This is a genomic window from Geomonas sp. Red276, from assembly GCF_054784495.1.
The window spans coordinates 56,159-474,085 of record NZ_BLXW01000001.1 but is presented as its reverse complement, the minus strand read 5'-3'; the positions used below and the strand labels follow the sequence as shown (position 1 = coordinate 474,085).

Annotated in this window: 348 protein-coding genes, 1 tRNA gene, 1 pseudogene and 1 riboswitch; of the genes and pseudogenes, 218 read left to right on the top strand and 132 right to left on the bottom strand. The window is 64.0% G+C overall.

The genetic code is table 11. From position 1 onward, the window contains the following. Positions 1-104: 104 nt before the first annotated feature. The 5 genes from ACYVL5_RS02025 to ACYVL5_RS02005 form a co-directional block, all read right to left on the bottom strand. Positions 105-824 (bottom strand): hypothetical protein, encoded by a 720-nt coding sequence (locus ACYVL5_RS02025; RefSeq protein WP_460593872.1) that lies wholly within the window; start codon positions 822-824, stop codon positions 105-107. 25 nt (positions 825-849) lie between these two features. Beyond that, positions 850-1,575: a dolichyl-phosphate beta-glucosyltransferase gene (locus ACYVL5_RS02020; protein WP_460593871.1), complete on the bottom strand. Its 726-nt coding sequence runs from the start codon at positions 1,573-1,575 to the stop codon at positions 850-852. A gap of 235 nt (positions 1,576-1,810) precedes the next feature. Further along, positions 1,811-3,049: a type II toxin-antitoxin system HipA family toxin gene (locus ACYVL5_RS02015; protein WP_460593870.1), complete on the bottom strand. Its 1,239-nt coding sequence runs from the start codon at positions 3,047-3,049 to the stop codon at positions 1,811-1,813. Then, a complete protein-coding gene (locus ACYVL5_RS02010; protein WP_460593869.1) occupies positions 3,042-3,521 on the bottom strand; it encodes a helix-turn-helix domain-containing protein in 480 nt (159 codons plus the stop codon). Before ACYVL5_RS02010 ends, ACYVL5_RS02015 begins: the two co-directional genes overlap by 8 nt. A 252-nt stretch (positions 3,522-3,773) precedes the next feature. Beyond that, positions 3,774-5,447, bottom strand: a complete 1,674-nt coding sequence (locus ACYVL5_RS02005; RefSeq protein WP_460593868.1) for a methyl-accepting chemotaxis protein — start codon at positions 5,445-5,447, stop codon at positions 3,774-3,776. Between the two features lie 321 nt (positions 5,448-5,768). Here ACYVL5_RS02005 and ACYVL5_RS02000 point away from each other — a divergent pair, with 321 nt between their 5' ends. The 5 genes from ACYVL5_RS02000 (at position 5,769) to ACYVL5_RS01980 (ending at position 13,851) form a co-directional block, all read left to right on the top strand. Continuing rightward, complete coding sequence (locus ACYVL5_RS02000; protein ID WP_460593867.1) at positions 5,769-8,105, top strand: ATP-dependent helicase; 2,337 nt, start codon at positions 5,769-5,771, stop codon at positions 8,103-8,105. A 32-nt stretch (positions 8,106-8,137) separates the two neighbouring features. Then, on the top strand, positions 8,138-9,169 hold the full coding sequence (gene pdxA, locus ACYVL5_RS01995; protein WP_460593866.1) for a PdxA family dehydrogenase: 1,032 nt from the start codon (positions 8,138-8,140) through the stop codon (positions 9,167-9,169). Beyond that, positions 9,166-10,134 carry a transglycosylase domain-containing protein gene (locus tag ACYVL5_RS01990; RefSeq protein WP_460593865.1) on the top strand — a complete coding sequence of 323 codons (969 nt, stop codon included), beginning with the start codon at positions 9,166-9,168 and terminating at the stop codon, positions 10,132-10,134. Before pdxA ends, ACYVL5_RS01990 begins: the two co-directional genes overlap by 4 nt. Before the next feature lie 172 nt (positions 10,135-10,306). Beyond that, on the top strand, positions 10,307-11,383 hold the full coding sequence (locus ACYVL5_RS01985) for an HD-GYP domain-containing protein (RefSeq protein ID WP_460593864.1): 1,077 nt from the start codon (positions 10,307-10,309) through the stop codon (positions 11,381-11,383). Between the two features lie 26 nt (positions 11,384-11,409). Continuing rightward, positions 11,410-13,851, top strand: coding sequence for a sensor domain-containing diguanylate cyclase (locus ACYVL5_RS01980; protein WP_460593863.1), 2,442 nt, complete (start codon positions 11,410-11,412; stop codon positions 13,849-13,851). Here ACYVL5_RS01980 and ACYVL5_RS01975 read toward each other — a convergent pair. Further along, the gene (locus tag ACYVL5_RS01975) at positions 13,838-14,845 is read right to left on the bottom strand and encodes a hypothetical protein (RefSeq protein WP_460593862.1); all 1,008 of its coding nucleotides are present in this window, start codon (positions 14,843-14,845) and stop codon (positions 13,838-13,840) included. The two genes, ACYVL5_RS01980 and ACYVL5_RS01975, sit on opposite strands and share 14 nt — an antisense overlap. A gap of 271 nt (positions 14,846-15,116) precedes the next feature. Between ACYVL5_RS01975 and ACYVL5_RS01970 the strand changes: the two genes are divergently transcribed. The 3 genes from ACYVL5_RS01970 to ACYVL5_RS01960 all read left to right on the top strand — a co-directional run bounded on the left by ACYVL5_RS01970 (position 15,117) and on the right by ACYVL5_RS01960 (position 19,193). Continuing rightward, positions 15,117-16,772, top strand: coding sequence for a GspE/PulE family protein (locus ACYVL5_RS01970; RefSeq protein ID WP_460593861.1), 1,656 nt, complete (start codon positions 15,117-15,119; stop codon positions 16,770-16,772). Positions 16,773-16,784: 12 nt separating this feature from the next. Beyond that, a complete protein-coding gene (locus ACYVL5_RS01965; RefSeq protein ID WP_460593860.1) occupies positions 16,785-17,855 on the top strand; it encodes a type IV pilus twitching motility protein PilT in 1,071 nt (356 codons plus the stop codon). A gap of 126 nt (positions 17,856-17,981) precedes the next feature. Further along, positions 17,982-19,193 (top strand): pyridoxal phosphate-dependent aminotransferase, encoded by a 1,212-nt coding sequence (locus ACYVL5_RS01960; RefSeq protein ID WP_460593859.1) that lies wholly within the window; start codon positions 17,982-17,984, stop codon positions 19,191-19,193. A gap of 203 nt (positions 19,194-19,396) precedes the next feature. On the opposite strand, the gene ACYVL5_RS01955 is transcribed toward ACYVL5_RS01960, so the two are convergent. From ACYVL5_RS01955 to ACYVL5_RS01940, 4 genes are all read right to left on the bottom strand, one after another. Continuing rightward, positions 19,397-20,227 carry an alpha/beta fold hydrolase gene (locus ACYVL5_RS01955; RefSeq protein WP_460593858.1) on the bottom strand — a complete coding sequence of 277 codons (831 nt, stop codon included), beginning with the start codon at positions 20,225-20,227 and terminating at the stop codon, positions 19,397-19,399. Between the two features lie 392 nt (positions 20,228-20,619). Next, complete coding sequence (locus tag ACYVL5_RS01950; RefSeq protein ID WP_460593857.1) at positions 20,620-20,832, bottom strand: hypothetical protein; 213 nt, start codon at positions 20,830-20,832, stop codon at positions 20,620-20,622. 65 nt (positions 20,833-20,897) lie between these two features. After that, positions 20,898-22,133, bottom strand: a complete 1,236-nt coding sequence (locus ACYVL5_RS01945) for an HD domain-containing phosphohydrolase (RefSeq protein WP_460593856.1) — start codon at positions 22,131-22,133, stop codon at positions 20,898-20,900. A gap of 60 nt (positions 22,134-22,193) precedes the next feature. Next, positions 22,194-22,688 (bottom strand): GAF domain-containing protein, encoded by a 495-nt coding sequence (locus ACYVL5_RS01940; protein ID WP_460593855.1) that lies wholly within the window; start codon positions 22,686-22,688, stop codon positions 22,194-22,196. Positions 22,689-23,364: 676 nt separating this feature from the next. Between ACYVL5_RS01940 and ACYVL5_RS01935 the strand changes: the two genes are divergently transcribed. The 4 genes from ACYVL5_RS01935 to ACYVL5_RS01920 all read left to right on the top strand — a co-directional run bounded on the left by ACYVL5_RS01935 (position 23,365) and on the right by ACYVL5_RS01920 (position 28,816). Continuing rightward, positions 23,365-25,056, top strand: coding sequence for a hypothetical protein (locus ACYVL5_RS01935; protein WP_460593854.1), 1,692 nt, complete (start codon positions 23,365-23,367; stop codon positions 25,054-25,056). Positions 25,057-25,178: 122 nt separating this feature from the next. Then, positions 25,179-25,982 carry a hypothetical protein gene (locus ACYVL5_RS01930; RefSeq protein WP_460593853.1) on the top strand — a complete coding sequence of 268 codons (804 nt, stop codon included), beginning with the start codon at positions 25,179-25,181 and terminating at the stop codon, positions 25,980-25,982. 120 nt (positions 25,983-26,102) lie between these two features. Beyond that, positions 26,103-27,005 carry a YceI family protein gene (locus ACYVL5_RS01925; RefSeq protein ID WP_460593852.1) on the top strand — a complete coding sequence of 301 codons (903 nt, stop codon included), beginning with the start codon at positions 26,103-26,105 and terminating at the stop codon, positions 27,003-27,005. A 92-nt stretch (positions 27,006-27,097) separates the two neighbouring features. Beyond that, positions 27,098-28,816: an alkaline phosphatase family protein gene (locus ACYVL5_RS01920; protein ID WP_460593851.1), complete on the top strand. Its 1,719-nt coding sequence runs from the start codon at positions 27,098-27,100 to the stop codon at positions 28,814-28,816. Positions 28,817-29,019: 203 nt separating this feature from the next. On the opposite strand, the gene ACYVL5_RS01915 is transcribed toward ACYVL5_RS01920, so the two are convergent. From ACYVL5_RS01915 to ACYVL5_RS01900, 4 genes are all read right to left on the bottom strand, one after another. After that, positions 29,020-30,867 (bottom strand): SPOR domain-containing protein, encoded by a 1,848-nt coding sequence (locus tag ACYVL5_RS01915; RefSeq protein WP_460593850.1) that lies wholly within the window; start codon positions 30,865-30,867, stop codon positions 29,020-29,022. A gap of 233 nt (positions 30,868-31,100) precedes the next feature. After that, positions 31,101-31,496, bottom strand: a complete 396-nt coding sequence (locus ACYVL5_RS01910; protein WP_460593849.1) for a hypothetical protein — start codon at positions 31,494-31,496, stop codon at positions 31,101-31,103. A gap of 176 nt (positions 31,497-31,672) precedes the next feature. Then, positions 31,673-32,755, bottom strand: coding sequence for a class I SAM-dependent methyltransferase (locus tag ACYVL5_RS01905; protein WP_460593848.1), 1,083 nt, complete (start codon positions 32,753-32,755; stop codon positions 31,673-31,675). Positions 32,756-32,795: 40 nt separating this feature from the next. Continuing rightward, a complete protein-coding gene (locus tag ACYVL5_RS01900) occupies positions 32,796-33,245 on the bottom strand; it encodes a ferritin-like domain-containing protein (RefSeq protein WP_460593847.1) in 450 nt (149 codons plus the stop codon). Between the two features lie 454 nt (positions 33,246-33,699). Here ACYVL5_RS01900 and ACYVL5_RS01895 point away from each other — a divergent pair, with 454 nt between their 5' ends. The 38 genes from ACYVL5_RS01895 to flhB all read left to right on the top strand — a co-directional run bounded on the left by ACYVL5_RS01895 (position 33,700) and on the right by flhB (position 70,702). Then, on the top strand, positions 33,700-34,593 hold the full coding sequence (locus tag ACYVL5_RS01895; RefSeq protein ID WP_250677579.1) for an ATP-binding protein: 894 nt from the start codon (positions 33,700-33,702) through the stop codon (positions 34,591-34,593). Positions 34,594-34,673: 80 nt separating this feature from the next. After that, a complete protein-coding gene (locus tag ACYVL5_RS01890; protein WP_460593846.1) occupies positions 34,674-35,264 on the top strand; it encodes a hypothetical protein in 591 nt (196 codons plus the stop codon). A 279-nt stretch (positions 35,265-35,543) separates the two neighbouring features. Next, positions 35,544-36,164, top strand: coding sequence for a spermidine synthase family protein (locus tag ACYVL5_RS01885; RefSeq protein ID WP_460593845.1), 621 nt, complete (start codon positions 35,544-35,546; stop codon positions 36,162-36,164). A 63-nt stretch (positions 36,165-36,227) separates the two neighbouring features. Beyond that, complete coding sequence (locus ACYVL5_RS01880; protein ID WP_460593844.1) at positions 36,228-37,106, top strand: spermidine synthase; 879 nt, start codon at positions 36,228-36,230, stop codon at positions 37,104-37,106. 174 nt (positions 37,107-37,280) lie between these two features. Further along, positions 37,281-39,554 carry an Ig-like domain-containing protein gene (locus ACYVL5_RS01875; protein ID WP_460593843.1) on the top strand — a complete coding sequence of 758 codons (2,274 nt, stop codon included), beginning with the start codon at positions 37,281-37,283 and terminating at the stop codon, positions 39,552-39,554. A 166-nt stretch (positions 39,555-39,720) separates the two neighbouring features. After that, positions 39,721-41,064, top strand: coding sequence for a TolC family protein (locus ACYVL5_RS01870; RefSeq protein WP_460593842.1), 1,344 nt, complete (start codon positions 39,721-39,723; stop codon positions 41,062-41,064). Continuing rightward, positions 41,061-42,155, top strand: a complete 1,095-nt coding sequence (locus ACYVL5_RS01865; RefSeq protein WP_460593841.1) for an efflux RND transporter periplasmic adaptor subunit — start codon at positions 41,061-41,063, stop codon at positions 42,153-42,155. The genes ACYVL5_RS01870 and ACYVL5_RS01865 overlap by 4 nt, the downstream gene beginning before the upstream one ends. A gap of 120 nt (positions 42,156-42,275) precedes the next feature. Further along, positions 42,276-45,488, top strand: a complete 3,213-nt coding sequence (locus ACYVL5_RS01860; protein WP_460593840.1) for an efflux RND transporter permease subunit — start codon at positions 42,276-42,278, stop codon at positions 45,486-45,488. A gap of 123 nt (positions 45,489-45,611) precedes the next feature. Then, positions 45,612-46,040, top strand: a complete 429-nt coding sequence (locus ACYVL5_RS01855) for a C-GCAxxG-C-C family protein (protein ID WP_460593839.1) — start codon at positions 45,612-45,614, stop codon at positions 46,038-46,040. Positions 46,041-46,134: 94 nt separating this feature from the next. Continuing rightward, entirely contained in the window at positions 46,135-46,347 is a 213-nt protein-coding gene (locus tag ACYVL5_RS01850) for a YgaP family membrane protein (RefSeq protein WP_460593838.1), read from the top strand. Next, positions 46,344-47,171, top strand: coding sequence for an MBL fold metallo-hydrolase (locus tag ACYVL5_RS01845; protein WP_460593837.1), 828 nt, complete (start codon positions 46,344-46,346; stop codon positions 47,169-47,171). The genes ACYVL5_RS01850 and ACYVL5_RS01845 overlap by 4 nt, the downstream gene beginning before the upstream one ends. A 226-nt stretch (positions 47,172-47,397) precedes the next feature. After that, positions 47,398-47,796, top strand: coding sequence for a rhodanese-like domain-containing protein (locus ACYVL5_RS01840; RefSeq protein WP_460593836.1), 399 nt, complete (start codon positions 47,398-47,400; stop codon positions 47,794-47,796). Between the two features lie 290 nt (positions 47,797-48,086). Next, positions 48,087-49,145, top strand: a complete 1,059-nt coding sequence (locus tag ACYVL5_RS01835) for a sensor histidine kinase (protein ID WP_460593835.1) — start codon at positions 48,087-48,089, stop codon at positions 49,143-49,145. Positions 49,146-49,241: 96 nt separating this feature from the next. Beyond that, a complete protein-coding gene (locus tag ACYVL5_RS01830; RefSeq protein WP_250677590.1) occupies positions 49,242-49,604 on the top strand; it encodes a response regulator in 363 nt (120 codons plus the stop codon). Further along, positions 49,601-50,110 (top strand): chemotaxis protein CheX, encoded by a 510-nt coding sequence (locus tag ACYVL5_RS01825; RefSeq protein WP_460593834.1) that lies wholly within the window; start codon positions 49,601-49,603, stop codon positions 50,108-50,110. The genes ACYVL5_RS01830 and ACYVL5_RS01825 overlap by 4 nt, the downstream gene beginning before the upstream one ends. 12 nt (positions 50,111-50,122) lie before the next feature. Next, positions 50,123-51,133, top strand: a complete 1,011-nt coding sequence (locus tag ACYVL5_RS01820; protein ID WP_460593833.1) for a response regulator — start codon at positions 50,123-50,125, stop codon at positions 51,131-51,133. Positions 51,134-51,341: 208 nt separating this feature from the next. Then, on the top strand, positions 51,342-53,432 hold the full coding sequence (locus tag ACYVL5_RS01815; RefSeq protein WP_460593832.1) for a tetratricopeptide repeat protein: 2,091 nt from the start codon (positions 51,342-51,344) through the stop codon (positions 53,430-53,432). Between the two features lie 109 nt (positions 53,433-53,541). Further along, positions 53,542-53,961 carry a flagellar basal body rod protein FlgB gene (gene flgB / locus ACYVL5_RS01810; RefSeq protein ID WP_460593831.1) on the top strand — a complete coding sequence of 140 codons (420 nt, stop codon included), beginning with the start codon at positions 53,542-53,544 and terminating at the stop codon, positions 53,959-53,961. Then, positions 53,962-54,393: a flagellar basal body rod protein FlgC gene (gene flgC / locus ACYVL5_RS01805; RefSeq protein ID WP_460593830.1), complete on the top strand. Its 432-nt coding sequence runs from the start codon at positions 53,962-53,964 to the stop codon at positions 54,391-54,393. It abuts the gene before it with no gap. 12 nt (positions 54,394-54,405) lie between these two features. Then, a complete protein-coding gene (fliE, locus tag ACYVL5_RS01800; protein WP_460593829.1) occupies positions 54,406-54,714 on the top strand; it encodes a flagellar hook-basal body complex protein FliE in 309 nt (102 codons plus the stop codon). Between the two features lie 132 nt (positions 54,715-54,846). Further along, positions 54,847-56,418, top strand: a complete 1,572-nt coding sequence (gene fliF / locus ACYVL5_RS01795; RefSeq protein WP_460593828.1) for a flagellar M-ring protein FliF — start codon at positions 54,847-54,849, stop codon at positions 56,416-56,418. Positions 56,419-56,460: 42 nt separating this feature from the next. Beyond that, positions 56,461-57,453, top strand: coding sequence for a flagellar motor switch protein FliG (fliG, locus tag ACYVL5_RS01790; RefSeq protein WP_460593827.1), 993 nt, complete (start codon positions 56,461-56,463; stop codon positions 57,451-57,453). Next, positions 57,440-58,147: a FliH/SctL family protein gene (locus ACYVL5_RS01785; protein ID WP_460593826.1), complete on the top strand. Its 708-nt coding sequence runs from the start codon at positions 57,440-57,442 to the stop codon at positions 58,145-58,147. The genes fliG and ACYVL5_RS01785 overlap by 14 nt, the downstream gene beginning before the upstream one ends. Further along, a complete protein-coding gene (gene fliI, locus ACYVL5_RS01780; RefSeq protein ID WP_460593825.1) occupies positions 58,140-59,459 on the top strand; it encodes a FliI/YscN family ATPase in 1,320 nt (439 codons plus the stop codon). The genes ACYVL5_RS01785 and fliI overlap by 8 nt, the downstream gene beginning before the upstream one ends. Positions 59,460-59,532: 73 nt before the next feature. Then, the gene (gene fliJ / locus ACYVL5_RS01775; protein WP_460593824.1) at positions 59,533-59,976 is read left to right on the top strand and encodes a flagellar export protein FliJ; all 444 of its coding nucleotides are present in this window, start codon (positions 59,533-59,535) and stop codon (positions 59,974-59,976) included. Then, positions 59,973-60,473, top strand: coding sequence for a MotE family protein (locus ACYVL5_RS01770; protein ID WP_460593823.1), 501 nt, complete (start codon positions 59,973-59,975; stop codon positions 60,471-60,473). The genes fliJ and ACYVL5_RS01770 overlap by 4 nt, the downstream gene beginning before the upstream one ends. 90 nt (positions 60,474-60,563) lie before the next feature. After that, a complete protein-coding gene (locus ACYVL5_RS01765) occupies positions 60,564-62,837 on the top strand; it encodes a flagellar hook-length control protein FliK (protein ID WP_460593822.1) in 2,274 nt (757 codons plus the stop codon). Between the two features lie 13 nt (positions 62,838-62,850). Next, entirely contained in the window at positions 62,851-63,519 is a 669-nt protein-coding gene (locus ACYVL5_RS01760; RefSeq protein ID WP_460593821.1) for a flagellar hook assembly protein FlgD, read from the top strand. 1 nt (position 63,520) lies between these two features. Then, positions 63,521-63,916: a TIGR02530 family flagellar biosynthesis protein gene (locus tag ACYVL5_RS01755; protein WP_460593820.1), complete on the top strand. Its 396-nt coding sequence runs from the start codon at positions 63,521-63,523 to the stop codon at positions 63,914-63,916. 115 nt (positions 63,917-64,031) lie between these two features. Next, positions 64,032-64,880 (top strand): flagellar hook-basal body protein, encoded by an 849-nt coding sequence (locus tag ACYVL5_RS01750; RefSeq protein WP_460593819.1) that lies wholly within the window; start codon positions 64,032-64,034, stop codon positions 64,878-64,880. A gap of 618 nt (positions 64,881-65,498) precedes the next feature. Continuing rightward, the gene (locus ACYVL5_RS01745; RefSeq protein ID WP_460593818.1) at positions 65,499-66,038 is read left to right on the top strand and encodes a flagellar basal body-associated FliL family protein; all 540 of its coding nucleotides are present in this window, start codon (positions 65,499-65,501) and stop codon (positions 66,036-66,038) included. 12 nt (positions 66,039-66,050) lie between these two features. Continuing rightward, positions 66,051-67,031: a flagellar motor switch protein FliM gene (gene fliM, locus ACYVL5_RS01740; protein WP_460593817.1), complete on the top strand. Its 981-nt coding sequence runs from the start codon at positions 66,051-66,053 to the stop codon at positions 67,029-67,031. A 14-nt stretch (positions 67,032-67,045) separates the two neighbouring features. Further along, positions 67,046-67,333: a flagellar motor switch protein FliN gene (gene fliN, locus ACYVL5_RS01735; RefSeq protein WP_250677885.1), complete on the top strand. Its 288-nt coding sequence runs from the start codon at positions 67,046-67,048 to the stop codon at positions 67,331-67,333. Continuing rightward, positions 67,330-67,803 (top strand): FliO/MopB family protein, encoded by a 474-nt coding sequence (gene fliO, locus ACYVL5_RS01730; protein ID WP_460593816.1) that lies wholly within the window; start codon positions 67,330-67,332, stop codon positions 67,801-67,803. Before fliN ends, fliO begins: the two co-directional genes overlap by 4 nt. 11 nt (positions 67,804-67,814) lie before the next feature. Then, a complete protein-coding gene (gene fliP / locus ACYVL5_RS01725; protein ID WP_460593880.1) occupies positions 67,815-68,558 on the top strand; it encodes a flagellar type III secretion system pore protein FliP in 744 nt (247 codons plus the stop codon). 21 nt (positions 68,559-68,579) lie between these two features. Then, the gene (gene fliQ / locus ACYVL5_RS01720; RefSeq protein WP_250677610.1) at positions 68,580-68,849 is read left to right on the top strand and encodes a flagellar biosynthesis protein FliQ; all 270 of its coding nucleotides are present in this window, start codon (positions 68,580-68,582) and stop codon (positions 68,847-68,849) included. Position 68,850: 1 nt separating this feature from the next. Next, entirely contained in the window at positions 68,851-69,636 is a 786-nt protein-coding gene (gene fliR, locus ACYVL5_RS01715) for a flagellar biosynthetic protein FliR (protein WP_460593815.1), read from the top strand. 7 nt (positions 69,637-69,643) lie between these two features. Then, entirely contained in the window at positions 69,644-70,702 is a 1,059-nt protein-coding gene (gene flhB / locus ACYVL5_RS01710; protein ID WP_460593814.1) for a flagellar type III secretion system protein FlhB, read from the top strand. A gap of 142 nt (positions 70,703-70,844) precedes the next feature. Here the strand turns inward: flhB and glgP are convergent, their stop codons facing one another. From glgP to ACYVL5_RS01695, 3 genes are all read right to left on the bottom strand, one after another. Further along, the gene (glgP, locus tag ACYVL5_RS01705) at positions 70,845-73,391 is read right to left on the bottom strand and encodes a glycosyltransferase family protein (protein WP_460593813.1); all 2,547 of its coding nucleotides are present in this window, start codon (positions 73,389-73,391) and stop codon (positions 70,845-70,847) included. Between the two features lie 18 nt (positions 73,392-73,409). After that, positions 73,410-74,777, bottom strand: coding sequence for a sigma-54-dependent transcriptional regulator (locus ACYVL5_RS01700; RefSeq protein ID WP_460593812.1), 1,368 nt, complete (start codon positions 74,775-74,777; stop codon positions 73,410-73,412). Between the two features lie 149 nt (positions 74,778-74,926). Next, on the bottom strand, positions 74,927-76,360 hold the full coding sequence (locus ACYVL5_RS01695) for a sensor histidine kinase (protein WP_460593811.1): 1,434 nt from the start codon (positions 76,358-76,360) through the stop codon (positions 74,927-74,929). 193 nt (positions 76,361-76,553) lie between these two features. Here ACYVL5_RS01695 and ACYVL5_RS01690 point away from each other — a divergent pair, with 193 nt between their 5' ends. Next, positions 76,554-76,748, top strand: coding sequence for a hypothetical protein (locus ACYVL5_RS01690; RefSeq protein WP_460593810.1), 195 nt, complete (start codon positions 76,554-76,556; stop codon positions 76,746-76,748). Between the two features lies 1 nt (position 76,749). On the opposite strand, the gene ACYVL5_RS01685 is transcribed toward ACYVL5_RS01690, so the two are convergent. Continuing rightward, positions 76,750-77,601, bottom strand: coding sequence for an HDOD domain-containing protein (locus ACYVL5_RS01685; RefSeq protein ID WP_460593879.1), 852 nt, complete (start codon positions 77,599-77,601; stop codon positions 76,750-76,752). Positions 77,602-77,767: 166 nt separating this feature from the next. Here ACYVL5_RS01685 and yihA point away from each other — a divergent pair, with 166 nt between their 5' ends. The 11 genes and pseudogenes from yihA (at position 77,768) to ACYVL5_RS01630 (ending at position 87,291) form a co-directional block, all read left to right on the top strand. After that, entirely contained in the window at positions 77,768-78,427 is a 660-nt protein-coding gene (gene yihA, locus ACYVL5_RS01680) for a ribosome biogenesis GTP-binding protein YihA/YsxC (protein ID WP_460593809.1), read from the top strand. 141 nt (positions 78,428-78,568) lie between these two features. Then, positions 78,569-78,749: riboswitch (cobalamin riboswitch) on the top strand. Positions 78,750-78,836: 87 nt separating this feature from the next. After that, entirely contained in the window at positions 78,837-79,355 is a 519-nt protein-coding gene (cobU, locus tag ACYVL5_RS01675; protein ID WP_460593808.1) for a bifunctional adenosylcobinamide kinase/adenosylcobinamide-phosphate guanylyltransferase, read from the top strand. 52 nt (positions 79,356-79,407) lie between these two features. Next, a complete protein-coding gene (gene cobT / locus ACYVL5_RS01670) occupies positions 79,408-80,460 on the top strand; it encodes a nicotinate-nucleotide--dimethylbenzimidazole phosphoribosyltransferase (RefSeq protein WP_460593807.1) in 1,053 nt (350 codons plus the stop codon). A gap of 19 nt (positions 80,461-80,479) precedes the next feature. Beyond that, positions 80,480-81,232: an adenosylcobinamide-GDP ribazoletransferase gene (gene cobS / locus ACYVL5_RS01665; protein ID WP_460593806.1), complete on the top strand. Its 753-nt coding sequence runs from the start codon at positions 80,480-80,482 to the stop codon at positions 81,230-81,232. A gap of 18 nt (positions 81,233-81,250) precedes the next feature. Then, positions 81,251-81,847, top strand: a complete 597-nt coding sequence (locus ACYVL5_RS01660) for a histidine phosphatase family protein (protein WP_460593805.1) — start codon at positions 81,251-81,253, stop codon at positions 81,845-81,847. 26 nt (positions 81,848-81,873) lie between these two features. Next, positions 81,874-83,316 (top strand): cobyrinate/hydrogenobyrinate a,c-diamide synthase, encoded by a 1,443-nt coding sequence (locus ACYVL5_RS01655; RefSeq protein WP_460593804.1) that lies wholly within the window; start codon positions 81,874-81,876, stop codon positions 83,314-83,316. Beyond that, positions 83,313-84,620 (top strand): phosphomethylpyrimidine synthase ThiC, encoded by a 1,308-nt coding sequence (gene thiC, locus ACYVL5_RS01650; RefSeq protein WP_460593803.1) that lies wholly within the window; start codon positions 83,313-83,315, stop codon positions 84,618-84,620. The genes ACYVL5_RS01655 and thiC overlap by 4 nt, the downstream gene beginning before the upstream one ends. 68 nt (positions 84,621-84,688) lie before the next feature. Next, the gene (locus ACYVL5_RS01645) at positions 84,689-85,372 is read left to right on the top strand and encodes an energy-coupling factor ABC transporter permease (RefSeq protein ID WP_460593878.1); all 684 of its coding nucleotides are present in this window, start codon (positions 84,689-84,691) and stop codon (positions 85,370-85,372) included. Between the two features lie 100 nt (positions 85,373-85,472). Beyond that, positions 85,473-85,655 (top strand): annotated as a pseudogene (locus tag ACYVL5_RS01640) (cobalt ABC transporter permease); the annotation flags it as partial. A gap of 15 nt (positions 85,656-85,670) precedes the next feature. Further along, positions 85,671-86,432 (top strand): CbiQ family ECF transporter T component, encoded by a 762-nt coding sequence (gene cbiQ / locus ACYVL5_RS01635; protein WP_460593802.1) that lies wholly within the window; start codon positions 85,671-85,673, stop codon positions 86,430-86,432. Positions 86,433-86,442: 10 nt separating this feature from the next. Next, positions 86,443-87,291, top strand: a complete 849-nt coding sequence (locus ACYVL5_RS01630) for an energy-coupling factor ABC transporter ATP-binding protein (protein ID WP_460593801.1) — start codon at positions 86,443-86,445, stop codon at positions 87,289-87,291. Between the two features lie 1,147 nt (positions 87,292-88,438). Here ACYVL5_RS01630 and ACYVL5_RS01625 read toward each other — a convergent pair. After that, the gene (locus ACYVL5_RS01625; RefSeq protein WP_460593800.1) at positions 88,439-89,872 is read right to left on the bottom strand and encodes a transglutaminase domain-containing protein; all 1,434 of its coding nucleotides are present in this window, start codon (positions 89,870-89,872) and stop codon (positions 88,439-88,441) included. A gap of 559 nt (positions 89,873-90,431) precedes the next feature. Here ACYVL5_RS01625 and ACYVL5_RS01620 point away from each other — a divergent pair. Both ACYVL5_RS01620 and ACYVL5_RS01615 read left to right on the top strand, forming a co-directional pair. Beyond that, positions 90,432-92,717 (top strand): sigma 54-interacting transcriptional regulator, encoded by a 2,286-nt coding sequence (locus ACYVL5_RS01620; RefSeq protein ID WP_460593799.1) that lies wholly within the window; start codon positions 90,432-90,434, stop codon positions 92,715-92,717. 252 nt (positions 92,718-92,969) lie between these two features. Next, positions 92,970-93,152: a ribbon-helix-helix protein, CopG family gene (locus tag ACYVL5_RS01615; protein ID WP_460593798.1), complete on the top strand. Its 183-nt coding sequence runs from the start codon at positions 92,970-92,972 to the stop codon at positions 93,150-93,152. A gap of 94 nt (positions 93,153-93,246) precedes the next feature. Here ACYVL5_RS01615 and cysS read toward each other — a convergent pair whose 3' ends face one another. The 6 genes from cysS to ACYVL5_RS01585 form a co-directional block, all read right to left on the bottom strand. Then, on the bottom strand, positions 93,247-94,692 hold the full coding sequence (cysS, locus tag ACYVL5_RS01610; RefSeq protein ID WP_460593797.1) for a cysteine--tRNA ligase: 1,446 nt from the start codon (positions 94,690-94,692) through the stop codon (positions 93,247-93,249). Between the two features lie 30 nt (positions 94,693-94,722). Further along, positions 94,723-96,408 (bottom strand): glutamine--tRNA ligase, encoded by a 1,686-nt coding sequence (locus ACYVL5_RS01605; protein ID WP_460593796.1) that lies wholly within the window; start codon positions 96,406-96,408, stop codon positions 94,723-94,725. Between the two features lie 37 nt (positions 96,409-96,445). Continuing rightward, positions 96,446-96,922 carry a 2-C-methyl-D-erythritol 2,4-cyclodiphosphate synthase gene (gene ispF, locus ACYVL5_RS01600; RefSeq protein WP_460593795.1) on the bottom strand — a complete coding sequence of 159 codons (477 nt, stop codon included), beginning with the start codon at positions 96,920-96,922 and terminating at the stop codon, positions 96,446-96,448. Positions 96,923-96,935: 13 nt separating this feature from the next. Next, entirely contained in the window at positions 96,936-97,625 is a 690-nt protein-coding gene (gene ispD / locus ACYVL5_RS01595) for an IspD/TarI family cytidylyltransferase (protein WP_460593794.1), read from the bottom strand. Between the two features lie 94 nt (positions 97,626-97,719). Then, positions 97,720-99,123, bottom strand: a complete 1,404-nt coding sequence (gene selA / locus ACYVL5_RS01590) for an L-seryl-tRNA(Sec) selenium transferase (RefSeq protein WP_460593793.1) — start codon at positions 99,121-99,123, stop codon at positions 97,720-97,722. Positions 99,124-99,473: 350 nt separating this feature from the next. After that, entirely contained in the window at positions 99,474-100,169 is a 696-nt protein-coding gene (locus ACYVL5_RS01585; protein WP_460593792.1) for a GntR family transcriptional regulator, read from the bottom strand. Between the two features lie 175 nt (positions 100,170-100,344). Here ACYVL5_RS01585 and ACYVL5_RS01580 point away from each other — a divergent pair, with 175 nt between their 5' ends. Both ACYVL5_RS01580 and ACYVL5_RS01575 read left to right on the top strand, forming a co-directional pair. Then, the gene (locus ACYVL5_RS01580; protein ID WP_460593791.1) at positions 100,345-101,421 is read left to right on the top strand and encodes a potassium channel family protein; all 1,077 of its coding nucleotides are present in this window, start codon (positions 100,345-100,347) and stop codon (positions 101,419-101,421) included. Continuing rightward, on the top strand, positions 101,390-102,187 hold the full coding sequence (locus ACYVL5_RS01575; protein WP_460593790.1) for a sugar phosphate isomerase/epimerase family protein: 798 nt from the start codon (positions 101,390-101,392) through the stop codon (positions 102,185-102,187). Before ACYVL5_RS01580 ends, ACYVL5_RS01575 begins: the two co-directional genes overlap by 32 nt. Here ACYVL5_RS01575 and ACYVL5_RS01570 read toward each other — a convergent pair. The 9 genes from ACYVL5_RS01570 to ACYVL5_RS01530 all read right to left on the bottom strand — a co-directional run bounded on the left by ACYVL5_RS01570 (position 102,158) and on the right by ACYVL5_RS01530 (position 115,708). Continuing rightward, complete coding sequence (locus ACYVL5_RS01570; RefSeq protein ID WP_460593789.1) at positions 102,158-103,222, bottom strand: protein-glutamate methylesterase/protein-glutamine glutaminase; 1,065 nt, start codon at positions 103,220-103,222, stop codon at positions 102,158-102,160. The genes ACYVL5_RS01575 and ACYVL5_RS01570 overlap by 30 nt on opposite strands. Positions 103,223-103,269: 47 nt before the next feature. Then, a complete protein-coding gene (locus ACYVL5_RS01565) occupies positions 103,270-105,054 on the bottom strand; it encodes a CheR family methyltransferase (RefSeq protein WP_460593788.1) in 1,785 nt (594 codons plus the stop codon). A 17-nt stretch (positions 105,055-105,071) separates the two neighbouring features. After that, complete coding sequence (locus ACYVL5_RS01560; protein ID WP_460593787.1) at positions 105,072-107,378, bottom strand: methyl-accepting chemotaxis protein; 2,307 nt, start codon at positions 107,376-107,378, stop codon at positions 105,072-105,074. 204 nt (positions 107,379-107,582) lie between these two features. Next, the gene (locus ACYVL5_RS01555) at positions 107,583-110,201 is read right to left on the bottom strand and encodes a methyl-accepting chemotaxis protein (RefSeq protein WP_460593786.1); all 2,619 of its coding nucleotides are present in this window, start codon (positions 110,199-110,201) and stop codon (positions 107,583-107,585) included. Between the two features lie 37 nt (positions 110,202-110,238). Next, positions 110,239-110,787, bottom strand: coding sequence for a chemotaxis protein CheW (locus tag ACYVL5_RS01550; protein WP_460593785.1), 549 nt, complete (start codon positions 110,785-110,787; stop codon positions 110,239-110,241). Beyond that, the gene (locus tag ACYVL5_RS01545; protein ID WP_460593784.1) at positions 110,784-112,442 is read right to left on the bottom strand and encodes a chemotaxis protein CheA; all 1,659 of its coding nucleotides are present in this window, start codon (positions 112,440-112,442) and stop codon (positions 110,784-110,786) included. The genes ACYVL5_RS01550 and ACYVL5_RS01545 overlap by 4 nt, the downstream gene beginning before the upstream one ends. Continuing rightward, positions 112,443-112,868, bottom strand: a complete 426-nt coding sequence (locus ACYVL5_RS01540; protein ID WP_460593783.1) for a response regulator — start codon at positions 112,866-112,868, stop codon at positions 112,443-112,445. Between the two features lie 11 nt (positions 112,869-112,879). Next, positions 112,880-114,037, bottom strand: coding sequence for an HD domain-containing phosphohydrolase (locus ACYVL5_RS01535; RefSeq protein ID WP_460593782.1), 1,158 nt, complete (start codon positions 114,035-114,037; stop codon positions 112,880-112,882). Between the two features lie 288 nt (positions 114,038-114,325). Then, the gene (locus ACYVL5_RS01530) at positions 114,326-115,708 is read right to left on the bottom strand and encodes a sigma-54-dependent transcriptional regulator (protein ID WP_460593781.1); all 1,383 of its coding nucleotides are present in this window, start codon (positions 115,706-115,708) and stop codon (positions 114,326-114,328) included. A gap of 183 nt (positions 115,709-115,891) precedes the next feature. Between ACYVL5_RS01530 and ACYVL5_RS01525 the strand changes: the two genes are divergently transcribed. After that, complete coding sequence (locus tag ACYVL5_RS01525) at positions 115,892-119,608, top strand: PAS domain S-box protein (RefSeq protein ID WP_460593780.1); 3,717 nt, start codon at positions 115,892-115,894, stop codon at positions 119,606-119,608. Between the two features lie 14 nt (positions 119,609-119,622). Here the strand turns inward: ACYVL5_RS01525 and ACYVL5_RS01520 are convergent, their stop codons facing one another. Then, positions 119,623-120,111 carry a DUF2127 domain-containing protein gene (locus tag ACYVL5_RS01520; protein WP_460593779.1) on the bottom strand — a complete coding sequence of 163 codons (489 nt, stop codon included), beginning with the start codon at positions 120,109-120,111 and terminating at the stop codon, positions 119,623-119,625. Between the two features lie 36 nt (positions 120,112-120,147). Further along, positions 120,148-120,477, bottom strand: coding sequence for a DMT family protein (locus tag ACYVL5_RS01515; protein ID WP_460593778.1), 330 nt, complete (start codon positions 120,475-120,477; stop codon positions 120,148-120,150). A 350-nt stretch (positions 120,478-120,827) separates the two neighbouring features. On the opposite strand from ACYVL5_RS01515, the gene ACYVL5_RS01510 reads away from it, so the two are divergent. Then, on the top strand, positions 120,828-122,285 hold the full coding sequence (locus ACYVL5_RS01510; RefSeq protein ID WP_460593777.1) for a glyceraldehyde-3-phosphate dehydrogenase: 1,458 nt from the start codon (positions 120,828-120,830) through the stop codon (positions 122,283-122,285). 117 nt (positions 122,286-122,402) lie between these two features. Here the strand turns inward: ACYVL5_RS01510 and ACYVL5_RS01505 are convergent, their stop codons facing one another. Then, on the bottom strand, positions 122,403-123,053 hold the full coding sequence (locus tag ACYVL5_RS01505; protein ID WP_460593776.1) for a response regulator: 651 nt from the start codon (positions 123,051-123,053) through the stop codon (positions 122,403-122,405). Between the two features lie 197 nt (positions 123,054-123,250). Here ACYVL5_RS01505 and ACYVL5_RS01500 point away from each other — a divergent pair, with 197 nt between their 5' ends. Next, a complete protein-coding gene (locus ACYVL5_RS01500; RefSeq protein ID WP_460593775.1) occupies positions 123,251-123,658 on the top strand; it encodes a hemerythrin domain-containing protein in 408 nt (135 codons plus the stop codon). Positions 123,659-123,793: 135 nt separating this feature from the next. Here ACYVL5_RS01500 and ACYVL5_RS01495 read toward each other — a convergent pair whose 3' ends face one another. Next, positions 123,794-124,771, bottom strand: a complete 978-nt coding sequence (locus tag ACYVL5_RS01495) for a lysozyme inhibitor LprI family protein (protein WP_460593774.1) — start codon at positions 124,769-124,771, stop codon at positions 123,794-123,796. Between the two features lie 463 nt (positions 124,772-125,234). Between ACYVL5_RS01495 and ACYVL5_RS01490 the strand changes: the two genes are divergently transcribed. Together ACYVL5_RS01490 and ACYVL5_RS01485 are read left to right on the top strand one after the other, a co-directional pair. Further along, positions 125,235-125,483, top strand: a complete 249-nt coding sequence (locus ACYVL5_RS01490) for a hypothetical protein (RefSeq protein ID WP_460593773.1) — start codon at positions 125,235-125,237, stop codon at positions 125,481-125,483. Beyond that, complete coding sequence (locus ACYVL5_RS01485; protein WP_460593772.1) at positions 125,480-125,629, top strand: hypothetical protein; 150 nt, start codon at positions 125,480-125,482, stop codon at positions 125,627-125,629. The genes ACYVL5_RS01490 and ACYVL5_RS01485 overlap by 4 nt, the downstream gene beginning before the upstream one ends. 569 nt (positions 125,630-126,198) lie before the next feature. Here ACYVL5_RS01485 and ACYVL5_RS01480 read toward each other — a convergent pair. Continuing rightward, the gene (locus ACYVL5_RS01480; RefSeq protein WP_460593771.1) at positions 126,199-126,486 is read right to left on the bottom strand and encodes a hypothetical protein; all 288 of its coding nucleotides are present in this window, start codon (positions 126,484-126,486) and stop codon (positions 126,199-126,201) included. Between the two features lie 357 nt (positions 126,487-126,843). Next, the gene (locus ACYVL5_RS01475) at positions 126,844-127,878 is read right to left on the bottom strand and encodes an exonuclease/endonuclease/phosphatase family protein (RefSeq protein WP_460593770.1); all 1,035 of its coding nucleotides are present in this window, start codon (positions 127,876-127,878) and stop codon (positions 126,844-126,846) included. 464 nt (positions 127,879-128,342) lie between these two features. Between ACYVL5_RS01475 and ACYVL5_RS01470 the strand changes: the two genes are divergently transcribed. The 3 genes from ACYVL5_RS01470 (at position 128,343) to ACYVL5_RS01460 (ending at position 133,218) form a co-directional block, all read left to right on the top strand. Then, positions 128,343-131,870, top strand: coding sequence for an AsmA family protein (locus ACYVL5_RS01470; protein WP_460593769.1), 3,528 nt, complete (start codon positions 128,343-128,345; stop codon positions 131,868-131,870). Positions 131,871-132,106: 236 nt separating this feature from the next. Further along, positions 132,107-132,775 carry a YdbL family probable chaperone protein gene (locus ACYVL5_RS01465; RefSeq protein WP_460593768.1) on the top strand — a complete coding sequence of 223 codons (669 nt, stop codon included), beginning with the start codon at positions 132,107-132,109 and terminating at the stop codon, positions 132,773-132,775. Between the two features lie 281 nt (positions 132,776-133,056). Beyond that, complete coding sequence (locus ACYVL5_RS01460) at positions 133,057-133,218, top strand: hypothetical protein (RefSeq protein WP_460593767.1); 162 nt, start codon at positions 133,057-133,059, stop codon at positions 133,216-133,218. A 105-nt stretch (positions 133,219-133,323) separates the two neighbouring features. On the opposite strand, the gene ACYVL5_RS01455 is transcribed toward ACYVL5_RS01460, so the two are convergent. From ACYVL5_RS01455 to uppP, 4 genes are all read right to left on the bottom strand, one after another. Beyond that, complete coding sequence (locus ACYVL5_RS01455) at positions 133,324-134,673, bottom strand: dihydrolipoyl dehydrogenase family protein (protein WP_460593766.1); 1,350 nt, start codon at positions 134,671-134,673, stop codon at positions 133,324-133,326. Between the two features lie 33 nt (positions 134,674-134,706). Further along, on the bottom strand, positions 134,707-135,174 hold the full coding sequence (locus ACYVL5_RS01450; RefSeq protein WP_460593765.1) for a hypothetical protein: 468 nt from the start codon (positions 135,172-135,174) through the stop codon (positions 134,707-134,709). A 23-nt stretch (positions 135,175-135,197) separates the two neighbouring features. Further along, a complete protein-coding gene (gene radC, locus ACYVL5_RS01445; protein WP_460593764.1) occupies positions 135,198-135,899 on the bottom strand; it encodes a JAB domain-containing protein in 702 nt (233 codons plus the stop codon). 84 nt (positions 135,900-135,983) lie between these two features. Next, positions 135,984-136,796 carry an undecaprenyl-diphosphate phosphatase gene (gene uppP, locus ACYVL5_RS01440; RefSeq protein WP_460593763.1) on the bottom strand — a complete coding sequence of 271 codons (813 nt, stop codon included), beginning with the start codon at positions 136,794-136,796 and terminating at the stop codon, positions 135,984-135,986. A 196-nt stretch (positions 136,797-136,992) separates the two neighbouring features. On the opposite strand from uppP, the gene ACYVL5_RS01435 reads away from it, so the two are divergent. Together ACYVL5_RS01435 and ACYVL5_RS01430 are read left to right on the top strand one after the other, a co-directional pair. Beyond that, entirely contained in the window at positions 136,993-137,610 is a 618-nt protein-coding gene (locus ACYVL5_RS01435; protein WP_460593762.1) for a DUF47 domain-containing protein, read from the top strand. Then, the gene (locus tag ACYVL5_RS01430) at positions 137,603-138,604 is read left to right on the top strand and encodes an inorganic phosphate transporter (RefSeq protein ID WP_460593761.1); all 1,002 of its coding nucleotides are present in this window, start codon (positions 137,603-137,605) and stop codon (positions 138,602-138,604) included. Before ACYVL5_RS01435 ends, ACYVL5_RS01430 begins: the two co-directional genes overlap by 8 nt. A gap of 250 nt (positions 138,605-138,854) precedes the next feature. Here ACYVL5_RS01430 and ACYVL5_RS01425 read toward each other — a convergent pair whose 3' ends face one another. Further along, positions 138,855-139,349 (bottom strand): DUF2062 domain-containing protein, encoded by a 495-nt coding sequence (locus tag ACYVL5_RS01425; RefSeq protein WP_460593760.1) that lies wholly within the window; start codon positions 139,347-139,349, stop codon positions 138,855-138,857. Positions 139,350-139,499: 150 nt separating this feature from the next. On the opposite strand from ACYVL5_RS01425, the gene proB reads away from it, so the two are divergent. The 9 genes from proB to ACYVL5_RS01380 all read left to right on the top strand — a co-directional run bounded on the left by proB (position 139,500) and on the right by ACYVL5_RS01380 (position 147,805). Continuing rightward, positions 139,500-140,624, top strand: a complete 1,125-nt coding sequence (gene proB / locus ACYVL5_RS01420) for a glutamate 5-kinase (protein ID WP_460593759.1) — start codon at positions 139,500-139,502, stop codon at positions 140,622-140,624. A gap of 208 nt (positions 140,625-140,832) precedes the next feature. Beyond that, positions 140,833-142,089 (top strand): glutamate-5-semialdehyde dehydrogenase, encoded by a 1,257-nt coding sequence (locus tag ACYVL5_RS01415; RefSeq protein WP_460593758.1) that lies wholly within the window; start codon positions 140,833-140,835, stop codon positions 142,087-142,089. Positions 142,090-142,196: 107 nt separating this feature from the next. Continuing rightward, positions 142,197-142,847 (top strand): nicotinate-nicotinamide nucleotide adenylyltransferase, encoded by a 651-nt coding sequence (gene nadD / locus ACYVL5_RS01410; protein ID WP_460593757.1) that lies wholly within the window; start codon positions 142,197-142,199, stop codon positions 142,845-142,847. Next, positions 142,837-143,223, top strand: coding sequence for a ribosome silencing factor (gene rsfS / locus ACYVL5_RS01405; RefSeq protein ID WP_460593756.1), 387 nt, complete (start codon positions 142,837-142,839; stop codon positions 143,221-143,223). The genes nadD and rsfS overlap by 11 nt, the downstream gene beginning before the upstream one ends. Then, positions 143,220-143,684, top strand: a complete 465-nt coding sequence (locus ACYVL5_RS01400; RefSeq protein ID WP_460593755.1) for a 23S rRNA (pseudouridine(1915)-N(3))-methyltransferase RlmH — start codon at positions 143,220-143,222, stop codon at positions 143,682-143,684. Before rsfS ends, ACYVL5_RS01400 begins: the two co-directional genes overlap by 4 nt. A 72-nt stretch (positions 143,685-143,756) precedes the next feature. After that, the gene (gpmI, locus tag ACYVL5_RS01395) at positions 143,757-145,295 is read left to right on the top strand and encodes a 2,3-bisphosphoglycerate-independent phosphoglycerate mutase (RefSeq protein WP_460593754.1); all 1,539 of its coding nucleotides are present in this window, start codon (positions 143,757-143,759) and stop codon (positions 145,293-145,295) included. A gap of 133 nt (positions 145,296-145,428) precedes the next feature. After that, positions 145,429-146,091: a flavodoxin family protein gene (locus ACYVL5_RS01390; protein WP_460593753.1), complete on the top strand. Its 663-nt coding sequence runs from the start codon at positions 145,429-145,431 to the stop codon at positions 146,089-146,091. 26 nt (positions 146,092-146,117) lie between these two features. After that, positions 146,118-146,771, top strand: a complete 654-nt coding sequence (locus tag ACYVL5_RS01385; RefSeq protein WP_460593752.1) for a lactate utilization protein — start codon at positions 146,118-146,120, stop codon at positions 146,769-146,771. A gap of 296 nt (positions 146,772-147,067) precedes the next feature. Then, a complete protein-coding gene (locus ACYVL5_RS01380) occupies positions 147,068-147,805 on the top strand; it encodes a ComF family protein (protein WP_460593751.1) in 738 nt (245 codons plus the stop codon). Positions 147,806-147,850: 45 nt separating this feature from the next. On the opposite strand, the gene ACYVL5_RS01375 is transcribed toward ACYVL5_RS01380, so the two are convergent. Next, a complete protein-coding gene (locus tag ACYVL5_RS01375; protein WP_460593750.1) occupies positions 147,851-150,343 on the bottom strand; it encodes a helicase C-terminal domain-containing protein in 2,493 nt (830 codons plus the stop codon). Between the two features lie 162 nt (positions 150,344-150,505). Here ACYVL5_RS01375 and mnmL point away from each other — a divergent pair, with 162 nt between their 5' ends. Together mnmL and ACYVL5_RS01365 are read left to right on the top strand one after the other, a co-directional pair. Further along, positions 150,506-151,432: a TIGR01212 family radical SAM protein gene (gene mnmL / locus ACYVL5_RS01370; protein WP_460593749.1), complete on the top strand. Its 927-nt coding sequence runs from the start codon at positions 150,506-150,508 to the stop codon at positions 151,430-151,432. Then, entirely contained in the window at positions 151,429-151,737 is a 309-nt protein-coding gene (locus ACYVL5_RS01365; protein ID WP_460593748.1) for a YgiT-type zinc finger protein, read from the top strand. The genes mnmL and ACYVL5_RS01365 overlap by 4 nt, the downstream gene beginning before the upstream one ends. Before the next feature lie 142 nt (positions 151,738-151,879). On the opposite strand, the gene ACYVL5_RS01360 is transcribed toward ACYVL5_RS01365, so the two are convergent. After that, on the bottom strand, positions 151,880-153,106 hold the full coding sequence (locus ACYVL5_RS01360) for a BamA/TamA family outer membrane protein (RefSeq protein WP_460593747.1): 1,227 nt from the start codon (positions 153,104-153,106) through the stop codon (positions 151,880-151,882). A gap of 378 nt (positions 153,107-153,484) precedes the next feature. On the opposite strand from ACYVL5_RS01360, the gene flhA reads away from it, so the two are divergent. The 24 genes from flhA (at position 153,485) to flaF (ending at position 179,652) form a co-directional block, all read left to right on the top strand. Continuing rightward, the gene (gene flhA / locus ACYVL5_RS01355) at positions 153,485-155,569 is read left to right on the top strand and encodes a flagellar biosynthesis protein FlhA (protein WP_460593746.1); all 2,085 of its coding nucleotides are present in this window, start codon (positions 153,485-153,487) and stop codon (positions 155,567-155,569) included. Further along, positions 155,559-156,944, top strand: coding sequence for a flagellar biosynthesis protein FlhF (flhF, locus tag ACYVL5_RS01350; protein ID WP_460593745.1), 1,386 nt, complete (start codon positions 155,559-155,561; stop codon positions 156,942-156,944). The genes flhA and flhF overlap by 11 nt, the downstream gene beginning before the upstream one ends. After that, positions 156,941-157,855, top strand: coding sequence for a MinD/ParA family protein (locus ACYVL5_RS01345; protein WP_460593744.1), 915 nt, complete (start codon positions 156,941-156,943; stop codon positions 157,853-157,855). The genes flhF and ACYVL5_RS01345 overlap by 4 nt, the downstream gene beginning before the upstream one ends. Continuing rightward, positions 157,839-158,591 carry a FliA/WhiG family RNA polymerase sigma factor gene (locus ACYVL5_RS01340; RefSeq protein ID WP_460593743.1) on the top strand — a complete coding sequence of 251 codons (753 nt, stop codon included), beginning with the start codon at positions 157,839-157,841 and terminating at the stop codon, positions 158,589-158,591. The genes ACYVL5_RS01345 and ACYVL5_RS01340 overlap by 17 nt, the downstream gene beginning before the upstream one ends. 9 nt (positions 158,592-158,600) lie before the next feature. Further along, positions 158,601-159,317, top strand: a complete 717-nt coding sequence (flgF, locus tag ACYVL5_RS01335) for a flagellar hook-basal body protein (protein ID WP_460593742.1) — start codon at positions 158,601-158,603, stop codon at positions 159,315-159,317. 193 nt (positions 159,318-159,510) lie between these two features. Then, positions 159,511-160,299 (top strand): flagellar basal-body rod protein FlgG, encoded by a 789-nt coding sequence (gene flgG / locus ACYVL5_RS01330; RefSeq protein WP_460593741.1) that lies wholly within the window; start codon positions 159,511-159,513, stop codon positions 160,297-160,299. Positions 160,300-160,303: 4 nt separating this feature from the next. Beyond that, positions 160,304-161,038 (top strand): flagellar basal body P-ring formation chaperone FlgA, encoded by a 735-nt coding sequence (gene flgA / locus ACYVL5_RS01325; RefSeq protein ID WP_460593740.1) that lies wholly within the window; start codon positions 160,304-160,306, stop codon positions 161,036-161,038. Positions 161,039-161,073: 35 nt separating this feature from the next. Further along, positions 161,074-161,733: a flagellar basal body L-ring protein FlgH gene (locus ACYVL5_RS01320; protein ID WP_460593877.1), complete on the top strand. Its 660-nt coding sequence runs from the start codon at positions 161,074-161,076 to the stop codon at positions 161,731-161,733. Positions 161,734-161,855: 122 nt separating this feature from the next. Then, the gene (locus tag ACYVL5_RS01315; RefSeq protein ID WP_460593876.1) at positions 161,856-162,911 is read left to right on the top strand and encodes a flagellar basal body P-ring protein FlgI; all 1,056 of its coding nucleotides are present in this window, start codon (positions 161,856-161,858) and stop codon (positions 162,909-162,911) included. A gap of 12 nt (positions 162,912-162,923) precedes the next feature. Further along, entirely contained in the window at positions 162,924-163,268 is a 345-nt protein-coding gene (locus tag ACYVL5_RS01310; protein ID WP_460593739.1) for a rod-binding protein, read from the top strand. Next, a complete protein-coding gene (gene flgM, locus ACYVL5_RS01305) occupies positions 163,255-163,557 on the top strand; it encodes a flagellar biosynthesis anti-sigma factor FlgM (RefSeq protein ID WP_460593738.1) in 303 nt (100 codons plus the stop codon). Before ACYVL5_RS01310 ends, flgM begins: the two co-directional genes overlap by 14 nt. A gap of 12 nt (positions 163,558-163,569) precedes the next feature. Further along, positions 163,570-164,067 (top strand): flagellar protein FlgN, encoded by a 498-nt coding sequence (locus tag ACYVL5_RS01300; protein ID WP_460593737.1) that lies wholly within the window; start codon positions 163,570-163,572, stop codon positions 164,065-164,067. Next, the gene (gene flgK / locus ACYVL5_RS01295; protein ID WP_460593736.1) at positions 164,068-165,516 is read left to right on the top strand and encodes a flagellar hook-associated protein FlgK; all 1,449 of its coding nucleotides are present in this window, start codon (positions 164,068-164,070) and stop codon (positions 165,514-165,516) included. A gap of 17 nt (positions 165,517-165,533) precedes the next feature. Then, the gene (locus tag ACYVL5_RS01290) at positions 165,534-166,454 is read left to right on the top strand and encodes a flagellin N-terminal helical domain-containing protein (protein WP_460593735.1); all 921 of its coding nucleotides are present in this window, start codon (positions 165,534-165,536) and stop codon (positions 166,452-166,454) included. A 165-nt stretch (positions 166,455-166,619) separates the two neighbouring features. Then, a complete protein-coding gene (locus tag ACYVL5_RS01285) occupies positions 166,620-166,874 on the top strand; it encodes a flagellar FlbD family protein (RefSeq protein WP_460593734.1) in 255 nt (84 codons plus the stop codon). A 19-nt stretch (positions 166,875-166,893) separates the two neighbouring features. Beyond that, positions 166,894-167,658 (top strand): flagellar motor protein, encoded by a 765-nt coding sequence (locus tag ACYVL5_RS01280; RefSeq protein WP_460593733.1) that lies wholly within the window; start codon positions 166,894-166,896, stop codon positions 167,656-167,658. Beyond that, positions 167,659-168,420 carry an OmpA family protein gene (locus ACYVL5_RS01275; protein ID WP_460593732.1) on the top strand — a complete coding sequence of 254 codons (762 nt, stop codon included), beginning with the start codon at positions 167,659-167,661 and terminating at the stop codon, positions 168,418-168,420. Between the two features lie 180 nt (positions 168,421-168,600). Continuing rightward, positions 168,601-169,650 (top strand): glycosyltransferase, encoded by a 1,050-nt coding sequence (locus ACYVL5_RS01270; protein ID WP_460593731.1) that lies wholly within the window; start codon positions 168,601-168,603, stop codon positions 169,648-169,650. After that, positions 169,643-174,073, top strand: a complete 4,431-nt coding sequence (locus ACYVL5_RS01265) for a tetratricopeptide repeat protein (RefSeq protein WP_460593730.1) — start codon at positions 169,643-169,645, stop codon at positions 174,071-174,073. Before ACYVL5_RS01270 ends, ACYVL5_RS01265 begins: the two co-directional genes overlap by 8 nt. After that, positions 174,061-177,057, top strand: a complete 2,997-nt coding sequence (locus tag ACYVL5_RS01260) for a tetratricopeptide repeat protein (RefSeq protein WP_460593729.1) — start codon at positions 174,061-174,063, stop codon at positions 177,055-177,057. The genes ACYVL5_RS01265 and ACYVL5_RS01260 overlap by 13 nt, the downstream gene beginning before the upstream one ends. A gap of 191 nt (positions 177,058-177,248) precedes the next feature. Then, positions 177,249-178,067: a flagellin N-terminal helical domain-containing protein gene (locus ACYVL5_RS01255; protein WP_250677709.1), complete on the top strand. Its 819-nt coding sequence runs from the start codon at positions 177,249-177,251 to the stop codon at positions 178,065-178,067. Positions 178,068-178,140: 73 nt separating this feature from the next. Further along, positions 178,141-178,878: a hypothetical protein gene (locus tag ACYVL5_RS01250; protein ID WP_460593728.1), complete on the top strand. Its 738-nt coding sequence runs from the start codon at positions 178,141-178,143 to the stop codon at positions 178,876-178,878. A 5-nt stretch (positions 178,879-178,883) separates the two neighbouring features. Continuing rightward, complete coding sequence (locus tag ACYVL5_RS01245; RefSeq protein ID WP_460593727.1) at positions 178,884-179,273, top strand: flagellar biosynthesis repressor FlbT; 390 nt, start codon at positions 178,884-178,886, stop codon at positions 179,271-179,273. Then, on the top strand, positions 179,263-179,652 hold the full coding sequence (gene flaF / locus ACYVL5_RS01240; RefSeq protein WP_460593726.1) for a flagellar biosynthesis regulator FlaF: 390 nt from the start codon (positions 179,263-179,265) through the stop codon (positions 179,650-179,652). Before ACYVL5_RS01245 ends, flaF begins: the two co-directional genes overlap by 11 nt. A 202-nt stretch (positions 179,653-179,854) precedes the next feature. Here flaF and ACYVL5_RS01235 read toward each other — a convergent pair whose 3' ends face one another. From ACYVL5_RS01235 to ACYVL5_RS01140, 20 genes are all read right to left on the bottom strand, one after another. Beyond that, positions 179,855-181,663, bottom strand: coding sequence for an O-linked N-acetylglucosamine transferase, SPINDLY family protein (locus ACYVL5_RS01235; RefSeq protein ID WP_460593725.1), 1,809 nt, complete (start codon positions 181,661-181,663; stop codon positions 179,855-179,857). Positions 181,664-181,675: 12 nt separating this feature from the next. After that, positions 181,676-185,035 (bottom strand): O-linked N-acetylglucosamine transferase family protein, encoded by a 3,360-nt coding sequence (locus ACYVL5_RS01230; RefSeq protein WP_460593724.1) that lies wholly within the window; start codon positions 185,033-185,035, stop codon positions 181,676-181,678. After that, positions 185,028-189,746 carry a glycosyltransferase gene (locus ACYVL5_RS01225; RefSeq protein WP_460593723.1) on the bottom strand — a complete coding sequence of 1,573 codons (4,719 nt, stop codon included), beginning with the start codon at positions 189,744-189,746 and terminating at the stop codon, positions 185,028-185,030. The genes ACYVL5_RS01230 and ACYVL5_RS01225 overlap by 8 nt, the downstream gene beginning before the upstream one ends. Further along, positions 189,743-196,630 carry a glycosyltransferase gene (locus ACYVL5_RS01220; RefSeq protein WP_460593722.1) on the bottom strand — a complete coding sequence of 2,296 codons (6,888 nt, stop codon included), beginning with the start codon at positions 196,628-196,630 and terminating at the stop codon, positions 189,743-189,745. The genes ACYVL5_RS01225 and ACYVL5_RS01220 overlap by 4 nt, the downstream gene beginning before the upstream one ends. Beyond that, complete coding sequence (locus ACYVL5_RS01215) at positions 196,530-197,561, bottom strand: NAD-dependent epimerase/dehydratase family protein (protein WP_460593721.1); 1,032 nt, start codon at positions 197,559-197,561, stop codon at positions 196,530-196,532. The genes ACYVL5_RS01220 and ACYVL5_RS01215 overlap by 101 nt, the downstream gene beginning before the upstream one ends. Further along, the gene (locus ACYVL5_RS01210; RefSeq protein WP_460593720.1) at positions 197,561-198,298 is read right to left on the bottom strand and encodes a class I SAM-dependent methyltransferase; all 738 of its coding nucleotides are present in this window, start codon (positions 198,296-198,298) and stop codon (positions 197,561-197,563) included. The genes ACYVL5_RS01215 and ACYVL5_RS01210 overlap by 1 nt, the downstream gene beginning before the upstream one ends. A gap of 433 nt (positions 198,299-198,731) precedes the next feature. Next, positions 198,732-200,744, bottom strand: a complete 2,013-nt coding sequence (locus tag ACYVL5_RS01205) for a glycosyltransferase family protein (protein ID WP_460593719.1) — start codon at positions 200,742-200,744, stop codon at positions 198,732-198,734. 19 nt (positions 200,745-200,763) lie between these two features. Beyond that, positions 200,764-201,864, bottom strand: a complete 1,101-nt coding sequence (locus tag ACYVL5_RS01200; RefSeq protein ID WP_460593718.1) for a DegT/DnrJ/EryC1/StrS family aminotransferase — start codon at positions 201,862-201,864, stop codon at positions 200,764-200,766. Then, positions 201,864-202,328 carry an acyltransferase gene (locus tag ACYVL5_RS01195; RefSeq protein ID WP_460593717.1) on the bottom strand — a complete coding sequence of 155 codons (465 nt, stop codon included), beginning with the start codon at positions 202,326-202,328 and terminating at the stop codon, positions 201,864-201,866. Before ACYVL5_RS01195 ends, ACYVL5_RS01200 begins: the two co-directional genes overlap by 1 nt. After that, complete coding sequence (locus tag ACYVL5_RS01190) at positions 202,321-203,388, bottom strand: Gfo/Idh/MocA family protein (RefSeq protein WP_460593716.1); 1,068 nt, start codon at positions 203,386-203,388, stop codon at positions 202,321-202,323. The genes ACYVL5_RS01195 and ACYVL5_RS01190 overlap by 8 nt, the downstream gene beginning before the upstream one ends. Positions 203,389-203,530: 142 nt before the next feature. Continuing rightward, a complete protein-coding gene (locus ACYVL5_RS01185) occupies positions 203,531-204,877 on the bottom strand; it encodes a glycosyltransferase family 4 protein (RefSeq protein WP_460593715.1) in 1,347 nt (448 codons plus the stop codon). Beyond that, positions 204,874-205,605: a glycosyltransferase family protein gene (locus ACYVL5_RS01180; RefSeq protein ID WP_460593714.1), complete on the bottom strand. Its 732-nt coding sequence runs from the start codon at positions 205,603-205,605 to the stop codon at positions 204,874-204,876. The genes ACYVL5_RS01185 and ACYVL5_RS01180 overlap by 4 nt, the downstream gene beginning before the upstream one ends. Positions 205,606-205,616: 11 nt before the next feature. Beyond that, positions 205,617-206,825: a LegC family aminotransferase gene (locus tag ACYVL5_RS01175; RefSeq protein ID WP_460593713.1), complete on the bottom strand. Its 1,209-nt coding sequence runs from the start codon at positions 206,823-206,825 to the stop codon at positions 205,617-205,619. Beyond that, positions 206,822-207,829: an SDR family oxidoreductase gene (locus ACYVL5_RS01170; protein ID WP_460593712.1), complete on the bottom strand. Its 1,008-nt coding sequence runs from the start codon at positions 207,827-207,829 to the stop codon at positions 206,822-206,824. Before ACYVL5_RS01170 ends, ACYVL5_RS01175 begins: the two co-directional genes overlap by 4 nt. A gap of 20 nt (positions 207,830-207,849) precedes the next feature. Then, positions 207,850-209,172 carry a B12-binding domain-containing radical SAM protein gene (locus tag ACYVL5_RS01165; RefSeq protein ID WP_460593711.1) on the bottom strand — a complete coding sequence of 441 codons (1,323 nt, stop codon included), beginning with the start codon at positions 209,170-209,172 and terminating at the stop codon, positions 207,850-207,852. Further along, positions 209,162-209,338 (bottom strand): hypothetical protein, encoded by a 177-nt coding sequence (locus ACYVL5_RS01160; RefSeq protein ID WP_460593710.1) that lies wholly within the window; start codon positions 209,336-209,338, stop codon positions 209,162-209,164. The genes ACYVL5_RS01165 and ACYVL5_RS01160 overlap by 11 nt, the downstream gene beginning before the upstream one ends. 340 nt (positions 209,339-209,678) lie before the next feature. Continuing rightward, a complete protein-coding gene (locus ACYVL5_RS01155; protein WP_460593709.1) occupies positions 209,679-210,212 on the bottom strand; it encodes a class I SAM-dependent methyltransferase in 534 nt (177 codons plus the stop codon). A 34-nt stretch (positions 210,213-210,246) separates the two neighbouring features. After that, entirely contained in the window at positions 210,247-211,461 is a 1,215-nt protein-coding gene (locus tag ACYVL5_RS01150; RefSeq protein ID WP_460593708.1) for a tetratricopeptide repeat protein, read from the bottom strand. A gap of 236 nt (positions 211,462-211,697) precedes the next feature. After that, positions 211,698-213,512, bottom strand: coding sequence for a tetratricopeptide repeat protein (locus tag ACYVL5_RS01145; RefSeq protein WP_460593707.1), 1,815 nt, complete (start codon positions 213,510-213,512; stop codon positions 211,698-211,700). A gap of 300 nt (positions 213,513-213,812) precedes the next feature. After that, complete coding sequence (locus ACYVL5_RS01140) at positions 213,813-214,736, bottom strand: EamA family transporter (RefSeq protein WP_460593706.1); 924 nt, start codon at positions 214,734-214,736, stop codon at positions 213,813-213,815. A gap of 138 nt (positions 214,737-214,874) precedes the next feature. Here ACYVL5_RS01140 and ACYVL5_RS01135 point away from each other — a divergent pair, with 138 nt between their 5' ends. Further along, entirely contained in the window at positions 214,875-215,213 is a 339-nt protein-coding gene (locus tag ACYVL5_RS01135) for a hypothetical protein (RefSeq protein ID WP_460593705.1), read from the top strand. On the opposite strand, the gene ACYVL5_RS01130 is transcribed toward ACYVL5_RS01135, so the two are convergent. Further along, positions 215,167-216,021: a metallophosphoesterase gene (locus ACYVL5_RS01130; RefSeq protein ID WP_460593704.1), complete on the bottom strand. Its 855-nt coding sequence runs from the start codon at positions 216,019-216,021 to the stop codon at positions 215,167-215,169. The two genes, ACYVL5_RS01135 and ACYVL5_RS01130, sit on opposite strands and share 47 nt — an antisense overlap. 136 nt (positions 216,022-216,157) lie before the next feature. Here ACYVL5_RS01130 and ACYVL5_RS01125 point away from each other — a divergent pair, with 136 nt between their 5' ends. The 25 genes from ACYVL5_RS01125 to recQ all read left to right on the top strand — a co-directional run bounded on the left by ACYVL5_RS01125 (position 216,158) and on the right by recQ (position 239,775). Continuing rightward, complete coding sequence (locus tag ACYVL5_RS01125; protein WP_460593703.1) at positions 216,158-216,604, top strand: peptide chain release factor family protein; 447 nt, start codon at positions 216,158-216,160, stop codon at positions 216,602-216,604. A 435-nt stretch (positions 216,605-217,039) separates the two neighbouring features. Continuing rightward, positions 217,040-218,287 carry a transcription termination factor Rho gene (gene rho, locus ACYVL5_RS01120; RefSeq protein WP_460593702.1) on the top strand — a complete coding sequence of 416 codons (1,248 nt, stop codon included), beginning with the start codon at positions 217,040-217,042 and terminating at the stop codon, positions 218,285-218,287. A gap of 103 nt (positions 218,288-218,390) precedes the next feature. After that, positions 218,391-218,606 (top strand): 50S ribosomal protein L31, encoded by a 216-nt coding sequence (rpmE, locus tag ACYVL5_RS01115; protein ID WP_460593701.1) that lies wholly within the window; start codon positions 218,391-218,393, stop codon positions 218,604-218,606. A 100-nt stretch (positions 218,607-218,706) separates the two neighbouring features. Next, complete coding sequence (thyX, locus tag ACYVL5_RS01110) at positions 218,707-219,396, top strand: FAD-dependent thymidylate synthase (protein ID WP_460593700.1); 690 nt, start codon at positions 218,707-218,709, stop codon at positions 219,394-219,396. 141 nt (positions 219,397-219,537) lie between these two features. Continuing rightward, positions 219,538-220,446, top strand: a complete 909-nt coding sequence (locus ACYVL5_RS01105; protein WP_460593699.1) for a DUF1385 domain-containing protein — start codon at positions 219,538-219,540, stop codon at positions 220,444-220,446. 22 nt (positions 220,447-220,468) lie between these two features. Then, the gene (gene prfA / locus ACYVL5_RS01100) at positions 220,469-221,542 is read left to right on the top strand and encodes a peptide chain release factor 1 (protein WP_460593698.1); all 1,074 of its coding nucleotides are present in this window, start codon (positions 220,469-220,471) and stop codon (positions 221,540-221,542) included. Between the two features lie 133 nt (positions 221,543-221,675). Beyond that, complete coding sequence (prmC, locus tag ACYVL5_RS01095; RefSeq protein WP_460593697.1) at positions 221,676-222,539, top strand: N5-glutamine methyltransferase family protein; 864 nt, start codon at positions 221,676-221,678, stop codon at positions 222,537-222,539. 156 nt (positions 222,540-222,695) lie between these two features. After that, complete coding sequence (gene murA, locus ACYVL5_RS01090; protein WP_460593696.1) at positions 222,696-223,961, top strand: UDP-N-acetylglucosamine 1-carboxyvinyltransferase; 1,266 nt, start codon at positions 222,696-222,698, stop codon at positions 223,959-223,961. Between the two features lie 201 nt (positions 223,962-224,162). Next, the gene (hisG, locus tag ACYVL5_RS01085) at positions 224,163-224,801 is read left to right on the top strand and encodes an ATP phosphoribosyltransferase (protein WP_460593695.1); all 639 of its coding nucleotides are present in this window, start codon (positions 224,163-224,165) and stop codon (positions 224,799-224,801) included. 9 nt (positions 224,802-224,810) lie between these two features. After that, positions 224,811-225,269 (top strand): hypothetical protein, encoded by a 459-nt coding sequence (locus tag ACYVL5_RS01080; protein WP_460593694.1) that lies wholly within the window; start codon positions 224,811-224,813, stop codon positions 225,267-225,269. A gap of 27 nt (positions 225,270-225,296) precedes the next feature. After that, on the top strand, positions 225,297-226,586 hold the full coding sequence (gene hisD / locus ACYVL5_RS01075) for a histidinol dehydrogenase (RefSeq protein ID WP_460593693.1): 1,290 nt from the start codon (positions 225,297-225,299) through the stop codon (positions 226,584-226,586). 47 nt (positions 226,587-226,633) lie between these two features. Next, a complete protein-coding gene (hisB, locus tag ACYVL5_RS01070) occupies positions 226,634-227,221 on the top strand; it encodes an imidazoleglycerol-phosphate dehydratase (protein WP_460593692.1) in 588 nt (195 codons plus the stop codon). 188 nt (positions 227,222-227,409) lie between these two features. Then, entirely contained in the window at positions 227,410-228,033 is a 624-nt protein-coding gene (hisH, locus tag ACYVL5_RS01065; protein WP_460593691.1) for an imidazole glycerol phosphate synthase subunit HisH, read from the top strand. A gap of 30 nt (positions 228,034-228,063) precedes the next feature. Beyond that, positions 228,064-228,792: a 1-(5-phosphoribosyl)-5-[(5-phosphoribosylamino)methylideneamino] imidazole-4-carboxamide isomerase gene (gene hisA, locus ACYVL5_RS01060; RefSeq protein ID WP_460593690.1), complete on the top strand. Its 729-nt coding sequence runs from the start codon at positions 228,064-228,066 to the stop codon at positions 228,790-228,792. Between the two features lie 167 nt (positions 228,793-228,959). Beyond that, on the top strand, positions 228,960-229,718 hold the full coding sequence (gene hisF, locus ACYVL5_RS01055) for an imidazole glycerol phosphate synthase subunit HisF (RefSeq protein WP_250677745.1): 759 nt from the start codon (positions 228,960-228,962) through the stop codon (positions 229,716-229,718). 147 nt (positions 229,719-229,865) lie between these two features. Beyond that, positions 229,866-230,195 (top strand): phosphoribosyl-ATP pyrophosphatase, encoded by a 330-nt coding sequence (locus tag ACYVL5_RS01050; protein WP_460593689.1) that lies wholly within the window; start codon positions 229,866-229,868, stop codon positions 230,193-230,195. A 129-nt stretch (positions 230,196-230,324) separates the two neighbouring features. After that, positions 230,325-230,522 (top strand): 30S ribosomal protein S21, encoded by a 198-nt coding sequence (gene rpsU / locus ACYVL5_RS01045; RefSeq protein WP_011940832.1) that lies wholly within the window; start codon positions 230,325-230,327, stop codon positions 230,520-230,522. Positions 230,523-230,531: 9 nt separating this feature from the next. Then, positions 230,532-230,975, top strand: a complete 444-nt coding sequence (locus ACYVL5_RS01040) for a GatB/YqeY domain-containing protein (protein ID WP_460593688.1) — start codon at positions 230,532-230,534, stop codon at positions 230,973-230,975. Positions 230,976-231,088: 113 nt separating this feature from the next. Next, complete coding sequence (locus ACYVL5_RS01035; protein WP_460593687.1) at positions 231,089-231,607, top strand: CvpA family protein; 519 nt, start codon at positions 231,089-231,091, stop codon at positions 231,605-231,607. Between the two features lie 11 nt (positions 231,608-231,618). Beyond that, positions 231,619-233,379, top strand: a complete 1,761-nt coding sequence (dnaG, locus tag ACYVL5_RS01030) for a DNA primase (protein WP_460593686.1) — start codon at positions 231,619-231,621, stop codon at positions 233,377-233,379. A 42-nt stretch (positions 233,380-233,421) separates the two neighbouring features. After that, positions 233,422-235,179: an RNA polymerase sigma factor RpoD gene (gene rpoD, locus ACYVL5_RS01025; protein WP_460593685.1), complete on the top strand. Its 1,758-nt coding sequence runs from the start codon at positions 233,422-233,424 to the stop codon at positions 235,177-235,179. Positions 235,180-235,421: 242 nt separating this feature from the next. Beyond that, a complete protein-coding gene (gene queC / locus ACYVL5_RS01020; RefSeq protein WP_460593684.1) occupies positions 235,422-236,099 on the top strand; it encodes a 7-cyano-7-deazaguanine synthase in 678 nt (225 codons plus the stop codon). 110 nt (positions 236,100-236,209) lie between these two features. Further along, the gene (gene folE2, locus ACYVL5_RS01015) at positions 236,210-237,067 is read left to right on the top strand and encodes a GTP cyclohydrolase FolE2 (protein WP_460593683.1); all 858 of its coding nucleotides are present in this window, start codon (positions 236,210-236,212) and stop codon (positions 237,065-237,067) included. A 110-nt stretch (positions 237,068-237,177) separates the two neighbouring features. Then, positions 237,178-237,849, top strand: a complete 672-nt coding sequence (locus tag ACYVL5_RS01010; protein ID WP_460593682.1) for a TIGR04282 family arsenosugar biosynthesis glycosyltransferase — start codon at positions 237,178-237,180, stop codon at positions 237,847-237,849. Positions 237,850-237,948: 99 nt separating this feature from the next. Further along, entirely contained in the window at positions 237,949-239,775 is a 1,827-nt protein-coding gene (gene recQ, locus ACYVL5_RS01005) for a DNA helicase RecQ (RefSeq protein ID WP_460593681.1), read from the top strand. A gap of 262 nt (positions 239,776-240,037) precedes the next feature. On the opposite strand, the gene ilvA is transcribed toward recQ, so the two are convergent. Genes ilvA through ACYVL5_RS00990 form a run of 3 tightly spaced genes read right to left on the bottom strand, consistent with a single transcriptional unit; the run spans position 240,038 to position 243,110 of the window. Continuing rightward, on the bottom strand, positions 240,038-241,246 hold the full coding sequence (gene ilvA, locus ACYVL5_RS01000) for a threonine ammonia-lyase (protein ID WP_460593680.1): 1,209 nt from the start codon (positions 241,244-241,246) through the stop codon (positions 240,038-240,040). Between the two features lie 58 nt (positions 241,247-241,304). Further along, entirely contained in the window at positions 241,305-242,306 is a 1,002-nt protein-coding gene (locus tag ACYVL5_RS00995) for a cation diffusion facilitator family transporter (protein ID WP_460593679.1), read from the bottom strand. A 48-nt stretch (positions 242,307-242,354) separates the two neighbouring features. Beyond that, a complete protein-coding gene (locus tag ACYVL5_RS00990) occupies positions 242,355-243,110 on the bottom strand; it encodes a hypothetical protein (RefSeq protein WP_460593678.1) in 756 nt (251 codons plus the stop codon). A gap of 146 nt (positions 243,111-243,256) precedes the next feature. On the opposite strand from ACYVL5_RS00990, the gene trxB reads away from it, so the two are divergent. The 3 genes from trxB (at position 243,257) to ACYVL5_RS00975 (ending at position 246,985) form a co-directional block, all read left to right on the top strand. Beyond that, on the top strand, positions 243,257-244,204 hold the full coding sequence (trxB, locus tag ACYVL5_RS00985; protein WP_460593677.1) for a thioredoxin-disulfide reductase: 948 nt from the start codon (positions 243,257-243,259) through the stop codon (positions 244,202-244,204). A gap of 45 nt (positions 244,205-244,249) precedes the next feature. Then, entirely contained in the window at positions 244,250-245,779 is a 1,530-nt protein-coding gene (locus tag ACYVL5_RS00980) for a YifB family Mg chelatase-like AAA ATPase (RefSeq protein WP_460593676.1), read from the top strand. A gap of 702 nt (positions 245,780-246,481) precedes the next feature. Next, on the top strand, positions 246,482-246,985 hold the full coding sequence (locus ACYVL5_RS00975) for a hypothetical protein (protein ID WP_460593675.1): 504 nt from the start codon (positions 246,482-246,484) through the stop codon (positions 246,983-246,985). 18 nt (positions 246,986-247,003) lie between these two features. Here the strand turns inward: ACYVL5_RS00975 and ACYVL5_RS00970 are convergent, their stop codons facing one another. The 4 genes from ACYVL5_RS00970 to ACYVL5_RS00955 all read right to left on the bottom strand — a co-directional run bounded on the left by ACYVL5_RS00970 (position 247,004) and on the right by ACYVL5_RS00955 (position 251,663). Next, positions 247,004-247,933 (bottom strand): TerC family protein, encoded by a 930-nt coding sequence (locus ACYVL5_RS00970; RefSeq protein WP_460593674.1) that lies wholly within the window; start codon positions 247,931-247,933, stop codon positions 247,004-247,006. Positions 247,934-247,948: 15 nt separating this feature from the next. Then, entirely contained in the window at positions 247,949-248,809 is an 861-nt protein-coding gene (gene htpX / locus ACYVL5_RS00965; RefSeq protein WP_460593673.1) for a zinc metalloprotease HtpX, read from the bottom strand. 356 nt (positions 248,810-249,165) lie between these two features. Next, positions 249,166-250,827: a HAMP domain-containing methyl-accepting chemotaxis protein gene (locus ACYVL5_RS00960; protein ID WP_460593672.1), complete on the bottom strand. Its 1,662-nt coding sequence runs from the start codon at positions 250,825-250,827 to the stop codon at positions 249,166-249,168. A 530-nt stretch (positions 250,828-251,357) separates the two neighbouring features. After that, positions 251,358-251,663 (bottom strand): cytochrome c3 family protein, encoded by a 306-nt coding sequence (locus tag ACYVL5_RS00955; RefSeq protein ID WP_460593671.1) that lies wholly within the window; start codon positions 251,661-251,663, stop codon positions 251,358-251,360. Positions 251,664-251,905: 242 nt separating this feature from the next. On the opposite strand from ACYVL5_RS00955, the gene ACYVL5_RS00950 reads away from it, so the two are divergent. The 3 genes from ACYVL5_RS00950 to ACYVL5_RS00940 all read left to right on the top strand — a co-directional run bounded on the left by ACYVL5_RS00950 (position 251,906) and on the right by ACYVL5_RS00940 (position 256,459). Next, positions 251,906-253,027: a YbfB/YjiJ family MFS transporter gene (locus tag ACYVL5_RS00950; RefSeq protein WP_460593670.1), complete on the top strand. Its 1,122-nt coding sequence runs from the start codon at positions 251,906-251,908 to the stop codon at positions 253,025-253,027. Between the two features lie 226 nt (positions 253,028-253,253). Then, positions 253,254-255,269: a hypothetical protein gene (locus tag ACYVL5_RS00945; RefSeq protein WP_460593669.1), complete on the top strand. Its 2,016-nt coding sequence runs from the start codon at positions 253,254-253,256 to the stop codon at positions 255,267-255,269. A gap of 8 nt (positions 255,270-255,277) precedes the next feature. After that, the gene (locus ACYVL5_RS00940; RefSeq protein WP_460593668.1) at positions 255,278-256,459 is read left to right on the top strand and encodes a hypothetical protein; all 1,182 of its coding nucleotides are present in this window, start codon (positions 255,278-255,280) and stop codon (positions 256,457-256,459) included. Positions 256,460-256,465: 6 nt separating this feature from the next. On the opposite strand, the gene ACYVL5_RS00935 is transcribed toward ACYVL5_RS00940, so the two are convergent. The 5 genes from ACYVL5_RS00935 to ACYVL5_RS00915 all read right to left on the bottom strand — a co-directional run bounded on the left by ACYVL5_RS00935 (position 256,466) and on the right by ACYVL5_RS00915 (position 264,064). Beyond that, the gene (locus tag ACYVL5_RS00935) at positions 256,466-259,567 is read right to left on the bottom strand and encodes a hypothetical protein (protein ID WP_460593667.1); all 3,102 of its coding nucleotides are present in this window, start codon (positions 259,565-259,567) and stop codon (positions 256,466-256,468) included. Positions 259,568-259,999: 432 nt separating this feature from the next. Continuing rightward, positions 260,000-260,524, bottom strand: a complete 525-nt coding sequence (locus ACYVL5_RS00930; protein ID WP_460593666.1) for a phospholipase D family nuclease — start codon at positions 260,522-260,524, stop codon at positions 260,000-260,002. 162 nt (positions 260,525-260,686) lie between these two features. Further along, a complete protein-coding gene (gene wrbA, locus ACYVL5_RS00925) occupies positions 260,687-261,301 on the bottom strand; it encodes an NAD(P)H:quinone oxidoreductase (protein WP_460593665.1) in 615 nt (204 codons plus the stop codon). A gap of 261 nt (positions 261,302-261,562) precedes the next feature. Beyond that, positions 261,563-263,401, bottom strand: coding sequence for an amidohydrolase (locus ACYVL5_RS00920; protein WP_460593664.1), 1,839 nt, complete (start codon positions 263,399-263,401; stop codon positions 261,563-261,565). A 12-nt stretch (positions 263,402-263,413) separates the two neighbouring features. After that, on the bottom strand, positions 263,414-264,064 hold the full coding sequence (locus tag ACYVL5_RS00915) for a hydrolase (protein WP_460593663.1): 651 nt from the start codon (positions 264,062-264,064) through the stop codon (positions 263,414-263,416). Positions 264,065-264,185: 121 nt separating this feature from the next. Between ACYVL5_RS00915 and ACYVL5_RS00910 the strand changes: the two genes are divergently transcribed. Continuing rightward, a complete protein-coding gene (locus ACYVL5_RS00910; RefSeq protein WP_460593662.1) occupies positions 264,186-265,091 on the top strand; it encodes a LysR substrate-binding domain-containing protein in 906 nt (301 codons plus the stop codon). 12 nt (positions 265,092-265,103) lie between these two features. Here the strand turns inward: ACYVL5_RS00910 and ACYVL5_RS00905 are convergent, their stop codons facing one another. Beyond that, positions 265,104-265,610, bottom strand: coding sequence for a hypothetical protein (locus ACYVL5_RS00905; protein ID WP_460593661.1), 507 nt, complete (start codon positions 265,608-265,610; stop codon positions 265,104-265,106). A gap of 457 nt (positions 265,611-266,067) precedes the next feature. Between ACYVL5_RS00905 and ACYVL5_RS00900 the strand changes: the two genes are divergently transcribed. Beyond that, positions 266,068-268,014 carry a response regulator gene (locus tag ACYVL5_RS00900; RefSeq protein ID WP_460593660.1) on the top strand — a complete coding sequence of 649 codons (1,947 nt, stop codon included), beginning with the start codon at positions 266,068-266,070 and terminating at the stop codon, positions 268,012-268,014. 72 nt (positions 268,015-268,086) lie between these two features. Next, the gene (locus ACYVL5_RS00895) at positions 268,087-270,354 is read left to right on the top strand and encodes a PAS domain S-box protein (protein ID WP_460593659.1); all 2,268 of its coding nucleotides are present in this window, start codon (positions 268,087-268,089) and stop codon (positions 270,352-270,354) included. Positions 270,355-270,375: 21 nt separating this feature from the next. Here ACYVL5_RS00895 and ACYVL5_RS00890 read toward each other — a convergent pair whose 3' ends face one another. Next, positions 270,376-271,131 carry an SDR family oxidoreductase gene (locus ACYVL5_RS00890; protein ID WP_460593658.1) on the bottom strand — a complete coding sequence of 252 codons (756 nt, stop codon included), beginning with the start codon at positions 271,129-271,131 and terminating at the stop codon, positions 270,376-270,378. Positions 271,132-271,576: 445 nt separating this feature from the next. Here ACYVL5_RS00890 and larB point away from each other — a divergent pair, with 445 nt between their 5' ends. The 24 genes from larB (at position 271,577) to ACYVL5_RS00770 (ending at position 301,558) form a co-directional block, all read left to right on the top strand. Further along, a complete protein-coding gene (gene larB, locus ACYVL5_RS00885) occupies positions 271,577-272,332 on the top strand; it encodes an AIR carboxylase family protein (protein WP_460593657.1) in 756 nt (251 codons plus the stop codon). Continuing rightward, positions 272,329-273,483, top strand: coding sequence for a LarC family nickel insertion protein (gene larC / locus ACYVL5_RS00880; RefSeq protein ID WP_460593656.1), 1,155 nt, complete (start codon positions 272,329-272,331; stop codon positions 273,481-273,483). Before larB ends, larC begins: the two co-directional genes overlap by 4 nt. After that, positions 273,480-273,929, top strand: a complete 450-nt coding sequence (locus ACYVL5_RS00875) for a phosphatidylglycerophosphatase A family protein (protein ID WP_460593655.1) — start codon at positions 273,480-273,482, stop codon at positions 273,927-273,929. Before larC ends, ACYVL5_RS00875 begins: the two co-directional genes overlap by 4 nt. Then, a complete protein-coding gene (locus tag ACYVL5_RS00870) occupies positions 273,926-275,155 on the top strand; it encodes a competence/damage-inducible protein A (RefSeq protein WP_460593654.1) in 1,230 nt (409 codons plus the stop codon). Before ACYVL5_RS00875 ends, ACYVL5_RS00870 begins: the two co-directional genes overlap by 4 nt. A gap of 86 nt (positions 275,156-275,241) precedes the next feature. Then, positions 275,242-277,251, top strand: a complete 2,010-nt coding sequence (locus ACYVL5_RS00865) for a sensor histidine kinase (RefSeq protein ID WP_460593653.1) — start codon at positions 275,242-275,244, stop codon at positions 277,249-277,251. A 344-nt stretch (positions 277,252-277,595) separates the two neighbouring features. Continuing rightward, positions 277,596-278,594, top strand: a complete 999-nt coding sequence (recA, locus tag ACYVL5_RS00860) for a recombinase RecA (RefSeq protein WP_460593652.1) — start codon at positions 277,596-277,598, stop codon at positions 278,592-278,594. A gap of 9 nt (positions 278,595-278,603) precedes the next feature. Further along, entirely contained in the window at positions 278,604-279,758 is a 1,155-nt protein-coding gene (locus ACYVL5_RS00855; RefSeq protein WP_460593875.1) for a type IV pilus twitching motility protein PilT, read from the top strand. Further along, positions 279,759-280,238 (top strand): regulatory protein RecX, encoded by a 480-nt coding sequence (locus ACYVL5_RS00850; RefSeq protein WP_460593651.1) that lies wholly within the window; start codon positions 279,759-279,761, stop codon positions 280,236-280,238. A gap of 164 nt (positions 280,239-280,402) precedes the next feature. After that, complete coding sequence (alaS, locus tag ACYVL5_RS00845) at positions 280,403-283,030, top strand: alanine--tRNA ligase (protein ID WP_460593650.1); 2,628 nt, start codon at positions 280,403-280,405, stop codon at positions 283,028-283,030. A 272-nt stretch (positions 283,031-283,302) separates the two neighbouring features. Continuing rightward, complete coding sequence (locus ACYVL5_RS00840; RefSeq protein ID WP_460593649.1) at positions 283,303-284,442, top strand: hybrid sensor histidine kinase/response regulator; 1,140 nt, start codon at positions 283,303-283,305, stop codon at positions 284,440-284,442. A gap of 142 nt (positions 284,443-284,584) precedes the next feature. Beyond that, positions 284,585-285,463 carry an acetylglutamate kinase gene (gene argB / locus ACYVL5_RS00835; protein WP_460593648.1) on the top strand — a complete coding sequence of 293 codons (879 nt, stop codon included), beginning with the start codon at positions 284,585-284,587 and terminating at the stop codon, positions 285,461-285,463. A gap of 155 nt (positions 285,464-285,618) precedes the next feature. After that, entirely contained in the window at positions 285,619-286,812 is a 1,194-nt protein-coding gene (locus ACYVL5_RS00830; protein WP_460593647.1) for an aspartate aminotransferase family protein, read from the top strand. Positions 286,813-286,988: 176 nt separating this feature from the next. Then, on the top strand, positions 286,989-287,900 hold the full coding sequence (argF, locus tag ACYVL5_RS00825; protein ID WP_460593646.1) for an ornithine carbamoyltransferase: 912 nt from the start codon (positions 286,989-286,991) through the stop codon (positions 287,898-287,900). A gap of 95 nt (positions 287,901-287,995) precedes the next feature. Beyond that, positions 287,996-289,216, top strand: coding sequence for an argininosuccinate synthase (locus tag ACYVL5_RS00820; RefSeq protein ID WP_460593645.1), 1,221 nt, complete (start codon positions 287,996-287,998; stop codon positions 289,214-289,216). Between the two features lie 62 nt (positions 289,217-289,278). After that, positions 289,279-289,707 (top strand): NUDIX hydrolase, encoded by a 429-nt coding sequence (locus tag ACYVL5_RS00815; RefSeq protein WP_460593644.1) that lies wholly within the window; start codon positions 289,279-289,281, stop codon positions 289,705-289,707. Between the two features lie 18 nt (positions 289,708-289,725). Then, positions 289,726-290,868 (top strand): hypothetical protein, encoded by a 1,143-nt coding sequence (locus ACYVL5_RS00810; protein WP_460593643.1) that lies wholly within the window; start codon positions 289,726-289,728, stop codon positions 290,866-290,868. A gap of 40 nt (positions 290,869-290,908) precedes the next feature. Beyond that, positions 290,909-292,285, top strand: coding sequence for an argininosuccinate lyase (gene argH / locus ACYVL5_RS00805; protein WP_460593642.1), 1,377 nt, complete (start codon positions 290,909-290,911; stop codon positions 292,283-292,285). Between the two features lie 4 nt (positions 292,286-292,289). After that, positions 292,290-293,057 (top strand): fibronectin type III domain-containing protein, encoded by a 768-nt coding sequence (gene lptM / locus ACYVL5_RS00800; RefSeq protein WP_460593641.1) that lies wholly within the window; start codon positions 292,290-292,292, stop codon positions 293,055-293,057. A 91-nt stretch (positions 293,058-293,148) separates the two neighbouring features. Beyond that, positions 293,149-293,436, top strand: coding sequence for an Asp-tRNA(Asn)/Glu-tRNA(Gln) amidotransferase subunit GatC (gene gatC, locus ACYVL5_RS00795; RefSeq protein WP_460593640.1), 288 nt, complete (start codon positions 293,149-293,151; stop codon positions 293,434-293,436). An 81-nt stretch (positions 293,437-293,517) separates the two neighbouring features. Beyond that, positions 293,518-294,975, top strand: a complete 1,458-nt coding sequence (gene gatA, locus ACYVL5_RS00790; RefSeq protein ID WP_460593639.1) for an Asp-tRNA(Asn)/Glu-tRNA(Gln) amidotransferase subunit GatA — start codon at positions 293,518-293,520, stop codon at positions 294,973-294,975. Between the two features lie 112 nt (positions 294,976-295,087). Beyond that, positions 295,088-296,530, top strand: a complete 1,443-nt coding sequence (gene gatB / locus ACYVL5_RS00785) for an Asp-tRNA(Asn)/Glu-tRNA(Gln) amidotransferase subunit GatB (protein ID WP_460593638.1) — start codon at positions 295,088-295,090, stop codon at positions 296,528-296,530. 195 nt (positions 296,531-296,725) lie between these two features. Then, on the top strand, positions 296,726-297,766 hold the full coding sequence (gene mtnA, locus ACYVL5_RS00780; RefSeq protein ID WP_460593637.1) for an S-methyl-5-thioribose-1-phosphate isomerase: 1,041 nt from the start codon (positions 296,726-296,728) through the stop codon (positions 297,764-297,766). Beyond that, complete coding sequence (glnE, locus tag ACYVL5_RS00775; protein WP_460593636.1) at positions 297,763-300,936, top strand: bifunctional [glutamate--ammonia ligase]-adenylyl-L-tyrosine phosphorylase/[glutamate--ammonia-ligase] adenylyltransferase; 3,174 nt, start codon at positions 297,763-297,765, stop codon at positions 300,934-300,936. The genes mtnA and glnE overlap by 4 nt, the downstream gene beginning before the upstream one ends. 226 nt (positions 300,937-301,162) lie before the next feature. Beyond that, positions 301,163-301,558 carry a hotdog family protein gene (locus tag ACYVL5_RS00770; protein WP_460593635.1) on the top strand — a complete coding sequence of 132 codons (396 nt, stop codon included), beginning with the start codon at positions 301,163-301,165 and terminating at the stop codon, positions 301,556-301,558. 362 nt (positions 301,559-301,920) lie between these two features. On the opposite strand, the gene lspA is transcribed toward ACYVL5_RS00770, so the two are convergent. Both lspA and ileS read right to left on the bottom strand, forming a co-directional pair. Beyond that, complete coding sequence (gene lspA, locus ACYVL5_RS00765) at positions 301,921-302,412, bottom strand: signal peptidase II (RefSeq protein WP_460593634.1); 492 nt, start codon at positions 302,410-302,412, stop codon at positions 301,921-301,923. A gap of 155 nt (positions 302,413-302,567) precedes the next feature. Beyond that, entirely contained in the window at positions 302,568-305,339 is a 2,772-nt protein-coding gene (gene ileS, locus ACYVL5_RS00760; protein ID WP_460593633.1) for an isoleucine--tRNA ligase, read from the bottom strand. 227 nt (positions 305,340-305,566) lie between these two features. Here ileS and ACYVL5_RS00755 point away from each other — a divergent pair, with 227 nt between their 5' ends. Continuing rightward, positions 305,567-307,384, top strand: coding sequence for a KUP/HAK/KT family potassium transporter (locus tag ACYVL5_RS00755; protein ID WP_460593632.1), 1,818 nt, complete (start codon positions 305,567-305,569; stop codon positions 307,382-307,384). Positions 307,385-307,548: 164 nt separating this feature from the next. Here ACYVL5_RS00755 and ACYVL5_RS00750 read toward each other — a convergent pair whose 3' ends face one another. The 3 genes from ACYVL5_RS00750 to ACYVL5_RS00740 all read right to left on the bottom strand — a co-directional run bounded on the left by ACYVL5_RS00750 (position 307,549) and on the right by ACYVL5_RS00740 (position 311,454). Continuing rightward, a complete protein-coding gene (locus tag ACYVL5_RS00750; RefSeq protein ID WP_460593631.1) occupies positions 307,549-307,890 on the bottom strand; it encodes a hypothetical protein in 342 nt (113 codons plus the stop codon). Positions 307,891-308,024: 134 nt separating this feature from the next. Beyond that, entirely contained in the window at positions 308,025-308,792 is a 768-nt protein-coding gene (locus ACYVL5_RS00745; protein ID WP_460593630.1) for an endonuclease/exonuclease/phosphatase family protein, read from the bottom strand. 196 nt (positions 308,793-308,988) lie between these two features. Then, positions 308,989-311,454 carry a methyl-accepting chemotaxis protein gene (locus tag ACYVL5_RS00740; RefSeq protein WP_460593629.1) on the bottom strand — a complete coding sequence of 822 codons (2,466 nt, stop codon included), beginning with the start codon at positions 311,452-311,454 and terminating at the stop codon, positions 308,989-308,991. Between the two features lie 416 nt (positions 311,455-311,870). Between ACYVL5_RS00740 and ACYVL5_RS00735 the strand changes: the two genes are divergently transcribed. From ACYVL5_RS00735 to ACYVL5_RS00715, 5 genes are all read left to right on the top strand, one after another. After that, on the top strand, positions 311,871-312,305 hold the full coding sequence (locus tag ACYVL5_RS00735) for an HI0074 family nucleotidyltransferase substrate-binding subunit (protein WP_460593628.1): 435 nt from the start codon (positions 311,871-311,873) through the stop codon (positions 312,303-312,305). After that, positions 312,298-312,633: a nucleotidyltransferase family protein gene (locus tag ACYVL5_RS00730; protein ID WP_460593627.1), complete on the top strand. Its 336-nt coding sequence runs from the start codon at positions 312,298-312,300 to the stop codon at positions 312,631-312,633. The genes ACYVL5_RS00735 and ACYVL5_RS00730 overlap by 8 nt, the downstream gene beginning before the upstream one ends. 84 nt (positions 312,634-312,717) lie before the next feature. Then, complete coding sequence (clpB, locus tag ACYVL5_RS00725) at positions 312,718-315,309, top strand: ATP-dependent Clp protease ATP-binding subunit (protein ID WP_460593626.1); 2,592 nt, start codon at positions 312,718-312,720, stop codon at positions 315,307-315,309. A gap of 119 nt (positions 315,310-315,428) precedes the next feature. After that, positions 315,429-316,256: a DNA-binding protein gene (locus ACYVL5_RS00720; protein WP_460593625.1), complete on the top strand. Its 828-nt coding sequence runs from the start codon at positions 315,429-315,431 to the stop codon at positions 316,254-316,256. 244 nt (positions 316,257-316,500) lie between these two features. Continuing rightward, the gene (locus ACYVL5_RS00715) at positions 316,501-317,760 is read left to right on the top strand and encodes a M48 family metallopeptidase (RefSeq protein WP_460593624.1); all 1,260 of its coding nucleotides are present in this window, start codon (positions 316,501-316,503) and stop codon (positions 317,758-317,760) included. A gap of 105 nt (positions 317,761-317,865) precedes the next feature. Here ACYVL5_RS00715 and ACYVL5_RS00710 read toward each other — a convergent pair whose 3' ends face one another. The 3 genes from ACYVL5_RS00710 to ACYVL5_RS00700 form a co-directional block, all read right to left on the bottom strand. Further along, positions 317,866-318,510 carry an MXAN_2562 family outer membrane beta-barrel protein gene (locus ACYVL5_RS00710; protein ID WP_460593623.1) on the bottom strand — a complete coding sequence of 215 codons (645 nt, stop codon included), beginning with the start codon at positions 318,508-318,510 and terminating at the stop codon, positions 317,866-317,868. Next, on the bottom strand, positions 318,507-320,348 hold the full coding sequence (locus ACYVL5_RS00705; protein WP_460593622.1) for a CFI-box-CTERM domain-containing protein: 1,842 nt from the start codon (positions 320,346-320,348) through the stop codon (positions 318,507-318,509). Before ACYVL5_RS00705 ends, ACYVL5_RS00710 begins: the two co-directional genes overlap by 4 nt. Positions 320,349-320,623: 275 nt before the next feature. Then, the gene (locus ACYVL5_RS00700) at positions 320,624-322,567 is read right to left on the bottom strand and encodes a tetratricopeptide repeat protein (RefSeq protein ID WP_460593621.1); all 1,944 of its coding nucleotides are present in this window, start codon (positions 322,565-322,567) and stop codon (positions 320,624-320,626) included. Positions 322,568-323,042: 475 nt separating this feature from the next. Here ACYVL5_RS00700 and ACYVL5_RS00695 point away from each other — a divergent pair, with 475 nt between their 5' ends. From ACYVL5_RS00695 to thiL, 3 genes are read left to right on the top strand one after another with little or no spacing between them, the layout of a single operon-like run. Further along, positions 323,043-323,492 (top strand): Hsp20/alpha crystallin family protein, encoded by a 450-nt coding sequence (locus tag ACYVL5_RS00695; RefSeq protein WP_460593620.1) that lies wholly within the window; start codon positions 323,043-323,045, stop codon positions 323,490-323,492. A gap of 1 nt (position 323,493) precedes the next feature. Further along, positions 323,494-325,968 (top strand): endopeptidase La, encoded by a 2,475-nt coding sequence (gene lon, locus ACYVL5_RS00690; protein WP_460593619.1) that lies wholly within the window; start codon positions 323,494-323,496, stop codon positions 325,966-325,968. Next, complete coding sequence (gene thiL, locus ACYVL5_RS00685) at positions 325,965-326,963, top strand: thiamine-phosphate kinase (protein ID WP_460593618.1); 999 nt, start codon at positions 325,965-325,967, stop codon at positions 326,961-326,963. The genes lon and thiL overlap by 4 nt, the downstream gene beginning before the upstream one ends. Here the strand turns inward: thiL and ACYVL5_RS00680 are convergent. Both ACYVL5_RS00680 and ACYVL5_RS00675 read right to left on the bottom strand, forming a co-directional pair. Further along, the gene (locus tag ACYVL5_RS00680; RefSeq protein WP_460593617.1) at positions 326,944-327,342 is read right to left on the bottom strand and encodes a YjbQ family protein; all 399 of its coding nucleotides are present in this window, start codon (positions 327,340-327,342) and stop codon (positions 326,944-326,946) included. The genes thiL and ACYVL5_RS00680 overlap by 20 nt on opposite strands. A 368-nt stretch (positions 327,343-327,710) precedes the next feature. Beyond that, a complete protein-coding gene (locus tag ACYVL5_RS00675) occupies positions 327,711-328,181 on the bottom strand; it encodes a tetratricopeptide repeat protein (RefSeq protein WP_460593616.1) in 471 nt (156 codons plus the stop codon). A 201-nt stretch (positions 328,182-328,382) separates the two neighbouring features. On the opposite strand from ACYVL5_RS00675, the gene folK reads away from it, so the two are divergent. Both folK and fsa read left to right on the top strand, forming a co-directional pair. Then, positions 328,383-328,871, top strand: a complete 489-nt coding sequence (gene folK / locus ACYVL5_RS00670) for a 2-amino-4-hydroxy-6-hydroxymethyldihydropteridine diphosphokinase (protein ID WP_460593615.1) — start codon at positions 328,383-328,385, stop codon at positions 328,869-328,871. Positions 328,872-329,012: 141 nt separating this feature from the next. After that, positions 329,013-329,657 (top strand): transaldolase family protein, encoded by a 645-nt coding sequence (fsa, locus tag ACYVL5_RS00665; protein WP_460593614.1) that lies wholly within the window; start codon positions 329,013-329,015, stop codon positions 329,655-329,657. A gap of 209 nt (positions 329,658-329,866) precedes the next feature. Here the strand turns inward: fsa and ACYVL5_RS00660 are convergent, their stop codons facing one another. Then, positions 329,867-330,487, bottom strand: coding sequence for a DedA family protein (locus tag ACYVL5_RS00660; protein ID WP_460593613.1), 621 nt, complete (start codon positions 330,485-330,487; stop codon positions 329,867-329,869). 192 nt (positions 330,488-330,679) lie between these two features. Between ACYVL5_RS00660 and ACYVL5_RS00655 the strand changes: the two genes are divergently transcribed. The 5 genes from ACYVL5_RS00655 to ACYVL5_RS00635 all read left to right on the top strand — a co-directional run bounded on the left by ACYVL5_RS00655 (position 330,680) and on the right by ACYVL5_RS00635 (position 337,045). Continuing rightward, positions 330,680-332,320 (top strand): inorganic pyrophosphatase, encoded by a 1,641-nt coding sequence (locus tag ACYVL5_RS00655; RefSeq protein WP_460593612.1) that lies wholly within the window; start codon positions 330,680-330,682, stop codon positions 332,318-332,320. 1 nt (position 332,321) lies between these two features. Next, positions 332,322-334,145, top strand: a complete 1,824-nt coding sequence (locus tag ACYVL5_RS00650; protein ID WP_460593611.1) for a bifunctional homocysteine S-methyltransferase/methylenetetrahydrofolate reductase — start codon at positions 332,322-332,324, stop codon at positions 334,143-334,145. A gap of 215 nt (positions 334,146-334,360) precedes the next feature. Then, the gene (locus ACYVL5_RS00645) at positions 334,361-335,059 is read left to right on the top strand and encodes a nitrite/sulfite reductase domain-containing protein (RefSeq protein ID WP_460593610.1); all 699 of its coding nucleotides are present in this window, start codon (positions 334,361-334,363) and stop codon (positions 335,057-335,059) included. Continuing rightward, positions 335,060-335,821, top strand: coding sequence for a tRNA 2-thiocytidine(32) synthetase TtcA (gene ttcA, locus ACYVL5_RS00640; protein WP_460593609.1), 762 nt, complete (start codon positions 335,060-335,062; stop codon positions 335,819-335,821). It begins immediately after the preceding gene. Between the two features lie 213 nt (positions 335,822-336,034). Then, entirely contained in the window at positions 336,035-337,045 is a 1,011-nt protein-coding gene (locus ACYVL5_RS00635; protein ID WP_460593608.1) for a 4Fe-4S binding protein, read from the top strand. Positions 337,046-337,136: 91 nt separating this feature from the next. On the opposite strand, the gene ACYVL5_RS00630 is transcribed toward ACYVL5_RS00635, so the two are convergent. The 14 genes from ACYVL5_RS00630 to ACYVL5_RS00565 form a co-directional block, all read right to left on the bottom strand. Further along, on the bottom strand, positions 337,137-337,556 hold the full coding sequence (locus ACYVL5_RS00630; RefSeq protein WP_250677831.1) for a TraR/DksA family transcriptional regulator: 420 nt from the start codon (positions 337,554-337,556) through the stop codon (positions 337,137-337,139). 70 nt (positions 337,557-337,626) lie between these two features. Then, on the bottom strand, positions 337,627-338,985 hold the full coding sequence (gene rimO, locus ACYVL5_RS00625) for a MiaB/RimO family radical SAM methylthiotransferase (RefSeq protein WP_460593607.1): 1,359 nt from the start codon (positions 338,983-338,985) through the stop codon (positions 337,627-337,629). A 3-nt stretch (positions 338,986-338,988) separates the two neighbouring features. Then, complete coding sequence (locus ACYVL5_RS00620) at positions 338,989-339,474, bottom strand: YajQ family nucleotide-binding protein (RefSeq protein ID WP_460593606.1); 486 nt, start codon at positions 339,472-339,474, stop codon at positions 338,989-338,991. Positions 339,475-339,586: 112 nt separating this feature from the next. Further along, complete coding sequence (locus ACYVL5_RS00615; protein WP_460593605.1) at positions 339,587-340,297, bottom strand: LolA family protein; 711 nt, start codon at positions 340,295-340,297, stop codon at positions 339,587-339,589. A 187-nt stretch (positions 340,298-340,484) separates the two neighbouring features. Then, positions 340,485-341,081 (bottom strand): chemotaxis protein CheC, encoded by a 597-nt coding sequence (locus ACYVL5_RS00610; protein ID WP_460593604.1) that lies wholly within the window; start codon positions 341,079-341,081, stop codon positions 340,485-340,487. Between the two features lie 22 nt (positions 341,082-341,103). Next, complete coding sequence (locus ACYVL5_RS00605) at positions 341,104-342,822, bottom strand: chemotaxis protein CheA (protein WP_460593603.1); 1,719 nt, start codon at positions 342,820-342,822, stop codon at positions 341,104-341,106. Between the two features lie 4 nt (positions 342,823-342,826). After that, positions 342,827-343,192: a response regulator gene (locus ACYVL5_RS00600; protein ID WP_460593602.1), complete on the bottom strand. Its 366-nt coding sequence runs from the start codon at positions 343,190-343,192 to the stop codon at positions 342,827-342,829. Between the two features lie 19 nt (positions 343,193-343,211). Further along, positions 343,212-343,637 (bottom strand): chemotaxis protein CheW, encoded by a 426-nt coding sequence (locus ACYVL5_RS00595; RefSeq protein ID WP_460593601.1) that lies wholly within the window; start codon positions 343,635-343,637, stop codon positions 343,212-343,214. Beyond that, positions 343,637-344,962, bottom strand: a complete 1,326-nt coding sequence (locus ACYVL5_RS00590; protein WP_460593600.1) for a methyl-accepting chemotaxis protein — start codon at positions 344,960-344,962, stop codon at positions 343,637-343,639. The genes ACYVL5_RS00595 and ACYVL5_RS00590 overlap by 1 nt, the downstream gene beginning before the upstream one ends. Positions 344,963-344,998: 36 nt before the next feature. Then, positions 344,999-345,835, bottom strand: a complete 837-nt coding sequence (locus ACYVL5_RS00585; RefSeq protein WP_460593599.1) for a CheR family methyltransferase — start codon at positions 345,833-345,835, stop codon at positions 344,999-345,001. Positions 345,836-346,183: 348 nt separating this feature from the next. After that, the gene (locus ACYVL5_RS00580) at positions 346,184-347,488 is read right to left on the bottom strand and encodes a pyridoxal phosphate-dependent aminotransferase (RefSeq protein ID WP_460593598.1); all 1,305 of its coding nucleotides are present in this window, start codon (positions 347,486-347,488) and stop codon (positions 346,184-346,186) included. A 218-nt stretch (positions 347,489-347,706) separates the two neighbouring features. After that, entirely contained in the window at positions 347,707-348,297 is a 591-nt protein-coding gene (locus ACYVL5_RS00575; protein WP_460593597.1) for an SH3 domain-containing protein, read from the bottom strand. Beyond that, the gene (locus ACYVL5_RS00570) at positions 348,294-348,761 is read right to left on the bottom strand and encodes a WbuC family cupin fold metalloprotein (RefSeq protein WP_460593596.1); all 468 of its coding nucleotides are present in this window, start codon (positions 348,759-348,761) and stop codon (positions 348,294-348,296) included. Before ACYVL5_RS00570 ends, ACYVL5_RS00575 begins: the two co-directional genes overlap by 4 nt. A 4-nt stretch (positions 348,762-348,765) precedes the next feature. Next, the gene (locus tag ACYVL5_RS00565; protein WP_460593595.1) at positions 348,766-349,119 is read right to left on the bottom strand and encodes a VOC family protein; all 354 of its coding nucleotides are present in this window, start codon (positions 349,117-349,119) and stop codon (positions 348,766-348,768) included. A gap of 119 nt (positions 349,120-349,238) precedes the next feature. On the opposite strand from ACYVL5_RS00565, the gene ACYVL5_RS00560 reads away from it, so the two are divergent. The 4 genes from ACYVL5_RS00560 to ACYVL5_RS00545 all read left to right on the top strand — a co-directional run bounded on the left by ACYVL5_RS00560 (position 349,239) and on the right by ACYVL5_RS00545 (position 353,097). Then, a complete protein-coding gene (locus ACYVL5_RS00560) occupies positions 349,239-350,843 on the top strand; it encodes a thiolase family protein (RefSeq protein ID WP_460593594.1) in 1,605 nt (534 codons plus the stop codon). Positions 350,844-351,022: 179 nt separating this feature from the next. Next, positions 351,023-352,249: a GGDEF domain-containing protein gene (locus ACYVL5_RS00555; protein ID WP_460593593.1), complete on the top strand. Its 1,227-nt coding sequence runs from the start codon at positions 351,023-351,025 to the stop codon at positions 352,247-352,249. Between the two features lie 31 nt (positions 352,250-352,280). Beyond that, positions 352,281-352,427 carry a hypothetical protein gene (locus ACYVL5_RS00550; RefSeq protein WP_460593592.1) on the top strand — a complete coding sequence of 49 codons (147 nt, stop codon included), beginning with the start codon at positions 352,281-352,283 and terminating at the stop codon, positions 352,425-352,427. Positions 352,428-352,623: 196 nt separating this feature from the next. Next, entirely contained in the window at positions 352,624-353,097 is a 474-nt protein-coding gene (locus ACYVL5_RS00545) for a hypothetical protein (RefSeq protein WP_460593591.1), read from the top strand. Between the two features lie 156 nt (positions 353,098-353,253). Here ACYVL5_RS00545 and ACYVL5_RS00540 read toward each other — a convergent pair whose 3' ends face one another. From ACYVL5_RS00540 to kdpA, 10 genes are all read right to left on the bottom strand, one after another. Further along, on the bottom strand, positions 353,254-353,877 hold the full coding sequence (locus tag ACYVL5_RS00540; RefSeq protein WP_460593590.1) for a LexA family protein: 624 nt from the start codon (positions 353,875-353,877) through the stop codon (positions 353,254-353,256). A 181-nt stretch (positions 353,878-354,058) separates the two neighbouring features. Next, positions 354,059-358,468, bottom strand: a complete 4,410-nt coding sequence (locus ACYVL5_RS00535) for an efflux RND transporter permease subunit (protein ID WP_460593589.1) — start codon at positions 358,466-358,468, stop codon at positions 354,059-354,061. 244 nt (positions 358,469-358,712) lie between these two features. Beyond that, positions 358,713-359,894, bottom strand: a complete 1,182-nt coding sequence (locus ACYVL5_RS00530; RefSeq protein ID WP_460593588.1) for an efflux RND transporter periplasmic adaptor subunit — start codon at positions 359,892-359,894, stop codon at positions 358,713-358,715. 30 nt (positions 359,895-359,924) lie between these two features. Next, positions 359,925-360,527, bottom strand: coding sequence for a TetR/AcrR family transcriptional regulator (locus tag ACYVL5_RS00525; RefSeq protein ID WP_460593587.1), 603 nt, complete (start codon positions 360,525-360,527; stop codon positions 359,925-359,927). A gap of 631 nt (positions 360,528-361,158) precedes the next feature. After that, positions 361,159-362,076: a cytochrome C gene (locus ACYVL5_RS00520; protein WP_460593586.1), complete on the bottom strand. Its 918-nt coding sequence runs from the start codon at positions 362,074-362,076 to the stop codon at positions 361,159-361,161. Between the two features lie 434 nt (positions 362,077-362,510). Next, positions 362,511-363,101: a helix-turn-helix transcriptional regulator gene (locus ACYVL5_RS00515; protein ID WP_460593585.1), complete on the bottom strand. Its 591-nt coding sequence runs from the start codon at positions 363,099-363,101 to the stop codon at positions 362,511-362,513. A gap of 205 nt (positions 363,102-363,306) precedes the next feature. Next, positions 363,307-366,003, bottom strand: a complete 2,697-nt coding sequence (locus ACYVL5_RS00510) for a DUF4118 domain-containing protein (RefSeq protein WP_460593584.1) — start codon at positions 366,001-366,003, stop codon at positions 363,307-363,309. Further along, entirely contained in the window at positions 366,000-366,575 is a 576-nt protein-coding gene (gene kdpC, locus ACYVL5_RS00505; protein WP_460593583.1) for a potassium-transporting ATPase subunit C, read from the bottom strand. The genes ACYVL5_RS00510 and kdpC overlap by 4 nt, the downstream gene beginning before the upstream one ends. 223 nt (positions 366,576-366,798) lie before the next feature. Continuing rightward, positions 366,799-368,880, bottom strand: coding sequence for a potassium-transporting ATPase subunit KdpB (gene kdpB, locus ACYVL5_RS00500; protein ID WP_460593582.1), 2,082 nt, complete (start codon positions 368,878-368,880; stop codon positions 366,799-366,801). A gap of 3 nt (positions 368,881-368,883) precedes the next feature. After that, positions 368,884-370,668, bottom strand: a complete 1,785-nt coding sequence (gene kdpA, locus ACYVL5_RS00495; RefSeq protein WP_460593581.1) for a potassium-transporting ATPase subunit KdpA — start codon at positions 370,666-370,668, stop codon at positions 368,884-368,886. A gap of 430 nt (positions 370,669-371,098) precedes the next feature. Here kdpA and ACYVL5_RS00490 point away from each other — a divergent pair, with 430 nt between their 5' ends. From ACYVL5_RS00490 to ACYVL5_RS00460, 7 genes are all read left to right on the top strand, one after another. Continuing rightward, the gene (locus ACYVL5_RS00490; RefSeq protein WP_460593580.1) at positions 371,099-371,356 is read left to right on the top strand and encodes a hypothetical protein; all 258 of its coding nucleotides are present in this window, start codon (positions 371,099-371,101) and stop codon (positions 371,354-371,356) included. Next, positions 371,346-372,356: a serine/threonine protein kinase gene (locus ACYVL5_RS00485; RefSeq protein ID WP_460593579.1), complete on the top strand. Its 1,011-nt coding sequence runs from the start codon at positions 371,346-371,348 to the stop codon at positions 372,354-372,356. The genes ACYVL5_RS00490 and ACYVL5_RS00485 overlap by 11 nt, the downstream gene beginning before the upstream one ends. A gap of 214 nt (positions 372,357-372,570) precedes the next feature. Next, a complete protein-coding gene (locus ACYVL5_RS00480) occupies positions 372,571-374,553 on the top strand; it encodes an APC family permease (protein WP_460593578.1) in 1,983 nt (660 codons plus the stop codon). A 68-nt stretch (positions 374,554-374,621) separates the two neighbouring features. Continuing rightward, positions 374,622-375,332: a response regulator transcription factor KdpE gene (locus ACYVL5_RS00475; protein ID WP_460593577.1), complete on the top strand. Its 711-nt coding sequence runs from the start codon at positions 374,622-374,624 to the stop codon at positions 375,330-375,332. A gap of 120 nt (positions 375,333-375,452) precedes the next feature. Beyond that, on the top strand, positions 375,453-376,856 hold the full coding sequence (locus ACYVL5_RS00470) for a tetrathionate reductase family octaheme c-type cytochrome (RefSeq protein WP_460593576.1): 1,404 nt from the start codon (positions 375,453-375,455) through the stop codon (positions 376,854-376,856). An 84-nt stretch (positions 376,857-376,940) separates the two neighbouring features. Continuing rightward, a complete protein-coding gene (locus ACYVL5_RS00465; RefSeq protein WP_460593575.1) occupies positions 376,941-377,516 on the top strand; it encodes a hypothetical protein in 576 nt (191 codons plus the stop codon). Positions 377,517-377,639: 123 nt separating this feature from the next. Further along, on the top strand, positions 377,640-378,116 hold the full coding sequence (locus ACYVL5_RS00460; protein ID WP_460593574.1) for a GreA/GreB family elongation factor: 477 nt from the start codon (positions 377,640-377,642) through the stop codon (positions 378,114-378,116). 305 nt (positions 378,117-378,421) lie between these two features. On the opposite strand, the gene ACYVL5_RS00455 is transcribed toward ACYVL5_RS00460, so the two are convergent. Beyond that, a complete protein-coding gene (locus tag ACYVL5_RS00455) occupies positions 378,422-380,095 on the bottom strand; it encodes a methyl-accepting chemotaxis protein (RefSeq protein WP_460593573.1) in 1,674 nt (557 codons plus the stop codon). A 230-nt stretch (positions 380,096-380,325) separates the two neighbouring features. Here ACYVL5_RS00455 and ACYVL5_RS00450 point away from each other — a divergent pair, with 230 nt between their 5' ends. Then, positions 380,326-381,216: a radical SAM protein gene (locus ACYVL5_RS00450; RefSeq protein ID WP_460593572.1), complete on the top strand. Its 891-nt coding sequence runs from the start codon at positions 380,326-380,328 to the stop codon at positions 381,214-381,216. Positions 381,217-381,430: 214 nt separating this feature from the next. Here the strand turns inward: ACYVL5_RS00450 and ACYVL5_RS00445 are convergent, their stop codons facing one another. After that, complete coding sequence (locus tag ACYVL5_RS00445) at positions 381,431-382,378, bottom strand: cation diffusion facilitator family transporter (protein WP_460593571.1); 948 nt, start codon at positions 382,376-382,378, stop codon at positions 381,431-381,433. A gap of 378 nt (positions 382,379-382,756) precedes the next feature. Here ACYVL5_RS00445 and ACYVL5_RS00440 point away from each other — a divergent pair, with 378 nt between their 5' ends. The 3 genes from ACYVL5_RS00440 to ACYVL5_RS00430 all read left to right on the top strand — a co-directional run bounded on the left by ACYVL5_RS00440 (position 382,757) and on the right by ACYVL5_RS00430 (position 387,150). Then, positions 382,757-383,632, top strand: a complete 876-nt coding sequence (locus ACYVL5_RS00440; protein WP_460593570.1) for a GerMN domain-containing protein — start codon at positions 382,757-382,759, stop codon at positions 383,630-383,632. 126 nt (positions 383,633-383,758) lie between these two features. Continuing rightward, positions 383,759-384,895: a potassium channel family protein gene (locus tag ACYVL5_RS00435; RefSeq protein WP_460593569.1), complete on the top strand. Its 1,137-nt coding sequence runs from the start codon at positions 383,759-383,761 to the stop codon at positions 384,893-384,895. A 122-nt stretch (positions 384,896-385,017) separates the two neighbouring features. Further along, entirely contained in the window at positions 385,018-387,150 is a 2,133-nt protein-coding gene (locus ACYVL5_RS00430; RefSeq protein ID WP_460593568.1) for a PAS domain-containing sensor histidine kinase, read from the top strand. 1,022 nt (positions 387,151-388,172) lie between these two features. Here the strand turns inward: ACYVL5_RS00430 and ACYVL5_RS00425 are convergent. After that, the gene (locus ACYVL5_RS00425; protein ID WP_460593567.1) at positions 388,173-389,807 is read right to left on the bottom strand and encodes a PAS domain-containing sensor histidine kinase; all 1,635 of its coding nucleotides are present in this window, start codon (positions 389,805-389,807) and stop codon (positions 388,173-388,175) included. Between the two features lie 325 nt (positions 389,808-390,132). On the opposite strand from ACYVL5_RS00425, the gene ACYVL5_RS00420 reads away from it, so the two are divergent. Beyond that, positions 390,133-390,417 carry a hypothetical protein gene (locus ACYVL5_RS00420; RefSeq protein WP_460593566.1) on the top strand — a complete coding sequence of 95 codons (285 nt, stop codon included), beginning with the start codon at positions 390,133-390,135 and terminating at the stop codon, positions 390,415-390,417. 447 nt (positions 390,418-390,864) lie between these two features. Here ACYVL5_RS00420 and ACYVL5_RS00415 read toward each other — a convergent pair whose 3' ends face one another. From ACYVL5_RS00415 to ACYVL5_RS00395, 5 genes are all read right to left on the bottom strand, one after another. Further along, entirely contained in the window at positions 390,865-391,620 is a 756-nt protein-coding gene (locus ACYVL5_RS00415; RefSeq protein ID WP_460593565.1) for a Fic family protein, read from the bottom strand. Positions 391,621-391,727: 107 nt separating this feature from the next. Further along, positions 391,728-391,815, bottom strand: a tRNA-Ser gene (locus tag ACYVL5_RS00410). 93 nt (positions 391,816-391,908) lie between these two features. Further along, positions 391,909-392,439 (bottom strand): nucleoside deaminase, encoded by a 531-nt coding sequence (gene tadA, locus ACYVL5_RS00405; protein WP_460593564.1) that lies wholly within the window; start codon positions 392,437-392,439, stop codon positions 391,909-391,911. 148 nt (positions 392,440-392,587) lie between these two features. After that, positions 392,588-393,007 (bottom strand): nickel-responsive transcriptional regulator NikR, encoded by a 420-nt coding sequence (gene nikR, locus ACYVL5_RS00400; protein WP_460593563.1) that lies wholly within the window; start codon positions 393,005-393,007, stop codon positions 392,588-392,590. Positions 393,008-393,258: 251 nt separating this feature from the next. After that, the gene (locus ACYVL5_RS00395) at positions 393,259-394,143 is read right to left on the bottom strand and encodes a complex I NDUFA9 subunit family protein (protein ID WP_460593562.1); all 885 of its coding nucleotides are present in this window, start codon (positions 394,141-394,143) and stop codon (positions 393,259-393,261) included. A 155-nt stretch (positions 394,144-394,298) separates the two neighbouring features. On the opposite strand from ACYVL5_RS00395, the gene ACYVL5_RS00390 reads away from it, so the two are divergent. Beyond that, the gene (locus tag ACYVL5_RS00390; protein ID WP_460593561.1) at positions 394,299-394,790 is read left to right on the top strand and encodes a ferritin family protein; all 492 of its coding nucleotides are present in this window, start codon (positions 394,299-394,301) and stop codon (positions 394,788-394,790) included. A gap of 67 nt (positions 394,791-394,857) precedes the next feature. Here the strand turns inward: ACYVL5_RS00390 and ACYVL5_RS00385 are convergent, their stop codons facing one another. Next, positions 394,858-395,316: an FKBP-type peptidyl-prolyl cis-trans isomerase gene (locus ACYVL5_RS00385; RefSeq protein ID WP_460593560.1), complete on the bottom strand. Its 459-nt coding sequence runs from the start codon at positions 395,314-395,316 to the stop codon at positions 394,858-394,860. A gap of 219 nt (positions 395,317-395,535) precedes the next feature. Between ACYVL5_RS00385 and ACYVL5_RS00380 the strand changes: the two genes are divergently transcribed. From ACYVL5_RS00380 to ACYVL5_RS00370, 3 genes are all read left to right on the top strand, one after another. Beyond that, positions 395,536-396,057: an NUDIX hydrolase gene (locus ACYVL5_RS00380; RefSeq protein ID WP_460593874.1), complete on the top strand. Its 522-nt coding sequence runs from the start codon at positions 395,536-395,538 to the stop codon at positions 396,055-396,057. Beyond that, complete coding sequence (locus tag ACYVL5_RS00375; RefSeq protein WP_460593559.1) at positions 396,054-396,932, top strand: RluA family pseudouridine synthase; 879 nt, start codon at positions 396,054-396,056, stop codon at positions 396,930-396,932. The genes ACYVL5_RS00380 and ACYVL5_RS00375 overlap by 4 nt, the downstream gene beginning before the upstream one ends. A gap of 88 nt (positions 396,933-397,020) precedes the next feature. Further along, on the top strand, positions 397,021-397,407 hold the full coding sequence (locus ACYVL5_RS00370; protein ID WP_460593558.1) for a hypothetical protein: 387 nt from the start codon (positions 397,021-397,023) through the stop codon (positions 397,405-397,407). A gap of 206 nt (positions 397,408-397,613) precedes the next feature. Here ACYVL5_RS00370 and ACYVL5_RS00365 read toward each other — a convergent pair whose 3' ends face one another. The 6 genes from ACYVL5_RS00365 to aroF form a co-directional block, all read right to left on the bottom strand. After that, positions 397,614-398,291 (bottom strand): cyclase family protein, encoded by a 678-nt coding sequence (locus tag ACYVL5_RS00365; protein WP_460593557.1) that lies wholly within the window; start codon positions 398,289-398,291, stop codon positions 397,614-397,616. Between the two features lie 61 nt (positions 398,292-398,352). After that, positions 398,353-399,237 (bottom strand): Hsp33 family molecular chaperone HslO, encoded by an 885-nt coding sequence (gene hslO, locus ACYVL5_RS00360; RefSeq protein ID WP_460593556.1) that lies wholly within the window; start codon positions 399,235-399,237, stop codon positions 398,353-398,355. After that, positions 399,234-399,791: a hypothetical protein gene (locus ACYVL5_RS00355; RefSeq protein ID WP_460593555.1), complete on the bottom strand. Its 558-nt coding sequence runs from the start codon at positions 399,789-399,791 to the stop codon at positions 399,234-399,236. The genes hslO and ACYVL5_RS00355 overlap by 4 nt, the downstream gene beginning before the upstream one ends. A 254-nt stretch (positions 399,792-400,045) precedes the next feature. Further along, the gene (locus tag ACYVL5_RS00350; protein ID WP_460593554.1) at positions 400,046-402,340 is read right to left on the bottom strand and encodes a peptidase U32 family protein; all 2,295 of its coding nucleotides are present in this window, start codon (positions 402,338-402,340) and stop codon (positions 400,046-400,048) included. 376 nt (positions 402,341-402,716) lie between these two features. Then, positions 402,717-403,208, bottom strand: a complete 492-nt coding sequence (locus ACYVL5_RS00345; RefSeq protein WP_460593553.1) for a hypothetical protein — start codon at positions 403,206-403,208, stop codon at positions 402,717-402,719. 332 nt (positions 403,209-403,540) lie between these two features. Continuing rightward, positions 403,541-404,560, bottom strand: coding sequence for a 3-deoxy-7-phosphoheptulonate synthase (gene aroF / locus ACYVL5_RS00340; protein WP_460593552.1), 1,020 nt, complete (start codon positions 404,558-404,560; stop codon positions 403,541-403,543). Positions 404,561-404,906: 346 nt separating this feature from the next. Here aroF and ACYVL5_RS00335 point away from each other — a divergent pair, with 346 nt between their 5' ends. From ACYVL5_RS00335 to cobD, 12 genes are all read left to right on the top strand, one after another. Further along, positions 404,907-405,353: a YqaA family protein gene (locus tag ACYVL5_RS00335; protein ID WP_460593551.1), complete on the top strand. Its 447-nt coding sequence runs from the start codon at positions 404,907-404,909 to the stop codon at positions 405,351-405,353. Between the two features lie 16 nt (positions 405,354-405,369). Then, positions 405,370-406,659: a M16 family metallopeptidase gene (locus ACYVL5_RS00330; protein WP_460593550.1), complete on the top strand. Its 1,290-nt coding sequence runs from the start codon at positions 405,370-405,372 to the stop codon at positions 406,657-406,659. Positions 406,660-406,681: 22 nt separating this feature from the next. After that, complete coding sequence (locus ACYVL5_RS00325) at positions 406,682-407,065, top strand: sirohydrochlorin chelatase (RefSeq protein WP_460593549.1); 384 nt, start codon at positions 406,682-406,684, stop codon at positions 407,063-407,065. Next, positions 407,065-407,709: a precorrin-8X methylmutase gene (locus ACYVL5_RS00320; RefSeq protein ID WP_460593548.1), complete on the top strand. Its 645-nt coding sequence runs from the start codon at positions 407,065-407,067 to the stop codon at positions 407,707-407,709. Before ACYVL5_RS00325 ends, ACYVL5_RS00320 begins: the two co-directional genes overlap by 1 nt. A gap of 189 nt (positions 407,710-407,898) precedes the next feature. Continuing rightward, positions 407,899-408,981 (top strand): cobalt-precorrin-5B (C(1))-methyltransferase, encoded by a 1,083-nt coding sequence (locus ACYVL5_RS00315; protein WP_460593547.1) that lies wholly within the window; start codon positions 407,899-407,901, stop codon positions 408,979-408,981. Positions 408,982-409,131: 150 nt separating this feature from the next. Continuing rightward, positions 409,132-410,349, top strand: coding sequence for a bifunctional cobalt-precorrin-7 (C(5))-methyltransferase/cobalt-precorrin-6B (C(15))-methyltransferase (cbiE, locus tag ACYVL5_RS00310; RefSeq protein ID WP_460593546.1), 1,218 nt, complete (start codon positions 409,132-409,134; stop codon positions 410,347-410,349). Next, positions 410,349-411,059 carry a precorrin-2 C(20)-methyltransferase gene (gene cobI, locus ACYVL5_RS00305; protein WP_460593545.1) on the top strand — a complete coding sequence of 237 codons (711 nt, stop codon included), beginning with the start codon at positions 410,349-410,351 and terminating at the stop codon, positions 411,057-411,059. The genes cbiE and cobI overlap by 1 nt, the downstream gene beginning before the upstream one ends. A gap of 138 nt (positions 411,060-411,197) precedes the next feature. After that, positions 411,198-411,986, top strand: coding sequence for a precorrin-4 C(11)-methyltransferase (gene cobM / locus ACYVL5_RS00300; RefSeq protein WP_460593544.1), 789 nt, complete (start codon positions 411,198-411,200; stop codon positions 411,984-411,986). A gap of 119 nt (positions 411,987-412,105) precedes the next feature. Continuing rightward, on the top strand, positions 412,106-413,167 hold the full coding sequence (locus tag ACYVL5_RS00295) for a cobalt-precorrin 5A hydrolase (protein WP_460593543.1): 1,062 nt from the start codon (positions 412,106-412,108) through the stop codon (positions 413,165-413,167). Positions 413,168-413,384: 217 nt separating this feature from the next. Then, positions 413,385-415,703, top strand: coding sequence for a cobyric acid synthase (locus tag ACYVL5_RS00290; RefSeq protein ID WP_460593542.1), 2,319 nt, complete (start codon positions 413,385-413,387; stop codon positions 415,701-415,703). 5 nt (positions 415,704-415,708) lie between these two features. Then, entirely contained in the window at positions 415,709-416,677 is a 969-nt protein-coding gene (cbiB, locus tag ACYVL5_RS00285; RefSeq protein WP_460593541.1) for a CobD/CbiB family cobalamin biosynthesis protein, read from the top strand. Positions 416,678-416,759: 82 nt separating this feature from the next. Beyond that, positions 416,760-417,839 (top strand): pyridoxal phosphate-dependent aminotransferase, encoded by a 1,080-nt coding sequence (gene cobD, locus ACYVL5_RS00280; protein WP_460593540.1) that lies wholly within the window; start codon positions 416,760-416,762, stop codon positions 417,837-417,839. Positions 417,840-417,927: the final 88 nt, after the last annotated feature.

The following is a 417,927-nucleotide window of genomic DNA, read 5'->3' as shown; positions in this document are numbered from 1 at the left end:
CCAAGGCCACGCGTTCGCCAAGACACTCTCCGAGAAAGGAGGTGACTCAACGGCAACATCCCTGGACCAAGCAATTCTCTAACAGGGGGTGGTACACTTTTCGATTACCGTAACTGGTACACTTTTACGCTGCCATTGACATTGGCTTGTAAAAGGTGGTTGAACACCAGCCAGTTGGAGAAGAGATAGACCGGAACCATGGCCGCAAACGGGGCGACACGAAGGGCAACGCCTTTCTTGTCTCGCCACCCCTCAAGGAATATAAGCTCGATCAGGACGAGAATGAAGGGCAGTGATGCGGCTTCCTCTTTGCTGAAGGTCGCCAGCAGATAACAGGCCAGGGCCACCGCGAACGCCCATTTCGAGCTCTCCCGCCGGAAATACAGGTAAGCGTTGAGCGTGCTGAGATAGAAGAACAGGTTGATTAAGGAACTGTTGGTAGCTTTCCAAAGGACTGCGTCCGCCCCGACGGAATTGAAGACGAAGAAGAGCCCTGCGAGGAACGCAAACAATTTTTCTTTGGATAGCTGCGAGAGAAACAAGTAAAGAAGTACGGCATTTGTCGCGTTTAGGAGGATGCCAAACCAGGCGTAACCCCTTGGGTCAAGACCGGAAAAATGGTAGAGTGGCCACCACGTAAGATTACTCACCACTCGAAGGGTGTTGTACCCAAACAGCACATTGACAAAATTGCCTGAAAAGTTTTCCAGGTACTTGAAATCGTCGTAGGCGAAGAAATTGTTTGCGGATGGCCCATAGTAGATGCAGGTGGCGAGAAGGGCCAGGATGACAAAGACTGTGAGCTCCTTGTTTTCCGTTTTCAATTTGGGAACCTTTCTGAACGAACGATTATGCTCGATCATAGCGACCGGAGATGTCGTTAAATCTTATCTTGAAAATATCGGTGAACATCTTAATGGAGTCAGCGAAGAGCTTAACCTTCGAACCATTCACGTCGGTCCAACTGACCGGAATCTCTGAAACCTTGTACCCAAATTTACGGGCAAGGTAGAGAACTTCCACGTCAAAACCAAAATCGTCTATAGTCAGGCTGGCGAAGATACGTTCCGTGGATTCAGCTGTGAATAGCTTAAAGCCACACTGAGTGTCCTTTACCCCTGACACGGCGAAGACTTTGACCAGTATATTGAAGATCGTGCCCATCACCTTCCGGTGCACCGTGCCACGCACAACTGCGCCGTCCCCGGATATTGCCCGAGAGGCTATCGCGATGTCCGCCCCTCTCAGAAGGGCCGTCTGCAGTCTTCCCAGTTCCTCAATCGGGGTCGCTCCGTCGGCGTCGACGAATAGACGTTGCTTTCCGGTTGCGCGGAGCATACCGGTTCTGACCGCAAATCCTTTCCCCCGGTTGCTGGGCAATGAGATGAGCTTTATTCTACTTTCCTGCAAAGACAACAAGTTCACAGCTGATGCAGTTGAATCAGTGCTGCCGTCATCTACTACCAGAATTTCGTAATTGAAATGTAATGTATCAAGGTGTGCGAGGATGGAATGCAGACAAGCAGGGAGGCGTTCTTCTTCATTGTATGCTGGTACAATTATCGAAAGATTCATAAATCAGGCCTGGGATAGGCATCATAGCAGACATCACAACTTCTAGCTAGCGATCAAAATTGCTTCAGATCCTTTTTCGCTTATACACCATCGAGCACCTAACCTGACTTTGTGCCGGTACTCGAGCGGGCAATGGGGTCACAATGAGATAAAAAGGGGGCGGCACCTTGAAAGGGACCGCCCCTTTTGTCTTTGAATAAGGGCCCGCGAAAGCCGGCTCCAGGAGAGCCTCGAATCAGGCGATCTTCTTGAGGGTTGAGTCGATCCGCAGGTTGATGGTCTGCACGACCCGTAGCAGGAGGTCGCAATCGTACTTCTTGAACTCGACCTTGCGCAGGCCGATGGTCATTTGCCGGATGGTGCTCCCCAAGCCACGGATCAGGTCGAAGATAAGCTGCGGTTTCACAGCCAACTCCTCGGCGAGGAGTCTCCAGTGCCTTTCCTGTACCTTGTCAGGGTCGGTCTCTCCGCCGATCGCCATGGCAAGGGACCCGGCGAGTTCGGGATAGGTTCGCGTCGACAATAGGTCGTAAAAGGGAGCCAGCTGGGGCGGCCTCCCGGGCAAGTGAAGCAGTGAGATGTTCTTCGCGTGGTTGTCGCAGTTGCCGATGAGATAGTTGAAGACCAGCCATTTCAACAAAAGTAAGGCATCTTGTGCTGGTGATCCGCTGTAAGCGCGTATCGTGTCGTAGCACTGTTTAAAGGATGGTCCCCCTTCGCCTTCGTACTTGAATCGAGGCGGGACTTTCAATGCCTGGCAGAAGTCCTCCTGATGCAGCCGGTAAACCGTGTCGTCCTCTATGACACGGTCGTAGCGCTCTACGACAAAAAAGCTTACTTCGCCGACAGTCTGTATGAAACAGCTTGGTACGGGCAGGCCGGCCTTTCCCGCCAGCGTCATGCAGAACGCCTCGTTTACCACTGCGTCGTCCAGATGGGTCATTTGCGGCTTGATGATGTGGGTGCTCGGCGCGCCATGCGGAAGGCAGAAGGTCGCGCCATTGAAAAATACCGGAAGCTTTTTCTGTGCCCCCGCCAGGCTCAGCCTTATCCCGCTTTCCCCGGCCAGGAGCGGCCGTTTCGGTAACTCTTCTATCAGTTTCTTCAACTGCGCTTTGGTCTTAGGCTCGTAGTACCCCGCCTGTTCGATACTGTTTTCCGGCAGTACCGAAACAGCTCCGGCGCAATCGCCGCCGATCTTCTCCAGAATGCCATAATCGTTTTCCTCAGAGACCCGCAGCCGCCGCGCCACCGCCTCACGGAGCTCCCCGTCGGGAAGGAGGTTCGCGAAAAAAGGGTGGGCCTCGTCGTCGGCGAATTCTCCTTCCTGGAGAGGCAACGACAGAGAAAAGCAGACGAGCGGGTTTTCCAGCCACGACCTGTCGTATTGAAAGGAAAACAGCCCGTTCTTGTTCAGCCACAACTGCCCGACCAAGCGGCCGTCAAGCAACACGAAGAGTCTATGCCTATTCATCGTGTGTCACCTTGGCCTTGCGGGTTTTGGACTTGGCCTCGGCAGTGGCATCCGGCTCCGGCGGGGTTTTGGAGATCAGGATCTTGAACCCTCCATGATGCGGGACTCTTAGGTACGCCGGCACCTGCGGTGAATCGATGATATCAGTCGCGCGCTCGCCGATCGGCTCATTTGCTTTTTGGGCACTTCTGCCAGAGCTTGGTGCGGCCGGTAGTTCGTCAGTCGCAGACAGCCGATCAGCTGCTTTCTCCGCTGCCTGTAACCCTCTGGCTGCGCCGTACAACTCTATGCCGAGGCAATCAATCACCTGAAAGACCTTGTCCAACTGAACCGTCGGCTTGCCGTTCTCCAGCGCGGACAAAAACACATAGCCGACGTTGCAGAGGTTGGCCGCTTCAGCCAAGGTGAGGCCGTCTTCCTTACGCTTTCGTCTGATCAGGATGCCTAGATCTTTACCGGATCGTATTCTCACGCCTTTTCCCCCTGGAGGAGTGCCGGGACTAATGTATGCGAACGGATACATTTATATAGAGTCCCACCGCCTGAGTAAAGGAAATATTTTCGTTCGAATATAATACCCGAAAGTCCATGATCGTCGCGGGTGCAATATCCGTTCGAATATAAAAGCGGACGCGGAGGCCATAAAAGAGGGTGAAAATACACGATCGTGTACTTTCACCCTTGTCGTGCAGGGGGGAGGCGGCCGGGGGCGTGAAGGGAAGGACTAGAAGGCTTCGAAATCGGCGTCGGCGGTGTCGGCGGACGCGACGAGATCGCTGCCGGCGGCGGACCGGCGTCGCGAGCCTTGATCGGCCGGGCCGGCCGGGGCTGCCTTGGTAAGGGCGGCACGCCTGCGGGCGGGTTTGCCCGGCGAGGGGCGGCGGTGGGAGGCGCCCCCGAGGTTGAAGAAGGCGATGGAGCCTTGGAGCTGGTCGGCCTGGCTGTTCAGCTGTTCGGCGGTGGAGGCCATCTCTTCGCTGGCGGAGGAGTTCTGCTGGATGACCTGGTCGAGCTGCTGGATCGCCTTGTTGATCTGGAGGGCGCCGGTCTCCTGCTCGTGGCAGGAGGCGCAGATCTCCTGGACGAGCTCGGCGGTGCGCTGGATGTCGGGGACCATCTCGCCGAGCATGCTGCCGGCCCTCTCGGCGATCTCGACGCTGTTGAAGGAGAGCTCGGAGATCTGCACCGCGGCACCCTGGCTCCGTTCGGCGAGCTTTCTCACCTCGGAGGCGACCACCGCGAATCCCTTGCCGTGTTCGCCGGCCCGGGCGGCCTCGATGGCGGCGTTCAGGGCGAGGAGGTTGGTCTGGCGCGCGATTTCCTCGATGATGCCGATCTTGCCGGTGATCTCCTTCATCGCCTCGACGGTCTGGGTGACGGCCTTCCCGCTCTCCTTGGCGTGGAGGGCGCATTTGAGGGCGATCCTCTCGGTCTGGGTGGCGTTGTCGGCGTTCTGGGTGATGCTCGAGGCCATCTCCTCCATGCTGCTCGAGACCTCTTCGGCCGCCGAGGCCTGCTCGCTCGCCCCCTGGCTCAACTCCTCCGCGCCGGCCGAGAGCTGCTGGCTCCCCGAGGCGACTCCGTCGGAGACGCCGCGCACCCCCTCCACCACTTCCCGAAGCCTCTCCACCATCTCGTTGAGGGCCTGCCCCAGTTGCCCCACCTCGTCCCGGGAGGTCGCCTCCATCTTCTGGGTGAGGTCTCCCGAGGAAACCGCCTGGGCGAAGGCGACGCCGGAGCGGAGCGGGAGCGCGATCATGCGGGCGATGAAGAGGCCGAAGAGCACCGCGATGGCGAAGCCCGCGGCCACCGCGGCGACCATCCGCTGGGAGGCGCTGGCCGCCACGGCGCTGTTGTCGTCGGCGGTCACCTTGGCCTGCTGCAGCTTGGAGGCCACCAGCCGGTCGACCACTTCCTGGTAGTGGATGGCGGATTTCTTCCCGTCGCCGGTGAGGATCGCGCGGGCTTCCGCGTCGCGGTCGACGTCGGCGAGCTCGATGACCCTTTCGATGTAGCGCCCGTATTCCACCCGGACCTGCTTGTAGTCGTCGAGGAGCCGCCGTCCCTCATCGGTGAGGATGGTCTTCTCCACCTGCTTGACCTTTTCGGTGATCTCGGACCGCAAGGCCGCGATGGATGCCTTGAGGCGGGCCTTTTCGGCGGGGTCGTTGGTGTCGACCAGGTCGCGCAGGGTGATCCGCACCCTCTGGAAGTTGATCGACATGGTCCCCATGTCTCCCAAGGGGACGGTTATCTTCTCGTAGAGCTTCGTGTCGGCTGCCTCGATCTGGCGGATCTTGGTGATCCCTATCCAGCCGATGACGGCGGCGATGAAGGCAAGCGTTAGGAAGCTTACAATCAGTCTGCCGCCAATCTGCATGTCTCTAAACCATTGCATTGCTGGCCCTCCGTGTCTGGGCAGTACTCATTGGAATCCGGCTGGACTATTAAAATGTGCTGCCGGTAAAGGTGGTTGACAGTTGAAGCGGGTTTTCTCTTACTGATCGACAGAGGTTGTGAGTACTTGAAGAAATTTATGAAGGGGAGGGAGGTTCGGTCCGGGAGCCTCGTTCGGAAGCGCTCCCTCGCCAACCCCATCCTCACCCTGTCCCTCCCCTTGAAGGGGAGGGTGCCGGATTCCCTTTTGACCTAATCCCGGCGAGGTGCTATAAGTAGGGGCGCTGTTTCCTGCGCCCGCGCTTCCAAGGATTGCCTCATCATGAAACTGCTTCACAACCTGAACCCTCCCCAGAAGGAGGCGGTGCTCCACGGCGAAGGGCCGCTTTTGATCCTGGCCGGCGCCGGCTCCGGCAAGACCCGCGTCATCGTCCACCGCATCGCCTACCTCATCCACGAACGCGGCATCCCCCCCTGGCAGATCCTGGCGGTCACCTTCACCAACAAGGCGGCCGGCGAGATGCGGGAGAGGATCCTCGACATGGTGGGCTCGGCGGAGGTCCCTTTCATCTCCACCTTCCATTCCTGCTGCGCCCGCTTCCTGCGCCACGATATCCACCACCTGGGCTACGCGTCCAACTTCGCCATCTACGACGACAAGGACTGCGAGCGCCTCTTGAAGGAGGTGTCCGGCGAGCTTCTTCTGGACGAGAAGCGCTACCCGGTGAAGGCCCTCTCCGCCGCCATCGACGAGTTCAAGAACTCCGGCTGCCTCCCCGGCGACGCCCCGACCGGGACCCCCTACCAGGCCACCATCGCCCGGGTCTACGCCAATTACCAGGAACGCCTCAAGCGCTGCAACGCGGTCGACTTCGGCGATCTCCTGCTCCTCACCGTGCGTCTTTTCGACGAGCATCCCGAGGTGCTCTCCCGCTACCAGGAGCGCTACCGCTTTATCATGGTGGACGAGTACCAGGACACCAACGCGGTCCAGTACCGGCTGGTCCGCCAGCTCGCCGGCCAAAGGAGAAACCTCTGCGTGGTCGGGGACGACGACCAGTCGATCTACGGCTGGCGCGGCGCCGATATCCGCAACATCCTCGAGTTCGAGAAGGATTTCCCCGGCGTCAAGGTGGTGAAGCTCGAGCAGAATTACCGCTCCTCACGCAACATCCTCGACTCGGCCTGGAACGTGGTGGAGAAAAACCGCGGCAGAAAGCCGAAAAGGCTTTGGACGGAGAACCCGGAAGGGGAGCCGATCCACTACCGTACCCTTCCCAACGAGTGGGAGGAGGCCCGCCTGGTCTGCCGGGAGACGGCCCGCTTCCTGGAGGAGGGGGGAAGCCTCTCGGACGTGGCGGTCTTCTACCGGACCAACGCCCAGTCCCGCGTGATCGAGGACGCCATGGTGGCGGCCAGCATCCCCTACCACATGGTGGGCGGGGTCCGTTTCTACGCCCGTCTCGAGGTGAAGGACATCCTCGCCTACCTGAAGGTGCTCGACAACCCGGCCGACGAGGTGTCGCTCAAGAGGATCATCAACACTCCCCCCCGCGGCATCGGCGCCGCCACCGTCCAGCGCATCTCCGAGTACGCCTCGCAGCGGGAGATCTCCTTCTACGCCGCCATGATGGAGGCCGCCACCGGGAACCTCCTCTCCGGGGCCGCCCGCAACAAGGTGACCGCCTTCGCGGTGGAGCTGAGGGGATACCGGGAGCTGACCGAGAAGCTCCCGCTCGACGAACTGACCGCCGCCATCATCCAGGACACCGGCTATCTCGCGCGCCTGAAGGCGCAGAAAAGCGACGAGGCCCGGGAGCGGATCGAGAACCTCCAGGAGCTCGTCACCGCCATGCAGGTCTTTCTGAAAGGCCCGGGCGAGAAGGGGCTCGCCCCCTTCCTCGAGCAGGTGGCCCTGGTCTCGGACCTCGAGGAGGAGGGGGAGGGGAAGAAATCCTCGGTGACCATGATGACGCTCCACTCCGCCAAGGGGCTCGAGTTCCCGCTGGTCTTCATGATCGGCATGGAGGAGCGGCTCTTCCCGCACCTGCGCTCGCTGGAGGACCCCTCCCAGATGGAGGAGGAGCGGAGGCTTTGCTACGTCGGGATGACCCGCGCGAAGAAGCGCCTCTTCCTCACCAACGTGAGAAGGCGCCACATCTTCGGCCAGGAGCAGATGAACCCGCCGGCCCGCTTTCTCCGGGACATCCCGGTGGAGCTCCTCGACCAGGCCGACGAGCTCCAGCAGTACCAGCAGCAGCGCTCCTTCGGGTACCAGGAGCCGACCTACAGCTACGACAGCGACCGGGGCACCCCCTACCGGGAGCCCGGCTTCTCCCGGGGCACCTCGATCCGTGAGCCGGAGCCCCCCCGCGGCCCCTTCCAGCATCCCCAACAGGCCCCGCCCCCCTCGGCCCACAACCTCGCCTCGCTCTTCGAGGAGGAGATGGAGCCGGAGGCGGACAACGAGGTCCGCATGGTCCCCGAGCACCACGAGGACGGCGTCGTCATCGGGATGCGGGTGCGCCACGCCCAGTTCGGGAGGGGGACCATCCGCAAGATCGAGGGGGAGGGGGACAACCAGAAGGTGATCGTCTGGTTCAACTCGATCGGCCCCAAGAAGCTCCTGGTCCGCTTCGCCGGCCTTGAGAGGGATTGACGGCGGCCTGGCCCGCCGGGAGGAGACGACAGATGGATAAACCGGTGATTGCGGTGACCATGGGGGACCCGAGCGGGATCGGCCCCGAGATCATCGCCGCTGCCCTGGCCGACCCGGAGGTTACCGGCCTGGCCCGTCCCCTGGTGCTCGGCGACCGCCGGGCCATGGAGCGCGGGATCGAGGTGGCCGGCGTCTCCCTCGCCATCGAGACCCTGGACGGCACCCTTCCCCCCGCCGCCCCCGCCCCGGGGGTCCTCTACCTCCGGGAGCTCTCCCAACTCGCCGACGCCGACATGCTCTACGGAAAGCCCACCCCGGCGGGGGGCGACGCCTGCTTCCGCTACATCTGCGAGGCGGCCCGTCTCTGCCTGGAGGGAGAGGCCGCCGCCATGGCCACCGCCCCCATCAACAAGGAATCGATGAACGGCGCCGGGCACCACTACCCGGGGCACACCGAGCTCTTGGCCGAACTGACCGGCACCGGCGACTTCGTCATGATGCTCGCGGGCGACCGGCTCAGGGTCACCCTGGTCACCATCCACGAGGCGCTCGCCAAGGTCCCGGGGCTCGTCACCTTCGAGAAGGTCCTCTCCACCATCCGGATCACCCACGACTCCCTCTCCCGCTGGTTCACCCCGCACCCGAAGCTCGCCGTGCTGGCCTTGAACCCGCACTGCGGCGAGGGGGGGATGTTCGGCGACGAGGAGAGCCGGATCATCGCCCCGGCGATCAGTGCCGCCCGCGAGGCGGGGATCGATGCCGAGGGGCCCCTTTCCGCCGACACCCTTTTCCACTTCGCCGCTTCCGGCGGGTACGACGCGGTGGTCTGCATGTACCACGACCAGGGGCTCATCCCCTTGAAGCTTCTCCACTTCGACGACGGGGTGAACGTCACCCTCGGGCTTCCCATCATCCGGACCTCGGTCGACCACGGCACCGCCTATAACCTGGCGGGAACCGGGAAGGCCTCGCCGGCGAGCATGAAGGCGGCCCTCGTCATGGCGGCGCAAATGGCCGGCCAGGGAGCGCCCGGCCGCGGGGGCGAGGAGGCCTCCAAGCGATGAAAAGATACTTCCGGTGGGGGGTGGCCGCCGTCGCCCTCTACATCGTCTACGTCGGTGTCTCCATCTTCTTCCTTCCGCCGGTCGAGACCCTCAAGGACCGAAAGGCCAACGTCACCATCCAGGTCAAGGACTGGCACGGCGACTACCACCCCTTCGTGGTCGGCCCCAAGAACCGCTACTGGACCCCCTCCCCCTCCATCCCCCCGGAGATGAAGTGGGCGGTCATCGTGGCCGAGGACTCCAACTTCTACAAGCACGAGGGGGTGGACCTGAAGGCGCTCAAGAACGCCATCAAGTACGACCTCGAGAAGAAGAGCTTCGCCCGCGGTGCCTCCACCATCACCCAGCAGGTGGCCAAGAACCTCTTCCTCTCCCGGGAGAAGACCATCACCCGCAAGGTGAAGGAGATCTACCTGGCCCGCCGGATGGAGCAGGAGCTCACCAAGGGGAGGATCATCGAGCTCTACCTGAACGTGATCGAGCTCGGCCCCATGGTCTACGGCATCGGTAACGGCTCCCGCTACTACTTCGGGAAATCCCCCTCGGCCATGACCCCGCGCGAGTGCGCCTTCCTGGCCGCCATGCTCCCGGGGCCCCGGGTGGCCTACAACCCGTACAAGAACCTCGGCAAGGTCTTGAAGCGGTCGAACATGATCCTGAGGCTGTTGGCCGAGAAGGGGGTCCTCTCGCAGGGGGAGTACCAGGCGGCCCTCAACGAGATCCCCAACCTGGGAAGGATGCAGAAGAAGGTTGACGAGAGCATCAAGCAGGTGGAGGTCATGAAGAACATCTCCAGCGCGCGGCTCCCGGAAGCGGCCGAACCCAAGCCCGAAGGGGGCGGGGCGGCCGGTGAGCAGCCCAAGGAGGGCGCCCAGGAGAGCGGGGCACCGGCCCAGGCGCCGCCCCCCGAGCAGCAAGCACCCCCGCCCGCCCCCGGCAACGCCCCGGAGGGGGCGAAGCCGTGACCTTCCCGGCCGCCTCCCTCCCCGCCTCCCTTCCGCTCCCCCTCCCCGTCCCGGGGAGGGGAGCCGCTTTCTCTCCCAATCCCTCCCTGATTGGTACCGTAGCCCTCAAGTTCACATTAGTTTTGCCGATGTGTGCAGTGGAAGCAGTATCCTGCAGAAATCGGAGCCCCAGATGGAAAGAGCAATAACAGGGACTGTGGTGGTAGTGGACGACGACCCGCTCGTCCTGGAGAGCGTGGCGATGCTGTTGACCGCCAGCGGCTTCGAGGTGAACCCTTTCTCTGACGGCCGGGAGGCCTTGAGCCTCATCGAGCACTCCCCTCCCCACGCGGTGGTCACCGACGTCAACATGCCGGGCATGGGGGGGATCGAGCTCCTGGAGCGGATCCACGAGCTCGACCGCAACATCCCGGTGATCCTGATGACCGCCTACGCCGAGCTCAACATGGCGGTCACCGCGATCAAGAAGGGGGCCTTCGACTTCATCATCAAGCCGTTCAAGCCCCCCTACCTGATCCACTCGGTGGAGAAGGGGATCAACTACCAGCGGCTTTTGCTGGTGGAGAAGAACTACAAGATGGAGCTCGAGCGCACGGTGGCCCAGCGGACCCGCGAGCTGGCCGACGCCCTGGTGCAGATGCGCAACATGAGCATGGAGACCATCGAGCGGCTGACGGCGGCGGCCGAGCTTCGCGACGAGGACACCGGCCGCCACATCTTCCGGATCGGGCTCTACGCGCGGCTTTTGGCCGAGAAGATGCGGCTTCCCTGGAAGTTCGTGGATACCATCGCCATGGCGGCCACCATGCACGACGTCGGCAAGATCGGCATCCCGGACTCCATCCTCTTGAAAAGGGGGCCGCTCACCGCCGACGAGTTCGCCATCATGAAAAGCCACAGCCAGATCGGCGAGAAGATCCTCTCCGGCTCGACCTACAAGGTCCTCCAGATGGCGGCCTCCATCGCGCTCAACCACCACGAGCGCTGGGACGGCACCGGCTATCCCAACGGCCGCAGCGGGGAGGATATCCCGATGGAGGGGCGGATCGTGATGCTGGTGGACCAGTACGACGCCCTGAGGAGCAAGCGGGTCTACAAGCCCGCGCTCGACCACGAGACGACGGTGCGGATCATCACCGAGGGGGACGGGCGCACCCTGCCCGGTCATTTCGATCCCGCGGTGCTGGATGCGTTCCGTGTCCACGCCGGCGGTCTGGAAGAGATCTACCGGACCAACTGCGACCAGTAGCCGTGCAGTACCTGGAGTAGCAACCCTTGCCTTCCTTTAGCCTCAAAATCAAGATGACCCTGGCGGTCGTGCTCTTCGGCGCGGTGGTTTCCACCGTGTCCGGAGTGGGGCTCCTCCTCTTTACCCGCGAATTCAAGAAGAGCGTGGCGGAGCAGCAGTTCTCCCTGGTCTCCACCATGGCCGGCGAGTTGGACGACAAGATCCTGGCGGCCCAGCGCGAGCTCTCCGCGGTGGCCCGCAGCATCCCGCCGGCGGCATTCAACGATCCCCAGGCCATGCAGCGCTTCCTGGACGGCCGCCTGGACGCCCAGCAGGTGTTCGCCGACGGGGTCGGTTTCTTCTCGGCCAAGGGGATCCTGACCGCCTCGTCGCCGGGGCAGAGCCCGCTCGTCGGGATGGATTTCTCCTCCCGCGACTTCTTCCGGCAGACGGTGGCGAGCGGGAAGGAGTACATCTCCGAGCCGTTTCGCTCCCAGTCGGGGGCCGGGCACCCGGTGGTGGTCTTCACCGCCCCGGTCTTCACGGCCGGCGGCAAGGTGGCCGGGGTGGTCGGAGGAAGGCTCGATCTTTTGGAGGAAAACTTCCTGGGGCGGCTTTCCCGTCTCAAGGTCGGCAAGAGCGGCAACTTCTTCCTCTTCAACAGCCAGAGGCAGCTGATCGTGCAGCGGGACCGCGACCGCCAGGCGCGCGGCGAGATGCTCGCCCGCAACAACGACCTTTTGCCGCGCGCCATCGCCGGGTTCGAGGGGAGCGGCGAGGCGGTGAGCCACAACGGGGAGGAGGTCCTCTACACCTTCAAGAAGCTCGCCACCACCGGATGGATCCTGGGGACCCGGGTTCCCATGGCCGAGGCCTATGCGCCGGTGGAGCGGGCACGCTCGCTGGTGCTCTGGAGTCTCGGGGTGGCGCTCCCCGCCTCGCTATTGCTCGTATGGCTCTTCCTCCACCGGCTGACCGCCCCGCTCGCCCTTTTGGCCCGGCGGGTGGCGGAGACCGGCGGGAGCGAGACCGGTTTCCGGCCGGTGGTGGTCCAGACCCGGGACGAGATCGGGATGCTGGCCGGGGTCTTCAACGAGGTGATGACCGAGCTCGCCGAACGCAGGCGCCTTCTGGAGCGGGAGAAGGGGTTCGCGGAAGGGCTCGTCCACCATACCGCCGTCCCCTGCTTCGTGATCGACGGCCGCCACCGGGTCATCATCTGGAACCGCGCCTGTGAGGAGCTGACCGGGATGCCGGCGGCCGAGGTGATCGGGGGGAGCGACCCCTGGAAGGTCTTCTATCCCTCCCCCCGCCCGGTGCTGGCCGACGTGGTGGTGGACGGTAGCCTGAACGAGATGGCGGATCTCTACGAGTACTACGCGGACTCGCCGCACGTGCACGAGGGGCTCCATGCGGAGGGGTGGTACAAGCTGCGGGGACGCTCCCGCTACCTCACCTTCGACGCCGCCCCCATCCGGGACGCCGACGGCTGCATCGTGGCGGCGATCCAGACCTTGCAGGACGTGACCCTGCGGGCGACCAACGAGGAACAGCTGCGGGGGATGGTGGCGGCCATCGGGGAGAGCGAGGAGCGCTTCAGGAGGCTCGTGGAGCTTTCCCTGGACGGGATCGCCATCCTGGTGGGGCGCCGCTTCGAGTTCATCAACCCGGCCGGGGCGGAGATGCTCGGGTTCGTGTCACCCGACGAGCTGACGGGAAGGGAGATGCGGGAGTTCATCCAGCGGGATTCGGCGGAGCTCTTCCAGGAGCAGCTGGGGTATACCGAGGAGAGCGGCGCCAACGCGCCGTGGATCGAGGAGCGGCTGTTACGGAAGGACGGGACCGCGGTGGAGGTGGAGATCGGGGTGAGCCCCTTCGTCCACCAGGGGAGCCCCGCCCTGCAGGTGATCTTTAGGGACATCACGGAAAGGAAGCTGGCCAAGGCCCGCCTGGAGACCCTGGCCCACTACGACTCGCTCACCTCGCTCCCCAACCGGGTGCTCTTCTTCGACCGGTTGAGACACGCGGTGACCGAGGCCAAGCGCTTCCAGCACCCGATGGCGCTCATGTACCTGGACCTCGACCGTTTCAAGGAGATCAACGACACCCTCGGGCATGCCGCGGGGGACGCGGTGCTGGTGGAGACCGGGCGCCGCCTGAAGGAGTGCGTGCGCGGCTGCGACATGGTGGCCCGCATGGGGGGGGACGAGTTCACCGTCATCCTCGGGAAGCTCGCCGACGAGCTCGACGCCGCGGTGGTCGCCGAGCGGATCATCCACTCCCTCTCGGTCCCCTTCAACGTCGAGGGGACCCTGGCCACCATCGGGGTGAGCATCGGGATCTGCATCTTCCCGACCTACGGCGGGGACATGGACCAGATGACCCGCAAGGCCGACCTGGCCCTCTACCAGTCCAAGGAGCAGGGGAGAAACCGCTACTGCTTCTACAGCGACGAGATGGATCAGGGGCGGGTGGCTACGCAACCATGATGCGCTTCGCCTCCTCCTCGTTGAGGGGCCCCTCAACGGTGATCTCCCGCTCGACCCCGTCGCAGTTGACCAGGATGCGCGCGGCGGTCCCCGCCTCGATCTTCGCGTAGCGCAAAAGAAGCCGGCCGGTCAGGGCCAAAAGCTCCTCCGAGCTCTCCCCCATCAGGGCCGCCAAGGGGCTCATGCCGTCCAGCCAGCGCAGGGTCGCCTCCCCGGCGTGCACCGAGCGCTCCAGCATCTCGTTCTCCGCCTCGTTTCTCCCCAGGATGACCTTGGTCCTCTCCCCGATCCTGAAGTGCCTCCCCAGCTTGAGAAGACGGAAGTCCCGCATGTTGAGCCCGTCCGAGTGGTCGAAGACGTCCCGGATCTTGGGGACGAAGGAGAGCTCGGTCAAAAGGCACCCCCCCGCCGGGCAGGGGTAGTTCTTGACGTCCAGCTCCTCGGCGAGCTCCATCTGATCCTTGCGGGAGCGCCCCTGGATGGCGAGGAGCTTCTCGCGGTCCACCCACCCCTGCTGCTCGGGGATGGTGGGGGAGAAGTGCTTGGCGGAGAGGGGGCGGAGCAAAAGCCCTTCGAGGCCGCTTTCCCGCTCGATGACCCTGAGGGTGTCGCGGCGCTGGCTCATCGGGCGCTGGCCGAGCACTTCGCCGGTGAAGACGAAGTCGGCGCCGATCTCCTCCATGTATTCCTTGGCCTTCTTCAAAAGGAAGATCCGGCAGTCGACGCAGGGGTTCAAACCCTTGCCGTAGCCGTGCCTGGGATTTCTCACGATCTCGAGGTAGTCGGCCCCCTTGTGCATCACCTTGATGGGGATCTTGAACTCCTCGGCGACCCGGACCGCCTCCGACTTGCAGCCGGCGTTCTTGCCGGTGCAGGTGCAGAAGGGGGAGGTGAAGTTGAGTGCTTCGACGGTGATGCCCTGTTCGAGAAGGACCTTGACCGCCAGGGTGGAGTCGAGTCCCCCCGACAGAAGGCCGATTGCTTTGCGCTGCATGTTGCGTTCTCCTTGAAAGATCCCCGAGGCCTCGCCGCCGGTTGCACCGCTGCGGCCGGCGTCCTCCACCCGCGGCGGTAGGCCGGGGGCGCCTTTACCGGGAAGCGCCGGCCGGTCGGTGAAAACGGACCGGGGCGCTTTCCCATGAGAGGAGGGGTGATAAGCTTGATAAGCTAACATGAAGGGAGAAGGAAAGTAAAGGTTGTCGGCGTGAGGTTTTTCGGGTAAATTCCCGTGGTGCCGTCGTCCCTAATTTTCCGGAGGTGCAGCCATGAACGGGCTTGTCAAGGAAGGATCCATTGGCGCGGTCCTCTTCAAATCGCAGATCATCACCGAGCAGGAGCTCCGGGCCGCCCTCGAGGCGCAGAAGGTTTCCGGCTGCCGGATCGGTGAGGCATTGGTGCGGCTGGGGGTCGTGACCCAGGAGGATATCGACTGGGCGCTCGCCAACCAGCTGAACATCCCGTACGTGCGGCTCAAGAAGGAGAACGTGGACGCCGCCGCGGTGGCCCGGGTCCCGGGCGGGCTCGCCCGCCGCTACCAGCTCTTCCCGGTCTTTCTGTCGGGGAGCGAGCTCTCGGTGGCCATGGCGGATCCCCTGAGCCAGGAGGCCATCGACGAACTGGGGCGGGTGACCGGCTGCCAGGTGACCATCTCGGTCGGGCTCATCCGGGAGATCCGGGAGATGCAGGATCTCTTCTATCCCGACCAGGAGGTCCCCGCCCTGGGCTTTCGTTCGGAGCTCTTCCCCCAGAAGGCGATGGAGGCGATCAACGCCGACCTGACCGGGGGGACCCTCTTGAACCACCTCCTCTTGATGGTGGTCAAGCAGAAGCTGACCACCCTCGGCCTGCAGCCGTTGGGGGACGAGGTCTCCGTGGTGGGGCGCGGCGGCGGCCGTATCGCCGAGCTCGGCAGGCTCGACGCCGCCCGCTACGGCGACCTGGTGGCCCGCATCCGCAAGCTCGCCAAGGCGGCACCGGCGCAGGAGATCTCCTCCACCGGCGTCCTCACCTTCGTCTACCAGGGGAGAAAGATCCCCTTCCAGGCGCTCTTGCTGCACGGGGTGGGGGGCGAGTACGTCACCCTCAAGCTGAAGATCGCCCCGCCGGCCCTTAGCTGCTTCGCCGACCTCCGGGTGAGCGACGCCAAGGCCCGGCAGCTCCGGGAGCTCGCCTCCGAGCGGGAGGGGCTCATCCTCTTCGCCGGCCGGGACCCCGAGGAGCGCTCGCGGCTCATGGACCTCTTCCTGGACGAGATCGACAGCTCGCGCCGGATGGTGATGGTGCTGGGCGAGCGGCTTGGGCGCGGCAACCGCCACTTCCCGCGCATCCCCCTCCAGCGCGACGGCGTCGACCAGAGCTCCTCGGTGATCACGGCGGCGCTCGACCACGATCCCGACGTCCTCTTCATCGACGACATCACCGCACCCGAGGCCTTCCTCTCCGCGAGCAAGGCGGTCATGCGCGGCAAGCTCGTGGTGGCCGGGATCTCCTTCGGAGACAAGGGATCGCTCCTGAAGCAGCTCCTTTACCTCCGGCAGAAGAACTACCTGATCCCCACCCACCTCAAGGGGACGGTCTCCTGCAAGTCGGTGCTGACGCTCTGCCCCAACTGCCGCGAGCGCTACCTCCCGGCTCCCGAAGAGCTGGCGGCCCTGCGGCTGCCGCCGTCCGGGCGGGAATACTTCCGTCCCCGCGGGTGCCCGGAGTGCGACCACACCGGCTACGGCGGGAGGCGCTACCTCCTCGACGTGATCCGCTTCGACAAGGCGTTCATCGAGGCCTTCGAGATGATCGGCAAGAGCTCGGAGATCATCCAATACATGAAAGACAACGGTTACCGCGGCATCACCGAAGAGGGTGGCGACCTCCTGGAGAGGGGCGAGATCTCCCCGGGCGAGTACGTGGCTTCCATATTACTGTGACGGAGACGAGACATGGCAAGGATTGACGCACTGTTCAAACTGATGAGCGACAAAGGGGCATCGGACCTGCACCTTTCCACCGGGTCGCCCCCCATCTTCAGGTTGCGCGGCGAGATGGAGCGGCAGAACTTCAAGCCGCTCAGCCACGACGAGTTGAAATCGATCCTCTTCGAGATCCTGACCGAGAAGCAGCGGCAGACCTTCGAGGAGAAGCACGATCTCGACTTCGCCTACTCCGTCCCCGGGCTGGCCCGTTTCCGCGGGAACCTGATGATGCAGCACCGCGGGATCGCCGCCGTGTTCAGGATCATCCCGAGCAAGATCCTGACCGCCGACGAGCTGAACCTTCCCGAGGGGGTGAGAAGGCTCACCACCCTGAAGAAGGGGCTCGTGCTGGTGACCGGGCCGACCGGCTCCGGCAAGTCGACCACGCTGGCCGCCATGATCGACCTGATCAACTCCACCCGGCAGGACCACATCCTGACCCTGGAGGATCCGCTCGAGTTCATCCACGAGAACAAGAAGTCGCTCTTCAACCAGCGCCAGATCGGCGAGCACTCCGACAGCTTCGCCTCGGCCCTGAGGGCGGCCTTGCGCGAGGACCCGGACGTCATCCTGGTCGGCGAGATGCGCGACCTGGAGACCATTCACCTGGCGATGAGCGCCGCCGAGACCGGCCACCTGGTCTTCGGCACCCTGCACACCTCCTCGGCCGCCAAGACCGTGGACCGCATCGTGGACGTCTTCCCGAAGGACTCCCAGGAGCAGGTGCGCGCCATCCTCTCCGAATCGCTCAAGGGGGTCATCTGCCAGCAGCTTCTGAAGACCGCCGACGGGAAGGGGAGGGTCGCCGGGCTGGAGATCATGATCGGGACCCCGGCCATCGGGAACCTGATCCGGGAAGGGAAGACCTTCCAGATCCCCTCCATCATGCAGACCGCGAGAAAGGACGGGATGCAGCTCATGGACCAGCACATCCTCGACCTTTTGAAGACCAAGCGGGTCGCCCCCGAGGAGGCCTACCGCTGCTGCGTCGACAAGAAACAGTTCGAACAGTACCTCACCGCCGCACCCGCGAGCTGAAACAGCGGGGCGTGATCGCCGCCGCGTCACACTAAGCCCCCTCACCCGCCCTTGGGGCACCCTCTCCCGGCGGGAGAGGGGCAGGGGTGAGGGAGTTTGCGCGGCAGGCGAGTCAAAGGATTCCGCATGAAGTTCCCGATCTCCCCCCGGGCGCTCCGCGTCCACCCGCCCCCCATCTCCGAAGTGAAGGGGTGGCTTTCCGAGGCCCGCTCCGGGCTCCCCCTCATCGATCTCTGCCAGGCCATCCCCGACTACCCGCCGCCGCCGGAGATGAACAGCCATCTCGCCTCCCTCACCTCCGATCCCGACATTTCCCGCTACTCACCAGACGAGGGGCTTCCCGAGGTGCGCGAGGCGATCTGCACCGCCTACCGCGATCTCTACGGCGCGTCGCTCAAGCCGGACGAGATCTGCCTCACCATCGGCGCGAGCGAGGCGTTCTGGCTTGCCATGGTGACCCTCTGCCAGTCGGGGGACGAGGTTATCGTCCAGCTCCCGGCCTACTTCGACCATCCCATGGCGCTGGAGATGCTGGGGATCCGCTGCGTCTACGCACCCTTCCAGGAGGGGAACGGCGGGATACCGGACGTCGCCACCATCTCCCGGCTGATCGGGGAGAAGACCCGGGCGATCCTCCTGGTGTCGCCGAGCAACCCGACCGGGGCGGTGATCCCACCCGCGCTGGTGCGGGAGCTCTACCAGCTGGCGGCCTCACGCGGCATCGCGCTGGTGCTCGACGAGACCTACAACAGCTTCATCACCGGGGGGGTGAGGCCGCACCACCTCTTCGAGGATGCCGGCTGGGGGGACCATTTCATTCACATCGCCTCGTTCGGGAAGACCTTCGCCCTGACCGGCTATCGGGCGGGGATGCTGGCCGCCTCACGGGAGTTCATCGGCCACGCGCTGAAGAGCCAGGACAGCATGGCGGTCTGCCAGCCGCGCCTCACCCAGCATGCGGTCAAGTTCGGGCTGGAGCGGCTTTCCGGCTGGGTGGCGGCCAACCGGCTGATGATGGAGCGGCGGCACCAGGTATTCCGGACCGAGTTCCTGAGGGAGGGGAACCCCTTCCGGCTGGTGGCGAGCGGGCCGTTCTTCGGGTGGGTCAGGCATCCCTTCGAGGGGAGTACCGGTAGGGAGGTGGCCAGGAGGATGGTGACTGAGGCGGGGGTGCTGCTGTTGCCCGGGGAGGTGTTCGGTCCGGGGATGGAGTGCTACCTGCGGCTCGCCTTCGGCAACATCAAGGAGGAGGCCATCCCGGAGGCGGTGGAGAGGTTCAGGAACTTCCCGGTAGGCGCCGGCGGGGCCAGCGGCGCCCACGCAGGCGTCGGGGTTTAGGGGTACGAACTCCATATATCCTCTCCCCCACGGGAGTGAAAACCTCCCTCACCCGCCCTTCGGGCACCCTCTCCCCTAAAGGGGCGAGGGTAGGCTGACCGTCTCCTGCACGAAAAAAGATGGGCAGAGGCTGCCCACCCTACGAAACCCCTCGCCCCTTTAGGAGAGGGGCTGGGGTGGGGGAGGTTTTTGATACGGGAGGGTCACTCCAAAAATGCCAGCAGTTCCCGGTTCACTTCTTCGGCGTGGGTCCAGTTGAGGCCGTGGGGGGCGCCGGCCACTACCATGAGACGGCTCCCCTTGACCGCCTCGTGGGTCCGGCTCCCGGTAGAGGCGAAGGGGAGGATCCGGTCGTTGTCGCCGTGGATGATCAGGGTCGGGATGTCGATCCGGATCAGGTCGTCCCTGAAATCCGTAAGCCACGCCTGCACGCAGTCGAGGGTCGCCTTCGGTGACGCCGAGGCCGCCACGTTCCACGACAGCCGCACCACTTCCTCGCTCACCTTTCTCCCGCCGAAGACATGCAGGTTGTAGAAGTTGGAGAGGAAACTCGTCAGGAAGGCGGGGCGGTCGGCCTGGATCGCCTGCTTGATCCTCTCGAATACGCTCCCCTCGACTCCCCCCGGATTGTCCGGACTCTTCAATAGAAACGGCGTCACCGAGGCCATGAAGACGGCCCGCTTCACCCGCTCCTTCCCGTAACGCCCCAGGTAGCGTGCCACCTCGCCCCCACCCATGGAGAACCCGACCAGGGTCACCTCCCGCAGGTCCAGCTTGGTCAAAAGCTTGTGCAGGTCGTCGGCCAGCGTCAGGTAGTCGTAACCGGACGCCGGGCGGCTCGACATCCCGAATCCTCTCCGGTCATAGGTGATCACCCGGTGCCCCGCCTTCAACAGGGCCGTCACCTGCTTCTCCCAGAAGGCGCTGCTGAGCGGCCAGCCGTGGATCAGCACCACCGGCCTCCCCACCCCGTGATCTTCGTAGTACAGGTCGATGTTGCAGGAGTTTTCCTTCCCAACCGTGATGTAGTTCATGGCGAACCTCCGTCTCCAGCCGATCGGCAGTACCCGCCGAAGAGGAGATGAGATGTATTTGGGCACGTTAATGTGATACAGCAATTTGCTGGCAAGTCAATGAACCGTTGGGCTGGGAGATGGACCGGGGCAGGGGGAGGGGACGGGGGAAGCGGGAAGGGAGGTGGCCAGGGGAGCGGCGGAGTTTAAAACCTCCCTCACCCGGCCTTCGGCCACCCTCTCCCCTAAAGGGGCGAGGGTAGATGAAAGTAAGGCGTTCGGCCACCCTCTCCCCTAAAGGGGCGAGGGTAGATGAAAGTAAGGCGTTCGGCCACCATCTCCACCAAAGGGCGAGGGTAAATGGCAAGTAAGGCGTTCGGTCACCCTTGATGGGGCGAGGGTAAATGGGGGGGCTAGCTGAGGAGGAGGTGGTCGCAGGCGCAAGGGGCCCGGCGACGGCGCTCGCCGGACGACAGGGTGCAGGGGGCGGGCTCCCGCATGGCGGTGCCGGGAACGCGGGGGGAGAGCTGGCCGATCGGCGCCACCGGGTGCCAGTAGCGGTGGCCGGCCTCTCCCTGAGGCTCGTAGCGGTCGTGAACCGGACGCATATCGCTGGCTCTGTTCATCAACACTCCGTGGCGGCGAGCGCTGCGGCTGCCGTATCGGGTCTTCCCTCGGCGAGGGGCCGCGGCTAGATCCCGTGGTCGGGGTAGATTTTCTTGATCTGCTGGAGGGAGTCGAGGTTCTCCAGGAAGAGCTCGACCAGTCCCGGGTCGAACTGCTTGCCGGCCTCCTCGGCGATGGTGCTGACCACCTCGGTCTCCCCCCACGATTCCTTGTAGCTTCTGCGGCTGGAGAGGGCGTCGTAGACGTCGGCGATGGCAACGATCCGCCCGAGCAGCGGGATCTCCTCCCCCTGCTTGCCGCGCGGGCGCCCGCTCTCGTCGGCGAAGCCCGGGATCGGCTCGCCGCTTTCCGGATCGACATGTCCCGGGTATCCCCGGCCGTCCCAGCGTTCGTGGTGGTTCAGGGCCACGATGGCCGCCGATTCGTCGAACTGGGAATAGACGTCCGAGAAGAGTGCTGCGCCGAAGACGGTGTGCTGCTTCATGGCGTCGAACTCCTCCGGCGTCAGCTTGCCGGGCTTTTTCAGGATGGTGTCGGAGATCGCCACCTTCCCCACGTCGTGCAGCATGGCCGCCATCCTCAAGACGTCGCGGTTCTTGTCGATCTCCTCCTGGGTGACCCCCGTCTTCTGGGCCCAGGCGTCGTAGAGGACCACGGCATAGGAGGCGACCCGGTTGACGTGGGGGCCGGTCTCGTGGGGATCCCGCATCTTGGCCATCTTGTTCATCCGCAGGATGAGCTCCCGGGTGATCTTGGCCCGCTCGATGGCGTTGGCGGCGTTGTTGGCGAAGTAGTCGACGATCTCCCCCTCGGCCTGGAAGGGAACCACCCGCCCGTCGCCGTCGAGCGCGTTGATCAGCTGAAGCACCCCGATGACGTCGTTTCGGAAGTTCTTCAACGGGACGGTCAGCATCGAATGGGTCCGGTAGCCGGTCAGGTTGTCGTAGCTGCGGTCGAAGGAGTAGGGGGAGCCGGCGGGCATGCTGTCCACGTCGGGAAGGTTGATCGCGGTACCCTGGGCGGAGACGTACCCTGCGATCGAGCGGTTGTTGATGGGGATGGTGAAGGTGGAGTAGGGGAGCTTCTTCCCCGGGGGGAGCTGCCCCTGGAGGGTGTCGTTCTGGGCGTGGCTGAACTTCAGGCCATCCGATTCCTTGATGTAGATGGAACCGGCGTCGCAGTTGGTGAGGGCACGGGCCTCGCTCAGGATCTTCTCCAAAAGGAGATCGATATCCTTGATCTGGGAGATCTCCAGCCCCAGCTTGACTACCTTCTCGAGAATCGCTAGCGGTCGTTCCATGCTCGTCGCTCTGTCCTTCGGTCCGCCGATCATGCCATGGGCGGGAGGGTGGCCTTTCCCTTACACGTGCCTGCCGATTACCCGCGCGATTTCGCCCAGCGCCTGCAGCTCGCCCGGCGAAAAGTTCTTGAGCCCTTCGTCGTTGGACCCCTTGCGGGACACCTGGAGCACCCCCCTCACCGCATCGTCGCGCAGGATGGGGACGCTCATGATCCTCTGGATCGGGAGCCCCTTCTCCTTGCCGTAGGCCTCGAAGACGAAGAGGTGGGGGGTGGAGGCGAAGCTGTTGTTGATCATCGCGCGCTTTTCGCGGGCGGTGTTGGCAACGAGGGAGCGGGTGGCGGAGATGGGGATGGAACCGGAGTTGCGCAGTTCGTGGGGCCAGGCGAAGTTGAGGCAATCCTGGTCGGCGTCGTAGAGGAAAAAGGCTACTTCGCTTTTATCGACGCCGAAGACGCGGCAGAGGGCGTCGGCCGCTGCCGCTATCTTCTGATCCACATCCTGGCGGGAGGCAAGCAACGCCTCCAGCTTCTCACAGATTTCTACGAGCTGCATAGGACACCCCTGTGGGAGAGGCACGGTTTCATCACGCGCCGTCGTACCCGGGAGAGTAGTTCTCAGTTTGTCAAAAAACACCGTTTGGTGCCACCAAGTATCTTCATAAACAACAATAGTGTCAAGAAAGATTCACTGAGTGATTTCCAACCCGTTACCTGTTGCTACTACAGTAATCATCCCCCCTCACTCTGTCAGCCCCGCTCCAAAAACAATCGATCGCCTTACTCATTAAAGGGCGGAGCCGTTCGGCCGATAAGCCTTTCTGACACCCATCCCGAACCCGACCGGGTGCGGGGGCTCGGGATGAAGGGGGTTCAGAGTTTATCTCGCGCTGTTCAGGATTTGCACAGCGCGGGGCGGGCTGTGGGAACGGATAGGTAGTGTAAACAGCATGTTGGCGGTGGTACGGAAGCTGCTAGATAGCTCGTCACCGCGGCGAGGCCCTGGCCTCGTTAACCTGTAACCGGTGGCTCCCCCGAATGGCGAGCGGCAAGGAGGAAGGGATGAAAGCAATCACGAGGACGTTAATGGCAATTGCAGCAGTGGCAGCGCTTTTATGCGCAGGGTGTGGGGGGAGCGGCTCCACCGCGGCCCCGGGCGCCGGCAATAACAGCCCCAGCGGCACCATCCAGGGAAGCGCCAAGTAACCCGATCACCAGAAAGTGAGGTCACCATGAAATTCGTCAGAACGTTCGCGGCCACCGCCGCCCTCATCGCCGCCACCGCCGCCACCAGCTTCGCGCTTACCGCCAACACCAACTACACCATCACCTCCGCCAAGCTCAACAGCAACGGCACCGTTTCCGCCATCGAGACCGTTCCGGCGACCACCGACGCCAACGGCCTCTTGACCTTCTCCCTTTCTACGGTGCCGACCAACGCCCAGGCCAACTTCCTGGTCTTCACCATCGCGGACCAAAACGGCAACGTGGTGCGCAAGGGGATCGTCCCGGCGCCCCCGACCGGTGACGTGAACCAGCTGGGGATCAACGACCTGGCCACCGCCCAGGCCACTACCTTCCTGAAGGCGGCTGAGCTCGCGGGGAGCGACGACCCGATCCTGGCCGGCTACCTCCTGGTGCTGCTCCGCTACCCGAACATCCAGGACTCCGACGTGGTCAAGCTCGGCAACCTCGGCAAGGCGGCCATCCTCGGCAACGGAGGCTTCGAGGGGTACCTGCAGTCGAGCGGGATCAGCGCCTCCCAGCTGTCGGCCCTCAAGGCGTGCCTGATCTACAATTCCGACAGCAACAAGAACACGCTGCGCAACATCACCAAGCAGTACTACACCGCGGTCAACAGCGGCGACGCCACCACGGAAACCACCGAGACCCAGAAGGCGGGCGGCCTGATGGCCGACGTCTTCATGGACGCCGCCGCCTGCGCCGGGATCGATCTCGACTACATCACCAGCGCCCACGACGCGGCTGGCGACGCCGCCAACGCCACCGGCCTCATGTCTGGCCCCGACGGCATCTCCCCCAACCTGATGTCCTCCCTCGACCAATCGATGAGCGCCTTCAACCGCAAGATCGGCATGGTCAAGATGGTCACCAACTACACCAATGCGCTGAACACGCTGCAGGCCACCGGAGGCCAGGTCGACACCTTCATCGGCGCGGCACAGGCCATGGCGACCACCTCCAACACGGTGGAGACCCAGTACGGCGACTTCTTCAGGGATCCCGCCACCTACCTCGCCGCCCACCCGGGAGCCACCGCCGACTCGGTGCAAAACGCCATCAACACGATCTATTCGAACGCCTGGACCACCTTCCAGGGCGCCATTGCCGCCTCCAATACGGAGATCGCCGCCCTCAAGGCCGCCGTCATCGCCGCCTTCCCCGGGATCCAGCTTCCCCCCGACTTCGGGGTCAACTACGACGGGAGCCAGAATCCCCCCAACTGGCCGGTGCAGCAGGTGGTCATGGTGAACTGGATGGTGAACCTGATCAAGCAGGGGGGGAGCATCGGCTACACCCGCGACACCCTCCCGATTCCGAGCAACATGCAGGGCTGGATGGGAAGCTGCTCGATCCCGCAGGACTGGAACATGATGACCTGCCAGCAGGCCGGCGGCACCTGGACTCCGGGGCGTAACACCTTCGACACCCCGTCGGCGGCCTTCAACGCCTACCTCGGAATCCAGCAGGACGTGAACATCGCCTGGATGACCAGGAGCTCCATCTGGGATAACGGCAACCAGCCGACCTCGGCCCAGAGGATCCAGGCTACTACCGATTTCATCAACAACCTCGCCAACATCCAGAGCAAGATCGTGGCCATGAAGGCGGGGAACGTCCCGGCCTCGGACGCCGAGAAGAAGGCGATCATCCTCTTGATGCTGCAGCCCCAGATCGACTAGCGAAAAACCGGACGGGCGGCGGGAGAGATCCTGCCGCCCGGCCAGTCCCGGCCAGTCCCGGCCAGTCCCGGCCAGTCCCGGCGATGCCCCCGGCTTCGTCGCCGCAGCCTGATGGAGTGCCGATGAAAGCCTCCCCCATCATAAGTTCGCTTCTTTTGCACCTGGCGGTGATCTCGCTGGTGGTGCTCTGCGCCGCCTCGCCCCCCCGCCCGCTCTCCGCGGTCCCACCCGTCTACCTGGACCTCTCGCCGGCGGCTCCCAGGCTGGAAAGCGAGCAGAGCCCGCAGGCCCCGCCGGGGGCAGGCGTGTCATCGCTGGACTCGCAGGCTCCCCTGCCGAGGCCGGGAGCTCCAGGCGAGCGCTCTCATCTCTCCTCTTCCGCTCCGCCCGTGGAAGGGAGGCAGGTTGCCGCTTCCGCACCGTCGGTAGATGGGCCCCCACTCGCCGCTTCCCCCCCCTTGGCGGCGGCTTCTGCCGAGTCGTCCGCATCCATCTCTCCCCAACCGTCAGCCGGGCTATTTCCCCAAGCTTCCGCCCAGCCGTCCGCCCGCCGGGCAGCCCAGGCGGCACCGCAGTGGAGCCAGGCCTTCGCCCGGGCTGCGTACCAGCAACAGGGGATGTTCCGGAGCCGGAGCTATTCCGATGTCGCCTCCCTCGCGGTCAGGAAGATAGTGGAGGGAAGAGTCCCCATTGATACCCGCCGGGAACTGGATGGGGTGCAGGCCGAAGTGGTGGCCGACTACCCGGAGGAGGCACCCGCCATCGAGGTGACGAGCGGCAACGCCATCCTTGTGCGTGCCCTGCGTGACCCGGTGGCCTGGAGGGAGCTCCCTTCCCCGAGCCAGTACCGGTTGCCGTACCGCCAGGTCGCCTTCCTGGTCCGCTTCGATCGCGGCACCGTCCATGTCGGCCTAACCTCCCGCTGATCCACCTTCTCCTCACCCGCCTGCTTTCAAGACAGTCCCTCCCTGCTGGTGTAATATTTACTCCAACAGTTGTATCGGTTCCTCTTTGGCTAAATGCCTTGGTGGAGAGGGAGATCTGTCATGGAAAGAGTCAGTTGCGCTCAAGTTGTTGCATTACAGAAAGTGGGGGCGGTCCTTCTCGATGTCATGACGCCGGAAGACTATGCCTGCTGCCATATATCAGGTGCCAGTAACGCATGCATCTATGAGGTGGTCTTCCTGGAGCGGGTGAAGGAGGCGGTGCCGGACCCGACCTCGGCGGTGGTCGTCTACGACGCGAGCGGGAGCACGCGGGCAGGGACGCTGGCGGTGGAGCGGCTCAGGCAGGCGGGGTACGAGATGGTCTACCTCCTGGAAGGTGGGCTGGCGGCCTGGTTCGGCGCGGGGCTTCCGGTGAAGGGAACGGGGACCGATGGGCGAAGCGAGCCGGCGCTGGCCGACGGGCGCTACCGGATCGACAGCGAGAGGAGCTCGCTGGAGTGGATCGGCCGCAATTTCAACAACCGGCACCACGGCAGGATCCCGATCATCGAGGGGAGCCTGGCGGTACGGGGCCAGGGGGTGGCGGAAGGGCGGGTGGTGGCGGATATGGCCGGCATCTCCAACTTCGATCTGCAGGACCCGGCCTGGCATGACCTGCTGATCGCTCACCTGAAGTCCGATGACTTTTTCGCCGTCGATCGTTTCCCCACCGCCGAATTCAGGCTGACGACGTGGGAACCGGGGCGGGCCTCCTCGGTTGAGGTGCTGGACGGGGCGGCGACCGGGGAGCTCACCATCCGGGACGTAACCCGGCGGATCGTCTTCCCTGCCTCGCTGGCACCCCAGCCGGACGGAACCGTCAAGGCCCACGCCCTGCTGGAGATCGACCGGACTCTCTGGAATGTCGGATACGGCTCGGCGAAATGGTATGAGCGCCTCGGCATGCACCTGGTCCACGACCTCATCACCATCGAGCTCTTCCTGTGCGCGGTGAGGGAGTAGCGTGTGTTTGTAAGACAAACGTGACGTGGCTCACCGCCCGCTTTGTGCTACAACGTACCGATGACGACAGCATCACTTCGTGGGAGGGAACAATGATCTCATCGGGAACGAGAAGGCTACTCGCCGTGACGGTGGCGGGTGCCCTGCTGGGGGCGGGGGGCTCGGTCTCCTTGGCCGCCGAACGGGACCAGGCGCTCGGGAAGATCGGGCACTTCGTGGTGATCTACCAGGAAAACCACAGCTTCGACAATCTCTTCAGCGAGTGGGAGAAGGTGGACGGTCTGGCGGCCTACGTCCCCCAGGTGGACCAGCGAGGCGAAAGGCTCTCCTGCCTGCCGCAAGTCGACCTGAACCTCCGCTCCCCGGTGCCGCTGCCCGCCACCTGTCTCGACACCCGCCGCAGCCTTGCCGGCGCCTTCACCAACTTTCCCTTTCCCATCGAGAAGTACATAAAGGCGGACGATCGGAGCTGTCCACGGCCGGACGAGAGGACACCCGCGGGGGTAGAGAAAGGAAAAGGGCTCCCCGGCGGGTGCACCATGGACCTCGACCACCGCTTTTACCAGGAGCAGTACCAGATCGACGGCGGGAAGATGGACCGCTATGTGACCGGCTCCAACGCGGCGGGGCTCGCCGTCGGGTACTATCGGAGCAGGGAGCTGCCCCTCTACAAGTACCTGCACGAGAGGAACCACCCGAATTACGTGATCGCCGACAACTTCTTCCAGGCCGCCTTCGGTGGGTCGTTCCTCAACCACCAGTGGCTGATCGCCGCCCGCACGCCGCAATGGCCGAACGCCGTGAATGACGGGACGGAGCGGGATCTTCACGCGGTGGTGGACGCGAACGGGATGCCGAAACGGACGCCGCTGTACCAGCCGGAGGGCGAGGTCAAGGATGGTCCCCTCACCGCCTCCTGCCTGCCGGCTCCGGGCCGACCGAAGACCCCAGCCGGCGTCACCTGCGGCGATTATGCGGTCAATACCGTCCAGTCCGCTTCCTGGCCGTTCGATCCGTCCTCCAAGCCGGAGCAGCGTCTGCCGCTTCTGGAGACACCCACCATCGGGGACCGCCTCACCGCGGTCGGCATCGGCTGGGGATGGTACTCCGGGGGATGGGCCGACGCCGAAGGGGCCAACGGCGAACCAGGTTTCACGGGTGGCTCCGGCCCGGCCTGCGGTCCCGGTGCGATTCCCGGATCAACCTGGCCCCGCTGCCCGGACCGTCTCTTCCAGTTCCATCACCAGCCGTTCAACTACTACGCCGCCTATGCCCCCGGGACTCAGGCGCGTCGGGAGCATCTGCGCGACGAGGAGGAGTTCCGGAAACTGGTCGCCTCGTCACCCAAGGGGGGGCGATGCCAGCTCCGGGCGGTCAGCTTCGTGAAGCCTTTGGGGGCCGAGAACGAGCACCCCGGCTACGCCAGCCAGCGAAACGGCAACTCGCACCTGGTGGAGCTGCTCCGCTCCATCGAGGGGAGCGCCTGTGCCGCGGATACCATGGTCATCGTCACCTACGACGAATTCGGAGGACAGGCCGACCACGTGCCTCCTCCCAGCCCGAGCAACCCGAAGGGGCCGTACGACCAGTGGGGCCCGGGCACCAGGATCCCCGCGGTGGTGATCGCCCCCGGCCTCCCCTACCGGTTCGCCGTCGACCACCAGGAGCACGATACCACCTCCATCCTGGCCACCATCGAGCGGCGCTTCGGTCTCGCACCGCTTGGGCCTCGGGATGGTGCAGTGGAGGATCTCGGCACCGTCTACCAGGCGCCGCGCGCAGATGAGCAGCGCGGGAGGCACCGCCGGTAGGGATAACGAGGCTCCCCTCGCCCCTTTAGGGGAGAGGGGCGGGGGTGAGGGAGGGGTTAAAATCTACCCTCACCCGGCCTTCGGCCACCCTCTCCCCCAAGGGGGCGAGGGTATAACGTGGGGGGAGTGGGAAACAGAAAGGGCGACCTTTCCCGTGATGGGAGGGTCGCCCTTTTGGTTGGCGGGGGAAGTAAGGCGGGACCTTATTTACCGACCGGGACCACGTTCACCTTGAGTCCCTTTGCCTCGAGTTTGGGGAGCTCGGCGACGGCGGCGGCCCGCGTTTTGTACACGCCGGCGGTGAGAAGGTAGCTCGGCATCGGTACGTCGACCCTCTGGAGATGGCTTTTGATCCCGAGATGTGCCAGGCGCCGCTGCTCCTGCTCGGCACGCTGCTGGCTCGAGAACGAGCCGGCGAAGATATGGCGCTTCTTGTCTTTGCCGGTCATGGCGATGGCCGCGGCTTTGGCCTGCTTCAGGCGCTCCATCATGGTGTCCACCGATTTCTTGTCGTTGCGGATAGGCACCTCGAGCCTGACCATAGGGGTCTTTTTCTTCCCACCTTCGATTACCAGCGGACCGAAGCCGGCCTCGGCTATCTTCTTCTTGGCCTCACTCATCTCGGTCAGCACCTGGTACTCGCCGACCAGCAGGGCAAAGCCCTTTCCCTTAACAATCTTGTAAATCTTGTTGCTGTCTTGCAGTGGTTGCTGCGGCTGGGCAGTCGTCTCGGAAGCGGCAGATCCTCCGCTTGCGACGCTCGGCTCGCTGGTGGCGGGCGCGGGGGAGGCCGCGGTTGCTGTCGCCTCGGTGGAAGCGGCCGGGGCCGATGGCGCGTTAGCGTCGACTGCCGGAGCCGGGGCCGGGGCCGGGGCGGAAGGGGGAGTGACTGCCGTGTTATCCCCTGCTTGAACCGCTGCCGGAGCGGCCGACGACGTTGCCGCCGCCGCTGAAGTTGCGGGAGCCGCCGAAGTTGCGGGAGCCGCCGAAGTCGCGGGAGCAGCAGAAGTCGCGGGAGCAGCAGAAGTCGCCGGAGCAGCCTGAGTCGCCGGAGCAGCCTGAGTCGTCGTCGTTGCTGCAGTCGCTGCAGTCGTGGACGGAACGTCCGCGGGAGCCGGAGCCGGAGTGGTGGTTGAAGTCGCGGCCGGAGTGGCAGTTGAAGTCGGAGCCGGGGTCGGCGTTGGCGTGGATACCGCCATGAAAGGTGACTGCGCGGGGGGGGAGGGGGTGGCAGGAGCGGCAGCCTGGGCCGGCGAAGCGGCCGGTGCCGGGCTTTTGGCCCCGGCGGGGGAAGCGGCGTCTTTCGCCGCTGCGTTGGCAGCGGGGGGCGTGCCGGTGGTCGCGGTTCCCTTGGCAGCTACCGGGGCAGTTTTCTGGACCGGGACGTATTCGTCGGCGTCTTCGGAGATGATCGGGATGGTGTTTGTCAGCTTATCGCCCGTAGCGGCGGCTTTGGAGGGCGCGGCGGCGGTCTGAGAAGCGGTGGCCGGTGCACTCCCCGCCGCCTTGCTCCCCGATGCACCACCGGCCGTCGCGCTGGTCACCGGCGGAGCCGCCACCGGCAGGGCAGCCGGCGGAGCTGCCGGAGCAACCGGAGCAACCACCGGCGGAGCAACCGGGGCAACCGGAGCAGCGGCAACCGGAGCGGGGGGCGAGACGGGCTTGCTCACCGCGCCAGGCGGGGACGGCGTGGCAGCCTGCGTGTCCTGCGGCAGGGTCCGGAGGAGCTTGGCAAGGTCGGGGTCAAGGTTCGCAACACTGTCGGGATATTCCTTCACCAGGCTCTTGAGCGCGGTGGCGGCCTTCTCGTCCCGGCCAGCGGCAAGGTACCCCTTGGCCAGCAGGCCCAGGGCTTCCTTCCGGAGAGAACTCTTTGGGTAGTCCTTGAGCAGCCGTTCGAGCCACGTGGTCGCGAAGAAGTATTTCCCCTTTTCCATATGGTGTTTTGCTTCGGTCAGCATGGTCTGATCGTCGGTCTTTGCGTGCGACATCCCGGGGGCCGTGAGGGCCAGCAGGGAGATCAGCAGCAACAGTCTCAATACTCGTATCATACGGAATCCACTCTGCCTTTGATGGTGTTGGTGGGCTGGGCGCCCGGTCTGGATATAAAACCGCGTAATCATAGCACGATTATCGACTCTCATAAATAGCTAATGTGAAGGCGCGCCGCGGAGGCTTCATTGGGGGGGAGTGAGAGGTAGCGGTGGGGTGGAAGGGGGAGGAGGTTACCAGGAGAAAAAGAACGAGCCGGGGTAAGGCGGGCCGCAAGCGGCCCGCCCGGCCCTCACCTGAAGGGGATCACTTCCAGCTTTCCATAATCGCCGCGCTGCGCCTTCATCGCGTAACGCTCCATCTTGAGATCTTCCCGCTTCCGTTTCCGTTCCTTGATCATCCTGGCCAGTTCCGGCTTTCTTCTCACCAGGATCTGCTGGAGGACCAGCCCCGCCACGAAAAACGATGCCGCCGGGACCTTCCGCTTCAGCAGCAACCCGACCGCGGTCCCCGCGAGGATGGCGGAGGAGAGGAGGTTGGCGTTGTCGACGGCGGTTTCCTTCACCCATTGAAGATCGATATGGCGCAGCTGCGGCTTGATGTCCGGGATCTGGTCCTGGATGAGGTTCAGGGGACGGTCATCCAGGTCGTGGGGATCGGTGCCCTTCTTTTTCTTGGAGAAAAACATGCCTGCCTCCTTGCCTGCCTGGTGGGAATTGAGTTCGGACGATATTGGTAGATTTTAACAATAACGGCGGTTTCCTCAACGAAGGTAGTCCGATTCGCTTTATCCCAAAGATTTTCTGCCTGATCCGCGTTAATCCGCTCAATCCGCGTCATCCGCGTGCTGAGAGTCTATGCATCCTACCCGCGGTAGCGGAGCAGGACGAGATCGCCGGCGTAACGAAGCGCCTGCTCGAGCTCGGCTGGGGTAAGTTGTGAGGCCGGGACGGGGGAGGCGAACCGGCGCAGGAAGCGGAGGGCGGTGGAGTCAAGGGGTTCGAGGCGGTGGCCGAGGCGGCCGGCCAGCGCGAGCCTTCCCAGCCGGGGACGGGAGATGTCTTTCGCGAGGCAGGGATTGATCCTGAAGAGGGAGGTGGAAGGAGGGGGGAGGTTCGGGGGGCCGCTTCCGAGGTAGAGGACGAAATTCCCCGGAGAGCTCCCCCGGCTCTCCATCTCCCTGATCCGGGCCACCTCGTCCCGGACGTCGGTGAGCGCGGAGGGGTGGGCGAAGAGCAGCGGGGTGAGCCCGCACCCTTCCACCAGTTCCAGCAGCTGGTCGATCCGGTAGGTGTGAACGCACGGGTGGAGCAGGGCATCGGCCAGACCGGAGCGGTAGCCGACCTCGTCGGACTCCTCGAAGAAGCGTCTCAGCCGGGAGCCGGGACGGCTGCGGCGGACCATGTCGAGCACCTTCCGCGGCTCCCGCACCCCGAGCAGGCGCAGCGCGAACCGGATGGCCTCCTCTTCCCTGCGGGCGAACCGGCTGTAGAGCATGATCCTGATGACGCCTCCCCTCCCGAGCCGGGCGGCAAGCGCCTTCAGCCCCACGGAGGGATCGTCCAGGTGGTGGAGGACGCCGTAGGCGTCGATGAAGCCGAAGGGGCCCCCGGCGACCCGGGGATCGGTGAGGTCACCGGCCACGAAGGAGACCCTGGTGAGGCCGTGCAAAAGGCAGTGGAGCCTCGCCCGGTCGAGACTGCGCCGGGAAAGGTCGAGGGCGGTGACCGGGAGCTGGGGATTGGCGAGCGCGAAGGGGTAGGGGGCGAAGCTCCCGCACCCGGCGATCAGGATCCGGCGCAGATCGGGCGGGGGAAGCTCGCCGTTGAAGCGGCTCCAGAGTGCCTCGAGATTGAGGGCGTAGGTGTCCCCGCGGCGGACCGAGGCGAGGAGAGGGAACTGCGGGTAAGGATAGAGCTCGTAATGGCGGCGGACTGATTCGGACATCGTGTGCGGGGAACCCTCTCCTCCTGGCCGGCCGGCGCGCCTAGCGCAAGGGGTGGCGCGGGACGGTGATGATATCGTTGATGTAATTCAGGTGACGTTCTTCCTGCGAGTAGTTGTCGATGAGGACGCTCTTGATCCCCTCCGGCCAGGGAAGTTCGACGGCCTTGCCGTAGTTGCGGTTGGTGATCACCTCGTTGGCTTTCATCGCCTCCATGGCCCCGAGCGAGCCGGAGACGCTCATGAGCATGGTGAACCCTTCCAGGAGGTACCCCTTGAAGTCGGGCCTCGCCTCGATGGGGCGGCCGTCCAGCTGCATGATCAGCGAGCGGAGTTTCTGGATGTGGGCCTGGTGATCGTCCTGGAAATCCCGCAACCTCCGGCAGATGTCGTCGTACTCCAGGTGCTTGATCACCTGGCTGTAGGCCTCCACCGCGTCCACGTCCAACTGGATAAGATCGTTCAGCCGCTCGATCATCTCGTTCCGGTCCATGGCTCCCCCCTTTAGTGGTCCTGGTCGCTGGTACTACCCTCCTTTCCGCGATGTCTGCAATTGTAACGGGTTATCCCCCCATGGCAACGGTCGCCTGGCGATGGAGGGTGTCGAGCGGGGGCGAAGCGGGGGGGGAAGCCGCTGAAGGGGCGGGATCGTCCCGGAATCATTGGGTGAATGGAAAGAAACGGCGTGTGGGGCGGGAACGCGCGCCACCGGCGGAAGCGCCGGCCGGTAAAGTTTGTTGACACGGGGGAGCCAGATAGCGTATACAACATCGTTTTCTTTTTCCGCCGCAGTTTCAATAGGTTGGCCCATCCTCATTGACCCCGTCTTTTGTTGGCCCCGTCAACCGCTTGTTTCTTCCGTGGCATCAGCTATCCAGGCTCCGTCTCGCTGCCAGGCATTTCCGGCGGCCTCGGCGCCCTTTACCCTACGTTTGCGAGAGAGGCCCATGATCAATCTGAAACCCGAAGTAGTCGCCCAGCTCGAGCGCGTGCTCGGCTCCGTCGAAATGCTCCTCCCCAAGGCCGTGAAGCCGGTCGACTGGTCCGCCTGCCACGCCGCCAACTGGCGCCGCCACTCCTTCTCCGGCTACCTCGAGCCGGTCAAAGTGACCGATACCACCGATCTCGACGAGCTTTTGGGGGTCGAGAAGCAGCGCGAGATCATGGTGAACAACACCAAGCAGTTTTTGAAGGGGCTGCCGGCCAACAACGCCCTCTTATGGGGCTCCCGCGGCACCGGGAAGTCCTCGCTGGTCAAGGCGCTTTTGAACCGCTTCGCGCCCGAGGGGCTGAGGGTCATCCAGGTCGAAAAGGAGGATCTCATCTACCTCTCCGAGATCTTCTCCGCGGTGGAGAACCAGCCGTACCGCTTCATCCTGCTGTGCGACGACCTCACCTTCGAGGTGGGGGAGCTGAGCTACAAGATGCTGAAGAGCGCGCTGGATGGTTCGGTCTACTCGGCACCGGAAAACGTCCTGATCTACGTCACCTCCAACCGGCGCCACCTGCTGCCGGAGTACGAATCGGACCTGATCGGCGGCAAGTTCGTCAACGGCGAGCTCCAGCAGAGCGAGGCGATGGAGGAGAAGGTTTCCCTCTCGGACCGCTTCGGCCTCTGGGTCGCCTTCCACGTCTTCAACCAGGACCGCTACCTCGAGGCGGTGCGGCTTTGCATCGAGCGGGAGGCCAAGAAGCGCGAGGTGCAGATCCCGTGGAACAAGGACCTCGAGCTCGACGCCATCCAGTGGTCGCACGACAAGAGCAAGCGCTGCGGCAGGACCGCGTTCCAGTTCTCCAAGAACTGGGTCGGGCGCTACCTCCTCGCCAACGGCTACGCCTAGGGGCGGCGGGGACCCGCTGGCAAAAAGGGCGCCGCCCGTTATCATAAATCCGTATTCATCCCAATCGCGGAGGTGGCAAGATGAAACGGTTTGCGAGCGTGCTCTGTTCCCTGTTGCCCGTCGCCCTGCTGATCGCCGGCTGCTCGAACACCTCGATCCGGGGGCAGTGGAAGGATCCCGGTTTCTCTACCCCGGCGCATTCGGTGCTGGTGGTGGGGCTGCCGCCCAATTCCATGATCGGCAACATGTGCACCGATGAATTCGTGCGGCAGCTGACCGGCCGTGGCATTCCCGCCACCGCCGCCTACAGCGACCCCCCTTCCGGGTACTCGCGGGCGGCCATGGCGGCCAAGGCGCGGGCCCTCGGACGCGACGGGGTGGTGGTCTGCCGCTATCTGGAGCGCAAGCAGCGGCTCGACGTCTACCCCAACGAAGACCGCTCCATGTTCTTCGACCGCGGATGGGAGCTGTGGCCCCCCAACGAGTACGTCGAGAACGAGTATGACGTCTTCCGCACCGTCGTCTTGGAGGGGGCCGCCGGCAAGGCGGTCTGGTCGGCGGTCTCCGAGACCTTCGCCCCGGGATCGGAGCAGAAGGTACTGAAGTCATACGTGAAAGCGATGCTCAAAGAGATGGAAAAGGACGGTGTACTGGCGAAGCCGGGACACTGACATTGGATGAGCAGGTTCTGGTGATTAAAATATTTCAACTGTCAGTTCCAGCGCTTATGTCATCTGCCCCATCGACTGAGTCGAAGTCGGCGGTTAGCAGATACTGTGAAATTTTTGCTAATGTCATATAATCGTTGACTTTACAACTGGTTAGCAGTACATTCCCGTGATTGTGCATGAGCCTTGTCGGTGAAAGGGGCCTGATTTCAGTATCCCTCCGGTTTTTCCTTCCGTCCCGCGCCGACCACGCTGCCGTTTCCGGCAGATCGGGGACCCGTTGTGAGCCGTTTTCTGGTGTTTGTAATCGCCGGCTGGTCCGGTTTTTCCCTGATGGCGGTGGAGCTTTTGAGCGGCCGTATCCTGGCCCCGAGTTTCGGCAACAGCATCCAGGTTTGGGGGGCGGTCATCACCGTTTTCATGGTGGCCCTCTCGGTGGGGTACCTGGTCGGCGGGCGGCTTTCGGTCCGTGAGCCTTCCCTGGCCAAGTTCGCCTTGATCCCCCTGGCAACCGCCGCGGCGATGACTCCCGCGGCCCTCTTCGCAGATCCGCTGATGGACCGGATCTTCGACCTGATCCTCGATCCGCGGTACGGCGCCTTGACGGCGGCGGCGCTCCTATTCTTCCTGCCGACCATGGTGGGGGGGATGGCGTCTCCCTACGCCGTTCGCCTGCTGGTGGACGAATGCAGCGCGAGCGGGCGTCACGCCGGCTTTCTCTTCTTCGTGAGCACCACCGGCAGTGCGGCCGGGACCATCCTGACCTCCTTCTACCTCGTCCTGATCATGGGGGTCGGCCAGATACTTTGGAGTTTCATCGGTGTTTCAGCGGCACTGGGCCTCTTGACGCTGGCACTGTCCCTCTTTGGTTTGAAGAGGGGTACCGTCCCCGAAGAGTCGTGATCTCTTGGCGGGGGTATCTCCTCGTTGTTTTTTCACTGTGATGTTGTTCGGGGATGGAGACAGATGGTCAAAGCACTGCGTTTGGTCATACTGCTGGTGTGCGCACTGGTGGGGCTTTCTGGGACGGCGTTCTCCGATACCGTCATCCACCAGGAGCGTTCCCTCTACCGTAACCTCTTCGTCACCGAGGACAGCGATACCCGCTGCCTGCGCTTCAGCACCCACACCAACACCGTCCAGACCTGCTTCGCCCTCGAGGAGCCCGAGAAGGTGCTCTTCGACTGCAACAAGATGATCCTCGGCTCCCTGCTGCTCCGTCCCAACCCGCGCCGCATCCTGATGGTCGGGCTGGGGGGGGGGACCCTCACCTCGACCCTCTCGAAACTCCTCCCCAACGCCACCATCGACGTGGTCGAGATCGATCCCGCCATGGTGCGGGTGGCCAAGGAGTACTTCAACTTCAAGCCCACCTCCCGGGTGCACATCACCGTGGAGGACGGCCGGGTCTTCGTCAAGCGCGCCGTGGCCAAGGGGGCCAAGTACGACCTCGTCATCCTCGACGCCTTCGACGACCTTTACATCCCCACCCACATGCTGACGGTCCAGTTCTTCTGGGAGGTCCAGAAGATCATGGCGCCGGACGGGGTGCTGGCCGCCAACACCTACTGCAACACCAAGCGTTACGACCGGGAGTCGGCCACCTACCAGGCGGTCTTCGGCCCCTTCTTCAACCTGAAGAAGTTCTGGAAGAACACCCGGGTGGTCATCGCCGAGCAGGACGGCCTGCCGTCCGAGGAGGCCCTCGCCCAAAACGCGAAGCTGCTCCAGAAGAAATTCGCCCGCTTCGGCATCGAAACTTCCTGGCTGCTGCCGCTCTTCTCCACCGAGGTGGACTGGGACGAGCGGGCCCCCACCTTGAACGATCAATTTCTCCCCTTCTAGGGGTTTAGCTCTCTCGCATTCCGACCACCGGCTGACGCCCCGGCCCCGCTACGCTCCCGCGATGCGGTCGCCGGCGCCTGCTTGCCGGCTTTCTGCTTCTTGACACCCCCCTACCTTGGCGGTAAGCATACTGCATGCAGCCTTAAGCCCTGAATTCCCGGAAGGAGATTGCGGATGGTGAGATTGTTGGTAGCCCTGCTCCTGGCGAGCGTCCTTTTGTTCGGTTGTTCCGGTTCGGGGGGGCAGACGGTCTCCCTGACCGAAGTGAGGGTCACTCCCGCCTCCCCCACCCTGGCCCCCGGCACCACGACCACCTTCCGGGCCACCTCCGTCTATTCCAACGGCAACATGGTGGACGATACCTCCCTCGCCACCTGGAGCTCCTCCAATCCCGCGGTCGCCACCGTCAACGCGAACGGCGTCGCCACCGCCATCAGCGCCGGGACCACCACCATCAGCGCGACCCGCTCGGGGGTCACCGGGACCACCATCCTTACCGTGGCCGCCATCCAGAGCATCTCGGTCACCCCCGCCACCCAGGTCGGGATCGTCGGCACCACCCAGCAGTTCCGGGCCACCGCCACCCTCACCAACGGCGCCACCCAGGACGTGACCAGCCAGGTCACCTGGAGCTCGTCGAACCCCTCGCTGGCCACCGTCGCCTCGACCGGGGTGACGAGCGCGCTCGCGGTGGGGCCGGTCACCGTGACCGCCACCTCCGGCACGGTCAGCGGGAGCGCCACCCTCAACGTGGTGACCGTCACCTCGCTCGCCATCGCGCCCTTGGCCTCCACCGCGGATCTCGGGACCCCCGTGCAGTTCACCGCCACCGGGACCCTCTCCAACGGCGGCACCAGCGACATCACCACCCTGGTCACCTGGGGCTCGTCGGACCAGACGGTGGCCACCGTCAACACGGTAGGGGCCGTCACCGGGGTCAACGCCGGGACCGCCACCATCACCGCCTCCTTCCCGGGGGTGGCCGGCGCGAGCACGACCCTCACCGTCCTCCCCCCCACCTCGCTGACCGTCACTCCCGCCAACGTGAGCCTGGTGGCGGGGAGCACCCGGCAGTTCACCGCTACCGGCGGGTTCGCGGACGGGACCACCCGCGACCTGACCTCGCTGGCCAGCTGGAGCTCGTCGGCCCCCACCGTGGCGACCGTCAGCAACGTCTCCGGCAGCCGGGGAACCGCCACGGCGCTTTCCAACGGCACCGCGGTGATCAGCGCCAGCGTGGCGGGGGTGGTCGGGTCGACCACGCTCACCGTGAGGACGCTCAGCTCGATCACGGTGACCCCCGCCAGTCCGACCGTGTCCGTCGGCTCCTCCCTGCAGCTGACCGCCACCGGGACCTTCTCCGACAACAGCACCCAGGACCTCACCAACCAGGTCGCCTGGAGCTCCTCCCTCTCCAGTGTCGCCCCGGTCAGCAACGTCTCCGGCACCAAGGGGGTCGTCATCGGCCAGGCCCAGGGGTCCGCGGTGATCACCGCGAGCTTCCCGCAGGCAGCCGGGGCGGTGAGCGGCTCGACCACGGTCAACGTGCAGAAGGGGCAGACCGTCGCCAGTAACGAGGCCTTCGTCACCAACTCCGGGACCGCCTTCCTGTCGGCGGTCGACCTGGTCGGCAACTCGGTGCTCTCCAACATCCTGGTCGGCGGGGCCCCCCAGGGGGTGGCGCTCAACACGAGCAGCCGGCTCGCCTACGTCGCCAACAATAACAACGGCACGGTTTCCGTGGTCAACATCGACTCCGGCGCGGTGGTCGACACGGTGGCCGTCGGGTCGGGGCCGTGGGGGGTGGCGGTCAACAGCGGGACCAACCGCGTCTACGTCTCCAACCAAAGCGGCACGGTGTCGGTCATCGACGGTACCACCGACACGGTGGTGGCCACCATCCCGGTCGGGACTTCCCCGCGTAACCTGGCGCTGAACGCGGGGACCAGCCGCCTCTACGTGGCGAACTTCGGCTCCAACACCGTCTCGGTGATCAGCACCGCCACCAACCAGGTAGTGGGCACCATCAATGTCGGGCTGGGGCCGGTGGACGTGGCGGTCAATTCCGCCGCCAGCCTCGTCTACGTCGCCAACAGCTTCGGCTCCACCGTCTCGGTGATCAGCACCGCCACCGGCAACGTGGTGAGCACCATCCCGGTCGGCAACAATGCCCAGGGGATCGCCTTCGACCCCACCTCCGCCAGGCTCTACGTGACGCTCGGGAGCACCAACCAGCTGGTGGTGGCCGACACGGGGAGTAACGCCGTGGTGGCCACTATCCCGGTCGGGACCGGCCCGCGCGGGGTGGCGGTCCGCCCTTCCACCGGGAGGGTTTACGTGGCCAACTTCGGGAGCAGCTCGCTGTCGGTGGTGAACACCACCACCAACTCGGTGGTTTCGACAGTCACCGGGGTGACGGGGGCCGCCCAGGTAGCCGTCATGCCGTAGTTCCTTCCCGCAAGCTTCTCATGAATCACCCGGGCCGACGGGATTTAAGCCGCGCCCGGGTTATGCCGATAAGGAATAAACGGTTGACTTTTCGTTGTATAGTATATATACAAAAATCCATATATAGTTTTTGCTGGATCTGTACGGCTGCGACAGGGAGGTTGCGGTGAATAAATACCTTGTGCTGCTGAGCGTTACGCTCTGGGGAATGGCTGCCGTTCCCGTCTACGCGGAGAGTGTCACCCTGCGGGAGGCGGTGGGGCGCGCCCTGGAGAACAACCATCATCTGAGGGCGGCGGCCCGTGAAGAGGGGGCGGCCCGCGAATCGGTCGCCGTCAGCCGGAGCCGCTACCTGCCCCGGCTCTATCTCGACAGCGGGGTGGCGCTCTCCACCACGCCGAGCACCGTCTTCATGATGAAGCTCAATGAGGGACGGATCAACCCGGGGAGCGACTTTACCGCCGACCGTCTCAACCACCCCGACCCCCGGGCCGATTTCGCCACCACGCTGACCCTGGACCAGCCGCTGCTCGACTTCGGCATCTCCACCGGCGTGGACGTGGCCGCCAAGGAGGCCGAGGGGGCCGCGCTGCGGGCCGGCGAGGGGCGGGAGGAGATCGCCTTCCGGGTGAGCCTCGCCTACTTCGAGGTGCTCAGGGCCCGGGCCTACAACGACATCGCCGCCCTGGCGGTGGCCGACGCCCGGGAACACGAGCGGCTGGCAAGTGTCCGGGAGCGGGACGGGCTGGGGCTCAAGTCGGATACCCTGCGGGCGGCCACCGCGCTCTCGGAGGCCGAGCAGCGGCTGATGAGCGCCCGGAACAACCTCACCATCGCCCGCCTGAGGCTGAACCTCCTGGCGGGCGGCAAGGAGGGGGAGGAGCTCGACGCCGGGGGGGCTTCGGGGCTCGCCGCGCCGGCCGCCGGGAAGGACGACCTGGTGCTTTTGGCCCAGCGCAGCCGCCCGGACCTGGCGGTGGCCAGTAACGCCGTCCAGTTGGGGGAGCTCGGGGTGCGCCAGGCCAAGGAGGCCTACCTCCCGACCGTGCACGCCCAGGCGAGCTACCAGGTCAACGACCGCTCCCTCCCGCTCGGCTACGACAACGACTCCTGGACGGTGGGGGTGAGCCTTCGCTGGGAGATCTTCGACGGCTTAAGCCGCTCCCACGAGCGCTCCCGCGCCGAGCTGAAACGGGAGGCGGCGGCCGAGCTTCTCGAGAACGGGCGGCGCGAGGCGGCGGTCCAGGTGAAGGAGAGCCTGTTGAGGCGCCAGGAGGCGGAGCTGCGGCTCGCCTCGGCGCAGGGGGCGGTCCGGGCGGCGGAGGAGGGGATGCGCCTCATCACCCTGCGCTTCCAGAACGGGCTTTCTTCGATGGTGGAGCTCCTCGATGCGGAGGCGGCGCTCAACGGGGCGCGGGCCAACCTTATCGAGGTGGAGAACGGACTGCAGGTATCCTCCGCGGAGGTGTACTTCAGGGCAGGGGTTTTGGTTAAGGAGGTCATGAAATGAGAGCAAGCCGGCTGACGATCCTGGCACTCGTGCTGGTGACGGCTTTGGGATGTGGCAAGAAAGAGGAGCACGCGGCGCAGAGCGCCCCGCCGGTGGTACGGGGGGTGACGCTGACCGCGGTGGCGGCCGAGGGTATCCCGGAGGTCACCGAGGCGGTGGGGACGGTGAAGGCCAAAACCTCGGCGGTGATCTCCGCGCGGGTATCGGGAAGCGTCACCGGGGTCTACGCCCGCGAGGGGGACCGGGTCGGCAAGGGTAAGCTTTTGGCCGCCATCGAGGCCGCCGAGACCGGGGCCGCCGCGGCCGGGGCCGCCTACGGCGTCGACGAGGCCTCCCGCGCGCTGGAGGAGGCCCGCTCCCGCAAGAGGCTCGCCGACGCGACCTTCGAGCGCTACCGCAAGCTCTTCACCGAGCAGGCCCTGACCCGCCAGGAGTTCGAGGTCCGCCAGTCCGAGAAGGAGGTGGCCGCCGAAGGGGTGGCGCGGGCCGAGGCGAGGCTTAAGCAGGCCACCGAGGCCTCCCGGGCGGCCGGGGCGGTGGCCGGCTACGGGAAGGTGACCGCCCCCATCGCGGGGGTGGTGCTGGCCAAGCAGGTCGAGCCGGGGCAGACCGTCTTCCCCGGTACCCCACTCTTCACGGTGGAAGGGGACGGGGGGTACCGGCTCGAGGTGGCGGTACCCGAGGCGCTCCTCGGGAGGATCAAGGCGGGCGACGTGGTCGGCATCGCGGTCGAGGGGGCTCCCTCCACGGGCCGGGTCTCCGAGGTGGTCCCCTTGGTGGACCCCTCCAGCCGCACCTTCACCGCCAAGGTGGAGCTCTCGGGGAAGGGGCTCAGGTCGGGAGCCTACGGCAAGGCGCTTTTGAAGACCGGGTCGCGGCAGGGGATCGCGGTTCCCGCCGCCGCGGTGGTGGAGCGCGGCTCCCTCACCTCGGTCTGGGTGGTCGGCCCCGACAGCATCGCGCGCTTAAGGCTCGTGAAGCTCGGTAACCGGGTGGGCGACCGGGTGGAGGTCATCTCGGGCCTCAGCGCCGGGGACAAGGTGGTTACCGCGGGTATCGAGAAGCTCTCGGACGGGGCGAAGATCGAGTAAGAGCTGTTCCCGTCCAGCTCGCCTCGAGCTCCCTCTCCTCCAAGGAGAGGGGGAGGGTGAGGATGGGTTGCCGGCACAGAGAAACGCAGGGCCCGGTCCCGGGCTACAGCGGAGAGACGCATGGAAAAGCTTGGTTTGGCGGGGCGGATCGCCCGCACCTTCATAGATTCGAAATTGACGCCGCTCATCGTGGCCGCCTCGCTGCTCTTGGGGCTCTACTCGGTGCTGGCGACCCCGCGCGAGGAGGAGCCGCAGATCGTGGTCCCGATGGTGGACCTCTACCTCCCGATGCCGGGGGCGACCCCCAAGGAGGTCGAGGAACGCCTGGTGATCCCCTACGAGAAGAAGATCTGGGAGATCAAGGGGGTGGAGTACCTCTACTCGGCCTCCCGCCCCGGGATGGGCATCGTGACCGTCCGCTTCCTGGTCGGCGAGAACATGGAAGCGTCGCTGGTCAAGCTCTACAACAAGGTGATGTCCAGCCGGGAGATCCTCCCCCCGGGCGCGGGCGAGCCGCTGGTGGTCCCGAAATCGATCGACGACGTCCCCATCCTGACCCTCACCCTCTGGTCGGACCGCTACGATCCCGGCGCGATCAGGAGGGTGGCCCAGGAGCTGAGGGACGACCTCGAGAAGACCGACAACGTGGCGGAGACCGAGATCAAGGGGGGGCTCCCCCGCGAGCTCAAGGTGAACCTCGACGGCACCAGGCTCTCCTCCTACGGCCTCTCCCCCGGGGCGGTGATGGGGGCCATCGAGAAGGCCAACCTGGCCAGGCGCGCGGGTGCGGTCTCCGCCGGCAACCGGGAATACACCCTCGACGCCGGGGGCTTCGTCTCCGACGCCGCCTCCGCCCGCCGCCTCGTGGTGGCGGTCAAGGACGGCCGCCCGGTCTATCTCGGCGAGGTGGCCACCGTCACCGACGGGGTGCAGGAGCCGACCAACTACGTCTTCTTCGGGCTCGGCCCGGCCGCCGCCCAGAAGGGGATCACCGGCGGGCGCGGCGACTACCCGGCGGTCACCATCTCGATCGCCAAGCGTAAAGGGGCCAACGCCACCTGGGTGGCCGAGGATCTCCTGAAACGGGTGGAGTTCCAGAAGGGGAGGATCATCCCCTCCGAGATGAAGGTCACCGTGACCAGGAACTACGGGGAGACCGCCAAGGAGAAGAACAACGAGCTCCTCTTCCACATGTTCCTGGCCGCCATCTCGGTCACCATCCTGATCGCCATCTTCATGGGGTGGCGGGCCGGTGCGGTGGCCGCCATCGCCATCCCGGTGACGCTGGCCTTGACCATGTTCATCTTCAACCGGATCGGCTACACGCTGAACCGGATCACCCTCTTCGCGCTGATCTTCTCGATCGGTATCCTGGTGGACGACGCCATCGTGGTGGTGGAGAACATCCACCGCTACTTCACCACCACCAGGCTGCGGCCGCTGGAGGCCTCGGTCAAGGCGGTGGACGAGATCGGCAACCCGACCATGCTCGCCACCCTGGCGGTCATCGGCTCCATCCTCCCGATGGGGTTCGTGGGGGGGCTCATGGGCCCCTACATGCGCCCGATACCGGTCGGCGCCTCGATGGCGATGCTCTTCTCGCTGCTGATCGCCTTCATCGTCACCCCCTACTTCGCCTACCGCTTCATGAAGGGGGAGTCGCACTTCCAGGTGGACGCCCCCCCCGAGGAGAGCCGGATGACCGGCTTCTACCGCAAGGTGATGGGGACCCTGATCCACAACAGGAAGGTCCGCTACAGCTTCCTGTCGCTGGTGGTGGTCCTGCTCCTTCTCTCCTGCTCGCTCATCTACTTCAAGGCGGTCACCGTCAAGATGCTCCCCTTCGACAACAAGAGCGAGCTGCAGCTGATCGTGGACACGCCGGAGGGGACCACCCTGGAGGAGACCGCGCGGCTGGCGGCCGAGATGGGGGACGCCCTCCGCAAGGTGCCTGAGGTGACCGACTTCGAGAGCTACGTGGGGATCTCCTCCCCCTTCAACTTCAACGGCCTGGTCCGCCACTACTACCTCCGCAAGGGGCCGACGGTGGCCGAGATCCAGGTCAACCTGGTCGGCAAGGATGAGCGAAAGGAGCAGTCGCACGACATCGCCCGCCGCATCCGCCCGACCCTGAAGGCGATCGCCGACCGCTACGGCGCGCGGCTAAAGGTCGCCGAGATCCCCCCTGGCCCGCCGGTCCTCTCCACCCTGGTGGCGGAGGTCTACGGCCCCGACCAAAAGAGCCGGGTGGAGATCGCCCAGAAGGTGAAGAAGATCTTCGCCTCCACCAACGGTGTCGTGGACACCGACTGGTACCAGGAGGACGACCAGCCGAGCATCCGCTACCAGGTGGACCGGGAGAAGGCGGCCCTTTCCGGGGTCGATCCCGACCAGGTGGTGAAGACGCTGCAGGCGGCGGTGGGGGGAGCCCAGGCTGGCCTCATGCACGTTGCGACCGAGAAGGAGCCGGTACTGATCGACGTCCGCCTCCCGGTCGGCTCGCGAAACGACCTCTCCTCGCTCTCCTCCCTCTACCTCCCCGGGGCCCGCGGCAACGTCCCGCTCTCCGAGCTCGTCAAGGTGGTGAAGGGGGTGGACGACAAGTCGCTCTACCGGAAGAACCTGAAGAGCGTGGTCTACGTCACCGGCGACGTGGCGGGTGTCATCGAGGCGCCGGTCTACGCCATCCTCAAGATGCAGAAGGAGATCGATAAGATCCCGCTCCCCGGCGGCTACCACATCGAGCAGCGGGCGGCGAGCCAGCCCTGGAACGAGGAGCGCCCCGGCATCAAGTGGGACGGCGAGTGGCACATCACCTACGAGGTCTTCCGCGACCTCGGTGCCGCCTTCGCCGCGGTCATGGTCCTCATCTACGTGCTGGTGGTCGCCTGGTTCCGCGACTTCACGACCCCGCTCGTCATCATGGCCCCGATTCCGCTCACCCTGATCGGCATCCTCCCGGGGCACGCGCTGATGGGGGCCTTCTTCACCGCCACCAGCATGATCGGCTTCATCGCGCTCGCCGGGATCATCGTCCGGAACTCGATCATCCTGATCGACTTCGCGGAGCTTAGGCGCCGCGAGGGGATGCCGCTCGACGAGGCGATCATCGACGCCGGCGCGGTCCGCTTCCGCCCCATGCTCCTGACCGCGGCGGCGGTCGTGGTGGGAAGCTTCGTGATCCTCTTCGACCCGATCTTCCAGGGGCTCGCGCTCGCCATGATGTGCGGCGAGATCGCCTCCACCACCCTTTCCAGGATCACCATCCCGATCCTTTACTACCTGGTGGAGTCCTGGAAGGAGAAGAAACGGAAAAAGGCAGAAACGGCGTAACATTAAGAGCTATGTGGTTGAGTTATGCATGCTTTTAAGATTAATATATCGAGATGCCGCGATGGCAATGACTGACAACCCGCGGTTCGAGTCAGTACTCGACCCCGGCAATGTGGAGAGAGCATGTTCTGGAGCAAGAAAGAGGCTGTTCAAAGTGAGGGGATGTCGGTTTCCGAAGCGGTGGCCACCGAGGCGGAGGCCCTGTACCGGTCGGGCAAGATGCACTGCGCCGAGGCGGTCCTGAGCGCGGTGAAAAACCGCTTCGCCCCCCACGTTTCCGACGAGGTAGTGCGGATTGCCGCCGGGTTCGGCGGCGGTTCGGGGGCCGGCTGCATCTGCGGCGCGGTCTCCGGCGGCACCATGGCCCTTGGCCTGGTGATGGAAGGGAACAAGAAGGCGGTGGCCGCCAAGACCCGCGAGCTGCACGAATGGTTCAAAGGGGAGTACCGGGTCACCTGCTGCAAGGTGCTGACCGCCAAGGGTAAAAGCGGCTGCGTCGACCTCACCTCCCGGGTGGCCGGCAAGATCGCCGAGATGCTGGACGAAAACTAGCCCCTGCCCGGACCGGTGGATGGGCAAGCGGGCCGCAAGGCCCCTGCAAGCGGGGAGGACGGCGGCCGCCGTTTTCCCCAAAAGGAGAAAGACGATGTACATAGACAGAGCGCTCAGACTGATGGCCGGCTTCTTCACCCTGCTCTCGCTGGCTCTGGCCCACTACCACGATCCCCGCTGGCTGTGGTTCACCGCCTTCGTCGGCCTGAACCTCTTCCAGTCCGGCTTCACCAACTGGTGCCCGGCCATGGCGATCCTGGCCAAGCTCGGCGTTCCCAAGCAGCCGAAGGCATCGTGCGGTAAATGAGCCGGCGGATCCGGATCATCTGCGACAACACGGCAGGGGCCCTGGCCGGGACCCTCGGTGAGCACGGTTTCGCCGCCCACATCGAGGCGGACGGCGAGTCGATCCTGTTCGACACCGGCGGCGGCCACACGCTCTTGCACAACGCCCAGCGGATGAACCTGGACCTGCGCGCGGTGGGGGAGGTGATCCTCTCCCACGGCCATTACGACCATGCGGGGGGGCTTTGGCCCCTTCTGCAGAGCACGGGAGGAAAGCGGGTGCTCGCCCACCCGAAGGTCTTCACCCGCCGCTACTCGCTGCGGGAGGGGGTCTGCCGCTCGGTCGGCATCCCGTACCCGGAGGAGTTCCTGGCCGGGATGGGGGCGAGCTTCTCGTACAGCGAGGATTTCCGGGAGATCGCCCCCGGCATTTACCTGACCGGCGAGGTTCCCCGCGTCACCTCCTTCGAGGAGGGTGACCGCGGCCTCTTCTGCGACGAGGAGGGGTGCCACCCGGACCCTGTGCCGGACGACCAGTCGCTGGTGGTGAAGACCGCCAAGGGGCTCCTCCTGATCCTGGGGTGCTGCCACGCCGGGGTCATCAACACGGTGGAACACGCGCGGCAAAAGAGCGGCGTGGACCGGGTCTACGCCGTGATCGGCGGCTGCCACCTCTCCTTCTGTTCCCAGAGCCAGATCGACGAGACCGTGCGGGCGCTCAAGGGGTACGGCGTCAAGAAGATCTGCGCCGGGCACTGCACCGGCTTCGACGCCTCCGCCCGCCTCGCCCGCGAGTTCCCCGCCTCCTTCCGCCCCGCCCAGGTAGGCTACACCATCGAGTGGTGACGGCTGCGGCCAGAATGCTCGCCCCTTATTCGTGCTAGCTTGCGCTCTTCTTCTACTTCCCCTCCCCTCCCCTTCGTGGGGAGGGCGGGGGGGGAGGATGGGGGCCCGAATGCTTCCCGGTGAAGTTGCCCGGCCGGAAGAGCCTCTTGGCCTTGCCATGACGCCGGGAACGTGCTATCAGGGGCAGTCCTTTTTTCATCATGAACAAAACGGAGGTTTCCCCTCGATGAAGTGGTTTCCCAAGCCGACCCTGGTCCCGGCTTTTGCCATCCTGCTGCTCTCCTCCTCGCTCGCCTTCGCCTCCGGTGTCACCAATTTGACCTCCACCGATGCCAAGTCGCTTTTGGCCCGCAACCCGAAGATCTACGTGCTGGACGTCCGCACCCCGGAAGAGTACCGGCAGGCCTACCTCAAGGGCTCCCACCTGATCCCGCTCGGCGAGCTCGAGCGCCGGGTCGCCGAGGTGCCGCGCCAGAAGCCGGTCCTCGTCTACTGCTCGGTCGGGCAGCGCTCCCTGGTGGCCGCCCAGTACCTGGCATCCCGCGGCTACAAGGAGATCTACCAGATCTCGGACGGGCTGATCGGCTGGTACCGGAAGGGGTACCCGATCGAGCGCGGCCGCTGACGGCCGGCAAACCGGGGCCCTTGCCCCGGTATCTCCACGGTGGCTGCCGTTTCGCCGACGGCTGAAATCCACCCGTCCCCCCTTGCCAAAGGGGGGGACGGCAGGGCCGGCTTCCCCCTGTTCACCCCGGTTCACCCCCCCCTCACGTCGACTCCCCCCGCTTTCCCCACGCCCCGCCGCCACGGTACCGCCGGTAAAATCTGGTAAACTCTGCTTAATGACCTTATCGCTCAAGCTCTGCAAATATTTCCCGATAAGCCAAGGGAAAGGTAGTGTTGGGTGGAGGTGTGATGGGCACGGAATGTGAAAATTTCACCAATGTGCTGATGGAGCAGGTAGGCTCCGGCATCGTCTTTTTGGATGCGCACGGCAAGGTCGCTCTGATCAACCGCAAGGCCGAGGAGGTCCTCAAGGTGGACCGCGACGAGGTGCTCGGCAAGCGGGTCGACATGCTCCCCTTGCGCACCGCGATCTACCGCGTGCTGAGCGAGAATTCCCACGACGAGCCGGCCGAGCTCAGCGTGGACGGTTCGGTGGTGCTGGTCCGCTCGTCGTCGGTCCGGACCGGCAACGGCTGGGGCGAGTTCTTCGAGATCCGCGACATCACCTCCGAAAAACGGGAAAAACGGGAGCGTGAGGAGTTCGTGGCCATGATGACCCACGACCTCAAGTCCCCCCTCACCGTCATCATGGGATACGTGCAGGCGCTTTTGGGGGAGGTCCCCGGCAAGGTCGACCCTTCGCTGCTGATGTTCATCAAGGAGATGGACAAGAGCTCCAAGAAGATGCTCTCCATGATCGAGGACGTGCTGGACGCCTACCGGCTGGAGGCGGGGCTTTTGCAGATCGACCGGCAGCCGTGCAACGTGCAGGCGCTTTTGGAGGGGTGCTGCAACGACGGCGCCCGCGAGGCGGTGGTCCACGGTTCCTCCTTCCTGAGCGAGATCTGCGAGGGGATCCCCCCGCTCAACGTGGATGCCAAGCAGATCGCCCGGGTCTTCGCCAACCTGATCGGCAACGCCGTCAAGTTCACCCCCCGCCGCGGGACCATCAGGGTCTCCAGCGAGGTGCAGGACCAGTACCTGGTGGTCGAGGTGGAGGACACCGGCATCGGCATCCCGGCCGAAGAGGTCCCCCGCATCTTCAACAAGTACTTCCGCGCCTCGGGCGCCCAAGGGTTCAAGGGGACCGGGCTCGGGCTCACCATCTCCAAGGCCATCGTGGAGGCGCACGGCGGGAGCATCGGGGTGGAGAGCGCGGCCGGGAAGGGGAGCCGCTTCTTCGTCTTGCTCCCCATCGAAACCCAGCTCCCCGAAGAGACTAAAGTTTCCGCCGGGGGAGCCGAATAGCGTTCATGAAAATGTTCGAGATTCCCGGGGGCACCGCCGCCCCGGGTATTCCATAAAGCCCCCGCAGCGGGAGGCACCAACACCAAGGAGGAAACCATGGGCAACGTACTGATCGTCGACGATTCATCCACTATGAGAAAGATCATCTCCCGCAGCCTTCGCCAGGCCGGGCTCCAGGTTGACGATATCTACGAGGCCGGCGACGGTATCGAGGGGCTCGCCGCCATGGAGGGAAAAAGCATCAGCCTCATCCTCTCCGACATCAACATGCCGAACATGGACGGGCTGGAGTTCATCAAGGCGGTCCGGGCCAAGGGGGTCAAGGTCCCCATCGTCATGATCACCACCGAGGGGGGCGAGGACATCCTCAAGGAGGCGATCAACAACGGCGCGAGCGACAGCATCAAGAAGCCGTTCACCCCTGACCAGCTGAACGAGAAGCTGGGAGGGCTGTTATGATGGCCCTCAACCAGGAGATAGCCGAGAGCACCCGGTTGAGCGAGGCTGACCTGGCAGGTTACGTGATCAACGCCACCAAGGAGGTCTTCAACACCATGGTGATGATGGCCCTCGAGGACAGCTACCCCCTCAAGGAGCCGGTTACCTCGTTCCACTGCTCGGTCACCGGCATGGTCGGGCTGGCCGGGACCTACACCGGCATCCTCTCCATCCACTGTCCCCGGTCCTTCGCCTTGAGGATCACCTCCAACATGCTCGGCATGGACGTGGAGGAGGTCGGCGAGGACGTCAACGACGCCCTGGGGGAGATCGCCAACATGCTCGGCGGCTACGTGAAGCAGATCCTCTCCAAGGGGGGGCTCGACATCAACCTCTCCATCCCGACCGTCATCGCCGGGGAGGATTACACCATCAACTCCATGTCCGACAGCGACTGCGTCGTCATCCCCTTCACCAACGAGAACGAGCGGTTCCTGGTGGGACTCAAGCTGCACAAGGAAGGTTAGCCGGAAGTCACCATGGCCGCTTTTGAGAAACTCCAATCGATGCTGGACGCCGCCATGAGGCAGGCGGGCGAGGAGAGCAGCATGCTCCTCGGCCAGAACCTGACCGTGGGGCCGTCCGACGTGCTGAACACCGACCGCAAGAGCTACCTGGCCGGCGAGGACGGGGCCATCTACGTGGTCGGCGTCGAGTCGCGCGAGGCCTACCCCGGCTTCTTCCACCTGATCTTCTCCCTGGGCGACGCCATCGTCATGAGCTCCATCCTGCTCGGCATCCCGGGCCCCCGCATCCAGGAGAAGAAGCGGCTGAGCATCCAGGAACCGGACGACGTGGACGCCTTCGGCGAGATCGCCAACCAGATCATCGGCTCCTTCAACACGGTCTTCCAGCCCAAACTCCCCGACAAGGTGCACTTAAAGCTCCTCTCGCCGCAGAAGTACATCCCGGACGTCGACGAGCTCACCGACCAGGCCCCCTTCCCGGACGGCCCGTACCTCATGTACCGCGCCCCGCTGGAGATCCCCGGCTACGACATGTACCGGCTGGACATCATGATCCCCCCGGCGCTGGCCAACCTCTTCGATCCCCAGCCGGAGGAGGCGCCGGTGGAAGCCGCCGCGGTCGAGGAGGCCGAGGAGGCCCCGGCGGCCGCCCCCGAGCTTCCCCCCTGCGTCCTCGTGCTCGGCGACGACGACGTGCGGCGCGAGATCATGGACGGGCTCTCCCCCGAGGGGTTCACCCTGGTGGACGCCCCGCTGGGGGCCGACCTCCCCGAGCTCTTCGCCGACGGCAACGTCAAGGTGGCGGTGGTCTCGCTCAAGCGGACCTTCGACCGCGACCTGGCCATCTGCAAAAGGCTCGCCCCCATGATCAAGCGCTGCGGCGGCTCCCTCCTCCTCTGCGCCCCCGAGTGGACGAAGAGCGCGGTCCTCAAGGCGCTCAAGGCGGGCGCCCGCGACATCCTCATGCAGCCGCTCGACGCGAGCGAGCTGAAACTCAAGGTGGGTAAGGTCCTCCACTGCTAGCGCGAGTCAAAAAAACACCTCCCCCGCGGAGGTTTTTTTGACTTCGCCCGCCGCCGGCCGCTCCCCGCCACCCGCGCCCTCCAGCCGACCGCAGGAAATACCGCCGTTTTCACCCCGTCACCCGCCTTTTTTACCGCGGGTGGGAGCCCCCCGCATCCCCGCGGCGGAGGCCGGCCCGTTCGGCATGGCTTTTGCCTAACCCATTCCCATGACCTCTCCCCCCCGTACACGCTCCGCTCTCCGGCTCGCCTTCGCGGCGATCCTCGTCGCCGCGCTCCCCCTGGCGGCCCAGGCGCAGGACAACCGTCTGCGCAGGGTACGGGTCATCCCCCACCCCGGCTCCTCCACGGTCCGGCTCTTCTTCCAGGATCCCCCCGAGTACCGGGTCTCCACCCTCCCGGGACGGGTGGTCATCGAGGTCACCGGGGCCGACGCCCCCCCCTTCAAACGGTTCCGCTCCTACAGCGACGGCCACCTCTCCGGCATCGTCGTCACCCCCCGCTACCACGGGGTGACGGTCACCATCAGGACCCGGGAGAACGATCCCGGCGTACGGGCGGTGGCGCTCGCCGATCCCTCCGTCCTCTCCGTGGAGGTGGGGCCCTCCGCGAAGAAGGTGGCGCTCTCCCCCGACATCCTGCCGGGGCGCGAGCCGATCCTGGCCGGCATCCAGGAGTTCGTGAAGAACTACCAGCTCCCTTACCGGACCGCGCTCCCCTTCGCCCCTACCGACGCGAAGCTCCTGGCCGGGCAGCTCTCCGCCGACGAGGTGAAGCTCTTCCAGCAGGCGGAGGGGCTCCTCTACCGCGAGCGGGCCGCCGAGGCGCTGGAGATCTTCAACGGCTTCGTGGCCCGGGGGAACACCGCCGTCAAGGCGCTCGCCTCCTACCGGCTGGGCGAGGCGCTCCTCCTGCTCGACCGGGTGCCGGAGGCCCTGGCGAGCTTCAGGCAGGGGGAGGCCCTCTGGCCGGCCTACCTGGAGAACGCCCCCGGCATCGCCCTTGGCTACGCCGAGGCCCGGGCCCGCGGCGGGGACTTCGCGGGGGGGCGCGCCCAGCTCTCCCGGCTGGTCCAGGCCTTGAACGGGACGGTCTACGCCCCGCCGCTATTGGACCGGCTGGCCCAGATGTACGAGCGCCACCGCGACGGGGAGGCCGCGCTCGCCATCTACCGGACGCTGGCGGTCCACGCGGACGGGACGGTGGCGGCCACCCGGGCCCGCATGAAGCTTGCCGACCGGGACATGTTCACCGTCCCCCGTGAGAGTTACCCCGCCCTGCTCGAACGCTACCAGGCCGTGTACCGCGCCCCCGGCGACCTCGCCGTGCGCGACGAGGCGCTCTTCAAGATCGCGCTCCTGAAGGCCCTCTACGGCGCCCCCCGCGGCGCGCTGGAGGCCGCGGTCAACTACGACACCTGCTACCCCCGCGGCATCTTCTCGACGGTGGTCAAGAAGATGCGCGAGGAGCTCCTCCTCCCGGTCTACCGCGAGCTCTACGCCGCCAAGGATTCCGCGGCGCTCGCCAAGCTCGCCGTCGACAACCGGGAGCTCCTCTGCCGCTGCTTCACCGATCCCGACTTCGCCCCCCGGCTGGCCGACGCCTTCCGGAGCGCAGGGATGCTGACCAAGGAGCTGGAGATCTTCCCGGACCTGGCCGACCGCAACTGGGCGGCCTCCTCCGCCCCCTTCCTGGTCTCCCGCATCGTCGAGGACGCCCTCGCCCTGGGGAATCAGACCCTCGCCCAGGCCGCGGCCCGCGAGTACCTCGCCCGCTTCCCCGGCGGGGCCTACGGCGGGAGGGTCCGCGAACAGCTGGCCCGCATGGCCTACGACAAGGGGAACCTCAAGGAGGTGGCGGCGGAGCTCGCCTTCCTCGCCAAGGGTGGCAAGGCGGAGTTCCCCGAGAGCGACTACTACCTCGGGAAGGCCCAGGTGGCGGCCGGCGACCAGCGCGGCGCGCTGCAGTCGCTCTCCCGCTTCGTGGCCCGGGTCCCCGACAGCTCACCGCTGGCCCTGGACGGCCTTTTCGTCCTGGCCGGCGCCCAGAGCTCCCTCAAGGAGTTCGCCGGCGCCCTGGCCAGCTACCGCCGCGGGGTGAAGCTCGCCAAGGGGGAGGACGCCGACCAGTTCCTCTACAAGATGGGGGAGCTGCACCTCAGGCTCAACCAGGTGCGCGAGGCGCGCGAGGCCTGGGAGCAGGTGGCCGCCAGGGGGGGAGGGGGGACCTGGGGGAAACTGGCGGTCGAGGCGCTAAACGACCTCAAGTGGCGGCTCAAGATCGCCGGCGAGCTCCCCTGAATCCTGTCAAAAATATGACCCGGACGGCCGGGAAAGGTCGCAAAACCGGCATCTTCCGGCTGGTACGGCTTTTGCTGGACCCCCTGCAGCACCCAAGGAGGCAGACACCATGCCCGTCAACAGTTTATTCGGCAGCACCATCGACCTGCTCGGCAAGACCCTCGACCTGAGGGCCAAAAGGCAGATCCTCATCTCCGCCAACCTGGCCAACGTGGAGACCCCGGGGTACACCCCATCGGACGTCTCCTTCGAGTCGGAGCTAAAGAGCGCCCTTACCAAAGGGAGCATCGACACCCCGCCCGCCAACCCGCGCCACATCCCGCTTCGCCACGGGGCGCAGGCCCTGGAGGCGGTGCAGGGTACGGTGGTGCAGGGGCCCGACACCAACGCCGGCCTCGACGGCAACGGGGTGGAGATGGAGAGCGAGATGAGCCGTCTGGCCGAGAACCAGATCATGTACAACGCCTCGGTGCAGCTCTTGACCAAGAAATTCGAGATGATGAAGCAGGCGATAAGGGGAACCCTCTAAATGGACTTTTTCTCGTCGATGGACATCAGCGCCTCCGCTCTCAGCGCCGAGCGGACCAGGATGAACCTGATCTCTTCCAACCTTGCCAACGCCAACTCCACCCGCACCGCGGAAGGGGGGCCCTACCGCCGCCGGGACGCGGTCTTCACCGCCACCCCGGCCCCCGGCTCCTTCGGGGCGGCGCTCGGGCGCGCGACCCAGGCGAGGAGTGTCGCGGTCACCAACATCGTGGAGGACCAGAACCCTCCCCGCCTGCAGTACGAGCCGAACAACCCGGACGCCGACGCCAAGGGCTACGTCGCCTATCCCAACGTCAACGTGGTCGAGGAGATGGCCGACATGATCTCGGCCAGCCGCAGCTACGAGGCGAACATCACCGCCACCAACGCCGCCAAGAGCATGGCGATCAAGACCCTCGACATCGGTCGCTAAGGAGGAAGATAGATGCAGATCACCGGTATTGAAGGGGTAGGGGGAGGGGTCTCCCAGGCGTTTCCGGTCAAGCAGGCGGAGAGTGCCGCCGGCAATCCCACCGTCGGCTTCGGTCAGCTGATGGAGGATATGATGAGCAAGGTGGACGGCCTCCAAAAGAGCGCCGACCACTCCATCCAGAGCCTCGCCACCGGCGAGAGCAAGGGGCTGCACGAGGTGATGCTCGCGGTCGAGAAGGCGAGCGTCTCCTTCCAGTTCCTGACCCAGGTCCGCAACAAGGCGGTCGAGGCCTACCAGGAGATCATGAGGATGCCGGTCTAGTGCCGGCCCCTCCTGGCCCTGTGTCGAAATTTTGACCTCATTTACGTTTTCCTGACTTACGCGAACGCTTCGAGATGACGGGAGCCGGTCTCCGGATGTCCGGGTGACCTTCGAGCTCCCTGTGGGGATACCATGCCGGAAGGACTCAAAAAACTGCTGGAACCGTTTCTTGCCCTGAGCACCGGGAAGAGGCTCGTGGTGGCCGGGGTGGCGCTCGCCTCCCTTTTGGCCTTCGCCGCCTTGATCGTGGTGGCCAACAAGACCGATTACCGGCCGCTCTTCTCCAACCTGAACTCGGACGATGCGGGCGAGATCGTCAAGAAGCTCAAGGAGCAGAAGGTCCCCTATCAGATTTCCGACGACGGCAAGGCGCTCCTGGTCCCCGCCGACAAGGTCTACGACCTGCGGCTTTCGCTGGCCAGCGACGGCCTTCCCCAGGGGGGAGGCGTCGGCTTCGAGATCTTCGACCGCAAGAACTTCGGGATGACCGAGTTCGTCCAGAAGCTCAACTACCAGCGCGCCCTGCAGGGCGAGCTCTCCCGCACCATCTCGCAGCTCTCCGGGGTCGAGTCGGCCCGGGTGCACCTGGCCATCCCCGAGAAGTCCCTCTTCAAGGACGCGGAGAAGCCGGCCACCGCCTCGGTGGTCTTGAAGATGCGTTCCAACCGGACCCTGCGCGACTCCGAGGTGCAGGGGGTGATCCACCTGGTCGCCTCCTCCATCGAGGGGATGGACCCCGACAACGTCACCGTGCTCGATTCCCGCGGCAAGATGCTTTCCACCTCGTCCTCCTCCGACCCGGCCACCAGGCTCACCGGCGCCCGCCAGGAGGCCCAGCGGCAGTTCGAGAAGGGGACCGAGGACAAGCTGCAGAGCCTGTTGGACAAGGTGGTCGGCACCGGCCGCTCCGCCGCCCGGGTCTCGGCCACCTTCGACATGAAGAAGGTGGAGCGCTTCGAGGAGCGCTACGACCCGGAGACCGCAGCGGTGAGAAGCGAGCAGCGGAGCGAGGAGAAGGGGGGGACCTCCACCACGGCGAGCGGGGTCCCCGGTGTGCAGTCCAACATGGCGCGGACCGGCGGTCCGGCCGCGGCCGGCACCACCGGCGGCGGCTCCAAGAGCGACGAGACCCTCAACTACGAGGTGAGCCGCACCACCGCCCGCACCTTCGAGCCGGAGGGGGCGCTCTCCAAGATCTCGGTGGCCATCCTGGTGGACGGCAAGTACGAACTCTCCCCGGGGGCCAAGCCGGACGCGAAGCCCAAGTACCAGCCCCGCTCCCCCGACGAGCTCGCGAAGATCGAGGCACTGGTCAAGAGTGCCGTCGGCTTCAACGCCGAGCGCGGCGACCAGGTGACCGTGGCCAACATCCCCTTCCAGGACACCGGCGAGGGTGGGATGGAGGCCCCAGCCTGGTACGAGGCACCCATCGCCCAGCTCGCGATCAAGTACGCGGTGATCGCCCTCGGGTTCCTGGCGCTGCTTCTCTTCGTGATCCGCCCGCTCATGAAGGTGCTCAAGGTCGAGAAGCCGGCCAGCTTCCTCCCGATCGCCAACGAGGCGGAGACCGCCCGCATGGTGGAGGAGCAGCGGCGCGAGCAGGAGAAGCTGCGGCTCACCCAGCTCGAACTGGTGGAGAAGGTCAAGCAGGACCCCTACCAGGTCGCCCAGATCCTCCAGAACTGGCTCGCCCACAAGGAATAGCGCCGCCATGACCCCGACCACGACCATTTCACGAGGTGTCGCATGACCGGAGCGGAGAAAGCCGCGGTACTGCTGCTCTACCTGGGGCCCGAGGCTACCGCCAAGGTGTTCGGCCATATGGACGACGCCGACATCAAGAAGATCAGCCAGAGCATGTCCAGGCTCGGCCACGTACCGCGCGAGGAGATCTCCAACGTGGTGGCCGAGTTCACCGACATCACCAACCCGGAGACCGGCTTCTTCTCCCAGGGGGAGGAGTTCGTCAAGAAGATCCTCGAGAAGGCCTTGGGGACCACCCGCGCCGAGACCCTCTTGCAGGAGATCCGCACCGCCGGCATCGGCGACATGACCGACATGCTGGCCACCCTGGACCCGCGCACCATCGCGAACTTCTTCTCCCAGGAGCACCCCCAGACCATCGCCGTCATCCTCGCCAAGCTGAAACCGAAGCAGACCAGCGAGATCATCGCCCTTTTGCCCCAGGAGCTGCAGGCCGAGGTGGTGATCCGCATCGCCGAGGTCGACCAGGTCTCCCCGGAGATCCTGGCCGAGATCGACGAGGTGATCCGGGCCGAGCTGACCGCGCTGGGCGGCGTGCAGCGCTTCAAGGTGGGGGGCGTCGAGAAGGTGGTGGACATGTTCGGCCACCTCGACCGAAGCCGCGAGAAGAAGATCCTCGACAAGCTAGACACCATGAACCCGCCGCTGGCCGAGGTGATCAGGAAGCACCTCTTCACCTTCGAGGACATCTTCAAGCTGGACGACCGCGCCATCCAGGCCATCATGCGCGAGGTCTCCAACGACACCCTGACGCTCGCCATGAAGACCTCCACCGACGAGGTCAAGGACAAGATCTTCCGCAACATCTCTTCCCGCGCGGCGGAGATGATCAAGGAGGACCTCGAGGTCATGGGGCCGGTGCGGCTCTCCGACGTGGAGAAGGCCCAGTCGGAGATCATCAAGATCGTCCGCAAGATGGAAGAGGAAGGGAAGGTCGTTATCGCGGGACGCGGAGCCGACGATGTCCTTGTCTAAGATCATCAGGAAGAGCGACGAGGAGCACCACCCCTTCACGCTGGTCCCTTTGGACGGCGAGCTCAAGGCGGCCCCGGGCGACCTCTTCAAGCCGGTCGTGCTCGGCTGGCAGGAGCCCGACGAGCCGCAGAGCGAGGAGGAGGTCTACGAGCCCCCGCCCATGATCCCCGAGGAGGAGGCCATCCGGAGGATCCGGGAGGCGCACGCCGAGGGGTTCCGCGAGGGGAGGCAGCAGGCCGAGGCGGAGCTCGCCAAGCTGGGCGAGGCGCTCGGCCAGGCGCTTTTGGCCACCGGTGCCCTGCGCGGCAAGCTCATGCACGAGGTGGAGGAGGATCTCCTGAAGCTCTCGGTGATGATCGCCCGCAAGGTGATGCTCCGGGAGCTTTCCCTCGACCCCGGGATCATGACCGCCCTCGTGCAGGCGACCGTCGAGCAGGCGAGCGCGGGAGGGAGCGTGGTGGTGCGGCTCAACCCGCAGGAGTACACGCTTTTGGCCGACTCCCCGCAGCTGGTACCGCTTTTGAGGGAGAACCCCTCGCTGACCCTGAAGCCCGATCCCGCCGTCCCTCCCGCCGGTTGCCTGGTGGAGACGGTGAGGGGGAACATGGACGCGGGGATCGATGCGCAGCTGGACGAGATCTTCCGCCGCCTCTGGGAGGAGCGCAACGCCCGCCGGGAGGAAGACAATGATTGACCTCGCCCGCTACTTCCCGGTGGTGGAGAGCGCCAAGCCGGTCCGCTTTCACGGGCGGGTGACCCAGGTGGTCGGCCTCGTCATCGAGGGGTTCTGCCCCGAGACCGCGGTCGGGAGCCTCTGCGAGGTCCATTCCGAGGGTTCCGCCCCCATCCCGGCCGAGGTGGTGGGATTCAGGGAGAACAAGACGCTCCTGATGCCGTTGGGGGAGCTCAGGGGGGTGGGGCTTGGGAGCCTCATCTCGGTCCGGCGCGAGAAGGCGGCGCTGGGGGTCGGCCCCGCCATGCTCGGGCGGGTGATCGACGGCCTCGGTGCCCCCATCGACGACAAGGGGCCGATCGCGGTCTGCGACGAGTACCCGATCTACGCGTCCCCGGTCAACCCGATGAAGCGCCGCCCGATCAGGAAACCGCTGAACCTCGGGATCCGCGCCATCAACGGGCTCTTGACCTGCGGCGAGGGGCAGAGGGTCGGCATCATGGCGGGCTCCGGGGTCGGGAAATCGACCACCCTCGGCATGATCGCCCGCTACACCGAGGCCGACGTCAACGTGATCGCCCTGATCGGCGAGCGCGGCCGCGAGCTGAGGGAATTCATCGAGAAGGACCTCCAGGAGGAGGGGTTGCGGAAGTCGGTGGTGGTGGTCGCCACCTCGGACCAGCCCCCCCTGGTGAGGATGCGCGGCGCCTACATCGCCACCACCATCGCCGAGTACTTCCAGGCCCAGGGGAAGAAGGTGCTCCTCATGATGGACTCGGCCACCCGCTTCGCCATGGCCATGCGGGAGGTGGGGCTCGCCATCGGCGAACCCCCCACCACCAAGGGGTACACCCCGTCGGTCTTCGCGGCGCTCCCGAGACTTCTGGAGCGGACCGGGAACTTCCAGGGGGGGAGCATCACCGGCCTCTACACGGTGCTCGTCGAAGGGGACGACTTCAACGAGCCGATCTCCGACGCCATGCGAAGCATCCTCGACGGCCACATCATCCTGACCCGGGAGCTGGCGGCCCGCAACATCTACCCGCCGATCGACCTTTTGAACAGCGCGAGCCGCGTGATGTCGGACGTGACCAGCAAGGAGCACCGGCAGCTGGCCGGGCAGTTCAAGGAGATCCTGGCCGCCTACCGGCAGGCCGAGGACATGATCAACATCGGCGCCTACAAGGTGGGGAGCAATCCCAAGATCGACTACGCGATCGCCAAGATGGACCAGATGATCGCCTACCTCAAGCAGGACGTCACCGACGGGGTCGACATGGACGAGGCGGTGGCCTCCCTGGCAGCGATCTTCGAGGATGGCGGGTATGGCTGACGCATCCCCGGGCGGGAAGGGGAAGGAGACCGGACAACGGCGGACCGACGGCAGACAGTGGAGGCGCTAAGCCATGGCAGGACCCGAATTCAGGCTTGAGCAGGTACTCAAGTTCCGCAAGGAAGTGGAGAGGATACAGCAGCTGGAGCTCGCCAAGGCGAGGCAGCAGCACGAAAACGCCCGCGAGCAGCTGTTGAACGAGAAGCTCGCCCTGGAGTCGCTGACCGACGAGCTGGCCCAGCGGCAGGCATCGGGGATCGACGCCAAGGACCTCCAGCTCTACGGCGCCTTCGCCCGCAGGAAGAGCCGCGAGATCGAGGAGATGCGCCGCTCGGTGAGCATGCTCGAGAAGGCGGTCCAGGAGAAGCGCGAGGCGCTTTTGACCGCGGCCAAGGAGAAGAAGGCCCTGGAGGTCTTCAAGGAGAAGAAGATGCGCGACCTGAGGATGGAGCAGCTTTTGAAAGAGCGGGCGTTCCTGGACGAACTGGCGGTCCAGGGGAGGAGCGAGCGGGCATGAAGAAGGTCCTCCTCGTTCTCTTCGCGATTACCGTCGGCGTGTACCACTGGGGTCCCCAGTTCGACTGGCCCGGCCAGGCGAGTGCCACCGAGAACAGGAACAGCTACCGCCCTCCGGCCACCGATGCCGCTTCCCTCGAGCTCAAGCGCCAGCAGCTGGACCAGCGCGAGGCGGCCCTCAAGGCCAAGGAGCAGGAGTTGGCCCGCCTCTCCGCCACCCTCGACGCCCGTGTCAAGGAATTGAACGCCGCCAAGAAGTCGCTCGAAGGGTCGCTCGCGGCCAAGAAGCAGCAGGACAACGAGCGCTTCAAGAAAATGATCAAGATCTACAAGGGGCTGAAGCCGGACGAGGCGGCGGCCCTCATGAACAAGCTCGACAGCAAGACGGTCATCGAGATGCTGAACATCATGGACCAGAAGACCGCGGTCAAGCTGATACCGTTACTGACCCAGCCCCGGGTGCTCGAGTGGACGAGGACGAACCTCTCCTCGCGCTAGGCGGGAATTCCCTCACGGGAGCGGGTAGAAGATTGTGGAAAGCGTGACGCGAAGGCGCACGCCACTCTCGGAAAAAAGGAGGTGAGAACGATGATTTCAAGCGCAGCAATGTTTCAAACAGCGGCACCCATGCCGATGGCTCCGGCTACCGGGAATCTCCCCGCCACGCCGGCTCCGGCCGGGGGAAACTTCGCAGGCGTCCTGCAGGGGGCGCAGGCCAGCGTCAACGCCCAGAGCTCGGCTCCGGCAGCGGCCACCACGGCCAACGATACGGGCGCGGCACCAGAAGGTGCATCATCCGCAAGAAGTGCGGCGGGCGGGCAAGCGGCCGCCACGGCGAAACCGGTGATAACCGCCGGGGGGAACCCGCTCCAGGTTGCCGTGGTGGAGAGTGAAGAAGGGGAGACTGCGGCAGCTTCCAGCGCTCCGCAGGAGAAGGGCCCGGCGGCGTCCCCGCAGGACGGCCAGCACGGGGAGGTGGAAACGGATGACGAGCGGCAGTCGGCCGATTCCCGGTCGACGGGGCAATCTCCGCTCTGGAGCTTCGCTCCCAGCCTGTTGGCGATGGCGGGTGCCATGGCTGCCCAAGGAAACGGCCAGCCGGAAGTGGCGGTGAACCGTCAGGAAACCGCCAAGGAGGCCCAGCCGGCTTCGGCAACGAACCAGCTTCAGCCTAACGCTGGGGAGCTTCAGCCTAACGCGAACCAGCATCAGCCTAACGCTGGGGAGCTTCAGCTTAACCCAGGTCAGCTTCAGCTTAACGTAAGCCAGCTTCCGCTTAACGCAGGTCAGCTTCCGCTTAACGTAGGTCAGCTTCCGCTTAACGCAGGTCAGCTTCAGCCTGACGTAAGCCAGCTTCCGCTTAATGCAGGTCAGCTTCCGCTTAATGCAGGTCAGCTTCAGCTCAACGCTGGCCAGCTTCAGCTTAACGCAGGTCAGCTTCAGCCTAACGCAGGTCAGCTTCAGCCTAACGCCAGCCAGCCGAACCTTGCTCAGGACCAGACGCCGGCTATCCCGGCCCAGCCGATCCCGGTAGCAGCAAGCCAAGAGGCCGCAACGGCCCCCACCTTCCAGGCGACCGGCATCGCCAACGCGGCAGCGGCTCCGGCCCAGGGAGCCGACGAGGGGCAGGTGAAGGTGAAACAGCAGCAACCAGCAGAGCTCGACGGTATGACCGTCGCCGGCGCCGACCAGAAGGGGGCGCAGGCGGACCATGACAGTGTGGGCGGCGTGGAGGGTGACCGACGTCAGCCCGCTGCGCAGGCGGGTGCCACCACCCAGAACGGGGGGACGCAACCGGCCTCGACGCCCGTAGCAACCAACCAGGCCAACACGCCGAGCCCGAGCCCGGCGTCGGCAGCACACCCGGCCACCGTGCCGGCGCCAGCCGACACCTCCGCCGCAGCCCCGAACCCCGCTCCGGCCCAGGCGGCCACTCCCGCCAGCGACCCGCAGGGGCAGAACGTGAACGCCAGCGCCGCCCAGCCGACGCCGGTGACCACGGTTGCCGCCCAGACCGCCACCCCGGTCCAGGGAGCCGCCACCGCCGAAGACCCGATGGCCCCCTTCGCCCAAGGCCAGGCGGCGGATTCCCGTCAGGACGAGGGAACTGCCGGCACTAACGACCGCCGCGCTACCGCCACCGACGGCCACGTCCGCAGCCTCTTTGCGGAGAAACCGGCCGGCCAGCCGGCCCAGGCCACCACGGTAGCCACCAGCGAGACCACCGGCACCAAACCTGCAGTGCTGACCCAGGCGGGGAGCCAGGGCGTGCCGCAGGGCGCCGCGGAGCAGAAGGCTTCCGGTGACGGACACAACCAGAGCGGATTCCAGAAGGAGCAGTACCGGCCCCAGGACCAGTTCTTCAACGCGGGGCTCAACGCACAGCAAAACCAGCCGGCGGCCCAGCCCGCCCCGGCCGAAAGCTCGGCCCACCTGAAGAGCCTGGAGCAGAGCATCATGGCCCAGGTCAAGGACGGGGTGGTAACCCACGACGCCAAGGGGAACAGTCAAATTACCGTCAGGCTGAACCCGGACGAGCTGGGTGAGCTGAAGATCCAGGTAAAGATGGTGGACAACACCGTGAAGGTCGAGGTGCAGGCCGACAACAAGATGGTCAAGGATCTCCTGATGGGGAACCTGGACAACCTCAAGCAGGCCCTCGCCGGGAAGAACTTCACCATGGAAGGGTTCAACGTCTCCACCGGCAACGGAGGCTTCAACGGCTCCCTCGCCGACCAGGGGAACTCCCAGCAGCAGTCGACTCCCCGCTTCCTGAGGAGCGCCGGCTATGCGGACGCCGCCCCGAGCAAGGTCAACTACGTGACCGAGGAGACCGACAACCTGGTCAGCGTCAGGCTGTAAACTAGGAGGCAACATGATAACCGACGTAACAACCACCGCGGCCACCACCAACACCTCTGCGGCCGACGCGGCGATGAAGCAGTCGGCCGGGCTCAACAAGGACGACTTCCTCAAGCTGTTCGTCACCCAGCTGCAGAACCAGGATCCGCTGAACCCGCAGGACAGCTCGCAGTTCATCAGCCAGCTGGCCCAGCTGACCCAGGTGGAGCAGGCCTACAACACCAACACCAACCTGCAGAGCCTTCTCAACCAGGGGGCCAACGGCATGACCATGTCCTCGGTCTCCATGATCGGCAAGACCGTGGAAGCACCCGGTTCCCAGGTCAACCTGCAGTCGGGATCGGCAACCAACATCAACTTCTCGCTGGCCGGTGCGGCCGACTCGCTGACGGTCGCCGTCAAGGATGCCACCGGCGCGGTCGTCAAGACCATCACCGCCGGCTCCACCAACGCGGGCGAAGGCTCGGTATCCTGGGACGGCACCGACGCCTCGGGCAACCAGCTCGCCTCCGGCGCCTACAGCTTCTCGGTGAGCGCCAAGGATTCCAGCGGCAACAACGTGGTGGCCACCCCGCTCATCAAGGGGAAGGTCGACGGGGTCGACATGTCGGGAGCCACCCCGGTCCTGACCATCGGCAACGTACGGCTGAACCTCACCGACGTCACCTCCGTGGGGGCCTAGCATGATCGACAACAGCGTCCTTTTTCCGCAACCCATACAGGCCCCGGTCAGGCCCCGCACCACACCGAACCAGGTGCCGCAGGGACAGCCGGCAGGGAGCAACTCTCCCTTCGCCAAGGTCCTCGACCAGAAGATCTCCGGCGAGCCGGTGCGCCTCTCGCAGCACGCGCAGGAGAGGCTCAGGTCGCGCGGCATCACCCTCTCGGAGGCCGACCTGAAACAGTTGGCGGGAGCGGTGGACAGCGTGGCCCAGAAGGGTGGCAAGGAATCCCTGGTCGTCATGGGGGACGCCGCCCTGGTCGTCAGCGTCAAAAACCGGACAGTGGTCACCGCCATGGACCGGCAGAGTCTCAAGGGAAACGTCTTCACCAACATCGACTCGGCAGTACTCCTGTAACGAGCTAACTTTTAACCGATAATCAACCGTAAACGGGCTGGCCCTCCCTGAGGAAGCCCCGGGACACCGACCGACTGAGGTGTCCGCAACCAAAAAGGACTTTAGGAGGCACACAATGAGCGTTACTTCCGCACTTTTCACCGGCGTAAGCGGTCTGCAGGCTAACGGCGCAGCAATGAGCGTCATCGGCAACAACATCTCCAACGTCAACACCGTCGGCTTCAAGGAATCCCGCACCGTTTTCGCGGACCTCCTCTCCGACAACACGGTCAACAACTCCCAGATCGGTAAGGGCGTCCAGGTGCAGACCGTCCAGAACATGTTCACCCAGGGCTCCGCCCAGACCTCCGAGAACGTTACCGACCTCTCCATCCAGGGGAACACCTTCTTCTCCCTGCAGGCCCCGGGGGTAGCCGCGGGGAGCCCGGCCGCCTCCTACCTCTCCCGCGCCGGCGCCTTCACCGTGGACAGCTCAAACACCCTGGTGAACCCCAACGGCTACCAGGTGCTCGGCACCGACGGCAAGCCGATCACCTTCCCTGCCGACTTCAGCAAGGTCACCAAGATCGATTCCACCGGCCACATCACCTACCTCGCCACCGACGGCGTCACCCAGGAGTTCTATAACGGCAACGGCGTGGCCGGCCTCCCTATGACCGGGACCCCGACCGTCTCCATCGCGGTTGTTTCCGTCCCCTGCCCCGGCGCGCTCAGCAAGGTCGGCGGCTCGCTCTACCAGGCCACTGCCGCTTCCGGCGCCGCCACGGCTACCCCGACCTTCGCCGCCGCGACCGCCAACGGCACCAGCGAGAAGATCCTTTCCAACTCGCTGGAGCAGAGCAACGTGGACATGGCCAACGAGTTCGTCAACATGATCGTGACCCAGCGCGCCTACTCCGCCAACTCCAAGACCATCACCACCACCGACCAGATGACCCAGGAAGTGCTGCAGCTGATCCGTTAATCCGGTGAGGCACCAGTAAAAGGGGGGCGCGGTCCGCCGCGCCCCCCCGCGGCACTCCCCGCTCCTCGAGGGGCACGACGGGATGGGTGCGTCCGGCTTCCGCCGGCCCATTGCGGGCACGCAGAGGCGGAAAACGCTCCCCGGGCAAAATCCCCCCTGTCCACCCTTTGACAAGGGGGGGGCTTGCGCCGGCCGTCTAAGGCCGCCCCACCGCTCCCGGCCAGCGAGCTTGTGTCGGACCTCTGACACTGTGCCTCAGTGATGACAGCCGCGCCAAAGGGGCCGTCGTAGGCGGGGAAGCGGGCTTTTGTCTCCCGGCACCCCCTGCTTCCCCCCGGCGGAGGCCTCTCGAACCGCTCCGGTCCGGCGAAGGCGCGTCGGCGCCCGCTCCGCCGTGGTCAATAATTTGACCGCCGGCGCGCCTGCCAGGCGTTGCCGTTTGGTCGCCGTGCGGACGCCGTTCTCCTTTTCCCCCCCGTATTCCCGATATTTCCCTTCCCCGCCGCCAAATTTCTCAGTGATCCCGTCGATCTCGCCGTCGGCCGAACTTTCTGGCACCCCCGTTGCAATGAGTCTCTCTCGTAACCACCCAGTTCAGGATACAAAGGAGATTCGGGTATGGCCGAACAGGCAAAGGCTCAGGACGCCCCACCGAAAGACAACAAGAAGCTCTTCATCATCATCGGCGCGGCGATCGTAGCGGTCGCCATCCTCGGCGCGGCGGCGATGTTCTTCATGGGGGGCAAGTCCGACAAGAAGGGACAGGCCGCCGAAGGCGCCAAGGTGGAGGCCAAGAGCGAAGCCAAGTCCGAAGGGGGACATGGCGAATCCAAGGGGGGCGAAGGGGGGGCGGCAGCCTCCACCGTCTATCCGCTGGAGCCTTTCATCGTCAACATATACGACGGGCAGGAGATCCGTTATCTGAAGATCAAGGTCGAGTTCGAGCTCGCCAACCCGCAGGCCAAGGCCGACCTGGACGCCAAGGTCGCTCCCATGCGGGACGCCATCCTCATCCTTTTGACCACCAAGACCATGCAGGAGATCCAGGACCTGCAGGGCAAGAACCAGCTGCGAGAGCAGATCCTGGGCTCGGTCGCCAAGATCCTCCCCCCCGGTAAGGTCACCAAGGTTTATTTCACCGACTTCGTGGTGCAGTAGAAGGTGCCTGCGATGGAAAAGATCCTCACCAAGGAAGAGATCGATGCCCTGGTAGCGGCGGTTTTCGAGGGGAGCATCGTCCCCGAGAAGGAGCTGGCCAAGGTCGGGCAGCAGGCCGAGGAGTTCGACCTCCTCGACGTCGAGGCCCACCGGGTCATCCCCAACCTGGACATCGTCTACGACGGGTTCATCCGCTACAACCGGGTCACCCTTTCCAACCGGCTGGGACGCATGGTGGAGATCCAGAAGGGGGAGGCGCGGGCCCACAAGTTCGGCGACTTCATGGATATCCTCCCCTCGCCGGTCTGCTTGGCGATCTACAAGATGGACCCCCTGAAGGGGGCCGCCCTGGTCGCCCTCGACTCCACGCTGGTCTTCACCATCGTGGACAGCATCCTCGGGGGGAGCGGGATGACCGCCGGCCAGGCCATCAATCGGCTGTTCACCTCCATCGAGCTGAGGCTCGCCGAGAAGATCGTCAAGGACGTGCTGGCCGACCTGGAGAGGGCGTGGGCGCCGCTTTGCCCGGTCGACATGAGCCTGCTCCGCATGGAGATGAACCCGCGCCTGGTCAACATCGTGCCGGTCGAGTACCAGGTCCACACCGTCTCCATGAAGATCCAGATCGAGGAGACGGTGGGGAACATGATCATGGCCATCCCGTTCATGACCATCGAGCCGATCCGCGACAAGCTAAAGCGCGGGATGCAGACCGACATGATGGTGGTGGACCCGCTCTGGTCCTACCGGTTGTCGGAGGAATTGCTGGAGGCTCCCCTGGAGCTTTCGGTGGAAATGGGAGGTGCCACCATCACCCTGGCCGAGCTTTTGGATCTCTCGCCGGGTGACACCATCATGCTGGACGCGAGCGACAAGGACGAGCTGACGGTGAAGGTGGGAGGCACCAAGAAATTCATGGGAATAGCGGGGGTAAGCGGCGGCAACAAGGCGGTACAGGTGAGCCGCGCCTTGCGTGGAGGGGGTGAAGCTTGAGTGAGAAGCTCGTGATGGAAGAGCAGAAGGACGTCCCGCAGATGAAGAACCTTGAGTTCATCATGGACATCCCGCTGCAGCTCACGGTGGAGCTGGGGAGGACCAAGCTGCTGGTGAAGGACGTCTTGCAGCTGAACCAGGGTTCGGTGGTGGAGCTGACCAAGCTTGCCGGGGAGCCTCTGGACGTCTTCGTCAACTCCAAGCTGGTGGCGCGCGGCGAGGCGGTGGTGGTGAACGACAAGTTCGGCATCCGCCTGCTCGATATCGTCAGTCCTAACGAAAGGGTGGACAAGGTGCTATGAAACGATCGATTCCGGCAGTGCTGTCCATGATGTTCCTCTCCTCGCCGGCCCTGGCGGCCGAGGGGGGAGGGTTCGACGTGGCCGGGAGCCTGGCCCAGATGGTCGGCTCGCTGGTGCTGGTGATCGGGATCATCCTGATCCTCTACTACCTGGCGGGCAAGCTCATGAAGGCCCCGCAGGCCGGCGGCTTCCGCTACATCCGCGTGGTGGAGACCAAGCACCTGGCCCCCAAGAAGCAGCTCGTGCTGGTCGAGGTGGGGGGCGAGTACCTCCTTTTGAGCAGTTCCGGCGAGGGGGTCAATTTCCTGAAGCAGGTTGACATGATGGAGGAGATCGAGGTGGTCGACGAGCGCGGTTACGCGACGCTGATCCCGGTCCAGCTGAAAAAGAAACTGATGACCTTCGCGGGCGAGCTTACCCCCAACCGGCAGGAGGCTCCCCAGTTCAACAAAAGCGGTGGTTTCGCGTGAAAAAGCGGTGGATCCTGGGGGGGCTCTTGGTGGCCCTCCTCTCGCTGATAGTGGTGGCCGGTGCGAGCGCCGAGCCGCTTTCGCTGCCGACGGTAAGCGTCGGGGTGGGGAAGGTCTCCAAGCCGGGCGACGTCAGCACCGTCTTGCAGATCTTCTTCCTGATGACGGTGCTCTCGCTGGCGCCGAGCCTTTTGATGATGACCACCTCCTTCACGAGGATCGTGGTGGTCCTCTCCTTTCTCCGCTCGGCGCTGGGGACCCAGCAGGCCCCCTCCAACCAGATCATCGTCGGGCTTTCGCTCTTTCTCACCTTCTTCGTGATGGCGCCGGTCTGGCAGCAGGTCAACACCCAGGCGCTGCAGCCGTACCGGGCGGCGACCATCAGCCAGGACGAGGCGTTGAAGCGCGGGGTGGCCCCGATCAGGAAGTTCATGCTCTCCCAGGTGCGGGAGAAGGACCTGGCCCTGTTCATCTCGCTCTCCAAGCTCCCCCGTCCGCGCAACCCGGACGACATCCCGACCATGACCCTCATCCCGGCCTACATGGTGAGCGAGCTGAAGACCGCCTTCCAGATCGGCTTCCTGGTCTACATCCCCTTCCTGGTGCTCGACATGGTGGTCGCCTCGGTCCTCATGTCGATGGGTATGATGATGCTGCCGCCGGTCATGATCTCGCTCCCCTTCAAGATCCTCCTCTTCGTGCTGGTGGACGGCTGGGGGCTCATCATCGGCTCGCTCATCAAGAGCTTCGGTTAATCGTAAAAACGGAGAAACGCCATGTCCCCCGAACTCGTGGTAACCCTAGGCAGGAGAAGCTTCGAAGCCGTGCTGTTGCTGTCGGCCCCGCTCCTCATCTGCGCCCTGGTGGTCGGCCTGTTGATCAGTATCTTCCAGGCGGTCACCTCCATCAACGAGGCGACCCTCGCCTTCGCTCCGAAGATCGCCGCCGTCATGGTGGCCATCGTCATCTTCTTTCCCTGGATGATGAGCTACATGAGCGACTTCACCCGGGAGATCTACGGCCTGATCGCCAACATGAGGCACTAGGGTGTTCGAGGCCCTCCCGATCAAGGTCCTGAGCGACCTGGTCCCCCTCGCCCTGGTGCTCGCCAGGGTCGCCAGCCTCTTCGCGGCCATCCCGGTCTTCGGCTCGCGGGTGGTCCCCACCCGGATCAAGGTGCCGCTGATCTTCTCGCTGGCGCTACTCATCTTCCCCATCGTCAAACCCGCCGCCGTCCCGGCCGTCGGCGACACGCTCGGCCTCGGCCTCCTCGTGCTCAGGGAGAGCCTGATCGGGCTCACCCTGGGCTTTCTCTCCCAGCTGATCTTCGCCGGCGTCGAGTTCTGCGGGCAGCAGGTCGGCACCCAGATGGGGATCTCCATGGCCGCCCTCTTCGATCCCGCCACCCAGAACAACGTCCCCACCATGGCCATGTTCGAGGGGGTCCTGGCCACCATGCTCTTCCTGGCCCTGGGGGTGCACCACTTCTTCATCAAGGCCATCGTGGAGAGCTACCAGCTCGTCCCGCTGGGGGCCTGGCACATCGACGAGGGGGTGCTGAAATTCCTGATCCAGGCCTCCTCCGGCATGCTGGTGATCGCCATCAAGCTGGCCGCCCCGGTGGCGGTGGCGCTTTTGGCCACCAGCGTGGCGCTCGGCATCGTCGCCCGCAGTTTCCCCGCCATGAACGTCTTCATGGTCAGCATGCCGCTCAACATCGGCATCGGCTTCGTCATCCTCGGCATCTCGCTGCCGGTCTTCCTCCGTGTCCTCGAGGGCGCCTTCGGGGGGCTCGTGGGCCAGGTGAGGATGCTCTTCAAGCTGCTCGCCTAGGTGCCCCATGTCCGAGGACAAGCATTCCAAAACAGAAAAACCGACAGCGAAGAAGGTCTCCGAGGCCAAGAACAAGGGAAACGTTCCCCGCAGCCGGGAGGTCACCTCGACCGTCAGCCTCCTGACCGGAATGATCGCCCTCTACGCGACCTCGGGGATGATGGTCAGTACGCTGAAGCGGAACATGCGGGAGATCTTCGGCGGGATGGCCCACTTCGACGCCACCCCGGGAAACGTGCACTCCCTCTTGATCCGCGAGCTCGGCTACCTGGCCGTCATGCTCCTTCCCTTCGTGCTCATCCTGATCGTCGTCGGGGTGGCGGTGGAGGCGGCCCAGGGGGGGATCAACCTAAGCGGCGAGAAGATGAAGTTCGACCTGGGGAAGCTCAATCCGGTCGAGGGGATCGGGAGGCTCTTCAACAAGAACTCGCTCTTCGAGGTGGCCAAGTCCTTCGTCAAGCTGATCATCGTCGGCTACGTGGCCTACAAGATCCTGGCGGAGGAGATCGAGAGCGTGGTCTTCCTGGTGGACAGCGACCTGCAGGGTATCTTCGCCTTCGTGGGGCATCTCTCCTTAAAGATCGTGCTCCACACCTGCGGGGTCATGATCGTGCTGGCGGTGATCGACCTGGCCTTCGTGAAGTGGCGCTTCATGGAAGAGCTGAAGATGACCAAGCAGGAAGTGAAGGACGAGCACAAGAATGCCGAGGGGGACCCGGCCATCAAGGGGAAGATCAAGCAGAAGCAGTTCCAGATGGCGCGCCGCCGGATGCGGCAGATCATCCCGACCGCCGACGTGGTGGTGACCAACCCGACCCACTACGCGGTGGCCCTGAAGTACGAGCGGGAGAAGAACGCGGCCCCGGTGGTGATCTACAAGGGGGTCGACCAGATGGCGCTGCAGATGAAGATCGTGGCCAAGGAGAGCAAGGTGACCCTGGTCGAGAACCGCTTCCTCGCCCGCGAGCTCTACAACCAGGTGGAGGAAGGGTACGAGATCCCCGAAGCCCTCTACGCCGCCGTCGCCGAAATCCTCGCCTACGTCTACAGCCTCAGGCGGCACTAGCTCCAGCCACCGGTGGCCGATCCTTAAGGCGAGGAGTGGAAAGCGCGAGTCCAATAAAAGGGCCTCCCCGAGAAAGTCGAGGAGGCCTTTTCCTATTCGCCCTTCGGCCCTGCCCCCCTGAAAGGGGCGAGGGTACGACTCTTTATCCCCACAGCACCAGGCCGGGGTCGTAGACGGTGCCGAGCTCCGGATGCCGCGGCATGACGCGGAGCATGAATCCGTGGCGCCCGCAGAAGCGGCACTCGAGCTCGCCGACGAAGTGCCCGGAGCGCTCCTCGTGCGGCTGTAGCGGCACGATCTCTCCCCCCATGATGGTCCCGCGGGAGTCGAGTACCCCGAAGTAGACCTCGACGGCGATCTCGGAGAGCGGGATCTCGCCGGGGGTGATCCGCACCTTGATCGGGAGCCTCTCCCCGACCATGACCTCCCGCTCGATCTCCGCCTCGACGGCGTCGATGGAGAGCTGCCCCCACTTCGCGTGCAGCCGCTCCTTCCAGCGCGCGAGCTCCACCGCGAGCCGCAGGCCGTCCCGGTTCAGCTTCTCCCAGTGCTCGAAGGCGGGGAGGTAGCAGCGGCGGGTGTACTCCTGGACCATGGGGTCGGTGCTGAAGACCGGGCAGAGGGTCTGCATGGAGTTCTTCATGCAGGCGGTCCAGCCGCGCGGGACGCCGTCGGACCCCCGGTTGTAGAAAAGGGGAACGATCTCCTTCTCCAAAAGGTCGTAGATGGCGCGGCTTTCCACTTCGTTCTGGTAGGCCAGGTCCTCGTACACCTCGCCGCGGCCGATGGCCCAGCCGTTGTTCCCCCGGTACCCCTCGCACCACCAGCCGTCCAGGATGCTCAGGTTGAGCCCGCCGTTGAAGGCCACCTTCATCCCGCTGGTGCCGCTCGCCTCCTGGGGCCTGAGCGGGGTGTTCAGCCAGACGTCCACCCCCTGCACGAGGTGGCGGGCCACCGAGATGTCGTAGTCCTCCAAGAAGACGATCCGGTGCCGGAAGCGCTCCTGGTGGGAGAGCTGCACGATCTGGCGGATGAGCTCTTTTCCCTGGTGGTCGGCGGGGTGGGCCTTGCCGGCGAAGACGATCTGCACCGGCCGCTCCGGGTGGTTCAAGATGGTGGCCAGCCGCTCCTTGTCCATCAACAGCAGCGTCCCCCGCTTGTAGGTGGCGAAGCGGCGGGCGAAGCCTATGGTGAGGATCTCGGGGTCGAGCACCTCCCCCGCCTGGGCGATCTCCTTGGGGGAGGCCTCCAGCTGGGTGAGCTGTCCCTTCAGGGTGCGGCGGGCGTAGTCCACCAGCCGCGCGGTGCCGCGTCGGTGCGTGCGCCAGAGCTCGGCGTCGGGGATGCGGGAGACCTTGCGCCAGTGGAGCTCCTGGCTCTGCTCGTCGAGCCAGCGGACCCCCAGGTAGCGGATCAAGAGGTCGGTCATCTCGTCGGAGAGCCAGCTCTTTTGGTGGACGCCGTTGGTGATGGAGGTGAGGGGAAGCTGTTCCTCGGGGAGGTCGGGCCAGACGTCGGCCCACATCCGGCGCGATACCTCGCCGTGGAGCTCGCTCACGCCGTTGGAGTGGCCGGAGAGTTTCATGGCGAGCACCGCCATGCAGAAACCGTCGTTGCCGAGCCGGGTCTGGCGCCCGAGGGTCATGAAATCGTCGCGGGTGAGCCCGAGGCCCCGGTAGTACTGGCCGAGGTGGCGCTCGGTAAGCTCGGGGGGGAAGAGGTCGATGCCGGCCTGGACCGGGGTGTGGGTGGTGAAGATGTTCCCCCCTTTCACGGCCTCCATCGCTTCGTGGAAGCTCAGGCGCTCCTCTTCCATCAGGGTCCGGATCCGCTCCAGGGCGAGGAAGGCGGCATGCCCCTCGTTCATGTGGCAGACGTTGGGCTCGATCCCGAGCGCGGCCAGGGCACGGATTCCGCCGATGCCGAGGAGGATCTCCTGGCGGATCCGCATCTCCTGGTCGCCGCCGTAGAGCCGGGTGGTGATCTCCCGGTCGGCGGGGAGGTTTCTTTCCAGGTTCGTGTCGAGGAGGTAGAGGGCGACCCTTCCCACCGTCACCCGCCAGATCTGGAGATCGACCGGGCGCCCGCCGAACTGGACCTCCACGGTGACCGGAGCCCCGGTCTCATCCCGCTCCAGGTGCAGCGGAAGGTTGTAGAAGTCGTTCTCCGGGTAGACCTCCTGCTGCCACCCCTCGAGGTTCAGTGACTGGCGGAAGTACCCCTGGCGGTAGAGGAGACCCACCCCCACCAGGGGAAGTCCCAGGTCGCTGGCGGACTTGAGGTGGTCGCCGGCCAGGATGCCGAGCCCCCCCGAGTAGACCGGGAGCGACTCGTGCAGCCCGAACTCCATCGAGAAGTAGGCGATGCTGGCGCCCGGGTTGCCGTAGCGCTGGTACCAGGTCCGGGCGGTGAGGTAGTCGTCGAGCCGCTCCTCGACCTGGGCTAAGTGGGACATGAACCCCTCGTCGTTCATCAGGCTTTCCAGGGTGGCCTGCTGCAGGCTCCCCAGCACCTCGAGGGGGTTGTGGCGGGCGACCCTCCAGAGCTCGGGATCGAGCCTCTTGAAGAGTCCTATGGCGTCCGGGTCCCAGGTCCACCAGAGGTTGTAGGCGATCCTCTGCAGACCCGCGAGCTCCCGGGGAAGCGATGGTACGACAGTGAAACGGTGTAGCGTCTGGCTGAGGTTCATCGGAGCACCTCGCTATCGCTACTCCGGCCTCCCGATACCGAATTTCTCGAGCCGGTATTGTAGCGTCTTGTAGCTCATTCCCAAAAGCGGCGCCGCCTTGCTGATGACCCAGTCGGCGCGCTGCATGGCCTTGACGATCAGGTCACGCTCCAACTCGTCCATCGATATCCCCTCGGGGGGGAAGTCGAAATGGAGGCGGCCGGCCGGGCCCGCCTCGCTGTGCACCTCGGCCGGCAGATCCTCCGGCAGGATGTAGTCGCTCTCCGCCATCAGCACGCCCCGCTCGATCACCGACTCCAGCTGGCGGACGTTTCCCGGCCAGCTGTACTCGAGGAGCACCTTCATGGCCGCCTTGGAGATCCCCTTGAGCGGGATGCCGCAGGAGGCGGAGTACTTCTTCAGGAAGAAGTTGGCCAGGGTCAGGATGTCGTTACCCCGCTCCCGAAGCGGCGGGAGGGTGATGCGGATGACGTTCAGGCGGTAGAAGAGGTCCTCGCGGAAGGCGCCCCGCTTGGTCTCCTGCTCGAGATCGCGGTTGGTGGCCGAGATGATGCGGACATCCACCGGGATGTTCTGCTTCCCCCCCACCCGCCGGATCTCCTTCTCCTGGATGGTGCGCAGAAGCTTGGCCTGCATGGCGGTGTTCATCTCGCCGATCTCGTCGAGGAAGACGGTCCCCCCCTCGGCCGCCTCGAAGATGCCGATCTCGCGGCTCCCGGCGCCGGTGAAGGACCCCTTCTCGTGGCCGAAGAGCTCGCTCTCGATGAGCGAGTCGGGGATGGCCGCGCAGTTGATGGCGAAAAACGGCTTCTCCTTCCTCGGGCTCCGCTCGTGGATGGCGCGGGCGACCAGCTCCTTGCCGGTCCCGGACTCGCCGTAGATGAGCACGGTGGTGGAGGTCGAGGAGATCTTGTTGATCATCCTGACCACCTCCAGCATCTTCGGGTGTTCGCCGATCATGTTGGGAAGGGTCTTGGTCTCGGCCAGCCGCCTGTGGAGGACCCGGTTCTCCTTGAGGAGCATGATCCTCTCGAAGGCGCGCTGCAGGGTGAGGATGAGGTCGTCGCGTTCCAGCGGTTTCTCCAGGTAGTCGAAGGCCCCTTTCTTCATGGCCTCCACCGCCGAGTCCACCGTGCCGTGCGCGGTCATCATCACCACGCACTGGGTGCTATCCTCGGCGAGCACCTTTTCCATCAGCTCCATCCCCGACATCCCCTGCATCTTCAGGTCGGTGAGGATCAGGTCGAACTCGGCCTTCTCCAGTTCCTCGAGGGCCTCCCTCGCTCCCGGCACCGCGGTGACGCTGTACCCTTCCTTGGTGAGGATGGCGGTGAGGATGTCGCGCTGTCCTTTTTCGTCGTCAACAATGAGGATGCTGCCTGTCATGTCACTCCTGTCCATCGGGCAGTGATAGAGAAAAAATGTCCGATTCTTGTTTTTTATGCAGTGTTAACAATCTTTCATATTGTACCAGATGGATTCAGCCTTGGTGGCAACCGCGGCAGTGAGAAAATCACCCTTGCCGCCACCGCCGGTCAGGCTCTTTCCTCCGCCCCCAGTCCCGCCTGCGGAAGCTTGACGGTGAAGGTGGTACCTTCCCCCTGGCGGCTCTCGACGGTGAGGGTGCCTCCGTGCTCCTTGACGATCCGTTCGGTGATGGCGAGCCCCAGCCCGATCCCGGCCTCCTTGGTGGTAAAGTACGGCTGGAAGACCTTTTCCAGGTCCTCCGGGGCGATCCCCACCCCCTGGTCGGCGAAGGTGAGGAGGATCATTCCCTCCTCGCGGTCCAGCCGGGCCCCCAGGGTCACCCTTCCCCCCTGCGGCATGGCCTGGGCGCCGTTGGTGATGAAGTTGCAGAGGCAGTTGCGCATCAGCTCGGGATCGACCCGCATGGCGGGGAGGTCGTCGGGGATCTCGCGCACCACCTCGATCCGCTGCTCTTTGAGCCGGTCCTCCATGAGCGGCATCGCCTTGTCGATCAGCTCCGGGTAGGTGATCTCCTGGAGCCTCAGCTTCAGCGGGCGGCCGTAGTTCATGAAGTTCAACACCATGTAGTTCGCCTTGCGGACCTCTTCCTTGATGTTGTCGGCGATGGAGTTGAACTCCTTGGCGGTGTCCGGGGTGGCGGGGAGGAACTCGCTCTTCAGGTGATCGATGGCGAGGCTTATGTAGTTCAGGGGATTGCGGATCTCGTGGGCGATGCCGGAGGCGAGCTGCCCCACCTTGGAGAGGTGCTCGGCCTGGTAGAGCCTTTTCTCGAGCTGCTCGCGTTCCTTGAGCTTGGCCACCATCTCGTTGAGGTTGTTGGCCAGCTCCCCGATCTCGTCGCCGCTCTCCACCTGGAAGGTCACCGAGAGGTCGCCGGCGGAGACGTTCTTGACGCCGCTGGCCAGCCGGTGGATCGGGGAGGTGTAGCGGCGGGCGAGGAAGATGGTGAGGAAGATGCCGATCAAGAAGACCGTGCTGGTGGCGACCAGGCGGCGGACGAAGTTGGCGTGCTGGATGTCGCGGATGTTGTCCAGCAGGAGGTTGATCTGGACGTAGCCTAGCTGCTCGTCGCCGACGATGACCGGCACCACCAGGTCGTACGGCTTGAGCGACGAGCCGGAGCCGGTGCCCCGGCGGGAGGCCTTGAGCCCCTTTTCGAGCTTCTTGATCTCCCGCTTCTTGCCGACCTGGGCCGGGTCCGAGGAGTTGATGATCTCCCCCTCGTTGTTGATGATGTTGATCTCGTTGACCCCCTTGTGCCGCGCCTGCTGGAGGTAGTCGGTCAAAAGGGAGTTCTCCACGTCTGTCTCGGAGGTGAGGTCTTCCACACTCAGCTGGATCGCTTTCGACACCACGGTGGAGCTGTCCTGGATCTCCTGCACGAGGTCGTTCTGGCTGAACTGGTTCAAAACGAAGAGGATCAGCATGGCGATGATCAGCATTGAGAGCATGATCATGACCAGCTTGGTATTGAGTTTCATCGGGTACCTTCTTTTACATGAAATCCGATTAAGTTTGCGAGTATACAACAGGGGTACCGTGGAGACAAGATGTATGTCCCGCCGCACCAACCATCATTTTGGCAAAAAAATGACAGTATCGCCGACATTTTTATCGATTGTGTTAAGATGACTGTCAGTCGCGGGCGATTTTCATTCAGGGAAGGGGGTTCCGATGGGCGACTATGCAGTGGACAGGATTCCGGGCAGCATCTTCATCGACCCGGATGCGGGGGGAGAGGAGCACCGGCGCCGGCGGGACCATCCGGCCAAGAGGCCGGCCCAGGCGGACAGTGTCAGTATCTCCGATGAGGCGTTGAGGCGCTGCAGGCAGGACGACGAGGAGCGGGACGGGGAACCGGCCGGCTGACTCACCCGACGAAGAGGGCCCGGTCCTTTTCGAAGGCATCGGCAAAGGTATCCAGCAGGCCGTTTAACTTGTCGGCCGAAAGCGAAAGCATGGCGGCCGCCCGCGAGCCGGGGATGTCGAGGTCTTCTTCGGGGGTACGGGAGCCGATCCCGAGCTTCTTGCAGAACATGTCGGCCAGGGCGGTGACCGCGCTCAGCCTGGCCACCGCGGGGTCGTCGATGCGGTCCAGTTCGAGATCGTGGTGCTGGAGGATCGCCTTGGTGAGAATCTCCGGGAAGTTCCATTTCTTTACCACGTAGGCCCCGACCTCTTCGTGGGTGAAGGGGTAGATGGTCTTTTCCGCATCCTCGAAAGAGATCCCCTCGTTATAGACGTGCTGCATGACCTCCTGGAACTTGTCGCGGTCCAGGGTGTTCATGATGATCTTGCCGATGTCGTGGAACAGGCCGGCCAGGAAGGCCTCCTCCTCGTTGGCGGCCCGGGTGTCGTGGGCGAGGATGCGGGCGGCGAGCCCGGCCGCGAAGGAGTGCTCCCAGAGCATCTTCTCGGTGAGGCCGTACGGCTTGTAGACCTGTTTGACGGAGGCGGCGACGACGAGGCTTCGCAGGGTGCTGAAGCCCAGGATGACGATGGCGCTGGAGAGGGTCTGGATCTGGCGCTGGCAGCCGTAGAAGGAAGAGTTGGAGATCTTCAGGACGCGGGCGGCGACGGCGGGATCGGAGGCGACGACCTTGGCCAGTTCGTCGGCGGTCGCGTTCTCGTTTTCGATGAGCTTCATGACCTTGAGGGCCACAACCGGAATGGTGGGGAGGTCGGCCGCCTGCATGATGGCCTTTTCCAATTCCTTATTCAGCGTCGGTTCCCTGTCAATCACCATGCCTCTATCCCTTCGGATACACATTATTTTCCAGACACTGGGACAGATTATATCAACTTCTGGCCATTATCAAGCAGCTATTTAATGATTGAAAGGGCGAGAGGGGGCGGGCTATACTGCGCCGGAAAGGATGCTAGCCAACGTGATCGTAAAAAACACCGAATTCGTCAAAAGTGCCACCCGTCCCGCCCACTATCCCGAGGGGGATCTCCCCGAGGTAGCCTTCGCCGGACGCTCCAACGTGGGGAAGTCTTCCCTTGTCAACGTGCTGGTGAACCGGAAGAACCTGGTCCGCACCAGCTCCACCCCCGGACGTACCCAGCTCATCAACTTCTTCCAGGTGAACGAGGATTTCATGCTGGTGGACCTCCCCGGCTACGGCTACGCGAAGGTCCCGCTGGCGGTCAAGAAGGCCTGGCGGCCGATGATGGAGACCTACCTCTCCCGCCGCAAGAACCTGCGCGCGGTGGTCCTCATTCTCGACATCCGCCGCACCCCGGTTGAGGAGGACCTGCAGATGCTGGAGTGGCTGCGGGCCTTCTCGATCACCCCCATCGTGGTGGTGACCAAGTGCGACAAGGTATCCAAGAACGAGCGGGCCAAGCAGAGCGCCATCATCGCCTCCGCCCTTAAGCTCCCGAAGGGGGAGCTGAACTTCTTCTCCGCCCTCTCCAAGGAGGGGAAGGACGGCATCTGGGCCCGGATCGAGGCGGAGCTCGGCTGGAGCGGCGAGGCGGCCGACGCGTCGGCTGACGGGTCGCCCGACGACGATACCCCATCCTCACCCCAACCCTCCCCTTGAAGGGGAGGGGGCCCCGGCGGCCTCAGGTGTCTTGTCTGCTTTCGGCCACTGTCTCTGCGGGCCGGACAACTCTCTTTGTCCCCCTTTCCCTTGAATAAATTTGACTTTCGACCTCCCCTCTGTTAGAACGACACTCTATCTAGAGCCATCAGTCGTCCGGGTGCCCCGAGAGGGGTTAAAAGGGAAGAGGGTGAGAATCCCTCGCTGTCCCGCAACTGTGAACGGTTATGAAAGCCGCAACTACGCCACTGAGAGTATCGGGAAGGCGCGGCGAGTAAGTGGACCCGTGAGTCAGGAAACCTGCCTGGATGAAAGCTTTACAGTACCTCCGTGGAAGAGGGGCTAAAGCCGGAATCGCGACCATTACCCGATTTTCGACCCCCCTCCTCCATTGGAAGGGGGTTTTTTTATGTCCAAAATCGTCCTGGTCACCGGGGGGGCGCGCAGCGGCAAGAGCCGTTTCGCCGAAGGGTTGGCCGAGGCATTTCCGCCCCAGCGGGGGTATCTCGCCACCAGCGAGGCGAGGGACGACGAGATGGCGGCCCGCATCTCCCGCCACCGGGCCCGCCGCGGCGACGGTTGGGTGACGGTGGAGGAGCCGATCGACGTCTCCGTGGCCCTGCGGGCCAACGACGGGCTCTTCTCGGTCACCCTCGTCGACTGCATCACCCTCTGGATCTCCAACCTCCTCTTCAAGGAGGGGGCCGAGGCCGTGCTGCCGCGGGTGGCGGAGCTGGCGGCAAGCTTCCCCACGCTGGCCACCCCCCTCGTGATCGTCACCAACGAGGTAGGGATGGGGATCGTCCCGGAGCATCCGCTCTCCCGCACCTTCCGGGATCTGGCCGGCGAGGCCAACGAAATCCTCGCCACCAAGGCCGACGAAGTCTACGTGACCATTTCCGGGCTCCCCTTGAAACTGAAGGGGTAGCCGAAGCGCACCAACTGCAGCTGCATTTTAATAATTACCATCGGAGGCACCCATGAAACTTCTGGAAAACGCCCTGGCTAAGATCCAGCCGGTAGACGAGGCATTCCTGGCCAAGGCCCAGGCGAAACTCGACAACAAGACCAAGCCGCTCGGCTCGCTGGGAAGGCTCGAGGAGATGGCCCGCCGGCTGGCCGCCATCACCGAGAATCTCTCCCCCGACACCGAAAAGAAGGTCATTTACACCTTCGCCGGCGACCATGGCATCGTCGAGGAGGGGGTCTCCGCGTTTCCCAAGGAGGTCACCCCCCAGATGGTGCTGAACTTCCTGCGCGGGGGCGCCGGCGTGAACGTGCTGGCGCGCCACGTGGGGGCCGAGGTCCGGGTGGTGGACGTCGGGGTCGACTTCGACTTCGAGCCCGCACCGGGGCTCATCATCCGCAAGGTCGCCAAGGGGACCCGCAACTTCGCCAAGGAGGCGGCCATGACCCGCGAGGAGGCGGTGGCCGCCATCGAGGTCGGCATCGATCTCGCCAACCAGGCCAAGGCCGAAGGGGTCGCCCTGCTCGGGACCGGCGAGATGGGGATCGGCAACACCTCCCCCTCCTCGGCCATCATCGCCACCTTCTCCCGCTGCAGCGTCCAGGACGTCACCCACCGCGGTACCGGGATCAACGACCAGGCACTGGAACACAAGGTCGCCGTCATAGAGACCGGCCTGGCCGTCAACCGCCCCAACCCCGAGGACCCGCTCGACGTCCTCGCCAAGGTCGGCGGCTACGAGATCGCCGGTATCGCCGGCCTCGTGCTGGGCGCCGCCGCCAACCGGATCCCGGTGGTGGTGGACGGCTTCATCTCCACGGCCGGTGCCCTGATCGCGAGCGAGATGCACCCCTGCGTGAGGGACTACGTCTTCGCCGCCCACAACTCCGTGGAGATCGGCCACCGGATGATGCTGGAGCGGATCGGGGCGGAACCGATTCTCGATCTCAAGCTGCGGCTCGGCGAGGGGACCGGCGCCGCGCTCGCCATGGGGCTCATCGAGGCGGGTGCCAAGGTTATGAAGGAGATGGCCACCTTTGCCGAGGCCGGGGTCTCGGAAGGGTAGGGACGGTCCGGGGGACCACATGAGACTGTTGGTACTGGCCTTCCAGTTCCTGACCATAGTACCGATCCCGATCGCGGTCCGTTGCGAGGAGCGCGACCTGGGGCGTTCCATGTCCTTTTTCCCCCTGGTGGGGCTGGCGCTCGGGGCCATGCTGGCGGGAGCCGACTACCTCCTGTCGCCGGTGCTCCCCCGTGCGGTGGGGGATCTGCTCCTCGTCGTGCTGGTCACCGTGGTCACCGGGGCCCTCCACCTCGACGGCCTCTCCGATGTCTGTGACGGCCTGGCCGCCCGGGGATCGAGGGAGCGTTTCCTGGCGGTGATGAAGGACTCGCGGGTGGGTGCGGTCGGGGCGGTGGCCCTCGTGCTGGCGCTGGGGCTCAAATACCAGGCGCTCCTTGCCCTGCCGGCTGCCTCCAAGCGGGAGGCCCTCCTCTTCTTCCCGATGGCGGCGCGCTTTGCCCAGGTGCAGATGACGGTGGGGTCGGCGCGGGCCCGGCAAAACGGCCTCGGCTCGTCCTTCCTGGTCGGGGCCGGGGTCGCCCAGTTCGCCACCGCCTTTCTTCTCACGATGGGGATCGGGTTCCTGCTGCTCGGGCTGAACGGGCTCGCCTGCATCTTCGTTCTCTACTTCGTCACCTGGGGAATCAAGAGCTGGTCGCACCGGCGGCTCGGCGGGGTGACCGGTGACGTGATCGGCTGCGCGAGCGAGTTGAACGAGATAGCCGCCCTGCTGGTGCTCTTGGTGCTTTTCAACCGCGGTTGGCTCAGCTGAAACAAGGAGTCTTTCAAAATGATGGAGATGACCCGGATCTACCTCGTCCGCCACGGAGAGGTCGATCCTTCCCACTGCTACAACGGCCACCGCGACGTTGACCTTACCGAGCGGGGGGTGGAGCAGTACCACCAGTTGAAGCCGCGTCTCGAGCAGGAACGGATCTCCGCGTGCTATACGAGCGACCTGACCCGGACCGTCAGGGGAGGGGAGATCCTCGGTGTATACCTGGGGCTCGATCCCGTCAAGGTGCGCGATTTAAGGGAGCTCGACTGCGGGGCGTGGGAAGGGCTTTCGCTGACCGAGATCATGGAGAAGCGCCCGGACGAGTGGGCGGCGCGGCTGGCCGACCTGGTCGGTTTCCGTGGACATGGAGGTGAAAGTGTGGGGCAGCTCGCGGGCCGCGTGCTCCCGGCCCTGGCCGAGATCGTGGAGAGGCATCGCGGCGAAGAGGTGCTGGTGGTCGCCCATGGCGGCGTCAACCGCGTCATCCTCATGGACGCCCTCGGTGCCCCCTTGTCCAACATGTTCAGCGTCGAACAGCGCTACGGCTGCCTCAACGTGATCGACTACTTCGCCGACGGCAACGCGGTGGTGAAGCTCGTTAACGGCTAGCCGGGGATGGGGAGCCAGCGTATCTCATGAAAAGCGTGGTGATTGCAGCGCCGCACAGCGGCTCGGGTAAGACCACCGTCACCCTCGGCATCATGGCCGCCCTCCGGGCGCGCGGGCTTTGTGTCGCCCCCTTCAAGGTGGGGCCCGATTTCATCGACCCCGGTTACCATGCCCTGGCCACCGGCCGGTCCTCCGTCAACCTCGACGGCTGGATGTGCGGCCGCGACTTCGTCAAAAGCACCTTCGCCTGCCACACGCAAGGAGCCGACCTCGCCGTAGTGGAAGGGGTGATGGGGCTCTTCGACGGCATGGATGGGGCAAGCGACGCCGGGAGCACCGCCGAGGTGGCCAAGCTGCTCGGGGCCCCCGTGGTGCTGGTGGTGGATGCCCGCAGCCAGGCGCGCAGTGCCGCCGCCCTCGTGCACGGCTTCGCCTCCTTCGATCCGGAGCTCCGGCTGGCCGGGGTGATCTTCAACAACGTCGCGAGCGACAACCATGAACGCCTTTTGCGCGAAGCGATGGCCACCTCGCTGCCGGGTATCGCCGTGATCGGCTGCCTACCCCGGGACACGGAACTGGCCATCCCGTCCCGGCACCTGGGGCTTACCACCGCCGACGACAACCCGCTCTCCGACCCGTTCCTCGCCCACTTGGTGGAAGTGATCGAACGTCACCTCACCCTCGACCTTTTAATCCTCCCTTCCCCGGAGGGAGGGGGCGAGGGTGTGGGGACGATTGGAAGTTCCCCTTTGAAAAAGGGGGATTTAGGGGGATTTGGTTCGGCCAGAGCTAGGCAAGGGGTGAGGGAGGCGGGCGTAGGGGAAACCGTCCCCCTCGCCGTCGCCCGCGACGCCGCCTTTTGCTTCGTCTACGAGGACAACCTCCGCCTTCTGAGGGAGGCGGGCGCCGAACTTCGCTTCTTCTCTCCGCTGGCCGGCGACGACCTCCCCGCCTGCGTGGGAGGGCTCTACCTCCCCGGCGGCTACCCCGAGCTCTTCGCCGAGGAGCTTGGCCGCAACGAAGCACTGATGGAGAGCGTGCGGGAGGCGGTAAAGGCCGGCATGCCGGTCTACGCCGAGTGCGGCGGGTTCATCTATCTCACCCGAGGCGTGCGAAGCGGCGACGACTTGCACCCGCTGGCCGGCGTCTTCCCGGTCGAGACCCGGATGCTCCCCCGCCGCAAGGCGCTGGGGTACCGCGAGGTGGAGCTCATGGCTGATACGCCGCTGGGGGGGACGGGCGCCGTCGCGCGCGGGCACGAGTTCCACTACTCCGAGATGGAGGAGATGCCTCCCTCCGTCGAGCGGGTTTACACGGTAAAAAGAAGAGGCGTCGTCATTGGAGCGGAGGGGTACCGGATCGGGAACTGCCTCGCCTCCTATATTCACATCCATTTCGGCGGCGCGACCGCTATGGCATTCAGCTTTGTGGGACACTGCAGGGCGTACAAGGAAAGGAGTGTCCTATGAAGACACAGATCGAACAGGCGCGTGACGGGGTGGTTACCCCGCAGATGGCACAGGTGGCGGCGGACGAGGGATTCACCCCCGAGTACGTGAGGGAGAAGGTGGCCGAGGGGAAGATCGTCATCCCCTGGAGCCGGATCCACAAGCCGCGGGTGGCCGGCATCGGGGAAGGGCTTAGGACCAAGGTCAACGCCTCCATCGGGACCTCCTCCGACATCATCGACTACCAGGCCGAGGTCCGCAAGGCGAAGGCCGCCGAGGAGACCGGCGCCGATACCCTGATGGAGCTCTCGGTGGGGGGCGACCTGGACCGGGTGCGCCGTGAGGTCATCGGGGCCGTCAACCTCCCGGTGGGGAACGTTCCCCTCTACCAGGCCTTCTGCGAGGCGGCCAGGAAGTACGGCGACCCCAACAAGCTCGACGACGAGATGCTCTTCGAGATCATCGAGCGCCAGTGCGCGGACGGGATGTCCTTCATGGCGGTCCACTGCGGGATCAATCTCTACACCCTGGAGCGCCTCAGGAAGCAGGGATACCGCTACGGCGGCCTGGTCTCCAAGGGGGGGGTCAGCATGGCGGCCTGGATGATCGTCAACCGCCGCGAGAACCCGCTCTACGAGAAGTTCGACCGGGTGGTGGAGATCCTCAAGCGCTACGACACCGTCCTGTCGCTCGGTAACGGCCTGCGGGCCGGTGCCATCCACGACTCCAGCGACCGCGCGCAGATCCAGGAGCTCTTGATCAACTGCGAACTGGCCGAGATCGGGCGGGAGATGGGATGCCAGATGCTGGTCGAGGGGCCGGGGCACGTCCCGCTGGACGAGGTGCAGGGAAACATCCAGCTCCAAAAGCGGATGAGCGGCGGCGCCCCGTACTATATGCTGGGCCCCATCTCCACCGATATCGCCCCCGGCTTCGACCACATCACCGCCGCCATCGGCGCCGCCCAGTCCTCGCGTTTCGGTGCCGACCTGATCTGCTACATCACCCCCGCCGAGCACCTGGCGCTTCCCAATGAGGACGATGTCCGCGCCGGCGTCAAGGCGGCCAAAGTCGCCGCCTACATAGGCGACATGAACAAGTACCCCGAGAAGGGGCGCCAGCGTGACAAGGAAATGAGCAAGGCGCGCCGGGACCTCGATTGGCAGAAGCAGTTCGAGCTGGCCCTCTATCCCGAGGACGCCGCCGCCATCAGGAAGAGCCGGGTCCCCGAGGACGAGCAGACCTGCACCATGTGCGGCGATTTCTGCGCTTCGCGCGGGGCCGGCAAGATCTTCGCCGCCGACCTGCGCGGGGACAAGCTCTAGAGGGAGTCTTCGTGCGTTTTGCCTATATCACACCGATCCTGCTGCTGATCGCCACCCCCGCCCATGCCATGCACATCTCGGAGGGGATCCTCCCCTTCTCGTGGGCGGCGATCTGGTACGCGGTGGCCGCCCCCTTCGTGGCGCTGGGGGTGAGGCGGCTGAACCTCCTCGGCCGTGAGGATCTTTCCCTCAAGCCCCTGGTCGGGTTGCTGGCGGCGGTGGTCTTCATAATCTCGTGCATGCCGATCCCGGTTCCTACCGCCGGCACCTGCTCCCACCCGTGCGGCACCGGCCTCTCCGCGGTCCTGGTCGGCCCCCTGGTGAGCGTGCTGATCGCCTCCGTCGCCCTCCTCATCCAGGCGCTCTTTCTCGCCCACGGCGGCCTTTCCACCCTGGGGGCCAACATCCTCTCCATGGGGATCGTGGGATCGTTCGCCGGCTGGGGGGTGTACCGGGCCATCCGCCGGATGGGGGGCGGGGTGGCGCTGGCCGGCTTCGTCGCCGGCGTCATTGCCGACTGGGCCACCTATGCGGCCACCGCGCTGGTCCTCGCACTCGGGATCCGCGGCGACGCCCCGCTCATCCCCCTCTTCACCAAGGTGGCGCTGGCCTTCTTGCCGACCCAGCTTCCCCTGGGCATCCTCGAAGGGGTGATCACCGCCGGGATGCTCAAGCTGCTTTACAACAAACGTCCCGATCTCCTGGTAAAGATGAAGGTGATAACGGAAAGGGAGCTGCCGAGCAATGGGTGAGCCAGCCAGAAGCTCGACGTGGAAGGTGGTAGCGGCCCTGGTGGTCGTTGTTCCCCTTCTTTTCTTTACGGTGAAATCGTGCTATTTCTCCGGGAAGTCCTGGAGCGGTGTCGACGAGGCGGTCGTGGAGAAGATCGCCAAGGAGCACGGCCGCCAGGCCACCTCGCCCCTGCTCGACCCCGGCTCGGGAGACCTTTTGCTGTTCCTTTTCCTCTTGGCCGGAGCGGTGGGAGGTTTCGCGGCAGGGTACTACTGGCGCGACCTGGTGAAAAAAGATGATTAACCCTCAGGAAACGTGATGCACCATTTCGCCCCCCACAACCCGCCAGTGCCCCATCTGCTGACCCGGCTCGACGCCAGGGTGAAGCTCCTCTGCGTGCTGGCGCTGCTCCTCATGGTGATCACCTGCCAGGGGATCGTCTTTCCGTTGCTGGTGGCCGCCCTCAGCTGTCTGCTCTGTCTGCGGCTCGGCCTGCCGGCCAAGCTGCTGGTCCTGCGCTTTTCCGAGCCGCTCTTCATCGCGTCCGGCGTGCTCCTCCTGAAGCTCTTCTTCGGCGGCCACCTGCCGCTTTTCTCCTTCGACCTCTTTGGCCTCCATCTCGCCGGCTACCGCGACGGGCTGCTCGACGGCGCCGCCATCGCCAGCCGGATCGTCGGCGGGGTCTCGCTGGTGGCCCTCTTCGGCTTTGCCACCCCCTTCACCGAGGTGATGGCGGCCCTCTCCTGGTTGAAAGTCCCCCAGGCCCTGGTCGACGTCTCCCTGTTCGCCTGGCGCTACCTCTTCCTGCTGCTCGAGGATGCCCAGGTGGTCTACCAGGCGCAGCGGAACCGGCTCGGGTACGCGGGATACCGGCGGGGACTCTCCTCCTTCGGTACCCTGGCCGGCGTGCTGGTCATCAAGGCCTTCGACAACAGCCAAAACGTCACCACCGCGATGGTGCAGCGAGGCTACGACGGCCGGATGCCGATGCTTTCCCACAAGCCCTTTAGTGGCGCCGAAGTGGCGCTCTCCCTCGTGGTGGTAGCCGCCATGGGAGCGCTGCGGATGCTGGTGGTCTAGGGGGAGCGGCATGGACGACATCAGGATCTCGGCCCGTATAGAAAGTTTCCGCTACCCCGACGGGACGGTCGCCCTCTCCGGCATCGACCTCGGGGTCGTCCGGGGGGAGTTCACCGGCATCCTCGGTTCCAACGGCTCCGGCAAGACCACCCTTCTCAAGGCGATGGACGGGCTGGTCAAGGGGTACCAGGGAGAGGTGCTCCTTGATGGCGAAAACGTCCTGCGCCTGCATCCCCGCGACATCTACCGCAAGGTCGGCCTGGTGTTCCAGAACCCCGACGACCAGCTGTTCGCCGCCTCGGTCTTCGAGGACGCTGCCTTCGGGCCCCGCAACATGGGATGCCCGGAGCCGGAAGTCCGCGAGCGGGTGGAGCATGCGCTTGCCAGCGTGGATATGGCGGACCATGCGGCCAAGTCGATCCACAACCTGAGCTACGGCCAGAAGAAACGGGTCTGCATCGCCGGCCTTCTCGCCATGGGGCACGAGATCCTGCTCTTGGACGAGCCGACCGCCGGCCTCGACCCGATGGGGGAGTACCGGATGATGGAGCTCTTGACCCGCCTCAACCGCGAGAAAGGGGTCACCATCGTCATGGCGACCCACAGTGTCGACCTGGTGCCGGTCTTTCTCCATCGGCTCCACATCCTCAGCCGGGGGACCCTGGTCAGGGGGGGCGCGCCGGAAGAGGTCCTCACCGCTCCCGATGAACTGCAACAGGTCAAGCTGCGCCTGCCGCACATCGCCGAGCTGATCTACCGTCTCAAGCATGAGGAGGGGCTCCCCTTCGGACGGATCCCGCTTACCATCGGTGAGGCCAGGAGAGAAATCGTGGAGACGCTGGGCCGGCAAAAGGGTTGATCATGCCGGAAACGAGTAAGTTGCCAAAAGAGCTGCCCCAAGGGGCGGCTCTTTTTTTTGCGCCGAGGCCGGCCCGACAGGCGGCCGTACGAGTGGTAAGTGAATTCACAAGGACTTTTAGTTCATTAAAGACAAAACATATGTTTTATTTTGCTCCGCGTTCCTCCCTCAGCCCCGAAAGCGGGGTCAATATTTCTGTGGAATAATAATGGTATGTCATTTCGACAGCTTGACGCGCTCTACTTAATGAGTAACCATCAGGTAACGGGAAAATGACGAAACTGTCACAAATGCAGGGCATTGGCGGGTCAGAGTAAAAAAATCGGTTTTATTGGCTTTCAATGTTATGCCGTTTTATTAAAGGTAACCTACTGAAACTAGACAAGAAAACTCTACGGTATTATTCTTACTCATAATGTTCCTCTGTTTCCTATAAAAACTAGTTTTATGAATGCTGAGTGAAGCTAATTGCCCGACAATAAAAGACAAAGCAACGAAAGTAATAACTACATTGAAAAAATTCTAAAAGAGCTTGACAGAGGGCTAATTTGGTCTTATAAATTCCATCACAAAATTAATTCCATTGTTTTAATGTAACCTTTCATACATGCCACTCATTGGTGGCTGGTTACGCGAAATTGCGGTGCTTGGAATGTCGTAACTCTCATGAGGCGCACCACCGACGGTGCGGGGATGGCGTCAGCAACGCCCTCTCATGCCTCACTACGAAGCCAGAGCCAGCGTTATGGCTCACAAAAGGAGTCCGATCATGGGAAAGATCATCTGGGGCTGGAGCATCGTTTATGCGGTAGTAGTGGGGGTGTACGGAATGTATCTTCTCAAGAAGTACCTGTTCAGCAAGGACAAAAAGTAGCGGGCACCGTTTTGATCCCTTGCCTGTCCGAGCGGCAGGCTATCAATACACGGTAAGGAGTGAAAAGATGGGAAAACTGTTTGTGCTTCTTGGAGTTGTGTACGCGGTCATGGTTGCGGTGCAGATTCTGTCGGGGATGCTCGGCAAGAAGCAGGCGTAACCGGGAGAAGTCAGCAACGGTGCTGACCGGTCTGCAACGTAGCAGGTGTCTTCGGATACCGTATGGAAGAGGAGTTGAAAGGGGGGTGGACCATGTCCACCCCCCTTTTCGTTTCAGTAAGCCTTGTCGGCGACCTTCAGCTTGATCCTGCCGATCACCCCGGCCAAGGCTTCCATCTCGCCGGCAGAGTCCCCCTCCACGAGCTTGATGTGGGTGATATCGGCGGGAACCTCGCCGAAGGTGGGATCCACCGGTACCCAGCCTTTCAGGTAGCTCTCGGCCCAGCTGTGGTAGAGGAATCCGCGTTCGGGAAGATAGACCAGGCCGGATACGAAGCGGGTCGGAATGCCGGCCGCACGCGCCAGGGAGGCATAGAGCCGGGCGTGGCTTTGGCAGTTCCCTTCCTTCTTCTCGAGCGTCTCCAGCGGCGACTGGCTGTCGGTGCCGCTCCCCTTGATCTCCTTGGCGACCCAGGCCACCAGGAGCCGTACCTCGGCAGCCGGATCGCTCTCCTTGCCGACGATCTCGTTTTTACGGACGACGATCTGGGGGGCGTCGGCGGGGATGCGCTGGGTCGCTTCGAGTCCGTTCCCGGCCGGGGGCGCCCCTTCGGGTGCCGGTGCCGGGTTCGGCATCGCGAACCGAACGGAGCCGTCGGGGAGCCGCGTTGCCGATTGGCCTTGCCCCTCCAGAAGGGGATAGCTTTCGGGAATGCCGGAGACCTCTACGACGAGCCGTTTCAGCCCCTGCGGGTTCTCCAGCGGAGGGGTGACCGGTACCAGGCTGAAATCGAGCACCATGTCCTTCCTGGAGAGGGCGTCGTCGGCCAGCTGCAGCTTGGCGGTCGCCTCATCCGCCGCCTCGGTCACCACGAGGTCCTCGCGGACCGCTTCTTTCACGGTGTTCCCCTTGAGGTCGACCCAGATGTCGTTGTCCACGATCGGGTAGAGGTCGTTGGACAGGTGCACGGCGGGAAGCCCTGACGGGAGGGGCTCCTGGCCGACCACCTTGACCTTGACCTGCTTGACCTTGAGCGCTTCCAGGTCGAGCATCGGGATCTTGTAGCTCTTGCCGGGGACCGCTCCCTGCATGAGGGGATAGATGTTGAGCGCCTCGGGAGGGTAGCAGACCCCCTTGTGCTTGATGGTGCGCTCCTTGGTCCCGCTGCGGGACTGGACGGTGGCCCGGATGGCGTTGGGGGCGACGTCGCCGTTGACGGTCAGGTGGCTTCCGTCGATCACGGTGTCGGAGGAAAACGACAGCAGGGTGAGGTCGGGACGGACCAGGTAGCTCTCTTTGGCGGAGGCTTCCCGGGAGAAGCCGAGCCCCTTCATCTTCACCCCGGATTCGGAGGAGATCCGGTACCCTTCCCCTTCCCGGGTGATGGTGAGATGGGCGAAGCCGACCCGTTCCCCCCCCATGCTGACGGTAAACCAGCGCTCCCCGAGCGGCGGGGCGGCGAGTTTGGGGAGGGGGGCGGCGATAAGGTGCAGCGGGATAAGGACCAGCAGCACGGCCAGCAGTAAGGTGAGATAGCGAGTTTTCATGTGGTTACCTGGGTGAAAGGCCTCTCGAGATTGCACCGGCCGGTAAAGGCGGTGACGAGGGATGAGGTTGGCGCCTTATTGCGGCGTGGCAGCGAGGGACAGTAAAGGAGCCCACGGTCCCGGCCCGGCGATGTTCCGAAGGTGCGTGGGCACTCCGCCCTCAAACCGCCGCCGCGGAATCAATGAGCTCTCGTTGGAACCGATTTTAATAGACATATAGCACAGCAGCCGAGGCAGGTGCAATCGGAGCCGCTTGCACTCCCAAGGAGTTGTGGTTAAATATGGCTAATGTATGCAATCTAGCTTTTGTCACGCCCCGTCCAGCGGAAAATAGCGCGAAAATTAGATACTTGCGGCGCTATCGGGGCGGCAGTATAATGAAAGTAGAGATAAGAGTTGCGGAGGGTCGTAGGATCCTCCTTTCCCCTAGCTGACTTGCCCTCCTAGTCGCTAGGGTTTTTTTTGCCCGCGCTCCGGAAAGGGTGTGCCAAATCTTGCACAGTTTATGCTCTTCGTATACAATGGCGCCTCGAATGAAAACAGCCGGACCAGAGGTGCCATGTATCCCATCGTTACCCTTACCGATCAGTGCCGTAAATGTTACTCCTGCGTCAGGAGCTGCCCGGTCAAAGCGATCAAGGTGGAGAGAAGCTATACCGAGATCATCTTCGAGCGCTGCATCGGCTGCGGCAACTGCCTGAGCACCTGCCCCCAGCATGCCAAGGTCATCGCCGACAAGGTCGGGGAGACCGAGGCGCTTCTCGCCTCGGGCGCCCGCGTGGTCGCCGTGCTCGGCTGCTCGTTCCCCTCCTATTTTCACTACGCTTCCCCCGGCCAGCTCTCCGCGGGTCTGAAGCTCCTCGGTTTCGCCGAGGTCCACGAGGGGGCCGAAGGGGTCGAGCTGATCGCCGAGGAGTACCGGGAAGCGATCGGCAGGAGCGAGGTCCCGCTCATCTCCTCCCACTGCCCGGCGGTGGTCGACCTGATCGAGCGCCACTATCCCCAGCTGATCGGCAACCTGGTGGGGGTGGTGACCCACATGGTGGCCGCCGGCCGCTACTTGAAGAAGGTGCTCGGCGACCAGGTGAAGATCGCCTACATCAGCTCCTGCATTGCCGGGAAATTCGAGGTCCAGGCCGAGGAGACCAAGGGGGCGGTGGACGTGGTGCTGACCTACCGCGAGCTGGAATCGATGTTCAAGGCACGCTCCATCGACCTTCCCAGCCTCGACGACGCCCCCTTCGACGGCAACGAGCCGCACATGGGGAGGGTCTTCTCCCTTTCCCAGGGGTCGTTCCAGGCCTTCGGCATCGAGACCGACCCCCTCGACACCGAGATCGTCACCGCCGAGGGTGAGGTCAACGTCATGGGGATCGTGAAAGACCTGGCCCAGGGAAGGATCAGCCCCAAGCTGGTCGATCTCCGCTTCTGCTACGACGGCTGCATCGGGGGGCCGGGGAGGAACCAGGCGCTGACCGAGTTCTCCCGCCGCAACCTGGTGATCAACCACTTCAGGAAGAAGACCCCCTACCAGACCCGCCCGGTCTACAAGAAGGCGCACCCGGCGGTAAGTCTCTCCCGCACCTTCGCCGACCGTTTCGCCAAGCTGCCGACCCCGAAGGGGGGGGACGTCAAGAAGATCCTCCAGGCCACCAACAAGTTCACCCAAAAGGACGAGCTGAACTGCCGCACCTGCGGCTACAACACCTGCCGCGAGTACGCGGTGGCGGTCTATCAGGGGCTCGCCGACCTGGAGATGTGCCTACCCCACAACCTCCAGCAGCTGGAAGAGGAGCGCGGCCGGCTGATCCAGAAGTACGAACTGGCCAAGAGGGAGCTCGACCGCGAGTACGGCGACGAGTTCATCGTGGGGAGCGACCGCAACACCCACGAGGTGCTCGACCAGATCAAACAGGTAGGCCCCACGCCGACCACGGTGCTTTTACGGGGGGAGTCCGGTACCGGCAAGGAGCTCGCCGCCCGCGCCATCCACCGCTACTCCAAACGTAACGACAAGCCGCTCGTCACCGTGAACTGCACCACCATCACCGACAGCCTCCTGGAAAGCGAGCTCTTCGGCCACAAGAAAGGCTCCTTCACCGGCGCCTTGGCCGACAAGAAGGGGCTCTTCGAGGCGGCCGACGGAGGCACCATCTTCCTCGACGAGATCGGGGACATCACCCCCAAGCTGCAGGCGGAGCTTCTGCGGGTGCTCGACATGGGGGAGGTCAGGCCGGTCGGCGGCACCACCGCCAAGAGGGTCGACGTCCGCCTGATCGCCGCCACCAACAAGCCGCTTGAGGAGGGTGTGAGGGACGGCTGGTTCAGGGAGGACCTCTACTACCGGCTGAACGTCTTCTCGATCACCATGCCCCCCTTGCGCGACCGGGTGGAGTCGATCCCCATGCTCGCCCACCACTTCCTCGAAAAGGCGCGCCAGAAGCTGAACAAGAACATCGTCGGGATCGAGGAGCGTGCCATCAACGCCATGGTGAAGTACCCCTGGCCGGGGAACATCCGGGAGATGCAGAACGTCATCGAGCGGGCCGCCGTCCTCACCCACGACGAGGTCGTCAAGCTTGGGAACCTCCCGCTCGCCTTCGCCGAGAGCTATGCGGAGGAGGCGGAGAACGTCATCGACCTCCGCTCCTTCAAAAAAGAGCGCGAGCCGCATGTCCTGCGGGTGGAGAAGAAGCTGATCCAGCGCTATTTGGCCGATGCTGGCGGCAATGTGTCAAAAGCGGCACAACTCGCCAACATCCCGCGGCGCTCATTCTACCGTCTCCTGGATAAACACGGACTTAAAGGGCGCACCATGCGGGCACGGGAGGGTGAAGAGGACTGATTTAGTCCGAAACGACGGGGGTGGAATTGTTTACTATTGACCACTTTGGGACACAATTTCCATCCGTGTGCCAAAACTGTCTCACTTTGTATACAGCATAAAATAACAAGGCCTTAACCTTGACAAAGACAGCTCACGTAATTTCAGCAAGTTAGCTGAAAAAGGACGGTTGTTTCACTGTTGGCACGGATATAGCTATATAGAGGTATCAGCGCCGCAGTTGAATGAAACGTCTAAGAAGGAGTGAGTAAAATGGGCAGAATGAGAGAAAATCCGAGGTACAACGTAATTTCGATGAGGATCAGCGACGCCGAGCGCGAAACCCTTGAGCAGATCATGACCACCACCAAGAAGAGCGTCTCCGACATCATGAGGGAGGCCATGGAACTGGTCAAGATGAGGGCTTGCGCCGACATCAACCAGAAGGCGGCCTAATCAGCCGCCTCTCCCATCGCGCCACACGATAACGAGCGCAAAAAAATAGGCCGCCATGAGCGGCCTTTTTTTTATCCTCTTTTTTCCTTCCCGCCTACTTTGCCTTCCAGGTGGTCCCTTGGGCGCTGTCGAGCAGCTGGATGTTCTTGGCCAGCAACAGGTCGCGGATCTCGTCGCTCCGCTTGAAGTCCCTGGCCTTTCTGGCCGCCGTCCGCTCCTCGATGAGACGCTCGATCTCCTCGACGGAGATCTCCAAAGCGGAGCTCTTGCGCTCCTGCATCCTTTTCAGAAACTCCGCCGGCACCGAGTCGCAGACCCCGAGGACCTTGGCGATGGCGGCGACCTCCCCTTTGACCTTTTCCAAAAGCGCCTTCCCGGCCATCGGAAGCGCCTTGTTGACGCTTCTCACCAGGTCGAAGAGATGACCGAGCGCCAGCGCGGTGTTGAAGTCGTCGTCCATCGCCTCGGCGAAGCGGGTGGCGAGGGTAGCGACCTTCTCCTCGAGCTCGGAGACCTCCTCACCGTCAGCCGCACCCGGGCAGCCGGCGGCGAGCCTCTCGTCGACCCCGGCCAGCGCCTTGTAGATCCTCTCGATCCCCTGGTCCGCCTCGTTCAGGTTCTGGTCGGAGAAATCGATCGGCGAGCGGTAGTGGGCCGACAGCAGGAAGAAGCGGAGCACCTCGGCGTCGTAGCGGTCGAGCACTTCCTTGATGGTGAAGAAGTTGCCGAGCGACTTGGACATCTTCTCGGCGTTGATGTTCACGAAGCCGTTATGGAGCCAGTACTTGACGAACGGCTTTCCCGTGGCCGCCTCGGTCTGGGCGATCTCGTTCTCGTGGTGGGGGAAGATCAGGTCCTTGCCGCCGCCGTGGATGTCGAAGGTCTCACCCAGGTACTTCATGCTCATGGCCGAGCACTCGATGTGCCACCCCGGCCGTCCCTTGCCCCAGGGGGACTCCCAGAAAGGCTCGCCCGGCTTGGCACCCTTCCAGAGGGCGAAGTCCATCGGGTGCTCTTTCCGCTCGTCCACGTCGATGCGGGCGCCGGCCTGCATGTCCTCGAGGTTCCTTTTGGAGAGCTTCAGGTAGGTGGCGAACTTGTCCACCCGGAAGAAGACGTCGGCATCGGACTGGTAGGCGTACCCCTTCTCGATCAGCTTCTCGACCAGGGAGATGATCTCCCCGATGTGCTCGGTGGCCTTGGGCTGGTGGGTGGGAAGCTGGAGCATCAGCCTCGCCATGTCGATGTCGAACTCTTTTATGAAGCGCTCGGAGATCTCGTTATAGGCGACGCCGTCCCGGTTGGCCCGGTTGATGATCTTGTCGTCGATGTCGGTGTAGTTCCGGACGTAGGTGACGTCGTAGCCGCTCGCCTTCAGGTAGCGGAAGATCATGTCGAAGACCACGTTGGCGCGGGCGTGGCCGATGTGGCAGTGGTCGTAGACGGTGACGCCGCAGACGTACATCCCGACCTTGCCGGGGGTTAACGGTACGAACTCTTCCTTGCTGCCGGAAAGGGTGTTGTAGACGCGTAAGGCCATGAAATCCTCGTTTCAGAAAAGATTGGTTGGTTATTTCTTCTCGGTCCAGGAGTCGCGCAGGGTGGCGGTCCGGTTGAAGACCAGCGCACCGGGCTTGGAGTCGCGCGAGTCGAGGCAGAAGTAGCCGAGACGCTCGAACTGGAAGCGGCTCTCCAGACCGGCTCCGGCCAGCGACGGCTCGAGCTTGGCGGCCTTGACGATCTCCATGGAGTTCGGGTTGATCGAGGTCCGGTAGTCCGGCTCGTTCTTGCCGCCCGGGTTGGGGGTGCTGAAGAGGCGGTCGTAGAGGCGGACCTCGGCGTCGACGGCGTGCTCGGCGCTCACCCAGTGGATGGTCCCCTTGATCTTGCGGCCGTCGGGGGCATTGCCGCCGCGGGAGCCGGGATCGTGGCTCACCCGGACCTCGACGATTTCGCCGCTCTCGTCCTTGACGACGCTCTCGCATTTCACGATGTAGGCATAGCGAAGCCGTACCTCACGCCCGGGTGCGAGCCGGAAGAACCCTTTGACCGGCTCCTCCTGGAAGTCGTCGCGCTCGATGTAGACGGTGCGGGAGAAGGGGACCTTGCGGCTTCCCATCCCGGGATCGTTCGGGTGGTTGGCGGCGTCGAACTCTTCGCTCTCACCCTCGGGATAGCTCTCGATCACCACCTTCAAGGGCTTGATGACCGCCATGGCGCGCGGGGCGCGTGCGTTCAGGTCTTCGCGGACCGCGTCCTCGAGGATGCTCATGTCGATGATGCTGTCGGATTTCCCCACCCCGATGGTCTCGCAGAAGTTCCTGATCGACTCCGGGGTGTAGCCGCGGCGCTTAAGTCCCACCAGGGTCGGCATGCGGGGGTCGTCCCAGCCGTCCACGAGCTTCTCCTGGACGAGCTCGAGGAGCTTGCGCTTGCTCATCACCGTGTAGGAGAGGTTCAGCCGGGCGAACTCGATCTGCTGCGGGTGGCAGGGGACCTTGAGGACGTCCAGCACCCAGTCGTAGAGCGGGCGGTGATCCTCGAACTCGAGGGTGCAGATCGAGTGGGTGATCCCCTCGATGGAGTCGGAGAGGCAGTGGGCGTAGTCGTACATCGGGTAGATGCACCACTTGGCGCCGGTGCGGTGGTGCTCGACGGTCTTGATCCGGTAGATGACCGGGTCGCGCAGGTTGATGTTGGGCGAAGCCATGTCGATCTTGGCGCGCAGGACGAGCGAGCCGTCCTCGTACTTGCCGTCCCGCATCCCCTGGAAGAGCTCCAGGTTCTCCTGGACCGGGCGGTTACGGTAGGGGCTCTCCTTGCCGGGCTCGCTCAGGGTGCCGCGGTAGCTCCGGATCTCGTCGGCGGTGAGGCTGTCCACGTAGGCAAGCCCCATCTCGATCAGCCGGACGGCGAACTGGTAGAGCTTTTCGAAGTAGTCCGAGGCGTAGTACATGTTGGTGCCCCAGTCGAAGCCCAGCCACTTGACGCTTTCCCTGATGGAGTCCTCGTACTCGACCTCTTCCTTGGCCGGGTTGGTGTCGTCGAAGCGGAGGTGGCAGCGGCCGGCGAAGTCGCGGGCGATGCCGAAGTTCAGGCAGATCGACTTGGCGTGGCCGATGTGGAGATAGCCGTTAGGCTCCGGCGGGAAGCGGGTGACGATGTAGTCGTGTTTCCCGCTCTTGAGATCCTCGGTGACGATGTTCCTGATGAAGTTGTTTGCCTTTTCCGGCAGCGGAATCTCTGTGCTGTTCATATCTCTTTCCCATGGGAGGCGGCAAGCCTCCGGATAATTAGCGGTTGGGCTCGAGGAGGGCGACGGCGTAGGAGGCGATCCCTTCGCCGCGCCCGGCGAAGCCGAGCTCTTCGGTGGTGGTGGCCTTGACGTTGACCCGGTCCTCGCTGGTGGAGAGGGCACGGGCGACATTGGCGCGCATCTGGGCGATGAAGGGGGCGAGCTTCGGGCGCTGCGCCACGATGGTGACGTCCACGTTGCCGATCCGGTATCCCTTCTCGAAGGCCAGCCCCATGACGTGTTCGAGGAGCTTGACGCTGTCGGCCCCCTTGTACTTCGGATCGGTGTCGGGGAAGTGGCGCCCGATGTCCCCCTCCCCGATGGCGCCCAGGATGGCGTCGGAGAGCGCGTGGAGCGCCACGTCCGCGTCGGAGTGCCCGAGGAGCCCCTTCTGGTAGGGGACGTCCACCCCGCAGAGGATCAGCTTTCTCCCCTCCACCAGGCGATGCACGTCGTAACCGTTTCCTATTCTCATGATTCTCCCTTCTTTATCCCTTGAGGAAGGCCTCGGCGAGCACCATGTCCTCGGGGGTCGTGATCTTGATGTTGCGGTAATCCCCCATCACCACCCGGACCGGCAGCCCCAGGTGCTCCATGAGCGAGGAGTCGTCGGTGCCGAGGAAGCCTTCGCTTTCCGCCTGGCTGTGAGCCCGCCGGATCAGCCCGTAGCGAAAGGCCTGCGGGGTCTGGGCCAGCCAGAGCTCCTCGCGGGGAGGGGTGGCGGTCACCAGGCCGCCGCGCGCCACCTTGATGGTGTCCTTGGAGGGGACCGCCACCACGGCGGAGCCGGTCTCCCGGGCGGCGGCCGCTGCGGCTTCCAGCACCTGGAGCGGCACGAAGGGGCGCACCCCGTCGTGGATCAGCACCAGGTCCTCGTCCGTCACGCCCTTCATCGCCTTGAGACCGTTGGCCACCGAGTGCTGGCGCTCGGCGCCGCCGGGGACGATGGCGCGGACCTTGGAGAATCCGAAGCGGTCAATGACCTCGGCACGGCAGAAGGGGATCTCGGCCTGCGGAGAGACGACATAGATGCCGTCGATAAAGGGCGCATCCTGGAAGACCCTCAGGGTGTGGGCCAGGATCGGGATGCCGTCCAGCAAAAGGTACTGCTTGTTGGTCCCGGCTCCCATTCTCTTACCCATTCCGGCGGCGGGGACCAGCGCGTAGATCTTGCTCAAAGTGACCTCTATGTCATCTGCGGTGCACGAGATAGTATAACACTTCCGGAAAAAGCCGGATTATAGCTTGGCGACGTCAAAAAACCAATAAAAACTAACCTTGGTGGGGGCTTTCCAGCAGTGCGGCCAGCGCGGCGGCCAGATCGGCGACGTCGGTATCCTGCACCGTGCGGGGGTCGATCAGGAAGGCCCCCTTGGAGATCCTCCCCAGCACCGCCACCTGCCCGCTGCGGAGCCTAGTCTCGATGTCGTTGGGGGAGAGCCCGGAGACCCGCACCTCGATCAGCAGGGTCGGGAGGTCCAGAAGTGGTAGGGCCCCCCCGCCCGCCTGCGAGGTCCCTTCCTGGAAGGAGAGGGTGATCCCGTCCGGGAGGCGGCGGCGCAGCTGCCGCACCATGCTCTTGGCGCGGGCGGCCAGCTCCTCGAAGGGGGCGGTCAGCATCCTGAGGGTCGGGACCTCGATGAGCGCCTGGCGCTCGTCCCGGTACAAGGCGAGGGTCGCCTCCAGGGCGGCGAGGGTGAGCTTGTCGGGGCGCAGGGCGCGCATCAGCGGGTGCTTCTTCATGGCGTCCACAAGCGATTTCTTGCCGACCACGATGCCGGCCTGGGGGCCGCCCAAAAGCTTGTCCCCGCTGAAGGTGATCACGTCCACCCCTGCGGCCACGAACTGTTGTACGGTCGGCTCGGCCTGGGGAAGAAGAGTCGAGAGATCGGCCAGGTTGCCGCTCCCCATGTCCGCCATCACCGGCACCCCTGCCTCGTTGCCGAGCCGGACCAGCTCGGCCGCCTCGACCTCGGCGGTGAAGCCGATCACCGCGAAGTTGCTGCAGTGGATCTTGAGGAAGAGGGCGGTCTCGGGGGTCACCGCGTTGAGATAGTCGCGGGGATGGGTCCGGTTGGTGGTCCCCACCTCCTTGAGAGTCACCCCGGAGAGCCGCATGACGTCGGGGATCCTGAAGGAGCCGCCGATCTCCACCAGCTCGCCCCGGGAGACCACCGCCTCGCGGCCGGCGGCGAGCGCGGAGAGCGCCAAGAGCACGGCGGCCGCGTTGTTGTTGACCACCAGCGCCCCTTCGGCCCCGGTCAATTCGCACAGAAGGGCTTCGATGTGGCTGTGGCGGCTGCCGCGGGCGCCGGCCTTGAGGTCGTACTCGAGGTTGGAGTAGGAGAAGGCCATGGTCTCCAGGGCCTTGCGGGCGCTTTGGGGGAGGAGCGAGCGGCCGAGGTTGGTGTGGACCACCACCCCGGTGCAGTTGATGACCCGGCGAAGGCTCGGGGCGGAGAGGGCGGCGAGCTCGCGGGCGAGCAGGGAGACGATGCTCTCCTCGCCGAAGAGCTCGGGGGCGAGGATTCCATGGCGAGCCTCCTCGCGCAGCCGGTCCAGCACGGTGCGGATGCTTTTCAGCAGGAGCGCTCGCGGGTGGCGGGCGGCCAGGGCGCGGACACCCCCCCACTCGAGGACCCGGTCGACCTTGGGGATCAGCTTCATCTGCTGCATGCGGCCTCCTTGCGGGGATCATTCGAGAATCCGGGGAAATGTACCCTAAAGGAGGGGGATTAGGCAAAGAAAAACAGGAGGATGGTAAACCCATGAGGGAGAAGAACAGAAATCTATACCCCCTCGCCCCTTCAGGGGAGAGGGGCAGGGGGAGAGAGGTTTTAAAAGCTGCCCTCACCCGGCCTTCGGCCACCCTCTCCCCTAAAGGGGCGAGGGTATAATCACACAGCCTTCATGGAAAGGCGGGATGTGGATCGGGAGGGTCGGGGCTGGAATGAAAAAAGCCGGTGACCGGCCTCGGGGGGCGGTCACCGGCTCGGGATGAGTCGGGTAAGCGGGGGAAAGACGGCTCAGATGTCCATCTGCGGCAGCGCGGGATTGGCGGGAGTGGCGTCGCCGTTGTCCTGGATGAGGACTTTGCCGCCGTACTCGGCGTTCTTCTGCACGAGCATCTCGGCCAGGGTGGCGTCCCGTTTGCGGAAGGCCTCGATGATCTTCTCGTGCTCCTCCACGGAGATGAGCATCCTCCCCGGCTTGCTCAGCGAGGCGAGCCGCAGGCGCTGGAATTTCTTGAGGAGGGCGGCGATCATGTCGTGCAGCTTTTCATTGCCGGCGCCCCTGATGAAGAGGTCGTGGAAACTGTTGTGGACCTTGAAGAAGTGGCGGACGTCCCCTTCGCAGGCGATCTCGCGGAGCTTCTCGTTGATGGCTTCGAGCTTGTTGATCTCGCGGGTGGAGAGGAGCGAGCAGGCCTTGCGGGCGGCGTACCCTTCGAGGATGCTCTTGATGGCGTAGAACTCTTCCACGTCCTTGGCGGAGAAGGAGGCGACCAGCGCTCCCTTCCTGGGGACCACCGAGAGATACCCCTCTGACTCCAGCTGGCGGAAGGCTTCCCTGATCGGGGTGCGGCTGATGCCGAAACGAGCGGCCAGCTCCGGCTCGGCCACCTTCTCTCCCGGCTTGAGGGCGCCGGACATGATGGCGTCCCGGATGGTCTCCAGGATCCGTTCCCTCAGAGTCAGATGCTTCTCGACGTTTTTCTTCATAGAACGGCCCCCCAATAGCCGCAGTATTGTATACAGTATACAATGATTGTCAAGTTTCTTGTATACGGTATCCGAACAAAAAGGGCCCTCTCCCGGCGGTGGGCGCCCGCAGAGCGGCGAAATTGCTTGAAATCCGGGGGCGGTGACGGTATCTTTGGCGCCTGAAGGGGGAGGCATGGATCCGGTCCGACATCTCAAGATCTCCATCTGCGTGCTGGCCCTGCTGGTATCGTGCGGGACCTTCGGCTACGTCGCCATCGAGGGGTGGGACCTCCTCGACTCCCTCTACATGACCGTTCTCACCCTGAGTACGGTCGGCTTCCGCGAGGTCCACGAGCTCTCCGATGCGGGGAAGGTCTTCACCATGGTGCTGATCTTCTTCGGGGTCGGCGTGCTCGGTTACATCGTGGGCTCGCTGGCCCAGATCATGTTCGAGGGGCAGTTTCAACGGATCATCGGGAGGAAAAAGGTGGAAAAGGCCATCGCGGGGCTGGAGAACCATTACATCATCTGCGGTTTCGGCCGCATCGGTGCCCTGGTCTGTAAGGAGCTGGCCGCCAAGCCGCTCCCCTTCGTGGTGGTGGAGAAGGACGCCGCCACCGTCGACCGGATGGAGCAGGACGGCCACGGCTACCTCTTCCTGAGGGGGGACGCCACCCAGGACGACACCCTCTTGAAGGCCGGCATCAAAAGGGCCAAGGGGCTCATCTCGGTGGTCACCTCGGACACCGAGAACGTCTACATCACCCTGACCGCCCGGGGATTGAACCCCGACCTCTTCATCCTGGCCCGCTCGGGCGAGGAGGGGAGCGAGATCAAGTTGAAGCGCGCCGGGGCCAACAAGGTGGTCTCCCCGTACCTGATCGGGGGGAGCAGGATGGCCCAGGCGGTGCTCCGTCCCACCGTGGTCGATTTCATCGAGATCGCCACCGGCCACGAGCACATGGAACTGCAGATGGAGGAGATCCTGATCCCTGCCGACTCGGCCTTCATCGGCGAGACCCTGGCGAGCTCCGGCTTTCGGAAGGAGACCGGGGTGATGATCGTGGGGATAAAGAAGGTGAGCGGCAAGATGGGGTTCAACCCGGAGTCGCACACGAGGATCGAGGCCCACGACACCCTGATCGTCCTCGGGGAACCCAACGCCATCATGAAACTCGACCAGCTGGTGCGGTGCGACAACTGCGCCGAGGAGCTGATCAAGAAACACCGGAGGCCGCATGAGCACCAGCAGCACGAAAGTCACCCCTAAAAGGCTCTTCGTCCACGTACCCTTTCCGCAGCTGAAGGAGCGGCTCCCGCTGCTCGCCAGCCGTCGCCTCAACCCCGAACTCTTCCTCTCCGCCCCGGTCCTCGACGCCACCGGCCTCGCCGAGATCGCCGAGGGGGCCCGCATGCTCCGGGAGGAGGGGCTTTCCTGCACCATCCACTGTCCCTTCATGGACTTAAACCCCGGCTCCTTCGAGCCGCTTTTGAGGGAGGCGTCCCGCAAGCGCTTCCACCAGGTGCTGGACGCGGCGGAACACCTCAAGCCCGAGGTGATGGTCTTCCACCCCGGCTACGACCGCTGGCGCTACGGCGAGCAGAAGGAGCTCTGGCACAACCTGAGCCTGGAGATCTGGAAAGGGGTGCTGGAGAGGGGGCGGGAGATCGGGACCGTCATCGCGGTGGAGAACATCTTCGAGGAGGAGCCCTCGACTCTCAAGGCGCTCATGGAGGCGATCGACGACCGGCAGCACTTCGGCCACTGCTTCGATGTCGGTCATTGGAATCTCTTCCACAAGGTGGGGATGGTGGAGTGGTTCGAGGCGCTCGGGGAGAGGATCGCCGAGGTGCATATCCACGACAACCGCGGCACCCGCGACGATCACGCCCCTCCCGGAGAGGGGGGAATCGATTTCGAACTCTTCTTCTCGCTCATGGAGCGTTACGCCCCCAAGGCCGCCTACACGGTGGAGGCCCACAGCCTGGAAAACCTCGAGCGGTCGCTAAAGGCCCTGGCGCCCTACCTCGGCTGATATCCGCTCCCCCACCTCGGGGAGCGGAAGGGTCCCGTCCACCTCCAGGGCGGCCGCCACCGCCCTCGGCATGCCGTTGACCACCGTGGTCTCGGCCGCCTCCACGAAGACCTTCCCCCCCCGTCTCTTGATCTCCAGCGCTCCCCGGACCCCGTCCGATCCCATTCCCGTCAGCACGAAGGCCAGGCAGCCCTTCCCGAGGTGGGCGGCTGCCGAGTCGAACAGCACGTCGACCGAAGGGCGGTGCAGGGTCCCCTCCGGCTCCAGGTCGAGCCGGGTCACCAGCCGCTCCCCCCGCCACTTCAACTTCAGATGTTTTCCTCCCGGCGCGATGTAGACCCAGCCGGCCCTGAGCTCCTCGCCGTCCTGGGCCTCCTTGACGGTGACGGCGCAGCTGCGGTTGAGGCGCTCGGCGAGCGGGCCGGTGAAGCCGGGAGGCATGTGCTGAACCACCAGCACGGGGCAGGGGAGCTCGGCGGGAAGCTTGGCCAGTACGGTGGTGAGCGCCGCGGGGCCGCCGGTGGAGGTCCCCACCAGTACCAGCTTCGGGTGGATGCGGGGAGGTTCGCTCTCGGAAAGGGGGAGGGGGGCGGGCTGCTCCGGGGCAGGGGAAAGGGCGACGCGGATGCCGGCGGCCACCCGGATCTTCTGGGTCAGCTCCCGTTCCAGTCCCGAGATGTCCATGGCCCCCCCGACCGAGCACTTGTCGATGAAGTCGACGGCGCCGAGCTCGAGGGCCCGGATGGTCTTCTCGGCGCCCCGGCCGGTGCAGCTGCTCAGCATGATGACCGGGGTGGGGCGGCTCTCCATGATCCGGCAGAGGGTGGAGATCCCGTCCATGCCCGGCATCATCACGTCGAGGGTGACCACGTCGGGGGCCAGCTCCTCGATGAGCTCCAGGGCGCCGGCACCGTCGGGAGCCACGCCGACCACCTCGATCTCCGGGCTCTCCTCGAACATCCTGACCAGCGCCTTCCGGACGAAGGACGAGTCGTCCACCACGAGCACCCTGATCCTGGACCCCACCGGTTTCATGCGGTTTGCCTCCTGCACGTCGTCACCTGTCGATCGCACCTATCCACCTATCCCCAGGCTGACTGCCGCGGGACTGCCGCCATCTTTTCGAGGGCGGCGATCACCGGCGAGGCGAGCGAGGCCCGGCCGGGATCGGCACGGAGTGCGGCTTCCCTGAGCGCCGGGAGCGCAGCGGGGTCGCCGATCTTGCCCAGCGCCTGCATCACCGGGAGAAAGAGGAGCTCCTCGTCCAACAGTCCGATCAGGCGGGGTACCGCCTCCAGGCACCCGAGCTCGCCGAGGGCGGCTATGGCCGGAAACTGGAGCCAGAAACCCTGGTCGAGCAGGGTGAGCAGCGGACGGCAGGCCCGGCGGTCACCGATCCTCCCGAGCGATTCGGCCGCGCCGTGCCTGACGTTGAGATCGGGATCGTCGAGGGCGGCGATGAGCGGCATTACCGCGCAGGGGCTCCCGATATTGCCGAGCATGACGGTGGCGAAGTTCCTCACCTCGTGGTCGGGATCCTTCAAGATCCCCTCCAAAAGCGGAACCGCCTCCTCCCCGAAGGCGACCAGGGTTTCCATGGCGCCGTTTCTCAGGTCCGCCTCGTTGTTGTTGCGCACACCCTCCTCGAGGACGGGGGCCAGGCTGTCGAGGCCAATGGAGGCCAGGGCGGCCAGGGCCTCGTCACGCTTGCCGGGGAGCGCGCCGGCCACCTGGAGGAGCAGCTCGTCGACCGCCCAACGGGTGACCGGGGGAGGGACCTGCGGGGAGATCGACGGCTGCTGCGGGAGTACCTGCTGCTGGGAAAAGGCCTGGGACTCTTCCCGCTGCGGTGAGCTTACCTGCTGCTGACAGGCTGCCCGTTCCTGATAGGCCGGCTGCTGATAGCTTACCGGCTGCTGAGGGACTACCGGCTGTTGAAAAAGCGGCGGCGGGGTTAGGGCGGCGGGGAGCGCCACCGTCTCTTCCCGGGGCGGCTCCGGGGCAAGGCGCTTACGGTAGATGAGCGAGGTGGCGTTACTGACCGTCTCGAGCTCGTGGCGGTAGAGATGGAGCGGCTCCGCGTCCCCGGTGAGGAGGTAGCCACCCGGCACCAGTAGCCGCTGGAGCCCGTCGAGGAGGAGCTGCTGCCGCTCGAGCGGGAAGTATATCATGACGTTGCGGCAGAAAATGAGGTCGAAACCGGCGAAATCCTCCGGGGTCCCCGGGATGTTCCCGCCGGCCATCACGTGGGCGAGGTTCAACCGCGTGAAGCGGACCAGCCTTTTCACCTCGTCCTTCACCACCCAACCCTGGTGATCCTTTTTCAGGTACTTGTCCCGGTAGGCGGGGGGAATTCCCTTGATCCTCGCCTCCGGGTAGCGCCCCTCGCGGGCGGAGCGGAGGCACTCCTCGCTCAGGTCGCCCGCCACGATCTCCACATCCCAGGCCAGCGGGTAGCGGAGCGCTTCCAGGACGGTCATGGCCAGCGAGTACGGCTCCTCTCCGGTGGAGCAGGCGGCGCTCAGGAACCTAAGCTTGCGGAAACGGTCCCCCGCGCCGCAGGGAAGCGCCGGCCGCTGGTTCCTGAGTTCCTCCAGCCCGGGGATGATGGAGGTCTTCAGGTCCAGAAACTGCAGCTGGTTGCGGAAGAAGCTGGTCTCGTTGACGGTGACCAGGCTGTAGAGCTCCCAGCGCTCCTCGGCCGAGGAGGTGAGGATGTCGAGGTAGTCGAGGGCGTGGTCCACCCCCAGCCGTTCCATCCTACCCTCCAGGTGGCGGCGCAGGGCAGCCTCGCGCCTCCCCGCAAAGCAGAGGGCGCTCTCCTCCCGGAGAAACCCGGCTATTTTTTCCAGATCCATCTTCAGCATCGCGTTTCCCTGTCCGGTCACGCCACCCGGAACTGGCCGACCAGGATGGTGAGCTCTTCGGCGCGGGCGGAAAGCTCGCGGGCGGAGACGGCGAACTGCTCCACCGCCGCCAGGTTCTCGCGGGTAAGGCCGCTGATCTTCTCGGTGGCGATCACCACCATCTCTCCCCCCTTCTTCTGCTCGAAGGTCGCGTTGGCCACCTGCATGGTCATCGAGGTCATCCCGGTCACCGCCTCGACGATCTGCCCGGAGGAGAGCGCCTGCTCGCGGGTGGCGAGCGAGACCTGGCGGGTGGCGCTGTTCATGTTGTCGAGCGCGATGCGGATCTGCTGCCCCCCCTGGGCCTGCTCGCGGGTGGCGCCGGTGACCGCCACCGTGATGCCGTTCATCTTCTCCACCGCGATCCGGATCTGGCGCCCGCCGAAGGCCTGCTCCTTGGCGGCGTTGGCCACCTGGAGGGCGGACCTGCTCATCTTCTCGACCGACTCGTTGACCCTGAGCGAGGCGGCGGACTGCTGGTCGGTCATGCCGGCGATCTGGGCGATGAGCCCGGCCGAGGCCTCGATGTTGCGGACGATGTTGGAAAGCGCGTTACCGGCCACCCCGGAGAGCTCCATGGAAGCCTGGGCCTCCTTGGAGGCGAGCTCACCGTACTTGACCGAGTCGAGGGTGTCGGCCTGCACCTGCTTGATCACCTGGGCGATCTCCTTGGTAGCCACCACGCTCCGCTCGGCGAGCTTTCTCACCTCGTCGGCCACGACCGCGAAGCCCTTGCCGGCCTCCCCGGCGCGGGCCGCCTCGATGGCGGCGTTCAGGGCCAGCAGGTTGGTCTGGTCGGCGATCTGCCCGATCACCTGGACGATGTTGCCGATCTCCTCGGAGTGCTTGCCGAGGTTTAAGACCGAGTCGGCGGTCATGGTGATGACGCCGGAGAGACGCTGCATGGCGGCCAGGGCCTCCTGGACGGCCGACTGGCCGGCCATGGCCTCCTTGGTGGCGACGGAGGCCACCGAGTCCGCCTCGGCGGCGCTTAAGGCCACGCGGCGGATGGAGTCGGTCATCTCGGCGATCACCTCGCCGGTTTCGGTCACCACCTGCTGCAGGGCCTGGGAGTTCTGGGCCACCTCCCCGATGGAGACCGTCATCTGCTCGATGGTGGCCGAGGTCTCGGATACCGAGGCGGCGAGCTCCTCGGAATTCTTGGCCACCCGGTCGACCGAGGCGATCATCTGCTCGACGGTGGCGGAGGTCTCGGAGACCGCCGAGGCCATCACCTCCGAGCTCTTGGCCACCTGCTCGCTGGAGGCTCCCAGCTCCTGGATGGAGGAGGAGACCTCGGAGACCCGGCCGGAGAGGTTCTCGGCGTGCTGGGCAACGGTCTGGATGGAGGCGGCCATCTGCACCATGGTGCTCGAGGTCTCCTCGGTGGCGGAGGCCTGCGAGTTGGCGCTCTGGGCCAGCTGGTCGCTTCCGGAGATGATCTCTTCGGAGGCGGTGGCGAGCTGGGTGGAGGTGTCGAGGATCTTGCCGATCATGGCGCGGAGCTTGGCGGCCATGCCGTCCATGGCGTTCAAGAGCTGACCGATCTCATCCCTGGCCGAGGTCTGGCAGCTGGCGGTGAGGTCGCCGGAGGCGAGGGTTTCGGCGATCCGCACGGCGTTGGCCACCGGGGTGGTGATGGAGCGGGTGATGACGATGCTGATGCCGAGGCAGAGAAGGATGCCGACCGCGACGATCCCCACCACGATGAGGGTGATGTGCCGGGCCAGGGCGGCCATGACCTTCTCCTGGCTGTCCATGCGGGTGTTCCCCTCCACGGCGAGCTCGTGGGAGACGGTGTCGAGGGTATGGATCTTGTCCTTGTAGGGGATGATGGCGGCGTTCGCGCCTTGCGGGGTGGTTACCTTGCCGGCCACGATCTGGTCGTGGACCTTGGTGAAGCCGTCCTCGTACGCCTTCTTGAGGGCGTTCATGCTGGCCACGGTTTCCTTGTCCTTGGCGGTCGTTGCGTACTTGGCGAGTTGGGTGAGGTTGTCATCCAGCTTGGCCCGCTGCTCTTTCCAGCTGTCGAAGTACTCCTGGACCTTGCCGGCCTCGGCGATGTTCAGGAAGCAGTCCTTCTCAAAGCGCCTCATGTTGATAATGTCGACCTCGCACTTGAAGGCGTACTCGCTGACCGAGGCGTCGCCGTTGAGGAGGTTGATGGTGGCGCTGGTCGCCCTGTCCACGCCCCAGTAGGCGGTGATCCCGCTGATAACGATGAGGAGGAGCATCACGGTGAATCCCGCCCCCAGGCGGGTGCCAATCTTGTAGTTCTGCAGCATTCACATCTCCTTGTGCAATAAATGGCATGGGCTCACCGGTCCCCCCGGTCTCCCTCAGTCAGTCAATGGCTTAAACCTTCGATTGCCAACCCCATCCTCAACCTGTCCTTCCCCTTGAAGGGGAAGGGCCGCGTAGCGGGACATCAGTAATCAGGAAACCTCAAGCCTTCGATCCCTCTCATTCTGCGCCACTCCCTCGGCGCCTTACACCTGGAAGGCCTCCACCAGCGAGGAAAGCTCGCGGGAGTGGGAGTCGAGCTCCCCGGCCGATACGGCAAACTGTTCCACGGCGGTCAGGTTCTCGCGGGTCAGCCCGTCGATCCTCTCGGTGGCGATCACCACCATCTCGCCCCCCTTCTTCTGCTCGGCGGTGGCGTTGGCCACCAGCTGCGTCATGGCGGTCATCTCGGCCACCGCCTGGACCATCTGTCCGGAGGAGGAGGCCTGCTCCCGGGTGGCCAGGGTGACCCGCGAGGTCGCCTGGGTCATGCTCTCCAGGGCGACCCGGATCTGGGTACCCCCGAGCGCCTGCTCCCGGGTGGCCCCGGTCACCGCCTGGGTGATCCCGTTCATCTTCTCCACCGCGATCCTGATCTGGCGTCCGCCGTAGGCCTGCTCGCGGGCGGCGGTGGCCACCTGCTGGGCCGAGCCGCTCATCTTCTCCACCGCTTCGCTCACCCTGTGGGAGGCGGCCGTCTGCTCCTCGGTCATGGCGGCGATCTCACCCATGAGCGCCGCGGAGCGCTCGATGCTCCCGACGATGTTGGCCAGGGCGCCGCCGGCCATCGCCGAGAGCTCCATGGAGGAGCCTGCCTCCCGGCTGGCGAGCTCGCCGTAGCGGACCGAGTCGCGGGTGTCGGCCTGCACCTGCTTGATGACCTGGGCGATCTCCTTGGTGGCCGCCACGCTCCTCTCGGCGAGCTTTCTCACCTCGTCGGCCACCACCGCGAATCCTTTCCCCGCCTCCCCGGCGCGGGCCGCCTCGATGGCGGCGTTGAGCGCCAAAAGGTTGGTCTGGTCGGCGATCTGCCCGATCACCTGGACGATGTTGTCGATCTCCTCGGAATGTTTCCCCAGGTTCCCGATCGAGGCCGCGGTCCGGTCCATCACCTCGCCCACCCGCTGCATGGCGGCCAGCGCCTCCCGGACCGCCGACTGCCCGGCCAGTGCCTCGTGGGCGGCGCCCTTTACGACCTGGTCGGCCTCGGCGGCGCTGTCGGCCACCCGGCGGATGGAGCCGATCAGCTCGTCCACCACCTCGCCGGTCTCGGCCACCACCTGCTGCAGCGCCTGGGAGTTGCGGGCCACCTCGCCGATGGAGACCGTCATCTGCTCGATGGTGGCCGAGGTCTCCGACACCGAGGAGGCGAGCTCCTCGCCGCTTTGGGCCACCGACTCGATGGAGGCGATCATCCCCTCGACGGTGGCCGAGGTCTCGGCGACCGCGCCGGACATGAGCTCCGAGCTCTTGGCCACCTCGGCGCTGGAGGCCCCCAGCTCCTGGATGGAGGCCGAGATCTCGGAGACCCGCCAGGAGAGGGCATCGGCGTGCTCGGCGACGCTCTGGATGGAGGCGGCCATCTGCACCATGGTGCTCGAGGTCTCCTCGGTGGCGCCGGACTGGGTACGGGCCGCGCTGTCCAACTGGGCGGAACCCGAGGAGATCTGGCAGGCGGTCCCGGAGAGCTTGAGCGAGCTCTCCTTCACCTGGCCGACGATCCCCCGCAAGGACTCCCGCATCCCGTTCAGGGCCCGGGCCAGGTCCCCCACCTCGTCGCTGCGTTTAACCTCCAGGGTGCGGGTCAGGTCGCCGCCGGCGATCGCCCCGGCGAAGGAGGCGGCCTGCACGAGCGGGCGCGCGAGGTTCCCGGCCAGAAACACCGTGCAGGCGGCGATCACCAGGGCGGAGCCGGCGATCACCATGATCATCAGGTTCCTCAGGGCGTAGACCGGCGCGTGGACCTCCCGCTCGGACATCACCATCGCGCAGCTCCAGCCGAGCCCCCGGTAGTCGCCGTTTCCCTGGGAGGGGAGGAAGGAGACCAGCTTCTGGACCCCTTCGTAGCTGTAGCGCCCCTCCCCGCGCTCCCCCTTGGTCATGCGGGTGGCGATGGCGGCGAGGTCGGCATTCTCGTTGCGGGTCAGGTTCTCCTTGAGGACCTTCTCCTTTTTGGGATGGGAGATGAGGACCCCGTCGCGGTTGAGGAGGTAGCAGTAGCCGGTCTCCCCCTCTTTCCCCTCGGCGACCAGCTTCTCGACCTCGGCGAAGGGGAGCGTGCTCGCCACCGCGCCGATCACCTGGCCGGCGGCGTTTCTCACCGGGGCACCGATCCTCATGGCCACCGTCTTCAAGGTGGGGGAGAGGGCGGCGTCGCCGACGGCGATCTTCCCCTGTGCCACTTCCTTGAGCCAGGGCTCACCGGAGACCTTCCCCTTGAAGCCGGAAAGCGAGAGGAGCGAGCGGTCGGCCACCCCCCTGACCCGGCCGGCGAGGTCGACGACCATGGTTTCCCGCAGGACCCCGTACCCTTTCTCGAACCCCTCGAGAAGGCGCGCCCCCTCGTCGCTGCGGCCGCTTTCCAGGGCGGCGGCGACGCCGGGGGACTGGGCCAGCATGGCCACCTCCCGGACCCGGCTGGCGATCATGAGGTCCACCTTGCCGATCACCCCTTCGCTGGTGTTGTCCAGCATGGTCTCGGTGGTGGACTCCAGGCTCGCCTTGGCCCGGTAGTAGGAGGCGCCGGAGATGATCCCCAGCGGGATCAGCGCCATGAGGAGGAAGCTTGCCGTCAGTTTGCCACGCAGTGTGTTGAACATCGCCATGCCGCACCCCCCATCCCGACCGGAAGTAAGTGGTTTGTCAGCTGCCGAGCATCAGGGCGCGCTGGAGGTCCAGGATGAAGACCAGCGCGTCCTCGAGTTTTCCTACCCCCTGCAGGTACTTCTCTTCCACCGCCACCGCCTCTTCCGGGAGCTCCTCGACCAGGGCGGCCGGGACCCGGATCACCTGGGAGACCGAGTCGACCAGCATCCCGATCCTCTTGGGCCCGAGCTCCACCACCATGATCCTCTGGGCGTCGCTGGCCTCCCCCTCGGGGAGGAGGAAGCGCCTGCGGAGGTCTACCACCGGGATGATCCGCCCCCGGAGGTTGATGACCCCCTTCACGTGGGAGGGGGCTCCCGGGACATGGGTGATCCCCTCGGCCCTGATGATCTCCTGGACGCTCTCGATGGGAACCCCGTAGCACTCGTTGCCGAGCCCGAAGCTCACCAGGTGGAAGGTCTCCCGCCTCTCCGCCACCGCCTCGACCTCCCGGTCGGCCTCCTGCTGGGCCTTGGCTATGAAGCCCGCCAGTATCTCTTCAGCGAGTCCCGAGGCCGGGAGCTCGATCTTCGTCGTGCCGTTCACGCTGCTCCTCCCTTCCCCTTCGCCAAAAGCGAGGGGAGATCCAAGATGAGTGCCACGGTGCCGTCTCCCAGCACGGTGGCGCCGGAGATGCCCGGGGGCTCCTCCAGGTAGTCGTCCAGCCCCTTGACCACGATCTCCTGCTGTCCCAAGAGCCGGTCCACGAGGAGCCCCCCGCGCTTCTCGGCGCTCTCCACCACCACCAGGTAGCCCCCCTCCTCCACCCGCGGCGGGAGCGAGAAGAAGCGGTCGAGCCGTTTGACCGGGAGGAGGCGGTCCCTGAGCCTGAAGATCTCCCCTCCCGACGCCTCGTGGAGCTGGGAATCGGTGATGGTGAGGCTCTCCAGGACGCCGGAGAGCGGCAGGGCGAAGATCTCTCCGGAGACCTCCACCAGGAGCGCCTGGATGATGGCCAGGGTGAGCGGGAGCTTCATGGAGAAGGTGGTCCCTTTACCGGGGACGCTCTCCAGCTCGATGACGCCGCCGAAGCTCTCGGCCCCCTTCTTGACCACGTCGAGGCCGATCCCCCGCCCGGAGGTCTCGGTGAGGCGGCCGGAGGTGGAGAAGCCGGGGAGAAAGACCAGCTGGAGCGCCTCCTGGTCGGAGAGCTGGCCGGCCTGCTGCGGGTCGATGAGCCCCTTGTCGAGGGCGCTCTTCTTGAGGCTGGCGGGGGAAAGGCCGCGGCCGTCGTCGGAGAGGTAGACGATGATGTGGCTCTTGTCGTGGCGGGCGCCCAGGGTGAGGGTGCCGACCGGGGGCTTGCCGGCCGCGACCCTTTCGGGCCGGGATTCGATGCCGTGGTCCACGGCGTTTCTGATCAGGTGCAAAAGGGGCTCGCCGATCTCGTCAATCACCGTCTTGTCGAGCTCGGTCTCCTCCCCCTCGAAGACGAGGGAGACCTCTTTGCCGCTTTTAAGCGCCAGGTCGCGCACCAGCCGGTTGAACCGCCTAAAGACGGTGGCGGCGGGAAGCATGCGGACCTTCATGATCGACTCGCGCAGGTCGGCGGCGCTCTTGCCGATCAGCTCGCTCGTCTCGGAGAGGAGGGCCAAAAGCTCGCGGTCCTTCACCTCGTGCTTCAGGCGCCCCTCCAGCGAGGAGAGCGTGGTCCGCTGGATCACCAGCTCCCCCACCAGGTTCAAGAGCTGGTCGAGCTTGGCGAAGTTCACCTTGACGGTGTCCGACTTCTGGTTGAGGTACTCGTACCCCTCACCCCGCTCGGGGAGGGCGGGGAGCGGCGCGGCCTGGGTCTCCTCGGGGGAGGCCACCAGGAAGCCCAGCAGCATCTGTTCGGCGCTCAGGTCCACCGGGGCGGCGGGGTCGGAGGCGAGCTGGTCCAGGGCGCCCCGCAGGGCGTTCAGGGACGAGAAGAGGGCGGAGAAGAGGCGCTCGTTGAGCGGGATCTTCCCGGCGCTACCCAGCTTTAAGACCTCCTCCAGCTCGTGGAGAAACCCCTGCAGGTGGGTGAATCCCATCATGCCGGCGTTCCCCTTGAAGGTGTGGAGGCTTCCCAGCATGCTGGTCACCAGGGAGAGGTCCGCCTCCCCCTCGCGCACCCCGCGCTCGAAGAGCAAAAGCGCCTGCTCGGCCTGCTCCAGGTGTCCTTGGGCGTCCTCCACGAAATCCGCGCAGAGGATGGAGAGATCGACATCCTGCATCTAGCAGGCCTCGGCTGCGGCCAGCGATGCGGAGGAGGGACGGCTCCCCTGGACCTGGGCGGGGAGGATCTTTTCAACGAGGTTGTAGAGATCGGTGGAGTTGAAGGGCTTCTTGAGGTAGCCGCGGGCCCCGAGTCTCAGCGCCAGCACGGTGTCCTCCTCTTTTCCCTCGGTGCTGATGACCACGATGGGGATCCGGCGGCTGATGCCGAGCTGGCCGGCCTTCTCCATGAACTGGACGCCGTTCATGACCGGCATGTTGATGTCCAAGAGGATCAGCTCCACGTCGTCTTCGCGTTCCAGGATCTCCAGCGCCTCCTGTCCGTTCAAAGCGTCGAGGAACTGGCAGCCGTAGCGCTGCATCACCAGGCGGTACATGTGGTGGATCAATTCGGAATCGTCGACGATAAGAACCTTTTGCAGCATAACTTCCTCCATTAGTAGGTGCGGACCATAGCATTGTAACCCGCGGCGGGCGCGGGAAAGAGTTCGGTGACCTTGGTGCCTTCCGCCCGGCGCGAGCGGGGGGGCGGGGCGTTGTCGAAGGCGTCCCGCAAGAGGGGGGCGCACTCCCTGAAGGCCTTCATGATACAGGGATCGAAATGCTCGGGGCGGGTGGAGCTGTCCCCTTCGGTGATCACCCGGCAGGCGGCCTCGTGGTCCATGGCCGGCTTGTAGGAGCGCCGGCTCCGCAGGGCGTCGTACTGGTCGGCGATCATCACGATGCGGCCCGCCAGCGGGATGGCCTCCCCGGCGACGCCGAAGGGGTAGCCGGAGCCGTCCCAGCGCTCGTGGTGGGTGAGGGCGATGGAGGCCGCCATCTGCAGCATGGGATGCGTGGAGCCGGCCAGGATCTGCTCGCCGACCACCGTGTGGGTCTTGATGACCTCGAACTCCCGCGGGGTGAGGTGGCTGGGCTTGAAGAGGATCGAGTCGGGGATCCCGATCTTCCCGATGTCGTGCAGGGCGGCGGCCACCGTGATGTTCCTCACGAACTGCTCGGGCATGCCGAGGGAGCGGGCGATGATGGCGGCGTAGCTCCCGATCCTGGTGATGTGCTCGCCGGTCTCCTTGTCGCGGAGCTCGGCCGCCACCGAGAGCCTTTCGATGATCTCGACGCTCATGGAGTTGTGCTGCCGGATGGCCTCCACCGGCTCGCAGCCGCTCTCGACCACCAGCCGCTCGAGCTCGTCGCGGAACTGCCGCTCCCGGACCAGCTCGCTCTTGGCCCTCACCCCGTTTTGCACGGTCAGCACGAGCTGCATCGGCTGGAACGGCTTGAGGATCATGTCGTAGGCCTTGAGCTTGACGGCGGACACCGCCACCTCGACGTCGGCCGCGGCGGTCATGAAGATGACCGGGGTGTCCTGGTCGAAGGCGCGCAGGCGGGCCATGAGGGTGGTGCCGCTCATGCGCGGCATGTAGATGTCGGTCAGCACCAGGTCGGCAGGCTCGGCAAGGAGGCCGTCGAGGGCGGCGGCCCCGTCGCTGTAGGGGCGGACGGTGAAGCCGCGGCTGCGCAGGAGGACGGTCAGCATGTCCAGAGCCAACAGGTCGTCTTCGACTACCACCACGGTCCCTTGGGCAGGTTGCATAGCGCGGCTCCCTTCCGATAGGTGATTGTTCATGAACATCTGCACTAGCAGGATGCGTGCCCGAGGCGGGGATGAGGAAAAATGCCGTGAGATCGGTGGGTTAGTCGGCGGGTGGCGGAACGGAAGGGGTGCGACATAAGTTGCCGGGTACCGGGGTGGTCCTGAAAATCCCTAAGGGATTCCCCTACTTCTGCCTCGGCGCAACCTTGGTTGCGCTCGGCAACTTTTGTCGCATCCCTTGTGCGGGAATTATTGACGAGCTTTCCGGGGGAGAATGTGCGGGAGGGGCTAGCGCCGGTTGAGCCTTTTGTTGAGCGCCTGGCGGCTGATGCCGAGGAGGGCGGCCGCCGCCCCCTGGTTGCCGCCGGTCCGCTGCAGCGCCTGTTCCACCAGCCGCTCCTCCATCTCCTTGAGGGTGGCGAACCCCGCGGCCGGCGGACAGTCGCGGTTGAGGGAGGTGAGGCCGTGGCCGATGGCGTCGCGGAAGGTGGCCATGGAGAGCACCCCGCCCCGGTGGCGGGCCACCGCGTCGTAGACCATGGCGCGCAGTTCGCGGATGTTGCCGGGAAAGGTGTAGCCGGAGAGGTAGCCGATCAGTTCGGGGGGGAAGGAGGGCCTCCGCTTCCCCATCGAGTGGGCGGCCTCGGTGAGGAAGACCTCGATAAGGGGGGCGATGTCCTCGCTGCGCTCCCTGAGGGGGGGGATGCGGACCTGGTGCGAGCAGAGGCGGAAGAAGAGGTCCTTCCTGAAGCTCCCGCTGGCCACCAGCGAGGTGAGGTCGCAGTTGGTGGCCGCCACGACGCGGGCGGTGGAGAAGCGGGGGCGGTCGGAGCCGATCGGGTAGTACTCACCCTCCTGGAGAAGCCTGAGGAGCTTGACCTGGGAGGCGGGGGCGAGGTCGCCGATCTCGTCGAGGAAGAGGGTGCCGCCGGCCGCCCGGGCCACCATGCCGTCCCGGTTGCTGTCGGCCCCGGTGAAGGAGCCCTTGCCGTGGCCGAAGAGGGTGTCGGCGAAGACCTGGTCGTCGAGCCCGGCGCTGTTCAGGGCGACGAACTCCCCCGCCCGGCCGGAAAGCCCGTGCAGCGCCCTGGCCACCAGCTCCTTGCCGACCCCGGTCTCCCCCAGCACGAGGACCGGCTGGTCGGAGGGGGCGACCCCCTGCAGGTAGGCGAAGACGAACTGCATCTTGTCGCTTCTCGTGTGGAACTGGGAGAGCGCGCCGGCCCGGTGCGGCTCCCCCGGGGCGAGGCTCTCCCTGAGCGAGGCGATCTCGCAGCGCAGGGAGTTGATCTCGAGGGCCTTGCGGATGGCGGAGACGAAGCGGTCGGGGGTGACCGGCTTCACCAGGTAGTCGAAGGCCCCCTCCTTCATGCAGTCCACCGCGGTGTCCAGCTGGTTGGCCGCCGTCATGATGATGACCGGGACCTCGGGATAGCTCGAGGTGATCTCGCCCAAAAGCTCCTTCCCCGAGAGGTACGGCATCTGCAGGTCGAGCACCACCGCCCCCACCTCGTGACGGGCCAAGAGGGGGAGGAGCTCCCGGCTGTCCTGGAGGTCCTTGACGTCGGAAAAACCGGCCCGCCGCAGCATGACCCCGAAGCTGAAAAGGATCTCCGGCTCGTCGTCGACCAGCACGACGGTGGAATGCGAAACGCCGGTTTGCTCTTCCATGAGACCTCCTCCCCGGCGGATTTATAGCAGAATCGGGTGGTCCAGGCAAGAGTGCCGCCTCCCCCCCCTTTCATTTTTCTTTCGCAGTAACGACGGTTTATTTTGATTGAAAGGTGCTAAGGTGCTATAAAGGCTGGCGCAATCGCTATTTCCGATATCACCCAGAGGGGTTCCGTTATCTTCATGCGTTTCGTCCTGCTCTTCATCGTCGCGCTCCTGATCATCCACCCCGCACCGGCCAGGGGGGAGGGGAACCCGCCGGGGCTGTCGGATGAGCTCGTCCTCTCGCCCGAGGAGGGCCAGTGGCTCCGGGAGCATCCGGTGATCCGGGTCAGCACCGGCAACGTCTACGAGGACTACTTCGCCGCCGAGCTGCGGCAGGGGATGGCGAGCGACTATCTCAAGGCCGCCTTCCGCCGGCTGGGGCTCAAGTTCGAGGCGGTGCCGGGGCTGAACGTGCAGCGCTCCGTGGAGCTTTTGGGCAAAAGCGGCGGGGTGGACGTCGCCCTCAACATCCCGCTCGAGCTTGAGCGGGTGGGGCAGGTCGAGTTCACCATGCCCTTTCTGCGGTCGCCCCAGGTGATCTTCACCAGGAAGGACGGCCACTTCGTCGCCGGGATCGCCGACCTGGCCGGGCGCACCGTGGCGGTCACCCGCCGCCAGGAGCTGACCAGGCTCCTCGTGAGGGACATCCCGAGGGTGCGCATCCTGGTGCGGGCCAACTCGGCGGAGGCGCTGCAGTCGGTCTCCTCGGGACGGGCCGACGCCTACGTCGGGAGCCTCGCCCCCGGCACCTTCGGGATCGAGCGGATCGGCGCCCTCAACCTCAAGGTGGCAGCCCCAGCCCCCTATCCGGACGACCAGCTGGCCATCGGGGTCCGGAAGGACTGGCCCGAGCTGGCCCGCCTGATCAACAAGGCGCTCGCCTCGCTCCCCCCCGAGGAACACGACGCCATCCGGCACCGCTGGCTCACCCTCCGCTACGAGCACGGCATCCGGTCGAGCGACGTGGCCAAGTGGATCTCCTTCCTGGTCATCCTGGCGCTGGTGGCGATCCTGGGGATGCGCCAGGTGATCAGGATGCGGACGGCCGACCTTTTGAGGGAGGTGGAGCTCAGGGCGCAGCGCGAGCGCGAGCTCGAGCGGGAGAAGGGGTTCGTGGAGCAGGTGATCGAGTCGTTGCCGGTCATCTTCTACCTGCACAAGGGGGGGAAGTTCGTGCGCTGGAATTCCGCCCTCGAGCGCGCGAGCGGTTTCACTCCCGCAGAGCTCTCCTCCCCCGCCGTCCCGCTCCCCTTCCACGAAGACGACCGCGCCCTCTCCCGGGAGAAGATGGCCGAGGTGATGGAGCGGGGAGAGGCCCAGTGGGAGGCGAGGTTCACCACCCGCGAGGGGGTGCGCCACTTCCTGGTGACCGGGAAAAAGGTGGAGCTCGACGGCGCCACCTACGTGATCGGGACCGCGGGCGACATCTCCGAGAAGAAGCTCGGGGAGCTGGCGCTCAAGGAGTCGGAGCGGCGTTTCACCGAGATGCTCGAGAACCTCAGGCTGATCGCCATCATGTTCGACAGAAACGAGCGGGTCACCTTCTGCAACGACTACCTCCTCGAGCTGACCGGCTGGGAGCGCTCCGAGGTCCTCGGCAAGAACTGGTTCGACATGTTCTACCCGGACGCCGAGGAGTCGCGGCGAAGCTTCCACCAGGCGATCGGCAACGGGATCTACTTCCTGCACCGCGAGCGGACCATCCTCACCCACCAGGGGGGGCGCCGCATCATCTCCTGGAACTCCACGGTGCTGCGGACCCCGGAGGGGGAGGAGATCGGGGTGGCCTGCATCGGCGAGGACGTGACCGACCGCCGGCAGTACGAGATCGCCCTGCAGATCATCAACGCCGGGGTGTCGTCCACCACCGGGACCCAGTTCTTCCAGGCCCTGGTGAGTCACCTGGCCCGGGCCCTCGAGGTGCAGTACGCCATCGTGGCGGAGCTGGGGGACGAGGCGCGCTGGGTCTCCACGGTGGCGGTCTGCGCCCACGGCGAGCTCCTTCCCAACTTCAGCTACACCCTCGACGGCACCCCCTGCGAGCAGGTGGAGAGAAACGGGATGGTGCTTCTGGACGGAGGGGTGCAGGAACTCTACCCGGGGGTCTGCTTCCTCTCCGAAAACGGCATCGAGAGCTTCGCGGGGGTGAACCTCACCAGCGCCTCGGGGGAGTTCCTCGGTACCCTGACCGTGCTGGCGACCGGGCACTTCTCCAATCCCGAGCTGGTGGAGGCCATGCTGGGGGTCTTCGCCGGGCGGGCGGCGGCCGAGATGGAGCGGACCCGGGCCGAGCAGGCCCTCAAGCAGAGCGAGGAGAAATACCGCCTCCTCTTCGACCGGATGCTGAACGGTTACGCGGTGGCCGAGGTGATGGCCGGCGAGGACGGCTCCCCGTTCGATTTCCGGCTTTTGGAGGCCAACGAGTCGTTCGCCACCCTGATGGGATTCCCCCGCGAGGAGATGATCGGGCGGACGCTCACCGAGCTCATCCCAAACGCCGAGCAGAGCTGGATCACCCGGTTGGGCGAGGTGGCGCTCACCGAGAAGGCCGACCAGTTCGAGGCCTACTCGCGCTTTTTGAGGAAGTGGCTCAAGGTCGCCGTCTACTCCCCCTGCAAGGGGCAGTTCGCCGCCACCTTCTCCGACATCAGCAAGCGCAAGGTGGCGGAACAGGCGGTCTTGCAGAGCGAGGAGCACGTGCGCCAGATCTTCGCCCAAAGCGACGACGGCCTCATCCTCTTCGAGATGGACACCTTCCGGATCGTGGAGGCCAACCCGGCGGCGCTCAAGCTGTACGGCGCCACCATGGAGCAGTTCAAGCAGGCCAAGCCGTGGGAGTTCATCAGCCCGTCCGATTTCCGGCGGGTGATCAGGGGGCTCGCGCGGGAGGAGCAATCGAGCGGGTTCCAGCTCGACCGCGCGACCTGCTACCGCTCGGGAGGGGGGAGTTTCACGGTCGCCATCCGCGGGAAGATCCTCGTCCTGAGAAACGAGTACGTGATCCTCTGCAGCATCCGCGACATCACCGCCAAGGCCCGGCTGGAGGACGAGATGAAGGCCACCCAGGCCCGGCTGATCCAGGCCAACAAGATGACCTCGCTGGGGATGCTGGTCTCGGGGATCGCCCACGAGATCAACAACCCCAACAACTTCATCTCGGTCAACTCGCTCATGCTGACCGACGTCTGGCAGGAGACCGCTCCCATACTGGCCGAGCACCGGGAGCGCAGCGGAGAGTTCTTCCTGGGAGGGCTTCCCTACTCGGAGATGGAGAAGGTGGTGCCGCGGCTTTTGTCGGGGATCACCGAGGGATCGAACCGCATCGCCACCATCGTGGGCAACATGCGGAACTTCGTGAAGAAGGAGGATGGGGGGACCGAGGGGGTCATCGACATCAACCGGACCATCGACGGGGCCGCCTCGCTCTTGTGGCATCACATCCACCGGTACACCGACGACTTCTCGATGTCCCTTTCCGAGGGGCTTCCCGTGGGGAGGGGAAGCTCCCAGCAGATCGAGCAGGTGATCATCAACCTGATCATGAACGCCCTGCAGGCGCTGCCGGGGAAGGAGTGCGCGGTGCGGGTGGAGAGCGGGTTCGACGAGGGGCGCGCCATGGTCACCATCGCGGTGATCGACGAGGGGTACGGGATGAACAAGAAGGTGCAGAAGCGTCTGACCGAGCCGTTTTTCTCGACCAAGATCGACAAGGGGGGGACCGGGCTCGGGCTCTACATCTCCTCCTCCATCATCCAGGAGCATCGGGGGACCCTCTCCTTCCAGTCGGCGCCCGGCAAGGGGACCACCGCCGTGATCAGGCTCCCGGTGGCCTCCCTCCCTGTCTCCGAATCCTAGGTGACCGCCGCCGGCTAGCCGCCGTTTTCTCCCTTCTTCCTCCCCCTCACCAGCACATCCCCCAGGTACCCGACCACGCAGAGGTTGATCACCAGCACGGTGATCCGCGGCCAGGTGAGCTCGCGGGAGACCTCGAAGATCTCCATCGGGATGTAGACCGCCCCCGAAAGAAGCCCGAACCACTCCGCCCACGACTGCTGCTTCCAGAGCCCGTAGGCCTCCACGAAGCGGACGATGGAGTAGATGAGCGCCGAGAGCGCGAGCATCCAGAGCTGCAGGTCGGTGACCCGGTTGGCGGCGTCGATGAAGATGCTCGGGTAGTGCTTGGCGGGGTTCAAGTGCAGGGCCATGACGAGCTTCATGGCCGCCTCGTGCAGGTCCTTGTGGATGAAGGCCAAAAGCCCGCAGCCGGCCAAAAGGACCGTGGCCCCCTTGGCGGCTTCGAAGACGGCGACGATGTGAAGACCGGTCTTTTCTCTGGATCCTGGTTGATGTTTGGCCACGGAGGTTCTCCCTGGAGTTTGGGATGAGGGCGAGCCCTAGCTGCGGAAGATGAAGAAGACCGCCCCGGCCAGGCAGCAGCCGGCCCAGAGGTAGTCGAGCTTCAGCGGCTGTCCCATGTAGAAGACGGCGAAGGGGACGAAGACCGAGAGGGTGATGACCTCCTGGACGATCTTGAGCTGTCCCAGCGAGAAGGTCCCGTAGCCGGCCCGGTTGGCCGGGACCTGCAGCACGTACTCGAAGAAGGCGAGTCCCCAGCTGGCCAGGATGGCGATGTAGAGCGGTGCGCTGCGCAGGTTGCGCAGGTGCGCGTACCACGCGAAGGTCATGAAGACGTTGGACATGACGAGGAGTACGACTGTTCTCATGAGCTACTACCCTGTGCATGGAAGTGGAATCCCGGCAAGCATAACACGTGGTTGCGCCCGGGCGCAAAACCTTTGCTAGCAAGGCCGCCGGAGGGAGCCGTAATGTTACAGCCGGCATATTAGCCGACTTAAATAGTTGAGTGCTATGAGGTTTTTCTTTGTTTACAGCGCCGGTATGAAGTAAGATACGCGGATCTGTCTTATAAGCGGGAGCGCTCTGTCACAACCTAGCCTGCTTTGCCAGTACGGGAAAGCACCGTCGCATCGAGCCTCTGCGAGCCCAGATTCAATGCGCTCCGGCCATTCTATAACGTCCGGAGACTATTTTCGTAAACGGAAGGGAAATGAGCATGAAGATTCAAATGCAGGAACGTCATCTCAAGGAGTGGCAGGGGCAGGAAGAGATTGCGGAGCGGATGCTTCCCATCATTGGACACCTCTACCGTGACAACAACATCGTCACCACCGTCTACGGGCGCACCCTGGTCAACAGTCCGACCATCGACCTCCTCAAGGCCCACCGTTTCGCGCGCCTGATCCTCGATTCAGACCTCACCGTGGCCGACACCTTCCCGATCCTGGAAGCGATGGGGAGGCTCGACCTGGCCCCGGCCCGTATCGACATCGGGCGGCTGGCCGTCCGCTACCAGGCCCAGCAGGGCGCCGTCAGCGTGGACGACTTCGTCCGCCAGGAGCTCGCCACGGTCAACACCGGCCGCACCCCGCTCCTCGACGAACCCAAAGACATCGTCCTCTACGGCTTCGGCCGCATCGGGCGCCTGTTGGCCCGCATCCTGGTCGAGAAGGCCGGCTCCGGCGAGAAGCTGAGGCTGCGGGCCGCGGTGGTCAGGAAGGGGGGCGCCGACGACCTCGTCAAGAGGGCGAGCCTCTTGCGCCGCGACTCCGTGCACGGCCCCTTCCACGGGATCATCACCATCGACGAGGAGGAGAACGCGATCATCGCCAACGGCAACATGATCCGCATCATCTACTCCGACGCACCCGAGAACGTGGACTACACCGAGTACGGGATCCACAACGCCCTTTTGATCGACAACACCGGCAAGTGGCGCGACCGCGCCGGCCTCGAGCGCCACCTGAAGGCCAAGGGGATCTCCCAGGTGCTTTTGACCGCCCCCGGCAAGGGTGACATCCCGAACGTGGTGGCCGGCGTCAACAACGAGCTGATCGTCCCCGAGGAGAAGATCTTCTCGGCGGCGAGCTGCACCACCAACGCCATCGTCCCGGTCCTCAAGGTGATCAACGACCGTTTCGGCGTGGTGAGCGGGCACGTGGAGACCTGCCACTCCTACACGAACGACCAGAACCTGATCGACAACTACCACAAGGCCGACCGCCGCGGGCGGAGCGCCCCGCTCAACATGGTCATCACCGAGACCGGCGCCGCCAAGGCGGTCGCCAAGGTGCTCCCGGAGCTGACCGGCAAGCTGACCGGCAACGCCATCCGGGTCCCGACCCCCAACGTGTCGCTGGCGATCCTCAACCTCGAGCTCTCCAAGCCGACCACCGCCGAGGAGCTCAACGCTTACCTGCGGGCCATCTCGCTCGACTCCCCGCTGCAGCACCAGATCGACTACACGAACTCCCCGGACGTGGTCTCCAGCGACTTCGTCGGCTCCCGTCATGCGGGCGTCGTGGACTCGCTGGCCACCATCGTGAAGGAGAACCACTGCGTGGTCTACGTCTGGTACGACAACGAGTTCGGCTACAGCTGCCAGGTCGTCCGCATGGTCCAGAAGATGGCCGGCGTCGAGCTCCCGTCGCTCCCGATCGAGGCCAAAGGCTAGCCGCTTCGGCCAGAGATCAGCAAAAAAAAGGGCGCCCTCCGCGACAGGCAGGGCGCCCTTTTCATCTTCTGCTATTGATGGCTGAATGGCCGTCCGGCCGTCCGCGACGGCATCCGGTCAGATTCTTTCCACGTCGATCATCTCCTCGCCCATCACGTACTCTATCTTTGCATCCCGGGAGGCCTCGGCGAGCCGGGAGACGATCCGCCGGATCTTGTCGATCTCCAGCTTCATTTCGGACAGGTGCGACCTCGTCTTCTCGTTTCCCTCGCCGAGCTGGTTGGAGGCGAGATGTAGGTGCCAGAGGATGGCGGTCAAGGGGTTGTTGAACTCGTGGCTGATGGCTACCGCAATTTCCCGCAAAAGTTTCAGCCTTTCCAGCTCGACCGCCATCTGCTGCTCCCTTCTCGAGGCGAGGTGGAGAGAAACCCGCGCCACGAGCTCCTCGGGGTAGAAGGGCTTGACGAGATAGTCATCGGCCCCCGCCTCGAACCCCTTCACTTTCTCCTCTCCCGTGTCGCAACTGGTGAGAAAGATCACCGGGATCTCCCGGGTCCTCGTGTCCCCCTTCAACCGGCGGCAGATGTCATAGCCATTCATCCCCGGCAGGTTGACGTCCAGGAGAATCAGGTCCGGAGCGATTTTCACCGCGGCGGACATTGCACAGGCACCGTTTCCCTCCACGGTTACCTCGTACTTCCCGGCCAGAATGTCCAATAACTGGGCCTGCGAGACCTTGCTGTCTTCTACCGCGAGTACCTTTTCCATACCTTGCTCCGAATAATTCCCGGTACCTTGATCTTGATCCGGCGGGCTTGCTCAACTCCCGCTGACATGCCGGACCTGGTGACTGCACAAAAGCGGTCAGGTTGTGTCGAGTAGTTGACCTGCGTCAAGCGCTTCACCCTCCGGCAGGCGTAGAGTGAAGGCGTCGGTAACTACTTCACTTGGCGAAGGAGAATCAAATGGCAAAGCTCATCGATGACCTGAAAAAAGACCACCTTCAAATCACCTCGCTGCTCGACCGCCTCAAAGATCGAGGCGTCAGCAACGAGGAAGCTCACAAGATCCTTTTGACCGCCCAGGCGAGCCTGCTGGCCCACCTCAAGAAGGAGGACCTGCAGCTCTATCCGGTACTCAATGCCGCCGCGGAGAAGAACCCGGCCCTGAAGCGGACGGTCGATTTCTACGCCAAGGACATGGACGAGATCACCCGTCAGGCGGGGGAGTTCTTCCGAATCTACTCCCGCAACGATGCCAAGGTCGACATCGAGTTCGCCAAGGCATTCGGCAATCTGTTCGCCACCATTTCGAGGAGGCTCCGCAGCGAGGAGAACATGCTCTACAAGGAGTATGAGAAACTCAACCCCTGAGGACGGCTGCCGTCTCTGCCGTTGACCCGCCGGCCCAACCGGCGCCGCGGCGGCACCACCGCAGTACCGGTTGTTGGAGGCATCGCCAGAGGAAAGGGGCGTTCCAGGTACCGGACGCACCTCCCTCTGCGCACCTCACTCCTCACCATCCTTGGCCAGCTTCACGGAGGTGATTTGAAAGCGGCCGTTCTTGATCGACAAGGTCACCAGGGCCTTGCCACCGGAGGGGCAGCAGTTCGGGTCGTTCTCGTGGGACAGGAACACCTCCGCCGTCATGGTCCGGAGCTCCGGCCAAACGCCGCCGGCAACGTGGGTGTCGCGCGGGATCTCCTTCTGCAGATCCGTGAGCCAGCTCGCCGAATCGAGATACTTCCAGCCTTTGATCCCCTCGTCCCAGATGAAGTAATCGCTCTCGTTGAAGTTGCCGGTCCCGTCGGTGACGATCGGAAGGTATAAGAGCTTACCGAAGCTGTTCTGCACGATCTCCGGTTTCCCGTAGATGTAGAGCCCTATTTCGTACGACCCGCGATCGAGGAAGAGTTTCAGCTGCGGAGATGCGCCGTCCTGGACATAAACGGACATCCCCCTCCTGCCATGGTACGATTCCGGATCGCAGCCGTCCGACTCCGTAGACCCGTCGGGGATTATGCAGTACAAGGCATAACGGTAGGTCTTGTTGTCGACGGTACCGATTCTCCCCGACTCGGAGACCTTGCAGGCGGATATCTCGTCGATGTCGTTTCGCTTGAGAAAGGCGTCGCAGGTGGCGGTGACGGAACGAAGAGGGACCACGACCGGGCCCTCAAGCTCTATCATGCGGTCCTTGTACAGTTTCAACAGGACTTCCCGGTCGCTGAACCCGTTGCGCTTCTTGAGCCACTCCCGCTGGCCGGCGACCACCTTGTCGCGATCCCTGCTCTTGGCCAGCACCCTCTTGTAGAGCTGTGACAGTCGATCATCTGCCGAGGACAGTTCCAGGTCGTTGCAGAGCAGCTTTTCCATGCTGGTTTTCGCCTTGGAACAGTCAAAGCCTGCCGCCGGGACTTCCGCAGGACTGTTAACGGCAAGAAACGCCAGGAAGGATACGGCGGACAAGATCGTCTTCGAGTTCATTCACATCCCCTCCGGCTGTCCGTTCTCTTCAAAACCCTGCTCGCCACAATGCTCTCATCCATGCCGCCCCTTACCCCATCCTTACCCCGACCCTCTCCTTGAAAGAGAGGGGGAAGTTGTCTGCAGCGGAAGCTGGTGACTGATCTGAAAATTAAAGGGGACTATATAGCGATCGATAATCTATGTCAAAGGTGAACCGGATTGGGCATCGATCTTCGGCTGCGGGTCCCTCTCCCTTCAAGGGGGAGGACAGGTGGAGGATGGGGGGCGTCCAACGACATCACGGCCTTCATGAGTCAGATCGCGTCCGGCGTCACGGAGTCCGCCGTTACCGTGAACGAGACCACGAGCGTCGTGGAGGAGGTCAAGGCAACGGCGCAGTCTTCCAGCGAGAAGGACCGCAAGGTTGCCGCGGTGACGCAGGAAGCGGTATCCGTGGCCCAGGCGGGGAGAAAGGCGGGGCATGGATCACATAGCACAGGCCATGCAGAACATCAGGCAGGCCAGCACCGACAATGCCAGCGGCATCAAACAGATCGAGATCTCCCTGCAGAGGCTGAACGAGCTCGGGCAAAAGCTCAAAAGGCTGGTGAGCAGTATCAATGAGCGAGGCTCGTGGTACTCGAAGCTGCGGCACCAGACTCGCGAGCGGCCGCCCCGGTGGCTCTTTCCAATGCCACCGGGGCCATTTTTACAGGAGGAATTCACATGACCAACGTTCAACAGAGCACCATCTTCGAGATCAACGACTCCACCGCGAACCCGGCGCCCTTAGGCCTTGTCGGTTTCGGGATGACCACCGTCCTTCTCAAAGGCTTGAGGTTAACCACATTTTGTCACACCAACAGATGCTGCTGACGTTACGTCAACCGATTTGTCGACTGCATCTGCGGCCGTGTTCACCTCGGATGTTGCTTGTTACGCGCTGAAGCTCCTTTCCCACCTAAATTGTTTGCGGACCCTCTCCAACCTTTCCAAATCCAAGCCGACCAGTTTCCGAACCTGCACCACGTTTTTTGCCGGAGATCGTGGAGAACTGCATCGGGTGGTTCGAGCGCGACGACTTTGCGTAACGGAACTCGGTTTTTGCGTCACGAAAAAGGAAATGTGCATTAAGGAAAAGGAAATGTGCGTTAACAATTTTGATTCTTCAACTACAGTGGCCAAATAGCCTATTTTTTCAACTGGTTGGGAGGGAGCTGTTTTCGTGAATAATTTTGCTTCGTGCAGTGCAAAACTTGGTCGGTGATCTCCCGACGTTCCTGTTGACGGCAAATCTCTACCCCGGTGCGTCACTCCACGCCCCGAATGCGGTGAAAAAATCGATTTCGCGCTAGCATCGCTACGAATCGTTGCAGAGATCAGCGGTATCTAGTCGAATGGAGGCCCGCCATGACGCAACAAACAACGTGGGTGCTACGCCTCCACTAAGAAAGCCGCTGCATCTCGATCAGGTAGGTGGCGAGGCCGAAAGCTATGGAAGCCACGACGAAGAAGGTCGCCAGGTAAAGCAGTTTGATGCGCGATGTTGACATCACCTCCCGCAAGGCTGGGTCCCATGGCGACATCTTGTACCTGCCCCCAGGGACGTAGCCAACGGCGTACATGAGCCCAAGTCCCGCCACGAAAAAGCTTACCGTAGCTTTCGCGGCCGGGACAGACCAGTCCCAGTATTTGGTGACGCCCTTGGAGCGGATGTCGGCGACTATCTCCATCTGGTGCTTCCGGAAATCCGCAGAGGTGAGGGGACTGGCACCGCGGAAGGCGGTCTCGCTCCAGGCGGCTATCGGGATGGGAGAATTGGCGAAGTTGACAACGGGCCATTGCGTCAGGTCACGGTTATCCTGGGGAATGTCACGGGCACCCTGCGGGAGCAAACAGGTTGTGTCGGTGTCGAAGAAATGGAAAAGAGTTGCCCTGATGAACAGGAAATGCGGAGTCCTTGGAAGCCGTAGCAAAGCGGGCAGCAGACGACCACCATCTCTGCCATGCTGTTTCCTTTGCCGCCGGTGCCGACCGCGCCGGCCGCTTTTACGGTGGTCGTCTGCTTCAATAACGCACGCCCTCGCTATTTAGTTGTCCTTGTCGACGGTGTAAAACCGGCTCAGTACCGGCAAGTGGTCGCTGATGAGATGGGTGAAGTTCTTGAAAAGCTGCTCCCTCTTCTCACTTTCCATGACACTCAGGTCGTCGAACAGGCTCCAGCGAATAACCACGCCGGTGCCCTTAGGTACGGCGGCAACCATGGCTCTCCTGTTCACCAGTTGCAGATCCAGCCGGGTGCCTCCGGGGCCGGACTTGTTGAAACGGGCGATGTGGGATATCTCCTCCTCACGATTGATCTTGGTAAAGGCGATTTCCCCTTTTTCCTCGAGCTTGCGCAGCGCATTCCATTCCTTTTCCGAAGGCTTGGCATTCCAGTCGCCGACGAGGATCACATCCTCGTCGTAGTGCTCGTGGGGCGTTTTCAGCCAAGTCGCCAGTCTTTCCGCCCCTTTTGTGCGTTGCGGAATTCCGCCGCGCTTCACGTCCGCTCCCCTGGGGGCCATCTGCGACTTCATGTGCACCCCCACAAGCTCGAAATTGAACCCTTCGTCACCGGTTGTCTCATCCGACGGAAACGCCTCGTAGTAGCACCAGAGAGGAAGTCTGGGGAAAACGTCGGCTTTCAGCTCGCCGTCACTGGAGACCACCAGATCCTCATTTTTGAAGAGTTCCACAGGATCTCTCTTAGCCCGTATCCAGTCCCGATCCCACATCAGGACGACCCGTTGTTGACCACCGGTCGTACCGTAGGCAGTCGAGTAGAAGCCGGCCCTTCGCTCGGCCAGTGCATCGACAACCTGCTTCAGCGCACCATCTTCTGCGACCTCGGTGAGAACGAACACGTCAGAATTCATCTCGGCCATGATCTCGGTGATTGCCTCGACCCTTCTCGGGTCGCGATGGTCGAACCAGCGCAGGTTCCAGGAGACGACGTCGACGAACTTGTCGGTATCGCGGAACTTTTCGGGCACCAGGTTCTTCTTGGTCAGGTACCTGCTGATCTGGTCGAGGGACTCGCGGTCAAACGAATAAGGCTTGGGAGGGGTCGTTGTCGTTGGCATATGTTCTCTCCTTTAGTAATTACAGCGCCACGGGTAATGGACTCAACGAGGGGAGACCGGACGGCTTATGAAATCCTCTTCCAGCTTCTCTATTTCCTTCTCGCTCCGTTATCTTCCTTTCCAAGCACTCAAGCCTCCTATGTACATCTTCAAATTAACGGCGACTATATAGGGGGCGCTTATTGTTGTCAAAGGCGAAGGTGTAGCAGGGATCGGCTACCGCCTTTGACATGACAGCGATTCCTTCGATGGAATCGCCAGGGGATGGTTAGCTGCAATAGCCTTGACGGTTGTTTGGTCTGCCTCCGGCGCCTTTTTTACTCCGATGACACGTTTCGATGGCGATACGGCAACTGCGCTGTTATTATTGAGGGAAATGGAAATTCACCTTGGGCGGGGCAATGGGCGAGGCCGGAAAAACTGACAAAGGTCTGAAAAAACGGAGGAAACTTTGGGTCATCTCCGTGATGGCTCTCCTTCTCTTTTTCCTGGTCGTGCTGGCTGCGCTCGCCGTCTATCTCGCCTCGCCGTTTCCCGCAGCGCACCTCTCCCGGCTGGTTCGCTCCCAACTGCACCAGGACTTCACGATCTCCTCGCTTCACCTCGAAGGGGGAAGCATCGTCCTCGTCAAGGTCCGCCTCGACAACCCACCCGGCTTTCCATCCCGTCCGCTGCTCGCCGCCGACCGCGTCCTCATCGCACCGAACTGGGGCGAGCTCATCCGGGGAAACCAGCGCTTCCGCCAGATCGTCATCGACGGCGTCACGGCTGACCTGGAAAAGGACCCGGCCGGAAACTGGAACTTCGCGAACCTCCAGCGCTATCTCGCCAGCCGCAAGCCCTCCCCCAAGGAAACGGTGATCGGCGAACTGGCCATCCACGGGGGATCGCTCCAGGTCCAGGGGGAAGGGATGGATGGCATCTCCCTCTCGGTCCGCAACGTCGCCACCAAGGGCTCCGGCAGCTCCACGGTCGATCTCGCCTTCGAGGACCCCGCCCATAACGCCTACCTTCTCAAGGGGACCGCACGCGCGGGAGCCGAGCCGGCCGTTGATCTCTCCCTGACCGCCCCCTCGCTCTCCCTCCCGGAGACCGCGGCCTGGCTGAAGATGAAAAACGCCCAGCTTCTCAAGGGGGGAAGGGGCTCGCTCCAGGTGAACGCCACCTTGCAGCGCTCCGTCCTCGCGGCGGTCGGAGATCTCCGGCTCTCCGGCATCCGGCCACCGGTCAAGGGGGCTCAGCCGGTCAACGGCGCGCTTCATATCTCGGCCGGTTACGACGCCCCCAAGGATTCCTTTCACTTAAGCGAGGCCACCCTGTCCCTCTCAACCCTTTTGAGGCTCCACGCGAAGGGGACGGTGGACGGCCTGAAAGGGCGGCGGGCCTACGCGTTTTCGGTCGCCATGGACGAAGTCGATCTGGCCGCCCTGACGCTGCTGGTGCCGAATCTCGATCTCAAGGGGATGGAGGTCGGCGGCCGGCTGCGCTGCGACTCGCTGACGCTGGAGGGGGAGCGCTCCGGCCTCGCCAACCTGACGGGACTCCTCACCCTGCGTGACGGCACCCTCTCTCGCGGCGATCGGCTGCTGGCCGAAGGGGTCAACGGCAGCGTCAACTTCGCACGCCAAAAGGGTGGCATCGCGACGGCCGCGGAGTTCTCGGTGACGGGGAATCACCCCGCGGCGCTGGTGAGTGCCTTGAAGCTCCCGCTCAAAGCCACCCTGTCGCCCAAATTCAAACCGGTCCGCGCGGAGGCGTCGCCATTCTCCGCGACCGTTTCCGGAATCCCGGTTACCGGCCGCCTCTCGTTCGATGCCGGCGCCGCCCGCCCCCTGGCTGCCAACCTGAACTTCCCGGCGACCCGGATCGCCAACCTCAACGAGCTTCTTGGCCGCTACGGCATCAAGGCGGACGGGGGAACCGCTTCCCTGGACGCCCAACTCTCGGGAAGGGGCGCCAACGACTTCGAGGCAACCGCCCGCCTCGCCGTCCACGACCTGCGCGGCCAGAGCGGGAAGAGAACCATCGGCGTAGGAACCGGAGCGGTCACCCTCGCCCTCAGCCGTGCGGCGGGAAAATTATCCGCCGACGGCAATGCCGACCTGGGACGCCTCGCCATCGATACCACCGCTGGCGACGCCCGCTTCCACTTCCAGTTCGCCAACCAGGTGCTGACCCTGCAGGATGCCCAGGCCGAGTTGGCCGGCCTCAAGTTGGCGATCAGGCAGCTGACCGCGACCGTTCCCCGGGGTGCGCCGGTGGACAAGGGGAAACGCTATCCGCTGCAGGGAGAATTCAGCGGCGTCAGCGTCACCCGTGGCGACTGGGACGTGAGCGAGATGGCGGGGACGGTCAAGGGAAGCTACTTCACCGCCGGGGTTGGCCGGTGGCTGGAAGGGGGAGCCGATGTCAGCACGGGTGGAGTCAACTTCAAGGGGAAACGCCTCGGCGCCCCCGCGCTGCATGCGACCTTTGCGCGATCGGGCGCCAGTATCACCGCAGGTGGCGACCTTCTTGGCGGCCGGCTGACCGGCTCGGTCGCCCTCGATCCCTTCGCCCCCGCGGCCGGCACCGGGTTCGACCTCGCGGTAGCCAAGGCGCGCGTCGTCGATGCCCTCCAGTGGTCGTCTCCCGCGGGCTCCTCGCCTACCCGCCCGAGCGCGGGGACCGTCGACCTGCGCTGCAAGGGGCATTACTCCACCTCGGACGGGTTAGCGGGCAGCTTCGAGTCCGCCGGGGAAGGTATCGCCCTCTCCGGCGCCGCCGGCAAGACCCTTTTGTCCGGCGCGGCGCTTACCTTAAGCGGGAGCCTCGCCAAAGGGGATCTCACGGTGAGGGAAGGGACGCTCTCCCTGGGGCCGGCGTGCAAGGTCACGGCTAGCGGCCAGGTGAACCAGGTCTTCAAGCCGGAGCGGCGGGGGAGAATCACCGCCACCCTCCCGCGCACCCAGGTGAATGGAGTCATCGATCCCCTGGTGAACCTCCTCCCGCGCTCCCTCCAGGAGGGGACTCTCGGCGGCTCGCTCTCGGCCGCAGCGGAGATCGCCTTCGCCAAGGGGGCCAAGCTGCTGCAGGGAACGGTAACCGTCGACCACGGCAGCTTCGACGTCCCCGCCCAGAAACTCTCCCTCGGCGAGATCAACGGCAGCATCCCCTTTTCCCTCGATCTCTCGGGGGGCGGAACCATGCGCCCCCCCGAGGTCACCGCGTACAACCGGGAAAACTACCCGCGCCTGTTTCCCCTTTTGGCCGCCGATCCCGGGCGCGGCGAGACCTTCACCATCGGAAAGCTGTCGCTGGGATCCGTCAGGATGGGGGCGCTCTCCATGAGGCTCGTGGCGGAGAAGGGGGTGACGGAGATTACCAAGTTCCAGACGACCCTCTTTCAGGGGACCCTGGTCGGCAAGGGGTATCTGACCCTGTCGAACCGTCTCCTCTTCCGAACCGATCTGCTGATCAGCGACCTGAGCCTCAAGACCTTGTGCAGCATGTTCCCGGCCATTACCGGCTACATCTCGGGGCGGGTGGACGGGGTTGTCAGCCTGAGCGGCAAGGGTGGAAACCTCGCCGGGATCACCGGGTTCACCGATCTCTGGGCGCGGAAAGGGGGGGGCGAAAAGATGCTGGTCAGCAAGGAGTTCCTCCAGAAGCTCGCCAAGCAGAAGCTGAGCGGCTTCTTCTTCCGCTCCGACCGCGATTACGACCGGGCGGAGATCAAGGCGATGCTCCAGCAGGGAGATCTCTCCTTCGAGTCGCTCATCATCGAGCACACCAACATGGTCGGGGTGAGGGATCTCAGCGTGTCGATCGCACCGGAACAGAACCGGATCGCGCTGGACCACCTTTTCGACTCCATCAAGGAGGCGGCGGTGCGCGGTAAAGGCGGGGCGGCGAAGCAGCCGGAAGCGTCCACCCCGGCGCCGGCACCGGCGGCTGCGCCGGAAACTCCGGAGGCGGCACCGCCCGCCACCGAATTCAAGTGGGGGGAATGAGGGGCGTCGGGATGTTCGTTCAGGCGGGGATGATGGTAACAGGGGATGATGGTTTCACGAGGGGGACAGGCACCTGGCGGAGCCAGTCCCCTTCCCCGCGGGCTACGAATTCTAGCTCGGGGTAGAACGGGTTCTCATGATCGAGAGGGGTTACGGCTTTCAATAAAAGGCGAGCGTGTTATATTCGTGTAGGTATCCCGGCGCGAAGGTGTCGGAGAAATGACTTGGGAGGTGTCATGAAAAACATCTGGAAACTTATCTTGACGGTGGCCTGCTTCTTCCTGGCCGCCTGTGCGGTCATCACGGTCAACGTCTATTTCCCGGAGAAGGCGGCCAAGGAGGCCTATAAATCGCTGGACGACATGCTCCTCAAGCCGGCCGACAAGGGGGCGCAGCCGTCGGCGACGCCGCCTCCCGCGCCGGCCCCGGCGGCTCCGGAGGCGGCCAAGCCGCAGAGCAGGCTGTTTGACGAGGTGCCGTCGTTCTCGCTGGTCGGCTCCGCTTACGCGGCCGAAAATGAGGCCGATACCCTGGCCATCGAGCTCTCGAGCATGCCGGAGGTGGTGAAGGCCTACGACGACATGAGCCGCCGGCTTCCCCTTATCCACCAGCTCTTCGCCAACGGCGCCATCGGTATCTCCAACCAGGGGCTCGTCAGTGTGCGGGACAAATCGAAGGTGACCGCCCAGGACCAGGCGCAGATCACGGCTGAAAACCAGAGCCGGAAGACGGTGGTGATGAGCATGGCCAAGGCGATCCTGAAACTCAGGAAGGAGAAGGAGAGCCAGGGCGCCCTCAACCAGGTGATGCCGAAGGCGGCCGCCACCTTCGCCGAAACCAGGCAGGACGCAGCCGAGCCCGGTTGGTGGATCCAGTTGCAAAACGGCCGCTGGGTCCAGAAATAGGTGTCAGGCTGTGCAAATTTTGAACTGCTGTACGAAGTGTGAAAGTAGCTGACCTGCCGTCGTTTTGTCCTCGCTGCGGCAGCTGTGGAGGTGACGGGAGTTCAAAAGTTGCTGGGAGGGCACCGTCGGCCCTCAGCGTCTGAAAAAGAAAAATCCCTCAAGTTATCAGCGACTTGAGGGATTTTTTCGTCTTCGGGAGAAATTGGCACCGCTTTTGTAGATAGAAAGTCCAAGAGCGGCACGTAGCTAAAGTTGAACAGCCGCCGGTAACGAGGACTCAGATGCACAACGTCATTTACATAGACGAGTACCGGGCGAACCGTCAGGCCAAGGCCGACAAGCTCACCAAAGCAGGACCGGTCAAGCCTCTTCCCAGCCCTCAGCGCATCTGGGAGCTTTTGGATAGAAACATCAGTATCGACGTCTGGAAGAAGAACAGCTAACCGCAGCAGCTAATACCACAAGAAAAACACGCAGGTCCCCAAATTTTTGCGCCGGTGGGAGTTCTCCTTCCTTCCGGCGCCTTTTTTTTGCCTGAAATCGGACGGTCAGGAAATCATGTCGCGGAGGTCGGAGACCTCGGTCGGGTAGGCCCAGAGCATCTTTTTCAGCTCCTGGGCGGGGATGGCGTGCTTCATGGCCAGGGCGAAGATGTTGATGGTCTCGGCGGCGTTGTGGCCGAAGAGGTGGGCGCCGACGATCCTGCCGCTCCCCTGCTCCACCATGATCTTGTAGAACCCGTAGCGCTGGCCGATCCTGCGCGAGGACGGCCACCCCTCCATGGTTCCCCGGTTGAGCCGGAAGTCGATGCCGCTCGCCCGCGCCTGCTGTTCGGTCATCCCGACCTGCGCGGCCGCCGGCAGGGTGGAGACGACGGACGGAATGCTCGCGTAGTCGGGAATGCTCCTTTTGCCGTTGACGATGTTGTCGGCGGCCACCTCGGCTTCCATGTCGTCGACCACCGAGAGGTGGAAGGGGGAATCGCAGGCGTCGCCGATGGCCCAGACCAGGGGATTGCTGACACTTTGCAGGTACTCGTTCACCTTCACCCCGCCGGTCCCGTATGCCACCTGTCCCGCACCCAGCTCCAGTTTCGACAGGTCCGCCACCCTGCCGCTTCCGTTGACCACCAGGTCGCAGGCGAAGGCCTCGGTGCACCCCTTTTTTCCGTAGGCAACCAGGGCACCCCCGAACGGTTCGACCATGCTGACCTCGACCCCGGTGCCGATCTGGATTCCATCGGCCTGGGCCGACTTCGCCACCCGCGCCGCCAGGTCGCCATCGAGGACTTTCAGGATGCGATCCCCCCTCTGCAGGACGGTTACCGCGGCCCCGGCCGCTCTCGCCACGTGCGCCATCGCCAACGAAAGGCAGCCTCCCCCGATGAAAACGACCCGTCGCGGTATGGCGGGGAAGTCCATGAACGCCTGGGGGGTAACGGTGATCTCGGCCCCGGGGAAGTCGAGGGGAGCCGTCCTCGCGCCGGTGGCGACGACCACGGCCCGCGCGCGTATGGTGGTGTCGTCACCGACCGCCACCTCTTCGGGGGTGACAAAGCGGGCGGTGCCCCGGAATAGCTGAGCGCCGGCCGTCTCCAGGGCGCGCTCGGTCCGGTCCGGGACCCCGTCGGTGAAGGCCGATTTCGACCGCATCAGCGCCGGCCAGTCGATCTGCGCGGGCGGGTGAATCCCGATCTCGGACATCTGGTGGGAGAGCTTCACGACCTGGGCGGCGGCTACCAGGAACTTCTCCGGCTCGCAGCCGTGCATCCCGCAGGTTCCCCCGTATGGTTTGTCGTCGGTCACCGCCACCTGGAGACCGGCCTTGCGCAGGGCCAGGGCCAGCGTGTAGCCGGCGGTTCCCGATCCGATCACCAGCACGTCCGTGGTAAGTCGCATGGCGTATCCCTCCTCGTGGAGAGTTCCCGATCTTTAGCCCACGCGGAAGCGGGCGAGGGTGGCCCGGCCTTGGGGGCTCGACAGGTCGGGGTTGATCTCGATCTCGAGAGCTTCCACGTCGGAAAGATCCACCTCGTAGCTCTCCTGTTCGATGGTGGTGCCGGGGGGGCTGAAGTTGAACTGCTGGCGGACGACTTCCTGCAACTTCCCCTCTCCCTTGCGGGCCCAGCGGATGACCAACTCCTGGGTTCGCGGGCGCTCAAGCTCCTTGATGGTCAGTGCGATCACCCTGAGCCGCTGGGGTTGGTCGAACTTGAGCCGGATCAGCTGTTTCCCCGGCGTCGCCGCCCGCCACCCTTCCCCTACCGGCGGCACCAGGGCCGCCTCGATGGGATGCGTTGGCTCCTCCGAGGTAACTTCCACCCGGGCGATGGCGTCGAGGTTGAGGCACCGGCAAGCTTCCTGGTGATTTTCCGACAACGGGACGATGGTCTTTCGCATGGGATCTCCTTGTTGGTCCGGGGCTAGAGGTGGCCCCGCTCGGCGAAGCTGTAGAAGGCACCTTCGCCGATGATGATGTGGTCGAGCACCTTGATCCCCATCACCTCTCCCGCCTCCCTCAAACGCCTGGTTACCTCCAGGTCTTCCGGGCTGGGAGTGGGATCGCCGGTGGGGTGGTTGTGGAGCAGGATGACGGCGGCGGCCGATTCGCGGACCGCGACGTTGAAGACCTCGCGGGGGTGGACGATGCTCTGGTTGAGCGACCCCTCTGAGACCCGGGTCCGCTTGATGATGCGGTTCTTGCCGTCCAAAAGGAGCACCATGAAGTACTCCTTGCGGACGTCCCTGAACTCGTAGTCGAGCTCGGAAAACTGCTCGTAGACCTGGAGGGCGGAGGTGAAACGGGTGAAGGATTCGATGGGGCGCTGTTCGCCGCGCAGGCGGCGGGCGAGGTCGAGGGCGGCCTTGACGGAGCTCGCCTTGGCGGGGCCGAGCCCCTTGATCCGCTGTATCTCGGCGCAGGAGGCGTCGGAGAGGGAGCGCAGGGTTTGGAATTCGGTGAGGAGTTCGCGCCCGAGGTCGAGGGCGCTGCGGTTGGTGGCGGCGTCGCCGCTGCCGATGATGAGGGCGAGGAGTTCCGCGTCGCTTAAGGCGGTACAACCGTGCTGGAGCAGCTTTTCACGCGGCCGCTCGCTTTGCGGCCAGTTCTTGATACCCCCTGTCATCCCCACCTCCAGCGGTCGCCGAATAATGAAGATTAAGCTTACCTAATTTAATAAGCTTTGCCAGGGTGGGGGACTGATTTTGCCTCAGTAGCCTAGGAAGATGAGGGTCAGGGCGCCGACCCCGGCCAGCAGGCGGTACCAGAAGAACGGGTACAAGGAGTCGCGCTGGACGAGCTTGAGCAGGAAGGCGACGCTCAGAAAGCCGAAGACCGCGGAGGTGGCGATCCCGATGGCGAGCGGGGCTACTTCGCCGGCGGGGATGCCGACTTTCACGAGGTGTCCCACCTTCAGGATGGCGGCTCCCGCCACGATGGGAAGCGAGATGAGGAAGGAGAAGCGGGCCGAGGCCTCGCGGTTGAAGCCGAGCAAAAGGGCGGCGGTGATGGTGATGCCGGAACGGGAGACGCCGGGCAAAAGTGCCAGGCACTGGGCGAGCCCGATGATGATGGCGCACCTGAGGGTCATCCGGTCCACCCGCCACCTCTTGGCGCCGGTGGTGTCGGCGAAGGCGAGCAGCACGCCGAACCCTATCAAGAGGGCCGCGATGGTCGCCGGGCTTTTGCGGAACATCTCCTCGATGGGCCCCTCCAGCGTCTTCCCCACCACCGCCGCAGGGATGGTGGCCGCCAGAATGTAGTAGGGGAGCCGTTTGGCCGGGGTGTTGGCCCCTTCCTTCAGGGAGGCGAGGAAGCTTCCGAACAGTTCGAGGATGTCGCGCCAGAAGTAAAGGGCCAGGGCGATGAAGGTTCCCAGGTGAAGGGCGACGTCGAAGGTGAGCCCGGATTCGGGCCACTTGAGGAATTTGGGGATCAGGATCAGGTGGCCGGAGCTACTGATGGGAAGGACCTCGGTGAGGCCTTGAACGGTGCCGAGCACGGCGGCGTGAATCGGGTTCATGTGGGTGTAGCTCCTGCCTATCTGATTAAAACTTCGTGCAACATAAGCGAAACCTCCCCGGAAATCAAGGGATAAAGGGGGGCGCTTCATTAAAGGCCGCCGTATACCAAATTCACACTGTCAACTTTGTCTCGAATATGGTATATCTTCACGGTTTTGTTACACAGACTGGGCCAGAGGCCGCATCGGAGGAGCAATGTTCGGGTTGATACCTAAGGATGAGAAGTTTTTCGCCATGTTCAGGGAGATGTCGCACAACATCGTGCAGGGAGCGGAACTTCTCAAGGACATGCTGGACAATTTCAGCGATCCCGCCACCAGCCAGCGCAAGATCAAAGAGGTCGAGCACAAGGGCGACACCATCACCCACGACATCATCAAGAAGCTCAACAAGAGTTTTGTGACCCCCTTCGATCGCGAGGACATCTACGCCCTCTCCGCCGCGCTCGACGACATCCTGGACCTGATCGACGCCTCCGCCCAGCGGGTGGTGATGTACAACGTCGAGAAGCCGACCCCGGAGTCCAAGGAGCTCGCCTTCCTCATCCTCAAGTCCTGCCAGACCATCGACAAGACGGTGGCGGTCCTTGGGGGCAAGCTTGAGCCGATCAGCGCCTACTGCATCGAGGTCAACGCCCTGGAGAACGAGGCCGACCGCGTCTGCCGCGAGGCGATCAGCCGCCTGTTCGATGAGGAGAAGGACCCGATCCAGCTCATCAAGTGGAAAGAGATCTACGAGACGCTGGAGACCGCAACCGACAAGTGCGAAGACGCCGCCAACATCCTGGAAAGCGTGGTGGTAAAAAATGCCTGATACAATGCTCGTACTTCTGGTCGCCGTGGTAGGTTCGGCGCTGTTGTTCGACTACATCAACGGGTTCCACGACACCGCCAACGCCATCGCCACCTGCGTTTCCACCCGGGCCCTCTCGGTGCGGGCGGCGATCATCATGGCCGCCGGCCTGAACTTCCTGGGGGCGATGATCTCCACCAAGGTGGCCTCCACCATCGGCAAGGGGATCGTCGACGCCAACAACGTCACCCAGACCGTGGTACTGGCCGGCATCCTCGGGGCCATCGTCTGGAACCTGATCACCTGGTACTACGGGCTCCCCTCCTCTTCGTCCCACGCCATCATCGGCGGTCTGGTGGGATCGGTGGTGGCCCACGCCGGCTTCGGCGCGCTGCACTGGAAAGGGCTGCAGAAGATCGTCACCGTGCTGCTGGTTTCCCCCGTCGTCGGTGCCTTCTTCGGCTTTCTCTTCATGGTTGCCATGATGTGGACCTTCCGAAACAGCGCCCCCTACAGTCTCAACAAGAATTTCCGCAAGCTCCAGATCCTCTCGGCAGCCATCATGGCCTTCTCCCACGGGACCGCCGATGCCCAGAAATCGATGGGGGTCATCACCATGGCGCTCGTGAGCTACGGGACGCTGGCCACCTTCGACGTGCCCACCTGGGTCAAGATCGGCTGTGCGATCGCCATGGCGCTCGGCACCGCCGCCGGCGGGTGGAGGATCATCAAGACCGTCGGGCACGACTTCGTGAAGCTGCAGCCGGTTCACGGCTTCTGCGTGGAGACCGCTTCGGCGGGGGTCATCCTCGGGGCTTCCGCCATGGGGCTTCCCACCAGTACCACCCACGTCATCACCTCCGCCATCCTGGGGGTTGGTCTTTCCAAGAGGATGTCGGCGGTCAACTGGGGCGTGGCCTACCGGATCGTCGCCGCCTGGGTGATCACCATCCCGGCGTCCGCCTTCATGGCATTCATGCTGTACACCGTAGTGACCCCATTCCTGGGACGATAGGTCTCGGGTCGACATGAAATGAAAAGCGCCGGAGCGTGAGACGCTTCGGCGCTTTTTATATTTGGGGGAAGGCAAAGGCAATAGAACACGGATGACGCGGGTTGGGCGGATTAACGAGATACGGCAAAGGCAAGACGGAATCTTTTTTTTAAGGTCTCAAGCCTTTGGGGTAACCCTAAGCTTTTAAGATTTATCCGCGTAAATCCGTTAAATCCGCGTCAACCGCGTTCCAAGTTTTTTGATGTCGGTGTTAATCGAGTTCTTCCCCGACTTCGTCCATTTCCTTGTCGATCTCGGCCTGGGCGGCGTCCTTGGCGCGGAACCTGACCACCAGGTAGTAGCAGACGAAATAGGCGGCGATGGCGGCCAGGAAACCGAGAATGGAGCTCCCGAGTATGATCGACTTGGCGTACTTGGCGAGGTTGTGCCACTCGAGCCCCCCCTGGAGCGCCTGCGGCGGAAGCTCGTTGATGGTCCGCCCCCTGAGGAACCTTCCCAGCTTGTAGCTCAGCCCGAGAATGGGAACCACGGTGATCGGCGTGTTGACCCAGGCTCCGGTGATGCAGGTGATCTTGTTGAGTCTGAAGATGAAGGCGGCGGCTATGGCAAGGGGGGTATGAAGTCCGAAGAACGGTGTGAAGCTGATAAAGACACCGACGGCAAAACCAGCTGCGATATGGGCGGGATGGCTGTCGAGGGAAAGAATGGTGTATATTCGTTTTTTCCAGAGCGATTTGTTAAGCAATAGGTCACCTCAGTGTGGCGCCGACAGTCTAAAGACCCGTCCGCGGTTTGTCAAATCATTTGAGCCACATTCAGTGAAGGCGTTTGCCATGACTTTTGAAACGTGCTACTATCCCGTTTTTTAAAAAACTATCATGATGAGACAGCTTCGATGCGCAAGGAACTGCTAAAAAAAGCCAGAAGGATCGTGGTAAAGATCGGAAGCGGCGTGCTCGCCGATGCCTCCGGTGAGGGGATCTCCGCCGAATTCCTGGAAGGGCTCGCGAAGGAGATCGCCCTGCTCAGGGAGAAGCACCTGGAGATCGTCATCGTCTCCTCCGGTGCGGTGGCCGCCGGCCGCTCGCTGCTGGGGCTGACCGACCGCCCGAAGACGCTGCCACAGAAGCAGGCCGCCGCCGCGGTGGGGCAGTCCCGGCTGATGCGGGCCTACGAAGAGGCCTTCTCGGCCTTCGGGCTGACGGTGGCCCAGATCCTCCTTACCCGGGACGACCTGGCCAACCGGCGCCGCTTCCAGAACGCGCGCGGCACCCTCGACACGCTGCTCGCCTCCGGGATCGTCCCGGTCATCAACGAAAACGACACGGTGGTGGTGGACGAGCTGAAATTCGGCGACAACGACAACCTCTCCGCCCTCGTCACCAACCTGGTGGAGGCCCAGCTCCTCCTCATCCTGACCGATATCGACGGGCTTTACACCGCCGACCCCCGCAGCAACCCCGACGCCACCCTCATCAGCCAGGTCCGGACCATCACCCGCGAGATGGAGCGGGGAGCCGGGGGGAGCGGCAGCAGCGTCGGCACCGGCGGGATGGCGACCAAGCTCGCCGCCGCCAAGAAGGTCACCAAGGCGGGCGGCGGCACGGTGGTTTTCGCGGGCAAGGTCGGCGGGAACCTCTCGCGGGTCATGGCCGGCGAGGAGGTCGGCACCTTCTTCCTTCCCGCCGGGGATGCCCTCAACCGCCGCAAGCACTGGATCGCCTACACCCTGAGGCCGACCGGCACGCTGGTGGTGGATGCCGGGGCACGCGAGTTCGTCGGGAAGAAGGGGAAGAGCCTCCTCCCTTCCGGGATCGTGAAGGTGGAGGGACGCTTCGCCCGCGGCGCCTGCGTGAAGGTGGTGGGGCCGGACGGGGCGGAGTTCGCCCGCGGCCTCGTCGACTACTCCAGCCAGGAGATCGAGCTCATCAGCCGCCATAAGAGCAGCGAGATCGAGCAGATCTTAGGCTTCCGCTACGGGGACGATGTGATCCATAGGGACAATATGGTGGTGCTGTAGCGCTGCCTGCATCCAGAGGTGAACTCCCCCATGATAAAGTGGGATTTAGGGGGATTGCCTTCCCTTCAAGCGGAGGGGTGGGGTGAGAATGGGGGATGTTGTTTCCAACGAGGGGGACAGGCACCTGGCGGAGCCAGTCCCCTCCCCCTGGTGTATAATTAATTGGTTCGAGTTTTCGACGAGTTTAATGTTTCCGGAGGTTCCAAAGATGTCCGTAGCTGAAAAGATCGCTTCCATCGCCGCTGCCGCCCGGCAGGCTTCCTTCGCCATGGCGAAACTCTCCACCAGCGTCAAGAACGACCTCCTGATGGATATGGCCACGGCGCTCACCACTAACGCCCCCCACATCATCGAGGAGAACCGCAAGGACCTCGAGGCGGGCCAAAAGCGCGGGCTCTCCGCCGCCATGCTCGACCGCCTGATGCTCGACGAGAAGCGGATCAAGGGTATGGCCGACGCCATCCGCGAGGTGGCCGCCCTTCCCGACCCGGTCGGCGAGGTGACCAACATGTGGAAGCGCCCCAACGAGCTGATGGTCGGCAAGATGCGGATCCCGCTCGGGGTGATCGGCATCATCTACGAATCCCGCCCCAACGTCACCTCGGATGCCGCGGCCCTCTGCCTCAAGAGCGGCAACGCGGTGGTGCTGCGCGGCGGCTCGGAGGCCATCTACTCCAACATGGCGATCGCCCGCTTTTTGAAGGACGAGCTCACCAAGCGGAACATCCCCGAGGCGGCGCTCTCCATCATCCCGTTCGTCGAACGCGAGGGGGTCGAGGAGATGCTCAAGCAGGAGGAGTTCATCGACGTCATCATCCCCCGCGGCGGCGAGAGCCTCATCCGCTTCGTGGTGGAGAAGTCCAAGATCCCGGTCATCAAGCACTACAAGGGGGTCTGCCACATCTTCGTGGATGAGAGCGCCGACTTCGAGATGGCGAAAAACATCGTCATCAACGCCAAGACCCAGCGTCCCGGTGTCTGCAACGCGCTGGAAACGCTCTTGATCCACCGCGACATCGCCGAGACCTTCGTCCCCTTCATCTTCGACGTGCTCACCGGGCTGAAGGTCGAGCTGCGCGGCGACGAGGCCTTCTGCCGGCTGGCCCCGAAGGCGACCAAGGCGGTGGAGGAGGACTGGGCGGCGGAATTCCTCGATCTCATCCTGGCAGCGGCGGTGGTGGACGACATGGACGCCGCCATCGAGCACATCAACCGCTACGGGTCGCTCCATACCGAGTCGATCATCACCTCGGATTACGGCAACGCCCAGCGCTTCATCCGCGAGGTCAACTCCGGCGTGGTGATGGTCAACGCCTCCACCCGCTTCTCGGACGGCAACCAGCTCGGCCTCGGCGCCGAGATCGGCATCTCGACCACCAAGCTCCACTCCTTCGGGCCGATGGGACTCACCGACCTGACCACCACCAAGTTCATCGTCTACGGCGAAGGGCAGGTAAGGGCGTAGCCGTTCGGGGACTGGCTCCGTAAGGTGTCTGTCCCCTTCGTCCGACTGGTCCGAAAAGGGGACAGGCACCTGCGGAGCCAGTCCCCTGATAGAGGAAAAGAGGCGGCATGAAGACTGGGATACTGGGCGGGACCTTTAACCCGATCCATAACGCGCACCTAAGGATCGCCGAGGAGGCGCGGGACTTGTTCGGCCTGGACCGGGTGATCTTCATCCCGGCCGCAACCCCCCCCCACAAGCCCACCGTCGGCCAGCTCTCCTTCACGAGCCGGCTGGAGATGGTCAAGGCTGCGGTGGCGGACAATCCCTCCTTCGCCGTCTCCGACATGGAAGGGGTGCGCGGGGGACGGTCCTACTCGATCGATACCCTGCGGGAGCTCAGGGAGAGGTACCCCGAGGACGAGATCTACTTCATCGTGGGCGCCGACTCCTTTAACGACATCTCCACCTGGCGGGAATACAACGCGATTTTCGGTATTTGCCACCTGATCTGCGTGCAGCGCCCGGGATCCACCATCGACAGCCTGGCCAAGGCCCTCCCTGTTGCCTTGGCCCCGGAATTCTGTTATGATCCCGCGGCTAATCGTCTTAATCACGGCTCGGGACACTGTGTCTACGCGCTAAACGGTGTCCTTTTGGACATCTCTTCCAGCAAGATCCGCAAGCTCGTCAGGGCGGGTCGCTCGATCCGCTACCTGGTACCGGCGGCGGTCGAAAATTACATCAAGGAACAGAGGTTATACATCGATGCAAGATAAAGTGGCGATGCCGGTCGAGGAGCGTGCCATCAAGTGCGCAGCCTTCGCGCTGGACAAGAAGGCGCTCAACGTGAAGGTCCTGGATATCCGCAGGATCTCCTCCATCGCCGATTTCCTGGTCCTGGCCTCCGGCCGCTCGGACCGCCAGGTCCAGGCCATCACCGACTCGGTGAAGCAGGGCTTGAAGCCGTTTGACCGTGCGCTGGACACCGAGGGGTACGACCAGGGGCGTTGGGTCGTGGTCGATTACGGGGACGTGATCGTCCATATCTTCCAGGAGGAGGTCCGCTCCCTCTACAACTTGGACGAGCTCTGGAGCCGCGCCACCGAGGTCGAGGTTCCCGACGAATACCAGTGGGAGAACAAGGAAGCGTGAGGCTGAAGCTCCTCTGGGTCGGCAAGACCCAGGAAGCCTGGGTCAAGTCCGGCATCGACGAGTACGCCGGTCGGATCAAACGTTACGCCCCGCTGGAGATCCTGGAAGCGCGGGATGAGAAGGGTGCCGCGGCGCCCGCCATGCGGGAGAAGGAGTGCGAGAGGCTCGCGAAGCTTCTCCCCAAGGGGGCGCGGCTGGTGGTCCTGGACGAGCGGGGGGAGCAGATGACCTCCACCGAGTTCGCCTCCTTCCTCTCCAAAAGCCGCGACCAGGGGATACAGGATCTGGCCTTCGCCATCGGCGGGGCCTACGGTTTCACCGACGGATTTCGCGCCCAGGCGTTCAAATCCATTTCGCTCTCTAAAATGACGCTTACCCACCAGATGGTCCGGGTATTCCTGCTGGAGCAGATCTACCGCGGCTTTACCATCATGAACGGGGAGCCGTACCATCATGAGTAGCGTGCGTGTTGCATCCAAATTAAGGTGAAGTCCTCTTCACCTTTTTTAATTTCTCGAGTGAGGGAGAAGACCATGGCAAAGAAACCGCTGCTCCTTATGATTCTCGACGGCTGGGGGATCAACCCCGTAAAGGAGAACAACGCCGTCGCCCAGGCTAAGACCCCGAACATGACGCGTCTTTGCGCCGAGTATCCCGCCGGTGAGATCGACGGCTCCGGGATGGCGGTCGGGCTTCCCGCCGGCCAGATGGGGAATTCCGAGGTCGGTCACACCAACATCGGTGCCGGCCGCGTGGTCTACCAGGACCTGACCCGCATCTCCAAGTCGATCATGGACGGCGATTTCTTCGAGAACCGGGTGCTGCTGGATTGCCTGGCCAAGTGCAAGGCGGGAAGCGGCAGGCTCCACCTCTCCGGTCTCCTCTCGGACGGCGGCGTCCACTCCCACGAGACCCACCTCTATGCGCTGATCGAGATGGCCAAGCGGCAGGGGATCAGGGAGATCTTCGTACACTGCCTGATGGACGGGCGTGACACTCCGCCCCAGTCGGGTGGCGAGTACCTCCAGAGACTCGAGGCGGAGATGAAGAAGATCGGCGCCGGCAAGGTCGCCACCGTGATCGGCCGCTACTACGCGATGGACCGCGACAATCGCTGGGAGCGCGTCGAGCAGGCCTACCGCGCCATCGTCATGGGCGAAGGGGAAAAGTACCCTTCCTCCGAGGCGGCCATCAAGACGAGCTACGCCGCCAAGGTCACCGACGAGTTCGTGAAGCCCTCCGTCATCACCGAGAACGGAACTCCGGTCGGGAAACTTAGCGACGGCGACGCCTTCATCTTCTTCAACTTCCGCTCCGACCGCGCCCGCGAGATCACCCGCAGCTTCACCGACCCCTCTTTCTCCGGTTTCGCGCGTCCTATCTTCCCGAAGATCTCCAGCTACGTCTGCATGACCACCTACGACGAGACCTTCGGTCTTCCGGTCGCCTTCGGCGTGGAGGAGCTGACCAACATCTTCCCGGAGGTCATCGCGGCGGCAGGGAAAACCCAGCTGAGGATCGCGGAGACCGAGAAGTACGCCCACGTCACCTTCTTCTTCAACGGCGGTCGCGAGGCGCCGTTCGAGGGCGAGGACCGCGCGCTGATCCCGTCCCCGAAAGAGGTGGCGACCTACGACCAGAAGCCGGAGATGAGCGCCTACCTGGTCACCGACGAGCTCATGAAGCGGCTCGACGAGGACAAGTACGACGTCATTATTTTGAACTTCGCCAACGCGGACATGGTCGGCCACACCGGCATCATGGCGGCCGCCATCTGCGCGGTCGAGGCGGTGGACGAGTGCGTCGGCAAGCTGGTGGAGAAGGTCCGCTCCAAGGGGGGCGTCACCATCATCACCGCCGACCACGGCAACGCCGAGATGATGGTCGACGAGACCGGCGGCCCCCACACCGCCCACACCTGCGATATGGCTCCGGTGGTGCTGGTGGACGATTCCCGCAAGAGCGTGAAGCTTCGCAAAGGGGTGCTGGCCGACCTCGCGCCGACCATGCTCGAAATCCTCGGCCTGCCGCAGCCTAAGGAGATGACCGGGAAAAGCCTCATCGCAGGGTAAACTCCCTCACCCGGCCTTCGGCCACCCTCTCCCGGAGGGAGAGGGCATCATCACCCTACCTTTTGCATCTATCCCTCGCCCTCCGGGAGAGGGGCAGGGGTGAGGGAGATTCTAAAAAACAGGAGAACCATCAGTGAAAATAATCGCCGTCAACGGCAGTCCCCGCGGCATGGGGGGGACCACCGGAAAACTGTTGGAAGAAGTCATCGCGGGTGCTGCCGAGGCCGGGGCGGAGGTCGAGATCGTCGAGCTTTCCAAGACCCCCATCAAGCCGTGCGTTGCCTGCGATATGTGCCACAAGGTCGGCCCCTGCGGAGTCAACGACGAGTACGAGACCATCAGGGCCAAGATGGAGGCCGCCGAGGCCGTCATCCTGGCGAGCCCCAACTACATCTTCAGCGTAACCGCCCAGATGAAGGCCTTCATCGATCGCTGCAACGGCCTCGCGCACCGCACCGCGCTGGAAGGCAAATACGCCGTGGTGGTGGAAACCTCCGGCGGCGGGGGGGACGACGAGGTGCTGGATTACATGCTGCGCGTGGTAAACTCCTGGGGCGCCCAGTGCGTCGGCAAGATCGGCTCCCCCGGGATGGGACCGCGGATGTTCCCGAACCAGGAGGCCCTCTTCGAGCAGGCCCGCACCCTCGGGCGCGAGCTCTGCGCGTCCGTGCGCGAGAAGCGGCACTTCCCGGAGCAGGACGCGTGGCGGCTGGCCTTCAGGGCGAGAATGCAGCAGCTGATCGGTTTCATGGGAGAGTACTGGCCGTACGAGCGTGAGTACTGGGCCAACCGGTAGCATCAACTACGAGAAAGGGGGGAGACATGAGTCAGACTGAAGAGTTGAACGATTGGGCGTATGCCCAGAAGTGCCAGAAAGCGGTCGAAGGACTGAAGAGAAACGGCTTCGACGCGGTCTTCTGCAAGAGCGGAGAAGAGGTCTTTCACTACATCCTCAACGAAGCCGAGTATGCTCACAGCGTCGGTTTCGGCGGCTCTCTCTCCATTGCTGACTTGAAGCTCTCCGAGAAGCTGAAGGGGATGGGGAAGGAAATCCTCAACCACGGCCTGCCGGGGCTCACTCCCGAGGAAAAGCTCGCCATCACCCGCCGTCAGCTGACCTGCGACCTTTTCCTGACCGGCAGCAACGCGGTCACCCTCAACGGCCAACTGGTCAACATCGACGGCAACGGCAACCGCGCCGCCTCCATGTTCTTCGGCCCGCTCAAGGTCATCGTGGTTGTCGGGAGGAACAAGCTCGTGGACGGCACCGTTGAAGACGCCATCCGCCGGGTCAAGACCTACGCCTCTCCGCCCAACGCGAAGCGTCTCAACCTCTCCACCCCCTGCACGGTGACCGGTTTCTGCGGAGACTGCAACTCGCCGCAGCGGATCTGCCGGGTGACCACCATCATCGAGAAGCGGCCGAGGAACACCGACATGCGCGTGCTGGTCGTCAACGAGGATATGGGGTTGTAGAAAAAATATTATGATGTGTTAATCTTTCTTCACCCCTGATAAGTCGAACGATCCTTTTAATGGCCCTCCCCGAAGTCCTTCGCGGAGGGCCGCTTTTTGTCTCTCCCAAAGTCCCCTTGATAAAGGGGATTTAGGGGGATTTTCCCTACTGCCAACGGCGCAAATCCCCCCCGTCCCCCCTTTTTCAAAGGGGGGGGACCTTTATCCCCGGTGTTTCCCGATGAACCTTTGACAAAGGGGGACGCCGTTTTCGGCAAGGTACCGGTATTCCCACGATACCCTCCCGCGAGGTGGCCATGCTCCCCCAGCGCTCCCTGCTGGACATCATCTTTCCTCCCCTTTGCCACGCCTGCAGATCCTTCATTCCCCAGGCCGGCGACCTCCTGATCTGCCCCTCCTGCCTGGAGAAAACGTCCTTCCTGGTGAGTCCTCTCTGCCCAGTCTGCGGTGTCCCGTTTGCAACCGAGAACGGGGTCGACCATTTCTGTGGAGAGTGCCTCGGCCGCCATCCGGGATACCGCACCCGCTCGTCGGTGTTGTTTGACGGCCCGGTCCGCGACCTCATCCACGGGTTGAAGTACGGCAACCGGGTGCACCTCGCCCATCCGCTCGGGATATTGACGGCGACGGCGCTGGCCCCCTTCCGGGAAGAGGCCATGCCTGATCTCGTCATCCCGGTGCCGCTGCACCGCAAACGCCTGAGGCAGCGGGGCTTCAACCAGGCGCAACTTCTTGCCAAGGTGCTGGGAAAACGTTGGCGGGTGCCGGTGGAGACGGGGAACCTGCGGCGGATCCGGTGGACGGAGCCGCAGACGACTCTGGACGCTGAGGCGCGCAAGCGGAACGTGGCTGGAGCGTTCGAGGTGAAGAAGGGGGAAAGGGTGGAGGGAAAGCGGGTTCTGCTGGTGGACGACGTGCTGACCACCGGGAGCACGATGAAGGAATGCGCGGAGGCCTTGCTGGAGGCGGGTGCGGCGGATGTGGTGGCGGTCACGGTGGCGAGGGGCTTGGCCGGCGGCCACCCTCTCCCCTGAAGGGGCGAGGGTATAAAGGACGACTGTCAGCTACGGGAGCCATCATCACCCTTGGGCGAAGAAGGCTTCCATCTTGGCGCAGAGGGAGGCTTCCTCCCCCTTCTCCACGGTGACGCCGTGGAGGGCGGTGAGAAAGACCCGGCCGTAATTCTTGGTGAGGACGCGGGAGTCGAGTATGAGTACGGCGCCGCGGTCTTCCTTGCTCCTGATCAGCCGGCCGAACCCCTGCTTGAACTTGATCACCGCCTGCGGGACCGTATAGCTCATGAAGGGATCGCCCCCCATGGCGGTAATGTGCTCGCTCCTCGCCTCCAGGATCGGTTCGGTGGGTACCCGGAACGGGAGCTTGGTGATCACCACCAACTCCAGCCCCTTCCCCTGCACGTCCACCCCTTCCCAGAACGAGTCGGTGCCGAAGAGAACCGGATTGACGGCGGCGCGAAACTTGGTCAAAAGGAGGTGCCGGTTGGTCTCCCCCTGCCGCATAGGCGTGAGTCCGGCGGCCTTGAGGGGCTCATTGAGCCGGTTGCTGACCTTCACCAGCAGATCGTAAGAAGTGAAGAGGACGAAGGCCCGTCCCTGGGAAATCTTGAGCGCCTTGAGAAGATGCTCGCCAAGGCGCGCCTCGAACTGCGACGACGCGGGCTCGGGCATGTCGGAAGGAACCGCAACGAAGGCCTGTTTCGCATAGTCGAAGGGGGAGGGAAGCAGGAGCTCGCTCACCTTCTCCTTGGGAAGCTGGTCGATGCCGCAACGCTTCTTGAGGAAGTCGAACTTCTCCCCGACCGCCAGGGTGGCGGAGGTGACGATCACAGTCCGGAAATGGTCGAGGATGGCCTTCTTGATGGAATCCGCCACCTCCAGGGGGGACGAGCAGAGCTTGGCGGCCGGCCCCTTCTTGAGCTCGAACCAGCGGCAGAACTCCTCTTCCCTGGTGGTGAAGAACCTGAGCGCCGCCACCGCCGTCTCCATCCTGAGCTTGATCCCCTGCAGGTCGGCCAGCGGCCCGGCGAGCTTTTCGAGCACCTTGTCCTGCAGCCGGTCGCATCCCTTCAAGAACGCCTGCATGGCGGACGCGTACTCTCCCAGCACCTTGCAGATATCCTCGATATGGACACTCACCTCCGCCCAAAGCGGGGTGGTGTAGATATCGGGAGTCACCCGCAGTTTCTGCTCGGTCCCCTTCATCTTGAGCTTCTTCATGAGGGCGTCGGCGATGGCGTCCATCCCCCTGGTCACCGTGTCGAGCACTGCCACCCTTTTGGGGATCAGGCGCCCCTCCAGCACCTCGGCAATCTCCAGGTAGAGGTCGTCCTGCGACTCCGGTACGGCGGAGGAGAGCTGGGTGGAAAGCTGGGGAAGCACGCCGCGGTGCGCCTTCCTCGGATGCTGGAGCTTACCGAGAAGCTTTACCAGGGCAAGCCGCGAGACCTGGCTGGAGAGAAAATTGGTGGCCACGTCCTCCAGGTGGTGCCCCTCGTCGAAGATGAGCCGCGAGAAGGGAGGGAGAATGGCGGTGGCGTCGTAGCCGGTCTCCTGGCGTACCGAGAGATCGGCCATGAGGAGGGCGTGGTTGACCACTAGGACGTCGGCTCCGGCCGCCTCGCGACGGGCTTTGTAGAAGAAGCAGCGGGCGTAGTTGGCGCATTTGACACGGGTGCACTGGTCCGCCTCGCAGCAGACTTCCTCCCAGACCTCGTCCTTGGGGATGAAGGAGAGATCGCTGCGGCAGCCATCCTCGGTCTTCTTGCTCCAGGCGACGATGGCGTCGAGCTCCTCGGCGGCTTCGTCCTTGAAGAGGGAGGCGTCGGCGGCGTTCATCTGGAGCTTGCGGAGGCAGAGGTAGTTCCCCCGCCCCTTGACCAGCACGGCGCGGAACTTCACGCCTGCGTGCTCCTGGAGGAAGGGGATGTCCTTCTGGATCAGCTGTTCCTGGAGGTTGATGGTGTTGGTGGAGACCACCACCCGCTCCTTGTTGCGGACGGCCCAGAGGGCGGCGGGAAGAAGGTAGGCAAGCGATTTGCCGGTGCCGGTGCCGGCCTCGACGACGGCGACCCGACCCTCGTTGAAGGCCTCGGCCAGCATGAGGGCCATCTTGGTCTGTTCGGGACGGTGCTCGTAGCCGGGGAGGGACCCGGCGAGCTCACCGTCCGGGGCATAGAAGCGTTCGATCTCGGGGTAGCTCAGGCGCTCGATGCTCTTGCGGGCGAAGGGGGCGACGACCTGGTTGCAGCGCTCGGCGCGGTTGTCGATGATGTAGAAGCCGATCCCCTGGTTCCCCAGCAGGGAGGCGATTTCGACGTCGGGCTGGGAGGGGGTGAGGTTGCCGGAGGGGTGGTTGTGGATGACGACATCGCCGAAGGTGGCGGCGATCATGATGGCGGGGACGGCGTCGCGGTTGCCACGGGCCAAAGCCTCGACTTCGACTACCACCCGGGCCTCGTCGGTACGACCTAAAAAGAAGACTTCGTTGCCTTCCGCTTCACTGATTGACGCACGAAGCTGTTCGATAGCTCCGGCCGAAAAACATCTTTGCATAGGGGATGAAAATACAGGGTTCGGGGGTGGCGCGCAACAGAAAAGCAGAGATCAAAAACTACCCTCACCCGTCCTTCGGCCACCCTCTCCCGGAGGGAGAGGGAATCATGATCTTCCCTTTATGGGTTTGCCTGTGGTAGAAGAAAGTCGCAAGGGGGAGGGATGGATCATCGCTACAACACATTTTCCGACGAGCTGAAACGGATCTTCGGCTGCAAGGTGCAGAGGCTGTCGGTCGACGCCGGGTTCACCTGCCCGAACCGGGACGGGAGCCTCGGGGCGGCCGGCTGCTCGTTCTGCGGCGGGAAGGGGTCGGGTTCCTACGGCATCCTGCGCGGCTCGGCGGTGGCGGAACAGCTCGAGCACTCCAAGGAGGTCATGGTCCGCAAGTACAAGGCGGCCAAGTTCCTCGCCTATTTCCAGTCCTATTCGAATACCTATGCGCCGGTGGAGCGCCTGAAGGAGGTGTACGACCAGGCGCTGTCGGTGCCAGACGTGGCGGGGCTGATCGTCGGGACCAGGCCGGATTGCCTCCCGCCAGACGTCCTCGATCTCCTCGCCGGCTACGCAAAGCGCTGCTATTTCTGGCTGGAGCTCGGCCTGCAGTCACCCCTGGACCGGACTCTCGACGCCATCAACCGTGGACACGACGTCGCCTCTTTCACCCGCGCCGTGGAGGAATGCAAGAAGCGGGGAATCCGGGTCTGCGCCCACCTGATCCTGGGGCTGCCCGGGGAGAGCCGGGAGGAGATGCTTTCGGGAGCCGAATTCGTCAACGCCGCCGGGGTCGACGGGGTGAAGATCCACCTTTTGCACGTGATGCGGGGCACCCGGCTTGCGGAGGAGTATGAGCGGGGTGGGGTGACGGTGATGGATCGGGATCAGTACGTGGGGCTCGTCTGTGACTTCCTCGAACGGCTCGATCCCAGGATCGTGGTCCAGCGGCTGACCGGGGACGGCAACCGCCAGGACCTGATCGCCCCCTTGTGGTCGCTGCACAAGTTCGAGGTGCTCAACTGCATCGACCATGAACTGGAGCGGAGGGGGAGCCGGCAGGGGGCGAAAATCCACACCATGGAACGCGGATGACGCGGATTGGGCGGATGAACGCGGATCAGGCAAAACCTTCTGAGGGGACTTCAAAAATGTCGTCTAACAGAAAGAGGATGAGCAACCCTTCGTGTCCCCAATGTGCTGGGGGCATGTCCCGTTCGGTCAGAGAAATCAGTCTAACCTACAAAAGCGAGAGCGAGACATTTTCGATGCCTGGGTGGTACTGCGAACACTGTGAAGAAGGGGTCCATTCCGGGCAGGACTTAAAGGTAGCGGATCGGGTAATGAAGAGAATGAAGGGTAGAGTTGATTGTCCCCTTGGCTCTCGTAACGACAGGTAGGGGGCGGCAACTCTCTGCCCACCCTACCTGTTGCACAGGAGAAATGAGTTTGAAGTCTTTGCAGTAACTCTAAAAGCGGATCCGCGTTAATCCGCTAAATCTGCGTCATCCGCGTCATCCGCGTTCTACAGGTTTCCGATTCCTAGAACGGATATCCCAGCCCGACGAAGACCGCCGGCCCCTCGGCGCCTACGCCTACGTCGATCCGCCCCACGATGTTCGGCCAGATCACCGCCCTGAACCCGACACCGGGGTTGAACTCGAAGGCGTTGGCGCTGGCGTCGACCATCGATTTCATCACCCCGCCGAAGTCGATGAAGGGCGCCAGCTCCCAATCCGCCGTGACTCCAAAGATCTCCCACCTGAAGAGCCTGATCCTCTCCTCCAGATTCAACAGCAGATAACTGCTGTCGATAAAGCGGTTTCTCCCGTAGCCGCGCAGGGTGTTCTCGCCCCCCAAAACGCTTCGCTCAAGAAAGGGAACGTGCTCGCCCAAGGTCTGGCTGTAGGCGAGCCTCGCCACGCTGATGTAGCGCCCGTCCTCCAGGGGAAGGTATCCCTTCACCTCGCCGTCGTAATGCCGGTAGTTGGCGCTGCTCCCGAAGATGGTGGCGCTGTTCTCGAAGGCCACCTTGGCCCGCACCCCGTTGGTCGGTATGGTGGGGGAATCGAGGGTGCTGTAGATCAAGGAGACCATCTGTGCGTGCGCGGTGAAGCCGTTCACCCCCGGGACCGCGGGGAACCGTTCCCGAATGAAGGGGACCTTGGTCACCGCGCCCTGGCCGATGCCGACGTCGCGGTAGCGCTCGCCGATCATGAACTGGGTGTGCTCGAGGACGGGATACCCTGCGGTCAAGGTGAAGCCGGTTTCCTGGTCGGCGTAGTTGGTCTCCTTATCCCTGCGGCTCCACGACTGGAACCCGTAGAAGCGGGCGGAACCGTCGGAGAAGGTATAGAGAAAGAGGTTCAGCTCCAGCTCCCGGTTCATGAGGCTCTGGTCGCGGACCTTCAGTTCGTAGTCCTCGTTCACCTTGGTCGACTTGGAGAGGTTGAACTCGAAGCTCCGGTCGGGGGTGGGGTAGTAGGCGCCGTAGAGGGTGGAGGAGATGCCGAAGTTGTCGTTCTGGTTCACCTGGGGGGCGAGCAGCGAACAGACCTCGTCCTTCTCGTTATGCAGGAGAAAGGCGGTCAGGCCGCCGTAGGTGATCCCCTCGTTGGGGCTGGTTGCGATGACCGGCAGCGGGATGGTCACCACCTTTACCTGCTGCTTGTCGAGCGGGGGAACCGGAACCTGCCCCGGTGCGAGAAACGTGGTGCAGCCGGCAAGCAGGAGGGCGAGGATGAAGGATATGTAAAGCCTGAAGATCATACGTCGTTATCGTCCGGAAAATTGAAGCAAGATATCCCGTCGCGGAGGCTTTTTCAACTAAAAAAATAGCGGTGACTGCTGGGCTTGCGGCCGCTCCATTTCCGTGAGCGGATCGTGCCGGTGCCGGCCGGCCGGACCTTCGGCAAGGTCAAAATGTTGACCCGGCAACCGATAAAAATGACGGGGCCGACGCCCCGGCAGGGGGAAGGCCAGCCCCGTCAAACCGTTACGAAACCGACCAGTTACCGGCCCACCCGCCCGCACTCCTCTGTTTTCCGCGCCTTACGCCGCCAACCGTCATCCTTTCGAGAGGATGGCATACCGGTTGCACAGTGTCCTGCCATAGAAATTCCACCACCCACGAGGAAAACGGCAGGCATGGCCACTCCAGCAGCGAACACCTTAGCCGCACCGGCGGCAGGCAGGAACTCGGATATCTACATGGCGGTAGCCCTCATCGGGATACTCTCCCTGATGATCATTCCGCTCCCCGCCTTCCTCCTGGACGTCTTTCTGGCGACCAACATCACCCTCGCGCTGGTCATCCTGCTGGTCTGCCTCTACACCACCCAGGCGCTCGACTTCTCGGTCTTCCCCTCCATCCTGCTGGTCACCACCCTCTTCAGGCTGGCCCTCAACATCGCCTCGACCCGCCTCATCCTTTTGCACGGCAACGAGGGGACCGAGGCGGCGGGGTCGGTCATCAAGGCCTTCGGCCAGTTCGTGGTCGGCGGCAACTACGTGGTAGGCGCGGTCATCTTCCTCATCCTGGTGATCATCAACTTCGTGGTCATCACCAAGGGTGCCGGGCGCGTGGCCGAGGTGGCCGCCCGCTTCACCCTGGACGCCATGCCGGGCAAGCAGATGGCCATCGACGCCGACCTCTCCAACGGACTTTTGACCGACAAGGAGGCCAAGCAGCGGAGGAAGAACATCTCCCGCGAGGCCGACTTCTACGGCTCCATGGACGGCGCCTCCAAGTTCGTCCGCGGGGACGCGGTGGCCGGCATCCTCATCATGCTGGTCAACATCCTGGGCGGCTTCGTGATCGGCGTCTGGCAAAAGGGGATGCCCCTCACCGACGCCCTTTCCAACTACACCCTTTTGACCATCGGGGAGGGGCTGGTGGCCCAGGTCCCGGCGCTCATCATCTCCACCGCCGCCGGCGTCATCGTCACCCGCTCGGCCGACGAGAACAACTTCGGCCACGAGATCGCCGGCCAGCTCATGAACTACCCCCGGGCCTTCCAGGTCGCCTCCGGCGTCCTCTTCCTCTTCGCCCTCATCCCGGGGCTTCCCCACTTCGCCTTCCTGCTCCTCTCCGGTACCTCCTTCCTGGTCTCCCGCATGGCGGTCGAGAAGAAGGTCGAGGAGGTGGAGGAGGCGGCCGCGGCGGCCCAGGTGGTCGACGAGGATCTCGACCAGATCAGCTCGATCCGCCCGCTCGACATGCTGGAGCTCGAGGTCGGCTACGGCCTGGTCCCGATGGTGGACGCCAACCAGCAGGGGGAGCTCCTCGACCGCATCCGCTCCATCCGCAAGCAGGTGGCCGACCGGATGGGGTTCATCGTTCCCCCGATCCACATCCACGACAACCTGCAGCTGAAGCCGTACGAGTACAACATCCTCATCAACGGCGCCAAGGTCGGCGGGGGCGAGCTCTCCGGGCAGTACCTGGCCATGGATTCCGGCGGCGCCACCGGGCTTATCGAGGGGCTCAAGACCACCGAGCCGGTCTTCGGGCTCCCCGCCATCTGGATCAAGGGGAAGGAGCGGGAGAAGGCGCAGGTCTCCGGCTACACGGTGGTCGACAACACCACCATCCTGGCTACCCACATCAGCGAGACCATCAAGAAGCACGCCCACGAGCTGGTCGGCCGCCAGGAGCTCCAGCAGCTTCTCGACTCGATCGCCGCCACCCTTCCCAAGGTGGTGGAGGAGCTCGTCCCGTCGCTCTTGTCGCTGGGCACCGTACTCCGCGTGGTCAAGAACCTCCTCAAGGAAAACGTCTCCATCCGCGACCTCCGCTCCATCCTGGAGACCCTGGCCGATTACGGCGGGGTGACCAAGGACCCGGACATGCTGACCGAGTTCGTCCGCCAGAGCCTGGGGCGCTACATCGTCGAGCAGTACAAGCGCGAGGACGACAACCTCTGCGTGCTGACCATGGACCGCGAGGTCGAGGAGACCATCGCCGACGCGGTCCAGCTCTCCGAGCAGGGGAGCTACCTGGCCATCGACCCGCACGTCGCCCAGAAGATCCTGGCCGCCATCAGGAGAAACGCCGAGCAGTTCGACAGCGTGGGAGCGCTGCCGGTGCTGATGGCCTCTCCCACCATCCGTCGCCATGTCAAGAAACTGACTGAACGCTATCTTCCCAACCTGGCGGTCATCTCGCACAACGAGATCCCGCCCAACATTAAAATCCAATCTCTAGGGGTGGTGATGCTCAATGCTAGTTAAAACCTTTCAAGCGGAACAGATGTCGGAGGCGCTCAGGATGGTTAAGGCCGAGATGGGCCTGGACGCGATGATCCTCTCCTCCAAGAAAGAACGGCGTAAGGGTATCCTCGGCTTCTTCTCCAAGCCCTACTTCGAGGTCACCGCGGCCCTGGAACCGCGCCCGGTGGCCCCGCGCCCCAACCCGTACCAGGAAGAGCAGCCTCGTGAGAGGGAGCTCTCCACCCGCGAGGAGTTCCAGAACTCGATGCTGGGCCCCCTGGCCCGCGAGGTCCGCGAGCTGAAGCTGCGGGTCGAGCAGCTCACCAGGAAGGACGCCGCCACCGCCGCGCCGGTGGCCGAAAAGGGGCAGCGGGCCGAGGCCGGGGCCGAAGCGGAGGCCCCGCGGACCTTCGCCAAGGAGGAGCTCGAAGAGATCAAGAAGCTCCTCTACAGCGCGGTCGGCGCCAAGGATAACGGGCAGCCGAAGGCGCTCAGCTTCCCGATGGCCGACGCCGCCCTCCCGGTGGTCTCCGCATCCGGCGAGACGGCCGCCAAGCCGCTCCACACCGCCTTGGCCCCCGCGGCTGCGTCAGCCGCCGACGAGCGGACCCAGATGGTGCTCGATCTTCTGGCCGCCGAGCTCAGGGCCGAGGAACTGAGCGCGGCGGCGATCGATCTCCTCATCGACCACATCCGTCCCGCCGCCGACGCGGGGGCCACCGCCCACCAGCTGCGCGGCATGCTGGTCCAGACCCTCTCCGGGATGGTCAAGTGCGCGGGGAGCGTCCGGATGAAGAAAAACGGCACCAAGATCATGGCCGTGGTGGGACCGACCGGCGTCGGCAAGACCACCACCATCGCCAAGCTGGCTGCCCTGCACGCCTTGAACCGCGGCCTCTCGGTCGCCCTCATCACCACCGACAACTTCAGGGTCGGCGCCGTCGAGCAGCTGAAGACCTACGCGAAGATCATGGACCTTCCGCTCGAGGTGGTCTCCACCGTCCCCGAGATGCAGGAGGCGCTGGCCGCCCACGCCGACAAGGACCTGATCCTGATCGACACCGCCGGCAGAAGCCCCAAGGACTCAGAGCGGATCGAGGAGCTCAAGGGGTTCGTCGAGTGCCACCCCGGGATCGAGACCTACCTCTGCGTATCGGCCACCACGAGGCCCCGCGAGCTCGACGAGATCGTGGCCATGTTCGGGGCGCTGCCGATCGCGAGGCTCCTCTTCACCAAGCTCGACGAGAGCGAAAGCTACGGCTGCATCGTCGATACCCATTTGAAGCACAAGCTCCCGCTCTCCTATTTCACCACCGGGCAAAAGGTTCCCGAGGATATTGAACTCGCCACGGCGAGACGGCTCGCCACCCTGGTGGTGAAGGAGGTTCAACGATGAGTTCTCTTCACGGCTCGGCAGACCAGGCCGACACCCTTCGGCAACTGGCCGGGCGCACCAAGAACCGCCCGACTGCGGAGCGGCTTAAGCTTCGCGAGGGACTCAGGGTGATCTCGGTCACCAGCGGCAAGGGAGGGGTCGGCAAAAGCTCGGTGGTCGTCAACGTGGCCGAATCGCTGGCCGCGGCCGGGAAAAGGGTGCTGATCGTGGACACCGGGCTCGGCATGACCGACATCTGCATGAGGCTCGGCAGGGAAGCCCACTACAGCCTCGGGCACGTGATCGGCGGTGAGCGGAGCATGGAGGAGACCGTGGTCGAGGCCGCCCCCGGCATCAGCATCCTTCCCGCCGGTCTCGGCATGCACCAGTACAGTGCACTTTCCCCCAGCGAACGGGTATCCCTTTTGCAAGGTATGATCAGGCTGCAGGATCGCTTCGATTACTACCTGATCGACACCGCCCCGGGGCTCGCCGCCAACGTCACCGGCTTCGCCGCCGCCTCGCGGGAGATCATGCTGGTGATCACCCCGGAACCGACCTCGATCACCGACGCCTATGCCCTGATGAAGACCCTCTCCGGACGCGATCCGGGGTTGAAATTCAAGCTGTTAGTCAACATGTGCAGAAACGCCGAGGAGGGGAGCACCCTCTTCAACAAGCTTTCCGCCATCACCGGCCGCTTCCTGGAGATCTCCATGGAGTACGCCGGATGTATCCTGCAGGATGAAATGTTAGTGGAATCTGCCAAGCGCCGGGGCCCCGTCTGCCGCCTCTTCCCCGACTCCCGCGCCTCGCTGGGATTCAAAAGTTTGGCACAGAGGTTATTGTCGGAAACTGGGGTAATGCCCCAGATGCCGGGCGAACCGGCAGCGAGCGTGACGCAGTGGAGGAAACATGAACTGTCTTCTTAAGGCCTATGAGCAAGAGGCGCATCGCGGGGTGCCGCTCAGCAGGGACGAACTGGTGGTATCCCACCTCCCGCTGGTCAAGTTCATCGTGGACCGGATCGCCTCGTCCCTTCCCCCCCACCTGGACCGTGAGGACCTGAGAAGCGCCGCCATCGTGGGGCTGATCTCGGCCGCCGAAAGGTTCGATCCCAGCCGCGGGGTGCAGTTCAAGACCTTCGCCGAGCAGCGGATCCGCGGGACCATCATGGACGAGCTGCGCGCCCAGGACTGGCTCACCAGGAGCCTTAGGGACAAGTTCAAGAAGCTCGAGAAGGAGTTCGCGCTTTTAGAGCAGCGGCTCGGGCGTAACCCCTCCTCGGACGAGGTGGCGCTGGCCATGGGGCTGGAGCTCAAGGACTACTTCCGGCTCCTCGAGGAGATCCATCTCCTCTCCTTCGTCTCCCTGGACGACGCCTGGCACGACGAGGACGGCGCCCCCTTCGGCCTCCTGGACGTCCTGGAGGACAAGGGGACCGAGAGCCCGCAGAACCAGATGATCGCCCGCCAGACGGTGGAAAGGCTCGCCGAGGCCATCGACAACCTCCCCGAGAAGGAGCGGATCGTCATCACCCTGTACTACTACGAGGAGCTGAACCTCAAGGAGATCGGGGCGGTGCTGGATCTGACCGAGTCGAGGATTTCCCAGCTGCACAGCCAGGCCATCGTCCGGCTGCGCGGCAAGATGAAGCGGGTAGGGTAGGGGGAGAGCATGAACAGCGGGATGTATGCGGCCCTGTCGGGGAGCCTGACGGCGCAGCGCCGGCTCGACGTCTTGACCAACAACCTGGCCAACGCCAGCACCGCCGGCTTCAAGGCCGACACCATCGGGTTCGAAAGCGTACTGGCCGGTGTCAATAATCCGACACAGCAGCCAATTTTTGCCAACGAACGGTACTCGACCGACTTCTCCCAGGGGCCGCTGCAAAAAAGCGACAACACCTTCGACCTGGCCCTGGAAGGGGAGGGGTTCTTCGTGGTGAACACCCCCGATGGGCCGGCCTACACCCGCCAGGGGAACTTCCAGCGCGGTCCGGGTGGCAAACTGGTGACCGGGGACGGCTACGAGGTGCAGGGGGCCAACGGCCCCATCACCATCGCCAGCGGGAGCCGGGTGGTCATCGACGAGAACGGGCAGGTGAACGTGGACGGCGCCGCGGTGGGGACCATCAGCCGGGTGGACTTCCCGAAGCCGTACAGCCTCAACAAGCAGGGGAACGGCCTGTGGGTGCCGGCCGACCCGGCTGCGGCCCCGGCCGCGGCCCAGACCCCGGTCAAGCAGGGGTACCTGGAAGGGTCCAACGTGAAGGTCGTGGTGGAGATGGCCCGCATGATCGAGACCAGCCGTTTCTTCGAATCGTGCGCGCGCGCCGTCCGAAGCTACGACGACATGGCCGCCAAGGCCGCCAACGACCTGGGCAAGGTATAAACCTTAGAAGCGGTTCTAGGTTCTACGTTCTAGGTTCTACGTTGAAAGCACTTAGGAATTGAATGGCCAGTTTGCCGGTTTGAACCGAGTGACTGGAGTCCGCAGGTCTCACAACCTAGAACCTAGAACATAGAACTGCAGTTAGTGCAGTCACAACGTAGAACTGCCGTTAGTGCAGTTAAGGAGATTTCCCATGATCAGGGCCCTTTGGACCGCCGCCTCCGGTATGCAGGCGCAGACGATGAACATAGACGTGATCTCCAACAACCTGGCCAACAGCAACACGACCGGGTTCAAGAAGAGCCGCGCCGACTTCGAGGACTTGATGTACCAGACGGTGAAGACCACCGGCGCCCCGGCCACCAACTCGACCACCATCCCGACCGGCATCCAGATCGGCCTCGGGGTGAAGCCCGCGGCGGTCACCAAGATCTTCTCCACCGGCAACATCGTCCAGTCCGGCAACCAGCTCGACCTGGCCATCCAGGGAGACGGCTTCTTCCAGGTCCAGCAGACCGACGGCACCACCGCCTATACCCGCGCCGGCACCCTGAAAAAGGACGGCCAGGGGCGCCTCGTCACCTCGGAGGGGCAGCCGATCCTCCCGGAGATCCTGATCCCCAGCAACGCCCTGAGCGTCACCATCGGCAACGACGGCACCGTCTCGGTCCAGCAGCCCGGCCAGAACACCTCCACCACGGTGGGGACCATCCAGCTCGCCTCCTTCCCCAACCCCTCGGGACTGAACGCCATCGGCAAGAACCTCTTCCTCCCCACCGACTCCTCCGGTAACGCCACCACCGGCACCGCCGGGCAGAACGGGCTCGGTACCCTGGAGCAGGGGTACGTGGAGCAGAGTAACGTGAGCGTGGTGGACGAGATGGTCAACATGATCGTCGGGCAGCGCGCCTACGAGATCAACTCCAAGGCGGTGCAGGCCTCCGACGAGATGCTGCAGCAGGCCGCCCAGCTGAAGAGGTAGCATCATGAAAGCATTGGTGCTGGCCGCCATCCTCTTCCTGATCCCCGCCGCCTCGCTGGCGCTCCCCGCCCCGGTGAGCGTCCCCCAGCCGGTGGCGACCGTCACCGTCCCCGAGCGCGAGGTGAAAAAGGTGGTCGCGGAGTTCCTGGTGCAGCGGGCCGCCCCGCTCGAGGCCAAGATCTCCGTCAAGAGGATCGGCTACAGCGGCGACCTGAAGCTCCCCGCCGGCGTGGTCAGCTACGAGGTGATCGCCCCCGAACGCTGGGAAGGGTACGGCAACGGCTCGCTGGCCCTCATCGTCCGGGTGGACGGCGAGGTGAAGAAGAACCTGACCGTGCTGGTCGAGGTCGAGGCGCTCACCGACATGGTGGTGGCGACCCGTACCCTGGAGAGGGGGGAGGTGCTCGCCGCGAGCGACCTTTCCGTCGCCAGCCGCGACATGGCCCACGTGCAGGGAAGGTTCCTGAAAAGTATCGACGAGGCGGTCGGTCTCCGGGTGAAGAGCTCCATGCGGGCCAACTCCCCGGTACGCGGCGACTACCTCGAACGGGTCCCGGTGGTGAAGAGCGGGCAGCTCGTGACCATCGTGGCGGAAAACGAGGTGGTCAGGATCACCGCGCTCGGCCGGGCCAAGAACGCCGGGGCGGTGGGGGACCAGATCATGGTCGTGAACACCTCCTCGAACAAGGACGTGCCGGCGCGCGTGGTCGATGCCAACACGGTCAAGGTGGATTTCTGATGATTCGGAAAGGAGTACAACGGTACATCGCGGGAATGGCGGCGGCGGGGGCGGTGCTCCTGATGACCGCCTGCTCGCACCAGGTGGCCGAGGTCCATACCCGCAGTTTCGACGAGCAGATGCCCAAGGTCCAGCCCAACTACGCCTCCGGCTCCATCTGGCAGGCGTCCTCCACGGGGCTCGCCGAAGACGTGAAGGCGCGCCAGCGGGGGGACATCATCACCATCGTCATCTCGGAGTCGGCGAGCGCCAGCAAGAACGCGACCACCGACACCAAGCGGGGCTCCAGCATCTCGGCCGGCATCCCGAACCTCCTCGGGCTGGAGAAGACCCCGGTCAGGACCTGGGCCGACCTCGCGAACCTGTTGAGCGCGAGCTTCGATTCCAAGTACTCGGGGAGCGGCTCCACCACCCGCGCGGACACCCTGAACGCCACCATGAGCGCCAAGGTGGTGGACGTGGCCCCCAACGGGAACCTTGCCATCGAGGGGAGACGCAACGTCAAGGTCAACAACGAGGACCAGATCATCGTGCTGACCGGGACGGTGCGGGGGCGCGACATCACCGCCGACAACACGATAAGTTCCGCCCTGATCGCCGACGCCCGGATCAACTACACGGGGAACGGCGTGGTGAGCGACCGGCAGCGTCCGGGGTGGCTCCTGAACATCTTCGACAAGATCTGGCCCTTCTAACCGCCCAAGCCTCCCCCGACCGGGGAGGCTCCGGCCGTTTCCGGGCGAGAGTTTCGCCCCGAGGTACCGACGTGAAAGCACTCGCAGTCAAAATCCTGGCCGTCGCCTTTCTCCTGCTCCTCATGCCGCAGCTCTCCTTTGCCGCGCGCATCAAGGACATCGCCGCCTTCGACGGGGTGAGGGACAACCAGCTGATCGGCTACGGCCTGGTGGTCGGCCTGAACGGCTCGGGCGACTCGGACCAGACCAAGTTCCCGGTGCAGTCCCTGGTGGGGGCCCTGGAGCGGCTGGGGATCACCGTCAACCGCGGGGACATCACCGTCAAGAACGTGGCCGCCGTCATGGTGACCGCCGATCTCCCCCCCTTCGCCAAGCAGGGTAACCACCTCGACGTGCTGGTCTCCTCGGTGGGGGACGCGAAGAGCCTCGCGGGGGGGACGCTCCTTATGGCCCCCCTGAAAGGGGGCGACGGGCAGATCTACGCGGTCGCCCAGGGGGCGGTCTTGACCAACTCCTTCTCCTACGGCGGCCAGGCCTCCAGCGCCATGAAGAACCACCCGACCGCCGGCACGGTCCCCGGCGGGGCCCTGATCGAGCGGGAGATCCCCAACGTCTTGGCCGGCAAGAGTGTCCTGAAGCTGAACCTCCACCAGGCCGATTTCACCACCGCGAGTAGGGTGGCCGCCGCCATCAACGAGCGCTTCCGGTCCGAGATCGCCACCCTGACCGATCCCGGCAGCGTCAACATCCTGGTCCCCGATGCCTACCGCGGCTCGATGATCTCCTTCCTGGCCCAGCTCGAGCGGCTGGAGGTCAACCCCGACGTGGTCGCCCGGGTGGTGATGAACGAGCGGACCGGCACCATCGTGATGGGAGAGAACGTCCGCATCTCGACGGTGGCGGTCTCCCATGGGAACCTGACCGTGGTGGTCAAGGAGACCCCCCTGGTGTCGCAGCCCGCCCCCTTCGCCAAGGTCGGCACCACCACCACCGTCCCGAGGACCGAGCTCAAGGTGGCCGAGGAGAAGGTCAACGTCTCGCTCCTGAAGGAAGGGGCCAACCTGGGGGACGTGGTCCGCGCCCTCAACACGCTGGGGGTTACCCCGCGCGACCTCTTGGGAATCATGCAGGCCATCAAGGCCGCCGGCGCCTTGAACGCCGAGCTGAGCGTCATGTAGGCGGGGGAGAGGATGGAGATCAACACGCAGCTACCGATCGTCCCGCTGACCGCCGGCACCCCGAAAGTCCCGGCGGATCCCGCCGCGGCCAAGGACCAGGCCGCCATCAGGAAGGCCGCCCGCGGCTTCGAGGCGATGTTCCTGGGGATGATGATGAAGTCGATGCGCGCGACGGTGGGCGAGGACAAGCTGACCGGCGGGGGGCGCGGCGAGGAGAACTTCCGCTCCCTGCTCGACCAGCAGTACGCCGACGCCGCCGCCCAGAGCGGGGGGGTGGGGCTCGCCTCCATGCTGGAGCGGGAACTGACCCGCCAGCAGCACCCGGTCCCCCCGGGAGGAAGTCATGGTGATAAATAGCGCAGCCTACAAGGTGCAGCTCACCCGGACCGATGCGACCTCCGCCGACGGGGCATCCTCCCCGTCCACCCCGGCCGCGGCACCGCAGCCGCAGCAAAAAAGCCAGGACCGGGTCAGCATCTCCTCGAAGGAGCTCGGGATCGACCGGCTCAAGCGGGAGCTGGACGCCCTCCCCGAGATGAGGATGGACCGGGTGGCGCTGGCCCGGCAGAACATGCAGGGGGGAGGCTACCGGGTCGATCCCGCCCTCCTCGCCCAGAAGATGATCGAACAGCACTCAAGTCTGTAAGGGAGAAGCCGAATGAGAGTTAGCATAGCCGAACTGGTTGCGGCCCTTGGCGAAAAGGGGTCTCTGATGAGGGAACTGAAGAGGCTTTTGCAGGTGGAGCAGTCCTGCCTGGTGGCGCTGGACCTGGCCAGGCTGGAGGAGAACCAGCAGCAGATCCAGGGAGCCATGGAGAAGCTGTCGGGGCTTTCCGAGCGCTGCCGCGGGATGATCGTGGCGCTCTCCGCCGAGCTCGGGGTTTCCGGTGAGGCGACCCTTACCCCTATCATCTCCCGGCTTCCCGAGAAGGAGCAGGCTTCCCTCAGGGAGGCCCAGCGGAGGGTGGCGGCCGAATCCCGGGAACTGGGCGGGGCGCTGGCTTTGAACCGCGGGCTCCTGGAGGATTCCCTCACCTTCGTCAACCAGTCGGTCGGCTTCTTCAACCGGCTCTTCAATCCGGGCGACACCTACGGGATGGGGGGCTCGCTGGTCTCCAGGCGCGGCAGTAGCCGGTTCGTCTGCAAGGAGGTCTAAATGAGCATCAGCAGCTTATTCGACATCGCCGCCTCCGGCGTGGCCGCCCAGCGCTTCGCCATGGAGGTGACCGGCGAGAACATCGCCAACGTCAACACCACCGGTTACGCCCGGCAGCAGGTGATGCTGCAGACCGGGCCGATCACCACCGGGAGTAACGGCTTCCCGATGGCCTCCGGGGTGGAGGTCCAGGGTGTTCGCCGCGCCTACGACGGTATGCTTCAGCAGCAGATCGTGAACGGCAACTCGACCTACCAGCAAAACTTGACCCGCCAGAGCGCCCTCGAGCAGATCCAGCCCTCCTTGAACGAGCTTTCCACCGACGGGCTCGGGAGCGCGGTAGCCAAGTTCTTCTCGGCCTGGCATGACCTCTCCACCAACCCGGGGGGGACCGCCGAGCGGCAGGCGCTGATGACCGCCACCAACGTGATGACCGACGACTTCCACCAGGTGAGCTCCACGCTCTCGGGAGTGGCGCAAAATGCCGACACGAGCCTCGTCGGGATGACCGCCAACCTTACCGGCAACGCCAAGGACCTCGCCCTGGTCAACCAGCAGATCATCGCCACCACCGCGGTGGGAGGCAACGCCAACGAGCTGTTGAACCAGCGCGACCAGCTGATCCAGCAGATGTCGCAGACGGCGGGGATCACCTCCACCATCAACTCGGACGGCACCGCCACCGTCACGCTGGCGGGGGGGGATACGCTGGTCAACAGCACCAAGTACGCCACCGTCTACACCAACACCAACGCCTCCGGGAAGAACGACATCCTGATCACCGGGATAGGGAACCCTTCCCCGGCCAACGCTCCGGCCTCCGACACCAACATCTCGGCCACCGTCGGCGGACCCAGCAACAGCCAGGGGACCATCGGGGGCGCGTTGCAGGTGCGCGACTCCATCGTGCCGGGGTACCTCTCGAGCCTCAACGAGATGGCCTCCCAGCTGGTCTCGACGGTCAACACCCAGCACAAGACGGGGTACGCCCTGGACGGGACCTCCGGCAACAACTTCTTCGACCCCGCCGGGACCACCGCGGCCAACATCGCGATCGATCCGACGCTGACCGTCCAGAAGATCGCCGCCGGGCTCCCGACCGCCACCGACCCGATCCCGACCAGCGCGAACAACAACGGCAACGCCCTCGCCATCGCCAACCTGCAGAAGAGCCAGGTCGCCTTCACCACCGGCAACGCCACCTTCAGCAGCTACTACAACGCCCTGGTGGCCAAGGTGGGGGTCGATACCCAGAGCGCCCAGAACACCACCACCCAGGGGCAGTCGTTCCTGAACCAGTTGAACAACCTCTGGCAGTCCAACGCCGGGGTGTCGCTGGACGAGGAGCTGACCAACCTGACCCGCTACCAGCAGGCCTTCCAAGGCTCCGCCAAGGTGATCAACGTGGCGACCTCCATGCTCGACACCGTGCTCGACATGGTGCGCTAGGCCCAAAGGAGACTGACATGCGTATCACCTCCAACATGACCGCCGAGAACGCCCTCTACAACATCCAGCAGCAGCGCCAGACGCTGGACGCCCTGCAGGAGGAGGCCTCCTCCGGGAACCTGGTGAACCGCCCCAGCGACAACCCGCTCTCCACCCGGCAGATCCTCGACATCCAGAACCAGATCGCCAGCGGGGACCAGTACAACTCCAACATCCAGAAGGCCCAGCTCCTTTTGAACGTCTCCAGCACGGCGCTCAACTCCATGGGTGACATCATGACCCAGGTGAAGCAGATCGCCGGCAAGTTCGCCTCGGGCTCCACCGACTCCACCGCCATCGCGGGCGCGGTCAGTAACCTCACCCAGTTGAAGGGGCAGCTGATCGACCTCGGGAACACCCAGTACGGCGACCAGTACGTCTTCGGCGGTTTCAAGAACGGCCAGCCGTTCGACGCCGCCGGGAACTTCACCGGGACCAGCGATTCGCTCAACATCCCGATCTCGTCGAGCAGCCAGGTCTCCACCTCGGTCTCCGGCGGCAACCTCCTGCGCGGGGGGACCCCTCCGGCGGCGGTCGGTTCGGGTGCCACCGCCGGGACCCAGCCGGTGGACATCCTCGGGGGGATCGACGCCCTGATCACCGCCATCTCAACCAACAACACCTCCGCCATCAACGACGGGATCAAGAACATGAAGGCGGGGAGCGACCAGCTCAACGCGAGCATCTCGGACGTGGCCGGCCGGCTCACCAGGCTCACCAACATGCAGAGCATGATCACCAACAACCAGAACACCCTGAAGGACGCCTACGGCAACCTCCAGAACGTGGACCTGGCCAAGGTGGGGGTGCAGCTGAGCCAGCAGACCACCGCCTTCAACGCGGCGCTCTCCACCACCGCCAAACTGACCCAGCTCTCCCTTCTCGACTACATGCAGTAGAAGGGGCGCGGGCGCACGCAGGAAGAGCCGGACGGACAGGGAATGTTCCGTCCGGCCTTTTTTTTGCAGCGCCCCGGATAGCGCTAAAGGTTTTCCGGCAGCGGCCGAAAATGTAAGTAGCGGTCACGGCCGCTCCACCGATAAACTCCCTCGAAAGGTGACGGTATGATCAAGGTAACCACCCGGGACGGCAGCGAGATGTACCTCAACTGCGATCTCATCGAGTTCATCACCGAGACCCCCGACACCCACATCACCCTTTCCAACGGCAACCGTTACCTGGTGCTGGAGCCGGCCCGGGTGATCATCGGGCGGATGGTGAGCTTCAAGGCCAAGCTCTTGAGGCAGGGGATGGCAGGTGGGAGGCGTTACCTCCGCAGGAGCAGTGCCGACAATTTTCATCCCCAGTGCGGGATCTAACCAGTAACCCCAGGCCGTTATGGATATCGCAAGTATCATAGGAATTCTGATGGGGTTTGGCGCCGTTTTCGGCGGCGCTGCCCTCGAGGGGCTGCACATGGGGGCCCTCATTCAGCCCACCGCGGCGATCATCGTGCTCGGTGGTACCTGTGCGGCTACCTGCGTCAGTTTCCCGATGGCTACCCTGATGACGGCGGTCAAGGACCTGAAGAAGGTCTTTCTCCCCCCCAAGGACGATCCCGAGGCGGTCATCAAGAACATCATCAACTATGCGGCCAAGGCGCGCAGAAACGGCCTCATTTCCCTTGAGCAGGAGGCCCAGACGGTGAAGGACTCCTTCACCAAGAAGGGGATCTCGCTGGTGGTGGACGGCATCGACCCCCAGAAGCTCAGGGAGACCATGGAGATCGAGCTCTCCTCCTTCGAGGCCCACGGCAAGGGGAGCGCCGAGGTCTTCGAATCGGCCGGCGGCTTCGCCCCCACCATCGGCATCATCGGCGCCGTGCTCGGCCTGATCCACGTCATGAGCAACCTCTCCGACGCCTCCAAGCTCGGGGGGGGCATCGCGGTCGCCTTCGTGGCCACCATCTACGGTCTGATGACCGCCAACATCATCTGCATCCCCTTCGGCACCAAGCTGAAGCACCGCCTGAAAGAGGAGCTGCTCCAGAAGGAGATGGTGATCGAGGGGCTGATCGCCATCCAAAACGGCGAGAACCCCCACTTCATCGAGCAGAAACTCAGGGCCTACATGCACGAGGGCGGCGAGAAGAAGGGGAAATAGATGGCCAGAAAGAAAGAGCACGAAAAGGAGCCCAACCACGAGCGGTGGCTGGTCTCCTACGCGGACTTCATCACGCTGCTCTTCGCCGTCTTCGTGACCCTCTACGCCATGAGCCAGAGCGACAAGAAGAAGGTGGAGGAGGTGATGCAGTCGTTGCGGGAATCCTTCGGGTACAGCACGAGCTCCCCCGCCTCCAAGCCGGCGGTCATCGAGTCCGGCACCATCAGTGTCATCCCCTCCATGCACAAGATCTCCCAGCTTCCGCGCCACGGGAAGAGCCGCGGCGGCGAGCAGGATTTCAAGAACACCAAGGCCTCCATCGAGGCGTACCTGATGAAGGCGGGGGCGATGGGGAAGGTGACCGTCTCCATCACCCAGCGCGGCCTGGTGGTGAGCCTCAAGGAGGCCGGCTTCTTCGATTCGGGGAGCGCGACCCTGAGGCCCTCCTCGTACACGCTCCTAAACGACGTGATCAGCTCGCTCTCCAGCTATTCCAACTCCATCCGGGTCGAGGGGCACACCGACAACCAGCCGATCAGCTCCCGCGCCTTCCCGTCCAACTGGGAGCTCTCCACCTCCCGGGCCACCTCGGTGCTGCAGTACCTCATCCGCAACGGCGACTTCGACCCCGCCAGCATCTCGGCGGCCGGCTACGGCGAGTACCGCCCGGTGGCCGACAACGACACCGACGAGGGGCGCCAGAAGAACCGCCGGGTGGACATCGTCCTCCTCTCCGACCAAGGCCAGCGCAACGAGCCGTAGTCCGACTGGTCCGACAGCGCCGCGCCGTCATCCTGACCCCTTGCTGTCAAACAATTGACCCGCCCCCGCCCTTTTGGTCAAACCCCCTCCAAAAACGCCACCTTAGCTCCCCCCTCTGCGCTGGTACGGTAGTTGCTCACCTTTGGTGTCAACTCCCAACTCCAATGAAAAGGAACCACCATGAAGGTATCGATGCCCAGCGGCTCCACGCACGGCTGGGGGATCGCCGGCCGCTATCTCGAGGCCGAGATCGCCAAACTTCCCCCCGTGGAAGGGGTCACCCTCCACTGCATGACCCGCAGCCTCGCCCCCCACCGCCCGGAAGAATGGAACGCCATCAACATCGGCTACTGCTTCTTCGAAGACAACATCGAGATCCTCAACTTCACCCGCGAGGCGGCCCGCCGCTGGGACTTCATCGTGGCCGGCTCCAAGTGGTGCGAGTACCACCTGCGGATCGGCGGGGTCAAGGAGACCTGCACCATCCTCCAGGGGATCGATCCCGCCAACTTCTTCCCGCTTCCGCTCCCCCCCGACGACCGCTTCGTGGTCTTCTCGGGAGGGAAGTTCGAGCTCCGCAAGGGGCAGGACATCGTCATCGCCGCCATGAAGGTCTTCATGGAGCGCCACCGCGACGCCTGGCTCTCCTGCAGCTGGACCAACCAGTGGCCCTTCTCGCTCGCCACCATGGGCTCCTCCCCCTTCATCACCTACCGCCACGACGAGGAGGACTTCCTGACCCTCCCCGAGCGGACCATCCTCTTGAACGGACTCGATCCCACCCGCATCTACGCCCACCCCCTGGTGGACAACGCGGCCATGCGCGCCATCTTCGCCCAGACCCACGTGGGGCTCTTCCCCAACCGCTGCGAGGGGGGGAACAACATGGTGATGTGCGAGTACATGGCCTGCGGCCGGAGCGTGATCGCCTCCACCACGAGCGGCCATGCCGACGTCATCAACCCCGACATCGCCTACCCCTTGACCCGCTACCGCCCGATGGTGGTCGGCAGCGGCCCGGTCACCGCCGTCTGGGAGGAGCCGTCTCTCGAGGAGGTGATCGAACGGCTCGAGGAGGTCTACCGGCGCCGCGATGAGCTGGCCGCCATGGGGGCCCGGGCCGCCGAGGCGATGACTTCCTTGAGCTGGGCCTCCGCCGCCCGCCAGTTCCATTTCCTCGCCACCAAGCTGGCCGCCCGCGCCGAGTTCGCAGGTAAGCGCGGTGCCTAACCTTCCCGGGACAGCCGGCAACCCCGGCGACCTGTTTGCCCGCGCCCTCGCCCTCCACCGCGAGGGGAGGTGCGCCGAGGCGGCCGAGATCTACCGGCTGTTGGCCGGGCAGCCCGGGCCGCTTGCCGCCAACGCCCGCATCAACCTGGGAGCCATCCTGGCCGGCGAAGGGAGGCACGAGGAGGCGCTCCTCCACTACCGCGAGGTCCTCGCCGAGCGGGGTGAGGAGCCGCTCGCCCTCAACAACATGGGAAACTCCCTCTTCAGGCTCGGGCGCTTCCCGGAGGCCGCCGCCTGTTTCACCCGCGCGCTCGCCCAGGCTCCCGACTGCCAGCAGGCGCGACTCGGGCTGGGGGCCTCCCTGCAGCGCGACGGCGACGCCGAACGGGCCATCGCCTGCTTCCGCGAGGCACTCCTCCGCGACCCCGGGAGCGCCGAAGCCCATTGGAACCTGGCGCTCGCCCTGCTCATCAGCGGCCGCTTCGAGGAGGGGTGGCGCGAGTACCGGTGGCGCTGGGAAAAGGAATCCTTCACCTCCCCCCGGCGCCTATTCAGGGAACCGGCCTGGGACGGCTCGCCGCTTGGCGGCCGCCGCATCCTGGTCCACGCCGAACAGGGGTTCGGGGACACCATCCAGTTCGCCAGGTACCTCCCGCTGGTCGCGTCCCTGGGGGGGACGGTGATCGCCGAGGTCCAGGCGGAGTCGCTACGCCCCCTGCTCGAAACCATGCCGGGGGTGGCCGAGGTCCGCGTGATGGGTGAGCCACTTCCCCCCTTCGACCTGCAGGTCCCGCTCCTCTCCCTTCCGCAGCTCTTCGGCACCACCCTCGACACGGTCCCGGCCCGGGTGCCGTACCTCGCCGCCGATCCAGCCAAGGTGGCCCAGTGGCGGGGGCGCCTGGAGATCCACGACGGCCTCAGGGTGGGGCTCGTCTGGGCGGGGAAGCCGCAGCCCGATCCCTTCCGCTCCTGCTCGCCGGATGAGCTCGCCCCCCTGGGAGAGATCCCCGGGGTGAACCTCTACTCGCTGCAGGTGGGGGGAGCTCCCTTGACCGCCGGGCCGGAGCTCACCGACCTGACCCCGCTCATCGCCGACTTCGGGGATACCGCCGCCCTCATCGCCCACCTCGACCTGGTCATCTCGGTGGACACCGCGGTGGCCCACCTGGCCGGGGCCCTGGGAAAACCGGTCTGGCTGATGCTTCCCAAGGGGGGGGACTACCGCTGGCTGCTGGACCGCGAGGATTCCCCCTGGTACCCCACCATGACGATCTTCCGCCAGAAGCGGCAGGGGGACTGGGCGCCGGTGGTGGAGCGGCTGGCCGGGAGGCTCGACGAAGAGGGGGGGCGGCTTTTGGAGAGCGCGGTGGCCGCGGCTCCCTTCGACGGTTGGCGGCACTACCGCTGCGGCGTCTACCTGGCCGCCCGGGCGCGTCATCCCGAGGCCACCCTCCGCTTCACCAAGGCCTCCCAATTCCTTCCGGGGAGGTGGGAGCCCCACTACGCCCTCTCCGCCTCCCTGCAGCTCATGGGGCGGGTGGCCGAGGCGGCCGGGAGCCTGGAGGAGGCGATCGCTAGCGGGGGGGACCTCCCGGTCGTCCACGAGGCGCTCGGGATCATGCGACAGATGCTGGGAGATCTGGAAGGGGCGGCGGCCTCCTACCGGCGCGCCGTGGAGCTCGACCCCTCCCTGATCAAGGCCCGCTACAACCTGGCCACCGCCCTCAAGGAGAGCGGGCGCTTCCACGAGGCGAGGGGCGGTTTCGCCGAGGTGGTGAGGCTCGCCCCCGGCCACGCGGACGCGCACTGGAACCTGGCGGTCACCGCCCTTTTGACCGGCGACTTGGAGACCGGTTTCCGGGAGAGCGAGTGGCGCTTCCGCAAGAGCGAGCGCCCCCCCGTCCGCCGCTGGCAGTCGCACCCCCGCTGGGACGGCTCCCCGCTCGAGGGACGCACCATCCTCCTTTGGGGGGAGCAGGGGATGGGAGACACCCTCCAGTTCGTCCGTTACGCCCCCCTGGTCGCCCGCCTGGGTGCAAGGGTGGTGGTGGAGGTCCAGTCCGCCTCCCTGGTCTCCCTCATCTCCCGGGTGGCAGGGGTCGACACCGTCGTGGTGGCGGGTGAGGAGCCCCCCGGCTTCGACCGGCAGGCCTCCCTGCTGGACCTTCCCGTCCTCTTCGGCACCCGGCTCTCCACGGTCCCCGCCGAGGTCCCCTATCTTTCGGTCGATCCCGGCACCCTTGAGCGGGCCGCCGCGGCGATCCCGTGCGACGGGAGCCTGCGGGTCGGGGTCGCCTGGTGCGGCAACCCGCAGCACGCCAACGACGCTAACCGCTCCCTGCCGCTGGAAAAGCTCGCCGCGCTAACGGGGCTTTCCGGGGTGACCTTCTATTCGCTGCAGGTGAGCGAGGAGGCGACCCGGCGGGAACAGGAGTCGCCGCTAGCGCTGGTGGGCCTTTCCGCCGCCATCGCCGACTTCTCGGATACCGCGGCGCTCGCCTCCCGGCTCGACCTGGTGATCACCGTCGACACCTCGGTGGCCCATCTCTGCGGGGGGCTCGGGCTTCCGGTCTGGGTGCTCATCCCCTTCATCCCGGACTGGCGGTGGATGGCGGAGCGCGAGGATTCCCCCTGGTATCCGACCATGCGGCTCTTCCGCCAGCAGCGTCCCGGCGACTGGGACGGCGTGCTGGCGCGGGTGAGGCAGGCGCTGGCCGGGCTGGTGACGCCCCCCTCTCCCCCTTATTCCGTCGACCACCGGGAGCGGGGGCTCGTCCTCAGCCAGCAGGGGCGTTTCGCCGAGGCGGTCCCCGAGCTGCGGCTCGCGCTCGCGGCCCATCCCGACGACGCCGAGCTCCTCAACAACCTCGGCTGCGCGCTGGCCGGTGGAGGGGCCCACGACGAGGCGATCGACTGCTACGCGAGGGCGGTGACCCTGGCCCCCTCCTTCATGGCGGCCCACTACAACCGGGGGAACAGCCTCAGGTCGCTGGGACGGGGAGCCGAGGCGGAGGAGAGTTACCGGCGTGCCCTGGCCCTGGAGCCGGGGCTTGCGCAGGGATGGCACAACCTGGCCCTCGCCCTGCAGGACCAGGGGAAGTGGGACGAGGCGAAGGAGGCCTACCAGGCCGCGCTGTCGACCAGGCCGGAGTACCTGGAGGCGCGGCACAACCTCGGCGAGCTGTACCATGGCCGGGGAGAGCTCGACGCCGCCGAGGCCTGTTTCCGCCAGGTCCTCTCGCTGGACCCCCGCTACCTCCCCTCCTGGAACGCGCTGGGGATCGCCCTCCAGGTCCGCTACCGGCTGGAGGAGGCGGTGGAGTGCTACCAGACCGCGCTGGCCCTCGATCCCGACTACCTGCACGCCCTCAACAACCTCGGTTCCGCCTGGAAGGCGCTGGACCAGCCGGAGCGCTCGGTGGAGTGTTACCGGAGGGTTTTGGAGATCGACCCCGGCTATGCGGACGCCCACTGGAACCTCGCCCTCGTGCAGCTTTTGTTGGGGGAGTACCGGGAGGGGTGGCGGGGGTACGAGTGGCGCTTCGAGAAGGTCGATCCGATCCCGCGGCGCGAGTATCCCCGGCCCCGTTGGGATGGGAGCCCGCTGGACGGCAAGGTGATCCTCCTCCACTGCGAGCAGGGGTTCGGCGACACCGTCCAGTTCATCCGCTATGCGGCCTTGGTGGCCCGCCGCGGAGGGGAGGTGGTGGTGGAATGCCAGTCCGCCGCCATCAAGGCGGTGGTGGCCACCGTTCCCGGGGTCTCGCGGGTGGTGGCGCGCGGGGAGGAGCTTCCCCCCTTCGACGTCCATGCGCCGGTGATGAGCCTGCCGTATCTCTGCGGGACCACGCTCTCCACCGTGCCCGCCTCTGTCCCCTACGTGGCCGCCGACCCGCAGCTGGTTGAGAGGTGGCGGGAGCGCCTGTCGGCAGACGGCTTGCGGGTCGGGCTGGTGTGGGCGGGGCGGAAGAGCTACAAGGATGACGGCAAGCGGTCGCTGGCGCTGGAGCGCTTCGCCCCCCTGGCCGGGGTCACCGGGGCCCGTTTCTACTCGCTGCAGGTGGGGGAAGGGGCGGAGCAGGCCGCCTCGCCCCCGGCGGGGCTCGAGGTGGTGGACCTCGGCTGCTCCATCCGGGACTTCGCGGACACCGCCGCCATCATGGCCGGCCTCGACCTGGTGATCGCGGTGGACACCGCGGTGGCCCATCTCGCCGGGGCGCTGGCGAAACCGGTCTGGGTGCTCTTGCCGACCGGCAACGACTGGCGCTGGCTCATGGAGCGGGAGGACTCGCCCTGGTACCCGACCGCACGGCTCTTCAGGCAGCGGCGCCGGGGAGACTGGGACGAGGTGCTGGCACGGGTGGCCGCCGAGCTCCGGCGCCTGACAGCCGGTCCGACAGCGAGGTCGCCATGGACCTCTTAGCCGAACTGCAACGCGCCCTGGACGCCAACGACCCCGCCCGCGCCGCCGAGCTCTGCTCGCAGCTCTTGGCCGCCCACCCCGACCGTGTCGACCTTTTGACGCTGGCCGGCACTCTGGCCCGCCAGCTCGGCCGGCCGGAGGCCGCCTTAGGCTTCCTGTCGCGGGCGGCCGAGCTGCAGCCGTCGGTCCCCGAGCTCCACAACAACCTCGGCGTCATCCTCGAGGACCTCGGCCGCCACGCCGAGGCGGCGGCGAGCTTTCGCCGGGCGCTCACCCTTCGCCCCGACTACGGCGACGCCCACGCCAACCTCGGCAACTCCTTGCGAAGCCTCGGCGAGCCCGACGAGGCGATGGCGAGCTTCCGCCGGGCCCTGGCCATCGACCCCGCCTGCACCGACGCCCACTACAACCTCGGCAACCTCCTCCGCTTCCTCGGGAGATGGGAGGAGGCGGTGGAAAGCTACCGCACCCTGCTCTCCCTCCTTCCGGGCCACCTCTCCGGCTGGATCAACCTGGGGGGCTCCCTGCTCAAGCTCAACCGCTTCCGGGAGGCGATCGAGGCCGAACGGCGCGCCCTGGCGCTGGATCCCTCCAGCGTGGACGCCCATTGGAACCTCTCCCTCGCCCTGCTCACCCTCGGCGACTACCGGGACGGCTGGCGCGAGTACGAGTGGCGCCTGAATAACCCCGCCGCCGGCTACACCCCTACCGCGGCGGGACGGCCGCTCTGGGACGGGAGCCCGCTTGCGAGGCGCACCCTCCTCATCCGCAGCGAGCAGGGATTGGGCGACCTGTTGCAGTTCTTCCGGCTCGTCCAGCTGCTGGCAAGCCGCGGGGAGCGGGTGGTGCTCGAGTGCCCCCCCCAGCTCCTCCCCCTCATCGCCTCGCAAAAGCCGGCCATCACCTGCTTCCCGACCGGGGGGACGCCTCCGCAGTTCGACTGCTTCGCCTACCTCATGAGCCTACCCCACCTCCTCGGCATCACCCTCGACTGCCTCCCCGCCGCCATCCCCTACCTCGCGGCGGATCCGGCGCGGGCAAAGGTCTGGGGAGAGCGGATCGGCAAGGGGGGCCCCGCCGTCGGGCTCGTCTGGGCGGGGAGCGCCACCTTTCTCAACGACCGCTACCGGTCGCTTCCCCTCGCCGCGCTGGCGCCCCTGGCCGGGCTTCCCGGGGTCCGGCTCTACAGCCTCCAGGTGGGGAGCGCCTCCCAGGAGCTCGCCACCGTCCCCTGGGGCGGCCGGGTCACCGACCTCGCGCCGGCGCTGACCGATTTCGCCGAGACCGCCGCCGCGCTCGCCAACCTCGACCTGGTGGTGACCGTCGATACCGCGGTGGCCCACCTGGCCGGCGCCCTGGGGAAACCGGTCTGCCTCCTCCTCCCCTTCTCCGGCGACTGGCGCTGGCTCGTCGAACGCAACGATTCCCCCTGGTACCCGGGGATGCGGCTCTACCGTCAAAGCACTCTCGGCGACTGGGAGCCGGTGATCGCCTCCCTGGTGAGCGATCTCGTGCCGGAGCCGGCCGACCTCAACCGGCTCTTCCGGGAAGCCAACGCCCTGCGGGGGGCGGGGCGCCTCGACGAGGCGATGGCCGCCTACCGCCGGCTCCTGGACCGTCTCCCCCGGGCGGCCGAGGTCCACAACAACCTCGGACTGGCCCTCCAGGACGCCAAGCGGCCCGGGGAGGCCGAGGAGAGCTACCGGACCGCCCTGCGCCTCAACCCCGAACTCGCCGACGCCTGCAACAACCTGGGGACCCTGCTGGTCTCCCGCGGCGAGTACGAGGAGGCCGAGCCCCTTTTCCGCCGGGCCCTCGCCCTTCGCCCCGATTACCTTCCCGCCTACACGAACCTCGGCGCCTGCCTCCAGGTGCTGGAGCGGGCCGAGGAGGCGGTGGACCTCTACCGCCGGGCCATCGCCCTGGCGCCCGCCGCGCTGGAGCCCCGCATCAACCTGGGGACCGCCTGGCAGGATCTCCGCCAGCCGGAGGCCGCGGTGGCGGTCTACCGGGAGGCCCTGAAGTGGGAGCCCGGTAACGCGGAGCTGCACTGGAACTTCGCCCTGAGCCTTCTGAGCCTGGGGGATTTTTCAAACGGCTGGCGCGAGTACGAGTGGCGCCGGGTCACCTCCCCCGCGGCTCCCGGCCCATCCCCCTCCCCGGCGGAGTTCGAGGCCGCCCTGCGTCCCGGCCGCACCATCCTGATCGACTGCGAGCAGGGGCTGGGGGACACGATCCAGTTCGTCCGCTACGTCCCGCTGGTAGCCGCCCGGGGCGTCAACGTGCTCCTGCGCTGCCAGTTCCCCTCCCTGAAGCCCCTCCTGGCCCAGGTCTCCGGAGTCTCGGCGGTCTACGCCCGCGGGGAGGAGCTCCCCCCCTTCGACCAGGCGGTCCCGCTTTTGAGCCTTCCCGCCGTCTTTGGCACCACCATGGCGACCGTCCCCGCCAACCCGTACCTCGCCGCCGACCCGGTCCGGGTGGCGGAGCTGGCCGGAAAGGTCGCCGGGAAAGGGGGCCTCAAGGTGGGGCTCGTCTGGCGGGGGGGGGCGCTTCCCCGCAACCGCGCCTGCCCCTTCCCGGAGCTCGCCATGCTGGCGGGAGTCGAGGGGGTCGACTTCTTCTCCCTGCAGATCGGCGAGCGGCCGGACCGGGAGCTCCTCCCGGCCGAGGACCTCTCCGGCGAGCTGACCGACTTCGGGGCGACCGCCGCCCTCATCGCCCGCCTCGACCTCGTCATCTCGGTCGATACAGCCTCCGCCCACTTAGCCGGCGGGATGGGAAAGCCGATCTGGCTCCTCCTCCCCTACGCCTGCGACTGGCGCTGGCTCCCCGCCTCGGACCGCTCCCCCTGGTACCCCTCCATGCGCATCTTCCGGCAGACTCGCCCCCGCGACTGGAGGGGGGTCCTCACCCGCGTCCGCAGCGGGCTGGCGGCCGCCGCCTCCGCCCCCTTTGCCGGCTCCGGGGGGCAGGCTGCCGAATGAATTAATTATAATTCTGCCGTCCCATTTATAATTAAAGTTACCGCCCCCTCAAGCCGATATAACGCCCAAGAGCTGAAAGTCCCTCCAGAATGGAGGGGATCACTCGTGGGCGTTTTTTCGTGCGCCCGCGTCGATACAACCGCAGAAACCACCGGCATAGAAGGCCGGAACATCCAGAAAGGAGAACGACCATGGCAGTCAGCGACATCTCTCTCACCGCAGGCATGAGGACCAACCTTCTCAACCTCCAGCAGACCAGTCAACTTCTGAACCGGACCCAGCAGAGGCTCTCCTCGGGCAAGAACGTCAACAGCGCACTGGACAACCCGACCAACTACTTCGCGGCCCAGAACGCCAACCAGCGCGCCGGCGATCTCGCCGACCGTAAAGACGGGCTCTCCGAAGCCGTCCAGACCGTGAGCGCCGCCAACGCCGGCATCACCGCCATCACCGGCCTGATCCAGGCCGCCAAAGGTATCGCCACCTCCGCCCTCTCCACCTCCGATACCAACGTGCAGTCCAAGCTGGCCGCCCAGTACGACACCATCCGCAGCCAGATCGACAACCTCTCCTCCGACTCCGGCTACCAGGGGTTGAACCTCCTGAGCTCGGTCAATACCCTGACCGTCAACTTCAACGAGACCGCCTCCTCCTCGCTCAAGGTGATCGGCTTCCAGGCCAATGCCACCGGCCTGAGCCTTACCGGCGCCAGCAACAACTGGCAGACCACTTCCGACATCACCTCCGACTCCGCGAAGATGGATTCGGCCATCACCACCCTGAGGACCAACACTCAGACCCTGGCCGCCAACCTGAACATCATCACCACCCGTCAGAACTTCACCGACAGCATGATCAACACGCTGCAGACCGGTGCCGACAACCTGACGCTGGCCGATATGAACCAGGAAGGGGCCAACATGCTGATGCTGCAGACCCGTCAGAGCCTGGGCACCACCTCGCTCTCGATGTCGTCGCAGGCGGCACAGGCGGTCCTGAGACTCTTCTAGGATCCTCACGCACCAACCGTCGGGGCGGGGAGCGGACTCCCCGTCCCGCATTACCTCTGAGAGGAGGTAAACCATGTCCGTCGCCACGATACAGAGCGAGAGCGTGGCCCCTCAACCGCCCGGGCAGGCCGACAGCCTCCCCGTTCCGCAGGAATCCCCCCGCGACACCGGGACCCCTCCCACCACCACTGGCGACCAGGTGCAGCTTACGGGACGACTCGGGGCCACCTTGCAGCAGTTGCAGGACAAGAACGACCAGCAGAATGGCCTCGCGGACGCGATCCGGAATAGCCATCGCGCGGCGGCCTCCCTTCGCCAAAAGCTTGACTCCGCCAAGGCCCCCCTGCAGACCATCGTCAAGAATTTCCCTCCCTTCGCTCCCGAGGACAAGGAGCGGATGAAGCTCCTGATGAGCTATTCCGCCCTCCGCAAGGAGATCGATGAGCTGACCTTCCCCCCTCCCCCCGACGTGGTCCAGGCCCACAAGGTGCCGCTCGTTCCGGATACCCTTCCGGCCGGCGCCACCGACAGTCAAATTAATGACCACATCGCCAAACTTGACGCGGCGTCGGCCGCGGTGGGGGATTTCCAGAGCTCGCTGGCGGCGGGAACCGCCTCGCTGGCAGGGACTGGCGGCTCCACATCGTTGTTTTCAGGGCCTTCCGGCGCCAGCGCCGGAGTTTCGGCGGCTCCGCTGGCCGATTCCTCCGCCTGGCAGCTCAGCGCGGAAGTTGGCCGGCAATTTGCATCCTCAGTTGCCCAGGGGGTGACGGTTAACGATCACCTCCAATTCCTGAAAGGGTTGGGCTAACTGATATGTCGCTAAAAATTACCTTGAAAGGCAACGAGCGGCTGATTGTCGGTGGGGCGGTGGTGAGAAACGGTGGCAAGGGGACGGTTCTTTTCATCGAGAACACCGTGCCGATCCTCCGTGAGAAGGACATCCTGGGGGAGAAGGACGCCAATACCCCCTGCAAACGGGTCTACTTCACCATCCAGCTCATGTACATCGATGAGGCCAACGTGCCGCAGTACCGAACCGCCTATCTGGAGCTGGCCCGGGACATCCTGCAGGCTGCCCCCAGCACCGCCAGCCACCTCGAACAGATCAGTGAACGGATAGAGGCCGGCAACTACTACCAGGCCCTGAAGGCTGCGAGGAATCTCATCGAGTACGAAGAGGAGCTACTTAAAAATGCAAACTAACAGCGCGATTAGAGAGTACGTGGGAATTCAGAAGGAGAGCATGTCGGGGCGCGAGCTGGAGGCGTCCGTGTTGACCAAGGCGGGGCTCATGCTGAAGTCCTGCCAGGAAAACTGGGACGCCCCCGACCGGGAGACCAAGCTTTTGGACGCCATCAAGTACAACCAGCGGGTATGGAGCTTCTTCCAGGCCGAGCTCTCCGAGCCGAGCAACCCGATGCCGAAGAAGCTCAGGGAGGACATCCTCAACCTGAGCCTGTTCCTGGACAAGAGGCTGTTCGAGGTCATGGCCTATCCCGACCCGGCCAAGCTCTCCATCGTGATCGACATCAACTTCAACATCGCCGCCGGCCTCAGGACCAATACCGAGCCCGAACTCTGATCCGACGTAGTTTGAGTTTCCCAAAGGGGAGGAAGTGAGTGGGGGGCGACCGTCGCCGGTCGCCTGCATCCCGCTCCCTTGCCTCCTCTTTGCTGTTTGGGGGTTAAAAGCTCCCCTCACCCGGCCTTCGGCCACCCTCTCTCCCAAGGGGGGCGAGGGTATACCTTGCAATTCCTTTCCCCTGAAGGAGCGGGGGTACTTGCTATCCCCTCGCCCCTTCAGGGGAGAGGGGCGGGGGTGAGGGAGGTTGTACCACTTCCATAAGCGCCCTCTCCAGCTCGCGGGTGACGCCGGCGGCGTCCAGAAGCGGTGAGGCCAAAAGGCGCTCCCGCATCCCGCTCCGCAGCTTTGCCAGCGCCTCCCGGTTCCCGGCCAGGGCGCGGGCGATCTCCAGGTACTCCTCCGGGTTCGCCGCCACCAGGTTTCCCAATCCGCAGTTCCCCAGCATGGTCGCGCCGGTGCGCGAGGCGTGCCGGCTCCCCGCCATGGTCACCACCGGAACCCCCATCCAGAGCGCCTCGCAGGTGGTCGTCGTCCCGTTGTAGGGGAAGGTGTCCAGGCCGATGTCGACCTTGCCGTAATGGGCCAGGTGCTCGAGGGTGGTCGGATGCCCCTCGTGCAGCTCGATCCGTTCCCCCGCGATCCCCTCCCCCTCGATAAACTCCATCAGCCGCCGGCGTACCTGCCGGTCGGCCAGCGGCTTGGCCTTCACCAGGAGATGCGCCTGCGGGACCTCCCGCAAGAGCCGGCACCAGAGCGCCAGCACCTCGGGGGTGACCTTGGCGAGATTGTTGAACGAGCCGAAGGTGATCCTGCCGCTGGTCAGGCAGGGGAGGGGGGCGACCGCCGGGGCCTCGGGGTCGGGAAGGTAGCAGGAGAAGATCCGCGGGAGCCGGATCAGCCGCTCCCGGTGGAACATCTCCCGCCCCGGGGGATCGGCGATGCCGTCGGTGATCCGGTAGTCCATCTGGGAAAGGCCGGTGGTGTCGGGGTAGCCGATCCAGGTGATCTGGACGGGGGCGGGCTTGCGGGCGAAGAGCGGGAGGCGGTTGCCGGAGGTGTGCCCGGAGAGGTCGATCAGGATGTCGATGCCGTCTTCGGCGATCATCCGGGCCGCCTGGCGGTCGTCGAGGGTGCGGATCTCCCGCCACCTTTCGGCGAGCGCCTTCAGCCGGCCGGTGACCCGGTCGCCACCCGGCTGGTTGGCGTAGCAGAAGATCTCGAAGCGGCTGCGGTCGTGGTGGGCGAGCACCGGCTCGATGAAGCGGGCCACCGAGTGGTCGCGGAAGTCGGCTGAGAGATAGCCGATCCTGATCCGCCCCTGGCCGGCCGGGGGGCGAACGGGGGGCGCCTCCCCTTCCGGCGCCGGGGAGAAGGGGGCCGTGGCGGCGGCCTCGAGATGCGCACGGTAGATCTCGCGGTCTCCGAAGCGGGACGAGTAGTGAAGGGCGAAGAGGAGGTTCTGGCGGGCGTCGAGATGGTCGGGATCGGCGGCCAGCGCGGCGCGGTAGCGCTCCACCGCCTCGAGGCTCCTTCCCTGGGACTGCAGCACGTTGGCCAGGTTGTAGTTGAGCCGCAGCGAGCCCGGCGCGATCCTCACCCCTTCGGCCAGGATCGCCTCCGCCTCCCCCAGCATCCCGTGCGCCTTCAAAAGCGAAGCGAGGTTGATGCGGGCATCCTGGTACCCCCCATCCAGCCGGATCGCCTCCTCGAAAAAGGGAAGGGCCTCCTCGGCCCTCCCCGACTGCTGCAGCGCGACACCCAGCCCGTTGAGCGCCCTGGTGTCCTGCGGCGTGACGGCGAGCGCCTGCCGGAAGTGGTGGATGGCCTCCTCCGGCTCGTCCAACGAGGCCCGGATCACCGCCAGCAGGTAGTGGGCCCGGCCGCAGGCGGGGTCGTTTGCCAAGAGCCCCTCCAACTGGAGGAGGGCCTCTTCCTGCATCCCCTTCCTAAGGAGCAGGTCGGCGTACTTCAAAAGCGCCAGGCTCGCGTTCTCGATTCCCCCGGACACGGTCGCCTCCCGCTAGTTGCGGTACAGGGTGATCTGCCGCAGCCGGTCGAGCCTCGCCCCCAAAAGCCTCAGGGCCCCCGGCTCCCAATCCTTGAGCTCCGCCACCGCGCAGGAGACGTTGGAGAGGCCGTTGCCGATGAACGCCTCGCAGCGAAGGGCCAGCAGGGTGTCGACGATGACCTCCTCCCCGATCCGGTAGCGGCTTAAGTGGCGCTGGTAGTGGACCCCCTGGCCGGTTTCGGTGCGGGTGGCGCCGGTGGTGATCACCCGCTCGCCGTAGCGCTTAAGGTACCCGTCGAGGATCGCGCGGTCGTCGGTCATCAGGTAGAGTCGCGAGTTGGGGAACTGCCGCAGGTGGCGCTCGATCTCCGAGTGGTAGAGGGTGTTGAGCCTCGTCAGGTTGGCATCCTCGCCCCCCTTGTCGCCGCCGCGCACGTGGAGCGCCAGGTGGATCTGCCCCGCCATCTTGTCCCGGTAGAAGGACTCCGCCTTGGCGGCGATCCACGGCTTCACCTTCAGGTAACGGCGGCAGAGGTCGCGGGAGACCTCCTCGCTGCTCTTGCCGTGGAGCGGGTGCCCGGGGGGGATCCAGTGGACCAGGTCGTTCACCCCGTAGTGGAAGTCTCCCACCACCACCTCCTCGTTGCGGTCGAGCGCGTGGAGCGACGAGAACCGCGACCAGGGGCCGTCGGCCTGGTTGAGGGTGGCCATGGTCAGGTTGCTGGCGTTCCACTTGGGGGGATAGAAGCTCATCCCCTTTTCCGCCAGCTCCTCCACCCGGTAGCGGCTGATCGGCTCGAAGAAGCTCTCGAAGGCATTGGTGGAGGGATCGTCGCTGAAGAGGCTGTTTCCCCCCCAGTGGACGACCGGGGTCCTCCCGGTGATCTCCGCCAGCAACAGCTGCCCGATGACGTGGTTGACGTCGGACCAGAAGCCGTACCCCCAGGCCTTGATTAAAAGGAACCGCTGGCGGCGATCACGCGGCGGCTTGAGACGGGCGGACTCCTCCGCCTTGAGAAGCCGGATGCGGGTGGCCACCGAGCGGTCCCCGAGCTCCTGGGCCAGGCGGAACTCCCGGGCGGCCAGCTGCGGCTCCCCGAGGAGGAGCGCGATCTCGCCCAAAAGGACGCCGACCGCCGGGCCGGGATAGCCGCGGTCCTGGAGGTAGCGGCAGATCAGCTCGGCGGGGGTGATGAAGCCGGCCGCCATCAGGAGCTCGGCGGTCTCGACCAGGGTCTGGTCCTGGATCGGCTCGATCGGGGTGAGGCTCTGGCACATCTTCAGCCGGAAGGCGTCGCGGTTGACCGCGGCCGCCAGGTCGGCCGCGGTCTGGCGGTCGAGCGTCTCCTGGATGCCGGCAAGCGCCCGGGATTGGGGGCCGGCGGTCCGCAGCAGCTCCAGGTAGCACTGCAGCGCCTGGTCGAGCTTGGCCTCCTGGAGCAGGGCACCCCCCGCCTCGGCGAGGTTCCCGCGCTCACGGGGAGAAACCACCGGGGGGGGAGGGGCCGCGTGCGCCGCGCACCAGGTGCGCCACATGGCGGCGTAGGCCCGCTCCAGCCGGTAGGTGAAACCGATGCCGTCGGTCAAATCCGAGGCCGCCATCCTGCTCCGCAGGCTCCTCCTCACTTCGGCCAGGGCGGCAAGGTCGGAGGCCAGCTGGGCGGCCGCCTTCTGGTAGCGCTCGGGATTCTCGGCCACCAGGTGCCCGAGCCCCACCGACTGGAGCAGCGAGGCGCCGACCCGCGAGCGGTGGGTGGCCCCGGCCATGGTCACCACCGGGACCCCCATCCAGAGGGCTTCGCAGGTGGTGGTCGTCCCGTGGTAGGGGTAGCTGTCGAGTGCGATGTCGACCTCGTGGTAGAGGGCCAGGTGCTCGCGGTAGCCCGGGGTGTTGCCGCGCAGAACCAGGCGCTCCGGCGAGATCCGGTGGGCGGCGAAGAGCTCGCAGAGCCTCTCCCGGCTCCGCTCGTCGGCGAGCGAGTAACCCTTCACCAGCAGGGTCGAGCCGGGCACCCGCTTGAGGACCCCGGCCCAAAGCGCCACGGTCTCCACGGTGATCTTGGCGGGGTTGTTGAACGAGCCGAAACGGACCCCGCGGCCGCCTTGGGCCGGCAGCGGCCCCACCTCGGGTGCCTCCTCGGGGGGGGCGAAGCAGAGGAAGGGTGCGGGGAGCCGGACCAGCGTCTCGGTGTGGTAGCGCTCGGTGAGCCCGGGGGGGTCGCAGACGGCGTCGGTGACCCGGTAGTCGACGGCGGCGAGCCCGGTGGTGTGCGGGTATCCGAGCCAGCTCACCTGGACGGGGGCCGGCTTGCGGGCCAAAAGCGGGAGCCGGTTGTCCGCGGTGTGCCCGCAGAGGTCTACCAGGATGTCGACCCCGTCGTTACGGATCATCTCCTCGACCTTGGCGTCCGGGACCCCGGCGATGTTGACGAAGCGGTCGGCCAGCGCGGCCAGGGCGGTGCTTTTATCGTCCGGCACCGCCACGTTGGAGTAGCAGACGACCCGGAAGCGGCTGCGGTCGTGGTGCCTGAGCACCGGCTCGATGAAGCGGGCCACCGCGTGGGTGCGGAAGTCCGCCGAAAGGTAGCCGACGGTGACGGTCCGGTCCGGCTCGGGGGTGTTGCGGTGCTCGGGGGCGGGGAACTGCAGGCGGGCTCCGTAGGCGAAATGCTCGGCGGCCACCTTCTCTTCGGGGATTCCCGAGGGGTAGCAGAGGGAGAAGAGGAGCGAGCTGTGGGCCTCGTGGTAATCGGGGCGCGCCGCGATGGCCGCCCGGTACTGCTCGATCGCCTCCCGGTGCAGCCCCTGCGCCTTGAAGGCGTTGGCCAGGTTGTTGTGGGCCTCGGGATAGCCGGGCCGAAGGCTCAGTGCGCGCTCGCAGCAGTCGATCGCCTCGGCGATCCTGCCGTGGCGCTCGCACAGTACCCCCAGGTTGTTGTAGGCCTCGGGATAGCCGGGGTCGAGCCTGATGGCGTCGCGGAAGGTCCGGTAGGCGTCCTCCGCCTTCCCGTCGGCGGCCAGGGCCAGCGCGAGGTTGTTCCGGATACCGGGGTCGAGCGGTTTCAGGCGCGCCGCCGCCTGCAGGGCGGCGACCGCCTCCGTCATCCGCCCCAGGCGGGCGAGCGCGAAGCCGGCGTTTTGGTGGGCCTCCCCCCACTCCGGGCGCAGGGCGGCCGCCCGCTGGAAGTAGGGGAGCGCGTCGGCCGGGCCGTGGAGGCGGTCGAGCGTGCAACCGAGGTTGAAGCTCGCGGCGGCGAAGCCGGGGTCGACCTCCAGTGCCTTGAGGTAACAGGAGGCGGCGGCCTGGAGATCCTTTTCCGCGTAAAGCTCGTTTCCCTTGCCGAACAGTTCTTCAGCCGTTTCTTTAGCCATGAGAGGTTCTCTCGGCCGGCTCGCTGCCGGGCCAATAGTTTGACGCCGCTTCCGGGGAGAAGCTCCGGGCGAACTCCTTCACCCGTTCCGCCGGCTCCAGGCGGCCACCCTTTTCCAGTCCCCCCGCGTACTCGTCCAGGAAGTCTCGGCAGTCGAAGCGGAGCTGCCTTAGCCGCTCCGCCAGGGCCAGCGCCTCGTCGCGTCTCCCCGCCAGCAGGGATGCCACGCAGAGAAGCGACAGGGCCGGCGGGTAGCCCGGCCAGCGCTGGAGCATCGTCTGGCAACCGGCGGTGGCGGCGGCCAGGTCCCCCAGGTAGAGGTCGCACTTCGCCAGGTTGAAGGCCGCCTCCTTGGTGTCGGGCGCCAGGGTGGTGGCTATGCCGGCGTAGGCGCGGGCCTCGCGGTAGTTGCCGGTGGCGAGATAGATGTAGCCGAGGTTGAAGTAGGCATCGGGATTTTGCGGCCTGAGCTCGAGCACCTTCTGCCAAAGCTCCAGGGCCTCGGCGAAACGCTGCAGTTCGGTGGCCTGCACGGCCAGCTCGGTAATCGCCTCCACGCTCGCCCCGGTCTCCTCCATCTTCTTGAGCCCCAGCCGGTAGTAGCGCTCCTGCTTCTCCACGTTCTTCGCGGCGTCCAGCCGCCCGTAGTGATGGATCGGGACGTCGCAGGCGTGGATCGGGATGCCGCACCTCATGAGGGAGACTTCCAAGAGCTCGTGCACGGCACCTTCGAAGCGGACCCGGGGATCGTTGGGGATCACCCGGACCTTCTCGCTCGGGGTCCATCCCGCGCCCCGCTCGTCGGCCGGATACTCGCCGGCGTTGGGAGACCAGTTCTTCCGGGTGATCTCCAGCGTGTAGTTGCGGGTGGTGAAGGAGAAGGCGGTCGGCCGCCCGCTCCCCTTGAGCTTCTCCGCCAGGGGGCGCAGGTCGCCTGCCGAGAGCGCCTCGTCGGCGTCCAGGATCAGGATCCACTCCCCCCTGGCCTTGGAGAGGGAGAAGTTCCGGGCGTCGGCGAAGCTTCCGTTCCAGGGGAAGAAGAAGAGTCGGGCGCCGAAGAGGCGGGCGATGTCGCAGGTCCGGTCGCTGGAGCCGGTATCGACCACCACCACCTCGTCGGCGAACCCCTTCACGGAGTTGAGCGCGGTGGCCAGGTGGGAGGCCTCGTCCTTGACGATCATGCAGACCGAGATGCTGCCGGGGCCGGAGGCCTCGGGGGGATCGCCAGCCAGACGGCGGATCTGCAGGGCGGCATCGAGGGCGCCATCGTCGAGCCCGAAGGCGACGGCGCTTTGTTGGATCGCCTCCACGGCCTGCGGGAAAAGGCGCTGGCGGATCAGCACCTCGATGAGCCCGAAGGCGAGCCCCTTGTGGTCGGGGTAGAGGGCGATCGCCTCACGCACCCGCCGCTCCTCCCCGGCGAGGAGGTTGGCCTCGGTCGCGAAGCCGTGGTAGCGGCCGAGGGCGCTCATGCTGGTGGGGGCCAGCACGAAGCCGAGCTCGGCGAGCCTCAGCCCCTGGTCGCGCTGACCCGCGCTCCAGAGGATCCTTCCCAGTTCGCCGTAGGAAAGCCCATAGCCGGGGTCGGCCTCGATCGCCTTCCGGAAGAGCTCCTCGGCCTCCTCCCCTTGCCCGCAGCGGGCGGCCAGCACGCCGTTGACGGCCAGCGTCGCGGCCCCCTCCGGGTCCCATTCGGTGGCGAGGAGAGCGGCTTCCCGGCCGCGATGGTGATCGTCGAGACCGAGGTGGCAGCGGGCGGCGAGGAGCGTGGCGGAGAGCTCCGCGCCCGGCGGGATCTCGGCCAGGACCTCGAGGCCGCTGGCGAAACTCCCGGCCTCGTGCAGGATCTCGACCAGCGCCAGGTAGGGGGCGGGGTCCTTGGGCGAGCAGGCGATTCCCTGCTGGAGGAGGAGGTCGACCGCGTCGCGGTTCTTCCCCTGCCGGGCGAGCTTGCGTCCCGCGGAGATGGCGTTGACGGTCACCACCTTGCGGGCGAGCGCCTCATCCAGCCTGGCCAGGTCCCACTTCTCATGGAAGCGGGCGCGGTTGGCGTTCATGGCGGCGGCGTAGTCGACCTGGTTGCCGGTAAAGGAACGGCTTCCGTAGTGGTGGATGAAGACGTCACCGGCGATGACGCAGCCGAAGCCGGCCAGGGCCGCCCGCAGGCAGAAGTCGTCGTCTTCGAAATTGCCCGACCCGAAGCGGGTATCGAGCTCTCCGATGGCGTCCGCCACCCTCCGGGGGAAGAGCATGCAAAAGCCCACCACCCGCTCGGCCGGAAGCCGGCGCCCGAGGTTTTCGGTCCGGAAAAGGCGGGCGTAGCTGTCCAGCTCGTCGAGGTTGCGGTAGGTGGCGCCGCCGACCCGCTGGGGGCCGGCGATCTCGTTGGTCATCGGGCCGACGATGCCCGCGCGCGGCTCGCGCTCCAGGCACTCCAGCATCCCGGCGAGCCATCCCGGGGTGACCACCACGTCGTTGTTGAGAAGGAGGATATGGCTCCCGCAGGCCTGTGCCATGCCGATGTTGCAGCCGGCGGCGAAGCCGAGGTTCTGGCCGTTCTCGACCAGGTGATGGTTCCCCCTGGTGGCGCAGAATTCCCTCAGCCAGGGGACCGTACCGTCGGTGGAGCCGTTGTCCACCAGGATCACCTCGTGGGGCTCCGGGGTGTGGCGCTCGATGCTCTCCAGGCACTCGCGGGTGCATTCGAGCTGGTTCCAGGTGAGGATGACGATGGAGGTGAGCCGGGAGCCGGCCGGGGCCAGGCGGAAGAGGTACTGGTAGACGGCGCTTTCCTCCTCCAGGGTCGGGCTCTGGATCCCTCCAGCCTGGAGGGCGTCGAGCATCCGGGGAGGCATGCCGCCGTCGCCGGAGAGGGCGACCGGGATGATCTCGACGACCTCCAGCCCGGCGCGGGCGAAGAGGGCGAGGGCGCTCTGGCGGGTGAAGAAGCGCAGGTGGGTGCGGTCGAGGATGCCGGCGTCGGCGTACTCCCAGGACCCTTCCAAAAGATCGCGCACCACGCTCCAATGCCGGACGTTGGGAAGGCTCACCACCATCTCGCCGCCGGGGGTGAGCTTGGTGGTGAGCCCGGCCAGTACCTGCTCGGGGTCGGCGAGATGCTCCAGGACGTCGGCCAGCACGATGCAGTCGAAGCGGCGCTCCGGGAGCTCGGGGAGGGCGGCTTCCACGGGGGAGGCGATCACCCGGTCGAGTACCTTGCCGGCGGCCGCCGCGGCCCCGGGATCGGTCTCGATCCCCCAGACCTCGGCGCCCTGGCGCCTCTTGAGGAGGGCACCGACCTTTCCGGCGGCGCAGCCGACGTCCAGGACGCTCCGGGCGCTGCGGCTTACCAGGCGCCGGACCTCGGGGCGGGTGAAGGCGAAGTAGGCGGGGGGGGCGTCGGGGTCGTCGGGGTCGGCTGATAACACCTGGTGGACTTGGTGGACCTCGTGGACGCCGAGGGGAGTTGGCGAAGTTTGTGTGGTGTGTTGAGCCGGCTGACCCGGGGCGGCGGCGAGCGTGTCGAGCCAGGCGAGGTTGCGCTCGGCCAGGGCGCTGTTCGGGTCGAGCTCCAGGGCTCGCTGGTACTGCTCGCGGGCGGCCTCGTAGCGCTCCAAGAGGACCAGGATCATTCCCACCGTGAGCCGGGTCTCGACGTTGTCCGGTTTCTCCTCGGCCTCCCGCAGGTGGAACTGCAGCGAGCTGTACAGCTCGTTCCGCATGAACGCCTGCAACTGGTCACGGTAGCAAGGCTCCCCCGGTGCCAGGATGGCCGCCTTCTCGAAATGCTTCTTGGCGTAGCCGATCTCCCCTTTGCGGTAGTAAAGCTCGGCCAGCTCCTGGTGGATCTCCGGAGAGCAGCGATGGATGGCGGTGAATCGCTCGAGCTCCCCGAGCTTGACCGTCTCGTTGGCGGCTGCGGCCATGAGCTCGCGCCAGCCGGCCACCAGCTGCGGGTGGAGCTCGGGCTGGGGCGGGGTGAGCGGGGCGAAGCGGGGACGGTACTCCTTCTGGACCGCGAGGTACTCCAGGGTCGGGAGATCGCCTTTGCGGGAGATGGTCTCCTCGCTCAGCCAGTAGAGCCCGAGGAATTCCGGGACGTGGACGAAGTCGAACTTGAGCGCGGCCCGCAGCCAGAATTCATAGTCCGCGGCGCTCTTGTACCGCTCGTCGAAATAGCCGATGGCATCGTGCAGCGAACGGCGCCAGAGGGGGAAGGGGCCGACGCAGCAGAGCTCCAGGAGCGAAAGCCGGTCGAACTCCGGCCAGTCGCGGAAACCGAAGGGGCGGTGGTGCTCGAAGGTCCCGTTCTCTTCGTGGGTGATCCGCATGTCCGGGTAGGCGAGCACGCACTCCGGGCGGGCCCGCAGTGCCCCCACCAACCGCTCGTAGGCGTCGTGCCGCAGGCGGTCGTCGGTGTTGGCGTTGGTGACGAACTCCCCGCTTGCCTCGCGGATCCCGCGGTTCCAGGCCTGGTAGACGGTTTCGCGCCGCTCGGTCCGGATATAGCGGATGTTGTCGTAGCGCCGCTGGAACTCCTCGACGATGGCCCGCTCGTTTTGCGGCGAACCGCTGTCGATGACGATGATCTCCAGCTGCGGCGCGATGGTCTGGGCCTCCAGGTCCTCCAGTTTTCCCCGGATGAAGCGCTCGGCGCTGTAGGTGGAGACGATGGCGGAGACCAGGTAGTTTTTGGCGGTGCCGCCGTTCATAGTGCCACCCCCCGGACGGGACGTTGCTCCTCGGCTTGCGGGTACCGCGGCGGCCGGTCGCCGATCAGGATCGGGAGCGGCGCCGGCGGGCTGTACGGCCTCTTCTCGGCGGCGAAGATCTCCCGCTCGCGGGCCAGCACCCGGTTGGCCTCCTCGGTGTACCCCGCCTTGTCCTTGGACTTCTGGAGCGGGTGGTCGCGGAAGCCCGCGATCAGGGCCTCGACGGAGTAGAGCTTGGCGCTCCGGAAGAAGCGGGCCCAAAGCTCCAGGTCGGCGGCGAGTTTCAGGCTCGTGTCGATGTAGGAGCCGCTTCGCTCCCAAAGCCCCCGGCGCCAGAAGGTCCCCTCCTGCTGGATGAGCTCCTCGTCGGCCAGGTACTTGGCGCGGGAGTTCATGGGAAGAAAGCTCAGGATGTGCTTCTGGTTTCCCGCCTCGTCGAAGCTGTTGGGGCGCCCCATCACCCACTCGATCTCCGGGTGCTCCATGAAGATGGTGGAGACCGTCTCGAAGGCGCCGGGATGGAACATGTCGTCGGCGTTCAGCCACCCCAATAGCTCCCCCGTCGCGCGGTTCAGCCCCTCCTCGATGGCGGCGTACTGCCCGTCGTCGCGATGGCTGCGCCAGAAGGCTATGTGGCGTTCGTACTTCTTGATGATCTCCACGGTGCCGTCGGTGCTCCCCCCGTCCATGACGATCAGCTCCAGGTTGGGATAACCCTGGGAGAGGATGGAGTCCAGGCAGTCCCCCAGGTAGCGGGCGTAGTTGTAGGACGGGATCACCAGCGAGATCTTCGGTCTGGCCGTCCCGCTCCTCGTGAGCCTGGGGGAACTTTCCCCCGGCCCCTTCGACGGAATTTCCCCCTCCACCCCGAGTCCATATTCCCCTCGCCCCACCAGGGGAGAGGGATCGGGGGTGGGGGCCGCTTTCTCCGGCTTCGCGAATTCCCGGCAAACCACCTCCTGAATGGTCCTGGCCATCTTCTCCCATGAGAAGTGCTCGATCTGGCGCATGCCCGTCTTGATCAGGTGGCTGCGGATATCCGGGTTCTGTACGTTGATGAGGTCGGCGGCCAGCTGCCCCGGGTTGTCCGGAGCGACGTAGAGGGCGGCGGCGCCGGCCACTTCGGGGATCGACGTGCTCTGGCAGGTGATTACCGGGCAGTGGCAGGCCATCGCCTCCAAAAGCGGCAGGCCGAAGCCTTCGTGGGTGGAGGGGTAGACGAAGGCGGCCGCGCAGGCGTAGGCGAGCCGGAGTTCCTGGTCGGTGAAGTTGGCGAGATGCACCTCGCACCCCGCGGCCAGGGCGGCCAGCTCCGGTTCGAGCTCGGGAGCGCCGCCTACGCAGACGATGGCGTATTCCTCCCGGTCCGGGAGCCGGGAGAAGGCCTGGAAGAGGAGCTTGCCGTTCTTGTGCTCGGTCCGTTTCCCCACGAAGAGGAAGTACGGCTTGGTCAGCCCGTGGGCCTTCCGGAACTCCCGCTTCTCCTCGTCGGAGGCGGGACGGAAGAGGGTCCGGTCGATGCCGCAGTGGGCGACCTCGATGCGGCCGGCGAGCTCGGGGGATAGCCTCTCCATGTCACGGGCGGTGCTCCGGGAGACCGCCACGTACGCGCTCGCCCGTGCCAGCGCGTGGCGCTTCTCGGTCCACTGGGCGTCGTTCAGGTCGTACAGCCCGCTCATCTCCGGGATCATGTCGTGGCTCAGGAAAAGCGACGGCGTGGTGAGTGGCGACGAGTAGTAGGTCGAGATGAAGAGGTCCGCCCTCTCCTCGTCGCAGACCTTTTGCACCAGGGCCCGGTCCACCCCCTCGGGGCGGGCGCTGTAGGCCGGCAGCGTGCGGTAGCGAAGGCCGGGGATCTTGGGGGCGGTGCCGGTCCGGTCGAGCACCACGATCGATTTGCCGAAGTCGGTCTTGGCCCACTCGGTGAGGAGCGCCTCCCAGACCCGGGTGATGCCGGTCTTCGGGGTCATGAAGAAGACGCCGTCCACCACCACGGTCGGGTAGGCCGGGCTGCCGGTCCTGGCCGCAGTCTCGGTCTCAGGCTTCGGGGGCGCGCCCCCCCTTTCGTCCGGCGAAAGCGGCACCCTGATCTCGTCCAACAGCCTGACCGGCGCCATGGCGTCGAGCCCCGGGTGCGGGATGCGGATCAGGTCCAGGTGGGCCGGGATGCGGCCGGCGGCCAACTCGTCCAGGTATCCCCTCAGGCGCGGGGTCTCGACCGAGCTAAAGCCGATGGCGGCAATGGCCGCCTCCCGTTTCCCCTGCGCCATGGCGGCCACCGCCAGGTTGTCCGCCACCTCCGGGTGGCCGGGCATCACTTTCAGGGCCTTCCGGTAGAACTGCTCGGCCAGCGGAAGATCGGTGAAGAGCGAGCCGCTGGCGCCCATCAGGAGGTTGCCGAAGTCCACCAGGGCGGCCACCCAGGCTGCCGGAGAGCGGTCGGATTTCAGGAAGGGATAGATCTCGTCCAGGGGAAGCGTGGTCCGCAGCCCCCCGATGAATCCCCGCACCTCCCGCATGACCTCCTGGGGGTTCTGGTACGAGAGGTTGTCGATCGATTCGTGGTAGAGGGCGGCGATCTCGGGGATGTGGAGCGCCCCCTTCTTGAGCGCCAGCCGGAAGAAGAACTCGTAGTCTCCGGCCCGCTTGAAGTTCGGGTCGAAGGTCCCGACCTCCTTATGGGCGTCGGCCCGCCACATGACTTGGCAGCCGAAGGGGCAGTCGAAGAGCGCCTGCCGGAGGTCGAAGTCCGGGAGGAGCCATTTCTTGGTGGCGCCGTTCTCCTCGAAGGTCTCGTTGGCGCCGCAGGTCATCAGGGCATCGATGTAGGCGAGCCCCTTTCCGCTTCGCTCGAGCCTTCGCGCCATCATCTCGAAGCAGTCGGCGCGGTGGCGGTCGTCGGTGTTCGCGTGGGTCAGGAAGCGGCCACGGGCCAGCGCGATCCCCCGGTTCCAGGCGGCGTAGAGGGTCTCCCGCTCGGTCCGCCGGTAGACGATGTGGGGATGGCGGGCCATGAACTCGCGGGCGATCTTCCCTTCGTTTTGCTGGGAGCCGCTGTCGATGACGACGATCTCCAGCTCGCCGCGCTGGTAGAGGGTCTGGCGGATCAGGTTTTCCAGGCAGCCGCGGAAGAATTTTTCGGCGTTGTAGGTGGAGACGATGGCGGAGACCAGGTACGGGACGTTTCCGCCGGCCGCATCGGCTTGGGAGGCAATCCCCCCTGTCCCCCCTTTATCAAGGGAGCAACCGATTGCCGGTTGTGTCTGTTGCGCCCCCTCGTACGGTTTCTGCCAGAGGATGTTGTAGGAGAGCGGGAAGCCGTGCTCGCGGAAGGGGGTCTTGGTCATCGGCTTCCAGTGGCGGTCGTAGGCGGCCTCGCTCATGGCATAGACGAACGGGTCGGGATAGAGCTGCTCGAAGGGGGCGAAGCGGTTGACGGTGCGGTTGGACTGGAAGAGGTAGGGGAGCAGTCCGTTACTCCAGGTATACCGGCCGCGGGCCACCACGTCGAAGCAGTGGAGCGACCATCCGCCCGGCTTCAGGAGCCGGTCGAGGTCGCGGTTGATCCTGGCGAAGTTCTCCTCGCTCTCCGGTACGTGCTCCAGCGCCGAGATGCTGAAGACGAGATCGAAGTAGCCGTCGGGAAGCTCGGGGGTGAAGGAGCCGAGGTATTCGCGCACCAGCCTGAAACCGTCCACCTCGATACCGACCGGGCCGTTCCCCACTCCCTCCAGCTTGTCGAGGTTCCAGCACTCGTAGTCTTCCTTCAAGGCCCTCAACACGCGCGAGGCGCCCCCTCCCACCTCCAGGATGCGGGCCCCGGGGGGGACGTTGTTCCTGATGAAGGAGTAGACGAGGAGGTCCTGATAGACCTTGAGGTCGCACTGGGAAGGGTCGGCGGGGGCTCCGTAGAGCTCCAGGTCGCGTCCGGCGAAGTAGGCGAAGTGGAAGGTGCGGGAGTAGGTGAAGGCGCCGAAGTTCTCCGCGGTCACCGAGGTGTGGGCGCGGGATTCCACGTCGGCCACCTGCAGGGGGGCCGGGGCGGGCGCAAGGGCCGGCGAGCCGGTCGCCAGGAAGTAGCGGCGCTCGCGCTCGATCACCTGGGCGGCCTCGGCGTTGTAGCGCTCGAGCATGGTGGCGGTCTTTTGGTCGGGGTGGTTGCGGAAACCTCCCAGCGGCGCGTGCAGGGTGGTGAGCTGGCCGTGGCGGAAGAAGCGGGTCCAAAGCTCCATGTCGGCCGCGAGCTCCAGCTCGGTGTCGAGGGTGCCCCCGGCGAGGTCCCAGAGCGAGCGGCGCCAGAAGGTGGACTCCTGCTGGATGTGCGGAGGACCGATCTCTCCGGCCAGGTACTTCTCCCGCGACCAGAGCGGGATCTCGGAGGCCATGTACAGCAGCGCACCCGAGGCGTCCCAGCCGGTCGGGCTCCCGGTGATCCAGGAGGTCTCCGGGAAGAAGCGGAAGGCGTCGGCCACCAGGCGGAAGGAGCCGGGGTGGTACTTGTCGTCGGAGTTGAGCCAGGCCATGATCTCGCCGGTCGAGCGCCCGAACCCTTCGTTGACCGCCAGGTAATGCCCGCCGTCCGGCCTGCTCTGCCAGTAGGCGAGGTGCTTCTCGTGCTTCCTGATGATGTCGGCCGAGCCGTCGCTGCTCCCGCCGTCCATCACGATGTACTCGAGGTTCGGGTAGTTCTGGGAGAGGACGGAATCGATGCACTCCTCCAGGAAGGCGGCCTGGTTGAAGCTCGGGGTGACGATGGAGATCTTCGGGAGCTTCGGGACCAGGATGGCGAAGCTCGGCTTGGATTCCCCGCCGGAAGGGGGCGTGGCCGCTTCTGTGAGGCGAGGGGGACAGGCACTTTCTTGCGAAGGAGCCAGTCCCCTCTCCAGCGGATAGGCGATGAGGGGCGGTGGGGGCTCGGTGGAGAGTGCGCACGGGGCCTGCCGCTCGCGGTCGATCACGTCGTCGCACTCGGCGACGTACTCCTCCCGGAACTGGTTGCAGCGCTGGCCGCCGCTGTAGTAGCGGAAGCCGCCGACCAGGGCGTCGACGGTGTGGAGCTTCGCGTGCCGGCTGAAACGGAGCCAGAGCTCGAAGTCGGCGGCGAGCTTGTAGGAGAAGTCCAGGGTCCCCCCCGCCTTCTCCCAGAGGCTCCTCCGCCAGTAGGTGGCTTCCTGCATGACGAACAGGGATACCTGGTGGATCAGGTCCTTGCGGAGAAGCTCGGTGCGGCTCCAGGTCTGGGTCTCGAAACCGTAGGAGTTGAGGTTCCCCTCCCCGTCGAAGCCGACCCGCTTGCCGGTCAAAAACTCGACATCCGGGCGGCTCGTGAAGACGTCGGCCAGCACCTTGAGCCCGCCGGGGTGGAGCATGTCGTCGGAGTTGAGCCAACCCATGATGTCGCCGGTCGAGCGGCGGAACCCTTCGTTGACGGCCCGGTACTGGCCGCCGTCCGGCCGGCTCTGCCAGTAGGCGAGCCGGTCCTCGTACTTCTTGATGATCTCGACGGAGCCGTCCGTGCTCCCCCCGTCCATGATGATGTACTCCAGGTTGGGATACCCCTGGGAGAGGACCGACTGGATGCAACTCTCCAGGTGCTCCGCCTGGTTGAAGGACGGGGTGACAATGGTGATGCGGGGAAAGGCGGTGGACCCGGTGGACCCGGTGGACGCCGTGGACGCCGTGGACGCCGCGGAGAGCGGGGGAGCCTCGGCTGGGACGGCGATGCCTTGCTCGATGGCGAGGGCGTCGCGGGCGATGGCGCAGAACTGGCGGCCGTAGGACAAGACGAGACCGTGGGCCTCTTCGCGGGCCTGGCGCTCCAGGTCGTACTGCGGGCCGGGGACCAGGGTCGGGACCATCTCCTTCAGCTTCTCCTTCAGCGAGGGGAGCGAGGTGCGGTCGAAGTAGCGGCCGTTTCTGGGAGCCTGCTCCTGATGGACCGGGAGGTCGGAGAGGAGCATGATCTTCCCGAGCGCGCGGCAGTCCTCGATCACCGTGCTCCACCCTTCGAACAGCGACGGCTGGACCAGCGCCATGGCCCGCCTCACCAACTGGATCTGGTCGTGGCGCGGAATGGCTCCCAGGATGTGGACCAGGTGCTCGACCCCCATGGAGCGGAGGCGCTCCTTCAGGTCCTCGAAGAAGCCGGGGCAGCGGTAGTCCTCGGTGTGGCCGGTGCAGACCAGGTGGATGTCGGTCCCCTCGGCGTGCAACTGGCCGATGGCGGTGAACAGCATGGCGTGGTTCTTGTGGGCCCAAAACTGGTTGCAGCAGATCAGGAAGTTGTCGGGAAGGTTGTACCTCTTCTGGACCTCGACGCTGTCCGCCTCATACCAGCTCTCCTGCGGCATGGCGTAGAAGGAGAGCACGCGGGTGATGGCCTTGGAGTCGGGGAAGAAACGGCGGAAATCGTTCTGGGCGTCGCGGCTGGACAGGATCAGGAGCTTGGCGTCCCGGGCGATGTTCCCGAAGCACTCCGAGCGGGAGCGGCACTCCCCCTCGTGGAAAAACTGGGGGAGGTGCAGGTGCTGGAAATCGGGGATCCAGCAGCCGGCCTTGGCGGTCGGCCAGGCGCCGTTCATGAGCGGAAAGAAGAAGTCGAGCACATCGAGGAGGTCCCGGTGGGTCGGGGTGTAGATGAAGTCCGGGTACTCCTTGTTGTACGGCCCGATGAAGATGACGGCCTTGAAGAGGTGCAGGAAGTGCTGGTGAAGCTCCAGCCGCGGCAGGCTCTCCTCGGTGACGATCTGGTACAGCTCGGGACGCTCGTCCTCCGGCAGGCCGCTAAGCGCCTTTACCAGCAACTCGATGTAGGAAACCCCGCCCATCCAGTTCTTGTACCCGATGACCGGTATCCCCACCCGCAACCGTCGTTTTTCTGTCATGCCTCGATTTCCTCTGTTCCTTGAACCAGGAGATGTATCCGGCGAGCCCCGCGTCGAGGTCGACGCTCGGGCGGTAACCCAGGGCGGCGAGCTTATCGATGCTGGCCTCCCAGTTGAGCGGGTCGCCGTGGCGGACCACGCCGTTGAAGGTCACCTGCTTTCCGTTGTCGAAGTGCCTGGCGAGGGTTTCCGCCAACTCGGCGATGGTGGTCTGGACGCCCGCGGCGGCGTTGAATACGCCGGAAGCGTCGCTGTTGTGAATGGTTTCCACTGCCCGGGCCACATCGAGTGCGTGGATGAAATCCCGGCTCTCGGCGCCGGTGCCGAAGAGCTCGACGCAGCGAAGCCTGGGATTGGCGAACTTCTGGCAGATGTCGTGCACCACCTGGCGCTGGAGCCGTTCGCCGTAGGCGGAAAAGATCCTCAAAATGGCGACCTTCATGCCGTGCAGGGCGGCGTGCTCCTGGGCCAGCGTCTCGCAGAGCATCTTGTGGTAGCCGTACGGGGAGACCGGGCGAAGCGGCGCGCTCTCAAGGATCGGGAGCGTCTCCGGGTTGCCGTAGACCGATGCGCTGGAGAGCAGAACGAAGCGGCAGTCGGGCGCGTGGAGACGCAGGGTGTCCAGGGTGAAGGCGCAGACGTCGACGGTCTTGAGGAAGTCTCCGTAGGGATTTTGGACCGAATCGGCCACCGACGCGGTTCCCGCGCAGTGCACCAGGAGGTCCGGGCGGAAGCTCTTGATCACCTTGACCAGCGCCGGGTCGGGGAGCGTCATCCCGCACAGCCGCCAGAGGTTCGGGATGGTCCTGGTGTAATCGGTGGCGAAGCGCCCGACCGCGGCGACGCTGTACCCCAGGCCGCCGAAGTGGCGGGCGATGTGGGAGCCGAGGAAGCCTCCCGCCCCGGTTATCAGCACTCTCGGGGCGCCCATCACTTGGTCCGGATGGCGAAGGCGACGCCGAAACCCGCCTCGGTGTACTCGTAGTGGGTGAGGAACGGGTAGCGGGCCATGGCGCGCAGCCAGACGTTGGCCAGGTACGGATGCGCGGGGTGGGCGATGTCGTCGAAGACCAGCACACCCCCCACCGACAGGCGGGGGATGACGTTGCAGAGGTCGTCGTAGGCCCCGGCGTCGGAGTGGTCGCCATCCACGGTGATCATGTCGAACTGGAGCTGGGGATTCTGCTCGAAGAAGGCCGGCACCGTCTCGTGGCTGTCGCCGTTCACGAAGTAGAGCTGGCCGGTATGGCCGTGGCGGGCGAGCTCGGACTTCACGAACTCGGGACCCGGGTTCTCCATCCCGGCGTAGTTCTGGATCCACATGTCGAAGGCGACGATCCCCACCGTCGGGCAGCTCCTGACCACCGCGCAGGCCGATCTCCCGCGCCGGACGCCGATCTCCATGTAGGAGCGGGGCTTCAGGCACTTGCCCGCCGCGTAGAGGATGTTGACGATGTCGTGGTAGTGCCAGAACTTCCCGAAGCGCTCGCGGTTGGCGCGGTAGTAGGCGTCCACGTACTGGGTGTATTCGTCGCTGGCAAGCTGGTGGTGGAAGGAGCAGATCTCCTCCCAGGTCTCGGGGCTGGTTGCCACCCGGGCGAGGGTGGTCGGGGTGAGAATCGTGGGGCCGTAGTGATTGGCGCCGTGGTCCAGAGTGCTCTGTAGCATGCCGGTTCCTTTTCTTATGAGTCTTTTAGGGGAATGATGGCGGGACAGCGGGGACCTCGGTCGCTGCCGGCGGCCCGGATGCAACCGCTGGGACACGGGCGAGAGAGGTCCTCTCCCCGATTTGCAACTAGCATGCCGCGGGGTGGTAAGGATTAAGGGGTTGATTCTTCAGTGATAATGAGGGGATGGGTAGCGTGGGGTCAAAAAAATGTCGCCGTGGTGCCAATGTTCCGGGGGGCAAAATAGGCGGTGGGCGAGGGGTGTCAAAGTTCCGGCGGGCCTCCCTCACCCGGCCTGCGGCCACCCTCTCCCGGAGGGCGAGGGGAAAGGGGACTGGGACCTGCCGAGCCAGTCCCCTCCGGGCCTCGGGAGAGCGGTCCCCTCCCTCTCTCAAGGGTGAATGGACCGGGTGAGGATGGGGGGAGCGCAGAAATTACGGCAGGTTCCCCCGCCCGGCGAGCACCGGCTCCAGCTTGTGGAGCACGGCGTTGCGGCGCAGGATCTCCCGGTACTCCTCCCGGGTCGGCAGCGGCATGGCCTTCCGCTCCTCCAGGATCCGCTGGATGTCGTCGGCGTTTTTGGTCCGTTCCCACTGGCCCGTGCGGGGGGAGTACATCTTCACTATCTGGGCGGGATTGCCCACCGCCACCGAGAAGGGGTGGATATCCCGCGTAACCACGGCGTTGGCGCCGATCACGCTTCCGCGCCCGACGGTGAGGTGGCCGGAGATGACCGTGTTGATTCCCAGCCAGCAGTTCTCCTCCACCACGACGCTCCGGTTGAAGGTCGCCCCTTGCTGGATCACCGGCTGCATGATGTCGCTGTAGATGTGGTCGGCGTCCGAGATGTAGACCCGCGGCGCGAAGACGCAGTAGTCGCCGATCTCCAGGGTGCCGCCGGTCGAGATCATCCCCTGGCGTCCCACCAGCACGGTGCGGCCGATCTTCATCCGGACATGCTCGTCGCGGATGCAGACGTTAAGCCAGCTGCAGTCGCCGATGCAGCTTCCCTCGCCGATGGATACGTTCCGGATCCCGAGCACCTGTACCATCGCCCCGAAGGCGACCCCCGGGAAGTGCCCCTCCAGTTCCTCTATCTCCTTCAGGTGGGGAGCCCTCGCCTCCGTTACGGTAACCGCGGCCGCCGGCGCAGGGGGCGCCGCCGAAGCCATCGGAGCCGCCTCTCCCGCCGGAGCCGTCTGAGACGTCGCGGCCGCCGCTTGGGAAAGCTGCTGCGCGAGGGTCTGGGTGGCCGGGGTTCCCAGCTCCGGAGCGTCTCTCCTCATCATCTCCTCTTTCCGCCGTTGCAGGGCGAGGTACCGTTCCATCCCCGCCGGATGGGCGCTGCGGTCTGCCCCTGTGCGGGAGCCGGGGAGGTGCCTTTTCAGGATCTGGTCGAGCTCGAGGATCCGGTTTTCCATGCTGTGCTCCAGGGAGCAGCGCTTGCGGCCGCGGCTCGCAATCACCTCCCTCTCCAGCGGGTGCTTCAGGTAGTGGTCGATCTTCTCCATGAGGTCGCCGCTGTTGTGGTAGGTCTCCAGCTCGACACCCGGCTCGAAGTAGTTCTTGATGTTGTCGTTGTACTCGGTGAGGAGGAAGGAGCCGACCCCGGTGGTCTCGAACATCCTCATGTTGCTCGACTCGGCGCCGGCCATGTCGATGTGGGCGTTGAAGACGATCTCACCCTGGCGCAGGGCCCGGTACATGTCGAGCCCCCAAAGAGCCCCCCGGTTGATCCTGGCCACCTCCGGCGGCATCTGCCGGGGATCGCCGGCCAGGAAGAAGGCGGGCTCGAAGGCACCATCCTGCCCGGCCCGGGCGATCTCTCTCAGCAGGGCGTTACGCTTGCCGTGCTCGGGGGACCACCCGCCGGTGAAGATGACGTTGTACCGCTTGGGGGCGTCCTGGACGGCCAGCGACAGGAAGGTGGGGAAGCCCGGGGAGAAGCGTTCCACCGCGGGGACCCCCATGGCACGGGCGGCGTCCAGGCAGACCGTGGAACTGGAGACGATCAGGTCGTAGTTGGACCAGTCGGTGGACGGGTCGATGGAGGCGGCGCGCCATCCGGCGACCAGCGGGGGCTTTTCGGCCAGGGTCGCGATGAAGCGCCCGTCGAAGACGATGGGGTTCCCCATGTAGACGATGTCGGGGCGCAGGGTGTCGATCTGCATCCGGAGGATGTCGAAGAGCCACTGGTTTTCCGACGGGAGCGTCCTGCCGTTCTCCTTGAGCCACATCCCCTGGGTGAACGGACAGTTGGCCACCACCAGGTGGGCCTCGTAGCCGAGCTTTCCCAGGTACGGGGTGTACATGTGGGGCCCCCCGAAGCCGTCCTGCACGAGCGCCTCTATCTGTTGGGCGTAAGGTGCGCTGGCCAGCCCCTGGCGGGCTCCATAGAACTCCTGCAGGTAGTTTTCGTAAAAGGTGTGGACCAAAAGGAACTTCATCGGCTACCTCCGTGCGCCTCTAGGAAACTGCCCGCCGCAGCGTCTCGGCCACCCGCTCCTGCTCCTCTTTCCCCAGTTCCGGATAGAGGGGAAGGGAGAGGATGCGCGTCATGAGGCCGGCGGCGGCCGGGAAATCGGCGGCGGTGTGGCCGAGGTGGCGGTAGGCCCCCAAGAGGGGGAGGATCATGGGGTAGTGGACGCCGCTGTCGATCCCCTTCTTCTTGAGGATCTCCTGCACCCGCTCGCGCCCCTCCACCTGGACGACGTAGAGGTGGAAGACGTGCCCGACGTCGGGCTGCACCGCCGGGGGGACGATGCCGCTTCCGGCGAGGAGCTCGGTGTAGCGGGAGGCGACCATCCTGCGGGCCTCGGTCCACTCCTCGAGGTGTCTGAGCTTCACCTCCAGGATGGCGGCCTGCAGGCCGTCCAGCCGGGAGTTGCGCCCCTCGAACTCGTGGTCGTACTTGGCGATCCTCCCGTGGTTGGCGATCATGCGGCATTGCCTGGCGAGGTCGGCGTCGCCGGTGACGATGGCGCCGCCGTCGCCGTAGGCCCCGAGGTTCTTGCCGGGGTAGAAGCTGAAGGTCCCCGCCACCCCGAAGGTGCCGACACGCTGTCCGCGGAACTGGGCCCCGTGGGCCTGGGCGCAGTCCTCGACCACCGCCAGCCCGTGCTTTTGCGCGAGCGCCATCACGGCATCCATGTCGCAGGGCTGGCCGTACAGGTGCACCGGGATGATGGCGCGGGTGGCAGGGGTCACCTTGCGGGCGGCGTCGGCGACGCTTATCGTGTAGGTGGCCGGGTCGCAGTCGCAGAAGACGACCTTGAGACCCGCGGAGGTGACCGCTTCGCTGGTGGCGATGAAGGTGTTGGCCGGGACGATGACCTCGCTGCCGGCCGGCAGTTCCAGCGCCTTCAGCACGATCTCCAGGGCGTCGGTGCCGTTGGCCACCCCGACGCAGTGGGCCGCCTGCTGGTAGGAGGCGAAGCTCTCTTCGAAGGAGGCGACCGGCTTGCCGCCGATGAAGGCGGACTCCTCGATGACGCGGGCGATGGCGCGGTCGATCTCCGGCTTGATGGCGCGGTACTGGGCTGCCAGGTCGAGAAACTTTATCTGCATCAGATCCCCCGTATCTTGCGGGCCGGGTTGCCGGCGTAGATCCCCGGCTCGGTGACGTCCCGGGTCACCACGCTCCCGGCACCGATGACCACATGGTCAACGATGGTCACCGGGAGGATGGTGGCGTTGGTGCCGATGGAGACATGGTTGCCGATCACCGTCTCCTTCCACTTGGCACGGTCGCCGCCAGCGGGCCCCCCGCCGGCGAAGCTGTCGTTGATGAACATGGCCCCGTGGGAGATGAAGCAGTCGTCGCCGATGGCGACCAGCTCGCAGATGAAGGCGTGCGACTGTACCTTGCAGCGCGCCCCGACCCGGGCTCCCTTCTGGATCTCCACGAAGGGGCCGATGAAGGAGCCGTCGCCGATGGCACATTCGTACAGGTTCACCGGCTCGACCACGGTGACCCCTTCACCGAAGGAGACCTCCCTGATCCCCGCTTTCCTGATGCGCGGCTCACCCATTGACGACCCTCCCGAGGCGGCACTTCTCGGGGCGGAAGCGGAGGTGCACCTCGCGGCCGGTCTCGATCGACTCGTAGATGGCGTTGATGAGCTCCAGCGACTTGCGCCCCACCAGGCCGTCCACCAGGGCCGGGGTGCTGTTTTTGACCGACTCGATGACGTGGCTTAAGTAGGCCACGTGCCCGAAGCCGTAGACGTTGGGGGGATTCTGGCGGTAGGTCTCGACCACCTCGGAGTCCCCCGGCTCCGGCTGGGCAAAGTTCCAGACCTTCATCTCGTTGACGGCGAAGCCGCCGATCTCCACGGTGCCGCGCTCGCCGAGGATGGAGAGCGATCCCTCCAGGTCCTTGGGGCGGGCCGCCGTGGTGGCCTCCACGATACCGATCGCCCCGTTGGTGAACTTGATGACCGCCACCCCGGTGTCCTCGGTCTCGATGTCGACCAGCGCGGTGGTCGACTTGGCGAAGACCGATTCCGGCTCCCCGAGCATCCATTCCAGGAGGTCGATGTGATGGCTCGCCTGGTTGGTGAAGACCCCGCCGTCCATGGCCCAGGTGCCGCGCCAGCTGTCCTGGTCGTAGTACTCCTGGGTGCGGCACCAGCGGACCCGCACGGTTCCCATGACGAGCTTCCCGAAACGCCCGGCGTCCAGCGCCTCGCGCAGCTTGACCACCGGGTAGTTGTAGCGGTTTTGCTTCACCACGAAGAGCTTGATGCCGGCGCGGTCGCAGGCCTGGATCATGGCGTCGGCGTCGGAGAGCTTGAGCGCCATCGGCTTCTCCACCACGATGTGCCTGCCGTAGGGGGCGAGCTCGATGGTGTGTCGGGCATGGTTGCCGCTCTCGGTGAGGATGTTGACGATGTCGATGTCCACCTGCGCCATCATCTGGTGCATGTCGGTGAACCAGGGAACCCCGTACTTCTCCCCGTAATAGCGCGCCCGCTCCCTCACGACGTCGCAGACGGCGGCGAGCCGTGCGTCCGGGAGCTGTCCTCCGCCGAGTATCTCCGCATGTTTCTTGGCGATCCTTCCACAACCGACCAGCGCGAAATTGAACATGAGCATCCTCTCGTCTGCATACTGAAATGGCACCCCCGCCGGGGGCGCGATGATATACCTGCACGATAGTAGCAATAGCGGTGCCAGCAGGGGCGGCAGCTAAGTTGACGGCATTGCTGGCAAATACCCGTGGCAGATCCGGTCAGTTTTTTGACTGCCCCTTGAGAGACATCAGCCGCACGCTCTTGGCCAGGGTGAGGGCGTCGCTGGAGTCCGGGTGGACCCGCAGTTCCAGCTCCACCTCCCGGGCGCAGGCGGCGAGGTCGCCGCTCGTGAAGAAGCGGTACGCGCGGTCGAGATACGGGGTGGCGGAAGGCTCCGGGGAGGCCGCTCCCTCTTGGGCGGGGATGCGGGGCGCGGCGGGGGCTTCTTCCCTCACGCTCAGTCCCGCGTACAGTCCGGGGAGTCCCTGCCGGTAGATCCCCTCGTCGAGGGTGGCCCGCACCTCCTCCCGCGCCGCCAGGGCGGCGGCGAGCCTCTGCTGCGGGGGCTGGGCGGCCAGCTCCACCATGGCCCGGGCCAGCTCCTCCTCGTCCCCGGGGAGGAAGGTCCTGAAGTGGTGCTCGACGAAGGTGCCCCGGTAGCTCGGGAGCATGACCGAAATGGCGCTCCGCCCGCAGGCGGCACTTTCGGCCAGGGTGATGGGAAGGGTGTCCCTGGAGGGGTAGTTGACCACGATGTCGCTCAACGCGAACACCTGCGGAAGGAGTTCCGCGCTCACCTCCTCCATCCAGCGCACCTGTCCCGCGATCCCCAGTTCGCTCACCCGTCTCTTGAGCTCCGTCTCGTACTGGAGATGGTCCCCGAAGCTGACCCGGTTGAAGATCTTGAAGAGGAGGACGCAGTTCCCCCCCATGGCGGGGAGCGCCCGGGCGAAGGCTTCCAGGATCAGGTGGTGGCCGTTGCTTTCGCCCCAGCCGCGCGGGGAGAGGAAGACGGTGGCGTTCGCCGGGATGCCGAGCCGCTGCCGCCAGGCGAGCGCCTCCTCCCGGTAGCCGGGGGTGAAGCGGCCGGAGTCGACCCCCAGGTGGAGGAAGGTGGTGGGGATCTGGCGGCCGGCGAGCAGGGAGCACTTCTGCGCCATGGTGGGGGCGTCCACGATGGTGAGGTCCGCGCCGGCCAGGGTGGCCCCGATCATGCGCCGCAGGTTCTCGTCGTGCCCGGCCAGGAAAAACTGGTTGATGTCGGAACCCCAGGCGGAGAGGACCAGCGGGTGGAGGCCGGCCTGGACGCAGAGCCAGGCCTTGAGGTCGATCCAGTGGACATGCACCGCGTCGGGGCGAAACCGGTCCCGGATCTCCCTCAGGGCCGCCACGGTGGCGGGGAGGTCCCCCCGGTTGGGGAAGGGGATGAAGCGGTACCCCTTTCCCGCTTCGGGGAGCGGGTCGCCATCCCCCAGGAAGAGGACCTCATGCCCCTGCTCAAGAAGCCAGTTGATGGGGCGTACCGTGTGGGGGCTGAACCAGGGACCGATGGTGATGATCTTCATGCGGCGGCCACTCGTCTCGGCAACAGGATATCCTTCATGGACTCGAACTCGTCCTGGGCCTTGGCGTAGTCGGCGTGGGAGCCGAGGTCGAGCCAGTAGGCGTCGTTGGGGTATCCCGCGATTCTCTTGCCGTCCTTGAGCATGCGGTCCACCACGTCGGGGAAGTCCAAGTAGGTTCCCGGGGGCTGGATGTAGTCGAGCACCTCCGGCTCGTACATGTAGATCCCCATGCTCACGAGGTAGTTCAGGGTCGGCTTCTCCAGGAAGCTCACGATCTCGTGGTTGTCGTTGATCTCGATCACCCCGAGGTCGATCTTCACCGGCCGCTGGTTGAGGGCGATGGTGAGGGGGGCCCCATGCTCCTTGTGGAAGCGGTAGAACTTCGCGTAGTCGAGCGTGGTGAGGATGTCGCCGTTCATCACCAGGAAAGACTCGGTGAGGTCGGGAACCAGCGCCAGCGACCCCACGGTCCCCAGCGGCTGCTGCTCGCGCACGAAGTTGATGGTTGCGTTTTCCACGGTGGGGGAGCCGTCGCGGAAATAGGCCTGGATCAGCTCGGCCAGGTACCCGAGGCTCAAGGTGATCTGGTTGAAGCCGTGGTGGGCGAGCTGGTGGATGACGATGTCCAGGATGGGACGGTCCCCCAGGGGGACCAGCGGCTTGGGAAATACCGTGGTGTAGGGTGCCAGACGTGTCCCCTTGCCTCCTGCCAGGATGACGGCCTTCATGGTTTCTCTCCTTATTCCCCGGGGCTCCGGGGGGTAGATCGCTCCAGGGCCAGGCCGAGGGCCGGGCTGCTGGGGATGTTGATGATCCGTTCGGCTAGTCCCTCCGCCGCGGTGAGCTCCATGCGCGGGGCCGAGGCGTAGGGGGGGAGCCGGTGCAGTAGTTCCCAGGCGGGGCGCGCCATGATCCCCCGGGCGTTCAGCTCGTCGAGGAGCCGGTCGCGCAGCGGGGCCTTTTCGGGGTCGAGCAGCAGCGCGTTCAGCCAGTAGTTGCTTTGGCACCCCTCGGGCTCGGTGAAAAAGTGTGCCCCGTCCAGGGAGGCGAACTCCTCCCGGTAGTAGCCGGCCAACCGCCGCTTGGCGGAGAGAAAGGCCGGGAGCTCCTCCATCTGGGCCACCCCGAGCGCCGCGTTCAGGTTGGGGAGCCGGTAGTTGAAGCCGACCGCGTCGTGCCGGAAGGCCCAGCGGTGGGGAAGCTTGGCGGTGGTGCTCAGATGCCGGGCCCGGCGCGCCAGCGCCTCGTCGCGGGTGAGGATGGCCCCTCCGCCCCCGGTGGTGATGATCTTGTTGCCGTTAAAGCTGACCGCCCCCAAAAGACCGAAGGTCCCGGTGTGGGTCCCCTGGTAGCGGGAGCCGAGCGATTCGGCGGCGTCCTCCACCAGCGCCAGGTTGAAACGGCCGCAGATATCGAGGAGCCCCTGCAGGTCGGCCGGGTGGCCGAAGGTGTGCATCGGCACCAGGGCGCGGATGGTGCGCCCGCTTTGCCGGTTGCGGCAGCCGCCGGGGGTGGGGTGGGCGATCTTTTCCAGGTGGAGGGCGAGCTTCGCCGGGTCCACCCCGAGGGTGGCCGGCTCGCTGTCCACGAAGTGGGGGACGGCGCCGCAGTAGGCGACCGCGTTGGCGGTGGCGACGAAGGAGAGGGCGGGGATCAGCACCTCGTCCCCCGGCTCGACCCCGGCCAAGAGGAGGGAGAGGTGGAGGGCTGCGGTGCCGTTCACCACGGCGACCGCGTGGGGGGCGCCGGTGAAGGCCTCCAGTGCCCGCTCGAAGCGGTCCACGAAGCTCCCCACCGAGGAGACCCAGCCGCTGTCGAGACATGCGCGCACGCACTCCCACTCGTTACCGGCGAAGCGCGGCTCGTGGAGGGAGATGGGCCCCTCCTGTCCGCCCGCGGCGCGCCGCACCACTTCGGCGATCCTCTCCGCCAGCAGGGATGCGGTCATACGGTGTACCCCTCCCGGTAGCGTCTAAGGTTCTCGGGATCGCTGAACCAGGCGATGGTCTTGGCGAGACCCCGCTCCAGCCCCTCCAGCCCGGCATAGCGCGGTACCCAGTTAAGGAGCCTCCGCGCCTTGGCGTTCTCGGCCCACAGCCTCTCCACCTCGCTCTTCTCCGGCCGGATCCGCTGCTCGTCGCTCACGATCTCGACCCGGGTCCCCATCAGCCGGGCGATCAGTTCCACCGTGTCGCCGATGGAGATCTCGAAGTTGCTCCCGATGTTGAAGACCTCCCCCGGCGCCTGGTCGGACTCCAGGGCCGCGATGAAGCCCGCTACCGTGTCCTCGATGAAGTTGAAGTCCCGGGTCGGGGAGAGCGCCCCGAGTTTGAGCGACCGCGCTCCCCGGGCGATCTGGGTGATCACCGTCGGGATGACCGCCCGGGTGGACTGGCGCGGGCCGTAGGTGTTGAAGGGGCGCACGATGGTCACCGGGGTGTCGAAGCTGTGGAAGAAGGACATCGCCATCTGGTCGGCGCCGATCTTGGAGGCGGAGTAGGGGGACTGCCCCTGCAGCGGGTGCTCCTCGGTGATGGGGACGAAGCGGGCGGTGCCGTACACCTCGCTGGTGGAGGTCTGCACCAGTTTCGCCACCCCCAGGTCGCGGGCGGCCTGCGCCACGTTGAGGGTCCCCCTCACGTTGGTATCCAGGTAGCTGTCCGGCGAGCGGTAGGAGTAGGGGATGGCGATCAGCGCCGCCAGGTGGAGCACCAGGTCGCACCCCTTCATGGCCTCCCGGACCCCGTGCGGGTCGCGCACGTCGCCGGCCACCGTCTCGAAGGAGCCGGAGAGCTCGGCGGGGAGCTGGTCCAGCCAGCCGCGGGAGTCGAAGGAGTTGTAGAGCACGAACGCGCGCACGTCCAGGCCGCGCCGCACCAGCGTCTCGGTGAGGTGCGAGCCGATGAAGCCGTCGGCCCCGGTGACCAGGATCTTCTTTCCCTTAAGGTTCATGGCGTCTCCTCGCTCCCGCGCTAGCATCCGGAACGGCCGGCGGCCCGCTTGATCCGGGTTCCGGGGTGCGCCCCTTCCCGCTGGCGGTAGGCGGCGCGCTCCCTGAAGTGGTCCACGAGGTACGCCTGCAGCTCCCTCAGCTCCTGGTTGGAGAGGGTCTTGGTGCGGGTGAAGGTGTTGTGGTATTCGCAGGAGGAGGCGTAGTCGATCCCTTTGTGCCGCTCGTGGCGGTAGTCGAGGCTCCCCGGGACCGGGATGTAGAGCGAGAATCCCACCTCCTCCGGGTCGAGCTCCTCGATGAAGGGGATCCGCTCCAGTACCGTCTCCCGCGTCTCCTCCGGGGTGAAGCCGAGGATGAAGTACCCCTTGCGGACGAGCCCCATCTCGCGGGTGATGCGGAAGGCCTCCCGCAGTTGGTCCGGGGTGTTGGGCTTGCCGGTCAGATGCATGAGGGAAGGGCCGCTCTCGACCCCCATCCAGACCTCGCGCAGGCCCGAGTCGATCAGCTTCTGGAGGACCTCCCGCGCCTGCTTGTTGAGGAGCGTGGAGGCGACCACGTTCATGCCGAAGCCGAACTCCACCCCCCGCGCCTTCTTCAGTTCGGCGAGCCGCCCCATCTCAGGGGTGAGGAAGACTTCGGCGTCGCACATGAGGACCATGGAGTCCCGGTCCATCCCCCAGCGGTCGCGGAGCTCCTCCATCTCCGCCACCATGTTCTCGGCGGAGCGGCTGGAGCCGTGCTCGCGGGTGAAGCTGCGGGCCGCGCAGAAGATGCAGTCGAAGGGGCAGCCGCCCCGTTGCAGCTCCATGGAGGTCTTGCGCCCCTCACCGAGTGCGGCCAGCTTCGCGAAGTGCCGGTCCACCCGGATGAGCTCCCGGTCCGGGAATGGACAGCGGTTCAGATCCTTCATGAGCCCGTTGCGGATGAAGCGGCGCGGGGAGTCGCTTTGCAGGACCTCCAGCCACCCCTCCTCGCCCGGCCCCTGGACGAAGCAGTCGACCGCGTGGCCGTAGAGTTCCAAAAGCTCGGCCTCCCCCAGGCCGTGCACCGCGTAACCTCCCCAGACGATGCGTGCCCGCGGGTTCACCTTGCGGATCCTTGCGATGAGAAAGAGCGCGGCGGCGGTCTGGAAGCTGGTGAGCGAGAAGCCGATGAGATCGGCCTCGGCACAGCCGGCGACGATCGCCTCGTCGGCGTCGAACTGGCCGTGGAAGAAGGAGTACTGGTCCGGGGTGAAGCCGAAACGGTATGAGTAGGCGGCGATGTACCCGAGCCCCAGGCTCTCCCATGCGTGCTCGCTCTTGGGGGCGATCAGCACGATCCTCCGTTTGCTAGCCGGCATGGGGACCTCCCTTCACGGCCGCGGCGACATCCGCCCCGTTTCTCCTCTTGAGGTCGGGGGCCGACTTCGCCGGCCCGTTCACGCGTGGTTTGAGCAGGAAAAAAGGGCGCAGGTCCGGGAGGTCGACGATGGCGGAAGGGGGCGCGGCAGTTGCGGCAGCTTGCATTGTGGCTCCGTTTGCTGTTGTTGTGGCTCGCCCCCGTTGGCGACCTCTGGACGGGGCAGCCGGTCTGCGGGCTGATTTAAAAAAGCAACAACCATGCCGGTGTTCCTGTTGGTTAACGCGTTGAATCACAAGGGAAATTTGCCGGGGTTGGCGGGTCAAAATTTTGAAAGGGAGCGTTGCCGACAGGACGGCGTCGTTGATGTCGGAGACTTTTGACGGTGCCATCCCATCGCTTGTGACGGGGGAAGAGGCGGCGAAGCCGGGATCGGGCGGGGAATGGCCAGGGGGCTCAAATCATGAAGTCAAGGATGGTGCGCTGGATGGGAGAGGCTTTCCGCCGTCAAACGGTCGCCGGGAGTTTCCTGGCCACCATGTTGAGGCTGATCAGGCGGTCCTTGAAGCGCAGCGAGCTCGTGTCGGAGAAGAGGCCGAAGGTCTCCACCCGCTGGATGAGGCTGAAGCCGGCCTGGTGGAGGAAGTAGGTGAGGAAGTCCTCGTTGAGGCCGACCTGGTGGAAGTCGTGGGGGTGGGTGTGGCCGCCGAACATCATCCGCATGATGGCGAAGCGCTCGTCGACGGTGAGCTTTTCCTTGTCGAGGTAGAGGGCGGCCAGCGCGTCCAGGTCCGGTACGCTCACGTAGACGGTGCCGAAGGGGTGCATGACCCGGTGCCACTCCTTGAGGGTCGCCTGCAGCTCGCACTGGTAGTCGAAATGTTCCAGGATGTGGGAGGCGTAGATCTCCTGGATGGAGCCGTCGGCGAAGCGGGAGAGGTCGTTGGCGTTGCCGAGGTGGTCGACGTGGGGGAGATCGCAGATGTTCAGGATCTCCCACCCTTCGGCCGGGGTGGTCCCCCCGATGTGGAGTTTGCGCATGGTGATGGGTCCTCGGTCGCCTGCTGCCGTTCGGTTAGAACGGGGTCCCGGCGTAGCCGTCGTACTGGTCGGCGGTGGGATCCATGGTCTTGCCGCGGATGTCCTTGCCCGAGAACTTGAAGACCATGTGGGACGGGTCGATGGTCGCGTCGTTGGTGGAATTCTGGCTCAGCATGAAGGTCACCGTCGCCTGCTGCTGTTGCGGATCGTAGGTCACGCTGGTCGGGTTCTGCGGAATATAGGCTTCGGTGGGAACCACCGGGAGGAGGTTGTTGTAGTAGCCGGCCGCGCCGCCGTTGGCCTTGGTGATGGTCCAGTTGCTGGTATCCTGCACAGAGGAAGGGTCCATCTGCGAATCGAAGGTGAAGGTGAAGGTGAAGAGCTTCGACTGGTTGGGCTGCCCCGTGGCGGAGTTGACCCCCAGCATGCCGAGGAGCTGGGTTCCCATCCCCAGCGCGCTGCCGAAGTTGTCGGTGTCTCCCCCGCCGCCGGCTACCATCTTCGGCTTGGCGATGGTGGCGGAGAGGAGCGCCCCTTGCGTCGCGTCCAGGTTGGTGACGGTATCGACCTCGTGCTGGGCGTTGGTGGTGTCGTTGAGGGCGGCGTAGGCGACCCCCAGCTCGAAGTGCGCGGCGGTCATCTTCGGCCTCAGCTTGACGGCCTGTGTCAGTTGTTTGACGGCGTCGGAATAGTTCCCTTCCTTGTTGTAGGTCGCCCCCAGCGCGTAGTAGACGTTGGGGTCGTTGGGGGCCATCCGCTGGACCTTTTTGAACTGCGCCTCGGCGTCGGTGTAGCGCCCCATCTGCTGGTACATCTGCCCGAGCGTGTACGGCGCGACCTCGTCGGTGGGATCGAGCTTGATGGCGGTCTTGAACTCTTTCTCGGCCTGGGTGTACTGCTTGTTCCCCATGTAGACGTTGGCCAGGCTGGTATGAACGGTCGCCTGCGATGGGTCGATCTGGAGCGACTGCTTGTAGATCTTGATCGCCTCGCTGGTCTTGTTCTGGACGAGGTAAGTCTGGGCCAGGTAGTTGTAGGAGGTGGTGTTGGTGGGATCCATCGCGATGGCGCGCTGAAACTCCTGCGCGGCCTTCGTGTAGTTCTTGTTCTGGTAAAAGCCGATGGCAGAGCTCAAAGCCCCGTTGGCCAGTGACTGTTGCTGCGTGGAAGTCGAGGCCAGCGTGCTGTAGATGTCGTAGGCCGAGGCGGAGCCGCTGCTTCCTGTCATGCCGTCGAGAACGTTTGCCATTGAGAGTCTCCCTCATCCCAAGCGGAGTTGTGGTTCATCCAGTGTATCGGCAGCTTCAGAGAAAACTTTAGCTGTAATCGAAGGCCCGCGTCCGATAAAGGTCGCGGGCCGACTTTTGACATGTTCAATTCCCCTCGCCCCTTTAGGGGAGAGGGTGCCCGGGGGCGGGTGAGGGAAGGTTTTAAACTTTACGCCCGGGCCGGCCTCGCGTTCCCTCCCCTTCAAACCCAACCTTCTCAAGCGTTGGCGCAGCGCTTGAGGTTGCTCAGGCACTCGCGGGCGGCCTGGTTCCAGGGCTCGAGCTGGGTGACCTTGCCGTAGAAGGTCTCCGCCTCCTGCGGGCGGTCAAGCAGCGTGCAGATCTTGCCGAGGCACATCAGGGTGTCGACGTTCTTGGGCTCCTTTTGCAGCTGGTCCAGGTAGATGGCGATGGCGCCGTCCACGTTGCGCCCCTCGACGAAGTAGAAGTCGGCAAGGTTCTTCTGGAAGGTCCCGTTGGCCGGGACCAGGGCGGCCGCCCTTTCGTAGTGGGCGAGAGCCTCCTCCTTGTCCCCCCTCTCGTAGCAGAGGACCGCAAGGTCGTTATGGGCCGGGGCAAAGTTGGGATGGACGACCAGGATCTTCTCCAACTCCTCGGTGGCCTCGTCCAGCTTCCCTTCCGCGACCATGTGCTGAACGTTTTCGTAACGATCCTCGGCGGGCTCGTCGTCATCATCGGCTCCGGCTTCGGGAGCGTTCTCCTGCTCGGCCCGGAGCTCGGTCAGCCGCTCGCGCACCGTCTGGTTCCACGGCTCGATCTCCAGCGCCCTCTGGTAGAAGGTCTCCGCCTCGTTGGGCTGGCCGACCACCTGGCTGATGATGCCGAGGTTCAAAAGGGTCTCCACGTCCCGCGGGTCGTCTTTGAGAAGTTCGAGGTAGATGGCGATCGCCTCGTCGGTCTGTCCCTCCTCCACGAAGAGCATGTCGGCCAGGTTCTTCCGGAAGGTCATGTCGCGGGGGGAGAGCTCGACCGCTCTCCGGTAGTGGAGCAGGGCGGCTTCCTTGTTGCCGGTGAGATAGTGGAGGGCGGCCAGATCGTTATGGGCGGTGGCGTGGCCGGGGTGTCTGGCGATGTGCGTTTCCAGCGCCCGTACCGCCTGCTCCCGGTCTTCCCCGTTGACGACCGGCTGAAGACGGGCGAACGCCTCGTCGGCCGATTCCGCGGCCGGTGGCGCCATCGGCTGGGGAGCGCTGACCGGCTGGCTCGCCATCGGCTGGGGAATGCTGGTGGGCTGGCTGGCCATCGGCTGGGACATGCTGAGGGGCTGAGACATGCCGAAGGGCTCGCTCGCCATCGCCGGGGCGAGCGCGGCGCCTTTGGCCGGGGCCTCGCCTCCCTGCGCCACCATGGTCAGCCCGGTGAATTCCGGCAGGTGCACCACGCTGAAACGTTCGGCGCACTTCTGGAGGAAGGCACCCATCGCCCCGTCCCCCTCGCCGATGCAGCCGATGGTGTAGTGAAGCTCGCGGCGCCACATGGCATGGTTGGGGACCTCGCCGGCGCGAAGCAGCGCGACCGGGTCCTTACCCTGCCAGCTGCGGCTCCCGGCGCTGACATGCTGGGCGAAGCTCTGGTGCGGGATGGTCGTCAGGCAGGTGTTGCCGAAGGCCAGCATCGCCTCGGGGTGCTGGCCAAGGGTGGCGGAGAGGAGCTGGTAGGCCTCGCTCCTCATCCGGTCGGCCACGTTGAGCAGGGTGATGAAGCGGCCGGAGGCGATCTTGACTGCCAGGTTGACACCGGCGTAGGCGCCCGCCCGGTACGGTATCCTCAGGGAGACGATGTTGCCGAACCTGCGCTGGAGGTCGGTGACGATGGCGGTCTCGGACTGATCCGACCCCTGGTCCACCACGATAACCTCCATGCTCCGGGCGATCGTCTGCTCCAGGAGGCCCGCCAGGCACTCCCTGACCTGCGACTCCTGGTTGCGGGTGACCACGATGGCGGTGACGAGGGGACGATCCTCTGCTTCGGTTACGGCTGCTCCGCCGCGGTTGACTTCAGGCAGGCTCATAAGTTCGTTCTCCGTTCTGGGTGAGTTTTTAATTTGCAGGGTCATCGAAATGTCAATTTTCCGCCCCTGCCTCTCTCTCAACGAGGGGACAAGGCAGGATGAGGCGGTACCCACGATGATTAAGCAACTGCTATGCCAGTGGCGCCTGCGATGGCCGGTGCCGTCCCTGGCATGGTCCCCCGGCGGGCCCCCGAAGGCTTGCCCAGCGCGGCTTTGCGGTGGAGGAGATGACCCCTGACAAATGGCGGAGGGCAGGGGAGGCGAGGCGGCGCGGGTGTCGTGGTCAAAAAGCCGACACGGTCACTGACCGCAGGTGATGAGGAAGACTCCGGCCAGCATGAGGAGGCTCGCGATGATTCCGCCGCGCTCCCCGAAGAGGTAACGGCCGTAGAGGACCCCGAACAGCAGGCTCAACCGTTTCACGGCGATCATGTAGGCGACGTTGGTGAGGGTGATGGCGTAGATGTGGGAGAGGATCTGGATGGTGTAAAAGAGCGCCGGCAGCAGCGACGCGGTAAGCACCCCGTTGGTGGAGAGGGCTGCCAGCTCCCTTTTCCCCTTGTACAGGGCGAGCGGCGCGGTGCAGAGCACGAGGAGCGGAAAATAGATGGCGGCGAAGAAGAGGGGGGAGGAGAGGGCGATGGCGCGCTTGCCGATCACCGAGGTGACGCTGTAGATCAGCGCGACGGCAATCATGCAGAGCGACCCCTTTTCGCTGAAGAGCGCCCTCAGTGGCGCCAGTACGCCCCCGTTGGCCATGGACGCCCTCTCCCTCGGGGCGAGGGTGGCCGAAGGCCGGGTGAGGGAGGACCGTCCGGCATTAAGCAGGTAGCTCCCGAGTGCGATGAGAACCACCCCGGCCGCCCCCGGGGCGGTGAGCTTTTCGCCGAGGAGCAGCGACGGGAGGATCAAAAGGAGCAGCGGGGTGAGGGATAGGAGCGGAAGAGTGAGGTTCAGGGGGGAGAGTTTCAGCGCCTTACTGTAGAGAAAGAGCGCCGCGGCCTCCAGCGGGAGGCCGAGCAGGAGGCAGAGGTAGAATTCCCCGCCCAGGGGAGGGATGGGAATGAACGGGAGCGGGATCAGGAAGAGCGGGGCGGCGGGGAGGATCCTCAGCCAGGTGACCAGGTACTCGTTGTGGCCGGCGAGCGCCTTCTTGGTGAGGGCGTCGCTGGTAGCGAGCGTGAAGGCGGAGATGAGCGTCAATGACAGCCAAAGCGGAATCATGACGAAAGCATAGCGCAGGTGGCGGCCGCACGCAGGCGCGCAAGGGGGAAAAGGGCGGGAGCGGTTGAATATGGGGGAAAAGGGGGCCTAATTGACATGTTCCACGTCCTTAGTTTCGAAGGTTACGGAGGTGTGGCCATGAAACGCCACCGGAACGCAGTGGGCATCATGGAAGGGGCGAGAAACGTCTGCGCCATCGCGCGGTCGCTGGTGGAGGCGGCCGAGGAGGCGGTGGGAGAGGGGCTTGGCGCGGAGCACGACGCCGCGGTGAGGATGATCGTTCACCGGCTGGCCGGGCTCTGCCAGGTGGAGGAGATCGGTTACGGCTTCGATCCGGTGACCGGACGCGATATCTATGGCGTGCTCATGAAGGAGTGCAGGGACAAGGCGGGGGAGGAGCCGGCGCGCGTGACCGGTGAGAGTGAGCGGCTCATCCTGTTGCGTCCCAGCCTGAAGGGGCTTCCGGAAGGCGGTTGACCAGCGTGGCCAGGGTGAACTCCGGGCGGATGTTGATCCTCAGCGGGATACCGCTCTCCCCCAGTCCCCCGCTCACGATCAGGGTGCTCTTTCCCTTGCGGAATACGCCCAGGTCCCAAGGGGGGAAGAATCCCATGGCCGGGACGAAGGCGGCTCCCAGGATCGGGATGCGGAGCTGGCCGCCGTGGGTATGGCCGCAGAGCATGAGATCGATCCCGAGTTTGGCCGCCAGCGGGAACGGGTGGGGCGAGTGGGAGAGGAGCACCACCGGGCTTTCCCCGTCGGTGTCATCCATGGCCGCCGCCAGCCGGGCCCGGCGGGTGACCGGGTCGTCGATCCCCACCACCTGGAGCCGTGCGTCTCCCTTTTCGAGCACCGCGGTCTGGTTGGGTATCACCTTGGCTCCCGCCTGGCGCAGCCGCTCGTTGAACTCCTCGGCCCGGTCGAGCCGCCAGTCGTGGTTTCCCGGTACCGAGAAGATGGGGCCGTCGAAAAACCTCCTGATCCCCGCCACCAGCTCCAGCGCCGGTTTAAGCGACGGCGCGGTGCCGACCACCAGGTCGCCGGTCATGGCCACCATGTCGAAGCGTTCCCGTTGGATAAGGGCCAGCAGGTGCTCCCCCTCCGGGCCGTACTCCTTGTCGTGCAGATCGCTCAGGTGCAGGATGGTGAAGCCTTCGAAGGCGCGGGGGAGGTCCTGGACCGGGACCAGGTACCTGCGGATCCTCACGGATTCCTTTTCCAGGTAGAGATAGGGGACCGCCGCCAGTCCGCCCATCAGAAATGCCCGTCGTGAAAGTAGCATCATCTTGGAAATCCTCCGGAATGAAAAAATTATAACATGCGGCCCGGCGCCCGAGCGGGTGGCGGATGGTTCACGCCATATCTTTGACTTCGACGCCGGCTGTCGGTATTATGACGCGGATTTTCGAAAGGAGCGTCCGATGGCGGATTTCGCGGTCAGCGAGGAAAAGAACCGGTGGCTTAAGGCCAAGATGGAGCAGTTGGGCGTCAAGGAGAGCGACCTCGAGGAGCGTTTCGTCCACGCCTCCGGGAGGGGCGGGCAGCACGTCAACAAAAGCTCTTCCTGTGTCTATCTCAAGCATCTCGCGACCGGTACCGAGGTGAAGTGCATGGAGTCCCGCAGCCAGTCGCTCAACCGGTTTCTGGCCAGGCGCTACCTGCTGGAGAAGCTGGAGGGGCTCTCCGGGAAGCCGACCGGCAAGGACCTGGCGGCCGAGAAGTTGCGGCGGCAGAAGGCGCGGCGGAAGAGGCGGGCGAGCTCGAAGTACGTCCAGGGCGGATCTTCAGGGGAACCGGCCGGGGGAGAAGAGATGGGGACGGGCGGAGAAGAGACGATGGCGCCGGTCGGGGGAGATGAAAGGGAGTAGCCGAGCCCCTCCTTGGCTCAGCTGGTTGGCAAGGAATATGCTTAGGGGGAGGGGAGAGGTTAGACCGGCGGTATCTCGGCATTTTTCCGAACAGCCGGAGACGAGCTCCCGGGGGTGCTTTTTCCCGCGGAGCGGGAAATTTAGCGGGCCAAAAAAAAGTTGACAACCTAATGAGGTGGAGGGTATAAATTTACATTATCCTCAATAAGACCTTGCTTCGATCCTTACACTACCTCATACACTCTCACTACCGGTACCGGTAACGACACCTCAAGGTTACACTTACTTCACACATACTCATCAGCCGCGTTTTCATATTAGGCAGTCCACGCATGTGACCATGCCGCTCTCATATCGTACATATCCCCGCAAGCCAGCGACAGGCAACCCGACATCCCCGATCCGATGGAGAGTTGCGCCATCCCAGGAGAACAGATGAACCTACAGGAACTCAAAGAGAAAAAGATCAACGATCTCACGGCAATCGCCAAGGGTCTCAACATAGAGGGGGCGTCGAGTCTGCGCAAGCAGGACCTCATCTTCGCCATCCTCAATGCCCAGACCGAGAAGAACGGCATGATCTTCGGTGAAGGCGTGCTTGAGACGTTGCCGGACGGCTTCGGGTTCCTTAGGGCTCCGGATTACAACTACCTTCCGGGTCCCGACGACATCTACGTCTCCCCCTCCCAGATCCGCCGCTTCAACCTGCACACCGGTGACACGGTGGCAGGCCAGATCCGCCCCCCGAAAGAGGGGGAGCGCTACTTCGCCCTCTTAAAGGTCGAGACCGTCAACCACGAGTCTCCCGAGGTGGCCCGGGACAAGATCCTCTTCGACAACCTCACCCCGCTCTACCCGGAAGAGAAGCTCAAGCTGGAGACCGCTCCCGACAACATGTCGACCCGCGTGATGGAGCTCATCGCGCCGATCGGCAAGGGGCAGAGGGGGCTCATCGTCGCTCCGCCGCGTACCGGCAAGACGATGCTCATCCAGAACATCGCCAACTCCATCGCCGAGAACCACCCCGAGGTCTTCCTGATCGTCCTTTTGATCGACGAGCGCCCGGAGGAGGTTACCGACATGCAGCGCTCGGTCAAGGGCGAGGTGGTCTCCTCCACCTTCGACGAGCCGGCTTCCCGTCACATCCAGGTGGCCGAGATGGTCATCGAGAAGGCCAAGCGCCTGGTCGAGCACAAGCGCGACGTCGTCATCCTGCTCGACTCCATCACCCGTCTGGCCCGCGCCTACAACACCGTCATCCCTCCCTCCGGCAAGATCCTCTCCGGTGGTGTCGACTCCAACGCGCTGCACAAGCCCAAGCGCTTCTTCGGCGCCGCCCGCAACATCGAGGAGGGTGGCTCGCTCACCATCATCGCTACCGCGCTCATCGATACCGGCAGTAAGATGGACGAGGTGATCTTCGAGGAGTTCAAGGGTACCGGCAACATGGAACTCCACCTCGACCGCAAGCTGGTCGAGAAGAGAACCTTCCCGGCCATCGACATCAACAAGTCGGGGACCAGGAAGGAGGAGCTCCTGATCGACAAGGCGTCGCTCAACAGGATCTGGATCCTCAGAAAGGTGCTCCACCCGATGAACGTGGTGGACTCCATGGAGTTCCTGATCTCAAAACTGGGCGGGACCAAGAGCAATCAGGAGTTCCTGGACTCCATGAGCAAGTAGGTGAAAAAGAGCTTGAAAGTTTCCACCGAAGATGTTATGTGTGAATACTTTCCGGCGATCAATCATGAAAAGTTACCGGGGTTCGCCCCGCGAGGAGGAAGATATGAAGGCTGAGATCCATCCGAAGTACAACGACATCACCGTCAAGTGCCTGTGCGGCAACCAGTTCCAGACCCGCTCCACCAAGGCCGAGATCAACACCGAGGTTTGCTCGCAGTGCCATCCGTTCTACACCGGCAAGCAGAAGCTGATGGATACCGCGGGTCGCGTCGAGCGTTTCCGTAAGCGGTACAACATCGCGGCCAAGCCGACGGAATAGAGGTTCTCGCTTTTGCGGATCCGGTGAGGGGATTTTGTCTTTGGCGAAATCCCCTTATTTCGTTTTCTCTATGCCGCCCGCTGGCTTTTGAAGGATCTTCATGAAGGTTGCCCTTCTTCAACACACCCCCGAGCCCGAGCTCACCGTCGCCTTGGCCGCCCGGCTCTGCTATTCCAAAATCGACATTGGCGCCCTCAAGGAAAAACTCACCGGCGCCGACATCAAGAACTTCCTCGACAAGATCATGTCGCTCGGGCATCAGTCCGTGCTGGAACACGCCTCCTTCACCTTCGGGATCGAAGGGATCTCGCGGGTGACCAGCCACCAACTGGTGCGCCACCGGGTGGCCTCCTACTCCCAGCAGTCCCAGCGCTATGTCTCCCACACCGAGCGCTTCGGCGTGGTCACTCCCCCGTCCATCGCGGAGAATCCGGAACACCTCGCCCGTTTCGAGGCGCAGGTGGCGGCGCTGCACGCGGCCTACGCCGAGCTGGTGGAGGCGGGAGTGCCGGCCGAGGACGCCCGCTATCTCCTTCCCAACGCGACCGAGACCAAGATACTGGTCACCATGAACGCCCGCGAGCTTTTGCACTTCTTCGGCGTCCGCTGCTGCGAGCGCGCGCAGTGGGAGATCCGGGGCATGGCGATCGAGATGCTCAGGCTGGTGAGGCCGGTGGCTCCCACCATCTTCGGCCAGGCCGGCCCCGGCTGCCTCGCCGGCCCCTGCCCGGAGGGGAGCATGTGCTGCGGGAAACAGAAGGAAGTCCGGGAGTTCTTCAAGAAGCTCTAGACGTCCCTCTCGTCGGACGCTCCCCTCGCCCCTTCAGGAGAGAGGGGAAATAGAAGTTGCCCTCGACTTGTCGGGGGATTTGCGCAGGCAGCAGGACCCGAAGGGCCTCCCGATGATGGCGGCGCTTCACATGAGGTAAAAATGAGCAAGATCAACATCGGTGGACAGGCGGTTTTGGAAGGGGTCATGATGCGGGCGCCCCGCTCGCTGGCCATCGCGGTCAGGCGGCCGGACGGCGAGATCTCGGTCAAAAGCGAGACCGTCATCCCGCTCTCCGAGCGTTTCCCCATCACCAAGCTCCCCATCGTCCGGGGGGCCGTGGCCCTTTTCGCCTCGCTCATCACCGGTATCAAGGCGCTTAACTTCTCCGCCAACGAGGCGCTCTCCGAGGAAGAGGGGAAAAAGGAAGAACTCTCCGGGTGGGCCATCGGCGGCACCATGGCGTTTGCCTTCGGGTTCGGCATCCTCCTTTTCTTCATCATGCCGCTCTACCTCACCAAGTTGATGGTCCCGGTGATCGGCGGCTCCAACATCGTTTTCAACCTGGTCGACGGCGTGATCAGGGTGGCGGTCTTTCTCATCTACATCATCTCCATCTCCCGGATGAAGGACATCCAGCGGGTCTTCCAGTACCACGGGGCGGAGCACAAGTCGATCTTCACCTTCGAGGCCGGCGAGGAGCTGACCGTGGAAAACGTGAAGAAATACAGCTGCCTGCACCCCCGCTGCGGCACCAGTTTCCTCCTCATCGTCATGCTGGTGAGCATCCTGGTCTTCTCGCTGATCCCCAAGCCCTGGCCCTTCTACTTCAAGGCGGGCGCGAGGATCGTCCTGCTTCCCATGATCGCCGGGCTTTCCTACGAGGTCCTCAAGTGGACCGCCAAGCGTGAGAACAACCCCTTCGTGCGGATGCTGATCGCCCCGGGGCTCGCCTTGCAGCGGCTGACCACCCGCGAACCGGACGACAGCCAGATAGAGGTGGCCATCAAGTCCATGCAGGTGGCCCTGGATATCAACGGCGGCCACAAGGATGACCGCCTGGTCGTCTAAATAATCCCCCTGAGGTTCATAAATGTTTGAAAAGATAGCCGAACTGGAAAGACGTTATGAGGAACTGGAGTCGCTCCTCGCAGATCCCGAGGTGTTGGCGAACCAGACCGAGTTCAGGCGCCTCTCCAAGGAGCATTCGGGCCTTTCCGAACTGGTCGCCGCCTACCGTGAGTACAAGAAGCTCCTCTCCGACATCGAGGACAACCGCGAGCTCATGAAGGAACCGGACCAGGAGATGCGCGAGATGGCGGAGGCCGAGCTCGAGACCCTCGAGAAGCGCCGCGCAGAGCTCGACGCCGAGATCAAGGTGCTCCTTCTCCCCAAGGACCCCAACGACGACAAGAGCGTCGTCCTGGAGATCCGCGCCGGCACCGGCGGGGACGAGTCCGCCCTTTTCGCCGGCGATCTTTTCCGCATGTACACCCGCTACGCCGAGACCAACCGCTGGCGTGTCGAGATCATCTCCGCCTCCGAAGCGGAGAAGGGGGGCTTCAAGGAGGTGGTGGCCCTCATCGAAGGCGCCGGCGTCTTCGCCAAGCTGAAGTACGAGTCCGGCACCCATCGTGTCCAGCGCGTCCCGGAGACCGAGGCCCAGGGGCGCATCCACACCTCCGCCTGCACCGTCGCCGTGCTTCCCGAAGCCGAGGACATCGACATCGACATCAACCCCACCGACCTGAAGATCGACGTCTACCGCTCCTCGGGCGCGGGGGGGCAGCACGTCAATACCACCGACTCCGCGGTCAGGATCACCCACATCCCGACCGGTACCGTGGTCGCCTGCCAGGAAGAGCGTAGCCAGATCAAGAACCGCGCGAAGGCAATGAAGGTCCTCAAGTCGCGGATCCTCGACTCCATCCAGATGGAGCAGAACGCCAAGATGGCCGCCGACCGTAAGAGCCAGGTGGGGAGCGGGGACCGCAGCGAGCGTATCCGGACTTACAACTTCCCGCAGGGGAGGATGACCGATCACCGGATCGGCCTCACCCTCTACCGTCTCGATGCCATCATGGCCGGGGACATCGCCGAGATCACCGACTCGCTGAGGACCCACTACCAGATGGAGGCCCTCCAGGCCCAGAGCGAAGGGATGTAGCGCGTCCCTCCCCCATCCCCTCCACCCTCCGCCGGGGATATGCCCTCGCCCCTTCAGGGGAGAGGTTGGCCGGTGGCCGGGTGAGGGTAGCTTCTGAAGGGGGAGATGCGTCGATGGGAGTAAGGCCTTTTCTATGACCAACCAGCCCGAAAAATGGGACGTCCTCAAGGTCCTCAACTGGACCAAGGGGTATCTGGCCGAAAAGGGGGTGGAAAACCCGAGGCTGGAGGCGGAGTGGATGCTCTGCGAGGCCCTCTCCCTTGACCGCGTGGGGCTCTATCTCAATTTCGACAAGCCGCTCACCGACGCCGAGCTCGCCTCCTACCGGGGACTGGTGGCCCGGCGCGGCAAGCGCGAGCCGCTGCAGTACATCCTCGGAACCCAGGAGTTCATGGGGCTCGACTACCGGGTCACCCCGGCGGTGCTGATCCCCCGGCACGACACCGAGGTGCTGGTCACCGAGGCGATCAAGCGGGCGAGCCTGCTCAAGAGCATCCTCGATATCGGGACCGGCAGCGGTTGCGTAGCCATCGCCCTGGCCAAGGCACTTCCCGAGGTGGAGGTCTCCACCGTCGACGTTTCGCCCGAAGCCATCGAGGTGGCCCGCGGCAACGCCGAGAGACACGAGGCGCGGGTGATCTTTTTCGAGGGATCTCTCTTCGAGCCGGTCGCCGGTCGGGAATTCGACATGATCGTCTCCAACCCGCCGTACATTCCGGCAGGTGACATCGCCGGCCTCCAGCAGGAGGTCCGTGGCTACGAGCCGGTCGGTGCCCTGGATGGCGGTGCCGATGGCCTCGACTTCTACCGCGCCATCACCTCGCAGGCCTCGGGGCACCTCAATCCGGGAGGCTGGCTGCTCTTCGAGGTGGGAGCGGGGCAAGCCACGCAGGTGTTGGGGCTGCTCAGGCATCACGGTTTCACCGAGGAGACCTTCACCCAGACCGATCCCGCCGGCATCGAGCGGGTAGTGGGCGGTCGGCTGGCAAAAAATTAATTCAGTACCCCCTTTTCGTCCCTTCTCCTTCAATGAGAAGGACAGGATGAGGATGGGGCGTCTTGCGGATTCAATCCCCATCCTCACCCCGACCCTCTCCTTGAAGGAGAGGAAGATTTGGCTGAGGCGGGCACTCAAGAAAAAAAAGAGGTACTAGTGGACAAACTGGTCATTCACGGCGGTAAGAAGCTCTCCGGCGAGGTAACCGTCAGCGGTTCCAAGAATGCTGCCCTTCCGATATTCATCTCCACCATTCTCGCTCCCGGCTGCACCGAAATCAGCAACGTCCCCTTCCTGAGGGACATCAACACCACCATCAAGGTGCTCGAGCAGTTGGGCGCGACGGTGGAGGGGCGTGGCAACATCGTCAAGATCGACACCACCAACCTCAACAGCTTCGAGGCGACCTACGATCTCGTCCGCACCATGCGCGCCTCCGTGCTGGTGCTCGGACCGCTCCTCGCCCGTTTCGGCCAGGCCCGCGTCTCCCTTCCGGGCGGATGCGCCATCGGTGCCCGTCCGATCAACCTCCACCTGAAGGGGCTTGCCGCGCTGGGCGCCGACATCACCCTGGAGCACGGCTACGTCGAGGCCAAGGCCAAGCGTCTCAAGGGGGCCCGGATCAACTTCGACATCTCCACCGTCGGCGGCACCGAGCAGCTGCTGATGGCCGCCGCCACCGCCAAGGGTGAGACCATCCTCGAAAACGCCGCCCGCGAGCCGGAGATCGTCGACCTCGCCGAGATCCTTACCAAAATGGGCGCCAAGATCGACGGGGCCGGTACCGACACCATCCGGATCCAGGGGGTCGACGAATTGTCCGCGACCAGCCACACCGTCATGCCGGACCGCATCGAGGCCGGGACCTTCATGATCGCCTCCGCCATCACCGGCGGCGACATCAAGATCCACAACATGCGCCTCGAGCATCTGGACGCCCTGACCTTCAAGCTCCAGGACGTGGGCGTCGAGATCACCAACAAGGACGGCGTGGTCCGGGTCAAAGGGCCGAAGAAGCTCAAAAGCGTGAACATCAAGACCCGCCCGTACCCGGGCTTCCCGACCGACATGCAGGCGCAGTTCATGGCGCTCATGTGCCTTGCCGAAGGGGCCAGCGTCATCTCGGAGAACATCTTCGAGAACCGTTTCATGCACGTCTCCGAGCTCTTGCGCTTCGGGGCCGATATCACCATCGAGGGGAACAGCGCCACGGTGAAGGGTGTCAAAAAGCTGTCCGGCGCACCGGTCATGGCAACCGACCTCCGCGCCTCCGCCTCGCTGATCCTGGCCGCGCTGGCCGCCGACAACACCAGCGAGATTTCCCGCATCTACCATCTCGATCGCGGCTACGAGTCGATCGAGAAGAAGCTCGCCGGCCTGGGCGCCGACATCCAGCGGGTGGTGGACAACAACCAGGTGTAACGGGGGAGGGGACTGGCTCCGCCAGGTGCCAGTCCCCCTAGCAGGTAAAAGCGGAAGGCGAAATCCCCCCTGTCCCCCCTTCCGCCTTCGCCAAGGCTTCAGCGGACACGTCGCAAAGGGGGGAACGTAAGGCGCGGCTGTTCCCGTTGGAAAATCTCCTCTGTCCCTAAGAGGAAAGCCCTTTTTGAAGAGGTATTTGAAATGACTGATTACGTTACCATTGCCATACCGAAGGGGCGGATACTCCAGGATTCCGTCGCCCTCTTTAAAAAGATCGGCATCGACTGCGAGGAGCTCCTCTCCGATACCCGCAAGCTCGTCTTCGTGAACGAAGAGCAGAAGATGCGCTACATGATCGTCCGCGCCACCGACGTTCCTACCTACGTCGAGTACGGCTGCGCCGATCTCGGCATCGTCGGCAAGGACACCCTCATGGAAGCCGAGAAGGATCTCTACGAGCCGCTCGATCTCAAGTTCGGCTACTGCCGCCTGATGGTTGCCGAGCCCGTCGAGCTCTCCCACAAGGACGACCCGGCCGCCTGGAACAACATCAGGATCGCCACCAAGTATCCCAACGTGACCGAGAAGTACTTCGCCTCCAAGGGGATCCAGGTGGAGATCATCAAGCTCTACGGCTCCATCGAGTTGGCCCCGCTAGTCGGGCTGTCCGAAAGGATCGTCGACCTCGTCTCCACCGGCGAGACCCTGAAGCAAAACGGCCTGGTCGAGGTGGAGCACATCGCCGAGATCACCTGCCGCCTGATCGTGAACCGCGCCAGCCTCAAGACCAAGCACGACCGGATCTCCAAGATCATCGAAGGATTGGAGCAGCACATCTAAGGGGCTGTCATGGACAAACCGATCGCCGATGCCTTGCTGGATTTTTACCAGAAGATCCTGAAGCCTGAGTTTGACAGTCTCCGCCAGAAGCAGGTCGAGCACGACCAGCGTTTCACTGAGATGAATGGGCACCTTGACGGTATCTATCATCGGCTGGGGCGCCTGGAAGACGAGAAGGTGGCGATGAACGCTCGTCTCGACAGGATCGAGAATCGTCTTGATAGGATGGATAGTCGCCTCGATCGGATGGACTCCCGCCTTGATCAGGTGGACAGTCGCCTCGATCAGATTGAGAAGCGTGTAAGCATGATCGAGATCCGCCTTGACCACATCGAGAACGCGGTGCTATCGGGGGCCAGCAAACATAGTGGACTTTCTAAAGATGTGAAAGATTTGAAGGACCAAATAGCCAACCTGGAGAGTAGGTTGGAAGTCCTTGAAAAGCAGTTGGAACCTTCCGCGGAGTAACTGAAGCTGCCACAGATCGAGGTTGATATGCAATTTCTTGATATTAAGGAAGCGGATTTTCAGGCGAAGTTCGATGCCATCGTCGAGCGTGGGGAGGAGTCGGGGCGCGAGGTCGAGGAAGTCGTCCTCGGCATCATCGCGGACGTGCGCAAGCGCGGGGACGAGGCGCTCTTGGATTACACCAAGCGTTTCGACCGGCTCGAGTGCGAGGCTGCTTCCGGTCTCGAAGTCACGGCCGCCGAATTCGACAAGGCCTTTGCCGAGCTGGATGAGGCTGACCTTTCCGCCCTGAAGCTCGCGGTAGAGCGCGTGGGGCGCTTCCACGAGAAGCAGAAGCAGCAGACCTGGATATCCACCGAGGAGCCGGACATCATGCTTGGCCAGAAGGTGACTCCGCTCGCCAAGGTTGGCATCTACGTCCCCGGCGGCAAAGCCTGCTATCCCTCAAGCGTCATCATGAACGCGGTGCCGGCCAAGGTCGCCGGTGTCGGCGAGATCATCATGGTGGTTCCGGCACCGGGCGGCGAGTTGAACGCCCACGTCATGGTAGCCGCCAAACTCTCCGGCGTCGATCGCGTCTTCAAGATCGGCGGCGCCCAGGCAGTTGCCGCCCTCGCGTACGGCACGGCGACCGTCCCCCGCGTGGACAAGATCACCGGCCCGGGCAACATCTACGTCGCGACCGCCAAAAAACTGGTTTTCGGCCAGGTCGGTATCGACATGATCGCCGGCCCGAGCGAGATCCTCGTCATCAACGACGGCACCGGCAATCCCACCCACATCGCCGCCGACCTCCTTTCCCAGGCAGAGCATGACGAGCTCGCCTCTTCGGTACTGATCACCACCGACCGCTCCTTCGGGGAGAAGGTGGCCGCCGAGGTCGAGCGCCAGCTGAAACAGCTCTCCCGCGAGAAGATCGCCCGCAAATCCTGGGAGTCATTCGGCGTCATCATCGCCGCCGGCAGCCTCGAAGAAGCCATCGCCTTCTCCAACCGCATCGCGCCTGAGCACCTGGAACTGGCGGTGGAGAACCCCTTCGAGATCCTGCCGCTCATCACCAATGCTGGCGCGATCTTCATGGGGCACTACACCCCGGAAGCAGCCGGCGACTACCTGGCCGGCCCCAACCACACCCTCCCGACCGGCGGCACCGCCCGCTTCTTCTCGCCCCTTTCGGTGGACGACTTCGTCAAAAAGAGCTCCATCGTCCACTTCACCAAGGGGGGGATCCAGCGACTCGGCAGGGAGATCGTCAGGATCGCGGAGCTGGAAGGTCTCGAGGCCCACGGCAAATCCGTCAGCGTCCGCCTCGACTAAGCGGGCCCATTCTATGTTGTGGAGTGAATAATCAAGGAGGAGGCGTCATGGCAAGATCGGCAACCATCGAGCGGATCACCAAGGAAACCCAAATCAAGCTCTCCCTGGAAATCGACGGCAAGGGCATGTCGCAGATCTGCACCTCCGTTCCGTTCCTGGATCACATGCTGGACCTGTTCGCCCGTCACGGCCTGTTCGACCTGAAGGTCGAGGCCCACGGCGACATCGATATCGACTTCCATCACACCGTCGAGGATATCGGCATCGTCCTCGGCACCGCCTTCAAGGAAGCGTTGGGGGACAAGAGCGGCATCCGCCGCTACGGTCATGCCGTGGTCCCGATGGACGAGACGCTGGCCAACGTGACGACCGACCTTTCCGGGCGGCCGTACCTGGTCTACAACGTCCCCCTGCCGAAGGTCAAGTTGGGCGACTTCGACGTCGAGTTGGTCTGCGAATTCTTCCAGGGATTCGTCAACCACTGCGGCGCCAATCTCCACGTGAACCTCTCCTACGGCAGCAACGTGCACCACATCATCGAGGCCTGCTTCAAGGCGGCCGCCCGTGCACTGGACCAGGCTACCCAGCTTGATCCCCGCATCGAAGGCGTGATGTCGACCAAGGGGAAACTCTAGCAACCGACGACGGCAAGCCGCTAAGGCCCGTGCTGCTCCCAGCGAAGATGTCTACCGAGGTCCCCTCCCCTTCAAGGAGAGGGACAGGGTGAGGATGGGGTAAGGGGACTGGCTCCACCAGGTGCCTGTCCCCCTGTCCGACTCCGACGACCAGGGACGGCTTGCAACACTGATAAGGACCATAACCAATGATTGCGATTATCGACTATGGCATGGGCAATCTCCGCTCCGTGCAGAAGGGCTTCGAAAAAGTCGGCTTCGAGGCCGTGGTGACATCCGATCCGAAGGTGCTCCTCGACGCCGAGCGCGTGGTGCTCCCCGGCGTGGGCGCCTTCCGCGACTGCATCCGCAACCTGGAAGAGGGGGGCTTCATCGACCCCATCTTCCAGGTGATCCAGGCGGGCAAGCCGTTCCTTGGCATCTGTCTCGGCCTCCAGCTCCTCTTCACCGAAAGCGAGGAGTTCGGCATCCACAAGGGACTCAACATCATCCCCGGCAAAGTGCACCGCTTCCCGGAAGGGATGGAGGAGGCCGGCGAGGATCTCAAGGTCCCGCACATGGGGTGGAACCAGATTGCCGTGAAGAAGGAGTCCCCCGTTTTCGCCGGCATCGCCGACGGCTCCAACGTCTACTTCGTGCACTCGTATTACGTGAAGCCGGAGGACGACAGCGTCGTGGCATCCACAACCCGGTACGGGATCGACTTCTGCTCCTCCATCTGGAAGGACAACGTGGTGGCAACCCAGTTCCACCCGGAGAAGTCCCAAGAGAAGGGCTTGGCGATGCTGAAGAACTTCGCCACCATGAAGTAAGAAAATCAATTCAATGCCTCTGGAGCTGAAATGATCGTCATACCCGCAATTGATCTGAAGAACGGCTGCTGCGTCCGCTTGGAGCAGGGACTCATGGACCGCGACACGGTGTTCAACGACAACCCCGGTGCCCAGGCAGCCGAATGGCAGCGCCAGGGTGGCGAGCTTCTTCACATCGTTGACCTGGACGGCGCCTTCGCCGGCGAGCCCAAGAACCGCTCCGCCATCGAGTCCATCGTCAAGTCGGTCACCATCCCGACCCAGCTGGGTGGCGGCATCAGGGACATCCAGACCGTCGAAGCCTACCTCTCCCTCGGTATCGGCCGTGTCATCATCGGCACCGCCGCCCAGAGGAACCCGGAATTCGTGAAGGAAGCCTGCGCCAAGTTCCCCGGCAAGATCGTGGTCGGCATCGACGCCAAGGACGGCATGGTCGCGGTCCAGGGGTGGGCCGAAGTAACCGGCGTCACCGCCACCGAGCTGGCCAAGAAGTTCGAAGGGTACGGCGTCTGCGCCATCATCTACACCGACATCAGCCGCGACGGCATGATGCAGGGTCCGAACATCCAGGCCACCAAGGCGCTCGCCGAGGCCATCAGCATCCCGGTCATCGCCTCCGGCGGGCTCTCATCGCTGAAGGACATCGAGAACCTGATGGCCATCGAGGCCTCCGGGGTCACCGGCGTCATCACCGGCAAGGCCATCTATTCGGGAGCCATCAAGCTCGCCGAGGCCATCGCACTCACCAAGCGCGGGTAACTTCCTTTTGCATCTATGTCAAAGGGCGTAGGTTGCGTTGAACAGCTTCATCGTGAAGCGCAACGATCACTTTGACTGCTGGAAACGTCGCGTTTCGTACCTCAACGCGACCTACTCCTAAAACCGGCTGAACCCATCTTTGCTGGTGGGTAGGAACGGAGATCACAGTGCTTACTAAGAGAATTATTCCCTGCCTCGATGTGAAGGGTGGACGTGTTGTAAAAGGTGTTCAGTTCCTCGGCCTGCGCGACGCCGGCGATCCGGTCGAGATCGCGGAGCTTTACGACAGCCAGGGGGCGGACGAGCTGACCTTCCTCGATATCACCGCCTCCTCGGACGAGCGCGACATCATCATCGACGTCGTCCGCCGTACCGCCGAGCGCGTCTTCATGCCTCTCACCGTGGGCGGGGGGGTCCGCGTGGTCGAGGATATCAGGCGGCTTTTGAACGCCGGGGCCGACAAGGTATCCATCAACACCGCCGCCGTCAATCGTCCCGAGTTCGTCAACGAGGCGGCCGAGAAGTTCGGCTCCCAGTGCACCGTGGTAGCCATCGACGCCCGCAGCCGCGAAGGCGGCGGTTGGGAAGTCTATACCCACGGCGGCCGGCGTCCGACCGGGCTCGACGTCATCGAGTGGGCCTGCCGGATGGAGGCCATGGGGGCGGGCGAAATCCTTTTGACCAGCATGGACCGCGACGGCACCAAGGACGGCTACGACCTTCCCCTCACCCGCGCGGTGGTCGACGCCGTGAGCATCCCGGTCATCGCCTCCGGCGGGGTCGGCGGGCTCTCCCATCTCTACGACGGCTTCACCGCTGCCGGCGCCAGCGCCTGTCTGGCCGCCTCCATCTTCCACTACCGCGAACACACCATCCAGGAAGCGAAGGAATATCTCCGCGACCGCGGCGTCGCCGTCCGGCTTTAGTGTTAAGGGGTGGCTTCTAACGGGGGGGCGTTGTTTTGCCTGTGCTCGAGGTTCGCTTTTCCCCTGAAGTCATTAAGGTTTATCCGCGTAAATCCGCTCAATCCGCGTCATCCGCGTTCTATAGATTTTGGTTTCCAGGAGTTAACGATGGACCAGCAGAATAACGACATCATCGCCGCGGTCTACCGCGTCATCCAGGAGCGTAAGTCCAACCCCTCCGAGAATTCCTACACCGCGAGCCTGATGGCCAAAGGGATCGACAAGATCCTCAAGAAGCTCGGCGAGGAAGCGACCGAGGTGGTCATCGCCGGCAAAGGCGGCAAGCGGGAAGAGATCGTCTACGAGACCGCCGACCTCATCTTCCACAACCTGGTCCTCCTCGGCTTCTACGATATCGACCCCGAAGAGGTGTACGCGGAACTCCGCCGCCGGTTCGGGATCTCCGGCATCGAGGAGAAAAACTCCCGGGTGGGCTAGTATTAACTCTGAGAAATATCTTGACACTCCTTGCGGTTTTGATATAGTGCTTGTTCCTTGACGAATGTCTGCCGGCCGGATCTACCCACGAAAGTAGTAAATCTAGAAACAGAAGGGGGGGGAATATGGATGCCGGGAGTAAAGGTAAAAGAAGCTGAGCCGTTTGAACTTGCTCTTAAAAAGTTCAAAAAACAGTGCGAAAAAGCGGGGATTCTTTCTGAAGTCCGCAAAAGAGAGCACTACGAGAAGCCCAGTATCAAGAAAAAGAAAAAAGCCATCGCTGCTCGCAAGCGCGCGCTGAAGAAACAGCGGAAGATGGTTGACTAAGAGGGATATATGCAGCTTCGGGAGAAACTTCAGACCGAGATGAAGGAAGCGATGAAAAGCCGCGACGCGGCCAAGCTTTCTGCCATTCGGATGGTACTCTCGGCGGTGAAGAACCGCGACATCGAGGTCCGCCGTGAGCTCAATGACGCGGAGATCACCGAAACCATTGCGACCCTCTGCAAGCAGCGCAGGGAATCCATCAAGCTCTTTAAGGAAGCAGGCAGACAGGAGCTGGTGGATAAGGAAGAGGCGGAGCTGAACCTCATGCTGACCTTCCTTCCCCAGCAGCTGACACGGGAAGAACTGGAGTCTCTGGTAGTGAAGGCAATTACCGAGACTTCCGCCTCCGGAGGCAAGGACATGGGCAAGGTCATGAAGGCCTTGATGCCCCACGTTTCCGGCCGTGCGGACGGGAAGCTGGTTAGCGAAATTGTGAAGGAAAAACTCGCGTGAAACATCGTCCCCGGGTCACTCCCGGGGACGATGCGGGTTTCTTGAGTCATGGGTGGGGGCTGATCTAGCGATTTGCCCCTCTTTTGCTTTGTGTCAGCCGACCGGGTGTTTGCATGATCCTTCTCGATATCCTGATCTGGGTTATATTGCTCTTTTTTGTAGCAAAGGGATTCTCGAAAGGTCTCATCAGGGAAGCCTGCTCTCTCCTCGGCTTCGTCATCGGCGGCTGGGCCGCATTCAGATACTACTCAACCCTCAGCATCGGCCTGAGACACTTTATCAACCTCCCACAGAAAGTCGCACAGCCGCTGGCGTTTCTCCTCGTCTTCCTGCTGTTCGGCCTCCTTTTCTATCTCCTCGGACACCTGCTAACCGTCATCTTCAAGATCATGCTGCTCGGAGGCATCAACCGCGTGGGTGGGATTCTCTTCGGGTTCCTGGAAGGGGCGTTCATTCTCTGCGTGATCCTCTACCTGGGGACCCTGCAGCCGGTACCGGAGAAGATCAGGAAATCGATTGCGGCCTCGAAGACCGCGCAGGCCTTCGCCACCACGGGGGCCGACATCGCGGCGGGTTGGGACCGGTCGCTTCACAAGGAGCCGGCACCGGCGGAAGGGGTGCGGGCCAAGTAAGGGTCTACAACGTGTCGATGATACCGGAGGACAAGGTCAGGGAAGTACGTGAGAGGGCTCCGATCCTGGAGGTCGTCTCCGACTACATGAGCCTGCGGAAGTCCGGTGCCAATTACCAGGGAATCTGTCCCTTCCACGGGGAGAAGACCGGCTCTTTCAACGTCAACCCCGCCAGGGGGATCTTCCACTGCTTCGGCTGCGGCGTGGGAGGAAACTCGGTCGACTTCATCATGCGGATCGAGTCGCTGAGCTTTCCCGAGGCGGTCAAGTTCCTGGCCAAGCGGGTGGGAGTCGAGATCCCGGAGCGCCCCCTCACCCGCGAGGAGAAGCGCAAGGTCGACGAGAAGGAGCAGTTGTACCGGGTAAACCAGCTCGCCTGCGAGTTCTACCGCCGCGTGCTGGAGACCGACGAAGCCGGGGCCGCAGGGAGAAGCTACCTGCAGCGCCGCCTGGTGGACAAGGACACCGCCGCCACCTACCGGATGGGGTTCGCCCCGGCGGGGTGGGACAACCTGGCCAAGTTCCTCCAGCGAAAAGGAATCGCCCCGGAGCAGGCCGAAAAGCTCGGACTTTTGAGGAAGCGGGACGGCGGAGGGTACTACGACACCTTCCGCAACCGGCTCCTCTTCACCATCGCCGATCTCCACGGTGACCCGATCGGGTTCGGCGGGCGGGTGATGGACGACTCGCTCCCCAAGTACATCAACTCCCCCGAGTCGCTCATCTACCGCAAGAGCGAGGTGCTCTTCGGCCTTGACCTGGCGAAGAAGGGGATGCGGGAGCGCGGCAGCGCGATCATCGTGGAGGGGTATTTCGACCACCTGGCCCTCTACCGCGCCGGCTACACCAACGTGCTCGCCACCTGCGGCACGGCGCTGACCCCCCAGCATCTCAAGGTCATCAGGCGCTACGCCGAAAGAGTCTACATGCTCTTTGACGGCGACGAGGCGGGGAGGAAGGCCACCGAGAGGTCGCTGGAGCTTTTCCTCGAGGAGAGCTTTCCGGCCCGGGTGGTGGAGATGCCCCAGGGGGACGACCCCGACACCTTCATTAACCGGGAAGGTGGCGAGGCGTTCGCGCCCTTTCTGGAGAAGGCGCCGCCGATCTTCGAGTTCTTCTACCGCGGCCTCGCGAAAAGGATCGATATCGCCACCGTGGAGGGGAAGGTCGCCTTCGTCAACGAGGTCGCGCCCCGGCTGGCCAAGATCGCCGACCCGGTCGAGCGGGACCTGTACGAAAGGGAGATCTGCCGGGCGGTGCCGGGATTGACACCGTCCATGCTCCGTAAGAAAGGTGGGGCGACGGCAGCCGACCTCAAGCCGGCACCCCGCCCGCAGCACGCGCCCCGGTCCACGGTATCCAAGACCGAGGACGTGCTGTTGACCCTGATGGTGAAATACCCGGAGGTGGTCGGGCAGGTTCGTGAGCATGGCGTGGAGAAGCTGTTCGGGCCCGCCCACCTGCCGGTGGCCCAGGGAATTTTGGCGAGAAGCGAAGGGGGCGAGCTGGACGTCACCGAGCTTTTACAAGAGCTGGAGCCGCCAGAGGAGCGGGCCCGGCTCCTCGCGTTGTTCGTCGAGGATGCCCACCTCGAGGACATGGATCCCATCAAGGCATTCGAGCAGTGCCGCATGGCGTTGGAGCGCAGGGCGCTCAAGGGAACCAAGGAGTTAGCCAGGGAACTGGCGACCGTGGATCCCGATTCTCCGCGTTACCTGGAGATCCTCGCCGAGCTGGATATGTTGCGAAATAAAAAATCTAAACTACTGTAGAATTATCCATTGAAGAGATAAGCGGTTAGCGGAGTGTGTTTAATGGCCAAAAAAAGCATGGACGAAGTGAAGCAGCTCATCGACCTCGGGAAGGAAAAGGGGTTCCTCACCTATGAGGAAGTGAACGACCTCCTCCCCCCGGACATGGTGTCGTCCGACCAGATCGACGACGTGATGAGCATGTTTGGCGATATGGACATCGAGATCGTGGACTCCGCCCAGAAGGTGAAGATCCCCAAGATCAAGATGGACCTCGAGGAAGAGGAGGAGCACGAAGGGGAGCAGGACGAAGTCGAGTTCGAGCCCGGTACCCTCGGCCGCACCAGCGACCCCGTCCGCATGTACCTCCGCGAGATGGGCTCCGTTTCCCTGCTGACCCGCGAGGGTGAGGTCGAGATCGCCAAGCGGATCGAGGTTGGTGAGCGTGACGTGGCAAGCGTCATCCTCAACACCCCCATCACCGTCAAAGAAGTGATCTCGCTGGGCGAGCGGCTCCGGAAGCAGCAGATCGGAGCCATCGAGATCTCCAAGGACGTCGAGGAAGAGGTCCTCGAAGAGGGCGAGGAGGATCTGCAGGCCCTGCGGGTGCTCGGCATCATCGACGGCATCAAGGAGTTCGATCAGCGGATGGAGGAGATCCAGGCCGCGCTGGAGCCGGAGAAGAATGCCTCCGCCAAGGAGCGTGAAGCCCTGCAGGCCGAGCACGCCGATCTCAAGGTGCAGATGGCCGACCTCCTGAAGTCCCTGCGCCTCAAGGACCGCCACATCGAGAAGATCTCCCAGCGCCTGAAGGAACTTTCCTGCAAGGTGGACCTGGTCATGCAGGAGAATTCCGAGCTCGAGCAGGAGAGCGGGACCGAAAAGGAAGCCTTCCTCTCCGCCCTCGACGCTCTCAAGGGCGCCACCGACGGCGAGTGCAGCAAGAAGCTCAAGATGAACTGCGAGGACGCCCAGAAACTCGAGAAGCGCTACCGCGCCATCGAGAAGAAGCTTCAGAAGATCGAGCAGGAGTCCGGCTTCAAGGCGAGCGAACTCTCCAACGCCCTCCTCGCCATCGAGGAAGGGGAGCGCAAGGCCAAGCTGGCCAAGAGCGAGCTGGTCGAGGCCAACCTCCGACTGGTGGTCTCCATCGCCAAGAAGTACACCAACCGCGGCCTCCAGTTCCTCGACCTGATCCAGGAAGGGAACATCGGCCTCATGAAGGCGGTCGACAAGTTCGAGTACCAGCGCGGTTACAAGTTCTCGACCTACGCCACCTGGTGGATCCGCCAGGCCATCACCCGCGCCATCGCGGACCAGGCCCGCACCATCAGGATCCCGGTTCACATGATCGAGACCATCAACAAGCTGATCCGTACCAGCCGCCAGCTGGTGCAGGAGATCGGCCGCGAGCCCTCTCCCGAGGAGATCGCCGAGCGGATGGCGCTGCCGCTCGACAAGGTAAGAAAGGTCCTCAAGATCGCCAAGGAGCCGATCTCCCTCGAGACCCCGATCGGCGAGGAAGAAGATTCCCACCTGGGGGATTTCATCGAGGACAAGGGGGTCGTCTCGCCGCTGGAGGCGGTCATCAAGGCCAACCTCTCCGAGCAGACCTCCCGGGTCCTCTCCACCCTCACCCCGCGTGAGGAGAAAGTCCTCAGGATGCGTTTCGGTATCGGCGAGAAGAGCGATCACACCCTCGAGGAGGTCGGTCAGGACTTCGAGGTGACCCGCGAGCGCATCAGGCAGATCGAGGCCAAGGCGCTCAGGAAGCTGCGCCACCCGAGCCGGGCCAAGAAGCTCAAGAGCTTCGTGGAATAGCCCACAGGGCCGCACCGGATAACGGGGCGGCCTTCTTTTTTTAGGGGCGGACTCAACGCAAAAGGTTCCCATGGATTTCCGAAAGCAAGGCAAATCCCCCCTGTCCCCCCTTTGACAAGGGGGGGACGCTCGGCCCGGCATTCTGCGGGTGCCGGAACCGGCAACATTGTAGGGTCCGGTTCCCTCCCCTTCAAGGGGGGGCAGGGTGAGGATGGGGTGATGTTAGATCTGCGAGGTAACCAATGAAGAAAAAAGCAGTCGTTTTGTACAGCGGAGGTTTGGATTCCACCACCTGCCTGGCCATCGCCAAGGCCGAAGGGTTCGATCCGTATGCCATCAGCTTCGCCTACGGGCAGCGCCACAGCTACGAGATGGAGGTGGCCAAGCGTAACGCCCGCCCCCTGGGGGCGGCCGATCACCTGCTGGTCGAGTTCGATCTCCGCAAGATGGGCGGCAGCGCCCTCACTGCCGACATCGATGTCCCCAAGGACGGTGTGGGGGACGACATCCCGGTGACCTACGTCCCGGCCCGCAACACGATCTTTCTCTCCTTCGCGCTCGGGTACGCCGAGACCCTCGGGGCCTACGATATCTTCATCGGCGTGAACGCCCTGGACTACTCCGGTTATCCCGACTGCCGCCCGGAATTCATCGCCGCCTTCCAGACCATGGCCAACCTGGCCACCAAGGCCGGCGTCGAAGGGGAAAAGATCAAGATCCACACGCCGCTCATCAGCCTGACCAAGGCCGAGATCATCAAGAGGGGGCTTTCCCTGGGAGTCGACTACGGGCTGACCCACTCCTGCTACGATCCCGCCGAGGACGGCTCCTCCTGCGGGCTGTGCGACTCCTGCCGCCTGCGGCTGAAGGGGTTCGCCGAGGCAGGGGTGAGCGACCCGGTAAGGTACGTGAAGAGGTAGCGTCGAAACGGCACGCCTCCCCATCCTAACCCTGACCCTCCCCTTGAAGGGGAGGGAACCATTGGCCTCTCCTTCCCACAAGGGGCGCACAAACGAGTCAGATAATGTCTATGGAAAAAGATAAAGCAGGGCAAAACAGCGAAGTTCAGGCAGCCAAAGCCACTGAAGCCTCCGCCAAAGCAGCCACCAAGCCGCTCACCGACGTGCAGCTTTCCCGGGACACCAGGAATATTCCCATCAGCAAGGTCGGTGTGAAGGACATCTCCTACCCGATCGTGGTGATGGACAAGAATCACTCCTACCAGAGCACCGTGGCCAGGATCAACATGTACGTGGATCTTCCCCACCACTTCAAGGGGACCCACATGAGCCGCTTCGTCGAGATCCTCAACGCCTACCGTGAGCAGATCGCCCTCGACAAGATGGAGACCATCCTGGCCAAGATGAAGGAGAAACTCGGCGCCTCCTGCGCTCACCTCGAGATGGAGTTCCCCTACTTCATCGAGAAGAAGGCGCCGGTGTCGGGAGCGAAGAGCCTGATGGAGTACACCTGCACCTTCAGCGCCTCCCTCTCCGACACCTTCGACTTCGTGCTCGGCGTCAAGGTCCCGGTCACCTCGCTTTGCCCCTGCAGCAAGGAACTCTCCCGCTACGGCGCCCACAACCAGCGCTCCGTGATGACGGTGCAGATCCGCTACAACGATTTCATCTGGATCGAGGATCTCATCGAACTCATCGAAGGGTGCGGTTCCTCACCTGTATATTCGCTGTTGAAACGTGAGGACGAGAAGTTCGTCACCGAGCGCGCCTACGAGAACCCGCGCTTCGTGGAAGACATGGTGCGCGAGGCGACCGTCAGCCTGCTATCTCTCGAAAATATCACGTGGTTTTCGGTCGAGGCCGAGAACTTCGAATCCATCCACAAGCACTCCGCCTACGCCGCCATCGAGCGCTCCAAGGGGAATTAAGAGCTTCTAGTCAGAAGATTGACTGTGGATAAAGTTGTTAGTAACTCCGAAAACTGTGGACAACGCTACAATTTCGGCCCTAATTGGTCTCCTTTAAGATGATCCACCTAATGAACTCCGCACTGGCCATTTTCGCTAAGACCCCGACCCCTGGACAGGTTAAGACCCGCCTCTCTCCGCCGCTCACACCGCAGCAGGCCGCCGAGTTCTACCACCGCATGCTGGTCGATACCGTCACCCGAGTGCGGGTGCTGGGGGTGGAGTCGATCATCTTCCATCACGGCGACGCCGCCTTCTTCCGGGGTGCCTTTCCCGGGATGCGGCTGTTTCCCCAGGTAGGCGACTGCCTCGGCACGCGTCTCGAGAACGCCTTCGACGTCATGGCGGAGCTGGGATACCGGGAGCGGGTGGTGATCGGAACCGATGCACCCGATCTTCCCCTTCCTTTCATCGGGCAGGCCTTCGAGCTCCTCGCGGCCGGTGACGATGCCGTGTTCGGGCCGTCGGAGGATGGCGGCTACTACCTCGTGGGGATCCGGGAGGGGTACGGAACCCTGTTCAAGGAGGTCCCCTGGTCGGGGCCGCAGGTGCTCTCCACCAGCCTGCACCGGGCACACGAAAGCGGCCTGCGAGCCGGTCTCCTTCCCTCCTGGTACGACGTCGACAGCTTCGAAGACCTTGCCCGTCCTGGCCTCACCGACCTCGCCAACCAGGCGCCGCTGACCCGCGCCTTCATCAGGGAGTATGCCGGGCGCCGCCCGCTGGCTTCCACCTCCGCCTGAACTTCCGGCCATTGACATTGCCCCCGCAGCTGTTTTCATGGTAGAAGCGACATGAGCCTGCCAGGCTCGTCCCATTTTCCCCCGATCCAGGAATCATCCATGCCCCCATCGCCACTCAAGGTCCTCAGCGAGGTCTTCGGCTTTACCAGCTTCCGTTCCAGCCAGCAGGAGATCGTGGAAACGGTCCTCGCCGGCGGGAACGTCTTCGTGCTGATGCCGACCGGTGGCGGAAAGTCTCTCTGCTACCAGATTCCCGCCCTCTGCCTTCCCGGGACTGCGCTGGTGGTTTCGCCGCTCATCTCGCTCATGAAGGACCAGGTGGACGCCCTGCGGGAGAACGGCGTGGCTGCCGCCTGCTACAACTCGGCGCTGGGCGAAGCGGAGGCCAAGCGGGTGCTGGCGGAGTTCCATAGCGGCGAGCTGAAGCTTCTCTACGTCTCACCCGAACGGCTGGTGAGCGAGGGATTCCTCGAGAGGCTGAAGTCGGTCCAGGTTTCCCTCTTCGCCATCGACGAGGCGCACTGCGTCTCGCAGTGGGGACACGACTTCCGCCCGGAGTATGCGCAGCTCGGCCTCCTGCGCGAGGTATTCCCCCAGATCCCGGTGATCGCCCTCACCGCCACCGCCGACGCCCAGACGAGGAACGACATCCTCTGCCGCCTCGGGCTTGAAGACGCCATCTGCTACATCGCCGGATTCGATCGCCCCAACATCCGTTACCACGTGGTCGAGAAGAGCAAGCCCTTCACCCAGCTCATGAGTTTCCTCGGCAACCGCAGGGAGGAGGCGGGGATCGTCTACGCACTGTCCCGCAAGCGCGTGGAGGAGGTGGCCAAGAAGCTCGATGCGGCAGGGATCAAGGCGGCCGCGTACCACGCCGGCCTCCCCGACAAGGAGCGCCACCGGGTCCAGGAGGAGTTTCTCAAGGACGACATCCGGGTGGTGGTCGCCACCGTCGCTTTCGGGATGGGGATCGACAAGTCCAACGTCCGCTTCGTGGTCCACTACGACATGCCGAAAAGCATCGAGAGCTACTACCAGGAGACCGGGCGTGCCGGGCGCGACGGGCTCCCCGCCGATGCGCTCCTTCTCTTCGGCTACGGCGACATCGCCATCTCCCGTTCCCTCATCGAGAGCGGCGGCAACGAGGAGCAGACCCGGATCGAGCTGCACAAGCTGAACTGCATGGCCGCCTTCGCCGAGGCCCAGACCTGCCGACGCCGCGTCCTCTTAGGGTACTTCGGCGAACGGTTGGAGAAAGATTGCGGTAACTGCGACATCTGCGACAGTCCGCCGGAGCGTTTCGACGCCACCGAGGCGGCACGGAAGGCGCTCTCCTGCGTCTACCGCGTGGGGCAGCGTTTCGGGATGGGGCACGTGATCGATGTTCTGCGGGGCTCGCAGAACCAGCGGATGATGGAGCTCCACCACGACCGGCTCTCGACCTACGGGATCGGCAAGGACCTCTCCCAGGATGCCTGGGCGAACCTGATACGGCAGCTGATTCACCTGGGGTATGTGGAACAGGATGTGGGGAACTATTCGGTGCTGAAGCTGACCGAGCGGGCGCGGCCGCTGTTGCGGGGAGAGGAACGGCTGGAGCTCGCCAAGCCGCGGGACCCGCGGGTGGTGGAGAAGAAGACCAAGCCGAAGAAGACCACCTACGAGGAGGCACTCTTCCTGGAGCTGAAGGCTTTGCGGAAGGAGATCGCCACCGAGCAGCAGGTGCCGCCGTACGTGGTCTTTGCGGACGCGACGCTGGCGGCCATGGCGGCCAATCGCCCGAAGGACAAGTGGGAGATGCTGGAGATTTCCGGGGTTGGGCAGCACAAGCTCGCCAAGTATGGGGACGCCTTCCTGCGGGTCATCAGGGAGCATGCAGGTGGGACGCTGGAGGAGATCGGTAAGGAGGCTGCCGACGAGTAGGGGGGAGGGACCCGCTCTAATATTCCCTCACCCCTTCAGGGGAGAGGGGGAGACCCTATACATTCCCTCGCCCCTTTAGGGGAGAGGGGGAGGGGTGAGGGAGGTTTTAAAATCTTCCCTCACCCGGCCTTCGGCCACCCTCTCCCCCAAGGGGGCGAGGGGATACTTCAGGGAAGGCGCGGCCATCCTCTCCGACAAAGGGCGAGGGTTTATTTTCGGGGGCTGCGGCAGCCTCCCGACAAAAGGGGCGAGGGGGAGTGCGTTATTTCATCACTTCCATCTGGTATCCGGTGCCGGTCAGATGTTTCACCACTTCCTGGATGTGCTCCGCGCCCCTGGTTTCCAGCTCCACCAGCACCTCGGTTCTTCCGATGGGAAGCGATTCGGAGCGGCGGTCGTGGGTGATGATGGAGATGTTGGCGCGGGCGGCGGCGATTTCCGTGGAAAGCCTGGCCAGCGCACCCGGCACGTCGTCCAGCTCGACCTTCAGCTTCAGGTAGCGTCCCGCCGCCAAGAGACCCCGTTCCACCACCACCGCGATGGTCTTCACGTCGATGTTCCCGCCCGATAAAAGCGCCACCGTCTTCCCGGAGATCCGCTTCACCTTGTTGTTCAAGAGGGCGGCGAGCCCGACGGCGCCGGCCCCTTCCACCATCAGCTTGTTCCTCTCCAATAGCGACACGATGGCGAGAGCGATCTCCTCTTCCTCGACCAGCACCACCTCGTCCACCAAATCCTTGATGACCGGGAAGGTATTGACGCCGGCGGTCTTCACCGCGATACCGTCGGCGAGGCTCGCCCGGATCGGCACCGTGACCACCTTGCCGTTTTTCATCGCCTGCTGCATCGAGGGGGCCGCGGCCGACTCCACCCCGATCACCCTCACGTGCGGATGGGTCTCCTTGATGGCCTTGGCGATGCCGGCGATGAGGCCACCCCCCCCGATCGGCACCAGGACGTTGGCCAGGTCGGGAAGATCCTCAAGAAGCTCAAGCCCGATGGTTCCCTGACCCGCCATTACCAAGGGATCGTCGAACGGATGCACGAAACGGGCTCCTGTCCTCTCCGCCTCGCGGTACGCGGCAGCGCACGCCTCGTCGAAATTCTTCCCCTCCAGCACCACCTCGGCGCCGTAATCCCTGGTGGAGAAGACCTTCTGCGGCGGCGTGGTCTCCGGCATGTAGATCACCGACTTCACCCCGAGGAGATCGGCTGAGAAGGCGACCCCCTGGGCGTGGTTGCCTGCCGAGGCGGTGATCACCCCGCCGGCAAGCGCCGCCCGCGGCTGCGCGGTCATGAAGTTCATCGCGCCGCGGATCTTGAAGGCGCCGGTGCGCTGGAGGTTTTCGCATTTGAAGTAGAGGGGGAGGCCGAGCTTGTCGCTGAAATGCTGGGCATGGATCAACTCGGTCCGCCGCACCCTTTTCTTCAATCGGTGTGCGGCGTCGAGGATCAGGTTGTAATCGAGCATTGGTTACCGTCCGGGAGCAAGGGGCAGGCACCTTTCAACGAAGGGCCCGTTTCCCCCTTTAGTGGTGATGAAGGTCGTGATGATGGTCATGACCGCAGGCGCCATGGGGATGGTGGTGCGGGTGCGCGTGCGCCTGCGCGAGCGAAGAGGCGCGGGGGCGGTGGCGGAACTGCTTGATCGCCTGGGCATCGGTGCAGCGTACGCTCTCGACCTGGAGCGTGGTATGGGAGATGTGGAAGCGCTCGAAGAGCCGCTCCTCGATATTCCTGAGCATCTTGCCGTGCTCTCCCTTGAAGCTCGCCGGAACCACCACGTGGCCGGAGAGCGCGATGATGTGGGAGCAGATGGTCCAGATGTTGACGTGATGGACCTCCTCGACCCCGTCGACTTCCTTGATGGCGGCCGAGACCTGGTTCATGTCGACCCCCTTTGGTACCCCTTCCAAAAGGATGTGGACCGCCTCGCGGATGACCCTCCAGGAGCCCCAGAAGATCACGAAGCCGATACCGACCGAGATGATGGCGTCCAGGACGTACCAGTTGCTGAAGTACATGATGATGCCGCCGACGATGACGCCGACCGAGGCGGCCGCGTCGCCGATCATGTGGAGAAAGGCGCTCCTGACGTTGAGGTCGTCGTGGGAGTGCCCGTGCAGGGCGCCGGCGGCGAAGAGGTTCATGGCCAGGCCGACGGCGGCGATGATCATCATCGGGAGGCTCTTGATCTCCTCGGGGCGCACCATCCTTCCGAACGCCTCGTAGCAGATGATGCCGGCGATCAGGAAGACCGTGGTGCCGTTGATCAGCGAGGCGAAGACCTCGGTGCGGTGCCAGCCGAAGGTCCGGGTGTCACTGGCGGGGTAGGAGGCGAGCTTGATGGCCCCCAGCGACAACAGGAGGGCGAAGAGATCGAGGAAGACGTGGGCCGCATCGGAGAGGAGGGCCAGGGAGTTGGTCCACATGCCTCCGGCGAGCTCGGCCACCAGGGTCGCCCCGGTCAGCAGGATGGCGTACTTGAATCGTCCGGCAATGCTCTGGTCAAGATGAGTCTCGGCGTGCATGGCGAACCCCCCGGGAGCGGGCCTTCACCCGCCCCCGGCTTTGGTTTTCTAGAAGCTCAGCGCCGCCTTCAGCGTGTAGATCGGGCGCACCTCGTATTCCACCTCGGCGGTGATGCCGAAAAGCGGAAACGGGGAGATCTTCACCCCGGCGAAGCCGCGAGGCTGCCAGAATTTCTCGCTGCTCAGCGGGGCACCGCCGTTGACGGCCGGGGAATACTTCTGCAGGTCGCCGGTCGCCTTGCTCATGACGTACACGGCGCCCACCCCGGCATACGGGGTGAGGATGAAGAACCCTTTGCTGATGGAGGCGTCAATCCCTGCCGTCTGCAGGTCGAGATCCTTCACGCCGGCGAGCTTCGTGTAGGTGGCGCGGATGCCGAGGGCCGGGGTGATGGCGGAACCCTCGAGTATCGCCTTGCTGAGCTCGGCGCCGTACAGCTTGATGTTGGAATCGGGGACATAGGCGTAGGAGGCGCCGAGGTCAATGCCGAAGGGGAGACCTTTACGGGCGCGGATCTTCGGGATGAACAGGTACGAGGGGGCGTCGCCGTTGAAGGCCCGGTCCCAGTAGTTATTGCCGCCGGTCTTGATGTCAATGGCGGAAACCTCGACACCAACATCGAACCCCGTCAGTCCCAGCGGCTCGGCAGGAGCGACGTTTTTGTAGGAGATGGCACCGCCGGCCTCCTTGGAGAGACTCTTGAATTCGCCCTGAGTCAGTCCACTGGTGAAGTTGATGCTGGCAGCCATCGCCTGCGAAGCTATCAGCGCCAGACCTACTGTCAGAAAGATTATTTTTTTCACATGTCCCCCCATCTCATTATAGTGCCTATGACTTCGATATTAACAGAGGTCCCCATTCCGGTCAACGAGTTACGGGGTTTGCCGCCTTGCCATTTTATGTATATACTGATATCTTTCGCCCAAAAGAACATCTGGAGGTCCAGCTAATGGATGTGGTTCACCATCGATTGATAGTTCTCGGTTCGGGACCCGCAGGATACACTGCCGCCGTGTATGCCGCGCGCGCCAACCTTAACCCGGTGCTGATCACCGGATTGCAGCAGGGTGGGCAGTTGATGACCACCACCGAAGTCGACAACTGGCCGGGCGACCCGGAAGGGGTGCAGGGCCCGGACCTCATGTTCCGCATGTTCCAGCACGCCGAGCGCTTCGGGACCCAGATCATCAACGATCATATCAACAAGGCCGATCTCAAGAACCGCCCGTTCGTACTGGAAGGGGACAACGGGACCTACAGCTGCGACGCGCTCATCATCGCCACCGGGGCCTCGGCCCGCTACCTCGGCCTCCCCTCCGAGCAGGCCTTCAAGGGGAAAGGCGTTTCCGCCTGCGCGACCTGTGACGGGTTTTTCTACCGGGGCAAGCCGGTGGCCGTCATCGGCGGCGGGAGCACCGCCGTGGAAGAGGCGCTCTACCTCTCCCATATCGCAAGCCACGTAACCGTCGTCCACAGAAGGGACAAGTTCCGCGCTGAAAAGATCCTGGCCGACCGGCTGATCGAGAAGACCAAGTGCGGAAACGTGACCATCGAGTGGAACCAGAACCTCGACGAAGTGCTCGGAGACGAGTCCGGGGTGACCGGGATCAGGATCCGCCACGCCTCCGGCTCCGACAAGATCATCCCGGTCCACGGCTGCTTCATCGCCATCGGTCATACCCCCAACACCACTCTCTTTGACGGACAGCTGGAGATGGACGAGGGGTACATCAGGACCCAGTGCGGCAACGAAGGAAACGTCACCGCCACGAGCATCCCCGGCGTCTTCGCCGCGGGCGACGTGCAGGACAGGATGTACAAGCAGGCGATCACCTCCGCGGGGACCGGATGCATGGCGGCACTCGACGCCGAGCGTTACCTTGATATGCTGAAGTAGTGCAGTGAGGCAGTAAAGTCCCCCCTGGTTCCACCGGGAGGTGTCATGCTCGCCAAGGTACTCTCCAGCGCCGTCGTCGGAATCGATGCCATCCTGATCGACGTCGAGGTGGACATCGCCCAGGGGCTCCCGCAGCTCGCCACCGTAGGACTCCCCGAGGGGGCGGTCAAGGAAAGCAAGGACCGCGTCAAGGCCGCCCTCAAGAACTCCGGATACGACTTCCCCAACCGCAAGATCACCGTGAACCTCGCCCCCGCCGACGTCAAGAAGGAGGGGGCGTCGTTCGATCTCCCCATGTCCATCGGCATACTGGCCGCCACCGCCGTGGTGAAGCCGACCCGTTTGAAGGAGTACCTTCTTTTGGGGGAGCTTTCGCTGGACGGCGGGGTGAAGCCGGTGCGGGGCTGCCTCTCGGTCGCGGTCGCGGCGCGGGAGGCCGGGCTCACCGGGGTCATCATCCCCACCGAGAACGTGAGCGAGGCGGGGGTGGTGGAGGGGGTCGAGGTGCTCGGGGTGAGCGAGCTCTCCCAGGTGGTGGATTTCCTGAACGGCTCCCTCGAGATCACTCCCTACAGCGCCGACATTGCCGCGCTCCTCACCGAGTCCTCCGAGGTGGGGGACGATTTCAGCGAGGTGAAGGGGCAGGAGCACGCCAAGCGCGCCCTGGAGGTCGCGGCGGCGGGGAGCCACAACCTCCTGATGATCGGCCCGCCGGGCTCCGGGAAGACCATGCTGGCCCGGCGGATTCCCTCCATTCTCCCTCCCATGCTGTTCGAGGAGGCCATCGAGACCACCAAGGTCTACAGCGTGATGGGGCTACTCGAGCGCGATCACGCCCTCATCACCACCCGCCCCTTCCGCTCCCCACATCACACCATCTCCGACGTCGGGCTGATCGGCGGCAGCAACACACCCAAACCCGGCGAGGTATCCCTCTCCCACAACGGCGTCCTCTTCCTCGACGAGCTCCCGGAATTCAAGAAGCACGTCATCGAGGTGCTCCGCCAGCCGATGGAGGACGGCCGGGTCACCATCTCCCGCGCCCTCTCCTCGGTCACCTATCCCTCGAGAATCATGCTGGTCGCCGCCATGAACCCGTGCCCCTGCGGCTACCTGGGGGACACGGTGCACCAGTGTTCGTGCACCCCGTTGATGGTCCACCGGTACCGTTCCCGGATCTCCGGGCCGCTTCTGGACCGGATCGACATCCACATCGAGGTCCCGGCCGTGAAGTACCGGGACCTGGCCGACCGGGGGGAGAGCGAGAGCTCCTCCGCCATCGCCGCGCGGGTGGCGGCCTCGCGCGAGGTGCAGAAGGAGCGCTTCAAGGGGACGCGGGTCCGCTGCAACGCCCAGATGACCGCCCGCATGATCCGCAAATTCTGCGAACCCGACGCCGCCGGCAACCGCATGCTCGAGATGGTTACCGACCGTCTCGGCCTCTCCGCGAGGAGCTTCACGAGGATCCTCAAGGTAGCCCGCACCATCGCCGACCTCGACGGCGCCGCCACCATCAACGAGCAGCACGTCTCCGAAGCGATCCAGTACCGAAGCCTGGATAGAAAGCCCAGCTAACGGAACGGGGCGGGGCCTGCTTAAACAAAAGCAGCTCCGCTTTTGCTTAAGTGAGGTCGTAGTTAACAAAAGTACGACCGCATTTAAGAAAAGTGACTCCGCATTTAAATAAATCACACACCTCATTAGACGAATTGGGGCCTTGCCCAGGCAAATGTGAGACCAAAAGGGGCTTCGATACCTCTTCGTCAACAAAATAAAGGAGCCGATAGAGAAAAATAGGGCATCCGGGAGAAAAAAAGAGGAGCGAAGGAGGGGGGCGAGGGGGCTTTTCATACTTATGAAGAGGTCGTTTAAGAAAAAGCATACCTACTTTATTTAAAAGCAGACCTTACTTTAGTTAAGGTAGACCCTACATTAGAAAAAGCAGCTTTCACACTAAAATATCGAACCCCGTATCGGCAAAGGCGGGCTGTCATTTTTCTCCGGCAGGCATCAGGATACCTGGGGTGTCCCGCGAATACGGAGAAGGATTGGGGATGTGGGAAAAAGGACTTACACGGACCGTGTAAGTCCTTTTCTTTTATGCGTCGGCCCACAGAGGCCGGCGCCGGGTGGGGCTGCACTAGTGGTAGTGCAGCCCCAGGTACGGAAGGGGTAGAGCCGTTCGGCCAGTTGGGATACCGCAGCTGAAAGTTGCGGGGAAACTTTAAAGTGAAAAAATATTAATCACTATCCCGTCTGAGGGTTTGGAGGAGGAGTATGAGCGACCTCACTGTCGACGCCCTGTTCCGTCATGCTTTTCTCTTCCGGGAAGCCTTGGTGAGAAGCGCAAGGAAGGGAGTGTCATTGCCCACACTCCGGGACTTTCCCCGCGGGTCCTGCGCGGATGCTTCCCTGCTGCTGGCCAAGCATCTCCAGGAGAAGGGATGGGGGGCGGCGTTCCTGGTGGTGGGAGAACGCCGGGGACAGAGACACGCGTGGCTCGGGTTGCTGGACGTGATTATCGACATCACGGCGGATCAGTTCGAGGACCAGCCATGTACCGTCATCGTCAGCACCGAGAGCTCGTGGCATTCCACTTTCAACGGCCAGGTCAGCGGCGTCGCCGATTTCTGTCTGTACGCCCCGGCTTCCGCTTTCGCCCTGGCCGCGGCGTACGAGGCGATCACAGGCGCAATGGCTGGAATAGCAGGATGTGAGGACGCCGGAAGGGGGGAGGAGGTGGTGAAAGAGGAAGCCGCCCCCCTCAGTGGAGGAAAATAAATTGTCCCGGGTTTATGACTACGCTGCATGACCGTCGTGCCTTTTGCCGTGCAACAGCGACGCCGTGACGGCTGCGGCGAGCGATACGAAAATGACGGCCAGTGACCAAGGGGTCGATATCTCCCAGCCACCGGCTCCCGCCATCATCTTCCCTCCCACAAAGACCAGTACGAACGCGATCGCGTACTTGAGGTACACGAACATCCCCATGACCCCGGCCAGGAGAAAGTAGAGCGACCTGAGCCCCATGATCGCGAAGATGTTGGAGGTGATCACCACGAACGGGTCGAGCGAGATCGCCAGTACGGCCGGTATGGAGTCGAGGGCGAAGATCAGGTCGCTCCACTCCACCATGACCAGGGCCACCAGCAAGGGGCTCGCCACCAAGGTTCCCCGGCGGCGGGTGATGAACCAGTCTCCCCGGGTCCTTTTGGTCACCGGGAGCATCCTGCGCACCGCCCGCACCACGAAGTTACTCTCCGGCGCGGTATCGTTCTTGCCGCCGAAGGCCATCTTGATCCCGGTCACCACCAAGAGGCCCCCGAACAGGTAGAACAGCAAGTGGAAGCGCTCCAAAAGCTGGATGCCCGCCAGGATGAAGACGATCCGCATGATGAGCGCGCCGATGATCCCCCACTTCAGAACCCGGGCCTGCTGCTCTCCCCGGACCCCGAAGTAGGAGAAGATCATGATGAAGACGAAGAGGTTATCCACCGACAGCGACTTCTCGATCACGTACCCGGTGAAGAACTCGAGCGCCCTGGCGCTTCCCATCGTGAAGTAGATGGCCACGCCGAAGAGGAGGGCGAGGGTGATCCAGACGGCGCTCCAGGCCCCGGCCTCCTTGAGGGAGACGTGGTGGCTCTTCCGGTTGAGCCCGAGATCGATCAGGAGCATGACGCCGAAAACGACGGCGAAGACGATCCACATGGTGGCGGTAACGGTCATCGCGGGACTCTCCTTTTACCTGCCGTTTCCTCTGGCCATCGCTTCCAGCCGTGCGATCCGCTCCTCCATGGGTGGGTGGGTCGAGAAGAGGTTGAGAAGGCTCCCCCCGGTGAGCGGGCTGACGATGAAGAGGTGGGCGGTTGCCGGACGCGCCTCTTCCATGGGGATCATGTGGGAGGCGTTGTGGAGCTTGGCCAGTGCCCTGGCCAAGGCCAGCGGGTGGCCGCAGATCCGTGCCCCGGTCTCGTCGGCCAGGTACTCGCGCGAACGCGATACCGCCATCTGGATCAGCATGGCGGCGATGGGGGCGATGATCGCCATCGCCAGGGAACCCACGATCCCGCCTCCATGATCTTCGTCATCGTGGCGCCCAGCACCGAGGATGGCACCCCACTGGAGCATGTTGCCGAGCATGGAGATCGCTCCGGCGAAGGTGGCGGCGATGGTCCCTATCAGGATGTCACGGTTTTGCACGTGGGCAAGCTCGTGGGCCATGACCCCTTCCAGCTCCTCGAGGGAGAGGATGCGCAGTATCCCTTCGGTCGCAGCCACCACGGCGTGGGAGGGGTTGCGGCCGGTGGCGAAGGCGTTGGGACTCTCGGTCGGGATGATGTAGACGCGCGGCATCGGGAGGTTCGCCTTGGCGGCCAGCCGGCGCACCATCCCGTAGAAGGCGGGATGATCCTGCTCATGGATTTCCTGCGCACCGTACATGGCGAGGACGATCCGGTCGGAAAACCAGTAGGAGAAGAAGTTCATGGCCGCCGCCATGAAGAAGGCGAAGACCATGCCGGTCTTGCCGCCGATGGCGCTTCCCATGAGCACAATCACCACGGTGAGGAGGGAGAGGAGAAGGGCAGTCTTGAGTCTGTTCATGATGTACCTCCGACGATAGATTTTTCGCCGGGGGTATAAAAAAAGACCTTTACCCCCGGCATGGTTGCCTGGAATAAAGGTCTTGTTGGCAGAAAATCTGCCCCGGTCCCGGGCCTTAACGGCCGTATTGACGAGATCCGGGTCGGCCTTTTGGGGTGGCCGATAACTACTCCCCTTTACTTGGCCATACTATAAGCAAGGACACGGTCTCTGTCAAGCTGTTGCATAAGAGAGCCTGCCGGATAAGCCATCACTCTGAGCCAAGGGGGGATGACTGTACGGTCACCGGGGTGACTGTCCCTGAAAGTGAAGCAGCCAAGGGAGCGCCAGATGGCGGTTACCTGTGAGAGTCCCTCCTAGTACCGCTCGAAATGCTCGTCGCCCGGGCCAAGGTCGAGGTCGGTTCCGACGGCTCGTTGAACCGGCGCCGCTTTGGGCTGCGGGGCCGCTTTGGCCTTGGTCAGGCGGGGAATGCTCTTTTTGGGCGGCACCGGGCCGCGTTCACCGTGGTCGTTGAGCTTGAAGAAGCCGATGGTGCCCTGCAACTGTTCGGACTGGGAGGCGAGCTCCTCGGCGGTGGATGACATCTCCTCGGAGGCGCCGGCGTTTTGCTGGATGACCTGGTCAAGCTGCTGGATGGCCTTGTTGATCTGGATGGCGCCGGAGTCCTGCTCGCGGCAGGAGGCGCTGATCTCCTGGACCAGTTCGGCGGTGCGCTGGATGTCCGGCACCATCCGGGTCAGGAGCTCACCGGCCTTGACCGCGATGTCGACGCTGTTCGATGAGAGGTCGGAGATCTCGGCGGCGGCCTTCTGGCTCCGCTCGGCGAGCTTTCTCACCTCGCTCGCCACCACGGCGAAACCCTTGCCGTGCTCGCCGGCGCGGGCGGCCTCGATGGCGGCGTTCAACGCGAGGAGGTTGGTCTGGCGCGCGATCTCCTCGATGATGTTGATCTTGGCGGCGATCTCCTTCATGGCCACCACGGTGGCCTCCACCGCCTTCCCGCCTTCCCGGGCGTCGGCGGCCGATTTAATGGCAATCTTCTCGGTCTGCATCGCGTTGTCGGCGTTCTGGCGGATATTGGCCCCCATCTCTTCCATGCTGGAGGAGACCTCCTCGGCGGCTGACGCCTGTTCGGTCGCCCCCTGGGAAAGTTCCTCGGACCCGGAGGAAAGCTGCTGGCTTCCGGCGGCCACGTTGTCGGTCGCCACCTTCACCTCGCCGACGATCTCCTTGAGTTTCTCCACCATGAAGTTCATCGCCGCCACCAGTTTTCCCACCTCGTCGTTTTGGTGGAGGTCGATCTTCTGGGTCAGGTCCCCTCCGGCGATGGCTGCGGCGAACTCCACCCCCTTCTTGAGAGGTGCGCTGATGGCGCGCGCGATGAGGATCCCCAGCCCGACAGCCAGCACGGCACCGGCCAGCACCATGATGAAGGTGAACCTGATGGCTTCGTTGCCGTTTCGGATGTTGGAGTCGTTTTTCTCCTTCGCGTGACCGACCTGGAGATCGGCCAGCGCCTGTATCGCCACGTCGCCCTCCTTGGCGATCTCGACGTTCTCGGGAGTGCGGAGCACCGCCAGTGCCTGGTCGGATTTACCAGCCATGCAGAATTCCGATACTTTTTGCCAGACCGGGTCGAACTTGGCCAGCGCCCGGCGGACCTCCTCGACCCCCTTTCTGGTCTCGGGGGAGCCTGCTCCTTCGTGGACGAGCTTCAGCGAGTCGTCGATTTTCTTGTCCAGTTCCTTGATGACGGCGAGGTGCTTGTTCCGCTCCTCGGCGGTCCGGTCCAGTACCAGGTCGCGGAGGTTTCCGCGCTGCCTCTGGAAGTAGGTCGATACATCGAGCAGGTCCCCCAACGGCTTAGTGTCCCTGACGTAGAGTTCCTCGCCGGTTGCCTCCAACCCTTTCAACTTGCTGATGCTGATGAAGCCGATCACTCCCGAGATCAGGGTGATCAGGATGAATGACGACAAAAGCTTTACCGCGACCTGCATATTCTGAAACATTCGCATGTTTGTTCTCCTCGCTATGGTGCAGCTGCCGAATCTCGGGGTGTCCAACAACCGAAAGGGGGGGCGCGGGAGGCGTGCTGGCCTGGCGGTGGTGCACTTGGCGGGAGGACCGCGGAGGAGAGACCGCCGGCCACAGGGGGGATGGGAGCCGGTGACGGGGAACGGACCACCGCCGGGCCGGCGGCCGAGATCGCGGGGCGGGCGTTTTCCTGCAGCTGGGCACCGGCGCTTTCCTGGCTGAAAATCGCCCGTGGTCCCATTGCCCGGTGATGATTCTTCGAGCAAAGCTCGGGTACGCGCATCCCCAGGAATGCGAGGACGATTGACAGCAGGATTATCGTGAAGGCCGCACGGTGTTTCGGCGGAACCGTCCACTCTGGGGAATCGGAACAGGTATAGAGCATGACGCCTTTTCGGTACGTTACGGTAGTTGCCCTACCACTATCGGCGCCGACAGGTATCGCTTAAGTAAGAATGCTGTTAGAGGTCAGTCATTCTCCATGGATGGAGGGGAGGGAGGGGGGAATTCCTTATTTCTTGTGACAGCCGTCACACATGGTGGGAGCTTGGAAGCTCGCGTCGAGGGAGTCGTGGCAGCCGAGGCAGAACTTGTGGGCGAAGGCTTTGCCGGATTCGGCAATCGAGGGGAGGTTGTCGTGGCAGGTGGCACATTGGGTAATGGGCTGGTGCCGGTCGTGATTGAAGGTCACCTCGCCGTTTTGAGCGGGAAAGCGAATGGGGCCCATTGAGGTGGTGGCCGATCTTTTTAAAATATCTGCCCGGGCGCCTGCGGTAATAGCGCAAACGAGAAGTGCTGCCAGGATAGCCGCTCTCATGCTCATTCCCCTCCTCGAATAAATCTCATTGGACCCCGCTCTTCTGTCGGGGCAACCATAGCACGGAGAGCGCTGGCCTTCAATGTCAATCATCTCCTTCGCTCTCCCGGTGAGCGCTGAAAACTCTTGGGTTCTCCCGTCAGTTATGCTACGGAAGGGCTAGTGCTTAATGAGGGCCGCGGCGCGGAACAACGGGAGTCGGGTGGCTTATGGATAGCAAGGTGAGTGCCGGAAGCTGTGTCTTGGCAGGATTCGTTACCTTGATGGTGGCCATGGGGATCGGGCGGTTTCTCTACACACCGCTGCTCCCGATCATGCTGACCGAGTACGGGATGAGGACCGATCAGGCCGGGCTTCTCGCCTCGCTCAACTACATCGGGTACCTGGTCGGTGCCTTTTCCGCCGGCCCGCTCTCCCACCGGTTCCGGGAATACCGGGTGCTGGCCGTCGGCCTGGTCCTCTCCTGTCTCACCACGGCCGCTACCGGCATCACGAAGGATTTCGGCTGGGTCTCCGCGGCCAGGCTCATGGCCGGCGCCGCCAGCGGCCTCGCCTTCGTGGCGGGTTCCGGCATGGTGTTGGTCGTGATGGCGCGGGAAGGGAAGGAGCGCCTGGCCGGCCTCTACTACGGCGGCGTCGGCGCCGGCATCGTGGCGACCGGCCTCGCGGCCTTGCCGGCTGCACGGCTGGTGGGAGCCGCCGGCACCTGGGAGCTGTTCGGAGCGGTCGCCGCCCTCCTCTCGGCACTGGTGCTCTTCCTGCTGAGACAGGAAGGGGGGAAGCGAAAGGAGGTGGCGGTGGCCAAGGCGGATCTCCCCCGCTCGCCCGCCTTTCTCCGCCTGGTGATCGCCTACGGCCTGGAAGGGTTCGGCTACATCATCACCGGGACCTTCATGGTGGCGGCGGCCAATGCCACCGTAGGACCCACCGGGGCTAACCTGGCCTGGGTGGTGGCGGGGTGTGCGGCGCTCCCCTCCGCCTTTCTCTGGTCGCTGGCGGCCCACCGGTGGGGGCGCCTGAAGCCCCTGGTGGTCGCCTTTTTCCTTCAGGCCGCCGGCGTCATCCTCCCGGCGCTATCCCCCGGTGCCGTTCCCCTCTTTGCCGGGGCCATTCTCTTCGGCGCCACCTTCATGGGAATCGTCACCCTTGCCCTCTCCGAGGGAGCCTCGTTCGCCCCGACCGCCCGCTCCCGCGTGGTTGGGCTGATGACCGGGATCTACGGCATCGGTCAGATCGTGGGACCATCCCTGGCCGGCCACTTCACCGCGGCCACCGGTTCGTACCTCTGGGCCCTTTCCATCGCCTCGGCCGCCGTGGCGCTGGCCGGAATCCTGCTTCTTGCCGACGCCTTAGCGGAACGGTGAGGCCTCGATCGATGAAGAGGCGACCTTTTTTCAGGAAAAATCGTAGCGGCAGCCTGCTTTTCTCCTACCTGTAAGCCTTCTGTAAGTCATCCTCCGTTACCATCCCGCCGAACATGTAATCGGTGTGACCGCCACCCGCGAGCCAGGCCGCCTCTTAGCCTGGGTCCGGGGATGAACGGCGGTATCTCGACAACCTGAGGTGCAATTGAAAAAGGAGGAAGCAGCAATGGGAATGGTTACAAGGATCTGGTCGGTACTTTTTGTCGCGCTGGTAATCGCCGGGTGCGGCGGGGGAGGGTCGTCGACGCCGGCCCCGAACAAGGTGAGTCTGAGCGGCCTGGTCTCGATCGGCCCGGTGAGCAAGGCGACCGTCCAGGCCTGGGGTTTGGACGGCAACGGTAGGAAGACGGTGGCCTTCGCGCTGGCCACTACGGCCAGCAACGGGAGCTACACCCTCCCCACCTTCGCCCACAACGGCAGCATTCTGATTGAAGCCAAGGGGGGGACCTATAAGGACACCGATGGGGCAACGGTAGACAATCCGGGGCTGAAGGCGGTCATTCCGAGCGCCTCGGGGTCGGTCCGCGTGCCGGTAACCCCCCTCACCCACCTGGCGTTTTCTTGCGCAAGCTCCGCCAGCAACGGGCTGACGGCGGCCAACATCTCGAAGGCCAACGCCACCGTCACCACCGCCTTCGGGATCGACGTCACCAACACCTCGCCGATCGACGCCACCGACGATGCAGCGGTCACCGCCGCCACCACAACCACCCAGCAGGTACAGTACGGCGTGGCGATCGCCGCGGTTTCCAAGATCGGCATGGCGACCTTCCTCTCCGATGTCAAGCCGGATCTCGTGAAGCCTACCCCGCAGTTGAGCGCCACCACCGAGGGGCACCTGATCACCGCGATCAACTCCCTGGTCGACGCGGGGACCCTCAACGGGGCCCTCACCGCCATCACCACCGCCACCAGCACGGTAACCACCACCATCACCAATAACGCCAACTCGCCGATTCTGGTGTCGCAGAACGCCAACGCGGTGGCCAACGCCAAGCAGCTGGTGACCGATCTGCGCAACACCGCCCTCTCCTTCTACAACTACACCTCCGGCCACGGCACCGGCGGGATGAATGCCGTTCTGCTCACCCCGTACAACGCGCTCGCGAACGAGGTGCAGACCAAGGTCCAGCCGGAACTGGCCGCGGTCGTTGAAGCTATCGGCTGGGTCGCCAATCTGTCCAGCGTTCCGGCTGGCACCACGGTAACCGGCCCGAACGGAAACACCCTCACGGTGACCGACTCCGGCACGACCAGCACCTTTACTGTCAAGGACCCCAACGGTGTGACCATCGGCACCGGGACCTTCGACGCCAATTCCAGCAACCAGCCTACTTCCGCGACTATCAACGCCAATCTGACCACCCCGAGCGGCACCGCCAACGTAACTGCACAGATCTCGGGGGTCACCTGGGATGCCCAACAGAACATCACCGGCTTCGCCCTGTACGGCTCGTTCGTTAGCAAGGACACCTCGGGCAACACCGACATGACCGTCAACCTCGGTTCGGCAGCGAATAAGTGCTCGGCGGCCTTCACCACCAACACGGCCACCAACACCTTCTACATGACGAGCCTCAACTTCAACGGGTCGGTCGCCACCAACACGACCCAGATTACCGGGTCGATCAGCATGCCCACCCTGGTCTTCAACCCTAACTTCAACTCCTCGTTCCCGACGAAGGCCACCGTGACCGGGACCATCAAGGCGCTGAACACCAACGGCCTCACCCTGAACGGTACCCTGCAGGGTGACCTGACCAACGCGGCAACCATGGCACGGTCGGTAACCGCGTCCAACTTCCCGATCTGGGACGCCTCGTTCAACGGCTCCGTCGTCGCCAACACCGGCCTGAACGTCAGCACCACCCTGACCGCCCGCAGCAACACCTACGACGTGGTCCAGTTCACCGTCCAGTTCCAGAGGGTCCGGCCGGACGGCACCAAGTTCACCCTGAGCGGAACGGGCAGCTACAACGGCAGCAACGACACCGTCACCGCCCAGATCACCAACCAGGACGGCCTGGCCATCAACCTCACCTTCGACCATCAAAGCAGCGGCGGCTTCTCGGGGAACATCACGGTCAGCACGACCGACACGACCGCGGTGGCGCTGCTTTACATGCAGCAGTCGGTACCGTGCATCAAGTTTGCGGACAACTACTTCGAGTCCGTATTCTAAGGCCGCCAATGTCCATCCGCATCACCGGAAGAGGGGGGCTCGCCGCCCCCCTCTTCGCTTCCCTTTTTCTGGCGGCGGTACTTTCCTGCCTGGCCGGCCTTTCATCCCCCGCTTACGGCGCCTCGCCCCTGAGCGGTTTCAACCCCGCGCGGCTCGCCGGTGGGGGGCGGGAGGCCTTTGTGGAGACCAGCGCCTTCGCGGGCGACACCGCCCTCCCCCTGGCCGGCATCAACAACGACAGCTGGAACGGGAGCTTCACCCCCCGGGAGCCAGGCCACGGCGAGGCCTACTGGAACCTTGCCGGCGGAGTGGTGTTCGACGGGTTCAGGGTGGCGGCCGTCAACCGGGGGGAGTGGTTCCTCAAGGCCAACAGGGACACCCAGGATTTCTTCTACCGGATCAAGAAGCATCTGGACTTGCCGGTGGGGAAAACCTACCACATCGACCTCTCCATCAACGGATTCGCCGCCAGCGGCGTGGAAATCTCCTACGGGCGCTCCCTGGGAGCTCTCCTCCCCGGACTGAGCGTGGGCGCGACGGTTCGCTACCTCCGCCCGGCCACCATGCAGGACGGGTCGGTCAAGGGGACGGTCACTCCCACCGGTCCAAAGAGCTACGATTTCAATCTCAACGTGAATTACCAGTATGACCGGAACATCCTCTACCGGCGCAGGAATACCACAGTGGGGGATGGGGTGGGGTACAGCGCGGATCTGGGGGTCGCGTTCCAGCGCGACGCCTTCCGCTGCGGGGTGTTGGCCAGAGACCTGGCGGGGGAGATCATCTGGTATGCGGTCCCCTACACCGATGCGGTGGCGAGCACCGACCGGCTGACGACCTCCCCGGACGGGTACCAGAATTTCAGCCCGACCATCAGCGGCTACGAAGGTAACAAGAGATTTCACCAGCGCATCCCTTTGAAGATCGACTTCGAGGCGGGGTACAGCGCCGGAGACCTGGACGGCCTTTTCACCGTCAACCTGGTGGACGACGAGCCGCACTATTGGCTGGAAGGGAGCTACCGTCTGGGGAGCCGGTCAAGCGTCTCCCTGGGGTACAACGTCGAGTACTCGGCGGTGAAGGTCGGATTCGCCTTCCACGATTTTTCGGTTTCGGTCCTCTGTGACGACGTCAGGGTCGCAGCGGCGAAGGCCTTCGGAGGGGAGCTCGCCTACCATTATTCCTGGTGAAGCGGATCAGCAGGAGCCAAGCTTCGCGTTCCCCTCCTGAAGGCAGTTCGCTAGCCGTTGGCGCAACTCCTCGGCCGGGGTCTCCTCCTTCAGTCCCCTCCGGTACCAGACGGCGGCCCGCTCCCACTCGCCGCGGGAGGCGAAGTGGTCGCCGGCCCGGGTCAGCAGTTCCAGGAAATCGCCGGCCAGGCGGTCCCTCATCGGGAAGGTCCAGGGCTCTTCCCCGTCGCCGGGAAGGAAGCGCCCCTGGTAAAGAGTCGCGCATTTCTCCACCAGCGACTCGATCTGTGCCATGTTATCCAGCCGGTCTCCCTCTTTGAGTGCCTCATCGGCCTCGCCCCGTATCCGGTCGAAGGCCCAGGTGTCGACCCAGCAGAACCTCGGGTCGAGAGAAAGGCGGCCCGCCTGCAGTTGCAACGCCTTCTCGCACCCCAGCTGTTTCCTCAGCCGGTGCAAGGTGGTGTCGAAGGAGCGCTGGGCGAGATCCCCGTCGGCATCGGGCCAGAGCGCGTCGCAGAGCGTTTCCACCGGCACCCCCTTTCCTCCCAGCGAGATCAGCGCCTTCATGAGCTCCAACGGTTTCTTCACCTTCCCCGCGATCGCGATAGGGGCTCCTTCCGCCAGCAGCTCAAAGCCCCCCAGGGTCCGGACCTTGAGCGGCCACGGCCAGGCGTCCAGATGCAGGGGAGGGGATTCCGGCACCAGCCCCCATTTGAGGATGAGTCCCCGGACGTATTCCGTCTCGATGCCGTTTTCGAGGGCCTTGACGCATAACCGAAGCAGCGGAGACGGGCAGGTCAGCCAGCTCCCGACGTAGCCGCCCGCACGGCCGATCGCCATGGTCCGGGCCAGCAGTTCGACCGCCTCTTCTTCCCGGCCGGCATCCAGTTCGAGGTGCACGGCGGTCAGAAGGCAGAAGAATTCGAGGAGGCTGTTTTGGAAAGCGCGAGCCATCTCGATTCCCTGGGAGATGTACTCCCGGGCCCGGTCGGGCTCCCCCGTTATTCTCATGTTCTCCGCCATGAAATTCAACGCCACCGCATCCACCGGGCGGAATCCGGAGGCCCGGAATTCCTGCAGCGACTGTTCCAGGTGCTGGGAGGCCGCCGCGTGCTCCTTTCGCCAGGTCTTCTGCCACCCGCGCAAGAGGTGGAAGTACGCCTTGTCGAAGGCGGTCCATCCACCCCCCAGGCGGCGCTCCAGCATGCCGATCAGCTGCTCCGCGGTGGAGAGATCGCCCATGCTGAGGGCGCAGGAAGCCCCGTTCCCCAACAGCTGGCAGTCCAGGACGTGCAGGCCGATTTCGTCGGCCAGCTTGATCGCTTCGATCGCCACCTGGACCCCCGACGCCCAATCCCCGGTGAAGAAGGCGTGGAGCGCCAGACCGTTTCGGATGGTGATGTCGGTCATGGGAGAGAGTTTGCCGGAGCGGGCCATCCGCTGGACCTGTTCGAGCATGAAGGTTGCCCGGACGAAGTTTCCGTTCCAGAGGTCGTGGACAAAAAGCTGGACCGCCGAGGTGAGACGGAAGTTTAGGTCCGCGTCCCCGTTGACCACGGGAGCACCCAGCTCGCGCCACCTCGAGATCTCGGGGTGATCGGGCTGCCTGAAGGCGAGGGCGTTGTAGATGCTCATGGAGATCTGATCCTTCAGTTGCCGGGAAGGGAAGGTTACGTCGTCGATCCGCATCCTCTCGAGCAGGGCGAGCCACTCGTCCAGATGGGTGAAATCCCCGTCGTAGAGGGAGGCCTCCGCGCCGCTCGACCAGGAGAGGAAGATCCCGACGCCGTCGTTGGCCCTGCTGTAGAGGTCGAAGGCCTTGCGGTAATACTCCCGGCTCCGGATGGGGGGATGCAAGAGGAGGCAGACCCCTTTCCAGTAGAGAAGTCCGGGCACCGCGTCCCGTATCTCCGGGGGAATTCGCTCCAGCCACCCATGGACCGTTTCCAAACGCCCCTCGGAGGCAAAGAGCGGCGCGGATTTCATGATCAGTCCGGTTACCCCTTCCCAGTCGGCAGCTTCGATCAGCAAAGTGGCGGCTTCCTCGATCCGCCCGGCTTCCTCCAGGAGGGCGGCCGTTTGGCACCGCAGCTGCCTCACTTCCTCGGCCGAATAGGTCTGCCTGGCCCGCTCCAGGAGGAACTCGCGAAAAAGGGGATGGTACTCGTAGGTGGGGTCGACCGGCGAGTGTTTGCCGGTGAAGAACGAGTTGCGGCACAGGCGGGCCAGAGTAGGCTCCGCACTCGCCAGGCCGGACAACCGCTCGGCCATCTGGGCGGTAACCCCGGGGGCGAAGGCCGTTTTCAGCAAGAGGGTCTGCAACTCGGGGTCGCCGGCATCGAAGATCCTGTTGGCGAAGAAGCTGAAGACACTTTCCAGAGGGAGTTTCTCCAGCGCCTGGTAGTCGAGGTCGCTCCCCTTGAGGCTTTCCAGGACCAGGAGCAGCCCGGCTATCCACCCGTCGGTTTTCGAATACAGACACGCCAGCGCCTCGGGGGGGAGGGGGGGGATGTGCTGCCTCCCTGCAAATTCGCCGGCTTCGTCGTAGGAGAAGCGCAGGTCGTTCCAGCCGAGATGGGCGGTACGCAGGGCGAGATTCGGCGCGGTAAGGACCGGAGGCGGCTCGTTTCTGCTCAGTGCCATTACGGCGATGCCATCCGGTATCTGGGAAAGCCCTTCGAGAAGCAGGACGTGGAACAGCGAGCCGGTAGTTACCTCCTGATAGTTGTCGAGGACAATGACCGAAGGGGTGGGGAGACTGGAGAATAGATCCTGGAAATAGTGACGGGTGAAGGTGGCGAGACCGGGGAGGAATTCGGGGGTTAAGAGCGGCAAGGTTACCGCTGAATCGGGAACGGTTTTCCTGAAGGCCTCCCCCAGGTGGTAGAAGAACGAGGCGGGGTCGGCGTCGCTGGCATCCACCTGGTACCAGAGGGCGGGAATCCCGCGGCTCTCCAGGTAGCTCGAGACCAGGGTGGTCTTTCCGGAACCGCCGGGCCCGGAGACCCAGTAGAGGGGCTTTCCCGCGCGCCGGTCCAAAAGGTTGAAAAGCCGTTCACGGTGGACGACTCCTGGAAGAACGACCGGGGGATCAGTCTTATGACTCATCATGCTGAGGCCTCCCCTTGCAGAGAGAGATGTGAAAAGGGAGTAGCCGAAACCGTGCAACACCCAGGAAAGGATCTGCCATCCAGCAGATGCACAGTGCTTTGTTACCTATGTTAAGTAACAAACATATATCCGTTTATACCTATCAAAAAGAAAAAATCAAGGTTTTATAAAATGAAAACATGTCCGGACGATGTTGCATCCCACAGTTGCAGAGAGAGGTCGCAAAGGTCAAATACAGTGGTAGTTGGGTAATAATAGTCGCCTTGCCCGCCGTCTGCGGTCTATTTCAATAAAAGCAAAAGGTGCATGGGCGATGATCACAAGGGTGGGGCGTGACGGAAAAGTGAGGCAGGGTAAACGGAGTAAACCGCCCCGGCGAAGGAGACGGGTGCCGGGTGGGTGGGATAAGCGGGGGGAGGGGCCGCGGCCTCAATTTGAGAAGGGAACGCAGATGGCGCGCTGCGCTTGGAAGTTTGCCAGGTACTTCTGGACCAGCAGGGGATTTCCCTTGAGGACCAGGAGGTTCTCGGCGTTTCGCTCCTCAGCGGCGCGGGTGAAGTTGAAGCTCCCGGTGATGACGGTGGCCCGGTCGATGATCATGATCTTGCTGTGGGCAATGGCGTGCCGCTCGTCGATCAGCACCTCGATCCCGGCGTTGGCGAGGAAGGTGGCTCCCGAATAGCGCTGCGTTCTTTGGCTCTTGTCCAGGATGGCCACCACCTTCACCCCGCGCTTGTGGGCCTCCAAAAGCGCCTTGGCGATCGGCTTGGAGGTGAAGGAGTAGGCCTGGACCAGGATCTCCTGCCGGGCCTTTCCCACTTCGCGGATGACGGCATCGGCCGCTCCGCCGTTGGGGGAGAAGTAGACCTCGACGGTCCCGGTGGAGGGGAGAGGGGAGGCGGGAAGCGGGGCGCAGACCAGCAGGAGCATGACCGCCACCAGTAAGCGCGTCATGGTCAAACGAGACAAGCCCGCGGCTAAGCCGCGGGCTTTATTGGTATCTCCAGAGAGGGGGACGGTCGTGGTTCCATCAAGCATGTCAGAGTTCTTTCTGCCGGGGAATTCGTCGCATGTCGTTCGGAAACTGGGTCGGTACGGGGCACCCCCATCGGTAGATTAGCCTTTGAGTTTCTTGGCGATGCGGGCGACGTGGGCCCCCTGGTAGCGGGCGATGGCCAGCTCGTTCTCGGAGGGCTTGCGGGAGCCGTCGGCGCCGGCCAGCGTCGAAGCACCATACGGGGAGCCGCCGGTAATCTCGGTCATGTTCAAAAGGCGCTGCTCGGCGTAGGGAACCCCGACGATGATCATCCCCTGGTGGAGCAGCGTCGAGTGGAAGCTCGTGATGGTGGTCTCCTGACCGCCATGCTGGGTGCCGGTGGAGGTGAAGACGCTTCCCACCTTGCCGACCAGCGCCCCCTTGACCCAGAGCCCGCCGGTCTGGTCGAGGAAGTTGCGCATCTGGGCGGTCATGTTGCCGAAGCGGGTGGGGGTGCCGAAGATGATGGCGTCGGCGTCGGCCAGCCCCTCTACGCTTGCCAGCGGGACGTGGGCGAAGGCGTCGCGGGCGGCCTTGGCGCCGGAGGCTTCCAGCACCTGATCCGGGATCAACTCGGGGACCTGCAGAAGCTTCACGTCGCAGCCGTCGACACTGCGGGCTCCCTCGGCGACGGCTTCCGCCATCGTGTAGATGTGGCCGTACATGCTGTAGAAAACGATCTGGATGTTGGTCATGGAACGCTCCTCACGTGCGGGTGTGGTTGAGAGAAATCCTGCCGTTCTCAAGCATAGCCGGTGAAGCTTAGGTTAGCATGTTCAAATGATTTCGGCCCGCTCACGACTCCCTCACCCCTCAAACCTCCCTCACCCCTGCCCCTCTCCCCTAAAGGGGCGAGGGGATTTGGATTTTGCCCCCCTAAGTGACGCAGGAGTTCACCCCTCGCCCCTTCAGGGGAGAGGGTGGCCGAGGCCGGGTGAGGGAGGTTTTACCCCTCTCTAGAACGCAAAGCACATGCAACCGCTACCCCAACCCCCTCCGAAGAAGCCGAGGCGGCCGGCGTGCAGGTGGAGCGGGTTGCGGCAGCTTTCCCGCGCCGCCGCGGTGGCCCCGGCCGGGGCCGTCATGAAGCCGGCGCGGTAGGCCCCGCCGTAAACGCCGGTGGGAGCCCAGTCCGGGGAGACCGGCGGCAGCGGCGGTGCCAGGTTGCCGAACTCGCCGCTGGCGTGCACCACCTTCCCGTTCATCATGGTCAGTACCGACTCGATTCCCTTGATCTCTTCCTCCGGCACCTGGAAGTAATCCGCCGACAAGACGGCCAGGTCGGCGAACTCCCCTTCGGCGATCCGTCCCTTCCTCCCTTCGTCGCCGGAGAACCAGGCGCTCCCCTCGGTGTAGAGCCTGAGCGCCGCGGTGCGGCTCAGCCGGTTCTTCTCGTCGTACAACGGCAGCCCTCCCACCGTCTTGCCGCTCACCATCCAGTACAGGGATACCCACGGGTTGTAGCTCGCGACCCGGGTGGCGTCGGTGCCGGCGCCGACCGGGATCCCCAGGCCCAGCATCCGGGAGATCGGCGGGGAATGGGCGGCCGCTTCCGCGCCGTAGCGGTCGACGAAGTATTCTCCCTGGAAGGCCATCCGGTCCTGCACGGCGATCCCGCCCCCGAGCGCCCTGACCCGTTCCAGGCTCGCCTCGGTGATGGTCTCGGCGTGGTCGAAGAACCAGCGCAGGCCGTTGAAGGGGATATCCCGGTTGACCTGCTCGAAGACGTTCAGGAAACGGACGATGGACTCCTCGTAGGTCGCGTGCAGCCTGAACGGCCACCTTTTTTCCACCAGCAGGGCAACCACTTTCCGCAGTTCCCCCTCGAGGGCCGGCGGGAGGTCGGGGCGCGGCTGGAGGAAGTCCTCGAAGTCGGCCGCGGAGAAGACCAGCATCTCCCCGGCGCCGTTGAGCCGGTAGGTGTCGCTCCCCTGGCCGGGGGTGGCCCGCTCGGTCCAGCCGGTGAAGTCCTGCAGCTCGCCGCCGGGGTGCTGGGTGAAGAGGTTGTAGGCGATCCTGACGGTCAGCTCGTCGCGGCCGGCCAGGCGCTCGATGACCTGGTAGTCGTCGGGATAGTTCTGGAACCCTCCGCCGGCGTCGATGGCGCTGGTGATGCCGAGCCGGTTGAGCTCGCGCATGAAATGCCGGGTGGAGTTCACCTGGTCATCGAGGCCGAGCTTGGGCCCCTTGGCGAGGCTCGCGTAGAGGATCATGGCGTTCGGCTTGGCGATGAGGAGCCCGGTCGGGTTGCCGTGGCGGTCCCGCTCGAGCGCCCCTCCCGGGGGATCGGGCGTCTCCCGCGTGTACCCCAGGGCCCGCAGCCCCGCCCCGTTGACCAGCGCGCGGTCGTAGAGGTGGAGGACGAAGACCGGCGTGTCGGGGGATACCTCGTTGATCTCCTCCAGGGTCGGCATCCGCCTCTCGGCGAACTGGAACTCGGTCCATCCCCCCACCACCCGCACCCACTGCGGCGGCGGGGTGCGCCGGGCCTGCTCCTTGAGCATCCCGAGCGCGAGCGACAGCGAGGGAACCCCGTCCCAGCGGAGCTCCATGTTGAAGTTGAGCCCTCCCCGGATCAGGTGGAGGTGAGAGTCGTTGAGCCCGGGGACGACGGTGCGCCCCTTCAAGTCGATGACCCGGGTGGTGGCGCCGCGGAAGCGCTCGATGGCCTCCCGTTCTCCCACGGCCAGCAGGCGTCCGGCCTTGATGGCCACCGCGCTCGCCTCGGGGGCGAGGGGGTCGAGGGTGGCGATGCGCCCGTTGATGAGGACGCAGTCGGCGTGAACTGTTTTCATGACGGCCTCCCCTCAGTGCCCCGATCCCGAGCGGCTCGGGGGCGCGCCATGCACCATGGTGTAGGCGTACTCCACACCCTGCCCGTAGGCTCCGCCGTGCTCCTTGACGGCGGCGATGACCTCGTCGTAGGTCTCCTTGCGCGCCCAGTCGCGTTGGTACTCGAGCAGGACCTGGAGGGCGGTCATCGGGATCACCCCGGCCTGTTCCATCCGCCGCATGGCCGCGTTGTGGGCGGTCAGGCTGGTGCCGCCGGAGGCGTCCTCGACGGCGTAGACCTCGTATCCGGCCTTGATCGCTTCCAGGGCCGGGAAGGCGAGGCAGACCTCGGTCCAGAGGGCGGCGATCACCAGTTTCTTCCGCCCGGTGGCGGCCACCGCCTCGACGAAGTTCTTGTCCTGCCAGGAGTTCATCGAGGTCCTCTCGATCGGGGTCTTGTCCGGGAATACGTCCAAAAGCTGGGGCCACATGTTGCCCGAGAAGCTTTTGCTCTCGACGGTGGTCAGGATGACGGGAACGCGGAAAATCCTGGCGGCCTTGGCCAGGAGCATGACGTTGTTGAAAAGGGTCTGGCGGTCGATGCTGGCGACGCCGAAGGTCATCTGTGGCTGATGGTCTATGAAGATGACCGTACTGTTGACGGGGTTCAAAAGTTCTGTCTTCATGGTCTGCCTCCTTGGAGCAGTACTCACACTGCCATGTACCAAAGGGTAGACCCATCTGAAGAAAAGCGCTTCATACTCTTTTCATCTGCCAGATATGCCCTTTTGTTATACTGGTAGGGTCATGGAACTTCGCCACCTAAGATATTTCCTCGCCGCCGCGGAAGAGCTCAATATCAGCAGGGCCTCGCGGCGTCTGCACGTTTCCCAGCCCGCGGTGAGCCGGCTGGTCCGCGACCTGGAGGAGGAGCTCGGCAACCCGCTTTTCGTCCGGGAGCGGTTCGGGCTGGCGCTCACCCCGGCCGGGAGCGTCCTCCTCGGCTACGCGCGCCAGATCCTCGACCTGACCGGCGAGGCGGTGCGCGTGCTCCGCAACCAGCCTCAGAAACCGGTCACCATCACGGTCGGTTTCCTGGCGTCGGCGCTCGGCTCCTTCCTGGGGGCGGCCTTGAAGTCGTTCCGTGATGCCCACCCCGAGGTGGTGATCAACATCCACGAGCTCACCCCGGCCGGCCAGGTCCGTGCCTTGGCCCGGGGGGAGATCGACGTCGCGCTGATCGGCAATCCCTGCGGGGCGGTGGCCGATCAGTTCGAGACCCTGGTGCTCTTCGACCTGAGGCTGGAGGCCGCGGTGCCGGCGGGGCACCCGTTGGCGGGGAAAAAGAGGATCAGCCTGAAAGGGTTGGAAGGGGAGGCGTTCATAGGGTACCGCGAGGAGAGTTTTCCCGGGAGGAATCAGACCATCGTGGCTGCCTGCCGGGTGGCGGGATTCAAGCCGGGGTTCGCCTTCCAGGCCGACAGCCTGGTGGAGGTGCTGGCCCTGGTCGGGTCGGGAGCGGGGGTATGCCTGATGCCGGGCGACGTGGCGAGCCTGTCCCATCCGGGAGTCGCCCTGGTGGGGATCAAGGAGAAGCTGGAGCCGATCCACTTCACGGCGGCCTGGAGGCGTGACGACGATCGTCCGATCGTCGCGGCGCTATTGGAACATGCCGTGAGGGAGCGGGCTCCCGGAATCCGGCAAGGGGGGTAGCCGCCTCCCGGGTCAGATCCGCCTGCTGTCGTAGGCCCAGTGCAAAAGGGCCTGCCGCTGGCGGCGGCGGCAGCCGAGGTCGCCGGGAGGGCAGTTCTTTCTCAACTGGGCGATGTGGCGCTGCATCGCCTGCCATCTCTTGATCTGGCGCGCATCGTCCGCGCACCGTCTCCCCATGTAGTAACGGCAGTACCACTGGAACCATCCCCGCGGGTCCTCGTGGTAGATCCACCCCTTGGCCCGCCAGTAGGAGAGGGGCTTGGAGGCGTTGACGCCGAAATAGTTGAGCTCGGGACGGTGCCGCTCGTGGCAGAGTTTCGCCTCGGTGAACCACTCCGGGGGAAACTCGCCCCGGCAGTCGGTCATGTATCTGCCGCCGAAGATCCCCAGCTTCAAAAGCTCCTTCGGGGTCAGCTCGGGGCGGAAGTCGGGGTGGAAATGCTCCCCCTCCGGCTCGGTGCGGTCGTACTGGTAATCCTTCTGCATCAGGTCGTTCACGACCACCCTGGTTCCGTTCATGGCTTGCTCCCGGTTCATGATTGGTATATCTATACCGTGCCCTGCCAAGGTGGCAACCTGCTCCTCTGTTTTTGCCTTGGCGATGAGGCATCGTTTAGCTCGTTCCACAGGAAGAGGGGTGGCTCCCCTGTCTCTGCATAAGAGTTGGCCGCGCCGCCTACTCTATGTGATCGAACCGGGGAGTATATTAAATATAACTAATATTATCCGGAGCCAGCTCAAGCAGTCTGCTCACCGCTAAAACGGTGGACGAAGCCATAAGGAAAATTGCAGATGCTATGCCAGATGGAGAGATAGATGCTATTATTGATCCCGTCAATCCGGACGCTGATCCGGCCCGGTAGCTCGCGAGCCGAATGCCAGAGCTGTTGGCCGGGACGGTACCCAACCGGGCCAACCTGCCGGGAGGGCCGGGGCGACGACCACGGAGACCTTCGCCAAAGGAGGAGCAGCAACCTTGACGAAACCTTTTGACATCCCGGTACTGACCACCCTCTCGCTGCTGTTTGTGGAAGATGACGCCATGGCCCGGGAGACCGCGAGCTTTTCGCTGAAGCTCAACTTCCCCCGCCTGCGCATCTACACGGCCGGAAACGGGCGGGATGGGCTGGAACTGTACCGGAAATATCATCCCGACATCGTCCTGACCGACATCAAGATGCCGGCCATGGACGGCATGGAGATGTCCCAGGAGATCCTGGCCATGGAGCCGGGGGCCAACATCATCGTCACCTCGGGGCATTCCGATCTCACCTACCTTCTGCAGGGGATCAAGATGGGGATCCGGCGCTACGTGCTGAAACCCCTCGACCACGAGCTTCTCTTCGAAGCGGTCTCCGACTGCATGTCGCGGGTGCTGATGCAGCGGCAGATGCAGCAGCAGGAGCAGTACATAGGGCTCCTTTCCCAGGCGGTAGAACAAAGCCCGAGCCTCATCCTGATCGCCGACCCCGACGGCCGGATCGAGTACGCCAACGGCAAGTTCCTGGCGCTGACCGGGTACACCGAGGAGGAGGTGCTCCGGATGGATCTGCGGCAGTTCCACCTCCAGGATCCCGACGCCGCCACCTTCGAACAGGTGTGGAGCCAGGTGAACGCGGGGGCGGAGTGGCACGGAGAAGGGGTAAACCGCAAAAAGGACGGGCAGCTCTACCGCGAGTCGGTGACCATCTCACCGATCACCGAGGGGGAGGGGAGGATCGCCCACTTCGTCACCGTCCGGGAGGACGTCACCCTGAAGAAGCGGGCCGAGGAGGAGATGATCCTCTCCCAGAAGCTCAAATCCCTCGGCGTGCTGGCCGGGGGGCTCGCCCACGACTTCAACAACATCATGACCGGCGTCCTCGGTAACATCTCGTTCGCCCAGACTTCGCTCTCCGACCCCGCCAAGGTCGCCACCTGCCTGGCCCAGGCGGAGAAGGCCTCGCTGCGCGCGGTGGAACTGACCCGCCAGTTGCTGACCTTTGCCCGCGGCGGCAAGCCGGTCAAGAAACAGGTCGAGGTGCGGCACCTCATCGAGGAGTCGGTCGCGCTGGGGCTAAGGGGGAGCAAGGTGCAGGGGGTGGTGCGGGTACCCGCTGCCATCGCCCAGGTGGAGGTCGACAGCGGGCAGATCATCCAGGCCTTCAACAACATCCTGATCAACGCCGTGCAGGCCATGCCCGATGGCGGGACGGTGGCCATCGAAGCGGAGGGGGTCCGGCTCGAGCAGGGAAACTCCCTCGGCCTCTCCGCGGGGAGCTACGTCCGGGTGAGTTTCACCGACCAGGGGAGCGGCGTCCCCGACGAGGTAAAGGGGAAGATCTTCGATCCCTACTTCAGCACGAAAACCGGCAACTCCGGCCTCGGCCTGACCACCGCCCACTCGATCGTCTCCCGCCACGGCGGACATATCGGGGTGCAGTCATCCCCCGGCGGCGGAGCCACCTTCATCTGCCACCTCCCCGCCGTCCAGGCGCCCCACGGACAGGCCGAGGCGCCGCAAAAGGCACCGTTGGCCCCCCACCCGGGAGCGGGGCAGTCGATCCTCCTCATGGACGACGACCAGGACGTCCGCACCATCGGCTGCACCATGCTGGAAAGCCTGGGCTTCCAGGTGGCGACCTGCAGCTGCGGAGAGGAGGCGATCGACCTTTACATCGAGGCCAACCGGAGCGGCAAGCGGTTTTCCGCGGTGATCATGGACCTCACGGTGCCCGGCGGCATGGGTGGGAAGGAGGCGGCGGAACGGATCCTCGCCTTCGACCCCCAAGCCTGCCTGGTGGTCTCCAGCGGCTACTCCGACGATCCGGTCATGGCCGATTACCAGCAGTACGGGTTCTGCTCGGTGCTTCCCAAGCCGTACGTGATGAGCAGCCTGGCCGAACTGATGAGCACCCTGCACGGAGGAGTTCCCGGGAGTTGACCGGAGCACGAACTGGCGGTATCTTAATGATTCCGCCGAACGTGTTTATCTAACGTGACAGGGGCCGATCCAGTGAGGCTATCGCAACCGGTCGATGACGCAGGGAGATCTCAGGGACCAAGGGCGGACGAGCTCGCCGCGGAGAACGCGGAGCTTCGCCGCCGGCTGGCCGATGCCGAGCGCCGCGCGGAGGCCGGGATCCTGCGGGTGAACCGCCTCTACGAGGTGCTGCGGTCGGTCGACCACGCCATCGTCCACCTCTCCGACCGCGAGGAGCTCTTCGAGGCGTTCTGCCGCGCCGCCGTCGAGCCGGGAGAATTCCGCCTGGCGGCGGTCGGGCTCGTGGAGCGGGAGAGCGGGGCCGTGAGGATGGTCGCCTCCCGCGGCGAGACCGCCTACCTCGACGAGATCAGCATCTCCTCGCACCCGGTGCCGGAGGGGATGGGCCCGGCGGGGGTCGCCATCAGGGAAGGGAGGCTCGCCTTCTGCAACGACTTCGCCAACGCCGAGGCTACCTTCCCCTGGCTCGAGGCCGCGCTCTCCCATGGCCTCCGCTCCGGCGCCAGCGTACCGATCAGGGAGAACGGCGAGGTGGTCGGCTGCCTGACGCTTTGGGCCGGGGAGGTGGACGCCTTCGACTCCCGGGACCTGGATCTCCTCGAGCAGATGGGGGCCGACATCTCGTTCTCCCTGGACAACCTCCGGCTCGAGGCCCGGATCCACGAGGCCCAGCTGAAGGCCGAAATGGCCGAGGAGCGGGAGCGCGCCGCCGAGGCGCTGCGGGAGAGCGAGGCACGCTTTCGTTCCCTCTTCGAGAACACCCCCGACGCCGTTTTTCTCACCATTCCCGATGGCCGCATCCTGGCCGCCAACCCCGCCGCCTGTGCCATGTTCGGCCGCTCCGAAGACGAGCTCTGCCGGCTCGGGCGCGAGCCCCTCATCGATCACAGCGATCCGCGCTTCGCGGCCGCCCTCGACATGAGGAGCCGTACCGGGCGCTCCTCCAAGCTGGAACTCCGCTTCCTGCGCAAAAACGGCGAATCCTTCCCGGCCGAGGTCGATTCCGTCATCCTTCCCGGTAATCCTCCCAGCTCCTTCGTCATCCTGCGCGACATAAGCGGCCGCAAACAGGCCGAGGAGGCGCTGCGCCTCTCCGAGGAGAAATTCTCCCGCGCCTTCGCCGAGAGCCCGGCCGCCCTGGCGCTGAGCACCCTGGAGGAAGGGGTCCTCGTCGACGTGAACGACACCTGGCTGGCGCTGCACGGCTTCAAGAGGGAAGAGGTGCTGGGGAAATCGGCACGCAGGATGGGACTGTGGGCCGACGGGGAGCAGATGCTCCGCTTCGTGGCCGAGCTGAAGACGCACGGTTCGGTCAGGGGGTGGGAGGCCCAGTTCGTCAAGAAGGACAAGACCCCCTTCGTCGCCCAGCTTTCCGCCCAGGTCCTGTCGGTCGGTGACGACAGGGTCATCCTCCTCACCATCGTGGACATCACCGAGCGCAAGTGGGCGGAGCGGCGGCTCACCGAGATGAACGAGGAGCTGGAGCGCCGGGTGGCGATGAGAACCGGGGAGCTGGAGGCCAACATGGAGATGCTGAAGGCGGAGACCGCCGAGCGGATCCGGGTGGTGGAGGCGCTCAGGAAGAACGAGCAGCTGTTGATCCAGCAAAACCGGCTGGCGGCCCTGGGGGAGATGATCGGCAACATCGCCCACCAGTGGCGCCAGCCCTTGAACTCGCTGGGGCTCCTGATCCAGCAGCCCTCTCTCTGCTTCGCCCGCGGGGCCCTGACCAAGGATATCCTCGACGAGACCACCGCCAAGTCGATGACCCTGGTCAGGCACATGTCCAGGACCATCGACGACTTCCGGAACTACTTCAAGCCGGAGAAGGAGAAGGTTTCCTTCCGGGTGCTCGACGAACTGGAGAAGACCCTGTCGCTCATCGAGGGGAGCTTCCAGGGACAGAAGATCGACATGGAACTGATGGCGGAGGCCGATCCGGAGGTGCTCGGCTATCCCAACGAGTTCGCCCAGGTGCTCGTCAACGTGCTGATCAATGCCCGGGACGCCTTCCAGGAGCGCCAGGTCGCCAGGCCGAAGATCCTCATCAAGGTCGGTTGCGTCGGGGAGCGGGCCGTCGTGGCCATCGCCGATAACGCCGGGGGGATCCCCGACGAGATCATCGGCAAGGTCTTCGATCCCTATTTCACCACCAAGGGGCCCGCGGTCGGGACCGGCGTCGGCCTCTTCATGTCCAAGACCATCATCGAGAAGAACATGGGTGGCCGCCTCACCGTCCGCAACATCGAGGGGGGCGCCGAGTTCATGATCGAGATCTGACGGCGCGTCAGTTTCCTCCCGTCACTCCACGTAGATCATCTTCCTGGTCATCCCACCATCCACCACCAGGTTCTCGCCGGTGACGAACCCGGAGCGCTCGCAGGAGAGATAGAGGACCGCCTCGGCGACGTCGTCGGGTCGTCCCACCCGCCCCGCCGGATGCTGGGCATGATCCTCGGGAGTGAGCTTCGGCGGGGCCGCCACCGGGCTCTTCTTCCAGCCGTCCACCGCGATCCATCCCGGGCTCACGCAGTTCACCCGGACCTCGGGCCCGAGGCTCACGGCGAGGGCATGGGTGAGCGCCACCACGCCCCCCTTGCTGGCCGAGTACGCCTCGGTGTCCGCCTCGGACTGCATCGCCCTGGTGGAGGCGATGTTGACGATGGTCCCCCGGCTTTGCCGAAGGTGCGGGATGGCGTGCTTTGAGCAGAGGAAGACCCCGGTGAGGTTGGTGTCGATCACCCGCTTCCAGTCGGCGAGCGGAAGCGACTCGATGGGTGCCTCGTGGGCGCGGGCGATGGCGGCGTTGTTGACCAGGGTGTCGATCCGCCCGAAGCGGGAGATGAGGTCGGCAATCATTCCCTTCACACCCTCCTCGTCGGCTACGTCCAGCTGGTAAGGGACGGCCCTGCCGCCGGCTCCGTAGAGGGCGGCGGCCTCGCTGGCGGCCTCCCCGTCCAGGTCGGCGACCGCCACCGTGTAGCCTTCCTCCACAAAGCGCTTGACCAGGCACCTTCCGATACCCTGCCCACCGCCGGTAATGATGGCAACCTTCATAGAGCTCTCCTTTGATTGGCAACAATCTTCCGCTACGTATCCCTTCCCCTTACCCCATCTTCACCCCGACCCAGAAACCTCCCTCACCCGGCCTTCGGCCACCCTCTCCCCTATTTCAATCTCCCCTCGCCCCCATCGGGGGAGAGGGTTAGGGTGAGGGGGGAAGGCCGGCAAAACCTCCCTCACCCGGCCTTCGGCCACCCTCTCCCGGAGGGCGAGGGAATTAACGGCGGGCCTTCGGCCACACGGCGCCGGGGGCGAAAGTAGGAAAAGTACCTCACCGGCGGAAGGTAAGCAACTCCTCTCCCTTAACCGACGGTTGCCGTTTGCGCCAAAAATTTGCGCGCGTCTGTGGCAATCCTCATTTTTTCTAAAGCAAACGCACCTTTAGTGTGGTAGTTTTTAGCTTTATTTTTACCAAACCACGGGGAGGGCTTTGCTACCGATGCAACGAAGCGCTATCGAGAAGATTCTCCAGGAGCTTGCCGGAGGGACCATCGGCGTGCCCCAGGCGCTGGAAAGCCTGAAACACCTCCCTTTCGAGGATCTGGGATGCGCCACGGTTGACCACCACCGCACCCTTCGCCAGGGGTTCCCCGAGGTCATCTTCGGCCAGAGCAAGAGCGTCGACCAGATGCGGACCATCATCGCCGCCCTCCTCGACAAGGGCTCCAACGTGCTGGCAACCAGGATCGACCCCGACAAGGGGGACCAACTGGTGGCGAGCTTCCCGAAGGGGATCTACCACCCGGACGCCCGCGCCCTCACCATCGAGCAGCATCCGACCGAAATCCGCGGCAAGGGGTCCGTGCTCGTGGTCTGCGCCGGGACCTCCGATATCCCGGTGGCCGCCGAGGCGGCCCTCACCGCACGGATGATGGGGAACGAGGTCGAGAAGCTCTACGACGTCGGGGTCGCCGGTCTGCACCGCCTGCTGGCCAGGCGTTCGCTCCTTCATGACGCCTCGGTGATCATCGTGGTGGCGGGCATGGAGGGGGCGCTCCCCTCGGTCGTCGGCGGCCTGGTGGACAAGCCGGTCATCGCCGTCCCCACCTCGGTCGGCTACGGCGCGGCCTTCGGCGGCGTCGCGGCGCTGCTCGGGATGCTCAACTCCTGCGCCGCCGGAGTCACGGTGGTCAATATCGACAACGGTTTCGGGGCCGCCTACGCGGCGAGCCTCATGAACAGGATTCATGCATGAAGTTTCTGTATTTCGACTGCTTTGCCGGCATTGCCGGGGACATGACGGTGGGGGCTTTGCTGGAGCTGGGACTTCCCCTCGAGACCCTTCGCGAACAACTGGCCGTTCTTCCTTTCTCCGGTTACACCCTGGAGAGCTCCCGGGTGGAGCGCCACGGGGTGACCGGCACCTCGTTTCGTGTCCGCCTTGACGCCGAAGACCAGCCGCACCGGCACTACTCGCACATCGCCCGCATGATCGACGAGGCGCCCCTCTCCCCGCGGGTGAAGGAGCTTTCCCAGCGGATTTTCCGCAGGCTTGCCGAGGCTGAGGCGACCGTCCACGGGGTGCCGATGGAGCGGGTCCATTTCCACGAGGTCGGCGCGGTCGACTCCATCGTCGACATCGTGGGCACCGCCATCGGCCTCGATCACCTCAGTATCGACCGGGTCTGCTGCTCGCCCCTTCCCTACGGACGCGGCTTCGTCAAGACCGCCCACGGCCTCTTGCCGGTTCCGGCTCCGGCCACCGCCCAACTCTTGACCGGCATCCCGCTCGGTGCCGACATCGGCGAAGGTGAGCGGGTCACCCCGACCGGGGCCGCCATCGTCGCCGCCCTGGCCGAATCCTTCGGGCCGCCTCCTGCCATGACCGTGAAGGGGATCGGCCACGGCGCGGGGGAGAAGGATTTCCCGGAGGTCCCCAACCTGCTCCGTATCGTGATGGGCGAGGACGCTGGGGAGCCGGGCGAGGAAGTGGTGGTGCTGGAGACCCACCTGGACGACGTGACCCCGGAGATCCTGGGCTTCCTCATGGAGCGGCTTTTCGCCGACGGCGCCCTTGACGTCGCCTTCTCTTCGCTGCAGATGAAGAAGAACCGTCCCGGCACGAGGCTCACCGTGGTGGCTCGCCGGGAAGACCTCGACCGGCTGGCCCGCCTGGTGCTGGCGGAATCCACCGCCATCGGCGTCCGCTACTATCCGGTCCGCCGTCTCACCCTCGGCCGCAGGCTGGAGGAGCGTGAGACTTCGCTTGGCACCGTCAGGGTGAAGGTGCTCGACAACGGGAGGATCACCCCCGAGTTCGAATCCTGCCGGGGGATCGCGCTGGCCAGGTCGCTGCCGCTTTTGGAGGTCTACCGGATCGTGGAGAGGGAGATCGGCGCGCCATGAAAAGCTTCATCGTCCTGGCCGCCACCTGGTTCGGCACCGGCTTCTCTCCCTTCGCCTCGGGCACGGTCGGCACGGTGGGAGCCATCCCGTTCTACCTGGCGCTCAGTTTTCTCCCGCTGCCGCTCTACCTCCTGACCACCGCCGCCTTCACCCTGCTCGCCTGCTGGATTTCGGGGCGGGCCGGTGTCATCTTCGGCGAGCACGACTCCGGGAAGATCGTCATCGACGAGGTGGCCGGATACCTGGTGACCATGATCGCCGTTCCCCCGACCTGGCAGGGGGTAGTGGCGGGCTTCTTCTTTTTCCGGCTCTTCGACGTCACCAAGCCGCAGCCTGCCCGCTGGTTCGACCGCTCGCTCAAAAACGGCTACGGCGTGGTGATGGATGACATCGCGGCGGGAGTGTACGCCTGCCTGGCGACCCACCTGCTGCTGAGGTTTCTGTGAGGCTTTCGACGCTTTCCATAGGGGACGAGCTCCTCTCCGGCGAGGTGGTCGATACCAACGCCTCCCACATCGCCGGGCGCTGCTTCCAGATCGGCCTGCGGGTGCAAAAGCACCTGACGGTGGGGGACCAGGAGGAGTCCATCGTCGCGGCACTCCTCGAACTGGCCTCGGCAAGCGATGCCGTCATCGTGACCGGGGGGCTCGGTCCCACCCCCGATGACCTGACCTCGGCCGCGGCCGCCCGCGCCGCCGGTCTGGAGATGGAGGTCTCGGCCGAGGCACTGGCCCACCTGGATCGCTTCGCCGCCCGCATCACCGGAGGGCTTCACCCCGGCAACCAGCGTCAGGCGCTTCTTCCCAGGGGGTGCCCGCTGATCCCCAATCCCTTGGGGACCGCCTGCGGATTCGAGCTCCTCATCGACGGGGCGCGGCTGTTCTTCATGCCGGGGGTCCCCTTCGAGATGAAGCGGATGCTGGAGGAGACCGTCCTCCCCGCCCTGGCGGCGGAAGGAAGGGAGCCCAACCGCAGGATCGTGTTGAAGCTCTTCGGGACCTCCGAGGCGGCCGTCGCGGCGAGGCTGGAAGGTGCGCTCCCGGCAGGCTCCCCGGTCGAGCTCGCCTACTGCGTCAAGTTTCCCGAGATCCACATCATCCTGAGGGGTGAGGCCAAAGACGCCGGCCTGGTGGAGCGGGCGGCCGCGGAAGTCGCCGGACGCTTCCCGCGCGAGCTCTTCGCCCGCGACGAGGATACCATGGACGAGGTGCTGGCGGCCCTCTTCCGGCAAAAGGGGCGCACCCTATCGCTGGCGGAATCCTGCACCGGCGGGATGATCGCCTCCCGCATCACCTCCCAGGGGGGGAGTTCCGCCTACTTCCTGGAGGGGGCGGTAACCTACAGCAACCGGGCCAAGGCCAGGATGCTCGGGGTGCCGGCCGATCTCATCGATGCCAAGGGCGCGGTCAGCGCGGAGGTGGCCGTGGCGATGGCAACCGGCGCACGGCTGGCGGCGGGGAGCGACCTGGCCCTCTCGGTCACCGGCATCGCCGGCCCCGACGGGGGGACTCCCGAGAAACCGGTCGGGACGGTGTACATGGCCCTGGCGGACGGAAACGACTGCCGGGTCACCCGCTACAATTTCCAGGGCGACCGCGATGCGGTCCGGTCGATAACCACGGTGAGCGCGCTCGACTGGCTCAGGCGGTACCTGCTGGAGGAAGTCCAATGATATGAAGCGGCCTCCCCGGATCCGCGGGGAGGACAACGACTGCCCCCCTCCCGAGAGGGAGAGGGATGTGATGACCAGGTGGATAGGTGGCCGATTTGCACTACGCACCGATCATACTGCTCGTGGTCTGCGAGTTACTGCTGTTCTGGGCCGACCGGTACGCCCCGTTGCCGGCCTGGTTCCACATGTCAGTAATGGTCATCCTTGCGCCCGTGCTGGTGATCCTGTCGGCGGCGCTCCGGAAGCGGGACGGCAGCGTGGTGGACGACCTCCGGATGGAGCTGACGGGGATGCAGCAGGAGGTCACCAAGGCCGCCCGGCGTTACAAGTCGCTTCTGGAGGGTGCCGGCAACGCCATCTTCGTCTTCAACGCGGAGACGGGGGCGCTCGAAGAGGTCAACGGGCTGGGGACGGAGCTCCTCGGCTACAGCAAGGAGGAACTTTCCTCCATGGAAGGGCGGGATCTTCTCGACGCGGACGAGCGTGAGAAATTCCGCTCTTTTGTTTATCAGATCAAGAGACGGGGGATGGTCTCCGGCGAAGTGATGCGGTTCCAGAGAAAGGACGGCTCCCTTTTCCTCGGCGAGATCAACGCCCGGCTGATCGACCTCCGCGACGAGCAGGTGGTCCACTGCATCCTGCGCGACATCACCCAGCACGACCGGGTCGAGAAGGAGATCCGGCAGCGAAACCGGGAACTCTCCATCCTGATCAAGATCCTCACCGGGATCACCAGCGGGCCGGGGCTCGACGGAGTTCCCCAGGACACCCTGGTGGAGATCATCGACCTCTTCGATGCCGGCGGCGGGACCGTGCACCTGCTCGATGCCGAGGGGAAGGATCCCCACCTCAGCGTATCGAGGGATGTCTCCCCCCATCTCGCCCGGCTCCTCGGTGCCTTTGTGGCCACCGCGCCGGAACGGTTCAGAACCGTCCGGTTGATCGGCGGGCGCTCCGAGGACACCTTGCTCCAGGGGGCCGCGGCCGAAGGGTGGGCTAGCCTCACCGTGATCCCGCTGGTGGTGCAGGAGAACCTCATCGGGGTGATGCACCTCATGCACCGCTCGATCCCCTGCTACTCCGAGCAGGAGATCCTCTTCCTGGAAAGCGTCGGCAAGCAGGTGGGAAGCCTCGTGGAGCGCAACCGTCTCTTCGCCGAGGTGAACTGGAAAAGCGCCGAGCTTCTGCGCTCGCACCACCTCCTCGAAAAGGCCAGCCACAACCTCTCCATCTCCGAGATCAAGCTCAAGCAGAACCTGGCGCTGGTGGAGCAGGCCAACCTCGAGTTGAGCCGGCTCGACCGGATGAAGAACCAGTTCCTCGGCATGGTCTCCCACGAATTCAACACCCCGCTCACCAGCATCATCTCCGGCGCCGACCTGCTGCTCAAGCACCCCGACTGCAGTGCCGACGAAATCGTGGTCCTCACCGCCGTGCTGGAGGGGGGGATGCGGCTCAAGGAACTGGTGGCCGATCTCTTGAAGCTCATCAAGCTCGAGGCGCGCGGGGGGGAGATGGAGCACGTTCCCATCCAGCTCGATCTCTTCCTCGACGGCGTGAAGGAGCAGTTGAAACCCCAGCTCGTTCAGCGCAACCAGAGCGTGAAGCTGACCCAGCTCGAGGAGCTCCCCTTCTTCGCAGGCGACCGGGAATCCCTGGAGCGGATCTTCGCGGAGCTCCTTTTGAACGCCATCAAGTACAGCCCGGACGGAAGCGAGATCGAGGTGACCGGGGAGGTGGTGGACAGCCGTGCGCTCTGGGCGCGCAAGGCGACCCTCGACCGGTTCAATCCCGATTTCCTCAAGCGCTGCGGCGATCGCTGCTATCTCGAGGTCCGGGTGAAGGACCAGGGGATGGGGATCCCCCCGCAGGAGCAGCAGGGGATCTTCGAAATCTTCTACGAGATAGGGGAGATCCGCCATCACTCAAGCGGGAGCAGCAGGCTGCAGGGGAAGGGGGCCGGCCTCGGCCTCGCCATGGTGAAGGGGATGGTGGAGGCCCACGGCGGCATGGTCTGGGTGGAGAGCGAGGGCGGGAGCACCTTCTTCCTCCTCCTCCCCCTGGAGCCGGAGGTCAGCCAGCCGGAACTCTTCTAAACCGGTTCTACGTTCTACGTTCTATGTTCTAGGTTGCAAGCTACCCCATCCTCACCCTGTCCCTCTCCTTGAAGGAGAGGGGACGTGGCGCAGTCTGTAAGGGCGCGACATAATCTGTCGTGGAGGTGCGGTACAAGCGAAACACCTGCTGACGGAGCGTTTGGTGCATAAGTCGCTCAGCCTGCGGGAGCGGTGGCCGCCGGGTACACAACGTAGAACTTAGAACGAGGTGTCACTCCTTTTCGCCGCTTGAAAGCGGCCGATGGTTGTGTTATGTGTCATTGACTCCAATTTTCCATTAAAGACCGGGACCTAGCCCCGGAGAGGAGATATACGAGATGGCGATGCAGGATAGAGATAAGGCGATTGAGCTGGCCCTGGGCCAGATTGAGAAGCAGTTCGGCAAGGGGGCCATCATGAGGCTCGGCAACGACGAGCCATTGCCGGACGTGGCCGCCATCCCGACCGGCTCGTTGTCGCTCGACCTGGCCCTCGGCGTCGGCGGCGTCCCCCGCGGCCGCGTCATCGAGATCTTCGGACCGGAGTCCTCCGGTAAGACGACCCTCGCGCTGCACATCATCTCGGAGGCCATGAAGTCCGGCGGCATCGCCGCCTTCATCGACGCCGAGCACGCCCTCGATATCGGCTACGCCAGGAAACTGGGGGTCAAGACCGACGACCTGCTGGTCTCCCAGCCGGACACCGGCGAGCAGGCGCTCGAGATCGCCGAGACGCTGGTGAGAAGCGGCGCCATCGACGTGCTCGTCGTCGACTCCGTGGCCGCCCTGGTCCCCAAGGCCGAGATCGAAGGGGACATGGGCGACTCCCACATGGGTCTCCAGGCCCGCCTGATGTCCCAGGCCTTGAGGAAACTGACCGGCATCATCTCCAAGTCCAACTGCTGCGTCATCTTCATCAACCAGATCAGGATGAAGATCGGCGTCATGTTCGGCAACCCCGAGACCACCACCGGCGGTAACGCCCTCAAGTTCTACGCCTCGGTCCGGATGGACATCCGCAAGATCGCCGCCCTCAAGCAGGGCAACGACATGATCGGCTCCCGCACCCGCGTGAAGGTGGTCAAGAACAAGGTGGCTCCTCCCTTCAAAGAGGTCGAATTCGACATCCTCTACGGCGAAGGGATCTCCAAGGAAGGGGACGTCCTCGACCTGGCGGTCGAGCGCAACGTCGTCGAGAAGAGCGGGGCCTGGTTCTCCTACGGCAAGGAGCGCATCGGCCAGGGGCGCGAGAATTCCCGTCTTTTCCTGAAGGAGCACCCCGAGATCACCGAGGAGATCAGGCAGAAGTTGATCGCTCCGGAGGCCGCCGCTCCGGCGGTATAAGCCATGGCAATGGAACTAAACGAGATTCTGGCGGTTGCCATGAAGGCCAAGGGGTCGGATATCCACCTCAAGGCCGGCCTTCCCCCGATCATCAGGATCGACGGGGCACTCAGGGCCATCCCCAACGCCGAGCGGCTCTCCAACGACGCGGTCCGCACCATGGCGTTCAACATCATGAACGACCGCCAGAAGAAGATCTTCGAGGAGAACTACGAGGCCGACCTCTCCTACGGGGTCCCTGGCCTTGGGCGATTCAGGGTCAACGTCTTCGCCCAGCGCGGGACGGTGGCCATGGTGCTCCGCGCCATCCCGATCGCCATCCCGACCCTCGACGCGCTTAACCTCCCGCCGGTCTTGAAGAAGATCGCCCTGGAGCAGCGCGGCCTGGTGCTGGTCACCGGGACCACCGGTTCCGGCAAGTCGACCACCCTCGCCTCCATCATCGACCACATCAACGAGAACCGGACCTGCAACATCATCACCATCGAGGATCCGGTCGAGTACCTGCACAAGGACAAGAAGAGCCTGATCAGCCAGCGAGAGGTCGGCTTCGACACCCTCTCCTTCGGCAAGGCGCTCACCTCGGCCCTCAGGCAGGACCCGGACGTCATCCTGGTCGGCGAGATGAGGGACTACGAGACCATCGAGACCGCGCTCACCGCCGCCGAGACCGGCCACCTGGTGCTCTCCACCCTGCACACCCTGGACGCCGCCGAGACCATCAACAGGATCATCTCGGTATTCCCTCCCTTCCACCAGCGGCAGGTGAGGATGCAACTGGCCGGGATCCTGAAGGGGGTCATCTCCCAGCGCCTGGTTCCCCGCGCCGACGGCAAGGGGCGCGTGCCGGCCGTCGAGGTCATGGTCGGCACCGCCCGCATCAAGGATTGCATCGACGACAAGGAGAAGACCAAGCAGATCCCCGAGGCGATCGCCCAGGGGTTCACGAGCTACGGCATGCAGACCTTCGACCAGTCGCTCATGCAGCTTTTCACCAAGAAGCTTGTCACCTACGAAGAGGCACTCCGCCAGTCCAGCAATCCCGACGACTTCGCCCTCAAGGTTTCCGGCATTTCCTCCACCTCCAACGCGACCTGGGACGACTTCACCAAGGAAGAGACCCCGTCTGACGGCGGCGGGGACATGGTGATCGAGAAGTACTAGGTGAAGGAGCGCTCCCCCCTCGATAGCGCCCTCCGGATGCTGACCCTGCGGGATCATTCCGAGGCGGAGCTTTCGAGAAAGCTCCGCGAGAAGGGATTCGAGGCGCAGGTGGTCATCGACACGGTGGCGAGGCTCAAGGAGCTCCGCTACCTGGACGATGCCCGCTTCGCCCGCCAGTTCGCCGCCGCCGCGGTGAGAAACGGCAGGGGGTACGGGGTCCGGCTGAAGATGGAGCTGGCCCGTCGCGGCGTCTCCCCCGCCATCGTCTCGGAAGTGATGGCGGAGATCGAGGCCGAGCACGGCGAGCACGAGCTTTTGGCCGAGATGATGGAGCGGCGCTTCGCGAGCTTCGATCCCGAGACCGCCACCGAGAAGGAGCGGCGCCGGATCATCGGGTACCTGCAGAGGAAAGGTTTTTCGCTGTCGGCGATATTCAGGCAACTGAAGTCAACGGCATGGAACGCGGATGAGGCGGATTGAGCGGATTGAGCGGATTGAGCGGATCAGGCGGAAAGACTTTTAAAAAGAACAGCAGTTCCCCTCATGCTTTAGATTTATCCGCGTCGATCCGCTGCATCCGCGTCAATCCGCGTTCAAAGATTTTATGTTTTGTTTTTAAATTCAAATAGATTAGAGGTTAGTACATGACAGGTAGAGAGATCCGGGCCAGATTCTTCGAATTCTTCCAGAAAAAGGGACACACCCTGGTAGAGAGTTCCAATCTTATTCCCAGAAACGACCCGACCCTCCTTTTCACCAACGCAGGGATGAACCAGTTCAAGGACACCTTCTTAGGTCTCGAGAAGCGGGACTACGTGAGGGCGGTCTCCTCCCAGAAATGCGTCCGCGCCGGCGGCAAGCACAACGACCTCGAGAACGTCGGCCGCACCGCCCGCCACCACACCTTCTTCGAGATGCTCGGCAACTTCTCCTTCGGCGACTACTTCAAGAAGGAAGCCATCGGCTTCGCCTGGGAATTCCTGACCAAGGACTTAGGCCTCTCCACGGACCGCCTCTACGTGACCGTCTACAACGACGACGACGAGGCCGCCGACATCTGGCACACCCAGGAAGGGGTGCCCCGCGAGCGCATCTACCGCTTCGGCGAGAAGGACAACTTCTGGGCCATGGGCGACACCGGCCCCTGCGGCCCCTGCACCGAGATCTTCTGGGACAACGGCCCCGGCACCGGCTGCGGCAGCCCCGACTGCGCCGTCGGCTGCGACTGCGACCGCTACATGGAGATCTGGAACAACGTCTTCATGCAGTTCAACCGCGACAAGGATGGCACCCTCACCCCGCTCCCCAAGCCCTCGGTAGACACCGGCATGGGCCTTGAGCGTATCTCCGCCGTCATGCAGGGGGTGACCTCCAACTACGACACCGACCTTATCCAGGGGATCATCCGCCACATCGAGACCCTGGCCGGCAAGAAGTACCGGACCGACGAGAAGGACGACGTCTCCATGCGCGTCATGGCCGACCACTCCCGCGCCATCACCTTCCTCATCTGCGACGGCGTCCTCCCCTCCAACGAGGGGCGCGGCTACGTTCTCCGGCGCATCATGCGCCGCGCCGCCCGCCACGCCAAGATGCTCGGCATCAGCGATCCCGTCATGTACAAGGTGGTCGATGCCGTCAATCTCATGATGGGCGACGCCTACCCGGAGCTGATCGAGCGCGAGAACTACGTGAAGAAGGTCATCCTGGCCGAGGAGCAGCGCTTCGCCGAGACCCTCGACCGCGGCCTCGCCATCCTCAACGAGGAGACCGGCCGCCTGAAGGCCGCCGGCGAGAAGGTGATCTCCGGCGAGGTGGTCTTCAAGCTGTACGACACCTTCGGCTTCCCGGTCGACCTCACCGCCGACATCGTCGAGGCGGAAGGCTTCACCCTCGACGAGGACGGCTTCGCCCTCTGCATGGAGCGCCAGCGCGCCAAGGCCCGCGAGAACTGGAAAGGCTCCGGGGAAGAGGGGCTCGCCAACATCTACAAGGAGCTCCACGGCACCGGCATCTCCACTAACTTCGTCGGCTACAGCGAGCAGACCGCCTACTCCCCGATCAGCGCGATCATCAAGAACGGCATCGTGGTCGAAGAGGCCAACGAAGGGGAGGAGGTCGAGATCGTCACCGCCACCACCCCGTTCTACGGCGAGTCCGGCGGCCAGGCTGGCGACACCGGCGTCATCTCCACCGGTTCCGGGCACGTCGAGGTGGCCACCACCCTGCGCCCGTACCCGGACCTGATCGTGCACCGCGGCAAGGTCGTCTCCGGCAGCGTCCGCGCCGGCGAGGCCGCCGATCTCAAGGTTGCCACTGCCAAGCGCTCCGCCACCGCCCGCAACCACACCGCCACCCATCTCCTGCAGGCCGCCCTGCGGGAAGTGCTCGGCGACCACGTCAAGCAGGCCGGCTCGCTGGTGGCTCCCGACCGTCTCCGTTTCGATTTCACTCACTTCTCCGCCATGACCGCCGATGAGATCCGCAGGGTGGAGACCCTGGTGAACGCCCACATCATGGACAACGCCACCGTCGACTCCCGCGAGATGGCGGCCACCGAGGCGCTGGCCTCCGGCGCCACCGCCCTCTTCGGCGAGAAGTACGGCGACGTGGTCCGCGTGGTCAAGGTGGGCGACGTCAGCTCCGAGCTCTGCGGCGGCACGCACGTGCACGGCGCGGGGGAGATCGGCTTCTTCAAGATCGTCTCCGAGATGGGGATCGCGGCCGGGGTCAGGAGGATAGAGGCCCAGACCGGCAGCGGCGCCCTCGCCTTCGTGCACGCGCTCGAGGACGAGCAGCGCACCATCGCCACCCTGCTGAAGGCCGAACCGGGCCAGGTGGTGGATCGGGTCGAGAAAGTCATGGCTGGCCAGCGCGAACTGCAGAAAGAGCTCGAAACCCTGCAGGGACGCCTCAACGCCTCCAAGTCCGCCGACCTCATCCAGCAGGTCCGCGAGCAGAACGGGGTAAAGATCCTCGCCGTCAAGGTGGATGGAGACGCCAAGGGGCTGCGCGAGCTTTCCGACACCCTCAAGGAGCGGATCGGTTCCGGCGTCATCGTGCTGGGGACCGCCGACGGCGTCAAGGCCAACCTCCTGGTGGCGGTCACCTCCGACCTCACCTCGCGCTGGAAGGCGGGCGACATCATCAAGGCCATCGCCCCGATCGTCGGCGGCAACGGCGGCGGCAAGCCCGAACTGGCCCAGGCCGGCGGGTCCAAGCCCGAGAACCTGGCCGAAGCGCTGGAAGCGGTCTATAACATCGTCGGATAACACCCCCATCCTCACCCTGTCCCTCCCCTTGAAGGGGAGGGAACCTTGGGCCGACGGGGACGGGGACGGGGGCGCGGGGGGGCGATAGAACCTCCCTCACCCGGCCTTCGGCCACCCTCTCCCCTGAAGGGCGAGGGTAAAGAGAAAGGCCTCAGCCTCCGTCCTTCACGAAAGAGGTGGGAGTCCATTTCCCCTCGCCCTCCGGGAGAGGGGGAGGGGTGAGGGAAAATTTCGTGGAAGGTTGTCAGTAACGTCGTACGAGGTGCCGGAGTATGCTCGAACTTACCCAGCAGTCGGACCTGGCGCTGCTCCAGAATCGGGATAAAAAGACGATCCTGGTGGTGGATGACGAGCCGGTCATTCGTGACCTGTGCATGCGGGCCCTCCACGACTACACGACGGTCGAGGCCGGCGACGGCGAAGAGGCGCTCGACATCTTCATACGCGGCGGCATCGACGTGGTCCTCACCGACGTCATGATGCCGAGGCTGGACGGCCTCGAGCTCCTCAAGCGGATCAAGGACCGCGAGCCGACCGTGGTGGTCATCATGATGACCGGCTTCGCCGACAAGGAGCTGATCCTCAAGGCGCTCAAGGCGGACGCCGACGACTTCATCACCAAACCCCTCAACCTCCTGCAGCTCAAAAGCGCCGTCGACAAGGCGCTGGTCAAGAAGGCGCTCAAGGAAGAGATCGCCAACCTCAAGAGCCTCGACCGCTTCAAATCCAACTTCCTCTCCATCATCTCCCACAAGTTCCGCACGCCGATCACCTCGATCTCGCTGTTCCTGGAGAACCTCGCCGCCGGCGTCTACGACCCGGATGACGAGGTCACCCGGGAGAACATCGGGCTCGTGTACAAGGAGGCCTGCCACCTGGGGCGGTTGGTCACCGACCTCCTTTCCTTCTCGACCGTGATGGACAGCGACCGCTCGCTGCACCGGGAGCCGTGCGACCTGAATTCCCTGGTCCCCAAGCTTCTCAGCCGCGCGGTGAGCCGCGCCGAAAAGCGGGGGCTGGAGACCAAGCTCGACCTGACCCCGGTTCCCGAGATCATGCTGGACCAGGAGCGGATCACCTTCGCCCTGCAGCAGATCATCGACAACGCCATCAAGTTCTCCGACGACCAGGGCACCATCAAGGTCTCCCTGGGCACCTCCGACCATGCCTGCCGGGTGGTGGTGGAGGACGAGGGGATCGGCATCGCGAAGGAGGATCTCCCCAAGGTCTTCGAGAAGTTCTACCAGGTCGACGCCGACCGTACCGGCCAGGTCCGCGGCTTCGGTCTCGGCCTCTTCTATGCCCGTGAATTCATCAGGATGCACGGCGGCAGTATCTCGATCGACAGCGAGCTCGGTGAAGGGACCCGCGTCGAGATCTCCATTCCCCTCAATGCCGCCCAAAGCGGCTGAAAGCCCCCTCATTTCCCCCATTTGGAGTTGATTATCTCCCCCTTTGTGCTATATTAGCCTCTTTCCACTCGGATTTAATTAAGGGCACTGGCTCCTTTGTCAAAAGGTGCCTGCCCCCTAGTATTTAAGATCGAGGACTGTCATGCAGAAACTCATAGAAAAGGCGAGCACTCTCATGGAGGCTCTCCCCTATATCAGGCGTTTCTCCGGTAAGACCATCGTCATCAAGTACGGCGGCCATGCGATGGCTGACGAGAAGCTGCGGAAGTCGTTCGCGCTGGACGTCATCCTCCTCAAATACATTGGCATCAACACCGTGATCGTGCACGGTGGCGGGCCCCAGATCAACGAGACCCTCAAGCGCTACGGCATCGTGTCGGAGTTCGTGAAGGGGATGAGAGTCACCGACGCCGAGACCATGGGCGTGGTGGAAATGGTGCTGACCGGGCAGGTGAACCGCGAGGTGGTTGGTTACATCAACCAGCACGGCGGTCGCGCGGCCGGTCTCTCCGGTAAGGACGGTAACCTCCTTCTCTGCGAGAAGCTGCTCCAGGATGTAAGGCGCGAGGATGGCAGCATCGAGAAGGTGGATATCGGTTTTGTGGGCGACGTCGTGGAGGTCAACCCTGCGCTGCTCGAGGCCCTGGAAAAAGGAGGATTCATCCCGGTCATAGCGCCGATCGGGGTGGGCCGAGACGGGGAAAGCTACAACATCAACGCCGACGTGGTGGCCGGTAAGGTGGCGGCGGCCTTGAAGGCCGAGAAGCTCATGCTGCTTACCGACGTCTCCGGGGTGAAGAACAAGGAAGGGGAGCTCCTTTCCTCCCTCGCCCTGGCAGACATCCCGGGGCTGATCGACAACGGGACGGTGACCGGCGGGATGATCCCGAAGGTGAGCTGCTGCACCGATGCGCTGGCCGCCGGTGTCAAGAAGGCCCACATCGTGGACGGCCGCATCGAGCACTGCGTGCTGCTGGAGATCTTCACCAACGTCGGGATCGGGACGGAGATAGAGGCGTAAACGGCTAATAACAGTTCTAAGTTCTAGGTTCTAAGTTCTACGTTGATCTGACTTGTACAACCTGCAGGTTCTACTTCTTGTGCTTGTGGAGTCGAATGGCTTCACAACCTAGAACGTAGAACATAGAACGTAGAACAGGTTTTGAAGGAGATTCTATGAATTCTGCTGCCTGGATTGAAAAGGCTGACAAATACATCATGAAAACGTACGGGCGGTACCCGCTGGTCCCCGTGAAAGGGGAGGGGTGCTACGTCTGGGACGCGGACGGCAAGAAGTACCTCGACTTCCTGGCCGGCGTCGCCGTCAACAACCTCGGGCACTGCCACCCGGCGGTCTCCGCCGCACTGAGCAAGCAGGCGCACGAGCTGATCCACTGCTCGAATTACTACCACATCCCGCAGCAGATCGAGCTCGCCGAGCTCCTCTGCAGCCACAGCTTCGCGGACAAGGCCTTCTTCTGCAACTCCGGCGCGGAGGCCAACGAGGCCGCCATCAAGCTCGCCCGGCGCTACAGCCGGGAGAAGCACGGCGCCGACCGCTACGAGATCATCACCGCCCTGAGCTCCTTCCACGGACGGACCATGGCGACCGTCTCGGCCACCGGCCAGGAGAAGGTCCAGAAATTCTTCGATCCCCTTCTCCACGGTTTCCGTCACGTTCCCTTCAATGATGCGGCGGCGCTCAGGGAGGCGATCTCCCCCTGCACCTGCGCGATCATGCTGGAGCCGATCCAGGGCGAAGGGGGCGTGGTGGTCCCGGACGCGAGCTACTTCCAGGAAGTCAGGAAGATCTGCGACGAGAACGGCCTGCTTCTCATCTTCGACGAGGTCCAGGTCGGGATGGGCAGAACCGGGAAGCTCTTCGCCTACGAGCACTTCGGCGTCACCCCGGACATCATGACGCTCGCCAAGGCGCTGGCGGGAGGCGCTCCCATCGGGACCATGCTGGCGACCGACGAGATCGCCCAGGCCTTCGTACCCGGCACCCACGGCTCCACCTTCGGCGGCAACCCGCTGGTGACCGCGGCGGGGATCGCCACCGTCAACACCATCCTGAGCGAGGGGATCCTCAACCGCTGCGAGGAGATCGGGGAGTACCTGATGGGCGAGCTGGAGGCGCTCAAGGACAGGTTCCCCGTCATCGCCGACGTGCGCGGCATCGGCCTCATGATCGGAGTGGAATTGAACGCCCCCGGCGGCGACATCGTCAAGAAGGCGCTGGAGCGCGGCCTTCTCCTGAACTGCGCCCAGGAGAAGGTACTCCGCTTCGTCCCGCCTCTCATCGTCGGGAAGAAGGAGGTGGACGAGATGCTCTCCATCCTGACCGGCATCCTGGAAGATATGAAATAACCCCTCTTCCCCCCTCCCCTGGAGGGAGGGGGCGAGAAGGGTAGGTCGCGTTGAACAGCCTCACCGTGAAACGCGACCGATTGCCTCGACGCTGCGGCGATCACGTCGCGTTTCGTTCCTCAACGCGACCTACGTCTGTTTCGAAAAACTTTCAAAGAAAGGTGAGACGCCATCCTATGGAAAAAGACTTCCTCGCCCTCAGCCGCTTTTCCAAGGCTGAACTGGACGCCATGTTCGCGCTGACCAAGGAGCTCAAGCAGAAGCAGAAGAGCGGCGTCGAGCATCACGTCCTCAAGGGCAAGACCCTGGCCATGATCTTCGAAAAATCCTCCACCCGCACCCGGATCTCCTTCGAGGTCGGGATGTACCAGCTGGGTGGCCATCCGCTGTTCATCTCCGGCAAGGACTCCCAGATGGGGCGCGGCGAGCCGATCAAGGACACCGCCCGCGTCATCGCCCGCTACTGCGACGGCGTCATGATCCGTACTTTCGCCCAGGCCACCGTCGAGGAGTTCGCCAAGTACTCCTCCGTCCCGGTCATCAACGGGCTCACCGATCTTCACCACCCCTGCCAGATCATGGCCGACATCTTCACGGTCATCGAGCACAAGGGGGGGTATGAAGGTCTAAAGTTCGCCTGGGTCGGCGACGGCAACAACATGGCCAACTCCTGGATCGAGGCGGCCGCCATCTTCGGCTTCGACCTCACGCTTGCCTGCCCGGAAGGGTACGATCCGGACGCCACCGTGCTCGAGTGGGCTCGTGCGAAGGCCACCTCCAGGATCGTCGTCACCCGCGATCCCAAAGAGGCGGTCAAAGGGGCCGATGTCCTCAATACCGACGTCTGGGCCAGCATGGGGCAGGAAGAGGAGCAGAAGATCCGCGAGAAGGCCTTCGCCGGCTACCAGCTGAACGAGGAGCTCCTCGCCCTCGCCAAGCCGGAGTGCGTGGTGCTTCACTGCCTCCCCGCCCACCGCGGCGAGGAGATCACCGACGGCGTCATCGAAGGGAAGAACTCGGTGGTCTGGGACGAGGCCGAAAACCGCCTCCACGTCCAGAAGGCCATCATGGCCACGCTGATGAAATAACCGCAAATCCCCCCCTTTGACAAGGGGGAGCGTGAACAACTAGTAGTCGGGACCATCATCCTGTAGAGCTAATACAGAAATCCTAAGGAGAACCCATGGCTAAGAAAGAAGTCAAAAAGATCGTCCTCGCCTACTCCGGCGGGCTCGATACCTCCATCATCCTCAAGTGGCTCAAAAACGAGTACGGCTGCGAAGTCGTGACCTTCTCCGCCGACCTCGGCCAGGGCGACGAGCTCGACCCGATCCGCGACAAGGCCTTCGCCACCGGCGCCGACAAGGTCTACATCGACGACCTCAAGGAAGAGTTCGTGCGCGACTTCGTCTTCCCGATGTTCCGCGCCAACGCCATCTACGAGGGGCACTACCTCTTGGGCACCTCCATCGCCCGTCCGCTGATCGCCAAGCGCCAGATGGAGATCGCCAAGATCGAAGGGTGCGACGCCGTTTCCCACGGCGCCACCGGCAAGGGTAACGACCAGGTCCGCTTCGAGCTCGGCTACTACCACTTCAACCCGGCCATCACCGTCATCGCCCCCTGGAGGGAGTGGAAGCTGAACAGCCGCCAGGCGCTCATCAACTACGCCAAGAAGAACGGGATCCCGATCCCGATCACCAAGAAGCGTCCCTGGTCCTCCGACCGCAACCTCCTCCACATCTCCTTCGAAGGTGGCATCCTGGAGGATACCTGGGCAGAGCCGCCCGAGCAGATGTACGTCCTGACCAAGTCCCCGGAAAAGGCTCCCAACAAGCCGCAGTTCGTCGAGATCGAATTCGAGAAGGGTAACGCGGTAGCCGTCGACGGCGTCCGTATGTCCCCGGCCCAGCTTCTTGCCCACCTGAACACCCTGGGCGGCGAGCACGGCATCGGCCGCGTCGACCTCCTCGAGAACCGCTCGGTCGGCATGAAGTCCCGCGGCGTCTACGAGACCCCGGGCGGCACCATCCTCCGCGAGGCCCACATGGCCGTCGAGCAGATCACCATGGACCGCGAGGTCATGCACCTCAGGGACTCCCTGATCCCGCGCTACGCCGAGATGGTCTACAACGGCTACTGGTTCGCACCGGAGCGCGAGATGCTGCAGACCCTGATCGACGATTCCCAGAAGACCGTCAACGGCGTCGCCCGCGTGAAACTCTACAAAGGGCACTGCCGCACCGTCGGCCGCAAGTCCGAGTCCAACTCGCTCTTCAACCTCGACTTCGCGACCTTCGAGAAGGACCAGGTCTACAACCAGGCCGACGCCGAGGGCTTCATCAAGCTCAACTCGCTCCGCCTGCGGATCCGCTCCCTCATGGAAGCCAACAAGAAGAAGTAGTCATCAGGCAGCATCAGGAGGTCATAGGGGCACGAGCGCGTTCGTGCCCCTATCCCATTTTTATGGACGCAGTAGCTTTCAAGGCCAATCACATCGTCACCTCGGTGGTCGCCGTCATCGTCGACAGCGAGGGGCAGGTCCTCCTTACCCAGCGCAGGGTCCCTCCTTTCCAGGGCGAGTGGGTCATGCCCGGTGGCAAGATCGACCTGGGCGAGCCGATCGTCAAGGCGCTCAAGCGCGAGGTCCGGGAGGAGGTCGGGCTCGAGGTGGAGGTCGGCGACCTGGTCGATATCTTCGAGCACGTGACTCCCGGCGAGGACAACTACCACTTCATCATCATCTATTACCGCTGCGCCCCGCTCTTTTGCGATGTGAAGCACAACGAGGAAGAGGTGCAGGAGGCGCGCTGGGTAAAGCCCGCGGATTTCAACCAGTACAAGATTCCCGCGGGCGCCCGCTTCATCCTGGACAAGATGTTCGCCTCTCCATAACAGATCACCGACATCGCCATGGCCAAGATCATCGAGAAACACCTCCAGCTCGAGTTTCCCCTGGGTCACCACCTCCACTGCATGATCGCCCAGCTTCCCAACCGGTTGAAGCGGCGCGACCATCTCTTCTGCCTGGAGGACCCCGACGAGAAATGGCGGCAGGTGAAGTCGGTGCTGGACCTGGTTGCGGAAGGTGAGGGGAACCTCAAGAGGCTCCACTTCCTGATGTTCCCCGAGTGCGCGGTGCCGGTCTCCCGCTTCGACGAGATGATCGACTTCATCGGGAAGGAGTTCCGCAACAACACGGTGATCATGTTCGGCTTGGAGCAGATTACTCTCCGGGAGTACCGCACCATGCTGATCCGCCACCACGCGGACAACGCGGAGGCCATCGACCTCGTGGAGGCGGACATCGATTCCGGGGACATCCTCGGGATGCCGGTCAACTGGTGCTGCATCGCCGTGAAGGACGCCAAGGGTAAGCTGAAGGTCTTCCTGGAGGCCAAGACCCATCCCTTCCGGGGTGAGGAGTTCCTCGACAAGGACCACGACCTCTACCGGGGGCGCCACTTCTACCTTTTCTGCGGCGAGCCGGCCTGCTTCAACTTCATGACGCTGATCTGTCTCGACTACCTCTACCGGGACCTCTACTCCTCCAACATCCGGCAGATCATCGACCACGCCGACCACATGTTCTTCACGATGAGGCAGTCCCTGGACGCCATCTTCGTGATCCAGTGCAACCCGAAGCCGGAACACCGCTCCTACCGCGAGGTTTTGACCGGTTTCTACGGCGAGTACCTGGAGGATACCCCCGGCGTCAGGGACACCATCACCGTCTTCGGCAACTCCTCCAACGAGAGTGAGATCGACGGCATCCAGTGCGATTCCTGCTACGGCGTCTCCTACGCGGTGATCAGCGGCAAGCACAAGATGATGCCCTACCAGGAGATTGAATTCTCCAGCGACGATTTCCACGGCACCCCGGTCTGCCGGCTGAGATTCGGCCCCGGGACCCGGCTTTACTATTTCAACCTTCCGCTCCACCACGAGCTCGACCCGCGGAGCTCCCGGGTCCCCTTGAAGGTCCATTCGGTCCTGCACTGGGAGCCGGGGAACGGCTGGGTCAAGGCGGCGGATGGGGCGGAAGGGATCGCTTAACCGGCTTCACCAGGAAAACATTACGCAGCAGGAGATCATCATGTCCAAAGACAAGCTCTGGGGGGGACGTTTCACCCAGCCCACCGACAAATTCGTCGAGGAATTCACCGCCTCCATCAACTTCGATAAGCGCCTCTACCAGCAGGATATCCGCGGCTCCATCGCCCACGCCACCATGCTCGGCAAGCAGGGGATCATTCCGCAGGAAGACGTCGACGCCATCGTGAACGGGCTGAACGACATCCTGGCCCAGATCGAGGCCGGCGAGTTCGATTTCTCGGTTTCGCTGGAAGACATCCACATGAACATCGAGGCGAGGCTTTCCGCGAAGATCGGCGACGCCGGCAAGCGCCTCCACACCGGCCGCTCCAGAAACGACCAGGTGGCGCTCGATATCCGCCTCTACCTCCGCGACGAGCTGGCCGAGATCACCCAGTACATCGACAAGCTGATGGATTCGCTCCTCTTCCAGGCCGAGGAGAACCTCTCGGTGATCATGCCGGGCTTCACCCACCTGCAGACCGCCCAGCCGATCCTCTTCTCGCACCACATGATGGCGTACTACGAGATGCTCAAGCGCGACAAGGGGCGGATGGAAGACTGCCTGAAGAGGACCAACGTGCTCCCCTTGGGCGCCGGCGCGCTCGCGGGGACCACCTTCCCGATCGACCGCGAGTTCGTGGCCGAGCAGTTGGGCTTCCCCGAGGTGACCCGCAATTCGCTCGACTCGGTATCCGACCGCGACTTCGCACTGGAGTTCTGCTCCGCCTCCTCGATCCTGATGATGCACCTCTCCCGCTTCTCGGAGGAACTCATCCTCTGGTCCACCAGCGACTTCAAGTTCGTGGAGCTCACCGACTCCTTCTGCACCGGCTCCTCCATCATGCCGCAGAAGAAGAATCCGGACGTCCCGGAGCTCGTGCGCGGCAAGACCGGCCGGGTCTACGGCAACCTGATCGCGCTTTTGACCGTGATGAAGTCGCTCCCGCTCGCCTACAACAAGGATATGCAGGAGGACAAGGAGCCGCTCTTCGACACCATCGACACCGTGAAGGGGAGCCTCAAGATCTTTGCGGACATGGTCCGCGAGATGAAGGTGAACGAGGCGCGGATGAAGAATGCGGCAGGGGGCGGCTTCTCCACCGCCACCGACGTGGCCGATTACCTGGTCCGCAAGGGACTTCCCTTCCGCGACGCCCACGAGGTGGTGGGGAAGGCGGTCCGTTACTGCATCGAGAACCAGATGGACATCCCGGAGCTCTCGCTGGCCGAGTGGCAGGTATTCTCACCGAGGATCGACGCCGACATCTTCGACTTCATCACCCTGGAGGCTTCCGTGAACGCCCGCAAGGCGACCGGCGGCACCGCGCTCGAGCGGGTGAAGGCCGAGATCGCCCGCGCCAGGGAAGGACGCTAGCTTCGTGGCGGTAGTGACCCGATCGATACTGGCCCTCGCCCTGGGGGCCGGCCTCCTATTCTCCGGCTGCGGCAAGAAGGGGCCGCTCATCCCTCCCGAGGCGCTCGCGCCCGCGCCGGTGACCGACCTCGCGGTGGCCCAGAAGAACGGCCGCTTCGAGATCAGCTGGTCCGCTCCAGGCAGGGAAGAAGGGGGGGGGCGTCTCAACGACCTGGCCGGATTCCTCCTCTTCAAACGGGTGGTCCTCCCCCCCTCCGAAGACTGCGAAGAGTGCCCGACCGCCTACGGCCCGCCGGTGCGGATCGATCTGGATTACCTCAAGGGGGTCGAGCGGGTGGACGGGCTGTTCGTTACCCGGGATGCCGATCTCGTCAAGGGGAAGAGCTACCAGTACAAGCTTCGTTCCTTCAACACCGACGGCGTGCAGAGCAAGGATTCCAACAAGGTGCGGCGGACGGCCGCGACCGTTCCGTTCCCGCCGGTCCTCGAGGCGCTCCCCTCCCAGAGCGGGGTGGTGGTCGCCTTCGTGAGCATCCCCCCCGAGGAGGGGACGGCGGAGGGATACCGCCTCTACCGTGCCAAGGAGGGGAGTCCGATGCCGCGTACCCCGTACCGTACCGTGTCCGCCATCGCCAACAAGTTCGAGGACACCGAGGTCCTGATCGGGACCCGTTACACCTACTGGGCCACCTCCCTCGCCAAGGTCGGCAACGACCTGTTGGAGAGCGCACCGTCCAACCCTGCCACCGCCTCCATGAGCGGGCGCGACTAGGTGGTCACCTTGCCTTTTAACGCCGTTCGTGATAATAACCGGTAGTCTATCACCACCCCCAGGACGCCCGTTGGCGCCCGTTGGAGCACCCATGAAAATCACCAGAGCAGAGGTCGAGCACGTAGCCAAGCTCGCCCGTTTGGAGCTTTCCGAGCCCGAGCTCGACACCTTCACCGCGCAGATGGACTCCATCCTCGCCTACGTGGAAAAACTCAACGCCCTCGACACCGACGGCATCGTCCCGACCTCCCACGCGGTCCCCATGGAAAACGCCTTCCGCCCGGACCAGCCGAAGGACTCGATCGGCATCGAGGCCGCCCTGGCCAACGCCCCCCAGCACACCGAAAACTTCTTCAGAGTGCCGAAGGTAATAGAATAGCGCCGGCTTCTTGCCGGACGTCGGACCTGCCAGAGCGGCCGGACCGCTCTGGCGTCCGACTTTTCAAAACGGAGCGTTTTAATGGAAATATTCGACCTCACCCTACATGAACTGCACGAGAAGCTGAAGGCGAAGGAGCTTTCCTCGGTGGAGGCCACCAAGGCCATGCTCGCCCGCATCGAGGCGGTGGACGGCAAGGTGAACGCCTTCATCACGGTGACCCCCGAGCAGGCTTTGGCCGAGGCCGAGGCCGCCGACCAGCGGATCGCCGCCGGCAACATCGACCTCCTCACCGGCATCCCGGTCGGCCTCAAGGACATCTTCGTCACCAAGGGGATCCGCACCACCTGCGGCTCCAAGATCCTCGAAAATTTCATCCCCCCCTACGACGGGACCGCGGTGGCCAGGCTCAAGGAGCGCGGCGCGGTCATCGTCGGAAAGCTCAACCAGGACGAGTTCGCCATGGGATCCTCCTGCGAGTCGAGCTACTTCGGACCGTGCAGGAACCCCTGGAACCTCGAGTGCACCCCGGGCGGCTCCTCGGGCGGCTCGGCGGCGGCCATCGCCGGCCGCGAGGCGACTGCCACCCTCGGCACCGACACCGGCGGCTCGATCCGCCAGCCCGCCTCCCACTGCGGCATCGTCGGCCTCAAGCCGACCTACGGCAGGGTCTCCCGTTACGGCGTCATCGCCTACGCTTCCTCCCTGGACCAGGTGGGACCGATGACCCGCGACGTGAAGGACGCCGCCATCATGCTGGGTGCGGTGGCCGGCCACGATCCCATGGACTCCACCTCGGTCGATACCCCGGTCCCCGACTACCTCGCCGCCCTGGAGGCGGGGGTGAAAGGGCTGAAGATCGGCCTGCCGACCCAGTACTACATCGAAGGGCTCGACCCGGACGTGAAGCGCTCGATGGACGAGGCGATCGCCCTCTACAAGAGCCTGGGCGCCGAGATCTGCGAGGTGAGCCTGCCGCATACCGAGTACGCGGTCGCCACCTACTACCTGATCGCCACCGCCGAGGCGAGCTCCAACCTGGCCCGCTATGACGGCGTCCGCTTCGGGCACCGCAGCGAGAACGCCAAGGGACTCATCGACATGTTCGCCAAGAGCCGCTCCGAAGGGTTCGGCGACGAGGTGAAGCGGCGGATCATGCTCGGCACCTACGCGCTTTCCTCCGGCTACTACGACGCCTACTACTTGAAGGCGCAGAAGGTCCGCACCCTGATCATGCAGGACTTCCTGAAGGCCTTCGAGAGCGTGGATCTCCTCCTCACCCCGGTGGCGCCGACCCCGTCTTTCAAGATCGGCGAGAAGCTGGCCGACCCGCTGCAGATGTATCTTTCCGACATCTTCACCATCCCGGTGAACCTGGCCGGGACCTGCGGCATGTCGATCCCCGCCGGCATGAGCGCAAACGGCCTCCCCATCGGTCTGCAGCTGATCGGCAAGCCGTTCGGCGAGGAGACCATCCTGCGCGCGGGCTACGCCTTCGAGCGCGAGACCAAGTGGCACGGCCTGAAAGCGGAACTCTAGGCGTACAAGGGGACTGGCTCCGTCAGGTGCCTGTCCCCCTCGTCGGACCAAGGGGACAGGCACCTGCGGAGCCAGTCCCCGAAACATAACACTTCTCCAATCGGAGCTTTCTATGAAATACCAGGTAGTGATCGGGCTTGAGGTCCACACTCAGCTCACCACCAAGACCAAGATCTTCTGCGGCTGCTCGACCCGCTTCGGGGCCTCCCCCAACTCGCAGACCTGCCCGGTCTGCTTAGGCTTCCCGGGCGCCCTTCCGGTGCTGAACCGCCAGGTGGTGGAGTACGGCATCAAGGCCGGCCTCGCCACCAACTGCTCCATCACGCCGCGCAACGTCTTCGCCCGCAAGAACTACTTCTATCCGGACCTCCCCAAGGGGTACCAGATCAGCCAGTTCGACCTCCCGATCTGCCAGCACGGCCACCTCGACATCGAGACCGAGGCGGGCGGCAAGAAGCGGATCGGCATCACCCGCATCCACATGGAGGAGGACGCCGGCAAGCTCGTCCACGCCGACGTGCCCGGGATCGGCGACGATTCCTGCGTCGACCTGAACCGCGCCTGCACACCGCTTCTGGAGATCGTCTCCGAGCCGGACATGCGCTCCCCGGACGAGGCGATCGCCTACCTGAAGAAGCTCCACCAGATCGTCATGTACCTGGGGATCTGCGACGGCAACCTGGAAGAGGGAAGCTTCCGCTGCGACGCCAACGTCTCGCTCATGCCGGTCGGCTCCAACGTCTTCGGCACCCGCGCCGAGCTTAAAAACATCAACTCCTTCCGCTTCATAAAGCAGGCGATCGAGTACGAGATCGAGCGCCAGGCCGAGATCCTCGACGAGGGCGGCAAGGTCATCCAGGAGACCCGTCTCTTCGACCCCAACACCGGCACCACCCGCTCCATGCGCGGAAAAGAAGAGGCTCACGATTACCGCTACTTCCCGGACCCGGACCTGGTCCCCGTCATCATCGACGCGGCCTGGATCGAGAAGGTGCGCGCCGATCTCCCGGAACTCCCGGAGGCCAAGTACGAGCGCTTCATGAGCGAGCTGGGGCTCCCGCAGTACGACGCCGAGGTGCTGGTGGCCAGCCGCGAGCTTGCCCAGTACTTCGAGGGCACGGTCGCCCTCTTCAACCAGCCGAAGACCGTCTCCAACTGGGTGATGGGCGAGGTGACCCGCGCCCTCAACGACGACGGGAAGGAGATCACCGCATGCCCGGTTACTCCGGCCCTTTTGGCCGATCTCCTGAAGCTGATGGAGAAGGGGACCATCTCCGGCAAGATCGCCAAGACCGTCTTCGACGAGATGTACAAGACCGGCAAGGAGCCGGCCAAGATCGTGGAAGAGAAGGGGCTCGTGCAGGTTTCCGACACCGGTGCCATCGAGGCCATGGTGGACGAGGTGCTCGGGCGGACCGCCGCCCAGGTGGCCGAGTTCAGGGCCGGCAAGGAGACCCTCTTAGGCTTCTTCGTGGGCCAGGTCATGAAGGCCTCCAAGGGGAAAGCCAACCCCGCCGTGGTCAACGAGCTCCTCCTCAAGAAACTCAAGGGGTAAGGGACAGGGGAAGGGGACTGGCTCCGAAGGCGCCTGTCCCCCTAGCCGAAGGCTCCTTTTCCCGGTCTTTTGCTCCAAAACCAGAAGCATGGGGGACAGGCACCTCACGGAGCCAGTCCCCGAAAAGAACAAGCACCAAGGGGACAGGCACCTGGCGGAGCCAGTCCCCGAAAAGCGGGACCATCGAGGTAGCACATGTCTTTTAGAACCATCGAGTGGCGCGACAACAAGGTGATCATGATAGACCAGACCAAGCTCCCGGGCGAGGAGGTCTACAACGAGTACACGGACTTCACCGGGGTCGCCGAGGCGATCCGCGGCATGATCATCAGGGGGGCCCCCGCCATCGGGGTCGCCGCCGCCATGGGGGTGGCCCTGGGAGCCCGGGACATCATCGCGGACACCTTCGACTCGTTCTACCGCCAGCTGGAAAACGTCTGCGACGTGCTCGGCCGTACCCGTCCCACCGCCGTCAACCTCTTCTGGGCGCTGGAGCGGATGAAGAAGGTCGCCCAGCAGCACAAGGACCTCGACCTCAACTCCATCCGCGAGATCCTCAAGGCCGAGGCGATCAGCATCGAGCAGGACGACCTGAAGATCTGCAAGGAGATCGGCAGGCACGGCGGCGCGCTGGTCAAGGAAGGCGCCTCCATCCTCACCCACTGCAACGCGGGCGGCCTGGCTACCGCAGGCTACGGCACCGCGCTCGGCGTCATCCGCGCCGCCCACGAGGCGGGCAAGGGGATCAAGGTCTTCGCCGACGAGACCCGCCCCTGGCTCCAGGGGGCCCGGCTGACCGCCTGGGAGCTCATGAAGGACAACATCCCGGTCACCCTCCTTACCGACAACATGGCGGGCTGGCTGATGAGGACCGGCCAGATCGACTTCGTGGTGGTCGGCGCCGACCGCATCGCGGCCAACGGCGACACCGCCAACAAGATCGGCACCTACAGCGTCGCCGTGCTCGCCAAGGAGAACCGCATCCCCTTCTACGTCGCCGCCCCCATCTCCACCCTCGACCTGAAGCTCGCCAGCGGCGACGACATCCCCATCGAAGAGCGTGCCTCCGCGGAAGTCACCCACATCCAGGGGGTGCGGATCGCGCCGGAGGGGGTGAAGGTGAGAAACCCCGCCTTCGACGTGACACCCGCCCGTTACATCACCGGCATCATTACCGAAAAAGGAGTCGTCCGGGGCGACTACGAGAAGGGGCTCAGGGCGCTGGTCGGCCTATGAACCGCCTCACCGGGTTGGCAACGTCGCTGGCCGCCACACTGTCGGTCGAGAGCGCGGCGGGGCTGCCGCAACTCCTCGAACGGTCAGGTTTCAACTACCCCGAGCGCTCGGCGGAGAACCTGCGTCTTTTGCGCGAGGTGCTCCCGACGGCACAGCTCGTCGATCTGATCCTCGCCGCGCTGGCCACCCCGCTCCCGGACATGGCGCTCAACGGTGTCGAGCGCGTCACCTCGGTGGTCGACGGCGACACCTTCCGCAACGTCTGTCTGCGCCGGTCGTTCGTCGTCCAGCTCATCAACATCTGCGGCTCCTCCCCGTTCCTCACCAACATCATCTGCAAGGACCCCTCGTACTTTCAGCGGCTCTTCATCGAACGCGAGGTCATGCACCGGCGGAGCGCGAGCGAGATGCTCGCCGCCCTCCGAAGCCGCGTCCCGGCCGGTGCCACCTACCCGGAAGTCTTCCCGCATCTGCGCCGTTTCAAGTACGCCGAGGTACTCCGTATCGCCACCAGGGATCTCAACGGGCTCGCCCCGCTGGAGGAGGTGACCGAGGAGCTCTCGTCGCTGGCCGCCGCCACCCTCCAGATCGCCTACGAGACCGCCTACCGCGAGCTGGTCGCCGAACACGGCACCCCCCTGGCCGATACCCCGGAAGGTCCCGTGGAGGCCGAGTTCACCGTCATCGGGATGGGAAAATTCGGCGGACGGGAGCTCAATTTCTCCTCCGACATCGACCTCATCTACTTCTACTCCACCGACAGCGGCCAGAGTGCCGGGATCCCCGACGGCAAGGGGGGGACCAAGGGGCGCATCTCCCTGCATACCTTCTTCGTCAAGCTCGGGGAGATGATCAGCCGCGCCATCTCGCAGGTCACCGAGGACGGCTTCGTCTTCCGTGTGGACCTGGGCCTTAGGCCGGACGGGAAGGCGGGCGACCTGGCCGCCTCGTGGCGCTCGGCCGAGATCTACTACGAGTCGTGGGGACAGTCCTGGGAGCGGGCCGCCCTCATGAAGGCCCGGCCGGTCGCCGGCTCGCTGACGCTGGGGGAGAACATCCTCGCCTCGCTGGCCCCCTTTGTCTACCGGCGCTACCTGGACTACAACCTGATCGAGGACATGATGTCGATGAAGCTCCGCATCGACGCCTCGCTGACCAGGCTCCACGAGGCCGACATCAACATCAAGCTCGGGCGCGGCGGGATCCGGGAGATCGAGTTCTTCATCCAGGCGCTGCAACTGGTCTACGCCGGGAAGAATCCGAAGCTGCGCGAGCGGAACTCCCTGCGGGCGCTCCAGATCCTGCGGGAGTCTCGCATCATCAAGGAAGCGGACTGCGTCGCACTTACCGAGGCCTACCGCTTCCTGCGCACCGTCGAGCACCGCATCCAGGTGGTCCAGGAGCGGCAGACCCACGCGCTCCCCACCAAGCCCGACGAGATGGCGGCCCTGGCCAGGCGTTGCGGCTACCTACGGCGGGACGGCAGCGCAAAGTTTCAGGAGGCGCTGGAGGCGCACCGCCAGACCGTGTCCGCCATCTACGGCGACCTCTTCCTCTCCCGTGACGAGCGGCTGAAGGAGGAGGTGCTCCCCGAGGTATACTTCTTCCTCGACCCCGGCGCCGACGTCGATCTCATCAAGGACATGCTGGAGGAGCGCCACTTCGAGCACCCGGACGCCGCCTATCCGAACCTCCTCGTGCTCCGCGACGGCCCGGCCAAGCAGAACCTCACCGAGCGCGCCCGCCACACCCTGGAGAAGATCGCTCCCCTGTTTTTGCAGGAGGTGTTCGCCTCCCCCGACCCCGACCTCGCCCTCGCCAACCTGGAGCGCTTCCTCTCCTCGAGCCGGACCCGGTCCACGGTCTATGCGCTGTTGGCCGAGAACCGCGACATCCTCAAGCTGATCACGGCGATCTTCGGGATGTCCGAGTTCCTCTCCAAGATCTTCATCGGCCACCCGGAGCTCCTCGACAGCCTGACCGGGCGGGGCTATGCCTACCTGCGCAAGGAGCGAAGCTCCATGGCGGCGGAGCTGGAGAACGAGCTCGCCCAGGCGGACGACTTCGAGGAGCGGCTCGATGTCATGAGACGCTATCGGCACGAGGAATTCCTGCGGATCGGCATGAACGACGTCAACGGCAAGATGGGGCAGCCCGAGGTGGCCATGCAGCTCACCAACCTGGCCGAGATCTGCCTGGAGGCGGCGGTCGAGATGGCCCGCGGCGAGCTCTCCCGCTTCGGCCGGCCGATCGTGCAGGAGGAGGACGGCTCGCAGCACGAGGCGTCGTTCGCCATCGTCGCCATGGGGAAACTGGGGGGCAACGAGCTCAACTACCATTCCGACCTGGACATCATCTACATCTACGACGGGCAGGGGATGACCGACGGCGAGAAGAGCATCACCAACCGCGAGTACTTCGCCAAGCTCGGCCAGAAGATCATCCTGGTGCTGACGACCCAGACCAGGGAAGGGTTCGCATACAAGATCGACACCCGGCTCCGCCCCTCCGGAAACGCCGGGCCGCTGGTCACCTCGCTGGAATCGTTCATCACCTACCACTCCACCGAATCGCAGATCTGGGAGCGTCAGGCCCTGACCAAGGCGCGGGTCTGCTATGGCGACGATAAGCTGAAGAGAGCGGTCGAGGAGGTCGTCGAGCGGGCGGTCTACGGGCAAGGCGCGGACGATTTCGTGCGGAGCGAGATCCATCGGCTGCGGATGCGGATGGAGAACGAACTCGCCAAGGAGAGCGAGGGGAGCTACAACATCAAGACCGGCCGTGGCGGGATGGTGGACGTCGAGTTCATCATCCAGTACCTGCAGCTGAAACACGGGCATGAATACCGGGAGATCCGCGGGTGCAACACCCTGGAGGCCCTGGAGTCGATCAGGAAGCTCGGCCTCTTGGCGGAGGAGGACTGCCAGGCGCTCTTCGACGGGTACCGGTTCCTGCGGCGGCTGGAGAACCGTCTGCGGATCATCCACGACTACTCGATGAACGACCTCGGCGGTCCCCTGAAGTATCTGAACAAGCTGGCCCGCCGGCTTGGATACGATCCCCAGCTGAAGAACCCCGGGGAGGCGCTGATGGCCGACTACGAGCGGATGACCAGCGGCGTCCGCGGCGTGTACGAGCGGGTGTTCTTCAATATCGATTCTCCGGGGTAGTGTTGCCGAAGGCAACCGCCGCCTACCCTCGCCCCTTTAGGGGAGAGGGTGGCCGAAGGCCGGGTGAGGGAGGTTTTCCCGCCTCACCTTGGTTACCGTAGGGTGGGCACTCTGTGCCCACGCGGTCTGATTGCCTGGGCGTTTTGTCGACTTGTGGGTGAACCGGTGGGCAGGGGCTGCCCACCCTACGTTTCTTACGTTTTATATGTTTGAGATTGGAGGTCTGATGGACGTACGGGTTTACTATGAGGACACCGATGCCGGCGGGGTGGTCTACCACTCCAACTATATCAACTACCTTGAGCGGGCGAGGGGCGAGTTCCTGAGGGGGCACGGCTTTTCGGTGCGCCAGATGCACGACGACGGGATCATCTTCCCGGTGGTGCATATCGACATCCACTACAAGGCGCCGGCGCGGCTGGACGATCTGCTGGAGGTGGAGACCCGGATCGTCGACGTGCGGAACAGCTCCTTCGTGGCCGGGCAGCGGATCTACAAGAAGGACGAGGGAAAGCTGCTGGTCGATGCGCGGGTGACGCTCGCCTGCGTGGGGGAGGGGATGAAGGCGAAGAGGATACCGCCGGAGCTGAGGGAGTTCCTGACCTCGATAAAGGCGGAATAAAGTCAAAGGCTATAGAACGCGGATGACGCGGATTGAGCGGATCTACGCGGATTAAACCTTAAATCTTAGGGTAAAGGCAAAACCAACGTCAAAGACGGTTAGAACACGGATAAAATCTGATGTAACGGATAACGGCGGATTAAGCTAAAAGCCTTTATATTTCACTCAGGTAGAGACAAGGCAGGATCAAATGACAATGGCGGATGGCCCAAGAGGGTATCCGCCTTTGTTGTGTTTCAAGGTGTAACTTTAAAAAGGTTGATCCGTGTAAATCCGTTCAATCAGATTTGATCCGTGTTCTATTGATGTTTCAGGTTTAAGCCTTATCCGCGAAAATCCGCTCAATCCGCGTCATCCGCGTTCTATTCGCTTTTCGCCTTGTTCCTCTTCTCCTCCAGCAGCATATCCACCGCCAGCAGGAAAACCCCCACGCAGATGGCGGAGTCGGCGATGTTGAAGGCCGGCCAGTGATGGTGGTACCAGTGGGCATCCAGGAAGTCGATCACCTCGCCGAGGCGCACCCGGTCGATCAGGTTCCCGAGCGCCCCCGAGAAGATGAGCGACAGGGAAATGGCGGCGAACTTCTGGTCCTCCCTCAACTTCCCGAGCGCCACCACGATGACGATGACCGCCACCACGGAGATCAGGATGAAGAAGGGGAGCCTGAACGCGGAGTTGGCCAGGATGCCGAAGGCGGCGCCCTTGTTGCGCAGGTAGGTGATGCTGAAGAAGTTCTGTATCACCGGGATCGAACTGTGCAGCACCATGCTCTTGTCGATGTACAGCTTGGTCACCTGGTCGATGATCAGCACCAGGGCAGATACTACCAGCAGGATGACGTATCTAGCTTTCATAGGTTCCCAAATGAAAAGTAAAAGGCTGTGGAACGCGGATGACGCGAATTGAGCGGATAAAGGCGGATCAAGCAAAGCGTTTTTTAGTACTTAAAGCTTTATCCGCGTAAATCCGTAAAATCCGCGTCATCCGCGTTCTGATGCATTTAAAAGGTTTACTTCACCGCAGCCAGGCATTTCGGGCAGACGGTCGGATGATCGGCGTCCTTCCCGATCTCCTCGCTGTAGCACCAGCAGCGCTCGCACTTCTCGCCGGGTGCCGCGCTCACCGCGATCTCCATCTCGCCCCCTTCCGCCTGGTAGATCTCGCCTTCCAGGGAGTCGGTGAGGTAGGCCTTGGAGACGATGAAGATCTCGGCCAGGTCGGCCTCGAAGCTCTTCAAAAGCTCGGCGGCCTCCCCGGCTGCCTTGATGGCCACCGCGGCGTCGAGGGAGTGGCCGATCACCTTCTTCACGCGGGCCAGCTCCAGCGCCTTGGAGACTTCGGAGCGGACCTTCATGACCTTCTCCCAGCGCTGGGCAAGGGCCTCGTCCTTGTTGCCCGGAATCATCTCGGGGAAGAGGGCTACGTGGACGCTATCCTCGCGCTTGCCCGGCATCTCCGCCCAGACTTCTTCGGCGGTGAAGGAGAGGACCGGGGCCACCATGCGGACCAGGGAGTCCAGCACGGTGTACATGACGGTCTGTGCGCTTCTCCTCGCCAGCGAGTCGGTCTTGGAGGTGTAGACGCGGTCCTTGAGGATATCGAGGTAGAAGGCGCTCATCTCCACGGTGCAGAAGCCGTTCACGGCGTGGTAGAGGATGTGGAACTCGCACTCGTTGTAGGAGGCGATGACCTTCTCTTTCAGAAGCTCAAGCTGGTGCATCGCCCAGCGGTCGATCTCGGGCATCTGGGCGTAGGGAACGCTGTCGGTCTCGGGGTTGAAGTCGTGGATGTTCCCGAGGATGTAGCGGCAGGTGTTCCGGATGCGGCGGTAGGCTTCGGAAAGCCTGGTGAGGATCTCCTGGGAAATCCTGAGGTCGTCGCGGTAATCCTGGGCGGCCACCCAGAGACGGAGCACGTCGCCGCCGAACTTCTTGATGACGTCTTCGGGGGCCACGACGTTGCCGACCGACTTGCTCATCTTGCGGCCGGAGCCGTCGACGACGAAGCCGTGGGTGAGGACGTTCTTGTAGGGTGCGTGGCCGCGGGTGCCGACGCTCGCCAGAAGCGAGGAGTGGAACCAGCCGCGGTGCTGGTCGCTCCCTTCGAGGTACATGTCGGCCGGGGCGTGCAGGTTGTCCCTGAGCTCGCAGACGGCGGCGTAGGAGACGCCGGAGTCGAACCAGACGTCGAGGATGTCGGTTTCCTTGTCGAAGTCGTTCTTGCCGCAGGAGGGGCAGACGGTCCCTTCCGGGAGGAACTTGGAGGCATCCCAGTCGTACCAGACGTCGGAGGAGTGCTCGCTGAAGATCTCGGCCACGTGGTACATGACCTTGGCGTCGGCCATCACCTCGCCGCAGCTCTTGCAGTAGAAGGCGGTGATGGGAACGCCCCAGGAGCGCTGGCGGGAGACGCACCAGTCGGGACGGTTCTCGATCATCCCGTAGATCCGCTCGCGGCCCCATTTCGGGATCCAGTTGACGTTGTTGATCTCGGCCAGCGATTTCCGCCGGAGGTCGTTCTTCTCCATGGAGATGAACCACTGCTCGGTGGCCCGGAAGATGATCGGCTTCTTGCAGCGCCAGCAGTGCGGGTAGGAGTGGGTGATCTCCTTGGAGGCCAGGAGTGCCCCGACCTCGATCAGCTTCTCGATCACGTTCTTGTTGGCGTCGAAGACGAACTGGCCGCCGAAGAACTCGATGTTGTCGAAGAAACGGCCGCGGTTGTCGACCGGGTTGTAGATCTCGAGCCCTTCCCTTAAGCCCACCTCGTAGTCTTCCTGGCCGTGGCCGGGAGCGGTGTGGACGGCGCCGGTGCCGGCCTCGAGGGTGACGTGCTCGCCGAGGACGATCAGGGAGTCGCGGTCGTAGAAGGGGTGCTGAGCTTTCTTGCCCGCCAGCCCGGTCGCCTTGAAGGTGGCGACGACCGTGCCTTCGGCGCCGATCTCTTTCAGGAAGCTCTCCTTCAGGCCGTCGGCTACGATCAAGAGGTCGCCGTTCACGTCGAGCGCCACGTAGTCGAGCTCGGGGTGGAGCGCCACCGCCAGGTTCGCGGGGAGCGTCCACGGGGTGGTGGTCCAGATCACGATGGAGGACTTCTTGCCGGCGAGCTCGGGAACCACGGAGCCCAGGTCGTCCTTGACGGCGAACTTCACGAAGACGGAGGGGGACTTGTGGTCGGCGTACTCGACCTCGGCCTCGGCCAGCGCGGTGCCGCAGGAGGAGCACCAGTGAACCGGCTTCTTCCCTTTGTACAGGCCGCCGTTCTCGGCGAAGCGGGCCAGTTCGCGGGCGATGGCCCCCTCGTAGCTGTTGTGCATGGTGAGGTAGGGATGCTCCCAGTCACCGATGACACCCAGGCGCTCGAACTCGGCGCGCTGGATGGAGACGAACTTCTGGGCGTACTCGCGGCAGAGTTTGCGCATCTCCAGCTTGGAGATCTCGTGCTTCTTGGAGCCGAGGTTCTTCTCCACCTGCAGCTCGATCGGCAGGCCGTGGCAGTCCCACCCCGGAATGTACGGGGCGTCGAAACCGCTCATGCGTTTGCTCTTCAGGACGATGTCCTTGAGTATCTTGTTCAGCGCGTGGCCGATGTGAATGTGACCGTTGGCGTAGGGGGGGCCGTCGTGCAGGATGTAGCGCGGTTTTCCTTTACCGGCCTCTTCAACTTTGGTGTCCAGTTTGGTCTGTTCCCACTGCTTGAGCATCTCGGGCTCGCGCTGGGGAAGATTCCCCTTCATCGGGAACGCGGTCTGGGGGAGGTTGAGGGTGTCCTTGTAGTCCATGGTGAAACGGCCTCCACTGTTAATTAAGCCATCAGAGAAACAAGTTAAGCTACAAGGAATGCCGAGGTATGTCAAGCCTAAACGGGGATTTCTGTTGTAATGAGAACCTCCAAGTGCTATAAGAGCGCTGCCGATCCCATCCCCGGTTTTCAATGGGGCAGACGGGGGAGGGGAACCGGCTCAAGCAGCGTCGCTGCGATACCAGAGCAAAGGACACAAGACCACAGATGCAGAAGCACGCGCAATCGTACTGGGGCGGGATTGTCAAATCCATGGGCCTCGTCTTTGGCGACATCGGAACCAGCCCCATATATACGCTGACCGTCATCTTCGCCATCACCAAACCGACCCTCGACAACATCCTCGGTATCCTTTCCCTCATCGTCTGGACCCTCATCCTGCTGGTCACCGTCGAATACGCCTGGCTCGCCATGAGCCTCGGCCGCAAAGGGGAGGGGGGGACCATCGTCTTGAAGGAGATCCTGGTCCGCCTGCTCAAGGGGGGGCGCTACCTCGGGGTGGTGAGCTTCCTCTCCTTCGTCGGCGTCTCGCTTCTGTTGGGCGACGGCGTCATCACCCCGGCCATCAGTATCCTCTCCGCCGTGGAAGGCCTCGTGCTGATTCCCGCCTGCGCGAGCCTCACCCAGGGGACCCTGATCGGGATCGCCGCCGCCATCGCCGTCACCCTCTTCATATTCCAGTTCAAGGGGACCGACAAGGTGGCCGGGCTCTTCGGGCCGTTGATGGTCATCTGGTTTCTGTCGCTCACCGTCTCCGGGCTGATCTCCATCACCGGCTATCCCTCCATCGTGAGGGCGGTCTCCCCGTGGTACGCGATCAAGTTCTTCATGCAGAACGGGCTCTCCGCATTCTTCGTCCTCTCCGAGGTCATCCTCTGCGCGACCGGTGGCGAGGCGCTCTACGCCGACATGGGGCACCTGGGGAGAAAGCCGATCATCCGGGCCTGGTACTTCGTCTTCGTGGCGCTGGTCATCAACTACCTCGGCCAGGGGGCGTACCTCCTCAACCACCCGGACACCAAGAACACCCTGTTCGGCATGGTGCAGGGGGAATCCCAGTTCCTCTACATCCCCTTCCTGATCCTGACCGTGATGGCCACGGTCATCGCCTCGCAGGCCTTGATCAGCGGCGTCTTTTCCATCGTCTACCAGGGGATCACCACCAGGATCATGCCGCTCATGAAGGTCGACTACACCTCGAGCCACCTCAAGTCGCAGATCTACATCGGGTCGGTGAACTGGTTCCTCATGGTGCTGGTCCTCTTCATCATGCTGGTCTTCCAGAAGTCCGAGAACCTGGCGGCGGCCTACGGCCTGGCGGTCACCGGGACCATGGCCATCACCGGGATCATGATGACCATCATCTTCGGGCACACCCAGAAGAAGTGGAAGGTCCCCATCGCCATACTGGTCACCATCCTCGATTTCGTCTTCCTGATCGCCAACCTGAACAAGCTCCCCCATGGCGGTTACTGGTCGCTCATCCTGGCCGGCGTCCCCTTCACCACCATCCTGATCTGGACCAACGGCCAGCGCGCTCTCTACCGGGCGCTGAAGCCGCTCGACCTGGAGACCTTCATGCTCTCCTACGAGCAGATCTACAACAAGGGGAGGACCATCCCCGGCACCGGTCTCTTCTTCACCCGCGAGTGGAACGTGGTGCCCCCCTACGTGGTGCACTGCATCATCCGCAGCAACATCATCTATGAGCGCAACGTCTTCATCTCCATCATGAGGACCGACGAGCCGTTCGGGGTCTCCTCCAAGCTGACCACCGACCGCGGTCCGGGTCTGGAGTCGTTCGAGATCTTCGCGGGCTACATGGAAGTGATCGACATCGAGGGGCTTTTGAAGAAACACGGCATCATGGAAAAGGTCATCTTCTACGGCGTCGAGGATATCGCCACCGGCAACCCGGTCTGGAAGGTCTTCTCCATGATCAAGAAGCTCACCCCGAACTTCGTGCAGTTCAACAAGCTCCCCGCCAGCAAGCTGCAAGGCGTCCTGACCCGCGTGGAAATGTAGGGGGGGGGAGTTGGTCTCCTCTGCAAGCAAGGGAAACTACACAAATAAAAGAAGGCCGCCTCTGAAAGGAAGCGGCCTTCATTTATTTAATCGAAGCCACCGACGCCTCGACAATCCTTAGCGGTGTCAACGTAGAACCTAGAACGTAGAACCTGGAACTTTTTTCAGATGGTATCCAGCTGGCTCCCCCAGTCGTCCTTCATCCGGATGCGGTAGAGGGCGTTGATCCCGTTTACCTCGTACATGATCTTCTCGGCCTCTTCCTGGCTCAGCCCCACCTTGGGACGCACACCCATCCAGTGGGTGGCCTGCCCGGAGGGAGCCTCCAGCGGGCGCGGCATGGGGGGGCCGGGCTTGTACTTCTTGTCAAAGAAGAGGGCGGCCTCGTATTGGGCGCCATGCTTCACCACGCAGACCTCAAGCAGTGCCCCGGTGCTCTGCAGTACCCGCTCGAAAATCACCTCATGAAATTCCATGTCCTTGGGCATATCCATGTATTCGCTCATTATTCGCTCCCTTGCCCGGCCGTGGGCGGAATCTTATTTGAACCCTATCGGATGGAATGAATCAAACTTTAGCAGGTTGTTCAAGCTGGGCAAGGGGCGCGTCCGCGGGGGGGCAGGCGAGTAAGGGGGCAAAATCATTCGGTCCTTAACTTCACCACCAGGGGGAGGTGGTCGGAGGCGACCCGGGTCAGCCTGGTCTGCGGGATCTGCACGCTTTCCACCGTCAGGTTGGGAGAGGCGAAGAGGTGATCGAACCTGACAACGGGGTAATGGCTGGGGAAGGTCCACTCGGTGTGCCCGAGGGTGAGGCTCTCCTGCTTGTCGTTGAGGACGTCCTTCAGGCGCCGGTGCAGCGGAGAGCTGGGGAGCAGGTTGAAGTCGCCGCAGAGGATCACCGGCGGCCGGCAGTCGGGGTGCCCCAGCCATTCGTGTCCGGTAAGCACTTTGGTCTGGGAGACCCGCTCCGGTGGCGTGAGGCCCAGGTGGGTGTTGACCACCTGCAACAGCGTGCAGCCGAGATCGATCTCCACCCAGATGACCCCGCGCGGCACGATCGAGCGCCGCTTGGTGGCCGGGTGCAATCCCCCCGCCCGGACCAGCCGCATCGGGTAACGGCTGAAGGTCACGTTGCCGTTTCGTTCGCGCTCGACGAACCGCAGTGTCTTCGAATGCTCCAAAAGGGACAGTTCATGGGCGAGATCCTGGGCAGTCCCCGCCTCTTCGGGCCGGAAGCGTGCCCCGGGCAGTTCCTGGAGGGCGACGATGTCCGGGTGGTAGGTTTCTATCACCTCGGCGATCCGGGCTGCCGAGGTGTGCCGGTCGTTGCCGATCAGGCGGTGGACGTTATACGTCATTATGGTGAAAAAGCAGCGCTCCTTGCTCATGGCGCACCCGTTGCTCAATGGGGAGAAATCCCACCACTCATTATACACCCTCCCCCCGTTACGAAAGGGAATGCTCCGCGAGTTCCCCGTCCCCGGCTCCGACTACGCCCCGGCCCTCGAGGGATTGAAAAAAAAGAGCCCGCTCCTTTTAACGGGGGCGGGCTCCTGGCTGGTTCTTCGGCGGGGGAAGGACAGGGTAAGGCGTGGAGTAATGCTACCCCTGGCGGTCGACGTGGAAGCGGTCGATCTCGTTTTGCAGCACGTCTATCTGGGCCGACAGAGCGTCGATGGTCTCGCCCAGCACCTTGACGGCGCCGAGGTTGCTGGCGGTGGCGGCCTCGATGTTGCGGACGGCCGGGACGATCTGTTCGCTCCCCTTGGTCTGCTCGTCGCAGGCCATCTTGATCCTCCGGATCATGTCCGTGATGCTCTCGGTCGAGCGGGCGATAAAGCCGCCGGTATCGCTCTGCTCCCGGGTGGAGCTCTTGACCTGGTCGGTGAGGCCGCGAATCCTCTCCACCGAGGTGAGCACCATGCTGCTCCCTTCGGCCTGTTCGCGGGTCGAGGCGGCAATCTGTTTCACCATGTCCGAGACCTGTTCGGTGGCCTCCCGGATCATCTTGCTCCCGTTTGATTGCTCGGTGGTGGCGCGGGCAATGCTGTTGACCTGGGAAGTGGCGATCTCGGCGCGGTTGACGATCTTCTCGAGGGCTTCCCCGGATTTTCTTCCCAGCGCCTCCCCCTCGGCGATCTTGGCCTCGGCATGGCTGATGGCCGCCACCGCGCGCTCGGTCTCTTCGAGAACCGCGTTGATGACGTCGGAGATCTCTTTAGTGGAGCTGGTGGTGTTGTCGGCCAGCTGCTTGATTTCCCCGGCCACCACGGCGAAACCTTTTCCGTGCTCGCCCGCCTGCGCGGCGATGATGGCGGCATTGAGGGCCAGCAAATTGGTGCGGGCCGCCACCTCGTCGATCACCGAGAGGATGACCCGGATATCGCCCGCGCGCTTGGAGAGGTTGGCGATGGCCTCCGAGGTGATGCGGGACGACTTCTTGATGGCCAGCATCCCCGCGATGGTCGATTCTACCGCCTGCTTGCCGATCTCCGCGTCCTGGCGCATGGCCTCGGAGATGGTGACCGTGTCGATGGCGTGCTTCTCGACCTCCTTGATGGAGGAGTCCATCTCGACGATGGAGGTGGCGTTGACGGTGGCCGATTCCATCAGGATGTCGGCATGCTCCCCCACCTGCCTGACGGAGGCCGCCATCTCGGTGATTGCCGATCCCACCTCGTTGAGAGAATTGGCCACCGTCGCGGTGCTCAAGGCGACCTCTTCGACGCTGGCGGCCATTTCCAGCACGGAGGAGGAGGTCTCCGAAGCGGAGGTGGCGAGCCCCTCCACCCCATGGGCGACTCCCTTGATGGAGCCGTTGATCTGGGTCATCGCGGAGGAAGCCTCGGCCACGGAAATCGACTGCTGCTCGGCGGCCAGGAGAACGGTGGTGGAGACGTCCTTGAGGTTGCCGGTGACGCGGGCCAGTTCCTTGCTGGAGTTGTTGACCTGGCGCACCATCTCGGCGAGTTTGTCGGTCATGGTGTTGAAGTCCGCCGCCAGCTCCCCCATCTCGTCGTTGGTGTCCACCGGGATCCTGCGGGTCAGGTCCCAGGTGGAGGTCACCGTCACGATGTGCTCCTTAAGCGTCTCGAACAGGTGCAGGCTCTTTCTGAGGGAGAGATAGAGCAGGGCCAGCGAGCCGGCCATGATGAGGACGAAGATGCCGAGGATGACGGCCACGTCCTGCCAGAGCCCGGCGAAGAGGCTGCTCACCTCCTTCTGCGAGAACAGGATCCCGACGGTGGCGCCGGTGGCGTCACGAGCCGGGCCCATGCCGACCACGTACCTGGCCGTCCCCAGCGAGACGATCTTCACGACGGGATTTTTCAGGGCCTCGTTCATCTCCGGGACCAGCTTGCCGGCCAGCCGAAGGGTGACCTCCCTCTTGGTGGGGTACAGGATGCTGAAGTCGCCGACCTTCTGCCCCTTGACCTCGGCATCCTGGCTCTTTAGGAACTGGTCGGACAAGAAGAGGCTTTCGTCGTTGCCGGTGATAGACTTCATCTGCTGGAAGACGTGGTCGATCTCCTCGGCAACCTCCATGTAGCCGATGGCTTTCCCCTGGTAGAAGACCGGGCGCACGCAGCGCAGCGAGAAGAAGTTCTTCCCCATCTCGAGGCCGCTGGAGACCTGGCCGCTGGCCTGTGCCTGCAGGAAGGTGGTCCGCTTGAGGATGTCTCCCGCCTGTTCGGGCTTGTGGACCCGGAGCAGCACCTTGCCGTCGGGCAGGATGAAGTACATGTGGGTGATGTTGTTGTGTTTCTTGATGTCCTCGAAGATCGGCTTGGCGTTGGCCAGCACCTGATCGCGGTTGCCGGCGGCGAAAGGGGAGAGGAGGGAGTCGAGCCGGTCCAGCCCGGTATGGGCGCGGGCCAGCCCTTCCGAGTCTGCCACCAGGATCGACTGGAACAGTCGCCCCTCGTTTTTAGCTAGGTCCTGCAGACTTTCCCGCAACTGGTGCATCTGGTTCTGGTAGGCGAGGAGCGCAATGGCTGCAATGCTGGCTAGACAGAGCAAAAGGATGGTGGTGTTGACCCTTTTCTTGATGGACCAAGATGCGAACATACCGACTCCTGAAGCGGTGACTGACACCGCGAATGATTGAATTAGCTTTATAGAACATTTTGGTGAAATACAAAAGGACCAATTGTTGGAAGGTGCGTCGGCAGAAAGTATCGTCTTGTAAACAGAATTATTAGAGACAGATCTAAGCATTGCCAATGACGTAGTGATTGCTGATACTTTCCATCTGAGGCAGTTTCATCCAGTCGAGCGAGAGGGAGGAATTAACCGGTGCTCCTTTCTGAGATAGTGGAAACTTCGCGGAAGGTCACCTCCACGTGATTCGCCCCCCCGCGCAAGCTATGCCGCTTGCCGGAGGAAACCAGATATAGCTTGGATCGCCCATTTCGGCGTGGTAGCATTAGGCCCCGTGGCAGAAACTACCGCAATTTACCTGCGAGCATGGAGAAGGGGACGAGATGACCCTGGATTATAGCCCGTTTCTAAAGGCGATCGGCCGGCTTGAGAAAAGCCTCAGGTACGCAACATCGCCGATGGCTCTCTCCGATTCGGATCTGTTCGAGGAACTGCGCAGCTCCGTCATCCAAAGCTTCGAGTTCACCTATGAGCTCAGCCACAAGATGCTCAGGAGGTATCTCGAAGAGTCCGCCGCCAATCCTGAAGAAATCGAAGAGCTAGGCACCTTTCAAAGCCTCATCAGGATTGGGAACCAAAAGAAGCTCTTGCGCTCGGACTGGCTGAGGTGGCGGGATTATCGCCAGGCACGGACGGACAGCAGTCACACCTACAACGAGAGTAAGGCAGAAGCGGTTTATGCCATCGCTCCCGACTTCCTTGAAGAAGCGAAATTCCTGTATCGCCAGCTCATGGAAAGAAGCGAAAAGAATGACTGAGCCGGATGCAAACATTCCGATAGACATCACCCCTCATGATTGGGATGAGGTCTGCAAAATCCTCAACCAATGCGTCCCCCAGTTCGAGGTGTGGGCGTTCGGCTCCCGCGTCAAGGGTAGCTCGAAGCCTTACTCCGACCTTGATCTGGCCGTTATCTCCGAAGAGCCCCTCTCTCTGGCCACGATGGCCGAACTCTGCGACCGTCTCGACGACTCCGACCTCACCATAGAAGTCGACGTCGTCGATTGGGCCGCAGCTGATCCTTCCTTTCGGGAAATCATCGCGCGAAACAAGGTGGTGGTGCAGAAAGGAAACCCGGCAACTTAGCCATCTCTCTCTGCTAAAAATCGCCCCCCCTTGCCTTGACACCCCGCGGGGGGGTACCTATCTTTTCCGGTAGGAGGAACACCCATGATCAGACCGGAGAAAATGACCGTCAAGACGCAGGAAGCCCTCGCCTCGGCCCAGGAAAAGGCCTCCGCCATATCGAGTGCGACTATCGAGCCCGAACACCTGATGCTCGCCCTCATCGACCAGGAGGGGGGCTTCGTTCCCGACCTGCTCAAAAAGATCGGCGCTTCCCTGCCGCAGCTTCGTTCCGGGGTCGAGAGCGCCCTCAATCGCCTTCCCAAGGTGACCGGCGGCCAGCTGAGCCTCTCTTCGGCGCTCAACCGCATCGTAGACCAGGCTCAGAAGGAAGCGGACCAGATGAAGGATGCCTTCGTCTCTACCGAACATCTCCTCTTGGCCCTGGTCGGTGCCCGCGACACCAACTCCGGCAGGCTCTTGAACCAGAGCGGCGTCACCCGCGAGAACGTGCTGGCGGCGCTCAAGGAGCTCCGCGGCGGAGAGGCGGTGACGGATCAGGACCCGGAACAGAAATACCAGGCGCTGGCCAAGTACTGCCGCGACCTCACCCAGCTCGCCCGCCAGAACAAGCTCGACCCGGTCATCGGGCGCGACGACGAGATCCGGCGCGTCCTCCAGGTGCTCTCCCGCCGGACCAAGAACAACCCGGTCTTGATCGGCGAGCCGGGGGTCGGCAAGACCGCCATCGTCGAGGGGCTCGCCCAGCGCATCGTCTCGGGTGACGTCCCGGAAACCCTGAAGGACAAGACGGTGCTCGCCCTCGACATGGGGGCGCTCATCGCCGGCGCCAAGTACCGCGGCGAGTTCGAGGACCGCCTCAAGGCGGTCATCAAGGAGGTCGCCCGCTCGGAGGGTAAAGTCATCCTCTTCATCGACGAGATGCACACCCTGGTCGGCGCCGGCGCCGCCGAGGGGGCCATGGACGCCTCCAACATGCTCAAACCGGCCTTGGCCCGCGGCGAGCTCCACTGCATCGGCGCCACCACCTTGAACGAGTACCGCAAGTACATCGAGAAGGATGCCGCCCTCGAGCGGCGCTTCCAGCAGGTCTACGCGGGCGAGCCGAGCGTCGAGGAGACCATCTCCATCCTGCGCGGCCTCAAGGAGCGCTACGAGGTCTACCACGGGACCCGGATCAAGGACAGCGCCATCATCGCGGCGGCCACCCTTTCCGACCGCTACATCACCGACCGCTTCCTCCCCGACAAGGCGATCGACCTGATCGACGAGGCGGCCTCCCGCCTGAGGATCGAGATCGATTCCATGCCGACCGAGATCGACGAGGTCGAGCGGCGCATCATCCAGCTGGAGATCGAGAAGCAGGCACTGCTCAGGGAACAGCACGACCCGCAGGGCGAGGCGAGGCTCAGGAAACTTGTCGACGAACTCGATACCCTGAAGGCCCAGTCGGCCGAGCTCAAGGGGCACTGGCAGCGCGAGCGCTCCATCATCGCCAACATCCGCACGGTAAAGGAGCACCTCGAGGCGAAGAAGGAGGAGGCGAAACGCTTCGAGCGGGAGGGGAACTTAAGCCGTACCGCCGAGATCCGCTACGGCGAACTCCCGGCCCTCGAGAAGGAGATGGAGGAGAAGCGGCAGACCCTCGAAGCGATCCAGAAGGAAGGGAAGATGCTCTCCGAGGAAGTCGACGCCGAGATGATCGCCGAGGTGGTCGCCAAGTGGACCGGCATTCCGGTCACCCGGATGCTGGAAAGCGAATCCGAGAAGCTCCTCAGGATGGAGGAGCGGTTGAGAAGCCGGGTGGTCGGCCAGGACGAGGCGCTCACCCTGGTCTCCAACGCGATCCGGCGCGCGAGGAGCGGACTCTCCGATCCCAACCGCCCCATCGGCTCGTTCCTCTTCTTGGGCCCCACCGGGGTCGGCAAGACCGAGACCGCGCGGGCCCTGGCCTCCTTCCTCTTCGACGACGACCAGGCCATCGTCCGCATCGACATGAGCGAATACCAGGAACGCCACACCGTCGCCCGGCTCATCGGGGCGCCTCCGGGTTACGTCGGGTACGAGGAGGGGGGGCAGCTCACCGAGGCGGTCCGCCGGCGCCCCTACTGCATCGTCCTCTTCGACGAGATCGAGAAGGCGCACCCGGAAGTCTTCAACGTCTTCCTGCAGATCCTCGACGACGGCCGGCTCACCGACGGCCAGGGGCGCACGGTGGACTTCAAGAACGCGGTCATCATCATGACCAGCAACCTCGGTTCCCAGTGGATCCAGCAGTACGGCGCCACCGATTACCAGAAGATGCAGAGCGAGGTGATGGAGACCCTGAGGGCGAGCTTCAAGCCCGAGTTCCTCAACCGCATCGACGAGATCGTGATCTACCACGCCCTGCCGCTCGAAAGGATCAAGGAGATCGTGCTCATCCAGCTCAAGTCGCTGGTGGCGCGGCTTGCCGAGCGCGGGATCGGGCTGGAGGTGACCGAGCGGGCCCAGGAGGTGCTGGCCGGGGAAGGGTACGACCCGGCCTATGGGGCTCGGCCGCTCAAGCGGGCGCTGCAGAGAAAGATCCAGGACCCGCTTGCCCTCTTGCTGCTGGAGGGGAAATTCACCCCCGGTGACACCGTCCTCGTGGACAGCGCCCCCGGCTCCGAGCAGCTGGAGATCGCCAAGAAGTAGATGATGTCCTCCTCCACATTAAGAAGTTTGCCTTTCCGCGGGGACGCTGGTATGCTGGGCGGCGCTTGGCCAATAGGGTCTCGCCGCCCAGCATAAATCACTCCCGCGGAGGTCATTTAATGAGGATTTCGCCCGTAGTCGTTTCCAGTTTGCTGGCTCTTGCCATTCCTGTCGCCGCCCTTTGCGCCGATGCCCCTTCCGCAACCGCCCCCGGCACCGCGGCCTCGGCTCCCACGTCCGCCACTACCCCCGCTGCCCCGGGGGTGCCCTCCACCGCCGATAAGAAAGAGAAAAAGAAGCACACCATGATGGACATGATGAAGAGCGGTGCCTCTTCGTCCGCTAGTGGGGCCAACACCAGCCCGGTCGGCACGGTCACCCAGACCATGGATGCCGGCGGGTATACCTACGCAGAGCTCGACAACCAGGGGAAAAAGAGCTGGGTCGCTTTCCCGGCGGAAGACACCAAGGTGGGCGACAAGCTCTCCTTCTCCGGTTGCGCCGAGATGAACACCTTCGAGAGCAAGACCCTCAACCGGACTTTCGAGACCATCATGTTCTGCGGGCCTCCTGCCGTTGCCAAGGAAAAGAAGAAGGCGGCCAAGGTCGGAGGGACCATCAAGGTCGAGAAGGTCGAAAAGGCTCAAGGCCCCAACGCCTACACGGTGGCCGAGATCTACGGCAAGCGGGCGAACCTGGCCGGCAAGACGGTCGTCGTCAGGGGGACCGCCGTGAAGGTCTCCGAAAACATCATGGGCAAGAACTGGGTTCATCTGCAGGACGGCACCGGCAACGCCAAGGCCAAGACCAACGACCTGGTGGTGACCACCAAGGCGAAAGTCGAGGACGGCGACATCGTTACCCTCTCCGGCAAGTTGGCCAAGGACAAGGACTTCGGCGCCGGCTACAAGTTCAAGGCCATCGTCGAGGACGCCGTTCTCAAGTAGCCGCTCCCTCATCTGCTTCAACCGCCGACTCCCGGTAGCGGGATGGCATCCTCACCGCCCTTCGCACAAGGCTCCGGCAGGAGGGGCCCCTGAAGAGGCGGGGGCGTTGGACAGGTGAAAAAGGGAGCGGGGCCGCGGCGCCAGGCACGGCGGCGGTCACGAAATCAGCAAAGGGTCTCCCGCTCGCGGGGGACCCTTTTGCATGTAGACCGGCGGCGCGGTATCCTTTGGCCGTGGAGTTTCTATGAAAGAGATCCTTATCGCGTTATTCCTGGTGCGGTTCGCCGCGGTGACCCTGCTGCGGTTTCTGAACGTGCGCCATCTGCAGCAGCACGGAGGCCAGGTGCCGGAAGAGTTCGCCGGCGCCGTCGACGCCGAGACCCTGGCCAAGTCGGCCGATTACACGGTCGCCCAGAGCCGGGTTTCCCTTCTCCATTCGATATACGACGGGGGGCTGCTCCTTGCCTTCCTGTTCACCCCGCTTTTCCCGCGCTTCGACGCCTGGATCAACACCCTGAGCGGCTCCTTCTACCTCCGCAGCCTGCTGTTCATGCTGATCCTTACCCTGGTGGAAACCATCCTCGATCTCCCCTTCTCCTATTACTCGACCTTCGAGCTCGAAAAGCGATACGGGTTCAACACCACCACGATGAAGCTGTGGCTCTCGGATCTCGCCAAGTCGACCCTGATCTCGGTGGTCCTGCTGCTGGTGGTCGGCTGGTCGGCCCTGGCGCTGGTGAAGCATTCCCCGGACCACTGGTGGCTGTGGGTCTGGGCCTTCTTCGCCCTTTTCTCCATCACCTTGATGTATCTCTCCCCCTACCTCATCGAGCCTCTCTTTTCCAAGTTCGAACCGGTCAGCGACAAGGAACTGGAAGAGGAGATCCGGCTGCTGCTCGACAGATGCGGGCTGAAGATAAAGGCCGTCCAGCAGGTCGACGCCTCGCGCCGCAGCCTCCACTCCAACGCCTATTTCACCGGGATCGGGAAGGTCAAGAGGATCGTCCTGTACGACACCCTCTTGAAGCAGATGGACCATGGCGAGGTGCTGGCCATCCTGGCTCATGAGGCGGGGCATTGGAAAAAGGGGCACATCCTGAAGATGCTGGTGGGAACCGAGCTGGTGGCGCTGGCCGTCTGCTACGTGGTCTTCCGGCTGATCGGGTGGGGGGCGGTCCCTGCCATGTTCGGGATCAACGGCGTGTCGTTCGCGGGACAGCTCGTCCTGATCAGTTTCATCCTGTCGCTGGTATCCTTCCTCTTCACCCCGCTTCGTTCCTGGCTCTCCAGGAGAAACGAGTGGCAGGCGGACCGCTTCGCCACCGAGTTGACCGGCGCCCCGCAGGCCTTGGCCCGCGCGCTCGTCAAGCTCTCCCGCGAGAACCTGGCCAACCTCCATCCGCACCCCTTGTACGCAGCCTTCTACTACAGCCATCCCCCGGTCGTGGAACGGATAGCAAACCTCAACGCGGCGGGAGGCAAGGGTGCCCGCTCGGCCGTTTGAGGCGGGAAGGCGGCGAGAGATACCCTCACCCGGCCTTCGGCCACCCTCTCCCCCAAGGGGGGCGAGGGTAAATACAATGGATGGATTGTTGGCGGGGAAGGGGGGCTAGAACTCGAAGAGAAGGCCGCCGAGGCAGCTGGTGCCGCCGATGTTGACCGAGCCACCGGAGGTGGTGTCGGCCATGGCGCGGGTGTATCTCGCCTCGGTGAAGAAGTAGGTATGGGCGATGCCGAAGTCGCGGCAGAGGTTCCTGGCCGGCTCCGGCTCCAGGCGGTCCATAAGAAACTGCAGCCCGCCGCGGGCATGGAAGCCGTCGACCGATCCCTCGGTCCGCCCCTGTCCCTCGATATCGGCCCGGTAAAACATCCTGGTGTAGCCGCCCCCCAGGTACGGGACCAGCCACTGCTGTTCGTCGAACACCCCGCGCACAAGCACGAAGACGTTGACCGGCACCTGCTGCCAAGTCACGTTCCCCCCCGGCAGGGCGTGCTGGGTCATTTGCCCCCTCCCCTTGGCCCGTCCGTACGTCGACTCCACACCGACCTCGATGTTCCTGCTCACCTTGTAGGCCACTGCCCCTCCGTACTCCCCGAAGTAGCTGTTGCCGTAGAAGCGGGACCAGTCGCCCGCGTCCGGGAATTGGACCCCGCCTTTGAATTCGAGGGACCAGTGCGGGCGCTCGGGTGCCTGCTCGGCGAGGGCCAAGGTGGGAAGCAGGAGCAGGAGGGAGACCAGGATCAACTTTTTCACGCCGTCGTCCTCCTGGAGATTCGCTTTCTTTGCGCCTCACGGTGGGCGTGGTCCGCGACGACCACCGCCGTCATGATCATGGCGATCTTCATAAGCGGCGGGACGTAGATCATGAACAGGGCCAGGACGACCAACGGGAAGAGAATGGCCCGCACCGGCCCCTTCAGCCAGGGATGGGTCCGCAGGTAGGCGGCGCCCTTAGGGCCATGCTTGTAGTACCAGGCGACGAAGGCCCGGCCGGTGGCGTTGGTCATCAGGTACCGGTCCCTGAACTGCCGAAGCGCCTGGACCTGCGGAGCGGAGTAGAACCCGTAGGCGGCGGTGGCGATGAAACACCCCTGCCCCTTCACGTCGGGGAAGGCGGAGGTCTGCTCGGGGAAATCGCTGCCGACGGACGACACCGGTCCCGGCACGGGGTCGCCGACGATCTGCCCTATCTCGGTCGAAAGGTCGCTCTCGTTGGCGCTGCCGGGGGCCGAGGCGGCGGTCCGGTCGATGACGGCAGTGACCCGGAAGTACAAGGCCGCCTGGGCTATCGGCTGAACCGCCACGTAATAGGTGGTCCCGTTGGTGAGCCCGGTGATCTGGTAGGAGGTCGCCGTTGTTAGGGGGACCGTCGGCGCCGGCAGAGACGTGGAGTCGAAGCTCGTGGTGCTGTAGTAGATCTGGTAGTCCGTGGCCCCGGGAACCGCAGGCCAGGAGAGATGCAAGACCCGGTCGCCCGGGGTGATGGTCACCACTGGCGGGTTGGCCGGGGCCGAGGGGGTCGGCGGGTACGAGTCGAAGGTGAGGCTTGCGTGGTTGGTGGTGACCACCACGGCCCCGGAAGCCCCTTCGGCTGCCTGGATCCCCTGTCCGGCCGAGTCGCGGTAGTAGAGCCTGTACCCGGTGACCTGGGAGTCGGTGCTGGCGTTCCAGTCGAGGGTGACGGTGCCGGGGGCGGTTTTCGATGATATCGAAGAGGCGAGCCCGGTCACCACCGGCGGTCCGTAGGTGACCTGGTCGGAGAAGAGCCCCCCGTAGGCACCGATGTCCGAGCTCGAGGAGTCGAACGAGTTCGGATACTGGGCCACGTCCCCGGTACCCCGGCAGGGGGAGCCGCTTTGCAGGTGCAGGTCGTCGGGCGGGTTCGCGAAGAGGGGATCGAGCTGCGGGTGATCGGTGTCGGGAAGGTTTTGATCGCTGGTGGTGAAGGTGATCCCGTTGCTCCCGTTGCCGTAGAAGGCATTGTAGGTGGGATGGGTGATGTTCACCTGGGAGTCGATCGCCCTGCTGTTAAGGTCGAAGAGGTCGTTGATGATGGTGAGATCGGAATTGGTGCTGATCGCGATGGAGTTGTTGTAGAAGGTGTTGTTGACCACGGCGGTTGCGCTGGAGCCGGTGTTCTGGATGGCGGTCCCCACCTGCTTGAAGATGCAGTTCTGGATATTGGTCGATTGGCTGCCGTTGAGGGAGATGGCTACCGAGCCGCCGGTGAAGGTGAACTTCCTGATGGAGACGTTTCTCATTCCGCCGCTGACGGTGAACACCGTCCCGCTGCCGTTAATGAACGTATTGGCGGTGCTGGCCCCCACGATGGAGATGCCGTTGAGGCTGGTGTTGTTGAGGGTGACGGAACCGGAGTAAGTCCCGGGCTGGACGGAAATGATGAAACTGAGGGAATTGTCGGCGGCGTAGGCGCTGATGGCGTGCTGGATGGCGTTCTGGATGGTGGGATAATCCCCCGTCGCCCCCACGGTAAGCGTCTGGGTGGTGGCGGCGGCCACACCGGGGGCAACCACTGCCGCTACCAGCGAGCCTGCACAAAAAAGGCGTTTCCACCAGGCGGCGGCCTTCATGAACGAGTCCCTCGATGGGCAGGTGCGGGTTTCGAAACGAGATGCAAGTTGGTCTCCTTTCATTTAGCGGGCGATTATGACAAAGAAAGAAAAAATTTCAAACTCTTTTAACGGCCGCCCCGGCTAAAAAAACGACCACCGCCGATTTCCGCTCTCTCCCTACGCTCCTCCCACTACCATGGCCAACCTCCCGCTCAGCACGCCACCGGAAAGTTGGCGAGGATCGGGCAAAAAAAGGGGCAGCCCGGAATGGGGCTGCCCGCTGACCAGCAGAGTTACTCTTCGCTGTGTTTCTTTCTCTTCTTGGACTTCTTGGACTTCTTGCTCTTCTTGCTCTTCTTCTCTTCGCCGGAACTCGCCTGCTCCCTCTTCCCCTTCTTCCCTTTCTTGACCTTGTGGGATTTGGACTTCTTGGAGGCGTAGTGCTTGCGGTGGCTGCGCGGCTCGGGGGTCAGCTCGTCCTTGATGTTGCTCAAAAGGACGGTCGGCTCCTCGAGCTCGGGGTCCGCCTTGCGGGCGGCCTCCAGCGAGGCCTTGGCCTCGGCGATGCGGCCGTTCTTCATCTGGACCCGTCCCATGGCGTTCAAGGCCTTGGCGTGGTCCGGCTTCAGCTTCACCGCCTCCTGGTACTCGGTGGTGGCGTTGTCGTAATCCTTCTTGAACTCGTAGACGAGCCCGAGCTTGTAGTGGGCGTTGGGGTCGTTGGGGGCGAGTTCGACACCCTCCTTCAGCAGGGCGGCCAGCTGGTCGTAGTTCTTGTTCTTGACGTAGATGGCGGTCAGGGCGGTGCGGGCCTCGTTGTCGTCCTTCTTGAGCCGCAGCACCTCCTGGTACTCCTTGGCGGCCTCTTCGGGGAGGTTGCGCCGCTTCTGGAGGTTGGCCAGCTCGCGATGGGCCTCGAGCGCGTCCTTGTCGAGCTTGATGGCGGCCTCGTACGCGTCGGTGGCGGCCGGGAGATCCTTCGCGTTGACGTAGGCGCGGGCGAGCTTCAGCTGGGTGATCGGGTCGGCCGGCTTGCGCTTGACGAGCTCCTTGTACTGCTCGAGGGCCTGCGGGAAGCTTCCGCGCAGGGTGTAGATGTCGGCCAGCCGCTGGCGGGCCTCCTCGTTGTCCGGGGTGGCGGTCAGCACCTGGCGGTACTCGACCACCGCCTCGTCCAAAAGCGCCTTGCGCTCATAGATGGTGGCGAGGTTGAAATGGAGCTGCGGGTTCTCCGCCTTGTTGCGAAGCGCCTCGCGGTAGTAGCGCATCGCCTCCTCGTCCTGGCCGCTGGCCAAAAGGCAGTCCCCCAGGCGCTGCATGGCCGCCGGGTCGTTGGGCTCCTCGGCAAGCCTCATGCGGTACTCAGAGATCGCCATCACGTAATCTTTATTCTTCTTATACTCGTCGCCCAGCGCCATGTGGTCGACCGCCGGGCGGGTCTCCGGCCTGCTGGGAGCGATCCCGGCCAGCACCCGCTCGTAGTCGGCGTTCTTCTGGTCGCCCTTCCTGGCGTACCCCTCGGCCAAAAGCCGGTGGATCTCCTTGTTGCCGGGATCGGCCAGGGCGGCCTGCTTGAGCTCGTTGACCCCCTTGTCGGTCTCCCCGTTGGCGAGCAGCAGCTGCCCGAGCCCGAGACGTGCCCCGGCGTTCCCCGGCTGGATGGCCAGGGCCTTACGGTACTCCTGCTCGGCCTTCTGGGTCGAATCGCTCGCCTGGTAGGCGGCGGCCAGCTCCGCGTGGAGGGCGGGATCGTCCGGGAAGCCGGCGAGCGCCTCGTTGTAGTGGAAGATGGCCAGCTGGTAGAGCTTCTTCTGGGCCAGGATGCGGGCCATGCCGGCGTTGTAGCGGGGATCCCCCGCCTTGAGCCCGGCGGAGAGCTCCACCGCCGCCTCTTCGCTCGCCCCCTTCTTCAGGTGCAAGAGCCCGAGGTTGCCGCTGGCGGGATAGAAGTCGGGATCGATGGTCAGGGTTTCGCGGTACTCCTGGATGGCGGCGTCGGCGTTGCCGCTGCGCTCCAGCTGGAGCCCCTTCAGGAAGTGACCGGCGGCGCCGTTGGGGCAGAGCTCGATCACCCGCTTTTCGGTGTCGGCCCGCTTGGACTCCGACGCCGTGGGGGAGAGCTCCATGATCATCCTTTTGGCGTCGCGGCAGCTGTTGGAGCCCTGGAACGGCCAGGTGAAACCGGTCGCGAAGAGGGTCACCGCGAGGAGCGATGTGCAGACTGCGTATCTTTTCATGTATGGCCCTTTGATGATGCTGGTGGTGTGGTCGGGGCGGAAACTCGGCCGCGTCGTTGCGATCGGGCCGCCTCCTGGTTTTGGGACGCGCCGCCAGGTTCGGGGAGCGGATCCGGCGTCCGGTGCTGCTGCTCGTGGTGAGGAAAAACAAGGCTCCCGGCGGCCCGCAACGGGGTGGCATCGCCTCTTCGGGCGGTGCGGCCGGATCGCCAAATGGCTGACGGCCAACGGGGTTGCCGGATTATACACATCCCCTAGCGATAATTCAATCGCAATCGCGAAAAGATGAATGAAAACGGTTTCTTTTGATTCTCATTGTGGCGCTTGGGACCGGCCGCTGATGAGGGCGGATTACCTTGACTTTCATGATAAAGATGGTTAAATCAACTGGACCGGCCGCCAAGGGGCATTTTGGCCGGTCTTTTTCGCTGACAAAAAGCCGCAGGGAAGGCGGTACGAGCACCAAGGGGCAAGCATGCCGGTGATACCGAAGGAGCCGTTGGAGTGGCTGGATCTGTTCCGCCAGCAGATGGATGAGATCTTTCGCTACCTTTCCACCCTGGACGGGAAGGAGAACCTGGCCGAGCAGGAGGTCTCCCCGCTGATCGACATGTATCAGACCCCGGACTCCCTGGTCCTGGAGGTCGAGCTCCCCGGCTGCCGCCCCGAGGACATCACCCTGAGCGTCTGCTGTTCCGCGCTGGTGATCGAGGCCGCGGCGCGCGACGAGGCGGGGGGCGGAGTCAACTACATCTGCCTGGAGCGCTCGAACGGCCGCTACTCGAGGACCATCGAGGTTCCCCCCGGCGTTAACCTGGACCGGGTGCGGGCCCGCTACCGGCGCGGCCTTTTAACCGTGGTCTTCCCCTGGTGCAGGGAGAGCAAATCGCACATACGGGAGATCCCCATTGAGCAAGGAGATTAAGATGGAAAACAGGCAGGAAACCGAAGAGCTGAACATACCGGACGTTCTGCCGCTTTTACCTGTGCGGGATGTGGTCGTGTACCCGTACATGATCCTCCCCCTCTTCGTCGGGAGGGAGATCTCGATAAATGCAGTGGATTACGCCCTTTCCAAGGACCGGATGATCTTTCTCGCCACCCAGCGGGACGTGGCCGACGAGGAGCCGTCCCCCGACGGCATCTACCAGGTCGGCACCGTGGCGATGATCATGCGGATGCTGAAGCTTCCCGACGGCCGGGTCAAGATCCTGGTCCAGGGGCTCACCAAGGCGCGGGTCACCGAGTACCTGGCCGAAAAGCCCTTCTACTCGGTCCGCATCGACCGCGTGCTCGAGCCGGCGTCCCAGGAGAACAGCCTGGAGGCCGAGGCGCTCATCCGCACCGTGAAGGAGGAGCTCGGCAAGATCGTGGCGCTCGGCAAGGCGGTCTCCCCCGAGGTGATGGTGATCGTCGAGAACATGCAGGAGCCGGGGAGCCTGGCGGACCTGGTGGCGAGCAACATCGGCCTCAAGGTCGAGGAGGCCCAGGGGCTTTTGGAGGTGATCGATCCCCTCGAAAGGCTGAGGAAGGTCAACGACTACCTCAACAAGGAGAGCGAGCTCCTCAACATGCAGGCCCGCATCCAGTCGGCCGCCAAGGAGGAGATGGGGAAGAGCCAGCGCGAGTACTACCTCCGCGAGCAGCTGCGCGCCATCCAGCAGGAGCTTGGCGAGACCGACGCGCGGAGCGAGGAGATCGCCGAATTAAGGAAGTCGATCGAGAGCGCCAAGATGCCGCAGACGGTGGAGAAGGAGGCCCTGAAGCAGCTGGGGCGCCTGGAGCAGATGCATCCCGATGCCGCCGAGGCCGGCATGCTCCGCACCTACCTCGACTGGCTGGTCGACATCCCCTGGTCCAAATCCACCAAGGACTCCCTCGAGATCAACCGCGCCTCCGAGATTCTCAACGAGGACCACTACTTCCTGGAGAAGGTCAAGGAGCGTATCCTCGAGTTCCTGGCCGTCAGGAAGCTCAAGAAGAAGATGAAGGGCCCCATCCTCTGCTTCCTGGGCCCTCCGGGGGTCGGCAAGACCAGCCTGGGCAAGTCCATCGCCCGCGCCATGGGGAGAAAGTTCGTCCGCATCTCCCTGGGGGGGGTGCGGGACGAGGCCGAGGTCCGCGGCCACCGGCGCACCTACGTGGGGGCGCTTCCCGGCCGCATCATCCAGGGGTTGAAGCAGGCGGGCTCCAACAACCCGGTCTTCATGCTGGACGAGCTCGACAAGCTCGGCTCCGATTTCCGCGGCGATCCCTCCTCGGCGCTTCTCGAGGTGCTCGACCCGGAGCAGAACAACAGCTTCTCCGACCACTACATAAACCTCCCGTTCAACCTCTCGAACGTGATGTTCATCGCCACCGCCAACCAGATCGACACCGTGCCGGGACCCTTACGTGACCGCATGGAGGTGATCACCCTCTCAGGCTACACCGAGGAGGAGAAGCTCGGGATCGCCAAGCGCTACCTGGTGCCGCGCCAGGTGAAGGAGAACGGCATCACCGAGGAGATCGTCAACTTCTCCGAGGAGGCGCTGCGTACCATCATCTCCAAGTACACCCGCGAGGCGGGGCTTCGGAACCTGGAGCGCGAGATCGGTACCGTCTGCCGCAAGGTGGCCCGCAAGGTCGCCGAGAAGGGGGAGAAGCAGTTCCACATCACCGCCGCCACGGTACCCAAGTACCTGGGGCCGCCGAAGTTTCTCCGCGAGGAGGAGATGGAGCGAAACGAGATCGGCGTGGTCACCGGTCTCGCCTGGACCCCGGTGGGTGGGGAGGTCCTCTTCGTGGAGGCGACCGTGATGAAAGGGAAGGGGGGGCTCACCCTGACCGGCCAGCTGGGCGATGTCATGAAGGAGTCGGTGCAGGCCGCCCTTTCCTACATCCGCACCCGTTCGGCCGACCTGAAGCTCCCGGAGGACTTCCTCTCCAGCTACGACATCCACGTGCACGTCCCGGCCGGCGCCATCCCGAAGGACGGCCCCTCGGCGGGGGTCACCATGGCCACAGCCCTGGTGTCGGCCCTCACCAAGACACCGGTCAGAAAAGAGGTCGCCATGACCGGCGAGATCACCCTGCGCGGCAAGGTGCTCCCGATCGGCGGCCTCAAGGAGAAGATCCTGGCGGCGGCCCGCCTCGGCGTCACCACCGTGGTGATCCCGGTCCAGAACTTCAAGGACCTCGAGGACGTCCCCAAGACCATCCTCAAGAAGCTCAAGATCGTCACCGCCTCCACCATCGACGACGTCCTGAACGTCGCCCTGGAGAGCTTCCCTCCCAAGGAGGCCGCGGCCGCCAAGTCCTCCAAGCCTCCCAAGGCCTCGCCGGCCAAGCCGAAAGCGGGACGGAGCCGGATGGTCGTCCCCGCCGGCAAGGGGCCGGTCAGCGCCGGGGGTAAGGCTTGAAACTCGCAGAACTGGGCGAATTCGGCCTGATCGACAGAATCGCCAGCCGTGTTGCCGCTTCGCCCTCGGTCCCGCTCGGGATCGGGGACGACGCGGCGGCCCTGTTACCCACCCCCGATACCCTCACCCTCATCACCTGCGACATGCTGCTGGAAGGGGTCCACTTCGACCTCGCCTTCGGAAACCCGCGGGCGCTCGGCCGCAAGTCGCTGGCCGTCAACCTCTCCGATCTCGCCGCCATGGGGGCCCACCCCCGTCAGTTCCTCTTGGGGATAGCCCTCCCCACCGACGCCGCCATGGACGTCGTGGAAGGATTCATGGCCGGCATCCTGGAAACCGCCGAGCGGTTCGGGGTGACCCTGGCCGGTGGGGATACCTGCGCGTCGAAGGGGGGGATGGCGATCTCCATCACGGCGCTCGGCGAACAGCGCCCGGAGCTGGTGGCCAAGCGCAGCGGGGCCTCGCCCGGTGACCTGGTCTTCGTGACGGGAACGGTGGGGGATGCGGCGGTGGGGTTGCGTCTTCTCCAGGAAGGGGCGCGGGACGGCTATCTCGTTTCCCGCCAGCTCGACCCGCAGCCGCGGGTGGCGGCCGGGGTGGCGCTTGCCGAGGCGGGGGTGCTGACGGCGATGATCGACGTGAGCGACGGCGTCCTGGCCGACCTCGGGCACATCTGCGAAGAGTCGGGGACCGGCGCCATCGTCGAGGCGGCGCGGCTCCCCCTCTCGGACGAGTACCGGGAGATCACCCAGCCCGACCCGTTCGGACTGGCCCTTGCGGGAGGCGAGGATTACGAGCTCCTCTTCTGCGCCCGCGGCGAAAACCGCGCCGAAATCGAGCGCATCTGCCGGGAGCTCGGGTTGCGGGTCTCGGCCATCGGCGAGATCGTCGCCGGGAGCGGGGTCCGCGTCATCGGTCCCGACGGCACCGACTACCATCCTCCCAGGAAGGGGTTCGACCACTTCGCCCCTTCCACTACTCCCCGGAAATCCTGATCGCCACCCGGCGCTCCCTCGGCCCGTCGAACTCGCAGAAGTAAAGCGCCTGCCAGGTCCCCAGCACGAGCTTGCCCCGCTCCACCAAAAGCTTTTCGGAGGTGCCTATCAGGCTCGATTTCACGTGGGCGGCGGAGTTTCCCTCGGCGTGGGTGAAATAGTGGGCGTTAGGGACCAGGCGGTCGAGGCAGTGGGCGATATCCCGCTTCACGGCGGGGTCCGCCCCTTCGTTGATGGTGACCGCCGCCGTGGTGTGGAGGACGAAAACGTCGCACCAGCCGGTGGTCACCCGCGAGTTGGAGATGAGGTCTTCAACCTGCGCGGTGATGTCGATCAGCTCAGTCTTCTCCCTGCTTCTCAGTGTCAGGTACTGGATCATTTCCCCTCCTCCAATGCAATGAAGTCCAACGCAAAAGCCCGGCAAGCACCCAACCATTACCCCGGAACAACGCGACCCGCACTCCCTTCGCGCCGCTCGCCCCTTCAGGCGAGACGGGCTGGGGCTCCCTTACTCCCCTCGCCCCTTTAGGGGAGAGGGGCTGGGGGTGAGGGCAGGGGTGAAATCATCTTCCCTCACCCGGCCTTCGGCCACCCACTCCCCTGAAGGGGCGAGGGTTTATCCGGCCTTTCGCGCCAACGAGCGAGCCGGGCAGGGTGGGCACCCCGTGCCCACGCGGAGTCTGACTGCTTCCGAGGGGAGTGGTGGGCAGGGGGCTGGCCACCCTACTTCCTACTACCGCAGCGCCGTTACCCCCGGGCGGAGATCCGGGATCTCAGCTTCCCGAGGTACTTGTTGAGCGGGTTTGCGCGGGAGAGGAAGGGGAGTACCGGCCGCTTCCGGTGTCCGAGCTGGTTGAGGAGACGGGTGATCTGGGGATGCTTGCCGGCCCGCAGACCGAGTTGCAGCATCCTCACCGCCTCTTTTCTCCTGCGCGCGAGCAGGAATACCATTCCCAGCCGGAGGTAGTGCTCGGGATTCTTCGGCTCTTTCCTCAGGGCCTCCTGGCAAAGGGAGGCGGCGTGATTGACGTTGCCGACGTGCAACATGATGGCCAGGGCAAGCTGGGAGAGGTAGGCGGGGTCGCGTTCCCGATCGACGGCCGCCTGCAGGAAACGATGGGCGTCGGCGTATCTTTTCCCGTCGAGCGCCTCGCTCCCGTACCGGTACAGCTCGCCGGTCGACAGTGCAGATATATCGTCATGAAGATGGGAGGTCATGGTGGCACCTTCTTGTTCACATTACGATCAAGGGGGGGCTCTATTAATGTCTTATAGTGTTTACTATAGCATCGGGAAAGAATAAAGAAAGAATCGTACCCGGTGCGCGATCCTTGCCTCTTCTCCCCCCTCAACCAAAGCAATGAAGTGAAAACCGCGCGTGCTTGAAAAAAAAAACGATCTGTGCTCTAATTCGTCGCTGTGGAAGAGTGCGCGTACATAGGACTCGGCAGCAACCTGGGAGACCGTGAGCTGAACCTCCTGAGAGCGGTTGCCGAGCTGGGAAAACTCCCCTCAACCAAGATCACCGCCCTCTCCCCCTTCTACGAGACCGATCCGGTGGGGGGCGTTGCCCAGCCGAACTTCTACAACGCCGTCGCCCGCCTGGTAACCACCCTCGCACCCCTGGAGCTTTTGGAGGCCCTGAAGAAGATCGAGTCCGCGGTCTTCAGGCGGGTCGACTCCGGGAAGTGGGGGCCGCGCAGCATGGACCTGGACATCCTCCTCTACGGTGGCCGGGTCATCGAGGAAGCAAGGCTCACCATCCCGCACCCCCGCCTCGCCGAACGCCGCTTCGTGCTGCAGCCGCTGGTCGATATCGACTCCTCCCTCCGCCATCCCATCCTGGGCAAGACCATGGCCGACCTGCTCGCCTCGCTCACCTCGCCGGAAAAGGTGGTCAGGGTCTAGGAGCCAGGGTGAGAATGCTCCCCCGGCCGGTCTACGGGATGGCGCCGGAGATAACGGAAAAAGAAAACGCCGCGACGGAAACCCTCGAGGGGCCGCTCTGCGGCATTTATGTGTCAACCACAAAGCACACTGGAGGAAGTAATGAAGTTTTTCATCGACACAGCTGACGTGCGGGAGATCCGCGAGGCACACGAACTCGGGCTGGTAGACGGCGTCACCACCAATCCCTCCCTGATCGCCAAGAGCGGCCGCCGCTTCGAAGAGGTCATCAAGGAGATCACCGAGATCGTCGACGGTCCCATCTCGGCCGAGGTGGTTTCCCTCGAGCACGACGGCATGATCGCCGAGGCCATGGAACTGGCCAAGATTCACCCCAACATCGTCATCAAGCTCCCGATGACCCCCGAGGGGCTCAAGGCCACCAAGACCCTCTCCTCCAGGGGAATCAAGACCAACGTGACCCTGATCTTCACCCCGATGCAGGCGCTTTTGGCCGCCAAGGCCGGCGCCACCTACGTCTCCCCCTTCGTCGGCCGCCTGGACGACATCTCCCAGGACGGGATGGGGATCATCGGCGAGATCAGGACCATCTTCGACAACTACAACTACCACGCCGAGATCATCGTGGCCTCCATCAGGAACCCGATCCACGTGCTGAACTCCGCCCTGATCGGCGCCGACATCTGCACCATCCCCTTCTCGGTCATGCTGCAGCTCTCCAAGCACCCGCTGACCGACGCCGGGATCAAGAAGTTCCTGGAAGACTGGGAGAAGGTCCCCAAGTAGGGTGATGGTAGGACGGTCTCCCGTTCCCCCTTTGACAAGGGGGGAGACCTGCTTCCCCCGATTTCTTCGAAGAACCTTCAACGGGGGGAGAAGTGGGGATGGAGGGGTGGCGACCGAATACTCGGCGCAAGAGCGCCGGTACCGGCAAAAAAGAAGGGCGGGTCGCTTGGACCCGCCCTTATCCTTTATGGGGGTGCGTATACGGGAGGCTACTCGGCGCTCTTCACGCCCTTGATCCCCTTTTTCTTCTGCAGCTTCACGTAGATGGTGACGATCACGGCCGAGACGATGAGCACGATCGCCAGCGCGTGGTGGGAGTACCGCATGATCAGCTCCTGGTTACTCCCGATGAAGTAGCCGATGTAGGTGAGCACGGTCACCCAGATCCCGGCACCGAGCATGGTGTACAGGGAGAAGCGGACGTGGTTCATCCCGGAAAGCCCGGCGGGCAGCGAGATCAGGTGACGCACCACCGGCAAGAGCCTTCCGATGAAGGTGGATATCTCTCCGTGGCGCAGGAAGAAGCCCTCCACCTTGGCGAACTTCTCCTCGGTGATGAGGACGTATTTCCCGTATTTCAGTACCAGGGGCCGGCCGAGGAAGCGGGCGGCGAAGTAGTTGGCGTAGGCCCCGATCAGGCTTCCCATGGTACCGCAGAGAATGGCCAGCGGTGCGCTCATCTGCCCCTGCTGGGCCAGGTAGCCGGCCGGCGGCATCACCAGTTCGCTGGGGATCGGGATCACCGAGCTCTCCATGGCCATCAGCATGAAGATGCCGGGGTACCCCATGGCCCCGATGGTCTTTACCAGCCAGTCGATTGCTTCGTGCATCGGTAACTCCGTTCGTGGATTGATCGACCCGGCATCTTATACGGCTCCGGCCAAAAAAACGACAAAAAATTTTCATCCGTTCCCGCGCGCCCTTAAAAGTGAGGGTGTACGTGCTGAACCCCTCGCCCCCTTGCGGGTGAGGGTGGCCGAAGGCCGGGTGAGGGAAGACTTTAAAGCCTTCAGGAGGATTAATTGAACAAGCAGACCTACGTGATCGGACACAGGAACCCCGATACCGATTCGGTGGCCTCGGCCATCGCGTACGCGGAGCTGAAGCGGGAACTCGGGAAGAAGCGGGTGACCGCCGCCATGGCGGGCCCTTTGAACCCGCAGACCACCTGGCTCCTCAAGCGGCTCGGTCTGGAGGCGCCGCTCTACCTGGCCGACGTCCATCCCAAGGTCCGCGACGTCATCTGCCGCACTCCGGTGTCGGTGCCGGCCGACGCCCCGCTCCTGGCGGCGTTGGAGCTGTTCCATCACAACAACATCCGCATGCTCCCGGTCCTCGACAACGCAGGGGTCCCGGTCGGGGTGATCCCCCTTTTACGGGTGGCCGAGTGTTCGCTTCCCACCGGGGCCGAGTCGCTGCGCAAGCTCACCGCCTCCCTCTCCACGGTCTCCGCCTGCCTCAGCGGAAGCTTCCTCGCCGGTGAGCCGGGAATCGAGGTGGAGAGTCTGAACCTCATCGTGGGGGCCATGCGCGAGGAATCGTTCACGGTGCGCATCTCCCCCTTCGAGCCGGAGTCCCTGGTGGTCGTGACCGGAGACCGGCGCAGCATCCAGCTCGCCGCCATCGAGCGCGGCGTGCGGCTTCTCGTGGTGACCGGGGGGCTGCCGGTGGACCAGGACCTGGTCGAGCTCGCTGCCGAGCGCGGGGTGGCCATCCTCAGCACCCCCTTCGATACCGCGACCACCGTCGCCCGCATCCGGCTCTCCACCCCGGTGAGCGATCTCGCCGATCCCTCCTTCGAGACGATGGGAGTCGGGGAGCCGCTGACCCACCTGAGAGAGAAGCTCATGCACGTGTCGGCGGTGCTGGCCTTGGAAGGTGACGGCACGCTGGCCGGGGTGGCCACCAAGTCCTCCCTCCTCGCCCCTCTTCCCTACGCGCTGATCCTGGTCGACCACAACGAGCTTTCCCAAGCCGTTCCCGGCGCCGAAGAGATCGAGATCGTCGAGGTCATCGACCATCACAAGCTCGGTAACCCCCCGAGTGCCCTCCCGATCACCTTCCTGGCCGCCCCGGTCGGGAGCACCTGCACCATGGTCGCCACCCTCTACCAGGACCAGGGGGTGACCCCGCAGCCGCACGTCGCCTCGCTGCTTTTGGCCGGGATACTCTCCGACACCGTGATCCTCAAGTCCCCCACCACCACCCAGCGTGACCGGGACGCCGCCGCTCAGTTGGCGGCCATCTCCGGGCTGGAGATCGAGTCCTTCGGCGCCGAAATCTTCGCCGCCTCCGGCGCGCTTTCCGGCTACGGGAGCCCCGAGCGGGTCGTCTCCTCCGACTTCAAGCAGTTCTCCCAAGGCGAATTGAAGTTCGGGGTAGGTCAGGTGGAGGTCTTCGGTTTCAGCGAATTCGAGGCAATGAAGAAGGATCTCAAGGCGGCGCTCGCATCACTCCGGCAAAAGGACGACCTGGAGATGGCGGGACTCATGGTGACCGACATCGCCACCGAGAGCACCCTCTTCATGATGGAGGGGGGAGAGCGTTTCATCCGCTACATGGGATACCCGCAGCCCGAGCCGCAGCTCTTCGAGATGAAGGGTGTCATGTCCCGCAAGAAGCAGCTGGTTCCGCACCTTCTGAAGGTGCTGGGAGGAAACTGAGATGGCCTCCTTCCTGGAGAGATTAGCCGCCCGGGTGGTGGTCGGCGACGGCGCCATCGGCACCATGCTCTATGCCAAGGGGGTGGCGCTGGAGGCGAACTTCGAGCACCTGAACCTGGTCCGTCCCGAGCTGGTGCTGGAACTGCACCGGGAGTACCTCGACGCCGGTGCCGGCGTCATCGAGACCAACACCTTCGGCGCCAACACTGTCAAGCTGTCCGCCATCGGGCTCGGCCACAAGGTGGCGGAGATCAACCGGCAGGGGGCCCGGCTGGCGCGCCAGGCCGCCGGTGGGCGTGATGTGCTGGTGGCCGGCTCGGTGGGGCCCCTCGGGCGCGGCAAGGGGGACCTCTCCAGCGAGGAGGTCCGGGAGGTCTTCAGGGTCCAGACCGCTGCGCTCGCCGAGGGGGGCGTCGATCTCCTGATACTGGAGACCTTTGCCGAGGTGGAGGAGCTGGAGATCGCCGTCTCCGCCGCCAAGGAGACCGCTCTTCCGGTGGTGGCCAATCTTGCCTTTGGCGAGGGGGGGCGGACCGCCGGGGGGATCGAGGCCGAAACCGCGGTGGCGAGACTCGAGGCCGCCGGGGCCGACGTGGTGGGCGCCAACTGCGGCGCCGGCCCCCTGGCCCTATTGGCGACCATCAAGCGGATGGCCGCCGCCACCTCGCTTCCGCTGGCCGCCTACCCGAACAGCGGCTTCCCCGAGTACCTCGAGGGGCGCTACATCTACCGGGCCACCCCCGAGTACTTCGCCGCCATGGCCAGGGAACTGGCCGCGGCCGGCGCCTCGCTGATCGGCGGCTGCTGCGGGACCACCCCGGAGCATATCGCCGCCATGGCCAAAAGCCTCGCGGGTATCGCTCCCGCGCCCCGGACTCCGCGGGTCCCGGCCCCGCCGGCAGCACCCGGGGAAGGGAAGGAGACCGGGGCGGCGGGCTTTCTGGCCGGGTGGGGTAAGCGAAAGGTCATCACCGTCGAGCTCGATCCCCCCAAGGGGCTCGACTGTTCCAAGGTGGTGGAAGGGAGCCGGACCCTCAAGGAGGCCGGCGCCGACGCCATCAATCTGGCCGAGAATCCCCTCGCGCGAGTGCGGATGGGCACCATCGCGCTTGCGTCGCTCGTGCGCAGGGAGGCGGGGATCGAGGTCATCGCCCACATCACCTGCCGCGACCGCAACCTGATCGGGATGCAGTCCGAGCTGATGGGGGCGAGCCTTTTGGGGGTCACCTCCATCCTCGCCGTCACCGGAGACCCCGTCAGCATGGGGGAGGAAGCGGGGGCCTCCTCCGTCTTCGACCTGAACTCCTTCACCCTCATCAAGCTCCTGAGCGACTTGAACCGCGGGGTCAACGCCCAAGGAAACCCGATCGGCTCCGGCTGCGGTTTCACCGTCGGTGCCGCCTTCAACCCCAACGTGCAGAAGATGGAGGTCCAGGTCGGCAGGCTCGTGAAAAAGGTCGCCAACGGTGCCACCTTCGCCCAGACCCAGCCGATCTACGACCTCGCCGTGCTGGAGCGGATGGTCGAGCTGACCGCCGAGGTCGGCATCCCCATCCTCCCCGGGGTGCTCCCGCTGGTAAGCGGACGCAACGCCGAATTTCTTCACAACGAAGTCCCCGGCATCGTCATACCCGACGGGATCCGCGCCCGCATGGCCGGCAAAAGCGGCGAGGAAGGGGTGGCCGAAGGGCTCGCCATCGCGAAAGAGTTCATCGAAGCGGCCATGGACAAGGTCGGCGGCTTCTACCTCATTCCCCCCTTCGGCAAATACCCGATCGCCGTGGAGCTGGTGAGGTTCATCCGGGAACGCTCCGAGAAGGCGTAGGTCGCGTTGAGAAACGAAACGCGACCTCTTGCCAACTGGGCCAGGCCATCGTCGCGTTTCGCGGTAAAGCCGTTCAACACGACCTACGGTCTTGGGGGAGAGGGTGCCCGAAGGGCGGGTGAGGGAGGTGTTTCAAGCCCGGCCGGGTTCAGTAAGATGCGTTTTCATCAGACCTTTGACCTGCATCAATTTAAATACTCATCAAGGAGTAGATTATGAAAAAGGACATCCTGGAGAAGGGCGCGATCATCCAGCGTGACCGGGAAACCTACGCCATCGCTCCCCATTTCCCGGGCGGCTTCACCGACAGTGCGACCCTCCGGAAGATCTGCGACGTGGCCGACAAGTACGGCCTCGCGCTGAAGCTCACCTCCGCGCAGCGGATCATGATGGTGGGTGCCAAGGAAGAGGATCTCGACGCCATCTGGGGCGAGCTGGCCCAACCGCAGGGAGCCCCCATCGGCCTCTGCGTCAGGAGCGTCAAGATCTGCCCCGGCACCACCTGGTGCAAGCGAGGCGTCCAGGATTCCGTTTCCCTCGGGCTGAAGATGGACGCCATCTACCACTCGATGGTGCTCCCCAACAAGATGAAGATGGGGATCTCCGGCTGCCTTCTCGCCTGTGCCGAATGCCACACCAAGGACATCGGCGTGATCGGCACGGCCAAGGGATGGCGGATCGTGGTGGGCGGCAACGGCGGCGTGAGGCCCCGGCTGGCCGATCTCCTGGTCGACGATGTGCAGAGCGAGGAAAAGGTATTGGAGATCGTGGCGCGGGTCGTCGATTTCTACAAGAACGCCAGGAGCGAGCAGCGCCTCGGCAAGACCGTCGAGACGATGGGGATCGAAGCCTTCCGGCGGGCCGTCCTCGGAGAGGCCGGCAGCCAGGCGGCTTCGGTTGATGGGGAGGCTTGAGTGGCGTTAGTACAGGATCAGCTTTTTACCAGGATCAAGAACCGGGTCGGCAAGGCGATCGCCGACTTCGACCTCATCTCCGAAGGTGACCGGATCGCGGTGGCGGTCTCGGGGGGGAAGGATTCCTACTCCCTGCTTCACATCCTGGAGACCCTGCGCAGGCGGGCGCCGGTACGCTACGAGCTGGTGGCGGTCAACATCGACTCCGGCTACCGCGGCTACCGTGCCGACATCATCGAGGAGCATCTCAAGGAGCATGGCTTCACCTATCACATGGAGAAGACCACGCACTACGACATCATCTCCGAGAAAAGGCGCACGAATTCGTCCTACTGCTCGATCTGCGCGCGGCTCAAGCGGGGCACGCTCTACGGGCTGGCCCAGCAGTTAGGCTGCAACAAGCTCGCACTCGGGCACCACATGGACGACTTCATCGAGACCCTGCTCTTGAACCAGTTCTTCGTGGGGAGCCTCAAGGCGATGTCGCCGAGCATGCTGGCCGACAACGGTATCACCACGGTGATCAGGCCCCTGGTCTACGTTCAGGAGCAGGAGATAATCCCGTTCTCGCGCAACAACCGGTTCCCGGTGGTCTGCTGCTGCTGCCCGGTCTGCGGGAAGGCCGATTTGCAGCGAAAGAGGATGAAGGAGTTGCTGGCCACCTTGGAGCGGGAAAATCCCATGGTGAAGAAGAGCCTCTTGAAGGCGCTCTCGAACGTCCATCCGCGCCATTTGCTGGACCGTGGCTTGACCAGGAAATAACCTTCCTGACGAAGATCCTCCACGATGTCCCTTACGGTCAGATACCCGCAGTAAATGACTATCGGCACGGCTGCTACGACCATCGGTTCCATATGAATCCTCCTCCCTTTCGGTAATGTTTAGAGTGTACGGGAGGGGTGCGACAGATTAAGTCGCGGATGCTGGCGTTAATGATTGTTGGGGAGGGACTACTTCAAATGGAAGGTGAAATACATGTCGGATAAGCGGCTTCAACGTGTCAGGTTAATCGTCCAGTGGTCTTTTCTCTTTTTCTCCCTGTACCTCGGGGCGGCTTTCTACCAGTTCGTCCTGCATTTCAGGAGCAACGCACCCTTCGTCGAGCGTCCTGACGGGGTGGAGGCCTTTCTCCCCATCTCCGGCCTGATGAGCCTGAAGGTCTGGATGGTCACCGGGAAGATCACCACCATCCACCCGGCGGCGCTGGTCATGTTCCTGGCCGCCATCCTGGTATCCCTCTTCTTCAAGCGCTCCTTCTGCTCCTGGATCTGTCCGATCTCGACCTTCACCGAGGTGCTCTGGAAGTCGGGGCAGGCGGTCATGACCAGGAACTTTCAGGTCTGGCGCCCGCTCGACTGGCTCCTGCGACCGGTCAAGTACCTACTGATGGCGCTCTTTCTCATCGCCATCCTGGTGGTGATGTCGCCGGAGAACGTCAATTCCTTCCTGGCCGACGATTTCAACAAGATCGCCGACGTGAAGATGCTCGATTTCTTCCTGAATCTGGGCGGCATCGGGCTCTTCGTGATCACCTCCCTCTTCTTCCTCTCCTTCTTCTTCAGGAACCCCTTCTGCCGGTTCCTCTGCCCCTACGGCGCGCTGCTCGGCCTGGTTTCCCGGCTTTCCCCGGTCAAGGTGGAGCGCAACGCCAGCGCCTGCATCTCGTGCGGAGGGTGCAACAAGGCGTGCCCGTCGCACATCGAGGTGATGCAGAAGGAGCGGGTCTGCTCGGAGGAGTGCATCGGTTGCCTGCGCTGCGTGAGCGCCTGCCCGAAACCGGAGGCGCTGAAGCTGAAGGCGCGGGGAGGGAGGGTGGTTCCCGGCGTGGTCTTCGGCGCCCTGGTCGTCGCCGTCTTCGTCGGAAGCAGCCTGGTCGCGAGGGTTGCCGGTCACTGGCACACCTCGGTCACCAGGGGGGAGTACCAGGACCTGATCTACAAGCTCGACAAGTCGAAGCAACCGGAGAGGATCGAGACCTTCCACTGAGGGGCGGACGGTTTAGGACTCATAGAGGACCTATAACAAAAAAAGGGGACGGCGTTGGCCGTCCCCTTTTTTGTCGTCTTTTCCGTTTCTCTTACCCTTCCTCTTCCTCTCCCAGCGCGATGTCGCGGTAGGCGCGGTCCTCTTCGAAGCGCTTGGTCTGGGCCTGCTGCTTCTCGAGGTCCGCCTTGCACTTCACGCAGTGGCGGGCGAAGGGGACGATCTTCAGCCTCCCGATCGGAATCTCCTCTTCACACTCCTCGCAGATGCCGTACTCCCCTTCCTCGAGACGGAGCAGGGCCTCGTCGATATTCTTAAGCTTCTCGCGCTCGCGGTCGCCCAAGAGGAGCCCGAGCTCGCGGTCGCGTTCGCTGGATGCCTGGTCGTAGATGTCGCCGCTCGGCTCGTTGACCGGAACGTCGGAGCCGGACTTCACGGTCTTGTTGATCTCTTTCAGCGTCTCCTCTTTCATCTTGAGGAGCATCGCTTTCATTTCTTCTGGTTTCTCGGTCATATTTGGAATTCACTCCGTTTTAATGGTCGTCGGTCAAAGCGACGCAATAATACAGCAAAGTGGAAAGGTGTCAAGCAAAAGGCGGCTCGATTATCTCACCGATTAAGTCGTAATCCGACGAGTCCGTGATCTTAAGTCGAACGATATCGCCCACATTTGCGTTGCCGGCCGTGATGTAGACCAGTCCGTCAACGTCCGGTGCCTGCCGCGACGAGCGCCCCTTGAGAAGGAGCTCGGTCTCCTCGCTGTATCCCTCCACCAGTACATCCTCTTCACTGTCCACCAGGGTGCGGTTGTGCTTGAAGGAAACCCTGGCCTGGGTGCGCATGAGCTTCTTGTGGCGCTCGCGCTTGACCCGTTCGGAGACCTGCTCCGGCATGTCGGCCGCCGGGGTCCCCTCCTCGCGGGAATAGCAGAAGACCCCGAGGCGGTCGAAACGGGTCTCCTCCACGTACTGCAGAAGCTTCTTGAAGTCGTCGTTGGTCTCGCCTGGGAAGCCGACGATCAGCGAGGTGCGGATGGCGATGTCGGGAATCTCGCTCCTCAGCTTGGCGATCAGGGTGCGGATCTGATCCTCGCTGGAGCGGCGCCCCATCCTCTTGAGTACGGGATCGGCTATGTGCTGGATCGGGAGGTCTAGGTACTTGCAGACCTTCGGCTCGGTCTTGATGAGCTCGATCAGCGAGTCGGTCACCCCGTCCGGATAGGCGTAGAGGAGGCGGATCCACTTGAGCCCTTCCATCTTGGCGAGCTCGCGCACGAGCCCCTCGAGGTTAGGCCGGTCGGCCAGGTCGCGGCCGTAGGCGGTGATGTCCTGGGCGATCAGGTTGAGCTCCTTCACCCCCCCCTCCACGAGCTGCCTCGCCTCGGCGAGGAGCACCGGCAGCGGCCGGGAACGCATGGCGCCGCGCAGGGACGGGATCACGCAGTAGGCGCAGTTGTTGGAGCATCCCTCGGCGATCTTCAGGTAGGCGGTGTAGTGCGGCGAGGACTGCAGGCGCGGAAGCTCGTCGTTGTAGACGAAGTTCGGGTCGCCGGTGTAGCAGAGCTGCCCCTCGGTGTTCCGCTTCTCCGCCACGATCTCGGCGATGCGGGGGTAGTCCCCGGTGCCGATGAAGACGTCTACCTCGGGGAGCTCCTTGGCCAGCTCCTCCTGGTAGCGCTGCGGGAGGCAGCCGGTCACGATCAGCATGTGGCAGCGGGCGTCGTGCTTGCGGTCGGCCAGGTCCAGGATGGTGTCGATGCTCTCCTGCTTGGCCTCCTTGATGAAGGAACAGGTGTTGACGATGATGATGTCGGCCTGGGTTTCGTCGGTGGTGATCTCGTACTCGTCCTTGGAGAGGTAGCCGAGCATCACCTCGGCGTCCACCAGGTTCTTGGGGCAGCCCAGGCTCACCAGGCTCACTTTTTCTTTGGTTTTGGTGCTCAAACTCTAGCTCCTGAAGTTTACGAACTGCATGTCGATGTCGAGGTCCTTGGCCTTCAGGGTCTTGATGACCTCCTGCAGGTCGTCGATGTTCTTGCCGGTGACCCGGACCTGGTCGTCCTGGATCTGGCTCTGGACCTTCAGCTTGGTCTCCTTGATGATCTGGCCGATCTCCTTGGCCTTCTCCTTGGGGATGCCGACCTGGAGGGTGATCATCTGGCGCACCATCCCGCCGGAGGCCGCCTCGGCCTTCTCGTACTGAAGCGCCTTGGGGGAGATGTTCCTTTTTACGAACTTGGACTGGAGGATGTCGATGATGGCCTTCAGCTTGAAGTCGTCGTCGGCCAGCACCTTGATCGCGTCCTTCTCCAGGGTCACCTCGCTCTTGGTCCCCTTGAAGTCGTAACGCTGGGCGATCTCCTTGACGGCCTGGTTGACGGCGTTGTCGACCTCCTGCATGTCTACCTTGGATACGATGTCGAATGACGGCATATGGAAATCCTCCTGAAAATCAAGTTCTATGTTCTACGTTCTAGGTTGACACCCTCCAACTCCCAAGGATTTCACTTGGAACGTAGAACTGCTTCACAACATGTTTAGCCGTTTATCGGCCCTTCACCACCTCGACCCCGGCGGGGACCTTGAAGTTGAAGCGGCCGGCGTCGATCCCCCGGTTGGCCCGGACTCCGCTGTACTCCATCCTGGTCACGTTGCCCGCGTGGTCGGTCACCGTCGAGGCCAGCACCGGGAAGGGGGTGCTCGCCTCCCCGCGGGAGACCATGGACTCCACCGCTGAGCCGTCGATTACCAGCTGGAGCTTGGCCATGGCCGGGTTCTTGCTCTTCGGGGTGAGCTCCAGGACGTAGTTCCCTTTCCGGTCGCGCGGCTCCTTGGCGAAGGTGATGTCGAAATCCTTGGAGACGTGGCCGAGCCCGGTCAGGTAGTTCATGGCGACCCCGTTGCCGTCCCTGAAGAGCTGGGCCAGGTCCATCACCATCACCTGCTTCTGGTCGGGAAGGTAGTACCAGACCTTCTTCCCGTTGGAGACGATCTGCTGCTTGGGCTTCGTGTAATCGAAGCGGAACATGGCGTCCTTGCCGGCTCCCTTCTTGATGTAGAGCTCGCCTCCCCCCTTCTCCTCGCGCTTCATGGCCTTGATGGTGGTCCTCTGGCTGAAGTCGGCCTTCAGGTCGTGCAGGGATGCGTACCCCTGCTCCAGGGTGCGTACCACCTGGGAGAGGTCGGCAGCCAGCGAGAGGGTGCTCCCCATCAACAGGATGAGCAGGGAAAGGGTCACGGTCTTGGCGATTTTCATAGGCCACCTCTCAAAAGATGTAAAGGCGACCTGTGCGCTGTCGCCTTCGTGATGGAACTCCTGTTTGGCGTGAACGGCAGCGGGGATTTCCCGTTGCCGCTTCCACAAGCTTGACCGGAAATTCTGCCACACAACCGGAAAGCGCGCAAGGCATTTGTGGCGGCGGGAGGGGAGCGCCTGGGCGGGGTCACCGGGCTCCGAGACCGGCGACGATGGCGGCGAGGGACTCCTCGGCGGGCATCAGGAAGAGGCTTCCGCCGCAGAGCGCCTCGGAGATGGAGAAGACGGTGTCGACCATCACCACCGGCTCCTGGCGGCCGTCCTGGCTCACCATCTCCCCGATGATGGACCCGGCCTCGCCGGAGATGAGGGTGGGGATGGAGGGGAGCAGGGTCATCTTCAGCATGTTACCGAGCGCGTTGAGGCAGGCGGAGGCGAGGATGTTGCCGATCTCCTTCAAGGTGGAGACCTCGAGATCCGACAGGATTTCCTTCCCCTGGTAGTCCCTGCCGAGCAAAAGCTCCAGCATCCGGCGGGCGTCCCGCTCCCTGAGCAGCACGAGGATGCCCCCCCGCACGTTGCCCAGGATCTGCAGGGAGAGCCCCAAAACCGGCTCGGCTTCCATGACGCCGGGGACCGCGGCGCTCTCCACGAGCTGCAGGCGCGGCGCCTCGATGTCGACCCCCTTTCCCATCAGCTGGCTCAGGGCGGTGGCGGCATGACCCATGCCGATGTTGCATGCCTCGGTCAACGTGTCCAGTTCGGCAGGCTTGAGGGTGGGCATCGTCTCTCTCCGGGACCGGGCGTCAGAGCAGGTCCGCCAGGTCTAGAATGGTTACCAGTTCCCCGTCGCCGAGGATGGCCCCGCCGGCCAGGCCGACCAGCTTGGAAAGGGGCCTCCCCAGCGGTTTCACGTAGAGCTCGTGCTGGCCGTGCATCCGGTCCACCACGATCCCCACCCGTCGCCCCTTGGCCTCGGTGACGAACAGCGGCACGATCCCGCTCGGAAAGCGCCCCAGCGGAAGCCCGAGCACGCGGTTGAGGCTCAGGAGCTGGACCGGCTCCTCGTCGAGGTAGAAGATCTGGCGCTTGCCGGTCGTTTCGACCTGGTCGCGCCGCAGCTCGACCGTACGGTGCACGGAGGTCACCGGCACCCCGACCTTCAAGGGGCCGCACTGGACGATGAGGGCGTGGATGATGGCGATGGTCATCGGCAGCCTCAGGGTGAAGCTGCTCCCCTTGCCCGGCTCAGACTCGATGATGAGGGTCCCCCCCATCTTCTGCACCGAGGCGTTGACGGCGTCCATCCCGACCCCGCGGCCGGAGACCTCGGTCACCTCCCTGGCGGTCGAGAAGCCGGGGATGCAGGAGAGCATCAGCGCCTGGCGGGGGGAGAGGCGCTCCGCCTCGTCCCGGGTGATCACCCCCTTGGCGAGCGCCGCCTCGATCATCCGCTGCGGGTCCATCCCGCGGCCGTCGTCCGTCACCGTGATGAGCACCCGGTCGCGGTCACGGGAGACCGCCAGTTTTATGAGTCCTTTGGCCGGCTTGCCGGCCGCCAGCCGCTCCGCGGTACTCTCGAGGCCGTGGTCCACGGCGTTTCTCAAGATGTGGTTCAGCGGGTCGATCAGCTGCTCGAGGATGCCGCGGTCCAGGCCGATCTCGCGCCCCTCCAGCTCGAAGTGGAGTTCCTTGCCGACCCCCTTGGCGAGCGAGCGGACCGAGCGCTGGAAGCGGTCGCAGATGATCTCAAACGGCATCAGGCGCACCTTCATGACCTCGTCGTGCAGGGAGCGCAGGAGCTTGCCGTTTTCGGAGATGGCGTCGTCGAGCTCGGAGGAGCCCAACTCGCGGCCGATGTTCAACAGCCGGTGCTTGTTGGTGATCAGCTCGCCGGTCAGGTTGATCAGGTGGTCGAGGAGCTCGGTCCTCACCCGCACGGTGATCAGCTCCCCGGCGGGCTCACGTTCGGCCGGCGGGGCGGCCAGTGGGGCGGCCAGTGGGGCGGCCAGTGGGGCGGCCAGTGGGGCGGCCAGTGGGGCGGCTGGCGTGCGCGGCGGCTCAGGCGCCGCTGGGGGGGGGTGCCCGGGCCGGGAGGGCGCCTCGCCCGGGGGCTCCCCCTCCGGGGCCGGGGGCGGCGTTTCCTGCCCCGGCTGGTAGCTCCGCACCCTGGTAGGGAAATCTCCCACCATCCTGCGCGGCGCGAGGTCGGCGGCCACGTCGTTCAAGAGCCCGTCGATAAGGTCGGTCCCCTCCAGCAGGAGATCGGCGATCCCCGCGTCGAAGGGAAGACCTCGGTCGCGGACCTTGATCATCAGGTCCTCCATCCCGTGGGCCACCTCCACCACGTCCTGGTACTCCATGGAAGCGGCCATCCCCTTGAGCGAATGGGCAGCCCTGAAGAGCCCGTCGATGGAGGCGCGGTCGGAGGGGGATTCCTCCAGCGCCACCACCTGGTTGCCGATGTTCTTCAGGTACTCCCTCGCCTCGGAGAGGAAGAGATTTCGGTACTGCGACATGTCCATGGAATCAGCCTTCGACCACTTCCCTGACTACCCGGGCCACCAGCTCGGGGTTGAACGGCTTGACGATGAATGCCTTGGCGCCGGCCTCGGTGGCCGAGGCGGTGAGGGTCTCCTGTCCCATGGCGGAGCACATGACGACCTTGGCTGCCGGGTCGATGGTCATGATCTCCCTCAGGGCGTCGATGCCGGTCTTGTTGGGCATCACGATGTCGAGCGTGGTGACGTCCGGACGGCAGTCGCGGAACTTCGTCACCGCCTCGTCGCCGTCGGCAGCCTCCGCCGCCACCTCGAATCCCTCCCCTTCCAGGATGTCGCGGAGCATCTTCCGCATGAAGAGCGAGTCGTCCACTATCATGACCGTCTTGGCCATCTACTACCTCCCTCCGTTGTTACGAATTCTTTTTGAGCCCCTGTTCCAGGCTGTCCACCAGGCGATCCACCGCGAGCAGGCGGAAGCTCCCCTGCTCAGTCTCGATCATGCCGGCGACGATCGGGTCCCCCTCCACCGGCGAGGCCCCCAGGATGGCGCCGGCCGGCAGGATCGAGCGGACCCCGTCCACCAGCAGGGCCAGGTGGGCGATCTTGGTGTCCAGTACCAGCACCTTCCCGTGCTTCCCGCCCCCTTCCCGGCCGATGAAACGCTCGAGGTCGACCAGGGCGGTGAGGTTCCCGTGGAAGTTGATCAGTCCCACGAAGTGGCGCGGGGCCCGGGGGAACGGGTAGCTCGCCTGGAGCTCCATCACCTCGCAGACCTCGTGCAGCGGGAAGGCGAACTTTTCGCCCCCCGCGCTGAAAAGGAGCAGCCGCTCCTCCATCACGGCGCGACCTCTTGGGCGGCTTCCTGCGGCTCCTCATCGAGGTTCAGGAGTGCGTCGGGCTCCCCGGCCAGCTGGAATTTCTCCACCGACCGCAAAAGCGACTCGGCCAGCTTGGCGAGTTCCTGGGTCTGGTAGACCATCTCCTGCATGGCGGCCGACTGCTCCTCGGTGGCCGCCGAGACCTCCTGGGTGGAGGCCGCGTTGTCCTCGGCGACCTTGGCGATCTCGTCGATCATGGAGACCATCTTGCCGGCGCCGTCGGTCTGCATCTGGGAGAGGTCGGCGATGGAGTTGGCCTTCCTCTCGGTCTCGATGACGGTGGCGAGGATCTGCTTGAAGGCGTCGCCGGTGGTGTCGATGTTCTTCTTGCCGGCCACCACGTTGCGGGAGCTCTCGGTGATGGTCTCCTGCAGCTTGTGGCTCTCCACCTTCACGAGGTCGATCATGTCGAGGATCTCGGTGGCGCTCTTGGCGCTGCCGTCGGCGAGCTTCCTGACCTCTTCGGCCACCACGCCGAATCCCTTGCCGTACTCGCCGGCGCGGGCCGCCTCGATGGAGGCGTTCAAGGCGAGGAGGTTGGTCTGGCGGGCCATCTCCACGATGAAGTCGGCGATCTTGCCCACCTGCTGGAGCTTGCCGTTTAGGTCCATGAACTGGAGGCTGATCAGCTCGACCGAGTCGAAGAAGCTCTTCATCCGCTCCAGGGAGTCGTTGGCGAGCTCCTCGCCCCGCTGGGCGGTGAAGCTCGTGTCGCGGGCCGCCTTGGCGGTCTCCTTGGCGCGGCGGGCGACCAGGTCGACCGAGATCGCCATCTCGTGGATCACCTTGGAGCTCTTGGTGACCATCTCCGCCTGGTTCTCGGCGCCGCGGGAGATCTGCTCGATGGCCTGGGCCACCTCCTCGGTGGAGGCGTTGATCTGCAGCGCGGTGGAGGAGAGGGTGCGGGAGGATTCCGAGACCCGCTCGGAGGTCCCCCTGATCTTGCGGACCAGGATCCTCAGGCTCTCCACCATGGTGTTGATGGAGACCGCCATGTCGTGCGTCTCGTCGGGAAAGCGGGGCTGGCCGACCGGCACGTCCCGGGAGAGGTCCCCCTTGCTGATGGCGTCGGTGGCCCTGCGCAGAAGCGAGATGTTCTTGGTGAAGCTTTTCGAGAAGAAGGAGCCGAGGAGCAGGCCGATGGTGAGCGCCACCGTGTAGGTGAGGAGTTGGGTGACCGGTGGGGAGTAGCCGAGACCGCCGACCCAGGAGGGGACGAAGGCGGTGCTTGCCACCACGGCCAGGAATCCGAGGATGAATTTGTAGCCGATCTGGATGTACATATTGCCATGCTCCTTTTTCTGGAAAGCTTTTGCGAGCTAGAGAACCCGGTAGATCCTCTCCACCGGGCAGACGGTCCGGAAGCGACGGCGGACCGAGCCGAAAATGGTCTCGGACTTGCCGAGCACCAGCACCCCGCCGGGCCCCAGGGCGTCGGCGAAACGGTTGAGGATGGCTTCCTGCCTTCCCCGTTCGAAGTAGATGAGCACGTTGCGGCAGAGGATGAGGTCGCTCTCCGGGCAGACCACGTCGTCGTTCAGGTCGGCCTGGTAGAAGGTGACCAGCGAGCGGATCTCCTCGGAGAGCTCGTACTGCGCCCCCCGCCCGGTGAACCAGCGGGCGAGCCGCTCGGCAGAGAGCTGGTTCAGCCGGTCCGGGTGGAAGAGCCCGGTGCGGGCCGCCGCGAGCACCCCCTGGTCCACGTCGCATCCCCTCAACTGGAAGAGCCCCCGGTCGAGCTCGCCGGCGAAACGCTCGGCCAGCAGGATGGCCATCCCGTACGGTTCCTCCCCGGCGGCGCATCCCACCGACAGTATCCGCACCGGCTCGGGGGCGCGGCGCGCCAGGAGCTCGGGGAGGGTCTCGGCGGCAAGTTTCTCGAAGGTGCTGGGATTCCTGAAGAAATGGGAGACGTGGATGGTGAGGGTACGGAGCAGCCTTTCCTGCTCGGCGGGGTCTTCGGTCAATAGGGCGCTGTAGGCCTCGACCGAAGGGGATTCGGTGGCCCTGACCCGGATGTTGATGCGCCTTTTGACGCACTGATCCTTGTACCCGTCCAGGCTGAACCCTGAGCGGGCCTTGAGGATACGGCCGATGATCTCGAAGGTTTCCGGCGGTATCTCGGGTTCGCGGGAGGCCAAGAGCTCACTCAGCATGGGGTGCCGGTGGCCAGGGCCGCCTGCCCGGCACCTCGGGACATGGGGGACATCTGAAACCTCTGCCGATTCGATAATTAAAAACGCAACTTAAATGAAGTTCCCATAACACAGGTCCGCGGGAAAAGTCAATGAACTCCCGCGCCTTCGAGGGCTCATGAGACGATCAGGTCGTGTCAGCGCACTCGCCTCCAGGGAGATTTCCCTCACCCTCCCCCCTTGTATAGTCATCCCCTCTCCCGGTGGGAGAGGGGGGAGCCGTTGGTAGCTTAAGGGAAGCCGCCCGGTGCCCTTGTCCCCAGAGGTGAAAGTAAAAAAAGCCCCGCCGGGTGGCGGGGCCTTTTTGCCTCAGGAGGCGAGGTACTGGGCGATCTTGTCGGTCAGGGTGCCGTAGATCCTGCGGCACTCCGCCTCGTCGCGCTCCAAAAGGGTGACGCGGAAACCCTGCAGCCCGGTGTTGAAGGAGGAGAGCGGCACCACGCAGATGCCGGTGTGGGCCAGCACGTAGTAGACGAAGCGCTTGTCGGGGGCGACCCCCGGGGCGTTCACGATGTTCTCCACCAGCTCCCGCACCTCGGCGTTCTCGATGGGAAGCGTCTGGGTGTTGTTCAAGACCCCCTCCTTGAAGGGGACCGCCATGTAGAAGGCGCCGTTGGTCCGGTTCACCGAAAGCGACGGGATCTTCTTCAGGGCGTCGTAGGTGATGTTGCTCATCTTCTGGTAGCGCTCGATCCGCTCGTTCAGGTAGAGCTGGTAGTTTTCGTGCTTCATGATGGTCGGCAGGCAGCGCTGGGGGAGCGTGGTCGAGCAGACCTCGTTCATCTTGGTGGAGAGGATCGAGTTGACGAACTTCTTGAAGCGCGGGTCGCGGTCGCCGTTGTAGACCTCGATCCAGCCGCAGCGGGAGCCGGGCCACGGGAGCTCCTTGGAGATCCCCTTCATGGCGATGGCGGGGACGTCCCCGATCACGTCGGAGATGGGGACCGTGGTCTCGCCGTTGTAGACGATGTTGCCGTAGACCTCGTCGGCGATGATGAAGAGGTCGTAGGTGCGGGCGATCTCGACGATCTTTCTGAGCACCTCCGGGGGGTAGACCATGCCGGTCGGGTTGTCCGGGTTGATGATCATGATGCCGGCGATCTGGGGGTTGTACTTGACGTGGCACTCCAGGTCTTCCATGTCCGGGTACCAGTTGTCCTCGGGCTTGAGACGGTAGCAGACCGGGCTCGCGTTGGCGTGGGCGGCCTCACCGATGGAGTGGGTGGTGTAGGTCGGCGACGGCATCAGCACGCGGCTCTCCGGGCGGAGGTTGCCGTAGACCTTGGCGATGGCGTCCCCCAGGCCGTTGAAGAAGATGATGTCGTCCGGGGTGATCTGCGCCCCCCCCCGCTTGTTGGTGAGCTCGCACAGGAACTCGCGGGTCTCCAGCACGCCGCGGGTCGGGCAGTAGGCGTAGGTCTCGTCCTCCATGGCCGCGCCCGCCACGATCTCCTTCATCCAGGTCGGGATCTGTTCCCCCTTGACGATCGGGTCGCCGATGTTCTCCCAGTTGATCTTCACGCCGAAGCGTTGCACCTTCTCGGCCACGGTGACGATGTTTCGGATCTCGTAGGTCAGTTCTCCCGCGCCGGGAGTGACTATCTCGTTGCGCATCTCTTTCCCCCTCAAGGCACCCTTGCTTTTATTTGGTTCAGATATACAAAAAGGCCGCAGGTGTCCCCCACGGCCTTCAGTAAACGATCTGGTTTTTCTGAATCAGCAGTGGCGGCTCTGTCAGTTGATAGCCGCTGCTGCTGCGCGGTGGACGGGGCCACCGGATGTAACGCTGTTAGTTTGCATGGACCTTCGAATAACACGGAGGGTGTGTCTTGTCAACGCTTTTCTGACTCGTCGCCCTCCGGCATCCCGATGGTGAGCCGGCCGTCGCGGTCGCGCCATTTGATCCATCCCGAGGGGGAGTCGAGGAGTGCCCACGCCCCCTCGGTCTTGAGCACCCTGACCGGCTGCAGCGGCGAAACGCTTCCCAGTTCGAGCGCCTCGCCGGAGGGGGCACCCTTCACCGCCTGGTCGGCCTTCCGGACGCCGGAGAGGAGCTGCAGCTCCCGGCCGGCCAGGTATTCCGGCCACTCGAGAAACCTCCAGGAGCGGCGCTTTTCGACCCAGCCGGTCCTCCCGGCGTCGTCGTAGGCGAGCTGCACCCATCTGCCGCGGCGGGCCATCACCGCCAAGACCGGCTCGCTGTCGCTCCCCGCAAGCCTGGGTAGTCGGTCGGAGCGGGTCTCCACCATCCTCCCCACCCCCGGTTCCACGTACATGACGATGTCGGCCGCCCCCCCCTCGGGGGCCTCGGCGACCACCAGCACGCCGCAACCGGCGAAGGGGCGCTGGGGCCAGAGGGCGCCCAGGGCAGGGGTGGCGAACATGATAGCCAACAGGATGGCAACGAGGAGGGATCTTCTCATCTGGCGAAGAGGGCGCGGAGCCCTTCCAGGTAGCCGGCCGCCTCGGGGGTCCCTTCGGCCGGGGCGAAGGACCCCACCTCATCGGGGGAAAGCGGGAGGTACGGCCCCGCCTTGGCCTCGAAGAAGATGGTCCCCGGCTCCAAGGAGACCGCCCCGTGGAACTCGCCGTGCGGGATGTCGGCCGCAACGGCCCCCGCCGGTTCGAGGAGCACGGTGCCGGTCACCTTCCCCTCCTCATCGAAGCTCACCACGCCGAGTTTTCCCCGGATGAGCACGAAGGTCTCGTCCTTGTCGGGGTCGAGGTGCCGGTGGGGACGGATGTAGGAGGTGGGCTCGATGGCGTTGAAGAGCCGGTGGCAGGCGCTTAGGTCGCTATCGTGGAGGTTGTGGTTCTTTCTCAGCCGCGGCGAGCGCCGGGCCTCTTCGGTGACCGCGTCCAGGGTCGAAGCTTCGATCGCTCTCATCGGGCTACATCTCCACCAGGGCGAACTCGTTGCCGTCCGGGTCGGCCACTACCGCCATCTTCCCCCACGGGGTCTTCTCGAGGGGCTCGGTGAAGCGGACCCCCTGGGCGGTGAGCCGCTGGCAGAGCTCTTCGAGCCCCTTGACGCTGAGGGTCACCCCGGTGTGGCGGCCGACCAGCTTCTGGGCCGCCTCGTGCATGGCGAGCGAGATCCCCAGGGTGCTGCCCTGGTTGGGGAGGAATTCCATCATGTACTCGGTCTCCCCGCCCGGCTCCAGGCCGAGTTGTTCGCGGTAAAAGGTGCGGGCGTTGGGGATATTCCTGACGAATACGACTACGTTCTTAATTTTTTCTACCATAGGGACCGCCTGAGGTGGTATGTTGTGACAGCGTTCTAATAGATAGCAGAGTGGACCCCCGCTGGCAAGCCTTATGATGGTGCCGCCGGCCGGGCGGTCCCTTGATCCAGGGGGGCAGTGTGGAACAAGCATTTACGCCGCGGGAGGTGTATGTTGCCTCCTCCTTCATGGCGCCGGTCGGCCGTTATAACGGCCGGGAACGCGAGGCCGCCAGCTTTCTCGAACTGGCCGAAAAGGCCGGACAACTCTTCTCCCACGGGCGCGTCAGGCGCTCCGACATAGGGGCGGTCGTGGTCGGCTGCCAGAACCCGGTCGCCTTCTCCGGTGTCGACAACACCGCCGCCAAGATCGCCGGGGTGCTCGGCATCTCGGGGGCCAAGTCGGTGCTGATCGACACCGCCTCCTCCTCCGGGGCCTCGGCCCTCGAATACGCCTACCTGCAGGTCGCCTCCGGCCGCTGCGATCACGTCGTAGCCCTCGGGATCCAGAAGATGAGCGACGTCGCCACCCCCCAGGCGACCCGTATCGTGGCCGGGGTGATCGACCGGGACGAGGGGGAGTTCGGCCTCAGCATGCCTGCCTGCGGCGCGCTGGTGGCCCGCTCGCTCATGGAAAGGCTGAAGCTCTCCGACGAGGAGTGGACCGCCTTCTCGGCCCTTCTCACCCAGAGGGCTCACCGCTTCGCCGCCAGAAACCCCGAGGCCCACCTGAACTTCGAGATCCCGCTCGAGGAGTACTACCGGCAGATCCAGAACGGGAAGAACTACCGCTACTGGTGGCCGCTTCGCTACCACGACTTCTGTCCGATGTCCGACGGGGTGGCCGGGGTCATCCTGAGCGCCACCCCGCACGAGGTGGTGGTCTCCGGGGTGGGAAGCGCCACCGACATCCCGACCATCGCCGACCGCCCCTACTTCCACAGCTTCCCCGCCACCGTGCGGGCGGCCGCCGAGGCATACTCCATGGCGGGGATCAAGGACATCAAGGCCTTCGCCGGGAAGATCCACGTCAACATGCACGACCCCTTCAACGGCTTCGGTCCCATCAACATGGTCGACTTGGGCTTCGTGCACCGCCGGCGGATCATCGAAGTGCTCCTGAACGACGAATTGACCGGCGAGCAGGGGGCCTTCCCCACCAACATCACCGGCGGGCTCAAGGGGCGCGGCCATCCCTTGGGGGCCACCGGGATGATCCAGATCGTGGAGAACCACCGCCTGATCAGCCAGGGGCGCTTCGAGATGGGGATCGCCCACTCCATCGGCGGACCGATCAACAACAACGTGGTCACCCTGCTCGAGCGGAGCTCCCACTACCACAGCCGCCCGCGGCCTAAACTCTCCCCCTGGGGGCTTCCGGCCCTGGGGCACCTGAAGCCCAAGCAGCTCAACGTAGCCGAGCTTTTGGCCGGGGCCGGCGTCGTCGAGGGGCGCTTCGTGACCGCCACCACCCGCTTCGACTTCAAGACCGGCAACCCCGAGGCGGCGGTGGTGATCGTCTCCTGCCTGGTGAATGGCACCCGCTATCCCTTCCTGTTCGGAATCGGCGGCGAGCACGCCCAGGAGGTGGCCGCCCTCAAGCCCGGCGACCCGGTGACCCTCGAGCGGACCGGCGAGGAGATCCTGGTCAACCGGATCCCGGTCAAGCGCTTCTACCGCCGCACGGTGGAGGGGGTGCTCGAGTTGGCCGGCAACGGGTGGAAGAAGCTGACCGGCAACGGCTGAAGCCGATAGTGAAAAGGGAGAGGGGACTGGCTCCGTTTCGGTGCCTGTCCCCCTGGCGGAGCCACTCCCCCCTGCGGATCAGGGGGGCTCAGGTAGCCAAGATCGCCGATCAGGAATAGTAGCGAGACCTATTGAAGTAGAGGGAAGCGGAGAGAAGTCCCCAAGTGTCGTACGCTTTTATGAAAAGATTGACGGGCATCGCCCTGCCGGCCGCGCTCCTGGTGGCGACCTTCGCCACCTTGCACCGGGTGCCGTCCATGACCCCCTCGCAGCGGGAGCTCGCCCTGTTCGCCCCCTACCTCGCCCTTTCGGGGGGGCTCGCCCTGAGCGTCGCCTTCAACCGCGGCCGGGTGTTCCTCCCCTTGCTGCTGGCGGCCGCCTTCTATCTCCTGACCCGCGCCTACCCGCCCCCCTATCTCCCCGGCACGCTCCCCCGTACCGTCTACCTGGCCGCCTCCGTGCTCCTGCCGGGCAACCTCTTCCTCATCTGCTTCATGCGGGAGCGGGGGATCTTCACCCATTCCGGCAGGCTGCGGCTGGCCTTTTTGGGGCTCCAGGTGGGAGCCGTCTTTTGGGCGGTCCGCTCCCCCGCCTCCTCGGCCAGGCTGACGGAGCTGGTCGGCCGCCAGCTGGTGGCGGTGCCGCTCCCGGAAGGATCCACCCTGACCCAGCCTGCGGTGGCGGCCTTCGTGCTGAGCGCCCTGCTGATCCTGGTCCGGGTGGCCAGGCGCCGCTCTCCGATCGACGTGGCCCTCCTCGGCGGGGTCGTCGCCCTCGGGATCGCCATGAACCGGGTCGGCGACCAGTTCGTCCCGACCCTGTTCGTCACCGCCGCCATCCTGCTCCTTACCATCGCCGTCCTGCAGGACTCCCACTCGATGGCCTTTTCCGACGACCTCACCGGGCTCCCCTCCCGCCGGGCGCTCAACGAGCAGGTGATGGGGCTCGGGAGGCGCTACGTGGTGGCCATGCTCGACGTGGACCACTTCAAGCGGTTCAACGACACCTACGGGCACGACGTGGGGGACCAGGTCCTCAGGATGGTCGGCTCCCGGATCGCCAAGGTGAAGGGGGGAGGGCGCCCCTTCCGCTACGGCGGGGAGGAGTTCACCATCATCTTCCCCCGCCGCGATTTGAAGGAGGTCACCCCCCACCTCGAGGAGCTCCGCAAGGAGATCGGGGGCTACCAGCTCTGGATCCGCGGGACCGACCGCCCCAAAGAGGCCGCGGCCGGCAAGGCCAAGAGAAGCGGCGGCGCAGGGAGCGGGAAATCGGTCACCGTCACCATAAGCATCGGCGTGGCCGCCTCCGGGGAGAACATGCGCACCCCGGGCGAGGTGATCAAGGCCGCCGACAGGGCCCTGTACCGGGCCAAGCAGCGCGGGCGCAACCAGGTCGCCACCTGACTCGACAAATCTCACAAGGAAGGCTCACATCATGTTCCTCTTCAAAATACTCGGCATCATCTTCGCCCTCTTCCTCGTCCTCTTCGTCGCCGTCGTGGTGGAGGAGAGTTTCCTCGGCGGGCGCCGCAGGCGGCAGCTCGAACAGAAGGCGCGGGAAGCCGCCCAGGCCCGGGAATGACGCAGGAAAGCGGCCGCCAAAGCCCCGCCTCCGCTATCCTGCGGCCCCTCCTGCTCATTATAAGCTTGACACCCTGTAATTAACTGGCGTAACTTAACCCGCATTAATGGCGCCCGTTGCGACGGCGCGGTTGACGGTACCAGGGCTGCGGCCCGAGCCGGCCGCGGTTGCGGCGCGCCATGAAGGGGAGGTTGCCATGCTGCTCCATGGTTCCTTGATGCACGTCAGCGACCCGCTCTCCTCCGGCCGTTTCGTCCGCTTCCTCGCCGAAGAGGCCCCGGCCGCCCACTACTTCCTTGCCCAGCCACCCGAAGGGATCATCATGACCGCCGCCGTGGGGTGGAAGGTGATCGTTCCCGATCTCCCCACCATCGCCCCCCTGGCCGGCGCGCTCTGGGACGGCTACCACTCGCTCGTGAAGCCTTTGCACGGCGACTCCATCGGGCGCCTCCCCCAGGTCCACGTCAAGATCAGGAACATGAAGGGGCTGTACGACCAGTTCGTGCTCGGGCAGGATTTCAAGGACCGGGAGGGTTTCTGCCACCGGTTGAAGGAGACCGCCGCCATCCTCCACTCGAAAGACCACCAGGCCGAGATGCACGAGGAACTGGAACGGACCGCGGCGTCGGAGTACTGGACCAGGGTCTGCCGAAAAGGGGGGAGGAGCTAAGGGGAAGGGTGCCGGGGGACGGACCGGACGGAATTAGGAAAGAGAGTGAAGCAAAAATAAAAGGGGCGCCCGCAGGGGCACCCCTTTTTTCGTCAGTCGCCGGCGCCGTTGCCGGCAGGGTAGACGGTCGCCGTTGACCTGCACCCGAACTCGCCGCTAGATGCGAACCTTGCGCCAGACCTCGACCACGGTCCCGAAGGTCCGGGTCCCCTTGTCGGGGCGGAAGGGTGCATAGGCGGGATTGTCGGGTGCCAGGTAGACTTCCTCGTTTCTCAGGCGGTACCGCCGCAGGATCGGCTCACCCCAGAGGTTGTTGACCAGGATGATGTCGCCGCTCTTGGTCTCGGCGTCCGGCTTGAAGATGACGATGTCTCCGTCGCGGATGGTCGGCGCCATGAAGTCGCCGTAGCAGACGATGGCGTAGCACCCCTCGGGGAGGTCGGGAACCGAGACGTATCCCTTGACGTTCCCCTTCGCCTGCGGGAACTGCTCGGGGATCACCTCCAGAAGCGGTGCATGGGTGGTGGACGAGGCCTTCGGGGGGACCGGGGTCTTGAACGGCTCCCCGAGCCCCTCCATCAGCCAGTCCGAGTTGATCCCGTGCGTGTGCGAAAGGGCGATCAAAAGCGTGTCGGATGGGCGCTTCCTCCCGGTCTCGATACCGCTCAAAAAGCCCTGCACGATCCCAAGCGACGCTGCGAACTGCTTCTGGGTGAGCCCCAAGGCCTGCCTGGCCTTCCTGATCCGTTCTCCGGTCTCGGCTTTGTATTCCACCGCCATCTCCGTATCTCCAGGAAATTCCCCCGCCAGGGACTAGCGACACGATCCCCAAGCGAGGCAAGGTATTAGGTATACGGAGCCTATTTATCACCTTTTTATCACGACTGCAATAAAATAATCGCTTAGTGATATTTCTGAGATAATGGATGACGTCGGGTCTAGGGGCGATGGACCGGCGGCCTCAGGGGATGGCGGCGCCTTCGCCGAGCACACCGGTGGACCAGGCGAGGTTAACGAGGGAGACCCGGTAGTCGCGCCGGGCCTGGGCCAGGTTACCCTTGGCCTGCACGAGGTTGGTCTCGGCGTCCTCCACCTCCAGCCGGGTCTTTACCCCCAGCTGGTACCCCTGCTCGGCCATGGAGAGGAGCCGCTCCGCCTGGGTCACGGTGCCGGCGAGCGCCTTCAGTATCTCCGCCGCCTCGGTCACGTTGAACCCCGCGTCCCTCACCTCGAGCGAAACCGAGTCGAGCTGCTGGGCCTCCTCCAGCTCGCGGGTCCTCAGGTCGCTCTTCGCCTGCTCGACTTTCCCCTTGGTCCGGAAGCCGTCGAAGAAGGGGAAGGTGAGATAGAGGCCGACGTCGTAGGCGCCCCCCTGCCAAGTCCGCCCGGCCGCCTCCAGCTGGTGGTAGCCGACTCCCCCCTTGAGATCGAGCTGCGGTTTGTTTTCGGCGGCGGCGATGGCCACCAGCTCCTTGTTGATGCCGACCCGGTGTTTGAGGTCCGAGAGCTCGGGGCGCATCTTGCGCGCGGTGGCCAGCGAATCCTCGAAACTCGGGATGGGAACCGGGTTGGCGGTCAGCTCGCCCGCAACCTCCAATTCCCCCGGCTCCAGCGCCAGCACGAGCCTCAGGCGCTCCTTGGCGGTCTTGATGGCGTTCTCGCGGCGGATCAGCTCCGGGCGGGCGTTATCCACCCCGACCCGGGCGGCCAGCACGTCGTAGTCGGTCGCCACCCCGGCGGCGAGCCTCTTTTCGGCCTCGGCCAGGTGGCGCTCCTTCTGCTGCAGGTTGGAGAGGGCGAGCGCCCTGAGCTCCTTGGCGAGGAGGACATCGTAGAAGGCGACCGTCACGTCGCGGCGGGCGGCCTGCTGGTAGAGGCGGAGCTGGTCCTCGGCGGTCTTCATCCCCTCCGATGCCCCGCGGATGGCGGCCCCCACCTTCCCCCAGCTGAAGAGGGTCTGGGTGAGCCGGAGGTCGGCGACCCCCTGCCGGGTGGTGGAGATCCCCCCCATGAGGGCGCTCTGGCTGTCGTCCCGGTTGTAGACCGCCGAGGCGTTCAGGGAGAGGGAGGGGAGGGCGGCGGCCCGCTCCTCGAGATACTTCCCCTCGACCAGCTGGCCGTAGGCGCGCGCCTTCTGGATGTCGCGGTTTTGCTCCATGGCGATGGAGAGGGCGTCGTCGAGGGTGAGGGTCCTCGGCGCGGCGGCCCGGCAGATCCCGGGGGAGAGCGCCAGGGTGAGGGAGAGCCCGAGGACGACGAGGGCGGCCTGGGCGGCGGCAGGTCCCTTCTTCCCGCGCCACTTCCGCTTGAGCCACGCCTCGAGATCGTCCAGCACGGTGTACATGACCGGTACCACGAGTAGCGTCAGCATGGTGGAGGTGAGGAGCCCCCCGACTACGGCGCGCGCCATGGGGGCCCGCATCTCCGCGCCGCTCCCGAGCGCGAAGAAGAGCGGCATCATCCCGAAGATCATGGCCAGCGTGGTCATCACGATCGGCCGAAGCCTGGTCCTCCCCGCCTCGACCACCGCGTCGAAGCGGGGTATCCCCCGCTCCTGGAGGACCTTCGCGTAGTCGACCAGCAGGATGGCGTTCTTGGTGACGAGCCCCATCAGCATGATGAGGCCGATGAGGGACATGATGTTGACCGTGTCGCCGGTGAGCTTCAGCATCCCCGCCATCCCCACGATGGATAGGGGGAGCGAGAGCATGATGGCCAAAGGCTCCAGGAACGACTCGAACTGGGCGGCCAGGATGAGGTAGACGAAGACGATGGCGATGATGAGCGACTCGGCCATGTAGCCGAAGGTCTCCGCCATGTCCTCCGCCTCGCCGGAGAATCCGACCGAGTAGCCGGGCTGCATCGGGATCTTGGCGGCGGCCTCCTTGACCTTCTGGACCGCGGTACCGAGCGGGAGCCCGTCCAGGTTGGCGCTGATGGTGACCAGCCGGGAGAGGTCGCGGCGCTCGATCTGGGAGGGGGTGTTGCTCACCTCGTAGCGGGTGAGGTTGGCGAGCGGCACCAGCGCGGTCTCGCCCCCCTTGGCGACCGCGAGCTTCAGGTCGCGCACCTGGGAGGGGCTTCTGCGCAGCGCCTCAGGGAGGCGGACCCGCACGTCGACCGCGTCGCCGTCCTCATCCTCGTAGGTGGAGACCGCTTCGCCACCGATCAGCCGCGATACGGTGGAGGCGATGTCGTTGGTGTTGACGCCGGCGTCCTGGGCGCGGGCCCGGTCGACCGTCATCCGGTATTCCGGGATGTCGTGCTCGAGGGTCACCTCCAGGTCGACGATCCCGGGAATCTTGTAGATCTCCTGCTTGAGCTGGGCGGCGTAGCGCTTGAGGGTCGGGATGTCCTCCCCCTTGAGGTTCACCTGCAAAGGCTTCTGGGCGCCGCCGACGTCTCCCACCCGCTCGATCGAGGTGGTGATGCCGGGGATCAGTTTCAGCTTTTCGCGGAACTCCTTTTGGACGAGCTCCTGGCTCCTCTTGCGCTCCGATTTCTCCTTGAGCTTCACGTAGAGGGAGCCCTCGCGCACCGTGCCGCTGTCGCCCGCCCCGATGGAGGCGTAGGTGTGGTCGACCTCCGGGATCCCCCTGATGGCGGCCAGCATGGCGTTCAGGCGTCCGGTACTCTCGGCGATGCTCGCGTCCGGGGCGGTCTTGAAGACGACCTGGAATTCCCCCTTGTCGTCGTTGGCCATGAAGGCGCTCTCCAGGGTGCCGAAGATGACGATGCCGGCGACGAAGGAGGCGAAGGCCAGGGCCAGCACGCTCTTTCTATGGTTGAGGGCCCAGGTGATCGCCTTGCGGTAGCGGTCGGCCCAGGCGTCGAAGCGGTCGTTGAAGCGGTCCAGCACCCTGGCGATGCCGATCCTTCTCCCCTTGAGCTCGATGGCCGGGTCGTGCCAGCGCGAGGAGAGCATCGGGTCGAGCGTGAAGGAGACGAAGAGGGAGACCAGCACGGCGAAGGCGACCGTCATCCCGAACTGGAAGAAGAAGCGGCCGACGATGCCGCGCATGAAGGCGACCGGGACAAAGACGGCGACGATGGACATGGAGGTGGCGAAGACCGCGAGCCCGATCTCGGAGGTGCCGGTGCGGGAGGCGGTGATGTGGTCCTCGCCGTGTTCGAGGTGGCGGACGATGTTCTCCCGGACCACGATGGCGTCGTCGATCAAAAGGCCGATGGCCAGGGAGAGCGCCATCAGGGTCATCACGTTCAAGGTCATTCCCATGGCGGTCATGACGATGAAGGAGGAGATGACCGAGATGGGGAGGGTGAGGCCGGTGATGACGGTGGAGCGCCAGGAGTTGATGAAGCAGAAGACGATGACGATGGTGAGGAGGCCGCCGATCAGCATGGTCTCCTTGACGTCGGCGAGCGACTCGCGGGTCGGGATGGAGGCGTCGCGCACGACGGTGAGCTCCACGCCCGCGGGGAGCTCCTTCTTGAGCTTCTCGACGCTCTTCTTCACCCCGTCGACCACCTCGACCATGTTGGCGCCCGACTGCTTGAGGACGTCGAGGGCGACCGCCGGTTCGCCGTTGATGAGCGCCAGCGAGCGCTGTTCCTTGGCGCCGTCGGTGACGCCGGCCACCTCGGACAGGGTGATGCCGCGCCCGCCCCGCTGGGCGATGACCATGTTGCGGAAGCCGTCCACACGGTCCGGCTTCCCCGAGATGCGGATCGGGTACTCGTTCCCCCCTTGGGTGAGGCGCCCGAGCGGGGTGTTGACGTTCTCGCTCTTGAGCCCCGCCACCACGGCGTCGACGCCGAGGCCTAAGGCCTCCAGCCGTGCCGGGTCGATGGTCACGGTCACCTCGCGCTTGGCGTCGCCGACCATGTCGACCTTGCCGACCCCCGCCACGTTCTCCAGCCGCCGCTTGATCTGCTTGTCGGCCAGGGTGGTGAGCTCCTTGGTGGAGAGCCCCTTACCCTGGACGGCGAGGGAAACGACCGGGAGCGCGTTGAAGTCGAGCTTCTGGATGATCGGGTCCTCGATGCCGGCCGGGAGGTTGCCGCGGATGCCGTTGATCTTGGCGCGGGCCTCCTGGGAGACCTCGTTGATCTTCTCCTCCAGGCGGAACTGCACCATGACGGTGGAGACCCCCTCGCGGGAGTAGGACATCACGTGCTTCACGCCGGCGATCTGGTTGACCGCTTCCTCGATCTTCTTGGAAACCTCGCGCTCCATGCTCTCCGGGGAGGCGCCGGGGAACTTGGTGACGATGGAGATGACCGGGATCTCGACGCTCGGGAACATCTCGACGGAGAGCCGGCGGTAGGAGAAGAGGCCGAGGGTCACCAGGGCGAGCATGAGGACGGCGGCGAAGACGGGGCGTTTGATGGACAGGTCGGAAAGAATCATCTCTCTAAATTCCTTTGCTGCGGTCTGAGCTCCCCTCGCCAGAGGGCGGGCTATCCATCTCCCCTCGCGAGAGGGGGGGACTTTCAATCTCCCCTCGCCCCTTTAGAGACGTAGGTCGCGTTGAGGAACGAAACGCGACATCATCACCAGGTGGCCAAGGTGAATCGTCGCGTTTCACGGTAAAGCTGTTCAACACGACCTACGCAGTTGGCTCACCCGTTCAGGGGGAGGGGATGAGCGGAGGTTACTGTTTGGCCGGGAGTGTTGCGCCCGGGGGGGCGGCGTTGGCGACGACTACCCGGTCGCCGTCTTTGACGTTGAAGCCGCCGCGGCTGATAACCTGCTCCCCCGCCTTTACGCCGGAGGCGATCTCCACCAGCTCGCCGGCCACGGCGCCGGTCACCACCTCGCGCCTGTGGGCGATACCCTGGTCCACCACGTAGAGGTAGCCTGCGTGCTTGTCGAGGTCGAGACCGGCGAGCGTCGCGCGCGGGACCTGCAGGACGTTCTTGCGGGTGCCGGTCAGGATCTTCCCCTTGACGAAGAGCCCCCCCTTCAGGACCTCGGGGACGTTGGGGACCTCGGCGATCACCTTGAGGGAGCGGTCCGCCTCGTCGACGGCGGGGTTGATGAACATGACCTTGCCGGTGAAGGTCCTGCCGGGGACCCCGTCGGTCACGAACTGCAGCGGCTGGCCGAGCTTCACCCCGGCCATCTGGGAGGAGGGGACGGTGACGGTGAGGTTCATGAGACGGTTGTCGACGATCTTGAAGATCGGCTTGGCGGCGGCCCCGTCGCTGGTGAGGGAGCCGATGTTGACGTCTTTGAGAGCCACCACGCCGTCGATCGGGGAGCGGACGAGCCCCTTGGCGAGCCGCGCGCGCTGCTGGGAGAGCTCCTCCTCGCCCGCACGGATCTGGGCGCGGGCGGCCTCGATCCGGGCCTGGGCGGCCTCGGCATCGGAGATGGCATCGTCCACCGACTGCTGGGTGGCGAGCCCCGCCTCTTTCAGCTTGATCACCCGCTGCTTCTCCCGCTCGCTCCGCTCGGCCGCGACCTTCACCTGCAACAGGGCGGCCTTGGCGTTTTGCACGTTGGCCTCGGCGCGCTTCACGAGCGCCTCGGTCTCGGCCAGGCTTATGCGGGCGAGCGGCTGTCCCTTGCGGACCCGGACCCATTCGGTCACGTAGAGCTCCTTAACGAGACCCGGGATCTCGGTCTTCACCTCGGCCTCGTTCTTGGGCGCCAGGGTGCCGGTCACCTCGATGCCGTCCACCAGGTCGCTCCCCTGGACGGCGAGAGTCTCCACGGCAACCTGCGGCGGCCCGGCGGGGACCTTCGCTTCGCTTTTCTTCGAGCAGCCGGTGGCGGCCGCGAGCAGCAGGGAGGTCCCCACCGCCATCATCGTCAATTTCCTCATCTTCATCGCAACTCCTCCAGTTCGGTACCTGGTTGATTATCTGGCCATGCCGCTCATGAGCAGGCGGAGCATCCGCACCAGGGTGGCCCGGTCGGGCTTATTGTCGCGGCTGCAGAGCTGTTCGGTGATGGTCGAGCTGACGATGGCCATCACGGTACGGGCCACGTCCTCGACGTTGTTGGTTTTCAGTTCGCCGCTGTCGATCCCCTCCTTGATCAGCTGCAGGAGCAGCTCCATCATGGCGACCGAGAAGACCTCGAGGTCGAACTTGGGGGTTCCCTGCGGCGGGCCGTAGTGGATCGCGTTCATGAGGCGGACCAGGGGAAGCTTCTGCAGGGAGATGTCGAAGAGCTCGCCGCAAAACTGGATGATCCTCTCCTCGGTGGAGCCGGAAAGCGATACCGTCCTGGCGACGATGGCCTGGAACATCTGGTAGGAGCTCTCCATCAGTTCAAGGTAGATCCCCTCCTTACTACCGAAGTAGTAGTAGAGGACCGGCTTGGTCACCCCGGCCGCTTCCACGATCTCGCGGACCGACGAGGCGGCGTATCCCTTTTCGTTGAAGAGGGTCAAAGCCGCGTTGAGAAGCCTCTCCTTGGCACCGGTCTCCGGCTCGGCCTGTGTCGTGGCGGTCGTCATGCTCACTCCTGCATCATTGAATGAAAAACCTACCGCTCGGTAAGTAACTCAACTGCCGATCACTGTCAATGGGAAAAGTTACCGATCGGTAGGTAGGTGAGGAAGGGGGGCCACGGAGACACGGAGGAAAGCGGAGAAGGTTGAAAGACTTGCCGCGGAGACACGGAGGAAAATCGGAGAAGACCGAAGTACAGGCCACGGAGTCATGGAGAGGCGGAGAAAACTTAGAGCAATACGAGGGAGAAACCAAATAAAGTCAACGAGCCTGACGGTCAACTCACTATTTGCAAAGGCCTGATCGAGGTGGGCTGACTCTCGCTGTAATACAGTAACGGATCGCCTTCGGGTGACGGCAACCCCTGCCCCTTCAACATCGTCGACCGGTAACCGGTCAACTGCGCCTTCCGAAGCTCCCACGGCTGGTGGTGAATCCGGGCCCGAGGCGAGGCAAGGTAGCTCGGGTTTCTCTCGGGTCCGCCAATAAAAAAGGGGGGGCTGTTAACCCCCCCAAAAGGGACTTCTTCGACGTTGTCTTGTCGATTGCTGCTGTGTTGCTTTCGGGAAAGCAGCTGCCTCGATACATTGCCGCTGGTTATCGGACAGCTGCCGTGTGGGTTCCTTGGGCCTGCCGCTACTTCACGTGGCAGGACAAGCAGATCAGGGATGCGGTCTGCTTGGCGTACAGGAAGTAGTTCGGGGCCGTCATCGCGAAGGTCTTGGTGCCGGCCAGGCTCAGCGTCTTGGTGCCGCCGTCGGTGAAGGGATCCTGGGTGGCGTTCTCCTTGTTGTGGACCTCGTGGCAGGTGGCGCAGGTCATGATCTTGCTGTTGTAGAGGTTGTCGCCGATGGTCTTGTTGCCGGCCGGCGCGCGGGTCACCGTGTTGTACACGCCCTGGACGGTACCGTTGGTGGCAACCTGGGTCGCGTAGGTATGCTCGGCGGTGACGATCTCGGTGGATTTCGTGCCGTCGGCGTTGTCGAAGCCGTTGTTGGCGTGGGCATTACGCCAGGCGGCGATCGCCACGTAGTCGAAGCCGATCGGATGGGTCTGGGTGAGGTCCTTGCCGAGTTGGCCGCGCCCAAGCCCCAAGCCGGTGTTGACGTTGCCGATGAAGGTGGTGGGTGCGCTGGCCATGGCGTCGCCGTGCTGGTCGATGGCGATGGCGCCGTCGTGGCAGCTCATGCAGAGACGGCTCGGGCCGGCCAAGGGGTCGGTGATGGTGAAGGAGTTACCCTGGTCGTCCTTGGTGTTCATCGGGGTGGCCCAAGCGTACGGGGTGTACCCGGCGTCGGAGGGAATGTCGTGGTTCCAGAGCGGATAGATCGCTGTGCTTCCGGTAGTGGTACTGGCAGTCTTGGTGGACTGCGCGTGGTGCGGGGTATGGCAGAAAACGCAGACTCGGCCCATCGCGTCGGCATTGGTACCTACCACGACAGTCATGTCATGCAGAGAACCGTTCACACCGGTGCCGGCGGGAATACCACCGAAAGCAAAGTTTGCTACTGCGAGACAACCTGCGGCTGCGACGACGGTCAATGCTTTTTTCATCTGCCCTCTCCTTTTGTCATTGGAATTATCACTGTCAGGCTGAGTAACCTGTTGTGAAAGGCATTGCATTATGCCGGCTAACCACTGTCATAGTTGGTGGCGTTTTATGCCACTCTCCTGCGTTGTCCTGTCTTTCTCTGCTCTGTCTGTGAGAGTGTGTTGAAAATTTTTAAAGAAGTATATTAGCTGCCTCTTCTCACACAATCATGCAAAGGTCTTAATTTCAGACTGATATTTCGATTGGTTATCGTGGTCTCAAAGTGGTAGTGGGGGATGGCGGATAGGCGGGACAGATACTACTTTTTTCGTAGGAAGGTGGTCAGTCGTATCGTGGACAGGCTCTAATGGAGCGCCTCGCGGAAGCAATAAAAAGGCCCGGAACGAAAGCGTTCCGGGCCCTGGATGGGGTATGATGCCGATGCCTGGCGGCGGGGTCAGAGGTACCGCGAGGACCAGTTGGCCGCCTGGAGGCGGGAGGTGACGTTTATCTTCTTGAATATGTGGTAGACGTGGGTCTTGACGGTATGAAGGCTGATGCAGAGATCATCCGCGATTCGTTCGTTGGACCGACCCCTCGATATGCCGTTGAGAATCTCCATCTCCCGTGACGTGAGGGTGGCGGGCCCCTGGCTGTGGGTCAGGACCGGCTCGGGGCGAAACTTCCTGCTGCTTCGCTGGATGAACTCGGTCATGACGTTGCGGGAGACCCAGAGTTCGGCGCTGAAGACCGCCTGTATCATCTTGAGCAGGACGTCGCTGCTGTCATGCTCATAGACGAAACCGCGCACGCCGTGACAAAGGGCGTCGCTCTCTATCCCCCGGTTGGTGGGGACGTTGAGGAGCACCACGAGGTTTTTCGCCAGGCACTCCTGGAAAATGTCGTCGCGGGTGGTGCTCAGGGTGTTCTGCCACTCACGACAGTCGTGCAGGACCAGCCGCTGCTTGTCCTCAGAGAGGGAGACCTCGTCGAGAGTGGAAACTATGGTGCAGGGAGTGGTAAGCCTTTCTGAAATAAAATGAGACATCAAAGTCATCTGCAATTTGTTACTTCCCAACAGAAAGACTTCTTTTTCTGCATGGCTCATAGGCGATCCCTTCGGCAGATAGTATCTCTGCCCTGTGAGGTGCTTATGTCTCTGCGGGAAAAGGAAGTTTGGGAATGAGTTTAATATACTGGGCACATATTTCAAACGGTATGACACATTTTTTTACTGTCGGAATCCTTTACAATCAGCGAGTTATCTCCCGCTCGGCGGCTTCGTTGTTGCCCTTGAGAGGAAGCGTCACGATCACTCTCAGTCCTCCCCTGCCGCGGTTTTGGGCCCGGATGCTCCCTCCGTGGGCCTCCACGATCCCCTTGCAGATGGAGAGCCCGAGCCCGGTCCCACCCGCCCCCTCCGGGTAGGGGACCCGGTAGAACTTCTCGAAGATCCTTCCCAGGTCGGGCGGGGGAACCCCCCGGCCCCGGTCGGCCACCCGGATCTCGAGATCCCCGCCCCTCACCTCCGCCGACAGCTCGATCGGCTCTTCGGCCGGCGAATACTTGACCGCGTTCTCCAGGAGGTTCACCAGTACCTGGGTCATCAGCACCGGGTCCATCATCACCAGCGGAAGATCTTCCGGCCACTTCGTGGTGACCTGGCGGTCGGCGAGCTGGGATTCCAGCGCGGCCAGGGCACACCCTGCCAGGTCCTGGATGTCGCACGGCTCCCTCTTGAGCTTCAATGCGCCGGCCTCCAGGCGGGTCATGTCGAGGAGATTGCCGACGAAGCGGTTGAGCCTCCCCGCCTCGAGCCAGGCCCCCTCCACCAGCGCGTCCCGGTCCTCGCCGGAGAGCTTGGAGCCCCGCTCCCTGAGGGCCTCCAAAGACCCCGAGATGGAGACCAGCGGGGTACGGAGATCGTGGGAGATGGAGTTGAGAAGCGCCCTCTCCAGCCCCTCGCGCGCCTGCAGGATCTCGGTCTGCTCGGCCTGCTTGCTGAAGAGCACCCGTTCGATGGCGAGCGCCACCTGGGTGGTGAAGGCGAGCAGGAGCTGGCGCCCGAGCGGCGAGTCGTAGCCGTGCTCGTCCTTGAGCTTCACCCCCAAGACCCCGAGCGAGTCCCCCGAGGTCAAAAGCGGCAGGAAGAGGAACTCGGCCGAGCCGAGCGTTTCGGTCCCGTGCCCGGCGGCCGCGCGGTTTCTAAAGGACCAGTCGGCCACCGCGAGGTCGCGGGTCCCCAGGCTCAACCCGGCGCTCGCCACCTTGGTCTCCAGGTGCTCACCCTCGGGAAGCAGCACCAACAGCTGCGCCCCCAGGCTCTGCTCGATGTTCTTGACGATGGCGTCGAGGATCCCCGGGAGGTCGGAGGCGACGGCGAGGTCGCGGCTTAAGTAGTAGAGGGTGGCGGTCAGCACCTCGCGCTCGCGGATCGCGTCCGCCCGCTCGCGCGCCTGCGAGACCAGGGTGCTGATCACCATCCCCACCGTGAAAAGGGCGGCGAAGGTGATGAAATACTCGGTATCGGAGACGGCGAAGGTGAAGCGGGGAGGAACGAAGAAAAAGTCGAAGGCCAGCACGCTCAGTATCGCGGTGAGGATCGCCTCCTGCCTCCCGAGCCGGGTGGCGGCCAACACCACCGCGAGGAGGTAGATCATCACCAGGTTGGTGGGGGCCAGGTAGAGGCGCACCGGCTCGCATAAAAGCGAGGCGAACAGCACGAGCACGAGGCTCCTGGCGAAGCCGGGCCAGCGGACGGTCACCTTCGGGCGCCGGGAAACCTTGGCGGCTTCCCCTTCGGCGGCGATGCTCACCACGTGGACGTCGATGTGGCCGGAGAGCCGGATCACCTCGTCCACGAGCGGCGTGCGGAGGAACTCGCGCCAGCGCGGCTTGGACGGCTTCCCCACCACGATCTTGGTCACGTTGTTGCGCTTGGCGTAATCGACCAGCGCCTCGGCGACCGAGGTGGAGGTGATATTCGCCACCTGCGCCCCCAGGCTCTCGGCGAGCCTCAGGTCCTTCCAGACCCGGATCCGGTTCTCCTGGAGATGCTTCCCGTTGCCGGGGGTCTCGATGTAGACGGTGTGCCAGGGGGCCTTGATGTCGTCGGCCAGCCTGCGCGCCGTCCTGATCAGCCGCTCGCTGAAGGGGCTCCCGCTCACGCAGACCAGCACCCGTTCCGCGGCGGGCCAGGGGCCGGTGATCGAGCGGGACTCCATGTAGGCGCGCATCTGGTCGTCCACGCGGGCGGCGGCGCGCCGCAGCGACAGCTCGCGAAGCGCCATCAGGTTCCCCGGCTTGAAGAACTTCTCGGTAGCCATGGCGGCCTGCTGGGGGATGTAGACCTTCCCCTCCTGGAGCCGCTGCAGCAGGTCCTCGGGGGGGATGTCCACCAGCCTGATCTCCACCGCCAGGTCGAGGAGGGAATCGGGGATGGTTTCCCGGACCACGACACCGGTGATCTGCGCCACCACGTCGTTGAGGCTCTCGAAGTGCTGGACGTTGACCGTGGTGTAGACATCGATCCCGGCGGAGAGGATTTCCTCGACGTCCTGCCACCTCTTCTCATGCCGGCAGCCCGGGGCGTTGGTGTGGGCGAGCTCGTCCACCAGGGCGATCTGCGGCTTTCTCGCCAGCACCGCGTCCAGGTCGAGCTCCGGCAAGAGCACCCCCTGGTACTCGAGCCGCGCCTTGGGGAGCACCTCCAGCCCCTCCAGGAGGAGGTCGGTCTCGCTTCGGCCGTGCGACTCCACGTAGGCCACCACCACGTCGCGCCCTTCGCGCTTTCTCTGGTGGGCGGCCTCCAGCATCGAGTAGGTCTTGCCGACCCCCGCCGCGTACCCGAGGAAGATCTTCAGCTTGGCGCACCCCTTCTGGGCCTCCTCGGCCTGGGCCACCTTCAGAAAGGTTTCCGGGGAGGGGCGGGCCCCTTCGTCGTCTCTCATGGTTTCACCTTGACCCCGTCCAGTGCCAGGTTCAATGCAAGCACGTTCACCCGCGGCTCTCCCACGAAGCCGAACCTCGGGGAGCGGGTATGGGTGGCCACCACGTCCCTGAGCACCGCCGCGCTCATCCCGCGCGCCCGGGCGACCCTGTCGATCTGAACGGCGGCGGCCGCCGGCGAGATGTCGGGATCGAGCCCGCTCGCCGAGGCCTCCACGAGGTCGGCCGGGATGACGCCGGTGACGCCAGCATCCCGCAGCGCCCTGACCCGCTCGGCCACCGTCTTCAGGTAATCCGGGTTGGTGGGGGCCAGGTTGGAGCCGCCGGAGCCCAGGGCGTTGTAGGGGAAGTCGCTAGCGGCCGAGGGGCGGGGCCAGAAGTACCTCGCCTCCGAGAAGGGCTGGCCGATCAGGCGGGAGCCGACCGTGCGCTGGCGGTCGTCGGTGACGAAGCTCCCCTGCGCCTTGTCGGGGAAGAAGGCGGCGGAGATGGCGGTCACCACGGCGGGGTAGACCCCGCCGCAGATGACGGTAAAAAGTATGAACAGCATGATGGCCGGGCGAAATTCTCTCATAACGGTTTCCTTTGTTGTTCCTGTACCTGTAAACGACCTTTACTTGCGTCCCTCTCCCCTGCCCCTTGTACAGTCATCCCCTCTCCCCCCGGGAGAGGGTGGCCGGAGGCCGGGTGAGGGTAGATGTTATACCCTCCCTCACCCCTGCCCCTCTCCCGGAGGGCGAGGGATTATGGAGTTTCTGCCCCTCTTCCCGGAGGGAGAAGGAATATGGGGGGTAGCCCTAAAGGGGCGAGGGGGAGATGAAAATCCCGATCACCAGGTCGATCGCCTTGATCCCGATGAAGGGGGCGATCATCCCACCGAGCCCGTAGACGAGGAGGTTGTGGATCAACAGCTTCTCGGCCGGCATGGGGCGAAACTTGGTCCCCTTGAGCGCGAGCGGCACCAGGATCGGGATGATCACCGCGTTGAAGATGACCGCCGACAGGATGGCCGAGAGCGGGCTCCCCAGCCGCATGACGTTCAAGACGTTCAGCTGCGGGTAGATGGAGAGCATCATGGCCGGGATGATGGCGAAGTACTTGGCCACGTCGTTGGAGATCGAGAAGGTGGTCAGGTTGCCGCGGGTCATCAGGATCTGCTTCCCCACCTCCACGATGTCGAGAAGCTTGGTGGGGTTTGAGTCGAGATCGATGATGTTGGCCGCCTCCCGGGCCGGCTGGGTCCCGGTGTTCATCGCCACCGCCACGTCCGCCTGGGCGAGCGCGGGGGCGTCGTTGGTGCCGTCGCCGGTCATGGCCACCATGAATCCGGCCTCCTGGTTCTCCTTGATGAGCCGCAGCTTGTCCTCCGGTTTGGCCTGGGCCAGGAAGTCGTCCACCTGCGCCTCGGCGGCGATGGCGGCGGCGGTCAGCGGGTTGTCGCCGGTGATCATCACCGTCTTGATCCCCATGCTGCGAAGCTGCATGAAGCGCTCCTGGATCCCCCCCTTGATGATGTCCTTCAGGTTGATGACCCCGAGGATGTCGGCGTCGCGGCAGACCACCAGCGGAGTGGCGCCGGCGCGGGCGATGCGGTCCACCGCCTCCGCGAGATCGGCCGGGATGTTGGTGGCGCCGGCCGACTTGGCGAAGGCGACCGCCGAGTCGGAGGCCCCCTTGCGGTACTTGAGGCCGCCGGTGTCCACCCCGGAGAGGCGGGTGTCGGCGGAGAAGGCGATGGTGACCGCGTCGGCGGGGACCTCCCTGGCCATCCCGTACTTCGCCTTGGCCAGCACCACCACGCTTCTCCCTTCCGGCGTCTCGTCGGTGAGCGACGCGGTGAGCGCGGCCTCGGCGATCTCCTGCTCGCTGTGCCCTCCCACCGGGACGAACTCCACCGCCTCGCGGTTTCCCAGCGTGATGGTGCCGGTCTTGTCGAGGAGCAGCACGTTGACGTCGCCCGCCGCCTCGATGGCGCGGCCGGAGAGCGCGATCACGTTCTTCTGGAAGAGCCGGTCCATGCCGGCGATCCCGATGGCGGGCAAAAGCGCGGCGATGGTGGTGGGGGCGAGGCAGACGAAGAGCGCCACCAGCACGGTGAGGGAGACCGGGCTCCCCTGTCCGGCCGCCTTGACCGAGTAGACGGAGAGCGGGCTGATGTTGGCGCAGACCAGCAAAAAGACCAGGGTGAGCGCGATCAGGAGCACCTCGAGGGCGATCTCGTTGGGGGTCTTTCTCCGCTTGGCCCCTTCGATGAGGGAGATCATCCGGTCGAGGAAGGTTTCGCCGGGGTTGGCGGTGATCCGCACGATGATGGCGTTGGCGATCACCTCGGTCCCGCCGGTGACCGCACTCCGGTCGCCGCCGGACTCGCGGACCACCGGCGCCGACTCCCCGGTCACCGCCGCCTCGTTGACTAAAGCCGCCCCGGCGATGACGTCGCCGTCGCCGGCGATCATGTCGTGGGCCTCCACCAGGATGCAGTCGTCCTTGCGTAACGATTCGGCCGGGACCACCTCGTAGCTCGAGCCGAACTCCGGCTTCCTGAGCTTCTTGGCGCTCACCTCGGTGCGGCTTTTCCTCAGGCTCGCGGCGCGCGCCTTCCCGCGTCCCTCCGCGAGCGACTCGGCGAAGGTGGCGAAGATGACGGTCAGCCAGAGCCAGACCGAGACCAGGCCGGTAAACCAGGCGGGCTCCCGGTTGGCGCCGGTGAGGCTCATGGCGAAGGTGACGAGGGTGATGGCCGAGGCGATCTCCACGCAGAACATGACCGGGTTCTTCCAGAGGCCGCGGGGATCGAGCTTTTTGAACGATTCGATGAGCGCCGGCTTCATGATCCGGGCGTCGAAGATAGATATTGCTTCGGGTGCGTGTTTGGACATGACTTAGTTACCTCCCCGCATGATCAACTGTTCGACGATGGGCCCCAGGCTGAGCGCGGGGAAGAAGGTGAGGGCGCCGACGATCAGGATGACCAGGGCCAGCCAGAGGGCGAAGGGGACCTTGTCGGTCGGCAGGGTTCCCAGGCTGGGCGGGACGTACTTCTTCTCGGCCAAGGAACCCGCCATGGCGAGCGAGGCGACGATGGGGGCGAAGCGGCCGATGAGCATGGCGGCCGAGCCCGCGACGTTGTAGAAAACCGTGTTGGCGTTCAAACCCGCGAAGGCGCTCCCGTTGTTGTTGGACATGGAGGCGAAGGCGTAGAGGACCTCGGAGAGCCCGTGGGCCCCCGGGTTGGCCATGGAGGCGACCGCGGAGGGGAGGAGCATGGCGAGCCCCGAGAAGACGAGCACCAGGATCCCCGAGGTGAGGACGGTGACGATCGACATCCACATCTCGCGTACCTCGATCTTCTTGCCGAGGAACTCGGGTGTCCTGCCGATCATGAGCCCGGCCACGAAGACCGCGATCACCACGAAGGCGACCATGGTGTAGAGGCCGGTCCCCACCCCGCCGAAGACCACCTCGGAGAGGAGGATCAAGGAGAGCGGGACCATCCCCCCGAGCGGGGTGAACGAGTCGTGCATGGCGTTGACCGCGCCGCAGGAGGTGCCGGTGGTGGCCGCCGCGAACAGGGCGCTTCCCGCCACGCCGAAGCGGACCTCCTTACCTTCCATGTTGGCCGCCTGGACCCCCAGCTTGGCCACCTGCGGGTTCCCGGCGCTCTCCGACCAGCAGAGGACGCCGACGGCCAGGACCAGGATGGCGAGCATGACCGCCAAAAGCGCCCATCCCTGCCGGGTATTCCCCGCCATGGTCCCGAAGGTGTAGGTGAGCCCCCCGGAGATCAGGAGGATCAGGAAGACCTCGACCAGGTTGGAGAGCGGGGTGGGATTCTCGTAGGGATGCGCGGAGTTGGCGTTGAAGAAGCCGCCGCCGTTGGTCCCTATCTCCTTGATGGCCTCCTGGGAGGCGACCGGCCCCATCGGGATGGTGACCTCCTTCGCGGTGGCGCTCTCGGTGACGGCGTTCCCCTTGGCGTCTTTGACCGGGTTACCCTGGCCGTCCAGCTTCGGCTTGTCGTAGGTGACCGGCTGGAGGAGCGGCACCGTCTGGTAGGCGCTGAAGTTCTGGATCACCCCCTGGGAGACCAGGAAGACGGCGAAGACGACGGAGAGCGGCAGCAGCAGGTAAAGGACGCAGCGGGTGAGGTCGACGTAGAAGTTGCCGATCTCGGAGACCCGGCGCCGGATGAAGCCGCGGATGACCGCGATGGCGACCACGATCCCGGTGGCGGCGGAAAGGAAGTTGTGGACCGCGAACCCCCACATCTGCGAGAAGTAGCTCGCCGCCGATTCTCCCGAGTAGGCCTGCCAGTTGGTGTTGGTCATGAAGCTCACCGCGGTGTTCAATGCGAGGTGCCAGGAGAACCCCGAAAGCTTCTGCGGGTTCATCGGGAGCACCCCCTGCAGCATCAGGATGGCGAAGATGGCCACCCCCCCCAGGAGGTTGAAGAGGAGAAGCGCCCAGGCGTAGCGGCCCCATCCCATCTCCTCGTCCTTCCCGGTCCCGCAGATCCGGTAGACCAGGCCTTCGCAGGGGGCCAGCAAGGGCGAGAGGGGGGTCCGTTCCCCCTGGAACACCTTGGCCATGTAGCGGCCGACCGGCTTGATCGCCGCCAGCAGTACGGCGAAGAACGCCACCGTCTGTATCCACTCGTAACTCGTCATCGTCTCTGTCTCCAGTTCTCTTCCGTTTATCAGGAAGGCGTTGAAAGTCGCTTCCTTCTCACGGTAACGAGCTTAGCCCGCCTGACCTTTAGAGGGGGTCAAAATAGGGAGAAAAGGTGTCAAGAACCTGTTTAGATCAGGTTAACGATGTGTCAAGGGGGCAAAAGCATGGCGGCTGAGGGTGATGAAGAGCGCGTGGCGAAAGGTAAGCGAGGAGCAGTGTGACGGGAGAGATTATTTAAGAAGGACATCGGGGTGTTACGGCGATGGTTGTGGCAATTATGTCTCGACGCGGCTATAGTTACAGGCACCGCTGAAAGCGGATCTTTATTTTCCCTTGATGACAACGGCGGCCATTTTTACACCGTCTAAAGGTTGAACCGGATAAGGTTGACTCTCGAGCGATCCATTAAAGGCAGGAAGTTTCGAGATGAGAATCTATCTGTTCGACCCCGGCACCGGCATATACCAGGGTGACGACTTTACCGACGAACCCTTTTTTCTTGGCGATCCCCCCCCGTTTCCGGATGGGGTGACCACCGTCGCTCCCCCGCCTGCGGAAGCCGGGCGGGTCCCCTGTTTCGACGTCATCGCCGGGCGGTGGATCATGAAGCCCCGGCCTCCCGCCAATGGGCGGCGGCCCCACTCGGAGGAGCGCGTTCTTATCGCGGTGACCAATGACGACTGAACAGCAGCGCTTCATTTCCCCCTACGACCTTCAGCCGGGGCAGACCCTGGACGGCCGGTTCGAAATCCTGGAATCGATCAGCCGCAGCGGCATGGCGACCATCTTCAAGGCCGCCGACCTCGACACCGGCCAGACGGTCGCCATCAAGGTCCCCCACCTGCAGTTCGAGAGCGATCCCGGCTTCTATTCCCGTTTCGTGCGCGAGGGGGAGGTCGGCGCCCGCTTCCACCACCCCTACCTTCTCAAGTTCATTGCCGTCGAAAAACAGAGCCGCCCCTACCTGGTCATGGAGTACCTCGAAGGAGAGACCCTGGCCCAGTTCCTGAAGAGCGCGGGGGCGCTGCCGGAGCGCCAGGCGCTCGAGATGGCGAGCCGCATCTGCGGCGCGCTCTCCCACATGCACCAGGCCCAGGTGATCCACCGCGATCTCAAGCCGCAGAACATCATGCTCTGCCGCGACGGGAGCCTGCGGATCTTCGATTTCGGGATCGCGCGGGGGACGGGGCGGCGCTTCACCTTCGTCGGCTTCACCCCCTCCATCGGGACGCCGGAGTACATGGCCCCCGAGCAGGTGCTCGGCAAGCGCGGGGACGAGCGGACCGACCTCTACACCCTCGGGGTCATCCTCTACCAGATGGTTACCGGGGAGATCCCCTTCTCCGACCCGGGGGGCGACATCTTCAAGGGGATGAACGCGCGGGTGACCGGAGACCCGGTGGCTCCCCGCAAGGTGAACCGGGAGATCTCCGAGGCGGCCGAGGAGATCATCCTGCACGCCATGGAGCGCGACCCCGCCGACCGCTATCCCTGCGCCGAGGCGATGCAGCGGGAGCTTGATCACCCGGAAACGGTGGCCCTGACCGGGCGCTGGCGAAACCTCAAGCCCCCCCAGCCGTGGAAGCGCTACCTGAAGAGCGGGATCATGGTGGGACTCTTGCTCGCCGCCGCCATCGCGCTCCTAACCTGGATCGTGCTCCTCATCATCAAGAGGGGGGCTTAGCAGGGTGAGGATGGGGTAGCTACCCCCTCTCGTCTTGACGTTTTCTTTACACACCTTCCCGCCATTTTGACACCTTCTTTATCCCCGATCGGCTATCGTTCAAGGACCGGCAACGGCTACTGAGACAACGTCGTCTTTGCGAGAGAGCCACATTCGAAGAATGTGCGGACGGCAAATCACTCTGCCCGTCCGCCGAAGGGGAGCAGGCAATAGCATGACGGACCAGAGTTCGGCAGCAGACCAGACCATCGTAGGACGCATCATCAGGGCCATCTTCGGCTCACCGAAGTACCTCAAAGACCCTCACCTGTTCCACAAGATGGCCCTGATCCCTATCCTGGCCTGGGTCGGCCTCGGAGCCGACGGCCTTTCCTCCTCCGCCTACGGTCCCGAGGAGGCCTTCCGCGCCCTGGGCGAGCACACCTACCTCGCGGTTTTCCTGGGGCTCACTACGGCCCTCACCGTCTTCATCATTTCCTATGCCTACTCGAGGATCATCGAGCATTTCCCCCACGGGGGCGGCGGCTATATCGTGGCCACCCACATGCTGGGAGAAAAGGCCGGGGTCGTCTCGGGGAGTGCGCTGTTGGTCGACTACGTGCTGACCATTACCGTCTCCATCGCCTCCTGCGTGGATGCCTGCTTCAGTTTCATCCCCCAGTCGTTCCACGTCTATAAGGTCCCGGTCGGCATCTGCCTGGCCATCGTTTTGATCATCCTCAACATCCGCGGTGTCAAGGAATCGATCTCCGTCATGGCGCCGATCTTCATGGTCTTCGTGATCACCCACCTCATCCTCCTGGTCTACGGCGTCGGCGCCCATGTGGACCGTGTCGTGCCGCTCGCCTCGGGGATCAAGAACGGCCTTTCCCACGACCTCTCCACCATAGGGGTGATCGGGATCATGCTGCTCTTCCTCCGGGCCTATTCGCTGGGGGGCGGTACCTATACCGGGATCGAGGCGGTCTCCAACGGCCTGCAGATCATGCGCGAACCGCGGGTGAAGACCGGCAAAAGAACCATGATCTACATGGCCACCTCGCTGGCCTTCACCGCCGGCGTCCTCTTCTTCTGCTACGCCTTGGTGGGGATCAAGCCGGTGGATGGGAAGACTCTCAACGCGGTACTTGCCGACGGGCTCTTCGCCCACTGGCCGATGGGAAGCGCACTGGCCTTCGTCACCATCTTTTCCGAGGGTGCCCTGCTGCTCGTTGCCGCTCAGACCGGCTTTGTCGACGGCCCCCGCGTCATGGCCAACATGGCGGTGGACTCCTGGTTCCCGCACCGCTTCGCCGCCCTCTCGGTCCGCCTCACCATGCGTAACGGCATCATGCTGATGGGACTGTCCACGATCGCACTGCTCCTCTACACCAAGGGATCCGTCTCCGCGCTGGTGGTCATGTACTCCATCAACGTCTTCGTCACCTTCTCTCTGTCTCAGCTCGGCATGTCGAAGTTCTTCATCCAGAAGCGGAAGGAGGACCCGCTCTGGTTCCGCCACCTTATGGTCCACCTGGTCGGCCTCCTGCTGTGCGTCACTATCCTCATCATCACCACGATCGAAAAATTTACCGAGGGGGGCTGGCTCACCCTGGTCATCACCTCGGTGGTCATCGCCCTTTGCTACCTCATCAAGGCCCACTACCTGAGGCTCAGGAAGGGGATGAGGGACCTGGACGAGGCGCTGCTCGATTTCCCGCTCTCCCACCACGGGGAGGTGCCGGCGCTCGACCGCAACGCGCCGACCGCCATCCAGCTCGTCTCCAGCTACTCGGGCTTCGGGGTCCATACCCTGCTCTCCATCATGTCCACCTTCCCGAAGACCTATAAGAACATCATCTTCGTCTCGGTCGCCATGATCGATTCCGGCTCCTTCAAGGGGGCCGAGGAGATCGAGGCCCTGGAGGAATCGGTCAAGGGTTCGATGGAGCGCTACGTGGACATGGCCAACAAGCTCGGCTTCGCGGCCGACTACCGCACCGTGCTCGCCACCGACGTGGTGGAGGGGGCGGTACGGCTTTGCAAGGAGGCGGCGGACGAGTATCCCCGCTCCACCGTCTTCACGGGGCAGATCACCTTCCGGCTGGAGAAGTTCTACCACCGGCTGCTCCACAACGAGACCGCCTTCGCGATCCAAAGGCGCCTGCAGTGGGACGGCCTCACCACCGTCATCATGCCGATCCGGGTCCGCTCCTAGCCCGGGGACAGGCCCGGGGACTGGTGCCGGGTCCCCCTCTTCGCCCGTTAATCCGCCATGAGATGCCGATGTTAAGCGAACCAACGAGAATGCGGGTCCTGGTGGTGGATGCCGACCTCCAGAGCAGCCGTTTTCTGCAGCAGGTGCTGGAGGACGATTTCCAGCTCACCCTGGTCGGGAAGGGGCAGAGCGCACTGGCCGCCACCGCGGCTTCCTCGCCCGATCTCATCCTCCTCGACCTGGAACTCCCCGATGTGGGCGGTATCGAGGTGATCGGGAAACTGAGGGAGTGGTCCCCGGTCGCGATCATCGTGGTCTCCGCCCTCGACGGTGAGGAGGACAAGATCGCCTCCCTCAACGCCGGTGCCGACGACTACGTCACCAAGCCGTTCGGCGCCGGCGAGCTGAAGGCGCGGATGGCGGCCGTCCTCAGGCGGTCCCTTCCCCGGCAGGTGGGGCAGGAGCCGGTCTTCACGAGCGGCGACCTGATCGTCAACCTCCCCGAGCGCCGGATTCTGGTCGGGGGGCGCCCGGTCCCGCTCACCCCTATCGAGTACCAGATCCTCCGGCTCCTGGTGCTGCACGCCGGCAAGGTGGTTACCCAGAACTTCCTCTTGAAGCAGGTATGGGGGAGCTCCTTTCTGGAACAGCCGCACATCCTGCGGGTCAACATCAGCAATCTCCGCCACAAGATCGAGAAGAATCCCGCAAACCCCTCCTACATCCTCACCGAACCCCGGGTCGGCTACCGTCTGAGACGGCATCCCGATCAACCCTGAACACCCCAAATCCCCGGCCACCCTGACCCGGTGAAACCATTGACGTTTATGAGTTGATGATGGGAAGTTGCTCTGGTATGCTGCGCGGTCAGAAACTACCGGCGGTCCGCGAGGTATGGAATGAAGAAGCATCTGCTTTTGGCGATAACCTTTGTCGCTGTTATGGCATCCCAAGCCTATGCCACTCCCAAGCACCTTTTCATCACCGGCCCCTTCAAAACCGGCCCCGATGTCACCAGGCTCTGCCTCCAGTGTCACCAGAAAGAGACCCGTGCCATCATGCAGACCGTGCACTGGAAGTGGTCGAAGAAGCAGACGGTGAACGGGAAGGCAGTCGAGTACGGCAAGAAGAACGCCATCAACAACTTCTGGGGAGCCGTCCCCTCCAACTGGTCCGGCTGCACCAACTGCCACGCCGGTTACGGCTGGGTGGACGAGAGCTTCGACTTCAACAATCCGGAGAATGTCGACTGCCTGGTCTGCCACGACACCACCGGCACCTACAAGAAGTTCCCGGGAGCCGCCGGACACCCGGTCTACCCCGGCGAGACCAAAGAGTACCCGAAGGGGACCGTCTGGCCTCCGGTCGACCTGGCCGCGGTGGCCCGCTCGGTTGAGCGCCCCAACCGCGCCGCCTGCGGAAACTGCCACTTCTCCGGCTGCGGCGAGGACGGCGCCAAGCACGGCGACCTCGACTCCACGCTGGCCAATCCCACCCCCGAGCAGGACGTCCACATGGGGAAATACAAGCTGACCTGCGAATCGTGCCACCAGGCCGCCAACCACGACGTCAAGGGGGAGGCGATCTCGGTCTCCTTCAGCTCCGGCCCCCGCGCGATGGCCTGCATGAACTGCCACAAGGGGCGCATCCATCCGAGCCAGGCCCTGAACAACCACCTGAAAAGGGTGGCCTGCCAGACCTGCCACATCCCGCGCTACGCCAGAACCATCCCCACCATGACCTCCTGGGACTGGTCGACCGCCGGCAAAGACTTAAAGCCCGAAGAGATCAAGAAGGACAGCTTCGGCAAGGAGCTTTACCGGAAGGACCGCGGGAGCCTCACCTATGGGAAGGACCTGGTCCCCACCTACTTCTGGTACAACGGCCAGGTGGACAAGATCCGGCCCGGTGACAAGATCGATCCTACCAGGACCGTCTGGATTACCGCCCCGCGCGGCGAGCGCTCCGATCCCGACGCGAGGATCTTCCCGTTCAAGATCATGAAGGGTAAGCAGCCGTACGACTCGAAGAACCTGACGCTGGCCGTCTTCAACCTCACCGGCCCCCCCGACTCGACGACCGCCTACGAAAAGATCTACCGCTGGAACACCGCGATCATGGCCGGCATGAAGGCCGCCGGGATCCCCTACAGCGGCGAATACGGCTGGGTCGATACCGCCATGGTCTGGGCGCTCAACCACACGGTGGCCCCGAAAGAGATGGCGCTCTCCTGCCCCAACTGCCACGTGGAAGGGGGGAGGCTCGATTGGAAAGCGCTTGGCTACCCCAAGGATCCCCGCTAGGAGGGTGATCATGACACTGGCCGCCGTTCACATTGGCGACAAGGGGGGGCGCATCCTCAAGGCCGGACCCTCGGGGGAGCCCCGATGAGCGACCGTCTCGCCGAACTGAGGGTGAAACCGGATCTCACCAACGATGAGCTGAGCGAGCTGATCCGCCTGAGCCCCCCCGGCACCTTCGTCACCCTCCCCAATTTCGAGGACATGGGGGTGGTGGATCTCAGGCGCGCCTTCAAGAACCTGCAGGAGGGGACGGAACGGAGCCGGTACGCCTTCGAGGTCGGGTGCTACATCGAGGCCATCGCGCTCACCATCCAGCACGCCGAGTTCTGGCTCCGGATGTTCGTGGCCGGGCTGAGCCATGACAAGGAGATCTTCCGCCAGAACAACAAGAAGTCGTTCGGGATGGTGGTCATGGAGTGCAAGCGGCTCGGCATGGACCGCACCCTGGTCACCGAACTCTTGGAGTTCAACCGCAAGCGGGTCTCCTCCGTCCACCAGTACCTCCTCGGGGTGACCGATTACGACGACCTCCTCTCCGCCTGCCGGCAGTACCTTGGCCTCGACCGGAAGGTGCAGCAGTACGTGGTGGCCGCCATCGGGGAACCCGCCACCGGTGCCGAAGACATCACCGGCCGCCTTCTCTTCCGCCAGGATTTGTGACCGTCGAGGGGAATGCCCCCTCGGATTCGCGTGATACTAAAAAGGGGGACGGGCTCCGCAGGTGCCCGTCCCCCCTTCATTTCATCTTCCTCTCCACCGGAGAGAGGAACCAATTGTGAGTACATGGACAAGAACAGCATCGTCGCACAGATCATCAGCCGGCTTAACGCCGACCTCGAACTCTTTTTCTCCGCAGCCAAAACCGCCCACGAGGCGGCCACCCACGCAGAAAACCAGCCCGACAACAAGTACGACACCCTTGCTTTGGAGTCCTCCTACCTCGCCCAGGGGCAGGCTAACCGCGCCCAGGAGCTCAGGCTCGCCATTTCCGTCTACAGGCAGCTCGTACTCCCCGACGCCGGCGAACCTGTCGGCATAGGCTCGCTGGTGACCATCGAGGCGGCGGACGGCTCAACCAAGACGCTCTTCATCGGTCCGCTGGCCGGTGGGATGAAGATCGTGTACCAGGGAAGAGAGCTTATGGTTATCACCCCGACCTCCCCGATCGGACGGGAGCTGATGGGGAAGGAGCCGGGAGATTCCGTCGAGATCCGCACCGGCCCGCGCCGCATCGAGTACGAGATCGTCGAGGTCCGGTGAATTCCATCCCCCTCGCCCCTTCAGGGGAGAGGGGCCCACATTCCTTATCCCCTCGCCCCTTTAGGGGAGAGGGGCAGGGGTGAGGGAGGCTTTGACGTCTGCCCTCACCCGGCCTCCGGCCACCCTCTCCCCCAGCGGGGGCGAGGGTATGACCTTATGGGGGTGAGGAAGGTTTGAAAGTTGGGGCGAATACGTAGCGTGGGCACTCCGTGCCCACGCGGAATTGCAGGTTAAGCCCGGCGCATGAAACGCAAAAAGGCGGCCGTGTGGCCGCCCCTTTGGCGTCTGGGAGTGAGCCTGGGGTACTAGTACTTCTCGAACGTCTCGTCGAGATCGAGTTCGGCCCCGCTCGTGGTCGGCACGGCTGCGTGAGTCAGCGGCTTCGCGGCGCCGGCGCCCTTCTTCGCTCCGGTTTTTACCCTCGCCGCAGTCGTGGTGCGGGTGATCGCTCCTGAACGCCGCTCGATCTTGAAGAACGAGATGGATGACTGCAACTGCTCCGCCTGGCTGGAGAGCTCCTCCGCGGTCGACGCCATCTCTTCGGCGGCCGAGGCATTCTGCTGGATGACCTGGTCAAGCTGCTGCATCGCCTTGTTGATCTGCTCGGCCCCGGCGTCCTGCTCCCTGCTCGCCGCGCTGATCTCCTGGACCAGCCCGGCGGTCTTCTGGATGTCGGGCGCCATCCCGGCGAAGAGGGTCCCGGCGGTTTCGGCGACCTGGACGCTGCTGACGGAGAGCTCGGAGATCTCCGCGGCCGCCTTCTGGCTCCGCTCGGCGAGCTTTCTCACTTCGGAGGCCACCACCGCGAACCCCTTGCCGTGCTCGCCCGCGCGGGCGGCCTCGATGGCGGCGTTCAGCGCCAAGAGGTTGGTCTGGCGAGCGATCTCCTCGATGATGTTGATCCTGCCGGCGATGTCCCTCATGGCGTGGACGGTCCGCTCCACCGCCTTGCTCCCCTCTTCGGCGTTCTTCGCCGACTGCACCGAGATCTTCTCGGTCTGCAGGGCGTTATCGGCGTTTTGCCTGATATTGGAGGACATCTCTTCCATGGAGGCGGAAGCCTCCTCGGCGGCTGCCGCCTGCTCGGTCGCTCCCTGCGACATGCTCTCCGCACTGGCGGAAAGCTCCTCGCTGCCCGCCGCCACGTTCTCCGCGGCCGAGGCAACCTCTCCGACCACCGCTTTCAGCCTGGTCACCATCTCCTTCAAGGCGGCATAGATCCCGATCTCTTTGCGGTGGCTGGCGAACTGGATGGTGAGGTCCCCCTCGGCGACCCGGTCGGCGATGGCGGCTATCTCGGCGGGCTCGCCCCCGAGCTGCCTGGTGAGGCTCAAGGTGATGATGATCCCGAGGGCGGCGCCGACGCCGATGGAGCCGAGGATCAGGATGATCATGAAGAGCCGCCCCTGCTGGTACATGAGCTGGTTTTCGTGGGCGATCTCCTTGGCGTTGGTCTCCTTGAGGGTGGTCGCCTCGTCGATCAGTGCATTGATCGCACTGATCTTCTCGCGGGCCTGGCCGTTGGAGAGGCTGACCGACTCCCTCGCCGCCTGCAGCGCGTCGGCCTGCGCCATGCTGAGAACCTGCTTGCTGACCGGCTGGTACTCCTCCCAATCTTTGCTGATCTTCGCGAGGAGCTCCTTTCCTTTCTCGGTGTGGAAGAGGGCGCGCGCCTTCTCGAGGTCTTCGGTCGCCTTCTTCCTCCCATCCTCGTTCATCTGGACGAATTTCTTGCGGTCGGCTTCCGAGGAGGCGAGCAGCAGGTTTTTCTCCGCCCGGACGGCCCTCAGTATGTTGATGCTGGCCTCCTTGATGTGGGCAACACCGAGGAGCTCCCGCTCGTACATCTGATCGGCACGTTCACTCATCACCGCCATGTTGCGAATACCGACAGCGCCCACTACCCCGGTGATGACTGACATTGCCAGAAACGCCACCAGAAGTCGGGTCCTTACCCTGATGTTCCCTAACCACTGCATTTGCTCCCTCCTTGTACAGCACCATTGTCTTGATTTGTTCCGGATGGGACGGTATTTTGCTGCCATTACACACTAAACTGCCGTGGTTTCTTTTCGGCGACAGAATGCTTTTTCTTAAATGAGAAATTGCAGTAGGATTGTAGTTTCTTACACAGTAACGATTACTTCTATGGCATGATTTCATTACGATGACGGATGGATTAAGTCATTGTAGGGAGGTTAGATCCAGCATGTATTACTATTTCAACTACGATGAGCCGCTGTTTCGCCCCCCTTCCGAGGCGCAAAGCCTCATAATCCAGGCGACCATCGGTTGTTCCCAGAACCGCTGCAAATTCTGCGGGATGTACAAGACGAAGAGCTTCCATATCCGTCCGGTATCCGAGGTGGTGGCGGAACTGGAGGCGGTCCCGGTGTCGCATCGGGCCTACGTCCAGAGGGTCTTCATCGCGGACGGTGACGCCCTCGTCTACCCGTTCGAGGGACTCGTCGAGATCCTCGATGCGCTCGCCCGCCTGTTTCCCAACCTCGCCCGGGTGGGAGCCTACGCCTCCCCCAACAGCCTGACTACCAAGAACGCGGAAGAGCTGGCTGTCCTGCGGGAGAAGAAGCTGCGGATCCTCTACTTCGGGCTGGAAAGCGGTGACGCCGAGACGCTGCGGGCGGTAGACAAGGGATTCGAGCCGGACGAGATGCTGGCCCTTTGCCGCAAGGCCCAGGACGCGGGGATGAAGCTGTCGGTGACCGCCATCTTAGGCCTCGCCGGGCAGGCGCGCAGCCGCGAGCACGCGGAGGCGACCGCCCGATGGATCACCGCGCTCTCGCCGGAATACTTCTCGCTCCTGACCATGTTCACCCGCCATAACGACGACTGGCTGAGGAGCATCACTCCGCTTACCCACGGCCAGATCATCGAAGAGGCCCTCACCATGCTGAGGAACCTCTCCCCCCACCGAACCATCCTCAGGTCCAATCACGTCTCCAATTTTCTCAATCTCGCCGGGAGTTACCCGAAGGACCGCGAGCGTCTGATCCAGACCGCTGAAGCGGCCCTGGCCCAGGCTCGCCGCCAGACCTCGTGGTTTGCTTCTGTCCCGGACTACAGCGAGGAGTACTACTAGGGGAGGGGGCGATCATAGCCGCCGGCGAAGCTGACGGCGACGCCGCAACTAAGGGGCCTTGCCGCGCGTCCCTTCCCCTTCAAGGGGAAGGACAGGATGAGGATGGGGGGCAGAATGGGGCGAGAGGTGGATTGAGGGGGACTGGCCCATGGGGGCCAGGGCTTCAGAATGGGCGAGGGGGACAGGCACCTGCGGAGCCAGTCCCCTCCCTCTTTTACTTTTCGGTGGGCTCCGTCGCCTGCGCGTGTACCTTCGGGCACTCGGCGGCGCATTCATCGCATGCGCCCGGGCAGGGTTCGATGTGGATCAGGACCTGGCTGTAGGGGAGCCGGCGCTCGATGTCGGCCTCTATCTGGTCGCTCAAGGCATGCCCCGCCTCCACGCTGATCTGTCTCGGGACCACGAGATGCATGTCGATGTGCCTCGTGTGCCCGGACTTGCGGGTGCGAAGCTTGTGGTACTCGATGAACTGGGTGCCGTATCCCTCCATGATCTCGTGGATGACGGCTTCCTCTTCGTCCGGGAGTTTGACGTCGAGGATGTGGAAGAAGGCGGTCTTGGTAAGATCCCAGGCGGCCTTGAAGATCATGCAGGCGACGATGATGGCGATGATGGGGTCGATGATCCCGATGCCGGTAAAGTGGATCGCGATGAGGCCGACGAAGACTCCGAAGGAGGTGTAGACATCGGTCCGCAGATGCATGGCATCGGCTTCCAGCGCGACGGAGTCGGTGGTCACCGCCACCGAAAGGAGGTGCCGGGATACGAGGTAGTTGGCGAGCGCCGAGCCACCCATGACCGCGCTTCCCAGCCCGAGTTGCCCCACCTCCGCGACCCCGGTCCTCAGCTTCGCTACCGCCTCGAAGATGATGAAGAAGCCGGCGGCGAAGATCAGTACCGCCTCGACGGTCCCCGCCACGTTCTCGATCTTGCCATGGCCGAAGCGGTGCTCGTGGTCGGCGGGCTTGCCGGATTCGCGCACCGAGTACCAGGCGATCCCGGCCGCCACCAGGTCGACTGCGGAATGGACGGCCTCGGAGAGGATGGAGACCGATCCCGAGACGAGACCGCAGATCAGTTTCAGCACCACGAGGATGGTGTTGGAGATAATCGAGAGGCGGGCGGCCTTTCTTTTGAGACGATCGTGTTCGGCGTTGATCATAGTGTCGTTCTTTCGAATGAGGGAGTGCAGACATGACAAAGGGTTCACAGCACTGACTGCAAACCCTCGATCGTAAGTCCGATCAGTGACTTTTAACCCGAACCGGCCAGAAAAGCAAGATGCCGTTGACGTTTTCCGAGGTCCCCTTCGGCTATCCGGAGCCTCTTCACACCAGACCCTTTTAACGCCGCACTCTCCACAGGCCTTCCCATCCCCGAACGTAGGGTGGGCACCCCGTGCCCACGCGGAAATCCGTGCCCACGCGGAAACCGCCCGGCCCCTCGAGCCACGCCGCAAGCCGGTGTCGAGGAGATCGGCTTCCTGAGGAACCGGATAAAGTCTGGTAAACTTTGGGGACTGATTTCGCCGGAGGTGCCGATGAAAAGAGTGATCCTGACCGTACTAGCTCTATCGCTTCTTTTTCTTCTGACATCGTGCAACAGGAAACAGGAGTCCGCCTCCTCGAACCTTCCCCGCGTCTCCGCGACTCCCGACTACCTCAGGAGCTTCGGTGTTGCCCCCACCACTGAAAAAGGGACCTGCTTCGCCTTCGTCATCTATTTTCCCTCCGCCAAGCCGGCGGGGAAGGTTACGCCGATACCTTTCTTCAGTTTCGATGAAGGAAAATTGCAGACCGTCGCCCTTCAGCGCCTCATGATGGGCATGGACAGTGTTCCGGCCTATCGGGGAGAGTTCCTGCAACCGTTCCCTCCCGGCACGCGCCTTTTGGGCGTCGGCCTGCGGGGCACCACCGTTACCGTCAATTTCAGCAAGGAGATCGCCACCGTCGAACGCGATCCCCGCGCTGCGGAAGCATTGGTCACCGCCGTGGTGCTCACCCTCAAACAGTTCGAGAAGGTGCGCCAGGTCCGCCTGACGGTGGATGGTTCCCTCGATGCCCTCGACACCCTGGTGGGACATGCCGATGCCTCAGCCGTCATGGCCCCGTCGGCGCCGCGTCTTCTCAGCGTCACCGCGGCCAAGGAGAAGGGCGCCAAGAACGCGGAGGAGATCAACGCCTATTTCGACCGCCCGGTGGAGATCAAGGCGCTCAGGATGGCCGGTGCGGATGGTAAGCCGTTCCAGGGGGAGCTCTTCCAGTCCGTTTTCGACATGGCCGGCGTGCTGAAGCCGAAGGATCCGGCGCTCTTCGTCAAGGGGATGCCGGTGGAGGTCCACTGGGAGGTGGCTGACAAGCTGGGACGGAAAGCCTCGGGAGACCAGGAGGTACCGTTGGAGTGGATGGAACATTGAACTCCCGTTTTCCCCTCCCCTTCATTGGGAGGGCAGGGGGTGTGGATGGGTTTCGTGGGCCGCCCCTCTCCTGCTGGTATACTTGACGGTAACCTTCGTTGAGTTCTCACCAGCATGGAGATTTTCATGGCTATCCTCGCAGCGGTCGCCGGCGTCGCCTTCATCATCATTGCCCTGTGGGAAGGATTTGAGACCATCATCCTCCCTCGCCGCGTCACCCGCCGATTCCGCTTTACCCGCGTCTTTTACCGGACCACCTGGCGCCCCTGGATGAAGCTCGGGCGTGCCCTCATCCCGGTCAACCGCCGGGAGACCTGGCTCGGTTGTTTCGGGCCCCTCTCCCTGCTGCTCCTTCTGTCCGTCTGGGCCTGCGTCCTCATCACCGGTTTCGCCCTTTTGCACTGGGCCGCCGGTTCGGCCTTCTTTGCCAACGACGGTCACGGCGGGATTTTCATCGACCTCTACCTGAGCGGCACCACCTTTTTCACGCTGGGCCTTGGGGACGTCCTTCCCCACAACACCGTGGGGAGGGTCCTGGTGGTGCTGGAGTCCGGCCTGGGATTCGCCTTCCTCGCCCTCGTCATTGGCTACCTCCCGGCACTCAACCAATCCTTCGCCCGCCGCGAGGTCAGCATCTCCCTCCTCGACGCGCGCGCAGGCTCGCCCCCCTGCGCCTCAGAAATGCTCCGCCGTCACTCCCATCACGGCGGGATGGACTCCCTCCAAAAACTCCTGGGCGAGTGGGAGCGCTGGGCCGCCGAGTTCCTGGAAGGGCACCTCTCCTACCCGGTGCTCGCCTACTTCCGCTCCCAGCACGACAACCAGTCCTGGCTGGGGGCGCTGACCGCTATCCTCGACACCTGTGCCCTCATCATGGCCGGGTTGGAAGGAACCTGTGCCCGCCAGGCCGAGCTCACTTTCGCTATGTCCCGCCACGCCGTCGTCGATCTCTCCCTGGTCTTCTACACCAAGCCGCGCCCGCCGAAGACCGATCGCCTCCCGAAGGAAACCATGGAAGAGCTGCGCGCCCTGCTGGCTCGCAGTGGTCAGAAGCTCGGGGACGGTGACGAGTTCGAGAGAAAGTTGAAGGAGCTTCGACAGATGTACGAGCCCTACGTGAGCGCACTGGCCGCCCACTTCTACATAGGCCTTCCCCCGTGGGTCGCGAGGGGGGACAGCGCCGACAACTGGTTGGGAAGTTACTGGGAACGCCCCGGGAAGAAAAGAGACCAGGTCCTCGGCCGGGGCGGGGAGCACTTCTGACTTCGAACGGAACCTTCCACCGGGGCGGGAGGGGTGATGATTAAAATACTTGCATTAGCTCCGGATTAGAGGCAGTATTGGCCATCGCGCCTAAGTATTTTCATGAGGTACAGAGCCCCCTGATGAACATCGACCCCACTGTTCCCCAGCCGACCGTCGCCCCCGATCCTCCCCCCGGCACGAAACCTCAATTTGCGTCGTTATTCTCCGACCTCCAGGCAGGATATGAAGCCATCATCGAAGGCTTCGATGGGCTGATCTATATCTGTTCTCGCGACTACCGCGTCCTCTACATGAATGCGAGGTTCATCGAACGTACCGGGAGGGATGCCACCGGAGAGCTCTGCTACCGCGCACTCCACGATCTCGACGCCGTCTGCCCGTGGTGTGTCAACGAGCGCGTCTTTGCCGGGGAAAAGGTTCGCTGGTCCCTTAAAAGCCCCAAGGACGGCCGCAGCTATGACGTCACCAACGTCCCGATCAAGCTGGCAGACGGGACCATCGTGAAACAGTCCCTGATCCAGGACGTGACGGAGCGGGTGGTTGCCGAGGAGACCATCCGGGCCAACGCGGAATACCAGCAGGCTCTCTTCTGCGCCATCCAGGACGGTGTCTCCGTCATCGATACCGAGGGGGTCCATGTCAAGGTCAACAATGCATTCTGCGCCATGACGGGGTATACCCGCGAGGAGCTGATCGGGAGCGGGACGCCGCACCTGTACTGGCCGGAGGAGGAATACCCGAAGATCCAGGAGGCTTTTGACCGGCTCGACAGAGGCGAGGTCGGCGAGGTCGAGTTGATCTTCAAGCGCAAGTCGGGAGAGAGGTTTCCGGTCATCATCCACCCCTCCACGGTGAGGAACCGGGACGGCGAGGCGACCGGCTATCTCGCCACCATCAAAGACATAACCGAGCGGAAACGGACGGAAGATGCATTGCGGCGAAGCAATGCCCGCCTGGCACTTCTGGCCGCCACCACCAACGACCTGCTCAAGGCGAAGGATCCGCAGCAGGTGGTAGGCGCCCTCTGCGCAAGGGTCCTGTCCCATCTCGACTGTCAACTGTTTTTCAACTTTCTGCTCGACGAGGAACAGGGGCGGCTGCGCCTCAACGCGTGGGGGGGAATCCCGGAAGAGGAGGCCAGGAAGATCGAATGGCTGGACCTGGGGGAGGCGGTCTGCGGTTGTGTGGCCCGTGATGGAGTACGCATCGTCGCCCCCGATATCGACTCCAGCCCGTCTCCCCGGACCGAACTCCTCGCCTCCTACGGAGTGAAGGCCTACGCCTGCCTCCCGCTGGTGGTGCAGGATAAGGTGCTGGGGACCATCTCTTTCGGCTCTTGCACGAGACCCCGCTTCAGCGACGCGGACCTTGCCACCATGAACGCGGTGGCCGAGCAGATGGCCATAGCTTTCCAGCGAAAGAAGATCGAAGAGGGGCTGCAAAAGGCCCACAACGAATTGGAGCTTCGTGTTCGCGAGCGGACCCTCGAGCTGCAGGCCACCAACCAGGAGCTGGAATCCTTCTGCTACTCGGTCACCCATGAGCTCAGTGCACCGCTGCGGGGAATCAGCTGCTTCAGCAGCATTCTGCACGGAGAGTATTCCGACAAGATCGATGACGCGGGGAGGGAGTTTCTGAAACGGATCGGGACCGCTGCGGTACGGATGGGGGTACTGGTGGAGGATCTGCTGAACCTCTCCCGGGTCACCCGCCGAAAGCTCAACCGGGAGCCCGCGGACCTCTCCGGAATCGCTTCCCAGGTCGCGGCGACGCTGCGGAACCAGGACCCCGAGCGCGCGGTGGAAATCACCGTTGCCGAAGATCTGCGGGCTCAGATGGACAGCGGGTTGGCGTGTCTGGCGCTGCAAAACCTGGTCGGAAACGCCTGGAAGTACACCAGGGAGGTCGCTGCCGCCAGGATCGAGGTGGGGAGCTTCGCCGAAGGGGACGAGACCGTCTTCTTCATCCGGGACAACGGGATCGGCTTCGCCATGGAGTATGCTGAAAAGATCTTCCAGCCTTTTGAGAGGTTGCACCGCATCGGGAGCTACGAGGGGACCGGTATCGGGCTGGCCACCGTGCAACGGGTCATCGCCAGGCACGGTGGACGGGTGTGGGCCGAAGCGGAGCCCGGCAAAGGTGCGACCTTCTACTTCACCGACGGCTCGTATTCGGTGCCCCCTGCCGACGCCCCCCGTGAGGCAACCGTCCCGTCCGTAGAAGCCCCCGTGCCCGCCTTCGCCCCCGCCTGACCTCCTGCGCCATCGTGGGCCAGGTTGCTAATCCTCATTGGTGCAGAGCTTCAGATTCCCGCCGAGCAATCAGTCTTCCTCAAGGGTTCCCGGTGAGAGTCCGCCCGCAATGGCTGATATCCCTCGTGTGCGAGCTCTCCCTCTCCCTCCGGGAGAGGGCCCGGGGTGAGGGGAGAGAAGTGATCAACTTCCGTCCGGAAAGTGAAACTTCCGGAAAAAAGTGATCAACTTCCGTCCGGAAAGTGAAACTTCTGGTGAGAAGTGAATAACTCCCGTCCGGAAAGTGAAACTTCTGGAAAAAAGTTATCAACTTCCGTCCGGAAAGTGAAACTTTTGGAAAAAAGTTATCAACTTCCGTCCGGAAAGTGAAACTTCTGGAGAGAAGTGAACAACTTCCGTCCGGAAAGTGAAACTTCTGGAAAAAAGTTATCAACTTCCGTCCGGAAAGTGGAACTTCCGGAGAGAAGTGAACAACTTCCGTCCGGAAAGTGAAACATCCGGAGAGAAGTGAACAACTTCCGTCCGGAAAGTGGAACTTCCGGAGAGAAGTGAACAACTTCCGTCCGGAAAGTGAAACATCCGGAGAGAAGTGAACAACTTCCGTTTGGAAAGTGAAACTTCCGGAGAGAAGTGAACAACTTCCGTTTGGAAAGTGAAACTTCCGGAGAGAAGTGAACAACTTCCGTTTGGAAAGTGAAACTTATGGAGAGAAGTTAATAACTTCCGCTCGGAAAGGGAAACATCTGGAAACCAGTAGACGCTCAAGCGCTAGTAGCTGATGGTGGTAAGATCTTTTTTCCTCGGGAGCGGTCGTCGCTGATGAGGCCCCATTCCGGGAGGAGATAGGCCTGTTCAGCTATTGACAGCGAACCCCTCCAGGGCATTGCTTACCCAGGTCAGGTGGATGCGGAGATATCAGCAACTGTTCGAGTGCTTGGCCCTTCAACGGGCGGTGCTCTTTGATCTCCTGCTGGAGCATATAAGCGTCCTTGTCCGGTTGGTGAATGTCATGAGTGCCTGGTTTATACCTCAATGCGGAATTGCGCGCCGTCCTCTGTGTTGCTCACGGTGAGTTTACCGTTCATGTTCTTCTCAATGATGGTCTTGGACATGAAGAGGCCAATGCCTGTGCCCTTATCAGGCCCCTTCGTCGTGAAGTAAGGATCGAAGATCTTGTCCAGGATGTCGGGCGTGATTCCACCTGCGTTGTCGGAGATGGTCAGCACCGTCTTGCCGCTCTCCCGGAAGAGATTCACCGATACCCAGGGGCGCTCGATACGCCGCTCGAGGATGGCATCCTTTGCGTTGACCAGTATATTCAGAATGACCTGGGAGAACTCGTTGGGGTATCCGTAGATCTCCACCTCCTGGTCCGCCTTCACCTCGATCACCAGGTTCAGTTCCATGAAGGCGGCTTCCACGATGGTAACTGCCTTGGCGAGCAGCTCGCTCCCCCGGAAAAGCTCCTTCTCCTTGTCTGGACTGAAGAAGTTGCGGAACCCGTCAATGGTCTTAGACATGTGTCGGATCAGGGCCATGGCCTTGGCGGTGGTTTCGTCAAGGACCTCATTGGTGAGCGCCCCGCGGGCAAGACAGAGAGGGAGCTGCTGGATCAGAAGCCCGAGCGAATTGAGCGGCTGGCGCCATTGGTGGGCGATGTTGCCGATCATCTCCCCCATCGCGGCGAGCCTCCCTTGACGTATCATGAGCTGTTCCTGCTTGCGCAACTCCTCGACCGTCCGGAGCCTCTCGGCGATCTCATCCTTGAGTGCCTTCTCGGTCTCGATGATGTGGGTGATGTCCAGGCAGGCGCCGACCATCCGCAATGGAGCACCTTTTTCGTCGAAGTGCACCCTGCCTCGCGCAGTGAGCCAACGGACCTTACGGTCGATCTCGCCAATGGTCCGGTATTCGACGTTGAAGAATCCGCCCTCCGGGACAAGGGCCTCCCTGATCGCCAGGTCGATTTTGTCACGGTCATCCGGGTGCACTCCGGCCAAGAAACGTGCGTGGTCCACCTCTGTTTCCGGGAGAAGCCCGTGGTGCTCCTTAGCGATGTCCGACCACCGGTGTTTCCCTGATCCGATGTCCCATTCGAAGATACCGAGTTCTGCCGTCTCGATGGCGAGCTTCAAAGTGGCTTCGCTCATCTGCAGCGCCTGCTCCGCCAGCTTGCTTTCGGTGATGTCTTTGAAGACCACGGCAACTTTGGGAGCACCGGGGTTGCCAATGCTGTAGGCGCTTACCTGGAACCAGCGGTTCAGCGGTTTGGCCCAATCCTCAAAATGAGCTGGTTCACCCGATACGGCGACGTGCTCGTATATTTCATACCAGTACGGCTCCAGATCCGGGGCGAGGTCACGTACCAGCTTCCCCTTCGCATCATGCCAGCCGGTGTGCGCCTCAAAGGCCGGGTTTGTTTCCTCCAATCGACAATCGACAAGGTGATTGTCTGCGTCGAAGATCAATCCGAGGACGCAAAATCCCTCTGTCATGGTGTTAAACAGGGTGCGATACCGCTCTTCGGACTGTTGCGGTGCCTCCGTGGCACGCTTACCCTCGGTAATATTAACCATTCGCGGAGCTCGCCTTTCTTTATCAAAGAAAACCGGATCGCTGTGCTTGAGGTTGCGTTTGTGTTTTGGCAAAAACAACATCCCGGCTCCCCACTATGAACAACTTTGTGTCACCCGACCTCAAATGTCAAGCTCCACACTTTTTCAAATTACGGAGAATAAAACCTGGATAAGCGGCCGATGGGGATGCTGTCGCGCTCGGTTCCAGGTTAACCGACATCGGCGCGCTGGTCGGAAAAAGTGGATGTACCAAGTGCTGGCAGCCATTATCCGGCGGGAGGTGAGGCTGGCAGAGGCTCCATGAACAAAAACGCCACTTGGCCGATGATAGAGTGAAGTGATTGCGTGCTGAAGAATTCGGTTTATAGTTTGTTATGTTCCCCCTCAGAGCGTAAAGGAGAATGCCATGAAAAGGGCTATAACCACGTTGCTTGCAGCGATTTTTGTGCTATCCGCGGTCCCAGCATTCCCTGACGAAAAGACAACTGCAGGCAAGGACGAGTGCCTGCTGGTCTCTAAGAACTGCGTCGGGGAAGCTGATGACATCGTTAAGCGGGTGCACAAACTGCACAAGGAAATCAAAAAGGGAAGCAAGGTCTACACCGCAGAAGAGCTTAAGAAGCTACAACAAAAACTGGATGAAACCGATCAGTTGCTGAAAGAAATGACTGAGGGTGGGGGCGGCAACTAAGGGTAACACCAAGTCGGTGAGCAGGGGGGGGACCAAACCGGCTATTTTGTCGAAATGTAGGGGCTTCTCGACTGGCTATCGAGAGGCTCCTTTTATTTTGGGCGACATTCTCCCGAGGCTGGAAGCTGTGCACAGGTAACTACTCATCTTTCACCTCCCGGCCGCTGGTAACGCAACCAGAAGACAGACACCTGGCAGGAGCCAAACTGTACCATTTCCCCCCAGGAGCAGTCTCTGTGTCGAAGTTCTCAAACATAATCTCCTCCTCGCACAGTTTGATGGTGTCTTTGAGTGAATAATTTTATAGAAACATGGGGACAACCAGTAGCAAACTAGGAGACTTACGGGTGGTGGCATTGGTGGCATTAGGATCGGTTGACATTGGCATTGGGGGCGCGTCCACAAATTTCACACCACATTCGGGGATCGCTGTGATGCTGGCTACCGCTACTTCCTCTCCAAGCTCTGTAGCATGCGCAGGTAGTCGCGCTGGCTTTCCCAGACCATGCTGGACAGGAGGTTTAGGATGGGTGCGGAATTGCCGGTGTTGCTTTCCCTGACCGCCGCTAGGTACTCGCTGCGTAAGACTGGCGGGATGATGGTGATGGGGTAGCCCTCCTGGAGGAGCGCGAGATTCATCAGCAGCCGTGCTGCCCTGCCGTTACCGTCCACGAAGGGGTGGATCGTGACAAGCCGGGTGTGGAGGAGCTCTGCAAATTCTATCGGGTGTTTCTCCGCTCTGAGACGGGGGATCTCTTCGGCAAAGGCGGCCATCAGTTCTTTTAACGCGCTCGGGGCGGGAAAAACGAAATCGGTGCCGGTAACGATGATGTTCTGCTTACGGTAGTGGCCAGCGTTGGCCTCATCTATACGGTAGTAGAAGAGCTTGTGTATCTTCAGGATGTCCCGCTCGGTAATCTCCTTGCGGCGGGCAAGCTTTTGTAGATAGTCAAAGGCCTCGGCGTGTCCGACAGCCTCAAAATGGTCTTTGAGTGGCTTCCCGCCGATTGTTATACCATCCTCGATGACGACCTTCGTCTCGGTCTCGGTAAGACTGTTTCCTTCAAGAGCGTTGCTTGCCCAGGTCAGGCCGATGCGGAAGTATTCCCGCAACTGCTTGAGTGCCTGGCCCTTCAAGGGGCGGTGCTCGTTGATCTCCCGCTGGAGCTTATCAGCATCGTAGATCCGGTTAGTGAAGGTCATGAGTGCCTCATGCTTTAGTAACTGCCGTGACGGAGTCAGTTTGCTTGCCTAAGCATTGTAAAACGAAAAAGGGGGTCACAGCTATTGCTGTAACCCCCTCTTCCAGCTGGCGGAGAGATAGGGATTCGAACCCTAGGTACCTTTCGGTACACCTGATTTCGAGTCAGGCACCATCGACCACTCGGACATCTCTCCGAATTCGTACACTGTGAACGAACTATATACCGTATCGGGACGAGGATTTCAAGCTTTGCATTCGCCAGTCGGCGCATTTTGTTTCGGCGCGCCTCAGGTCAGGCCGGCTTCCAATGCCGCTCCTATGGGGGCGACTTCCTCGTTCTCTGCGGCTTTTTCCCGCTTTTTGCGGGCTCTCAATTTGCTGAAGAACTCGCTTAAGAGAGCGGACGTTTCTTCTCCTCGCACCCCCGGGGTGAGGACGACGCTGTGGTTGAGACGCGCATCGTTGGAGAAGTCGAAAAGGGAGCCGGCGGCTCCCCCCTTGGGATCGTGGCTGCCGAACACCACGCGGTCCAGGCGCGCGAGGATGATGGCTCCCATGCACATGGTGCACGGCTCCAGGGTGACGTAGAGGGTGGCGCCGGTGAGCCGCCAGTTGCTTAGCTTCTTCGCGGCCTTCCGGATGGCGAGGAGCTCGGCGTGGGCGGCGGGGTCCTGCTTGCTCTCGCGCAGGTTGTGGCCACGCGCGATCACCACGCCGTCTTTCACTATGACGCAGCCGATGGGAACTTCCCCTATGGCTTCAGCTTTTTTCGCCTGGGCAATGGCTTTACCCATCCAGTAGGCGTCGTCTTTTTGCATCGTTCTCTCTTCTTAGGTGATTCAACGGCCCCCACCCTCACCCCTGCCCCTCTCCCGGAGGGAGAGGGAATATAGGTTTCTGCCCCTTCTCTCCTAAAGGGGTGACGGGATATTGAATTGAATACGGCCCTTCTCCTCTGATGAGAGATTAGTGCAGCCCTTCGCCGGTGGTGGTCATGACGAGCTTGCCGTGTTTGACGCCTTTGACGCCGATCAGTTCGTCGGCCATCTTCTTTACGTCCTTGCACTTGCCGCGCAGGACCAGTACTTCCAGGCAATTGTGCGGGTCGAGGTGCACGTGCAGGGCGGAAACTACCTGGTCGTGATGGGCGTGCTGGTGCTCGGTAAGTTTGTCGGAAAGGTCGCGGACGTGATGGTTGTAGACCAGCGTCACGGTGCCCACCCCCTCCTTTTCGCCTTCCTCCCAGTCAAGCTCGACCTGCGCCGCCCGGATCAGGTCGCGGATGGCTTCGGAGCGGTTGGCGTACCCTTTCTGCTCGATCAGCTTGTCGAAGCTCGCGAGCAGGTTTTCGTCCATGGAAATGCCGAATCTGACAGTTTCGCTCATGTGGGCTCCTCATCTAGTCAGGGGAAAAGCGAGGGGCAGTATACGTGAAGTCCGGGGGGGAAGTCAAAGTTCGTGCGCTATGACGCCATCCTCACCCCAGCCCTCCCCTTGAAGGGGGCGGGGCGCGCAAAGTGGGAGGTGGGGGGAGAGAAGCGGATCGCCAGGGGCAGTTAGGGCGATGAGAGGGAGGGGAGAAGAGCGAGGCGCTAGGGGGACAGGCACCGAAGGTGCCAGTCCCCATCCCCGCTTTGTCAGGATTTCAGGTAGCGGCGGATCCCTTCTTCGAAGGGGGTTGGGGGGAAGTCGAAGATCTCACGCCAAGTGCCGTCGCAGCAGCTTCCCTGCAGGAGCATGGTCAACTGGTCGGAGGTGATCGGGAAGGCGGGGACCTTTTCCATGAAGGGGACGATCAGCTTCATCAGGGTGACCGGGTTGTTTATCTTGAGGACTTTCTTCATCCCCAACACCCGCCCGATGGTGTCGAGGAGCTGGTTGTAGGTCATCCGGTCGGGGCCGCAGAGCTCGTAGGTCTGCCGGACGGTCCCCGGCTTGTCGAGGGCCTCGGCGAAGCAGCGGGCGACGTCGTCCCCGGAGATCGGCTGCATCTGGTACTCGCCGTCGCCGATCACCGGAACGGCCGGCAGGGTCCGGAGCATCTTGGCCAACATGTTGATGAAGTCGTCCTTGGGACCGAAGATGACCGAGGGGCGGAAGATGGTGTAGTCGAGCCCGGAGCTCCTGACCGCTTCCTCGGCGGCGAACTTGGTCTGGAAATACCTGGCGGAGCTGCCGGCCCGGGTCCCCAGGGCGGACATCTGGAGGTGGCGTCGGATGCCGTTTTCGCGGGCGGCGGCAATGACGTTGCGGGTGGCATCGATGTGAAGCTTCTGGAAGGTCACCCCTTTGCCGGGGAACTCGCGGATGATGCCGATCAGGTTGATGGTGGCGTCGCACCCCCTGGCGGCCGCTGCCACCGAGGAGGCGACGGTTGCGTCACCTTCGACTTCCTCTACTCCCGTTTCGCTTCCGCCGCTTCGCCTGTGTACCAGGAGCCGGATCGTGTGCCCTTTGGCAAGCAGTGCCTGTCGGACGTGACCGCCGACAAAGCCGGTGCCACCGGCGAGAAATATCCGCATAATTCGCTCCTCCTAAGGAAATTCAGTCGCTAAAAGTGTACCAGCGACCCCGCAAATAGCCATCTGGAGGTGTATAGTGTTTACAAAACCTTGTGCTAATCCGCTTCTTATGTTACAAGAAGCCTCTAATCAATGCGATTAAGGAGACTCTTTCCATGGCCGATCAGAACGAAGTTCCACAGGGTGACGTTTGCTACACTTTCGAGGCGGCAATTGAAATGGCCACCAAGATGGAGGATGAAGGGTTCCGTGCTTACCTGGGCGCCCTCAAGATCGTTAAGGACAAAGCGGCCCGCGAGATATTCAAGGAAGCGGCTCTCGACGAACTGGAGCACAAGCACCAGCTTGAGAAGGCTCTGATCGACGGCGAGATGAAAGGCGGCGGCGGCCTGCAGCAGCCGGTCCCGACCATGAATCTCGACTACGTGCTGGCCAAGCGCGAAGTCCGGCCGGAAATGGATGCCCGCGAGGCGCTCGCCTACGCCATCCACCTGGAAAAGGGCTCCATCGATTTCTACCAGCGGATGTCCCGCGGCTGCGAAGGGGCTCCGATGGCCAAGATCTTCCAGCAGATGCTGGCCGACGAGACGCGCCACCTGCAGTCCCTCGAGGACCTCTACGAATGCCACTTCATGGCTGAAAACTAGCAAAAACGAAAAAACCCCTCCTCCTGGCGCCAGGGGGAGGGGTTTTTTTGTGCCTGAAAATCCAGGTTTACCCTTCGACGATCTCCACCAGGGTGAGGTCGAAGTTCAGCGCCTGGCCGGCCAGCGGATGGTTGCCGTCGATGGTGAAGGTATCGTCGGTGACCTCGGTCACCATTACCTGGAAGACCTGACCGTCGGCCTGGGAAACTTCGAGCTGCTGCCCAGCTTCCGGCACCATCCCCTCGGGAAGCTCGGTGCGGGGGACAACCGCTACCATCTCTTCGACCCTCTCGCCGTAGGCCTCATCCACCGGGATGTGGATGGTCTTGGATTCGCCTACCGAAAGGCCGGTAACGCCTGCGTCAAAGCCGGGAATGACCTGTCCGGCGCCTATGGTGAACTCGATCGGGCCAGCTCCGCACCCGCACTCGTCCTCGCCGCACTCGGAAGAATCGAAGACGGTCCCGTCATCAAGCCTCCCGGTGTAATGAACCTTTACCCGGTCCCCTGCTTTTGCCTGTGCCATGATGTACCACCTTATTGAGGGTATTTACTTTCGAATACGGACCACTTTAACAGATGGTCCTGAAATTGGCTACGGGGAATTATCGCTGCGCGGTGCCGTCGCACCTCCGAATCGGGGCCGGTGGCGCCGGAATCTTCCTTTTTCCGGACGCCGCCGTTCTCATGGGACGCCGCAATTGATTCTTCACATAAACGTGGGGAAATGGTATCTATGGGTACTATGCAAACCAAGAACAGGTCGACCATCTTCAATGGTCTGGTAGTCGATATCGAACAGATGGACGTGATGATCGGGGAACAGGGGTGGTACACCTACCAGATCGTCCGTCATCCCGGCGGTGCGGCGGTCCTCCCGCTGCATGACGACGGGACGGTGACCCTGATCCGGCAACTCCGCCCGGCGGTGGGAGATTTCCTGGTGGAGCTCCCGGCCGGCCGGCTGGCTCCCGGGGAGGACCCCAAGCTATGCGCCGAGCGTGAGCTGGTCGAGGAGACCGGCCTCAATGCCTCTTCGCTCATCTCCCTCGGCCACATCTATCCCTCGCCGGGCGTCTTCGACGAGCGGATCCACCTCTACCTCGCGACCGGCCTTTCCCAAGGGGAGGCCGCCCCGGAGGATTACGAAGAGATCTTCTGCGTGAGGATCCCCCTTGCGGAGGCGGTCGATATGGCGGTCAACGGCGGGATCATCGACGGCAAGACCATCGCCGCCCTTTTGCGCGCCCAGAGGTTCGTGAAATGATCCTTGTGGGGCGTGTGGATGGTGAACTGGCGGGGATGAGGCTGGATGACGGGGCGAAGGCGCTCTTCCCCCAGCTCTCCAAGGGGGAGATCCGGCGGATCATCGACTGGGGGGGATGCTATCTCTCCGAGGTCCTGGTCCGGGTCGCCTCGCGGACGCTGAAGGAGGGGGACGAGATCGCCCTCGGGATCATGGAGGGGGGGCGCTGCGTCGATCTCGTCTACCGCAAGGAAGATCTCCTCTACGAGGACAAGGATTTCCTTGCCGTCTACAAGGCGGTGGGGGTGAACAGCCAGCGGACTCCGTACCAGTTGAAGGGAACCGTAGAGTATGCGGTCGAGTGCTACATGCGGAGCATCGGGCTGAAGGATCCTTCCCGGGTGGTGCATCGCCTGGACAAGGGAACCAGCGGTGTGATGTTTTTCCCCAAGAACAAGCAGACGGCGACCATGCTCTCCGGCCTCCTCAAGGACGGCAAGGTGGAGAAGACCTACTGGGCGCTGGTGGCGGGCTCTCCCGATCAGCAGAGCTGGAAGATAGATGCGCCGATCGGCAAGCTGGGCAAGTTCAAGTATGGCGTGGCGCATAACGGGAAGCCGGCCAAGACGGTTTTCTATGTCATCGGGGAAGGAAACGGGGTGACCGCCATCGAGGCGAAGCCGCTCACCGGGAGGACGCACCAGATCAGGGTGCATCTCGCCCACTCCGGTTTCCCCATCATCGGCGACGAGGCGTACGGCGGGGAGCCGGCGCGGCGCATGATGCTCCACTGCCGCAAGATGCGGTTCAAGGGGCCGCGCGGGAACTTCATAGAGGCGGTGGCGCCGGTGGACGGGGAATTCGCCGAGGCTGCGCCGGAGATCGTCGAGAGATAGTAAGCCATTCCCCTCGCACCGTCACCAAGGCGGGCGACTCTGGGGGATGTTAACTTTCGGAGTAAAAAATATTTCAGGAGGGATCAGGATGAAGCAATTCTTTGTCACGCTTTTCATGATAGTGCTGGCGGTTGCCGGCGCCGCGGTAGTATCGGCTAAGGAGCAGCCTCTTGGCGGGGATAGGCCATGCTGCGCGAAGATGATGCAGCAGACCGATGTCCAGCCGGCTCCGCAGGCCGGGTGCGACAAATGCCCGCAGATGAAAGCGGCCGAACAGAAGCCGTGCTGCGACAAGATGCAGGGTGCCAACGCCCCCGGGCAGCCTTGCCCGGATTGCCCGCAGATGAAAGCGGCGGACGGCAAGCCCTGCTGTGACAAGATGAAGGTCGCCCAGTGTGACAAGTGCCCCAAGATGAAGCCGGCCGACGTGAAGCCGTGCTGCGACAAGATGAAGCAGGCGCCCGCGGGGAACTAGCAGAGGGGTCAGAGCCTCGCGAAGTCCCTCAATAAAATACCCTCGCCCCCTTGGGGGGAGAGGGTGGCCGAAGGCCGGGTGAGGGTGGGGTTAAACCTCCCTCACCCCTGCCCCTCTCCCGGAGGGCGAGGGGATATGGCAGATAAAAAAAGGTGTCGACGGCATGTGCCGTGACACCTTTTTTTTCATTTACGCCGGGCCCTTGGTCAGGAGAGGGGCCACTTGGTGGAGTGGGGATCGAATTCGTGGCCGGGATGGTCGGTGCCGCCGCGCAGGATGGCGCGGACCGGGGCCCCGTCTCCATCCTTGACCTTCAACGGGAGACATATGAGCTCGTAATCGCCCGGAGGAACGTCCACCAGGTTGAGTCCTTCCACGATCAGGACATCGTGCTCGAGCAGCGCCCGATGGACACCGCCATCGCCGTCGGAGCGTTCGATGGAGAGGTAGTCGATGCCGATCAGTTTGACACCGATCTCGACCAGGTAGTCGGCACCGTCCCGGGCGAGGGCGACGAAGCTGTCCTTGAAACCGCTCTCCTTCCAAAGCCCGGCATTGGCCGTCTTCAATAGGAGCCTCTCGACTCCCCGCACCGGCAGGCGTTCCAGCTCCTGCCGACCGATCTCGGCGACGTCGGCGATCTCGACCACCTTGGCTTTGCCGAGCAACCGCTCCACGGGGATCTGGTCGACGGTGAGGCCGCCTTCTACGAAATGGCGGGGGCTGTCGATGTGGGTGCCGCTGTGACTGCAGATGGTGATGCGGGCGATGTTGGCGGAGTCGCCATCGGCGATGCTGGCCCAGGGAGCGATGACCACGGGGGAGTCGCCGGGATAGACCGGGAGCTCGTCGGAGAGGGGGATGGTGATATCGTAGATACGCATCTGAACCTCCCTGTCATGAAAGGTGTGGCATTACCGGATCAATTATACCCGACCGATCCGTTTATTCCTGATCCACCTCGTTGGCCAGCCGCTCGAGATCGGCTTCGTTGAAGCGATAGTGCTCGCCGCAGAATTCGCAGGTCACCTCCGCTCCGTGCTGATCGCGGCGCATGGAGGCGAGTTCCTTTTTCCCAAGCGACATGAGCACCCGTTCGATCCGTTCCCGGCTGCAGCTGCAGGCAAACGCCAGCTCCCGCTTCTCGAGGATGTCGTAGGGGATGTCGGGAGGGAAGATCCGGGCGAGGATGTCCTCCGGCGTGGCTCCCTCGTGCAGCATTTCGCTCAGCGGAGGAAGCCCCTCGATCCGCTTCATCAGCGTCTCGATGACCTCGGGATCGACCGGCGGTACGGCCTGGATCAGGAATCCGCCGGCGGCGGTCACCGTGCCGTCGATTTCGAGGAATTCGGAGAGGCCGACGGCGGAGGGGATCTGCTCGGACTCTACCAGGTAGAAGGCGAGGTCCTGGGCGATCTGGCTCGAGTAGAGCTGCACGGTTCCGCGGTAGGGCTCCTTGAGCCCGAGGTCCTTGGCAACGGTGAGAAATCCTGCCTTGCCGATGGCTCCGGCAACGTCCAGTTTGCCGTCGGGGCGCAGGAGGTGCACCTTGGGATCGCCGGTATAGCCGCGCACGGCACCGTCGCTGTCAGCCTCGACGATGATCTTCTTGAGCGGGCCGTTTCCTTCGAAGCGCATGGCGACGCGCTGGCCGGTCTTCAGCAGGGCCCCCATCAGGGTTCCCCCGGTCAGTACGCGTCCAAGAGCGGCGGTGGCGGTGGGTAGAGTTCCATGGCGTTTGCAGATGTCGTTCACCAGTCCAGTGGTCACGCAGGCCAGGCCCCGCACGTTGCCGGACTTGGAGATCACCCGCACCAAATAATCAGTCATAGTACCACCCCCACTTTACCAACAATCTCTTTCTCCTTTAGCTGCAAATCTTTCAAAGTCACGTAGTCCCATGGGCTGATACCTTTGACGTGGTAGCCAAAGAGCTGGGCAAGCCTTGGCACCTTGTTGAGGTCACAGACAACGAGGTCGCCGAGGCAGCTCAGATAGGGAACCCGTTCAACAATTTTTCTCGTTAACCAGTCAATGTCAACCGGTGCCACCCTCTCAAGTTTCAAGACCACGTTCTTGCGGGCGGTGGTGAACTCCATGCTGTGGATGGTGAAGACGGCAGAGAAGGGGATGGCGAACGGGATGAGCCGTTTCTTGAACTTCCCGGTTATCTCGGCGAGGCCGTCCATGACGGTGATGGAGAGCTCCGGAAGTTCGTCATCCACGGCCTTGTCAAAGACTTCCCTCTGCAGATACTGCTGGGTGATCCGAAACTCACGCTTGACGAACAGGTCCTTGAGGTTCTGGTCCTTTACCAGCTCGGCGAGGATGGGATTCCTGATTTTTTCCTGGAGCCGGTCGGTGATCTTGTCGAGGATACTCATTTCAGTGCACTCCTAACGACCATCATGACATCAGTATGCGGGGAGGACCCCCATCCTCGAGAACGATTGCTCTTGTCCTTGTGTAGATCATGCCCTCTCCCTCCGGGAGAGGGTGGCCGAAGGCCGGGTGAGGGTAGATGTAAAATCTCCCTCACCCCTGCCCCTCTCCCGGGGGGAGAGGGATAGGGACCGTTCTTCCCTTCCCTCGAAGGGTTAAGCGCTCCCTCGAAGGAGTGAAGGGGAAATCGTCACCCTTATACGAGCCCGGCGGTGTAGTTGAACTCCGAGGTGCCGGGGATCGACGTTCCTTTCCGGAAGGCCTCGATCACCCTGGTGTGCTCCTCCGGGGGAAGCTGGGTGAGGTCGAGAATGAAGGAGCTGCAGCCGAGCTGGCGAAGCTCGTTCCGGAACTGGAGGAGCGAAAACGGCGTCTGGGCGCTCACCACGGTCAGGTGGTCCTTGACCTTGACCGGGTAGAGCTCGCCCCGGTCCGAGGCAAGCGGCGCCTCCCCCTTGATCTCCTTGATGGCGATCTTGGAGGTGATGACCGGAACCGGCGCGTAGACTATGGCGCTTCTCCTGATTTTCAGGTCGGCGGCCAGAAGCTTCGCGAGGTTGTCGCGGTCGTCCTCGATGTAGAGCGTGCTCCGCACCGCTCCCAGCTCCTGCCAGGTCAAAAGTGCCTGGGTGTTGAGCGAGAAGAGCCGGTAATCGGTGGAAAGCTCGGCGTCGGTCCCCTTGAAGAGCTGGAACTGAGAAAGGTTGGTGAGCTCGAAGCGCCTGAACCCGCTCCTCAGGATGGCCCCGATGGCCTCCCTGAAGAAGGGAATCTCGGTTTCGAAGATCATGAAGGGAAGCTGCCAGATCACCTTCTGCTCGGAGCCCTTGAGCTTCCGGGCGTACTGCGGCAGTTGGTGCATGTTGGCCCTGGAGACCGGCACGTTGATGACATCCACCAGGTCGTGGTGCAGCTCGTGCCACTCCTTCAAATGCTCGACCTTGACGGTCAGCTCGTCCTTCCCCTTGGAGGCCACCGGGCGTCCCTTGACCAGGGAGGCCAGCGCCGCCTCGCGCCCCTGTCCGCTTCTCTTCTTCAGTGCCCCCAGCGCCTGTTCGGCGAGCCAGCCGTAAAAGGTGCGCCGGATCTCCTTCAGACGCGGAGGGGGGATCATGACGGCCGGGAAGCCGGGAGCGTCGAGCCTCGCCAGGACGAATGGGGTCTCTCCGCAGCGGGAGAACTGGGCCCTGAGCACCCCTTCCATATCGCTCGAACGGGAAGGCTCCAGCTCCCCGAGCTCGTATTCGGCGTCGAAGCGGGCACCGAGGACGTCGGCCTCGATCCTGAGCAGATGGTCGCGGTGGGAGAGGGTGAGCTTGCAGGGGATAGAGTCTCCCTTCACCGAGTCGAGCCGTTTCAGACAGGCGTTCTCGCTCATGGTGAAGGCGGTCTCCGAGGAGACCTTGAAGACCGAGTCGCCGAGCTTGAAGGGGAAGGGGGACGTCGTGGAGACCATGGTGTTCTCCTTGACGTTCATCACGCTCTTCCCGCCGAGGTAGAGGTCCTTCAGGGTGAAGGCGCGCCCCGCCATGTCGCTCTTGGGCTGGATCCTGATCCGGTCTCCCACGTGGAGCCGGTCGCGGGTTTCGAAGCTGATCCGGTTCCCCCTGATCTCGCGGAGGTCGCCTAAGTAGCGGCCGGTGGCCCCCTTGATGGAGGGGGTGGAGATGTCGGTCGGGTTATGGGAGGCGAGGAACCCCTTGGTGGGGACCCTGCCGAAGGAGAGTTTCAATAGCGACTTCGCCTCGGCCACCGCCTGCTGGTACGAGGAGGGATCGGCGTCGAGCACCAGCCGGTAGGCCCCGATGACGCTCGCCACGTACTCGGCGGATTTCATCCTTCCTTCCACCTTGAGCGAGGCGACCCCCGCCTGCACGAGCTCCGGAACCATCTCGATGCTGGAGAAGTCGTTGGTGGAGAGGTAGTATCCTTCCTTTCCCTTGTGCTTGTACTGGCGCCGGCACGGCTGTGCGCAGCGCCCGCGGTTGCCGCTGTGCCCCCCCAAGAAGGAGGAGAAGAAGCACTGCCCGGAGATGGAGAAGCAGAGGGCGCCGTGGATGAAGCACTCGATCTCGGCGCGGCTGGCGGCCACGATGGTCTTGATCTCGTCGATGTGCAGCTCGCGGGCGAGCACCACCCGCTCGAAGCCGAGCTCCTCCAGTTGCCGGACCCCCAGCGAGTTGTGGATGGTCATCTGGGTGGAGGCGTGCAGCGGAATGCCGGGGAAGTATTCCCTGGCCAGGCGGGCGACCGCAAGATCCTGCAGGATCACCCCGTCGACCCGCATACTCTCAAGCGCGGCGAGGGTATCTATCAGTTGGGGAAGCTCGTTCTCTTTTACCAGTGTATTGAGAGTAACGTAAACCTTCTTGCCGTGGTGGTGGGCATAGGCGCTCATCCGCTCCATCTGGGAAAGGGTGAAGTTCTTTGCCTTGGCGCGGGCAGAGAAATCCCTGAGGCCTGCATAGACTGCATCGGCCCCTTTTTCCATGGCGGCGAAAAACGCTTCGAGAGAACCTGCGGGGGAGAGAAGTTCAGGCTTTCGTGAGAGTGACAATTTCTGATCTAGTGACATGCGGCTAAGAGTACCGGAAGGCGAAACTTGGGTCAAGTAGAAGTATATCTCTAAGAGATTTCTCGAAAGAGACTGTTTAGGTCCTGTTTGCGGGGAGAATACACGAATTTTCCGCTCAGGCCAAAGGAAAAGTCACCGCGGGGGAAAGTCTCGCCCACCCACCCCTCTCCAGGCTCCCCATCCTCACCCCGCCCCTCCCCTTGAAGGGGAGGGTGGAGTTGGCTCAGCGGGAGATGATCGTGTCAATGCAGGGATTCTTTAATTAGTGATCTGGGCGGCCCGTACCCTGGTTTTACTTGGGTTGGATCGGCAGGTACTTGTAGCGGGACTGCTTCTTCTTGAGGTTCGCCAACGAATAGAGATCGGATTGGGAGATGACCCAGACGTCCCCCTCCTTCTTCAGTTTCACCCCCTTGGTGACGTACTCGGTGCCGGGGACGCTCCTGTCGAAGCCGAGGCGGGCCCTGACGATGGCGGCGCGGTTGCTGGTAACCGTGACGCGGGCGTCCTGCATCTTGTCCCAGCAGCAGGTGGGGCGCCGCGGGGCGGAGGCCATGGTCTTTCCGAACTCCTCGCGGCTCTGCCTGTTCAACGCGGTGCGCTCAAAGAGCTCGTTGTACCTCCCGTCGCGCCAGAGGTCGAGGATGGTCTCGAAGTCGCGGAGGACTTCCTGCCCGGAAGGGGCGACGGTGGAGATCTGGGCGCGCCTGCTCCGGCGGGCATCGGCGGGGAGGGCGGAAAGGGCGACCAGCAGAGCCACCAGCAGGATCTGGAATCGACGCATGAGCCACCTCCTTGAGTTTGGATTAGAGGAAGCTTATCAGGTGCGCCCGGAATCGCCAGCGGCTCCCCACCCCATCCTCACCCTGTCCCTTGTATCCATCATTCCCTCTCCCTCCGGGTACTCGGAGGCCCTTTTCACTATACCCTCGCCCCCTTGGGGGAGAGGGGGGCCGGAGGCCGAGGGAGGGTAGATTTTAAAACCTCCCTCACCCCTGCCCCTCTCCCGGAGGGAGAGGGAATATGGGGTTCTGCCTCTCCCGGAGGGAGAGGGGATAAGGGGATGCCGCCCCTCGTCCCCTAAAGGGGAGGGGGAAATGCGCCATCGACTCTCTACTACAGGGTCTTGTCCGCGGCGGCGGCGAAGAGTTTCAGCTTCTCCATGAGGAGGTCGAACTTCTTCGGCTTGAGCGACTGCGGACCGTCGGAGGAGGCGCGCTCGGGATCGGGATGGACCTCGATGATCAGGCCGTCGGCACCGGCGGCGACGGCGGCGTAGGACATCGGCGCGATGTAGTGGTAGTTCCCGGTACCGTGGGACGGGTCGATCACCACCGGGAGGTGGGTCTTCGACTTGAGGACCGGGATGGCGGAGAGGTCGAGGGTGTTGCGGGTGGCGGTCTCGAAGGTCCGGATGCCGCGCTCGCAGAGGATGACCGACTGGTTCCCCTCGCTCATGATGTACTCGGCGCTCATCAGGAACTCCTGGATGGTCATCGACATGCCGCGTTTCAGGAGGATCGGCTTGTTGATCTGGCCGACCTTTTTCAAGAGGGCGAAGTTCTGGGCGTTACGGGCGCCGATCTGGAGCATGTCGGCGTAGGAGGCGACGAGGTCGACGGACTCGGGGTCGATGACCTCGGTGACGAAGGGAAGCCCGGTGAGGTCGCGGGCCTTGGCGAGGAGCTTCAGACCTTCCTCCTCGAGCCCCTGGAAGGAGTAGGGGGAGGTGCGGGGCTTGAAGGCGCCGCCGCGCAGCATCTGGGCGCCGGAGGCCTTGACCGCCTGGGCCGACTCGATGATCTGCTGCTCGCTCTCCACCGAACAGGGACCCGCCATCACCACCAGCTCCTTGCCGCCGATGGAAAGGGTGTCGGAGATCCTGACGACGCTCGGAGCCTTTTTCACCTCCAGCGAGGCGAGCTTGTACGGCTGAAGGATGGGGACTACGCTTTCGACCCCCTGCATCGACTCGAGGCTCTGCAGAACGCTCTTGCCGCGCTCGTCGCCTACCGCACCGATGACGTCACGGGTGGTACCGCGGATGATGTGCGGGGTGTACCCCAACTCCTTGATCCGCCTGGTTACTTCGTCCCTGTCCTTCTTCGCTGCGCCGGCTTTCATTACCACGATCATCTTCGCTTCCTCCTGGGGAATTCCGAAAAGCGAAAGGGCCGGAAGGATATCCCCCCGGCCCTGTTATCGTGTTCTGTCATATACAAACCATAAAAGGGGGGAGGATCCTGTCCACCCCGGCTTTCGGTTTGTTTGGTTTAGATCAGCTTCCTAAATCAAACCTCTACCCGGGGAGACGGCCTAAAGTAAAAGCCGCACCAAAAGTAAAAGTTAAAAAAGGAAAAATAGCTGGTCTTGATCATGGTTCCCTATTTGCCAGTTTGGTGAAGACATGTCAAGAAAAAACTCGGCAAGATGTGATTCAAGTTGTTTGACAACGCACAGGCTTTCCGTTAATTTGGCCGGAATGCACGACTGGTTCGCCGGCTATGGCTATTACTCACTGTTCCTGCTGAGTTTCCTCGCCTCCACACTGATCCCGCTCGGGTCCGAGTGGTTGCTGGTTGCCATGCTGCTGGCCCACTACGATCCCTTCAAAGTGGTGGTCGTGGCAACCGTCGGCAACTACCTCGGCGCGCTCACCACCTACTGGATCGGGCTCTACGGCGGGGACTTTCTCAAGGTCAGGGTGCTCAGGATGGACGAGAAGAGCACCCGGAAGGCCGAACAATTCTATCAACGGTTCGGCTCCTACTCGCTTCTGCTCAGCTTCCTCCCGGTGATCGGGGACCCGCTCTGCCTGGTGGGCGGGGTGCTGCGGATCGGTTTCCTGCGCTTCACGGTGCTGGTCGCCTCCGGCAAGCTTGCCCGCTATGCGGCGGTGGCCTGGGTGACGGCGAGGGCCGGCGCTTGAACGGAGTCTACTGGTAATGCTCAGTTGCACGAGTAAGGTTCTCCCCAACGGGTTGCGGCTGGTTTCGGTCCAGATGCCGCACCTGCACACGGCGGAGATCGCCATCTACATCAAGGCCGGGGGGCGCAACGACACCGCCGGCAAGTCGGGGATCTCCCACTTTCTCGAACACATGCTGTTTCGCGGCTCGGCCGAGTTCGCCTCCAGCCTGGAGTTGGAGATCGCTTTCGAGGCGATCGGCGGGAGCGTCAACGCGGCCACCGACGAGGAGACCACCTGCTACTTCTCGCGGGTGCACCCGCAGCACATCGGCCAGGGGGTGAAGCTCTTCTCGTCGATGCTCCTTCATCCGACCCTGGCCGGGATCGAGATCGAGAAGCGGATCATCACCGAGGAGGCCCTGGAGGACATCAACGAACGGGGTGAGGAGACCAACCCGGGTAACCTCGCGAGCAAGCTCCTCTGGCCGGGGCACCCCCTCGGGATGCCGACCATCGGCTACCTCGACACCATCAAGGGGGTGACCGAGGAGGATCTGCGGGAGTACCTCGGGACCTTCTACGTGCCGGGCAACGCCCTCATCGTGGCGGCGGGCAGGCACGACACCGGGGAGTTCTTCGCCGCGTGCGAGGAAAGCTTCGCCGGGTGGCAAGGCGGCACGGTTCCCGCGCCGGTTCCGGCGACCGAGCGGCAGGATGAACCCCGCTCGCTCTTCGTGAAGGACAGCGACAGCCAGGTCAACCTCCAGATCGCCTTCCGGGGATTCGCCCGGCCGGACCGCCGCCTGATGGCGCTTCGGCTGATCCGCCGGATTCTCTGCGGCGGCGGGACTTCGCGGCTCCACCTCACCCTGCGCGAGAAGCTCGGCATCGTCTACTCGGTGGACGCCTCGCTGTCGGCCTACGAGGAGACCGGCGCCTTCGCCATCGAGCTTGCCACCGCTCCGGAGAACCTGGTGCTGGCGGTTTCCGAGGTGCTTGCCGAGGTGAAGACGCTGGCCTTCGTCGAGATGGACCAGGGGGAACTTTCCCGGGTGAAGGAAGGATACTTCTACGACCTGGAGTACAGTGCGGACTCCACCTACGAGATGCAGGTCCGCTACGGCTGGGGCGAGTTGATGGGGATGGTCCGCACCCTCGAGGAGGACCGCACCGAGGCCGCTGCCATCGATGCCGCCGCCATCCGCGAGACCTGCCATGCGCTCTTCCAGCCGGCCAACATAAACCTGGTGGCGGTCGGCCCCTGGAAGGCCGGGGCCAAGCGGGCGGTGGAGAAGCTCATTACTGAGTATAAGAAGGGGTGGTAAAACCCCAAGAGTCGGAGAGTAAATGAACACTGCTATACTGCTTTTGGCGCATGGGTCGAGGATCGCGGAGGCCAACGACGCGGCCCGCGACATCGCTGCCATGGTTAAGAAGATGACCCAGTACGAAATCGTGGAAGTGGCCTTCCGCGAGCAGCACCTGCCCAACATCCAGATGGGGATCGACAACTGCGTGGCCAAGGGTGCCAAGCGCATCCTGATGGTCCCGTATTTCCTTTACATGGGTGCCCACGTGCAGGAGGACCTCCCAGAGGAGATGGAGATCGCCCAGGAGCGCCACCCGGGCATCCAGATGGTGCTCGGCAAGCACCTCGGGGTCCACCCGAAACTCGCCGAGATCGTCGTGGAGCGGATCGCCGAGACGCTGACCGAGGAGAGGTGGTACTGATGTCGGTGCACCTGCGCCCCGAAGAGATCGAGGCGGAGTCGTTCAGGATCATCGAGGAGGAGGTCGGCCCGCACCACTGGTCGGTTCTCGAGTGGCCGATCGTGAGGCGTGCCATCCATACCAGCGCGGATTTCGATTACGCCGTCTCCATGCAGATCTCCGCCAATGCGGTGGCCTCGGGCATCGCGGCCCTCAAGGCGGGATGCGGCATCGTGAGCGACACCACCATGATCCTCTCCGGGATCAACAAGCAGCGGCTGGCCCGCTTCGGCGTGCAGGGGCGCTGCCTGGTGGCCGACCCGGAGGTCGCCCGCGAGGCGAAGGAGAAGGGGATCACCCGCTCCATCGTCGCCATGCGCACGGCGGCCAGGGATGCCGGCAACGGGATCTTCGTGATCGGCAACGCTCCCACCGCACTCTTCGAGCTGATCAGGCTGGTGCGCGAGGAGGGGGTCCGTCCCCGTCTCGTCGTGGCCCTGCCGGTCGGCTTCGTGGGTGCCGCGGAGAGCAAGGACGCGCTCAGGGAACTGGCCGTCGAGATGCCGGATCTTCCGTTCATCACCAACCGGGGCAGAAAGGGCGGCTCCAACGTCGCCGCCGCGGTCATGAACGCCATCCTCATCGAGGCTGGTGAGGAAAACTGACATTAAAAGTCCCACTTGCTCCGTCTCCCCCACTCCCCCCGGGAGAGGGCGGGGTGAGGGATGCTTCACATCTGACGGGAAATCTCCCTCACCCTAACCCTCTCCCGAGGGAGAGGGGATTCCCAGAGGATGGCTTTCTGCAAGGATCAAGTCGATTGTAATGCCACCAGTCTGGACCGGATGAAACTGATGAACGGTAAGACGCTGAAATACGGCTTCACAACCGGCTCATGCGCGGCCGCCGCGGTTAAAGGGGCGGCCCAGATGCTGCGGGATCAGACGCTGATCGACGAGGTGGATCTCCATCTCCCTTCGGGCGACACGGCGCGCTTTCCCCTGCACGGTTGCCGGCTTACCGGCAAAGGCGCGACCTGCTACGTGGTGAAGGATGCCGGTGACGACCCTGACGTGACCAACGGCTGCCACGTCCACGCGACCGTCGAGATCGATCTCTTCACCAGGCACCGGATCGTCATCCAGGGGGGGACCGGCATCGGCCGGGTCACCAAGCCGGGACTCGCCCTCAAGGTAGGAGAGTGGGCGATCAATCCGATACCGCGCCGGATGATCATGGAGGTGGTGAAGGAAGTCTTCGCCCTTCGCTGCGTCCCCGCCACGATCACCATCACCATCAGCATCCCCAACGGCGAGGAGCTCGCCAAAAAGACCATCAACGAGCGGCTCGGCATCGTCGGGGGGCTTTCCATCCTGGGAACTACCGGGATCGTCAAGCCGATCTCCACCGAGGCCTGGACCGCCACCGTCGATACCTCGGTCAACGTTGCGCTCGCCTGCGGTTCCGACACGGTGGTCCTTTCCACCGGGAGGAGCTCCGAGCTCGCCGCCCAGTCACACCTCCGCGACAACGGCATCCACCTGAAGGAGGAATCCTTCGTCATGATGGGGGACCACTTCGGCTATTCGCTGGAGAGCTGCCGCATCAGGAAGGTTCCCAACGTGGTGGTGGCGGGGCAGTTCGCCAAGCTGGTGAAGATCGCCTGCGGACACCGGCAGACCCACGTCTCTTCGGCCGAGCTCGATCTCGCCCAGGTGGCTGCCTGGCTGAAGGATTGCCCGGGGCTCAAGCACCTGGAGCCGCTGGCCCGTGAGGCGAACACCGCACGGCACCTGCTGGAGGAGTCCGGGTTCAGCCAGGGGCTCATCGACCTGGTTTGCCGCAAGGCGGCGGAGACCTGCGAGAAGGTGGCCCCGGGGCTCCCGGTGCGGATCTTCCTGGCCGGCTACCAGGGGGAGAAGCTCTACTTCGGGTAGGAGGCACCCCAACATCCTCCTCCCTTGGTAAAGGGGGGCAGGGGGGATTGCCTTCGACCCTCTGGAGGGGTCAACTGCAATCCCCCTAAATCCCCCTTTATCGAGGGGGACTTTTAACCTTTGTGGATTTGAATGGAGAAGGAGCGGGCTATGTCTCAACAGAAGATCTATCTGGTCGGCGCCGGCATCGAGGGGTGGGAAGGCTTCAGCAAGCAAGCCCTCGAGGTGATCGACTCCGCCGAAGTGCTGATCGGCCACAAGCGCCTGCTGGACATCTTCCCCGATTTCAAGGGGGAGAAGCGCGAGCTGGGCGACCTCTCCATCACCCTCGAATACCTCAAGTCGAGCGACGGCCGCACCGTGGTGCTCGGCTCCGGCGACCCCAACTTCTTCGGTGTGGCGCGTTTCCTCCTCAGGAACCTCCCCAAGGAGCGGATCGTCATCTACCCCAACGTCACCAGCGTCCAGTACGCCTTCGCGCGCATCAAGGAGCCGTGGGACGACGCCACCTTTGTCTCGGTGCACGGCCGCGGCATCAAGCCCGCCCTGGACCGCATCATCGCCTCCGAGAAGATCGCCATCCTGACCGACAGCGTCAACACCCCCGCCGTCCTCGCGCGCGAGCTGATCAAGCGGGGCGCCGAAGGGTACGAGGCGTGGGTCTGCGAGGACCTGGGGCTGGGGACCGAGAAGTTCACCAAGACCGACGTGCGGGGCCTAAGCGAGATCACTTGCTCCCCACTCAATATCCTCATCCTGATCAAGACCTGGGAGCCGAACCTCCAGAACTACCCGATGATCGGCATCCGCGACGATGAATTCGCCACCGCCAAGAAGCTGATCACCAAGGAAGAGGTCCGCGCCATCACCCTGGGGAAGCTGCAGCTCCAGGACGACCTCGTCATGTGGGATATCGGCGCCGGGAGCGGCTCGGTCTCCATCGAGGCCGGCAACCTGATGCCCAACGGCCGCATCTTCGCCCTGGAGAAGAATCCGCAGTACCTCGTCTTCCTCAAAGAGAACCTCAAAAAGTTCGTCGCCCGCAACGTGATCGTCATCGAGGCCTTCGCCCCCGAAGGGCTGGACGATCTCCCGGATCCCGACCGTGTCTTCATCGGCGGCTCCGGCGGCATGCTCGAGGAGATCATCGAGGCGGTGGACAAACGGTTGAAGCCGGAGGGATTCATCGTCCTCAACGCCGTCACGCTCGATACCTTGACCAAGTCGGTGGAGTTTCTCGAGGACCACGGCTACACTGTTGAGGTTACCTGCGTCAACATCTCCAAGACCCGCAGCCTTACCGAGTACAAGATGTTCGCCGCCCACAACCCGGTCTACGTGATCACCGCCTGGAAAGGGGAGGAGTAGTGGCGGTAATTTACGCGGTCGGTGTGGGACCGGGCGACCCGGAGCTGTTGACGAGGAAGGCCGAGCGGATCTTGAGGAGCGTGGACGTCATCTGTGCGCCCACCGGTGCTGCCGAAGGGGGGAGCTACGCGCTCTCCATCGTGGAAGAGTTCATCGACCGCAGCCGCCAGGAGGTGCTGGTCCAGCTCTTCCCCATGCTGAAGGACCAGAAGGGGCTGGACCCGTTCTGGGAAGAGGCCGCCGACCAGGTGGCGCAGCGGGTTGCGCAGGGGAAGGACGTCGCCTTCATCACCATCGGAGACCCGTTCCTCTATTCGACCTACCTGTATATCCACCGGATCCTGCTCGCCAAGTACCCCGAGATAAAGATCGAGATCGTCCCCGGCATCTCCAGCATCCTCGCCTCCTCCGCCATTTCGGGGGTCCCCTTGGGGCTGGGGGCGGAACGGATCGCCATCCTGCCGGCCACCTACGAAAAGGATGAGCTGAAAAGGACGCTGGAAGAATTCGACATCGTCGTGCTGATGAAGGTGAACCGGGTCTTCGACCGGATCTACGACGTGCTGAAGGAGATGGGGCTGGAAAAGGGAAGCGTCTTCGTCCGCCGGGTCGGTTCCGCCGAGGAGGAGGTCCATTTCGACCTCGCCTCCCTGGTCGGCAAGAAGCTCGATTACCTCTCCATGCTCATCGTGCGGAAACAGCCGATCTAGCCACCGAAGCGGGGCCGTCCCCCTCTACCCTCTTGAGCGCGCCGCTCAAATCTCACACTCATCCCCTTTCTTCGCCTCTCCCTCCCCTTCAAGGGGAGGGCAGGGGTGAGGATGGGGGCAACTTTCAAAGGTGCCACCATGACCGACCAACCGAACAAAGTCTATTTTGTGGGAGCCGGCCCCGGCGATGCGGAGCTCATCACCGTCAAGGGTGCCCGCCTGCTGCGTGAGGCGAACGTGGTGGTCTACGCGGGGAGCCTGGTCGACTGGGAGCTGGTAAGGCATTACGCACCCACTGCCCGCGCTTACGACTCGGCGGGGATGGACCTGGTCCAGACCACTGAGATCCTCGTCCAGGCCTTTGTCGACGGTGAGAAGGCGGTTCGACTCCACACCGGTGACCCTTCCATCTACGGCGCCATCCAGGAGCAGATGGAGGCGCTCGACAAGGCCGGCGTCCCTTACGAGGTGGTGCCCGGAGTCACCAGCGCTTTTGCCGCCGCGGCCACCTTGAAGCAGGAGTTGACCCTCCCCGAGGTTTCCCAGACCGTCATCATCACCCGCATAGCCGGACGGACCCCGGTGCCGGACCGGGAAAAACTGAGCGAGGTGGCCCGCATCGGAGCCACCATGGTCATCTACCTCTCCGTCTCCATGATCGAGAGCGTGGTGAAGGAGCTTCTCTCCGGGGCCTATTCCCCGACCACCCCGGTGGCGGTGGTGGCGCGGGCTTCCTGGCCGGATGAGCTGGTCATTTCCGGCACCCTTTCCGATATTGCCGTCAAGGTCAAGGAGGCCGGGATCAAGAAGCAGGCGCTGATCCTGGTAGGCGACGTGCTGGCCGCCCGCCGGGAGGGGATGAAGGCGAAGTCCCAGCTCTACGATCCCAGCTTCACCCACGGCTCGCGCAAGGGAATAGTCACCTGACATCTCCCCTTTATCCCCTCGCGTCCTAATACCTTCTGAAGCCCGGAAATTATACCCTCGCCCCCTTTTTGGGGGAGAGGGTGGCCGAAGGCCGGGTGAGGGTGATTTTTGAAAGCCATATGCGTATAGCCATCATTGCCATAACCGCCAACGGTGTCCGTCTTGGAGAAACCCTCCGGCCAGGCTTCCCCGGCAGCGACCTCTTCGCCATCGAAAAGCACGCCGCCGGCCCCGCCCAGCCGTTCTCCGGCGGTCTTGCCCCCCTCGTCGAGCGGACCTGGCGCGCGTACGACGGGCTCATCTTCATCATGGCCACCGGCATCGTCGTCCGTTCCATCGCTCCTCATCTCGAAGGGAAGGATCGCGACCCGGCGGTGGTGGTCATGGACGATGCCGGGACCTTCGCCATCTCCCTTCTCTCCGGCCACCTGGGCGGGGCCAACGCCCTCGCCGTCCGTTGCGGCGAGCTCTGCGGCAGCACTCCGGTCATCACCACCGCAACCGACGCCAACGGTCTCCCTTCCTTCGACATGCTGGCCAAGGAAAAGCGGTGGCAGATCGAGGACCTCTCCCGGGTAAAGAGCCTGAACGCCCTTCTCCTGGAGGGTAAAGAGATCGCGGTGGCGGATCACGGCGGCGAGGTGGAAAGTTATTTCGCCGGCCGCGGCAAGCTCTCCTTCTGTTCCGGCCCAGCGGAGGCCCTGGCCAGCGGGGCAAGCGGCTTCCTGCTCGTCACCAACAAGATCCTTCCGCCTTTCCCTCAGGACGCTCCGGTCCTGGTGCTCCGGCCCCGGAACCTCTGCCTGGGGATCGGTTGCAACCGCGGCACATCATGTGAAGAGATCGGGTCCGTGGTCGCGAGACACCTCGAGCGCGAGGGGCTGTCGATGAAAAGCGTCGCCTGCCTGGCCACCGCCGAGGCCAAAATGACCGAGGAGGGGCTGCTGGTCTTTGCGGACATGAACGCCATCCGGCTCAATTTCTACGCCAGCGGATCCCTCAACGAGGTAGCCGTACCGTCCCCTCCTTCGGCGCATGCCATGAGCGCCATCGGCGCCACCGGGGTGGCTGAGCCCGCGGCTCTCTTGGCTTCCAGGGGGGGGACGCTCCTGATGCATAAGGTGAAGGACGGCAACGTCACCCTGGCGATCGCGGAGATCGGGGCGCCGGAGAACGGGTGAGTTTAAAACCTACCCTCACCCGGCCTTCGGCCACCCTCTCCCCCAAGTGGGCGAGGGTATATTTGTGAAAGGCCTTCGGCCACCCTCTCCCCCAAAGGGGCGAAGGTATATTGTGAAAGGCCTTCGGCCACACTCTTTCCTGAAGGGGCGAGGGTATTTTTGGCGTGGGTGGCCGGGGCCCGGCACTGGTGAAACTGAAATTACGAGGTTGTTTTTGATGTCCAAGCTTTTTGTAGTCGGCATCGGCCCGGGTGGGCTGAACCATATGACCCGCGAGGCGCGGGAGGCGATCGACCGCTCCGACGTCATCGTCGGTTACCAGACCTATCTTGATTTCATCGAGACTCTTCTCCCCGGCAAGGAAGTCGTCTCCTCCGGCATGATGCGGGAGGTGGAGCGCTGCTCGCAGGCGCTTACCATCGCCGCCACCGGTAAGACGGTCTCCCTCATCTCCAGCGGCGATGCCGGCATCTACGGCATGGCCGGGCTTGCCCTCGAGCTGGCGGATACGGCCGCGGCCGACCCCGCCTCTCCCCTTCGCGGGGTGGAGATCGTTGTGGTCCCGGGTGTTTCGGCGGTCCAGGCAGCGGCCTCCGTGCTGGGCGCCCCCCTCATGCACGACTTCGCGGTGATCTCCCTTTCCGACCTGATGACCCCTATCGAAAAGATCCGCGCCCGCCTGCGTGCGGCGGCCGAGGCCGATTTCGTGGTGGCCCTCTATAATCCCCGCTCCAAGGGGCGGGTCACCCAGATCGAGGAGGCGGCCGAGATCCTGATCGAGGCGCGCGGCCCGCAGGTCCCGGTCGGCATCGTGAGAAACGCCTGCCGCGATGGACAGGAGTGCACCGTCACCACGCTCGGCGAGATGCTCACCCACCCCATCGACATGTTCTCCATCGTCATCATCGGCAACACCTCGTCCCGCATCTCCCACGACGGACGGATCCTCACCCCGCGCGGCTACGCGAGCCGCGGACGCATCCCCGGCAAGACTCCCCCCCTGATAAAGGGGGACGGGGGGGGGGGTGCCTCTGAGGTTACCGAAGGCAATGCAGCGTCCCCCCGTTCCATCATGTTCTGCGGCACCGGATCCGATGTGGGGAAATCCGTCATCACCGCGGGCTTTTGCCGCATCCTCAAGCGGCGCGGCATTTCCGTCGCCCCGTTCAAGTCCCAGAACATGGCCCTCAACTCGGCGGTCACCCCCGAGGGGGGAGAGATCGGGCGCGCCCAGGCGGTGCAGGCCGAGGCGTGCGGGATCGATCCCCACACGGACATGAACCCCGTCCTCCTGAAGCCGAACTCCGAGACCGGAAGCCAGGTCATCGTCCAGGGGCGGGTGGTCCGCAACATGGGTGTGAAGGAGTACAACGCCTACAAGCCCGAAGCCCTGATCAAGGTGCGGGAAAGCTATCGGCGGCTGCAGGATGCCTACTCCTTCGTGGTGATCGAAGGGGCGGGGAGCATCGCCGAGATTAACCTGCGCGCCCACGACATCGCCAACCTCAAGATCGCCGACATGGCGGGGGCCCCGGTCATCCTGATTGCCGATATCGACCGCGGCGGCGTCTTCGCCCAGATCGTGGGGACCATCGAGCTGCTGACCCCGGAAGAGAAGGCCATGGTGAAAGGGGTCGTCATCAACAAGTTCCGCGGCGACGCCTCCCTCCTCAAGCCGGGAATCGAGCTGGTGGAGGCGCGGACCGGGATTCCGGTGCTGGGTGTGGTGCCCTGGTACCGTGGGCCTGCCATCCCGGAAGAGGACAGCGTGGCTCTCCAGAGAAAACCGGCCGCGCACGCCTCCGGGGCCGGGAAGATCAGGGTCGGCGTCGTGCGTCTGCCGCGTATCTCCAACTACACCGATTTCAGCGCGCTCGAGCGGGAAGATGACGTCTCCGTCACCTACTTCGACTCTCCCAAGGCCGTCGCGGATCTGGACCTACTGGTGATTCCGGGAACCAAGTCCACCCTTGCGGATCTTCGGTTCCTGCGGGAGAGCGGCCTGTGTGAGGCCATTCAATCCTTCTCCGGTCCCGTAGCCGGGATCTGCGGCGGCTACCAGATGCTCGGCAATGTGGTGCTCGATCCGCTGAAAGTGGAATCGGAGCTGACGGAAATGCCGGGTCTGGGGCTTCTCGACGTGCAGACCACTATGCTGGGGGAGAAGCAGACCCACCTGGCCGAGGCGGAACTTCTCGGGTCCTCCGCCACCGTCACCGGCTACGAGATCCACATGGGGGAGACCGTCCTTGGCCCCGGTGCCCGCCCCTTCGCGCGCATCGTGAAGCGCTCCGGGAAGAATGCAGACCTCACTGAGGGTGCCATCTCCAGTGACGGACGGGTGTTCGGCACCTACCTGCACGGGATCTTCGACAACGATGTCTTCCGCGCCACCATCCTGAACGGTATCCGCCGGGTCAAAGGGATCCCGGAAAGGGAGCCCGTTACGGCTGACGCTGATCCCTTCGATGCCCTGGCCGCGCACCTGGAGGCCCACCTGGACATGGAGAAGATTTTCTCCATCTGCGGCCTGTAGGTCCAATGACGGTGCCCATCTCCCCTGACATTGGCCTTGTTGTCGCGGCGGTGGTGCTCGATCTGTTGTTGGGCGACCCGCGCGGCCTCCCCCATCCGGTCGTGGGAATCGGGCGGCTGATCTCGTTCCTGGAGGCCCGGCTTAGAAAGGGTTTCAAAAACCTTCGGCTGGCCGGTGTGCTACTCTTGATCGCCACCGTCGGGATCACCTATCTGCTGGCCCTCGCGCTCCTGAAGGCTGCCTTTCTGCTTTCCACGCCCCTAGGCTTCGCGGTAGCCCTTTACCTCTCGTGGGTCTCCCTGGCCGCTCGCTCGCTGCACGTCGAGTCTGCGAAGGTGGCCAAGGCCCTGCGGGGGGGAGATCTGCCCGGGGCGCGGCTGGCGCTCTCCTACATCGTGGGGAGGGAGACGGCGGAGCTCGATGAGCCGGAGGTCGTGCGGGGGGCTGTGGAGACGGTGGCGGAAAACACCGGCGACGGTGTCATCGCGCCGCTCTTCTACCTGATCCTGGGCGGGCCTGCACTGGCCCTGGCCTACAAGGCGGTCAACACGCTCGACTCCATGGTGGGGTACAAGAACGATCGCTACCTTGAATTGGGCTGGGCGTCGGCCCGCTTCGACGACCTCGCCAATTACCTCCCGGCCCGGCTCACCGCGCTTCTCATGGTGGCTGCGGCGCCGCTTTGCGGGTTGAGCGGAAAAGGCGCCTGGCGCATCATGCGCCGGGACAGCCGGAACCACTCGTCGCCCAACAGCGGCTATCCGGAATCGGCGGCGGCCGGAGCCTTGCGGGTCCGGCTGGGAGGGGCCAACCGCTACTTCGGTAAGCTGGTGGAGAAGCCTACCATTGGAGACCCCACCGCGCCCCTTTCGCTTGCCACCTATGCAGGTGTGGTCAGGTTGATGTACAGCAGCGAATTCTTGCTGGTTGCCTTGTGGCTGTTCTTTCGCCAAAGCTACCTTCTCCTTCAGTAGAAGGACACCCCCATCCTCACCGCGACACTCCCCTTGAAGGGGAGGGAGAAGCCCGAAGATAGAGATTAATCAGGTAGGTGTTATGTCCGCTCCTCATGAACATGGAGGCAACGTCTTCGCCATTGCGCGGTCCCTCGGGCTTTCCCCGGAGGAGATACTGGACTTTTCCGCCAGTATCAATCCGCTCGGGATGGCTCCCGGGGTGGCAAGCGCCTTGGCAGCCTCCCTTCCGAAGTTCCTTCACTATCCGGACAAGGGAGCGCTGGAGCTGAAGGAGCGGATTGCCTCCTACCACGGCGTGCCAGTCGAGGAGGTGGCGGTCGGTAACGGCTCCACCGAACTGATCCACCTCATCCCGCGGCTGGTCACGGGGGCCGGGAAGCGTGCTTTGATCGTCGCGCCGGCCTTCGCCGAGTATGCCGCTGCCCTGGAGCGGGCCGGGTGGGAGATCGAATACTTCTATCTCACCAACGAAGACGGCTTCACCCTCGATGCCGCCAAGCTCAAGGACAGGCTTGCCCTCGGCTATGACCTCCTCTTCCTCTGCAATCCGGGCAATCCCACCGGTGTACTCACCTCGCGTGAAACGATAGGAACGGTCATCAGGCTCTGTCGGGCCTGTGGGACCTTTCTTGCTCTCGATGAAGCCTTCATGGATTTCTGCGAGGAGGAGTCGGCCAAGGATCTGGTCCGGGGCGTTCCGGGCGTACTGCTTCTTCGCTCGATGACCAAGTTCTTCGCCATCCCCGGGCTGCGGCTTGGCTACGCCCTGGGGGCCGCGGAGACCATCGCCTCGCTGGCCGGCCTTCAGGATCCCTGGAGCGTCAACACGGCGGCCCAAGTGGCGGGAGTGGCCTCGCTGGGCGATGAGGGTTACCGCGCCCGGACCAGGAAATTGGTCGCCGAGGAACGGGCCTTTTTGGCAGCGGAGCTCGGCCGGCATCCGCAACTGCGGATCTATCACGGCGCTGCCAACTACCTGCTGGCGGAGATTCTCTCCGGTGGCTCCGCGGCGGATCTTCGCCGCCACCTCATGGCACGCGGCATCCTGATCCGGGATTGTGCGAATTTCGAGGGGCTCGATGGGAGGTTCTTCAGGGTGGCGGTCCGGCTGAGAGAGGAAAACTTGAAGCTGCTGGAGGGGATCGAGGGGGGCTTCTAAAACCTCCCTCACCCGGCCTTCGGCCACCCTCTCCCCTGAGGGGGCGAGGGTATATTGTGGAGGGGCTCCGGCCACTCTCCCCTGAGGG

Bases quoted from the DNA above. Each gene is read 5' to 3' on its own strand.
- ACYVL5_RS02020 (WP_460593871.1), bottom strand. From the start codon at position 1,575: ATGAATCTTTCGATAATTGTACCAGCATACAATGAAGAAGAACGCCTC.
- ACYVL5_RS02015 (WP_460593870.1), bottom strand. From the start codon at position 3,049: ATGAATAGGCATAGACTCTTCGTGTTGCTTGACGGCCGCTTGGTCGGG.
- ACYVL5_RS02005 (WP_460593868.1), bottom strand. From the start codon at position 5,447: ATGCAATGGTTTAGAGACATGCAGATTGGCGGCAGACTGATTGTAAGC.
- ACYVL5_RS02000 (WP_460593867.1), top strand. From the start codon at position 5,769: ATGAAACTGCTTCACAACCTGAACCCTCCCCAGAAGGAGGCGGTGCTC.
- pdxA (WP_460593866.1), top strand. From the start codon at position 8,138: ATGGATAAACCGGTGATTGCGGTGACCATGGGGGACCCGAGCGGGATC.
- ACYVL5_RS01990 (WP_460593865.1), top strand. From the start codon at position 9,166: ATGAAAAGATACTTCCGGTGGGGGGTGGCCGCCGTCGCCCTCTACATC.
- ACYVL5_RS01985 (WP_460593864.1), top strand. From the start codon at position 10,307: ATGGAAAGAGCAATAACAGGGACTGTGGTGGTAGTGGACGACGACCCG.
- ACYVL5_RS01975 (WP_460593862.1), bottom strand. From the start codon at position 14,845: ATGCAGCGCAAAGCAATCGGCCTTCTGTCGGGGGGACTCGACTCCACC.
- ACYVL5_RS01970 (WP_460593861.1), top strand. From the start codon at position 15,117: ATGAACGGGCTTGTCAAGGAAGGATCCATTGGCGCGGTCCTCTTCAAA.
- ACYVL5_RS01965 (WP_460593860.1), top strand. From the start codon at position 16,785: ATGGCAAGGATTGACGCACTGTTCAAACTGATGAGCGACAAAGGGGCA.
- ACYVL5_RS01960 (WP_460593859.1), top strand. From the start codon at position 17,982: ATGAAGTTCCCGATCTCCCCCCGGGCGCTCCGCGTCCACCCGCCCCCC.
- ACYVL5_RS01955 (WP_460593858.1), bottom strand. From the start codon at position 20,227: ATGAACTACATCACGGTTGGGAAGGAAAACTCCTGCAACATCGACCTG.
- ACYVL5_RS01950 (WP_460593857.1), bottom strand. From the start codon at position 20,832: ATGAACAGAGCCAGCGATATGCGTCCGGTTCACGACCGCTACGAGCCT.
- ACYVL5_RS01945 (WP_460593856.1), bottom strand. From the start codon at position 22,133: ATGGAACGACCGCTAGCGATTCTCGAGAAGGTAGTCAAGCTGGGGCTG.
- ACYVL5_RS01940 (WP_460593855.1), bottom strand. From the start codon at position 22,688: ATGCAGCTCGTAGAAATCTGTGAGAAGCTGGAGGCGTTGCTTGCCTCC.
- ACYVL5_RS01935 (WP_460593854.1), top strand. From the start codon at position 23,365: ATGAAATTCGTCAGAACGTTCGCGGCCACCGCCGCCCTCATCGCCGCC.
- ACYVL5_RS01930 (WP_460593853.1), top strand. From the start codon at position 25,179: ATGAAAGCCTCCCCCATCATAAGTTCGCTTCTTTTGCACCTGGCGGTG.
- ACYVL5_RS01925 (WP_460593852.1), top strand. From the start codon at position 26,103: ATGGAAAGAGTCAGTTGCGCTCAAGTTGTTGCATTACAGAAAGTGGGG.
- ACYVL5_RS01920 (WP_460593851.1), top strand. From the start codon at position 27,098: ATGATCTCATCGGGAACGAGAAGGCTACTCGCCGTGACGGTGGCGGGT.
- ACYVL5_RS01915 (WP_460593850.1), bottom strand. From the start codon at position 30,867: ATGATACGAGTATTGAGACTGTTGCTGCTGATCTCCCTGCTGGCCCTC.
- ACYVL5_RS01910 (WP_460593849.1), bottom strand. From the start codon at position 31,496: ATGTTTTTCTCCAAGAAAAAGAAGGGCACCGATCCCCACGACCTGGAT.
- ACYVL5_RS01905 (WP_460593848.1), bottom strand. From the start codon at position 32,755: ATGTCCGAATCAGTCCGCCGCCATTACGAGCTCTATCCTTACCCGCAG.
- ACYVL5_RS01900 (WP_460593847.1), bottom strand. From the start codon at position 33,245: ATGGACCGGAACGAGATGATCGAGCGGCTGAACGATCTTATCCAGTTG.
- ACYVL5_RS01895 (WP_250677579.1), top strand. From the start codon at position 33,700: ATGATCAATCTGAAACCCGAAGTAGTCGCCCAGCTCGAGCGCGTGCTC.
- ACYVL5_RS01890 (WP_460593846.1), top strand. From the start codon at position 34,674: ATGAAACGGTTTGCGAGCGTGCTCTGTTCCCTGTTGCCCGTCGCCCTG.
- ACYVL5_RS01880 (WP_460593844.1), top strand. From the start codon at position 36,228: ATGGTCAAAGCACTGCGTTTGGTCATACTGCTGGTGTGCGCACTGGTG.
- ACYVL5_RS01875 (WP_460593843.1), top strand. From the start codon at position 37,281: ATGGTGAGATTGTTGGTAGCCCTGCTCCTGGCGAGCGTCCTTTTGTTC.
- ACYVL5_RS01865 (WP_460593841.1), top strand. From the start codon at position 41,061: ATGAGAGCAAGCCGGCTGACGATCCTGGCACTCGTGCTGGTGACGGCT.
- ACYVL5_RS01860 (WP_460593840.1), top strand. From the start codon at position 42,276: ATGGAAAAGCTTGGTTTGGCGGGGCGGATCGCCCGCACCTTCATAGAT.
- ACYVL5_RS01855 (WP_460593839.1), top strand. From the start codon at position 45,612: ATGTTCTGGAGCAAGAAAGAGGCTGTTCAAAGTGAGGGGATGTCGGTT.
- ACYVL5_RS01850 (WP_460593838.1), top strand. From the start codon at position 46,135: ATGTACATAGACAGAGCGCTCAGACTGATGGCCGGCTTCTTCACCCTG.
- ACYVL5_RS01845 (WP_460593837.1), top strand. From the start codon at position 46,344: ATGAGCCGGCGGATCCGGATCATCTGCGACAACACGGCAGGGGCCCTG.
- ACYVL5_RS01840 (WP_460593836.1), top strand. From the start codon at position 47,398: ATGAAGTGGTTTCCCAAGCCGACCCTGGTCCCGGCTTTTGCCATCCTG.
- ACYVL5_RS01835 (WP_460593835.1), top strand. From the start codon at position 48,087: ATGGGCACGGAATGTGAAAATTTCACCAATGTGCTGATGGAGCAGGTA.
- ACYVL5_RS01830 (WP_250677590.1), top strand. From the start codon at position 49,242: ATGGGCAACGTACTGATCGTCGACGATTCATCCACTATGAGAAAGATC.
- ACYVL5_RS01825 (WP_460593834.1), top strand. From the start codon at position 49,601: ATGATGGCCCTCAACCAGGAGATAGCCGAGAGCACCCGGTTGAGCGAG.
- ACYVL5_RS01820 (WP_460593833.1), top strand. From the start codon at position 50,123: ATGGCCGCTTTTGAGAAACTCCAATCGATGCTGGACGCCGCCATGAGG.
- ACYVL5_RS01815 (WP_460593832.1), top strand. From the start codon at position 51,342: ATGACCTCTCCCCCCCGTACACGCTCCGCTCTCCGGCTCGCCTTCGCG.
- flgB (WP_460593831.1), top strand. From the start codon at position 53,542: ATGCCCGTCAACAGTTTATTCGGCAGCACCATCGACCTGCTCGGCAAG.
- flgC (WP_460593830.1), top strand. From the start codon at position 53,962: ATGGACTTTTTCTCGTCGATGGACATCAGCGCCTCCGCTCTCAGCGCC.
- fliE (WP_460593829.1), top strand. From the start codon at position 54,406: ATGCAGATCACCGGTATTGAAGGGGTAGGGGGAGGGGTCTCCCAGGCG.
- fliF (WP_460593828.1), top strand. From the start codon at position 54,847: ATGCCGGAAGGACTCAAAAAACTGCTGGAACCGTTTCTTGCCCTGAGC.
- fliG (WP_460593827.1), top strand. From the start codon at position 56,461: ATGACCGGAGCGGAGAAAGCCGCGGTACTGCTGCTCTACCTGGGGCCC.
- ACYVL5_RS01785 (WP_460593826.1), top strand. From the start codon at position 57,440: ATGTCCTTGTCTAAGATCATCAGGAAGAGCGACGAGGAGCACCACCCC.
- fliI (WP_460593825.1), top strand. From the start codon at position 58,140: ATGATTGACCTCGCCCGCTACTTCCCGGTGGTGGAGAGCGCCAAGCCG.
- fliJ (WP_460593824.1), top strand. From the start codon at position 59,533: ATGGCAGGACCCGAATTCAGGCTTGAGCAGGTACTCAAGTTCCGCAAG.
- ACYVL5_RS01770 (WP_460593823.1), top strand. From the start codon at position 59,973: ATGAAGAAGGTCCTCCTCGTTCTCTTCGCGATTACCGTCGGCGTGTAC.
- ACYVL5_RS01765 (WP_460593822.1), top strand. From the start codon at position 60,564: ATGATTTCAAGCGCAGCAATGTTTCAAACAGCGGCACCCATGCCGATG.
- ACYVL5_RS01760 (WP_460593821.1), top strand. From the start codon at position 62,851: ATGATAACCGACGTAACAACCACCGCGGCCACCACCAACACCTCTGCG.
- ACYVL5_RS01755 (WP_460593820.1), top strand. From the start codon at position 63,521: ATGATCGACAACAGCGTCCTTTTTCCGCAACCCATACAGGCCCCGGTC.
- ACYVL5_RS01750 (WP_460593819.1), top strand. From the start codon at position 64,032: ATGAGCGTTACTTCCGCACTTTTCACCGGCGTAAGCGGTCTGCAGGCT.
- ACYVL5_RS01745 (WP_460593818.1), top strand. From the start codon at position 65,499: ATGGCCGAACAGGCAAAGGCTCAGGACGCCCCACCGAAAGACAACAAG.
- fliM (WP_460593817.1), top strand. From the start codon at position 66,051: ATGGAAAAGATCCTCACCAAGGAAGAGATCGATGCCCTGGTAGCGGCG.
- fliN (WP_250677885.1), top strand. From the start codon at position 67,046: ATGGAAGAGCAGAAGGACGTCCCGCAGATGAAGAACCTTGAGTTCATC.
- fliO (WP_460593816.1), top strand. From the start codon at position 67,330: ATGAAACGATCGATTCCGGCAGTGCTGTCCATGATGTTCCTCTCCTCG.
- fliQ (WP_250677610.1), top strand. From the start codon at position 68,580: ATGTCCCCCGAACTCGTGGTAACCCTAGGCAGGAGAAGCTTCGAAGCC.
- flhB (WP_460593814.1), top strand. From the start codon at position 69,644: ATGTCCGAGGACAAGCATTCCAAAACAGAAAAACCGACAGCGAAGAAG.
- glgP (WP_460593813.1), bottom strand. From the start codon at position 73,391: ATGAACCTCAGCCAGACGCTACACCGTTTCACTGTCGTACCATCGCTT.
- ACYVL5_RS01700 (WP_460593812.1), bottom strand. From the start codon at position 74,777: ATGACAGGCAGCATCCTCATTGTTGACGACGAAAAAGGACAGCGCGAC.
- ACYVL5_RS01695 (WP_460593811.1), bottom strand. From the start codon at position 76,360: ATGAAACTCAATACCAAGCTGGTCATGATCATGCTCTCAATGCTGATC.
- ACYVL5_RS01690 (WP_460593810.1), top strand. From the start codon at position 76,554: ATGGGCGACTATGCAGTGGACAGGATTCCGGGCAGCATCTTCATCGAC.
- cobU (WP_460593808.1), top strand. From the start codon at position 78,837: ATGTCCAAAATCGTCCTGGTCACCGGGGGGGCGCGCAGCGGCAAGAGC.
- cobT (WP_460593807.1), top strand. From the start codon at position 79,408: ATGAAACTTCTGGAAAACGCCCTGGCTAAGATCCAGCCGGTAGACGAG.
- cobS (WP_460593806.1), top strand. From the start codon at position 80,480: ATGAGACTGTTGGTACTGGCCTTCCAGTTCCTGACCATAGTACCGATC.
- ACYVL5_RS01660 (WP_460593805.1), top strand. From the start codon at position 81,251: ATGATGGAGATGACCCGGATCTACCTCGTCCGCCACGGAGAGGTCGAT.
- ACYVL5_RS01655 (WP_460593804.1), top strand. From the start codon at position 81,874: ATGAAAAGCGTGGTGATTGCAGCGCCGCACAGCGGCTCGGGTAAGACC.
- thiC (WP_460593803.1), top strand. From the start codon at position 83,313: ATGAAGACACAGATCGAACAGGCGCGTGACGGGGTGGTTACCCCGCAG.
- ACYVL5_RS01645 (WP_460593878.1), top strand. From the start codon at position 84,689: ATGCACATCTCGGAGGGGATCCTCCCCTTCTCGTGGGCGGCGATCTGG.
- cbiQ (WP_460593802.1), top strand. From the start codon at position 85,671: ATGCACCATTTCGCCCCCCACAACCCGCCAGTGCCCCATCTGCTGACC.
- ACYVL5_RS01630 (WP_460593801.1), top strand. From the start codon at position 86,443: ATGGACGACATCAGGATCTCGGCCCGTATAGAAAGTTTCCGCTACCCC.
- ACYVL5_RS01625 (WP_460593800.1), bottom strand. From the start codon at position 89,872: ATGAAAACTCGCTATCTCACCTTACTGCTGGCCGTGCTGCTGGTCCTT.
- ACYVL5_RS01620 (WP_460593799.1), top strand. From the start codon at position 90,432: ATGTATCCCATCGTTACCCTTACCGATCAGTGCCGTAAATGTTACTCC.
- ACYVL5_RS01615 (WP_460593798.1), top strand. From the start codon at position 92,970: ATGGGCAGAATGAGAGAAAATCCGAGGTACAACGTAATTTCGATGAGG.
- cysS (WP_460593797.1), bottom strand. From the start codon at position 94,692: ATGGCCTTACGCGTCTACAACACCCTTTCCGGCAGCAAGGAAGAGTTC.
- ACYVL5_RS01605 (WP_460593796.1), bottom strand. From the start codon at position 96,408: ATGAACAGCACAGAGATTCCGCTGCCGGAAAAGGCAAACAACTTCATC.
- ispF (WP_460593795.1), bottom strand. From the start codon at position 96,922: ATGAGAATAGGAAACGGTTACGACGTGCATCGCCTGGTGGAGGGGAGA.
- selA (WP_460593793.1), bottom strand. From the start codon at position 99,123: ATGCAGCAGATGAAGCTGATCCCCAAGGTCGACCGGGTCCTCGAGTGG.
- ACYVL5_RS01585 (WP_460593792.1), bottom strand. From the start codon at position 100,169: ATGAAGAAAAACGTCGAGAAGCATCTGACTCTGAGGGAACGGATCCTG.
- ACYVL5_RS01580 (WP_460593791.1), top strand. From the start codon at position 100,345: ATGGATCCGGTCCGACATCTCAAGATCTCCATCTGCGTGCTGGCCCTG.
- ACYVL5_RS01575 (WP_460593790.1), top strand. From the start codon at position 101,390: ATGAGCACCAGCAGCACGAAAGTCACCCCTAAAAGGCTCTTCGTCCAC.
- ACYVL5_RS01570 (WP_460593789.1), bottom strand. From the start codon at position 103,222: ATGAAACCGGTGGGGTCCAGGATCAGGGTGCTCGTGGTGGACGACTCG.
- ACYVL5_RS01565 (WP_460593788.1), bottom strand. From the start codon at position 105,054: ATGCTGAAGATGGATCTGGAAAAAATAGCCGGGTTTCTCCGGGAGGAG.
- ACYVL5_RS01560 (WP_460593787.1), bottom strand. From the start codon at position 107,378: ATGCTGCAGAACTACAAGATTGGCACCCGCCTGGGGGCGGGATTCACC.
- ACYVL5_RS01555 (WP_460593786.1), bottom strand. From the start codon at position 110,201: ATGGCGATGTTCAACACACTGCGTGGCAAACTGACGGCAAGCTTCCTC.
- ACYVL5_RS01545 (WP_460593784.1), bottom strand. From the start codon at position 112,442: ATGCAGGATGTCGATCTCTCCATCCTCTGCGCGGATTTCGTGGAGGAC.
- ACYVL5_RS01540 (WP_460593783.1), bottom strand. From the start codon at position 112,868: ATGCTGCAAAAGGTTCTTATCGTCGACGATTCCGAATTGATCCACCAC.
- ACYVL5_RS01535 (WP_460593782.1), bottom strand. From the start codon at position 114,037: ATGCAACCTGCCCAAGGGACCGTGGTGGTAGTCGAAGACGACCTGTTG.
- ACYVL5_RS01530 (WP_460593781.1), bottom strand. From the start codon at position 115,708: ATGGAAGAGCAAACCGGCGTTTCGCATTCCACCGTCGTGCTGGTCGAC.
- ACYVL5_RS01525 (WP_460593780.1), top strand. From the start codon at position 115,892: ATGCGTTTCGTCCTGCTCTTCATCGTCGCGCTCCTGATCATCCACCCC.
- ACYVL5_RS01515 (WP_460593778.1), bottom strand. From the start codon at position 120,477: ATGAGAACAGTCGTACTCCTCGTCATGTCCAACGTCTTCATGACCTTC.
- ACYVL5_RS01510 (WP_460593777.1), top strand. From the start codon at position 120,828: ATGAAGATTCAAATGCAGGAACGTCATCTCAAGGAGTGGCAGGGGCAG.
- ACYVL5_RS01505 (WP_460593776.1), bottom strand. From the start codon at position 123,053: ATGGAAAAGGTACTCGCGGTAGAAGACAGCAAGGTCTCGCAGGCCCAG.
- ACYVL5_RS01500 (WP_460593775.1), top strand. From the start codon at position 123,251: ATGGCAAAGCTCATCGATGACCTGAAAAAAGACCACCTTCAAATCACC.
- ACYVL5_RS01495 (WP_460593774.1), bottom strand. From the start codon at position 124,771: ATGAACTCGAAGACGATCTTGTCCGCCGTATCCTTCCTGGCGTTTCTT.
- ACYVL5_RS01490 (WP_460593773.1), top strand. From the start codon at position 125,235: ATGGATCACATAGCACAGGCCATGCAGAACATCAGGCAGGCCAGCACC.
- ACYVL5_RS01485 (WP_460593772.1), top strand. From the start codon at position 125,480: ATGACCAACGTTCAACAGAGCACCATCTTCGAGATCAACGACTCCACC.
- ACYVL5_RS01480 (WP_460593771.1), bottom strand. From the start codon at position 126,486: ATGGAGATAGTCGCCGACATCCGCTCCAAGGGCGTCACCAAATACTGG.
- ACYVL5_RS01475 (WP_460593770.1), bottom strand. From the start codon at position 127,878: ATGCCAACGACAACGACCCCTCCCAAGCCTTATTCGTTTGACCGCGAG.
- ACYVL5_RS01465 (WP_460593768.1), top strand. From the start codon at position 132,107: ATGAAAAACATCTGGAAACTTATCTTGACGGTGGCCTGCTTCTTCCTG.
- ACYVL5_RS01460 (WP_460593767.1), top strand. From the start codon at position 133,057: ATGCACAACGTCATTTACATAGACGAGTACCGGGCGAACCGTCAGGCC.
- ACYVL5_RS01455 (WP_460593766.1), bottom strand. From the start codon at position 134,673: ATGCGACTTACCACGGACGTGCTGGTGATCGGATCGGGAACCGCCGGC.
- ACYVL5_RS01450 (WP_460593765.1), bottom strand. From the start codon at position 135,174: ATGCGAAAGACCATCGTCCCGTTGTCGGAAAATCACCAGGAAGCTTGC.
- radC (WP_460593764.1), bottom strand. From the start codon at position 135,899: ATGACAGGGGGTATCAAGAACTGGCCGCAAAGCGAGCGGCCGCGTGAA.
- uppP (WP_460593763.1), bottom strand. From the start codon at position 136,796: ATGAACCCGATTCACGCCGCCGTGCTCGGCACCGTTCAAGGCCTCACC.
- ACYVL5_RS01435 (WP_460593762.1), top strand. From the start codon at position 136,993: ATGTTCGGGTTGATACCTAAGGATGAGAAGTTTTTCGCCATGTTCAGG.
- ACYVL5_RS01430 (WP_460593761.1), top strand. From the start codon at position 137,603: ATGCCTGATACAATGCTCGTACTTCTGGTCGCCGTGGTAGGTTCGGCG.
- proB (WP_460593759.1), top strand. From the start codon at position 139,500: ATGCGCAAGGAACTGCTAAAAAAAGCCAGAAGGATCGTGGTAAAGATC.
- ACYVL5_RS01415 (WP_460593758.1), top strand. From the start codon at position 140,833: ATGTCCGTAGCTGAAAAGATCGCTTCCATCGCCGCTGCCGCCCGGCAG.
- nadD (WP_460593757.1), top strand. From the start codon at position 142,197: ATGAAGACTGGGATACTGGGCGGGACCTTTAACCCGATCCATAACGCG.
- rsfS (WP_460593756.1), top strand. From the start codon at position 142,837: ATGCAAGATAAAGTGGCGATGCCGGTCGAGGAGCGTGCCATCAAGTGC.
- gpmI (WP_460593754.1), top strand. From the start codon at position 143,757: ATGGCAAAGAAACCGCTGCTCCTTATGATTCTCGACGGCTGGGGGATC.
- ACYVL5_RS01385 (WP_460593752.1), top strand. From the start codon at position 146,118: ATGAGTCAGACTGAAGAGTTGAACGATTGGGCGTATGCCCAGAAGTGC.
- ACYVL5_RS01380 (WP_460593751.1), top strand. From the start codon at position 147,068: ATGCTCCCCCAGCGCTCCCTGCTGGACATCATCTTTCCTCCCCTTTGC.
- ACYVL5_RS01375 (WP_460593750.1), bottom strand. From the start codon at position 150,343: ATGCAAAGATGTTTTTCGGCCGGAGCTATCGAACAGCTTCGTGCGTCA.
- mnmL (WP_460593749.1), top strand. From the start codon at position 150,506: ATGGATCATCGCTACAACACATTTTCCGACGAGCTGAAACGGATCTTC.
- ACYVL5_RS01365 (WP_460593748.1), top strand. From the start codon at position 151,429: ATGACGCGGATTGGGCGGATGAACGCGGATCAGGCAAAACCTTCTGAG.
- ACYVL5_RS01360 (WP_460593747.1), bottom strand. From the start codon at position 153,106: ATGATCTTCAGGCTTTACATATCCTTCATCCTCGCCCTCCTGCTTGCC.
- flhA (WP_460593746.1), top strand. From the start codon at position 153,485: ATGGCCACTCCAGCAGCGAACACCTTAGCCGCACCGGCGGCAGGCAGG.
- flhF (WP_460593745.1), top strand. From the start codon at position 155,559: ATGCTAGTTAAAACCTTTCAAGCGGAACAGATGTCGGAGGCGCTCAGG.
- ACYVL5_RS01345 (WP_460593744.1), top strand. From the start codon at position 156,941: ATGAGTTCTCTTCACGGCTCGGCAGACCAGGCCGACACCCTTCGGCAA.
- ACYVL5_RS01340 (WP_460593743.1), top strand. From the start codon at position 157,839: ATGAACTGTCTTCTTAAGGCCTATGAGCAAGAGGCGCATCGCGGGGTG.
- flgF (WP_460593742.1), top strand. From the start codon at position 158,601: ATGAACAGCGGGATGTATGCGGCCCTGTCGGGGAGCCTGACGGCGCAG.
- flgG (WP_460593741.1), top strand. From the start codon at position 159,511: ATGATCAGGGCCCTTTGGACCGCCGCCTCCGGTATGCAGGCGCAGACG.
- flgA (WP_460593740.1), top strand. From the start codon at position 160,304: ATGAAAGCATTGGTGCTGGCCGCCATCCTCTTCCTGATCCCCGCCGCC.
- ACYVL5_RS01320 (WP_460593877.1), top strand. From the start codon at position 161,074: ATGGCGGCGGCGGGGGCGGTGCTCCTGATGACCGCCTGCTCGCACCAG.
- ACYVL5_RS01315 (WP_460593876.1), top strand. From the start codon at position 161,856: ATGCCGCAGCTCTCCTTTGCCGCGCGCATCAAGGACATCGCCGCCTTC.
- ACYVL5_RS01310 (WP_460593739.1), top strand. From the start codon at position 162,924: ATGGAGATCAACACGCAGCTACCGATCGTCCCGCTGACCGCCGGCACC.
- flgM (WP_460593738.1), top strand. From the start codon at position 163,255: ATGGTGATAAATAGCGCAGCCTACAAGGTGCAGCTCACCCGGACCGAT.
- ACYVL5_RS01300 (WP_460593737.1), top strand. From the start codon at position 163,570: ATGAGAGTTAGCATAGCCGAACTGGTTGCGGCCCTTGGCGAAAAGGGG.
- flgK (WP_460593736.1), top strand. From the start codon at position 164,068: ATGAGCATCAGCAGCTTATTCGACATCGCCGCCTCCGGCGTGGCCGCC.
- ACYVL5_RS01290 (WP_460593735.1), top strand. From the start codon at position 165,534: ATGCGTATCACCTCCAACATGACCGCCGAGAACGCCCTCTACAACATC.
- ACYVL5_RS01285 (WP_460593734.1), top strand. From the start codon at position 166,620: ATGATCAAGGTAACCACCCGGGACGGCAGCGAGATGTACCTCAACTGC.
- ACYVL5_RS01280 (WP_460593733.1), top strand. From the start codon at position 166,894: ATGGATATCGCAAGTATCATAGGAATTCTGATGGGGTTTGGCGCCGTT.
- ACYVL5_RS01275 (WP_460593732.1), top strand. From the start codon at position 167,659: ATGGCCAGAAAGAAAGAGCACGAAAAGGAGCCCAACCACGAGCGGTGG.
- ACYVL5_RS01270 (WP_460593731.1), top strand. From the start codon at position 168,601: ATGAAGGTATCGATGCCCAGCGGCTCCACGCACGGCTGGGGGATCGCC.
- ACYVL5_RS01260 (WP_460593729.1), top strand. From the start codon at position 174,061: ATGGACCTCTTAGCCGAACTGCAACGCGCCCTGGACGCCAACGACCCC.
- ACYVL5_RS01255 (WP_250677709.1), top strand. From the start codon at position 177,249: ATGGCAGTCAGCGACATCTCTCTCACCGCAGGCATGAGGACCAACCTT.
- ACYVL5_RS01250 (WP_460593728.1), top strand. From the start codon at position 178,141: ATGTCCGTCGCCACGATACAGAGCGAGAGCGTGGCCCCTCAACCGCCC.
- ACYVL5_RS01245 (WP_460593727.1), top strand. From the start codon at position 178,884: ATGTCGCTAAAAATTACCTTGAAAGGCAACGAGCGGCTGATTGTCGGT.
- flaF (WP_460593726.1), top strand. From the start codon at position 179,263: ATGCAAACTAACAGCGCGATTAGAGAGTACGTGGGAATTCAGAAGGAG.
- ACYVL5_RS01230 (WP_460593724.1), bottom strand. From the start codon at position 185,035: ATGGCTAAAGAAACGGCTGAAGAACTGTTCGGCAAGGGAAACGAGCTT.
- ACYVL5_RS01225 (WP_460593723.1), bottom strand. From the start codon at position 189,746: ATGAACGGCGGCACCGCCAAAAACTACCTGGTCTCCGCCATCGTCTCC.
- ACYVL5_RS01220 (WP_460593722.1), bottom strand. From the start codon at position 196,630: ATGACAGAAAAACGACGGTTGCGGGTGGGGATACCGGTCATCGGGTAC.
- ACYVL5_RS01215 (WP_460593721.1), bottom strand. From the start codon at position 197,561: ATGGGCGCCCCGAGAGTGCTGATAACCGGGGCGGGAGGCTTCCTCGGC.
- ACYVL5_RS01210 (WP_460593720.1), bottom strand. From the start codon at position 198,298: ATGCTACAGAGCACTCTGGACCACGGCGCCAATCACTACGGCCCCACG.
- ACYVL5_RS01205 (WP_460593719.1), bottom strand. From the start codon at position 200,744: ATGAAGTTCCTTTTGGTCCACACCTTTTACGAAAACTACCTGCAGGAG.
- ACYVL5_RS01200 (WP_460593718.1), bottom strand. From the start codon at position 201,864: ATGCAGATAAAGTTTCTCGACCTGGCAGCCCAGTACCGCGCCATCAAG.
- ACYVL5_RS01195 (WP_460593717.1), bottom strand. From the start codon at position 202,328: ATGGGTGAGCCGCGCATCAGGAAAGCGGGGATCAGGGAGGTCTCCTTC.
- ACYVL5_RS01190 (WP_460593716.1), bottom strand. From the start codon at position 203,388: ATGTTCAATTTCGCGCTGGTCGGTTGTGGAAGGATCGCCAAGAAACAT.
- ACYVL5_RS01185 (WP_460593715.1), bottom strand. From the start codon at position 204,877: ATGAAGATCATCACCATCGGTCCCTGGTTCAGCCCCCACACGGTACGC.
- ACYVL5_RS01180 (WP_460593714.1), bottom strand. From the start codon at position 205,605: ATGAAGGCCGTCATCCTGGCAGGAGGCAAGGGGACACGTCTGGCACCC.
- ACYVL5_RS01175 (WP_460593713.1), bottom strand. From the start codon at position 206,825: ATGACCGCATCCCTGCTGGCGGAGAGGATCGCCGAAGTGGTGCGGCGC.
- ACYVL5_RS01170 (WP_460593712.1), bottom strand. From the start codon at position 207,829: ATGAACCTTAAGGGAAAGAAGATCCTGGTCACCGGGGCCGACGGCTTC.
- ACYVL5_RS01165 (WP_460593711.1), bottom strand. From the start codon at position 209,172: ATGCCGGCTAGCAAACGGAGGATCGTGCTGATCGCCCCCAAGAGCGAG.
- ACYVL5_RS01160 (WP_460593710.1), bottom strand. From the start codon at position 209,338: ATGCAAGCTGCCGCAACTGCCGCGCCCCCTTCCGCCATCGTCGACCTC.
- ACYVL5_RS01155 (WP_460593709.1), bottom strand. From the start codon at position 210,212: ATGCGCAAACTCCACATCGGGGGGACCACCCCGGCCGAAGGGTGGGAG.
- ACYVL5_RS01150 (WP_460593708.1), bottom strand. From the start codon at position 211,461: ATGGCAAACGTTCTCGACGGCATGACAGGAAGCAGCGGCTCCGCCTCG.
- ACYVL5_RS01145 (WP_460593707.1), bottom strand. From the start codon at position 213,512: ATGAGCCTGCCTGAAGTCAACCGCGGCGGAGCAGCCGTAACCGAAGCA.
- ACYVL5_RS01140 (WP_460593706.1), bottom strand. From the start codon at position 214,736: ATGATTCCGCTTTGGCTGTCATTGACGCTCATCTCCGCCTTCACGCTC.
- ACYVL5_RS01135 (WP_460593705.1), top strand. From the start codon at position 214,875: ATGAAACGCCACCGGAACGCAGTGGGCATCATGGAAGGGGCGAGAAAC.
- ACYVL5_RS01130 (WP_460593704.1), bottom strand. From the start codon at position 216,021: ATGATGCTACTTTCACGACGGGCATTTCTGATGGGCGGACTGGCGGCG.
- ACYVL5_RS01125 (WP_460593703.1), top strand. From the start codon at position 216,158: ATGGCGGATTTCGCGGTCAGCGAGGAAAAGAACCGGTGGCTTAAGGCC.
- rho (WP_460593702.1), top strand. From the start codon at position 217,040: ATGAACCTACAGGAACTCAAAGAGAAAAAGATCAACGATCTCACGGCA.
- rpmE (WP_460593701.1), top strand. From the start codon at position 218,391: ATGAAGGCTGAGATCCATCCGAAGTACAACGACATCACCGTCAAGTGC.
- thyX (WP_460593700.1), top strand. From the start codon at position 218,707: ATGAAGGTTGCCCTTCTTCAACACACCCCCGAGCCCGAGCTCACCGTC.
- ACYVL5_RS01105 (WP_460593699.1), top strand. From the start codon at position 219,538: ATGAGCAAGATCAACATCGGTGGACAGGCGGTTTTGGAAGGGGTCATG.
- prfA (WP_460593698.1), top strand. From the start codon at position 220,469: ATGTTTGAAAAGATAGCCGAACTGGAAAGACGTTATGAGGAACTGGAG.
- prmC (WP_460593697.1), top strand. From the start codon at position 221,676: ATGACCAACCAGCCCGAAAAATGGGACGTCCTCAAGGTCCTCAACTGG.
- hisG (WP_460593695.1), top strand. From the start codon at position 224,163: ATGACTGATTACGTTACCATTGCCATACCGAAGGGGCGGATACTCCAG.
- ACYVL5_RS01080 (WP_460593694.1), top strand. From the start codon at position 224,811: ATGGACAAACCGATCGCCGATGCCTTGCTGGATTTTTACCAGAAGATC.
- hisD (WP_460593693.1), top strand. From the start codon at position 225,297: ATGCAATTTCTTGATATTAAGGAAGCGGATTTTCAGGCGAAGTTCGAT.
- hisB (WP_460593692.1), top strand. From the start codon at position 226,634: ATGGCAAGATCGGCAACCATCGAGCGGATCACCAAGGAAACCCAAATC.
- hisH (WP_460593691.1), top strand. From the start codon at position 227,410: ATGATTGCGATTATCGACTATGGCATGGGCAATCTCCGCTCCGTGCAG.
- hisA (WP_460593690.1), top strand. From the start codon at position 228,064: ATGATCGTCATACCCGCAATTGATCTGAAGAACGGCTGCTGCGTCCGC.
- ACYVL5_RS01050 (WP_460593689.1), top strand. From the start codon at position 229,866: ATGGACCAGCAGAATAACGACATCATCGCCGCGGTCTACCGCGTCATC.
- rpsU (WP_011940832.1), top strand. From the start codon at position 230,325: ATGCCGGGAGTAAAGGTAAAAGAAGCTGAGCCGTTTGAACTTGCTCTT.
- ACYVL5_RS01040 (WP_460593688.1), top strand. From the start codon at position 230,532: ATGCAGCTTCGGGAGAAACTTCAGACCGAGATGAAGGAAGCGATGAAA.
- ACYVL5_RS01035 (WP_460593687.1), top strand. From the start codon at position 231,089: ATGATCCTTCTCGATATCCTGATCTGGGTTATATTGCTCTTTTTTGTA.
- rpoD (WP_460593685.1), top strand. From the start codon at position 233,422: ATGGCCAAAAAAAGCATGGACGAAGTGAAGCAGCTCATCGACCTCGGG.
- queC (WP_460593684.1), top strand. From the start codon at position 235,422: ATGAAGAAAAAAGCAGTCGTTTTGTACAGCGGAGGTTTGGATTCCACC.
- folE2 (WP_460593683.1), top strand. From the start codon at position 236,210: ATGGAAAAAGATAAAGCAGGGCAAAACAGCGAAGTTCAGGCAGCCAAA.
- ACYVL5_RS01010 (WP_460593682.1), top strand. From the start codon at position 237,178: ATGAACTCCGCACTGGCCATTTTCGCTAAGACCCCGACCCCTGGACAG.
- recQ (WP_460593681.1), top strand. From the start codon at position 237,949: ATGCCCCCATCGCCACTCAAGGTCCTCAGCGAGGTCTTCGGCTTTACC.
- ilvA (WP_460593680.1), bottom strand. From the start codon at position 241,246: ATGCTCGATTACAACCTGATCCTCGACGCCGCACACCGATTGAAGAAA.
- ACYVL5_RS00995 (WP_460593679.1), bottom strand. From the start codon at position 242,306: ATGCACGCCGAGACTCATCTTGACCAGAGCATTGCCGGACGATTCAAG.
- trxB (WP_460593677.1), top strand. From the start codon at position 243,257: ATGGATGTGGTTCACCATCGATTGATAGTTCTCGGTTCGGGACCCGCA.
- ACYVL5_RS00980 (WP_460593676.1), top strand. From the start codon at position 244,250: ATGCTCGCCAAGGTACTCTCCAGCGCCGTCGTCGGAATCGATGCCATC.
- ACYVL5_RS00975 (WP_460593675.1), top strand. From the start codon at position 246,482: ATGAGCGACCTCACTGTCGACGCCCTGTTCCGTCATGCTTTTCTCTTC.
- ACYVL5_RS00970 (WP_460593674.1), bottom strand. From the start codon at position 247,933: ATGACCGTTACCGCCACCATGTGGATCGTCTTCGCCGTCGTTTTCGGC.
- htpX (WP_460593673.1), bottom strand. From the start codon at position 248,809: ATGAACAGACTCAAGACTGCCCTTCTCCTCTCCCTCCTCACCGTGGTG.
- ACYVL5_RS00960 (WP_460593672.1), bottom strand. From the start codon at position 250,827: ATGCGAATGTTTCAGAATATGCAGGTCGCGGTAAAGCTTTTGTCGTCA.
- ACYVL5_RS00955 (WP_460593671.1), bottom strand. From the start codon at position 251,663: ATGAGAGCGGCTATCCTGGCAGCACTTCTCGTTTGCGCTATTACCGCA.
- ACYVL5_RS00945 (WP_460593669.1), top strand. From the start codon at position 253,254: ATGGGAATGGTTACAAGGATCTGGTCGGTACTTTTTGTCGCGCTGGTA.
- ACYVL5_RS00940 (WP_460593668.1), top strand. From the start codon at position 255,278: ATGTCCATCCGCATCACCGGAAGAGGGGGGCTCGCCGCCCCCCTCTTC.
- ACYVL5_RS00935 (WP_460593667.1), bottom strand. From the start codon at position 259,567: ATGAGTCATAAGACTGATCCCCCGGTCGTTCTTCCAGGAGTCGTCCAC.
- ACYVL5_RS00930 (WP_460593666.1), bottom strand. From the start codon at position 260,524: ATGACGCGCTTACTGGTGGCGGTCATGCTCCTGCTGGTCTGCGCCCCG.
- wrbA (WP_460593665.1), bottom strand. From the start codon at position 261,301: ATGACCAACATCCAGATCGTTTTCTACAGCATGTACGGCCACATCTAC.
- ACYVL5_RS00920 (WP_460593664.1), bottom strand. From the start codon at position 263,401: ATGAAAACAGTTCACGCCGACTGCGTCCTCATCAACGGGCGCATCGCC.
- ACYVL5_RS00915 (WP_460593663.1), bottom strand. From the start codon at position 264,064: ATGAAGACAGAACTTTTGAACCCCGTCAACAGTACGGTCATCTTCATA.
- ACYVL5_RS00910 (WP_460593662.1), top strand. From the start codon at position 264,186: ATGGAACTTCGCCACCTAAGATATTTCCTCGCCGCCGCGGAAGAGCTC.
- ACYVL5_RS00905 (WP_460593661.1), bottom strand. From the start codon at position 265,610: ATGAACGGAACCAGGGTGGTCGTGAACGACCTGATGCAGAAGGATTAC.
- ACYVL5_RS00890 (WP_460593658.1), bottom strand. From the start codon at position 271,131: ATGAAGGTTGCCATCATTACCGGCGGTGGGCAGGGTATCGGAAGGTGC.
- larB (WP_460593657.1), top strand. From the start codon at position 271,577: ATGCAACGAAGCGCTATCGAGAAGATTCTCCAGGAGCTTGCCGGAGGG.
- larC (WP_460593656.1), top strand. From the start codon at position 272,329: ATGAAGTTTCTGTATTTCGACTGCTTTGCCGGCATTGCCGGGGACATG.
- ACYVL5_RS00875 (WP_460593655.1), top strand. From the start codon at position 273,480: ATGAAAAGCTTCATCGTCCTGGCCGCCACCTGGTTCGGCACCGGCTTC.
- recA (WP_460593652.1), top strand. From the start codon at position 277,596: ATGCAGGATAGAGATAAGGCGATTGAGCTGGCCCTGGGCCAGATTGAG.
- ACYVL5_RS00855 (WP_460593875.1), top strand. From the start codon at position 278,604: ATGGAACTAAACGAGATTCTGGCGGTTGCCATGAAGGCCAAGGGGTCG.
- alaS (WP_460593650.1), top strand. From the start codon at position 280,403: ATGACAGGTAGAGAGATCCGGGCCAGATTCTTCGAATTCTTCCAGAAA.
- ACYVL5_RS00840 (WP_460593649.1), top strand. From the start codon at position 283,303: ATGCTCGAACTTACCCAGCAGTCGGACCTGGCGCTGCTCCAGAATCGG.
- argB (WP_460593648.1), top strand. From the start codon at position 284,585: ATGCAGAAACTCATAGAAAAGGCGAGCACTCTCATGGAGGCTCTCCCC.
- ACYVL5_RS00830 (WP_460593647.1), top strand. From the start codon at position 285,619: ATGAATTCTGCTGCCTGGATTGAAAAGGCTGACAAATACATCATGAAA.
- argF (WP_460593646.1), top strand. From the start codon at position 286,989: ATGGAAAAAGACTTCCTCGCCCTCAGCCGCTTTTCCAAGGCTGAACTG.
- ACYVL5_RS00820 (WP_460593645.1), top strand. From the start codon at position 287,996: ATGGCTAAGAAAGAAGTCAAAAAGATCGTCCTCGCCTACTCCGGCGGG.
- ACYVL5_RS00815 (WP_460593644.1), top strand. From the start codon at position 289,279: ATGGACGCAGTAGCTTTCAAGGCCAATCACATCGTCACCTCGGTGGTC.
- ACYVL5_RS00810 (WP_460593643.1), top strand. From the start codon at position 289,726: ATGGCCAAGATCATCGAGAAACACCTCCAGCTCGAGTTTCCCCTGGGT.
- argH (WP_460593642.1), top strand. From the start codon at position 290,909: ATGTCCAAAGACAAGCTCTGGGGGGGACGTTTCACCCAGCCCACCGAC.
- gatC (WP_460593640.1), top strand. From the start codon at position 293,149: ATGAAAATCACCAGAGCAGAGGTCGAGCACGTAGCCAAGCTCGCCCGT.
- gatA (WP_460593639.1), top strand. From the start codon at position 293,518: ATGGAAATATTCGACCTCACCCTACATGAACTGCACGAGAAGCTGAAG.
- gatB (WP_460593638.1), top strand. From the start codon at position 295,088: ATGAAATACCAGGTAGTGATCGGGCTTGAGGTCCACACTCAGCTCACC.
- mtnA (WP_460593637.1), top strand. From the start codon at position 296,726: ATGTCTTTTAGAACCATCGAGTGGCGCGACAACAAGGTGATCATGATA.
- glnE (WP_460593636.1), top strand. From the start codon at position 297,763: ATGAACCGCCTCACCGGGTTGGCAACGTCGCTGGCCGCCACACTGTCG.
- ACYVL5_RS00770 (WP_460593635.1), top strand. From the start codon at position 301,163: ATGGACGTACGGGTTTACTATGAGGACACCGATGCCGGCGGGGTGGTC.
- lspA (WP_460593634.1), bottom strand. From the start codon at position 302,412: ATGAAAGCTAGATACGTCATCCTGCTGGTAGTATCTGCCCTGGTGCTG.
- ileS (WP_460593633.1), bottom strand. From the start codon at position 305,339: ATGGACTACAAGGACACCCTCAACCTCCCCCAGACCGCGTTCCCGATG.
- ACYVL5_RS00755 (WP_460593632.1), top strand. From the start codon at position 305,567: ATGCAGAAGCACGCGCAATCGTACTGGGGCGGGATTGTCAAATCCATG.
- ACYVL5_RS00750 (WP_460593631.1), bottom strand. From the start codon at position 307,890: ATGAGCGAATACATGGATATGCCCAAGGACATGGAATTTCATGAGGTG.
- ACYVL5_RS00740 (WP_460593629.1), bottom strand. From the start codon at position 311,454: ATGTTCGCATCTTGGTCCATCAAGAAAAGGGTCAACACCACCATCCTT.
- ACYVL5_RS00735 (WP_460593628.1), top strand. From the start codon at position 311,871: ATGACCCTGGATTATAGCCCGTTTCTAAAGGCGATCGGCCGGCTTGAG.
- ACYVL5_RS00730 (WP_460593627.1), top strand. From the start codon at position 312,298: ATGACTGAGCCGGATGCAAACATTCCGATAGACATCACCCCTCATGAT.
- clpB (WP_460593626.1), top strand. From the start codon at position 312,718: ATGATCAGACCGGAGAAAATGACCGTCAAGACGCAGGAAGCCCTCGCC.
- ACYVL5_RS00720 (WP_460593625.1), top strand. From the start codon at position 315,429: ATGAGGATTTCGCCCGTAGTCGTTTCCAGTTTGCTGGCTCTTGCCATT.
- ACYVL5_RS00715 (WP_460593624.1), top strand. From the start codon at position 316,501: ATGAAAGAGATCCTTATCGCGTTATTCCTGGTGCGGTTCGCCGCGGTG.
- ACYVL5_RS00705 (WP_460593622.1), bottom strand. From the start codon at position 320,348: ATGAAGGCCGCCGCCTGGTGGAAACGCCTTTTTTGTGCAGGCTCGCTG.
- ACYVL5_RS00700 (WP_460593621.1), bottom strand. From the start codon at position 322,567: ATGAAAAGATACGCAGTCTGCACATCGCTCCTCGCGGTGACCCTCTTC.
- ACYVL5_RS00695 (WP_460593620.1), top strand. From the start codon at position 323,043: ATGCCGGTGATACCGAAGGAGCCGTTGGAGTGGCTGGATCTGTTCCGC.
- lon (WP_460593619.1), top strand. From the start codon at position 323,494: ATGGAAAACAGGCAGGAAACCGAAGAGCTGAACATACCGGACGTTCTG.
- ACYVL5_RS00680 (WP_460593617.1), bottom strand. From the start codon at position 327,342: ATGATCCAGTACCTGACACTGAGAAGCAGGGAGAAGACTGAGCTGATC.
- ACYVL5_RS00675 (WP_460593616.1), bottom strand. From the start codon at position 328,181: ATGACCTCCCATCTTCATGACGATATATCTGCACTGTCGACCGGCGAG.
- fsa (WP_460593614.1), top strand. From the start codon at position 329,013: ATGAAGTTTTTCATCGACACAGCTGACGTGCGGGAGATCCGCGAGGCA.
- ACYVL5_RS00660 (WP_460593613.1), bottom strand. From the start codon at position 330,487: ATGCACGAAGCAATCGACTGGCTGGTAAAGACCATCGGGGCCATGGGG.
- ACYVL5_RS00650 (WP_460593611.1), top strand. From the start codon at position 332,322: ATGGCCTCCTTCCTGGAGAGATTAGCCGCCCGGGTGGTGGTCGGCGAC.
- ACYVL5_RS00645 (WP_460593610.1), top strand. From the start codon at position 334,361: ATGAAAAAGGACATCCTGGAGAAGGGCGCGATCATCCAGCGTGACCGG.
- ACYVL5_RS00635 (WP_460593608.1), top strand. From the start codon at position 336,035: ATGTCGGATAAGCGGCTTCAACGTGTCAGGTTAATCGTCCAGTGGTCT.
- ACYVL5_RS00630 (WP_250677831.1), bottom strand. From the start codon at position 337,556: ATGACCGAGAAACCAGAAGAAATGAAAGCGATGCTCCTCAAGATGAAA.
- ACYVL5_RS00620 (WP_460593606.1), bottom strand. From the start codon at position 339,474: ATGCCGTCATTCGACATCGTATCCAAGGTAGACATGCAGGAGGTCGAC.
- ACYVL5_RS00615 (WP_460593605.1), bottom strand. From the start codon at position 340,297: ATGAAAATCGCCAAGACCGTGACCCTTTCCCTGCTCATCCTGTTGATG.
- ACYVL5_RS00610 (WP_460593604.1), bottom strand. From the start codon at position 341,081: ATGCCCACCCTCAAGCCTGCCGAACTGGACACGTTGACCGAGGCATGC.
- ACYVL5_RS00605 (WP_460593603.1), bottom strand. From the start codon at position 342,822: ATGGACATGTCGCAGTACCGAAATCTCTTCCTCTCCGAGGCGAGGGAG.
- ACYVL5_RS00600 (WP_460593602.1), bottom strand. From the start codon at position 343,192: ATGGCCAAGACGGTCATGATAGTGGACGACTCGCTCTTCATGCGGAAG.
- ACYVL5_RS00595 (WP_460593601.1), bottom strand. From the start codon at position 343,637: ATGGAGGAGCGGCTGCTCCTTTTCAGCGCGGGGGGCGAAAAGTTCGCC.
- ACYVL5_RS00590 (WP_460593600.1), bottom strand. From the start codon at position 344,962: ATGTACATCCAGATCGGCTACAAATTCATCCTCGGATTCCTGGCCGTG.
- ACYVL5_RS00585 (WP_460593599.1), bottom strand. From the start codon at position 345,835: ATGCTGAGTGAGCTCTTGGCCTCCCGCGAACCCGAGATACCGCCGGAA.
- ACYVL5_RS00580 (WP_460593598.1), bottom strand. From the start codon at position 347,488: ATGCGCAACGAGATAGTCACTCCCGGCGCGGGAGAACTGACCTACGAG.
- ACYVL5_RS00575 (WP_460593597.1), bottom strand. From the start codon at position 348,297: ATGAGAAGATCCCTCCTCGTTGCCATCCTGTTGGCTATCATGTTCGCC.
- ACYVL5_RS00570 (WP_460593596.1), bottom strand. From the start codon at position 348,761: ATGAGAGCGATCGAAGCTTCGACCCTGGACGCGGTCACCGAAGAGGCC.
- ACYVL5_RS00565 (WP_460593595.1), bottom strand. From the start codon at position 349,119: ATGGTAGAAAAAATTAAGAACGTAGTCGTATTCGTCAGGAATATCCCC.
- ACYVL5_RS00555 (WP_460593593.1), top strand. From the start codon at position 351,023: ATGAAAAGATTGACGGGCATCGCCCTGCCGGCCGCGCTCCTGGTGGCG.
- ACYVL5_RS00550 (WP_460593592.1), top strand. From the start codon at position 352,281: ATGTTCCTCTTCAAAATACTCGGCATCATCTTCGCCCTCTTCCTCGTC.
- ACYVL5_RS00545 (WP_460593591.1), top strand. From the start codon at position 352,624: ATGCTGCTCCATGGTTCCTTGATGCACGTCAGCGACCCGCTCTCCTCC.
- ACYVL5_RS00540 (WP_460593590.1), bottom strand. From the start codon at position 353,877: ATGGCGGTGGAATACAAAGCCGAGACCGGAGAACGGATCAGGAAGGCC.
- ACYVL5_RS00535 (WP_460593589.1), bottom strand. From the start codon at position 358,468: ATGATTCTTTCCGACCTGTCCATCAAACGCCCCGTCTTCGCCGCCGTC.
- ACYVL5_RS00530 (WP_460593588.1), bottom strand. From the start codon at position 359,894: ATGAAGATGAGGAAATTGACGATGATGGCGGTGGGGACCTCCCTGCTG.
- ACYVL5_RS00525 (WP_460593587.1), bottom strand. From the start codon at position 360,527: ATGACGACCGCCACGACACAGGCCGAGCCGGAGACCGGTGCCAAGGAG.
- ACYVL5_RS00520 (WP_460593586.1), bottom strand. From the start codon at position 362,076: ATGAAAAAAGCATTGACCGTCGTCGCAGCCGCAGGTTGTCTCGCAGTA.
- ACYVL5_RS00515 (WP_460593585.1), bottom strand. From the start codon at position 363,101: ATGTCTCATTTTATTTCAGAAAGGCTTACCACTCCCTGCACCATAGTT.
- ACYVL5_RS00510 (WP_460593584.1), bottom strand. From the start codon at position 366,003: ATGAGAGACGACGAAGGGGCCCGCCCCTCCCCGGAAACCTTTCTGAAG.
- kdpC (WP_460593583.1), bottom strand. From the start codon at position 366,575: ATGAGAGAATTTCGCCCGGCCATCATGCTGTTCATACTTTTTACCGTC.
- kdpB (WP_460593582.1), bottom strand. From the start codon at position 368,880: ATGTCCAAACACGCACCCGAAGCAATATCTATCTTCGACGCCCGGATC.
- kdpA (WP_460593581.1), bottom strand. From the start codon at position 370,668: ATGACGAGTTACGAGTGGATACAGACGGTGGCGTTCTTCGCCGTACTG.
- ACYVL5_RS00490 (WP_460593580.1), top strand. From the start codon at position 371,099: ATGAGAATCTATCTGTTCGACCCCGGCACCGGCATATACCAGGGTGAC.
- ACYVL5_RS00485 (WP_460593579.1), top strand. From the start codon at position 371,346: ATGACGACTGAACAGCAGCGCTTCATTTCCCCCTACGACCTTCAGCCG.
- ACYVL5_RS00480 (WP_460593578.1), top strand. From the start codon at position 372,571: ATGACGGACCAGAGTTCGGCAGCAGACCAGACCATCGTAGGACGCATC.
- ACYVL5_RS00475 (WP_460593577.1), top strand. From the start codon at position 374,622: ATGTTAAGCGAACCAACGAGAATGCGGGTCCTGGTGGTGGATGCCGAC.
- ACYVL5_RS00470 (WP_460593576.1), top strand. From the start codon at position 375,453: ATGAAGAAGCATCTGCTTTTGGCGATAACCTTTGTCGCTGTTATGGCA.
- ACYVL5_RS00465 (WP_460593575.1), top strand. From the start codon at position 376,941: ATGAGCGACCGTCTCGCCGAACTGAGGGTGAAACCGGATCTCACCAAC.
- ACYVL5_RS00460 (WP_460593574.1), top strand. From the start codon at position 377,640: ATGGACAAGAACAGCATCGTCGCACAGATCATCAGCCGGCTTAACGCC.
- ACYVL5_RS00455 (WP_460593573.1), bottom strand. From the start codon at position 380,095: ATGCAGTGGTTAGGGAACATCAGGGTAAGGACCCGACTTCTGGTGGCG.
- ACYVL5_RS00450 (WP_460593572.1), top strand. From the start codon at position 380,326: ATGTATTACTATTTCAACTACGATGAGCCGCTGTTTCGCCCCCCTTCC.
- ACYVL5_RS00445 (WP_460593571.1), bottom strand. From the start codon at position 382,378: ATGATCAACGCCGAACACGATCGTCTCAAAAGAAAGGCCGCCCGCCTC.
- ACYVL5_RS00440 (WP_460593570.1), top strand. From the start codon at position 382,757: ATGAAAAGAGTGATCCTGACCGTACTAGCTCTATCGCTTCTTTTTCTT.
- ACYVL5_RS00435 (WP_460593569.1), top strand. From the start codon at position 383,759: ATGGCTATCCTCGCAGCGGTCGCCGGCGTCGCCTTCATCATCATTGCC.
- ACYVL5_RS00430 (WP_460593568.1), top strand. From the start codon at position 385,018: ATGAACATCGACCCCACTGTTCCCCAGCCGACCGTCGCCCCCGATCCT.
- ACYVL5_RS00425 (WP_460593567.1), bottom strand. From the start codon at position 389,807: ATGTTGTTTTTGCCAAAACACAAACGCAACCTCAAGCACAGCGATCCG.
- ACYVL5_RS00420 (WP_460593566.1), top strand. From the start codon at position 390,133: ATGAAAAGGGCTATAACCACGTTGCTTGCAGCGATTTTTGTGCTATCC.
- ACYVL5_RS00415 (WP_460593565.1), bottom strand. From the start codon at position 391,620: ATGACCTTCACTAACCGGATCTACGATGCTGATAAGCTCCAGCGGGAG.
- tadA (WP_460593564.1), bottom strand. From the start codon at position 392,439: ATGCAAAAAGACGACGCCTACTGGATGGGTAAAGCCATTGCCCAGGCG.
- nikR (WP_460593563.1), bottom strand. From the start codon at position 393,007: ATGAGCGAAACTGTCAGATTCGGCATTTCCATGGACGAAAACCTGCTC.
- ACYVL5_RS00395 (WP_460593562.1), bottom strand. From the start codon at position 394,143: ATGCGGATATTTCTCGCCGGTGGCACCGGCTTTGTCGGCGGTCACGTC.
- ACYVL5_RS00390 (WP_460593561.1), top strand. From the start codon at position 394,299: ATGGCCGATCAGAACGAAGTTCCACAGGGTGACGTTTGCTACACTTTC.
- ACYVL5_RS00385 (WP_460593560.1), bottom strand. From the start codon at position 395,316: ATGGCACAGGCAAAAGCAGGGGACCGGGTAAAGGTTCATTACACCGGG.
- ACYVL5_RS00380 (WP_460593874.1), top strand. From the start codon at position 395,536: ATGCAAACCAAGAACAGGTCGACCATCTTCAATGGTCTGGTAGTCGAT.
- ACYVL5_RS00375 (WP_460593559.1), top strand. From the start codon at position 396,054: ATGATCCTTGTGGGGCGTGTGGATGGTGAACTGGCGGGGATGAGGCTG.
- ACYVL5_RS00370 (WP_460593558.1), top strand. From the start codon at position 397,021: ATGAAGCAATTCTTTGTCACGCTTTTCATGATAGTGCTGGCGGTTGCC.
- ACYVL5_RS00365 (WP_460593557.1), bottom strand. From the start codon at position 398,291: ATGCGTATCTACGATATCACCATCCCCCTCTCCGACGAGCTCCCGGTC.
- hslO (WP_460593556.1), bottom strand. From the start codon at position 399,237: ATGACTGATTATTTGGTGCGGGTGATCTCCAAGTCCGGCAACGTGCGG.
- ACYVL5_RS00355 (WP_460593555.1), bottom strand. From the start codon at position 399,791: ATGAGTATCCTCGACAAGATCACCGACCGGCTCCAGGAAAAAATCAGG.
- ACYVL5_RS00350 (WP_460593554.1), bottom strand. From the start codon at position 402,340: ATGGAAAAAGGGGCCGATGCAGTCTATGCAGGCCTCAGGGATTTCTCT.
- ACYVL5_RS00345 (WP_460593553.1), bottom strand. From the start codon at position 403,208: ATGCGTCGATTCCAGATCCTGCTGGTGGCTCTGCTGGTCGCCCTTTCC.
- aroF (WP_460593552.1), bottom strand. From the start codon at position 404,560: ATGATCGTGGTAATGAAAGCCGGCGCAGCGAAGAAGGACAGGGACGAA.
- ACYVL5_RS00335 (WP_460593551.1), top strand. From the start codon at position 404,907: ATGCACGACTGGTTCGCCGGCTATGGCTATTACTCACTGTTCCTGCTG.
- ACYVL5_RS00330 (WP_460593550.1), top strand. From the start codon at position 405,370: ATGCTCAGTTGCACGAGTAAGGTTCTCCCCAACGGGTTGCGGCTGGTT.
- ACYVL5_RS00325 (WP_460593549.1), top strand. From the start codon at position 406,682: ATGAACACTGCTATACTGCTTTTGGCGCATGGGTCGAGGATCGCGGAG.
- ACYVL5_RS00320 (WP_460593548.1), top strand. From the start codon at position 407,065: ATGTCGGTGCACCTGCGCCCCGAAGAGATCGAGGCGGAGTCGTTCAGG.
- ACYVL5_RS00315 (WP_460593547.1), top strand. From the start codon at position 407,899: ATGAACGGTAAGACGCTGAAATACGGCTTCACAACCGGCTCATGCGCG.
- cbiE (WP_460593546.1), top strand. From the start codon at position 409,132: ATGTCTCAACAGAAGATCTATCTGGTCGGCGCCGGCATCGAGGGGTGG.
- cobM (WP_460593544.1), top strand. From the start codon at position 411,198: ATGACCGACCAACCGAACAAAGTCTATTTTGTGGGAGCCGGCCCCGGC.
- ACYVL5_RS00295 (WP_460593543.1), top strand. From the start codon at position 412,106: ATGCGTATAGCCATCATTGCCATAACCGCCAACGGTGTCCGTCTTGGA.
- ACYVL5_RS00290 (WP_460593542.1), top strand. From the start codon at position 413,385: ATGTCCAAGCTTTTTGTAGTCGGCATCGGCCCGGGTGGGCTGAACCAT.
- cbiB (WP_460593541.1), top strand. From the start codon at position 415,709: ATGACGGTGCCCATCTCCCCTGACATTGGCCTTGTTGTCGCGGCGGTG.
- cobD (WP_460593540.1), top strand. From the start codon at position 416,760: ATGTCCGCTCCTCATGAACATGGAGGCAACGTCTTCGCCATTGCGCGG.